A 461373-nucleotide genomic window follows, 5' to 3' on the forward strand; every position below is an offset into this window, starting at 1 on the left:
CATGAAGACGCTTTTCTTAGTTTTTATCCATCTGCTTTGCGCCTGCGTACTGATATCGGCCGCATGCTCAGGAACTGAACGCAGTGACCTGGTAGGCAAATGGCATACCAAGGACGGTCAGACCAAGTTACAGATAACTGAAAAAAAGTTCATCATCACCGACGAGAACGGACCAGTGCCTGAAGACTACTTTGTAAAGGGCGATACGATATTCACTTCATTTGAGGGTAACCAGCCATACAGCAAATTTGTGATCGAGCATATCGATGAAAGCGAACTCAAACTGTTATACCCCGATTCCGTTTCGGTGGATCTGATACGATAATTTAGGCAAGCACGCAAAATAACAAAGCCACTCCGGATCCGAAGTGGCTTTTTACTTAACTAAAACTAAACTGTGATGGGTTTACCAGGCCCATCACTTAAAACTAAAACACTTAATATTTTTTGCGACGTTCGCCACGGTCCTCACGGCGTTTGCCTGAGAAATCGCGGAAACCACCGCCATTATTATTACGGTCACTGTTGCCACGGAAACCACCACCGCCTTCGCGGCGGCCGCTTCTGTAGTTGCTTCCGCCTGCAAAGCTGCCACGGCCTTCGCCACGGTTGCTTACACGGTCACCATCAGCAGATATTTCTATGCGTACCTGGCGGCCATGGTTCTCAACTGATTTGAATGCGTTGAAAGCAGTATCAACATCGCCATTGGCCACCTCGATGAACGAGTAAACACCCTTAACATCGATCTTACCTATGGTACGACCTGAAATACCTGTTTGGTTACAGAAATAACCCAAGATGTCGCCACGGCTAAAGCCATCTACCGAACCCAGGTTGATGAACAAACGGGTGAAGTCAGAACGGTTGCCGGTACGAGGGAATTTCTCGCCACCATCACGGCTTGCGCGGGTATCTTCAGGTACGTTAAGGTCTGGTGCATTTTTGTAATACTCCAAAAAGCTGTTGAACTCGATCGATGCGAAACGTTTGATCACATCTTCCTTGCTCAGGTCAGCAAATTCGTCCATAATGCGCGGCAAGTACTGCTCGATCTGCTGCTCATTCACTTCAACATTGTGTACCTTATGTATCAGTCCGAACAATTGTTTCTCACAAACATCAAAACCGGTAGGTATCTCACCTTTGATGAATTTCTTACCGATAACACGCTCGATCTGGCGGATCTTACCGATCTCTTTCGAGTTAACGATAGAGATAGATACACCACTTTTACCGGCACGTGCGGTACGGCCGCTACGGTGAGTGTAGTTCTCGATCTCGTCAGGTAACGAGTAGTTGATCACGTGGGTAACATCGTTAACGTCGATACCGCGGGCGGCAACGTCAGTAGCGATCAGCAATTGCAGGCTGCGCTCACGGTAACGTTTCATTACCTTATCGCGTTGTTGTTGCGAAAGGTCGCCGTGCAGGGCATCAGCATTGTACCCATCCTTAACCAGCGACTCAGCTATCTCCTGGGTCTCGATCTTGGTACGGCAAAATACGATACCGAATATCTCGGGGTTAAAATCAACGATGCGTTTAAATGCAGCGTACTTGTCACGGGCACGTACGATGTAGTACTCGTGCTCAATATTAGCATTGCCGGTATTCTTAGTGCCCATGGTCAACTCGTAAGGGTCGGTCATGTACTTTTTAGAGATACGGCGTACTTCGGCCGGCATGGTAGCCGAGAAAAGCCAGGTCTTTTTATCCTCTGGCGTGTTAGATAAGATACTGTCAATGTCTTCCTGAAAGCCCATGTTGAGCATTTCATCAGCCTCATCCAATACTACATATTGCACCTGCGAGAAATCGATAGCCTTGCGGTCAAGGATATCGAGCATACGGCCCGGAGTAGCAACAACGATCTGCACGCCGCGTTTGATCTGGCGTAACTGATCTGAGATGCTCGCGCCACCATAAACGGCCACAACGTTGGCGTTCTTCAGGTTCTTAGAGTAATTCTTCAGATCATTGGTGATCTGTAAACAAAGTTCACGTGTAGGGCACAGAACGAGTGCCTGTGGATAGTTCTCTTCAAAATCCAGCAGTTCCAATAATGGTAAGCCAAAAGCAGCAGTTTTTCCGGTCCCGGTTTGGGCTAATCCGACAAAATCGTTGCTGCCTGTTAACAATACCGGGATCGACTGTTCCTGGATCGGTGTAGGATTTTCAAATCCTAACTCAGTAATGGCATTAACAATATCATGACGGATCCCCAGTTCAATAAATGGGTTATTCATGAATTAAAATAACGTATTCGGCAACATCGCCAAATCGGGTGCAAAGGTAAGAAAATTAATTGCCTTTTAATAGCGCTATTTTAAAATGAGACTACAGTGACCGTGAATGGAGTAATTATTTGAAAAGCAATCACTTATTAAACGCGTTGAGGGCGGCCTATCGTAACCTGTCGGCCGACTTGATCAGCGCTTCGTCCTTCTTGATGCCCTTGATCGCCAAAAAGATCAGCAGGATCGCTATAGGCGGCAGGAACAGGCCTACACCAAAATTATTGGTACCTAACATCACCCCGCCAATAGCGTTCTTAACCGTTTGCGATACCCAAAAGCTATGCCCGATGATCACCAGGATAGCGCCATACGCAAAGGCGATCTGTTGCTTGCGGTTCTTGTATAAAAAGATGATCACTAACGGCACTAAGGCCACGATAGCGGTAACAGCGGTAAGTGCCACAAATGGGGTGACCTGCTGCTGAGCGCCGTTCAGATCCTGGAACAGGCCGGTAGCTTTGATGTTGGTTGGGATGCCGTTCACGTAAACGTTATTGGCAATGGTGACCATGTAAAGGGCAAATATGGCCAAACTGGCTAAGAACAGGTATATGCTTTGTACGCGTTGTATCATGGTAATGCTAATAGCAGGACAAAGATAAAATTGTTTGTCTAAATTTGTGACGTGCTACCGTATCAGCGTTATTTTTTAGAACTGGCCTATAATGGTACTCATTATCATGGCTGGCAGCTGCAACCCAATGCGGTCACCGTACAGCAAAGGCTGAACGAGGCGCTGGCCATACTGCTTCGCCAACCTGTGGAGACCATCGGCGCAGGCCGTACCGATACCGGAGTACACGCCAGGCAATTGTATGTTCACTTTGATGCGCCCCAACCCCCTGAAGGGGGAGCAGAAGTTGGGGGCATGATGCCTTTCGACTGGCAAAGATCCTCATTTAGAGGGTTAGCGGGACTACTCCCGTACGATATAGCCGTTAAGCGCATCATCCCGGTTCATGCCGATGCGCATGCCCGTTTTGATGCCACCCAACGCTCGTACGAGTATCACATGCATTTTCAAAAGGATCCCTTTAAACACGATCTATCCTGGTTGGTAAAAGGAGAACCGGATGTAGAGGCCATGAATAAGGCAGCGGCCATTATGATGGAATATACCGACTTTAGCTGCTTTAGTAAGAGTAATACGCAGGTTTTTACTAATAATTGCAAGTTAGTGCGTGCCGAATGGGTGCGCAAAGATGATGGGTTAGTGTTCCATATCTCCGCCGACCGGTTCCTGCGTAATATGGTGAGGGCTATAGTAGGCACCTGCATGATGGTGGGCCGGCACGAGATCACTCCCGAGGCCATCCATCAGATCATTCAAAGTAAAGATCGCAGCAATGCCGGAACATCTGTGCCCGCTTGTGGTTTATACCTAACAGAAGTAAAGTATCCATATATATGATATCGGGTGTCGGGGTTTTTGATATCGGACGTATCCGCTCGACTCCACTATCCGACATCGAACATCCGAACTCCGAAATAAGAACATGTCTCAGGTAACAGGTAAAGCAATAGACTGGCAACTGCTCAAACGCATTATGCGTTACGTGAAGCCCTACAACCGTACTTTCGTGATCGCGGCGTTCCTGACCATTTTTATTGCGGTGATCACGCTGGCTCAGCCCATCCTCATGGAGATAGGGCTCGATCGTTATATCCTGTCAGGTAATTACAATGGTTTGGTGTTCATCGTGATACTGATGGTGGCGCAGCTCATCATCCAAACGGTAGCTCAATATTACCAAACTTATACCACCAATGCTTTGGGCCAATCGGTGATCCGCGATCTGCGTATCCATGTGTTCAACCATATCATGAGTTTGAGGCTGCGTTATTTTGATCGTACACCTATCGGTATGCTGATCACCCGTACAGTATCTGACCTGGAGACCATCGCCGATATCTTTTCGGAAGGGCTGATCTCCATAGCCGGTGACATGCTGCTGGTGATATCCATCATCACCTACATGCTCATCCAGGATTGGAAGCTCACGCTCATTACCCTGATCCCATTACCATTCTTGCTGGCCGCTACCTACATTTTTAAGGAGGCCATCAAGTCCTCGTTTCAGGATGTGCGTACGCATGTGGCCCAGCTGAATACCTTTTTACAGGAGCATATATCGGGCATCAGCATTATCCAGTACTTTGCCCGGGAGGAGCAGGAGATGCGCAAATTTGTGGCGGTGAACGAGAAGTACCGTGACGCCAACATCCGCTCTAACTGGTACTATTCTATCTTCTTCCCCGTGGTAGAGATATTTATGGCCGGCTCGATCGGTCTGCTCGTATGGTATGGTTGCAAACGTATCCTAAGCGATCAGCAACTGGCCTCTATCACCGCCGATGGCCAAGGCGTTACACCCGGTAAGATACTGGCTTTTATCACCCTACTCAACTTACTCTTCAGACCTATACGCCAACTGGCCGATAAGTTCAACACCCTGCAAATGGGTATGGTTGGTGCCGACCGTATTTTCAAAGTATTGGATACCGATGAGGTAGCGCCTAATAACGGCACTATCACTACCGGCAGACTGAAAGGGCAGATCGATTTCAAGAACGTATGGTTCGCCTATAATGAGGAGAACTGGGTATTAAAAGATATCAGTTTCAGCATCAAACCCGGGGAGACGCTGGCCCTCGTTGGTGCTACCGGTGCAGGTAAATCTTCAACCATTAACATTCTGAACCGCTTTTACGAGATCGGTAAAGGCAGCGTAAGTGTGGATGGCGTGGACATACAGAACTATGAATTGAATTTCCTGCGGTCGCAGATCGCTACGGTGATACAGGATGTTTTCCTATTCTCCGATACTATTGCCAATAATATCAGCCTTAACAACCCAAACATCACCCGGCAGCAGATCGTTGCGGCGGCAACCTACGTTGGGGCGCATGAGTTCATCGAGCGATTGCCCGGCGGATATGATTACAATGTGATGGAGCGCGGCGCCACCTTGTCGGCCGGACAGGCGCAGTTGATCTCATTTGTGAGGGCGCTGGTGTATGATCCGGCTATATTAGTGCTTGACGAGGCTACCTCGTCTGTAGATACCGAGACCGAACTACTGATCCAGAACGCCATTGATAAACTGATGGATGAACGTACGGCCATTGTGATCGCTCACCGTTTATCTACCATCCAAAAAGCCGACAAGATCATCGTGCTCGACCATGGCGAGATCAAAGAGATCGGTACCCACCAGGAACTCCTCCGCATTGAGGATGGCTACTACCGTAAACTATATGACCTGCAATTTAATTCAGCAGGTATAGAGCGAACCCCCTAACCCCTAAAGGGGGAACGATAGTTGGTCAACTCCCCCTTCAGGGGGCTATCTCTTAGGCGGGTTATCCTTTTCAGGGTCCTGGAACTCGTCAGGTGGCGTTTTTACCGGCTTTACTGGTTCTTCGTCCTCTTCGCGTTGTTTAGCTACGTTTCCAAAGTTGGCATCATTCTGATGGTATTGTTGATCCTCCTGCTTTTCTACCGCTTTGCCACCGTTATCGTCAGGACGGTCGGTAGGAGTGTCAGATGGTGAGGGTTTGCTATGTTGGTTAGCTGGTGTGCTCATAATTATTGCTCCGTTAATTTAGTGTAGAATGATAACAGCGGCCTGTAAGCCTTTGTTTGTAACGGGCTATTTGCACATCTCACCCTAACCTTTGTGTATTTTTTACATATTATGTGCGCGGATCTTCGTTAGTTTGCACCCGACCGATAAACGAACTTCAAATGGAAAATTTCTCATTAAAAGATAAGGTGATCATTGTGACCGGTGGCACCGGTGTGTTGGGCGAGGCCTTTGTAAAAGGCATAGCTGATGCCGGCGGTGTAGCCTGCATCATGGGCCGTAATCAAAAGGTGGCCGAAGAACGCGCCGAGGCTATCAATGCTAACGGTGGAAAGGCATTGGCACTTGTGGCCGATGTGATGAACGAAAGTCATCTACTGGCCGCCCGCGATAAGATCATGGACACTTATGGCAAGATAGACGGCCTGGTGAATGGTGCTGGTGGTAACATGCCCGGCGGCGTGATCAACCCTGATCAGGACATATTTACCATGAACTTTGATGGTATGCGCCAGGTAATGGACCTCAACCTGTGGGGTACGCTGATCCCTACCCAGATCTTTGGTGAGGTGATGGCTAAAGGTGGCAAGGGCAGCATCGTCAACATATCGTCAATGGCCTCACAGCAGGCGGTGACCAAAGTTTTGGGTTATAGCATGGCTAAGGCCGCCATTGATAATTATACCCGCTGGTTCGCCCTAGAGGCGGCTAACCGTTATGGTGATACCTTGCGTATGAATGCCATTGCGCCAGGTTTCTTCCTCACTGAACAGAACCGTACCCTGCTCACCAATACCGACGGCAGTTATACCGAACGTGGTAGCCTGGTACTGAAAAATACCCCATTCAAGCGCTTTGGTAAGGCCGAAGAACTGATCGGTGCACTGATCTGGCTCCTGAGCGATGCCTCAGCCTTTGTGACCGGTACCGTAGTAACGGTAGATGGTGGCTTCTCGATGTTCAGCGGCGTTTAAGCGATATACTTTCATCATACAAAGCCCTTTTACTGCCCTCCATAACGGCGGTGAAAGGGCTTTTGTGTTAAATTGCCAATTTCATAACAGGTGTACGCAAAGGCACCACGCGCGGGCGAATAACGACGCTCGAGGTTTTGGTCGCAGTGTTACATTTGATGTGTTACCGTGTTACATCTGGTGTTACATTCTGGCTTTTTGTTACTTTTTCTTGAAAAAGTTGGGTTTTTACCAATTTTGCAACGTCAGAAAGTGGGGAAATTTGGGGAATTCTGTTACATCAGTGTAACTCCCAAAAGTTGTGAAACGGAGCTGGTCGATATCTGCGTCGAGTGATGCATACCTATCCGTTCTCAGCTTGAAGAACCGCTTATCATAGCAACCTTTTTTATTTTCAACTGTTCATACTTCAACCTGCATCGAGCAGATCTACAGCTATGGCCTTTGTTGATTACTATAAAGTTTTAGGTGTTGATAAGACCGCTTCGGAAAAGGACATCAAGAATGCCTACCGTAAGCTGGCCCGCAAGTTCCACCCCGATCTTAATCCTAATGACCCGGAAGCTAACAAACGTTTCCAGGAAATAAATGAAGCTAATGAGGTGCTTACCGATCCCGATAAGCGCAAAAAATATGACCAGTACGGCGAGCACTGGCAACATGCCGATGCTTATGAGCAGGCCCGCCAGCAACAAGGCAGCGCTGGTCAGGGTGGCTACGGCGGTGGCCCGCAAGGCGGATATGATTTTAGCTCCTTTGGCGATGCGGGAGGCGATTTCTCGGATTTCTTCCAGTCGATGTTCGGTGGGGCAGGAGGCGGAGGTGGCCGGGGCAGGCAGGCACGTTACCGCGGGCAAGACTATAATGCCGAGTTGCAGCTGAGCTTACGGGATGCCGCCACTACTCAAAAGCAAACGCTCACCGTGAACGGCAAAAGCATCCGCATCACCATACCTGCAGGGGTAGAGAACGGGCAGACCATCAAGATAGCCGGCCATGGTAGCGCCGGAGTGAACGGTGGCCCCAATGGCGACCTGTATATCACCTTCCGCATAGCCGATGATCCTCAGTTCAAGCGCCGGGGTGCCGATCTGCTGGCCACCGTACCGTTGAATTTGTATACGGCTATACTGGGTGGCGATATCACTGTTGATACCCTTACCGGGCAGGTGAAAGTGAAGGTGAAGCCCGAAACCCCTAACGGCACACAGGTAAAACTAAAAGGCAAGGGCTTCCCAGTATACAAAAAGGAAGGCGAATTTGGCGATCTGTACCTTACCTACAATGTACAGTTACCTACCAACCTCACCGCCGAACAAAAAGAGTTATTCACTAAACTGGCTAATACTCAATAGCATGGCAAATACAGCGCTTACGGCAGCAAATGAGTTTTGCAGCTACCACCAGATCGATGTTACCCTGATCACTGCATTTTATGATGCCGGGCTGATCCAGCTTACGGTGGTGGATCAGCACTATTTCATACCACAGGAGCAACTCCCCGGCGTTGAACGCCTGGTGCGCCTGCACAATGAGCTTGGCATTAATATAGAAGGATTAGAGGCGATCACTCACCTGCTGGATCGCATGCATGACCTTAAACAGGAGGTGCAACTGCTACGCAACCGGTTAAGCGTTTACGAGTAGTGTGGCTTAACCGTCAAGCAGGAAAACGAATAGCTCTTTAGGGCCGTGAGCACCCAGTACCAGCGTCTTCTCGATATCGGCCGTGCGGCTTGGGCCGGTCACGGTAGTGATCATGCTGGGCAGGCGCTGGCGGTATTTATCTTGTAGTAACTTGAAACCGTCTTTAAGGTCGAGCACCAGTTGCGAGGTATACGCCAGCACGATGTGCACGGGCGGATATATGCTTAACCGGCGGCCGGCCATATTACCGTTGCTCAGCAGTACACTACCATTACGAGCCACCAGAGCCTCGCAAAGCGTAAAGCCTACCTCGGCCTGGTCAAAGTCTTTATCGGTTTGGTAAAAGGGATAATCGTAAGTATCCAGCAATTGCTGTAAGGCAGGTTCCCAGCAGTAGATCTTACGCCACTGGCGTTGCTCGGCCAGGTTGAGTAACGACTCGATGAACTGTATCTCGTCCTCACAAAATACGAACTGACCCGAAACTGCGATCAGTTCCTCCGCGAACATCACCTCTAACGATTCGTCCTCGCCCAGCGTGCCATACAAAGGCTGATCTTCCAGGTTGGGGTACGGGTTATCACGTTTCACTAAAAGGGCCTTGCGCACCTTTTTGAGCATTCTTTCTTTGGCAGTGGTGTTGTCCTTCATAGGGTCAATGTTGGCGATCATAGGGTGATGACCTGTTTCATAATTACAAGTATCGCTATTAATGCGTTCACCCAAAAGCTATAAAACAAAAAAGCCACTATGATCAGCATAGTGGCTTTTGATATGGTATCAAATATTATTGATCGTCTTTTTTGTCAGCGTCAATGCGTGCTGTTTCAGGGTTGGTCACGCTCTCAGGGATCGCATTGTTGTCGGTCTCCGGATTTAAAGCGGCCTCGCCGTTAACAAATTTGTCGTAAGTGGTACGGTTGTCAAATGGGCGTTTACCTAAAAGTTCTTCCAGGTCGCTTTGGAATAGTACCTCTTTCTCTAACAATTTGGCAGCTAACAGTTCCAGTCCTGCGCGTTTCTCGTTCAGGAGGTCCTTGGTACGTTGGTACACATTGTCGATCAGTCCGCGCACCTCGGCGTCGATCAGCTCGGCAGTGGTGTCAGAGTATGGTTTGTTGAACTGGTACTCGCCTTGCGGATCGTAGAACGACAGGTTGCCCACTTTAGGGTTCATACCATAGATCTTCACCATGGCGTAAGCCAGTTTAGTGATGCGTTCCAGATCGCTTAGCGCACCGGTAGATATACGGCCGAAAACGATGTCCTCGGCAACACGGCCACCCATTGATACCACCATCTCGTCCATCAGTTGCTCGGTAGTGTGCAGGAACTGCTCACGTGGCAGGTATTGGGCATAACCTAAAGCGGCCACACCACGAGGAACGATAGATACTTTTACCAGTGGATCGGCATGCTCCAGGAACCAGCCCGCGATCGCGTGGCCAGCCTCGTGGTAAGCCACGATGCGTTTCTCTTCAGGTGAAATGATCTTGTTCTTTTTCTCCAGACCACCGATCACACGGTCAATGGCATCCTGGAAATCCTGCATATCAACGGCCTGTTTATCACGGCGGGCAGCGATCAGTGCAGCCTCGTTACAAACGTTGGCTATCTCAGCACCGGCGAAACCAGGGGTTTGTGCCGATAGTTTCTTGGCATCCACACCTTCGGCCAGTTTTAACGGGCCTAAGTGTACTTTAAAGATCTGCTCACGGCCTACCAGGTCGGGCTTATCGATCGATATCTGGCGGTCAAAACGACCCGGACGAAGCAAGGCTGAGTCCAACACGTCTGGACGGTTGGTAGCGGCCATGATAATGATACCCGAATCGGTACCGAAACCATCCATCTCCACTAGTAACTGGTTCAGGGTATTTTCGCGCTCATCATTACCACCAACGATGTTGTTCTTGCCACGGGCACGGCCAATGGCATCGATCTCGTCAATGAAGATGATACATGGGGCTTTATCCTTAGCTTGTTTGAACAGGTCACGTACACGTGAAGCACCCACACCCACGAACATCTCCACAAAGTCAGAGCCTGAAAGGGAGAAGAACGGCACCTGTGCCTCACCGGCAACGGCTTTGGCCATCAAGGTCTTACCGGTACCCGGCGAACCTACCAACAGTGCACCCTTAGGGATCTTACCACCCAGGTTGGTGTATTTTTTAGGGTTCTTCAGGAAATCAACGATCTCCATCACCTCTTCTTTAGCTTCCTGCAAACCGGCCACATCGTTAAAGGTCACATTGACCTGCGATTCTTTATCGAACAGGGTAGCCTTTGATTTACCGATGTTGAAGATCTGACCACCAGGGCCACCGCCGGCACCACCGCTCATGCGGCGCATGATGAACAGCCACAAACCAGCGAACAGTACCAGCATAATGATGCCTTGCACCAGCCAGTTTGACAGAAGGCTTTCGCGCTGCTCGAACTGGATCGGCACTTTAGCCGCATCTGGCATATCCTTTTCGGCCGCCAGTATGCTCTGCTTCATGCTGTCAAAAGAAGCATCGGTGAAGTAGAACTGCGGATTGGCCGATGAGATGCCGATAGAACGCTGATCTTTGAACTTAGCGTACTCAGGCTTTTGCTGTAAGCTATCCTTTTTAATGTATACCTCGGCCACCACGTGATCGCCGTTCTTGTAGGCCACTATGCGGTCAACATCACCGTTGCGCAGCATGGGTACAAAATCTTTCTCGAACTCGATAGCACTGCCGTTACCACCGTTAAGGATGTAAGGCACCACCAGCAGGGCAAGTATCACGATGGCATAAAGCCACATGAAGTTGAAACGGGGAGGCTTGGGCGTTATCTTTCTATTAGGTACCCGCCTGAACGAGCGGGATTTATCAGATCTGCTATTGTTATTTTCTTTCATTTCTTTAAGGGCTCAAACATAACCATCTTTGATCAAAGATCGGTACAGGTAATAAAACTAAAGACGGTCAGGCGCTTTTGTAGAACTTGATCTCGGCATCGCCCCATAGGTCCTCAACACCGTAATATTCACGTTTATCGGTCTTGAATATGTGCACCACCACATCAATGTAGTCCAGTAATATCCATTCGGCATGCTCCAGGCCCTCCTTGTGGGTAGCTTCCTGGCCGGTGGCCTTGAATATCTCGTCTTCTATGCTGTTGGCTATGGCTTTTACCTGTGTGCTGGAGTCGGCATGACATATCACAAAATAATCGGACACGGAGCTCTTGATATTACGCAGGTCCAATCTCACTATGTCGTTCCCTTTTTTTTCCTGGATGCCATGGATGGCCAGTTCAGAAATGTAAGCGGATTCAGTTATCGCTTTGCTTTTTACCATTAAAAACCTTTAATTTTGAACGATTTGAATGTAATAATTATTATTTAAACTTAGGTACTTTGCAAAATAACATTTTTTCGGGATCAATTGTTGGACACCATCTCTTGATACTGAAAGAAGTTGACTCTACGAACACATACCTTAAACAAATGCTGGCAAATAATGAGCCAGTAGCGGAGGGTACGGCCATTATGGCAGAAAGCCAGACCGCCGGCCGTGGCCAGCAACTCAATAAATGGTACAGCACAACCGGCGAAAGCCTTGCCTTCAGCTTTGTGATCAGCCCCACTTTTCTGCCCATTGCCCGCCAGTTCGACCTTACCCGCGTGGTCAGCTTGGGAGTATACGGAGCGCTGCGGCCATTGGTTGGCGATCCGCTCAAAATTAAATGGCCTAATGATATTTACATCGGCGATCGTAAGCTGGGCGGCATCCTGATCGAGAACCAGTTAAAGGGAAGCAACATTAAGCACACGGTAGTGGGCATAGGGCTCAACATCAACCAGTCGTGGTTCCCCGAATGGGTACCCAACCCGACCTCGCTCAGGCAAACATTACATAAAGATCACGATCCAAAGGAAATATTGGCTCAACTTTGCGTTAATATTGATCATTGGTATGATGAACTGAAGCAAGGCGCTACCGAAATTATCCAACGCTCGTACCTCGATACCCTGTATCGTTTTAACATCAGCGGTCGATTTAAGGCGCAAGATATTATATTTGAGGGCCGGATCGTTGGCGTTACACCGCAGGGGCTGTTACAGGTACAGCAAGCGGAGGGCACCAGGGAGTACGATCTTAAGCAGATACAGTTCATTCACCACTAAAAGCATATTATGAAAAGGATATATCTATCATTACTGGCCGTATTTTTTGCGGCGACCACTTTTGCACAGATCGAGACACCTGTAAAATGGAGCTACGCGGCTAAAAGAATAAGCCCTACCGAAGCGGTGATCCTGGTAAAGGCCACTATCGATGCCGGATGGCACATTTACTCGCAAAATGTAAAAGAGGGCGGCCCTGTGGCTACCAGCTTTACCTTTCCGCCAAGTAAGGACTATGTACTGGTAGGCAAACCAATGGAACCTAAACCGGTAACAAAATATGAGGATGCCTTTAAGATGAATGTGAGCTACTTCGAGAACTCGGCCATCTTTCAGCAACGCATCAAATTGAAAAAGGCCGGTGCTACTACCGTTAAGGGCAAAGTGGAATACATGACCTGCAACGACCGCAAATGCCTTCCGCCAGATGAGGTTGAGTTCACGGTGAGTTTATCAGCCAAATAATAAGTACGTTACCGATCATGCATTTTCGTTCAAAGCGGCCGGTAAAAGGGCTGCTATTCATTTTTTTGTTGAGCCTGGCCACCTTACTGATGGCGCGTCCGGCACATGCGGCAATAATGCTGCTAACGCAGACCGATACCACGCTGACCGCTGCTGATACCGTTTCAACGGCCGATGTAGAGTTCACTGATGTGGCGCCTGCCAAACCCGCCGCCAATTCTACTGTTGACAGCGCCAAGACCCAAAGTACCGTTGTAGCTGCCGCCGCTACCAAACCTGCCGAAAAGCCTAAAACGCTGTGGCAGATATTTATTGCCGGCCTGTTAGGTGGTTTTGCCGCCTTACTGATGCCTTGCATTTACCCGATGTTGCCATTGACCGTAAGCTTTTTTACCAAAAAAGCCGGATCGCGCAGTAAGGGTATTTGGCACTCGGTGATCTACGGGGTATCTATCATTGTGATCTATGTATCACTTGGTCTGCTCATCACCCTGCTGTTCGGCTCCGACGCGTTGAACGCGCTGGCCACCAACGGTATATTCAACCTGTTCTTCTTTTTACTATTGGTAGTGTTCGGGGCATCGTTCCTGGGCGCTTTCGAGATACAGTTACCTACCTCACTCGCTAACAAGCTGGATGAGAACTCCGACAAAGGGGGCATGGCCGGCCTGTTCTTCATGGCGGCCACCCTGGTGGTGGTATCCTTCTCGTGTACCGGCCCCATCATTGGTACCCTGTTGGTAGAGGCCGCCTCCAAAGGCGAGCGTTTGGCACCGGCCATGGGTATGTTCGGTTTCTCGCTGGCACTGGCTATCCCGTTCACGTTGTTCGCGCTGTTCCCATCGTTGTTAAAGTCGTTGCCAAAATCAGGTGGATGGCTTAATAGTGTGAAGGTGATATTGGGCTTTTTGGAGCTGGCCTTTGCGCTTAAGTTCCTGTCTAACGTGGATCTGGCTTACCACTGGAACTGGTTCGACCGTGAGGTGTTCCTGTCGCTTTGGATCGTGATCAGTGCATTGATGGGTATGTACCTGTTGGGCAAGCTCAAATTCTCGCATGACAGCGACCTGCCTTACGTATCGGTTCCGCGTACGTTCCTGGCCATTATCGTGTTCGCCTTTACGGTGTACATGATCCCGGGCTTATGGGGCGCGCCGCTTAAATCGATCAGTGCATTTTTACCGCCTACCGCTACTCAGGATTTCGACCTGAGCAACCTGACCGCAGCTACAGCCCCCGAGGCCAGGCCACAGATCAGCATCAAGGAAAAGAAGTACGAGAGCGTGTTCCTGCGTGGAAAACACAAAGGGCTTGATGAGTGGTACGACCTTGACCAGGCTTTACAGGTATCCAAAGAGACCAATAAACCGATACTGATCGATTTTACAGGCTGGAACTGCGTGAACTGCCGCAAAATGGAGGCCGATGTTTGGAGCGACCCTGAGGTACACAAGCGCCTGGCCAATGATTTCGTGATGCTGGAGCTTTATGTGGACGAGAAGAAAGAGTTGCCGGCAAATGAGCAGAAGATATCAGCATATAGTGGGAAAAAGATCAAAACTATAGGCAATAAATGGAGCGATTATGAAGCTTCGAATTTTAATGTAAATTCGCAACCATATTACGTGATCGTGAATGCCAAGGGCGACGTTCTGGTGCCGCCCCAAGGCGCTAATTATGACGTAGCGAACTATATCCGATTTTTAGACAGCGGCAAAGCCGCCTACGAAAAGAACAATGGCAGAAATTAAGAACATAGGGGTATACACGTCGGGCGGTGATTCGCCGGGCATGAACTCGGCCATACGTGCAGTAGTACGTACGGCGCTATATTACAATATCGAGGTCACAGGCATACGCCGCGGTTACGCGGGTATGATCAGTGGTGATCTGTTCCCGATGGACCGTAAATCAGTGGCTAACATCGTGCAACGTGGTGGTACCATTTTAAAGACCGCCCGCAGCGAGGAGTTCCGTACACCGGAAGGCCGCCAGCAAGCTTACAAGCAACTGAAACGCTACGGCGTTGATGCTTTAGTAGGTATCGGTGGCGATGGTACCTTTACAGGTGCCAAGGTGTTCAGTAACGAGTTCGGTATCCCCATCGTGGGTTTACCTGGTACCATCGATAACGACCTGCAAGGAACCGACTTCACTATCGGTTATGACACGGCGATCAACACCGTGGTAGAGGCTGTGGACAAGATCCGCGATACGGCCGAATCACATGACCGCCTGTTCATTGTAGAGGTGATGGGCCGCGACTCAGGTTTGATCGCGCTGCGTACCGGTATCGCATCTGGTGCCGAGGCTATCCTGATCCCAGAGACCAAGACCAACCTTGAAGCGTTGTACCACCGTTTGGAGCAAGGCCGTCGTGATAAATCATCCAAGATCCTGATCGTTGCCGAAGGTGACGAAGCCGGCGGTGCTTTCGAGATAGGCCGTTTGGTGAAGGAAAAATATCCTAACTATGATACCCGCGTATCGGTATTGGGCCATATGCAACGCGGTGGTCACCCAACTTGTATGGACCGTGTATTGGCCAGCCGCGTAGGTGTGGCAGCAGTAGAGGCCTTAATGGCCGGCCACAGCCACGAAATGATCGGTATCATCAATGGGCAGATATCGTACACACCGTTCGAGAGCGCCATTAAGCACAATACTGAGGTAGATGCCAACTTATTGCGTATCGTAGATATCCTTTCGCTATAAGATCAATAGCATTTTGTATACAAATAACGGCTCATTGCAATGCAATGGGCCGTTATTGTTTAAGGGATTCATGGTGATAAATGCCCGGCATATTTACCAACCGTCATGCCGATGCGTATCGGCATCTCTCAGGACAAGTGGACGACCTTGCATGTGGGATGCTGAAACGAGTTCAGCATGAAGGAGCAGAGGTTAGATGTGCCCCTTCCCAACTGTCATTTAGATGCACATCGGCATCTCTCAGGATAGATTGGTGACCTTGCATGTGGGATGCTGAAACAAGTTCAGCATGACGGGGAGGGCTTAGATGTGTAGTTGGTAAAGACCTGAATAATATTGTCATGCTGAACAACGTGAAGCATCCTATGCGCCTGACCGATCGCTTGTATAGGATGTTTCGCTTCGCTCAACATGACAGAGTTGAAGTTGCAGCATGATTCACCACCCCGTCATACTGATCACGGAGTCGGCGCAACGTTGATCAGGAAGTTGGTATCTGCCTTTACCACGCCCGATGGGGCACTGATCGTGGTCCATTCGGTAGTGGGCTTTAGCCATTGCTGGGGAGCATCACCTATGCTCACACGTACAGGCATATTGAAGCCGGGGACGCAGTTGATCCAGCGGTAACGCAGCTGGCCGTCCTTGTGGGTGTAGCTTAGTATAGGTATCTGAGTGGTGCGTAAGTATTGGTCAAATATCTTCGACAGATCTCTGTCGGTGTATCGCTTTAACAGGCCGAACACCTGCGCGGTGTTGACCGTTTGGTGGTAATATTGCTTGCCCAGGCCGCGTAGCCATTGCCTGAAAGTGGTATCGCCTACGATCTGGCGGATCATGTGCAGCATGGCGCTGCCTTTGTAGTATTTGTCTGAGGTGTTGGTGCCCAATATGGGCTGGTCGTTCTTGATGCGTTTCCAGGTGCCAATGGCATATTCGTTACCGGCTTTGGTGCCAAAAGCGTAGTCGGTATACAACGTCTCCAGGTACTTGGTAAAACCTTCATGTATCCAGGTGTCGCCATAAGTGCTGGCCGTAATGCTGTTCCCGAACCATTCGTGGCCGCTCTCGTGCACCATCATAAAATCCCACTTCAATCCCCAGCCCGACCGCGAGATAAAGTCCTTACCCTGGTAGCCGTTCTGAAAGCCATTGCCGTAGGCCACCGCACTTTGGTGTTCCATACCCGGAATGGGCGACTCCACCAGTTTATAACTATCTGCATAAAAAGGGTAGGGGCCTAACCAGTACTCAAAAGCCTTGAGCATGGTATCTACCTGCATAAAGTGTCTTTTACCTTTGGCCTGGTTGTAGTCAAGCACCCAATAGTCGCGGTCAAGCTTGCCGGCCTCACCTGCGTAAGGCACATGCCAGGTCACATATTTGCCAATGTAAGGGATGATGTTGTAGCTGTTGATCGGCGCTGTAACGGCCCAGGTATAGGTGCTGAGCCCATTTTGGCTCACCTTGCCTTTCAACCGGCCGTTGGCCACCGCCACCAGCGTATCCGGAACGGTTATGGCCATGGAGGTGCCTTCGTCAGGTTCATCCTTCAATCCTTCTTTACAGGGCAGCCACACGCTGGCGCCTATTCCTTCGCAAAATATGCTTACCCATGGGCGTCCTTGTTTGTCCTTGGTCCATACCCAGCCATTATCTATAGTAGGGTCGTCAGCTTCCTTGGGTTTGCCTTCAAAGTTCACACTAATGGTATACGCCTTGCCGGTGGTAAGCGCCTTCGCAAAGATGATCTGGTAGGTCTCGTCACTGGTGCGGGCAAAGGGCAGTGGCTTCGCTTCCATCGAAACACCGGTGATCCGCATAGGCTGCTGCAGGTCCAGCTGCAAGATCTTGTTGGCCTTTAAGGCTTTAAAGCGGACCTGATTGACGCCTTTAATGGTCTTGGCCTCGAGGTTGGGCGTGAGGGAAATGCGGTAATGACGCAGATCCCACCATGACCGGTGATCGGCCGAGTCGGCGTTCAGGCTTTTGGTTTTGGCCTGCGCGGTCGCACCGCAGATGATTAGGGCGAACAGGAATTTAATGGATAGACGTGACATGGATGGATCTTGACCGGTAAAGCTAAAGCTGTTAAAGTACTAAAATTCGTCGAGCTCGATACTTTCCCAGCTTTGACGTTTGTAATACCGCATCATGATCAGGTAAATGATCATGGCCGGGATAATGAGTACCAATACTGCCTTATCCCAATGGTATTTGATCAGGATGTAGTGCCCAAAGCCAATAAAACCGATCACGCTCATGATGATGAGCGATACGAACACCCTGCCGCCCGAAGCTTTAACCATGACCGGCTTAGAGAACGGGAGACCTTTTACAAAGTAAAGCGCCATCAGTATACCGTAGATCATGCCGGCTATGGTGGCCAGTACCACATCGTCGATCACTTTTGGTCCCCATACCATTACGCTAACTAAACCGATGATGATGCAGTAAGGCAAATAGTAAAGGGTGATCACGGCCTTATACATGCCCGCCAGGATCTTGCCCGGCTGCGTGATCGGCAGGGCATAGTATACCCATGCCGGTTTGAATTTTTCGGTAAAAGAGATGTGTTGCAACACGGTAGATATCAGGAACGTGCTGAGATAGATAAGCAGGATGTAACCCTGGCCATTCTTCAGGCTGAAGATACGCTGGGTGGCATCGCCTTTACCGTTCAGGGCAAAGTAAACAAAGTAGATCGGCACATAGGCAAATGCAGGGTATACCTTGATCTTGAACTCACGTATGCGGGCAGCCAGTTTCCAGGTAATGCGAAAGCCCGCGTTCTCCACTGGATCTGGCGCGACAAGGTTGGCCAGCTTGTTCACGAAGTTAAAGCGTGGTGTTTCGGTCTTCACCTTTGGTGCGTCGGTATTACCATCTGAAGTAGCGGCCACGGCCAGGCGCTTGTTAAAACCGGGCGCCAGCACCTTGGCTACCAGCCACAGCCCTGCCAAAGGTGCGGTGATGCCGGCAATGGCTAGCAAGCTGCTGGTCAAATTAGCCCGCGATGGATGGATCAATACCTCGTTAAGGGCGGTGATCCACACCGGCGGTAATATGAAGGTCCACTTGTAATGCAGCAGGTCGATCCTGCTCAATACGGTCAGGTCCACCAAACGGGGAACCAGGTAATATATCGCAAAAATGAATACCGAAAAACCGATCTGGAAGTAGCTGATGATGTCCTTAAATTTTTGAGGCGACACCGAACGCATAAGCAGCAGGTACACGATATTAACGAACAGAATGCTCATGAACGTGGCCAGGAACAACTGCACCAGGAACAGCGGTACCGCAGCAATGCCATCAACAAAACCAATAATGATCAAACCGCCAAGTCCCTGCAGCAGTGCCAACCTGAAAATATACATGCTGATATGCAGAATGCGTGATAAAGCCAGCGTACGATCGCTTACCGGCCGGGGCAATAGTATGAACTGATCGCGCACATCGAGCAGCACGGTGGTAAAATCGGTAATGAGCGTTAACGACATCAATACCATAAAGAAACCAAAGTAGATCGTTTGCCCGATCATGGGCATCTTGAAAAAGAACAGCGCCATACCAATGAGCCCGCCCATGATCAGTGTGCCAATAGAAGCGGCCCATGGGGTAGGAGGCTTGGAGGGGTCGGCCTTACGTTTGGTAGCGAAGAGCGTGCTTGGCCTGCGGTTGTCCATCATGAGTTTGATGCGCAGGATCTGGTAGAGCTGATGCGTATCAACCCCGCTTTTTTGCAGCAACGGCATAAAAAGGCCTACCAGTTTTAAAAGGATCTTATCCATAACCGGTTAGTCAAAAGCGTTGATCACGGCGTCGGCCTCGGTATCGCCATCGGGGCGGCCGGTAAGCTTGGCAAATATCTTCTCTAACGTGTCGGCATGGTTCTGCTTTAACGACTCAAAGGTGCCATCGGCAATGATCTCGCCTTTGTTGATCAGCAGGATACGGTCAGACACCTTTTCTACCACATCCATCATGTGCGAGCAGTAAAAGATCGTTTTGCCCTCTTGCGACAAGCGCATGATCAGTTCTTTGATCATGATCACCGCATTGGCGTCCAGACCTGACAGGGGTTCATCTAAAATAATGATCTGAGGATCGTGAATGATGCCCGATATGAGCAATACCTTTTGCCGCATCCCTTTCGAGAAGGTGTCCATCCTGTCGTCGGCGTTGTTGCCCAGGCCAAAGGCCATCAGTAACTTGCGTGCGCGGGTGTTGAGCACATCCTCGTCCATGTTGTACAGCTTGCCAATAAAGTCAAGGTATTCCATGGGAGTGAGCACCTCGTACAGCTCGGCATTCTCGGGCACGTAGCCGATCATTTTTTTGATCTGCTGCGGGTCATGCTGCATGCTGATACCGTTCACCAGTACCTCGCCATTAAATTCGGGGATCAATCCGGTGAGGATCTTTACCGTGGTGGATTTGCCGGCGCCGTTAGGACCGATGTAGCCGATCACCTGGCCGGGGTAAATGTCGAGGGAAAGGTCTTTAAGCACCAGTTTGGTGCCGTACCATTTTTGAAGTTTGCGGATCTGTATCAGGGGAGCGTCACTCATAGCATCAAAGGGTCAATTGCGTTCAATATACAAAGTATATCGATATGCTTTATGCGTTTTAGATGATGCTCCCCTGTAAAAGTTACAGTTATAGAAAGGAAGTTAGATCAGGTCGAAGCCGATGTCCTTACGGAAATATTTGCCATCATAATAGATGCGACTGGCATCCAGCGTGGCTTGCTGTAAGGCCGTGAACATATCATCCTGTAACGAGGTAACGGCGATCACACGGCCACCGGTGGTGATCACCTCATCACCCTGCTTAGCCGTGCCGGCATGGAAAGCGATGGAGCCGCGTACGTTCTCCAGGCCGCTCATTACTTTATTTTTCAGGTATTCGCCGGGGTAGCCTCCTGCTACGCACATCACGGTGGCAGCAACTTTATTTGATATCCTGAGTTCTCTTTCGTGCAGATTCCCTTCGGCCACACCTTGCAGTAGGTCTACCAGGTCCGACTCGATCCTTGGCATCACACTTTCGGTCTCCGGGTCGCCCATGCGGCAGTTATATTCAATAGTGTAAGGCTCGCCATCGCAGTTCATCAACCCAACGAAGATGAAGCCTTTGTAGGGGATGCCTTCTTTTTTCAAACCTTCTACCGTAGGGATCACAATGCGCTGCTCTACCTTTTGCATGAAATCTGCATCGGCGAACGGAACGGGCGATACCGAACCCATACCGCCGGTGTTCAAACCAGTGTCGCCTTCGCCTATGCGTTTATAGTCTTTGGCCTCAGGTAAGATCTTATAGCTGTTACCATCAGTAAGTACGAATACCGACAGCTCGATGCCTTGTAAAAATTGCTCCACCACCACTTTAGAGCTGGCTTCGCCAAATTTGGCTTGGGTAAGCATCTCGGTAAGTTCCTGTTGGGCTTCCTGCAAACTCAGGCAGATCAGCACGCCTTTACCGGCAGCCAAACCATCGGCCTTTAACACGATCGGCAAGCCCTGGGTGGCCAGGTAGTCCAGTCCATCCTGCAGGGTATCGGCCGTAAAGGTGCGCGATGCCGCTGTAGGTACATTATTGCGCTGCATGAACTGTTTTGAAAAATCCTTGCTGCCCTCCAGCTGAGCACCTTCCTGCTGCGGACCGATCACCGGTACGCTTTTCAGTTGCTCATCGTTCAAAAAGAAGTCGTGGATGCCTTTTACCAGCGGTTCTTCAGGGCCTACCAGTACCATACCGATGCCTTTAGCTAACACCAGGTCCTTGATCCCGGCAAAGTCGGTCACCTTAAGATCAACGTTGGTGCCGTACTGGCCGGTGCCGGCATTACCGGGGGCAATAAAAAGCTCTTCGCATTGGGGGCTTTGGCTAAGTTTCCAGGCAAAGGCGCTTTCGCGGCCGCCTGATCCTATGAGCAGAATTTTCATGGCCGTAAAGATAAGTTTTAAGTTGCGAGTTGCAGGACGCAAGGTTCAAGTTTTCCGAGTGTGGTCAGCCAACTGTCAAAAAGCCATTCGTGTAACGGTGCTTGTGTCATACCAGCATCATGTAAATTTTAGGTGATAATGTGGGCGCAAGCTTTCGCCGGGCGGGTTAGCTGCCTGTTGGGTATCAAAAATTTGATTAACTTCGCGCCTGCCATAATGCCATTTCGGGGCTGTTGGCGTAATTGTTGGGTAAGCCCAAATATTATATCAAAATTATGTTAGGATTCATCAGTAAGCTTTTTGGAAGCAAATCAGACCGGGATGTGAAGACCATCCAGCCGCTGGTTGACAAAATAAAAAGCGAGTTCGCCAAGCTTGAGAACATCAGCAATGATGAACTGCGTGGCATGACCACCCATTTTAAAGCCAAGATCGCCGAAGGCCTTTCCAGCATCGACGAACAGATAAACACCATCAAAGCTGACATTGAGGCCAACCCGGCCATGGATGTGAATGCCAAGGTGGACCTTTATGCCAAGGTAGATAAATTAGAAAAGGACCGTAACAAAGAGCTTGAGGTGATCCTATTGGATATACTGCCCCAAGCTTTTGCTGTTGTTAAAGAGACCGCCCGCCGTTTGGCCAGCAATGCCACATTAGAAGTTACCGCTACTGATTTTGACCGTGCCTTAGCTGCCCGCAAAGGTAACGTGACCATTAAAGGTGATAAGGCTTACCACGCCAATACCTGGATCGCTGCCGGCAACGAGGTGACCTGGAATATGGTGCACTATGATGTACAGCTCATCGGTGGTACCGTATTACACAATGGCAAGATCGCCGAGATGGCTACCGGTGAGGGTAAAACATTAGTGGCCACTTCACCGGCTTACCTGAACGCGTTGGCTGGTCAGGGTGTGCACATCGTAACGGTGAACGACTACCTGGCCCGTCGTGACTCGGAGTGGATGGGCCCGCTGTACGAGTTCCACGGTCTGTCGGTAGACTGTATCGATAAGCATGAGCCTAACTCAGAGGCACGCCGCAACGCTTACCTGGCCGATATCACTTTCGGTACCAACAACGAGTTCGGTTTTGATTACCTGCGTGATAACATGACCCGTACCCCAGAGGAGCTGGTGCAACGCAAACTGCACTACGCCATGGTGGATGAGGTTGACTCAGTACTGGTGGATGACGCCCGTACCCCATTGATCATTTCAGGCCCGATCCCTCGTGGTGATGAGCATGAGTTCTACATGCTGAAACCACGCATCGAGCGTTTAGTGAATGCGCAAAAAACTTACATCAACACTGCCTTAAATGAGGCCAAAAAACAAATAAATGAAGGCAAGACCGGCGCCGATGAAGGTGGTATGGCCTTGTTACGTGCACATCGCGGTCTGCCTAAGAGCAAGGCTCTGATCAAGTTCCTGAGCGAGGGTGCTAACCGTACCGTGCTGCAAAAAACAGAGAACTATTACCTGCAAGACCAGGGCAAAGAGATGCCTAAGGTAGATACAGAGCTGTACTTTGTGATCGACGAAAAGAACAACTCGGTAGAACTCACCGAAAAAGGTATCCAGCTGATCACTGCATCAGGTGAGGATCCAAGCTTCTTTGTGATGCCTGACGTAGGCACCGAGATCGCCAAGATCGAAAAGTCAGACCTGAGCGCCGAAGAGAAAGTGGCTCAAAAGGACGAACTGATGCGCGATTTCTCGATCAAGTCGGAGCGTATCCACTCGATCAACCAGTTGCTGAAGGCTTACACCCTGTTCGAAAAAGATACTGAATACATTGTTGACGAAGGCAAAGTAAAGATCGTTGACGAGCAGACCGGCCGTATATTGGATGGTCGTCGTTACTCTGACGGTTTGCACCAGGCCATCGAGGCTAAGGAGAATGTGAAGGTAGAGGATGCTACGCAGACCTTTGCTACCATCACCCTGCAAAACTACTTCCGTATGTACCACAAGCTTTGCGGTATGACGGGTACTGCCGTTACCGAGGCCGGTGAGTTGTGGGAGATCTACAAACTAGACGTAGTAGAGATACCTACCAACGTGGTAGCCCAGCGTGACGACCGCCAGGATCTGGTATATCGCACCATGCGGGAGAAATACAACGCCGTGGCTGAGGAGATCGTGAAGCTTACACAGGCCGGTCGTCCGGTGCTGGTGGGTACTACCTCGGTAGAGATATCAGAATTATTGAGCCGTATGCTTAAGCTGCGCGGCATCAAGCATAACGTGCTGAACGCTAAAATGCACCAGAAAGAGGCCGACATTGTTGCCGAGGCTGGTAAAGCAGGTACAGTGACCATTGCTACCAACATGGCCGGTCGTGGTACCGACATTAAATTAGGCCCTGGTGTTAAAGAGGCCGGCGGTTTAGCTATCGTGGGTACCGAGCGTCATGAGTCGCGCCGTGTGGATCGCCAGTTGCGCGGTCGTGCCGGTCGTCAGGGTGACCCGGGTTCATCACAGTTCTTCGTATCATTAGAGGATAACCTGATGCGTTTGTTCGGGTCAGAGCGTATCTCCAACCTGATGGTGCGTATGGGTATCGAAGAAGGTGAAGTGATCCAGCACTCGATGATCACCAAATCTATCGAGCGTGCTCAAAAGAAAGTAGAGGAGAACAACTTTGGCATACGTAAACGCCTGTTGGAGTATGACGACGTGATGAACTCACAGCGTACCGTGGTTTACGCCAAACGTAAAAATGCCTTGTTCGACGAGCGTTTGGACGTGGACATCAACAACACGGTTTATGATGTGGTAGAGGATGTGGTGAACGAGTACAAGGAGTCGAACAACTACGAAGGTTTCCAACTGGAAATGATCCGTTTGTTCTCGGTAGACCCTGAGATCACCCAGGCTGATTTTGCTGCGGCCAATACCGCTAAACTGGTAGAAGGTACCTTCAACGTGGTGACCGATTTCTATCAGCGTAAGACCGAAGCGATCGCCGAGCAGGCCTTCCCGGTATTGCAGGATGTTTACAACACCCGTGGAGAGTACATCGAGAACATCGTGGTTCCGTTCACTGATGGTATACACGGTATCCAGGTAGCTGTGCCGTTGAAGAAAGCGGTAGAGAACCATGGTTTGGAAGTGTTCAAATCGTTTGAAAAGAACGTGACCTTGTACCTGATCGATGATGCCTGGAAAGAGCATCTGCGCGAGATGGACGAGTTAAAGCAATCGGTACAGAACGCCGTTTATGAGCAAAAAGACCCGTTGCTGGTATATAAGTTCGAAGCGTTCGAGTTGTTCCGCCAGATGCTGGCCAACGTTAACAAAGAGCTGGTAAGCTTCCTGTTCCGTGGTGGTATCCCAATGCAGCAAGCCCCTGAAGAGGTCGTTGAGGCACGCCCGGAGCCAAAGACAGACATGCGCCAGCTGCGCACCAGCAAGCCAGAATTGGTACACGAGACCAACGGCGTGCCTGATGAGGAGCTGATGCAGGAAAAACAACAACCGGTACGCGCTGAACAAAAGATCGGCCGTAACGATCCATGCCCATGCGGTAGTGGCAAAAAGTTCAAGAACTGCCACGGCGCCTAAGCGGGGATAAATAATATATGTTCACTCTAAATTCAGTGGCTCATATTCATATGATCGCCATTGAAATTAGAGTGAACTTGTTTTGATACTATTGCTTCTCCTCTGACCGTCATTGCGAGGAACGAAGCAATCCCTGAGCAGGACAAGTAAACATGCGTAAGTAAACAATATGGAGCAAGGCGGCTGTGTTTACATTATGACCAACGTCAGGCACTCAGTGTTCTACACTGGTGTTACATCAGACATCATCGGCCGGGTCTACAAGCACAAATGCAACGCTTATCCGAATAGCTTTACAGCCAGGTACCATTGCTATAAATTAGTGTATTACTTTGCCTATTTTCGAATTGAAGAAGCTATAGCTGCCGAAAAACTGATCAAAGGAGGTAGCCGGCAAAACAAGATCCAGCTTATCAATAAATTGAATCCCGAATGGAACGACCTTTACGAAGAAATCATCAAACAATAACGGCGACATGCCTCCGCAGAGTTTGCTTCGTTCCTCGCAATGACGGATCGAGTTTAAGCAAAATAGTGCTTTTAGCCATACTATTGTCCACCTTCACGCACCTCACCAAAGCGCAGACCCGTGGCCGCGTCGAGGTAGTGAAAGATCCTCGCGTTGATACGCTGATCGCTAAGCGTAGTACGTTGAACAAGATGGGCGGTGGCGCTGTTGGCCATTTCGGTACTTCCTCTTATGGGTACCGGGTACAGTTCTTTAGTGGTGCAAGCCGTAAAGCGGCTTTTGAGGCGCAGAACAAGGTACAGCAAGGCCACCCGGGCATTCGTACGTACATTACTTACCGCGACCCTAATTATAAAGTTAAAGCAGGCAATTTCAGGAGCCGTATGGAAGCGGTGAAACTGATGGAAGAACTGAAAGGGACCTTCCCGATCATGTTCATCATTTCCGAGAAAATAGATCTTCCTAAATTAGATACCAATACCACCGAGCAATGATCAAGGAAAAGATACAGGAACTATCCAAAAAGATATATGATGACGTGGTGGCCAACCGCCGTCACCTGCACATGAACCCCGAATTATCTTTCGAGGAAGTGGCTACCTCGGCTTATGTGGCAGCCAAACTCGATGCACTGAACATACCTTACCAACGCATGGCCGATAATGGCCTGGTAGGCTTACTTACGGGTAACAAGGCGCCATCTGATCAGGTGGTGGCCCTGCGTGCCGATATGGATGCCTTACCTATACTGGAAGCCAACGAGATTCCTTACCGCTCGCAAAATACGGGTGTGATGCACGCCTGCGGCCATGATGTGCATACCTCGTCATTACTGGGTACCGCTACCATATTGAACAGCATGCGCGATGAGTTCCAAGGAACCGTCAAATTCATTTTTCAGCCCGCAGAGGAGAAGTTACCTGGTGGCGCTAACTTAATGATACAACAAGGCGTACTGGAGAACCCTAAACCACAGGCAGTGATCGGTCAGCATGTGATGCCTTTGATCGATGCCGGTAAAGTAGGTTTTCGCGCTGGTAAATATATGGCCAGCACTGATGAGCTTTATGTACGCGTAAAGGGCAAAGGTGGTCATGGCGCACAGCCACAACAAAATGTTGACCCGGTGATCATCACCGCACATATACTGACCGCCTTGCAACAGGTGGTGAGCCGTTTTGCTGATCCTAAGAGCCCGTCGGTATTGTCATTCGGTAAAGTGATCGCCAATGGTGCTACCAACATCATCCCTAACGAGGTTTACTTAGAAGGAACTTTCCGTACCATGGATGAGGAATGGCGCAAGGATGCGCACGTGCGCATGAGAAAGATGGCCGAAGGTATAGCCGAAAGCATGGGTGCCACCTGCGAGTTCGAGATCCGAAACGGTTACCCTTTCCTGATAAATGAAGAAAAACTGACCGCTGCTACCCGTGGCCATGCCGAAGACTATTTAGGTAAAGAGAATGTGCTTGACCTGGATATATGGATGGCTGCCGAAGACTTTGCCTACTATTCACAAGTTGCTGATAGCTGCTTTTACCGCTTAGGTACCCGCAACGAAAGCCGCGGCATCACCTCGGCAGTGCATACACCAACTTTTGATGTAGAAGAAACTGCGTTGGAGGTGAGTACCGGTTTGATGGCTTATATCGCTTTGAAGCAATTGGGAAATTAGTGGTACAGTGAGTGGTGAATAGTGGGTAGTTAAGTAGTTGTTCACATTTCATGTAAAAGAGAAAGGCGCCTGATTCATCAGACGCCTTTCTCTTTTGATTTCTAATCGTCATCGCGAGGAACGAAGCGATCTCTGAACTTTGCATAGCTGTTAAGCCTACGTAGAGATCGCTTCGTACCTTGCAGTGACGTGACTGAATATAATTTGCTTAAAACTCCGCGTTCTTAGGGAAACGAGGGAATGGGATCACGTCGCGGATGTTACCCATGCCGGTAACGAACAGTACCAAACGCTCGAAGCCTAAACCGAAGCCTGCATGCGGGCAAGCGCCGAAGCGGCGGGTATCCAGGTACCACCACAGCTCTTCAGTTGGGATCCCCATTTCGCTCATACGTTGCTCCAGCTTATCTAAACGCTCTTCACGCTGCGATCCGCCCACGATCTCGCCAATGCCGGGGAACAGGATATCCATGGCACGTACCGTGTCGCGGCCGTTGGCGTCGGTCTCGTTCTGGCGCATGTAAAATGCTTTGATATCTTTAGGATAATCTGTTAAGATCACCGGTTTTTTGAAGTGTTTTTCCACCAAATATCGCTCGTGCTCTGATTGCAGATCGGCGCCCCAGCCCTCGATCAGGTATTGGAACTTTTTCTTCTTGTTCGGGGTCGAATCTTTCAAAATGTCGATCGCCTGGGTGTAGGTCAAACGCTCAAAGTCGTTATCCAAACAGAACTGTAGTTTTTCCAGCAGGTTCAATTCTGAACGTTCCTGTTGCGGCTTGCTTTTCTCCTCTTCCAGTAAACGTTGGGTCAGGAACTCGATGTCCTCACGGTTGTGCTCCAAAGCGTAGCTGATCACGTATTTTAACAGTGCCTCGGCCAGGTCCATGTTGTCATCAAGGTCATAAAAGGCCATCTCCGGCTCGATCATCCAAAATTCAGCCAGGTGACGTGTGGTGTTCGAGTTCTCGGCACGGAAGGTAGGGCCAAAGGTGTAAATATCGCTCAAAGCCATCGCACCCAATTCGCCCTCTAACTGGCCTGATACGGTCAGGTTTGTGGCACGGCCAAAGAAGTCTTGCTTGTAGTCGATCTCGCCGCTTTCGGTACGTGGTAATTTGTCAAGGTCCAGGTTGGTCACTTTGAATGCCTCACCAGCGCCCTCAGCGTCAGATGCGGTGATCACAGGGGTGTGCAGGTAAACAAAACCGCGCTCCTGGAAAAATTGGTGCACCGCAAAAGACAAGCTGTTACGCACACGGAACACTGCGCCAAAGGTATTGGTACGGAAACGCAAGTGAGCGATCTCGCGCAGGAACTCGAGGCTGTGCTTTTTAGGCTGCAGTGGGTATTTCTCAGGGTCGCTGTCGCCCAGTATCTCAATATGGGTCGCTTTTACATCAACGGCCTGGCCCTTACCTAAGCTGGCCACCAGGACACCGGTCACGCTTAAAGCAGCACCGGTGGTGATGCGTTTAAGCAGCGCCTCGTCGGTGTTCTGAAAATCGACCACGATCTGGATGTTATTATTGGTCGAACCGTCATTTAAAGCAATAAATTGATTGTTACGGAAGGTACGTACCCATCCCTTAACATTGACCTCTTGTTCTGCCGGCGTGGTTTGCAGCAGTGCTTTAATTTTGATCCGTTGACTCATTTTTATATACTATTTGAATAGCAAAAATACATATTTGCGAACGATCGGCTACATCGATCGAAAAATGATCACATGAACGCCCAAAACCTTCACGAGATATTTGAAAAGTATGAGGCCGACTTTGTAGACGGTCCGGCTTTTGCGATCAGCTTTTTGATCAGAACCCTGCTTTGCTATCGCACTTGGGATATATCAACAACAAACCTGACTTTGAAAGGGCATTGGCGGTGATTTGGAGATATATAGCCGCTTTGGTCAGTAAGAGGCAGTATACCAAGGCGCTGGCAGAGGCGGACAAGATGCTGCCGTTCATTACCCAAAATGCAGTGCTCCTGCACACCGACCCAATGACCATTAGTTGGTACCGATATGTCGTTTTCAAAAAAGCGGAGGCGCTTTACCAACTAAAGCGTTACCGCGAGGCCATGCACGAGTTCAATAGCCTAAAAAAATATGAACCTGACAACGCAGATATCAAAAGATGGGCTTTTTATTCATGGTATGGGCGTTACGCGCCGTTAAGCCAGGCGGCTTTATACGTTGGCGCATTCTTGATACTCACTAATCTATCACTTAACCTATTTCCCAAAGGGACCATTCCACCAGTACCTCGTTTGATCGCCTATATAGTAGGGTTGAGTTTGGTAGCTTTTAATCTATGGGTAGGCGAGCGCTTAAAGAGATATAAAAGACAGTGAGGTCTTAATACTCCTTTACCTGCACATAAAAGCTACCCTCCGTCATATCCACTTTATCGGTAGTGGCGTTAGCGGGATAGGTTTTGTTCACTGAAACATTGAAGGTGCCTTTGATCGTTCCGTTGCTGCTATTATAGTCAGTTATGGTCACGTTACTGGTGGAGGTTTCGGCCATTTTATACTCGGCCACTATCACATCAAGCCCTACGGTATTCCATAATGAGGTCTGTTTGCGGTCACTTTGGTAGGTACCGGCCCGGTAGGTGGGGATCGCTAGGCGCAAGGTCTCTTCAGGTAGCGTAGTGCCCGGCGGCACTACGCGCCCGAATATGTACACCGTGTCGCTGCCTTTTTGCTTGGTGGCCGATACATCAACGGCGGTCCAGGTGGTACCGTTCTTTTTGGCCTTCATGTAAAAGCTGGTGGTCACTACCTTGTCCTTTTTACAGGCGGTAAATAAGGTGCTGGTCAGTAGCGCGGCAACGAGGGTGAGTTTCTTGATCTTCATAATTATGTTCAGGTCTATGTAGCTTATACGAAGCCGGTTGACCGATCGTAACACCCGGCCGTGAAAATTATCGGTAGGGCGGCATCCGTACCGATCCATAAATTCCATAATTTTGTTACCTTGTTTTTGAGCGCAAATGATCACCAGGCAAACCGTTGATAAGATCATGGAGGCCATCGATATCGTCGAGGTCATTGGTGAGTTCGTGCAGTTGAAAAAGCGCGGCGCCAACTATGTAGGCTTGTCGCCGTTCGCTAACGAAAAGACCCCGTCGTTCACGGTATCACCTGCCAAAGGCATCTTTAAAGATTTTTCTACAGGCAAAGGTGGTTCGGCCGTAACGTTCCTGATGGAGCTGGAAAAGTTCACCTATCCGGAAGCGCTTAAATGGCTGGCCAAAAAATACGGCATCGAGGTAGATGAAACGCAGGACCGTCCGCAAGACACCGCTGCCGACAATCACCGCGAGAACCTGATGGTGGTGACCAGCTATGCCTCCAAATTTTTTCAGGATGCCATGTGGGAGACCGCGGATGGCAAAACCATAGGCCTGAGCTATTTCAAAGAGCGTGGCTTTACGCCCGATACCATCAAAAAGTTCGAGCTGGGCTATTCGCCCGATGCTTGGGAGGCATTCACCTCATCGGCGCTGAATGCCGGGTACCAGCAACAATTTTTAGAGGAGACGGGGCTTTCGGTCAAACGCGACAATGGGTCATTGTATGATCGTTACCGGGGCCGTGTCATGTTCCCTATACATGGCTTCACCGGCCGGGTGATCGCCTTTGGTGGCCGTACCCTCAAGACCGATAAGAACGTACCCAAGTATGTGAACTCTCCCGAGTCGGAGATCTATCACAAATCGAACGTATTGTACGGCCTTTACTTTGCCAAGAAGTCTATCCGTGATCAGGATAACTGTTACCTGGTAGAGGGTTATGCCGACGTGATATCGGTACACCAGGCTGGTATCGAGAACGTGGTGGCCTCATCGGGTACATCGCTTACAGTGGAGCAGATCCGACTGATCGGGCGCTTGACCAAGAACATCACCATTTTGTATGATGGTGATGCGGCAGGTATCAAGGCCTCCTTACGGGGGCTCGACCTGATCTTGGAAGAAGGCCTAAATGTAAAAGTAGTACTGTTCCCTGACGGGGATGACCCCGACTCATACGTACGCAAGGTGGGCAGCACAGCCTTTAAGAACCACATTGAGCAGCACAAGCAGGATTTCATCCTGTACAAGACCAACATGCTGCTCAAGGAGGCTGGTAATGATCCCATACAACGGGCCAACGTGATCCGCGATATCGTGGAGAGCATAGCCAAGATACCTGACTCGATCAAGGCGTCGGTATTCGTACGGGAGTGCAGCCATCAATTGCAGATCGATGAGCGCGTGCTGCTGACCGAGCTCAATAAAATGAAGCTGGCGAAAGCCAAAAAGGACGGCCAGCAACAGCAAAGACAGCAATATCCTCGCCCTGATGAGATGCCCGACGAGCCTCACTTTTTTGATGAGGACGTTTACGCCGCCGAAACGGCCAAACCCATCGAGACGAGTATTACCCAGGAGCGCGAGATCATTAGGCTTTTGTTGGTATACGGCAATCAGATCATCAATTGGGATAACATCGCCAATACGTACATCGGTCCGTTCATCATCGCCGAGCTGAGCGATGTAGAATTTGAGCAGAGCGATTGCAAAAAATTCACGGAGATATACAAGCAACAACTGGAGAACGGCGTGCTGCCCGATGAGCAGTTCTTTATCCACCACCCTGACAAACCGATCGTTGACCTGACGATCGATTTGCTGGCCACCAAGTATACCCTGAGCGAGAACTGGTACAACATGCACAAGATATTTGTGCATGAGGAACAGATGAACATGAAGGCCACTATCTTGGGAGCCATATTCCATCTTAAGAAACAAAAGGTGGGCAAGATCCTCGATCAGCTACGCACCGACCTGCAGAACGCAACCGACCCGATCGATCAGGATGCCATTATGGGGCAGTACATGCAAATGAAAAAGATCGAGAAGCATATTGTTGACTACCTGGGCTCAGTGATCATTAAATAAAATGGCAGCGCTTCATCACGAACTGGGCCGCAGGGGTGAGGCATTGGCCAAGGCCCATCTGGAAGCAGCCGGTTACGAGATACTGGACCAGAACTGGACCTTTGGCAAAGCCGAAGTGGATATTATTGCCTATAAGCACCAAACCATTATATTTACCGAAGTTAAAACGCGTACCGGAAACGGTTTTGGTGAGCCCGAGGACTTTGTGGATGAGCGCAAGCAACGCCTGCTTGACGCTGCCGCCAACGAGTACATCTATCTGATGAACCATCAGGGTGAGGTACGTTTCGATATCGTGGCCATACTATTCAAGCCATCCGGCGCGTATACATTAAAACACATCGAAGATGCCTTTTGGCCTTCGGCATAATTATTTTAAATGAACAATAGAAGATACTTTGTTTACCTGTCGGCACTGATCATGGCGGTGTACGGTTGTAAACCCAAAAATACCGCAGTGGACCTGAGCATCACACCTGATGCGGGCACCAGCTACAAACAGGGCGACAAAGTGAGCATCAAGGTAAGCTATCCTGCAAGCTTTAAAGCCGATTCAGTGGTCTACCTATTAGATTCTGTACGCTTTGCTGGTGCAAAGGACTCATCGGCTGTTCAACTTCCTACCGATACCTTGGGCCTTGGCCCTGTGGTTATCACGGCCAGGGTATACAGTGAAGGTAAACCGCAGGAGGTGAGCACCAACATCAACCTGCTGGCTGCCAAAGCACCCGAGGAGTACACCTACAATATTCAAAAGACCTTTCCGCATGATACCTCATCGTTCACGGAGGGGTTAGAATATCGCGATGGTGTATTGTATGAAAGTGATGGCGGTTATTGCCGCGATTCGCAGCACTCGAGCCTGCGCAAGGTGGATGTTAGCGGTAAGGTACTGAAGAAGCTGGAGATGAGCTGCGATACCTTTGCCGAGGGCATCACCGTAATGGGCGATAAGCTGATCCAGCTTACCTATCATGAAAGGGTAGGTTTTGTGTATGATAAGAACACGTTGAAGCTACTTTCCACCTTCCCTTTCACCCAGGGCGATGAAGGATGGGGGATGTGCAATGACGGCAAGAATCTGTATTGCAACACCGGCAGCAACCGCATCTTTGTGATGGATAAGGACAATTACCGCACTGTGCGCACGATAGATGTTTATGATGACCAGGGACCGGTTAACCAGCTCAATGAGATGGAATATATTGATGGACTGATCTATGCCAATGTTTGGCAAAAAGACCTGATCATAGCCATCGACCCCAAAACAGGTGCAGTGGTAAAGCGCGCTAACCTGATCGTGCTTACCGAGACCGTTAAGAAAGCCGATAGCAATGCCGATGTGCTTAACGGCATAGCCTGGGATAGCATCGGCAAACGCATGTTCGTTACAGGGAAGAACTGGCCGAATTTATACCAGATCCAGCTGGTCAAGAAATAAAAGCCCCACTGCTGGGCACATTAAACAAAAAGCCCGGTCAGTTATATGACCGGGCTTTTTGTTGGTATTTATTTATATAGCCGGGCCGTAAGGGTTAGCCAATTCCCAGCGGTCCAGGCGGTCATTTACAAAATATAGCCAGTAAATGCCGGTACCTATCTCGTTACCCATTTCGCGGTATTGCACCACTTCGATCACTTTGTTGGTCACCGGGTCTTTTTTAGCAGCAATGGTGCTTTCAGGTTTCTTTCGCAATGCGGTCTGCACTTCGTCCTTGGTCATGCCAATGCGGAGTTGAGAGGTGTTCACCGGCCTCATGGCCGCGCAAGAACTGAACGCAACAACGGCGATCAGTAAAAAGAGTTTGTTGATCAGTTTCATAGGTTGAATGATATATAACCTATGGATTGAACTTGACCACCCGGGTTTAGCCGCAACAACGATATTTGTAAAAGAAAAAGCCATTCAGTTCATCCTGAATGGCTTTAGTTTTATTTTTTGGATCTTAAGGTCTTATCTCCACTCTTTGTACTGGTTGATCAGTCCGTTGGTAGAGGCGTCGTGTGTGGTCACCTCATCGGCGGTGCGCAGCTCAGGAAGGATCTTACCAGCCAGTTGTTTGCCAAGTTCAACGCCCCACTGGTCAAAGCTGTATATGTTCCAAATGATGCCTTGCACAAATATCTTGTGCTCATACATGGCGATCAATGAGCCTAACGAACGCGGCGTGATCTTTTTAAGCAGGATGGAGTTTGTCGGGCGGTTGCCCTCGAATACTTTGAATGGTGCCAGTGCATCGATCTCTTCCTCGCTTTTACCCGCAGCTTTCAGCTCGGCCACTACCTCGTCATAGGTCTTGCCGTTCATCAGGGCCTCTGTTTGGGCAAAGAAGTTAGAGAGCAGCAAGGTGTGATGCTCACCTACCGGATTGTGTGTCTGCGCCGGAGCGATAAAATCGGCCGGGATCAGCTTAGTGCCCTGGTGGATCAGTTGATAAAAGGCATGCTGGCCATTAGTGCCTGGTTCGCCCCAAATGATCGGGCCGGTCTGGTAGTCCACCACCTCGCCGTTACGGTCAACATACTTGCCGTTGCTTTCCATGTCGCCTTGCTGAAAGTAAGCAGCAAAGCGATGCAGGTATTGGTCGTACGGTAAAATGGCCTGGCTTTCGGCGCCAAAAAAGTTATTGTACCAAATGCCCAGTAAGGCGGCGATCACCGGTATGTTCTGCTCAAGTTCGGTATCTTTAAAGTGGTTGTCCATGGCATGGGCACCCCCTAACAATTCTTCAAAATTATCATAGCCAACGCTTAACGCTATGGACAGACCAATAGCGCTCCATAACGAATAACGGCCGCCTACCCAATCCCAAAAGCCGAACATATTCTGGGTATCGATGCCAAATTTCTCTACTGCTGCAGCGTTGGTGCTCAATGCCGCAAAATGCTTGGCCACATCGGCCTCGGCAGCGCCCTGGCTCAGGAACCACTCACGTGCGGTATGCGCATTGGCCATGGTCTCCTGCGTGGTAAAGGTCTTCGATGCGATCAGGAACAGAGTGGTCTCGGCGTTCACCTTCTTTAGTGTTTCGGCTATGTGGGTACCATCAACGTTAGATACGAAATGCAGGTTGAGGCGGGTCTTGTAAGGTTTCAGTGCCTCGGTCACCATTACGGGGCCCAGGTCAGATCCGCCTATGCCAATGTTCACCACATCGGTTATCTCTTTGCCGGTATGGCCTTTCCATGCGCCGCTGATCACGGCTTCGCTAAACTCTTTCATGTGAGCCAGTACCGCGTTCACCTCAGGCATCACATCCTTGCCATCAACATAAACAGGGTTGTCGCTGCGGTTACGCAGCGCCGTGTGCAGTACCTGGCGGCCCTCGGTCATGTTGATCGCCTCACCATTGAACATCGCATCGATCGCCTCATTTAAGCTACACTCCTTGGCCAACTGTATCAATAAAGCTATACCTTTTTCATCGATCCTGTTCTTAGAGTAATCGAACAACAGGTCCTCAAAAAAAACAGAGAATTTTTCAAAGCGCTGTTTATCAGCCGTAAAAAGGTCCTTTAAATGCTTTCCCTCTAACTCAGTGAAGTACTCAGCTAAATACTGATAGGCCTGGGTCGTGGTGAAATTGATATTTGGCAGCATAATTGTTGTTTTTGTACCGTCAAAAGTAAGCTTTAATTGTTTGTATTAGCCACTTATCTCCCTAAAATTAGCTGTACTTAGCGTCAAAAAAACACTAACATCTTAGTGTTAGCAGTACACTCACCAATTAGGAAATTTTGAAAATATTTTGACAATTTTTTTGAATTTCAAAAATTTTATTTATTATATTTGTTTTAATGGCAAAACTTAAACCGATTTGCTATAATTTTAATGATCTGCTAAAAATACATCGTTATGTTTGAAAAACTTTTCATGCTTGTTAAAAATAACGCCGGTATGGCTGTTATTAACAACCCGGTGATCCCTGCATCTTCTCGTGAAGCGGTGATGACCGAAGCTTCAAGTTCTATCATTGAAGTATTGAAGAACCAGGTCGAGAGTGGCCGCATTCGCGACATCATCAAGTTCTTCCAGTTCTCAGGTACCTACAACGAATCGTTGGTGACGAGCATGATCAATAAGTTCGCTAACCGTTTGAACAAGTTCTACAGCATTGACATGCCATCGGCACATGCCGCGGCCACCACGCTTATACCAGCCGTGATGAAACAACTGGTACAGCAATCCAACAACAAAGAGACCGAAGAATTTGCTCTTGGTACCATGCTATCACAGCTGAATGGCAACCGCGCCGACCTTAACGGCCTTGTCGATCAGCTCCTGATCGCCTGATACCCGGCAACCATCTTTGGCAGATAACATAAAAGAGGCCCCGAGAACATCGGGGCCTCTTTTATGTTCATACCTAACTGAATTATTTATATTTGCTGCATGACTAAAGAACAAGTACAAGACTTGAGGGATAGAACAACTTCCCTGAGGAGGCATCTTTGACATTGATAACAAACTTGAAGAGTTAGCCAAAGAGCAGGAGATCACCATAGGCCCTGACTTTTGGAACGCGCCGAAAGAGGCCGAAAAGGTATTGGCTTCTATCAAAGCTAAAAAGATATGGACCGATGCCTTTCAAAAGGTAGTGGCCACAGTAGAAGATACCGGTGTATTATATGAGTTTTACCAGGGTGGTGATGCCACCGAGGCAGAGATGCAGGAACAATATGATACTGCATTAAAGGCGGTAGAGGACCTGGAATTCCAGAACATGCTATCGGCCGAGGAAGATCAGCTGAATGCTGTATTGCAGATCACAGCAGGTGCAGGTGGTACCGAAAGCTGCGACTGGGCCAGCATGCTGATGCGTATGTACATTATGTGGGGCGAAAAGAACGGTTACAAAGTGACCGAGCAGGACTCGCAGGAAGGTGATGTGGCCGGCATTAAAACCGTTACCTTACAATTTGAAGGTGACTTTGCATACGGTTACCTGAAAGGCGAGAACGGCGTACACCGTTTGGTGCGTGTATCACCTTTTGATGCTAATGCTAAACGCCATACCTCGTTCGCATCGGTATATGTTTACCCATTGGTGGATGATACTATCGAGATAGAGGTGAACCCTGCCGATATCGAGTTCGAGACCTTTAGATCGGGTGGTGCCGGTGGACAGAACGTGAACAAGGTGGAGACCGCCGTACGTTTGTACCACAAACCATCGGGGATCATCATCAAGAACCAGGAATCCCGTTCGCAATTGCAGAACAAGGAGAACGCTATACGGTTACTTAAATCGCAGTTGTACGAGATCGAGATGCGTAAACGCATGGAGACCACGAACGCGATAGAAGGCAACAAGAAAAAGATCGAGTGGGGCTCACAGATCCGCAACTACGTACTACACCCGTACAAACTGGTGAAGGACCTGCGTACAGATCACGAGACCTCAAATGCCCAGGCGGTACTGGATGGTGATCTGAATGATTTCCTGAAAGCTTACCTGATGGAATTTGGTGGTCCAAGCAATTAAAATGATTAGGGGCAAGCTCATATCGCGGAACAGTGAGTTGCGGCTCATGGGGGCTTACTTTTCAATGGTTGGTGCGATCATATTCTTTTGGCACAGCAAAAGTTTTAAAAGTGGGCCTTTTACCCCAAATCTCGACATATTGTCGTTGATGATCTTCGGTCCGGTAGCTTTAATCCTTCTGCTTCGAAGTGTATATAAAGTTTACAAACGACAAGGGTCCAAGACATCGCTGCTGATCAATCTGATCGCTTTCTCTGGGTGGTCAGGTATCCTTTTATCCGGAGCCTAACGTATATAAAGCCTGTATCAAGTTCGTGATACAGGCTTTTTTGTTGTTGGTCGGCATGCATAAAACATCTCCAATGCCTATATTGAGCCACCTTTTTGAAACCAATTATCCATGAAAGCTAAATTTTTGATCACTACTTTGTTAACCATATTCGGTGGCACTGCTATGGCGCAAAACTATCCCACCATCAAGTTGTACCCCAAGGGCGTACCTAATTCCAAACCGGCGGCCAAAGACTATGTAGAAAAGACCGAGAGCTTCCGCACCAGCATGGTGACCGATCCGGTTTTAACGCCATTTTTACCTGAAAAGGGTAAGGGCAATGGTGCTGCCATAGTGATCTGCCCCGGCGGCGGTTACTCTCGCCTGGCTATGGACCACGAGGGTTATCATGTGGCGCAAAAATTTAATGAGATAGGGGTAGCGGCGTTTGTACTTACTTACCGTTTGCCAAGTGATGCCATTATGCAGGATAAAACTATCGGTCCGTTGCAGGATGCGCAACGAGCCATACAAATGGTGCGTCAGCGTGCCAAGGAGTGGGGCATCGATACGGCCCGTGTGGGCATCATCGGTTTTTCGGCCGGCGGTCATTTGGCCTCTACCGCGATCACCCACTTCAATAAGGCGGTGATCGATAACAAAGATAACGTTAACCTGCGCCCAAGCTTTGGTGTGCTGCTTTACCCGGTGATCACCATGGGGCCTGCCATGCATACCGGCTCACGCAATAACCTGATCGGTAAAGACCCAGCCCCCGAAGTGGCAGACCTGTACTCGAACGAAAAACAAGTGACCCCTCAAACTCCACCGGCGTTCCTGGTACACGCGGAGGACGACAAGACGGTGCCGGTTGCCAATAGCCTGATGTTTTATGAAGCTATGGTAAAGAACGGCGTAAAAGGTGAATTGCACATTTACCAAGCAGGTGGCCATGGCTTTGGTCTAAACAACAAGACCACCAAAGAGCAATGGTTCGATGCCTGCAAGAACTGGATGGATGCCAATGGCTGGTTAACTGCCAAGTAAAAAGATCTTTATAACAAATTTTGTCAGCCGAACATGCTTTATTCAAGTTGTTCGGCTATTTTTATGACCTAAACCTTATCTAAAGATGATCAGACCAAAAGACGTCCTTGTAGTTACCACGGCCACAATAGAAGGCCGCAAGATCGAACGTCATTTAAAGCCGGTCACGGCTCACCTTGTTGCCGGTACCAACTTCTTCAGCGACCTCTTTGCCTCTTTTAGCGATGTGTTCGGCGGTCGGTCCGGTACTTACCAAATGCAATTGACCTCGCTTTATAATGAAGCGATACAAAAGATCCAGAAGGCTGCTCATGAGATAGGGGCCAACGGTGTGGTGGGTCTGAGTATCGACATGGACGAAATATCGGGCAAAAGCAAATCGATGTTCATGCTCACGGCCATTGGCACAGCGGTGGTGTTGGCTGATGCGGTCGACAACTCATCTGCCTATCGTCAGGTAGATAAATTGGTTAACGTTAGCCATGAGCATCTTGCGGTATTGCATCGTAAAAAGGAGATGCTTAGGCATGCAAAAGAAGGTGTGCTTGGCTTCAACGAGGAGAATTGGAAATTCATCATTGACAACAGATTCGAGGAGATCTTGCCTTATTTATTCAAGAAATATAGTACTTACGCACCCAGTTTTGCAGCTACCGAAGCAAAGTCATTCTATGATAACATAGCTGCTTTGATCGATGGGTTCCCTGACGAAAAGAAGATCGAGTTGCTTTACGATAGCGCTTTGAGCCAAGATAATGAAGGGCTGCTGGGCGCTATAGGAGGTTTGATCAGGGAGCACCGTTTACTGGATCTTGATGAGGTGATAAAATTGCTGCACACCAACGACTTTAATAAACAGCGTTTGGCCCTAAGACTTGTCACCTATCCAAAGCCATATTACGATCAGGAAGACGTTAATAAACTGCAAGAGATCAAAGCGATATTGAACGCTGGTTTTCCTGAGCGCGGGCAGCGCACCACCAAAAAGCAGCTCCTGTCATCCAAAGAAAAAGAGGTATGGGTTTGCGAGTGCGGTACCAATAACGACATCAACGGCCAGACCATCGAGAACTGTAGCTCGTGTGGAAGGGATATTTACGGATTCAGAGCCAACGGTGATGTCACGCCTAAAAAAGCGATCGCCAACATTGAGCAAAGGGTAGCACTCATACAGGAGTCACTGGCCTGAGCATTAGCTCAGTACTGCCAGTAACTCTTTCAATTCGTTCACCTTATCGGTAGATCCTAATTGCTCGTAAGCGCTGATCAGGTTACGTAGTATGCGCCTTACGATGTCGGTATTACTACAAGGCTCGTAAAACTGCTTGTCGTTGTTAAGGTTCAACTGCTTCAGGAACATGTCCACATCCCTGCGACCAAAAATGAAACCTTTGTTAAAGGCGTTGATGTAAAATAACACACCGTTCTCAAATTCACTGGCCATGCTTTCATCAACATAAGCCAAAATGAAATGCTGAGGCAGGTTCACGCCATAGATGGGGATATCCAATCGCTGGGCGATCACCGAGTAAATGATAGCTAACGATATCTGGTTGCCGCGTTTGCTTTCCAGTACCTGGCTCAGGTAGCTGTTCTGCGGGTCTTGATGGCTGGTGGTGTTGCCGCTAAAGCCGTAAATGTTGTACAACACATGGTTGATCAGTTTTACCTGATCGCTGGCACTGCCCTCGAACATCATTTGCATCCATATATCGCGCTTGATGGCCTCGATCTGGTTAATGATCTTTTGTTCGTCAAGGTCGGGGTACTGGTATTTGTTGATGATGAGCGCACCGCGCAGCAGATCGAACCCCCCGCCCTGATGCCAGAGTTCCAACTCGTTCTTCACCATGCTGAATTGCAGCTCGTGTACCAGGTTGGCAATGCGTTCTTGCTGTATGGGGTCAAATGCCTGTTCCCAGGCACTTTCCAGGTATTGTATGGCAGGCGGACCGTATGATATCAGTTTATCATGTACGTGCTCGAATATCTCGCGGTCGGGGTCGTCCAGTAGTTTGATCAGGGAATTTATCTCAGCTTCGTTTATCATGTTCACTTCCTTTTTCAATTATTAAAGCTTTCTCTAATTTTACCACCATGTTCAGCTTTAAATATGCGCTGAGCCATTTAAGGCATCAGTTAAAAGCCAATAACCGGCACGGTCTGCATTCGCCCTTCGTTTACCGGCTGGTCGATGAGGTAATTTACGACTTTTCTGAAAAAAAAATATATCAACAGATCTCAAAAGTTGTGCCTGATGGCAAAAAATTAACTTCGGTAGACAAATTACTTTACCGGCTTGTAGCCGATGCCAACCCTGGTGTTATGTGGATATTAGGTAAGCATACAGCCGCTGATCTGCACATTTTACAACAGGCCGCGCCGGTGGTCAAGCAAGTGTCCATCAATGATACCGCAGCATGGAGAGACCCGGTAACGCCCGGCGTATACTTCATCGATGCACGGCTAAATCCGCAAGGCGCTATAGATCATTTTAACCGCCTGTTGGGTAAAACCAATGCTGATACCATGCTGATCGTTCATAACATTCATGCCCATATGCTCACCAAGGCCTCATGGGATGTGATGCGGTCACACCAAAAAGTGACGGCCTCGGTCAACCTGTTCTGGATGGGGCTGCTGTTCTTCAGGCCGGGTCAAAAAAAAGAAGATTTTTGGATCAAGTATTGATCAGTCCTGTTTCATCAAAACGATTCGCCTAAGCTCAGATAAAAACCTTGCTGGCGCTTTTCGCCGGCGGGTTGCTGGCCAACCCCGTAATCTACCCGCATGGTCAGGCCCTTCTCGGTATCAAAAAAGTAGCGCAATCCACCTCCGTAGTTCGGTTTAAGCTGATCAAAAGAGAACGAGTTGCGGAACACCGTGCCGGTACCCACAAAGCCTGCCAGCCCTAAGCGGTCGCTTAACCGGTAACGCAGTTCGGTTTGTCCGGCTATCAAATGCTTATCACGGTAGCGGCCATTGTAGTAGCCCCGCATCATCTCATCGTTACCTAACTCCGGCAACAGGTAAAAAGGCGTTTGTCCGCCAAAAAGGCTTTGCTCCTGTGCGTTCACACCCAGTACCCAACGTTTATGAAGTTTGAAGAACTGTGCGTACTCCATGTTGAGGAAAGTGCCGCGGTAGTAATTATCGCTGAACAGCCCCTGCATGAAGTGGGCATAAGCCGTGAACACCAATCCTTTGGTGGTGTAAGTGTTGTTGTTCCGGTTATCAAAAGTTATACTCGGGCCAATGTACAAGCCTGAACCGCCGTTGCGGTCGCGGTCGGTCAATTGCGATTCAAACGCCCGGCCCAGGTTATCTATGCGATAAGTGAAGTTGTATCCACCGATCGTGTAACCGATGTAAACATAGTCTCCCAATCTTTTTTCGGCCAAATAGTTCACCCGCAAGCGCTTTTCGCTGATACGTTGCTCTTCGGCTTTGCGGGTGGCGTTGCCGATACCGTAAAAGTCGAAAGGAAAGTTCACGAAGCTGACCACGCCGGTATAGTGGTAGCGGTTCTGCGGGGTCCAGTAGTTGGTGCTGATGCTGGCCCTTTGCTGGCCCTTGGTAGTAAACGTGCCGTAACCGAACACATTTGATACGCGGGTGATGCGGCTGGTGTCGGTGTAAAAGGAATACAAGGCCGACGCGCCCACTTCCAGTCCCGTCTCAGGGGCCGAACTCAGGACCGGCAGCAGGAAAAAACTGGCACTGCGGCTGCTATCTTTCTCCCAAAGCATCTTGCGCACAAATTTGGGCGATATGCGTTTGATGAAGCCTTCTTTCTGAGCGTATGCAGGTATAGCCAATATTGACAGTAAGGCAAAAAACGTAAGGTGTCTTTTCATTGAATGAACTACCGGTACAGGTTGACAAAGCGCAAAGGTAAACTATTGTTGGCAGTTGAAAAGGAACGAATAAAGCGGACATATAGTGAGGGCCTTTATCGGCTTTTGGTTCCATCATTTTTGTTTAAAAACAAAATCCTACTTTTGCGGCTAATTATAAAAACAGAAAGATCATGAGCACTACAAGAGGACCCATATCACAGTTCATCGAAAAGAACTACCTGCACTTTAATGCTGCCGCATTGGTAGATGCAGCTAAAGGATACGAGACCCACCTGCTGGAAGGCGGCAAAATGATGGTGACACTGGCCGGTGCCATGAGTACTGCCGAGCTGGGCATATCACTGGCCGAGATGATCCGCCAGGGCAAGATCGATATCATTAGCTGTACAGGTGCCAACCTTGAAGAGGATATCATGAACCTGGTAGCACACTCGCACTACAAGCGTGTACCTAATTACCGTGACCTTAGTCCGCAGGATGAGTGGGATCTGTTAGAGAACCACTACAACCGCGTTACCGATACCTGCATACCCGAAGAAGAGGCCTTCCGTCGTTTACAAAAGCACATCCACAAAATCTGGAAAGATGCTGACGATGCCGGCGAGCGTTACTTCCCGCATGAGTATATGTACAAGATACTATTGAGCGGTGAGCTGGAGCAGTACTACGAGATCGACCCTAAGAACTCATGGATGCTGGCCGCTGCCGAGCGTAACCTGCCGATCGTGGTACCAGGATGGGAAGATAGCACCATGGGTAACATCTTCGCCTCATATGTGATCAAGAACGAGATTAAAGCCACCACCATGAAAAGCGGTATCGAATACATGGGCTGGCTGGCCGACTGGTATGTAAAGAACTCAGAAGGTAAAGGGATTGGTTTCTTCCAGATCGGTGGCGGTATAGCCGGCGATTTTCCGATCTGCGTGGTGCCTATGCTGTATCAGGATATGGAGATGGAGAACATTCCGTTCTGGAGCTATTTCTGCCAGATCAGTGATTCTACCACCTCATACGGCTCATACTCGGGGGCGGTACCTAATGAGAAGATAACCTGGGGTAAGCTGGATGTGAACACACCAAAGTTCATTGTAGAGAGCGATGCTACCATCGTGGCTCCGTTGATCTTTGCCTGGTTGTTAGGTCAATAAGTTGCACGGGGATGAGTGACCTTCGCCGTCGCTCATGCTATATGATGATATTACTGAAAAGGGTTCCTGCGATAGGGGAGCCCTTTTCACTTTTAAAATGGTCATGAATGACCGCCAGATACATGGCACCGAACGCTCAGATGTAGATGGCTGGTGAGGGACGTTGTTCTTGATGGCATAGGGATCATGACCACTACCACACTCATAATAGGGTTTTATCAATTTCGCAACACATCGGCATAATTGTTCGAAGATCGGTAAACGCTTACTGATCACAATAAATAATTACGTTGAAGGAAAATGTGCCTAAAATGGCCTTTTAACGCGGTTTTAATGATTGTTTAGATTGATTATAAATTAGAAACAAGTGTCACTAATTTGTCAGCCATAGTTTATAAAATTTTACTTTTGTGGACTGAAAATAGCAGGATACTCACGCCCTTTTCAGTGAATCGTTTGTCAAAAACACAAAATATTTAGCACAAATACGCTTTATGAGGAATATCTCATTACTTTTTAAACAGTTTTCAAGGTCGGTTCTACTTGTTGCAGGATTAACTGTGGCAAGTTTTGCTGCTCGTGCCGAAGGCGATGCCGCCAAGGGCGAAGCTTTGTATAAGGCCAAATGTAGCTCGTGCCATAAACTGGACGTTCGTATGACCGGTCCGGCGTTGGGTCCTACCATCACCTCGGAAACTGACGATAAATGGTTGACCAAATGGATCCAGAACAACCAGGCTCTTATCGCTGCTAAAGACCCTAAAGCATTAAAGATCTACAACGAGTACAACCAGGCGGGCATGAACGTGTTCACCGAGTTGAGCGATGGCGATGTGGCCGACATCATCACTTATGTTCGTACCGAATATAAGAAGATGCAAGAGACCCCTAAAGCAGGTGGCGCTACCGGTGCTGCTGCTGAGGATAGCACACCAAGCAGCTTCATGATCTTTGGTCTGTTAGCCGTAGTGATCATCTCTTTCATTGTTATCCTGGTGCTTAACCGCGCTATCGGTACTTTAGAGAAGTTATTACTTAAACGCAAAGACCTTGCTCCTGAGGAGTTAGCTGTAGAGGAAGAGGTTGCTGTTGACCGTTTAGCTGGTTTGAAGAAACTGGCCAAGAACAAGAAACTGGTATTCTTCTTTGTACTGGCATCAGTGATAGCTGGGGGTAGCTGGAGCTGGGTGACCATGTGGAACACTAACATGCACCAGGGTTATCAACCGGTACAACCGATCAAATACTCTCACGAGTTGCACGCTGGTGTGATGAAGATCAACTGTCAGTACTGCCACGGTGGTGCTTACAAGAGCAAGAACGCTACCATTCCTTCGCTTAACGTGTGTATGAACTGCCACAAAACAGTGAAGACCGAATCACCTGAGATCCACAAGATCTATGATGCATTGGGTTATGATGCCAGCACGCAGAAATACGATACCACTAAGGCTCGTCCTATCCAGTGGGTACGTGTACACAACCTGCCTGACTTCGCTTACTTCAACCACTCACAACACGTAAAAGTGGCTGGTTTGGAGTGCCAAAAATGTCACGGTCCTATCCAGACCATGAAGGAGGTTTACCAATACTCACCGCTTACCATGAAATGGTGTATCCAGTGTCACCGTCGTACCGACGTTGCGGTTAAAGGCAACGCTTACTACGAGAACATGATCGATGTGCACGAGCGCCTGAAAAAAGGTGAGAAACTTACAGCTGCTGCAATGGGCGGTCTGGAGTGCGGTAAATGCCACTATTAATAAATAAGAACTTAGCAATTACAGTTTATATAGCTTAAATGGAAAGCAATAAAAAATACTGGAAAGGTTTAGAAGAGCTGAACAACACGCCAGAGTTTGTTGAAAAGAACAAGCACGAGTTTGCCGAGCCTATTCCGATCGAGGAGGTGCTGAGCGGTACCGGGCTTACCGGAAAGACCCCGCGTCGTAACTTCTTAAAGACCGTTGGTTTTGGTATAGGTGCGGTTTCGTTGGCAGCTTGTCAAAAAACACCTGTCCATAAATCGATCCCATACCTGATCAAACCAGAGGAGGTAACTCCGGGTATAGCCAACTTCTACGTATCAAGCTACGAAGGCCAAGCTATATTGGTAAAGACCCGTGAAGGTCGTCCGATCAAGATCGAGGGTAACCCTAACGATCTGTTTGGCCAGGGAGGTGTTAGCGCCCAAACACAAGCCGCCGTGCTTGACCTATATGATAGCAACCGCCTTAAAGGACCAATGCAGGACCAAGGCGATACCGCCTGGAGCGCACTGGATAGCTTTGTTAAAGGTGAACTTGCTTCTATTAAAGCCAGTGGCAAAAAGATCCGCCTGGTAACTTCAACGATCAACAGCCCTTCAACACTGGGTGTGATCGCTGCCTTTACCGCACAATACCCTACCACTAAGCATGTAACTTATGATGCCGTTTCTTACACCGGTATCATTCAGGCTAACCAGAACAGCTTTGGTAAAGCCGTATTGCCTCATTACAACTTTGACAAGGCTGACCTGATCGTAAGCTTTGGTGCCGATTTCCTGGGTTCATGGATCTCGCATTCAGAGTTCACCCGCCAGTACGTATCAAAGCGTAACGAGCAGGCTGTAAAGAGCGGTAAAATGTCTCGCCATATCCATTTTGAGGCAGGCATGAGCATCACCGGCAGTAACGCCGATGTGCGTATCCCGATCAAAGTATCACAAGAAGGTTTAGCTCTTGTTAACTTATATAATGCTATTGCCGGTACTACTTTACCAGGTTCAAAAAAACTGGGTAACAACGTAGCCGATAACGCGATCATCCTTGCCGCTAAAGAATTGCAAAACGCTAAGGGCCGTGCCCTGGTAGTAAGCGGCAGCAATGATGTAGCTACTCAAGTGTTGGTAAATGCCATCAACTCATTGTTGGGCAGCTATGGCACTACTATCGATCTTGACAATCCATCATACCAATACAAAGGCAACGATGCTGATGTAGTGGCACTGATCGAAGAAATGAAACGCGGTGAAGTAGGCGCAGTGATGTTCCTGGATGCTAACCCGGTTTACAACTACTACCAAAGCAGCGCCTTTGCTGACGCTTTGAAGAAAGTACGTTTGAAAGTGTCTTTCGCTCCTTACCTGGACGAGACCGCTGCCGAGTGTAACATCGTGGCACCTAACCATAACTTTTTAGAGTCATGGGGTGATGAGAACGCTTTGGAAGGTTACTACACTATCGTACAACCGACCATCAACCCGGTATACGATACCCGTCAGGCTGAGCAAAGCTTGCTGATCTGGAGTGACAATGCCGTTAAAGACTACTACACTTTCGTACGTAATAACTGGAACACTACTCTTTTAGCTAAAGGCGGACTGGCCGGTCAGAACGGTTGGGAAACTTTACTGCAAACCGGTTTCATTAAGGTAGCCCCTAAGGCATCTTCACCGGTTAGCTTTAGCCGTGATCTGAACGCAGTAGCGCAAACCATCATTGGTCAGGGTGCTAAGTTGGCAGGTGGCGAAGGTAAATTAGAGTTACAGGTATATGAAAATACTACCGTAGGTAACGGTAAAAAGGCTAACAACCCATGGTTGCAGGAATTACCTGAGCCAGTGTCAAAAGTTACCTGGGATAACTTTGTGGCCATTGCGCCTAAGACCGCTGAAGAGCTGAAATTAGAGGAAGGCGACCTGATCGAGATCAGCGCTAACGGTTACAAAACAGAATTACCTGTATTGTTACAACCAGGCCAGGCTCAAGGCACTGCTTCTATCGCTTTAGGTTACGGCCGTAGCAAAGCAGGTAAAGTAGGCGATGGCGTAGGTAAGAACGCTTATCCGTTCATGGTGTTGACCAATGGTACCTTCCAGGGCAATGCTGTAGCCGAAGTGAAAGCTTTAGGCGGCGATAAGATCGTATTAGCGCAAACTCAAACTCACCACTCTTACGAAGGTCGTGACGTGATCCGTGAGACCACGCTGCAAGAGTACCTGAAAAAGCCAGAAGGCGAAGAGAAAGGCGAGAAAGAAACATACAGCCTTTGGGATGAATATGACCGTCCTCAGTACAACTGGGTAATGGCCATTGACCTGAACGCTTGTACCGGTTGCGGCGCCTGCGTGGTGGCTTGTAACGCTGAGAACAACATTCCAGTAGTAGGTCGTGACGAGGTTCGCCGTCGTCGTGAGATGCACTGGATCCGTATCGATCGTTACTACAGCTTTGACGAAAAAGGCAAGACCGTTACTGAAGAGAAAGAGATCAGCAAACTGGAAGACCTTGATCACGTATCGGTAACTTACCAGCCAATGCTTTGTCAGCACTGTGATCACGCACCTTGCGAGACCGTGTGCCCGGTATTAGCTACCACTCACTCAAGTGAGGGTTTGAACCAAATGACGTACAACCGTTGCGTTGGTACCCGTTACTGCGCTAACAACTGTCCGTACAAAGTTCGTCGTTTCAACTGGTTCAACTACTGGAACGATTCACGCTTCGAGAACTACCTGCAGAACGATTACACTGAGTTGGTATTGAACCCTGACGTTACCACCCGTTTCCGCGGTGTGATGGAGAAATGCTCAATGTGTGCTCAGCGTATCCAAGCCGGTAAACTGAATGCCAAATTAGAGAAACGTTCATTGAAAGATGGCGATATCAAAGTGGCTTGCCAGCAAACCTGCTCGGCCAATGCGATCATCTTCGGTAACGCTAACGATCCTAACTCAGAAGTATCAAAAGCGCTTAAGAGCGACAGGACATACTACGTGCTTGAAGAGCTTAACGTGAAACCAGGCATCGGTTACCAAACCAAAGTAAGGAACAGACTGACAACAGAAGCTTAAACATAATTACGAGATATTAATATACTATGGCATCTCACAGTGAAGCAATAATCAGGGAACCGTTGATCACGGGCAAGGATATAACCTATGCCCAGATCACTAACGAGGTTTTACTCCCTGTAGAAAATAAGCCCAATATGGCGTGGTGGATCGGCTTTGCCCTCGCCGTTGCCGGTGCAAGCCTTTGGGTATTCTCCATCAGCTGGACCTTTTGGTACGGTATCGGCGAGTGGGGTTTGAACAAAACAGTTGGCTGGGCCTGGGACATCACCGGTTTCGTGTGGTGGGTAGGTATCGGTCACGCCGGTACGCTGATCTCGGCAGTATTATTACTGTTCCGTCAAAACTGGCGTAACTCTATCAACCGCTCTGCCGAGGCGATGACCATCTTCGCGGTAGTTTGTGCGGCCACTTACATTTTTGGTCACATGGGCCGCCCTTGGTTGGCTTACTGGACCTTACCATTACCTAACCAGTATGGTTCACTTTGGGTGAACTGGAACTCGGCACTGATGATGGACGTGTTCGCGATCTCGACCTACTTCTCAGTATCATTAGTGTTCTGGTACACTGGTCTGTTGCCTGACATCGCTTCTATCCGTGACCGTGCTACCGGTCTTCGCCGCCGCATTTACTCGATCCTTTCATTCGGTTGGACCGGTTCGGTAAAGACCTGGCAGCGTTTCGAGACCGTGTCACTGATCCTGGCAGGTATCTCAACACCACTGGTACTTTCAGTACACACTATCGTATCATTTGACTTTGCTACCTCACTGGAGCCAGGATGGCACACCACCATCTTCCCGCCATACTTCGTTGCGGGTGCGATCTTCTCGGGTTTCGCTATGGTACAAACCCTGTTGCTGATCGCCCGTAAGGTATTAGGTTTAGAGAACTACATCACCATGTTCCACATCGAATCAATGAACAAGATCATCATGTTGACCGGTTCTATCGTGGGTGTGGCCTATATCACTGAGTTCTTCATCGCTTGGTACTCAGGTGTGGAGTACGAGCAATACGCGTTCATCAACCGTTCTACCGGTCCATACTGGTGGGCGTACTGGAGCATGATGACCTGTAACGTGATCACTCCGCAGTTGTTCTGGTTCAAGAAGATCCGCATCAACATCCCACTTTCATGGGTGCTGTCGATCATCGTGAACATCGGTATGTGGTTCGAGCGTTTCGTGATCATCGTTACCTCACTTCACCGCGACTTTATCCCGTCAAGCTGGGTGATGTTCTACCCGACCTGGACAGACGTAGGTATCTTCGTTGGATCGATCGGTGTGTTCTTTACCATGTTCTTGTTGTTCATCCGCGTGTTACCTTCAGTGGCTATGGCCGAGGTTAAGTTATTGCTGAAATCATCGAGCGAGCAAGCTAAGAAGAAACTGATAGACGCTGGCCACTTAGAGCCGGAAGCACAGGCAGATTATATTAAAGCATTAGAAAAATACGACAGTGTTGATCTAACTCAATACCAAAAAGCATAACCATGAGCAGCACTAAATTTATATTAGGTTGTTTCGATGATCCCGATGATCTGATGCACGGCATCGATAACTTACAAAAGAACAGTATCCCTATTTACGATGTGTACACTCCAATGCCTATCCACGGTATCGAGGCTAAGCTTGGCGTAAAAGAGTCACGCCTGGGTTATGCAGCATTTTGCTTCGGCTGCCTGGGTGCAACAGTGATCTTCAGCATCGTGTATTACACTTTGGTGCATGACTGGCCGATGAACATCGGTGGTAAGCCGCACTTTGCCATGCCTGACTTTGTTCCATTCACCTTTGAGTGGACCATCCTGTTCACCGCATTTGGTATGGTGGCCACCTTCTTTGCTGCTACGCACCTGTTCCCGGGCCGTGCGCCAAGGGTAATGGACCTGCGTGCTACTGATGATCGCTTTGTGATCGCGGTAGATGCCAAAGGAAACATTCCACATGATGATATAACCCGCCTGCTGAAGGATGCAGGAGCTGTAGAAGTTAAGCACAACGAGAGAAAGTATGTTAGCTATGAATAAGATCAAGATATTCGGTGCCACCATGATCGCTATCGCTGCTACAGTGGTAGTGTCATCGTGCCATGATAAACAAAGCACCGGCTGGCAGTATGCGCCTAACATGTATGAGCATATCGCCTACGATCCCGACCAAAAGAACCCTAATTTCAAGGATGGTAAAACAGCACAGGTACCTCCGGCAGGTAGCATACCACTGGGCTTTACCCGCTTTGATTATCCGAACACACGTGCCGGTTACGATCAGGCAAGTGCTGAGGTAAAAAGTATACTGGCTCAAACCCAGCAGAACTACGCCGAAGGAAAGAAACTGTACGAATCATATTGCTCACCATGCCACGGTATGACAGGGCAGGGTGATGGTGAAGTGACCAAACATGGTTATCCGCCGCCGCCATCGTACTCACAAGGTCAGTCATCACGTGGTGGCGCCATGAAAGACCTTACCGACGGTAAAATATATCATACCATCACTTACGGTGTGAACGCCATGGGTTCATATGCATCGCAGCTGGCACCCGAGGAGCGCTGGAAAGTGATCATGTATGTACATCATTTGCAAACCTTATAATATTATAGCTTAAATGGCCTCTCATCAACATAGTTTTAACGAACGATTTGAATTTGCCGGTAAAGCCAAAACACTGAGCCTTGCAGGCATAGTGATCGGCGTGATCGGCATCTTATACGGCTTCCTGGTTGACCACTCGGAGCTACACGCCGTGCGCACGTTTTCGAACCTGCTGCTAATGAGCTACTATTTTGTAGGCATTTGCGTTGCTGGTGTATTCTTTTTAGCGTACCAGTACATGGCGCAAGCCGGCTGGTCAGTAGTATTGCTACGTATACCACAAGCTTTTGCTAAGGTATTAGTATATGCCGTGATCATCTTATTAGTGATCGTAGGTGCAGGTCTGTTCCTGACACATCCTGAGCACCATGAAGGTCATGAAGTGATGTCGCCTTACCTTTACTCACACTGGGCCACTGATGGCCTGGCTAAAGAGGGTAGCCCTATTTATGACGCGATCATCGCTGGTAAATCTGCGTTCTTAAACAAACCTTTCTTTTACGGTTCATTGATCGTGATGCTGGGCTTGTATACTTGGTTCGGTATGTTACTGGTTAGATACTCTAATAATGAGGACGAGATCGGTGGTATGTTCAACTACAACAAAGCCTTTAAAATGTCGGCCATATTCCTGGTGATCTTTGGCTTTACCTTCCCGATCTACGCGTTCGGTACCATCATGTCATTAGAGGCACACTGGTTCTCTACCATGTTCGGTTGGTACAACTTGGCCGCTGTTCACGTAAGTGGATTAGCAGTGATCGCTGTTGTATTGATCTTATTGAAAAAGAACGGTTACTTCTCATGGGTTAACGAAAGCCACCTGCAGGATCTTGGTAAATTGATCTTCGGTTTCTCGATATTCTGGACCTACGTTTGGTTCGCACAGTTCTTCCTTACCTGGTATGCCAACATGCCTGAGGAAAGTGTGTACTTCTACAAACGTTGGGAGCCTGAATACAAATGGTGGTTCTGGTTGAACATCGTGTTGAACTTTGTTGCGCCTTTATTCCTCCTGATGATGAACGACAACAAACGTTCGATGAACCGTATGCTGTTAGCTTGTATCGTGATCATCATCGGTCACTGGTTAGATTATTACCTGATGATCATGCCTGGCACCATGGAGTCACACCGTGAGTTCGGTATCACCGAGTTGTTCACATTCATAGGATTTGCAGGTCTGTTCACCTTCTTGATGCTGAGCGCGTTGAGCAAGTTCGAGTCGCTTATTCCTAAAAAGCACCCGTTCCTGGACGAAAGCCTTCATCACCACTTATATTAATTTGCTAACTTTGTAATTCTATATAGAATACCAAATCACAGATACAAATGGCATTCAAACATCTGATAAATCTAAAAAAATCATTCTCGCTGATGGCTGCGTTGATGTTACTGGGTACTGACCTGGTGATGGCGCAAGCGGCCGAAGGCTCAAATGCTACAGCTACTGCTGCGAAGGCACCTGCCACCGGTATGTGGGAAACTGTAGGTTACTACACTCTGATATTTGTGATCGTATGCTTTGCAGTTGCGATGGTAGGCAAGATCTTAAAGGTTTATGACCTTACCCTGCAAATGCAAGGAAAGAAAGGTGTGAACTGGAACAACGTGATGGCTACTGGCTTCATCCTGTTCCTGGTTGCCGGTATCGTTGGTGTTTGGTATTCATTTGATGTGCACGGTAGCATGATCTTAGGTCCGGCGGTGTCGGTACACGGTAAAACGTTGGATACCATGTTCTGGATCACTTTCGGTATCACCTTCGTGGTGTTCCTGCTTACCCAGATCCTGTTGTTCGGCTTTGTGTTCAAATACAAAGGTTCTGACAAGCGTAAAGCTTACTACTACCCACACAATAATACTATCGAGAAGATATGGACCGTTGCTCCAGCGATAGTTCTGACCATCTTGGTAGTGTTCGGTTTCCTGACCTGGCGTAAGATCACCAACACGGTGGACGCTAAAGGCGAAGTTGCTTCGTTAAATATAGATGTGACCGGTCACCAATTCGCTTGGGAGCTGCGTTACCCTGGAAAAGACGGAAAATTGGGTAAAAAGAACTACAAACTGATCAGCGGTACCAACAAATTAGGCATTAGCTATGATGATAAGAACAGCTTTGATGACCTGCAGGCAGATACATTGGTCATCCCGGTGAATAAATCGGTTAGATTAAATATCATCGCTCAGGACGTCATCCATAGCGTTTACATGCCTAACTTCCGTGTGCAGATCAACGCGGTACCAGGTTTACCAACTTACTTCAAGTTCACGCCTACCAAAACTACTGCCGAAATGCGTAATGAGACCGGTCAGGCTGATTTCAACTATCACCTGTATTGCAACAAGATATGCGGTGGTAGCCACTACAACATGCAAAAGGTGGTGCTGGTAGTTAGCGCTTCTGAATACCAGGATTGGCTGACCCACCAAAAACCTTACCTGACCGACGGGCTTAAAAAGGAGCTGAAGTTAGCTGAGAGCCCTCTTTACAAGCAAACCGTTCTTCAAAACAGATTAGCGTCTATTAACTAATTAATATAACGATCATGTCAACATTAGCAGTTCACGATCACGGCCATCACGATCACGAACACCACCATAACGAAACTTTCTGGACGAAGTACATCTTCAGCCAGGATCACAAAATGATCGCCCGCCAGTTCCTGATCACTGGTATCATCATGGCAGTTATCGCCATGATCCTTTCGATCTTGTTCCGTATCCAGCTTGCATACCCTGATAAAGCATTTCCTTTACTGGAAACCTTATTAGGCCGTTTTGCACCGGGCGGTAGGTTAGATACTAACTTTTACCTGTCATTGGTGACCATACACGGTACCATCATGGTGTTCTTTGTGTTAACAGCTGGTTTGAGCGGTACCTTCAGTAACTTATTGATCCCTTATCAACTGGGTGCACGTGATATGGCTTCGCCATTCATGAACATGCTTTCATACTGGATGTTCTTTGTGGCCAGTGTGATCATGTTAGCTTCTTTCTTTATCGAGAAAGGCCCTGCTGGTCCGGGTTGGACCATTTACCCGCCGTTATCAGCTTTGCCTAAAGCGATGCCAGGTTCAGGTTTGGGTATGACCATGTGGCTGATCAGCATGACCATCTTTGTAGCGTCACAGTTACTGGGCGGTATCAACTACATCAGTACTATTCTTAACATGCGTACTAAAGGTATGGACCTTTGGAAAATGCCTTTGACCATCTGGGCTTTCTTCCTGACCGCTATCCTGGGAGTATTAGCATTCCCGGTACTGGTAGCTGGTGTGGTATTATTGATATTTGACCGTAGCTTCGGTACCAGCTTCTACCTGTCTGAGATCGTTGTACAAAATCAGGTAATGCCTTTCGAAGGTGGTAGCCCGATCCTGTTCCAACACTTGTTCTGGTTCCTGGGTCACCCAGAGGTTTACATCGTGATCATGCCTGCTTTGGGTATATCATCAGAGGTTATCGCTACCAATGCACGTAAGCCTATCTTCGGTTACCATGCAATGGTTTACTCTCTTATCGGTATCACTGTATTATCGTTCATCGTATGGGGTCACCACATGTTCGTTACGGGTATGAACCCGTTCCTGGGCGGTGTGTTCATGATCACTACACTGATCATTGCGGTACCTTCGGCAGTAAAAACCTTCAACTACTTAGCAACACTTTGGAGAGGTAACATCCAATTCACGCCGGCTATGTTGTTCGCTATCGGCCTGGTATCGTTCTTCATCTCGGGTGGTATCACTGGTATCTTCCTGGGTAACGCTGCACTGGATATCAACCTGCACGATACTTACTTCGTGGTAGCTCACTTCCACCTGGTAATGGGTTCGGCCGCTATATTTGGTATGTTGGCCGGTGTTTATCACTGGTTCCCTAAAATGTTCGGCCGTATGATGGACGCTAAATTAGGTTACCTGCACTTCTGGATGACATTCATCGGTGCTTACCTGGTGTTCTTCCCAATGCACTTCATGGGTCTTGACGGTGTACCTCGTCGTTACTACTCTTTCACTGAGATCGAGTCGTTAAAACAATGGGTTTCAGTTAACACCTTCGTGACCTGGGCCGCTATCATCACCGCATTTGCTCAAGTAGCTTTCCTGTGGAACTTCTTTGGCTCTATCTTCTGGGGCAAAAAAGCTACCGAGAACCCATGGAACTCTAATACATTGGAGTGGACCACACCAGTTGAGCATATCCACGGTAACTGGCCAGGTGAGATCCCTACCGTATACCGTTGGCCGTATGATTACAGTAAGCCAGGTCATGACGAGGATTTCATCCCGCAGACCGTGCCTTTCTCTCAAACATTAAGCTCTAACTTACCGCACGACTTTGAAGACAATCCGGTACTGTTAGAAAGCCATAAAGAATGGGTAAATACCCAGCATTCTAACCAGGAAGAGGTTAAATAATCGACCTTTCTTGGCTGATGATACAGGGTATCTGTTCCGGAAGGTCATTCCTAAAACAGATACCCTTTTTTAGTATAATACATGAGTGTAGCAACGAATAGAACAAGATTTAAACGAAACAGCCTTATTACGATCGTTTTGCTTTTTGTTGTGATACTTGCCGGTGGTGTTGTACGCAGTTCAGGTTCGGGGATGGGATGCCCGGATTGGCCTAAGTGTTTTGGCCGCTACATTCCGCCTACCGATGTTAGCGAACTACCTGCCGACTACAAAAAGACCTATGTGGCCAAAAGGGCTGCAAAAAATCAACGTTTTGCCAAAACCCTCGACCTGTTCGGTTATAACGACCTGGCCGACCGTATCAGGCAAGACCGCTCCATATTGATCCCGGAAGAGTTCAATGCGGCCCGTACCTGGACCGAATATGTTAACCGCCTTGTGGGAGCCGCCTCAGGTATATTTCTGCTCTTAACAGCGATATATTCATTCAGCTATCGAAGTGAAAATGTTTGGATCCCGGTATTGAGCGTATTCAATTTGGTGCTGGTCGTATTCCAAGCCTGGTTAGGTTCGATCGTTGTATCGACCAATCTGGTAGATTGGATAGTGACCGTACACATGCTGATCGCATTGATGATCCTGGCCATATCTATTTACGGTTACCATTTGGCTAAGGTACATAACATGCCAAAGATACAGACCAAGCCAGTGATCAAGATCATTGCTGTTGTGGCTATCCTGCTTACAGTGATCCAGATCACCTTAGGTACAGAGGTGCGTGAACGCGTTGACGCTGTGGCCGATCACTTTCAAGGAAGTTACCGTAGCCAGTGGGTGGCCAAAGTAGGAGAGATGTTCAACAGCCACCGTGACCTGGCTTTGTTAGTAGTAGCGATCAATGTCGCCTTGTACGCGTTGTTGCGTCGTACGTTCAGTCGGCATTCCATGCAGCAGCAGTTCATGAGCTTTGTGTTCCTGATGATCGTGTTGCAAGTGGGGGTGGGTATCGCGTTATCATATGCTGCATTACCTCCGGTTGCTCAGGCATCGCACATTGTGCTGGCCAGTTTGATATTTGGTGCGCAATTCTATTTACTGCTTAATTTTACCCGATCAGCTAAGTATACGGAGGTGAGGAGATGATGAAGGATCTGATCAAATTAGTAAAGCTCAGGCTTACGTTCCTGGTCGTTTTTTCGGCATCGATCACTTTCTTGATCGGTAGCCGTTTGGGCGGTCATATCGATTGGATCAATTGGGCCAAGCTGATCGTTGGTGGCTTCTTGATCACCGGTGCAGCCAATGGCTTCAACGAGATCATTGAAAAGGATCTGGATCGGCTAATGACCCGTACCGCTGATCGTCCGCTGCCATCAGGCAGAATGAACAACGGCCAGGCATTAGTGCTAAGCGTATTGATGGGTATATTTGGTACTTATCTGTTAGGTAGCCTTAACTTGCTTACAGGGTTCTTATCGGTGTTCGCGATCATCTTGTATGCGTTCGTTTATACGCCGTTAAAGCAACGGTCACCTATATCGGTGTTCGTGGGCGCTATACCTGGTGCATTGCCACCCCTTATCGGTTATGTGGCTGCTCACCCGCAGATCGATCGTATAGCGATCATTGTGTTCGGGATACAGTTCATGTGGCAGTTCGTTCACTTTTGGGCCATTGCCTGGGTGCTGGATGACGATTATAAGCTGGCCGGTTTCAGGCTTTTACCTACGGGCAAGCGTGACCGGGCAAGTGCCATTATAACCTTTGTATTTGCCGTGGCGTTGGTACCTGTAAGCGTGTTGCCAACTTATTATGCATACGGCGGTTATTTTGTAGGTGGCATATCGTTGGTATGCAGCCTTATATTTTTGTATCAGTCATTTGTACTGATGCGCACATTGGAGATCAAAGATGCCCGTAAACTGATGTTCGGCTCGTTCATTTATCTCCCAGTGGTACAATTAATGTTTTTGTTCGATCTTATAGTGAAGTAGATTAAAGATGATGGCTCAGTTTCAGCAAGACAATGGAAAATTAGATCTAACGCCCAAGCGTTTCAACATGTGGCTGATCATATTTTCGTCATTCATGTTCTTCGCGGCCCTTACCAGTGGCTTTATCGTATACATTGGCGGTAAAGGGCATGCCTTAAAGTTAACCTTACCTAAGGAGTTCCTGTATAGCACGGTCATTATCGTGTTGAGCAGTGTGACCATGTTCATGGCTTCGCGCGCAGCTAAGGCGGTCCAGTTCGGTAAACAGCGGACCATGCTATGGGTGACGTTCGGTTTGGGTTTGGCCTTTTTCGCCATGCAGTTTTATGCCTGGTATGTGTTGGCTTTTCAAATGCACCAATTCTTGGTGAACCCCAATGCATCCATTTCCTTCATATACGTATTTTCAGTTATGCACCTTCTACACATTTTGGCGGGGTTGGTGTTAATTATAAATAGCCTGGTGAGCAGCTACCGGAATAAGCCCCAGGTCATTAATTTATTCCGGATGGAGATGACCTCGATTTTTTGGCATTTTGTCGATATTATATGGATTTATCTCTACGTTTTTTTACTTTTGAACCAGAATTGATCACCCTTTACACTATTAAGTACAAATGAGTACAACTGCGGTTACATCACCTATAGATGAAGTGAAATCAACGCCATGGTCTGGCGGACGCTCTCCGTTCTCGGTAGAGTATGGCAAAATGATGATGTGGTTCTTCCTGTTATCAGATGCTTTCACCTTCTCGTCGTTACTAATTGCTTACGGCGCGTTACGTTTCAGTTCGACCAGCTGGCCGGCTGCTGATAAGATCTTCCAATCAATTCCATTAACGTCGGTAGAACATGGCGCTCCGCTGGTGTTCGTAGGTATCATGACCTTTATCCTGATCATGAGCTCGGTAACTATGGTACTGGGCGTTGAAGCAGGTCACCGTGGTGCAAAAAAAGAAGTTGCCGGATGGCTGATCGCTACCGTTATAGGTGGTTTCATGTTCCTGGGTTGCCAGGCATTGGAATGGTCACACCTTTTCCACGAAGGTTTTAACTGGGGTAAGATCCCATCGGCTGAGGAGCTTAAGCACTTCTTCCCTGAGAATGTTGAGCCATCAGCAGTATACACACAGCAATTCGCTAACCTGTTCTTTACGATCACCGGTTTCCACGGTTTCCACGTATTTAGCGGTGTTATTATCAATATCGTTATCCTGATCAACGTACTGGCCGGCACTTACGAGCGTCGTGGCAGCTACTTAATGGTTGAGAAGGTTGGCCTGTACTGGCACTTCGTTGACCTGGTTTGGGTATTCGTATTTACCTTCTTCTACTTAGTATAAAACATCAGCCTAATTATTTGATCATGTCAGAAATAAAACATACAGAAGAATTACACGGCGAACATGCCGAGCACGAGACCATGAGCCGCGGCAAGATCTGGCAAGTGTTTTTTGTATTGCTGGGTATCACCGTTATCGAGTTCTTTATCGCGCTTTACCTGGTACCCAAAGGCATACTTGCCCTTAATGTGGCCAACCCGGTATACATCGTATTAACGCTGGCTAAAGCATTTTATATCGTGGCCTACTTCATGCACTTGAAGTTCGAGAAAGTTGGTCTGATATACTCTTTGGTAGTGCCGATATTGTTCATCGTAGGATTGATACTGGTACTTACCAACGAAAGTCACCACTGGGTGGACCTAAGGTAAGTAACCTGATGAACGGGTTATCTAACCAAATAAAAAAGATAGTGATCCTGGTGCTCGTATTAGCAGTACCAGGATCTTTGTATTATTTACTTACCCAAAAAGGTAAGAATCGCTACAAACCGCTCCCTATTTACGGTCCCAAGCAGGTAGCCAAGACCGGGCATACACGCCGCGGCAAATACATCCCCGATACTATTTACCACCAACTTCCCGACTTTACGCTTACTAACCAATTAGGCAAGCCGGTAAAGTTGAAGGACTTTGATTACAAAGTGTTCGTGGTGAACTTCTTTTACGGCCACTGCCCTGAGGTATGTGCCAATGTGAATAAGAACATCGATCGCCTGGCGGGAGCCTTTCGCAAGAACAAGATGGTGAAGTTCGTGAGCATAACGGTAGACCCTCAACGAGACGATGTAAAGGCACTGGAGGCCTATTCCAAACCATTCGGCTTTCCTGCCGATAAATGGATGTTCCTGACCGGTGACACGACCACGATATATGGCCTGGCCCGTAACGGTTTTTTAGTGAACGCCGTTAAGGTAGATAACAACTTTATTTTCGATAGTAAACTGATCTTGATGGACGCCGAAAAGCGCATTCGCGGGACCTACGATGGTACCAACCTGCAGGATGTGGCCCGGCTGAACGACGAGATCAAAGTACAGATAGCAGAAGAACTGCGTAAGATCAAAGCCCCTGATTGACCGATCATGAATTTTTCCGATAAATTGATATTCCGCTTCGTAGCGGGCGTTTCTATATTTGTATTTGTGGTGGTGGCTATACTTGGTGCCAAAGTATTACCCGCGCCGGCCGTATCACCGCAACTTTTATACTTGTTACCTAAACTGAACGCTTTCCTGAACGGTGCGTGCAGTGTATTGCTACTAATATCGTTGTACATGATCAGGTTAAAGAACATCACATGGCACAAGCGCATCAACATATTGGCTTTTTGCCTTTCGGCTCTTTTCCTGGTGTCATATATCCTGTTCCACTGGTTGGGTACCGACACTAAGTATGGAGACCTTAATAGTGATCATGTATTGTCAGATATCGAGAAAGCAGCGGTCGGTAGCGTCAGGTATGTATATTATGTGATCCTGGTCACACACATCATACTGGCAGCAGCTGTTTTGCCGTTAATATTATTGAGCTTTCAACGTGGGTTACAAATGCAGGTAGAGAAGCACAAAAAATTAGTACGCTGGGCTTTCCCGGTTTGGCTGTATGTGACCGTGACCGGCGTGATCATTTACGTGATGATCTCTCCGTACTATAATTTCTGATAAACATCAAGTACCTTTATATACGATCATGACGAACCAACTCAAACTAACTGTATTGGCTCTATTTATGGGCCTCATGGTGTTAAGCACTATTAGTGTAAAGGCGCAATGTGCCATGTGTTCGGCCACTGCCGAGGCCGGCGTTAAAGATGGTAACACTGAAGCCAACGGGCTTAACAACGGTATCATGTACCTGCTGGCGGCTCCGTATATAGCGGTGGCAGTGGTAGGTTACGTTTGGTATAAAAAATATCGTCGCAAAAATGTTGACATCAACATGAGCAACGAAAAACTTCATTTGAATTAAACACCTGATCCGGCCCTGTGCCGGATCTTTTGTCATAACACCATCTATCTATTTATGACACCTACACCTAAAGGCTGGGCCATGCTCCATGCTAAATGCCCGCGTTGCCGTCGCGGCAATATGTTCAAAGGCAGCATGTACAGTTTTGGTGGTAACTCCATGTACGAGAATTGTACGCACTGTAACCTGCACTTTGAGATAGAGCCTGGATATTTTTATGCCTCCATGTATGTGAGTTATTCCTTTAATGTGGCTGAGGCCGTTACCTTGGCAATGGGCGCTTATATTCTTACTGGCAGTGAATCGCCCTGGTTATACCTGGCTGTCATATTAGGCGGATGCTTTCTGCTTGCTCCGTTCAACTATCGTTACTCACGTGTGATCCTTTTATACTGGCTTTCGCCCAAGATACATTACCAAGCTTACTTAGATACCGATGATCCAAAAAGAGACTTTTGATTTTTTAGCCGACCTGGCTCAGAACAATGCACGTGAATGGTTCGCGGTCAACAAAGGCCGGTATGAGCATGCCCATCAAAACGTGATCGAGTTCGCAGGGCAATTGATCAAAGCCCTGAGTAAGATAGATGCAAGTGTTGATGCCGATCAGGACCCTAAAAAGTGTGTGATGCGGATCTACCGCGATACACGGTTCAGTAAAGATAAAACGCCATACAAGATCAATTTTGGCATTGGGCGCCTTAACAAGAGTAAGGATCCTGAAACTGGGTATTACTTACAGATACAACCGGGTGGCTCATTTATAGCCGGAGGTTATTGGATGCCCGAAGGAGAACATATCAGATCTATACGTCAGGAGATAGACTACAATGCCGCCGACCTGGTGAGCATCATTGATGCGCCCGATTTCAAAAAGACCTTCGGCGAGTTCAGAGACCAGGAAAAATTGAAAACTGTTCCTAAAGGCTACGATGCCGACAATGAGCACATCGACCTGTTGAAACTGAAAAGCTTCATCGCTTACCGTAACCTCAAAGACAAAGAACTGATGACCGCGAATGCGGCTACGCACATTGCGACCCTGTGCGGCAAACTACAACCACTGAACGTATTTTTAGAGAATGCCCTTAGCTAATTCAACGCAACCTTATATTACTTACATGAGTTTCAAATATCTATTGATCGCCTTGCTTGCCGGGTTATCCATGTCATCTTGCAAGGTCATGTCGACCAAGTCCTACAAAGCCCTTATCGCTGGCCGCGATTCGTTACAGGCCCGTGCCAACACGCTGGAAGAGGAGCGCGCAAAGCTTCAAGGTGACACCGCTCGGCTGTACCGGGAGATGAGTGACCTGCAACGCGAGTATAACGGTCTGTCGCGCGATATGACACGCAATTCGGGACAATTGACCCGTCTTTCGGCCGATCTGCAAAAACGCGAGGCTCGCTTGCGTGAGGTGGAGGAGATACTGCGCAAACGCGATGAAGCCACCAATGCGCTTAAGAACAAATTACAGCAAGCACTGTTAGGATTTCAACAAAGCGGACTATCAGTCGACGTGCGCAACGGCAAGGTGTATGTATCACTTACAGACAAGTTGCTGTTCCCGTCGGGCAGTATAGTGATCGATGAAAAGGGTAAGCAGGCTTTGAAGCAATTGGCTGTGGTATTGAACAGGGAGCCTAATATCGATCTTTCGGTAGAGGGACACACTGATAACCAAAAGGTGAATAACCTTGGCCAGATCAAAGATAACTGGGATCTGAGCGTGTTGCGCGCCACATCGGTAAGCCGATACCTCACTGAGGTGGAGAAGATCGATGCCAGGCGCATCACAGCTACCGGTAAAGGCGAGTTCCAGCCGTTGGATGTGGCCAACACACCTGAGGCTCGTGCCCGCAACCGCCGGATCGAGATCGTGCTTACGCCAAAGCTTGATGAGCTATACAACCTGATCGGTACGCAAAAAGTTAAGTAACATCTTTTCTTCTTATCAATAACATGATGAGAGGGGGATAACAGAGTAAAGGAATTGAACTCCGTAAAGCGGAGCAGATGTAGAGAGATAGACTGTTATGAAGAGGTACGCGATAATTTCTGACGTTCACGGCAACCTACTCGCCTTGCAGGCAATACTGGCCGATATCCAGCAACGCGGCATTGAGCAAATCATCAACTTAGGCGACCACGTGTTCGGTGCACTGGAGCCCGAACTGTCGGCCAATATTATTCGTAACACACCCCATATGCTATGCATCTCAGGTAATACTGACCGCGAGATCCTGGAAGCCTTAGACGTGGTATCAGAGAAAGAGAATATGGAAAGGGTTAAGGCCGACCTATCGGCCGATACTATTGCTTGGTTGAAGGACCTGCCACCTACGGCCGACTGCGACGGTATCTTCTTTGTATGCCATGGTACACCCGAAAGCGATAATGAATATTTACTGGAGCTGGTAAGACCGGAAGGCGTGTTCGTGCATGAAGATGAGCATCTGGTCGAACGTACTAAGCACATCGCGCAGCCTATCATTTTATGCGGACACTCGCATGTTAACCGTGTAGTGCACTTGAGTAGCGGTAAGGTGATCCTGAATCCTGGTAGTGTTGGTTTACCTGCCTACCTGGGTAATGGCGAATATCGCTTTGCTATGGAATCAATGACACCTCACGCTAAATATGCCATTGTGAGTATAGATAGCAAAGAGCAATATCACATTGAACAGATCGCTTGCCATTATGATTGGAACAAAGCATCGCATGTGGCCAAGGCAAATGGTAGTGTCAATTGGTCACAGTTCTTACTACACGGGCGCATGCCTAGAGACCTCCGCTCGAAATAAGGAGTGATAACAAAAAGAACCGCCGCTACTTCAAGAGTAATGGCGGTTCTTTTTTGCTATAAAGGGTATGTTAGAACGGACTAACGAAATCGTCAAATTTTTGAAGCAGTTCATCTTTAGGCGATAGCAATACTTCGGTCTCGTTAACGCCCCAGCCTAAGGCTAAGGTAGGGTCGTTCCAAAGCACACCTATCTCCGAGTCTTTATCGTAATAGTTGGTCACTTTGTAGGTAAAGATCGTATCGTCCTCAAGGGTCACAAAGCCATGTAAAAAACCAGGCGGGACCCAGAACTGCAATTGATTCTCGCTACTTAATTCAACCGATACATGCTGACCGTAAGTAGGCGAATCTTTGCGAATGTCCACCGCGATGTCAAGCACTCGGCCCTGGATTACTCTTACCAATTTACCCTGAGCAAAAGGTGGCGCTTGTGCATGCATGCCCCTCAGAGTTCCCTTTTGCGAAAAGGATTGGTTATCCTGAACAAAGTCGGCAATGATTCCGGCGTCCTCAAATTTCTTCTTGTTGTAGCTTTCAAAAAAATAACCACGGTCATCCGGGAAGATGCGCGGCTCAATGATCAAAAGACCTTCAATAGCGGTAGTTGTAACTTTCATGGTGTGATAATATGTTGCATCAGGCTGTTGAACAGCACGTAACGATTCTCAAATTGCTGATGATGACGGGTGTGCAGCTGGTGAAGATGCTGTTCTTTAAATTGATGATAGCGGTCAATGCTATCGGTGCTGTACTGTATACAGTAGGTCACGCCCTCGTTGGGTGAGTCCAGCACCTCTAATATCTGGTGGTTATCAAAGCAGCCGGTAGCTAATGCGGCGGGTATGTGTTGAGTTTGCATCCAGTGCAGCCACTCGGCACCTGCTGAGGCCTCAACAACAAATGTTTCATTGTATATGATCATCGCCGCAAATTACAAAATTATGGGGAGGTATCGGGCTTATCGCCACGCAAAGACCGAAAATGTTTACGCGCCTCACCGATCCATATGCTACCCGGGTGATCAGTAATGATCTTTTGAAAATAATCTTTCGCGGTAGCGGGCTCATGCAACTGATCCTCGTAAATGGTACCGAGCATATAGATCGCATCATCGGCCCATAGATCATTCGGGTGGTCGGCCACGATGCGTTTAAGTTGCGTTATTGCCAACGGATAATTTTTTTGCTGAAGATAGATGCGCGCTTTGGCCATCATGATATCATCGCTCAATGGGTCGCCAGGATATTTTTGATCGATGCTGTCAAGGATCATCATGGCCTTTTCTGGTCGTTCCTTGAATATCTCCAGGTCGGCACGGGCGTACTGCTTGAGCGCTTTGCCAGCCGTATCAACAGCCAATTGGTCACTGATCAGCAGCGAAAGGTTTAGTGCATCATTAGCGATCAGTTGCGAGGTGGCCGCTTTTAGCACGTTCAATTGGGCTTTGGCATATTGCAGGTCTCCGGTATAATAAGCAAGCTTGGCGTTCCGGTAATTAGCATCTTGCGCTATAGGCGTACCTGCATTGGCTTTTTCTACCTGACTGTAGATCAGTGTAGCTTCCCACGGTAGTCCGTTCATCAGGTAAACGTCGCCCAGGTCTAATTTGCAGTTAGCGTACAACTGCGGGCGCATATTAGTGATTCCCATCGCTTCTTCCAACAGCTTTTGTGCATCATTCAGTTTATGCAGCTTGAAAGCCTGCAGGTTGGCCAGTTTTTGCATAGCGAATGCGGTACCGGCATTCTTACCGAACTCATTAAGTAAAGCCTGGTAATCCTTTTCAAGACTGAGCAGGTCGGCTTGGGTGTACTTTCCCGAGGTGATCTTCGATGCCTTCACATTCACCAGCTCTATCTTGGTCGGGATGTACAGGTCGTCGGTAGGCTTGTTACGGGTAAGCAGGTATTCATATCCTCGAATGGACGTATCATAAGCTTCGTTGGCGGCCAGTACGCGGCATAGTTCAAAAACATCATTACCGCTACCTTTATGCTGTCGGCGATCGAGTGCCATGGCTTGGTTCAAAGCCTGGTCAAATTCTTTTTGTTGCAGATATAACCACGTCAGTAATCCCGAGTAAACGATCTGCTGCGGGTCTTTTTGTAAACGCCTCAATAATGCTGAGCGGAGCAGGTCATAGTCGGCCGTGCCTTCGTACAAACTGGCCAATACGTTCTCGGCCTGGTTCAGATAGACCGGATTATCGGGTAAAAAATTCAGGTACTCATCGGTAACGCCAGGCTTATCGCGCTTCATGCGGTAAAGACTGATCAGCTCCATGGCAAAAAGGCGGTCGTTACGTAAGAGCTTACGCCCTTCTTTCAGTATGTTAGTAGCCTGATCAATATCTCCCACCTGGTAAAATTGTGTGGCCAGGCTACTGATGGAGGCCGGGTCAGGCGGTAACTTTTTGACCAGTTCGGCATAAACCTCGGAGGCTTTTTCGGGATGACCCTGTTCCGTGTAGATCTTGCCCAGCATGATCGCATATTGTGACTCGGCAGGATGTTTACGCAGTATCTTTTTAGTGATGTTCTCGGCCTCGTCGAGTTTTTTGAGGCTGATCAGTACGTCGGCATAAGGTTGAAAAAAAGCTTCGTTGTCTTGACGATACAGGCGCTGATAGATGTCGGCCGCTTTTTGTGTCTCGCCCGTTTGGGTATATTGCCGGGCCAGCTGCAGGTCATTGTCCTGCGCTGAAAGCCGGGTGCTTAAAGTAACCGATATCAATAGCAGAAAAATGTACTTCATCTATCCAAAAGTAATAAATTGCGGCTGATGCCGGGCGGTATTTACTATTAGTTGACGTAATATAACAACGGGTAAAATTATAGTGACATTGTTAAGCACTTTAGCAAATTTAGCTATTTTGACCCTGCCCCTTATGAAGCGAAAAGATACAGCATGTTTAACCGTTCGAAGCTCCTGTTTTTTCTGATACTGATACCTGTATTTTTTGCCTGTAACCATAACGAGCAAAAACTCATTCCTATAAGTGACCTGTTCAAAACCCCCGGAAAAAGTTTCTTCAAGATATCGCCTGATGGTAAATACCTTTCTTACCTGAAACCTTACAAGGATAAACAGAACCTTTTCATACAATCCATTGCCGATGGTAAGGAGCGGATGGCCACCTCCTTTACCGATAATTCGGTACGCGAATATTTCTGGACCTTTAACGATCAGCTAGTATTCAACCAGGACCTTTCAGACGTAGAAGAGTTTAAGCTCTACGCACTTGATGTGAAGACGTTGCATATCCGTACGCTTATGAGCCAGCCGGCCAAGACCCGTATGCGCATGCTCAACCGCAACCGGCTCCAGCCCTATATGGTGACCATAAGCATGAACAAACGCAACCAGGGCGTATTTGATGTGTATCACCTTGACCTGCGCACAGGTGAACTTACTTTGTACATAGCCAACCCGGGTAACATCACCGACTGGTACTCCGACAGTGATGGAAAGATCCGCCTGGCCAAGGCATCTGATGGGGTCGATGAGACCATTTTATTCCGCAAGAGCGATAACGCGCCGTTCAAGCCGATCATCAAAAATAACTTTAAGAATAAGGTAGATCCTGTAGCATTTACCGATAAAGCTGATGTTTTTTATGCTCAATCCAACATCGGGCGCGATAAGATGGCTTTGGTGCAGATCAACGCGCTGACCGGTAAGGAAGAGAAGGTGGTCTATGCCAGTCCGCAGGTGGATATAACCGAAGTAGGTTACTCACGTAATAGGCGTACATTGGAATATGCGGCTTGGGAAGATGACAAGCCACATAAGAAGTTCTTGAACGCTGACCTTGAACAGGTGTATACCGATATGAAGGCCAAGCTAAATAACAGTGTCATCAAATTTATTGACCGCGATACTGCCGAGACCCGCTACCTGATCAATGCCTACACTGACCGTGATCCTGGCACTTATTACCTGTATGAGCGAAAACTGCGGAAGCTATCACAGCTAAGCAATCTGAACAATAACGTGCGTGCGGCCGACCTGTGCCCCATGAAGCCGGTAGCATATAAAGCGGCCGACGGTACGCTCATACATGGATACCTGACCTTGCCATTAGGCAAAAAGCATAACGACCTGCCACTGGTGGTGATGCCACATGATGGCCCTGCCGATCGCAACCACTGGGGCTACAATGCCGAAGTACAATTTTTAGCGAATAGGGGATATGCAGTGTTCCAAACCAATTACCGTGGTTCTACTGGCTACGGTAAGGCCTTTTTCAGTGCCGGATTTAAGCAGGTAGGTGGCAAGATACAAAGCGACATCAAGGACGGCGTGCAATGGCTGATCAAACAAAAGATAGCCGACCCTAAACGTATCGCTATCATGGGGTATCGTTTTGGCGGGTTCTCCGCCTTGTACGGACTATCGTTCTATCCAAAGCTATATAGCTGTGCTGTGGTACAATCGGGCCTGATCAATTACTTTACTTATCTAAAGGATATACCGCCTTTTTTTAAACCTCGTTTGCAAATGACCTACGAGATGGTCGGTAACCCGGAAACGGACGCCGATCAATTCAGGGCTATATCGCCGGTGTTTCATGCTGATAAGATCAAAGATCCGCTGATCATCTTTCAGGGTGGCAAGGATCAGCGTGCTAACATCAGCGAGCTTAATCAATTCGTGCGAGAACTACAAAAACGGAACGTGCCGGTGAAATATGTGCTGAAGGAAAATGAGCGCAACTATTTCAGGAGCGAACATAACCGGATGGACATGTATACCGAGATAGAAAAGTTTTTGGAGACCAACCTAAAGGCTAAACACTGATCGGCAAGGTCATGACAGCGCCTAAGAACATCTACAACAAGAACTTCTCGCTTATCGGTGCCTTTTTGGTGCTGATAACTATTTTGATGGTGGTAGCGCTGGTGGTGGCTTACAATTTCACCGAAAGCTACGTCAAGAATGAGTTCGCGTCTAAAAAGCTCGATGTGCTGGAACAGACCATCAAACCGTACAACGATTTTTTTCAGAACCGTATACCTGAGATAACTTCGTACCAGGGATTCCTCGATTCGTCATCGGCCGCTAATTACGCTCGTTCCGTTTTCCATGATTACCTTTTCGTAAAGCAGATCAGGTACAGCAAAATGGGGGTGAGCAGCAAGCCTGCCAGCCTTACCGGTAACTACATGGACATCGCTATTAAATATGTGTTCCAGTACGAGGTGAAGAAAGGCGTGCTGCAAGGAAAGCGTATGCCGGTAGATCCCAATAATAACGACTTCAGGCAGATCGCTACCAAGTTCAATAATTATATTGCCACGGCAGATACCACCCGCTTGCCCAGTCAGGATGAGATCTATCGCACTTTTTATGATGTAAGCGCAAGTAAGATCAGTTATCTGAACATTCCTCGCCGGGAAGATATTCGTGCTTACCAGGCCCTCCAAAAGGGCCGCCGTACGCCCGCCAATTTCTACTACAATCAAAACATGATGACCTTTATGCTTGATGTTTATACCATCAGGATAAAGAACACTCATCCTGAACTGTATAAGGAGATAACGGTGCAGCCGGTAGTATACGATCCGTTAGATACCAATGCCAATGAGCTACGTACCGAGGTGGCCCTGTCAGGGGCGTTTGCCGATTACAAGTTGTATTTCAGTTCACCTACTTATCATCTTGACAGCGAGATCAACCGGCGTTTCATCCCTACTGGGTCTATCGTACTGCTGATCTACATTTTCCTGGTAGTGATCGGTTGGTTGATCTATCGTAACCTCAACGTGAACCTCAAGCTGTTCAAACTACAATACGACTTCATCAATAACTTTACGCACGAATTTAAAACCCCGGTCAGCGTGATCAAGATAGCAGGATCTAACCTGCGTGGCGAGGGCGAACTGACGGAGCGTGCACGCAAGCATTACGGCAAGATACTGGACGAGGAGGCCGACAAGCTGAACGATCTGATGAACAAGCTATTGTCGTTCACCCAGATCGAGAACCGCTCCATCAAGATCAACAAACAGGAGGTGAACCTTGACGAGTTCGTGCAACGTTATTTGAACACGTTCAAGATCAAATATCCTGACCTTGATCTGGGGTATAAGATCGATGGGGTGTATAACTTTTATACCGACCCGGTGTTACTGGGTAGTATATTCCAGAACCTCATTGAGAATGCTTACAAGTATTCGAACCCGGGGCAAAAGGAGCTATTCATCTATATCAGATATGAAAAGCGCAACATCATCTTTTCATTTACCGATAAGGGAATAGGGATACCCAAGGACGAGATCAACAACGTGTTCAAGAAATTTTACCGCATCGAGAACAAATACAACCAAAATGGCAGCGTTGGGCTGGGTTTGGCTTTTTGTAAAGAACTGGTTAACTTTATGAACGGAGATCTGCAGGTAAAAAGTAAAGTGAACGAAGGCTCGGAATTTATAGTGACCCTGCCATTTGAAAATTAGAACATGAACAAAGAGATAAAGATCGCCCTGGTTGAGGACGATGAGAATTTACGTTTTTTAGTGGCCGAGCGTTTGGAGACCGAGGGTTATAAGGTATTGGAAGCCAACAACGGTACCGACGCCGAAAAGACCATATTGGAGCACATGCCCGACATCGTATTGCTCGACTGGATGCTACCAGGGCAACAGGGATCAGAGGTTTGCACCAACATACGCCAGAAGGGTTTTGATAAGCTGGTGATCATGATGACGGCAAAAGCACAGGATGTGGACAAGATCGAGGCGTATAACTTCGGCGTGTCAGACTATATCACCAAGCCATTTAACATGGATGTACTGGTGGCCATGATCGATAACAAGATTAAGTTCCAGTTAAATAATGACCGGTCGGAGGTGCATCGCTTTGCCGATATGGAGCATCACCCCAACACGCACCTGCTGGTAAAAGGCGGTCGTAAGATCGAGCTGACCATTTTGGAGAACCGGATCCTGCTTTACTTTTTGAAGAACAAGAACAAGGTGATCAACCGTGAAGAGTTGATGATGGAAGTATGGGGCTACAACGCCGATGTGAACACCCGTACACTGGATATGCACATCGTCCGCTTACGTAAAAAGATCGAGAATAATCCTGACTCACCCCAATACCTGCAAACGGTACGTGGCGTGGGTTATAAGTTCGCTTACGAATAGATCCTGCCAGCCCTGCCTAAGGGCACGGCAAAAAATAAAACCGTCATCGCGAGGAACGAAGCGATCTCTGCATAGGCACGTGAGCTATACGTTTAAGACAAGCTTTATTGCTCGTGATGACATAACCATGGGTACCCCTTCCGGGAGAGATATGGAGGGGCTACTTTTGATACGCCCTGCTCCCGATGAATTGCCGGTAAAAGTATTTGCTTTGCTGCATGCTATACCCATTTTGCGCGAATAGCTTTGCCATATCTGGTAATTCCATCACCTCTACCGCACGCATCAGCTTGAAAAAAGTATACATGCTTTTAAGCATGACCTTTTGCCACAGTTGGCCCGTGAGTTGAAAATCGGTATCGATCCATAAAGCCCCTGGCTTGAGGTGAGCATGGATCACTGAGAATATATGCTGTGCACCAAGCTCAGTAAAGTTATCGAACAAGAAGCCGGTCAGTACCACATCAAAGCGCCGTGCAGGATCTACATCTTCCATGTAAGCCTGTATGAACGTCACCTGATTATCGCCGACATGCCGCTTTTTTGAAAGCGCGATCATGTTGGCCGATGCTTCCACATAAGTGATATGCAACGTATTTGGATGTACTTTAGCCAGGCTTTCCAATATACGACCGGTTCCACCACCTACGATAAGGATGGAAGAATGAGGTTGGATCAGGTGTAGAAAATGTTCCTGAGCTTTGATCTGTGCGTTGCCGAACATCAGCTTCGATAGCCATTCATAGAACCAGGTGGTACGGTCATAATTGGTTCCCATGGTCAAATGATCTGTGCGATCATGATCGCCACGTATTGTAAGATCAGTACCCCGTCAAGGTACAGGAAGTAATAGTACTCGTTACGTTGCCAGGTGGAGCGGAAAATAAGCCAGCCGGTGAGTACGGCAACGCAGGTAAGGGCTACAAAATCGGCGTTAAAGCCGTTGTGCCTAAATAAGAACAATAAAGCGATGTAACCGGCCAGCAAGAACTGGCAGATCAGGTAAGCCTTCTTTTCGCCAAAGGCCACTGGTATGGTCTTAAGCCCGGCGATCTGGTCTTGAAAAAGGTCACGTATATCGAAAGGAACGGTAAGCGCGGCAATGAATATGAAACGTTTTGCGGTCAGGATGAATACATCCATGTTGCTGATACGGGTGAGGCCTTGTGCATGAGCTTCCAGCACAGGTAGCAATACGCAGCTAAGCGTCCATACCAGCGTGATCAGTAAGGCCTTCAAACCGGGCACATTACGCAGACCGGAGCGCCTGCCCCGGTTACTGAATAAGGGTAATCCGTAACCAACAGATAAGATCGCCAACAGGACCAAAAGCAATTTGGCCTGCATAGAAAGCATGAAGAATAAGGGAATAAGCGCCAGCAGGCACACCATGGTGATGCTGATCATTAGCCGGTGGTACTTGAAGAACCACCGGGCCCGCCGGTAAGGTGATGCCTGCGGGTTCTTGGGTTTGATCACCAGCAGGCAAAAATTGTACAACCCCAAGGTGGATGCAAAAAGTAAAGCCAGTACTGATGGTACGGGCTTAGCCCCAATCAAATGAAAAGTGACCAGCCCCTGCGCTACCGCACATAGCGCCATAAACACGTTGCTGAAAAGCAAAGCATCTAAAAGGTTCAGTCCCAGTTTTTTCATTGTGGTGTACAATGATACGGAATTATGCCGTCTGTTGTTTTCGCCGGTCTATCACGGGTTCAAATATACATCCAGCAGTCCTTCAGGCAGGTCAAGGTACACTTCGCCCCCTTCAATGTCGATACCTTTGATAAACTCGGTATTAAGCGGGAAAAGTATCTCACGTCCTTCGTAATGCACGCTAGCGATCACCTGTTGAGGGTATTCGGTCACATCGGTGATCTCGCCCAGTTCGCCATGAGCTTCATCAATGGCAATGAAGCCCTCCAGGTCCATCAGCGTAAAGTCGTCCGGGTCTTTTTCAGGCATCAGCTTGTTAGGCAGGTAAATATCCTTCTTTACTAGTGGTGTGGCCTTATCAATATGGTCTATATCCTCTAAAAAAAGGTATGCCGTGTTGGCCTGAGGATATTTGATATTGCTTACAAAGTAGGGTACCAGCTTACCGGCAATATCGATGAACACCGCATTGAATTCGATATCGGACAGGCCGTCAAAGTCAACGTATACCTGAAGTTCGCCTTTAAGTCCGCGGGTCTTGGTAACGGTACCTATTCTGAAGTGGTCTTCTAATTTCATAATAATTCTTTTAGTTGAGGCCATGTTGAACTGTTCCCAACATGCCAAATGCCGATAGCCAATTGGCACTTATACTGTAACGCCAAAATGATGACCGAATGCTCAAGTTATTAATGGCGCCCTCTTAAAACAACAATAGCGAAGCTCCTGAGGATGCTTCGCTATTGCGTATAAAATAATGCGTTTTGAGATTACTCAGCAGCAGTTTCTTCAGTAGCTTCGGTAGCGCCTTCAGTACCTTCTTCAGTTGCAGGAGCTTCTTCCTCAGCAACAGGAGCGTTCTTAGCAGCGATAGCAGCAGCACGGTCCTCGTTCTTTTTAGCTTCGGCAGCTAAAGCAGCTTTTTTAGCATCTTCTTTAGCAGTGCTCAGGCTGCTCTTTTTACCAGTGATCTTACCATCTTTTTGGTCTAACCAAGCATTGAATTTCTCATCAGCTTGCTCTTGGGTCAAAGCGCCTTTAGCAACGCCACCAGCAAGGTGTTTTTTGTATAAGATACCTTTGTAAGAAAGGATAGCACGACAAGTGTCGGTAGGTTGTGCACCATTGCTTACCCATTCAAAAGTTTTATCGAAGTTGATATCGATAGTAGCAGGATTGGTGTTAGGGTTGTATGAACCTATACGCTCAATAAAACGACCGTCACGTGGAGCACGTGCGTCGGCCACTACAATGTAGTAAAAAGGCTTGCCTTTTTTACCATGTCTTTGCAATCTGATCTTAGTTGCCATTTCTTTTCTTTGTTATGTATTCAACATTCCCCCGGAGCCTTTTCTGCGGGGACGCAAAGATAACTAATTATTTGCTCCTTTCATATACCCGGTCAAATAAAAAAGCCTGTTCATTTACCAGATGAACAGGCAGTTGCGTTACAAGCGTGTAACTTATGCTTTCTTGGCCGGAGCAGCGGTCTTTTTTACCGATGCTGAGGCTTTAGCCTCTTTTTTGCAGCAGGCGCTTCCGCTGGTGCAATGTTTCTTGCCTTTATCTTTATCGTGAGCGAACGACTGTGCTGCCGACAAGGTCAATACCGTGGCTAACATTAAAATTGCTTTCTTCATGATATCAGGGTTTTATGGTTATAACTGAATAATTGCGTGTTTATTGCAGAGCTACTTTAATGGCGGACAGGTTATACCAACTCGGCCAGTACCGTGCGTCCACCTTTAACTTTATCGCCCAAGGCCACGTTGATCTTAGTACCCAATGGTAAAAAGATATCTACTCTTGAGCCAAATTTGATGAAGCCGAATTGCTCACCTTGGTCAACTTGTTGCCCTTCCTTAACATACCACACTATACGGCGTGCTAAAGCACCTGCGATCTGGCGGAACAATACCGTAACGCCTTGTTTGTTCTCGATCGCGATAGTGGTACGCTCGTTCTCGGTAGAGGATTTCGGATGCCATGCCACCAGATATTTGCCCGGGTGATATTTGAAATAGCTTACCACACCAGCGATAGGGTTACGGTTCACGTGCACGTTAACGGGCGACATGAACACTGATACTTGTATGCGTTTATCTTTCAGGAACTCGGTCTCCTCAACCTCTTCGATCACTACCACCTTACCATCGGCCGGGCAGATCACATGGCTATCATGCTTGGTGATCGCGAATTTAGGGCTGCGGAAAAACTGGAGAATGATCACGAACAGCAGGAACGACAGAATGTATACCAGCCATTTAAGCGCCACCATGTCGGGGAAGTAAAAGTGCACCAAAGCATTCAGCACAAAAATGAACAGAATGCAAAGGGCCATGGAGGTATATCCTTCTTTATGAAAGGTCATAAACGTATAAATAAGTTAAATGCCAAAATTACTAATAAAGCCAGCCAATGACCAATATTATTTTACAGATCGCTTAGTGGCTGCCTGCACGGCGTTTAAGCACTCCGCCCGCTGCTTCCTTAATAGTATTGGTGAACACAAAGGCCTTTTCATCGACCTCGTGCACCATATTGCGCAGCCGCCTTACCTCTAAGCGGGTCACTACCGTGTAAATGATGTCTACCGGGTGGCTAACTTCAAAGCTGTTCTTCAAAAAGCCGCGTTCGCCTTTGTAGACCGTGATGCCACGACCCAGTTCCATCACCAATTTCTCTTTGATGATATCGCTCTTGCCCGATATGATCGTGACGCCGTTGTACTCTTCCAGGCCTTCGATCACAAATCCTATGGTGCGCGATGCGGTGTAGTAGGTCAGTATAGAGTATAACGCAATGGTGATGCCCATATCGATGGCCGCGACCAGGAACAGCACCACGTTGAATATAAAGATGATCTCGCTAATGGTGAGGCTCAGGTAGCGCCCGGTATAAAGTGCGAGTACCTCGCTTCCATCCAACACGCCACCGCCACGCATGGCCAAACCAACGCCAATACCCATGAATACACCACCGAACACCGATACCAGTAATTTATCTGAAGTGATCTGCGGGTATGGGATCACCACGATGGCCAGGCCCAACAGGATGATCGATACCATGGTCTTGATGGCGAATGTCTTGCTCATTTGAAAAACTCCCACGATCACAAAAGGTATGTTGATCAGCACCAGTAGTAAGGCGCTGTCCCAATGGTAAAGCTCATGTAAAAGCAGCGAGATACCGGTAACGCCACCATCTAAAAAGTGGTTAGGCATCAAAAAACTCTTCAGGGCAAAGCCGCAAAATAAGATACCTAAGGCAATGTAAAAAATATCGGTTAGCCAGTGTGGCAGGTCAAGACGCTTCATGGGCTGTGATCGGTATGGAGTTGAACAGGCAAAAATATAAAAAAAGTTCCCTGATCTTCACCATACCATCGCAGTTAATTAGAAGCCGATGGTCACTTATTTCAACGGTGCCGAGCTATATACATGATATTCGCCCGACTTGAGGTTGAGCGTATAATTTACCGTAGGAGCGTTAATGGTGGTGCCACTCAAATAGTCATACCAGGTGCCTGCAACAGGTAGGGTCACGTTAGTTTGTTGTGGTGCTACGTCAAAATTGCCGGCTACCAATACGTTCATGCCGTCGGTACCGGTGAGTTGTATGGTCTTGATATTGCCACCTAAATCATACTTAAAGTTAGTGGTGGTAAATACCGGGTTATTGATCTTCATCTTCACGAGGCGCGCATAGGTGTTGTACAACTGGCGGCGCTCGCGCACGTTCATATATTCCCAGCGCGGCGGCTTGGTGCCTAAACGGCCATTGTTATCAATGCTTACATCATACCCACGCTCTCCGAACTGCCAGATCAGTTTCGGACCCGGAGGGCTAAGCAGAAAGGCAGCCGCCATTTCCTGGCGGGCAAGGCCGGTGGCCAGATCTTTCACATTATAGCCATTGTAGCTGTTGCCGTACTGCTCATTCTTGAACATGAGCCTTTCCTCATCGTGGCTTTCAAAGTAGGCCAGGCGGTTGTAAGGCTGCGTAAAACCGTACCGGTCATAGAACAAGCCCGAAAGGTCCCAATCGGTATTGTAACCCATGGTGGCCTGGTTGGCGTTGTAATTCATGTTGCTCCACATGATCATGCCGCTGTTGGCCAATTCAGCTTCTTCGGCATTCACGGCAAAGTGTTCGAGTATCAGGTAACAGGTAGGATCAATGCTTTTGAGATAGGTATTATACATTTTAAGCGTCGCTACGCGCGCTGCATCATAGGCCGACCAGGCCGCATCGGTGCTGGATACGGTCTGTGTGAACGCCTTCGACTGATCCAGCCGGTAACCATCAATGTGGTACTCTTGCATCCAGTATTTGAGCACATCCTTAGTGTAACGCTGTACTGCTGCCGATCCATGGTTCATCTGGTAGCCCACTGCATAAGGGTGCAGATTTTGTGTATTGAACCATGGGTTGTTAGCTGCTGGTTCGCCTTTACTGTTAGCATAAAGTCTTACCATAGGCGATGAGCCGAATTGATCTTCCAGTACGATGTCCTGGATCACGGCCATGCCCTTGGCATGACAGGCATCTATAAAGGCTTTGTAGCTATTCTTGGTTCCGTAATACTTATCGAGCGCAAAGCAGAAGTTGGTGTTGTAACCCCACGAATCGTTACCCTCAAATTCGTTCACAGGTAATAGTTCGATAGCGTTAATGCCCAGGTTCTTTAAGTAGTTGAGTGTATCTGTTAACGTTTGGTAGTTATGCGCATCCACAAAGTCACGCACCAACAGCTCGTATACTACTAAGTTCTTCGGCTCAGGCCGGCTGAATGAATTGACCTTCCAGGTATAAGAAGGTTGTGTGGCCTGTATCACGCTGACCAAACCTGTGGTAGAGCCAGTGGGATAAGCTTTAAGGTCGGGGTAAGTGGATGCTGGGATAAAGCGGTCATTGTCGGGGTCCAACACCTTTTCAGTATATGGGTCGGCTATCCTGATCGTGTTGTCTACCAGGTACTGATAAGCATATTCTTTAGCCGGGTCAAGGTTATCTACCTGTATCCACCAACGGCTGCCATCGGCGGTCTTTTTCATGGCGGTAGGGGTCCAGTTGTTAAATTCTCCGATAACACTTACCGAAGTTTTTTCCGGAGCATACAGGTTAAAAATCGCCGATCGGCCTGAGTTGGTGAATGTCACACCGTCACCTGCATTATTGGGAACTTCGGAGGTGCTTGGCGGATCTTCGGTGGTGTTCACGTCATTGCCTTTTTTGCATGACAAAAGAGTGAACGCGAGCATGGCTATCAGCCATGTGTTCAGTAAAATAGGTCGCATAATTGGTTGGCAGGTAACTGAGTATCACCTGACCGCCAAATTCAAGAAAATATCTGTTTATGGACAGCAGCCGACGGTTAGCTTAAATATAATTTAGCATGTTTGAATATCAAGTTGCTGATAAACAATATTTTGTGAATTGTATGGGCCTTATTTTTTTAACGTTAGTAAACACTTAATTGTAACCTTACGGTCTGAGAACAGTTTGTTTGGCTGGATGCAGGTAGGTCGGCTTAATTAAAAACGAAATAAAGGTATACGAACACCACCGGAGCAGCCAGCAATAATCCGTCGAAACGATCCAGCAAACCACCGTGACCCGGAAGCAGGCCGCCACTATCTTTAACGTTGATGCTGCGTTTGAACATTGACTCCACCAGATCACCCAATGTGCCTACGATACCTATGATGATCGCCATAGAGACCCATTGGCGCCACTCTAATTCTTTGAAATAGATACTGAGGATATAACCTACAACAGCTGCGATCAGGATACCACCAATAAACCCTTCCCAGGTCTTTTTAGGTGAATGACGCTCGAACAACTTAGCGCGGCCAAATTGGCGACCGGTGAGGTAAGCACCCGTGTCATTGGCCCAAAGCATGATCAGGAAAGCCATGGGTACATGTGCGTCAAAGCCGGTATTGGTCACAAAACCAAGGGTATGGTAAAAGGTGAAGGGCAGTATAGTGAGGATAATGCCCAAATAGGTATAGCCAATGTTGGCAAAAGGAGTTTCTGTATCCCTGTAAAGCTCATTTACCAATATGGCAGCTAAAGGCAGTACCAATAAAAAGATGAGTTTGTGCAGGGTAGCCGCCTCAGGGTAAGCATCCCAATGGAACAAGGCCGCGAAAGATGCGTAAATAGCGGCGCCACTGATCAGGCCTAAGGGGATATTCGGCTTCAAGCCAGCCTTTTTAAGCAATCCGTAGAATTCCTGCAAACACAGTATAGCCAGAAACCCGTAAAAGACTGAAAAGATAACCGGGCCGGCAAAAAAAGACCCGAGCATTACCGCTACAAAAAAAATACCCGTTATAGCACGTGTTCTCATAAGCTGATTTGATTCATCACCATTAGTTCAATGGCGTCGGCCAGATCTTTTTCATGTATGTAAACCTCAATGCTGCCAAAGTTTTGGTGCGATGAGGCTTGCTTGTTCAATAGCACAGCGCCAATGGCATGCTCGGTAAGCACTTGTTTGATGATCTCGGCCTGATAGAAGTTTGAAGAAGTGTAGATCTTGATCCAGTTCTTTTCCATTAATTAAAACCTGCGATGGGGATCTTTAGGGAGTGTTGCATCGCGGTAACTCCAGAACAAAGCTACGGTAATTATGATACTTAAGATATATAAACTGTAACTAAAATGGTGTTCCACATTAGGATCTACCTTGATGATCTTGTGCTGGAAGAGGTAGGTTGTGACCACCGCTGATCCATTATTAATGAAGTGTGCCCATACCGCCGGCCAAACGCTCCCGCTCCAGGCGGCAAAGTATCCAAAAAAGACACCAAGTGCCAACCGGGGTAAAAAGCCATAAAATTCCATGTGAAAGGCACTGAACAGTGCGGCCGTTATCCAAATAGCCACGTGAATATTACCTGTCCACTTTACAAAAATGGTTTGCAAACATCCTCTAAACATCAGTTCTTCGGCTACCGCGGTGGCAAGACCGATCAATAGCAGCGACTTCAGGCAATCCCACCAGGTGTTCATTTTTAACAAGGCCATTGTAGCACGCTGCGCCGCATCTTCTGATGAACGCATCCAGTCTTCCAGCCCCTTCAGTGCAGGTGGTAATACCATCTTTTGATTGAACGTAATGAGAACTTCCATAATGGGAGTGCTGATCACCATTATCGCCAGTACGATCAGCAATAGGATGCGCCTGAAATCAGTGTTGGTGTGCAGGTAATCATCGGGGGCCTTTAAAATGAACTTACCCACCACTATCGGGGTGAGCAGAAGGGGTATAGTGGTCCCCGTGATCTGCAGGATCCACAGGCTTTTCACAGCTTTGGGGTCTGCCAGATCCATCTTCATCACAAGGTTCATTACCTCCATGCCATAACGTCCTGCTATAAAGGCCAGTCCGATCACACTGCCAATGATCAATAGAGCCAGTGTGATGCCCACGAAGATCAAAAATTGGGTCCAGGGAGGAGTTTCCCTGTCATAATATGGTTTTTTGCTGATCATACAGTTGCCGCAAATTTCGTAATTTTGCAGCGGTTTAAATATAAGCATGTCTGTACAAATAGGAAATATCGATCTGGGCCAATTTCCGCTACTGCTGGCACCAATGGAGGACGTAAGCGATCCGCCGTTCCGTTACGTGTGTAAGCAGAACGGCGCTGATATGATGTACACCGAGTTCATCTCTTCAGAAGGGTTGATACGTGATGCGGCCAAAAGCCGCCAAAAGCTTGATATTTTTGAGTATGAACGCCCGATAGGGATACAGATATTTGGTAGCGATATCAACTCCATGCGTGAGGCCACCGAGATAGCCACCCAGGCTGGACCCGACCTGATGGATATTAACTACGGTTGCCCTGTAAAGAATGTGGCCTGCAGAGGAGCCGGTGCCAGTTTGCTACAGGATATTGACAAAATGGTGGCCATGACCAAAGCGGTAGTTGAGGCCACGCATTTGCCTGTAACGGTGAAGACTCGCTTGGGCTGGGATGATAACACCAAGAACGTTTATGAAGTTGCCGAACGCCTGCAAGATGTGGGTATCAAGGCCTTGACCATACATGGCCGTACTCGTGCTCAGATGTACAAAGGTGTGGCCGACTGGAGTCTCATCCGAGATATCAAGCGAAATCCGCGTATCAGGATCCCAATATTTGGTAACGGTGACATCGACTCACCCGAGAAGGCCGCCAACTGGCGACTGGAGTATGGGGTGGACGGAATGATGATCGGCAGGGCTGCCATCGGCTATCCATGGATCTTCCGCGAGATCAAACATTTTTTTGCCACCGGCGAGCATATGGACCGCCCGACCATTGCCGAACGCATTGATGCATGTAAGACCCACTTGGATAAATCTATCGAGTGGAAAGGTCCCAAAACAGGTATTTTCGAGATGCGCAGGCATTATTCTAACTATTTTAAAGGGTTAGATAATTTCAAAGAATTTAGAATGAGAATGGTAAGCACCGACAATATGGAGGAGCTTTACGAGATATTATGGCAGATCAATGAGCGTTACAGCATTGAAATGGCATGAACATTGAGTAAGTACCGTTTTTAGCTGTAAACACATGGCAACTACTACGATAACAGATGGGGTCAAGATCTCGGTCGAGACCCAGTACCAACCAGAATACTCCAACCCGGCGAATGAGCATTTCATGTTTGCCTACAAGATACATATCGAAAATTTGAGCGATAATACGGTACAATTGATGCGCCGCCATTGGCATATCTTCGACTCTAATGGCACTCGCCGCGAGGTGGAGGGTGAAGGAGTGGTCGGTCTGCAGCCGGTCATTGAACCGGGAGGTTCGCACGAATACATCTCAGGCTGTAATTTGAAGACCGATATGGGAAGCATGAAGGGTACTTATCAAATGGTGCGCCTGATGGATGATATGGAATTCGAAGCGGAGATACCGCAGTTTTACCTTATTGCTCCATTCAAATTGAATTGATACAACAATACAGGCATTTTAAAAGAGCCCGGGTTTTTACCTGGGCTTTTTGTTTTATGACGTATATGATATCGACAGCTGTCTAAGGCAGATCTTTTCTCATCCGGCTGTGAATGAATTACGGTCGCAAGCCAATAAGGAATTGACTACATTCGCACTATGTACCTCATCAAAACTCCCTGGCTGCTCAAAAAGCTCTATCCACAACTGATCTGGAACATGAATAGGGAGCGTAGGGTGATCTATCTTACCTTTGATGACGGACCTATACCGGTGGTCACCCCATTTGTGCTGGAAACACTGAAGAAGTACAACGCCAAAGCTACCTTCTTTTGCATTGGCGATAACATAAGCAAACACCCGGATATATATCAGCAGCTGATCGCCGATGGGCATGCCATAGGAAATCATACTTACAACCACCTCAAGGGTTGGGAAACCGATGATAACACTTACGTGCAAAATTTTCAAAAAGCTTCGGATCTGATGCTCACCTCTTTATTTCGCCCACCTTACGGACGGATCAAGCGCTCGCAGATCAGACAGCTTAAAGCTCTGCAGCCTGATCTGAGGATCATTATGTGGGATGTATTAAGTGGTGACTTTGACACGACGTTGAAACCAGCCAACTGCCTTAAAGGAGTATTGAAGTATACCAGTAATGGGGCTATAGTTGTTTTTCACGATAGCTTGAAGGCATTTGAACGATTGGAATATGTATTGCCGCGTGCGTTAGAGGAGTGGGCGAAAGCAGGGTTTGAGTTCGCTATACTCTGATGCTATAAACATCTTCTTTTGGCTTCTAACTATTGCTCTTTTCAACTGTTGTTATCAGTAAAATAAATTATTATTAAAATATGTGAGTGTTTTAATGATAATTGTTGTTTTTGTTGAATCTATATTGAATTATTTTCATAGATTTCATCAATTAGTTCAAAAGATATTTTATTTATCCTGATTTTTAAACGCTGTTTATGTTTTCGTCATCGCAATTTGATCAGTATCATGCCATTAGTGGCGTTTGGGACGAAATGTATAGCAATAATTCGTCGATACGGGATCATTACCAAAAAGTGATCAGCTATTTGTCGCGTGAATCGACGGATGATCTCAACAAAAAAGAGGAGCTCGCCCGCCGCTTGTTCATGACCCAGGGCATCACGTTCACCGTATATAACAGTGGCGAGGGTATCGAAAAGATATTTCCATTTGATATCATACCAAGGGTCATCACTGCGGCCGAATGGACCTTAGTGGAAAAAGGTATCAAGCAGCGCCTCACCGCACTCAATCTGTTCCTGAAAGATGTTTATCACAACCAGTTCATCATCAAAGATGGCATCGTACCCATTGATGTGATCTATTCGTGTCCGCATTTTTTGCGGCAGATGTATCAACTGGAGGTACCGTATGATATCTATGTACACATAGCCGGTATCGACCTCATTCGTGATGAGGAAGGCGTATTCTATGTGCTGGAGGATAACCTGCGTACACCTTCGGGTGTGAGCTACATGCTCGAGAACCGTGAGATCACCAAGCGTTTGTTCCCTGATCTGTTGCCGCAGTGTAATGTACGTAGCGTTACTGAGTATCCCACCATCCTGTATAAAAATCTGATGTCGTTATCACCGCGGCAGATCAGTGATCCGACCATTGTGCTGCTGAGTCCGGGTATATATAACTCCGCTTATTTTGAACATACCACGCTGGCCCGTATGATGGGCGTGGAGCTGGTAGAGGGGCGCGACCTGGTCGTAAGTAATCATAAAGTTTACATGAAGACCACCACCGGCCTGCAACAGGTAGATGTGATCTATCGCCGGGTGGATGATGAGTTTTTGGATCCGCTGGTATTCAACCCTAATAGTGTGCTGGGTGTGGCAGGCATCATGAGCGCTTACCGCAAAGGTAACGTGGCCATTGTAAATGCCATTGGCAATGGTGTAGCTGATGATAAAGCCATTTACAGCTACGTACCCGATATGATCAAGTATTATTTGAACGAGGAGCCGCTATTACGTAACGTTCCTACTTATCAGTTACGGAATCAGGATGAGCGTGAGTACACCTTCGCTAACATCAATAAAATGGTGGTGAAAAAGACCAACGAGAGCGGTGGTTACGGTATGCTGATGGGCCATGCGGCCAGTGAAGAGGAGATAGACGATTACAAAAAGGAGATATTAAAGGAACCGCGCAACTTCATCGCTCAGCCCACTATTGGGTTGTCGGCAGCGCCGTGTTATATACAAGGTACACTACAGCCCCGCAGGATAGACCTGCGGCCGTATGCCCTCTGCGGTCCAGATGGTATCGAGATCGTACCGGGCGGACTTACCCGCGTGGCTCTGAAAGAAGGTTCGCTGGTGGTGAACAGTTCGCAGGGCGGGGGTAGTAAAGACACCTGGGTATTGGCCTGACGTCGAAAGCGATGGGTGAGATAATTGAAAGTTAAAGAAATTCTGAGGGCATACTTCCGGATCTGAAATAAGCACATATGTTAAGCAGAGTTGCAGCAAGTTTTTATTGGTTAAGCCGTTACATTGAGCGTAGTGATGGCATCTTAAGGATGCTTAAGATCAATTACGCCTCTTCGCAGGATGCGGTGCGGGAATTCACCTGGGAGCCGGTGATCAGGATATTTACGGGTATCGATCCAGGCCTGACCGGCCGGCTTAATAACGATAGCCGCGCCGTCCTCACCTACATGGTGACCGATAAGCATAACCCCAATTCGATCCTCAACATGATCACCCGTGCGCGCGAGAACGCCAGGAGCGTACAGGAACACATTACCCGTGATCTGTGGCAATGTTTGAACGAGTATTACCATGTAGTAAAGGACCCGAACATCGAGGTAAGGCTGCAAAAAGATGACCCCATCAGTGTGCTGGATATCCTGATCAAACAGATCATGCTGTACTATGGCTTTGCCGAGGTGGCCATGGAGCGTGGCCAGGGTCGCAGTTTTATGAACATCGGCAAGTACCTTGAACGAAGCATACAGGCTATCGACATTCTGGACATCAAATTCGGTTCCGTGACCGATAATCCTGATCTGCTTACTGACACCACTTACTGGAAGCATCTGCTGCAATCAATAGGTGGTTATGAGCTTTATTTGAAGACCTACCGCGATGGTATCGAAGCACAGAACGTGATGGAACTGGTGATGCTCAATACTGATTTTCCGCGTTCGGTCATTTACTCGGTCAATAACATTCACCGTTATTATGAACGCCTGAAAAGCGAAAGCAACCTGAGTAATTATCGCGATATCGCTTTCCAGATCGGCAAGCTACAGAGCTTCATCAAGTACAGTTCGGCTCAAAGCATCCGCCATGTGGGGTTACACCAGTACCTGACCCAGATCCGGCAAGACCTGTTCGCCATTGGCACATCGCTCAATGAGCATTATTTCGCTAATTCCTGATTCTATGCCTGAATTCAATATACAACATATCACCCGTTATACTTACGAATCAAAGGTGCGCGACAGTGCCAATCAGGTGATCCTTTTTCCTATTGTGGATATTCACCAGGAGGTGCTCAAGCATGATCTTCATGTTACCGGTGATCCGCTGATCGATACCTATGTTGATTATTATGGCAACGAGGTAGGGAGTTTTACCTATCTGGAACCTCATAACAAACTGGTGATCAGCTCAGAGGTGCTGGTGGTGACCCATCATCGCGAACTACCCGCCGATACCGTGCCCGCCACTGAGCAGTGGGATAAGCTCGGTGCTTTGCAATTAGTGGTACCATACATCGACTTTTTGAAGCACGAGTACTTTGAACAACTGCCACAAATGATGGAGGTTATAAATAGTGTTAAGAACGCTGATGATACGCCGTACCAGGCCGCGTTACGTTTCTGCGAATACGTATTCCGCAACTTTGAGTATTTGCCCGGCGTTACCAATGTAGAGACCACCATTGACGAAGTTTGGAAGTTGAAAGCAGGAGTTTGTCAGGATTTCGCTCACATCTACATTCAAATGATGCGGTCGATCAATATACCTGCGCGTTATGTGAGCGGTTACATTTGTCCTAATCACAGCGGCATGCGCGGCGAAGGTGCTACCCACGCCTGGGCCGAGGTATACATCCCGAACTATGGTTGGATAGGGGTAGATCCTACCAATAATTGCGTTGCCAACGAGACACACGTACGCCTGGCCGTAGGTAGAAATTTCTCAGATTGTTCGCCTGTTAAAGGTGTTTACAAAGGCAATTCAGGCCACTTATTAGAGGTAAAGGTAAGTGTGGAGTACAAGGACCAGGTATCAGCGCCGTCTACCGAGCAGCTACCCGAGAACAGCTTCGTGCAGGCTATCGAGAACGAAACGTTCGGGCATAACAGCTATCAGCGCTATAAAGAAGTATTGTTGCAACAGCAACAACAACAGCAGCAATAGGGAAGAAAAGGATAAGGTAGTTCTATATCAAATAGGAAAGCTATCAGGATGCTTGACGTGTGGCCGGGGTTTCAATATGCTGCTCGTACAGGTCCTTCAGTCTATCCTTGGTCACTGGCTTTGAAATGAATCCTTTTACGAATGAGTAAGCGTTGGCGCGTTCACGATCATTATTGTCTATAGACGAGGTGACCACATAAACGTTGATCTTGGTTTTTGCCTTGGTCGAGAATTGATCAAGAAATTCTAAAAGATCCCAACCGTTGATCTCGGGCATGTGCAGATCAAGTAACACTAAACTGGGAAGGTCGGGAACATTTTCCTCATTTTGTTGCAATTGTGTCATAGCAGCATTGCCACTGTACAAGTGCTCAGGCTTGTCCATTACATCCAGTTTATCCAACATTCGTTGCATGATCCAATGTTGCATTGGGTCATCATCGATCATCATCACTTTGCACATCTTAGTACTCATCGGTTTATACAGCTGTATGTACAAACACAATGCCACTTTGCTTGTTGTGTGTGCTTTTCAATAACAGGTAGGCGCTTTAAGCTTGTATTGACCTCTTAATGCTACGCACAATGATGCTTACACTTATATTTCAATTCCCTCAACTTGCTACAACAAAAAGAACCCGGTAACTGTAAGCTACCGGGTTCTGTATATACCTTGAGAAGAGGCTCGTCAAATAAAACTTATACGCGTTTTGATTTGATACGGGCAGCTTTACCGGTAAGTTCGCGCAGGTAAAATAATTTTGCACGACGTACTTTACCGTAGCTGTTAACCTCGATCTTGTCGATGTTAGGCGAGTTGATAGGGAAGATACGCTCAACGCCGATACCGTTAGAAACTTTACGCACGGTAAAGGTTTCAGTGCTACCCGAGCTGTTACGCTGGATAACTACACCTTGGTACAGCTGCACACGCTCTTTGTTACCCTCTCTGATCTTATAGTGTACAGTTACAGTGTCACCTGATTTGAAAGTAGGGACTTGCTTTTTTGCTACTGACTGCTCTTCAACAAATTTGATTAAATCCATGATTTTAAGCTCTTAATGTGATCTTTAGCCCGTAAAGATCGGGCTGCAATATTACGAAGATCTTTTTGAATAAAAAAGTGTGTTTTGCTTTTTTTTATGAGATGATATTTATGGCGATCCAAACCATATCGGCCAAGGCTAAAAGCTGGTAAATAACCACTTACGGCCGTTCACAAATATACAACATACTGCCCAGATAAATACTATGATAGGTGTGGGCCGATTTATCTATTTTTGTCAACTTAAATAAGGTGGGTAGTTGCTCTTCTTATAATCAAGGTAACATCATAGATCATGCGTTTCGATATCATTTCTGTACTTCCCGGGTTGCTTGAAAGTCCCTTTGCACACTCCATTTTGCAGCGTGCACAAAAGAAGGGAATAGCCGAGATACATGTACACAATCTGCGCGATCACTCTACCAACAAGCATAAAAGCGTGGATGACTATCCATATGGCGGCGGTAGTGGTATGGTAATGATGATCGAGCCCTTTGCAGCCTGTATCGATATGCTGAAGGCTGAGCGTGACTATGATGAGATCATTTTTATGACGCCAGATGGCGTGACCTTGGATCAGGGTATCGCTAACCAGCTGTCCACCGTACAAAACATCATCATATTGTGCGGCCACTATAAAGGCATCGATCAGCGCATACGTGATCTGTATGTAACGCGTGAGCTATCCATAGGTGATTATGTGCTATCCGGTGGCGAACTGCCTGCGGCAGTATTGGTAGATGCCGTGGTGCGATTGATACCCGGTGTTCTGTCTGATGAGACCTCTGCACTATCTGACTCCTTTCAGGGAGAATTACTGGATGCGCCGGTGTATACCCGTCCGGCCGATTGGAAAGGCCATAAGGTGCCTGATATCTTACTAAGCGGTAACACCCCACAGATCGAAAAGTGGCGTTTCGAACAGTCGGTTGAGCGTACGCGTCAGCGCCGCCCCGACCTGCTCGACGAGTAGACCATTCAGCCACAGCTTGCCAAATTAAATATCTAACAGCTTTTAATTGAGTAAATACTTACTTAAATTAGACTTCTGATGCGGATATAATGTTGGTCATCGACCTCGTTACATCCGTAGATTTTACATATATGGAAAGCAAAGTTCAGGCGCACGAAGTGTTATCAAGTCCTAACGGCATAAGTATAGTTGATTATGAGCCTAAATATGAGAAGGCGTTCAAGCAACTGAACCAGGAATGGATCGAACGTTACTTTAAAATGGAGGAGTCGGACCATAAGGCGCTTGATCATCCTCAAGAATATATCCTAAATAAAGGTGGACATATCTTTGTCGCTCTTGATGAAGATGTGCCTGTAGGCGTTTGCGCATTGATCAAAATGAAAGATCACCGGTTCGAACTGGCAAAAATGGCGGTATCGCCAAATGCACAGGGCAAAGGTGTTGGCTTCATGTTAGGTAATGCGGCCATTGCGCAGGCCAGGCAATTAGGTGCCACCTCATTATACCTCGAAAGCAATACCATCCTCAAGCCTGCCATCGCATTATACCACAAACTGGGCTTTCAAGAAATGACCGGCTACACCTCCCCGTACGAACGATGCGACATACAGATGCAAAGGCAACTTTGATCCCGCAGCACGCTCATTGATAGAGCAATAAGGAATGGTAGCAAACAATTTATGATTTAGGGGATTGTAGTAAAAATCCATTCCCGATGCCTAAGTGGTTAAAGATCCTTTTAAAAGTTGTTGCCGCATTCGTGATCGTCATTGTGTTAGCATTTGCCGGCCTATTTATCTATATTAATACGCATAAGACCAAGATTCTTAACCTGATCACCGGGGCCCTTAATCAAAAGATAGACGGTAAGATCAGCATCGGTGATCTGGAGACCACTTTTTTCACCGGTTTCCCTGATATCAAGGTGTCGCTCAAAAATGTGCTGGTACGTGATAAACGCTGGCAAGAACATAAGCACACGCTGTTAGAGGCTAAGGTGATGGGGGTGGCGGTGAACACCGCTTCATTGCTCCGTGGCACCATCCGCATCGGCAATATCACCATACGTGACGCATCGGTGGATCTGTATAGCGATAGCACCGGTTACAGCAACTCTTCGATCTTTAAAAAGAAGGATAAGACCAAGAACACCAACACGGGCGATTCGGGCGGTAGCGCTACCGAGTTCGGCAAGTTCACGCTGAGTAACGTGACCTTTGCGGTCAACAATCAAAAAAGTAACAAGCTCTTTAAGTTCCTGGTGAACGATCTGGATGGTAAGATGCTGTACCCTGACTCGGGCTGGCGGGCAGATCTGCAAATGAACGTGCTGGCCCAAAGCCTTGCCTTCAACGTTGATAAAGGCAGCTTTATTAAAAACAAGGTAGTGGCCGGTAACCTCATCGCCGGTTTTAGTGAGGCCAACGAGCGCATTACCATCAAAACGCAGGATTTCTCCATCGGGGGCGACCCATTTGATCTGAAAGCTACCTTTCATACCGACACGGCTTCCAAGTTCTCCATCTATGTCGTGTCAGATAAGATCCTGTGGCGCAGCGCTTCGTCATTGGTGGCGGCCAACATACAACGCACGCTCAACAAATTTAATATGAGCAAGCCGTTAGGCATCACCGCTCTCATATCGGGTGGACTACATGCCAGCGGTGATCCGCTTATATATGTAACCGGCAAGGTGCGCGATAACAAACTGTCCATTCCAGGCGGCGCTATCGATAGCTGCTCTTTCGATGCCGTGTTTACCAACAACGTAGAAAAGAACAAAGGCTTTAACGATGAGAACTCCGTGATCAGGCTAATGAAGCTGACCGGTCGTTACGAGCATATACCTTTCGCGGTGGATACCGGCAGTATCCTGAACTTGAGTAAGCCGATCGCTACCGGTAACTTCCGTTCAAGTTTCCCGCTGGTGAACCTCAATTACCTGATGGAAGGCTTTGCCAAGTTCACCAAAGGTACAGCCGATGCTAACTTCAGGTACCGGGCCGACATTGTAGACTATGAATTGAACAAGCCCACCATTGCCGGTGTGATCAATTTAAAAAATGCCGATGCTACGTTCTTACCACGTAAGCTGAAGTTCAACAATACCTCATTATCATTAAGCATCGTTAAGAACGACCTATTACTACAAGATACCCGTGTGCAAAGCGGCCGTAGCGTAGTGATGATGCATGGACGTGTTAATAATTTCATGAACCTGTATTACAACGCACCTGAAAAGATTGTGTTGCAATGGTACATCAAAAGCCCCGAGATACGGTTGGGTGAATTTTTGGGTTTCTTGAGCGCACGTACACAGCAAAAGCAGGTGGCTCAAAGGAAAGGTAACAGCAGTAATATATTCCGGCAGTTAGGTCCGGCGTTCGATAAGGGTAATGCCGAGATACATATGGATGTGGCCAAGGCCTACTATGGCAAGTTCCTGGCTACCGATGTTAAGGCCGACCTGCTCACCACTGGCGATGGCGTACTGATCAAGAACGTAGGCGTGAAGCATGCCGGTGGTACCCTGACGCTGAACGGTAAATTGATCCAAAGCAATAACATGGGGCGCTTTGCCATCAACACTGTAGTAAGCAATGTGAATGTGCGGGAATTCTTTTATGCGTTCGATAATTTTGGCCTGATAGATATCACCTATAAAAACCTCAAAGGCTATTTGTCTGCCAAGACCAACGTCAGCGGAAGTGTGACCGGTGCAGGTGCATTAGTGCCGCGATCCATGCATGGTAATGTAGATGTAAGCTTGCGTAATGCGGCACTGCTCGACTACAAACCGCTGATCAGTGTAGGTAAGTTCGCATTCCCGTTCCGTAACCTGAACAACATCGAGATACCCAAACTGGATGCCCACTTCAATGTGCAGGGCGATAAGATCATCATCAGCCCGATGCAGTTCAACTCAAGTTTGCTCAATGCCGACATTGCAGGTACCTACGGCCTGAGCCGTGGTACTGATATCGCATTGGATGTACCGCTGCGGAATCCGAAAAAAGATGAGGACATCACCGATAAGGCCGAGTTGCAAAAACGACGTTACAAAGGCATCGTATTGCACTTAAAAGCCAAGGATGACGGTACCGGAAAAGTGAAGATAGGCTTCAACAAAGACCGTAAAAAGGACGACGATAAAGACAGCGACAAGAAGACGACCTAACGGTTCATGAAGCGTATAACGTCCTCTTCAGTGCCCTTGAAAGGCCCGAAACCGCCCACTTTGATACCGGAGATGGCCGCCGCAAAATTGCCTGCTGTTTCCACATCGGCACCTTTTACCCGTTGGTATAAGTAACCAGCCATGTAGGTATCACCACAACCTGTAGCGTCATTGATGGCTTCGGGCTTGTAAGCAGGTATCACGTATGACTTTCCTTCGGTATAGATGACAGATCCTTTACTGCCCAAGGTGGCCACTACTTCGGAAACGCCCCATTCGGCCAGTTGCTTAGAGCCGGCCTCTATGTCGGTCATGCCGGTAAGGGCTTCCAACTCATGCTCATTTACCTTTAATATCGATACATGTTTCAGCGCCTCGATCTTTTGTGGCCAGTCGGTGGCATGCACCTGCTGGTCACGTACCTCACGCAAATAGCCTTGCGCATCTATCGAAACTTTTCCCTTACCTGCTAAATAAGCGATCACTTCCGCGGGGATATCGTCTGCCAGTAAAGCGCCCAGGTGAAAGATCTTAGCATCCACGTTCTGAAGATCGCCCAGTTCAAAAGGTTCGGCCTTCTGCAAAACGCGCTGTGTGCGGTGGTCCTGATCATGGCTATAGGTATTCTCAAAATACACCGAATGGTTGCTGGGTAGGGTGGTCACCTGAATGCCTTGTTGTTTGAGCTGATCGATCTCGTGTAGTTCAGAGTCGCCAACGGCCGTCACCAGGCCAAAGTTCACATCTATGTGCTGCAGGGCGTTGGCAAAGTAATAGGCTGTGCCACCAGGCATGTGTTTAGTTCCCGAAGGAGTTACCACTTTGTCTAACGTAATGTGGCCAATGCAGCAAATATCGAACATACAAGGTTGAGCTGTTGAGTAAAAGACGGCAAATATACATTTACACATGATCCACTTTATCAGCGTAACGCAACAATGATGGTCATAATAAATGTAATGATCATTTTACCTGTTATAGTACCCGTGCAGGCACGTCAACATGATAGTTCAGGATAGCTGGGCTGGTATGAGTAGCTACCTTGTGCAGCAATACACCAATTCAAATAACCTATAAATTCAGCTCATTCGCATGCTGGTGGTGGCACTTAGCCTGCCCGCGGTTGCGAAGCGACTCGACCTATTTGTTATATCGTATCTATGGATCAAAACCTTTACTCTTTTAGGATCTCACGTTGGCGGCAGTTGTTGTGCGCCCTTATCTGCGTGTTCAGCACGGCGGCTTTCGCAGCGCCCAAGCCATCGGTCATGCAGGTCAAATACCTATCGGGCCGTGGTAACCGTACTAATGTGATGTGGGATTTTTACTGTACCGGTGGTCGCAAAAGTGGTTACTGGACCAAGATCGCGGTGCCATCATGTTGGGAGCAGCAAGGCTTTGGTAGCTACAACTACGGCCGCGATTACAAGACCTATGGCAAGAACTTTCGCTTTGCCGACGAGCAGGGAATCTACAAGCTGAAATTTGATGTACCTAAGGCTTGGGCAGATATGGATGTGTACCTGGTATTCGAAGGATCGATGACCGATACTGAGGTGAAACTGAACGGACAAAGCGCCGGCGAGAAACATCAGGGCGCCTTTTACGAGTTCAAATACAACATTAACAACAAGCTTAAATTTGGCGGCAGCAATTTGCTGGAGGCCAAAGTAAGTAAGATGAGCAGCGATGCGTCGGTCAATAATGCTGAGCGTTTAGCCGACTACTGGGTCTTCGGTGGCATCTTCCGCCCGGTTTACCTGGCGGCTTACCCCAAGCAGCACATTAGCCGTTTGTCGGTGGATGCTAAAGCTAATGGCGAGTTCAGGATGCAGGTGTACCCGGCTAACCTTAAACAGGCCATGCAGGTGGTCACCCAGATCACTGATGCCAAAGGTAAACTGGTTAAGAGTGTGACCGCTAATTTAAAAGCTAAAGATTCGGTATTGAACCTGACCACCAAGGTGGACCAGCCGCTACTATGGACCTCAGAAACACCCAACCTGTATAAGGTGAACGTAGCCTTAAAATCTGGAGGTAGAACCGTTTATCAAATTACCGAAAAGTTCGGTTTCCGTACCATCGAGATACGCAAAGGTGATGGCATTTATCTGAATGGTGTCAACATTAAAATGAAAGGGATCAACCGCCATAGCTGGTGGCCCGAGACCGGCCGTACACTTAACGACGACATTCAATTGATGGATGTTAAGCTGATGAAAGAAATGAACATGAATGCGGTGCGTATGTCGCATTACCCGCCCGATAAAAAGTTCCTGGAAGTGTGCGATTCATTGGGGCTATATGTTCTGGATGAATTAGCAGGCTGGCAAAAGGCCTACAGCACCGCGGCCGGTAAAAAGCTGGTAAAAGAGATGGTGCTGCGCGATGAGAACCATCCATCCATCATTTTTTGGGATAACGGTAATGAGGGAGGTACCAACAAGGAACTGGACCAATACTTCACTCAATATGACTTCACTAAGCGCCCGGTGATCCATCCGCATCATCGTCCGGGTAACGTTTTCAATGGCATCGACTGCAATCACTACGAAGATTATTACAGTACTAAGAGCATACTGGCCGATAGCAACATCTATATGCCTACCGAGTTCCTGCATGCGCAAGACGATGGTGGCGGTGCCACCGCACTGGCCGACTTTTGGGACCTGCACTGGAAGTCAAAACGCTCGGGTGGTGGTTTTATTTGGGCTTTAGTAGATGAAGGCATCGTACGTACCGACCGGAACAACATCATCGATGTGAACGGCGTGAACGCACCGGACGGTGTATTAGGCCCTCACCGTGAAAAGGAAGGCAGCTTTTATGCCATGCGCGAGATATACTCGCCGGTGCACATTACCATGAAAGATCTTCCGGCCGGTTTTAATGGCAGCATTCCGGTAGAGAATCGTTTCCATTTTACTGATCTCAACAAATGCAGCTTTAAATGGGAGCTGATCGATTACCGCAAGCCCAACGATGCTGATGCAGGACATATCGTAAAAAAGAACGGCACGCTTAAGGCGCCATCGATCGCTCCGTTGGCATCAGGTGACCTGCAGATCACTTTACCGGCCGATTGGAAAAGCTATGATGCTTTGGCACTGTCAGCGTATGATCCTTTCCAGAACCTGCTGTACCGCTGGGTTTGGAAGAATACCAACGAACGCTTGTTGAACAACATCATGACCTTCGCGGGCAAAAATACCGTACAGGTGACCGAGACCGACTCGACGCTACAGACCAAGGCAGGTACCATCAGCATGACCTTCAGTAAAAAGAACGGACAGATCGTGGCCATGACCGGTAACACCGGTGATAACTTATCCTTCACCGGTGGGCCGATGCTGGTAAGCGGCAACGCCACGTTCAAAGATATTCGTCACCGTACCGAGGCCGATGGCGAACTGGTAGAAGTGAGCTATACCGGCGACCTCAAATATGCCCGTTGGAAAATGTTCAACAGCGGCTGGGTAAGCCTCGATTATGAGTATAGCCTGCCACAGGGCGATTATCAATATGCCGGGATCACCTTCAACTACCCTGAGAACTTTGTGTTAGGCGCCAAGTGGCTGGGCCGCGGCCCCTACCGCGTATGGAAGAACCGCTTGCAAGGTGTGGTAGATGATGTTTGGGACAATGCTTATAACAACACCCAAACCGGCAGTGCCCCATGGATCTTTCCGGAATTTAAAGGCTATTTTGCCAATATCACTTGGATGGAACTCAATACGGTCGAGGGCAAATTCGTGGTGGCTGCCAAGGAGCCTGAATTGTATGTGCGGTTATTCGAGTTCTACGGACTGTCAGGTATCAAGCCGTTCCCTGGTCTGCCGGGTGGTAACCTATCGTTCCTGGATGCTATACCACCCGAGGGTACCAAATTAGGTTTGAAGATAGACCCGGTAACACCTAAATTAGGACCAACGAGCGAGCTTAATCATTTAGGCCGCACCACTAAGCGTACCTTGTATTTTTATTTTGGCTTGTTGGAAAGAGCAGGCAAGAACCAGCAGAACTTTACCCGACCGGTTAAAGATGAGCTATTCTAAAATAATTGAGTTAAAGCAAGGGTGACGACCTTAAATGGTGTCATTACCTTACAGAGAACAGAACCAATTTAACCTGACCATATCATCTCATGCAACACATGAGGTGATATGGTCATTATGCGATAGACCATGCAAAAAGTTGCTTTCAAGATGAAGCTGCTACCAGGCTTCAAAGATGAATACAAAAAGCGCCATGATGAGATATGGCCTGAGCTTTTGGCATTGCTGAAAGAGAACGGCATCAGTGATTACACGATCTTTTTAGACGAGGAGACCGATACGCTGTTCGGTGTACAAATGCTATCGGGGCAGTCGTCGCAGGACCTTGGCGCTACCGACATCGTTAAGCGTTGGTGGGCCTACATGGCCGATATCATGGAGACCAATCCTGATAATTCCCCGGTAAGCACTCCGCTCACCCAAGTATTTCACCTTGACTAAACTAAGCAACTATGCATTTTAAGCGATCGATATACATTATGGCTTTGTGTGCTACGGCCACATCGGCCATGGCACAAAGCACTAAAAGTACGGTTTGGCCTGTCATCAAGACCGAGGCCCGCCCTTGGACCCGCTGGTGGTGGATGGGCAACGCGGTCGATAAACCCAATATTGGCAACCTGTTGAAAGAATACAAGCACGCCGGCCTGGGTGGGGTTGAGGTAACGCCGATCTATGGCGCTATAGGCTATGAGAGCCGTTACATCGATTTCCTGTCGCCCAAGTGGATGGATATGCTGACCTACACTCACACCGCGGCCGCGCAACTGGGCATGGGTGTTGATATGAATACAGGTACCGGTTGGCCGTTCGGCGGTCCGCAGATCAAACCTGCCGATGCCGCATCGCGCCTCATCGTGCAGACCTATAAATTAGCCCCAGGGCAAACACTGAAAGAGGCTGTCCGCGTGAATGACCCGAAGCAGCGCGATGTGGCGGTGTTGCAAGCCGTTGTAGCGTATGATGATAAAGGCAATGCCACTGATCTGACCGCCAAGGTGGATGCCTCGGGTAACCTAAATATGCCTGCCGTTAGCGTCAATACGGAGATATACGCTGCCTTTGCCGGTAAGACCTTGCAAAAGGTGAAACGTGCTGCCCCAGGCGGCGACGGTTATACGCTGGATCACTTATCTAAAACCGCTACCGACGTATACCTGGCCCGCTTCACCAATGCGTTCAAAAATTCAAAAGGCGCTCATGTAAGGGCGTTCTTTAACGATAGTTACGAGGTGTTCGGGGCCGATTGGTCGCCTGACCTTTTCGCTTCTTTCATTAAAGATCATGGCTATGACCTGCGTCTTCATCTGCGCGAGCTCATGGGCACCGATAAGAGTGAGACCGTTGGTCGCATCAAATCTGACTACCGTGAGACCATGAGCAACATGCTGCTGCATAACTTCACGCAGAACTGGACCAATTGGGCGCATAGTCTAAAAAGCATCACCAAGAACCAGTCACACGGCTCGCCGGGCAATTTGCTTGACCTATATGGCACGGTAGATATTCCCGAGTGCGAGACCTTTGGCTCCAGCAAATTCACTATCCCCGGCCTGCGCCGTGATAGCGCCGATGTACGCAACGTTGACCCTGACCCGATCATGCTCAAGTTCGCATCCTCGGCCGGACACGTGAACAGCAAGCCACTCGTATCCAGCGAGACCTTTACCTGGTTGACCGAACATTTCAAGACCGCGTTCTCACAATGCAAGCCAGAGGTGGAGCAACTGTTCCTGGCCGGGGTGAATCATGTGTTCTACCACGGCACTACTTACTCACCGGCCGATGTCAAGTTTCCGGGATGGTTATTCTATGCATCTATGAACATGGTGCCAAGCAATAGCTTGTGGAGCCATGCCACCGGCTTGAACGGCTATATTGCCCGGGTACAATCGGTATTACAAGCTGGCAAGGCCGATAACGAAGTGCTGATGTACTGGCCTATATATGATGCCTGGAACGAGCCTAAAGGGATGGATATTCCGTTCCGTGTACATGATATTGACGAGTGGCTGCATCCCACTAAATTTTATAAGGATGCCAATGAATTGCAGGACAAAGGCTACAGCATCGATTTTGTATCAGATATGGCCTTGTCAAAAAGTACAGGCAGTAAGGGTGGAATTAAGACAAGTGCTAAGGCCAATTACAAAGTGTTGGTGGTGCCGCAATGCAAAATGATGCCCTTGCCGACCTTGCAGCAGATCATCCGGCTGGCGTCAGAAGGCGCTACGGTGATCTTTCAAAGCTTACCTCAGGACGTACCCGGTTTCGCCGACCTCGAGAATCGCCGCAAAAAGTTACGTGACATGCTATCGGCAATGAACTTCGTGAAAGGGGGCGATGGTCTGCAGCAAACACTGATCGGCAAAGGCAAGATCATTTTAGCTAATGATCTTGACAACGCGATGGCCAAGATCGGGGTGAACGGTGAGCAACTGATCAACACCGGATTAAAATTTATCAGGCGTGATGTTGACGGCAGTAAATATTATTATCTGGTTAACCATACCAGCAAAGCCATCGATACCCGCATCCCATTGAACGGTAAATATGCCTCGGCCACCATTATGGACCCGCAAAGCGGCAGCTACGGCGCTGCTCCGGTAAGTGTTAGCGGCAACCGAAGCAATGTACGCGTACAACTGCAAAGCGGTGAGGCGTTGATCGTATTAGCGAGCATTCAGCCTAGATCAGCATCACCTAAATGGAAATATTTGGAAAAAGCGGATGCACAAACCGAATTAAAAGGCCCATGGGAACTACGATTCACTACCGGTGGACCTGCATTGCCATCAGTTAAAAAACTGGAAAAACTGACCTCGTGGACCGCCTTGGGTGATACCACCGCGGTCAACTTTTCTGGTACCGGCGTTTATACTACCAGCTTCGAAGTGGCTAAAAAGGCTACAGGTGAGTATGTGCTTGACTTGGGTAAAGTAGACGAAAGTGCCCGCGTTTGGGTCAACGGACAAGAGGTAGGCATTTTATGGAGCATCCCGTTCAAAGCCAGGGTAGGTAAATACTTGAAGGCTGGTAAGAACACTATTAAGATCGAGGTGAATAACCTGATGGCCAACCGCATGAGGTATATGGATCAACACAAGATCGAGTGGCGCAAGTATCACGAGATCAATTTTGTGAACATCAACTATAAGCCATTCGATGCTTCAAATTGGGAGCCAATGCCTTCGGGGTTGTTGGGGCCTGTCAAGTTGGTGCATTGTCAATAATTGTATATTATTGTGGCTGAACTTCGCATCCGCACCATGACCCCTAAAAATTTTCTATCGTTAGTCGTATCGATCTCGCTTAGCACAGCAGCCATGGCACAAAAAAGTACCCCGATCGTGATCAACACCGATCAGCTGACCGCTAAGGTACAACCCACCATGTGGGGCGTTTTTTTTGAAGATATCAACTTAGGGGGCGATGGTGGCCTTTACGCCGAAATGGTGAAGAATCGCTCGTTCGAGTTCACCACCCCGTTGATGGGTTGGAGCGTTAAGGGCAGTAAATTATCTGAAGGTGATGTGCTGGTACTGAACCGCGGGAAAGAATCACCCAACAATCCTCGCTTTTTGCGGGTAAATGTCAAGAATGCCACAGCAAAAGGTGATGTTACGCTAACTAACGAAGGCTTTCGTGGCATGGGCATCAAAAAAGGCCTGTCGTACCAATTTTCGTTGATGTACAGGCAGGCAGCGCGCGGCATCAAGATCCATGCGGATCTGCTCGATGAACAAGGCAACAGCATCGGTAGTACGGTTTTGACTCCTTCGCTAACGGGCGATACCTGGCATAAGGCCGACATTAAATTCACCGCTACCGAGGGTGCTCAGAAAGGTAAACTGCAGTTGTGGATGGAAGGCAACGGCCGCATCGACCTGGATATGATATCGCTTTTCCCGGGTGATACCTGGAAAGGCAGAGCGGGTGGCCTGCGGGCCGATATGGTGCAAATGCTGGCCGATATGAAACCTGGTTTTGTACGTTTCCCAGGCGGCTGTATCGTTGAGGGCCGTGATCTGGCCAATCGTTACCAATGGAAAAAGACCATAGGCCCGATCGAAGACCGCGAGACCATCATTAACCGCTGGAACACAGAGTTCAAGCACCGTGCAACACCTGATTACTTCCAATCATTCGGTCTGGGCTTTTTTGAATACTTTCAGATGGCCGAAGATATTGGCGCCGAGCCGTTGCCGATCATCAATTGTGGCATGGCCTGCCAGTACAACACTGCCGAGCTGGTGCCTATGGATGAGTTAGGCGCATACGTGCAGGATGCCCTTGACCTTATTGAATTTGCCAATGGCGATGTGAATACCACCTGGGGTAAAAAACGTGCCGAGATGGGACACCCTGCACCTTTTCATTTAAAGATGATGGGTGTGGGTAACGAGAATTGGGGACCGCAATACCTGGAGCGCCTGGCCGTATTTACCAAGGCGATCAAAGCCAAATATCCCGACTTTAAGATCGTGAACAGCTCGGGTACGGATCCTAATGGTGCGCGTTTTGATCTGCTGAACACCGCACTGCGCCAGTCGAAAGCCGACCTGATCGATGAGCATTACTACCGTGAACCTGAGTGGTTCCTGAGCAATGCCTCGCGTTATGATAGCTATGATCGCAACGGTTCAAAAGTATTTGCGGGTGAGTATGCTGCGCAGAGCAAAGGCACCTCAAGCCCGCTCACGCAAAATAACTGGAAAAGCGCTATGGCCGAAGCGGCCTTCATGACCGGCCTTGAACGCAATGCTGGCGTAGTGAACATGGCCTCATACGCACCACTTTTTGCCAATGTAGAAGGCTGGCAGTGGACGCCAGACATGATCTGGGTCGACAATCTGCACATTTACGGTACACCTAATTACTACGTACAAAAGCTGTACTCGCTCAATAAAGGTACCGATGTGGTAAGCATTACCCGCGATGGTCAGCCACTGGCCGGTAAGGACAGCCTGTACGCATCAGCTGTGATCGACCAAAAGGCTGGCCAGCTGATCGTGAAGATCGTGAACGCGGCCAACAAGGTACAGCAGCAAGATATCAAACTCAATGGCACGAAGAAGCCCGCAGGAGCAGGTAAGCTATACGCCATGGCCGATAACGATGTTAACGCAGTGAACAACTTTGAAAAGACCCGTAACGTAGCGCCTGCCGAAGAAAAATTTAGCGCGAAGGGACGTGACCTCAAATTGTCATTGAAGCCATACTCTTTCACGGTCATCAGGCTGCCGCTTAAGTAAGAAGAGTTACCAAAACAAAACACCTCATAACGGAAGCTATGAGGTCTTTTGTTTTGGGCCCTACAATTTGGGTTCCCAACCCGGCGCGTAGGTCCGTCGCCAGAGTTTTTGTGCTTTCGCATCATGCAGGATGTGACCGTTGGATGGGTCGATATGCAGGTCGCGGCCTACCCGCCAGGCTATGTTGCCCAGTTGCATGGCTAACACGCTTTTTTGACCTATGGTCACGTCGCAACTTGGCTTCTTGTTATCGCGTATAGCCTGTAAAAAGTTAACCACGTGCAGGCTATCCAACCCTAAGCTTGGGCTGGCCGTGTTACGCCCCTGTAAGGCTGGGTCTTCGGCTGGGCCGTTCTTGCTGATCTGCTTCACCACTTTACCGGCCAGGTCATAAATGGTATAAGTTTCACCGTCGGTGTCCAGGCTGCCATTATCTCCATAAAATATCACGCCACGATCGGCGCCTTCTATTTTGCGCCCGTTCGAGCTGCGGTTCTCCCACATGAGCGATACTCTTCCGGGGTAATCCATAGAAACGATCTGCGTATCGGGCGTTTGCCACGCATCTTTAAATTGATAACGGCCACCCACCGAGGTCACGCGCGTAGGCAGATCAACCCCCAATCCCCATAGCGCGAGGTCTACCTCGTGGGTGCCGTTGTTCAAGGCCTCGCCGGTACCGTAATCCCACAACCAATGCCAGTTATAGTGGATCAGTCCATCCTGATAAGGCTGGCGGGGAGCAGGTCCCTGCCATAATTCATAGTTCAGCCATTCAGGTACCGCTGCCGGCGTTAATTGCATGGCTTTACGCGCATTGGTGTACCAGCATTTGGCAAAGTATACCCGGCCGATCACGCCGTTGTGTAACTCCTCCATGCATTGTATGGCCAAAGGCGATGATCGGCGCTGAGCGCCCATCTGCACCACTATTTTGTATTTCTGTGCTGCTGCTACGGCCAATTCGCCCTCGTGTGGGTTGTGGCTCAGTGGCTTTTCTACATAAACATGTTTGCCGGCCTGGCAACCTAAAATGGTCATGGGCGCATGCCAGTGGTCGGGTGTGGCTATGTAAATGGCGTCCACATCTTTATCGTTCAAAACGTTCCTGAAGTCGCCTTCGCCCTTAGGTGTATCAGTGGTCCCGGTCGCCTTTTGGATCTTCTTTTGAGTGATAGGTATGGTACGCGAGTCCACATCGCATACACTGGTCACCAGGCATTTGTCCTGTTTGGCAAATGTGGTGCACATGCTCCCACCGCGGCCGTTAAGCCCAATGATGGATACATGGACGCGGTCGTTAGCACCAATGATGCGGTTATAGCTTTTAGCGCTAAAGCCGAACGCGCTGCCACCAAATGCTACACTGCCGGTAGCGATAGCCATCTTTTTGATAAAGTCTCTTCTTTGCTCCATGATTTTAGAGTGGATCTGTTATTGGTTATCGGAACAGGAATGGTTCATGTAATAGCGTTCATGACCGAGTTGACCAATTGTGAACTCTGCTGTTTCAACAGTGTGGGTATCTCCGATCTGACCAAGGGCGGTCAGTTCATTAGATGACGTTAGAGCAAAAGCCAGATCAGCGCATACCGTGCTGGCCAGCGCAAAGAGTAAAGGTGGTCTCATTTAGGTTATCTTGATAAAGGTTATACTCTATTAGAGACCTATTTTGAATGATACTCACACAGGCGTTTCAAAATATGGCATTAGTAGCGCGGAAGCTGTTCTATAAATTTAGGGAAAGATACCCGGTAGACGTCCGGACCGAGGATGGGTAGTAAATAAAAACCTCTGAGCTAATGTTCAGAGGTTTTCGTTGTCTTTGGGGTTAGACCTTGTGATCCCGCTGGGACTCGAACCTATCTCTATAACTGGCTACTTATCAGCAACTTATCAATATTTCAGGTATCTGGGTGGCTACTTAGGTGCTCACCTATCTGTTATTCAAATATAGTAAACTGGTAACAGAATGCATAATTCATTAAGGCATAAGACCATAAAACGCACCGCCATGAACGGCTGATCAGCGCTAACGATGACAGGATAAAAGAGGCTCGGTGAAGGTTTCAGTTCAAGATATAAAATTGTCGGTCCAATGGCACATGTAGCATTAATAGTAATTAGCGAATCAGCTTACTCATGTATGTTTTTACCCGCTCCCGCTGAACCTTGGCATAGAACTCCTCCGTGGTCGATATTTTGCTATGGCCGAGAATGAAGGATGCAACATCCACCGGCACATCATTGTTGATCAGCACGGTGGATGCAAAGGTCTTCCTTGCGATATGATGAGTAAGGTTCTTGGTGATGCCGACCGCTAAGGCCAGTTCTTTGAGATAAGCGTTCAGCTTTTGATTGGAGATCTTAGGAAGCAAAAGGCCGTCATTATTGGGATAACCATATGATCTCAGGATATCTAACGCTTTAGGCAGTAAGAGCACGCAAATAGGGCGTTTGGTCTTTTGCCGGATCATTTCGATCCATAGTCCTCCCTTCTTGTCATCTTTCAAATGCTTCATGCGAAGGGTTGATACTCTTGATAGGCCAGACCAGTATAGCAACTAAACACGAAAATGTCCCGTATCGTTCGTAACCTGTCATTCAGTTGGAGTTCTTCCAGGATCTTCAATTCATCACTGTCAAGATAGACCACCTCTTTCACAAAGCGTTTCTTACGGAAAAGTGCGAACGGGTCATGCGCTAACCAGCCGTGTGCCACAGCGATCTTCGTTATCTTCTTAACACGCTCGATGGTCTTATTGACCGTGTTCTGATTGTGCTTTTTCTGCGTTTTCAGGTAATGGTCGAGGTCTTGGAGAAAACCCAGCCTAAGCACGCTCAAAGCAAGGTCTGGTGTACGGTAATGATTTTTGATGAACTCCGCGATGTGGCTTTTGATCAGTACGAACTTTCCCAAAGTGGCTTCTGAATAGTCTTTGCCCACCAGTTCTCTTATCTGTCCGATGTGATGGTCGAACACACCCAATATGGTGCTGACCAAAACGTTCTTGCCTGAATAGTGATCGAACAGGTCATCCACGGTAAAGCCAGCATGCCACCTGATCAGCATATCATATGACCTTAACAAGTGTTTACGGATAGCGCTTAAACGGGCATTGATGTGTTTGGCCTCGGCGGTGTTCCCGGCGTGCATGAACTTGCTGGCGTTCCAATCGTCCTCCCGGAGAATACAACCTGTGGAGAACTGCTTACGCCTGCCGTCCAGTGTTATCCTGCAAAATACGGGCATGGTCTCTTTACGGTTCGCACGTGAACGGTACAAGAAAAATAGAATATTCAAATTACCTACCATAATATTTATCACTTAATGATGTAATGACAGGTAACAGTTCGAAGCACATGATCAGCTAGGCAAGTGGCCCCATCTGTCATTGATCATATAGTTGCTTATGCGGATCTCTACAATGATGAAGGCCGCCTCTACTGCCCGTATCAACAGCCGATGAAATACAATAAGGTCCTCACGCTTCATCGGTTCGTATTCATACTGGCAGGCTATCGCCGATGAGTTCCAATCACTGAGCTTATTCCTGACCTCAAAAAGATCCTGATCTGCAAAGAATTGGTGTATGATCTCAAATGGTGTCAATTCTTCTTCCGGGTTAAGATGGTCAGGATAGAACTCCATGATATTACGTCCGGTGTCTTTCATGTGTTCACGAACGAACTCAGAAAAGGAGATCTCACCAGTAAGCGGATCGCCACGTTTAGCGATCTGTTCAGCTGTCATCGTGTCCCCGCGTTCGTGGATCACCCAAAGTGCATCTACTAGCGTATGTAGGGACATGAAGTTGTAGATACATTCGACCAAAGCATCACGCTTCCATTTCTTCTTGCCAGTGAGAGCCGCCACGAACCACTTCATGAGCTTTTTTCTCCTTTCAGGCAGCGGATCGCCGGGATGAAAAAAGTTGTCCAGTACAGGATAAGGATCGATCACCCGCTCGGGTGTGAGCATGATCGGGATATTGCGAACCGATGGGTCGGAATTAAAAATGTAAAACATTAAATATTTGATATTATGATTTGAGAGAAGCAGCAAGGCGGGGCGGCGTCAGAAACGAAGGCCGCCCGCCTGTACTGCCGGGTTTATAATTGGGGTGCGTTCTCTTGCGATCGCTCAATGAACTGCTGTTTTAGAAGTTCCGCTGTTCGATGAAGTTCATAAAGCGTAGACAACAATGTCTTCAATAGACCTTCTTCAGGTCGAAAGTTATCCTTGTAATGCGCCTGTGCATGAAAATTCTTTAAATGCTCGAATGCCTGTATACCCTCGCTGGTATCTAACCTGAACACTGCTTTTATAGCATTGGTGAATAAAAGGGTCATACGAACTAACCTTGGCAGGTTGTGCATCTGTATACGATAACCTGTGACCGTTTGAATGATCGACCTTAAAATCACTTCGGCGGCACGATGCAGGGTGAAAGCGGCCTGGCGGCTACTCTTACGGCCAATGAAAAATTCAGCACCTTTAAGAAACTCTAAGCCATGTTCACCCCAGCGGTCCCATTGGGTCAGTGCGTGAGCGGCGATAGCTTGCATGTCCATTGGGACGATGTTGCCGAAGGATAGATCAGGTGCCTGATAGGCAAAATGTCCGCGCAGCAACACATTTTTCCAAAAGCGGTTGCCCTCATGCAGCGCTTCTATGACCGCTGATGTTTTATGCAGGATCATATGGGTGTGAGCAAGGAACCTTAAATGATCCTCGATCTTATTGCTCATATCGCCCTCCGGCATCTTTTCTTCTGCGGATACCAGTATGACGAGGAAATAGGCGAATGGCTCGGGATGGCTGCCGATAAATATGATGGCTTGTATGCTTTCGAAGCGGTCAAGTAGAAACTCTTTTATTTTTTTCAGGCCGAGCTTTTCGGCGGCCGTTGGCTTGGGATACAGTGGGCGGAGTTTGATATGTTGCGGTTGAATTGCTATTTGCTGCGCAAATGCACTTTCGCATTTTTCGAGCGGCTCTACTTTGGCCTCAAGGTCAGCCATTCTCGCTTCAGCCTTAACGATTGTTTTTCCTGCTGGCCCAAGGCTTCCGCGCTGATGAACGATCCAGGCAGCATCATACAACTTGAGCATGTGCTCGTATACGCTGATCACTTCTTCGGCGGTTAGCTGATCGTCGTAGCCGGACGTTTCGGTCAAAGCCATTTCCAACCACTCGTACAGATGGTCGCGCAGAACGGCAAGGTCAAAGTCGCCGAACAGAAGTTTGACCACGTTAAAGGGTTCCATCAGTTGATGTTCTTCAAGGCTGGTCGGAAAGTACTCCCATTCGGCTTTTTCTTCCTCCAACTGCTCCTTGCTTACCGATGGTTTGGTAATGATATTGCAGTGTTCATGCCATAACACGTACATGGCCTCAACGAGCTTAACATTGTATTCCCATATATAAAGCAACAGGCCGGGGCCACTTCGCTCATCGTTGTAATATTCGCTGCTTACAGCAAAGTCGCGCCACTCTCTTAATTGGACGGCATGACCTTCGACCGAACTCATCTGAAAGAACTCTTCCAGTAATTTCAATGGCCTTGCGACCTGTTCCTGCTTCAGGAACTTGGGTGCATTCTCCCATGGTGCATAACTGCCTGTATACATACCGACCTCCCTTTGATCACCGGGTCTTCATTGACCGGGTGTTTCAAAGGTCAGGCTTCGTATATTAGTATTTCACAAAGCCAGTGCGTATCCCACAAATGCGGCTTAGTGTTTTACAATCTGCCTGCATTGCCTTATATTTGAGATAAAGGCGTGTTGGTCAAAACGCGCTTTTCACATCATCTACTTATTTATACATTTGACACATGGCAGAGACACTACACATTGGACGTAAGATCGCAAGGATAAGGGAACTTAAAGGCATCAAACAAGAAGCTCTTGCCATTGAGCTGAATGTTACCCAACAGACTGTTTCTAATATTGAGAAAAGCGATAAGATCGAAGATGAATTACTTGAAACTATCGCTAAAGCTTTGGGTGTCCCGACTGAAGCAATCAAAAACTTCAATGATGAAGCGGTCATTCATTTTATTGCAAACACCTATAATGACAATGCCGCCTCTTACGGCCATTATTACAACTTTAGCCCGATCGAAAAAATCGTCACGTTATATGATGAAAAGGTGGCTTTGTTAGAGCGCCTATTGGCCAGCGAGCGTGAAAAAGTAGAGCTACTCAAAAATTCTAAGTAATAACTGTGGTCAAACTATTCGTAAGCGGTTTCCCGCTTGAGATCACCGAAATGGAGCTCGCGCGAATGATTGGTCCGCACGGCGACATAAGCACGATCAAGATCGTCAGGGATAAACAGAGCCGCAAATGCAAGGGCTATGCGTTCGTCGAAATGGTCACAAAAGAAGGTGCCGATAACGCGATCGATGGCCTTGATGGTGTGGAGATGGAGGGCCGACCATTGACCGTCAAGATTAGTGAAGATCTACCAGTGACGCAGACACCTAATTTCGGCAGAGCATATGCGGGTTCGCCAAAGAACTACAGCAGTGATCAATACAAGATGAACGCTAATCGCTCCAAGCGCCCGAGGCGTCCTATAAGCTAAGGTCGGCCATGGATGTTTTTGTGAAATCACGAAATGCCAATCTAGTAGTGAGAATTTTTCGAATTCGAGCACAATAAGAAGTTAACTGTTCAGCATAATGACGAAATGCGGTTTGATTGTCATGCTTTAAACAAACACTGCAAAGAACAATATTACACATAAGCCGATTGGTGCTGACTAACTAAGTATTGGCTTCCGCGGAGTAAAACCAGCTGGAGCCTAATTTTGCCCCGTTATGGTCCTATAGATCAAAGGTTTCTAAACAACCCATGGACAATGATTTCCAATTTGTTTCGAAATAATTGTCAGAAGAATCGTGGGCTCCCTATTAAGACATGCGATAATATAAAAAACACCCTGCATCTATCACCACCATTTTTGCAATCCGGCTTTAATCGTAAAGATACGTTCCTCTCTTCCGCCAGTTAGATTATGAAGGATGAAAAGCGCATTCTCTGGAACATTGTTATACTTAAGTCTTGACGATGTTGCTAATTGCCTTCCAAGGCTGACCCATTCACCATTTTTCCAATAGCATAACTCGTATTCGTCATCAGCAACAATAAAATTTGAATCGCTGCGCGGTGTGAACCGCACTTGGTCGATGGGCATGTCTTTGCCTAAATCAAAGGTAATGGTTTGACCTTTTTTGCCCCAATAGTATGAGTTGATGTCCATATCGATTACCTTATTAAGGTCTTTATCGCTTTCATTGACGTCTATTTTCATAGGAATCGCGACTGCATTCTTGACAGCTGTTATCTCCGCTACATATACTTTTGGTGAATCAGGAAACGTATATTTTATGTATCTATATTCTCCTAAACGTACTGGAATAGATACTGTGCTATCTGGCACATCCATTACAGTGTATTTAATATGTGCTGCACTGTTGTATAAATTGCTTACACACTCTATCGTGCCACCCACCATAGTGTTTTCGTAAAACTTCACCCAACTTGTTCGAGGATATTTTCTTAGAATATCCTGTTCCCGCTTCGTAGCCACCGGTCTGAGATAGATGATCTTTCCATTGGGATTGACAGAGAACGGATCACCGAAGGTTTTAATGTCAACACCATCTTTATACATTCCAATGTAAATATTGTCTACTCCCATTTCTCTATATGATGCTTGACCATTTATTATTGGTGCATAAAACTGGGGTTCCCAATTTGCATTATTAAAAGTTCCTATTAACGCATAGGTTCTACCTGCACTGACGTGTTTTGGTATTTTTATTCTAACATCTGCAACCACTGTATATTTTCTTGTAACGTCCTCCCAATAAGGATTGAACAAACTCTCAGGCACATCAGATGAAGGTACTTCAAATGTTTCGACCTTAGAAAACCTTTCACGGTATACCTTTGCTACCTTTCTGTCTTGAATATTAAAGTCCATAGTAGGTTGCGCAGCATCAAAAGGTAGTTCCTTCCCATTTTCCATAAAAAGTACATTCCATTTATGGCCCGTTCGATTATTCCCCCACCTAATGCAAAAATCGCTTGCAATAGGTATTCCGACTGACCTCATCGCCGCGGTAGTGTAACCTACCAGATGGTTACAAGAGCCCTGGCCGCCTAACTCCATTTTAGAGATTGAGACATCATACGGATAATTCCACATAGTGCCGTTAGTGCTGATCTTTCTCGAGATCTCATATTGAACGTCAGAAGTAAATTTTAGTAGGTCGGTAGATTTGTTCCTGTCAAAAACTTCTTGTCGAGCAGTGCTGCTCTTTTTGATAAAATTATAGGTGTTATATAATGTGCTACGCTGATGATCATCTAAACGCTCCATCCCAACCCGATAGGGGAGTATATATTCCAAAAGGATAGTATCGGGCATATTCTTCAACCATGACTTCTCAGCGCGAACCTTAAAAAAATAGTCCAAATTTTCTTTCAAGAAATCGCTGGTCAAGTTAGTGCTATCTCTGACTTCATTGACTTTTATCTCTGAAAGGTCTCCATATTTTTCAACCAGCGAATCCATAGCCGATTGCAGTCTGGGGTCTTGATTATCAATTCGTCTTATCTTTTTAAGTTCTGACATAATCGAAAAAAGTTCGTCGAACTTCCTTAGGCTTTCACCATCGTGAAAGGATTTTGCCGGAATATTTTTCTCAAGAAAAATCGCCGCCTTATATTTAAACGGGTCTTTTTCCATCTTTATGTTTTCAAGAATAATTCTATACGATGTCTCTTGAGAATAAGCTCGAATTTGGATGAGTAAGGCTATTATAAGGATAAAAGATTTATTAAAACTTCTAAATGTTGTAATGAAGGTCATAATTTATTAATTGAAGTTCAACGAATTCATGGTATTGAATAAAGTATTTATTTCACTGAGTGATATCATTAACACCAGCTCTTCATTCGATGATGTATCTCCGACTTATTTTCCAAATACCCTTGGATAGTAGGACAGACTGACCATGAAGTATTGCTGCAGCACATTATTGAATCCAAATGTTTGAATGTTTCTATTAGTGGTGTTAACAATACTCTTATTTTGCTTTAGTAAATCTAGTGCTGATAATTTGATTTCGCCTTTATCACCTTTCAAAAATCTGTAGGTCAAACTAGCATTCCAAATCGCATAATTTACCGTAGGTTGATTACCAGCAGTATTGACGTTAAAGTTGACATTAGTGCTCCAAATCAAGTTCTTAGACAGTTGAAAAGTTCCACTAAATCGTGTGTAGTTGTTTGCCCCCTTATATTGAATTCCGTAATCTCCTTGCCTGTTGCTATATAAGCTAAGACTTTGTTTGGCATTAAGATTCAATATATCTAAATAACTATAGGCGATTTCGACACTGAAGTTATCTTCGCTATTTATCGAACTCATCAACATCTTATCGAAATACTGTGGTACTATAGAACTAAATATGTCGTACCAGGCATTGAAACGATAGGTATGGCTTTTATTGGGACTGTAAGATTTTCTAATGTGTGCACCTAAATGCCAATTACGGTAGCCATTCAAATTGACGTTATAGTTAATCTTCCTTCCAAGATTATCATAAAATGTACTATCGGATATCTTTTCCTTCACAAGAGTAGCATCTACGACCACGTCAATCTGGTAAGGATTTTTTGGTCCCCGACTTTCTAAGCTGTTACTCCAACGCACGAGATTTCGATATTCCGGTTTTATATTGATATTCCCCTTGGGTATGAACCATATATTGGCGCTATCCACTAACGGACTGATTTGTTCAATCGTTGGATAACCTACTTCTTTTTGATAAGTGAAGTTACTGTTCAATTCATAACTGCCATATTGATGATTATTGTAGGCTATCGTCGCTAACGGCACAAATGAATAATAGCCGTATCGAAAATTTTGCACCTCTTGAGTCGCGTTGCTCACTCGACCAAAAGATTGAATGCCTGAACAAAAAAGCAGGTCAATTCTTTTTTCATATCTGTTAGTTAGTCCACTATAGAAGTTTTTTGTCAAGGTCAATTTTAAGACTCCATCCCTTATAGTCTCAATTCGGTAATTTGTCAAATTAATATCTCTCAGATATGAACCTTTGGCATTGTTCAATACTAGAATGTCAGAAAGGTCCCGTTCAAGCCTAGCCTTCAAATTCATATTCAAATCGACACCGCCAAGTCCTGCAAAGCCGAAGAGTAGTCTTTTCAGGCTTGGATATCCAAATTCAAATGTATGCGCATTCTGTTGGTCTTGTAAATGGTAGACCCTGTCAAAAGATTGGTTCGCACTTGCATCTGTAGTAGATATAATTGATGATTGATTCTGCCGGTCTCCTTTATTCCAACTATAATCATATCTGTGGCTTATTGTAAAATTTGATAGGAGCTGCTTCGTTCGCTCTCTTTTTTCACCTTGGATTACCTCTTTCTGAAAGTTAAACTGCGTCTCCAGCGACAATACTCTAAATTCATTGTATGAATTTCGGAAACTGTTGCTTTTGCTTATCCGGCCAATCCTACCTGTCCGGTATTGCTCACCTACATTGCTTGACGAACTTTCATTCGTTCCGAAATTCGCGTCAGCTGAGACAGTTGTTTGAAAATTACGCTCTTGTTGCATGTACACCGCTTTCAAAACGTTAGTTGAAGAATGATTGTTAACTACACTGGATGAATTGCTACTAAGAATACTGTCTTCTTTGAGCGTAGTATTTACGTTCCGGAAATTGTTGATTATCTCTCTATTTTGTTTAAAAAATTGATCAAAGGTTAGTCTTTTGTTTTTTTTGTACCTGATCTCCGGCAATATCTCGTATTGTAGCCTAACGCCGGCAGTGGTTCCTACGTTAATGCCTGCCCGTCTAAAATCAGACTGATAATCAGTATTGATACCATCACCTTTGAAACTGTTGCTTCTAATCAATGTATTGATATCGTTAGCCGACTTGTTGATATTATTATAAGCCCCGACAGTGCTAATTTGCAACCGTTTGTCATAATAACTCAGCATGCCGTCTGCTGCAACTCGGCTCTTGCTACCGTATCCAATGCCGACCTTACCGAAAACCCCTTTTTTCTTATCAATTTTAAGTTTAAGGTTAGCATGTAACGTAGAATCAAGTGGGTTCTTTTCATTCCGCTGTCTGTATATCTGCACTTTGTCCAATACGTCCTTGGGTAGGTTCTGCGTAGCAGCCGTCAGGTCACTACCACCCATAAAAGGTTTGCCATCGACCAACAGTGAATTAATCTTTTTTCCGTTGAACGTAATATCTCCGTCACCCCATATCACCATACCTGGCAATCTTCGCATCAATTCTTCTGCTGTAGCGTTAGCATTCATTTTGAAAGCTCTTGGATTGAACTCCAAAGTGTCGCCATTCATTCGAACCGGAGCATAACCAGTTACCTGTATTTCATTTAAAACGTTTGCCTTTCCATAATTCTGTTCCATAAAAATCCAACCGAGGTCTAGGATTTTTTTATTACTCTTAAGTTCAACCATCCTCATGTAAGGAGAGTAACCGATATGCGTCACTATAATCTTTAAGGGTGTATTCATCGGTAATTTTCCAACATCGAACTCTCCAAAATTATTTGGTATAGCGAATTGTATTAAATTAGAATCAGCCTGATGATATATTGCCACGGTCGCACTGCTCAAGACGACCTTGTAAGTACTGTCCTTTACCTTTCCTTTTATTGTACCCTCCAAATCTGCGGAAGCAGATTTCCTTGCACGTACCTCAACAGGGGGCAAAGCCTTAAGCAGCGGTTTAAGAAATATTTTTTTTATTACAATCGTACCTTTAAATCCAGCAGGAGAGGCTTTGTGTCTGTAAAACATATAGCCTAAATGATCGATTCTTATCTCGAAGGTAGTGGAGCGGCTAATGTCTGATATCTTAAAAAAACCATGGTTATCGGTTACAACAGAACGGATGTTTTTTTTGCTCTCAAAATCGTAAATGCTCACATTTGCACCCGATAACATTATTTTGGACACTGTATCCACAACCGTACCTTGAATAGTATATGAGTCACCGCGCCCACTCTGTTGAGCGAAGGCCGGCAATACTACGATCACGGCAAACACGAGCTTGTATATATACGATAAATAAAACCTCACTGTTTCAACCAAATTTTCCTTTATGTATATGACTTTATAACCTCTTACGATATGTATTCAATTAACTGAACTAAAAATACTTGATGTTTAATCATCACTCAAGCGGAAATTCGCCTTTGACCTTTTTCATAATATTTAGGGTCTTGGACCTTATTGATTCGACTTCAACAGATGCGACCTTTACGGGCATTTTGAGAATCGTTTTCGCTGTTAACTCGATGTTTAAAGTGTCGTTCCTAAACACATAAAGTTTTAACAAATCATACCTAGGAACGAACCGATTCGGCAAAAAATCTATCAAAAACTTTTGGGTATTAATTGCATCTTCCCATCTTTGTGTATGCATATATGCCTTTGATAGTGACTCCAACCCTTTCTTTGTAATCATGATCTTCCTAGCCTCCTCTAGTAAACATACCGCTAGTTTGGGATAATCATCGTCTGTAAGCGCAAGCGAACCATATTCAATCAAAAATTTGCCGTCATTTTTCAGTATTGGATAGATACGCTTATTAATAGCCATGGCCTCCAATCGGCTTATCGTTCGAGTAGCTTTCCATCGTCCGACCGCTTTATATACAGTATATCCTTTTATAGATAAGTGTAATAGCAATACCGCGCTTGCTGTAGACAATGCTCGTACAGCAAAAAGTTTCCAATTAGGACCGTAAACTGCTACATTACATTCTGTCAGGCCAAAGCCTATAGCGATACAAGTCCCTAATAAAAGCAGTGTGATGTTAATGTGCAGTGGATATGATGAGTAGCCACTTATCAAAATAACAGCGACAGTTGATTTCAAGGCGTAAAGTAAAGTGGCGTTCTCCGAGGACCTAAGTTTGAAAAAAAGGTACAACACCCATCCCGATAACATAGTCCCTAGAAAACCGAGAGTAGCAAATATTTGGACGAACTCATTCATTGCTATGTATGTTTCGCCCGCGCTTAGATAGAATGACGGGTGCACTTGTTTTGAAGCACTAAAATATGCTGCTTGCCATTGAGGGTAGTACCAACTAAAACGCCCGATACCCGTACCTAGAAAGAATTTCTCTGGTATATGCCTCAAGGTAACCCACAAGGTCAACATACGACCAGCCACAGATAGTTTCCTTATACTAATCAACCATTTAAATGTAAATATCAAAACAGCCGTGATGCCGCCCCCCATTAATATCAGTTTGCTAATCGGTAGTCCATGGATTATTTTGATAGCACGATGCAGGTACAGCCTGAGAATAACAACGGTGAATTGGCAGAAGATGCAGACCAACGCTGTTCGACTTTGTGTTTCAACGACCAAAATCACTGTCGACGCAAGGATAAATACGTAAACAGCCTTTATAATGACCATACTTTTTTTTAAGATAGGCTGCAGTGCCTTAAGGCTCGAATAAAACCAGTGCAGTAATGGTAGGTGAAAACTGAGATAGCATGCGTAAGCACCTGAATTGAGTAATGTCCCGGAGGACACCGGTCCCTCATTGAGGCAATAGTCGACCATTTGGCAAATGCCCACATATAGTTCGAACATGTACCATGCCATGAATGTGTAAATCACCCATTTAAAGAGTTCAAAAAGATTAAGGATGTATAAGCCAAAACAACTGTAAAATATGATACTAACCGTAAAAAAATATTCGTTTCCGAAACTATAGCGTTGACTTAATATAATAGTGGCAGCAAATATTAGAACAAAACCCCAACCTATAACACCTCTTCCTGATTTCCGATAGACCGCAGTGATAGCAGATATTAAAGCAATGACCGGAACAAACCAAATCAAGGTATACTGATCATTTATAAAAGTTTCGTAGTTAAATGCGTAGCGATTGAATAATTCAAAAAATGCTATAAGAGCAAAAAAAACAATTGCATAACTAGTTACAGAAATTCGCGAAAGGCTTCTGAAATTTAAATGCAGCAACATTGATTTCCTCTCTAACATTTTAAGTATTACTATTAAGTCCTGAATATTGGATTTTATAAGCCATCTTCTATGAAAGATATGACGATATTCATATTTTAATTAAATCAAAAGGTCTTAATCATTGAAATATCATGCTACAGCCCTTCTCTCAACACTTTTCCTTTAAAAAAAAGCACTATAGGTGTAGCGTGACCTTTAAAATGAAGATGTATTTTCTTCAAAAATGGACCAGGATAGGCATCATACTTCGTGTCAACAATAAGGGTGTCGTTAGGCGACAACCGGTCTTTATTTACTGTAACTGAATAGCAATCGCAATCTGGAATTACCTTATCTATTATAATGTCTTGGTCCCCATTATTGACGACTTCAAAGATTGCATGCTTGGGAGCGCGGATATCATATTGGCCAAGATTTATATTATTATTATTAACGGTTGGCTTGAACTCTATGATTCTGGTTCGACCAAGTGATTGGTAATAGTGATAGCAGAAAAAAATGGCTACGCCTATAGTTACACCGATTAGTGATGAGATGTGTGTGCTTTTCATGTGATTAAGATTTTACCTTCAAAAAGGGGAGATATTGTATCGAGCACATATAAGATTCAACATCTTATATGTGCCCTACATCTTTCGCAAGATGCTTTGTTTCTCGTCGTGTTTACTACGGTTATTGGTAAGATTCCAAATCTAGGTCGACCAGTTCATTGTAAAAGGTGAAATGACTTAAACACTGAACTAGCATCATCGTGTTAGCTTTAGAAAAGAATTTAATAAAAATCAGTTAGCGACGAGTCTTAATGACAGCAATAGAGTATTAACTGTGAGATCGTATAAATTAGTCATGATAATTTAGGCTATTGGTTCGCATCAAATTTATGTCATAAATTAACAATCGCCATCCTGCACTTCCCGGTATCAGAGTGGTCTATGGAAATCAAAGTTGCAAACTAATATGAAATGTTACTGCTTCCTTCCACCTTAAACTAGCCGCATCTCAGATAAACATATACCAAATTGTCAGGTGATTAGCCGTTTGGCTGTAATGTTCTTAGTCATAACGTGTGGCGAGCGTTTGAAACAAGCGAATCAAGGTATACATGAAGTCTTACAACCAAAGCCAACTACCAATAAAGGGATTTTGATCAGATAAAGATACCTGCTATCTGCAACCATACTTGAAAGATCCACGACATTAAGCTTTAAGAAAGCGATCAAAAATGCCTTCCACTCACTTCTTAGGTAGCCCCTTCGGCACTAATAAGTAGTTATCTTGCCTGTGAGACAGCTGTAAAATCCAAAACTATAATAGACAGGACAGTGCAGTATGGTGCTGTTAAAATTATAAACTAGTCTTGTCGACACAATAACAAAAACCTAAACATTATTAATTACTTCACCTATCTTAAAAGATGCAAGCTTTTGGTACTAACAATTTATTGTTTAGATCAATCCGTCTTGTTTTCGAATCCAATTTATAAAACATGCTCACAACGAATACATTACACAAAGGCTGCTGTCAGTAATATTTGTATCTATTAAGAGACTACCAGGCATGACACGGAATTCATTGGCGTTCGGAATACGTTGTCCAATGTCGACAAATCATTGATAAAAAAGGGATGTTATAAAGAAGTGTCTAATCGATTATTTTGCCATGTAACTTTTCAAAGTTATCACCGCTCAGCGTTAATAAACAATAACCTTATACTCAATCACAATGGCTCATCAAAAATTAATGATATCTCAACAAGACAATATATTTCTAATAGAACCAAGCAAAATTATTTTTATTCAATCAGACAGCTGTTACACCAAGATATATTTAAAAGGAGGGCAAAAAATTCTTGCTTGTAAGCCACTTTCAAAGCTTGAGCGGGAACTTCAACCTGATATATTTATTCGTGTCAATCAATCTTTTTTAATTAATAGATATTTGATTGAACGTATTGATAAAAAAAGAAAGTCCATTGAATTAAATGAGAATCATAGTGTTAGCTACACAGTAGCGTTAAAAGCTTTATTGAAAATGATAGAGGCATGATAATGCTTTTTGAAGTAAGAAAAATAGAAATGCCTGAGCGGTGATCAATTTAAAGACGTCCAAAGACAACACATATTGATAATGTTTAGGATACTTACTCACACGGCTAAAATTCTTTACCGTATACTATATTTATATAATACAATTGACTTTATTAAATTTAACCCATTTGTATAATTATTTTAGGGGAATAATATTTAAGCCAAAAGAATTATGAAAACCAAAAAAAGTAGACTGGCACTGGTGCCTGTAGTTGCAATTGTAACTGTTATGAGTTTAAGTGCGTTCGTAAGTAACGGAGAATCCGGTGAAGCAGGAAAAAAGAAAAAAAGTGTTCTTTATTGTTACAACAGTAAAGAAGAACTTGTGCATACTGGTGAAGAGTGTGTGACGGGTAAAGGTGATTGCGTTAATGACCCTTGTCCTCGCAACACGCATATGCACTTGTAGAACGTATGTGTTAGATAACCCTAAAACAAGGCTTCCCAAGCATAAACGCTTAAAATTTCACCCGTAGGAATTAGAAAACACCTACGGGTGTCTTATTACATAATAAACTCATGAAATATTGTCCTCTATTTTTTATCGTCATTCTAATTTTCTCTTGCAAAAATAAATTTAAAGACAACATCTGCAAACCTGTAGTGGATTCCTCTATGGTTCAAATTGATCTTGACAAAAATGGTAATTCAGACGATAAACTGAACAGAATTATAGAGGTCAAAGAAATTATTCCCTTAGAGACAAAGACTGACTTTTATATAGCTGATATAACTCAATGTTTAAGATTAGACTCACTCATACTCTTGCTAGATGCTAAATATTCAAGACTTTTAATTTACAGACAAGATGGTCGTCTTTTGCGGGAAATTGGACGCTTGGGTGATGGCATTGGTGAGTTCGAAAACATATCTAATTTTTTTGTCGATGAAAGAAAGCGATTGAACTTATTTTCGAGTGAGTCAATGAAAATGCTGATGTATGACATCGAAGGGAAATTTATCGGAGAAAAGAAGGTGCCCTTTTATGCGCAAAGTGCCATCAAGATAAGCCCCAACCAGTATGCATTTTACACTGACTATAATAAGTCTGAAGAAACCGGCGGGTTCAACTTAGTCTTCACGGATAGTTTACTAAAGGTGCGAAGTTTTTTTTCTCCTTATCCAGATAATCCTGATGGACCAGTTTTATCAAAAATATCCGGGGGAATGTTTCAGTCGAACACAAATTCCCTTATCTATGGCGCTTTTCAAGATTCTATTTTTGAAATCACTGATGATAGTAAGGTCTTGAAGCTTAAATACGTTCTCAACATAAAGACCAATAAAATACCCGAAGCGATAAAGGCTGACCCATCAAATTCTCTTAAGTCCAATCCGTCGCGAGTGATAAGTTACAATCAATTACACGGTGCGGTATTTCAGACGAATTCATTACTGAGTTTTATATACTTGGAAAAAAGAATCCCTCAGCAAGTATTATACGATAAAATCCATCGAATCCTCATAAAAAACTCAAAATCAAGTGGCTTCCCAAAGTGCCTTGGCAAAACCATTGGAGTTTATTCTGAAGATTTTATATCATATATAGACCCCGATACGTACAAACGCGTTATATTGGATAATCCCGATGTCGAATTGTACCTAAAGCAATTAAGCCCCATCTTATATAAAGCGCTAATAAACATGTATACAAAACAAACAAATCCGACTTTAGTGATTTGGGGACCGAAAACCATAAAAAAAAATATCAAATCCTAGGCAAATAAGTTTCCGGAATATAATCTCTAACACTTTATTTCACATTAAAGTAATAATAACTAATTAATCTCGAATAACTTGAGTCACTCCTATTTAGAATTACGTCTTTGAGTAAAAATGTATGGGTGACAGTAGCAATAATTATTAGAAAGTTTGTATCCAAATCGACGAATAATAAGGGTTTACGTTTCCAAAATCAATCAACCATTAAGAGTGTGAACAGAATATGCTGTGTAATATTATAATAGATTTATTTTATACAGTAATTGTGTCGCAAATTTTATTATTAAAGAAGGACGATGTTGATTGAATCCAACAACGCGTTAAGCAAAGGGGCGTTTTAAATAACCAACGGATTCGTTGGAAATCCAGTCCTTGAAGTGATTAAATAACATTTAACAACATATTGTCAATTCACTTATACTATGAAAAAAAGCACAGGTGTTAAAACCTTAATTTGTTGTTTGATTCTCTTGTCTTCTTTAGGTAATGTAGTCGCCCAAGAAATAAATAAAATCCGTGTGGATCCTAATCAAGCTTACGGAGGAGCCGTGTCAGAATATTTTACTACTGTGGAGTATATCCCTTTAGAGTCCAATAAACAAAGCACATTTGGATATATCACAAGACTGATTGTTACTGATAGTAGTTTTGTCGTCTATGATTCGGATACCTATAGCGTATACTTTTTTTCCTTATCAGGAAGATTTATAAGAAAGGTAAAAGGAAAAGCAGAAGGGTTAGGTCAAAATATAGATTATGATAAAAAAGCAGGTTATATAGATTTTTCGCGTGTACAAAGGTCTACCAACAAGTTAGAGCACAGTTATTTCAGCAAGACAGGTGAGGAGTTGAGCAAAAACTTTATTCCTCATGCTGAGAATGATTTTGCTGATATGCTACCTTTGGGCGACAACTTCTATGCATCAGCGAATGGATGCTTCATCTCTAATATAGACAAAACTAAGAGTACAATAATCAACAGGTTAGAGATATACAACAATGGAAAGTTATACAAAACCCTATTGCCAATCAATCAACAAGAAAATGAAGCAATCTGTGCTATTCACGGATTTCTTAGATTGCCAGAAAAGTCTGAGAATAATTCGTTCTATATCTCCACTCCTTTAGACTATTTTGTATATAAAATTAACAAAGATAGTGCAAAACTGGTGTTTCAATTCGTTTTCCCAGCAGATAGGATTTTTTCAAACGATATTTTAAAATCACATGATAAAAAACTTATCCGGGAAATTGCAGAAAAGAATATTTTGAACCCAGACCCTTTGAAAATTATGAATGTTTCAAATATATTTTGCAGAGGAGAAAATATTTTTTTTAAGATAAACCCTAAACGGTATGTCTCAAGCCAAGGTTCAGCTATTCAATATCAGTACAATTTTATCTATAACAAGATTTCCGGGAGGTTGATTTCCTTAGAACGCCTAATCGGTGACGAATCCAATTTTTACCTGCCAATTTTCAATGATAGGGTCAAGGTGGACGGCCTAGAGCAGTTTGATGATGGATTTTATTACTCCAATATTTCCTCATACAACATGTTCGCGGCTGCATCAGCCACCAAGCTTAAAAAGCCACAATATCCCGACATCCTACAAAATTTCTTTAAAACTGGAAATAGGCGTAGCAATCCGGTTATCGTTCGAATGAAACTGAAAGAATAAGATGAAAAAGAGTAAATGTCAACAAATTGGCGGTTTGAACAGTACGCATAGCCTCTACTGGTGATGATACATATAGTTCTGTTTTGACTGCATGTACCAATTTAAGGCTCTATATCCTGCCCGTAGCCCTGTTTTGTTTTACCGTCTTCGTGACCCTGAACGAAATTAGCAAAAGGCATAAACTGGTTCGAGCATTATGTCTAGCAAACCATGCGCTGTCTCGCACATGACAGCTAGTATAGCTCCTGTTATCTGAATAATTGATATGCAACACTTTTGGAAAGCTCGTTAGCCACTGATTTGCTTCGGTCGTCCTGAGCAGCACCCTTGGCCAGCAACCGTGCTGCTCCTGTTGGGGTTACTTGCCGTTCTCCCCGAACTGGCGTGAATCAAAGCATCTTCAAGCTAATGGTTTGTAACCCCTCCTAAAAGTCGGACTGCTTAAAGGACGAAAAGTCTTAACTTTAAACAGTCAAACGATGAAGAACTCTATTATTACCGAAGCACAGATTGTCAAGGCCATCAAAGAGTATGAAGGTGGCCGTGAGCTAAACGATGTATGCCGCGAACTGGGCGTGCACAAATCAACCTTTTACAACTGGCGTAAAAAGTACGCCGGCATGGACAGCCAGGAACTGAAACGGCTGAAAGAGCTGGAGGAAGAGAACCGCAAGCTGAAGCATATGTATGCTGAGCTTGCTTTAGATCACAGCTTGTTAAAAGACGTGCTCTCAAAAAAGTTCTGAAGCCCTGCCAGCGCAAGGACATGGTTGCTTACTTAATGGAACATCGCCAGGTAAGCATTAGCAGGGCTTGCCGGGTGGTAAAGCTGCCCAAATCCATGTTTTATTACAAGAACGTTCGTGATGATTCAGAAACCATTGATAAGTTGCTTGAGCTATCTGAACGGTATCCGACTGAGGGTCAGGATCTGTATTACAGCCGCATCCGTCAGCAAGGACTCAGGTGGAATTACAAACGTGTCAGGCGGGTTTACCTGCTGCTGGGCATGAATCGCCGCAGAAAGGTCCGCAGGCGTGTGCCTGCACGGGTTAAGATACCCTTAGTAGTTCCTGAACAGGCTGGAGATACCTGGTCAATGGATTTTATGTGCGATATACTGGTGAACAAAAGAAGGTTCCGTACGCTCAATATAATCGATTATTTTAATCGGGAAGCTATTGCTGTAGAAGCTGCCTATACCATGCCAGCCATTCGGGTAACTCAGATTCTGGAGCGAACCATTCATGAGCAGGGCAAACCCAACTGTATTAGGGTAGATAATGGACCTGAGTTTAACAGCAAGGAGTTTAAGGATTGGTGTGAAAGCAGAGGTATTACCCTGCAGTTCACCCAACCGGGCAAGCCTATGCAGAACGGCTATATCGAACGGTTCAATAGAACCTTCCGTGAAAACATACTGGATGCTTACTTATTTGAAGACATCAACCAGGTACAGGTTTTAGCTGATGAATGGATGGATGATTACAATTACAGCAGACCGCATGAAGCATTAGGAGGTATTACTCCAGACCTTTTTAAGCGGATGAAAAACATAGACCAACAACAGTATCACAATGAAAGTTGACATTTATCCAATTCTGCAGGCCAGCCCTGTATCAGGTGGCTTTTACTTCAAAGCTATATTCACATGGTGGCAAATACTTGCTGTGATTGCTGTGATTATTTTGATAATATATTTAATAAGGAAAAAACGTAAATAACAGATAATTTAGTCTATTAAACACCTGTCCGAACTAAGGGAGGGTTACAGATATACTTGTAAGTGAAATTATGGTTATTGTTCACTACTGTATCATACTGCCTTACAAATAGCGCAAAGCATTTTGAGTGACCGATCACTGTATCATTTAAGCGCCCGGTCTTCTTTAGATAAGCTTTAACGAACTGCTCTATTTGTTTGGTATATAAACTCAATGCGTTCGACGCGCTACTTGGATGAGCTTTGAAGCTGTAAATACTGTCCTTCAGGTCGTAGGTAAATAAAGTATCATGATGGTAAATATAACGGTAAAGAGGTCTACCATTCATGGAACGCGTAAGAACATCATAGGCCGCTATCTTCTCTCCGCTATCCTTTTACAATGTCTCTTCGCTACGTGACACTGAGGTATCTTTGTCACTAAAAAGGCTCTTATTGACCTGTATGGTCTTATAAGTTAGCTGATGATGGCTTTGTACCGATCTTAATGACCTTTGCAAGATATGCTCGGGCGATTGAGGATTGGCCATTGTTCCATAAAGAATGACAGATAATACAATGCATAAATTTTTTAGCATGACCTAAGTTAAATATAAGCCCTGACCGATATCCCTTGTTTTAAAACTTTTGCGTATGATCGCCATCTTTCCCTGCGCTCACCAAGGCATTGCATTGCGTAAACACCAATTAAACACTGAGCAGGGCAGCTGTCAAGGGCGAGGCGTAGCCGAGTTCATATACCCTTGACAGCTGACCTGCGGTGTTACCTTTGTGGCAGCGGTGCAGTGCCTTTTCTATTCCGCTAAAGCAGCGGTGTTATGAGCGCAGCGAATTTCACGGCTGCAAGGGCAGCGAGGCTTATGGCGCAATGGCAACCCGGCGCAACGCGCATGGTGTCATGAGAGCCATGTGCCGCAGGAATCCTTTCCCTCGTTTTCATCGATCGATCACCAAATTAAAATCGCTACTGTCCTTATTGATACATATCAAACAAGCAGCATAAAGAGCCGACTTTGGAGGAACTTTCCAATGCCCCGAACTGACTTCGGAAGGGAGGGCAAGATTCGTTTGTCCGACAAACGTTTATCTTGCTGATCGCGAAAAAGTGCGATCTCATTTGGATATGTATGTCATTTGCCGAGATCTGCTTGCTATGAATCACCCTTTCATTTGCTATGCAATTACAAACATTATAATCTAAAAAGTGACCTATTAATTCTTGGTATGAATGCCATTAAGTACTTACCATCGAATTACAATCGATGACACTTGTCAGCACGGTTTTGAACCGCGTTGTAGGCCTGTTCGAATTCATTGACATAAGACCTTACTCGTCGTTTGAAAGCATTATCCAGTAACCTCTTTCTGAAAACTGACGAACAAATCAGTTTACTGGTAAGCTCCAGCCATATATATCCTTACTGGCAATACAACAATCAGTATAATAGCGGTTGTTGGCAAGAATGGTGCTGGCAAAGGAGCCTAATTAAATCCTTTAAGCAGGTCTGTGCATTATCACGAATAAGTGAAAAAACCTTCAGAAATCATGTGTATTATGTTAATTTGAATTTTGAATTTATCTTCATTTTTATATTTATAAATAAGTTTAATAATTCACCTAATCTTATGCAATCTATTGACTACAAAAAGGTATTCTCAAAACTTAGCCACATCAAGGCATTATCTCATGATCAGAAGTTTGAACAAGTTGTACAGAACATAATTTTATATTCACTAATTAATAACAGTCAGGAAATCAGAAACGAAGCAGATCTTACTGATAATATTGTTAAAGTTTATGGTATTTCCATTCGAACTCATATCGTTCAGTCCAATTTAGACCGATTACTCGATAACGGAGATATCATAAAAGACTCCATAACAAAAGCGATAGCATTACAACCACAAACTGCGGAAAGGATTAAAAAGAGAATAACTGATACTAACGTATTAGAAATCAAAGTCAAAAGAAAGTGGCTTTATGAAGTAGCACAATTTCTGCCAGAAATAAAAGCTGACAATTATGAAATACTCTGGAAACACTTAACGGACTATCTATTCAACGTTTTGGAGCAACATGGGGTAGAAACACTGAACTTACTCAATCCTTCGCTTAAAGTATCGGATGAGGTTCAAATGAGCCTAACCTCAATCTTGGATAAGATTATAAAGGAAAATGAAAGTGAGTTCTCGAAAGAAAATTTAACGGATGCTATCAATCAATTCATTTTAAAAGCTGACGAAGAGCGTACAAGCTACCTTTCTCAATTAGTTGATGCAACTTTTACCAGTTTCGCATTAACTTCAGACAGCGATACTGTTAATTTTCTCAATAATCGTTTTCAGAACTTACTTTTATTCCTTGATACAAACTTCATATTTGGAATACTTGATTTGCATAAAAATAATGAGGATGCATCTGCCAGGGAAATCTTAACGGAAATCAAAAAGAATAATTTCCCATTTCAATTGACCTTTCATCCTGAAACACTGGCTGAATTTAAACGGGCATTCGATTCTAAGGCATTGTTTATAAGAGCCACAAAATGGAGTAGAGAAACCAGTCGCTTAGCACTAGCCGTAGATGGACTTAGCCCTTTAGAAGAATTGTTTCATAAAGAAAACGTTGAAAACCATATAGATCCAGACGTTTTCCTTGACAAGTATGATCATGTTGATTTGATTGTTAAAGATCTCGGTCTAACAGAGTATACCGTTGGGAAAAATTCGGTTTACGATTCAGTGGAAGTCGAAGAAGATATTGAAAAATATAAAACGTTTTACGAGTTCAACAAAAACAGAAAGCCAAAAACATACCAAGGATTCAAACATGATATAGAGGTATTAAGAGAGGTCCGTAGGCTTAATCCTAAAAAAACGAAGTTCTTAGAAAGTAAAGCTTTTTTTCTTAGTTCCGATTATATTCTAAGCAAGTTTGAGCGAGAAAATTATAAAAGACGTTGGGAGATTAACTTCATTATTAGTCCAAGCACGTTTCTGCAATTGATTAGACCATTTGTTCAAAATGATTATGTGACGAATAAAAAGTTTATCGACACATTCAGCATTCCGGACCTAAGAACGTTTGAAATTGATTATACTGGAACCAGATCGAAGACTTTGCAAATATTAAATGATAGCTACCATGATACGTCATTTCAAACAAAAGTTGCCATTCTTCGTGATCAGGTGTTGCTTGAAAAATTTGAAAAGCTAAACACAAATCAACTTGCCCAAATTGAACTTATTGAAAATCGCATTGCTGTTGAAAATCAACTTCTTTCTCAACAAAAACAAAGTGCGGAACGAGAAATTGAAATAATTTCTCAGGAACTCGCTTTTGTAAATGATTCAAGCCAACGTCTTAAAGAAAAGTCTAACGAAGAGATAAATAGCCTAAAAGCAGAGGTAGAGACACTCAAAGTAGCGTGGAAAAAAGAGCAAGACGAAAAGGCGTACTTAGCGAGGGTACTTGAGTGGACAAATAGAAAAACAGAATATTGCGATGAGCGCTTGGCCGATATCAGGAAACAATTTGTTTCAGATTTTAAGTATAGCGTGGTGCCTATCACAATGCTTTTTATAGTAACATTTTTAGTGTTTATCCATTCCAAGTATGCTGAAAAAGCAAAGAAATTTCTTGTCCCTACTTATATTTCTCATAGAACTTATTTCTGGTCAGTGATTATTTTAGGTTTGCTTGTAGCCATAGAAGTGGTTAGGCGAACCTATATCACAAAGAAAGAACGTGTAGCCAATGGGATTTCGTGGGCTTCTACTTTGGGATATTCAAAAAGAAAATACAAGCTTATAGAGTCGAAGAGAGAAGATGTAGAGACAGAGTTCATAGGAAAAAATCCTTATCCCGTTGCATAGTAATGTATTATCCTAGCGTAATAAATACCCCACTTCGAAATAATCGCTATCAATGCGCTTAATCTCATTTATCCGTTGTGAAGAAACGCCCAAATTACAATCAAGCATCAATTGGCTAATTGTTCACCATCGATCAGGACAATTTTAATTTCATTCTTAGACGGATAACTCAGCGCATTTTTTGTAAAATATGAAGTAGTTAGAAATATACCATTCTTCGCTCCCTGGCCAGCCAATGCTCCAACAAATTTATGCAATTCAGGGGCGTCGAAATACATTGCCGGCCTGCCAACGCTCGCCTGAATGAAAATTATATCGAGACCTAGTTGTCTTCTTTGATAGTGCCATTAATAGCTTCATCACCTGTTTTGCCATGGCTTTGCCGGCATAGGAGCAAATATATGCGAGACGACATTACTTCTTCTCATTATATAAATGCATAATAGAAGGTAACAATATCGCAGACGGGACAAGCCCTTCGGTAAAGCAGATGGGACAAGAATACTATATTAAATGAAATAAACGGTCAATTGCATTTTAAAGTTGTGTAACTCCTCTTAAAAATCGGACTGTGTAAAGAATGAAAAGTCTTAACTTTAAATGTAACCCTGCCTTAGTTCGGACTGGTATTTTATAGACTTATTAATTCAAAAATATAATTATTGTTATTGGAACTGTGGGGATGTTGGAAACTCGCCAGAGTTTTCAATGTCTCCACAGTTTAGCCGCTTATGCAGGTCTGGCGTTATACCTCCCAATGCTTCATGCGGCCTGCTGTAATTGTAATCTTCCATCCATTCATCAGCTAGTACCAGCACCTGGTTGATGTCTTCAAATAAGTGAGCATACAGTATGTTTTCCCGGAACGTTCTATTGAACCGTTCGATATAGCGTTTTGCATGGGCTTTCCCGGTTGCGTGAATTACACAGTTATACTCTGCTTTCACACCGATCCTTAAATTCCTTGCTGTTAAACTCCGGCCCGTTATCCACTCTGATACAGCTGAGTTTACCTTGCTCATGAATAGTTCGCTCCAGAATCTGAGTTACCCGCACGGCTGGTATAGTATAGGCAGCTTCTACGGCAATAGCTTCCCGGTTATAGTCATCGATAATGTTCAGCGATCGGAACCTTCTCTTGTTCACCAGCACATCGCACGTAAAATCCATCGACCAAGTATCTCCAACCTGCTCAGGCACGACTAACGGTACTTTAACACGTGCAGGCACACGTCTGCGAATCTTTCGGCGACGGTTGTTCATGCCCAATTCAGGTAAACCCGCCTTACACGTTTGTAATTCTACTGTAGACCTTGCTGGCGGATGCAGCTATAATACAGATCTTGACCCTCGGTGGGATGCTTTTCGGACAGTTCCAGCAACTTATCAATAGTTGCTGAGTCATACCCGTTGTTGTTGTAGTAATACATGGATTTGGGCAGCTTTACTACCCGGCAAGCCCTGCTAATACTTACCTGACGGAAATCCATTAAGTAAGCGACCATGCCCTTGCGCTGGCGGGGCTTCAGAATTTTTTTGAGAGTATGTCTTTTAGTAAACTATGATCTAAAGCCAACTCTGCAGACATGTGCTTCAGTTTACGGTTCTCTTCCTCCAGCTCTTTCAGCCGTTTGAGTTACTGGCTGTCCATGCCGGCATACTTTTTACGCCAGTTGTAAAAGGTTGATTTGTGCACGCCAAGTTCGCGGCATAAGTCGTTTAGCTCGCGGCCACCTTTATACTCCTTGATAACTTATACGATTTGCGCTTCGGTAATGATAGAGTTCTTCATCGTTTGACTGTTTAAAGTTACGACTTTGGGTCCTTTACACAATCCGAACTAAGGGAGGGTTACAGAACTTTATGATTGAAATCCTGAGACTGTTATCCTAATATAGGGAGATCCAACTTTCCGAGCTTAGGATATTCCAATAATAGAGCTTTAATAAAGATGGTAAATTCTTCAATAATCTTAATCATGATGATGGTTATCTAGATTACTTAAAGAAATCTTTGATACTGATCAATTATCTTATCTAAATCCCAAATTAACTCATCTCTGCACTTAATATAAGCCTCTTTAGGGTTACTATACGACTCAAGTTCCTTTTCATCCTCCAATATATTTATTAGCTCATCTTCGGGATTAAATCCCTTAGTTACCAATTCAAGTATACCAACGAACTGCCGTATTTCATTGATTTGATCTTTCAATAAAGCCATTGATAAGCTATTTCTATAGATAGAGTATTTGATGGAATCTCTCAACTTAATTAATCTAATATAGCTTTCCATATTCTTTACAATAGGGTCGTTTTAGATATAAAGTATCAAATACAATAAAGCCCTTAATATCAATCAAGGGCAGTCAAAATAGAAGTTAGGAATAGTAGAACTAAGCCTGTCGCCTTTGAGTACTCATAAAGTACGCAAATTTAGCATGCCGCTGTGCTAAAGTTTCCTTTTTGTCAGGAGCCTGAGTTAACACCGAGCCTGCCACAGCTTTAATTTTGATCCACAACTCTGATGAGATAGAATCAGGCTTTTTCATAGAAAGTAATTCTGATGCATAAGTTGCCACTTGTTGAGAGGTCTTTTCGTTATCCATATTGAGAAAACATATTGACCCAAAATAAGAAACAGTTTTAAAATACCAAAATATTTAGCAATAGATTTGATAGACTATTTCTGTTATAAAGATTAGTCAAAATCGTTCCACGCACCTTCAGGTATTTCGGCATAAAACATTGCATAAAACTGCTGTTGTCCCGCTGGATTGAAAAATGCGTTGGTACCTCCTAATATACCCGTGATTTAATCTTGATTCAACCGCCTTTTCGAACTTGATAATGTCACTCTCATTTATTAACTGGACATCAAATTTTTTCAGCTTCTTTATAATGAATTTTCGCCTTTTAGTGCAGTGTATGTATCAGAATGATAATATGTCAATTCGAACAGCGGCTGATAATCATTTTTGTTGATGTATATCAACAACAGAGTTTCGTAACTTTTACCACACAAATACTTACCGAATATCCTTCTAATATTAGGATAATCTATATTAGTTAAATAGGAGAAATCTAATACAACTTCATCAAGAACGCTATTGTTGTGTTTATTGCTTTGCTGTGTACAATCGATTCTCCATCCTTTAGAATTAAGGTCGTAAAATTTAAAGATTTCAATCTGCTCTTTATTTATTCCCATACAATATTTACTTAAGGGTATTTATAAATAAAGATAATACAATGAATTCAAAAGAATTTTTTACCAAAAAACCATTGGATGTCATAATCGATGATAATGTCAGAATCAAAGATGATATGGTAGTGATGTACAACGTATATCTTCCTTACATAGATCCTGTAATATTTATTAAAGAATACGAAACTAAGGTAGTACATAACTGCATGAGTAGGCAAAAGCGATAATTGGCTGTTGATTTTGCCTTAAGCGAGCTTGAAGAAACCTAACTCGCAAATTCCCTATAAAATATTCGTATGCCTGTACTATCGACTTTTAGATTCCGATCGGCATCTTTAATATCAATTTTAACATTTTTTAGTTCTAAAAAATCATTTGCATTCTCCCCAATTTTGTCACGAACACCTTCTGTAATGGCGATAAAATTTGATGATTTATCTATAACTCCTTCATATAATGATTTTTCAATTGGTTTCTCCAACATGTGAATTAAGATTACGTCCTTTCCTTCCATATCGAAACGTAAACTGTCTACCTTATAAATCTTTTCTATTTCCTTAGCATGATGTATATAACACTTCAGCGATGCCGATAAAGACTTAAATAAACTTTTAATAGACGGATTTTGCATTGAGCTTGTTATGAAATTTTCTAAAAACTCATAAGCTTCTTCTTCTTTTAAAAAATAAAGAAACCAGCCATCTCCATTGTGTTTAATTTCAATGCCACTGTAGCTGTTCAAAAAATATGGCCTTATACAACTATCAATCATTTCCTGAATCTTGTCGATCAGTGATAACATGAGTGGATTATTTCCCCCATCTTTAATGTTTTTCGAGTAACCTTTTAAATCTATTAAGGTAAGCGCACCCGAATGCTGAGAAACCGTTCTTTCGTAGATTATAGAGAAACTATCTATTTGTCTTTTTTTACTGATGTATTCTTGATAATTTTTGTCAATTTTTTTTTGAGGGGCTTCTAACAATTGGTAGCCTTGATCAATATTATCTCCAGTTTCTTCATCAAAAACCGATTCATCGTCATTTTGAGCAATTAACCCCAATATTTCAAGGTCCGTCAAAATTTTAGCCACAAGGGTAAAATCAGCTACATAAAAATTTAACCCGGAATTTCTAAAGGTAGTTCCACTCTCAAAGTTTCCCAAAAAGTCGTCTAATTTTGCTACAATCTCCGGACTGTAGGTCTTTGGATCTTTATGAACAAGTTCAATTAATTTTGGAAAATACATGGTCCAGTTCCTCTAGAGTAGTGTTACCATTAGCGAATTTAATACGTGATTCTATAGCAAATACATCAAATTTAATGTATTCGAAAAGATTTGTAATATCAGAAGCATAAAACAAGACAGCACTTCCCGCTTTAGTTGTCATTTCTATATTTTTGCCCGCTGCTGCTTTATATGCCTCATTAGCTCGCACATCATCGTCAATGAAATTGTCCTTTATTTTATTTAGTTGAATTTTTCCATCATTAAGCTCTTTTCTTATTGTCGCAATACGTCCTGTATCAATACTAAATGCCGCCCCTTGGTTCGTTCGATCAGTTACTTGTTGTTTTAATTCTTTTGTTATGATATAATCGTATTTACCCAGCAATTCACCAACAGACTTTTTAATGTCTGAAAATTTTAAAAAACTCCAGAAGCCTGCACCAAAGATATAATCAATATCTCGTTCCAGTTGTTCTAACTTTTCTGTTGTTCTAAATGTGCGCCAAACATCAACTCCCATTAAGAACCTTCCCTTATTTATATCAAACCGAATATAGGTGACATGCCTTATTGGTGTCTTTTTGTAAACAACATAATCATAATCTGCATCAGAGGTCGTTTTAGAGCTATCTTGCTCACGAATGATTTTTTTTCTTGCAACCTTTATTTCTATAACATCATTTGTTGAGCTTACATTAAAATACTTAGTATCCCCTTCATTAGGCGGTAAGTAAATTGCTTTATCTTCTTTAGGAATTTTATTGATATTATTACGCATATCATTCAACTCTGCTGGCGTCTGTTTGGCTCTTAATTCAGCAAACCAAAAATCCTTCCTGCCAGCTTTCTCTATTTTTCTATAGAAGCTGATAAATTCTTGTTGAAAATTTTTGTCTGCACGCATCGCATCTTGTATCGCCTGAATTAGTTCGTTTTTGTGTTGTGATTTTTTGATATCCTTATTCCCAGAAATCAATAAGAATCGTTTCAGCGCATCTGCTGTTAATGCATTAAAAATTATATCGTACATATTAAGGAAGGATTAGTGATTAGTTTCTTATAAGAGCTTGTTTAAAAGCTGTTTATAATCGGATAAAAACAAATCTATTATTTTTTTACAATAACAAATTATATCAAATTCACAGGAATCAACTAAAAATGTATGGCTTTTAAAAATCCTAGTATTTAAAAAGTTTCCATGATACTTTAATATAGTCACAATTGTAACTTTTTATGTTTTGTCCCACATTTGTAAAAAAATAACTTCATATGGCAACTTCTTGCAAAAATTCAAAACAAAAATTGTACTTTAGTGTAAAGTATATATACTTTACACTATTAGGCATTTTTTCGCCTTCTAATTCCTACACCACTAAGTTTTCAGCTCCAAATAGAACATTTATACTTTGAAATATGGTTTTAAAACATTAACTTTGCAATACTGAAAGTATATATACTTTCAGTAAAGGTTAAATAATTCACATGGCTAATAAACCAAGGCTTACTGTAGCTTTGCCTCTATTAAAAAAGGAAATAGAACGCTTAGGCCCAAAAGTGGTCGATAACAGGTTGCTGACTGACATCTTTGAAACTAACAAAGATAAATGGCGATTGCCATTAGCCATGACATCCGAACGTTTTATAAATGATTTGGGTGAATTGGATTTCATGAGGCATCATTTGTTTCAGTTCCCTGCTATGAATCCCAAATTGTTGTTTTTTCAAGATGATGCTTCGGTTTATGAAATCAGCGCCAATATTTTTTCGCACAGTTATTTATCCCACTACTCTGCCGTAACATTATGGGGTTTAACAGAACAGATACCAAAAACGATTTATATTACCCAAGAACAATCACAATCTCCTGCTAAATCGCAGCTGGCAGAATTGAATCAGACAGGCATTGATCAAGCTTTTCAAAAACCACAGCGACAGTCTGAAACCTTTACGCTTTTTCAGGATTTTAAAATCATGCTTCTTCGTGGTAAAGGAACAAAAGACCTAGGTGTGCAATATGTAGATCGGCAAATTAATCAGCAGATAAGAGTGACAGATATAGAGCGAACCTTAATTGATATTGCCGTAAGGCCCTCTTATGCCGGTGGAGTAAGCGAGGTTTTAAAAGCGTACCGATTAGCAAAGGAAAATTATAACGTTTCAGTCAATAAGTTATCGGGCTATCTAAGCCGAATGAATTTTAGTTATCCCTATCACCAGGCCATCGGTTTTTATCTATCACATGCTGGAAATTATAAAACATCACAGTTAGCGATTTTTAAGAATAAACCCCAAACATTTAATTTTTACCTTACTTACGAAATGGCTAACCCCGGTTATGACGCCGAATGGCAAATCTACTACCCAAAAGGTTTAATCTAGGAGGTGTTCTATTCTTTCTATTACATAATCGAAATAAAAATCAAAGCCCTTATCATCTTCCGATTGTGAAAGCGTATCCTTAACGGAATCGTAAGCCGCTTTATGTACTTCTTTCATTGACCTAATTTTTTTTAGGTACTCCAATGGCACACGCTTTGCTTGGAAGACTTGTGCCAGCACATCTTTAGCTTCAATTGAAGTGATGTCAATATCGTAGTTTTCCAATATTGCATGAATGTCAAAGAAGTCGCGCGGGCGAGCACGTTCTTCGTCTTGATAAGGCTTTTTTGATAATAAAATATCGGTTTGGTATTCCGGCAATTTTTGAGCCAGTGCTCGAATCTTTTCAAAAACAATCAGTTGAGGTGCATATACATAGTAGTTTACGCCATCAATCTCTTTCAGTACACGGTGTTTGCCCACAAACTCAAATTTACTGATATCCACAGAGAATTTACTGGATTGATTAGGGTTCAATGCTAATGCATTTCGGCGAATAGCTTCCTGATTTGGATAATGCTGGTCGTGAACTTTTTGCTCTACCAATTTAAATTCCAGATAATAGCCTCCCCAAAAGGGCTGCAATTCTTCTCGCAACATCTTTGGTTTTTCGGTGATTTTAAAGTCGATGACAACATAGCCGTAGCTGGCGAAACCGATGGTAACTGTTCTAGCCAGTCGCTCCTGTATTGCGGCAATCTCCTCTTCAAAATCATCCTCCATTGAAAAATCAAGGTCGTAAGATGCGCGTTCGCTCAAACCATAGCCTAAACTCAGCGCGTTACCGCCTTTCAATACCAAGGTTTCCATTAAATCATCATCTTGTACTAGCGAAATTATAGTAATGCGTTTAATTTGATTGATAAGTTCAATGTCTACCATGGTTTTCGATTAAGTCGTAAAGCTACAGATCAGAATGCAAAAGGCTTGTCAAACTATTACAGATAATGATAGAAAATATTAACAAAGACTCGGCCTAGCCAATTTTAAAGATTAATAATCAAATTGTTAAAAAAATTATCATATTTAAATTCCATAAAATATGTATGCAACCTAAAATTTTCATAGGATCTTCAGTTTCTGGATTACCTGTAGCTTACGCAATACAAGAAGAGTTGGAACACGATGCAGATATAAACATCTGGAGTCAAGGAATATTCAATCTTACTGCCTCAACGCTAGCTGAGTTAATGAATGCATTAAACACTTTTGATTTTGCTGTTTTCGTGTTCAGCGCAGACGACCCAATAGAATTCAAAGACGAGCAGTTTCTTGCTGTAAGAGATAATGTGATTTTTGAGGCAGGACTTTTTATTGGTCGACTTGGAACAGAAAAAGTCTTTTTCATCAAACCTAGAAATGCCAAACGTATTAAATTACCGACCGACTTGCTTGGAATTACTCCTGGTGATTATGATGACTCAAAAGAGAATCTAAATGCTGCCGTTGGTGCTTTTTGTAATAAAGTAAGGAAAGCACTTAAAAAGTTTGTTCCTGGGAGCAATCAAACGCTACCTCAATTCAATCTAAGTAAGATAAAGGAAAATTCAGCTAAACATGAAGTCAAAATCTTAAATGATCAAGGTGATGCATTGATAACTAAGACCTTAAATTTTACGGTTATCGAGGATTCTGTGAGTGATAGAGCTCATGGATTATTTTGTGATACCTTTCCCATGTCTTGGGAAGAAATAGATTTAAAAGCAGTTGATAGTGCCGGAAATAGGCTACATATTGATATTGAAAGAGATTCTCCCAATAGAAAAAGCTTTAAAATTACATTTAAAAACTGCATCTATAAAGGGAAAAGCATCGAATACTCTTACAGCTATTTTTGGAAGAAAGTCTTTCCACAAAAAAGTGAGTATTTCACCTTTAAAATGGCTGCGCCAAAGACATCATTCGTTTTACACTACCCTTCTGATTGGACAATTCAGTTTATAAAAGCTGAACAAAATTTAGATGGTGTAATGAACAAGAATATCAGAATAGAGAATCAATTAACCCAAACGCTGGACGGTTTCATCTACGAAGAGTATGCATTTGATACAGAGTCTTATAACGCCGAAATCAAAGTTTCTTGGAAAAGGAGTTGATATTTTTAGCAAGTGCCGCCGCCAGCGATTGTTATTGACATATTTTTGGTTCTTATTTTATCGACACACGAATCTAAGAATTGTTTTTGTATTTGCAACAAGTACGGTGAGAATTTAAGCTTTGGTTAGGTAGAAGCAGCTACCGATGTCTTGCTTACCAATTTGTTCTTTTCATATTTAAAGAGTTTTACGGGCTGTAGCTTCATTCCTACAAACATTTACTAATTTGTTATTATGACAAAACAGTTCATGGAATCGTATAAACATTTACTGCATTTAGAAAACCAGAAAAATGCAGTGCCGAAATCTTTAAAAGAATAAATCCTCATTTTTGTAATTCGTTCATTCTTCTTGTTCAAACACGACATTCAAAGTGCCTTCTATTAGCTTTGGGACATTTGAGATGTTTAAACGATAGTCAATCGTGAAATTTTTCATGCACTCGAATGATTCATATTGGAGATATACCTTGTCGAAGGTTTTGGTCATTTGATGCTTTAGAAGCTTGCAATGATAAGTTACTTCATAGCTATTAGTCTTCCTAATATGTGGAGCGTCAAAATCAATGACCGGAATGCGAGGTGCATGAAATTTGGGTAAATTTATTAAGGAAAGGAAGTTGTTGCCACCAGTATCATAATCATGTTCTGGTCTGTGAGGAGGCTTAGGCTCTTTGGGGGCTTTACTAGGCGCGTTAAATGCCTCAAACCCATCTGGTAAATGAATCCATACATCAATGTCTTCAGCGGGCAAATTACCTGAATTGATAATGGCAAATTCCAATTCAACTGCCATGAAACGTTTGACAGCAAAATCAAAATATTTATTTAGGTATAACTTGTGTTCCTGAAAAAACTTAGTTAAGTCATCATTGAATCTTGCCTTAGTTTTATTGCTTAATTCTAATCTATTAAGCAATGCAAGTTTTTCAGCCAATGTAGTTGGCTCTTTATATGCTTCAATAATCATTAACGGATGTTCCTTTTCAATTTCAGCCATTTTCTCCTCAACGATTTCGTCTCTCGGCCTTAGCTTTGATTTTACTGGAACACGTAATAACCGCGTTTTATCAGCAAAAAATAGATCGACCTTAGGAATGCTTTCTTTTAAATTCGCATTTTCCTGTTTTAGTTTCTCAATCAGTTTCGTTTGCTCATCTTGATTATCTTTCAATCGTAGTTTCGAATCTAGCTTTAAAACCGGGATATTGAAGGTTTTCGACCTAACCGAAGCCATTAGGTCATCCGTTATGAGTAATACTTGTTCAGATTCGTTGTTTTTTCGATATTCTATGATACTGGCTAATAAGCAATCGTCCTGGTGCTTTGGGTCTAAGGAGTTTTGTTCAAAAGTCGACGCTACAGGACGTCTATGTAGTATTACCGAAGGGAACCGGCCCTCTTGCTCATTTAGGATTGCGATTAGTTTTCCGGCAAGCATTCTTGCTCTCTTTGCAGTCTTAGGATTGTTATGATTTTTATGCTTATCCAATTCGTCAAGAATGATTGGCGGAAAGACAAGTTTAAACTCCCCATGCACTAACGAATCTAAAGGAAGTTCATCAAATGTTGTGAAATGCAATAGAATGTTGGTATCAATAAAGACGGCTCGCATATATTTAAAGTATTTACTAATTATAATTACCAAAACTTACTTCATTTATGTAAGTAAAACATTATCCTTTTAGAACATAACCACCGATTGTGGAAATCTTATGCCAATGAAAGTTGATGTCCGGCGCTTTTTCCGTATAATAAAACAATTTGATTAGGGTTATTGGTTCGTTTTTGTCTCGTGCGTACTGCAATATTTCTTCCTCTATCACCTAAGTCCAAGTTTAGCCAACTCTACCTCAAACCCATCTCATTATATTTTGACTTGAAATGATTTGACCAATCTATCAGCAGCGAGCCGCTCACAACGAAACTTGCATAGCCTTCCCATTGTTCTCCGCTGTCTTCAAGCACACTATAACTATAATTTACCTCCCTGACATCTGCTTCGTCTTGCTTAAAGACGTAGTAATCTAGAATTGTAGTTTTCATAATTTGTATTATTAAAGCTATATATAAAACCTGAGGAAACATAGGTTTCTCGAACACCGCATTCACAAAATTAGCAGCGCATAAAAATCGCCAAGGGTATTTGAATAGCCACGCCTCGTATCCTTCGGCCTGTCTGCCCCTGACAATTTTTATGTTTACTGCTTACGGCTGTTTAAACGCTGTAATGCCCTCGTGTGTTAATGAAAACAAGCGATATTACCTTGCATATGCTCTAAAGCCGGTTCGTTCGTGCCATGTGCTGCTTCTCCATTGCTTATTCCAGTTTTGTTAGCTGTTCCTGTAGCAACGCCTGGTTTTGCACCATTTGCCCGTTCTGCTCCCTCAAGCCCTGCATGATTTTCAATAGCTCCGCCATTTTTTGCAGCATCAGCGAAGCTTCGTCTGCGGGTTCGCTGGCTTTCGCTTCCTGCTTCCGGTGCCATTACCGCTCCTCGGGTGGCTTGTAGTTACTGCTGCTTTAGTTCGCTCATTTCCCTGGCTAACAGCCTCGTGGTCTCTATCTTGTTCATAGCTTACAATCTCTGACCATATATACTGATTAACCAATGCCAGTCCTTTCGATATGAAACCATCGTAGCAATAAGTTACACCGCTTACCCGGCCCGGACTGTTCAGGTTGAAGAGAAAGCCAATGTTCATTTCTTCACCCTGCCTGATTAACCCGGGTAAGGTGAGATTCGGTCGGGCAAGCAGCTTTCCAAGCAAATGCCGCAAGACCAATTTTTAATCGCTCACCTGTCCTGATAACCATTTCGAGTTCGCCCTTTTTAGTAGCCCCGTTACCGGCCTGCCTTCTGCTCTCTACCACTGTTAAGTCGTACTGCTTTTCGATACTTCTAAGTATAGCGTCACTTCACATCTAGGTGTTGCTGTCCGATACCACCTCTTCGTCAAAGGTTATACGGTTAACTAATAAGTGTACATTAAGATGGTCTGCATCATAGCGCCTGAAGATAAGGTATTGGTTTTCAGTATAGCCCATACCTTTTAAATAAGCATAGGCAATGGCCAGCAACTTTTCGTTATTCAACTGCCTTTCCTCGACTTATAAAAAGTTCAGGTTGGTATTATACACATACCTGTTCAAGTTAGGTTTCAGGCTTCTGACCAAACTCTACTTCCTGTTTGATGAGATGTTTGTCCAGTGAGGCAAAGTTCATATCGGACAGCTCAGCCCTGATACGCCAGTTAGGATGGTCAAGCTTTCTCATGTTATAGCTTAAGGCACCCATAAAGCTTTTATCTATTATCATCGTTTAATAGGATTTGAATGATTAACTGCTGCTGCGCCCCCAGGTGTTCGAGTGCCAAAATCAGTCCTGGTGGCAGGATGCCGGCGTTTGCCCGTTTGGTCAGCTGGTTCAGGTTAACCCCGATCTTCTTCAGCTCGCGGTAGGTGTCTATTTCAAGTCTTGCTTTTTTGGGCTCAGGAAAGCGACCGCTAAAGACTTTTTACCCTGATCAGTATGCGCGGTTGCTTGCCACATACTCCAGCAAGCTTAATCAGCCGCTCGTTCTCTTCTTGTCAGTCTGATCGGGAAACCGACTGAACGTTTCTCATCCTTGTCTTTTGCTGGTCTTGCCATAGGCTTTGTCCAGTTAAACGAAGTGCAACAGGCGGGCTCCGGGCTCTGCCGCGCAAGCCGTTTCGGTATAACCGAACCATGGCTTGATTCATCAGGGCGAGCTATATAAAAGGCTCTGGTAGTAGTGACGGATTTACAGTTTGATTGCTCCCTTGCCTTACTATTCGCAAAGCTTCGGCTTTGCTTCGGGAATGCCGCCTATATATCCTGCCTCTCTGCACCTTTCTGATAAATTTGTGAAGTCTGGATTGGCCGGACGTAAAAGCATAGGTACAGCTTTTCAATGGTAATGCCTGCATTTGTTGCTTCGTTGGTTCCTTCCTCAGTTACTTTTTCCCTCTGTTGCCCTGCAGTACGGCCTGTATGTCCTCCTGCTTTTAGTAAATAATGCCGCCTATCTTAGTGTAGCGGAGCGTACCATTTACACCCGCAGGTTTTGAAGCGTCGCAGGGGACATGCGAAGCATGTTCTTGACCTGATAGCTTTTAAGCCATTTTTGGTTTTCCTGCTTTAAATTGCCGCCCAGCATCTGCTTGATGTCTTCCAGCAGCAGCGTCCGAAACTCGTTCAGGTCTTTAGTGATGATCTCTGTTGCCATGTTCTTAATTTTAAACGGCGGTAAAAGTCAAAGTATAACATACCACAACTTGACAACCACTGGGTAGTACGCAGAAGTAAAGGTTGGTTTTAAGGTGATTTTCTGTTAACCGTTGTTACTGCCGTTATGATAGTTACTTTCTTGTTTATTTGATACTGTTTGGTAAGGCTGCATACCTATTGATATTTCTGCACACGGCTTGCTTCAAGACTTTGGTAGCCACGCCGTGTAGTTCTGCAAGTCCAGGTTCGAGCATTAATTTTCACCCCTAACCAGGCAGCAAATCTCCTTAATGATCTTTGGCTGTTAGGTTGCAATTTATTCAATCTTCACTCTTTTCTTCATTAAGCTGTAGCCTATGTCGGAGTGACCGCATGTCCGCCCTTAACTTATTTTCCACCACCCTCGCGTAGATCTGGGTAGTAGCGACCTTTGCATGGCCAAGTATCTTGCTGACCGTCTCAATAGGAACTCCGTTCGATAAGGTCACCGTAGTGGCAAAGGTATGCCTGGCCATGTGGAAGGTCAGGTTCTTATGAATACCGCAGAACTCTGCGATCTCTTTGAGATAACTGTTCACCTTTTGATTGGAAAGCAAGGGGAATACCCGGCCATTGTATAATGACCTTTCATTGTAGCGGTATTTGTCGATCAGCTCTGATGCCTTGGGCAATAAAGGCACATTCACCGGCTCATTGGTCTTTTCCCTTATGGTCCTGATCCAACGTTCACCATTCTCCATGTTGGCTATCTGCGCAGGCCGCAAGGCCATGAGGTCACCATAAGCTAATCCTGTATAGCAACTGAAGATAAAAAGGTCCTTGATCAATGCCAGACGTTCCAGGTCGAACACTTTTTGCTCGATCGCTTTGAGTTCGCTATCGGTCAGGTATTCCCTGGCCACTTTTTTCATCTTGATCTTAAAGGTGGCAAAGGGATCTCCTTCTATCCATTGCATGTCCTTTCCCAGGTGCACCATTTTCTTCAGGCGTTTGAGATGGACCTTGACGCCATTATCATTCAGCGGCTTGTGGTGGTCCTTTGGACGGTGCGCCCGGAGAAAGGCATCAAAGCCCTGGATGAAGCCATGGCCGAGGTCCCTTAGCAAGAGGTCATCGGCCTGATAATGATCTCTTACATAACTGATCAGGTAGCGCTGGGTCACATGATACTGTTTCATCGTGGCCGGGTCCAGGCTTTTTCCTGCCGTGTCATTGTGATAGGCCATCAATTTATTCAGCGTGAACGTTTCATCTGTCTCGCCAAGGAAAAGGCTTTTGACCGCTTTTGGGGTAAGCAGCTTACCTTTCAGTAAAAGTTCTTTATAGCAGTTACCCAGATTCAGTCTCACCTCGTCGAGATAGGTGTTGATGGCCTTTGCTTCTTCACGTGTGCCTTTAGCGGCCCCCTTACCAATGTCCCAGACCATTAGGCTGACCTGTTGCTTGAGCGCGATGAACGCTTTCTCCTTGTTCACAGTTACGGCCGCATAAAGCGGTGCTTTGCCATTTTTTGCTTTGTCGGTCTTGATGGTGAAATAGACCCTGAATGATCGTGTCGTTCTCATGACGGTATCGAATTAAATGTTACTGCTTGATTCGCTCCGTGACAGGCCGTTGAGGTGTTCGCGACGTGCAGTCATTGAGATAGGACCGTAAGTGTCTTATCATCATGACCTTAGCTCGTTTTCGAACACCTAATATCGGAACTCTCCGGAGGTGTTCAGTTAGGTGTTCAGATACCTGGCTTTAGAAAGGTCTGTTGAGGGGATAATTAATGAAAAAACCCCCTGAACGATCAGTTCAGAGGGTTTTTAGTGTTCGTTGGGTCTCACCTTGTGATCCCGCTGGGACTCGAACCCAGGACCCCAACATTAAAAGTGTTATGCTCTACCGGCTGAGCTACGGAATCATACCGATAAAAAATGCCTTTTGGGTATCGTTTTATCGGGCTGCAAATATAGACGTTTTTTGTGAATGATAAAATTATTTTAAAATTTCATTCTGTAGTAGTCCTGCCGGCTATGATCAAAGGCTTACTTGAGCGGTTATGGCGAGTATTTAGCAACAAAAAAAGCCCCTTAAAAAGGGGCTTAGATCAAGCGCAATGGCTTAATGATAGTTTTCGCGCATGCGGCTGGTCACGCGTTGTACCGCTTCGTCGGTGTATTGTTTAGCCTTTTCCATCAGGTCAGGCGCTTTTTCGTTCCAGTCGTCAATGATCGACTTGCCATCTTCCTGGCGTTTTTCAGTGATGTACTTGATACCGTATGCCGCAGCGGCACCTACGATAGCCCATTTTAATAAACCCATTTGACAATATGTTTAAAGTGAATAACCAATGTTACTATCTGTAACTGTGCAAGTTTAGTGCCAAGGTTATCAGGTGCAACACACAAAAACATGAACCTCCTGTTCAGTACACATGCGCCAATTGCTGCAAAAATGGTTGAAGGGGCCAATGATCCATCTTAGCGACAGGTTCGCTTCGAGGCCTGATGCCCGGCGCGTGCATCAGGCGCTTAGTGATCTGTACCATACGCTGATCACCGAACCCGGCAAGCGGGGTGTCGTGATTCCGTTCGATGCTAAGCATGATAAATTCGTGATCCTATCCGATCAGCATAAAGGTGCGCGAGATCATGCTGATGATTTTGCATTGGCCGAGGCTAACTACCTGGCCGCACTGGATCATTATGATAATGGAGGTTATCACTACATTAACCTGGGCGATAGCGAGGAACTTTGGGAGAATAGCATGCTATCGGTCAAGAAGCATAACCAGCGCACGTTCGACCATGAGAAGACGTTCCTGGTTCGGCATGCTTTCATCAAGATATTTGGCAATCATGACCTGTATTGGGATAACGACCCTTTGGCCAGCATCATGCTCCGTCAATTGTATGGTCAGCCGGTCAAGGTTTGGGAAGGTGTGATCTTGAGAACAACTATAGACAACGATCCGCTCGATCTCTACCTCACGCACGGTCACCAGGGCGACCTGCAAAGCGATGGTAACTGGTTAAGCAAATGGTTCGTGGCCAATGTGTGGGCGCCACTGCAATCCTTCCTAGAGATTAACCTTAATACGCCGGCCACTAACGATGCTTTGAAAACCCTACATAACCAAATGATGTACGATTGGAGCAGTACACAGAAAGACCTGCTGCTCATTACGGGTCATACTCATCAGCCGGTGTTTTGCTCGCTCACCCACCTCGAGCGCTTGTACCTTGACCTGGAGAAAGCCGAAGTAAATAACGATGTGGCTGCCATCGCTGTGGTCAAAAAGGCGATAGGCACGCACATTTGGGCAGGCGAACAAAAGTTCAGCTTCCCCGGTTACCGACCGTCCTATTTCAACACCGGGTGCTGTTGTTTTGATGATGGCGATATCACCGGTATCGAGATAGCCGAAGGACAAATGCGGCTGATCAAGTGGAGTTATGATGATAATGGGGACAGCGAGCGTATAGTGCTCGACGAAAGTAGCCTAAGCAAGATCATAGCTGGTTTAAAGGCGATACCTAAATGATCAGCATAAAAAAAGCCACATCATTTGATGTGGCTTTATAGTGGTCAGTGATGATCTATTTCTTTGCGGCTCCCTTGGCGGGTGCGGCCGGTGTGTTGAAGGCAATGGGCAAGCCCCATGAGGTGTCAACCGGCAGTCCGTTCTGGATACGGGGCTTCCAGGCGGCCGATGCATTGATGCCATCTATAATGGCCTTATCTACCTCTGGCGTAATGGTTCCCAGTAGTATGGGGTTGGTCACCTTGCCATCTTTAGTAATAGTGAACGAAGCGAATATCTGTACCGGTTTGGTTTTCAGTGCGGCCGGAAGCTTTACCTTCTTTTTGACCAGTGTTGTAAAAGCGGTAGCGCCGCCAGGGTACTCAGGCGTTTGGCTCTTGCTGTTATATGTGTATTTAACGCCGTTGGCAGCGGTGGTCACCCCTGATATAAATTTACCATCCTGGTAGGTGTCGGTGTAGGTCACCTTTTCGGCAGGGTAGGTGCCATGCCATTCGCCCACGCGTTTGCCACCTTTAATATCACCTTCTTCGGAGATGTAACGGTAGTTCTCGTCATAGCTAACAAAATGGCCATTGCCGTCGATCACCAAGGCTTTGCCAGCGGTATCTGAGCAGGACATGATACGCATGCGCTCGTCAAGGCCCAGTGTTTGGCCGGTATCTACCGTGAAGGTGATGTAGGGTTTGCCATTGGCGTGGAAGAGGTAATTAGTGCCGGTGAGCATGCCGTTATCATAGGTGAGCACTGACTGGCGCTTACCTGTGGGCGAGTAGCTGATCGATTGTCCCTCTAAACGTGGCGGGTCGATACTGATCGATTTGCCCAGCATTTTGACCTTGTTGTTTGGATAGTAGTCGCTGATACCGAATAGGGTTGAACCTGAATCAGGCAGGGTAACGATGCGGATATAGTCGGCACTATCAGCAGTGGGGAGCTTCAGCCCGTTATTCTTGAAATAGAATACCTGCTGTACCTTGGGTTTTTGCTGAGCGTAGCCTGCGGTGAGGCCAAGCGCTAAGCAAAGCGTTAAGAAATATCTCATTTGTTCAATTCATTAGGATACGGGCTCCTAATTTATCGAATTAATTTGTTATCGTTGTCTGGGAAGATCAAAATAGGCTCATACTTACGGGCTTCGTCCATTTCCATGTGTGCGTATGACATGATGATCACTACATCGCCCACCTGTGCTAACCGTGCCGTTGCGCCGTTCAGGCAAACCGTACCACTACCACGTTCACCTTTGATCACGTAGGTCTCAAAGCGTGCGCCGTTGTTGTTATTCACGATCTGCACCTTCTCGTTGGGTATTATGTTGGCCGCCTCTATCAGGTCCTCATCGATCGTGATACTGCCTACATAATTCAGTTCGGCCTGTGTTACTTTAGCACGATGGATCTTGGACTTTAAAACCTCGATTATCATAAGGCAAAGTTAATAATTAATATCACAGCACGCTATCACCGTATTATCACATTATCGATGAGCCGGGTGCTACCTACGCGGGCCGCAACCAAAGCAACGATGGATGTACTGTGAGGTTCAGCATGTTCTAAAGTATCACCATCGGCCAGGGTGAAGTATTCCAGTTGGGTACCAGGCTCATGGCTGATCATAGCCGCGGCTTTCTCCTCGATCTGTGCGATCGGCATGCCTTCCTCAAAATAGCTTTTGGCGCGGTTCAGTGCTTGCCATAATACCAGGGCATGCTCATGGTCGGCAGTGCTCAAATGGATGTTACGCGAACTCATGGCCAAGCCATCAGTCTCCCTTAATATCGGGCACATGATCACCTTTACGGGCAGGTTCAGCAATTGCACCATTTTGCGGATCACCATTACCTGCTGGTAGTCCTTTTGGCCGAAAAAGGCCAGATTGGGCTGTATGATGTCGAAAAGTTTAAATACCACCTGCGTAACGCCCTGGTAATGCCCTGGCCTGAATTCACCTTCCAGCAAATGTTCCAGCGGGCCAATATCTAAATGCCAGTTCTCATTACCGGCATACATCTCACCTACGGGTGGATTGAACAAAATATCGCATTCGGCCCGCTCCAGTTTAGCAGTATCGGCAGCGATAGGGCGGGGGTAGCGTTCCAGATCGGCCGGGTCATTGAACTGGGTAGGATTCACGAAAATGCTGCAAATGGTCACATCGGCCTGTTGCTTAGCCTGTGCGAGTAAGGACAGATGGCCATCATGCAAAGCGCCCATGGTGGCCACATAACCAATGCTTGAGCCCTGTTGGCGCAGTTGCTGCAGATGTTGCTGCAACGCGTTTTTGGTGGTAAATATTTTCAACTAATAAAATAATTAAAAAAGTGCGCAAAGGTGGGTAATTGGTTCTATATAAGCAAAAGTACTTGCATAAAACGTTGATAGTTCATAAGATAATGTGTATATTTGCACACTCAAATTTTTTTGAGGGTCCTTACATAAAACTTAATACTGATATAGAGATGGGTAAATCTAAGCTTTTGTTCATAACTCATGAAATGTCTCCCTTCCTTGAACTCACCAAGATCGCTGAAATAACCCGCCAATTGCCTCAGGCAATGCAGGACAAAGGGTTCGAGATCCGCATCCTGATGCCACGGTTCGGGAATATCAATGAGCGCAGGAACAGGCTGCATGAGGTGATCCGGTTGTCGGGGATGAATATCATTATTAACGATAACGATAATCCGTTGATCATCAAAGTAGCGTCGATACCGGCTGCCCGTATGCAAGTATACTTTTTGGACAACGAGGAGTATTTTCAGCGTAAGCAGGTATTTGCCGACAAGGATGGCAAGTTCTATGCAGATAATGATGAGCGTATGATCTTCTTTTGCAAAGGCGCATTAGAGACCGTTAAGAAATTAGGCTGGTCGCCTGACGTGGTACACTGCCATGGCTGGATGAGCGCTTTAGTGCCGGCTTACCTCAAAACCACTTACAAGGACGATCCAACCTTTAAGCATTCAAAAGTAATCTACTCGATCTATGATAACGAGTTCAGTGATAAGCTTGACCCTGAGTTCGCTCAAAAAGCGATCATGAGCGATATGACCGCACAGCATACCGAAGTGTTCGCTGCGGGTACCAATAATGCCCTGCATGAAGGTGCCGTAGCTTTTAGTGATGCCGTGGTATTGGCCAGCGAGAACATTGATGCTGATGTGTTAAATTATGTTAAAAACAGCCAGAAACCGGTGCTAGAATTTAATTCGACCGCGGATCTCGAAAATTATTCCAATTTTTACGACGAAATAACCAATGACGAGTTGGTGAACGTTGCATAAAGATCTGAAGTATATATGAAGTTATTCCGATCAGACTTATTGACGCTGTTGATAAGTCTTTTTATTTTAGGTGGGCTGGCAAGCTGCAAGAACCAGAGCGACGTAGGTTTGCCTTTGGGCAGCCAGGAGCTTAGCGGTACCTTGTTAAGCTACGACGATATAACGATCAAGACCGATACGGAGAATACCAATTTGGATGTCAATGCAGAGAGCAGCAATGGCAAGATGCCTTTAGCATCCTTTGTAGATAGCCGGATTGGTACCACTACCTCAAATGTGGTCACCGGCATCACTTTGCCAGGCAATGTAGCCTATACCAAACCAAGTGGTACGGTCACTACCGATTCGGTAGTGATGGAGTTACGATATGCCGACGGTTTTTACGGTGATTCACTTAACTCCAGATACAGAGTGAATGTTTACCAACTGACCAATAAATTACAGGCAAGCACATTAGACGGCTATTACAGTGGTCAGCGTAGGCCACATGAGTCAGCCAACCTGATCAATACCGCTAAGGCCGGACCGTTCAACATTCGTCCTAAAACGAGTGTGAAGATCCAAAACATCCTTAAGGGTAAGGCGGATAAGGATTCATTAGCTACTCCTCAATTGCGGGTGTCTTTGGATCCTGCATTTTTTGCCAGCAGGGTGTTCAATCCTACTACTACGTCTTCTGTGGCAAATTTCCAAAATTCACTTAAAGGTCTTTATATTTCGTTACAACGCAATAACACCACTGAGACGGGTGGTTCAGCTATGCTCGATATAACCAACTGTAACATTAAAGTATACTACCGCGCTGATACCGCCGGCACCATTGACACCAACTCGGTGACGCTACCTTTTGCAGGCTCGGTCACTGAGATATCACATACCTACACAGACGAAGTGACCAAGGCCATGGCGGCTGGCGTGACCAGCAATGACGTGTTCTACATTCAGGGTAATGCCGGCTTACGTGCTAAGATCGCGTTCCCAAGCCTGAAAACTATATTCGGTACCACGCCGATCAGTTCGATCGCCATCAACCGTGCCGAGTTAGTGATCACACCAGTGGCGGGTACTGATGTGCCATTTGTACCTTTACCTCAATTAACGCTCTACCGGCTCGACCTGACCAAGCAGCGCAGGCAGATACCTGATGGTGCGGTGACCACTGGAGGTCAAGCATTAGATGCGCGCTTCCTTGGCGTACCTCAGTTCGGCGGCAACTACGTTAAGTCCACTAAAGACTATCACTTTTTAGTGACCGGTTACATCAGCGATCTGATACGTGGTAAAACAACTGATTACGGTACTTATTTGGGAGCCATTGATACAGTGAACCGAAACAAAGGAACTACCGCCACGGTAGATTACCTGCCAACTGCAGCTACATCGGCAAGGCTCATTGCGGTGGGTAGTAATAAGTCCTCGCAGTACAAGATCAAGCTCAACATTATTTACACCAAAAATAATTAACGATATGAACCCCGGCTTGCCGGGGTTTTTTATTGGGATACAATAGTATATTTGGCAACTTTTCGTTTAGTGTAAATAACTGATCACAGGCGATAAGGATCGAATATATCACAATAATTAGCTCATATGTGCGGAATAGTAGGTTATGTAGGCTTTCGAGATGCCTACCCCATCGTTATAAAAGGATTACACCGTTTGGAGTATCGCGGATACGATAGTGCGGGTGTGGCCTTGTACGATGATGAACTTAAAATATATAAAAAGACAGGTAAGGTAAGCGACCTCGAGAACTCTGTAGAAGGTGTGGAGATGAAAGGCTCCATTGGCATGGGCCATACCCGCTGGGCCACCCACGGTGCACCAAGTGACCGTAACTCTCACCCTCATACGTCGGGTGATCAAAAGCTGACCATCATTCACAATGGCATTATCGAGAATTATGCCGTATTGAAAGAGGCCTTGCTGGCCAAAGGGCACGAGTTCAAGAGTGATACCGATACCGAAGTGCTGATCCACTTTATTGAGGACATACAGAACGAGACCGGACTGGAATTACGCGAGGCCGTGCGCATAGCGCTGAACAAAGTGGTAGGTGCCTATGCGATCGTGATCATGAGCGTAGACGAGCCTGATCTGATGATCGCGGCCCGTAAAGGCAGCCCAATGGTGATCGGTGTGGGTGAGGGCGAATACTTCGTGGCTTCTGATGCTACGCCGATAGTGGAGTATACCAAAAATGTGATCTACCTGAACGATAACGAGATCGCCTACATCAGGCGTGATGACCTGCTGGTCAAGAACATCGATAACACCATACAGACCCCATATATCCAACACCTTGAATTACAACTCGAGATGCTGGAAAAGGGCGGTTACGAGCATTTTATGCTCAAAGAGATATACGAGCAACCCCGATCCATACATGATTGCTTGCGTGGTCGTATCTATCCAGAGAGTGGGTTAGTGCAGTTGGGCGGTATCAAAGAATACACCGAGAAGCTCAAGAACCTTGACCGTATCATCATCGTGGCCTGTGGTACCTCATGGCATGCCGGCCTGGTTGGCGAGTACCTGATTGAAGAATACGCGCGTGTACCGGTCGAAGTGGAATATGCTTCGGAGTTCAGGTATCGTAACCCGATCATCACAGAAAAGGACTTGGTGATCGCCATATCACAGTCGGGTGAAACGGCAGATACTATGGCCGCCATTGAACTGGCTAAAGAGAAGGGTGCTACCATTTTTGGCATCTGTAACGTGGTGGGGGCGTCTATACCGCGTATCACGCATGCAGGTGTATATACCCATGCCGGTCCGGAGATCGGGGTGGCATCTACCAAAGCCTTTACGGCTCAGGTGAGTGTGCTCACGTTGATCGCGTTCTACATAGCACAGCAACGAGGCACTATAACCCGCAATAAACTGATCGAGAACCTTACCGAACTGAATCAGATACCTGCCCTGGTAGAGAAAGCGCTGGAGGCCAACGAACACATCAAACAGATCGCTGCCAAATTTAAGGATAGCAGCAACTGCTTGTTTCTGGGTCGTGGCAGTTCGTTCCCGGTAGCGTTGGAAGGCGCCTTGAAACTTAAAGAGATATCCTACATCCATGCTGAGGGTTACCCGGCCGCCGAGATGAAGCACGGTCCTATAGCCCTGATCGATGCCGATATGCCGGTAGTGGTGATCGCAACCAAGCATTCATCGTATGAGAAGGTGATCAGCAATATACAAGAGGTGAAAGCCCGCGGCGGACAGATCATTGCCATTGTTACCGAAGGCGATACCGAGGTGCGCAACATGGCCGATCACGTGATCGAGATACCGCCAACAGCCGAGCCATTCGTGCCGCTGCTGGCCACCATACCATTGCAACTGTTATCATACCACATTGCGGTGATGCGTGGCTGCAACGTAGATCAGCCCCGTAACCTGGCCAAATCGGTAACGGTAGAGTAAAGCTGAACAGCGTTTTATTTACTGACATCATTAAAGCAGGACCCAGGTCCTGCTTTTTTGTTGGTGCGTGATATGTTCAGTAGGGTTGATCACGTTACAATGATCAAATAATATTAGTTTTGGGTCATGACCATCAAGCGTCTTTTTTTAGCCTTATTGTTATTGGTAGGCCTCAGTGCCGGTGCACAAACCATCCGTAACGATCAGTATATTATCGGTACTGTTGATACCTTACGCTCGCAGATATTGAACGAGACCCGCAACATTGGCATCTATGTGCCTAAAGGTGCAAATGATAGCTCCTTCGCCAGGAAACGCTACCCGGTGGTTTACCTGTTAGATGGCGATTCGCACTTTATGTCGGTTGCCGGTATGATACAGCAATTAAGCCAGGTGAACGGCAACACCGTACTGCCTGAGATGATCATCGTGGCCATCCCCAACACAGACCGCGTACGCGATCTGACGCCGACGAACTCATTAAGCTACATGGGAAAAAATGAGCCGGGCTTTAAGACCTCAGGTGGCGGTGAGAGCTTCCTGCAATTCATGCAAAAGGAGTTAATGCCTTACATTGACGCCAAATACCCTACAGCGCCTTACAAGATGCTGATCGGGCATTCCTTCGGCGGGCTTACGGTCATGAATGCGCTGATCAACCATACGGATATGTTCAACAGCTATGTGGCTATTGACCCTAGCATGTGGTGGCATGATCAAAAGCTGCTGAACGAGTCGGTAGCGGCGTTCAAAGATAAGCGTTTTGCGGGCAGGTCATTGTTCATCGGCATAGCCAACACCGCGCGCATGGATACCTCACGCGTGCGGCGTGACACATCGGTCAAGACCCTTCATGAGCGGTCGATCTTAAGGTTGAAAGAGATCCTGCAAAGCAACGCCGGTAACCAACTGCAGTTCGCCAGTAAGTACTATCCAAATGATGATCACGGTAGTGTGCCGTTCATTGCCGAGTATGATGCCTTTCGCTTTATCTTCAAAAATTATCCTGTACCTGCGGCCTTGCAGGCGCAGCTGACCGACCCCACCACGGGCACGCTACCTGTAAAGGCGCTTGCCGAGCATTACCGCGATCTATCGCGCCGAATCGGCTACACCATTAACCCTCCCGGAGATAAGATCAATGAGATAGGGCATTATCTGCTCAAGAATGAAACGGCCGACAAAGCTTTCAGCCTGTTCATGCTTAACATCAACAATTATCCTAACAGCGCACGTGTTTATGCGGCCATGGGCGACTATTATGCCTTTAAAAAGAACAACGCTAACGCTATGTTGTATTATCGTAAGGCCCTTACCTTGAAAAAGGATAAAGAGATCGAGGATAAACTGGAAGCGCTGATGCCAAAGAAATGACCGGCCGCCACATCAACTGTTGTGATGCGCTTGTTATAGGGAAGCTGCTGACAGATATCCCGCAGATTTTGCCCATATTTAACCTTTACTAAACAAACTACCAGCAGTTGATCGCTTTGAACGTTATCAGGTCGGCCAGTACGATCGTTTTATTAGCCAGTGTGATACCGCTGATCCGCAGTGATCATTGGACGTTCAGGGTGTTCGAGTACCCACGGCTGCAAAAGCTGTTCCTGAACGCAGTGCTTATGGCACTCATGCTCACGGTATACTTTCCGCATACCGTTTTTGATACGGTGCTGCTGTCGGCGCTCGCGGTCAATCTGGTGTATCTGGGCTACCTGGTGCTGCCGTTCACGGTGTTGGCCAAAAAGCAGCTGGTATCGAGCACGCGACCGGCCGACGATAACAACATCAAGGTGCTGATCGCCAATGTATACCAGGATAACCGTCGCTCCAACGCTTACCAGCAACTGATCGATCAGTGCACACCCGATGTGATCCTGATGGTGGAGACCGATACCTGGTGGGAGCAGCAAATGGCCACCATTGAGACCAATTACCCGCATCAGATCAAGATGCCGCTCAATAATACTTACGGCATGTTGCTATACTCGCGCCTGGAACTGGCAGATGGCAGCGTGAACTTTTTGGTAGAGGACGACATCCCATCCATCGAGGTGAACGTGAAGCTGCGGTCGGGACAGTTGGTCAAATTATATTGCCTGCACCCAAAACCGCCGGTACCGCAAGAGAATCCACGTTCTACCGAGCGCGATAAGGAGATACTGATGGTAGCCGAAAAGGCTAAACGGTCAGACCTGCCGGTCATGGTGATGGGCGATCTTAATGATGTGGCCTGGAGCTATACCACCGAGCTGTTCTGCAAGATCAGCGGATTGCTTGACCCAAGGCGTGGACGGGGTTTCTTCAACAGCTTCAATGCTAAATACTTTTTCCTGCGGTTCCCGCTCGATCACATCTTTTGCTCAACTGATTTTTCGCTTACCTCGATCAGGCGTATGCCGCATTGCGGATCCGATCACTTCCCTATGTGCGTTAACCTGCGTTATACACCAGCCGCGGTGAATCGTAATGAGGAACTGGAAGTAACGGCCGAGGATCAGGAACTAGCCCGCGAAAAGATCAACGCTGATACTGATACCGAATAGAGCTGGACAGGTAAGCAGCTTTCGTAATTGTTTATAACTGCTGATCAGGATGTTGAAAATTAACATCCATCCAACGTCAACTTTAAATGGGTAGGCTTGTTTTGTACCATATTCAATCCTATTAGATACTAAAGTAACGAGAACATGGGCAAACCAGTTACCAGCAACCCAACCGACCTGCAAAAATTCATTGACAAGTTCGAGCCTGAAAAATTTAAGATGATGGCCGACGGTATCGAGATCAGGGGGATCAGCAACATACACCGCACCATCAACGAGGCAAAACTCCTGATCGACCGGCTGAAACTGAACCTCACCATTGTGCACCGGGCCGAAATGATGTCGTGCCGGGCCTTTGAGGTCACCACCGCACCTGCCGCTTAATACAAACACAATGAGGCCTTATCCTGAACGGATAAGGCCTTTGTCGTTCAAATGGACCTGCGTTAGCGGCATATTTCCGTTGCCCCGTTCATTTCTTAATGTACATTATGTGCAGGCCTTAGCTGCGGCCATACATTTGTATCAACAAACTTAAACATACCATGAGCGAACTTACCTTAACAGACGGCACCAAGATCTACTATAAAGACTGGGGCACCGGACAACCGATCGTTTTTCATCACGGCTGGCCATTATCAAGTGATGACTGGGACCTGCAAATGATGTTCTTTTTACAGCAAGGCTACCGCGTGATCGCGCATGATCGCCGGGGGCATGGCCGGTCGGCCCAGGTAGCTACCGGGCACGACATGGATACTTACGCGGCCGACGTGGCCGAGTTAGTGGCACACCTTGATCTGAAAGACGCTATACACGTAGGCCACTCTACTGGTGGCGGCGAGGTGATCCGTTATGTGGCCAAGCATGGAAAAGGCCGCGTGGCCAAAGCGGTACTGATCAGCGCCGTGACACCGATCATGGTGCAGAACGAGAATAATCCTGATGGTGTGCCGATAGCCGTATTTGACGAGATACGTGAGAATACCGGCAAGAACCGGGCACAATACTTTAAAGATTTTCCACTTCCGTTCTTTGGTTACAACCGCGAGGGTGCCAAGGTATCACAAGGCATCATGGATAACTGGTGGCGCCAGGGCATGATGGGCAGCATTAAAGCGCATTACGATTGTGTGAAGGTGTTCTCGGAGACCGACTTTACCGAAGACCTGAAAAGCGTGGATGTGCCAGTGCTGATCATGCACGGCGAGGACGACCAGATCGTGCCTTACACCGTTACCGCTTTAAAGGCCGCCAAATTGGTGAAGAATGGCAAGCTGATCACCTACCCGGGCTTTCCGCATGGAATGCCAACCACCGAGGCCGATACCATTAACAAGGATCTGCTGGAGTTCATCAGGTCATAACCGACTTATATATTCATTGCAAAGAGCCGCTGCCTTATTAGGTACCGGCTCTTTTTTATTGAGGGAAAGACAGCCCGTGAAGACATTGATCGATCCTTCATTGCCGAATGTTTTGGTACATTAGGGGCAACAGATCTTCATATGACCCCTAACTTATTTCGCTTGTATTTCTTTTGCTGTATAACGATGGCAATTAACGTATCAGTGTTCGCACAAAAGAATGATCTTTATGTTGAACCTAAGCTCGCTAACGATAAAGGCATAAATCCATACAATTACGACAATAAGATCTATGTGGACGGTAAGACCTACGTGTACGAATATTACATCGTTAAAGGCAAAGACACTCTTAAATATGCGATCGCGAACGGTACCGATGGGGCCAGGTCATGGCGTTATGTACCCAAAACGCAAAGGGACAGTAATACCGTTGAATATTTGGGCATCAAGACATTGGGTAAAGTAGGGCCTATTATGATGGAGAACGCCAATTACAAGCAAACAGAGTTGTTCCTGTTTCATTATAATGCTGATCTTAAACCTTTGGAGACCGAGCTAACGGGCGTGATCGAGAACAAGGAGAACATCTGGCTGCATCCTTTCCGCTTTCATGCGCTCGAGATCCTGCAGTTATCTCCCTTTCCCTACGTCAAGCTGCCGCTTACAACAGGCCAGACTTACGACTGGAATTTAGACATCGGCGAAAAGTGGCCGGAGTTCAAAGCCTTTGACTGGAAGGGTAAGCTCACCCTTAATTGTAGATATACGGTGCAAGGCAAGGAAACACTCACCTTACCCATTGGAAGGGTTCAAGCTGCCAAAGTTGAAGGCGTTGCTGATACCGCGAGCGGCCGCAGTTCTTTGGTCTCTTACTTTAACGATAAGTACGGTTTTGTAAAACTGATATACCACAATTTAGATGGGTCAACCATCATCATGACGCTTAAGCAGGTCAAATAACTTTTATCAGAGCTTTCTCACACTACCGCAAGGCTCTTCCTTGGGTTGTTAGTAGAATAGACCTGCCTTCCGACCAAGATCGGGACGCTTGTGGTAGCGTACACATTTAGATCACCAACCCCAAACTTAGGGCCGGTATCGTCATCGCACCTCGTTCTCCCAAGACTTATCAAACATCATCCATAACTCACATCCGGCCGGCTTTGTCAGCATTATCACATCATTAGTAGTTTCGTTTCCAAACATTTTGTTGATGGTGTAGCTTCGTGTAAATAATACAACATTAACCCTACACTACTATGGATCTTCAACTAAAAAACAAGACCGCTTTGGTGAGCGGTTCTACCGCAGGCATCGGTTATGCCATTGCCAAACTACTGGCTGCCGAAGGGGTTACCGTTTGGGTGAACGGCCGTACCGCCGAGCGCGTGAACGCTGCTGTAGACCAGATCAAACAAGAGACCGATAATGCCAATGTAAGCGGCATAGTGGCCGACCTAAGCAAAGCCGATGATGTTGCCGCATTGGTAAAGCATGTACCACAGGTAGATATACTGATCAATAACGTGGCCATATTTGAGGCCAAAGCGTTTGCCGATATTCCTGACGAGGACTGGTTCAAATTTTTTGATGTGAACGTGATGAGCGGCATCCGTTTAAGCCGCGCTTACTTTGATGGCATGCTACAGCGCAATTGGGGCCGTATCATTTTCATCTCCAGCGAGTCGGCGTTGCAGATACCTGAAGAAATGATCCACTATGGCGTGACCAAGACCGCACAGATCGGTGTGGCCCGTGGACTAGCCGAACTGACGCGCGGCACCGCCGTTACGGTGAACACCGTGCTGCCTGGCCCTACCTTATCTGAAGGGGTGGGTGGTTTTGTGAAGCAACTGGCTACCGACCAGAACAAGACCGAAGACGAGGTTAAGACCGATTTCTTCAAGACCATGCGGCCTACCTCCATCATTCAGCGCTTTTTAAGTACCGATGAAGTGGCCAACACGGTGGTATACCTGTCAAGCCCGCTGGCATCGGCCACTAACGGCGCATCCATCAGGGTAGAAGGTGGCTTATTAAAGACCGCCGTTTAACATTTTCCTATACCTACATTTTTAAATACTATGGAATACAGACAACTGGGTGCATCGGGTTTGCATGTACCTGTATTGAGTTTTGGTACCGCGACATTTGGCGGTGGCAACGAATTTTTTAAGGCCTGGGGCAGTACCCAGGTAGATGAAGCTAAACGTTTAGTTAACCTGTGCTTAGATGCCGGCGTGAACTTCTTTGATACCGCCAATGTTTACTCGCACGGTACATCTGAAGAGATATTGGGCCAGGCGCTGGAAGGTTTGCGTAACCAGGTGCTGATATCCACCAAGGCTACCTTCCCTATGGGTAGCGGCCCTAACGACTCTGGTTCTTCGCGCATACACTTGATCCAGCAGGCCGAGAATAGCCTACGCCGTTTAAAGACCGACCATATCGACGTTTATCACCTGCATGGTTTTGATGGCAACACACCCATTGAGGAAACGCTTAAGGCCCTTGATGATCTGATCACCGCAGGTAAGGTGCGCTACATCGCTTGCTCTAATTTTTCGGGCTGGCACTTGATGAAGTCGCTGTCCATCTCTGAGCGTTACGGCTGGGCGCGTTATGTGGCGCACCAGGCATATTACTCACTGCTCGACCGCGAATTTGAGTGGGAACTGATGCCACTTGGTATCGATCAAAAGGTGAGCACCATTGTATGGAGTCCACTGTCATCAGGCCGTTTGGGCGGTAGGTTCCGCCGTGGCACACCGGTACCGGCCGATAACCGGATCAGCCAGGGTGGATCGCACGGTCCAGCTACCAACTTTGAGCTGTTGTACAAGATCGTTGATGCTTTGGATGAGGTGGCCGAGGAGACCGGTAAGAGCGTTCCGCAGATCGCCTTGAACTGGTTACTGCAACGCCCAACCGTTGCCAACATCATTATCGGTGCGCGCGATGAGGCTCAACTGAAACAGAACCTTGACGCCGTGGGCTGGAACCTGACCACCGACCAGGTAAAAAAACTGGACGCCGCCAGCGACCGCGATGTGATCTATCCGTATTGGCATCAGCGCCAAAATACCAAACTGAATCCGCTGCCTAAGTTCTATTAAGCAGCTATCGCCTGCCGGCAGCCCAAAGCACAGCATTTAAAAAGAGCTGCCGGTAGGCTTTATTATTCAGTAAAGCGGGCGAGTGCCCCATGAAGATATAGACGTTACGGGCCGAATAATGCGGATTGGTCCATACCACCGGGTGATCACCCATGGTGATCTTTGATGCAGGGCGGTAACTGTCTTCATTCACCGTGGCCAGCACGTGCACATTGGGCCTCGGGCTTTTATCGTAGGTGTACCATTCCTCTTTAGCGATATTGAATGGTGATGGCAACCCCTTCATCACCGGGTGCTGTTGGTCCTCAACCTTCACTTGTCCATCGGCAAAGTCAGCAATGTAGCTTTTAAATTTGATGCCCCCCATAAAGGTGGAGAACCAGTTCCACATTGGGTAACCATCAAAATCGCCAAGAAGTGTAGCATGATGAAAGCCTACCCAGCCACCTTTACCTTCATCGATATACTTTTCAAATGCCGCGGCCGCAGCCGGCTTCCATCTATAAGGCGGATAGTCCAATTGAATGATCAGTTGATAGCCGTTCAAAAAAGCGTCGTTGATCTTGTCGGTATTTTGCACCTCATCCAGCACAAAGTTGTGCACGTGGGCCTGTTCGTGGAGCCATTTCAAAGCAGCCTTCGAAAATTGGAGATGGTGTCCGCCATTTTCGTATAGTACAAGTGCCTTAAAAGCCTTTTTGCTTTGCGCGCTAGCTACCAAGGCTATGCAGCTTACCCATACCAAAAGTATAAGCCGTTTCATTTGCTCAAGACCTTGTTCAAGAAGCCGGTGATGTAGTTCACTGTGGGGGTGAACCATGGCTCAAAAAGGCAGAAAGTATGTGGAGCCCCTTCAAAGGTGTGTACCTCACTGTAGATGTGGTTACGGTCGAGGATGTTGATATAGTCCTGACGCCCGGCGTGCATACGGTTAACACCGCTGTTGATGAATAGGGTTGGAGGTGTATCGGCGTCAACATAGGTCAGTGCCGAAGCTTGCTTCCAAAGGTCTGGGCGCTCGTCCTTGCTATACCCGAACCAGTAAGTACCCGATGAGGTCGACCGGCTATCATCGCCTTCGCCAGAGTCAGAATGGATGAAGGCCAGGATGCCATCGATATCCACAATAGCCTGCACGTTGGTAGTATGGCGTGCTAAAGCCGGGTCGGCGCCAATGTCGAACACCTTATTATGACCGGTGGAACCCAGCAATGCGGCCAACTGTCCGCCTGCCGAAAATCCGGCCACGGCCATGCGGGTAGTGTCTACTTTGTATTTAGGGGCGTTGGCTTTGATCCAGCGCAAGGCGTTCTTAAGGTCCCACACGGCGGCAGGGTATAAAGCCTGGGTCGATAAACGGTAAGCCGGGGTAAAGCAAACATAGCCGCTGGCCGCCAGCCTTGCGGCCAATGCATGATGCTGCGAAGGGCTACCGCTGCGCCAGCCACCGCCATGCACCATCATGATCGCCGGGAGCGCTTTGCCCACCTTGGTGGGTGTAAAGATATCGACCTTTAATGGCTGACCATCGGCCATCACATAAGTAACGTTCCTGATCGCTTTAACACCTGCAGGCAGGCTATCGGGCACCATGCGGGCATCCTTGAACTGCTTGGGCAGCTTCACATAAGCACTGAAGTTGGTAAAGCTGGTATCGGGCTTTTTGGTGATACCGCTGGTGCGTTGCGCATAGGTGTTTACGGCAAAACCCAGGGCCATAAAGGTCAGGATGTATCTGTGCATGCCTAAAGTTAGCTATTCCGGGCGATCAACTGTAGGGCAGTGGTGTTATTTATCGTCGTCGTCGAAAGGGTCGCCATCGGTGGTGATGCCGGGCTGGCTGCTTTGACCGTTGCGCGTGCGCGAGTTGTTGCGGTTAGGACTGGTGAACAGGTTACGGAAGAACTCCCTGAACGAATCAAAATCGCGCTGATACACCACACCCAAACCATTCACATACTGTGGCCGATAATTACCGAAGGTGGTAAGCGTGGTACTGTTGAGCGTACGGTACGAGTAACGCAAACGCAGCTGACCATCCTGACGGATCAGGTACTCGGCGTTAAAATCCTTGGTATAACTGCCCGAATCGGTATTGAATAGGTTGGACGAGTTGCTGCGGAACAGGTCATTGGTACCATTAGGGTTGTAGATACTACCGTTAAGCACCACGCGATCTTTAAATAAACGTACGGCCACGCTGGCATCGCTCGGGCTCCGGATGTTAAGGTCCAAACTTTTAAAGTTGGTGGACTGCGCTATGTAACTGTTCAGTTTATTAAAGAAGAACTCGCTCACCGCCGTGCTGGCCGTGGCCATTACCTGTCGGTTGATATTAGAGCCCGTACCCGGCGCGAACTGACGACGTACGATCAAGCTTAAGGCTTGCTGGTTACGGTTGTTCACATCACTTAGGTAGGTGGTCAACTCATCTTTGATCGATGGGTTAAGTGGGAAGTTAAAGTCGAAGCTGATCACCGGCTGGGTAAGGGTATGGGTAAGGTTCAGTTGAGCTTGTACCAACTCCTGCCGTGGCTGTGCCGATTGGAAACCCGCCGCCGCATACAGGTCACTGATGTTGGCCCGAAGCTCATAAGTGGCCTTTAAGTTGATCTCGGCATTGGCCGGGTTACCCGTCCAGCGAATGGTACCGCCCTGGTTCACCTGGAAGTTCTTGCTGATGAAATCCTTGGCGGTGAACTCGAACTTACCCGACGAGATCAGGAAGTCACCCTTCATGTCGAAGTCACCTAAGCTGTTGATGGCCAGCTTAAGACCGTTGGCCGTACCGCGGCCTTCCAGCAAACCCAGATCGGTGGTGATACGCACAACGGTCTTTTCATCGGCCGATAGGTCAAAATTCAGCGTAACGCCTTTAAAAGCATTGCTGTTGCTGATCACCTTGGTAGAGTCCTTATGGCTTACAAAACGGATGAAATCGTAATCGCTGGCCGTGTACGAGGTATTAAGTGGTATGTTGAATATGGTACCATCCTGCGTTTTGGCCTTAATGTCGATCTTCATATCGTCTACCGGTCCGCTAAAGCTGAAATCGCCGCTGCCAAAGGCCGTACCGTAGTACAGGCGGTTATCCTTAAAGGTGGTGTTGAGCGCCATCAGGTTGGTGGCCCTTACCTTAATGTCCAGCAGTGGGTTGGCAAAATCGCTCAGGTCGATCTTACCGTTGGCCACGCCCTTACCGCTGCGGCCATCGCTGATCTGCATGTTATCGATCTTGATCACGCTGTTGGTCACGCTCAGCTTATCATTGATAGTGTAAGGGACCTTCAGGTAATCTACCGTTACGCCGGTGTTGGCCAGGGTAAGCGTACCGTTGAGCTTAGGGTTCGATGGTGGCCCGGTCAACCGCAGGTCTGAGGAGATAGTACCCTTCAAATTGGATACCAGCGAACTTACGAATGGCTCGAAGATTACGGCCTCCGTCTGGTCCATGCGAACATCAAAATCGAGACTGGCCTCATTGTCCTTATCGCCCAGGTTGTACACCCCTGCAATGTTCATGGTCTCCAGCGCACGGTTCAATATGTTAAGCTTCACCTCGGCACGGTTGCGTTCTACATCAAGGTTCGATACCAGTTTAACATCGCCCACACGGGTCTTGTTCATCGATAACGAATCGATGCGCAGATCGGCCTCCGCCCCCGGCACTTTCAATACCGACGACAGCTTGACATCGCCATTCAAATGCCCGCCGAGCGTAACGCCCGCCGCCTTGGTGAGCTGGTTGAGCGTGGCCATGCTGAAGCTCTTGAAACTGACCTTCAATATATCCTCCGGACTGTCTGATATCAACCCATCAATGTGTACTTCCTGTATGCCGTTGCTGAGTTCGAAACCTTCTATACGCGTTTTTCCATCCAGCAAGCGGATACGTACCTGATCGGTGAGGCGCCAAGGCTGGCGCTCCAGTACCACGTCAGATGGGAGCAGCGTAAGCTTGGCGGTGGTATCGCGCCCAAAGGCCACCAGGCCGTAAAGGTCCAACTGGTTGGCGGCGTTCTTGTCAGACAGCTTAACGTTGAAGTTCAGGCTATCATTCCGCAAAAAGTTGGTGATGTTGATATCCTTTATGAACAAGCTATCGGTAATATCGATCTTACTTAATGATACGTTGGCGGTCAGTAGGCTGTCGGTGGTGTTCTCGTCCAGGATCAGATCATGCAGTACCATTTTATTGTACTTGATGGTACGGATCAAACCGCTTACCGATGCCGTATGTGTTGCCGTGTTAAATCGACTCACGATGGTACCCCCGTCAGGGATCTTTACCGCAGGTGCGAATAGCAGCAGGATGGGGTCAAGGTTCTTGAGGTCGATGCGGAGGTCGAAATCCTGTTTGCCGGGCGATGCGATCTGGGCGTTCAACGACGGTATATACTTTTTGGCCACCCCCTTGTAATACGAGGGAAGCGAGGCCAGGTCAATGGTGCCTTTCAAGTGCCCGTTGGCCATGTCGGATGCCAGGTCGATCACACGGTCCTTACCCGTGCCTGATGCTTTTACGCTGATGCTATCGATCACAAAGTTCTCGCGCGGGGTGGATATGCGGGTAGGGCTTAGGGTAATAAAGCCCTGAAGGTTGTTCAGGTCGTTACCGTGAAAGTTGGTTCTCAGATCGGTGCTCAGGGTAATGGTATCCTTCATCAGCCTGAGCTTGTTCAGCTTGGCATCACGTAAAGATGCCGTGAAATTATACTGCGGAAGCTTAGGATTCAGGTTAACGCTGCCATTAAGCTTGAGCTTAAAGTTGCGATCACTGATGCTGATCTTCCCCTTGGCGATCTGTTGTTTAAAGCCCACCACACCGTTAATGTTCTGGTACTGGTAGCCATTGTAATCAATATAAGCGATCCGGGCATCAACGCCAACGTTAAGGTTCTTCAATTCGTCGCCGCGGCCATCAACCTTAGCTTTTAGTGTGGTGCGGCCGAGCGTTCGATCATCCAACAAGGTGGCCAGGTCAAAGTTGGTGGTAGCTACCGTGCCCTTGTAGGCCGGTACGCCCTTGGCATCAAAACTCAGGCGCAGGTCAGGGTCTACACGGCCCAATGCGGTCTTGAAGGCGCCCCGTACCTTGAAGTTATTTTGGGTGCCGTTAAGCTGACCCTTGAAATTGATATTGCCCAGCTTGGCAAAAAAGTCGGGCATGCGCTGGCCGGGTGTGCCGGTAAAATGACTGTATAGGTAATCGAGGTCCTTTTTGTTGGAGGCCAGCTGATCAAAATCAAGCGATAGGTAAGTGTTGTCCCAGTCGGGCAATCCTTTCAGGTCAAAATCGCCACGCAGGTAGGTGCCTTGTGCTGCCGTAACGGTGAGGCCACGCGCTTTAATGTTGTTCACCATGCCGGTGGCACGCCCATCTATTCCCAATTCAAAATTGATATTCTCTAACGAGGAGGTAAAATACCCAATATCGGCCGATGACAGATGCGAGCTTTTGATCCGGGCATCCATGGTCACTTTATTCTCAAAGTCGCTGAAGTCGCCGAACGACTTGAACCGCATGCGGAAGTAATCCTTCAGATGCGAATTAGGTGTCACCAGGCGCATGTTCTGCACCACGATCTGGTTGGTATCTACAGTGGTGTTAGCCGTTAGCTCTTTAACAATGAAGCCGCTTCGCTTTTCGTTCAGGGACAGTTGCTTGACGTTGCCTTTAAAGAGGTGGTCCTTCAGGTTCATCCCGGTAACCTTTACGCTAAAGTTGGTCACGTCCAGATCATCAAAGTTCACCACGCCCGGGGTAGCGGTACGCACCAGGTCGTTCTTGTAAATGAAATGGAAATTCTTGATCGTGATCAGCCCGAAGTCCAGCTTCCAGGGCTTGCTCACTTTGGTGGTATCCTTGGGGCCGTTAAAATAATCGATAATGAACGCCAGGTTGGTGGTGCTGTCCTTGTACTGTTTGAGGTGGAAGCTGCCGTTATCGAGCTGTATGCGGTCGAAATTCAGTTCGCGCCTTTTGATGCTGTTGAATATGGAAAAACCTTTTAACTCTACCTCCAGCAATGGCGTGCGCAGCAGCGTGTCCTTCTGTTTATCCAACACATACAGGTCCTGCAATACTACCGACGAGAAAGGTTTAATGTAAAGGCTCTTGATATCTACCTTGGTATGCAGCTCATCAGAAAGGTACTTGGTGGCCTTACGGGCGGCCCAGGTCTGCACGGGCTTGTACTGAAAAAGTATTAACACTACACTGACGAAGAGCAGCACAATGAGTACCAGTATAAGCGCTATTTTGAGTATTTTTTTAATAATTTTGCTGCTTTAAAGATCAGTTACACAGTGCCCATAATATTAGCTATCGAATCGTCGTGCGATGAGACCTCGGCCGCCATTTGTGCCGATGGTGTTATGCTGAGCAACGTTATTGCCAACCAGACCATTCATGAGGCCTATGGCGGCGTTGTTCCTGAGCTTGCCTCAAGGGTGCATCAGCAAAATATCATCCCGGCCGTACAACAAGCGATATTTAACGCAAAAGTAAGCAAAAATGATATTGATGCAGTAGCATTTACACGTGGTCCGGGCCTTTTAGGTTCACTGCTGGTGGGGGTGTCATTTGCCAAGGCCTTTGCTTTGGGGCAACACATCCCGCTCATCGAGGTGAATCATATGCAGGCCCATATCCTGGCGCACTTTATCGATACTCCTAAACCAACATTCCCCTTCTTATGTTTGACCGTTTCGGGCGGGCATACACAAATAGTACTGGTAAAGGATCACTTTGATATGGAGGTGATCGGCCAAACGCAGGATGATGCCGCCGGCGAGGCCATGGACAAGACCAGCAAGATACTGGGACTGCCTTATCCTGGCGGACCGCTGATCGATAAGTACGCGCGCCAGGGCAACCCCAACGCGTACCAGTTCCCCGAACCACAGATACCAGGCTACAACTTTAGCTTTAGTGGGTTAAAGACCTCGATCCTGTATTTTATTCAGCGTAACCAGGCACAGGAGCCCAATTTTATTCAGAACCACCTGGCCGACATTTGCGCATCGGTAGAGCACCGCATCGTTACCATCTTACTCAACAAGCTGCAAAAAGCAGCGCTTGATCTGGGCATCAAGGACGTAGCTTTAGCGGGTGGCGTATCGGCTAATACGGGTTTGCGCCAGGGCTTACAGGCTTTAGGCCAAAAACATGGCTGGAACACCTTTATCCCCCAAATGCAGTACTGTACCGATAATGCCGCTATGATTGCCATTGCCGGCCATTATAAATACCTAAAAGGCGAATTTACCGATCAGCATGTGGCACCACTGGCCCGCATGCCCTTTTAATTAATCTCTCGAACCATACCCATGAGCATTCCTTCATTGATATTCTGGCTGATATTTGTAGTACCACTGGTAGGCCTGCTGATCTATATCATGCGTCAGGACCGCCGCAAAGGCATCACCGGCCTGATCGTATTAGGCCTTACCGTAGTGATCGCCATTGTATATATGTACGTGAGAACGGGAGGGAAGTAAAGAGCTCCACAGCCCCACCCAAACCCTCCCCGGGAGGGAGGGCTTCAGGACGCTTTGCTGATGTTGTTGTGGTGCGACCTTCCTTGATTTAATGATGGTGCGGTGATAACACCGACCAAAGGCTGAACGAGCCTTATTCTGCCAGTAAATCCACCCAGGTCATCGCGAGGAGGGAAGCGTCCCGGTCTATTTTACTGCTCATATAAGCTCGCTGATATGGCTTCAATTTCGTAGCTTGGCAACATGCACAAACCTTTCACCTTATTGATCATCCTGTGGTATATTTGGGTCCAGCCATCAAATGCCCAATCGGTCAAGCCCGCCTTTAAAGAACTTATTTATGCAAGTTATACTACCAGCGGTGCTGGTAAAGCTGTGCATGTCACGATTAGAGACGTTACGAAGATAGACGCTTTAGGGAACGCGCATGTCAGGTCCGTTTATTACAATGGTGTAGCCGATACCACTTATCGATTGAAAGAAAGCAAGCTTAAAGAATTGAATGCCATATTTAACGGTAAGCAACCACTTGCACACTATGTTGTACGAACCAAAATGGAGCCTGGAATGCACTTTGGCGGCACTTATGATTACATCCACTACACTGACCTTGACGGAAAACAGCAAGAGATCACCTTGGCCAGTCCGTTAATGTCTGACGACTTCAACAAAGCACTTGACTATTTGGTGATAGGCCCGAGCAAGGCCGATCAAAAAGTGAGGTCCATCAAAGATCCTGCCTTAGCTGCGGCCATACTCAACTCAGAGAAAAGGACCAAAGATCTGCCTCCGATCGAACAACCACCTCCAGGCATGTGATGCCGGGGGAGGCTAAGTAGCCCATTTTGATGGTCAGTGATAACATCGACCATAGGCTGAATATGTTATTTTTGAGTTTTACAGGTTATAATCATGAAGTACGAACTTGAAAAAACTCTATGGACTGGTGCAGACTATGAGCAGATGGGGTGGCATGACGCAAGGGTACATGGCATATCTTTCGGTAAGAACTACCAACTCCTATTAGACATTGACTATATTTTCGAGTGGGTGCATCCTAAGGAAGGCGAAACTTTTTTCAAGTTCTGGATAGCTCCGTGTACCTTGATCTTTGAGAACGTTTATAAGTTAGCATTCGACTTAGAATTGAGTGTTCCGTCTGAAATGTACATTGACGGGATCGTAAGAAGCAAAGAAAGCCTAACGCCGAATGGAGTGCTTATAGAATATGATTGGCAAATTGACTTTGATGGTGGAGGAATAACTTTTAATGGAACAGATTTTAATCAACATGTACGCTGTCCACCTCAACTGACCGAAGTTCAAGAGTTAGATATAATAAGCAGAGGTGGTGTCTCTTTTAGTACAGTGTATTCATCACAAAGTTAGCTCCCCTCCGCTGCTATCGCAAGGCTCAGCCTCATGAGTTATCATGCCGATCACAAAAGCTGGGTACTGTTGACAACTGGCCAAAAGCGCATTAAGTGTATCAATCAAAGTTACCATCGTGCATCCCCTCTTGAGAGGGGTTAGGAGTGTGTTTAGACGCTTTGCGATATGTATGATCATACCTCATCCATCACTTTTGCCCATAGCACCCGCTCTGAAAAGGGGAACGCAGACCCTTTCCAGCCCTGTCTCATAGCGCGCAATTTTAAATGATCGGTAGTTATTTTGTTCGTTATCAATAACTTGGCAGGGTTGTCCTGCTACCGCAAAGCTCCGCCTTATGCGTGCATCATATATACTGCATAGACTTAGATATTCTAAGACCACCAATTCCCTGCCCTTATGGTATCCGGTAAGCCTGGCGACCTCACGTTCCTTGACCGTGATCGTTCATGCTGTCAGGAGATCTTACAGGGTGCTTCGTCATCTCAACATACTTTCGGTGTTATAATTTCCAAACATGCTGAAAGGCAGTATATAATACCTACATTTAAAAACCTTCACCACACGATCATCTCACTTAGGCATTACCAGCTCACTGATCGGTAATATTTAAGCTTAACGCTAAAACCCATCAGTCGAGATCCTTTGTATGCGAAACAACTTCGTTAAGTTTTACCGCGTTCTGCATCATGATACCACCGTTACCGAGGTACCGGCCCATGATCTGAAAGTCACATCTTTACGGGTGAACGAAAAAGGTTTACCCCTTCATCATGAGCCGGAGAGGCTTGTCAATGAGGTGTATGCTCAATATTCACTATTGCCCGTTGCAGAGCGCTTTTATGGTTACACCAGTAAGGTAAAAGCGATGGAGAAGGCCAAGCAGGGCGCGCTGGCCTACATTAACGGTATGCTGGCCGAGATAGAGGGCGGTATAACGCGCCTTAAGGCCTACCGATCGGCTCATTATGACGACCTGAACACTACGCTTTTAGATGCTAACATACGTAAGCTGGAAAAAGAGATCAATTTAAAATAGACCACCATGAGCAAAGGAAAGAACGCACCCAAGAACATCAAAAAGGCGCCAAGCACCGAAGGCAAGAAAGCTCCGTCAGATTATCAGTCTGGCAAGACCAAAGTATCAACCGATCTAACCACTAAAAAGAAATAACCATGAAAGGTAGCAATGTGATCATGCAGGCCAAGATCTATTTATATGATCTGAACAACTGCGCCCTCGAGAACGGATTTACCAGCAGCGACGGCTGGGAACTGAACCGTGTTACGGTAGAGGAAAAGATGGAACTGGAGCGGAAGTACCAGAACACTGTATCGCACAAGATACTGCCAGAACTATTGGCCGAATTTTTCACATTGGTGAAAGAGCAATTGATGGCCGCCCAAAAGATGTTAACGCCAAAGCAGGCAGAAGTGGCCATGATCCCCAACAACGAACAACGTTACCTGGTGGCTTTTAACCCGAACCGACTTAAGCGGTAATACGAGTATGCTTTAGTGAAGGATGACGCCATCCGGTCAGGTCGACAGCCGACCAGCCTTGGATAGCTGTGCTTTTTTTGTTGGAATAGGATGGTGAATGCCCAAACCACTCCATAAGAAAATAGCTGTTACAGGTGTTACACTGGTGTAACAAAATTCCCCAACTTTCCCCACTTTTCGTCATTATGAAATTCATAAAAACCTAACTTTTTCCAGAAAAAGCATACAAAAAGCCGAAATGTAACACCTGATGTAACACTATTTCATTCAAATGTAACAACTGGTAAATGCCTCTCGACGTGGCGAAAGGTCCAAAAGATCTGCAAATTCTGAATAATTGCGAATTTGATAATGCTCCGGCCTCTAACAAAAAAGAGGGCTTAAGGCCCTCTTTGTATATTCTATTCGTGATACTGTTAGTGGTTCTTTAAGATGCTGTGCTCCATCTTGTCGCGCTTGGTGCGCAGGTAAGCCTCGTTGTGAGGGTTGGGAGCGATCTCGATAGGCACGGTCTCGGTCACTTCGAGGCCATAACCGATCAGTCCGGCGCGTTTTTTAGGGTTATTGCTCATCAGGCGCATCTTAGTGATGCCGAGGTCGCGTATGATCTGGGCACCGATGCCATAATCGCGCTGGTCCATCTTGAACCCTAATTGAATGTTAGCCTCAACAGTGTCCAAACCGCTTTCTTGAAGCTGGTAAGCCTTTAATTTATTGATCAATCCAATGCCACGGCCTTCCTGGTTCATATAAATGATCACGCCTTTACCTTCCTCACTTACCTTTTGCATGGCCTTATGTAACTGCGGACCACAATCGCACCGGCACGAGCCAAATATATCGCCCGTAACGCACGAGCTGTGTACGCGTACCAATACCGCCTCGTCAGGTTCCCATGAGCCTTTAATGAGTGCTAAATGGTGTTCCCCGGTATCTTTTTGTGTGTAGGCGATCATTTCAAAGTCACCCCATTCGGTCGGCATCTTTACGGCCACCTCACGCTCGATCAGCGAGCCGGTATGTAAGCGGTAAGCGATCAGGTCCTGTATCGAAATGATCTTCATCCCGAACTCCTTGGCCATCTCCAACAGTTCTGGTAGGCGGGCCATCTCGCCATCTTCTTTCATGATCTCGCAGATCACACCGGCAGGCTCCAGTCCGGCCATTACGGGCAGGTCTATGGCGGCCTCGGTATGACCGGCACGGCGCAACACGCCACCATCTTTAGCAATAAGTGGGAACACGTGACCCGGGCGGCCAAGGTCTGATGGTTTAGTAGCTGGGTCGATGAGTGCCAAAGTGGTCTTTGAACGATCAGATGCCGATATACCCGTTGTGCAGCCATGGCCCAAAAGGTCAACAGAAACCGTAAAGCTGGTCTCGAGAGTGGCGGTGTTCTGGTTCACCATAGGGTCCAGTTCCAATTCGCGGGCGCGCTGACGCGTGATGGGTGCACAGATCAAACCTCTGCCAAAACGGGCCATGAAGTTGATCGCCTCGGGCGTGGCAAAGCGGGCGGCCACTAAAAAGTCGCCTTCGTTCTCACGGTCCTCATCATCAACTACAATGATGATCTTGCCGGCTTTTATATCTTCAATGGCTTCGGGTATGGTATTAAGCATGATGAATGTTCAAGTTATATTACTACAATGATGAGTGATCGTTGTAGATAACATCGTATAAGCAAATGTATGGCATAAAGGTAGTAAACGCGTCGGCTAAATGTAAGATCAGCTTTGCACCGGCGTGGCGGCCTTGCGCTTGAATACCTTGTTGAAAAAGCGTTTGTAAGCCTCCGCATCGAACAGCACCGAATCGTTAGCGGCCTTGTATGACAGGAACACACCGATCGGCGTCAGGATAAAGATAGCCATCCACATACCCACGAACGGACTCAGGTTGCCTTCTTTCACTGATTTTTCGCCAATGGTGGCGATGATATAATACAAAAGAAAGAAGATCACCGATACCACCAAAGGTAGCCCTAAACCACCCTTACGGATAATAGCACCCAGCGGCGCACCGATCAGGAATAACGCTAAACAGGCGGCCGAAAGCGTGAATTTCTTTTGATACTCGATCGAGTAACGGCGCACGTTCTTGGATTCTTCAAGGTAGCGGTCGGCCATGGTCTTGAGCGAGTTCTGCACCGATTGTGCCTCACTGTATGCGGTGGATAAGGCCCGGTCAAGTTCGTCGGGTTTGAGCGCCTTATCTTTCTTAACATCAGTAGGCTTGAGGTCCTTGCCGGGTTTCACCGGGACGATATAGTATTTAAGGTATGGCGTCAGGATATTGAGGTTGGCCGCCGAGGCATTGTTCACGGCCTTGATCACCGAGTCCTGCGAAAGCGTGAGCTGCTTCAGGTTCATCATCTGAATGGTATTACGCCATTCGTTGGCATCGGTACGCTTCATGGTGAATTCCGACATGTCGAACTTTTGCTCAGTGGAAGCGAAGCGTTGCCTGGTGAATTGCTGGCGCGCGTTGTAGCCGTTCTTACCGGGCTGCTCGTTATAGCGTATACCTTGCTTGAGTTTAAGCACCAGGTACTTATCGTCAGGCGTGCGGTACATGATCCCTTCCTTGGCAAATAACACGCTGATGTTGCTGTTCTGCTCGTTACGCTGGTAGATCATGATGCCATGAAGGGTTTGGCCGTCTGGGTCTTTCTTCTGCACGCGTATAGAATACCCCTGGCTTTGAAAGCTATTATTGAAAACGCCCTCGGTGATCAGGAAAGCCGTTTTTTGCTGCCTTACATCATACAACAACGAGTAATATTTGAAGTTGGCTATCGGCAGCATATAATCAGAAAAGATGAACGCGCCGATACTAAGCAGCGTCACCACGATCATCATCGGGTACATGGCCCGACTTAAGGATATACCTGCCGATTTGATGGCCACCAGCTCATAGTTCTCGCCCAGGCTACCATAGGTCATGATGGAGGATAGCAGTACAGAGAGAGGTAGTGCCATGGCCACATTGGTCATGGAGGCATACATCATCAATTCGAGTATGATGTACCACTGGAAACCTTTACCGATCAGGTCGTCGATGTATTTGAATAGAAATAGCATCAACAACACGAACATTACGATGAAAAAGGTTACAACGAATGGCCTGATGAACGACTTGAAAATTAAAAGATGTATCTTTTTCACTAACGCAAAGTTACACAATGTACCCGTTCAACCCAACAGGTGCAAAGCTGGCATGAACTCAACGCAGGTCAAGGTCAGTTTAGTATGATCAGGCATTGTCCTGCACGGATAGGTTAAGCACCCAGCACGCCTACCAGGTAGTCGATCTGGTTATCCCAAATGAGTTTACGTTCGGCAATGGCATCTTCGGTGGCAAAGTCGGTGATGCTGAGGGCAACATCATTGGTCAACTCGTCCTGCACGATCTCCATCTCAAAATAACACTGAGGCTCATCGTCAAGCCACTTAAAACGCACGAACTTGTTCTCTTTCATGCCCAGCAAACGGGCTTTTTGTTCCTCGTCGTCCCAAGTAAAGGTGTAGATCTGATCGCGGAAACTTACTTTATCGGCAAACCACTGTGTGAGGCCGTTAGCCTCGCTTAAAAAACTGAACAGGATACGCGGAGACGAGCGGATCTCGTACTCCAGATTGAACTTCTTCTTATCGGACATAAATGATTTACAGGTGGTTTTGCCTCGTTCGCAGCAAATGTTAACATTTTTTCTAAAGAAAGGTAAATAATCCTATATTTGCAAACCTTTTTGGGACGCCTGTCAAAGCAGGCATAACATCAAGGGATAGTACATTCTTATACGGCGGGGTAGCTCAGATGGTTAGAGCGTAGGATTCATGATTCCGCTTTGTTTGTGCTAAAATGGTTTGAAATGGGCGGATCAGCCCTTTTTTTATGCCTTAAAAATCGAAAAGGCACCACAAGACCACATGTTGATACAGCCGAACTATTAACAAACCGTTAACAAAATGCGACCTTTGAAACAGGGGTGTGGGAAGAAATTTCAACTCAAAAACGTTTTCAAATGGCAACCGCAAAAATCGTGACCTGGGGCCGTAAAGACAAGCACGGCCAGTTTCCTATCGGTACCAAAGTTTCTCAAAATGGTGTTCCCGCTTATCTGTTCGAGGGCAATTCTGTCGCATCACGCGAGATGTGGGATGTATCCAAACAGCAGATCAAAAAGGCGAATCTTCATGCCGCGCGTTTGACAAATTTTCTTACTAAGCGACTCTCTGAGATCAACGGCAAGATCGAGGTGCCTATGATCGTGCCTGAGCAGGCTGGAGATACATGGTCTATGGACTTTATGTGTGATGTGCTGGTAAACAAAAGAAGAGCGTGATCTTTTATTTGTTCTAAAACATTGATCAGGATCTCTCCGCTTAGGATCGCTTGCATAACCGATGATCAGGAGTTATTAAGCGAATATTCAACATAATTCTTACGAACAGGGCAGGATGGTGTAGGTTCACTACCGTCGTCTATGCGGACCGGCGTGACCGGATCTTATGCGCGATCACTATGTGATATCGGAGCGTGCTGTACACCGCGCCTATTGCCAGACAAACAATAGCCAAGATCAAGACCTTATTGTGGTAATAGCTATATCCCACCCCGCCGACGATACAGCCTAAAAAGAAAAAGACGATAATGGAGAGCCGCAAGATCACCGATGTGATCAGTTGCTTACGCACAACTGACCTGCTATAAAATAGCAATTGGGATATATCGATCCCGAGATCGGTGAATAACCCGGTAAGGTGGGTGGTCCTCACCACTGCGTTCGAGATCCGTGTAACCATTGCATTTTGAAGCCCCATGGCGAACAGCAAGATACAAGCTGTAGCCGTAGCTGCCTGGTGAATTGTATCAAAACCGGGAAAAGCGATCGTGGAAAGCAACAGGATCTCTGCGAACACCGGAATGGTTTGGGCATGGCGCGGAGCAAGGCGGTATCCGGTCTCCAAAATAGTATTCGAGACAAAAGCCCCTGCCAAATAACAAAGAATGTAGGTCAAAAAGACCCAGGCACCGGAGAAGTTCCGCCTGAGTATATTATCAGCAAAGTAAGCAAAGTGTCCGGTAACGTTCGTTGTAAGGACCGTAACTGCTAAAAACCCCATCACGTTAACGATGCCTGCCACAAAAGACAGCAAGGATGCGAGCTGGAGGTTGTGGATAGCCTGTCTGTTTTTGCCCTTATGCCTGAACATAGTTCAAAAATAAAGCAAATGTGATCAATGATGCAATAAACAGATCCGTTCCGCAAGGCAACGACCACCTGAATAAGCTGTTTTAATTTATGGTTTACGACGTGAAATGATTGGAAAGTGTCCGTGATCTCCGCAACAGCATGCCCCTGGCAACAGTGGCCATTTACACAATTAAGCTAAATACGACTTTAAAAGAATATACTGGGTTTTAGCGCATGATCCGTAACCTAAGTTGCTCATAGTATCTCGGCTGTTTCCATGAGGACCCAGGCAACATCTATGTAACGTCCTGACACGCAGAACAAAGCAAGAAATGAAAAAAAAGATTATTAAAAAAGGTTGGGTTTCTTTACCTTTGCGCTCCACGCACCGAAAGGCGCACCGTTAACAAAACCGTTAACAGGTTTGGAGGCTGAAAGTATACTAGAACGATGTTGGTCGTAAAGTTCTCAAAATCAGCAGCCAAATTAACCCGGCGGGGTAGCTCAGATGGTTAGAGCGTAGGATTCATAACCCTAAGGTCGGCAGTTCGATCCTGCTCCCCGCTACTATTTATGATAAGGCACTTAGGCGATTGTTTAAGTGCCTTTTTTATTGTGGATACAACATGGGTACATCATTTCAGTTTTTGAGGTCACGAAACTGAAAATGCGGTTGGGCGTTCCATTTGATATAACATCAGGCTAAATGTAAAATAATAGTTTGGGTCGAGTAATATCAATGATGCCAAGTTCACATTTATGACCAGAGTATATTTTAGCAATTACGCGCTGCCAAGCTCAGCTGAGGTAAACGATGTGACGGCTATCAATGGCGGCTTTACAGGTGCGTTATCTCTATATTAGCCTTTCCCTCGAAGGGGCCGCAGCGGCTAAGCCGATCTATGTTTGTGGGCCTGATATATCCGTCAAGATGGGCCCTGACGCAAACACTGTAGAGGTCATTATATCAAAAACCGGCTACATACTCTTCATCTCTACTTTTACCTTCACAATAACCAAGTGATCTGATTTCATGGTGCTTTTATGTACGAGGGAAGTTAGCCTGCTTAATTGTGATATGGTTTCTCCTGTAAAGATGGTCGAGAAAGTTTTCTATATTTATGGATATCGAATTTACATGAAGTTGCCTTTTCACATTTTCTTGCTCTCGACTTTGCTGACCATTGTTGCGATCAACGTGAAAGGCAAGCAAATCATGGTTGTCGATACTGCAAAACCACACACCATTGACGTTAAGTTTTTTATTCCTCAGCTTTCAAGGGATAGGATGATCAAGATAGCCTTGCCATCCTCTTACTATTCCGCCCGCGCTATGAGGTATCCTGTGATCTATATGCATGATGGCCAGCATGTATTCAAAGCGACGAACGGCGATCATGAAGGATGGGCCGTAGATTCATTAATAAATTCCTATCCAGCAAGGAAGCAAGCCATAGTTGTAGCTATATACAACAACAGCCAATTTAGATTTTCGGAGTATGATCCATATGATACAAACTATGGGAAGGGCGAAGGCAAAGCGTATATTCAATTTATCGCAAATGTGCTTAAACCCTATATTGATGCTCACTATAGGACAAAGTCTTCAGCTGAAAACACAGTGATCGCCGGTAGTTCCATGGGAGGGCTTATTTCAATGTATGCAGCCTCTCGATTCAACGATATTTTTGGCTGCGCTTGCGTGCTTTCTCCAGCATACTTCATGGGGCCTGACATTTACAACGAGATCGAGAACAGTGCTATCAATCCTAAAACAAAGATCTTTCAAGCTTGTGGCGATGATGAAGGAAATGAGGCCGATCATGTTGTCAGACTTGATTCACTGCTCCGAAAAAAGGGATCGTCATTCAAGAACGTACCTATGCCTTTGATCGTAAAAGGGGGCAGACATGATGAGCGACAATGGCGCAAAACCTTTGAAGCGTTCTATAAATGGTTCACTCATTAGCTGCAAGGTAGACCCAAAACCGATCTCTGGTATGTCCAATTGATAGTGACGCTTTATATCTAAAGCTTTTAGAAGTTAAATTTGATCGTAATGGGCGTGCTTACTTCCAGATAACGTATTTAAACAGATCTCGCTTATGTTGAAAGACTTAGTATCGATGATGGTTTGTTTGATCATTGTAACAGGAGCCGCCAAACGGCAAACCATTCCCAAAAGCGCCAGTGAATTATCGGCTCAATTTTCAACCTTTAGCAGAAAGCATCCAAGGTCTACTTTATATATTCATACAGATCGTTCCGTCTACAGAAGCGGCGAAACGATATGGTGTTCAGGATACCTGACCAGAAAGGCCAACATCGATTTGAAGGGGCATCATTTCCTGGTGATACAATTGATCGACCCGGTTACTAAAAGCGTCAGGATCTCCAAAAAGTTGGCGATGCAAGAAGGTATCGCTTCCGGGAGTTTAGACCTGACAGATGGTCTGCCTTCAGGTGAGTATCAATTACTGGCGTTCACGAATGTGGTCGGTAGCGATATGGAGCCAGTTGCTGTCTTTAGGGCTCCTCTATTTATCACGGATAACCGATCTGATCAAGCCTTTAGTATAACTGCATCAATGTTGGATCTTAAAGGTCCGGATAGTGAAATGCAGGTCAAGATCTCACTCAATAATATCGATAAAAAGGAGGCCTCCGATGCGCAGCTATCATACCGTTTTGATAATGGTTCGCCGCCGATCGAGCGAAGATCAAAGGGAAAAGAAACGATCATATCAATACCCAAAACTTTGAATCATCGAACATTCGCCAAGATATTAATTAGCGTGCGAACTAAAGATAAGAAAGCATCGCTGATCTTCCCCCTCCCCTCATTTAAAAGACCTAGCGTCAAGATGCGTTTTTTTCCTGAAGGCGGAGATCTTGTCGAAGGGGCAAGTAATTTGGTTGGGGTGGAGACCACGGCCGATGGGATACCTAAGGCAATGACCGGCTATCTGTATAGCGGGGATCGGCTGCTTGACACGATCAGAACGAGTAGCACAGGAATGGGCCGCTTTCTGATCGAGCCTAAAGCTGGCATAACATATCATGTCAAGCTTAAGATCGAAGGGGCTAAAGCGTTAGATACCACGTTCATTTTACCCAAGGCTTTGACCGATATACCGACCATTCATCTTCTTAAGGCCGTTGTAAAGGATACTGTAAAAGTTCAGATCGCAAGTAAGGTCAAGCGACCCGTTAAAGTTCTTGTACATGATCAGCAGAACCTATACGCTTGCTTCGACATGATGAGTTCACCGTCATCAAGACCGATCAGCATCGCGGTGAACGCCTTGCCCAAAGGACCATGCTTGATCACTATTTTGAACCTTGATGGCAAGCCGGTAGCTGAACGACTATTTTTCGCACATTATGATCAAAAGGTGATCTCTTCGATCAACACTTCAAAGAATGAATACGGCAAACGTAGTACGGTAAAGCTAAAGATCAAGTTGACCGATCAGCAACAAAGACCTGTTAAAGCGCTATTCTCGTTGGCTTGCGTCAGGGATGCTGATCTATGGACCGGGTCTTACAGGAGCATAGAAAGTTATTTGAACGTAGAGGATAAGCTCGACATGGAAATGGGGCTATTACCGAATGCTTACTACGAGAATGAAAACATCCTTGAGGACGTATTGCTGATCAGGGGTTGGAGGAAATTCAAATGGCAGGACGTAAATGCTCAAAGTTTGAAGGATACGCTTCCGGATCAAAAGGCACTTGAGCTTAAAGCTATAGTAACCCATGGTAAAAAAGCGCTGACGAGACCGGTCGGTGTCTCTTTGATGAAGCCAAATGGTATAGACGTTAGAGTGACCAATGCAAGTGGAGAATTGGTCATTTCCGACCAGCAAATGTTGCTACCGGATGACCGATACCTTTCATTGATGATCAATGAAAAGGATAAAGAGGGATATGAGATAAAGGTGGATGACCCTTACAGTAACATCAAAGTTTCTCCTTCGCTGTTTTCGGACACTTTCGGCTATACCCGAAGAATGCACGGAAGCGACCTGGGAAGCATTGTGAACGCCAAACTTGATAGGACCATTCAATTAGATGCGGTTTCAGTGAGGTCGAGTGCACCTTACGGGGGGGCGTTAAGCAGAGGTAAGCCGGGCGCTAATGAGTGTGGGGACTACGTGGACGAATATGGCTACCTGAATTATCCGAAAAGCATCAATAGTGATCGGATATCTCAACCGGTGAAAGGCAGGCAGTATAAGGTCCGGACCGATCTTGATGGCGATCGATTTACGGTTTCCCCAGTGACCTATGAGGGCTGTACGACCGATCAGAAACAGGGGATAGTTAAGATCCCCGGGATCTATTATGCAAGGGAATTTTACGGTGTTGATCTTAAGCGAACGGCGCCTCAATATCTTCCAACTCTGTTCTGGGGATCAGGGTTATTGACCGACGAAAACGGCGAGCGGGAAATTAGCTTCGATACCGGAGACATTACCGGCAGCTTTCGCATCATCCTACAAGGCATAACCGACGAAGAGGTAGTGTCCGGTACAGGAGGTTTTCTAGTGAAGTGAACGGAGGTTAAATGGCAATGACCTTAAAGACCACTAAGATGGCAATTAAGGCCCATCTTTATTCAATGTAGGTCATTGGTCAACGATTCATAACCCTAAGGTCGGCAGTTCGATCCTGCTCCCCGCTACTATTTATGATAAAGCCTCTTGAGTGTATCTAAAGAGGCTTTTTTCGTTTCTCATGATCGGCGAATGCTTAGGTGCGGAGAGTCAAATAGCGCCTTAGCCGGCTACAGGTAAAGTGAACCAAAAGGTGCTACCTTTTCCCGGCTCACTATCTACGCCTATCTGGCCGCCGTGGCAATCAATGATCTCTTTGCAGATGTACAGGCCTATCCCAAAACCGCTCGCACTAGTGAGCTGGTCGTCCACCGCGCGGTAGAACCGTCCAAAGATCAGATCCTGGTCCGCCTTATCGATACCTTGGCCTTCATCGATGACACTTATCTTCACGGTGGACCCATCCGACCAGCACGTCAGTTTGATCCTACTGTCAGTCGGGGAATATTTGACCGCATTGCTGATCAGATTCTCGATCACCTGGTCTATCTTTTCCAGGTCGGCGCTGACATAGATCGGTCCGGTGGGTTCAAAGCTGAAATGGTGCGAGCTGACCGTGGCTACAGCTTCTTGCACAGCCTGTTTCACCAGTTCAACAATGTCAAAATCGGTCCGGTCGATCCTGAGCTGACCTGCTTCCAACTGGGCGATATTCAAGAAGCCGTTAATGATGCCGGTCATTCTGCCGATCTGTTTGATCGTGCGCTCGAACATATCGGGCACCTTGGGGTCATCGCTGGTAACGCGTTTCTTTAATATATGCAGGTAGCCTGTCACAGCCGTGAGCGGTGTTTTTAGCTCGTGGCTGGTCATGCTTAAAAAGTCGTTCTTACGCTGTTCTTCCATTTTGCGTTGGGTAATATCATGAAATACCACTACAACCTGGTTCGTGTCTTTCCCAACGGCAACGGCATACACATCATACCATCCGCCAGTACCTTCGTTATATTCCTCAAAACGCAGGGCCTCTCCTGTAGTAGCTACCTTTCCATAGGTGCGTATCCAGGTGGGCTCAATATCAGGCATGATCTCTAATATGGTCTTGCCGACTACGTCTTTTAACCCGGTCTGCTTTTCAAATGCAGGGTTAGTGACCAAGAAACGATAATTCTCGGCAGTACCATCATCAGCGAACGAGAACTCGATCACCATGAATGCTTCATCTATCGATTCAAAAAGAGTTCGGTACCGCAATTCTGAAAGCCGCAATTCCTGCTCTGCGCGTGCAGTGAGCACTGCATCCCATGCAAGGCCTGCCACCTGTTTGATCCGTACCTGTTCTTCGATGGTAAAGTGGTGAGGCTGCTCGTAATGAGCAAAGAACACGGCCGACAATTTGCCATTCTTGAATAACGGTATATTGATGATCGCTTCGATACGCAGTTCGGTAAAAGATCGTCTGTGTTGTTCAGACAGTCGCGCCTCGTTCCTCACATCTTCGTACATGACTATTTGGCCGCTAAGCAGTGTTTCAAATATGTCAGTACCGAATTGCTTGGCCGGGAACGCACCCTTCAGTGGCTTTACACCGTTACGGTGATGATCCCGTTCGATCAGAAAAAATTCTCCCTTAATTAGAGTTTTGGCAAATCCGAAGCGATCGGCGTTCAAATGACCGGCAATAATGTCTAACGCTCTGGTCTCCATGGCTTCAGGATCAGAGAACAAGCGCAGCTGATCGCTCATATTGAGCAAGAACTCACGCTGCTCGGCGTTCTCTCTTTGCGATCGGTTGAGGCGGGTGGTCTCGGTACACACCACCAATATGCCTTCAGGCTTGCCGTTGGCATTGCGGATCGGGTTATAACTAAAGGTCCAGTAAACTTCATCAAGTTTACCGTCACGATAGATAGGCAGTAGTTGGTCTTCCAGGTAAACGGACTCGCCTGTGGTCAACACTTTGTTGATCAGGGGCCAAATGTTAGGCCAAATCTCCTGCCAATGGTCTTCACCGGGGCCTCCTAACAGATCAGGATGCTTGCTATTCGATCCGCTACCCAGGATCACCCGGTATGCATCATTGTAAAACTGAAGCAGTTCAGGACCCCACCAAATGAACATCGGGAACCCTGAGTCGAGCATAAGGTTCAGGGCGTTAAGCAGCTCGGCCGGCCATGTGGACATCGGGCCCAGTGGAGTTGCCTGATCATCCAACGATCGGATGAGGTCACTCATTTCTCCTTTGGCATAGATCAGCTGCCGATGATGGTTAGCGTCGTTTGACATGTAGATGTGTAATGTTGATGAACCGACGGTTCGTTATGCCAAACATCGGGAATTTACTTTATAGGCGATCACCGCTTTTGCATTTGCTGATATTGATCATTCAATGCCAGTTTCTTACCAAGATCGATGAGTTTTAACGTACAAAAACATGCTATATCGCTGCAATATCTTACCTGATGTTTGCCTGTCAAAGCTTATCTTCACCTTGTATATAACAACGAATAAAATATAATGCTTGACCGCCGTAAATTTATATTGACCACCTCGCTGGCCGCCACCGGAGCGGCGTTGAACCTCAGATCTTTAGCTGCGCCGATCGCGGCCCCTGCACCGTCATCCCAGCTCCCGATCATCATATCTACCTGGGATTTTGGCGTGGCCGCTAACCAGGCCGCCTGGAAGGTGCTTTCGACCGGTGGCCGTGCATTGGATGCCGTTGAGGCTGGTGCCCGGGTGCCCGAGGCCGACCCAAATAATCACAGTGTAGGCGCGGCGGGTTACCCCGATCGCGACGGTCATGTAACGCTGGATGCCTGTATCATGGACGAGAAAGGCAATTGTGGCGGCGTGGCCGGCATGGAGTATATCGATCATCCGATATCCGTAGCCCGCATGGTGATGGAAAAGACACCGCATGTGCTGTTAGTAGGCGACGGTGCCACTCAATTCGCGGTAGCTAACGGATTTACTAAAAAGCAACTACTTACGCCTGATTCGGAAAAGGCCTGGAAAGAGTGGCTGAAGACATCCAAATATCAGCCCGAGATGAACATCGAGAACAAGCACTTTACACCGGTGCCTAACAAGATGCCTGGTAATCAGTATAACCATGACACTATAGGAATGCTGGCCGTGGATGCTGCAGGTAATATCTCGGGAGCTTGTACCACCAGTGGCATGGCTTTCAAACTGCATGGCCGGGTGGGAGATAGTCCCATCATTGGGGCCGGACTATTCGTGGATAATGAAGTAGGTGGTGCTACATCGACCGGCGTAGGCGAGGAAGTGATCAGGAACGTGGGCAGCTTTTTAGTAGTGGAACTGATGCGCCAGGGCATGAAGCCTGAGGATGCCTGCCGCGAGGCGGTGAACCGTATCGTGAAAAAGAAACCTGAGATAGCCAAGACCATACAGGTGGGCTTTTTGGCGATCAACAAAAAGGGTGAGTACGGTGCGTATGCCTTGCAGAAAGGATTTTCATACGCGGTATGCAATGCCCAAAAGCAGGACCTGATCATCAAAGGAAAAAGTATTTATTAATATGATCAGGATCGAGATATGTGCCAATTCTGTTCGGTCGGCGCTGATCGCACAGGAGGCTGGTGCTTACCGGATAGAGTTTTGTGATAACCTGAAGGAGGGAGGGACAACACCATCGTTCGGGCAGATCGCCTTGGCTCGTCAACAACTGAATATTAAACTGTACCCTATCATTCGCCCTCGGGGTGGTGATTTTTTGTACACCGACCTCGAATTTGAGGTGATGAAAAAAGATATTGAGCAATGCCTGGCTTTAGGTTGTGATGGGGTAGTATTCGGAGTATTGGATGCCAACGGGCGTGTGGATAAACCGCGATGCGAGCAACTGATCAAGGCAGCCGGCAAAATGGGTGTAACTTTTCACCGGGCGTTCGATCGCTGCAGTGACCCTTTTGAGGCATTGGAAGACATCATTGAACTTGGCTTTGAGCGTATACTGACATCGGGCCTGGAAGCCGACGTCGTTAGTGGCGCCGACTTGATAGCTCGTTTGGTCAAACAAGCGGCCGGTCGTATCCAGATCATGCCGGGCGCCGGTGTTAAGCCGGAGAATCTTGCGCATCTGATCGAAATGACCAAGGCTACCGAATATCACACTACTGCCAAAGGGCCGCTTGAGAGTGAGATGGCTTACCGCGAGGTACGGACAGGAAGTAAGGCTGAAGAATTTATGACCGAGCAGACCGATCCTGATACCGTAAGCGCATTGGTGCAGATAGCAGAGAAATATTCTTTATAAAGCAAAGGGCTTGAAGATCATCTTCAAGCCCTTTGCTTTTTGTGGTGTTATGGTCGTATACTGAACTCCGCCTTCAATTTAGCCGAAGCGGAATTCTCGCCTATGACCAACCGATAGGTGCCTTTGTATAGTTGCCATTGATGCTTCTTATCGTCCCATTTTTGGAGGGCCTTTACCGGGATTGCCAGGTTCACCACCTTGCTTTCTCCCTGATTTAAAGATACCCGCTTGAAGGCTTTGAGCTCTTTGATCGGCATCCGGTCGAGATCAGGGTATTCGATATAGGCCTGAACCACTTCGTCTCCTTTCATAGCGCCCGTATTCTTCACTTTTACCGAAAAGCTGATGCTATCCTTAGTGCCGTAGGTCTTGCGCGGTCGCTGCTCCCAACTGCGATCAAAAGTGGTATAGCTCAGTCCAAAGCCAAATGGGTACTGTACCGGGCCGTTATGATACCGGTAGGTTCGGCCTTTCATCACATAGCTGTTGTAAGGCGGCAGATCATTGACCGACCGGTAAAAAGTAAGCGGCAAACGGCCCGAAGGTGATACCTTGCCCAAAAGGATGTCTGCGAAAGCATTGCCACCTTGCTCGCCCGGGTACCAGGCCAGCACAATGGCATCAACGTACGGTTCAATGGCTGCTATGTCTACCGCGCTGCCGCTGGTCACCACTGCAATGATCGGTTTGTTTGGTACACCTTTGCGAAGTGCTTTAATGAACGCTACGTTCCCGGCAGGTAGGCTCAGGTCTATCTTATCACCGCCATTGGTTGACAGGAACGCGTCACCTGCTTCGCCTTCCAATACCGGCGAGAGGCCAATTACCGCCACCGTTACATCGGCATTGCCGGCACCCCATATGCCACCAAAATGAGTGGTATCGGTATAGCTCGACCCAAGGTCATATTCCACACGTGTATCGGGTTCTACTGCCCCAGTGATACCTTCCACAAAGTCCACCATTTTGCTATTCACGCCATGGTAGCTCCCTGCCAGCACATCAAGCGATGAAGCATTGGTGCCTAACACCATAATGCTGCTGAAGCCATCCTTTTTGAGCGGTAATACGCCGTTCTTATTTTTGAGCAGTACCATGCTCTGTTGAGCGGCCTGCCGTGCAAGCGCTATGTGTTGGGCATTATTGATACTATCGGCACCGTAGCTGTAATAGGGGCTACTCTGCGGTTGGTCAAAAAAGCCAAGTTTGAATTCTGTCCGGAGCACAGGTGTCAGTGCCTTGTTAACGTCGGCTTCGGTGATCAAACCTTGCTTGATGGCCTTGACCACATCGTTTTGTAGTACCGATGAACAATCGAGGCCGATGCCCGCTTTGATGGCCGCAGCTGCTGTCTCTACCCCGTTCTTCAGCACTTTGTGACGGAGAAAAACGTCGTCCAGCGCGCCGCAGTCGGTCACCACGTGGCCCTTAAAGCCCCATTCTTTGATAAGGATCTTGTTCAGATAGGAGCGGCTGGTAGAGTTGGGTTCGCCGTTCACCCGGTTGTAAGCCGTCATCACCGATTCTACGCCGTGGTCGACCAAAGCTTTAAAGGCCGGTAGGTAGGTCTCCCGTAGGTCCTTCTCATTCACGATCGCATCGAACTCATCGCGCGTGGCCTCGGGGCCACTGTGAGCGACAAAGTGTTTGGCCGTGGCGCTGGTCTTCAACCTTAACGGATCAGTACCTTGCATTCCGCGTACGTAGGCCGCCCCCATTATGGAGGTCAGATAAGGATCTTCGCCGTAGGTCTCCTGTCCGCGTCCCCATCGCGGATCCCTGAAAATGTTAATGTTAGGCGACCAGAACGTTAGTCCCATGTATTGTAACCGGCGGTCTTTTTTTACGCCAAGGTTGTATTTGGCTCGCGCTTCTGTTGATATGGTGTTGGCCACCTGGTACACCAACTCGTCATTAAAAGTTGCCGCAAGTGCGATCGCTTGGGGGAAAACGGTGGCCTGCCCGGCACGTGCCACCCCGTGCAAACCCTCGTTCCACCAATTGTAAGCAGGTATACCCAGTCGTGGGACGGCCTTGCTGCGGTATCCCATTAGTGATGCTTTTTCTTCAATGGTGAGTGAGCTGATCAGCGACCTGACACGCGTGTCAATAGGTTGCGTCTCGTCAAGATAAGCAGGGCGAGTTTGAGCGAAGATGGTGTTGCTGCTGGCCGCAAATAGTAAGGAGATACAAAGGCTTAGGCGCGTATTTTTACGGGAAAGTTGGGTGAAGATCATAAAATTATAGGCGGTCGGTAATGCAAGCGAATGTAATCGATCTGGATGAAATGATGATAGCGGAGGCTGGTCAGTGTCGGTGTTAACAAAAAAAGCCAGCCTGGTCACACAGGCTGGCTTTGGAGTATCGGTAATTATTTAACGTCCCAGAATATCTTAGCGGTACGGGTGTCTTTTGACTGTACGGCCGGATAGTTGGTCGTATTGTTCGAGGTCTCTACCGATGGGTAGGTCAGTCGGTTAGGTGGCGTAGCAAATGCTGCAAGGCTGGCTGTTGGGAAGGTCAGCTGCGGGAATTTGGTACGACGGTACTCAGACCATGCCTGGGTTGACTGCAGGAAGCCAAAGTGAGCCCATTTTTGAACGTAGATCTTAGCCAGCTTGTTGGCCGATGTGCCGGTGTAGGCCGCAGTTGAAGCGGTAGCAAAGGTATTGATCGTAGCATCGCTTGGCTTGGTCTCTTTTTTAAGACCGGCGGTATTGATACCGTTCAGGTAGTAATAAAAGCTAACTGATTGTTTAAGAGCGGTCTCGTAAGCGGTCTGCGCATTGGCAGTGCTTCCCCAACGCTCATAAGCCTCGGCCTTCAAAAAGTTCACCTCTGATGACGTGATCACGATACCCGGTAGCTTGGTGTTCTGTAAAAAGGTGGTCGAGTCTAATACCGAATACAGGTTGAAGCTGCTTTCTACCTGAGCCTGAGTAAAGGTGATCGGCATGGCCTTGTAATCCTTGTTAGGAACGAACACTCCACTAACGGTACGGCCCCACTTGTCGAACAACACCGGTATACGTGGGTCGTTGGCTGGCAACATCACGGTGTTCAGCATGTAGTCAGGTGCATAGTGGCTCGGTAACTCGGTCAAACCATCGTTCAGGCTGTTCACAAAGTTGGTAAGCGGTTGCAGCAGGATGTCGCTTGTGGCTGGGTTGTAGTTGGCCGAATTGCCGCCATCAACCAACGGATAAGTGGTGGAGTTGTTCAGCATGTCTAACACTGCGGTGCGTGCTGTGCTCTCGTTCACGTTCGAAATACGCATCAATAAGCGTAAGCGGATCGAGTTGGCATAACGGCGCCATTTGTCAACGCTGCCGCTGTTCAATATATCGGCACGGCTGAACTCGGCATTGGTGGTAGCGGTTGAAAAGTAATTGGCGCTTGCCTTTAAGCCGTCAAGTATGGTGTTGTACAAAGCGGTCTGCTCATCGAACTTAGCTTGCTTGATGGTGCTGGTGGTTTGCAATGAACCGGCTTCGCTGAAAGGGATATCGCCCCAAAGGTCGACCATTTGCGAGGCCTGATCATATAATACCACACGGGCTGCCTGCAAAATGATCTCTTGCGAGGCACGGTCAGCGGCACTTGCGTTATTGTAGTTCACCTCAATGGCGCGGTACTTACCCAACACGCCGGGAGCGTAAAAGTCTGTCCAGTACTGGCCTGTGTAACCGTCATCCTGGCGGTACATGTTGTTACCGTTGCTGAAGAACGCGGTTTGGCTGTACACGGCAGGGTGCATCAGTAAAAAGGTGCGAACGTTCCAGTATGATGGTCTTACACGGTCATTATTAAGTATAGAGGTCAAAAGGCCTGCATTGGTAGCCGAGGTGGTCTGGTCGGGATTGTCGAATTTAGCGTCCAGATCCTTTTTACAACTACTTGCTGTGATAGCCACCGTAGCAGCCAGTGCGAAGTGTATAAAGTATTTTTTCATCTCTTTATATATTTTGATGATCTGCTGAGTTAGAAGTTAGCGTTAAGTGACAGGCCAAAGCTGCGGGTAGGAGCGGTAGAGCCCACGTCCACACCTTTAGAGAACCATTGGTTACCTACAGGGGCCTCAGGGTCAACATACTTCAATGTTTTGTAGATGTAGAACAGGTTACGGCCGATCAACGAGATACGCACGTTGTTCAGGTGCAATTTGCTCACTACTGATGCCGGTAAACGGTAACCGATAACGGCCTCACGCAATTTCACATAGCTGTTATTGTAAACCGAACCTTCAAGGTTGTCGGCATCAGCACCCCAGTTGTAGGTGTTCAGGTAGTAGTTAGCGGCATCTACGATCACGGTGTTGGGCTGGCCGGTATTGGCGTTCACACCTTGTAACAGCACCCCATCGTTGTAGGTATTGCCGTTGGCGGTGTAGGTGATACCACCATGCGCCGCGTCACGATACTGTAAAGTGCTCTCGAACATACCTGCACCACGCAGATACTTAGATGGGGTAGAAATCATTTGACCACCAAAACGGTAATCGGTAGTGAAGTCTATCGAGAAGTTCTTGTAAGTAAAGCTGTTCACGATACCACCGATAGCCTTAGGCATGATGTTGCCTGCTTTTACATATTTGGTCTTATCGATGATGTAGAAACCGTCATCGCTGATCAAACGCTGTCCGGCAGCATTGGTAGCGATGGGGTAAACGTAAATGTTACCCAACATCTCACCTGGTTGGGCCACCAGTTTAACGGCATTCTGGTCGCTGTTATAGAACTGTACCTCAGGTACCCCAGGGGCCAGGCTCAGCAGTTTTGAACGGTTGAACGCATAGTTGATACGGGTATTCCATTTGAAGTTAGCCGAAGAGAACGGTGTGCCACTTAATGAAAGCTCCAGACCATGGTTGGCTATATCGCCCACGTTAACGATCTGTGAGGTAGCGCCGTTACTTGGGGCAATGGCCAAAGGCAGAATCTGATCTTTGATCTTGTTTGTGTAATAAGCTACGTCAAAACCTACACGGTTCTTGAAGAAACGCATTTCAGCACCATATTCCTGCTCGTATTTCTTTTCCGGACGTAAGGCAAGGTTACCGTAGGCGGCACCGGTAGCTACTGCCAAGGCCGAACCATTGATGGTTTGTAAAGGTGTTTGGGTGTAAGCGATGTTGGCTTTGTAACGGGTAACGTCATTAGCTACAATGCCGTATGAGGCGCGTAACTTACCATAGCTTACAAATTCAGGCATCTTAAATGCCTCGCTAAATACAAAGCCCGAGTTAACTGATGGATAGAAGTAGCTGTTGTTTCCTGGGGGCAGGGTAGAAGCATACTCCTGGCGTGCGGTACCTTCCACGAACAGGAAGTTCTTGTAGCTTAAGTTCAGGATACCTAAGTAAGCGTACTTCAATTGGCTGGCACGTGTAGCTGTAGTGGTAGCCTGTGCATAGCTGTTGCTGATGCTGAAGAAATTCTCGGTCACCAAACCTGATGCGGTGCTCGAGTTCTGGTCGCTGTACTTCTCATTTCTGAAGGTGAAACCACCGCTTGCAGAGAAGTCCAGGTCGCCGACCTTGTTAGAGTAGGTCAAGAGACCATCACCATAAAGGATCGAGTACAGCCCTTTTGATACGGAGTAGCCGCCGGTACTGTTGCTTGCATTATAGATACTGGAGTACTCATTGTACATCTTGTTCTCTACGCTTGCTGCGGTATAGTCATTACCTATACGGGTACGTACCTTCAGGTGTTTCACCACATCCCAGTTGATGGTAGCGCTGGTGAGTAAGCGGTTCTCTTTTTCATCGTAGCTGTTACGGTCCTGGTTCCAGTAAAAATCGAGCAGGTTGGTAGGACGTATATTGTAAATGAATGCCTCAGGACGGCCACTGCCTAAAGTAGAATATTTGTAGCCTTGTGAGGTCATTGCATTTTTACGCAACAGGTCCATGTCCTCAGCAGCATTGAAGAAACCACCGAACGAGCCCAATACCTGGCCCAACAAGTAAGGCCTGTTATGGGTGTTGGTATTGATGTAGTTCACCACGATATCCGTCGAGATCTTGTCAGACAATTTGACAGAGCTGTTCAGGTTGAACGTATTACGGTTCTGCTTGCTGCCCGGGTTGGTACCCTTGTAATCTAAACGGGTGGCCGATAAGCGGTAATTGATCTTATCGGTTTGGTTAGAGATACCCAGGTTGTAGTTGTTGCTATAACCGTGGTCAAATACATCGGCATAATTATTCTTTTGAGCCGAATAGGTACGGATGCTGCCATCCCACCATCTTACCTGACTACCATCGAACGCCGGCCCAAATTGTGAATAGGCACGATAGTTAGGACGGCGACCAGATGGAGAGCTTGGATCAGCGATCCAGCCTTGAGCGTCGGCACCTACCTGGGTGTTGGTCTCGCGATCGTAACCCGGGCCATAAGTGGTTTGGTATTTAGGCAAAAATGCTGCACGCTCAATGGTACCGGCATAGTTGAAGTCGACGCCAAGACCACGGCCTTTAACACCTTTTTTAGTGGTGATAACGATCACACCGCTTGCCGCGTCAGAACCATATAGCGCGCTGGCACTGGCACCTTTTAAAATGCTGATGCTTTCGATATCGGCAGGGTTGATGTCGAGCATACCGTTACCACGTATACGCTGGTCATCCCAGTAGTTATTATTGTTGGTGCCGTTAACACCTTGTTGCTGATCATTGCGAATGATCACACCATCCACCACGTACAACGGTTGGCGATTATCATATAAAGAGTTGATACCACGTATCTGGATGTTGGTGGCGCTACTGGCACCACCTGGTGCCGAGTTGATCTGCACACCGGCCACCTTACCATAAATGGCCGCACCAAAGTTGGTAGCGCCGGCCTGGGTAACCTCTTTGGCGGTAACGGTACCTACTGAGTAACCTAAGGCTTTAGCCTCACGCTTGATGCCTAATGAGGTAACTACTACTTCGTTCAAGCTATTTTTTGATGGGTTCAGTCTTACGCTGAGTGTAGTACGTCCTTCTACCGCTACTTCGGTGCTTTGGTAACCAATGTAAGAGATAACGAGCGTGGCATTGTCTGCAACGGTGAGTTTGAACCTACCGTTACCATCTGTCATGGTGCCTGCACTGCCGTTCTTGGCTTTTACTGATACACCGGCAAGAGGCTGGCCGTTCTCGTCCAGTACGGTACCGTTCACCGTTATGTCGGCAGCGGCGGTTCTCACGTTCTCCACTGCGGAGTTGTTGTGTAACCTAAGGGTATTCTGCGGTGCCGACCGGTTTGCCCAGGCACTCAGTGGGATCGCACTGGTAAGCATGAAGCCCGCTGTTATGAGCATAACAGGGGATGCATATTTACGTGCATTGTTCTTTGAGTAAAGATCGATTTTCATACACAATGATTGGTTTTAGTTTAATGTTGTCGTTAGCAGGAATAGAATAGCGTATTGAAGGGCTACTCATTAGGTATAGGGGGCGGCTTTCATTTTCAGCATGTTTAATAATGACTTAATAAGAGACCGGTAACTGGTAGTGTAAAGGGCTATAGCGATTAGTTTGTGCTCAAAGAAAGCTAAGCCTTTTAAAATCTTTCCCTAAAATAATGTTAATAAAATGTAAAAGTCAAATACTTTTTAAAAAATTTAAAAAGTATTTGACTTTCGGATAAAATAAGTTATCTATGTATATCCATATCACCATGCCCGACCATCGCTTTTTACTTCTCAACGAAAATCAAGGTGTCATCCAATCATTATTCTATAATGATGCATTATCGAGCACTACCATAAGTACCCTAATAGGTAAAAGCATACCTAACGTGAATAAGGTGCTGACCATGCTGGTCAAGGAAGGTTATGTTGAGGAGAATGGTTATGCCATTTCGAGCGGTGGGCGTAAACCCCTTAAATATTCATTGGTCGCTGGTACCCATTTACTGATATCGGTAGCCTTAAGTCAGTATAGTATAAGGATAGTGGCTATAGACATGAAGGGCCGGTTCCTGAACAAGGTCGAGCAGCATGCTATAAATATTACGCAGCTCAAGGCCGAAGAAGTGGTGAGCTATATCAATGATTTTATAGCAAGATCCAGTATTGATAAGACAAAGGTGCTCGGCATAGGCGTCACGATGCCTGGCTTCCTTTCAACTGAGGCGGGTATCAACTACTCATTTCTGCCGGTAGAGGGCCTGTCCTTACGCGAATACCTGCAACAAAATATACAACTACCCATCTTCATCGAGAACGACTCTACCGCGATTGCTTTGGGCGAGCAAAAGTTCGGTGTTGCCCGGCAAGAGAACGATGCTATGGTGATCAACCTGGGTTGGGGCATTGGTTTGGGCATGATCGTTGGGGGTAAGATATTCAGAGGGCATAGCGGTTTAGCAGGAGAATTCAGCCACATACCGCTGGTCAAGAACGGTAAATTGTGTACTTGCGGTAAACGTGGCTGTTTAGAGACCGAATCATCATTGATGGCCATCACCGAAAAGGCGATCATGGAGATGGAGCAGGGAGAGGTTTCCAGCCTGGCCAATTATGCGCAGTTAGATGCCGATACCATCATCAACGAAGCCATTAAAGGCGATACCCTTTCGGTAAAACTGATATCAGAGGCCGCCTATAACGTAGGGCAGGGCATCGCTATATTGATCCACCTGATGGATCCGGCCGTGATCGTGCTTAGCGGTAAGGGGAGTGTGGTAGGCAAACTATGGTTATCGCCTATTCAGCAAGCCATTAATGAGCATTGTATACCGCGTTTGGCTCATGGCACTGAATTAAAGGTGTCGGACCTTAACAGTAAAGCGCAATTACTTGGCGGGGCCGTACTGGTGATCGAAAGTATAGGCGACCTGCTGATCTCCAGGATCAAGGAACTCGAAAAAGACCACCTGTTCGAAGTATGAAAGGCATAATTAAACTTACCGTATTGGCTTGTTGCGCGATGGCATTAGGCCGTGGCAACGCCTTGGCACAAGTGCACGAGATATCAAAAAAGTATCAGGCGCCTGCCGACCCGCAGGTCCAAAAAAAGCTGGCCGAATGGCAGGATCTGAAGTTCGGCCTGTTCATGCACTGGGGTACGTACTCGCAGTGGGGAGTGGTAGAAAGTTGGAGCATTTGCCCCGAAGATGAAGGCTGGACCCAGCGCAAAGGCCCGCACAGTGCCAGCTACAATGACTATGTACAAGCATACGAAGGATTGCAAAAGACCTTCGACCCACAAAAATTCGACCCAACCAAATGGGTAAAGGCTGCCAAGAGTGCGGGAATGAAATATGTGATCTTTACCACTAAGCATCACGATGGATTCTCGATGTTCGATACCAAGCAGACCGATTATAAGATCACCGACCCTAAAACGCCATTCTCTAAAGATCCACGTGCTAACGTGACCAAAGAGATATTCAATGCGTTCCGTAAAGATAACTTTTGGGTGGGCGCTTACTTCTCTAAGCCTGACTGGCACTCGCCTGACTACTGGTGGCCATATTTCCCGCCCAAAGACCGTAACGTGAATTACGACCCGGCCAAGTATCCCGAGCGCTGGAACAACTTCAAGCGATTTACCTACAACCAGATACAGGAACTAATGACCGGTTATGGTAAGGTAGATATCCTTTGGTTAGACGGTGGTTGGGTGCGCCCGCATAAAACGGTGGACCCGAACATCAGTTGGCAGCGCGGGATCAAATTTGATCAGGATATTGATATGCCTAAGATCGCGGCCATGGCCAGGCAGAACCAGCCGGGCCTGTTGGTAGTGGATCGTACCGTTGCGGGTGAATACGAGAACTATACCACCCCTGAGCAGGAAGTGCCTGAAAAGCCGTTGAGCTATCCTTGGGAAAGCTGCATCACTATGGGCAACTCCTGGAGCTACGTACCGGGCGACCATTATAAGTCGACCACTGAGATCATTCAGCTGCTCATCAAGATCGTATCAAGAGGCGGCAACTTGCTCATGAACATTGGCCCCGGTCCTGACGGCGATTGGGACCCTGAGGCCTACAAGCGCCTTGAAGGTATAGGTCAATGGATGAAGATCAACGGCGAAAGTATATATGCCAGCAAACCAGTGGAGCCTTATGCTGATGGCAACTTGTATTATACCCGCTCAAAAAGCGGCAAGATCATTTATGCCCTGCAATTAGGCGCTACTGAAGAAGTAAAGCTTCCTGCCATGATATCTATCAAACTTAACGGAGAGGTAAAAAGGGTATCGTTATTAGGTTCTGCCCAAAAGTTGACGTGGAAGAAAGACAACGGCGGTATCACCATCAGTATACCTGCAGCATTACAAGCCAATAGCGGAGCCAAACAGGCCGCAGTGTTTAAGATCGAGCTAAAGTAACAGAAGATAATGATAGGTCAGATACTGCGGAGCTTGAAAAAATGGGAACAGATGACAGCTAAGCATATCGCTGTTAAAGCTGCATTGATGGTCGTACCATTCACGGCGATCCATTATACAGCAAGTGCTCAGATCACTGAACTTAAAACGGGCTGGAAGTGCGCTCCAATAGCCAATGTCAAGCTGACGGGCGAGGAACTTTCCTCAAAAAGTACCGAACAATTCAATGATTGGCAGCCAGCCGTAGTGCCCGGCACAGTACTCACCACCCTGCTGGCCAATAAAAAAATTCCAGACCCATTTTACGGTCTCAACAACGAGGCCATCAAGGATATCTTTGACACCGGACGCGATCATTACACGTATTGGTTCGTCAAAGCATTTGAAACCGCTCACATTACAGGCAATGATCAAGTATACCTCAATCTGCGTGGGGTGAATTACAGCTGTAATGTGTTCCTGAACGGGCATAAGCTAAACTCGCGTATCCATCAGGGCATGTTCCTTCGTCAGCGCTATAATATCACTTCATTGCTGAATAAAAAGGGAACTAACCGGGTAGCAGTGATCGTTTACCCACCTGATCCGGTAGGCAAACCTAACGGCGGCCAGGGAGGTGATGGCCGTATAGCCAAGAACGTGAGTATCCAATATACTGCCGGTTGGGACTGGATACAGCCCATTCGTGATCGTAATACAGGTATCTGGGATAAGGTCTACCTGGAAAGGACCGGTGCAGTAAGCATCGTAGACCCGCATGTGATAACAATGGTCCCTGGCGTACGCCTGCCGGGCAAAAAGCAAGATCCTGCACAGGTCAAAGTTTCCACCGAACTTCAGAATCCTACCGCTAAGCCAATTCAGGGAACGGTTATATTCACCATGAACGGGCAGAGCGTGACACGTCAGGTCACCCTGTCGGCCAGGTCTTCTATCCCTGTTGAGTTACCGATACTTACCTTGCGCGACCCTAAGCTATGGTGGCCTAACGGTTACGGCGAGCATTATTTGTACGATGCCAAGGTCAGCTTCGTGACCAATGACCATAAGACTTCTGACCAGCACCTGATCAAAGTAGGCGTAAGGCAGATCGATACCCGGTGGAACGACCGCACTCAAAGCAAAGAGGTGTTGGTGAATGGGCAAAAGATATTTATCAAAGGCGGCAACTGGGTCATTTCTGATGCCATGCTCAGACTATCTGAGGCGCGGTACGACGCCGAGGTAAGGTTTCACCGCGATATGAACTTGAACCTGATCAGGGTTTGGGGAGGCGCCATCATGGAACGGCCCGAGTTTTACGACGCCTGCGACCGATATGGCATGCTGGTGTTCCAGGACTTCTGGATATCGGCCGATGCCAACGGTAAATGGCTCGACCCGCTCAAGGCCGACGACCAATGGACCCGTCGCAAGTATCCAGATGACCACCAGTTGTTCCTGCGGTCGGCCGCCGACCAGATCAAAATGATACGTAACCATGCCTCACTGGCCATATGGTGCGGCGGTAACGAGATCACTCCACCGGCCGATATACTGATCCCGCTTCGCGATAGCATATTGCCCAATTTAGATGGCACCCGCTGGTTCGTGGACTATTCCAACTCCGATCAAATGTCATTGAACAATTTGGGCGGTAATGGCGATGGACCCTATAATATACAGCCCATATCGGTGTTTTGGGATCAGCGGACCTATCCCTTCAACTCCGAGGTAGGTTCGGTTGGCATGGGCGATATAGAATCGCTCAAAAGGTTCATTCCTGAAAAGAACCTGGTGATGCCACAATACTCAGAAAAGGAAGGAACCACCAAGACCGACCCGTTGTGGGACTACCACAAATACATTGGCTATGACGGTTTTATTGAACCTTATGGCAAACCTAAGGATGTTGCCGATATGGCCAACAAAGCGCAATTGGTGAACTATGATCAGTATCGCGCATTGATGGAAGGTTTCAGCTCTCATATGTGGGAGTGGTATACCGGCACTGTGATCTGGAAAACGCAGAACCCATGGACCGCCCTGCGGGGGCAAATGTATGATCATGCGCTTGACCCTAATGCCTGTCTGTACGGAACACGCACAGGCAGTGAGCCGCTACACGTGATGTATGATCCGGTAAAGGGCATGGTTGCGGTAGTGAACAATACTTTCGAGGTGAAAAGTGACCTCATGCTGGTGGTGAACACCATTGATGTCAAAGGCGCTGTAACGCCGCTTACACAGGTATTCGTGGAGATGCAGCCTTCGAGCAGCAAGGCATTTTTGCCTATCAAAAATGCGGTTGAAAAGGTGGTCAATGGGGGTGGTGGCTTTTTGCACCTCCAACTTTTAGATGTGAATAAAAAGCTGTTAAGCGACAATCTGTACTGGTTAGCCGATGCCGACGGGAAATACACGGCACTTAACAAACTTCCTGCTTCGCAACTGAAGATCAGTGCCCGTGCTATAGATAACGGCAATATTGAGGTAGCGCTGACAAATCCGGCAAATGCGCCGGTAGCCTTTTTTAACCGGCTATCGGTAGTGGATCCGGTCACCCATCAAAGGTTGTTGCCGGTGTTCTATGATGATAATTATGTTTCATTACCACCGGCTACTGAGAAAAAGATCCTGATCGATCGCAGCAAGGTGGGTACGGGGCCGGTTCAAATATCCATAAGCGGCTGGAACTTGCCTGAAACATTCATCGCCATTGCTCAAAAGTGACCAATGCATCAAGCCCAATGAAGATACATAAAAGCTATTTTTTACTTACCCTGACCGTGCTGATCGCCTGTTGGCGGCCGTCATTAGGTCAGTCGGTATCTACGAAGTTCCCGCTGGTGCCATACCCGCAAAAGTTGGTGGAGGGTAAGGGAATGTTCACTGGCAACGCACGTACGGTCATCATTTTACCTGCTAACGGTCACTATGCACAAGAGGCCGAATTACTGAATGAACTGCTGCTTAAAAAGTTGAAGATTACAGCAAAAAGTAGTGGAAATACAGATAATTGCATACGATTTATTGAAGATCCCACTATAGTGACGAATGAGGGCTATCAGTTGCAGATCACACCGTCTTTTGTCAACATCAAAGCCAAGAATGGTGCCGGTATCTTCCATGCGATCGAGACCATCAGGCAATTACTCCCGGCAAGTGTAGATGATCGAGCTCAAGTATCTCCGGCACAATGGATCCTGCCCGCAGTGACCATTGACGATGCCCCGGTATATGCCTGGCGTGGGATGCACCTGGATGTGTCGCGGCATTTCTTTTCGATAGCTTATCTTAAAAAGTTCATCGATCTGCTTGCCTTATATAAGTTCAATAAGTTCCACCTGCATTTGACCGATGACCAGGGCTGGCGCATCGAGATCAAAAAGTATCCCAAGCTGACCTCAGAAGGGGCATGGCGAACCTTCAACAACCAGGACTCGGTATACATGAAGAAGGCCGCCGAGAACCCCGACATGGCCATCGACCCCAAACATATTATTAAGAAAGGCGGGAAGACCCTTTACGGTGGCTTTTACACCCAGGCACAGATGAAGGATGTGGTGGCCTACGCCTTAGCCCGTCACATTGATATCATTCCTGAGATAGATATGCCTGGCCACATGATGGCCGCCATTAACTCGTACCCTTTTTTGACCTGCAACGGCGAGAACAAATGGGGTGAGCTTTTTACCAAACCGATATGCCCCTGCAACGAAAGTACTTTTGAATTCGCCCAAAATATCTTTGACGAGATCATGCAGATCTTCCCGTCCGAATATATCCACATCGGAGGCGATGAGGTAGACCGAACCGACTGGGGCCGCTCAGAAGAGTGCAAGGCCTTCATGGAAAAGGAAGGAATAAAAGATCTGGCGGCGTTGCAAAGCTATTTCATTGACCGCATGGAAAAGTACTTTAATTCGAAGGGTCGCAAGCTGATCGGTTGGGACGAGATATTGGAAGGCGGCATCAGTCCCACGGCTTTGGTGATGTACTGGCGCACCTGGGTACCCAAGGCCCCTGTTGAAGCGGCTAAGAACGGTAACCAGGTGATCATGTCGCCAGGTAGCCCATTGTATTTTGATACCCCTCCCGACCGCAACTCGTTAGAGAACGTTTACAACTTCGACCCCATACCAAAAGGACTGAACGCCACCGAGCGTAAGGGGATCATAGGTGCACAGGCTAACTTATGGACCGAGTATGTACCCACCGAGAACCGCGCCGACTATATGTACATGCCACGTATGACGGCTTTGGCCGAGAACCTATGGTCGGCACAACATGATCTGACCTCATACCAGCAACGTTTGCAGGTACATTACAAAAGGCTTGATGGCCTGCATGTAAACTACCGTTTGCCTGATCTGGATGGCTTGGTGGAGCAAAGTGTATTTACGGATAAAGCCGTGTTGCAGGTCAAGCCACCGTTACCGGGTACGGTGATCAGGTATACGCTTGACGGTAGCTTGCCCAAAAGTACCTCACCGGTGCTGAGCAAGCCGATCACCATCACGCGGTCATTATATATCAGGCTGGCAGCTTTCAGGCCTAACGGCGGGCCGGGCGATATTTATAACTTACATTATACCCAACAAGCCATGGCCCAGCCGGCACAAAATAACGGTGTTAAGGCAGGTTTGCATTGCGAATACTATCCCGGAGCCTACAAACGTACCACGTTGCTAGCGCAAGCCAAGCCACAGGCAAGCTTCAACGTAGATAGTTTAGTGGTGCCAAAAGAAGTATCCTCACCAAGTTTTGGGTTGAAGTATCAAGGATATCTGGACATCCCACAGGATGGAATATACAGCTTTTACCTTACCTGCGATGATGGCGGTGTGCTGAAGATCGCCGGTCGCACGGTGGTGGATAACGATGGCTGGCATGGCCCGATCGAAAAGAGCGGACAGGTGGCCGTCAAAAAGGGCCTGCAACCTCTACAACTCGATTTTGTGGAAGGCGGCGGTGGTTACACCCTTAAGCTGCGATACAGTGTCAACGGTTCGGCACCTGCAACGGTACCGGCAAGCTGGTTCAAACAATGATCGGTATGAAGGTACTCAGTATTTCGGCATTACTGGCTATCACGTTGAGCAGCGTGAACGCACAAAAAGCGCCTTCACCTTACGGCCCTGTCCCTAACAAAGCACAACTCAACTGGCACGAGATGGAGATGTACTGCATCATCCATTTTGGGGTTGATACTTATACCGACAAGGAGTGGGGCTTTGGCGATGAGGACCCTAAGTTGGTCTACCCTAAAAAGTTCGACGCCATGCAGATCGTGGGTGCGGCTAAGGCAGGAGGCTTTAAAGGTGTAGTGATAGTGGCCAAACATCATGACGGGCTTTGCCTGTGGCCAACGGCTACCACTGATCATAACATCAGTAAAAGTAACTGGAAGAACGGGCACGGCGATATCATGAAAGAGTATCAACTGGCGTGTGATAAGCTGAATATGCAATTAGGTGCCTACTGTTCGCCATGGGATCGCAACAGTGCCTTGTACGGAACGCCGGCCTATGTGAAGATCTATCGCGATCAGCTGAAAGAACTATACAGCAACTACGGAAAGCTCTTCGTTTCCTGGCATGATGGTGCAAACGGGGGCGATGGTTACTATGGCGGTAGCCGCGGTGTACGCAAGATCGACCGCACTACTTACTATGGCTGGGATACCACTTGGGCCCTTACCCGCAAAATGCAGCCATCGGCCGTCATTTTTGGTGATGTAGGTCCTGATGTGCGCTGGGTAGGTAATGAGGAAGGACACGCCGGCGAGATCTGCTGGGCCACTTATACCCCTTTGGCTCCCAAGGCGGGCGAGCGTCCGGCCAATGGCTACTCCAAATATGAACTGGCTACCGAAGGTACCCGCAATGGTAAGTACTGGATGCCTGCCGAGTGCGATGTGCCGCTAAGACCAGGCTGGTTTTACCACGACAGCCAGAACGACCAGGTCAAAACACCGTATCAACTACTGGATCTGTATTATAAAAGCGTAGGCAGGGGCGCTGCCCTCGACTTAGGTTTAGCGCCTAACCGCGATGGATTGCTGGATCAGCATGATGTGGCCTCACTGAACGAATTTGGTAACATCCTGAAGCGAACCTTCGCCGTGGACATGACCAAGGGGGCCACCATCAAAGCCAGTAACGTAAGGGGCGGGAACCAGGCTGTGTACGGCGCACAAAAGCTGTTGGATCATGATCGCTATTCGTACTGGGCCACCGATGATGGCGTTACAACCCCTGAACTGACACTAACACTGAAAGGTACAAAGAGCTTCAACGTGATCAGGCTGCGCGAGAATATCAAGCTAGGGCAGCGGATCGAAGCTTTTGAGGTACAAGCATGGTTGAACGGTAAGTGGGAGCAGATCGCATCGGCCACCAGCATTGGCAGTAACCGGTCGATCCGTTTGCCTAAGGCTGTGATCACGTCTAAAGTTCGGCTAAAGATCAACAGGTCGCCGGTTTGTATCGCGCTAAGTGAGTTCGGCCTTTATAGGGAGCCTGATCATGTAGAAAAACCTGTCATCGTTCGCGACCGGTCAGGCCAGGTAAAAATAAAGACCCCAACAGAAGGTTCACTGGTACTATACACCACCGATGGCAGTACGCCTACAGCTAACTCAACTGTTTATCACGCACCGTTCGATCTGCCCCAAGGCGGCACGGTAAAAGCGCTGGTGATGATGAAAAAGCTGCAAAGTGAAGTGGCCGTTGCCACGTTCGGCCTTGCCAAAGCAGGTTGGAAAGCGGCCTCTACATCACCTGCATTAGACCAAAGCGACGCTTCAAAAGCCATTGATGACGATGTGCGGACCTTATGGAGTACCATAACCACGACAGATGCTAACCCTTTGCGGGAGGCGCAACTCACCGTTGATATTGGCCACGCATCCACCATAAAAGCCTTTATCTATTTGCCCCGTCAGGACAATAAGATCGATGGTATAGTTGATCGATACAAGATCTGGGTCAGTACTGATGGTGCCAACTGGCAGGAGGTAGCCCAAGGCGAGTTCTCCAACATTCGCGCTAATCCCGTTCAACAGACGGTCACTTTCGATAAACCTGTTAACGCCCGCATTGTGCGCTTTGACGCCTTGCACGTGATCGCGGGCAACGGAGCCACCGCAGCCGAGGTCGGGCTCATCACTCAATAAACACTTTATGCGTATCATCACCTATATATTTATACTTGCTATACTTGCCGTCAAGGTGCAGGCACAGGTGGCACCGGTCACCAACACTTACACCACCGATCAGGGCCTGCCGCGTTTAAATATCGAGCGTAGCATGGTGTTCGTTCCACAAGAAACCTGGCTGTATTCGCACCACCCGTCCATCATTAGCTTTAAAGGCAAGCTGATCGCGTTATGGTCTAACGGCTTGAAGGATGAGGATTCGCCGGGCCAACGGGTAGTGTATGCCGTATCAAAAGATATGAAGCAATGGTCGAAGCCTATGGAACTGGCCTCGCCGTCAAAGTACAATGACACGCTGAACGTGTTGACCGCTGCCGGTATGTACGAGTACAAAGGCACTTTGGTAGCGTATTATGGGGAGTATACCCTGCATCGTACCCAAACCAAGCTTTGGGCAAAGACCACTACCGATGGTGAGCACTGGAGTAAACCGAAAGACCTTAACCTGCCGGTGATCCCCAATCATGGTCCGCAAAAATTAAAAAGTGGGCGTCTGCTGATCTGCGGCAACTTCTCTTATCCGTATTCTGATGATCCCACTGGCTTATCTGGCTGGAAGATGAACAGCTTTTATGATCCGTCGCTGTACACACAGGATAATCCTTCCACCTTTTATGCCCCCGCACAAAAGAATGGCTTCCCGCCGTTGTGTGAGGGCTCGTACTTCCAAACGCCTGACAGCGTTATACACTTATTGATGCGAGTAACGGGCAAAGGTTGGAAAGGAAAGCTTTGGCTGACCCAAAGCAACGATAATGCGCAAACGTGGACCAAGCCCATAGAGACGCAGTTCAGTGATAACGACAGCAAGTTCCATTTTGGGCAACTGCCCGACGGTCGCTTTTATTATGTAGGCATACCAGATACGTTACATCATTATGACCGCAACCCGCTGATCCTGACCATATCGAAAGATGGAAAGGTGTTCGATAAAAGCTATGTGATAGCCAACGAGCTTTACCATTTGCGCACTGAGGGTTTGTGGAAAGGCGGCCAGTATGGCTATCCGCATACCATCATTCATCAGGGATATATGTATGTGATCATTTCTCGCCAAAAGGAGGCCGTGGAAGTGATCCGTTTTAAATTGAACCAATTAGAGCGCTGATGTGCTCGTCATCTATAAAACTATGAAAGAACTGAACATTTCATTCGGCAAGCTCTTGTCAACGGCAACAGTACTATTAGGGATGTTGGCTCCGCAGGCCGGTCATGCGCAGCAGCAAAAGGCAGCAAGCCTGACCAAATATGTCGACCCATTCATCGGTACCGGTTTTCACGGGCACGTGTTCCTGGGCGCTAATGTACCTTTTGGAGCCGTACAGCTTGGACCAAGCAACATCTCGCAGGGGTGGGACTGGTGCTCGGGTTACCACATTTCTGATTCTACCATCGTAGGCTTTCAGCATACCCACTTGAGCGGTACAGGTATAGGCGATCTGGGCGATGTCTCCCTGATGCCTACTACAGGCGTGATCAAGACCATGAAGGGCTCGATCAAGAACATGGAAAGTGGTTATGTATCCAAATTTAGCCATAAGGAAGAGACCGCCCGCCCCGGCTATTATGCCGTAAAGCTGAAACGATACGATGTAGGCGTACGCCTCACTACCACTAAACGGGTAGGGTTTCATGAATACACCTTCCCTAAAACTAATGACGCTCACGTGATCATTGACCTGCAGGAGGGGTTGTGCTGGGACTCGCCGGTGAACACTTACCTGCATCAAGTGAATGATTCCACTATCGCAGGTTACCGTTTCTCCAAAGGTTGGGCACCTGATCAACGAATCTATTTCACGGCCATCTTCTCTAAACCGATCAAGACCTTTGCCGTATATGATACCACCGCTTTAAAGCCCGGTACTTCGTTACAAGGCAGGAAAGTGAAAGGTGTGGCCAGTTTCTTGACCACTGCGGGTGAAAAGGTATTGGTGAAGGTAGGCATATCGCCAGTGAGCGAGGGCAATGCCTTGGGCAACATCAAGGCTGAACTGCCCGGCTGGGGTTTTGACCGTACGGTAGCCGCTGCCGATGCAGCCTGGAACCAGGAGTTGCAAAAGGTAATGGTACGAACGCCTGACGAAAAAAAGAAGAAGATCTTTTACACGGCAATGTATCATACCATGATCGCACCATCGATCTTTAATGATCATAATGGTGATTACTGGGGAACTGATAAGCAAGTACACAACAAAGCAGGTTTTACCAACCTGACCACCTTTTCCTTATGGGATACTTATCGTGCAGCGCACCCTATGTATACTTTGCTGCAGCCCGAAAAGGTGAGTGATATGGTGAACTCCATGCTGGCCATTTACAAGCAACAGGGTAGCTTGCCTATGTGGCATTTGATGGGCAACGAGACCTATTGCATGGTTGGCTATAGCGCCGTGCCGGTGCTGGCCGATGCTATATTGAAAGGCTTTAAAGGCTTTGACGTTAGTGTAGCTTACGAAGCTATGAAAGCAACGGCCATGAGAGATAGCTTGGGCATCAAATTCGTGAAGCAACTGGGCTACATCCCGGCAGATAGTTTGGCGCAGTCGGTATCATTAGGGATGGAGTACGCCATTGATGACTGGTGCCTGGCGCAGGTGGCCAAAAAGCTGGGCAAGCAGCAAGACTTTGAATATTTCAGCAAGAGAGGGCAAAACTATCGCAACTATTACGATGCCAAGGCTGGCTTCATGCGTGGCCGCTTATCGGCCGACAAATGGCGTACGCCTTACAGCCCGTTCATCTCCATACATGAGCGCGGCGACTTTACTGAAGGCAACGGCTGGCAATATACCTGGCTGGTACCTCAGGATGTGGAAAGGCTGATGAGCATGTTAGGTGGCGAACAGCGCTTCACTCAAAAACTGGACTCATTGTTCATAGCCGAGGGAGATATGGGCAAAGAAAGATCACCCGATATTTCAGGTCTGATCGGTCAATACGCCCATGGTAACGAACCCAGTCATCATGTGACCTACCTGTACGCTTACGCTGGCCAGTCCTGGAAGACAGCTGAGAAGGTACGCTATATCATGAACCACTTTTACACCGACAAGACCGACGGTATTATCGGTAACGAAGATGTCGGGCAAATGTCGTCATGGTATGTGTTATCGTCGTTAGGCTTTTACCCGGTCAACCCGGCCAACGGCAATTACGTGTTCGGTAGTCCGCTGTTCAATGAGGCCACCATACGTTTACCCGGAGGGAAAAGCATGCGTTTAACGGCCCACAATAACAACGACCAAAACATCTACATTCAGCGAGTTACCCTCAACGGAAAGAACTATACCCGCTCCTATATCACCTACGCCGATCTGATGAAGGGTGGTGAACTAATATTTGAGATGGGCAATAAACCCAACAAGGCCTGGGGCAGATCCATGCAGGACAGACCAAAATCGGTGACGTTAACCACCGCTTCCGTAAAATAAAAAAGGTCCCGGCTTGATGAAGCCGGGACCTTTTTCGTATGAACAAGCAATTCATTAAAACGATCGATCACAGTATTCTGTCGAACGGGTCTGTAAAGGTCTCTTCGTTGCGATACTGTTCCATCTCGTCGTTGCTGATCAGGCATTTATTCAGTTGGGCGATCAACTGTTCCTTTTCCAGGTCCTGCCCAATGAATACCAGCTCGTTCATGCGGTCGCCAAATTGCATCGACCATCTCGATTCGATCAGCTGCTGATTGTCTACAAAGTCGGCATATTGTAAACGTTCCTGGTATGACATGGAAGCCCACCATGTACCGGCCACATCGATCCTGAGCGACCCACCCGCCTGCGAAAAATTGATGGCCTGATGCCTGCGCGAGGCCAGCCAGAACAGGCCTTTTGCCCTGATGATATTGTTGGGGTACTCGTCGTTGAAAAATGTCCATAACCGCTGCGGATGAAAGGGCTTGGCAGACCGGAACACGATCGAGCCGATACCATATTCTTCCGTTTCAGGTGTGTGGTTCCCTTCCAGTTCCTTGATCCAGCCCGCAGCCTGCGAGGCCTTATCAAAGTCGAACAGGCCGGTGTTCAAGATCTTGTTAAGCGGCACCTTGCTGAACTCGCTCTCAACCAACTCGGCCTCTGGGTTCAATTTCTTGATGAAGGCTTTGAGCAGACCAAGGTCATTAGGTAGTATCAGGTCAGTTTTGTTGAGGATGATCACGTTAGCAAATTCGATCTGGTCGGTGAGCAGGTTCACGAGGGTGCGTTGGTCAGTATTGTCGGTCAGGTCGCGGTCAACAAGTTTATCGGTGCTGATATAATCATTGAAAAAGTTGAAGCAGTCGATCACGGTCACCATGGTGTCCAGAGTGCTATAGCGGCTAAGGTCAATGTCTTGCGCATCGCTGGCGTAGGTGAACGTTTGCGCCACAGGTATGGGTTCAGATATCCCGGTACTCTCGATCAGCAGGTAATCGAACCGGTCCTCCCGCGCAAGTTTTTCCACCTCGATCATCAGGTCCTCGCGCAGCGTGCAGCAAATGCAGCCGTTACTCATCTCTACCAGCTTCTCTTCGGTGCGCGACAGGGTCTGCCCGCCGGCCACCAGCCGGGCATCTATGTTCACCTCGCTCATGTCGTTCACGATCACGGCTACACGCATATTCTCTTTATTATGCAGGATGTGGTTCAACAAAGTGGTCTTTCCGGCTCCTAAAAAGCCACTCAATACGGTAACAGGCAGTTTCTTTAACATAACATGGAATGAGGCACAAATATAGACAACGCTTTTTTAAATGCAATAATGTTGCATTTAAAAAAGCGTTGTCAGGAGAGACTTGGTCAACGCCGAGCAACTTTACATTGTAGTGGGGCTCAACAAATAAAGTATCATTAGATTTGTAGCTCTAAAAAAAGAAGGTCACATGACAACAGATCCCTTGGCCATACTGCGCGAACATCAATTAAAAGCTACCGGCGGGCGCTTGAGCGTACTCAATATTATTGCCGAGCGTGGCGCGGCCATATCGCAACCGGTGCTGGAAAAAATGATGGGTAGCGAAGTGGATCGAGTAACACTTTACCGCATACTGCGCGTATTTGAAGAGAAGGGTATCCTGCACAAGATCATCGACCTGAATGGCACGGCCAATTACGCCATGTGTTCATCCAGCTGTAACGAGCATGAGCACCATGACGAGCATTTTCACTTCAACTGTACCCAATGCCAAAAGGTATATTGCCTGAACGACCTGCATGTACCTGCGGTGAAAATGCCACCTGGCTTTAAGGCCGAAAAGGTAGACCTTTCCATCACCGGTATATGCAAGCACTGTAGCTGATCAGCTTTCTATAAAATCAAGTTCTTCTTTGCTGTAAACGTCTTTAAAGAACGAGGCCATTGCCGGTGCCTTGCCGCTCAGTTGCCAGGTTAGGTGTAATTTTTGACCGTCCTTTACCTGCTTGGTAAGCCGGTACCTGATACCTGCTTCGGCCATCGCCCTTTCGCATATCTCGGCTCCGTTCACGCGGCGGTCAAAACGTACATATAATGTTTTGGGTTGATTAAGGCTATCGATGCGGCGTTGCATCATCGGCAACACCCCTAAAATGAATAAGATCAAAAAGCTGGCGCAACCGGCGGCAAAATAATAGCCGCCACCAATGCCCATACCCACGGCTGCTACGGTCCATATAGTAGCAGCGGTAGTGATGCCGTTCACCCGGTCGTTACCCCTGAAGATCACCCCGGCGCCTAAAAAGCCAATACCGGTCACCACATTAGAGGCGATACGGTCGGGGTTGCCCGGGCCACCGATGGCATTAGACATTAATGTAAAGAAACAAGCCCCGAACGAGATCATGATCGTGGTACGGAAACCGGCCGCCTTGCCACGATATTCGCGTTCGGCCCCCACCAGCCCGCCCCAAAGTAATGATAACAGGAAGCGGATCAATATCTCGATATCAAAGTTCATGGTGCTAAAGTTAATATGTTTTATGAGCATGATGAGATTCATACGTCAAAGTATGGTCTGATAATACCACAGGAATGTGTGGAGCGCGTTCTCTTAACACTAATGGTTGTATTATTTTTTATGAAATACTTATCATTCTGATATTCCCGTTCAACCTTTTCAATACTGCCGGGTTGTAATATCCAAATGTCAGATATAGCCGTTCCTCACTCATCCTCAGGGAAGAGCAATAGTTTCAGATCCTCGTTGGAGGCATTGAATTTTTTCATGGCAGATATGCAGGCCGGTATAGGTCCCTTTTTGGGGATCTTTTTGCTGGCTCACCAATGGAAGAGTGGCCCCATTGGTACGGTAATGACCTTGGGGGGTGTTGCCGGCGTACTCGTCACCATACCAGCGGGTGCACTGATCGATCGCACGCGGCATAAAAAGCTTTTTGTGATCATACCCGGCATTTGCACCGTGCTGGCATCGGCGGTCATTTTGCTTTCGCAGGAGTTTTGGGTGGTAGCTTTATCGCAGGTGGCCACGGCCATTGCCGGTGCGGCCATCGTTCCGGCAGTGATGGCCATTACGCTTGGGCTGGTTTGCCAAAAAGGATTTAACCGGCAGAATGGCCGTAACCAGGCCTGGAACCACGCCGGTAACATGGTAGGGGCCGGGCTTTCCGGATTTTTAGGGATGAAGTACGGCATGACGGCCATCTTTTACCTTTCAGCAGTGTTCGGGTTGATCTCCATCTTCTTAGTAAGCACCATCCCCGCCTCGGCCATTGACGACCGCGCCGCCCGCGGCATGAAGGAGGGCGATGAGGAGGCTGGGGCAAGTAATTTCAAGGCATTGTTCGAGTGTAAACCCTTGTTACTACTCGCGGCCGCGCTTGCAGCATTCCATTTGGGGAACGGTGCAATGCTACCTTTATATGGCTTAGGTGCGGCCAGCCAGAGTAACGGTGGTAATGCATCCATGTTCGTGGCCATGACCATTGTTATCGCACAACTGGTCATGATCGGCGCATCGGTAGTGGCCATGCGCGCGGCCGATAAAAGTGGCTATTGGCTCATCATGCTCCTATCGTTCATTGCCCTGCCGGTGCGCGGTATAGCGGCGGTACTTCTGAATTATCATACCGGCATTTACCCCGTTCAGGCGCTTGATGGCATTGGCGCCGGGTTGCAAAGCGTGGCAGTACCGGCACTGGTGGCTCACATATTGAACGGTACCGGTCGCATCAACGTTGGTCAAGGCGCGGTAATGACCGTTCAGGGTGTTGGTGCAGCCTTGAGCCCAGCTATAGGTGGCTGGCTTGCGCAAGGCATGGGCTTTAAACCGGCGTTCCTGGTGCTGGGCAGCTTTGCGGTAGTTTCAATATTGATATGGATATTTTATAGCCGTACTTTGCGTGCGGTTTGTGACCCAAGCCAGGAGCCAAAGCATGAATAACTATATCATTTGGACGGTATCCCTGCTATCCATCGCAGGGGTGATCATCAGGCCTTTCAAATTACCTGAAGCGGTTTGGGCCGTTGGTGGAGCCCTGATCCTGATGATCACCGGTATGGTGACCACCGGACAGGCCATACAAGGTGTTGCCAAAGGCACCGATGTTTACTTGTTCCTGGCCGGCATGATGCTCCTGTCAGAGGCGGCGCGTGAGGAAAAACTTTTTGATTGGATAGCTGGTCACGCGGTAAGATCATCGCAAGGGTCGGCCACCCGGCTTTTTGGTTTGGTATATCTTTCGGGTATCGTGGTCACCGCCTTGCTTTCTAACGATGCCACTGCAGTAGTGCTAACGCCCGCAGTGATCGCGGCCACACGTGCGGCTGGGGTCAAGAATAATTTGCCTTACCTGCTTATATGTGCGTTCATTGCCAACGCGGCGTCGTTCCTGTTGCCTATATCCAACCCGGCAAACCTGGTCATTTACCAGGATCACTTACCATCGCTCGGTCAGTGGCTTGCCCAGTTCTTGATCCCGTCGGTTATCGTGATCGCGCTAACCTACCTCGTGCTTAAATTCACCCAGCGTAACGCTTTAAAAGAAAGCTTTGAACCTGAGGTAGAACAGCAGCCATTAAGCAGCACCGGTAAACTGGCCTTGTATAGTATCATTTTTACGGTAGTGGTAATGCTGGTATGTTCGGCTTACGATATCGCCTTGGGCTGGCCCACTTTTATCACCGGTCTGTTATGCACTCTGCTGATTGGTTTCATGGCCAAGCGGTCGGTGATCGGCGCGTTCAAGCAGGTATCATGGGCAGTGTTAATACTTGTCGCCGGACTATTTGTGATCGTTGAAGCACTTGGCCAAACCGGCATCACCCAGGCTATTGCTGCCAGGCTGTCGGCAGCGGCACATGATCATGCGCATACTACCGCTTTGGTGGCAGGCAGTGGTTTGGCCGTGATCTGTAACCTGGTGAACAACCTCCCGGCAGGACTGATCTCAGGCGAGATAGCACAAGCCGCCACCATACCTGACCTGGTACGCAAGGCCATACTTATAGCGATCGATCTAGGGCCAAATCTTTCTGTAACGGGGTCGTTAGCTACCATTTTATGGCTTTATGTATTAAGGCGCGAGGGTATCACCGTGAGCTCTTCCTACTTTTTAAAGATCGGCGTAGCGGTCATGCTTATCCCGCTGATCGCAGTATTGCTCATTTTACCATATTTGTAGGTAGCCACACCAGGCGTTTAAATGGCCTCATGAAGCATCAAGAATTTCCGCCCCCTGAACCACTGCTTGACACAGTAAGATGTTTTTGGCATAACGATCAGGATCACGGCCCAGAGTTAAGCAGCTTTGAGGTGATACCCGACGGTTACACCGAGATCATCTTCCATTTTGGCAATGGATGCAGCGTAATGAGTGATGGCGTGCTGATACCGCTGCCCTCACCATTTATGATCGGGTTACTTGACCGGCCGGTCAAATTCTATGCACAAGGCCGTTCGCAGATCTTAGGCATCAGGTGTTTCCCGTGGACGGTGTTCGATCTGCTGAGTATCCCTTCGGGACAAAATAGCATCAACGTGCTGCATCATCCGATCGCATCGCTGCATTCCTCGCTGGCGGAGTTGGTACACGTCGGGCACATCAACGAGGCGATCGAAATACTTACCCATCATTTACTGGAGATGCGGTCATCAGTGCCACACAACAGCCTCTTGTTCAAAGCAGGGGCAGCCATGCTTAAAGCCAACGGCAAAATGCCCGTAAGCGATGTGGCCGAGGCTTCGCACACTACAATTCGTACGCTTGAGCGCAACTTCAAACATTCATCAGGCCATACCGTGAAAGATGTATCCGCATTGATGCGCTTTGAGCAGGTGCGTAACCGCTTGTGGCTGGATCATGAGGTCAACCTTGCAGCACTTGCTCATGAAGCCGGGTACACCGATCAGGCACATTTAAGCCGCGAGTTCAAACGTTACGCAGGCACCACTCCCGCGGCATTTGCCCGCAAGGCCCGCCAGGAAAAGCTCGACAAAGCTCATTTTGTCGCATTCGTACAATCCTCCTAAAGTCTGCTTCTACAACTTTGTATGGTCATCATTATATAGATCATACCATGTTATTAAAGCATAAAAAAGTAGCCATTATAGGCGCAGGTCCGGTAGGCCTAACTATGGCCAGGTTACTGCAACAAGGCAATGTTGATGTTCAGGTTTACGAGCGCGACGAGCATCCAGAGGCCCGCATTTGGGGCGGAACGCTTGATCTGCATAAAGGCTCAGGGCAACTGGTGATGCAAAAGGCCGGTCTCTTGCAACGATACTATGAACTGGCCATACCCATGGGCGTTATTGGTACTGATGAAAAAGGAAATATGTTATTCATCAAAGAGATAACTTCCGATAACCGGTACGACGGTCCCGAGATCAACAGGAACCATCTGCGTAAAATGATATTGGATAGTTTAAGTCCGGGTACGGTGATATGGGATGCCCAGTGCACCGACCTGGAACCGCGTGATGGACAATGGCTATTGCGGTTCGCTAACGGGGCCGACGCTACTGCCGATGTGGTGATCGGTGCTAATGGGGGCATGTCGAAAGTAAGGCGATACGTGACCGATACCCAGGTAGAAACCACAGGCACTCTGATCATACAGGGCGATGTGCCTGAGCCCGAGGTCAGGTGCCCAGGCCTTTATGAGTTATGCAATGGCAAAAGGCTTATGGTGGCCCATCAAGGTAAATTACTGGTGGTAAACCCGCATAATGACCAGCTGTTAAGCTTTGGCGTGATCATGAAAGAGCCTGAAGCTGATCGGCCACTATTAAGCGATACCAACAGCATAGCCAGCTTTTTACATGATCTTTTGAAGGATTGGGACCAACGCTTTCATCAACTGATCAGTGCCACCAGTTCTTTCGTATGCCTGCCCACCCGAAAATTGCCATTGGGCGAACCCTGGAAAAGGGAGCGACCGCTTCCTATCACGCTTATTGGTGATGCCGCACACTTGATGCCACCCTTTGCCGGTCAGGGAGTGAACACGGGTTTGATGGATGCCATGATCCTGGCCGATAACCTTACCAGTGATCGTTTTAATAGCATAAAGGCGGCTATCGATAGTTACGAACAACGAATGTTCGTTTATGCCTCGGCAGCGCAACGCGCCTCAAGTGCTAACGAGATCGAGATGCGAGACCCCGACTTTTCGTTCCAACGGTTCATTTTATAAAATGATCTTTCCACATTTCTGACTAAAGAATGTGCAGATCTTTCTAAAAGTTTATTTTAAAATACTAAAAATATTAGCATAGTTTTGTGGTGTCAAGTGCTGGTCATAATGAACGCTGAAAAACAACAACTGATCGATACACTGCAAAAAAAGATATTGCAATGGGAAGGCTACAGGCCCCCGGCAGTGGGTACGCGGTCAGTTGTAGGTTTAGGCCCGGTAGAGGAGGCATTTCCTAATGGCGTGTTCCCGGTAGGGGCAGTGCATGAGTTATTATGCGGCTCCACCGAGCAGGCCGCTGCCGGTAGTGGTTTGGTCACGGGCATACTATCATCACTGTTACAGCATGGCGGCATCTGCGTTTGGATAGGGCGTAAACGGAGGCTTTTCGCACCTGCGTTAAGCTTGTTCGGGGTAGAGCCGCATAAGGTGATCTTCATCAGCCTTGCTCATGATAAGGATGCCCTTTGGGTAATGGAAGAGGCTTTGAAATGCAGCGGACTAACGGCTGTGGTATGCGAGGTAAGTGATCTTGATTTCAAACTGTCGCGTCGCCTGCAACTGGCGGTCGAACAAAGTCGCGTCACCGGTTTTGTGATGCGTAACGCTGCTGATAAGCCCGGCTCGACGGCTTGTGTGGCACGCTGGCGTGTTACCCCTTTACCCAGCGTTGCACCTGATGGATTGCCCGGTCTGGGTTTTTTGCGCTGGCAGGTAGAACTGCTGAAAGTGCGGAACGGCAGAACGGGAAGTTGGATCTTGGAATGGGGCGACGGGCATTTTGAAACGGTGCAACAAATTTGGCAGGCCGAAGAAAGGAAGGTGGGGTGAGCTATGCAGCAGCGTTATATGGCCATTTGGTTCAGGCACTTGCTTACCGATGCGCTGGTGCTACGCCGGCAGGCCTTGAAAGAAGTTCCGTTCGTGTTGGCGATGCCGGTGAGCAACCGGATCGTGATCACTGCCGCTAATGAACTTGCTGAGCAGCAGGGCGCCTTTACCGGTATGGCGGTAGCCGATGCCCGTGCTGCTATCCCTCAATTAGAAGTAGTAAATGACCATGCCGGCCGTGCCGCCAAATTGCTGCGCCTGCTGGGGCTTTGGTGTATCCGTTATACGCCCCTGGTGGCTGTGGATATGCCCGATGGACTGCTGTTAGATATATCGGGCTGTGCCCATTTGTGGGGTGGCGAGCGGGAATACCTGAAAAAGATCGTGATCAAGTTGCGCGATTCAGGATTTGATGCCCGTGCCGCCATTGCCGATACGCCGGGTGCTGCCTGGGCGGTATCACGTTATGCTACCTCCAAACCCATCGTGCCGCCGGGTGCACAAAGGCAAGTGTTGGCCACCCTGATCCCTGCCGCTTTACGTTTGGAGCCTACCGTGGTGGATAAGCTGCATAAACTGGGTTTTCGTCATATTGGCGACCTGATGCAGATACAGCCCTCGGTACTACGGCGCAGGTTCGGGCCGCATTTATTGTTGCGTTTGGATCAGGCTTTGGGTAAGGTACAGGAGGTACTGCTGCCCCTTACACCACCGGTACCTTATGTAGAACGACTGCCTTGTTTAGAACCCATTCGCACCGCTCCGGGTATCGAGGTGGCTATCGAGGAACTGCTATCTAAGTTATGTACCCGTTTGCAGGCCGAAGGTAAGGGCGTGCGCAAGGCCGTGTTGAAATGTTACCGCGTAGATGGGCGATTGGTGCAGGCGGGAATCACCACTACCCGTGGGTCGCACAGTGTATCACATTTGTTAAAGTTGTTTAAACTGCAGATCGCCCGCATCGAGCCCGCGCTGGGTATCGAATTGTTCTTGCTCGAAGCGCTCAGGGTAGAGGACATGGACACCGTGCAGGAACAGCTTTGGGCGGTAAGCAAAGGATTGGGCGATAACTCCCTGGCCGAATTGCTTGATCGGGTGGCGGGCAAGGTTGGTCCGGAAGCCATACAACGTTATCTGCCGGCTGAGCACTACTGGCCCGAGCGGTCGGTCAGGCCGGCATCGTCCCTTACCGAGGAACCCACCACATCCTGGCCCGAACAACTACGCCCGATCCGGTTGCTGGCCAAGCCCGAACTCATCGAAGTGATGGCGCTGGTGCCTGATGATCCTCCCAAACTATTCATCTACAAACAAAAGCGCCATGTGATACACAAGGCAGATGGCCCCGAACGCATAGGCCGCGAATGGTGGTACGACAGTGGCGAACACCGTGATTACTATGCGGTAGAGGATTCGGAAGGTCAGCGTTACTGGGTGTTCCGTTCGGGGCATTATGATGGGGCCGATGCGCAATGGTATCTGCACGGATACTTTGCCTAACATGATAGCGTTATGGAGCATGCAGAATTACAGGTGACCTCAAATTTTAGCTTCCTGCGCGGAGGCTCGCATCCGCATGAATTGGTAGAAGAAGCCGTTGCGTTAGGCTATACCGCCTTTGCCCTGACCGATCGCAATACTTTATCCGGCGTGGTGCGTGCTCACATGGCCGCAAAGGAGGCCAATAAGGAGCAGCATCATATCCGTTTCATTCCTGCCTGCCGTCTTGACCTGATGGATGGCACCAGCTTACTGGCTTATCCAACTGACCGTGATGCTTATAGCAGGCTTTCGGCGTTGCTCACCAAGGGCAACCTGCGTACCGAAAAAGGAAAATGTGAACTGTACAAAGCGGACGTTTATGACCACAGCCAGGGGATGATCTTCATCGCTGTCCCTCCCGAAAAGCTGAACCCGAGGTATGAGTTCGATCAGGCATTCATCAGTGATGTGGCCGAGTATCAGCAACGCTTAGGTGGTTCACTCTATCTTGCTGCTTCATTTTACTACCAGGGACAGGATGCCAAACGCTTGCACCGGCTGGCGCAAATGGGTGTGCCTTTAGTAGCCTTGGGCGATGTGCATTACCACTGTGCAGCCAGGCGTGAGTTGCAGGATATACTCACCTGCATACGCGAGCATTGTACTATCAGCACTGCCGGTTACAAACTACACCAAAATGCCGAACGCCATTTAAAGGACAAGGAAGAGATATCGAGGTTGTTCAGTCGTTATCCGCAAGCGTTAGATAATGCGATGCATATCGCTAATGCCTGTAAGTTCTCGCTTGATGAACTGCAATACATCGAACCGGCCGAGCGGATCGTTGACGGGCTCACGCCTCAGCAACGATTGGAGAAACTGACCTGGGAGGGGGCCAAATTCTTTTGGGGAGATGACCTGCCCGAAAAGCATCGTGAACAGATCAAATTCGAATTGGAGTTCATCGAAAAACGCAAACTGGCTCCTTATTTTTTACGGGTGCATCGGTACACTCAAAAAGCTCAAGACCTGGGTATCCTATATCAGGGGCGTGGTTCGGCGGCCAACTCGATCGTTTGTTATTGTTTGAAGATCACGGCGGTAAATCCTGATAAGTCGAGGTTGCTGTTCTCGCGCTTTATGTCAGATGCACGGGACGAATGGCCGGATATTGATGTTGACTTTGAGCACGAACGCCGCGAGGAGATCATCCAGTTCATATATGAGGATTATGGCCGTGACCGGGCCGGTATAGTGGCCACCGTTACCCAAGAAAGGCATAAAGGCGCCATCAGGGATGTGGGCAAGGCCATGGGCCTGTCTGAAGATACGATCAAGCGTATAGGTGGTACCATATGGAGTTTCAGGGAAGAAGGTTTGGATGAGGCCCGCCTGCGAGGGCAGGGTCTCGACCCGCTTGATCCCATCGTTCATAAAGTGCTGCAGCTCACTAACGAGCTGATCGGTTTCCCAAGGCAGTTGGGGCAGCACACGGGTGGCTTTGTGATCACCGATGGTCAGCTAAGCGACCTTTGCCCCATCATGAATGCCCGCATGGACAACCGTACCCAGGTAGAGTGGAACAAGGATGACATTGAGGACCTGAAGATCCTGAAGGTGGATGTGCTGGGGTTGGGTATGCTTACCATGATCCGCAAAGCGTTCGACCTGATCAGGCAGCAGTATGGTACCGACTATACGCTGGCCAGCGTACCGCAAGATCAGCCTGATGTGTATGACATGATCTGCAAGGCCGATACGGTCGGTGTTTTCCAGATCGAGAGCCGGGCACAAATGTCCATGCTGCCCAGGTTAAGGCCAAGAGAGTTCTATGACCTGGTGATCGAGGTGGCCATCGTACGCCCGGGACCTATTCAGGGCGATATGGTGCATCCTTACTTACGGAGGCGTAATGGCGAGGAAGCACCAGAATATCCTAAACCGGAATTAGAGGAGGTCTTAAAGAGAACCAAAGGTGTTCCACTCTTTCAGGAACAAGCTATGGAGATAGCCATGGTGGCCGGGGGCTTTACCCCGGGTGAGGCCGATCAGCTGCGCCGTAGCATGGCATCGTTCAAGGCCAATGGTAAGCTCCATTTGTATGAAAAAAAGATGGTGGATGGCATGTTGGCCAACGGCTATACGGAAGATTTTGCCCGTCGCATTTTTAAACAACTTCAGGGCTTTGAGGGGTACGGGTTCCCTGAAAGTCATGCGGCCTCGTTCGCCCTGCTGGTCTATATATCGGCTTACATCAAATGCCGCTATCCTGATGTGTTTTGTGCGGCATTGCTCAACAGCCAGCCTATGGGCTTTTACCAGCCGGCACAGATCGTGCGCGATGCCCGCGACCATCATGTACAGGTGCTACCTGTGGATGTCAACTATTCTGAATGGGACAATACCCTGGAAGACAAAGGTGGCAAGTGGCGTGCCGTACGTATGGGTTTCAGGCAGATCAAAGGCTTAAGGGAGGATGATATGCAACTGCTGGTGGCCATGCGGGGTAACGGTTACGGGCACATCGATCAGTTGCGGGCGGTAGGGGTGCCCGAGGCCGCGCTCGAAAAGCTGGCCGATGGCGATGCCTTCCGGTCTTTAGGAGCCGATCGGCGCATGGCTTTATGGGAGGTTTCGGCGTTGGCCGACCGGCCGATCGGTTTGTTCGATGGCCAGCTTTCGGAAACCGTTTTGGAACAAGAGATAGACCTGCCGGCCATGAGTCGTGGCGAGCATGTGGTGCAGGATTATATCTCTACCGGCCTCTCGCTTAAAGATCACCCGGTTGGATTGCTCCGCAGTAAGCTCACCCAAATGGGCAACAGCAAAGCCCGTGATCTTGCGACCATGAAGGACGGGCAGCGGGTGAGCGTGTCAGGCTTGATCACTGTAAGGCAGCGGCCTGGTACGGCCAAAGGCGTGCTTTTTATGACCCTGGAGGATGAGACCGGATCGGCCAACCTTGTCGTTTGGGAAAAGCTGTTCAATAAGTACCGGAAAGAGATCGTGCAATCAAGATTGTTGATGGTGACGGGCCGCCTGCAGGTCGCTAATGGAGTGATACACCTGGTGGTGCAGCGCTGTTACAACCTCACCGCCTTGCTGCGCAGCCTCACCGAGACAGGGCTTTCGCCCTTGCCGCATTCGCCGGCCCGTGCCGATGAGACCTATCAGCCTTATAACTACGATGGGCGGTCAACACCTAAGCCCACCGTCACCACCGAAGGGGCATTTCATAAAGGGCGTAATTTCCATTAAGCGACCAGGCCTAAAATAAAAAAGCCGCACGATCGCCGTGCAGCCTTTCCTCACTGATAAATAAAAAACAACCACTCTGAAATGGAAACATCAGAAGTGGTTATTTTTTGCAGCGCTCCTGAATATCACGGATCGATAGCGCCTTCTAACAGATTTATCCTTTCAATGTAATGCAAGCAGTTGTGAATATAAACGTGACCTGGTTTTGACGGCTCGATGTTGAGGTCCTGCATAATGCGGGAGTTATCAAAACGTTGACCTAGCTCGGCAAATTCCAGGTAAGGGTCAAGTCCGGCGAACAGGATGCGGAGGTTGCTGAGGTCCTCAAACTCATACTGTAAATGCTCCAGGTAAGCGTAATGCTCATACAACTCATGGCCTACCGGTAATTTGCCCTTTGCCCATAATTTAAGCGGGTTGAGCATCTCTTTCCCAATAAAACGGTGCGGCAGCATGTCATTAAAATGCCCATCAAATACTTTGGCTATTTGCAAAGCCGAGGTGCAATTGTCATTACCGGCCGATATGTGGTAAACATTGTAGTTACGTTTCACAAAAAGCAGCTGGGTCATCACGTTGGCCACAAAATCAACCGGTACCATATCCAGCGATGAATATTGCTCGGCGGGTACCAGGCGCAGTTTGTTCATGGTGGCCAATGCCCACAGGATAACCGGCGAACGTGGTTCCACCTTGCGGCTATCACCCATAATGATCGACGGGCGTACCACCAGGATCTTGTCTTCAGGCAGGTGTTGTTTCAACAACAACTCGCCCTGCATTTTAGTGTAGGTGTATTTTACCAGATGATTGGCCTTCAAGTTAGGCGTCTCATCCTCGGTCACCAAGCGGTGCTTCACATCACGGCCGCAAATGGTGGCCGTACCTACGTACATGAACGTTTCCAGGCTTTGCAGGCGTTTGGCCCATAATAAGATCTTGGTCAAACCGCCAATGTTGGCTTTTTCGACCAGGTCATCCTTCACTTTGGCAAATGAGGTGTTGGCCGCCGAGTGGATCACCGTGGTGATGTTGCTGAGTTGTGGGTCGCAAATAAGTTTGGCTGTAAGTTCTTCGTCAAAAAGATCGCCCAGTACGGGTATCACTTTTTGCTGATCGAACTCATCATTGTGCAGGCCGAAGATCTTGCTCAGCCTGGCCGTAGCGCTCTCGATAGACACGGCGCGGATGAGGCAGTAGATCTTACTGATCTCGCTGCGTTTGGACAGGTTGATCAGTACCTCACCGCCCACCAATCCAGTAGCTCCCGTTAATAATACTTCCATTATATAGTTCTTTAATTTATTGAGGCAATTTGAACAGCGCTGATCGTATCGTATAATGTAGCTGATGCGATCATTGCTAATGATACCTTTTCTCCGTAAAGAACAACGACCTTGAACATGGCCACTGCGACCAGGCTGATGCCGGATAAATGAATACTAAATGGAGGGGGCAGCTTGGTGAAGCCGACGGCCTTTTTTAAGTGACGGGCCGAACGTTTTGTTTAGTTGTTGGGCTCGCTTTAACTTATTCAGTCTTCGTGTTTGGGATCAATAGTTCGTTGTATGCCGCTCGCCGTATCACTGCGTTGGCGGCATACACAAATATTGCGAGGCACGATTAGTACACGATTAAGATGGGATTAGAATAAGCTTAGAAATTATAACACAAATGTTACGATCACCTGATTGGTGTTAGAGTCGATGATGTTGAAAAGGATGTTGGCTTGGTGATAATCAAGCACGCGTTTGACGATGCTTAGGCCAATGCCTGTACCCGAACGGCTATTGGTGTTCGTGCCCCGGTAAAAAGTATTGAAAAGCTGAGCCGTATCGGCAAGCTGCGGCACCGGGCCGGTATTGGTGATGATCACATCAATGGTGTGTTCCTTTTGCTTGATGCAGCATTCCACCACCTTATTGTCTGAATACAAGTAAGCGTTCTTGATCAAGTTCAACATCACGATCTTTAGCAATACCTCATCGGCGCTGATCTCAATGTCGGTCTCCTTAGTGGTCGTATTCTCGATCTCAAATTTTAGCTTCAGGTCGGGGTACAGCACCGACAGTTCGGCCGAAGCTCCGAACACCACTTCATCTAATCTCAAGGGTTTAAAGTCGACCATCGTGCGGCGGTTGTTCACCTCAGCAAATGAGATAAGCGAGGTGATGATCTCGGATAGCTTAAAGGCATCGTCGGCCACGCTGCTCAGGTATGCACGGGTGGCGTCATCCAGGTCGGCGGTCTGCATCATGTTCTCGGTTTGCAGGGCTATGCGGGCAACAGGGGTACGCAACTCATGTGAGGCATTGGCCGTGAACTCGCGCTGACGGGCGTAGGCCTGATCGATACGGTCCATCATCTGGTTAAAAGATCTGGCCAATGCATTGATCTCGTCCTCACGTTTGGCCTTGGGTAGCCTGATGGTCAGTTCATTATCAGCTATTTCTTGTATCTGCTTCCGGAATATATCCAGTGGTTCGAGACTTTTTTTACTTAACCAAAAGGATAACAGCCACACCAACAAAGTTCCTGTTATGAAAGCGCCGAGTAACAGATATTTCAGGTACACCAATTTACGATTGCCATAAGTATCGGTGGCCGAAATGAGCACGTAATTATCTTTCTTTTGCGAGGTGTAGAAAACGCCCAGCACCTCAAATTCCTTATACGTTTTGAATACCCTACCCTCTTTCTTCACCTGATCCAGTTCGGCGTTGGTCCAGCGCACGTCGGCGTTGTCGGCACTGCGGTAAATAAGCTTTTTGTTGGTATCGAACACCTGCACTTTCTCGCTGTACAAACGGGTGATGCTATTCTCATCCACCATCTTTTGCGTGGCAGGAGTGACCTCCTTTACATCCAGCAAAATGCGGGCAGTGGTTTCGGCCTTCTCGGCCAGCCGATCCACAAATTCTTCCTGCCTGAAATCGGCAAATAGCCAGTAAACCACCAGCATCACCACGGCCAGTACTACCGAGAACAGGCAACTGAAGATCAAAGAGAACCGCTGCTTCAAATTCATGCCAATGATCTTAAATAGTACCCGAAACCGGCGCGGGTGTGGATCAGCGGACGCGCAAAGCCTTTGTCGATCTTATTGCGCAAATAGTTGATGTATACCTCAATGGTGTTAGTACCCGTTTCAAAATTGATATCCCACACCTTGGAGGCAATGGTCTGTTTGGACACGGTTCGTCCATCGGCAGCGGCCAGCAGCTCGAGTAGCTTATATTCTTTAGGGGTAAGCACTATCTCTTTACCATTACGGGTCACCTTTAACTCTGCCGAATCGATCACCAGGTCATCGATCTTGTACACGTGCTTCTCCTCGATCTTGGTATTGCTGCTTCGGCGTAGCAAGGCGTTCACACGGGCCAGCAACTCTTCCAGGTGGAAGGGTTTCACCAGGTAATCGTCGGCACCAAATTCCAATGCGTTAACCTTGTCCTCAACGGCACTGTAAGCGGTAAGCATTAAAATAGGGATAGAACGGTTCTGCTGGCGGACCTTTTTGCATACCTCAAGCCCGTTGAGGCCGGGCACGTTCACATCTAATATGTACATGTCATAAGCGGTAAGCTCGGTCTGCTTAAAAAAGATATGACCATCGTACACCTGATCACATTCAAAGCCACGGTTGGTGAAGAACTGGCGAAGCTCGCTGGCCATCTTGTGGTCGTCCTCAAGTATCAGTATCTTATGCATAACATATAGGTGACGAAAGCATGATGCTTCCCGTTAATTGGTCTTTACACGTTTGGCCTCTTCATCCGCACCGGTGGTATGAGCCTCTGTGGTCTTTAGCTGTTTACTGCCAAAGTTATAAGTAAATGCAATGATCACGTTACGGGTATCATTATATTGTTTCAGCCGCAGATCAATGTCCTGGTAGCGGATGGTCCCACGGGTCTTATCATCAAATAAAAGGTCCGACACGCTGAGGCTGATCTTGCCCCGGTCATGCAATATCTTTTTCGCTATGCCCATGTCAACACTGCTGTTGCGGCCAGCCCTGATGAACTCGTATTGACTCGGTGTGGCATAGTAGGCCGCGATCTGCCCGGTCCAGGTCTTGCTCATCTTCAGGTCAGTTTGGGTGAAGAACACGTGCCCCCACTTTTGCGCATCAAATATACCGCCCTGGTAAAAGGCAGCATAACGCTGAAGTGAGGTGATCACGCCGCCATAACCGTCCATCAGTTTACCGATCTTGATCGGGAAATTAAGCTGTGCGGTAAAGTTCTGTGCTTCGGCCAGGTTATCGGCCACGCTGAAGCTCACCAGCCTCGGTACGCCATTCGGGTCAATAATGGTCTTTTGTTGCGGGGCGTAATCAACGATGATGTTGCTGGTACGATCGTACGATAAAGCCAATATGGGCAACCCGGTGTATGTTAAACTTACTTTGGCTGAGTGTGTGGTTTGCGGCGTAAGTAACGGGTTGCCCTTGGTATAGGTAAGCGGGTCAAGGTATACCTCAAATGGGTTTTGCTGCTGATAGCTGGGGCGGCCTATGCGCTTGTTATACTGACCGGTTATGGCCAGCACACTGTCCAGATGGCGGGTGATCATCAGGCTTGGGAACAGTTGAACATAATTGCGGTCGAGCACGGTCTTTTTATACGAGGTGCCGGTAGCCACCGTTTGTTCGGCACGAAGGCCGGCCTGCATATCCCATTTTCTCAACGTGGTGTAGAAGTTGCCATAGGCCGCGTTGATATTCTCGCGGTAGACGAAACGGTCAGACCGGTCAACGCCTTTTACCCCGTTCTGCTCGAACTGCAGGTCATTGTCGATCTTGGCCACGCTCACCTTTATTCCGCTTTCTAATTTGCTGTTCTTGCCGATCGGGTATACATGATCGGCCTTAAGCGTCTTAAAGTTGATCGGTGTGTTGATGCGCTGGTAGTTGTGAATGATGTTACCGGCAGAGGGGAACACCGTGATCTGGCTAACGTTTCTGATCAGGTAATGTGCCGCATCAGCATCCACTGAAAGGGTTTCGCCCGGTTTGGCAAAACTGTGTCGCCAATTCAGGTTCAGCGACAGATTTCGATTCACGTTACTTTGGTCATTAGTGCTGGTGAACGCATCGATGAGGCCGCCGTTCAGGATGCTGGTCTGGATAGAATGGTTGCGGTAATCGCCGATGCCGTCACGGTCAAAGCCATTGATCACAAAGCCAATAGTGTTCAGGCTGTCTATCTTAAGGTCGGCCCCACCTTGATAACTATGCATACCATATTGCGATGGGTTGTAGTTGCGCTGATCATATCGGCTTTGGTCATGTAGCCGCTCGATAAGATCGACCTCGAATTGCGTACGATACAAGTAGCTATAGTTGCCGAACACGTTGAGGTCGCCATCCTGGTGGTTAAAGCTCACTGAGGGGTTATAGCGTTGATATACTTTGTTTCCTTCACCCACTTCGGTAAGCCGGTAAGGGTCGGCACCGGTGGCAAAGCCTGCGGTAATGTTGGTGCCTGCGGTCTGTTTATGTTTAAGTACCACATTGATGATAGCATCGCCCTCGGCATCGAACTTAGCTGACGGATTGCTGATCACCTCTATACGTTCGATACTGTTGGCCGGAGTGGCCCTTAAAAAAGCGTTCATGTCCTGATAAGGGGATAACCGACCGTTCACCATGATCACCAGTTTGTTCTTACCGGTCATGGTCACCCGGTCGTTCAACACCCTGATGCCCGGTACATGCCTCAATATCTCAGAGGCGGTAGCTCCTGCGGCCAATACACTGTTCTGCACGTTCACCACCAGTTTATCGACCCGCTGCTCGAGGAATGGCTTACGACCTGTGACCACCACATCGCTCAACTGCTTCATATCCGCAATAAGTTTCAGGTCGGGTAGCGTTAGGTCCTTTCCCTCAAAGTTGAACGGAGCTGATGCCAAAGGTTTGAAGCCGATGCCTGTGGTCGCGATCTTGTATTCACCTGGATTGATCTTAGAGAATCGGTAAGCGCCATCGGCATCGGTCAGCGTAGAGCGCACGGCTGAATCGGCAGTGGTCAGCAGCACCACATTAGCGAAGCCCAGCGGCTGGCCCTTATCGTCCATTACATGTCCGGTAATGTTCTGCGCGTTAACCAAGCCGCACCAGCAGCTTGTCATCAGCAATAATAACCACTTCATCGATCACTCTTTACCAATAGCCTGTTCTTAATTTGGGGAAGAACAGACATCAAAATTAGTGAATGTCAAAATACTGTTACACAGGCTAACCAAATTCTAAGGCGATCATAATGTGGCGAGGTGAGGGCTTCACTAAAGGGCTCATACAGACTGTGCAGGACGGTGCAACTATAAAATAAATGCACTTTAGCTATCCTCATTTATAGTACTTAATACATGCCCTCTAATATGTTGCTTTCGCTTAAAGGATTCCTGTTGATGTTATGTGCTTGCTGTTCACTGTTCAGCCAAGCATTGGGCCAGGCCAATAACATCAAGAACGATGTGTTTTGGGACACTAGCGGCGGGCAGCCGATCTATAGCCAGGGCGGTGGCATATTTACCTTTACCGACCCCAAAACCGGTAAAGACCGCTACTATTGGTACGGCGTGCATTACAAAGAGGCAGATCTTTACCGCAAGGCGCCTTCGGTCACCTACCCGAACGCTACTTTCCATTCGGTCACCTGCTACAGCTCTACCGACCTGGTCAACTGGAAATTTGAAGCAGATGTGCTGAAACCGGAGGACGTTTTTGATGATGGGAGAAAGACCTGGGTCGGCCGTTTGGGTGTAGCCTATATCAAGGAGCTAAAGAAGTATGCCATGTTCGTGCAATATGGTGCACAAGTGCTGGTGGCCACTGCTGATCGACCCACAGGGACCTTTGCCAAACATCAGCAGATCAATATGCAGCCTATTATCGGCACCACCAATACCGGTGATCAAACCGTGTTCACTGATCCTGATACCGGGCGCTCGTACCTGATCTATTCCTATGGCAGGGGCCGCAACAGGATATACGTATCGAAGATAGGCGTGAAGGATGGCAAGATCGGCCTGCTGGACTGTACGGAGGTATTTAAAGGAGAGAGCCGCGAAGGGAATTGCATGTTCAAGTACAAGGGCAAGTATTATATGTGCGCTTCCAATATCTACGGATGGGATTCATCATATGCCTATTACCTGGTGGCCGACAATATCAGAGGACCATACACACCCACCAATGATATGCAGGTGATGAAAGGTTGTGCAGATGACTTTGCCCACGTAACGCAGACCGGCTTTTTCGTGACCGTACGCGGAACGCAGCAGGAGACCGTGGTTTATTGTGGTGACCGTTGGGCCGACTTTGCGGGCAATGGACTTGGCTACAACCAGTGGTTCCCGTTAACGTTCGATGGTAGCACACCCTATTTCAACTCCATCAGTTCCTGGAATTTGAATACCTTGACCGGAAAGTGGACCGTAGGCGCCGATAACAACTATGTGAAAAACGGAAGTTTTGAGGCCGACCGTAATCACATCCCCAGCAAGGTGAAACCTATACAGGAGCAACTGACCGGGTGGCGTACTGAAGTGATCAAAGGCAATAAGATCATGGTGGGTAACGATGAATCTCCTGTATTGAACTATTTTAATACGGAGGACGACCGCAAGAAAGTGATCGGCGAAAAAAGCCTGAACATTAGCGACAACGTGGACTTCAAACGCCAAGTATCTCAACTGATCACTTCGTCGCCGTATGTGCCGTTGAAGGATGGCTTATATACCCTTACTGCAAGCGTACAGAATAGCAAAGGATTTGGCCAATTGGAGATGTACGCTCAAAGTAAAGGCAAATGGTCAACGCAAAACCTTAATAAGGAGCATCCGGACTGGCAGACCATCACGATCAAAAACATCGCTGTCAGAAACGGAGAGGTGGAGGTGGGCTTTGTGGCAGAAGGAGCGGCCAACGCGTTCTGCCATATCGATGATGTCACGTTGGTACCACAAAAGTGATCAGCTTTCCTTGCAGATGAATGATGCACCCACGGCTTAAATTTTTTAGGTTTGCCGCGTGGAACATGTTTTAGATAACCCTACCTGGAATGCACTCACCACCGGCAATGCGCAATTGGCCAATGGCACCGGTGCGGTCAGGTATTTTTTACCTGAGGTATCGCCCTTTACAGGAGTTGAAGAGAATACTGTTGAGAACCTGTTGCAACTGCATGATCAGCTTCCGTTCAGTAGTCCCATTGGCTTTGTGACCGAGACCGAGATCGACCTGCCCGCTTCCTGGACCTTATTGAACAAGCTCGAATGTTTTCAGATGGTATACAGCAAGGAAGAATTGCCTGAAGAGCCTGTTGTGCCCATCGTTCCGCTAACTGAAAAGGACATACCGCAAATGCTGGCATTGACCAAACTTACCGTACCCGGCCCCTTTGCCGAACGTACCATAGATTTTGGACACTACACGGGCATATTTGCCGGCGACCAACTGGTAGCGATGGCCGGCCAGCGCATGAGCCCCCAGCCTTACGCCGAGATCAGCGCTGTATGCACCCACCCTGACCATTTAGCAAAAGGTTATGCCAAGCAATTGTTGAACTACCAGATCACCCGCATCAAACTGGCAGGTGAGATACCGTTCTTGCACGTACGTAATGATAACGAGCGCGCGATCAGGGTGTATGAAAGTATTGGTTTTGTGAAGCGCCGGGTGTTGCACTTCCATATTCTGGTAAAGACAAAGGCCGCTTGATGAGCGGCCTTTGTCTTTATTATTACTTACCTAACCGTTCTTTCAGGAACTGGCCGGTATAGCTTTTCTTGTCTTTAATGAGGTCGTCAGGTAGACCCTCGAACACCAGGGTACCGCCATTGTCGCCGCCACCCGGACCAATATCAACTACCCAATCGGCGCATTTGATCACGTCCATATTGTGTTCGATCACAATGATAGTGTTGCCCTGATCAAGCAGTGCCTCAAATGAGGCCAGCAGCTTCTTGATGTCTGCAAAGTGCAGGCCGGTGGTCGGTTCGTCAAATATAAAGAGGGTCTTGCTGGCGTTGTTACCCTTGATCAGGAACGAGGCCAGTTTGATACGTTGCGCCTCGCCGCCCGAAAGGGTGTTTGACGACTGTCCTAACTGCACGTAGCCTAAACCTACATCTTGTAGTGGCTTAAGTTTGGCCAATATCTTGGGCTCATCGGCAAAGAACTCAAGCGACTCGTCGATGGTCATGTTCAATACCTCTGATACGTTCTTTTCCTTGTACTGTACATCCAGCACCGGTTGTTTGAAGCGCTGACCATTACAAGCCTCGCATGGCAAAAATATATCGGCCATGAACTGCATCTCGATCTTTACCTCGCCCTCGCCCTGGCAAACATCACAACGGCCGCCCTCTACGTTAAACGAAAATGCCGATGGTTTAAGTCCCGAAGCTTTGGCAGCAGGTTGAGCAGCGTATAGGTTGCGTATCTCATCCCAGGCCTTTACATAGGTAACAGGGTTTGATCGTGACGACCGGCCGATAGGGTTCTGGTCCACCAGTTCAACCGCTTCTATCTTGCTATAATCACCTTCAATGCTATCGTAGGTGCCGGTCTGCTCGCCCGAATAATTGCCCAATACTTTTTGCAGGGCTGGGTGCAGAATCCGTTTTACCAAGCTGGTCTTACCTGAGCCGGACACACCGGTCACCACAGTAAGCACCCCTAGCGGGAATTTCACATCGATATTCTTGAGGTTGTTCTCGCGGGCGCCTTTGATCAGGATATGGTCGTTCCATTTGCGGCGTTGTGCCGGTATGGTGATCTCTTCGCGGCCGCTCAGGTATTTGCCGGTAAGGCTGTCATTATCCACCAGGATCTGCTCATATGTGCCTGAAAAGATCAGGTTACCGCCATGGGTGCCTGCTTCCGGACCAATATCGATCAGGTGGTCGGCCGCTTGCATGATCTCTTCTTCGTGCTCAACCACCAGTACGGTGTTGCCCACATCGCGTAATGACTTGAGTACGCTGATCAAACGCTGCGTATCGCGGGGGTGTAGGCCGATGCTCGGCTCATCCAATACGTATACCGAGCCCACCAAACTACTACCCAATGAGGTAGCCAGGTTGATACGCTGCGACTCACCGCCTGATAGGGTGTTCGACAAGCGGTTAAGAGTCAAATATCCCAAACCCACATCATTTAAAAAGCTGATGCGGTTGGTGATCTCCATTAACAGGCGCTTGCCTATTTTGGCATCATGCTCATCCAGTTGCAGGTCATTAAAGAACTGCTTCGCCTTGTCGAGCGGCATGAGCACGATGTCGGTGATGGACCGGTCGGCGATCTTCACATAGGTGGCATCAGGGCGTAGGCGGCTGCCTTTGCAATCAGGGCAGGTGGTCTTGCCGCGGTAGCGCGATAGGATCACACGGTATTGTATCTTATAGGTCTGCTCCTCGATCTCTTTAAAGAAAGCGTCCAGGCCGCGGAAATATTTATTACCGGTCCATAGTAGTTTCTTTTGCTTGTCGGTAAGTTGATTATATGGCCTGTGGATTGGGAAATCGAACTTGTCGGCCTGCCGGATGAGTTGCTGATTCCATTCGCTCATCTTTTCGCCACGCCATGGGGCAATGGCACTATCATATACAGACTTGCTTTTGTCGGGAATCACCAGGTCCTCGTCAATTCCGATCACCTTGCCGTAGCCTTCGCACTTGCGGCAGGCGCCGTAGGGGTTGTTAAAGCTGAAAAAGTTAGGCGTAGGTTCTTCAAAGCGGATACCGTCCAGTTCGAAGCGGTCGCAAAAGAAGGTCTCCTTTTCTTCGCCACCCTCGGGTAGCTGGTATCGCACGTAGCAATCGCCTTTGCCTTCAAAAAATGCGGTCTGGGCCGAATCTGCTATACGGCTCAAGGTCTCTTCTTCTTCGTTCTTGGTCACACGATCTACCACGATGCGCAATTGGTCATCGCTGGTAAGCGGGTCGTTGCCGATGGAGTCATCTTCCAATAAGCTTTCTATGCGCGACAGGCTGCCGTTCCATTCCACCCGTACAAAACCCTTTTGCAGTAAAACGGCCAATTCTTCCTTTAAACTGCGGTTATTGTGCGGATGCAGCAGGCAAAGGATGGTAAGCTGGGTATCATCAGGCTGTTGCTGGGCAAAGTTCACTACATCGGTAACGGTGTCTTTTTTTACACGGTTGCCCGATACGGGCGATATGGTCTTACCGATGCGTGAGAATAACAGCTTCAGGTAATCATAGATCTCGGTGCTGGTACCCACGGTAGAGCGGGGGTTACTGGTGATCACCTTTTGCTCAATGGCTATGGCCGGGGCAATACCTTTGATATAGTCCACATCAGGCTTGTTCATACGGCCCAGGAACTGGCGCGCGTACGAGGATAAGCTCTCTACGTAACGGCGCTGACCTTCAGCGTATAAGGTGTCGAACGCCAGGGATGACTTACCCGAGCCCGACATGCCCGTGATCACCACCAGTTGATTTTTGGGGATGGCAATGTCAAGGTTCTTGAGGTTATGCACCCGTGCGCCTTTGATGATGATATGTTTTTGCGGATCTTTTTCGGTCTCGATACTCATGTTTTGGGAGTAGTTCATGGCTCTTAGCGGGTAGCTCGTGGCAGCATTTACCACTCACATTCGACCCAAACCATGAACCTTATAATAATTGCAAAAATCCTAAAATGTTTAGCAAAAAGCAAATGTTTAAAACAGGCCGAAAACAGGCAAGGCCTCGTCCATATCGTTACGTGTTACATTTGGCTATTTGTGTGTTACATTTGGTGTTACATTCTTGAAAAATGTTGTTTTTTCTTGAAAAAGTTGGGTTTTTATTAAAATCATAACGCTAAAAAGTGGGGAATATTGGGGAATTCTGTTACATCGATGTAACTCCCATAAGTTGTAAGGGCGGTCGATAGGGTCACAAACTTCATAAGTAGTAGCGGCCTCTATCTCTGAAATGTCATATTCGTTAGTTCAACTTTAGCTCATCATTACGCGTGATACGCTTCAAGTTAAAATTTATTGTAACGGGCGATTAAACCATGCCACAGGCCAAAGGTCTTACCTATACGCGTAAGAGCCCAACGTACTATATTGGGCGCAACGCTAACCTGATTTGACCTGATAACTTTGTTGCCTGTAACGTTCTTGACCCTATTGGCGTAGTACTTAATAATCCTTTGTGTAAAGCAGGCGAACGTGTTATAACACACAAGACGAAATTTTATTTGCATGTTAGCACAATATTTAGTTTATTTGAGATAACAATCAAAGAGGAACCCCTATAGATAAGAACTTTACTTAAAAACATAGTTGATCTAAATTATTGATCTTATTAAAAAAAGTAGAAGTTCTATGGATATCCAATTGAGAAGTGACCAGGATCTGATCCATTTATATATCGCGGGCGACGAGGCGGGATTAGTTGAATTGATACGTCGTTACCAGTCTAAAATTTACACCTCCATTTATTTATTGGTCAAAGACGAATATCTGGCCGAAGATATTTTTCAGGATACCTTTATCAAGGTGATCAATACGCTTAAAGCAGGAAAATATAACGAAGAAGGTAAGTTCTTGCCATGGGTGAGTCGTATAGCGCATAACTTGGTGATCGACCATTTCAGGCGTGAGAAACGTACCCCACTGGTAAGTGGTGGCGATGACTTTGACATATTTGAGGTATTGGGCCATTATGACGAAAGCACCGAGGACCGCATGGTACGTGAGCAAACGCATAAGGACCTGAAAGCCCTGATCCACCTGTTACCTGCCGAACAAAAGGAAGTACTGATCATGCGCCACTTTGGCGATATGAGCTTTAAAGAGATAGCCGACGTTACCGAGGTAAGCATTAACACCGCTTTGGGCCGTATGCGCTACGCATTGAACAACTTGCGTAAAATGATGCAGACCAAAGAACTGAGCCTTAAAAATTAGTACGCATTTTTTTTAAAATTTTAGATCATCTGTTAAAATAATTTTTAACTTATAAGCGTTATGGTGTAGTACGAAAACACAACGAACAGCTTATGGATGAAACATCTACAAATTTTTTTAATGCGATCACTAATGAAAAGGCCATGGTGGAGGGAATAGAAGTGAAAGAACATACCAATGCCGATGAACTATTGTTCCATCATGCATTGCGTACCGAGCTGGACACATTACAACTTGACCCCAGCCGCGCCACAGTTGAAAAATTGCTCAACTATTCAAAAAGCTTAAGCAAGTAGCCTTGCAACTACCTAAAGCCCTGCCTGATGGCGGGGCTTTTTTTATATTTGCGGCCCATGCTTAAAAAGGAACGCTACCAGCTATTTGTCGACTATTTTTCGAAGCACCAGCCCGATGCCGAGACCGAGCTGCACTACAGCAACCCGTATGAGTTGCTGGTGGCGGTCATCCTGTCGGCCCAGTGTACCGATAAGCGGATCAACCAGATCACGCCCGCCCTTTTTCAGCGTTTCCCTACGGTGCAGGATCTGGCCGCATCAGATGCCGACGAGATATTTACCTACATCCGTAGCGTAAGCTACCCTAACAACAAGGCCAAGCACCTGGCCGGCATGGCTAAAATGCTGGTAGAGCAGTTCGACGGTGAGGTACCTGCCGATATGAACGACCTGCAAAAGCTGCCCGGCGTAGGTCGCAAAACGGCCAACGTGATCGCCTCGGTGATCTTCAATATACCGGCCATAGCGGTTGATACGCATGTATTTAGGGTGAGCAACCGTTTAGGCCTTACCACCAATGCCCGCACCCCGCTGGCGGTAGAAAAGCAGCTGATCGAGTACCTGCCCAAAAGCACCCTGGCACTGGCCCACCATTGGCTCATCCTCCATGGACGCTACATCTGTTTAGCCCGCAAACCCAAATGCGAGGTGTGCCCCATCACCCATTTTTGCAAATACTATCAAAGCGGCAAAGCTGCGGTGGTCTTCAGCAAAACGGCCAAAGTAGCCAAGGCCAAAACGGCTAAAGCTGCGGTGGCGAAAAAGGTTAGAGTGGTGAAGGAGAATTAAACTTCATTATAAATGACATTGTAAAGATAATAACTTAAATTTTACCTATCCTTTGAAGTTTTTCAATCTTGAGATCTTCAACTTCACGATTTAAGGCTTTTTCCAAGTCTGATATTTTTCGGACTTGTTTAACTGAATAATTTTTATGTAGGAACGACTGGCTCCTGAAAATACCATCAATTGGTTTATTTCTTAATGCGTCAGAAAAGTTGTAGGTCACTGTAAAGTATCCTTTTACTCTGTTGTAATCAAAGTAATAGGATATTGTTATTTGCTCCAATAAGATAATTCCTTTAAACATATCCTCCGAAAGTTCTCGCAACCCTTCCAATTTTATGCCTCTAAATAGAATGATTAATTCCTTTTCAGTTCGATCTTTGTAAATCTCGGGAATATCTTTACTCTCATCAAAAAGATATTTAAGTCCTTTGATATCTTGTTTGATAAAAATCTTACTGCTTTCAATATTGTTGAAACTTAGTAAAAAATTGACCCTTTCTGAATTGCTGTTAAAATCCGAAAATTTTATTTCCGTTCTTTCATCTTTAATATATCCATGACTCAGCAATTCGTCCTTAATGATGTTGTTGATACGATAAGCAATAGTCTTTGCATCTCTTGAATTAGTTTCAACATTGTTAAATATTAGGCCATTGTCAATCTTTTGATAACTAATTTTGATAGGTTCCCATGTGGTATTTAAAGCGATATGCTTAGTAGGGTCCTTTTTTTCAACATATGAAGAGAATACGAATAAATCAGGCTGATCAGGGTCGGCTGAAAATACGACTGGATGATTTAGTTTTGCTTGTAGCTGCTCTGTTACACTACCAAAATTTGGATTAATGGTATCAAATATCTCAGCGATTGTCGATTTAGTGGTTGCAGGTAGGAAGTAAGGAGTACTAGTTACTGGGCGCTCTTTTACGTTAATCAAATTTATAAAATTTTCTAATTCAATTGGACTAAAGAGTAGACTAACCATCAAATCCATTAATCTCTTTTTATCAGCATTTTTTAAAAATATGCCTTTGTGAGATAAAAAGATTTTCAAATCTTGTGCAGTAACCCTGTCAGTATTTAATATGGGTTTAAGTATATCTCCATAAGGAAGTTGCTCTCTAAATATGGGATTTACTCTTAACGTATCTTTCAACTGCTCATTTTCAACTATTTCTTCGGAAATGGTTAAAGGTAATAAGGCGTCTGAAATTTGCGTCGTATCAACAATCGAGTTCTTTTTAACAGTTACTTTATTTAAAATGTCTTCATTCTCGAATTCGTGCAAAACTTCTGATACATCATTTTTCAAGTCATTTGAAAAATCATTGAAGTAAATTACATACTCATTTGCAAGACCGCTTGTTATGCGGATGAGTAGCCAAACGACTTTTTTCAAGCTTTCTCTACTGTAAGGATCAGAACAGAACAGTAATACACTTATTTTATCCTTGTCCTCTTTTATGATAGGTAGAATATTTGTATTTATATATTCTGGTGGTAATTGAGTGCCTCTTTTGCCAATTTTATGAAATGAAGAGTTAAATTCTGTTATTGGATAAAGGAATTTGACAGGCAAATTTTCGCGATAATTCTTTGCTGAGACAATAGAACTTATCAGAAAGTTAGCTTTGGCATTATCAATGAAAAAGTAATGCTGGTCAAATGCTAAGTATTCATTCCGAAACAGTTCTTTATTTTGGTAAATGAAGTCTTTATTTATTTCATTATTGTTGGTAGAAATCCAAAAAAGCATGTTGTATATAGAGTTGCTTTTTTGTGGGTCAATTTTTCTTTTAAACTTAAAATCATCAGTAACTAAGTTTGAGTCGTGCAAAAATTTTCGTATTTGAGTCCTAGCCTGTTCAGGATACTCAAAATCTTGCACTGTATTAAAGAAAATATGGTCTATGGTATTGTCTTTGAGCTTACTTTCAAATTTTATGTAGTAATCGACCTGTGCCACTTCATTGGTTAATGATTTCTCGTCGTAATATTTAAGGCTGAAATCTTTACTATGCTGCCCCCATCCGATAAGGTTTAAGAAATTAATCGATATTCGTTGTGCAGCTGTCAAAGCTGAGTCGTCATCTTCAGGCGAGGTAAAACGGATAAAAGGGTTACTTGCTACCTGGTCTTCTATGGCTGTTAACCAGTTTAATAGGACTTCGTCAAACTGTGTTTTCGTTATTGTTCTGCCGAAGATTGAATTCTGTCCTAACTTAAAGTTTAAGCTATTGACCAATATTTCCTTTATTAAAGACTGTACTTTACTTCGGCCATTTCTTTCATAGAACCGATCCAAATTCACAATTGAATCCGAGAGTAGCAAGTCAAAATCTAAGGGTTTTTTGACTATTTTTACACTGTCGATTTCAGTTTCCTCGTTTAATTTTCTGTCGACGTGAGCGATGCAAATCAATTCATAAAAATCTGCTTCTGCAGAATTTTTCAGTTCACTAATCCAATTTTTAGCTGTGGAATAACTGACAGTATTCTGTGAAGACTTTACTTGAACAAGCTTCTTTTTGCCTTCAGATAGTAGCCATTTAATGTCTACTTTTTCAGATTCATCGTTTGGTTCTATCGTTACACTTTCCCATACTGTGGTTTGAGACAAGCTTTCTAAAACCGTTATTAAAGTTTGCAGGAGATATCCCCGCATGCCGTGTTGACCGCCCATTGTGATTAAAGGTTTAAGATTTCGTTTAAAAGTATAAATAAATCGAGCTATTAATGTTAGTGTATAGAGACTGATTGTTAAAATATTACGCGCAGGTGGTTCTTTAAACGCCTCGTAGCAACACTGTTACCTAACCCTCACTAATAGAGTGCTATAAATACTATATTTGAATAAACCATTTTACCTATGAGCCAGATCAATAAAGAAGATGTTAAACAAGAGGTGTTCGACCTGTATGATGATTACGCACATGACCGTTTGGACCGCCGTGCTTTCATGCAAAAGCTGTCGTTGTATGCGGTAGGTGGCCTTACGGTGCCTGCCCTTATGAGCTTCCTGATGCCCGACTACAAGGGCAAGGTCCAGATCACGGCCGACGACCCTCGCGTCAAGTCAGAATATATCACTTATCCATCGCCTAAAGGTGGCGGCAACATTAAAGGTTTGCTTTGCAAGCCGGCCGATGCCAAAAAGAAGCTGGGCGGCATTGTTGTGGTACACGAGAATCGCGGATTGAACCCTTACATTGAGGACGTTGCCCGTCGTGCCGCTCTGGCCGGCTTTGTTTCACTGGCACCCGACGCCCTCACACCGCTTGGCGGCTACCCGGGTAATGATGATGAGGGCCGCGCCATGCAGGCCAAACGCCCCAAAGCGGAGATGGAAGAGAACTTCATCGATGCTTTTAATTACCTCAAAGCGCATAAGGATTGTAATGGCAAGGTAGGCGTGGTGGGCTTTTGCTTTGGCGGTGGTATTGCCAATATGATGGCCGTGCGAGTGCCTGATCTGGCAGGTGCTGTGCCCTATTACGGTGCACAACCTGCAGTAGCCGATGTGCCCAAGATACAGGCCCCGTTGCTGATCCATTATGCGTCGTTAGATACGCGGATCACCGAGGGCTGGCCGGCATATGAGGCCGCCCTGAAAGAGAACCACAAAAAGTACCAGGCTTACATTTACGAGAACGTGAACCACGGTTTCCATAACGATACCACCCCGCGTTATGACAAGGCCGCTGCCGAACTTTCCTGGAAACGCACGATCGACTTTTTTACCCAGAACTTGAAATAACAACGAGTCATGCTGAATAACGTATCTGCCAAATACCTGTTGCCCATAGGGTTGTTGCTGCTATCGATGAGTATCGTGTTAAGGCAGTTCAGTAAGTTGCCTGATGCCTTGCTGGGTTTCCTGATGGGCGTGTCAGTAGGCTTGCTGCTGCTGTCGCTGATCCGTAAGGTGAGGTCGCGCAATGCAGTATGAAGAACCTGATGGATGGGCCTTTAGCGGTTCAGCGATCGATGGTGAACCCGTCAAGATCGGCGGCGTGAACATCTGGGAACATAAATGGGTAGATACCGGCCGGTACATCAACGTTAAGGATCCGATCTATCGCCAGGACCACGTGATGGCGGTGTACAACATCACACTGCCTGATCGCACCATCATATTTGCCGCCGGTGAGTTCAGTAATATGATCTGGGGTATTTACTTGCCCAGATCAGTATAAAACAATAAAGGCCCCGAATGATCGGGGCCTTTGTCGTTATGTGTTTAGAGGGGAAGTTACTCCGCCTGTCCAGCTTCGGTAGATGCCGGGGAGGGGGCAGGAGCGGGTTCGTCCTCGATCACTACACCCATCGAGCAGAATTTCTCGATACGCTCGTGAACCAATTCATCAATATTGCGGTCCTTCAAGGTCTTCAGGTCCTTGATGAGGGTCTTTTTTAATGTGGCAGCCATGGCGATCGGGTCTTGATGGGCGCCGCCAAGTGGTTCTTTGATCACTCCGTCGATCAGCTTGTTCTTCAGCATCTCGCTCGAGGTCAGTTTCAATACTTCGGCCGCACGTTCTTTAAAGTCCCAGCTGCGCCACAGGATCGATGAGCACGACTCAGGCGAGATCACCGAGTACCAGGTATGTTCCAGCATATATACCTTATCGCCAATGCCGATGCCGATCGCACCGCCTGATGCACCTTCGCCGATCACCACACAGATCACCGGCACGTTCAGTACCGACATCTCCATAATGTTGCGGGCAATGGCCTCACCTTGTCCGCGTTCCTCGGCCTCCAGGCCAGGGTAAGCTCCGGGGGTATCGATCAGGGTAATGATCGGTTTGTTGAACTTTTCGGCCATCTTCATCAGGCGCAGGGCCTTGCGGTAACCCTCAGGGTTGGCCATGCCAAAGTTGCGGTACTGGCGATCCTTGGTATTACGGCCTTTTTGATGACCGATGAACATGGCTGTTTGTCCGCCGATGGAACCCCAGCCACCAATGATGGCCTTATCGTCGCCTACGTTGCGGTCGCCATGCAGTTCGATGAAATCATCGCACATCAACTCGATGTATTGTAGCGTGTAAGGGCGTTCAGGGTGGCGCGATATCTGCACCTTTTGCCAGCCGCTCAGGTTGCTGTACACCTGCTTCTTAGCTTGCTCGAACTTGTCTTGCAACTCGTTCAGCGTGGCCGACATATCGACCTTGGTCTTTTCTTCGACCTGTATGATCTTATCGATCTGCTGCTGCAGATCTGATAGTGGCTTTTCAAAATCGAACGTTATCTTCATAATTATTCCGTAACGGGGGCGCTAAGTTAATCAAATTGAATGACAGATAGCAATTAAGGTTTTTTGAGCTTCCAGAACCTGGTGGTTTGCTGCGGGTTGAGGGCATTGTACGTATTGATGCAGGCCGATAGCACCGCGTTACGGTATTCGCCCTGGTAAAGCCCGTAACGGTTGCCGTAAAAGTTCAAAGTGCCCTCATCGATCTTGTGCTTGCTGAACAGGTCGTCCAGCTTTTTCTCGTTCAAGATCATTGACTGCCCGGCCTGAACCTTCTTTTGTTTAAGGTAGCGGCTTATCTCGGTGATCTGCTTTACCTGCAGATCGGTCAGCTTCAGCTCTTTTTTGAATTGTAGCACATCATCGGGCATTGGGTAGCCGTTCATGGTGGCGGGCAGGGCCATTTCCCGCAGTTCTGGTCCGTTCTGTAGTTCGGCGTACTGCTTCAGGGTAAGGGTCTTGATAGCCGATGGCGTGGTGGCGCTGTCGGTTTGCGCAAATGCCGCGGCCGTAGCAGTGATCGTGAACAGCGTACAAAGTATCTTTTTATATATCATTAAGCGTGCTTTTTATGAGGCTTTCGCAACTATTTGCGCGGCACTCCAAATAACTAAGGTATAAAAATGTAGGTTGTTTGAAAAGAGACAGGTCAAACAGCCCCACTCAAACAGCCCCACCCAAACCCTCCCGGAAGAAGCCCCCTCTGTATCTCCCCCGGGAGGGGAGACTTAGAAAACCTTTTCCTGAAGCCCTCCCTCCCAGGGAGGGTTTGGGTGGGGCTGTTTGTAACAAACGTATGCACCCATTGATCCTTTAAGGCTTATTGCGGTCTGACCCATTATAACACAATAAAAAAGACCATGAAGAGGACCATTTTAACCATAGCATTAGTAGCATCATTGATCAGTATGTTGACCAGTTGTATGGTGCAGGAGCGCCGCCCATACCGTTATCGTAACCACGGGCCGTACCGTCATCACGGGCCGTATGATAGTAACGGCTACCGGTATAACAACAGGTGGTAACCATTTCAACAGGCCGGGATATGCTCCCGGCCTGTTTTGTTTTTACGGGTATTACTGTATCTTGTCATCTCCACTAACCTGACCTGTAGTTTATGAGATACAAGCTCACCCTGCTATTCCTGTTCGCCTGCTGTACGTTCACTCATGCGCAGGATTCCCTGTACGCTCGCCGCATGTTGGATACCCTGACCTCCCGTTATTTTTGGGGACGCGGTTATACTAAAGATGGTATGGGTAAGGCGGCCAAATTTATAGCGGCACAATTCAAAAGTTCAGGGTTGCAACCCCTGGATGGCAAGGATATGCTGCAGCCGTTCAGCTTTAATGTGAACACCTTTCCGGGTAAAATGGAGGTGGCCGTGAACGGGCATGCGCTGGTGCCGGGTAAAGACTTTATCGTAACTCCTGGTAGCCGAGGCGTTAAAGCTAAAGGTGATCTGGTACAAAAGGACAGCGTGACCTATGTTGACGAGCAGGACCGCATCATTGTGACCCTGAAAGATAAACTCACCTGGTCGGTAGCGCAGGAGGTAGACGACTATACCGAGTTACAGATCGATAAAAAAGGGCTGGCAGAGGTGCCTAAGAGCATCAACGTTAACATAGAGAATAAGCTGATCGAGGGTTTCAAGACGGCCAATATTTGCGCCATGGTAAAAGGCACCGTGAAACCCGATAGTGTCATCATGTTCACGGGGCATTACGACCACCTGGGCGGCATGGGTGCCGATACCTATTTCCCCGGAGCCAATGATAATGCCAGCGGGATGGCCATGCTGTTAAGTTTGGCCAGGTACTACGCCGCGCATCCTCAGCCTTATACCATCGCTTTTATGTGTTTCGCGGGTGAGGAGGCCGGCATATTAGGGTCGAAATATTTTACCGAACATCCACTGATCCCATTAAGCCGCATCAAGTTCCTGCTCAATATGGATATTATGGGCACGGGTAACGAAGGCATTACGGTGGTGAACGCTACCGTTTATCCTAAACAGTTCGAACTCATTAAACAGGTGAACGCTAAAGGTAACTACCTGGCCAAGATCGCCTCGCGGGGTAAGGCGGCCAATAGCGATCACTACTGGTTCACCGAAAAGGGCGTTCCTGCGTTCTTCATATACACCATGGGTGGCATCAAAGCTTACCACGATGTTTTTGATGTGAGCCGCACCTTACCGTTGACCGAGTATAACGATCTGTTCAAACTGATCACCGGCTTTGCCGATGGGTTGATGAAGCAGTGATCACGCTGGGCAAAGTTCAAAACTGCCGCGTGCCTTTTCCTGCCCGTTAATGATCACCGATACTTCGTGCGTGCCGCAATAATAGGTACGGGTGGTGATCACCACAAAACGGTGCCGACGGTCGATCGTGCAGGTCTCGCCCGGCTGGTAAATGCGTTCGCTGATCTTAAATACTTTTTTGGATAGCTTTCCATTCTTCATCAAGTAGAATAAGGCATACTCTAAACGTATCTTTTGGGCCACGTCACGCTCATTGCGTAGGGTGAACCTGATATCCAGGTCGCCGCCAATAGTAACTTTTGGAGTAATGATCTGGAGGTTGGTAAGCGTTACTTGCGTAGCATCCAGTCCGAAGTGTTTGAGTATCTCGGTGTGCCCTTGCTTGAGCAGCGTGCGGCTTCCGTGTTTGATGATGGCGTCTGTTTCGGCACTGATGCCCTGCCAATCGCGGGCGATCTGCAACACCACATCTGGGTGATCGCGGGCTATATCATTCAAACTGTTGGCCACGCTACGGCGCACCCACTCCGATGGGTCGTTCTTCAGCTTCTCGAGGATAGGTATGATCAGTTGCGGGTCTTTTTTCAACGCGGGTACCGCCATCGCCCAGGGTAAACGGCTGCGGCTGCCCTCGCTGGCCAGTCGGCGCACGGCGTAGCTATCATGATCGGCCCATTTCAGCATCTGTGCCAGCATTGCATCGGTGTACCTGATCAGGAACGGGCGGACCGCGAACTCGCAGCTTACCAACTGGGTGATCTGCTCTATGGCATGCACCGATGTATCGTAGTCGTCCAGACCGTAAACCTCCACATAGTCGGGCAACAGCATTAAGGGTAACATATCCATGCCGATCATGGTGCGGCGTAGCTCAGGTATCAGCTGTTCGATCACCCTAACGGCCTCAGTATATGCCGACGGCATGAACTGGTGCAGCACCATGGCCGTATGCCGCATGCGCTGTTTCAGCTCCATGCCGTCGAACGCAGGTGTGTAAATGCGTTGTATGAAAAGCTTCCCATCAAGTTGAGGTAGCACATGCGCCAATGCGGTGGTGAACCGGCCGTAAAAAGCGGGCGAATAGTATTCTTTGAGCGGAGTGGCCATTGGGCTAATTTAAAAGTAATATCCGTATCAATGTCATGGTGTTTAACTGCCTCTTGTTCGTGATCCATAGTAAAGCTACCTTTACCGCAATGAGATACTTATACCTCCTGGTGGCCATTATATCTGAGGTGATCGCCACGTCGGCGCTCAAATCGTCCGAGAATTTTTCGCGGTTGTGGCCGTCGGTGCTGGTGGTGCTGGGCTATGCTTCGGCATTTTATTTTTTAAGCTTAACGCTTAAGGTATTGCCTATGGGTATCTCATACGCCATATGGTCTGGTGTGGGAATCGTACTTATCTCGCTGGCTGGCCTGATCTTTTACAAGCAAAAGCTGGATATGCCAGCCGTTATTGGCATGGTGCTGATCATTGCGGGCGTGTTGGTGATCAATCTCTTCTCCAATTCTACTGAAATGCATTAAAAGGGCACTACCGCCTTTAAGCTGATGTTGCGGCCAATGTTGTGAATCCCGCTACGGCCATTGGGCGATGCCGAATAATATTCAAAATATTTGAGCCGGTTAAGGTTCGACTGATAGGCCTTATCAAAAAGGTTATCCACCTGTAAAAAAAGGTCCAGTACCGTTCTTCCGTTCTTGTTCTTGAATCCGCTGCCACATCCTACGTTCCATAGGGTATAACCGGGCGTAGCCGTCTCGGTATTATCGAGTGCGTAAAAATTGTTCTGTGCGGCGTAAGCATCTGCTTCCAGTTTAACGTAGGGTTTGGCCCATGAGGTACTTTTGGGTTGGAGGTTGATACGCAATTCCGACCGTACGTGCAGCGGCGGGATGAACGGCAGGTACCGCGCCGCATCACCCGCGCGGGCGATCAGTTCCTTGTTTTGATTCAAGCCCTTTACGTAAGCCAAGCTATTGTTCCAATTGAACCATTTGGCGCTTTGCGGGTGCAGGTTGGCGGTGAGCTCGATACCATACAAACGCGCTTTCGACTGCTGATACTGGTAAGTACTGTTCCCCGGCACGATCACCACCGGGTTGCCGTCGGCATCGTTCAAACGGGCCTGGTAAATGTAATTCTGTATGTTGTTGTTGAACAGGTCGGCACTGAGGTCAGCATCTTTTAAATACGCCACAATGCCCACATCCTGCTGTAAATTGAACTCGGGCCTGAAGCCACGGTTGCCCAGGTAAACGATGTGCGCACCGGGATCTAACCCATTGGAGCCGATCTCGGTGATATTGGGCGCTCGGTAACCCCGCGCGATATTGGCTTTCAGCAACAGCCGCTCGGTCACATTGTAGGTGACCCCCAAACTGCCTGATATACCCGTGTAAGTTTTTGCAAATGAGGGAAATTGCAGGTAAGCACCGGCGGTATCGGCCCCGGTCACGTGTTTTTGAAAACCATTCTGTGGATTATCAGCCACGTAAAAGTTCTTCCAACTCGTATGGCGGTTATCAAAACGGATGCCCCCGCTAATATCAACCTTACCCAAAGTTTTTTTGGCGAACAGGAACGTGCCGATATCGAAAAGGTCATGATCAGGGATCGGGAAATCGGTGGCGTTCTTGCTGCGGTTGGTCTGGTACATGCCGTTCACGCCAATGGTGGTCTCGATGCCGGCCATATCAGGCAGGTTATACTTCACATCATAATTAAGCGTGTTGAGCACCACATAAAGTCCTGGTTGTTGAGGTTGGGTGGGGTGATTGTACTCGCGCCTTACACTTTGCTGGCCACCCAACAACACGTTTAGGCTGCCCTCGCCCAATTTGAACTGGCTGGTGCTGTACAGGCGGTAATGCTGTATATGCTGGTACAACGGGTTGAGGCGGTAGGTCTTTAATTCGTTGTCAGGTACGATGGGGCGGTTCTTGATATCATCGCCATCATCAAGCACCTGCCGGGTAAAGCGCCGGGTCAACGAGTCGCGGCTGCCGTCGGGTATCTCCTGTTTGTTGTTGAACAGGGTAGTGGCCAGTTGGATGTATCCCCAACCCTTATCTACCCGGGCCATGGCCGATAGGTTAAGCTCACGGTAGGCCGTGCCGTAAACGCGGCCGTCCACACTGTTGGTATAGTTGTGCGCCAACTTGCCGGTGCCACGGGCGGTAAAGCGCCAGTCGTCATGCTTATACGCCAACCCTAACGAGGAGCCGATCAGCCCGTTGTTGGTATGATGGTCGGCCGTATAGTCGCCACTTAAAGCGTTGTTCTCAAAGGCTGGCAAGAACGGGATCATATTGATCACGCCTGCCAGCGCATCTGACCCGTAGATCAAACTTGCCGGGCCTTTCACCACTTCGGCACGGGCAATGCCATACTGATCGATCTCGATCCCGTGCTCATCGCCCCATTGCTGGCCCTCCTGGCGTATACCATCATACAAGGTCAACACCCGGTTGTAGCCTAAGCCACGTATGAAGGGCTTGGATACGTTAGGCCCGGTAGTGACCGCGTTAACACCCGGCACACCCTTTACTATGGCATCAATGATGTTGTTGTTCACGTGGCGGTCCATATCCTTTTTGGTCATCACTACCACCGGTATCGGGTTCTTGCGCACCTCCGTGGCGCGGCTTACACCGGTCACCACCACATCGTTCAGTTTCGATTCGCTTTTGAGTAGCTCTACATCCACGGTCGCGCTACCGCCAGCCTTCACTTCGGCGTTATGTTGCTGCTTTTGATAGCCCAATGCCGAGAAAGTGATCGTGTAGCTGCCCGGCTTCAAACCCGGCAACTGATAACGGCCATCGTTACCAGTTCGGGTGCCTATAGGTTTACCCTGTACGCCTACTGATACGAAGGAGACCGGCCCATCGCCCACAGCCATGACCCGACCTTTGATGATACCTGTTTGTGCAAAGGCGTTGACACACAGGATAAGTAAGCAACCGATAAGGTGTAGATGTTTTGACATTGCTAAATAATAAATTGTGTTAAGCAAAATTATAAAATTAGGTATACCTAATTTTATAATTTACAATTTTTATTTCTTTATGTTTGATTGGTCTAAACAAAGTGATGTAATGAACACTTTCTCAGAGGAGAATTACCTGAAAGCCATCTTCAGGTTATCGCAAATGGCAGATGTGAAAAAGATATCGACCAGTGCTATTGCCGAGGCACTGGGCAACAACCCTGCATCGGTAGTGGATATGATACGCAAGCTCAGCGATAAGCAACTGATCGAGTACGATAAGAAGAAAGGGGTCAAGCTGACCACCCAGGGACAAAAGGACGCTATACAGATCGTGCGTAAGCACCGGTTGTGGGAAGTGTTCCTGCTGGAAAAGCTGGACTACCGCTGGGATGAGATACACGATATAGCCGAAGAACTCGAGCACATCAAATACCATGACCTGGCCGACCGCCTAGACCGCTTCCTGGGTTTCCCGGAGTACGATCCGCATGGCGACCCTATACCCAAGGCCAACGGCAAAATGGCCCGCCCGTTCTCAGCATCACTGGCCGATGGTAAGGTGGGCAGCACTTACCGCGTAGCCGCAGTGCGCGATACCAGCAGCGATTTTTTACAGTACCTGCACAAGCTCGAGATCGGCATCGGTACACAGATACGCCTTATTGAGCAGATCGCGTTCGACCGCTCATTGGTGATCAGTATCAACAACGGCGAGGCGGCCACCGTATCGGCCAAATTTGGCGAGAATATCCTGATCAGTTAAGCGTTGCTTTTATATATTTGACCATCACACATCTATCTACACCATGACACCACTCATTGAGGCAGCCGACCTGAAAGCACTTACCCCAGGCACCTACACCCTGATCGATGCACGGGGCTTTGGCAACAGCCGCGAACGTTATGAGCAGGGGCACCTGCCAGGTGCGCTGTATGTTGACCTGGAACAACTGGCCGCTCACCCTGAAGATGCCGCTGTTGGCGGCCGTCACCCGCTACCAGCCGCGGCCGAGTTTGCCGGGTTGTTAGGTAGCTTGGGCATGACGCCCGATAGCCATGTGATCGTGTATGATGACAAAGCTGCCGCTAACCCGGCCGCCCGTTTTTGGTGGATGCTCAAAGCCATTGGACACAGCCAGGTGCAGGTACTCAACGGCGGGTTACAAGCGGCTATTGATGCCGGTATGGAAGTGACCACCGACCTGACCGCTGAACCCCAAGCCACCACTTACCCGGTGCCTGCCGGTTTTGATGGCACTGTGACCATTGAAGAAGTGATGGAGGCCGCCAAAGATCCCGCCCGTATGGTGATCGATGTGCGCGAAACGCCGCGCTACAATGGCGACACCGAGCCGCTTGACCTGGTGGCAGGCCATATCCCCGGTGCGGTGAACATCCCTTACCTGACCAATTTGGCCGGTGGCAAATACCGCCCAGCCGAAGAACTGGCCGATCAGTATGAGCAGGCTTTAGGCAAGGTAGCGCCCGAAAAGGTGATCGTACATTGCGGGTCAGGGGTAACGGCATGCCATACCTTGCTGGCCCTTGAGCAGGCAGGCATCAAAGGCGCCAAGCTTTACGTAGGCTCCTGGAGCGAGTGGTCGCGCCGAGACCTGCCTGTGGGCAAGGTATCTCCAGATACCGGTGAGCGTACCGAAACGCCGCCAGCAGAAAAGAAGTAAGCTCTTTCGAATTTTATAACGGCTGAACTATTTAGGCAACTGTTTGATCTCGCGCTTGGTCATTTCTTTGGTCACGATCTCGGGTGTGCTTTCCACTTCGTACTGCTGCCCTGATCTTAATACCGCTCCTTTAGAGTTTTGATCAATGTAGAAGTTGGGCGTGATGAATCCATACAGACTTTTGGTGGTGGCGAGGCTTTGTCCGCGCGCACCCTCCAGATCGGCCGACCTCAGGTACGTCACGATCAGGTATACGCCATAAGGCCTCGATTCGCTGTACTTGCTGTTAAGGCCTAACGCAGTGCCCGGAAATACCACTTGACCTACCGAAACCTTAAAACTTCCCTTTTTAAAGCCGCGGTAGGTGGCCAGCGTACCGTCGCTATGCTCGATAATGATCTCGTTCAAAGAGCTTTTGTAGGCTACCTCGGTGGGTTTGTCGGTGTCGTAGGTATCCTTGATGCTAACTACCGTGCCTTTGCGTACGGCGGCTATGGTATCTTCGGTGTCGGTATAAAAGTAATAGCCCTTCCAATCGTCGGGGGCGGTATTACCAAAGTAGGTGGCGTTGACGAAGGTGGCCTCAGAAACTTTGGTGTTGGCGCCTTTTCGGTAAGGCAGCACATAAACGATGTCGTTATTGATCTTGGGTTTAAGCTTGCCCCTGATGTAGGAATACTTGTAGGAAAAAGTAATGCCCTGATCTTTATTGGTAGGTGTTAAGGTCTCTAACCGTCCCATCTTGCCCGATGCGGTCAGTATACGCCTTTCTGAGCCTGACGAATTCACCAGCGTGGTAAAGTCGAGTACAACAGTGTAGGTGCCAAGATCGGCCTTCTCATAATTGAGTTCAACGTTGCGGTTAGGATTCACCTGGTAGTTCACCCTCAGGGCGTCGTCCTGAGCAAAGGTATAGGTGGTGATGAGGGACAAGAGCAGCGAGAGCCCGAGCACTTTTTTGTACATGACAGAGGTAGGTTAGGAGGTGTAGTTCGATAGATGATGTTCGTTAACAAATATGCGAAATTGATAGAAAATAATCGTGAATATCCGGATGGTTTTAGCGTTTTCCTATCTTGCGTCACTTACCCGGCCATCCTGCATGAAGCGCATCTTACCCGTCATTATCCTATCGCAGTTCTTTTGTACTTCGGTGTGGTTCGCGGGCAATGCGGTGATCGGCGACCTGGCGCGATCACTGCAACTGGGCCCTGCCTACCTGGGCTATCTGAGTAACGCAGTACAGGCCGGCTTCATTACCGGTACGCTGGTCTTTGCGTTGCTTGGGCTGAACGATAAATTCTCGCCATCAAAGATATTTTTCACTTGTGCGCTCATTGCGGCAGGTATCAACCTTGCGGTCAGTTCGGCGTGGATCACGCCCTTTTCACTTATCGGCTGCCGTGTGCTTACAGGGTTTTTCCTGGCGGGTATTTACCCGGTGGGTATGAAGATCGCTGCCGATCATTATCAACAAAGATTAGGACGCTCATTAGGTTATTTGGTTGGTGCTTTGGTATTGGGAACCGCGTTCCCGCACCTGGTCAAAAGCTTATCAGCAGGTTTGCCGTGGAGGTATGTCATCTATACTACATCTGCTCTGTGTGTATTGGGCGGCGCGGCTATGTTGCTGTTTGTACCCGGCGGACCATATCGAACCACCGGCCAAAAGCTCGATCTGTCGCAGGCGCTCACCGCCTTTAAAGATCCAAATTTCCGGTCGGCGGCATTGGGTTATGCAGGGCATATGTGGGAGTTGTATGCGTTCTGGGTGTTCGTGCCCGTGATGGTGAGTGCTTATGTGGCGCATTACCCGGCTTCCGGTCTGAATATACCGCTGACCTCCTTCGGCGTCATCGCCGCAGGGAGCGTGGCTTGCGTGCTGGGTGGGCATCTATCGCAGCGTTGGGGTGCTCAACGGGTGGCTACCGCTGCGTTGATCATCTCATGCGTCTGTTGTTTGCTGTCGCCGCTGTTCTTGTTCAGTGGTTCGCCTATTATGTTTGTGACCTCCCTGGTGGTATGGAGCATGGCCGTCATCGCCGATTCGCCGCTCTTTTCAACATTGGTGGCACAGCATGCACCGGCAGCTTTCAAGGGTACGGCGCTGACCATGGTCACCTGTATAGGTTTCGCGGTAACGCTGGTAAGCGTGCAACTCATCAGTGCTTTGCATAATGATCACAATGGCAATTATATATTCACGCTACTAGCCATAGGACCAATATTAGGTTTGCTGGCGCTCAAAAGGAGGCGTCAAGTTGATCAGGATTGAACTGGCATGTTGTTCGATTTGCCTGATCACTAATTCCGTGTTTGCCCATTCCCCCTCACTACCCATTTATAGCTGGTCAGTTCGCTTAAACCCATAGGCCCACGGGCATGAAGCTTTTGCGTGCTGATGCCTATCTCAGATCCCAACCCGAATTGCGCGCCATCGGTAAAGGCGGTGGCAACGTTGGCGTAAACGGCAGCCGCATCCACCGTGTTCAGGAAAGTTTCAATATTGTCAGCATCCTGCGATACGATGGCCTCGCTGTGTTTGGAGCTGTACTCGTCAATATGGTCAAGTGCTTCGGTCAGTGAACTTACGGTACGGATCGCCATTTTAAGCGATAAGAACTCCGTGCCAAAATGCTCGGCCTGTGCAGGGTGTAGTAGCTCGGCCGGGTAGCTGCCTTGCAGTGCAGCATAGGCTGGTTCATCGGCATAAATGGTCACCTGGGCTTTGGCCAATGGCGAGGTGATCTGTGGTAGTTCATTCAACAAAGCCTCATGAACGATGAAGCAATCGAGCGTATTGCAAACACTTGGCCTGCGCGTTTTAGAGTTGAACACGATACGGCTCAGCATGTCCACGTCGGCAGTGGCATCACCATATACGTGTACGATGCCTGCACCGGTCTCTATCACCGGCACGCGGCTGTTCTCGCGTACATAATTGATCAGGTTCTGGCTACCGCGTGGGATCAGTACATCCACATAGCCAATAGCGTTAAGTAAAGCATGCGTGGCCTCACGGTCGGGCGGTAACAGCGTCACTACGTATGGGTCGATGCCATGGAGGGTGAGGACCGAGTGGATCACCTTTACGATGGCCTCGTTAGAATATGCCGCATCACTTCCACCTTTCAAAATAGCCACGTTGCCGGTCTTGAAGCATAACGAGAACACATCGAACGTTACGTTGGGCCGGGCCTCGTAAATGATACCGATGTTGCCCAGCGGTACCCGTACCTTAGAGATTTGCAGACCGTTCGGCATTTCCTTTTGTTCCAGCACTTCGCCCACTGGGTTGTGCAGGCCGGCCACAGTGCGCATCTCTGCAGCTATAGAGGCTATGCGATCCGCGGTAAGTTTCAGCCGGTCGTACTTGGCATCGGCCGGGTCCATGCGGTCAAGGTCAGCCTGGTTAGCCAGCAGTAGCTCACCGGTGGCGGCTACGGCCGCATCGGCCAGTTCAAGTAACAAGGCATCGATCTGTTCATTGCTTAAGCCAATAAGCGATCGGCCTGCCTTGCGTGCTCTTTCAAAATACTGGGTATGGTCCATGTGGTTATGCGGTCAAGTAAAGGTAATCGTAATGCACCAGGGGGCGCTGTTTTTGCTGGCCAATGCGTTCGCGGGCCTTTTCAGCACCATATTCGGCAATGCCTATCGCTATGGGTGTCTCCTCCTCATCAATGATCCTGATCAGGTCGCCTTTTTGAAAATCGGCCACCACTTTGATCACGCCAATGGGCAGCAGGCTGGTGGCTTTATTAGAAGTAAGCACCTGCTTGGCACCGGCATTGATCTGCACCACGCCTTTGGTGAAATGCTGTGAGTGTGCCAGCCACTTCTTTTTGCCTGATGCCTTACGGTCGGGCACAAAGTGGGTATGCGGCACCTGGCCGGCCAGCAGGTCGGTCAGTACGTTCGGCCGCATACCGTTGGCAATGTGTACGCTAATACCCAGCTGCGCCACCTTTTTGGCCATGTTACTTTTAGTAAGCATTCCCCCGCGGCCAAATTGAGAGCGGCCGGTGGTGATAAACGCCGACAGGTCCTCAGTGTCATCCTTTATGGTCTCGATGAGTTGGGCATTGCCCGTACGTGGGTCGCCATCAAAAATGCCATCCACGTTGCTCAGGATGATGAGCGCCTGTGCGTTCAGCATCGAGGCGATGAGTCCAGCCAGTTCATCATTATCAGTGAACATCAGTTCTGTTACAGATACTACGTCATTCTCGTTCACTACCGGTATGGCGCCGTTGTGCAGCAATATCTCCAAACAGTTTTTCATGTTGAGGTAATGCGTACGGTCGCGGAAGTCGCTTTTGGTGACCAATACCTGTGCACACAACAGCTTATGCTGCTCGAACAACTGCGCGTAAGTATTGATCAGTTTGACCTGGCCTATGGAGGCCAGCAACTGTCGGGTAGCCACGGCATTAACCTTCTCGTCGATCTTGATCAGGCTGCGCCCCGAGGCCACGGCTCCTGATGATACCAGGATCACCTCCATGCCCTGTGACCGCAGCGCCGCCATTTGATCCACCAGATGACCGATCCGCTGCTCATCGGGCAAACCATTGGCTTGCGTAAGTACGTTAGATCCGATCTTGATGATGATGCGCTGATAGGGTAGGGACATGGCTAATGCTGATATGATAATGCCGCAATATAAGCGTTAATGGGCCAAACCTTCAAAGTTTATTCTATTTGAGTGGTAGACTATCTGCCGTGATCACGGTGCCGAACTTTTCAGCAAGGGCATTGTTGTTTCGTTGAACACTAACCTCAACTCAATGAACCTCAATATTATCTTAAGACCGGTCATGGTCATGGTGATCATGCTGGTGGCAACTGCTGGTGCTTTTGCGCAAAAGGTGGCCAACTATTCGGTAGGCAAGTATGGCGAAGAAGGGTACGAGCATTTCTCGTTCTGGAGCAAGAGCGGTAAGCGGGCCGAGATCAAGTATGCCTACGGGAAAGACAGTAAAGAATTGAGCGTTAGCTATGCGGGTAAAGGATCCTATAAAGGGCAAAAATGCTTTAAGGTGATGCTGCCAGGTAATTATTTGCTGTATGTGATACCCACCGGCCTGAAACTGCGCATCGTTGGCCCAGCCAAGAATTTTGATAAGGTGTTCGAGTGGGAATATGAAGGTCCGGTGAATGGGGTAGGTACCTTTTGCAACGTATGTGCGCAAGACGAGAAGGAGGCCAAAGTTGTGATCGATCGTTATTTTATGAGATAAGCACTAATTGCGCTATCTTTAATTATCAGGCTTATGGACAAGATCATCCCTTATGCTTTCAGGTTATGGATCGTGGCAGCGCTCACGGTCCCGGTATTGCAGTGGGGTATCGGCCATGTGCTTTGGCCGGCCGCTCAAGGGCCCGACTTTTTGGGGTCATGGCTACGCTACGGCGTATCAGTATTGTTGTGTTTGATGCTGACGGGTTGCAGCCTGCTTTTGTACCTTTTGAGCGCTGCGCTTACCTACTCGCAAAAGGTAACGATCGTTAACCCTAAGGTCACTATGTTGCTGCTGGCGGTAGCCAGTGTGATCATTAATTTCCTGCTGATCGATCTGGGTATGCACAAAGTGTCTGGCCTGCAATGGTTGCTGGTGAATCTCTTCCCGGTCATACTGGTAGTGCTAATATCTAAACCGCTTGATCCCACCAAAAAACGTTCGCTGGTACAAGCCGGCAATGCCATTTAAAAATAAAGCTTCACCATTTGCCGCCAAAAGCGCGGACGATGCGCATTGCCATCCCACACATAAAAATGATGAGAGATGTTTTTTTGACAGAGCATCTCATGAAAGAGCGTATTGCCGGGTAAGAATGGGTCTTCGCGACCGATCACCAAAATGATCTCCATCCGGCGCATGGCGTTCAGTAGTTGAGGGTCTTCCAGGTTGGGCATGAACTGCCTGGGCATGTTGAAGTAAATATCGTCGTTATGAAAGCCATCAAAAAGGTCATCATAGAACGGCAGTTGTTCGGTAAGGTCATACCGCCCGCTCATGGATACCACTTTGTTAAATCGCGTAGGATGCCGCAAACCGATGTTCATGGCATGGTAGGCGCCCATGCTGCACCCTGCCACCATAAGGTACTGGCCACCGTTCATTTTACGGATAAAAGGGATCAGCTCATTAAGCAGGTAAGCCTCATATCGCAAATGGCGCTTGATGCGCTCAGCAGGAGCAAGGTTCTTGTTATAAAAGCTTTCGGCATCTATACTATCCACACAGAACAACTGCAACTCGCCGCTCTCGATCTTATCATACAGTGCCCCAACTATACCCCAGTTCTCATAATCATAAAAACGAGCCATACGCGTAGGGAAAAAGATCACCGCTTTGCCCGCATGCCCAAATACCAATAGCTCCATGTTACGCTGTAACTCCTTGCTGAAATGCTTATGGTATTCTCTGTTTATCATAGGGGCCGTACTTCGCTGCGAAATATCCATGATCTGTGTTACTTGTATGTTAACCCGGTGTTGATCCTTAACTGCTTATGCTGCTCCTGATCACCTGCTTCCAAACCTCATAACCTTTAGCGCTCAGATGCAGGGCATCATCGGCAAAGTGGTCGGGCTGAGGCTTGCCGCTGGGATCAAGCATGGCTTTGAATATATTGATGAAACGCCAGTTGTTCTGTTGTTTCACGATCTCATTCTCGATCAGGTTGTTAGTGTATTTAAAGCTATCGGCAATGGACCAGCGTGCGGGGCTGGGTTTTAGCGATACAAAGTAACATGGCATATCGCCAAAGCGCTCCTGAGCACGCACCACCAGTTGCTGAAAAAAGATCAGCACCTCTTCGGGGTGCCGGCCGTCGCCCAGATCATTGTCTCCGGCGTAAACGATCAGCCTTTTGGGCTGGTAAGGCATCATGATGCGGTCAAAGAACCACACGCATGCCGCCAGGGTTGATCCGCCAAAGCCCAGGTTAACGGGCTTTAGATCGGCAAAGTCCTGGTAAAGGGTACTCCACAGGCGTATGCTTGAGCTGCCGTAGAACAGCGTCTCGGGTGCATAACCAATCTTCAAACTATTTCTTTCGAGGCCTTTTACCTCTTCTTCGTACCAAAACATGCTGTAATGTTATAAAAATAGTATTAATTAAAGGTTATCAGCTGCTTTTTGTGTAAGCTGAAGGTCTTATTTATTATACACTTATGTTAACCCCTCATGATGCTCATCCGCAGGCAACTGTGCAGGTTTGAATTTTGTAATGGATGGTTTGAATATCGCAAGCCCATGGCAACCTTTCGACCTTATATTTGTTTCAACATTCAATAAACTACATTTACTATGATCGGAACTAAAGGATACGCGGCGCAAAGCCCGACCACCGACCTGGCGCCATGGGATTTTGACCGTCGCGAAGTTGGTGCACATGATGTGCAATTTGATATTCAATACTGCGGAGTGTGCCACTCCGATCTTCACCAGATCCGTAACGACTGGTTCGAAGGAATATTCCCGATGGTACCAGGTCACGAGATCGTTGGCCGTGTGGTAAAGGTGGGCGATCAGGTGACCAAGTTCAAAGTGGGCGATATTGCCGGTACCGGCTGTATGGTGAACTCGTGCCGCACCTGCGAGAACTGTAAAGATGGCCTGGAGCAATATTGCCTGCATGGCAACACCCAAACCTATAACAGCCTGGACAGCTATGGTGATGGTTCACCTACGTACGGTGGCTACTCCAACACCATTGTGGTGAACGAGGACTTCGTGCTGCACGTGTCTGACAAGACAGATCTGGCGGCTACCGCGCCTTTGTTGTGTGCCGGTATCACCACCTATTCGCCGCTGCGCCACTGGAAGGTAGGCAAAGGTCATAAACTGGCCGTGCTTGGCTTGGGTGGTTTAGGCCACATGGGCGTAAAGTTCGGTGTTGCTTTTGGTGCCGAGGTGACCGTGTTGAGTACCTCGCCTAAAAAAGAAGAGGACGCCAAGAAATTAGGCGCTCACCATTTTGTGGTGACCAGTGACCCTGCTCAAGTGGAAGCGGTAAAAGGTAGCTTCGATTTCATATTGGATACCGTAAGCGCTCCGCACGACTTTAATTTTTACCTGTCATTACTACGTACCAACGGTACCCACATTTGCGTAGGTGTACCACCGGAGCCGGCCGAGATCGCTGCGTTCTCGTTATTGGGCGGCCGCAAAAGCGTTGCCGGTTCGGGCATTGGTGGCATTAAAGAGACCCAGGAAATGCTGGATTTCTGTGCCGAGAACAACATCGTGTCAGACATCGAGCTGATCGACATCAAAGACATACACACCGCCTACGAACGTATGGAAAAAGGTGACGTGCGTTACCGCTTTGTGATCGATATGGCTACGCTGTAAGCTGTTGATCACTCAGATCTTAAAAGGCCGCTCGTACATGAGCGGCCTTTTTTTGTGTATTGGTCAGGCGCAGAAACAATATTAGCCCGCGCTAACAGTTCTTTATGCATGCTTACCTTATCATCATTATTCCGGTCCACTTTACTCGCTGTGTTACTTGTCACAGCTCCGTTTTGCGTATCGGCGCAGCAGCGCTCATCAACTAAAGACAGTGTGAGATATTGGCAAGCTGCTTCAGCGCATGAACGCCCAAAGAATAAGCCTGATCCAATGCATGACCCTTCCAAAGCGGTGTTCCGTTCGGCAGTGCTACCGGGTTGGGGTCAGGTGTATAACCACAAGGTATGGAAAGTGCCTATCGTTTACGGTCTGCTTGGGATGCTGGGTCAGCAGGTGGTATCCAACCGGTCCAATTACCGTCATTACCTGAAGGTGTACCGTTACTTTCGCGACCCGTTAGGCACTGAAGTGAGCGCCAAAGAGTACACAACTTACCTGAGGCTTCAACAGACAGGCAACGGAATGGCCTACGCCGATGCTTTACAGTCCAACTATCAGCGCAATATGCAGTTGAGTGTATTAGGTTTATTAGGTATTTGGGGTATACAGGTGGTGGATGCTTACATCGATGCCAAAATGATCCATTCATACAGCATCGGTACTGATCTGAGCTTTAACCTGTCGCCGGGTGTGATCAATACGGCTGATCAGTATGCCAGCTCAACCGCATCCGTGACCCCAGTGATCAAAGCCAGATTGAACTTTTGATGAGCATTTGCGGCCCTATTTGCATGGCAGCATTGACCGCACATCTGCATAGCATTGCGTACCTTTGCAAGTACCATGATGCAACCTCTCCAGGAACGATATAACCAACGATTTAACGACATACTGGCCACCCTTAACCCTGAGCAGTTAGCTGCCGTGAACAAGCTGGATGGCCCTGTTTTGGTAGTGGCCGGCCCGGGCACAGGCAAGACCCAGATCCTGGCCGCGCGTATAGGTAAGATTCTGTTGGAGACCGATGCTCAGCCCAACGAGATCCTGTGCCTCACCTACACCGACGCCGGTGCGGTGGCCATGCGCAAGCGTTTGTTCGACTTTATCGGTCCTGATGCTTATCGTATCGGCATTTATACTTTCCACGCGTTCTGTAACGAGATCATTCAGGAGAACCTTGACCATTTTGGGAAGCTAAGCCTCGATCCGCTCACCGATCTGGATGCGGCCATGCTGTTCCGCGAGCTGGTGGACAAGTTCGATAAGGACCATTTGCTTAAGCGCTTTACCGGCGATGTATATTATGATGTGCCGCGGCTGAAGAACCTGTTCAGCACCATCAAACGCGAGAACTGGACCGAGACGCAGATCCGCGAGGCCGTGAACGCCTATGTTGATGACTTGCCCAACCGCGAGGATTTTCAATACAAACGCCCCAACTCGGCCAAAGGCATCAAAAAAGGCGACCCCAAGCAGAAAGAGATCGATGCGGCTAAAGATATTATGGCCAAACTACTGGCTGCGGTAGGCGAATTCGCCAACTATGAGGCCACCCTGAAGACGGCCGGAAAATATGATTATGATGACATGATCATGTGGGTGTTGAAGGCATTTAAAGACAATGAGGATCTGCTGCGCCGTTACCAGGAACGGTACCAATACATTTTGGTGGATGAGTTTCAGGATACCAGCGGTTCGCAAAATGAATTGTTAAAGTTCATCCTGTCGTACTGGGACACGCCTAACGTTTTTGTGGTGGGCGATGATGACCAGTCGATCTTCCGTTTTCAGGGTGCCAACATGAAGAACATCCTCGATTTTGCGGGTGATTACGGCACCGTGCTACAAACTGTGGTGTTAAAGCAGAACTATCGTTCGAACCAATCGATACTCGATATATCCCGGATGCTGATCAGCAACAACCAGGAACGCTTGACCAGTCAGCTCCGCCTTGACAAGAACTTGCAGGCAGCCAATCCACGTTTTGATCTGCATGCCGTGGAGCCGGTGATCAGCGAGTATGCTAACCCCGAACATGAGCTGGTAGATGTGGCCAACCAGATAGAGGACCTGCTGCGCCAGGGAACTGAAGCGGCTGAGATAGCGGTGATCTACCGTAACCATAACCAAGTAGATCAGCTGATCCATTATTTGGATGCTAAAAAGATCGCGGTGAACACCCGTCGTAAGATCGACATCCTGACCCTGCCCTTTGGCGAGAAGCTGATCAACATCCTGCGTTATCTGACGCTGGAGATGGACTCGCCTTACAGTGGTGATGAGCTATTGTTCGAGATCATGCACTATGATCTTTTTGATATACCCGGCATTGAAGTGGCCAAGGCCAGCATAGCCGTATCTAAAGCCAACTACAACCTCACCGAAAACGATAAGACCTCGATCCGGCGCTATGTGGCCGAGCTTAAGCCCGCCCGCCAGGGAACGCTGTTCGATGAGCCCGACAAACAGGCGCCTATGCGTCAGCTGATCAGCGCCATCGATGATCTGCTTAAGGCATCGGTAAGTGTGACGCTGCAGGTACTGTTTCAGCAAATGATCACCTCGTTGGGTATCATGCGCTATGTGATGCGTCAGCCTGATAAGGGCTGGCACATGGAGGTACTTACCGCTCTGTTCAACTTCGTGCGTGATGAGGCTCACCGCAACCCCGAGGTGAGGTTGAAGGACATCATCCGCACCATTGACCTCATGAAAGAGAACGGAATCCGCCTTGACCTCAATCAGGTGGTGTTTGCCGAGAACGGGGTGAACTTTGTGACGGCTCATGGCTCAAAGGGCCTGGAGTATGAGCACGTGTTCCTGATCGGATGCAGCAAGCGGGTGTGGGATGCCAAGGGCCGTAACCATGGCTTTAGCCTGCCTGACACCCTGCTCGAGATCAGCGGCGACGAGGAGCAACGGCAGGAAGAAGAGTCGCGCCGGTTGTTCTATGTGGCCATTACGCGGGCCAAGCAGTGCCTCAATATCTCGTATTGCACCAAGGACCGCAACGGTAAGGACCAGGAAGCCTCCAAATTCGTGGGCGAGATACTGGCGTCGACCCACTTGCAGGTGCAATATCCGCAGGTAAGGCCTGATGCGCTGATGGATTACCTGGCCACCCAGTTCACGGAGACTGATAAGCCGGTGGTGCAGTTGCTTGATAAAAATTACATCGACCAACTGCTGCAGGGCTACGTGCTGTCCGTAACGCATTTGAACGCTTACCTGGATTGTCCGCTCAAGTTCTACTTTCAGAACCTGATCCGTGTACCGGTGGGTAAAAGCCCGGCACTGGCGTTCGGTTCGGCGGTACACCATGCGCTATACAAGGTATTTGATCAGATGCTGAAGAGCGAGGACAAAGTATTTGTATCGGTGGATGGTTTTATGAAGGAATTCAGGTGGTACATGTTCCGCAACCGTGATGCCTTTACCAAAGAGGAATTTAACCGCAGGCTGGAATATGCCGATAAGATATTGCCTGCCTATTACGAGCAGAACCTGTACGTATGGAACAAGATCGTACGGGTAGAGATGCCGGTACGCCATGTGCTGATCAACAATGTGCCGGTGAAAGGCCATTTGGATAAGGTGGAATTTAATGGCAAGCAGGCCACCATTGTAGACTATAAGACGGGCAAGCTCAAATACGCCAAAGAGAAGTTCAAACGCCCGGGAGAGGAGGATACGATCGGTGGTGATTACTGGCGCCAGGCGGTGTTCTACAAGATGCTGATCGATAATGATCGCAACAAGGATTGGAATGTGACCGGAACGGTGTTCGAATTTATTGAACCGGTGGCCGAAGGTGAGTACCACAAGGAACACGTGATGGTGTTACCCGAGGACGAAGCCCACGTGACCAAACAACTTACCGAGACCTACCAAAAGATCATGGCCCACGACTTTGCCACCGGATGCGGCAAGGAAGACTGCGATTGGTGTCACTTTGTGCGCAGCAACTTTAAACAGCCGGGCAAGATATTAGAAGCGGCAGGAGAGGAATAGTAACTTAGAAGTGGCAACTTGCTATGGCTACGTATTTACTAACAAACATTGACCGATGAAGACAATATCGATGGTCCTCATAGCGCTTGTAGCTCTCGAGCATTTGTACATCTTGTGGATAGAGATGTTCGCCTGGACCACCAAGGGTAAGGCTACCTTTACCAGTTTGCCAGAGCATTTGTTCGAGCAAACCAAAACACTTGCCGCTAACCAGGGACTCTACAACGGTTTCCTGGCTGCGGGCCTAATATGGTCGTTGCTGATCAGCGATGATAACTGGTCACATAACGTGGCGTTGTTCTTCCTGTCATGTGTGGTCATTGCAGCCTTGTATGGCGGGCTTACGGCTGGCCGGTCGGTGCTGATCAAACAAGGCATACCGGCCATGCTTGCACTGGTGTTCACGCTGATCGCCTAAAATGCTTGATCTTTGGTTCAGCAATAGCGTTCTTCAAGCCAACTTGACGTCGTCAATGCTCATTTATTTTTAAAGAGCAAGCTAACAGTACGTCCTTTCAGCAAGTACTTACCGGTAATGCTTTTTGGTGCTTCTGCAGCCTCATCGATGTGGTACAAGGTCACCTTGGGTTCGCCCGTTTTATTTTGCGCTTCAAAGATCAGGTCGCCGTTGGCTTCGGGCGTGCCGCTTTGAGGCATCAGCACCAGGGCTGTTTGTTTTGGTTGACTAATAGTGACCTTACTGGCGGCCAGATATCCGTCGGCATAACTCAAGCGTAATGTCATGCCGGGTGCTTTGGCCGTGTACTGGATAATATCGTAAGCTTTAGCCTGCTGGGCACAGGCTGTCACCGAAATGCCGATCATGCATAACAGCAGCAGGTGAAAGGTGGTGATGGCGGATCTAATGGTCATGTGGTATGGGTGTTTAGGTGTCTGCGTAGCCGGATGATCAGGTAACTTGATAGCAGTAAGGTCAGTATCCATCGGCCGGCGCATAACCAGAGCAGTTCTTTCACGATCCCGTTATCATGAAGGTCGGCGCGGTTGAAATAGATCCTGAGCACATCGCCGGTGCTGGCAAAGAGCAGGCAACCGTCCGCTCCCTCCGTGATCTGGCCATTATAATGAATATTGAACTTGGCAGTATTACCGTATTTTTTACAAGTATTCTTGGTCAAAGCAGCCTCCGTGATCACATATTGTTGCTTGTCCAGGTAGAATATCCGCATCAGCTTAGATGAGGTTTGCCAGGTAAGCCAGGCTACAGGTATGAGCACGACCAGCACAAAGCATAAGATGATCAAATTACTTTTCCGGTCGGCCATAATTACGTAACACAACAGCTGATCAAAAGGTTGTATGTGTCCACTAAGCGACCCATCGCCTTTCGCTTCACCGACCGTTATTTCTGCTCGAACATGGTCAGCATCGCTTGTTGCCCATTGGGTGAGTGCATCACCTCTGTTTGTGCTAAGGTGACCTGAGCTACCTCTGTAGCGCGCTTGCGCATCTGCTCTTCGTAGGCGGCTATTGCGGAGCTAATATCGGCGTGGTCTGTATCAAGCAGTTGCTGTGACAGTTCAAGGGCATCCTGCATGGCCATGTTCACACCCTCGCCGGCATAAGGGGGCATCAGGTGGGCGGCATCGCCCAATAGGGTAAGGTTAGGCTTAGCTTGCCAAGGCTGATCAGTAGGCATACAATATTGCGGGCGTACGATCAGGCGGCCATTTGCATTTTTGAACAGGTCTTTCCACAATTCGCTCCATCCCGCAAATTCCTCGTCGAACCATTGTATCACGTGAGCTATATCATCAAGGTCGATCCGGCTGTCTTGCAGCCAATTCTCGCCACTTTTAAAACCGCAATAAAAAACCATACTGCCATCGCCTTTGGAGGCTACGATCAGCGTGCGGCTGTCATCAAGGGCAAATATCTTACCGCCATGCATCAGCTCATAAAGTTCGGGCACGCGATCGGCGGCGTGATCCACAGCTCCTTCAATGATCGTGAGCCCAACAAAGTAGGGTTTGGTGGTGGTAATATAAGGTCTCAATTTAGAGTTAGCTCCATCGGCAGCGATCACCAGGTCAACCGTTGCTGTGGCGCCGTTCTTAAAACTGAGTTGCATCCGGCCATTGGGCAGTTCGGTCAAGGCCAGCAACTGACTATCCCACACCACCGTTTCAGGTCGTAGTGAGTCGAGCAGCAGATCGCGTAACGGGCCGCGGTCTATCTCAGGCCTGAAGTGCTCCTCGCCTTGTTCGCCGCTTTCCCATTCGTGCAGTAAAACCTGTGCATCTTTATCGGTTATGCATAGTTGATCGGCCCCGGGGCGATACCTGGTCATAAAGGCATCCATTAACCCAGCTGCGCGAAGGGCTGCCAGCCCTGAGTCGTGGTGCAGGTCGAGCGTGGCACCTTGCACGCGAACGTGACGGCCGGCATCACGCTCATATACTTTTACTTGTGCACCATTCATTTGTAGGAGCCGTGCCAGGGTAAGTCCGCCAGGTCCACCGCCAACAATGGCTATATGTTTATTCAAGATGTCATTCATCGTTAATATCATTGTTAAAAGATAAGACGAACAAGCGCCTCATACATTTTAGCCATACATCTAAATATCGGCAGGTACAAAAGCAAAAGGGCCGACATCTTCTGATGCCGACCCTTTTGTTCTTATTAAGAATTTGACTGATGTATTTATGAACGCACTTCGAGGCGTTTCAAAATGCCCTCAACTACCTGAGGCAGTTGGCTGATCGCCTTTTGTGGGTTACGGCTTAATTCGCCGCTGCTATAGCCGATCCATATAGGTTGACGGGTGCGGGCATCGATCAGCTCGATAGATAGTACACCTTCTTTAAAGTGTTCCTGTACGGGGTAGCCATAACCGCCACCCCAGCCGCCGCCCCAGCCCCAGCCGCCCCAGCGGCCGTAACCAAAGCGTCCGTATCCGCCCCAGCCCCAGCCAGGGCCCCAACCCCAACCCCAACCAGGTCCCCAATAGGTACCGTAATAGGTATTACGTGTTCCGCGATCCACCAGGGTATGGTAGCGCACGATCAGGTCGGCATTGCCTTCCTGCTTAACAAAACCCTTGCTTTGCATCGCGTTCACCGTAGCGGCCTGGATCTTTTGCATCGCTTCGGGGTTGTTGTAATAACGGTTGTTGTTCACGTAGTTCAAACGGGCGCCTAAGCCTCGTTTGTCGCTGTAATTGCTGTCAGGGGTGCGCGGTGTAAGGCGTTGGGCAAAGGCAAAGCTCTTGTATTTGCTCAGGCTTATATCGTCGGCCCCCGAGGTGTAGTACCGGTAGCTCGAACAGGCTGATAAGGTGGCGATCAACGCCATTACCAGCCCCATAGATAGTAACCTTTTCATGATGATATTTGATTATGATATTTAGACAACGATACCCGTTAAGGTTTAATTGTTGCAACTATTTTTTTTAGGTGAGCCATCATGACCTAGTGGGTTTAAGCGGAAGCTTTTTCATGATGCCTTCTACGATCTTGGGCAGGTCATCAATGGTCTTGGCCGCGTTCTCCAGTTCGCCAACACCGTAGCCTCTCCAGATCACTTTGTGGCTGTTACGGTCGATCAGGTCAATGATCAGCGTTCCTTCCTTGTAAGGCACACGTTCCACATCATCGCCCACATAGACCGGGTAGGGCGCACTGTACCTGTAGTATAAAAACTGACGGCCTCTAAAGTAGCCTACTGTAGGGTAGTAACCACCACCTGCATAATTGTAAACCGGCTGGTCGTAAACACGTTCCTTGTTGTCCACCATCACACTGTAGCGTACCAACAGGTCGGGGTTCTTGCTCTTAAGTCTCAGTCCGCGTTCCTGTAAATTGTCGGTAGTAGATTCGTGAATGCGCTGGTCGGCCAGGTCACTATTGTAAGCGATATTGCGTGTCTGCTTTACCGGAGGCAGCCAGGCAAATGAGCGGTAACGGCCCAGGTTCTCGCCGCCTATGGAATAGTATGAGTAGGTAGAACATGCCTGGATGGTTCCCATTAGCAGAACGACCAGGCCTAATATTTTTAGATTCTTCATCATAGTACGTTAATAGATGTACTTATGATAAGTGGTGACCAAGCAAAATTGTTCTTGAGCGGCTTTTGGCTTACGATAAATATTTGCCTACGATCGGCATCCGCCTGCCCATACCGAACGCCTTAGGCGATACACGTAAGATAGGAGGGGTTTGATAGCGTTTATGCTCAGCGGTGTTAACCAGTTTAAGGATGCGGCGAACGGTAGCCTCGTCATAACCCAGGGCAATGATCTCTGACGATGAACGGCGATGCTCGACATATTCGGCCAGGATCGTATCCAATATATCGTACTCCGGCAAAGAATCGCTGTCCTTTTGATCAGGACGTAACTCAGCCGATGGCGGTTTGACGATGGAGTTCTGCGGAATGATCTCGCGGTCGCGGTTAATATAGTTGGCCAGTTGGTATACCTGCGTTTTGTACACATCGCCTAATACCGATATTCCACCGCACATATCGCCATACAAAGTGCCGTAACCTACCGCGGCCTCGCTTTTATTAGATGTGTTGAGTAGGATGTACCCGAACTTGTTGCTGATCGCCATCAATACGACCGCACGGCTGCGGGCCTGTAAGTTCTCTTCGGCAATATTGAAAGGCAGACCTTTGAACTGTGGTTCCAATGCCGTCTCAAAAGCATCGGTGATGTTCTTGATCTCTACCGTTTCTGACCGGCAGCCCAGGTTGCGCACCAGGTCCTCGGCATCAGTGATGGAATGGCCGGTAGAGTATTTGGAAGGCAGCAACACAGCCATCACATTTTGCGGACCAAGCGCCTCGGCGGCCAGTGCACATACCACGGCCGAGTCAATACCGCCCGAAAGGCCCAGTATGGCTTGTTTAAATCCTGATTTATGAAAGTAATCGCGTATGCCCAGCAGCAGGCCTTCATAGATCTGCTCAATGTCGCTTTGACGCTCAGGCATCAGGCTTACCGGCTGGTCAGGGGTGATGGATGCATCATCGTTCAGGGTATAGTATCTTAGTTCCTCTTTAAAGTAAGGAAGCTCATCTACCAGTTGGCCCTGTTGATCAAATATCAGTGACCCACCATCAAAAATGATCTCGGTTTGTGCACCCACATGGTTCACGTAAAATAACGGCAGTTTATAACGTTGGGCGTTATCGCTCAAAATGGCTATACGCTCCTCATCATGGTTGTAAGCAAACGGCGAGGCAGCGATGTTGATCATCACATCGGGCTTCTCTTCAATGAGCTTATCCATAGGCCGTATCACGTAAAGCGGGTTTTCGATGGTGTTCCAAAGGTCCTCGCAAATGGTAAGCGCTATGCGTTTGCCTTTATACTCCACACACTTGAACTCGGTCTCGGGCTCAAAGTAGCGGTATTCGTCAAACACATCGTAATTAGGCAACAAGGCCTTGTTCACTACCTGTTTTACCTGGCCGTCGGCAATAAAGTAAGCCGAGTTGTGGAGGTCCTTGCCATGCGGGCCGCTGTTAGGCGTAGGTATCCCAATAATGCAGGCCACATCGGTACAAGCCGCAGCGATCTGTTGTGCCGAGCGCTCACAAAGCTCAATGAACTCCTTGAACTCCAGGAAATCGCGCGAAGGGTAGCCGCAGATACACAATTCCGCAAATACCACCACGTCGGCGCCGTTCTGTTTGGCGGTATTGATAGTGTCGATGATCTTAGCGGTGTTCGCGTCGAAATTGCCAATGTGATAGTTAAGCTGGGCCAGTGCGATCTTCATAAAGTATTTGTAAAATGGTGCTCCTTATTATGCAACTCAAAAGCAATAACTTTGTTGATGCAGATATGAGCAAAACCTACTCCGGCAAATTAAAACATTTTTATGCGCTTTTTTTAATACCGGCGCTCCTTATCGGTTCGTGTAAGAACGGTAGTGACCAGATAGACCTCAGCAACATCAAGCTCGAGGTACACATCCAGCGGTTCGACCATGATCTTGACGCACTGGCCAAAGCGCCGACGCCGCGAAAAGCCGCTGATCTTCAGAAAAAGTATGGCGCTTTTTACGCCGATATGATCGAGCGTGTGCTGGAGTTCGGCTCGGTCAATGACACCGCCTACCTCGATAACCTGCAACAGATGTATGCAGGCAAACCCTACCAGGACCTTAAGCATGAGGTAGATTCCATATACCCTGACCTCAATAAACAGGAAGAAGAATTGACCGATGCGTTCAAGCGCATCAAATATTACTTCCCGCAGGCTAAATTACCCCAGGTTTATGCCTATTTCTCGGGTTTTCAGGCCCAAACCACCATTGGTAATGGTTATGTAGGCGTAGGGCTGGACATGTTCCTGGGTGCGCGTTCCAAGTTTTATCCGGCACTGATCAACACCTATCCACGTTACCTGTCAAGACGCTTCACACCTGATAACCTGAGCCCAAGGGTAGTGGAGGCCGTGATCCGTGAGGACATGTTCCCCGAGCGCGACAGCGACCACACTTTGTTGGAGCACATGATCTATGAAGGAAAGGTGCTGTACCTGATGGATAAATTGCTCCCCGAAGTTCCTGACAGTACCAAGATCGGTTATACCACTCAGCAAACGGAATGGTGCAAGGCATTCGAGGCTAACGTGTGGGGCTTCTTTTTGGAAGAGAATCTGCTGTATGAGACCGACCATCTCAAGTATCAGAAATACCTGACCGAAGCGCCGTTCACTCCCGGATTAGGCGAGAAGAACGAATCGGCACCGAAACTGGCCATGTGGACCGGTTGGCAGATCGTGAAGCAGTACATGGCCAAACATCCGGCTACTACGCCTAAGCAACTGTTAGCCATGACCGATGCACAGGCTTTTCTCAATAACGCAAATTATCACCCGAAGTAAAGATCAGCCAGTGATCTTTAGCTGATGTTTGGTAAGCAGACCTTTTAGTCCCTCAGCAGTGAAGATGGCTTTTTTAAGTGTATTGTTGTCGGGGTCAATGTCAAAGTTATATGCCGAGGTGAAGTTGATACCCGTGAGGTCTGTGCGATTGAAAACGGTACGGTCGAGGTCGCAGTCCTTGAATATTGACCCGTTCAAGTTAGCTTGAGTAAATACGGCTTCTTTCAAAGATGAGCTTTCGAACCGGGTTTTGACCATCTTTTTGCCGCTGAACGAGGAGTGGTCGAGGATGCATTTTTGGAACTCGGCACTAAATAGAAAGTCGCTGCATTCATGAAAGTTCACACCCAGTATCTTGCAGTCTTTGAACGATGCATTAGTGAGGGTGCTATTGGTAAGCTTGCACAGTGATAGATCACAGTATTCAAAGGTGCAATCAACGAATTTGTTATTGCCCAGGTTGGCGTTGTTAAAACTGCATTGCTTGAACGTGCACTCATGGTACTCACGGCCGTGAACGGTTCGCTGGCTTAGGTCAAGTTTTTCAAAAGTAGTATCCTCGTAAACGTGCTGATCGGTCATGATGCTGGTAGGTGCGTTCCAATAATTGTGATCGCATTACAAAGAAAAGCAAAACCAAAGAACTAACTTTGTTCGAGTATCAATTCTATGCTATGAAGATCGCTCTTTTCCCTGGCTCGTTCGATCCCATCACCAAAGCTCACGTAGATATCGTTAAACGATCGGTAGGATTGTTCGATAAGTTGTATATCGGCATCGGTGTCAACAGTTCTAAGCAAAGCTTTTTAACGATCGAGCAGCGCCAGCAAATGCTTAGGGCGGTATTTGAGACCGAACCTAAGATCCACATCATTGCCTACGAAGGATTGACGGTCGATTTTTGTAAGAGCATTGATGCCAATTACATGATCAGGGGCATACGTACAGTATCTGACTTTGAGTACGAGAAAGCCATTGCCCAAATGAACCATGCACTGGCACCCGATATCGAGAGTATCTTCATTGTAAGTAAGCCGGGCTATTCGTCCATCAGCTCCACCATCGTGCGCGAGGTGTTAAAGCACAATGGCGATGTAAGCCAATTCATTCCAAAAGAGGCGTTGGAATATTTGCAAGCAGATCGCGTCGCAACAACACGTCCTTAATAGACGGGAAGGTATTACCGGCAACGGTATTGATATCGCTGCGGTCCATCCAGCGTACATCGGTTATGCCTTCCTCGATCTGCGGTTTCAAACGGGCATTACCTTTATACTTCATTTTGTACCAGTAGGTCTTTTTCAGTACCACTTCGCCCTTGATAGTATATACGTGATAGGTTTTCACGATCTTTTTGCCGCATTTGCCAATGCTGATGCCGCATTCTTCTTCCACCTCACGCACAGCGCCTTCCTCGCTTTTCTCGCCCTTTTCCAGCTTACCTTTAGGCAGGTCCCACTTGCCGTTACGGAAAATGAACAGGAAGTTGCCACGGTCGTTCTTGACCAGCCCGCCGGCGGCTTTGATCACGGTCACGCTCTTCATCATCTTCTTCAAAAAAGCCTTAGCATCATCACACAGAACATAGTAATACAACCTCGGGTTGTTGCCGATCACCTTATTGTATAAAGTTTTCAGGTCAAATGATTGCTGATCAAGCTGTTCGTATTTGTCGGCGTTGGCCGGCGTGGTCTGCGTGATCAAAATAACCTTCTGGTTGATATAAATTCTGTATTTTTGGGCCATGTTCAATAAAACTGAGATCGAGCAGCAAGTAGCTGAATTTCTTTTGCAAATTAAAGCAATTAAATTAAAACCCGATGATCCTTTTACATGGGCTTCGGGCTGGCGCTCGCCGATCTACTGCGATAACCGGGTAACCTTATCTTACCCATCTATCCGCACCTACATCCGTCAGCAATTGAGCTTAATTATCCAGGAAGAATTTGGCTCAGTAGGCTGTATAGCTGGTGTAGCCACCGCTGGTATACCTCAAGGTGTATTGGTGGCGCAAGAGCTGGGCTTGCCCTTCGTTTACGTACGTTCAAAACCTAAAGAACATGGTACCGGAAGCATGATCGAGGGAGAGGTAATGCCTGGCGCCCGCGTGGTGGTGATAGAAGATCTGATATCGACCGGTAAAAGCAGCTTGCAGGCTGTGGAGGCGTTGCGTAACGCCGGCCATGAAGTAGCTGGCTTAGCCGCTATATTTAGCTATGGTTTTGATGTGGCTGATGATAACTTTAAAAAAGCCAAATGCCGTTACGTTACCCTGTCTAATTACACCGCGTTATTGAAATTTGCCGAAGAGAAGCAATACATTAACCCATCAAGCATAGAGCTTTTGCAACAATGGCGTGCTAACCCATCTGAATGGGGCCGATAGTTTGATTTAAAGGCAATAAAAAAACGGGTGGCTTTGGTTAAGCCTACCCGTTGAAAGTTCCTTGCAGAACGGGTTTCTTCTCATATCCACTATCTCGATCTGTTGTTCTTAATAGACCTTTTGGGCCTGTGAGTTGTTGTATGCAACTATTGCATTTACCACAACCAATCCTACTATAACTATAAGCATAATAACATCTATCTATACTTCTTTTAACGCAAATAAGGCACCAACAGTTATACAATGTGTTATCACACGGTGCTTTTTAAGAGGTTGATATTGAATGCTCCTATTCGTTTAATGAAGTCATAATGAATTTAAGGTAACGTTAATAAAATGCGACCGTTAAGGATCGCGTTCCCGCGATCTGGCGTGACTTAATTTTCCCTTAATGTTGAATTGAATGCCCAAAACGCGCAGGTTTGGCATTTTTAGCTTATTTTTGCATAAATTTTAAAAAGGCATGATAACCGTTTCTAATCTTTCTTTGCGCTATGGTAAGCGCACCTTGTTCGAAGATGTAAATCTCAAATTCACACAAGGTAACTGCTATGGTATCATTGGCGCTAATGGTGCCGGTAAATCTACCTTTTTAAAGATCCTTTCTGGCGATATCGATCCCACATCGGGCTCGGTAAGTTTTACTCCGGGCGAGCGTATGGCCGTATTGAAACAGAACCACTACGAATTTGATGAGTTCCCGGTGATCGAGACGGTGTTGATGGGCCACAAGGAGCTATACAGCACCATGAAAGAAAAGGATGCCATTTACCTGAAAGAGGATTTCACCGATGCCGATGGCGAACGTGCCGGCGAACTGGAGAATATTTTTGCGGAGATGGATGGCTGGAACGCCGAAAGTAATGCGGCTACTTTATTAAGCAACCTGGGTATCAAAGAAGATACGCACTATAAACTGGTAAAAGAGCTTGATGGTACTCAAAAGGTACGTGTTTTATTAGCGCAGGCCTTATTCGGCAAGCCTGATATCCTGCTGCTGGATGAGCCTACCAACGACCTGGACATCCATACCATATCATGGTTGGAAGACTTTTTGGCCGGCTACGAGGCCATCGTACTGGTGGTATCGCACGACAGGCACTTTTTAGATACCGTTTGTACCCACGTGGTAGATATCGACTTCGGTAAGATGACCATTTATACCGGTAACTACAGCTTCTGGTATCAGTCAAGCCAGTTAGCTTTGAAACAAAGGGCCGACCAGAACAAGAAACTGGAAGAGAAGGTTAAAGAGTTACAGGATTTCATCAGCCGTTTCAGCGCTAACGCATCTAAATCGAAACAAGCCACCAGCCGTAAAAAAGCGTTGGATAAGATCGACCTTACCGAGATACAACCATCTAACCGTAAATACCCTGCCATCATGTTCAACCAGCAAAGCAGGGAGGCCGGCGACCAGATCTTGCAAGTTGAGAACCTGGGCAAAACGCTTCCAAGTGGAGAGGTGATGTTCAAGGGTATCAACCTGATGGTGAACAAAGGTGATAAGGTGGCGATCCTGTCGCAGAACAGTTTGGCTACTTCGGCTTTTTACGACATACTTGCTGGTCGCGACACTGATTTTACCGGTACCTTCAAATGGGGGGTTACCATTAACCCTGCTGATATCCCGAACGATAATGCCGAATACTTCAAAGGTTCTGACTCAGACCTTAACCTGGTAGATTGGCTGCGCCAATATGCGCCTGGTGATAAGGACGAGCAGTTCATCCGAAGCTTTTTAGGTCGTATGCTGTTCTCGGGAGAGGAAGTGATGAAGAAGGCGTCAGTACTATCAGGTGGTGAGAAGATGCGTTGCATGTTCAGCCGGATGATGCTGCAGCAGCCGAACCTGCTCATGTTCGATGAGCCGACCAACCACCTGGATCTGGAATCGATCACTGCCTTGAACAACGGCATGAAAGATTTTAAAGGGACCATCCTGTTCACCTCTCGAGATCATGAGTTGACCCAAACCGTTGCTACCCGCATCATTGAATTGACCCCTAACGGTGTGATCGATAAAATGATGAGCTACGATGATTACATCAACAGCGACGTGGTAGAGAAACAGCGCGAAGAAATGTACGCCTGATAAAAGTTGAAACATCAGGCTATGAAATAGCCCAAATATTTCGTTTATTTGCGACCCCGACAAACTTGTTGGGCGTCACAACTAAATAACCCGACTCCGTAGCTCAGTTGGTAGAGCAACAGACTCTTAATCTGTGGGTCCTGAGTTCGAGCCTCAGCGGGGTCACAAACCGAACAATCATCGAACAAAAAACCGCTTCCAGTTGAATGGGAGCGGTTTTTTGTTTCACACTTAATTGGCATGTCAAAAGTAGAGTTTGATCAATACACTTATTGGACTAATGGTCCAATAAGTCGTTCAAGCTTGTGCCAGTAGATCATTCATGGTGATCTCGCTTCGATGTTTTTCCAGTATATCGCTCATGGCATTCTCGAAGATATGCCACCTTTTTTCAGTGCCAAATTGATCATGGAGTTGTTTTACAAAGCGCTTAAGCCTGACCTGATCATTGGTCAATAATAAATATTCGAACAACTCTTCATAGTTATTGAGCCCATTTTCGCGGATCATCAGATCGGTAAGATCATCGGTCGATGATATGTCTTGGAACATTGAAAGAGCTTGTTCGATATCGTTGGTCAAATTTTCTTTCATGACATCCAGATCGGTGTCTTTTGTAAGATGATAACCATCTTTCTCAGAACCCGTTAGCGATGAGATCCTGTTCCTGAAATGACATTCATGCTCTTTAGGAAACAATAGTTCCTGCGTCCCGATTGTGCTGTCGATCTCGGTAGAATGGATGCCGCAATTGATATAGAATTTAAGCTGATCCACGGAGTTGCCATGGCTTTTCTGAACGTTGAAGAGATAAATGATGGCTCCATTTTTTTTATAAAGATCCAGACCCTTTTTGGTATAGCCATTTGAAGTTAGCAGCGGTTTTACCGTTTCCTTGATCAGTTGAGCGAAGATGTCTTTTACCATGTGATATTGATCTATCTGAAATTTACTTCTGTTATCGAACTAACAATTGTACAGCCAAAGTGATCAAATAAAGAAGAAACTGATCGCTATTTGTATGCCTTTTGTCGTAAATTACGGTTAATTGTGGGCATTCCTTGCTTTTTGTGATCTTTGCGCCATGAGGATAAAACCGATAGAACTATTACTGAAAGAATCGGCTGATGAGAGTGAGCATAGCCTAAAACGATCGCTTGGTCCGGTCAACCTGATCTTGATCGGGATAGGCATCATCATTGGTGCCGGGCTATTCTCGCTTACAGGTATCGCGGCGGGGCAGCACTCAGGGCCGGCCGTTACCATATCATTTGTGATCGCGGCGCTGGGCTGTACCTTTGCGGCCTTGTGTTATGCCGAGTTCTCGGCCATGATCCCCGTGGCGGGTAGTGCCTACACTTACTCCTATGCTACCATGGGTGAGTTATTTGCCTGGATCATCGGGTGGGACCTCGTGCTCGAATATTCTGTCGGCGCGGCCACGGTGGCCATCAGCTGGTCGCAGTACCTGACCAAGTTCCTTTCGTGGTTCGATCTTTATTTGCCTCCGCAACTAACGCTATCACCTTTTGAGACGTTCAAGGGCGCTAATGGGCAACTACTTCATGGTTTCATAAACCTGCCAGCGGCACTGATCGTGGTGCTGGTCACGGGGATCATCATCAGGGGCACCAAAGGATCGGCATTGGTGAACGCGCTGATCGTTACGCTTAAAGTGGGCGTGGTGCTGGTGTTCATTGCCGTGGGTTGGTCGCACATCGATCCGCAGAACTACCATCCCTACATCCCGCAAAATACCGGAGTTTGGGGCGAATATGGCTGGTCGGGCGTATTGCGTGGCGCAGGACTGGTGTTCTTTGTGTTCATTGGGTTCGATGCCGTGTCGACCGCCGCCCAGGAGGCCAAGAACCCGCAGCGGAACATGCCGATCGGTATCATCGGGTCGCTGGTGGTGTGTACCATATTGTTCGTGATCTTTGCGCACGTGATGACCGGATTGGCCAACTATAAGGACTTTATCGGCTCAGGCGCTCCCGTGGCCATCGCTATCGAACGTACCCACTACCCATGGCTCAGCAAGGCCGTGGTGCTGGCCATTTTGATCGGTTATACCTCCGTGATCCTGGTGGATCTGCTGGGTCAGTCGCGTGTGTTCTTCTCCATGTCCAAAGATGGTTTGTTGCCTAAAGTGTTCTCTGATGTTCATCAACGCTTCCGCACACCGTGGAAGTCCAATATCGTTCTATGCGTGTTCATAACCCTTTTTGCGGCTTTTGTGCCTATCAGAGTAGTGGGCGAGATGACCAGCATCGGCACTTTGCTGGCCTTTGTGATGGTATGTGCAGGGGTGCTGATCCTGCGTAAGCGTCAACCCGATGTGTCCCGCCCGTTCAAAACGCCGTGGGTGCCCGTGGTACCTATATTGGGCATACTCACCTGCCTGGCCATGATGACGTTCCTGCCGGGCGATACGTGGTTAAGGCTGATCATTTGGTTAGGATTAGGCCTGGTGATCTATTTTGTTTATGGCCGAAAGCATAGCAAGCTGGTGGCTCCTGTGGAGTAGAGCGGCCATCTCGTATAACATTAGCGCTTATGCCCGAATGAGGTATAGGCGCTTTTTTTTGCCCGTAACATATTTGTTATCATGGCCCTCACCTGATCTATGTCCGCGCAATGATCCATATTTGTGTAGAACCGATCGTATGAGGAGATACTGCTTATTGCTTGCCCTATCAGGAGCTATAATGTTGGGCTATGGCCAGCCTTCGCCGGCGATATACAAGGCTTGGGACAAAGGTTTTACCAAATCCCTGCATGATACGCATGATATGGCACTTCCTGCCTGGGGGCCTTACTCTGATCGGTTCAATGGCATATCGCATGTTCCTGCACAAAATGATGGTCTGCGTTTCGATGTGGTGGTGCAGCCCTCGTTCTACCTGCGCAATGGCGTAAAGTTGGGCAACACCCAGCGTGAGTCGGGTTACCACCCCTGGCAGGCAACTCCTGAGCTGTCTTACTTTTCCTACCGGTATGAATTGGAATGGAAGGACCGGGTGTACTGCGATGTATCGTTCAGCAAGGTGGATGAGCAAAGCCGTTTGATCCGGGCCGAATTTGTGAACAACACTCACAACAACCGTAGCCTGGCACTTAATCTATTCAGTTCGCTCATGTATCCTTACACCAGGCGAACCAAAGCCGTGCTGCCGAATCAGGCTGAGTGGATACCGGCCGCTACCTATCAAAGCCTTACCGACTCAGTAAGATCATTCAATTATAACTTATTATACAACGGACAGTTACGCGGCCAGATCACAGACGACCGCGCCGTGAGCCATACCGCCATCGCGACCAGCAAGCATGCGGGGCAAACATTGAACTATCGGTTCAATAATGACCGCGACCTCCGTAACGCCGTATTGCTGATCCGCTATCGTACCGACGGTGGCCGCGACGCAAGGCTCCAGTACATGGTCAAAGGCGGGACCTCAAGGGTATTGAGCCTTAAAGGTAATAAGGAATACACGACCGTGACCATCGATTTAGATGATGCTGCAAAGTCGGTCGAACTGACCTTGAGGACCATTGGCGATCCGACCGTGATCATTGATGGCTTTGCGTTGCTGGATAACAAGGAACTAAGTATATTGAGGTTCGATAACGAGGACCTCAAGATCAAGCCGCAGCAATTAGCCTCGGGCCTGCCCAATGCTGCTATAATTAAGTATGACGACGTGCAGGAATACTATGGCCTTATTTGGGATGACCGCACGGCCGACCGGCGCGTGATCCGGGACAGCGACCCTGACGAGGCACTTAGCAAATTTGATAATCTGGTACGGTCGGGTGGGGCACGGCTGAATAGCGGCCATATCATAGGGAACGATAAAGGCTGGTTCGAGAATGTGTTCTCGGCACCGATCGTGGTCAGGCCTGGGCAACGTACCTCGCGCTATGCCTTTGTGGTGAGCGGCAAAACAGAGGCAGAGGTTTCGGCAAAGCTTCGCCAATTTAATGGGCAATGGGCCAAGGCCCCGATCATTGCTGGCCAGGCACGTACAAAGGCTACGATGGGTCAGGTGAACAATGCGGGTAAGTCTTTTGAGTTCAGCCAGCAACTAATGGCTGCTACTACGCTTACTAACCTTAACTATCCCGTTTTTGCAGGCAACGGCTACTTTAAACACACCACTCCGGGCAAACGCTGGAGTTCTTTCTACACGTGGGATTCGGGTTTCATCGGTCTTGGACAAACTGAACTGAACCTTGGCCGGGCGCTCGAAAGTTTGAACGCTTACACCATGAGTGAGTCGGAGCAATCGGCCTTTTTAGAGCATGGTACGCCCTTACCCACGCAAGCTTACCTGTTCAATGAGTTGTGGGCCCGAACGCAGAATGTCGAGTATCTGCGCTACTTTTATCCGCGCCTCAAGCGTTATTATGGCTATTTGAATGGTGCCGAAAGTTCACCTACCCGCAGGCTGCGATCAGGCCTGATCCAAACATGGGACATCTTTTATAACTCGGGCGGCTGGGATGACTATAGTCCGCAGGTATATACCCATCAGCAAAAACTGGAGCCCGTAATGGCACCTGCCGTTAATACCGCCCACCAGATCCGCTTTGCCAAGATGCTCCGTTCGGCCGCCTGGCAACTGGGGCTGGAGACTGATATAAAGCAGTACGATGCTGATATTGCTACCTACAGCAATGCCTTGCAACGATATGCCTGGGATGAGGCTTCGGGCTACTATGGTTACGTGCAGCATGATGCGGAAGGGAATGCTGAACACATACTCAAACACTCTACTGGTGCTAACTTTAACATGGGGCTGGATGGCTGTTCGCCGTTGATCGCCGGTATGTGTACGCCCGAGCAACAGCAAAAGATCATGGGGCATCTGTTCAATAAAAAAGAGCTGTGGACCGATAACGGCATCACTACCATTGACCAGAGCGCGCCTTACTATAACCCGTTAGGTTACTGGAACGGCAGGGTATGGATGCCTCATCAATGGTTCTTTTGGAAGACCATGTTCGACCTTGACCAACCGGAAAAAGCGGTACAGATCGCGCAGACCGCCCTGAACGTTTGGAAACGGGAGACCGACGATACATACAACTGCTGGGAGAACTTTGACGCTGCAACGGGTACCGGTGGCGGCTGGCACCAGTTCGGGGCCTTATCATCGCCTGTGTTAAACTGGTTCGCTGCGCTTTATAGCCCAGGCAACGTTACCTATGGCTTTAACTTATGGTGCACCGAGCAAACATTCAGTGATCAAAAGGATGCCTTTAAGGGCAAGTTCAAATTATTTAGCGACCCTTACGCCCGTTATGCTGCCATGCTGATATGCTTGAACGACCACTATCAGTACAAAGCCACCTGCAACGGTAAGCCCATCGCCATGAAAAAGGTGGTCAACGGTACGTACATTATACACCTCACAGCCAACCAGAGCAGCACATATGCGATAACGGTCAAAAGAGCTGATCACTGATCAATGCGCTTGGGTGTTTAACCGGCCATGCTGAACAATGGTGTGCTTTGGCGTTCGCCCCAGGCATAGGCATCAATGGCCATGCAAATGTTGCGCAGGAACCTTTTACCTAATGGGGTCACGGTGAGCCTGTCGGGTGTGAGCTTTAGTAAGCCATCCTGCATCAACGGCTGCATGCGTTCTAAAGCACCGATCATGATGTTCATGTCGGCCTGATCCTTGATCGCCGTGCCACCCTTACACATAATGTTGAGGATGTGGCGTCGTATGGTCAGGTCCTCATTGGTCAGGATGTGCCCTTTCACCACCGGCAGATCGCCGTTGTTCACCAGCTGCAGATATTCTTCTACTGTTTTAGCGTTCTGCCCATAGGCGGTCCACGTATCGCTAATTGCCGAAACGCCCAGGCCGACGCTCAGCTGCGTGTACTTGCAAGTATAGCCCATAAAGTTCCGATGCAGGCTGCCGCTTTTCTGTGAGTGGAGCAGGCTATCGCCCGGTAAGGCAAAGTGGTCCATACCGACCTCGTTGTAACCCAAAGCGCCGAACATTTTACGCCCTAACTCATGTAAACGCTGTTTGGTAAGCATGTCGGGCAGGTGCTTCTCGGTAAAGCTGCGCTGACCTGGCTTGATCCAGGGCACATGCGCATAGCTGTAAAAAGCGATACGGTCGGGCATCAGTAGCGATACCTTGCTGATCGTGTCGGTCACGCTTTGGACCGTTTGCATAGGCAAGCCGTATATCAGGTCGAAGTTGACCGATGTGTAACCGATCAGCCGCGCCAGCAGGGTGGTCTTTTGTAACTGCTCAAACGTTTGGATGCGGTTAATGGCCAGCTGTACGGCCGGGTCAAGGTCTTGCACGCCCAAACTGATCCGCCTGAAACCAAGCTGGTGCAGTGTACGCAAATGTTCTTCGGTGGTGTTAAGCGGATGTCCTTCAAAGCCAAATTCAGCATCAGTGTGGATGGTCGTGCCCTCCAGCAACTGTTCGATAAGCCGCCTCAGGTTGGCCGCGCTAAAGAACGTAGGTGTTCCTCCGCCTAAATGGATCTCGCGGATAACGGGCCTGGCGTTGAACAGCGATCGATATAGTTGCCATTCCTTTAGCACCGCCTCAATGTAAGGCAACTCCACCTGGTGGTTGCGGGTGATGCGGGTATTGCAACCACAATAGGTACATAGGCTTTCGCAGTAAGGTAGATGGATGTAGATGCTTAGTCCATCACGGTCGTTGCTCTCGTCAAAGCTCATTTTGACCGATCGCTTCCATTTGTCGAGGTCAAAGTTGGCCGCATCCCAATAAGGAACGGTAGGATAGCTGGTATACCGCGGGGCGGCCACGTTATATTTGTGGATCAGGTGCTCATACGCATCCATAGCTTGATAGATCATGTGCGGAGCCATTAAGACCGTTGACACATACGGGCACATACGCAAGTATTGCCCACGCATTTTTTATGCTGCCAGTTGTCAAGGTTGGTGATCGTTTGCAGGGCAATGTCGGGCAGGTTGGTAAGCCCGGCCACGTTGGCCAGTTTGATATGATTCATCTGGGCCGCTGCGATATCGATGTTGCCGGTGTCCGACGATCGAGTGGTCACGAACCTTATTCCTTTTTGAGCTAAAAGCGCCAGTATAGGAGCCGAAAGGTCGTCGTTGGCATCTATGATCGCCGCGTCCTTGCCTTCGGCATACCCAATGGTATCGATAGACAAAGGGTCGGATATCAGGGTTATATCATGCTTTTTTTGGTTGGCCTTGGCCAGGTGTTCTTTCTCAGATACCCTTATGTTGTAGGCGATCACTTTCATCATTCATCTCATTGTGAACCACAAAATTATCGTAGTAAGGCGGCCTGCTGAATGATGTTCATCATCTGTAAAAATGACCTTGGTCAGTTTTTGCCGGTCGCCGGTGGTCAAATGATAAAGCCTGCCCGCGTGAACCTATCCCGTTCTAATACGTTGTGTTGAATATCATCTACTTAAATATGGAACAAGCTGAACTTGACCGCATACTGATACATGCCTCCCGAAAGGGCGAACTACCTGTGATCGAAGAACTGATCAGGCAGGGCGCTAACGTGAATTGCCATGACGATAAGGGCTATACGCCGCTCATCATTGCCTGCTATAACCACCAAAAAGAGGCGGCCGAACTGTTGCTGGATAACGGCGCCGACATCAACGGTTTTGATGCGGGCGGCAATACCGCGCTAATGGGCGTATGCTTTAAAGGTTATGATGATCTTGCGAAGTTACTGATCGGCCGTAAGGCTAACCTGGATCAAACGCACGGTAATGGCGGCACGGCGCTCATGTTCGCGGCCATGTTCGGGCGTAATGACATGATCCGGTCGCTGATCGGGGCGGGTGCCAATAAAGATCTGACCGATACGCGGGGCAATACCGCTTATGATATAGCCGCGCAGCAGGGTAACCACGAAGGAATGACCTTGCTACAATAAATAAAGAGAGCCCTGTAAAAGGGCTCTCTTTATTTGGATCAGGCTGGTATCAGCCTGGCTTTTTCACGTTCCCAAAAACGATGTAGTTTGATGGCCGCTACAAATTGATCGGCCAGGGCGTTCGCATCGTCTCCAATGATCACGCCTTCATCATTCTCGGCTTTTTTGCTGAAGTAAGTAGCTTCGATCACCTGCATGGCGACAGCATCGGCCGCTATCGGTTTACAATGCTTGAACGCCTCGTTCAAAAAGTGAACGGAGTTGGCATCGGCCTCGATCTCGGCCACGCTGTTGGTACCTCCCGGCACGTAAACCGCATCGAACAATACCGATGCAGTGGTTAGCGTGGTATCGTCTACCTGTATCTGCTCGCCATTGAGTGAGCTGATGAAACCTAAACGCGTTGAAACGATCTCGGTAACCCCTCCGTTAGCCTCAACAGCCTCTTTCACGGCTTTTACCGATGCCTCGTCCACACCATCGGCTGCCAGTATGGCCACCTTACGCGTTTGGATAGAATCCATTACCGTATTGACTATGCTCAGGGCAGGCGATATCTTCAGGCTGCCTTCTACCTGTACCGGTTGTACGGTCTCAGGGTCGGTATCTGCACCAAAGATGTGGTTCACCGGCTGTTCGGGCGGTTGCGGCACATGAAGTCCCAACTTAACAGCGACCTGTCCGGCCAAACCTTTATCGATCAGCGATAGGATGCCCAGCATACGTTCACGTATGGCAATGGTCTTTACTTTACCCAGCTCAAAGCATAAGGCTTGTACCAAGTGTTCCTTTTCAGGGTCCGACTGGCTGTTGAAGAACAACCTGGCCTGGCTAAAATGGTCTCTAAAACTTTCGCTACGGGCACGTACCTTGCGGCCTTCCACCTTCTCGGTGTAGCTCACGTAACCACCGTCGGCAGCTTTTACCTGGTGCGGCGAGTCGTTGCCCAATGTGTTGGGGCTGTAGCTGGTCTTGCCGCTATCGATGTTCTGCCGTGAGAAACCATCGCGCTGGTTGTTATATACCGGGATAACCGGCTTGTTGATCGGCAATTGTTGAAAATTAGGACCACCCAACCTTAACAACTGTGTATCGGTGTATGAGAACAAGCGTCCTTGCAGTAATGGGTCGTTAGTGAAATCGATACCCGGAACGATGTGACCAAGGTGGAAGGCCACTTGTTCGGTCTCCGCAAAGAAGTTGTCAGGGTTGCGGTTCAGGGTCAGCTTACCGATGCGCTGCACCGGCACCAGCTCTTCTGGTACCAGCTTGGTAGCGTCGAGCAGGTCAAAGTCATATTTGAACTCGTCCTCTTCAGGTATGATCTGCACACCCAGTTCCCACTCAGGGAAGGCGCCGCTATCGATCGCATCCCAAAGGTCGCGGCGATGGAAGTCAGGGTCTTTACCCGATATGTTCTGTGCTTCGTCCCAGGCCACCGAATGCACGCCTAGCAAAGGTTTCCAGTGGAACTTCACAAAGCAGGCCACACCTTCGGCATTTACCAAACGGAAGGTATGTACACCAAAACCTTCCATCATGCGGTAGGAGCGGGGCAGGGCCCGGTCGCTCATCACCCACATGATCATGTGCGCCGATTCGGGCGTGAGGGAGATAAAATCCCAAAAAGTATCATGAGCGGAGGCGGCCTGAGGTATCTCATTGTCAGGCTCAGGTTTTACCGCGTGTACCAGGTCAGGGAACTTGATCGCATCCTGGATAAAAAATACCGGCATGTTGTTGCCTACCAGGTCAAAGTTGCCTTGCTGAGTATAGAACCTTACAGCAAAGCCCCGAACGTCACGAGCAAGGTCGGTGGAGCCTTTGGATCCTGCCACAGTAGAGAAACGCACGAATACGGGCGTCTCGATCTCGGTATCGTTCAGGAACTGGGCCTTGGTGTACTGCTCCATGGAGTTGTACAGCTTGAACACCCCGTGAGCACCAGACCCGCGCGCGTGTACTACCCGTTCAGGGATACGCTCGTGGTCAAAGTGCGTCATCTTTTCCCGGTAGATGAAATCTTCCAGTAGTGATGGGCCGCGTTCTCCGGCTTTCAGTGTGTTCTGATCATCATTGATAGGTGTGCCGGTGTTGGTACGCATGGGCTTACCCTGCGCGTCATCCGTGAACGATTCGAGTTGTACGCGCTTATCGTTAGTAGGCTCAACGGTCGGTTTAATTGTCTTTTTGCTTGATGCCATATTATTATGCCTCCTCTGCAGCTTGGTAATTGATCTCGCTGGTGGCGATCTTGGTGAGCAGTTGGTCGGCTTTTTTCTCTTCTTCAAGCGTAAGGGCCAATTGATCGGCAACCTCCGTAAGGCCTAATACACCTGCCAATTGATGCAGCCCACCGTAAGTGGCGATCTCGTAGTGTTCTACCTTTTGGCTGGCCAATATGATGCCCACGTCGCGGCTGGCGGATCCCGGCTCGGTCGACTCGATGATCTCCTGGCCTTCCATGGTCAGGCCATCCATGGCCTCGCACTTCTTGGCCAGTGGCTGTTCGCCCATCAGCTCAAAAACCTGTTGCAGGCGGGCTACATGGCCTTCGGTCTCTGCCAAATGGTTCTCAATGGCTTGTTTAAGCTTTTTGGCTGTGGCCGCTTCTGCCATTAGCGGCAGTTTCTTGGTCAAATGATTCTCGGCCCAATAGATGTCCATCAGGGAGTCTTTGAACAGTTTCAATAATGCAGGGTCTTGTTCAGAAGCCGCATAAGAACTGAACTTAGGGTCAGTTTTGCTTTCCTTTTTCATAAGTTATCGTTAAATGAATTGAAGTGCCGTAAGGTGAGGAGGCTTGTATATAGGGTCGATAGCGGCTAATACTTCAGTACAACATCAATACTCCGATCTTGTTTGGGTTTGACCTGTGTTAAAGTGGCCTGTACCAGGTATAGTACATCAACTTCATCGCGGTGATAGCTAATCTCCCACTATTAAAAAGTTATCTGTGATCTTAATATTTCTCTTAGATCGAAAGATAATATTTCACGATCATTAGAAAAGATGGTACATCCTGCCGGGATTAAGATCTTTAATTTTGTCGCCACCCTATCGCCTCCGGGCGATCACCCCCTGTCAATTTATGCTATTCGATGCGCTGATGGCGGTTTTTTGGCTTGTTATCAAGCCGTTAGTGCCGCTTCCTTTTCTAATTTTTCACTAATAAACACTATGAGAAAATTCTATTTATTATGCCTTTTCTTGCTCACTGTATCCTTTGCCCAGGCGCAAACCCGCGCCCTGAGCGGCCGGGTACTGGATGCAAGCAATGCCGACCCGCTCATTGGCGCTGCCGTCACGATCAAAGGATCAACTGCCGGGCAGATCACCGATGTGAACGGTAAGTTCACGGTCAACGTTCCTGCCGGGCAGGATGCCACCCTGACCATCAAATATGTGGGTTATGCTGAACAGACCGTGACCTTTACAGCTAATGAGCAAGATGTGACCGTTAAACTGGCCGCCCAACAAAATGCCCTCGAAGATGTGGTGGTGGTAGGTTTTGGTACCATCAAACGCCGCGACCTTACCGGTTCGGTATCTTCGGTGAAAGCGGCCGACATCGTAAAGACGCCTACGCACAACCCTTTCGAGGCTATACAGGGCCGCGCTGCCGGTGTGGATATCACCCGCAGTTCGGGTAATGCCGGTGCCGGCGTGAACATCCAGTTAAGGGGTACCCGCTCGATCCCTAACGCCTTGAATACGGCCCGCGGCGTATTGCCTAACGCGCCATTGCTGGTGGTAGATGGGGTACAGAACGGTGGCAGCATCAACAACATCAACCCTAATGATATCGAGAGCATCGAGGTGTTGCAGGATGCGTCGTCAACGGCTATCTACGGTTCGCAGGGTGCCAATGGGGTCATCATCGTCACCACCAAAAAAGGTATCTCAGGTAAGGCCAAAATATCCTATTCAGGCTACTTCGGTATCAACGGCTGGACCAAGTTCCCGCAGCCACGCATGGGAGAGGATTACCTGAATCTGCGCCGTGAATCGTTCCGTAACGAGACCACCGGCGTGATCCCTGATGATAATACCGTATTTGGCGGTAACCCGGTAGAGTACGCCGCCATACAGGCCGGCCAATTTGTGAACTGGGTGGACCTGGCCACACGTAATGGTCGTCAGCAAAGCCATACCGTGAACGTGCGTGGCGGTAATGAGAACACCAAGGCATTTTTCTCGCTTGGTTACTTTAAGGAAGAGGGGCAACTGGTCAATAACGATTACAACCGTTATAACTTCCGTTACAACATCGATCACAAACTGAACAACTGGATCAAGACCGGTATAGTAGGCCAGCTGGCTTTCAGCAAGACCAATGCCCGCCGCGACCCATTGTCGGTAGCTTTGACCGCTGTTCCGCTAGGCACGCCTTATAATGCTGATGGCTCGATCAATACCTTCCCGATCGCCGGCAACAGCGCTACCATTAGCCCGATCACTGATCAGCGCCCGGGCGCATCAGTAGATCAAACCACCGGTAACGAGATCAATGCCACCGCTTATGTAGAATTAAGCCCGATCAAAGGACTGACCTTCCGCAGTAACCTGGGTACTGTATTAGGTAATAGCCGTCGTGGACAGTTCAATGACCCATTCTCGCTGAGCCAGAACAACGTTCGTTATTCGGCCGCATCGATCACTAACAGCAACTCGCGTTACTATAATTGGGATAACGTGATCACCTACAACCGCGAGATCAAGAAGCATAGCTTCACCGTGACCGCGTTATCAAGCTACATCCACAGCGATAGCGAGGAGAATTACGCCGCAGGTATCAGGCAGGTACTGTCATCTCAGTTATTCTATAACCTGAATGGTACCGAGGCCACCACCCGCAGCACCACATCGGGTTATGAGCGCTTTGACCTGCTGGCTTACGCCGGCCGCGTGAACTACAGCTTCGATGGCAAATACCTGTTGCAAGGTACCATGCGTTGGGACGGTGCCTCAAGGTTAGCTCCTGGTCACAAATGGGATTCGTTCCCGTCGGTATCGGCAGGCTGGGTGATCAGTCGTGAAGAGTTCATGAGAGACATCAAACAACTGAACAACCTGAAATTACGCGCCAGCTATGGTGTGACCGGTAACTCTACCATCAGGCCGTATGATACCCAAAGCTTGCTTACCTCTACCAACATGGGTTTTGGTAACGTGCCGGCTCCGGCTTACACCTTTGGTGGATATGTGGTATCACCTGACCTGGGTTGGGAACGCTCACGCACGCTGGACATCGGAACCGATATCACCGCCTTTAATAGCCGTGTTACTTTAGGTATCGACTGGTACCTAACCAAAACCTCCGACCTGCTGTACCCTCGCGCATTGCCACAGTCGTCAGGGCAAACGTTGGTTTACCAGAACATCGCCTCTACTCAAAATGAGGGAATCAACATCACCTTGTCTACCGTGAACATCCAGAGCAAGGATTTTAAATGGAGCACTACGGCCACCTTCTCGCATAACAGCGAAAAGATCACCGGCCTGATCGATGGTCGTGATATCATCAACACCGAGGAGAACTCGCTGCTGATCGGCTCGCAGGTGCAATCATACTACGGCTACAAAAAGATCGGCATATGGCAAACCGCCGATGGCCCGATCACGACCACCTTGAATAACGTGGCCTTTAAACCGGGCGATATCAAAGTGCAGGACATGAACGGCGATGGCAAGATCGATGTGAACAATGACCGCACGGTGATCGGTCACCAACAGCCAAGATGGTATGGTGGCTTGCAAAATACCTTCACCTACAAAGGTTTTGACCTGAACGTTTTCCTGATGGCCCGTTACGGACAGACCGTTAAGGGAGAATTCATTGGCCGCTACAATCCATCAGGTGACACCAACGGCCCGGCCAACTTTGATTATTGGACCATCAACAACCCGTCGAACGATTTCCCGCGCCCGGGCAGGGGTAACCTGAGCAACTTGTATCCTAACACTTACACATCGTTACTGTACATTGATGGATCGTTCTTGAAGATCAAGAACGTATCGTTAGGCTATACGCTACCCAAAAGCGTGACCGACCGGTTGAAGGTCGCCACGCTGAGGTTCTATGCCACAGGCTCCAACCTTTTCACTTACGCTAAAAACCCGCTGCTGCGCGATTACGATCCGGAGCGTGGTGGTGCCGAGTCATCGCCGCTTAGCCGCCAGTTGGTATTTGGGGTGAACCTTGATTTTTAATGAACGAACACATCAGAACAACATGAAAAATATACTATATAAAATAGCAGGCATCGGTTTCGTGACCGTTGCCATGATGTCATGTACCAAAAGGCTGAACGAGGTGAACCCCGGTGGTGCTACCTCAGATGCCACCTGGACCACTCCGCAAGGCTTTGTTACGGCCGTGAATGGGGCTTACCAGGAACAACGAGCCTATTATGGTAAAGAGGATGGACCGCTGATATCAGAAGGTGGTACCGACCTTTGGTTCACGGCCAACAAGATCAGCTATGCCAACCAGGTGACCAAATACTCTGGCCTTACTCCAGCTTCGCCAAGTTCGGCAGGGACTATATTCAGGCTTTTTTACCGTGCTATTAATCAATGCAACGCGGGTATCAACCGCATCGATCAGGCCGGTTTTACCGATCAGGCCGAAAAGAACCGTCGTTTAGGCGAGCTGCGCTTTTTGCGTGCCTTTTACTACTGGCACATCGTTGAGCAATTTGGTGGCGTGAATTTACGTACCACCGAAACTCAGACCGCCGAGCTGACCGCCACCCGTAGTTCGGTAAGTGCTTTTTACGACCTGATCTTAAGCGACCTGAAGTTCGCGGCCGATAATTTGCCGGTATCATACAGTGGCGGCGCAAATGGCGAGTATAGCCGTGCGTCTAAAAAGTCGGCCATGGGTATGCTGGCCCGTGCTTACCTGTCACGAGCTTACTACGCTACCGGGCAGGAACGTACAGATTACATGACCCTTGCCCGTAACACCGCTAACGACGTGATCGCCCGTAAAACGGAGTTAGGCACTGATCTTTGGGCATCACCGGCCGAGCTTTGGAACCCGTCCAACAACAAGAACAATAAAGAAGCACTGTACATTATCAGTAACTCTACCAATGTAACGCTTGATTACGATGGTAACGCCAACCGCTTACACGCCTGGTACCTGACCACCTACAACGGCAGGCCGGGGTTGGTACGCAGTTTTCAATACGGCTTTGACGGGCAAAAACGTTTGCAGCCTACCCGCTACCTGCTTAACCTTTTCAATGAGCAGATCGACGGCCGTTATGCGGCTTCATTCCAAGAGACCTGGAATGCCAACGCTTCTTCGGCCTTTACATGGAACGCATCATCAGCCACTACTTATGGTAAAGCTACCTCGGTGATCGGTCAGCAGATCACGCCTGGTTCAAGGGCCATGGAGATCACCAAGCAGGTTGTGCCTGATAAAGCTACCAAACCCTGGGTGCTGTATGATATCAATGACCTCTACAATGCCAACGGCACCATCAGGTCACTGACGGATTTCGTTCCGCTGATCAAGTTCATCGACCTGACCCGTACCGATGTGAACGCCCAGCCCGGTTTCAACGATATCATGGTGATCCGCCTGGCGGAAATGTACCTTATCGCTGCCGAGGCCGAGTTCCAGTTGGGTAACTTTGGTGCAGCTGCCACGCAGTTGAACGTGTTACGTACCCGTGCGGCCATCAAAGTACCGGTGGATCGTACCGCCGCTATGCAAACCACCGCTGCCGAAGTACAGGCAGGAGGTATCAACTTTATACTGGATGAACGTGCCCGCGAACTTTGCGGCGAACACCTGCGCTGGTATGATCTGAAACGTACGCTTAACGGCGACCAGTTCGCGGCCCGCATCAAAGCGGCCAACCCTGATATCACTGACGTGCAGCCATACCACCGTTTGCGTCCGGTGCCACAGGTCGAGATCAATGCCCTCACCAACGGTGCCGAATTCGGTCAGAATCCGGGTTATTAAGAGCATTACCATATGAATAGCAAAAGGCAGGTGTACCGACACACCTGCCTTTTTTTTATGTACTGATCTATTGATGAGCAGCGGTATGAAGGATCGTAACAACGCCGATATACGGCTATTTACTTCGGACATTTCGCTTCCTTTTAATTGGAATTAATCTAAATAAGGATATATTTGCACAAAAAAAATGCCACACGGCTCCGACCCCGTGTGGCTGACCGGAAGACCCGGCCTACCCTTAATGTTCAATTAAAAGTAATGCAAGTTAAACAAATTATGCTATTGGGCACTTTGTGCACCTATGCATTGGCGGCAACTGCCAATTCTCCTCAAAAACACCTCACTTCCAACACCAACGCGTATGTAAGAACTCTACACAACATCTCTGACGATGAGCAACAGAACGGCGGTATCCGCGGGCGCATCACTACTTCTGATGGTTCGGTAGCGCCCAAGGTTTCAGTAAAGCTGAAAGGCACCCGCTACGGCACTGTTACCAACGAGGACGGCGAATACCATGTCAAGAAAGTGCCTGAAGGCGATTACGTGATGGTGGTATCAGCGGTAGGGCTTCAGGCTAATGAGAAGGCCGTGCATGTGGTAGGCAGGAAGACCGTGATCGTCGATTTTTCGTTGACGGAAAGCCAGGCACAATTGGCCGTAGTTGAGGTGAACTCCAATAAAAATAAGTACAAGGTGAACCGGCCGTCTAACTCGTTAAGGTTGCAATCGCCGATCATTGAGGTACCGCAAAATATCCAGATCGTGACCAGCCAGTTGATGGCCGATCAGCTGGTGTTCGACGTGGTTGACGGCATCACCCGCAACGTGAGTGGCGCCACCAGGTTGGGCCACTGGGATGCACAATATGCCAATATATTTATGCGCGGCACCAATATCCCGGCCTTCCGCAATGGCATGAACCAAAAAATGCCCTGGGGACCGCTTGCTGACGATGCCGCAACGATAGACCGGGTGGAATTCGTGAAAGGACCTGCAGGCTTCATGATGGCCAACGGCGAGCCGGGCGGTATTTACAACATCGTGACCAAAAAACCTACCGGAATGGACCGCAGCTCGATCAGCCTGAGTGGTGGTGGCTATAACCTGGGCCGTGTGGCTGCCGATCTTGACGGCAAGATCACTAAGGACGGCCGGTTACTGTACCGCCTTAACGTGGCCGCACAAACCAAAGGCAGTTACAATAAATACAACTATACCGATAAGTACGTGATCGCACCGGTGATCAGCTACAAGATCGATAGCAACACCACCGTAACGGCCGAGTATACCACGCAGCACGTAGAGGCCCAAGCCTTGGGTACTTACGGATTTTCGCCCAAAGGCTTTGCTGATACCGACCCCAGCTTCTTTTTAGGCGACCCGGCTCTTGACCCAGCTAAACTTTACGATCATAATGTGACGTTGTACTTCAACCATCGCTTAGGCAGTGGCTGGCAGATCAACGCACAAGCGGCCTATGTACGCTATGGTTTGGATGGAGGCACGCCATGGCCATCTACCATTGCACCGAACGGCGATATGAGGCGTTACCTAAACATTAGCGAGGAGCTGGCAATCAACAAGAACGCTCAGGTAAGCATCTTTGGCGACCTGGTGACCGGTCCGGTAGTGCACCGCATATTGACCGGTATCGATATGGGTAACCTCAAGACCTGGGGCGATTTTTCAAGTGTAACGCTGAATGACCTTCAATTGGAGAATAACGCTACGTTCAACATCTACAACCCCGTATACGGTATCCCCTTCAAGAACATTCCTTTCTTTGACCGTTCAAGGAGTATCCAGAACCGTTCGGGTTCTAATGTGTACGCCACTAACCTGACCTATACCGGCGCATATTTGCAGGATGAGCTCCGCATGCTGGAAGGTAAATTACGCCTTACGCTGGCCGGCCGCTTTACCCGTGCCATCACCGTGGGTAAGACCAACCTTACTCAATTGTCTGACAACGTTTTCAGTCCGAGGGTTGGCCTGAGCTATTCGATACTGAAAGACCTGAGCGCTTACACCTTATATGATCAGGCATTTTTACCGCAAGCCGGCCAGAATTGGGCAGGTGAACCGTTCAAGCCTGTAAGAGGCAACAATATCGAGTTCGGTTTGAAAAAGGACTGGCTTGATGGCAAGTGGAACACCACCTTTGCAGCTTACCGCATCATCAAAAAGAACGTGTTAACACCAGATCTTGACCCTGCTCACCTGCGCGTAAATCCTAACGCGCAGATCCAACTTGGCGAGACCCGCTCACAAGGTATTGAGCTGGACATTAACGGCGAGATCACCCGCAACCTGAACCTGGTGCTTAACTATGCCTACACCGATGCTAAGGTGACCAAAGATAACCGCAATATCCTGGTGGGCCGGCGCACGCCTAATTCGGTGAAGCACATCACCAACGGTTGGTTGTACTATCGTTTCCGCAGAGATGGCTCGTTACTCAACGGCTTTGGCCTGAACGGTGGCTACCAGATCCAGTTGGGCAGGTATGCCGGATCTACCGCGGCACCACTTTCGCTACCGGCCTATTACCGATTCGATGCCGGAGCGTCGTACGAGAAAGGCCGGATCACCATCTCGGCGCTGGTGAATAACCTGCTCGATCGCAGGCTGCTTACCCAGGGTTCATACACCCAGCTAAGCGCACCTACCGCTACGTCGGTATCATATTACACTTATATATATGATATGCCGCGCAACGCCAGGGTGACCATTGCCTATCGTTTCAAATAGAGAGTTATTTTAACCACTACATCGGGAACGCCGCCTCTGCTAACAGGGAGCGGCGTTCTGCTTTTTGATCACCGGGCAGGAGCGGGCATGATACTACAGGACAGTAAATGACGGAATAATATCTACGTTAGCTGCACCAATTGCATGGCCTTAGGTCGTGCAGCCGATCGATCGCCTCTAATTTTTATAATGTCCGCTTTGTTCATTGCATTGAGCTTTTGATGCGTTGTTCCGGCTGTCATTAACGGGCGCACCGATCACGTGACCAATTAAAAATGACCTGTTCGCCAGCGATGTCCGATCTGAAAAGTTTGACCGATATTCAATTACTGAGCCTGATCAAAGCAGACCACGAGCAAGCTTTTGAAGAGATCTATGCCCGGCACTGGAAGCAGCTATACTCGTTCGCCTATAAGCGGGTGAGGAGTCGAGAAGTGGCCGAGGAGATCGTTCAGGACTTTTTGACCAACTTTTGGGCAGGCCGCCACAAGATCGATATTCGCTCCTCGTTCGAGGGATACATCTACACATCCATCAAGCATTTGGTCCTAAATTATTTTGCCCGCGAGGCACGCCGCAATGTGGTGTTCGAGAACCTGCATCGCGTTAACAGCGACGAAGATAATTCTACCGAGCAGGTGATCCTACTGCATGAGCTTCATCACGTGATCGCACGTGAGGTAAGTTATCTGCCTGTTAAATGCCGGTCGGTGTTTGAGCTGAGCCGCATGCAGAACAAGACCAACAAAGAGATTGCGGCCGCATTAGGCATATCTGAAAAAACGGTAGAAGGCCACTTGAGCAAGGCCATCAAAAGGATCAAAATGGCGGTGAACGTGCTGTTGATCATTTGCATAAGCTTTATCTGATCTTATATCATCTTCAGAAGCTCCGGCCGCACATCATTAGTACGCCTAAAATTTTTTCTTCTTTTTTTCTGAAACGGAGCAAGGGATAGGCCACCCCGGCATGTCATATCTATGACCAATTGATCCCAACAGTCATTTAAATACGCTTATTGGTATGAAGATCACGCCCGAACTGGTACGCAAGTACTTGAGTGGAGAATGTACGCCTGACGAAAAAGCAGCGGTAGATGAGTGGTATCAAAGTTTTGATGACCACCCTGACCCGTTACGCTTTCTGGACGCTGCAGAACAAGAAAGGCTGAAAAGCTCTATGTTCGATGGCTTTCGTGCACAGCGCGAACAGGAAAGAAAAGGCCCCGGCTACCGTACCCTTTACCTGATCGCCGGTGCCCTTACAGGACTGGCGGCAATGCTTCTGCTGTTCCTCAAAGTAAGCACCCCGGCAAATGAGGACAAATATAAAGGCAGTGATGTAGTAAGTCAGGTCACCATAAAGAACAATAGCTTGGCCATCTACAAAAAGATCCTTCCCGATAAAAGCGTGGTATGGTTGGCGCCTAAAAGTGCTATCACTTACCCTGGTCATTTTAAAGGAGCAAAACGCGATGTGAAACTTACGGGAGAAGCTTTTTTTGAAGTTACCAAAGATCAGGCTCACCCATTTGTGATCACCAGTCGGGAGATCGTGACCAAAGTGTGGGGAACCAGCTTCAGGATACGCGCTTTAGCCGATCAGCCGGCCGAGGTATCGGTAGTTACGGGTAAGGTATCGGTACACCGCGATCACCATAACGAAGAGGTGATGCTGCTGCCTGATCAGAAGGTAACGCTTATCGGTCACGAAAAACTGATCAAGAAGACCTTTCCGGTAGCCGCTTCAGAGATGCGCATTTGGAAAAAGGTATCACTGGCATTTAACGACACCCGTATGGAGGATGTGTTCAAGGCGCTGAATCAAAAGTTCGATACCCATATCTACAGCAAGGATGCCCGATTGAACGGCCTGAGCTTTACCGCCGATCTTACCGATCAAAGCCTGCCCGCCATATTGGATATGATCGATACCTCGATCAACGCCAGCTACGCCATGAAGGACAGCAACACTTTTGTTTTTACTACCAACACCTTATAACCCCCATGTATCAAATTATGAGAACGAAAAGAACCAGAGGAGAGGATACCGCTTAGCGAGCGCCGAACGCTCACCGTGCGTACGATCGCTGATCGCATATGCACATCAACAGATCACACATCAAACAACCAATTTAATGTATGCAATATTATTTACCTGATCCTGCTAACTGCCTAAAGATCATGAAAATCACGTTTAGCCAGTTACTTATTGCCCTCATACTATCGAGTGTGGCGTACTCAAAAAGTACCAATGCGCAAATACTTGACAAGATAGTAAGCGTTACCCTGAACGAGCCCGACCTGCAAAGCGCACTTAAAGTGCTGGAGCAAAGTTCGGGCGTTAAGTTCGTGTATAGCAAAAGTGTGATCAACACTGATCGCCAGATCACTTACACGGCCAACGCACAAAAGTTAGAGACCATTTTAACCAACATTTTACCCGGCGACATCAACTATCAGCTCATTAACGATCGTATCGTGTTGAGCAAAAGGTCTGCCGCCGCCACTGCCACAGCCACCGCACCTATCCCGATCAAAGGAAAGATCGTGAGTGATAAAGGTGAGGAACTGGTAGGCGTGAGCATTACCGTGAAGGGTACCAACTCGGGCACCATATCTGACGTGAACGGTAACTTTACCCTGAACGTGCCTGATGCCAACGCGGTATTGGTGGTCAAATATGTAGGCTTTACCACCCAGGAGGTAACTGTAGGTAACCAAACCAATCTGAACATCAAGCTGATCACCCAGGCCAGTAACCTGAGTGAGGTAGTGGTAGTAGGTTACAACGTGGTGAAAAGAGCCGACGTGACCTCATCGGTAGTGAGTGTTAACGCCGAGGAGATCCGTTCAAGACCGGTAGCTAACGCTTTACAAGCTATACAGGGTAAAGCAGCGGGTGTGGACATTACCTCGAACGAGCGCCCCGGCGAGATCGGCAGCGTGCGTATACGTGGTGCACGATCGATCAACGCTACCAACAACCCTTTATACGTGGTGGACGGTATCCCACTTGACCTGCGTACAGGCGGTATTGAGACCATCAACCCTAACGACATCGAGACCATCGACATTTTGAAGGATGCCTCTGCAACAGCGATCTACGGTTCGCGTGGTGCGAACGGTGTGATCTTGGTGACCACCAAGAGGGGTAAGGCCGGCAAGCTGGCACTCGATTATGTAGGAACCCTTACGGTAGAGAACCTACACAACCGTCAGGAGATGATGAACTCGGCACAGTACATCGAGTTCAGGAGAGATGCTTACCGTCGTGTAGGTTATTTGAACCCGAGTGCTGCTGCGTCATCTACCTATCCCACTACTCCGACCTTGGCCGATGACCGTCGTATATTCGGTCAAGATGCCCTGGCCTTTGCCAATATTGAAAAAGGCTGGGCTAACGGTACTTATGACGGAAGCTTAGTGCCTACCACTGACTGGGGAAGCATGGTGATCCGCACTGGTTTGACACATGATCATGTATTGAGCGCAAGCGGCGGTACCGATAAGATCAAAGCCTATACCTCGTTCGGTTATTTGCACCAGGATGGTACTCAGTTAGGTCAGGACTATAACCGTTACAGCGCTAAAGTGAGCGTTGATGCATCACCTACCAAATGGCTTACCATGGGGGGTAGTATCAATGCCTCTTTCGGTAAACAGAATTACGGTTTCTCGACCACCAGTGCTACCGGTCCTAACCAATTATATTTTGCGGCCTTAGGCATGTTGCCTTACGCCGTTCCGTTTGACGCGAACGGTAACCGCATTAACCTGCCAGGTGGTGATGTGAACATTCAGAACCCGATCGGTGAGGATAAATACAACATCAACTTGCGCAAGATCAACCGTGCTTTAGGTTCTTTCTATGCTGAGGTGAACATTATGAAAGGTTTGAAATATCGCCTGAACTTCGGTCCCGATTTTTACAACAACTACAACGGCCGCTGGATGGATCAAAACTCGATCAACCGCGGTGCTGGTCAGGCCGGATCCACCAACTATGCCCAATTGAACCAAACCAGCAACCTGTCATGGACGCTTGATCACCTGTTGTATTACAACAAGAGCATAGGCAAGCACGACATTGGTGCTACCTTCCTGCAAAGTTCAACCTCATACCGTCAGGAAACATCGACCATGACGGCTACCAAGCTTCCTTACAACAGCCAGCTGTGGTATCAACTGAACTCAGTGGCCGCGCTTGATGGCTTCGGTACCAACCTTGTTCAAACATCACTGAACTCGTACATGGGCCGTTTCAACTACTCTTATGACAGCCGTTACATCCTGACCGTTTCTGGTCGTTGGGATGGTGCTTCGCAATTGGCTCCCGGCAACAAATGGGATTTCTTCCCATCGGCATCGGTGGCCTGGCGCATGGATCAGGAAGACTTCATCAGAGCAGCTAATTGGGTCGATAACCTGAAAGTAAGATTTGGTGTTGGTGTGGTAGGTAACTCTGCTATCGGTCCATACAGTACCGTAGGTCAATTACAGACCCTTTACTATACTTATGGTAACTCGGTTCAACCAGGTTATGTATCGTCAGATGCATCATTAGCTAACCCCATCTCATTGCCTAACAAATCATTAGGCTGGGAGAAGACCACTCAATACAACTTAGGTATCGAGTTCGGCTTATTCAAGAATCGTGTTACCGGTGCTATCGACCTGTATCGTTCTCGTACCAATGATCTGTTATTCCTGAGACCGATATTAAGCATCAATGGTTACTCAACCTCCTATGACAATATCGCCAGCACCTCTAATCGTGGTATAGAGGTTACTCTGACCACCGTGAACATCAAAAAACGTGATTTCAATTGGTCAACGACGGTGAATTTTGCAGCCAACAAGGATAAGATCGTGAAACTGATCAACGGCGATCAAAGCCTGGTGGCCAGCAACCTGTTCATCGGTCAACGTATCAGTTCATACTACGACTATGAAAAGGCTGGTATTTGGCAAGATACACCAGATGATCAGGCTTTGATGAAGAAGTATAGCGACGCGAACAATGGTGTAAGGCAATTCTTTCCTGGATCAATAAAGGTGGTGGATCAAAACGGTGATGGCCGCATAGACGCCAATAGCGATCGCGTGGTACGTGGCAGCTCTACCCCAAGCTGGACAGGCGGTATGACCAATACCTTTAACTACAAGGGTGTTGAATTATCGGCGTTCGTTTTTGCCCGCTGGAACTATTTGATCCAAACCGGTGCCGAATCATTACAAGGCCGTTTTGCGCAGCGTGTGGTAGATTACTGGACCCCTACCAATCCTACCAATGCCTATCCGGCGCCGTTGTACACCAGTGCCACCGGCGACCCGTTCCGTAGCGCCATGAACTACCAGGATGGTTCGTTCATTAAGATCCGTAACATCACGTTAGGTTACTTCCTGCCTACCAAGGTGACCAAGATGATGAACCTATCGAGAGTGAAGATCTATGCTCAGGCACTTAACCCTGGTTTTGTGTACTCTAAGATCGATTGGATCGATCCTGATACCGGCGGTTCAGTATTCAACCGTGGTTTTGTATTTGGTTTAAATGTTGGTTTCTAATAAAAAGATGATCATGAAAAGATCTGTAAAAATATTATGCAGTGCCGCAGCAGTAAGCTTTATGCTGACCATGCCCACTTCATGTAAAAAAAGTTTTTTGGATGAGAATGCGATCACGCAACTCACCACCGAAGATTTCAAGACCACTTTCGGTCTGGATGGTCTGTCGATCGGTATGTACCAGGGCCTGCGTTTCCACTTCAATTACGAGTGGGCCTACGCTACCACCAACTACGGTACCGATGAGTTCACTGTAGGTGGCGACCGTACTGAACAAATGTTCAACTCGTACGATGCTAACCTGACCACGCTTAACGGCGATGTGGCCACCGTTTGGGATAACATGTATGGCAATATCAACTCGGCCAATATCCTGATCGAGAACGTACCATTGTATTATGATGGAGCTAACAAGAACACCCGTTTGGGTGAAGGTTACTTCATGCGCGGATTCGATTATTTTAAACTCGTAAAACAGTTCGGTGGTGTGCCGCTTAAACTCAAAGCATCGCTAACGATCGAGGAAGAGTTCACCCGTGCGAGTGCACAGCAGGTATACGAGCAGATCATAGGTGATCTGACGCAGGCATACAATCTGTTGCCTGCAACGCCTGCCGAGCGTGGCCGCATCACCAAATGGGCAGCAGCACACTTTTTAGCTAAGGTTTACCTGTTCCGCGCCAGCGAGATCAACAGCGACTGGAATGCCTCGACCAAGCAAGCCGACCTGACCAAAGCGATACAGCTTTGCGACGAGATCATCAATACCAGCGGCCGTACCCTGGCCACTAACTTCAGTGATCTTTGGAACTTCACCACAGTTGACGGCCCCAATGAGACCAACGCCGAGATCATATTGGCGGCCGAGTTCTCGAACAACACCGCCACACAAGGCCGTTATGGTAACCAGGCGCACCTTTGGTACCCATCACTGTACCAGAACCAGCCAGGTATGGTGCGTGACCTGGCCGGTGGTCGTGAGTTTCAGCGCTTACGCTCAACCGACTATGCCCTTGATGTATATGACCGCGTGAACGATTCCCGTTTTTGGAAGAGCTTCAAGACCCGCTACATCAGTAACAACGCCGCTAACTTACCTAAATGGCCTGCCGGTCATCCGCAAGCCGGTCAAAACAAGTTTTCGGTGGGTCAGGAGTCTATCCTTTACATCGTGAACAACGCTGGTGATACCCGCTATACCACTGCAAGCATAGCATTGCGTGCACCTACTATGTATGTACGTTATTTTGCCGGTCAGCCAGAGAACTTGCTGGGTAACCATGGTAACTTCAGTACCAGCCAGTACGTTACCATGTCTAAATTCTTAGATGGTTCGCGTAATACTGTAGCCTCACAATTTGGCCAGCGTGATGGTATCCTGGCTCGTTTGGGCGAGACCTACCTGATCGCAGCCGAAGCACAAGGCCGTTTGGGTAACTATGCAGCAGCGCTGCCTTACCTTAACAAGTTGCGTGACCGCGCGGCTTACAAAGAAGGTGAGGATCGTGCCGCATACGTGGACGGTGGCATCGCTTACCGTACCAACCCGGCAACCTCACCTACAGCCAATACTTCATACTCTGACCGTAACACTTACTACGAATCAAACAACCTGCCCACTACTACTACAAGTAGTACGTTGACCAACCTTCGTTTGAATGGTGTGGGAGATATCCTAAACTCTACGAGAGAGTTTTACAGCAGGGTAGGTGCTGGTTCAGATGCCGACAAGTTCCTGGCCTTTATCCTGAACGAGCGCTCGCGCGAGTTGATGGGTGAATTCATGCGCTGGGAAGATCTGGCCCGTACCCGAACGCTGGTGGCAAGGGCGACCGCCTTTAATGATGAGGCCAAGCCTATCGCGCCTAAGCACTTGTTGCGCCCGATCCCGCAAACTTCTTACTTGGATCTGGTTAAAAAGAATGGCTCACCACTTACCCCGGCCGAAAAGCAGGAAGTACAGAACCCGGGCTGGTAATGATACTGACCTAAACCTTTTCACGATCAAAAAGCCGCCAAAAAGCGGCTTTTTGATTATTCGGTTAGCACAAGGTCTACTAACCGCCAATGATCATTGGGGTCAGGCGTTATAGATTGGACGTACGGTCGCTGGTCATTCAAAACGATATATTTATCTTGTAAAACACTACTTAAACGCCTATGAAAGGTCTACTATTCAAAATATCATTGCTGATAACGCCTTTGCTCACCAATGTTCAATCCAAGGTGAAGCCAGAAGCTATGCGAACTGAACATGCTTCGGCTGTGGTAGGTGCTCCCCGCTATTACGATATATCCAGATCAGGGGCCGTAGGGGATGGCAAGACCATGAACACCAAAAGCATCCAGGCCTTGATCGATAAATGCGCTAAGGCAGGCGGCGGGACATTACTGATCCCTAAGGGCGTATTCTTATCTGGTGCATTGTTCCTGAAGCCGGGTGTGAACATTGAGATGCGTGATGGTGCGGTATTGAAAGGCTCGACCAACATTGAGGATTATCCTAAGATACTGACCCGCATAGAAGGGCACTTTGAGCCCTGGAGGGCCGCCTTGCTCAACGGCGATAAGGTGGATCATTTACGCATTACTGGTAACGGCACGCTTGATGGTAGTGGCAAGCCATTCTGGCTGCTGTTCTATGCCCGTCGTGATTCTATTCCGGGCACTACCAACCTGAACGTTGAAAGGCCGCGACTGGCGTTCATACAAAACTCTCGGGATGTTAAGATCAGCGGTATCCGTTTCCTGAACTCCGGGTTCTGGAACCTGCACCTGTACCGTGATCAGAACGTGGAGGTGACCAATTGCCGTTTCGAGGCGCCAGGCGGTGCCAAACCTCATGACCATGCCCCAAGTTCTGACGGGATCGACGTGGATAGCTCTCAGGATATCAACATCATCAAATGCTACTTTTCGGTAGGGGATGATGACATTGCCTTGAAAGGTTCAAAAGGTCCGTTGGCCATGGGCGATCATGACAGTCCACCAGTGGAGCGCGTCACTATCTCTGATTGCGTTTTTGAATCGGGTGGGGGAGTAGTGACCTGCGGAAGCGAGGCCACCATAGTGAGGCATGTAAAGGTAGAGCGTTGTATCGCCCGCGGCGTGAACGTGCTTCGCTTAAAATTACGTCCCGATACCCCGCAGCAATATGAAGATATAACCCTTGATGGCATCACCATGGAAGGCAACTCTACATTGCTCAAAGTATCACCATGGACGCAGTATTTCGACTTGAAAGGACAGCAACCGCCAAGCTCTACAGTGCGTAACATCAGTGTTTCTAATGTTAAGGGCAGCTGCGCTACCTTGGGGGAGATGAAAGGTACCGAACGCACCACCTTCGGCACGTTCACCTTAAAGAACATTGACCTGCAGGTTAAAAAGGAAGCTGGTTTCGCAGGAGGTGCGGCCGATAAGCTGACCTTAGTGAACGTCAAAGTGAACGGGCAGCCATATCAGGTGAAGTAGCTGGATAGGGGCTATTTCATCAGGCGACGGTAGTCCCGCGTCATAAGTATTTATTGGTCAGGCGACCGTTGGTGTTAAAACACACTGGCGGTCGCTTTTTTGTTGGGTGCGACCGTTCGGCGTTTTCTTTAAGCAAAGATCGCGTTAAGATCTTTAATGAAAAATTAACATAGGTATGCCCTTAGCTTAAGATGCCAAAAGTAGCTTTGTTGCCATAATAGCGATCAAAAACGCATAAACATGCAGTCGGCTCAACAGCGGGCTGGTTATCGTATCAAGTTCACAAAGTAATGGTCCCGTTAATCGCACAGCCTATGTAACAACCGAACGCTCTTCCCAATGCTGCTACACCCAATAAAAAGACCGGATAAAGCGCCAACTATCATCCGGTCAAAATAAATGTGTTAGCTGCCGATCAAACTCTACTTAGGTCTCACAACAACTAATTTTTAAAAATATGAATAAAAAGATCATCCCCGATCTTTTGAAGGGTGTTTTTAACGGCTTTTTTGTTCTATCGCTGTTAACTGCCTCCACAAATGCGTTAGCCATTACGCCGTTAATGGCCGATCACCAAAGCGTGATGCCGATCACCGGCACCGTTACTGACGAAAATAACCAGCCTATTGCCGGAGCATCGGTGCACATTAAAAATAGCACCACCGGGACGATCACCGATGCCAATGGTAAGTACAAACTGAATGCCGATAAGGGTACCGTATTGGTGTTCAGCTTTGTTGGTTATTTAAGCCAGGAAGTTACCGTAGGCGACGGCCAGATCAACGTCAAGCTTAAACCTCAATATAACATGCTGAACGAGGTGGTGGCCATCGGTTACCAATCTATGCGTAAAAGCGATGTTACCGGCGCCATATCCAGCGTAAAAGCCAGCGAACTGAACCTGGCAGCGCCTACCGTTGGGCAGGCACTGGTAGGTAAGGTTGCCGGTGTACAGGTATCGCAAACCTCAGGTGCGCCTTACCAAAGCACCAAGATCCGTGTGCGTGGTGTGGGCTCTTTTATAGCCAACTCTGATCCGTTGTATGTGATCGATGGTTACCCTGCCAATAATGATGTATTCATCAATCCTGAGGATGTTGAATCGATCGATATACTAAAAGATGCGGCATCAGCGGCCATTTACGGTTCGCGTGCATCGGGCGGTGTGGTGCTGATCACTACTAAACGTGGCAAAGAAGGTAAAGGCAAATTCGATTACGACGTACAGACCGGCGTTAGCCAACTGGCCAAAAAGGTAAAACTGCTTAACTCTAACGACTTTGCCCAACTGGTGATCGATGGCCGTAATAATGCCTACTACGACCTGTGGACCAACGCCGGCCAAACCTGGAACGATGCCATGTATGGCGACGTGAACAGTGTACGTACGCAAAAGCTATCGGCCCTGGGTATATCGGCCGCATCAAGCGTGCAGATCCCTGACTACCTGTACAATTTCAGTAACCAAACGCTTATCCCGCAAACGGTTAACACCGACTGGCAGGATGAGTTGTATCGCAACGCGTTCTACCAGCGCCATACCCTGGCATTTTCAGGTGGTGGTAATGGGGTGCGCTATTATGTGAGCGGCGGATACCAAAATCAAAAAGGTATCATCCTGAACTCTGGTCAGGAGCGTTACAACTTTAGAGGTAACGTTGATGGCGACATCAGCAAGCGTTTGCACTTTGGCGCTAACCTGGCCTACACGCAAAACAACAACCGCGAGACCCAGGAAGGCCGCTTTGACCACGGACCGATATTAGGTGCGCTGATCTACATGCCGTTCTTCCCGGCTTATAACGCCGATGGTTCACTGGCTACTAACGCGGCGGCATCACAGTCGGCTGCTTACGGTTACCAAAGCATTGAGAACCCGGTAGCGTTGGCCACCCGTACCATGATCGGCCGTAAGGGCTATCGTACCTTGGTGAACACCAACGCCAGCTATAAGATCCTTGAAGGACTGGTGTTCAAAGCCAACCTGGGTATCAATAAATACAACGAAAAGTATGATTACTATCTGCCAACCAACTTGAGTAACGGTGCCAACCCTCCGGGTTCGGCCCAATCGATAGCTGCTGCTACCGCGGCCGCACAAACCACCGATGTACTAGATCAGCTGGCCGAGTTCACCTTAAATTACAATAAACAGTTCGGTAAGCATAAACTGGATCTGTTGGGTGGTTACACCGCGCAAAAGAACACCAGCGATGTGATCAGCGTGATCGCTACCGGTTTCCAGAACGATAACATCCCCGAGATCACAGGCAAAGGTGCCGATGCGGCATTTTTCAGATTGTATCAGGGCAACATCGGGTTGGCCACCGGTTTAGGTACCACCGGTTTGGTGCCTACCGGTAAGTCGGCGTACACGTTGCTTTCATATCTCGGGCGTGTCAATTACAGCTACGATGGTAAGTACTTCCTGATGGGTACGTTCCGTGCCGATGGTTCGTCACGTTTTGGGCCGCAGAACAAGTATGGCTACTTCCCTTCGGTATCAGCCGGTTGGACGCTGTCGCAAGAGCCATTCTATAAAGATTGGTTGGGTGCTGCGTCTACCGTTAAGCTTCGCGCCAGTTGGGGGCGCAGTGGTAACTACAACATCGGTAATTACGGTTACATACAAACACTGTCGAGCCCTACGGGCGTGGTGTTCGGTAATAACGGCACGGTAGTGTCAGGTACCTACTCAAATGGTATAGCTGATGATAAATTGAGCTGGGAATCGACCTCACAATATAACTTTGGTGCCGATATCGGTTTGTTGAAGGGCCGTTTATCTTTATTGGTCAATTATTACCTGAGTTACTCACGCGATATCTTATACAATCAACCGATATCGGCCATATCTGGCAGTACCACCATTTTGACCAACCTGCGTAACTCACAAGTGCGCAACAAAGGCCTGGATCTGCAACTGGATGGCCGCGTGATCAACGCCAAGGATTTCAACTTGAATCTGAGCGGTAACATATCAGTGAACCGCAACCTGGTGACCAAACTGAGCGGTAACAATACCATCATCATCAACGGTGCCGAGCGTTCGTACCTCACCAACATCACCCAGCAAGGGCAACCGATCGGTATGTTCTACGGCTTCAAGGTGGCTGGCATGGTAACGCCTGATAAACTGGGTAAAGTAGCGCCATCGGCCTCACAATCTAACCCGTTACACGTGGGCGATCTGTACTTTGAGGATACCAACGGCGACGGTATAGTGAATGATGCCGATAAGACCGTTATCGGTAACCCTTATCCTGACTTCACTTACGGTTTCGCCATCAGCGCTACCTACAAAAAGTTCGACTTTAATGCAGCGTTCAACGGCTCAAAGGGTAACGATGTGTTGGATGGTCAGGATTACTACCTGTACAACATGGAAGGATCGGGTAATAACTATGCTGATGTAGCTAACCGTTATCGTAACGCCGCGAACCCGGGCAATGGCACCGTTTACCGTGCATCACGTGCAGGTACCCAAAGCAACAGCACCCGTTTATCTAATTTTTACTTACAGGATGGTTCCTTTTTACGCTGTAACAACCTGACGCTTGGTTACACCTTGCCTAAGCTGGCCAACGGCAAACTAGGCATCAGCAACGCCCGCATATTTGCTACGGTGGTCAACGCGTTCACCATTACTAAGTACAAAGGCTACAACCCAGAGGTTGATTACAACTACAGCAGCGGTGGCTCTAACAGTACCCAGCCTACCAACCTGGCTCCGGGTATCGATTACGGTGTGTACCCGCTGGTGCGCTCTTATAACCTGGGCCTACGTGTAAGTTTTTAATCAGTGCAAAAGATCGATCACAACATGAACAAAAAGATATTGACCATAAGCTGCATTGCCGCCTTAGCGCTTAGTGCAGTGTCATGCAAAAAAAGTTTCCTGGAACAGTATCCGCCCAATGCGGTGGAACTGAACTCAAGTTTCCGTACGCCTACCGATGTGTTGACCGCCGTTAACGGTATCTATCAATCGTTACGCAGCAGTAATAACATTGGGGAAAATAGTGGTCTTTGGACCGACGAGCGTTCGGACGATACGGGCCGTAACGATAACCAGAGCAACGCCGGTGAACCGTTCCAGTTCGGCGATTTCTCGATCCTGCCGAGCAATACCTACCTGAAAAGTCACTGGGTATCATTGTACGGTACCATATCGCGTGCTAACGTAGTGCTCAATAACATCGATCGCATTACTTTCAGCGATGCCGCTCAAAAGCAACAGTATATCGCCGAGTCAAAATTCCTGCGTGCGGTGATGTATTTTCATTTGGTGCGTACCTGGGGTGATGTGCCGTTAGTGACCAAGACCTTTAACGGATTGGATGAATTGAACGCCAGCACTTTCAGGGAGAAACAGGGTACGGTTTATGCACAGATCGTGACCGACCTTAAAGATGCGTTGAACAGCAACCTGCCTAACCTGCAAAGTGGTGCCAACCTGGGCCGTGCCTCAAAGGCCGCCATCAACGCCATTTTAGGGCAGGTGTACTTGACCATGGCTACCACTCAGGATCAATCCAACCGTCAATCGAACCTGAACGATGCCCGCACTTACCTGCTTGCCGCGTACAACATGCGTACCTTTAGTACGTTGAGCAGTATACCCTATGCTGATGTTTTTGATGTAAGCAAGAAAGCCAATAATGCCGAGGTGATCTGGCAGATCGTGAACAAGCAAGGCGACCCAACCTACAGCTCATCCATAGCGGCCAACAACCAGGCGGCCGGCGAGACCATCAACTCGCTTAAGCCATCATCAGGTGTGGGTGGCAACGTTACGCCCGACCTGATCAAGGATTATGAGATGAACGACCCACGTATGGCCTTCTCAGTGAAATTCGCTTCTAATGCCAACGTGAGAGATTACTTTATTACCAAATTCCGTGATGCCAGTTCAGCAGCCAGTAACCTGGGTTATGGCGGTAACGACTGGCCATTGATCCGCTACGCCGATGTGATCCTGATGCTGGCCGAGGTAAGCAATTACCTGGGCGATACCAATAACGCTATCGCCTACCTTGACCAGGTACGTACCCGTGCTGGTATGCCTACCTACGCGGCCTCATTGGCTACAGCCGGTTATAGCAGTAAGTACCCGACCTTGCGTTTGGCCATATTGCACGAGCGCCGTGTTGAGCTGGCATTTGAGCATCATCGCTGGTATGACCTGTTGCGCACTTTTAGCACAGAAGAGTTGGTGAGCTATTTCAAGGCAAAAAGCCAGTCTGATTTTGGTATAGCCCGTTTAGCCAACTTCACCACAAAGGACCGCTATTTCCCGATACCTTTTGACGAGTATAAACTAGATCCTGCAAAAATGTATCAAAATCCGGGTTATTGATCCGGTCATTAAACTTGAAGGGAGGGAGTATATCTCTCCCTTTTATTTATTTTACCGCATGAAGTTCTTCGCAGCCTTTCTACTGTCCTTTTCCCTGGCGTGTGCATCGGCCCAGGTATCGCAGCAGGTGAACACCTTTTTAGGTTCATCGGGCGATCATGGTCAAGTGTCGCCCGCGGCGTCATACCCGTTCAGTATGCTAAGCATAGGCCCGCAAACCTATCCTAAACTGCACATGGGCTATGAGCATAAGGCCAAAGTATTTAAAGGGTTCACCCATAATCGTTTTGAAGGTGTGGGTTGCCAGGGCAGCGGCGGTAATATTTTGATAAGGCCATTCATTAATGATCTAGCCAGCTGCGTACTCAACAAGGTGACCGAAGCGGCAGGCGCCGGATATTACCAGGTCGCATTTGCCAATGGCATCAAAGCGGCTATGGCCGTAGCTAAAAATACGGGAGCCGAGAGCTATCACTTTCCGGCGGCAGGGAAGAGGGGATTTGTGATCGACCTGAGCCACACGTTGGCCAACAAATTCGTGGCCGAGCAGCATGAAGTGGTGGCTAATGGTATCACTGGTTGGATCGATTCGCGCACTACTTGCAATGTGGGCACTTACCGGGTGTATTATGCGCTGCGATTAAATACAGCGACAAAGTTCGACGCATTGAACGATCACCAACTGTTGGCTTTGGTCAATGCGGATGAGGTGCAACTGAATATCGCTTTTTCGAGCGTGGATGTGGCCCATGCCAAGGCCTCGCTGAACAGCCAGACCTTTAGTGCGGTAAAAAGTGATTCCGAAAAAGGCTGGAACGATGTGTTAGGCCGTATCACTGTAAAAGGCGAGCCTGAACGCGAGAAGCTTTTCTACTCACTGCTGTACCGTACCGTACAATCGCCTTACCTGGTATCAGAAACCGATGGCACTTACCGCGCAACAGATGGTACTTTGCAAAAGACCAAGGGACAGATCTATAACGGCTGGGCCATTTGGGATAATTACCGTACCCAATTGCCACTGCTGGCTATCCTTTACCCTGAGCGCTATCAGTACATGATGAACTCGCTGGTGGAAATGTATAAGCACGGCAAAAAGGACTATGCTACTCAACACGAGCCAAGCAACACCGTACGTACCGAACATGCCATTGTGGTGCTACTTGACGCTTACCGCAAAGGCTTCAAGGTCGACCTTGCTTCCATCGCCGATTCATTGAACGCCGAGGTGGACAGGCTCGACTTTAAGACACCCGATAAAGCCCTCGAATCAAGTTATGACACCTGGGCATTGTCGCAGATCATGAACATCCTTCACGAGCCACAAAAAGCGAACAAATACCTGCAAAAAGCTGACAAATACAAGGAATATTGGAACAAAGATTTTAAAGATCTGACCAAAGCCGACGTAGACCGCGTATCGGCACGTGGCATGTACCAGGGCACCATTTGGCAGTACCGGTGGCTGGTGCCGTTCGATAATAAAGGACTGGTAGAGCTGATCGGTGGCGAGCAAGCTTATCTGAAGGAGCTTGATCACTTTTTTGATAACGACTTATATACGCATGCCAACGAGCCCGACATTCAGGCGCCGTTGATGTACAACTTTACCTCGCAGCCCTGGCGATCGCAGGATCTGGTGCACAAATATGCCGTTGATACGGTAGTGCAATACTATTTTAACGACAATAGCCGCGGCATCGACCCTTTTGTTGACGTGGTCTACCAAAACAAACCCGATACTTACCAACGTACCATGGATGATGATGCCGGCGCCATGTCGGGCTGGTTCATATTTGCCGGTACGGGGCTGTTCCCGGCTTGCTCGGGTTGGCCGGTGTACTATCTGAGTGTGCCGCTTTTTAAGGAGGTACAGCTTAACGGGAATGTTAATCCTTTTACCATCAAGGTCAATAATTATACCTCTGATGCACGGTACATCACCTCGGCCACGCTGAACGGTCGCCCGCTCGAACGCAACTGGATCACCCACGAAGAAGTGATGAAAGGTGGAACGCTGGTGATCACTGCCTCTAACAAACCTAGCCCTAATTGGAGTACCAAGAATCAATGGATGTCATCCATCAACATGAAATAATGAACAAGATAACGATGAGAACAAAGATATTAATGACCACGCTGCTGCTTCAGGCCGCTGCATTGGTGGCCATAGCACAGAATAAAGTAATGGTGGCAGCCCACCGCGGCGACTGGCGTAACGCACCCGAGAACTCGCTGCGGGCGTTTGGAAACGCTGCGGCCATGGGTGTGGATGTGATCGAACTTGACCTTGCCCGTACAAGTGACGGCGTGATCGTGATCATGCACGACCAAACAATCGACCGTACCACCAATGGCAAAGGCAAGCCATCTGACTTTACCTTTGAGGAGATACGGAAATTCGGTTTGAAGAACGGTTTGGGCCGCGTCACCGGCAATCATATTCCTACGCTTAAAGATGTGATGCTGGCCGTTAAAGGTAAAAAGGTGATGGTGAACCTCGACAAAAGCTACCCTTACTATAATGAAGCGTATGCGATATTGACCGAGACCGGCACCCTAAAACAAGCCCTCTTTAAAGCCGAAGTGACCTACGCCGAGCTCAAGGAAAAGTACCCTGATCTGATCGGAAATATCACTTACATGCCGATCGTCAATTTAGATAAGCCTGAGGCACGCAAGATCATTGTCGATTATCTGGCCAATATGAGGCCCTATGCCTTCGAGATGAATTTCAAGCAAGATACCTCGAGCATCCTGAAAGACAATAAGTTCATTACCCGCACGGGTACAAAAGTTTGGTTAAATTCGCTGTGGGCATCGCTCAATGCAGGGCACGAGGATGATCTGGCCGTTGAGCAGAATAACAAGAAAGATAGCTGGGATTGGCTCATCGCACATGGTGCGACCGTGCTTCAAACCGACCGGCCAAAAGAATTACTGCAATACCTGCGTACACAAAAATTACATCAATGATCAATAGAAGTCTATACAAATACATCTTATTAGCGGCCGCCTTATATGTAGGTGTTGGCAGCGCCGATGCACAGATCGCGGCACCAAGTGCCACTTATAAATTGGTATCGGGTAACGACTGGGTAAAGGCCAAGAATTACTACCTGCTCACCTTGCTGGAGCAGGACAAAGCCGTCGGCGCTTTGCTAAATGGCGATGCGGAATTGGCTTCACTGGCTCGTAAAAAAGTGGATGCTTTGAATAGGTCGCTCGGTGAATGCAAGGATGCTTTGTGTTTGCCTGGCCAGATCAAGCTTAGCACAGAGGAAATAAGCCTGGTGAGTGCCCGGCTTTCGGCCTTATATAAGGCGGGTAACGCATTGGACAAGTTGGTCAGGGAGCATCTGATGGCATCGGGTACTTACATCAATCTTAAGGCCAAGACACCGGCAGAGCTATTGATCAAAGCGTGGGAACAGGATGCCGCGGCCGTTAACCATACCATTGAGGTTTACGCAGAAGGTAAAAAGCCTAACTACCCGCAGATCGATTCGATCAGCTTTGATATCAAGAGGAAGAGTTACTACACGCTGATGTATGATTGCTCGTCGGAGGTTGCGCAGGAGACAGGTGATAAGCCGTTGTTCTTTCAACCGGCTTTGAACGCTGCGCTGACCTACCTGGAGGTGAATGAACGCCGCAATGCTGCTGATCATGAACCCATGGCCACCACAGCCAACCGTGCTGCTGCCGAACACGTGAAGCTGGTCAAGTGGGCCTCATATCCTTACTCGCACATACTGGTGCCGGGTGCAGGTCCTGATAATTTGACCACGCCGCTAAGTGGAGAAGGTATGCTGCGTTGCAAATTTGCTGCACGTCAGTACTTTGCTGGTCAGGCACCTTTTGTGGTGGTATCAGGTGGTGCAGTGCATTCTTTCAAGACCAAGTACCACGAGGCCGTAGAGATGAGGCGATACATGATCAATACGCTGCATTTACCTGTCCATGCGGTGATCATTGAGCCGCATGCCCGTCATACCACTACCAACCTTCGTAATGATGTCCGCATCGCTTTCAGGTATGGTATGCCGATGGCCAAGCCCGCCCTGATCGTGACCGACAAATACCAGAACGACTTCATCATGAATATGGACAAGCGTTGCATGACCGAGATGGGGTTTGTGCCTTACAAGCTGGGCAAACGCTTGTCTGACACCGCCTTGGAATTTTACCCGGTGATCACTGCCCTGCAGATCGATGCCGATGAACCCATGGATCCATGATCATACAGCAAAGCAAAAGGATCTTGTGGGTGGCAGCATCGCTGGTTAGTATATTGCTCGCAGTTGCTTTCAGAAGTTCAGATCTGAACATTACGATCGACCGCGAGACCACCGTCGATTCACTCGGTGCTTGCCAGGGAGTATCTTACCAAAATGATCGGGTATTCCTATACGGCGACCGTGAGGTAGGGGTGATCCGCGAGTTCAAGAATCAGGGTGATAGTTTGGTGTATGTAAAGAAAGAGTACAAGCTTACGCAGAATGGTCAGGATGTGATCGGTCATCCCACCGGTATCGCTTACCATGGCACGAGGCCAGTGTTCATCGGCAATTCAGTGCGACTTAATGCCGAGGGTACCAAGTGGAAGGCGGTGATCTATCAGGTGGACTGGAGAGGCTTGCAGCGGACAGGCACTTTGGACGGCAACCTCATCAGCACCGTTGACGATGATGCCTGCATACAAGGCACCCGTCCTGAGTATGTGAAGTATCAGGGTAAGTGGTACGTAGCCACTGCCGATTATGGCGCTCATGGTAACGAGGTACGCTTATATGATCCCGCCAAACTGGCCAAGTGCAAAAAAACATCCGAGCCTGGCGTGCTGTACAAAAAGTTCACTTGTTCACCCTGGGTACAAAACCTGCATTGGGTGGCCGATAAAGGCGTTCTGGTATTGATACAGAACCAGGTCGAGGGCCACAAATGGCGCTTTACCTATGTTGATCTGCAACGCTCAGTGAGTAGCGGGCAAATGCAGGTGATCAGGCAGATCGATATGGATCAGCGAGCCGATGAGTTGGAGGGCTTTGCCTTTATAGATGGTGGCAAAAAGGGCATAGCGGTCACCTCATCACGAAAGAACAACGTGAACTATACTACCACCAACTGGTAGCAGTGATCAGCTGATCTTGAATAAAAAGGATGACGAGGTCATGTACTTACCTCCCTGCGATGCGGTGTACAGGTACGTGGGCTTGCCATTCTGAAACAACAATTGCGGTCGTTCAAAGCGGCCGTATTTTTTGAGGTAGGAGGGTGGCGGTGGTTGTACGATGTTATAGTGAGCCGCATCATAGTAAGCGATCTGCGGTTCATCCCATTTGATGCCGTTCTTCGAGTCCATCAACAGGCCGTACTCATGGTTAAAGATGCCCATGTCACGACACAGCATGTGGAGATGGCCTTTATCCATCCATACAAAGGCATCTTCTAACTGCGCATTATTAAGGCGTGAGGAAAAATCGATCACAGGGTTGCCCTCATACTTAACGTAAGGGCCTTCCAGCGTTTTAGCAATGGCCAGTCCGTACTTGCGGTTTCCTTTTACCACTGGGTCTTTGGAGTTCTCGTACTCAGCGGTGTTCCATGATTTGTAGAACAGCCAGTACTCGCCGTTGGGATGCTTAATGAACGCCGGGTTGGTGGTGCAATGGTCATCCCACGCACCGGTAGGTCCTGCTTCCAATAGTGGGGCGTCGGGGCGGGTCCAGGGGCCATCCAGCGAGGTGGCCGTGGCCAGTCCTATGCGTTTGGTGTTGGTCTTGCCGTTGCTGTTACCCATAAAAAAGAGGCAATACTTACCGTCCATCATTTTAATGGATGGATTATGGCAGGTGGTAGCATCCCAATAGCCAGGGCCGCGTGGTGCCAGTATCACGTCCTTGAACACGAACTCGGCCTCAGGGTGATCTGCCACGGCATGGCATATCTCGGAGCCATTGATCCAGCCGCCCATTTTTTTACTGGCCACCCAGCGCGAAAAGAACATATGTATCTTTCCATCCGGGCCTTCGATAGGGCTATTGCACCACACATAGTAGCCATCCATTTCCAGCCTGCGGCCTATGGGCTTTAGCTTTTTGGCAAAGGCCGATACCTTCCCATCGGCGGCAAATATGGTCTCGGGCATCAGGGCCAGTGCTGTTAAGGCCAGCCCCGAAGTAAAAATGGCGTCGCGTCTGTTCATAAGCTTTCAGTTTAAGAACGAATTTTAATTTTCGTAATTATCATCGCTTTTACTCCTTAAGGGAATATAGGAATTCCATTCAGGGCCTTTACAAGTGTTACATTTTGGCTAAAAAGTGTTACATCTGCTGTTACATTCTTGAAAAATGTTGATTTTTCTTGAAATTTCTGGGTTTTTGCCATTTTCGTAACATTGATAGTTGGGGAAAAGTGGGGAATTCTGTTACATCGGTGTAACACTTTTTTGCAAACGTAATAGCAAAAAATAAGGCCGGCCTGCATACGCATGGCCGGCCTTACTTGATGGTTTAGATGGTCATTAATAACCAGCGTTCTGTGTGTATAACCCAGGAGCAGCATTCAGCTCGCTTTGTGGTATCGGGTATATCACGTAGTTGTTCTGGAACGGTTGTATCGATTTTTGGATATCATCTACGGCTATCCATGCTGGCATCACAGTGGTCACTAAACCGCTGCGCACCAGATCATGCCAACGCAGGCCTTCGGCAGCAAATTCACGGCGGCGTTCCTCCATCAGCTGTGGGAGGGTGGTGCCGCTAACCGGGGTGGTCAAACCAGCACGGGTACGCACCTGGTTCACGATGGCGTCCACTTCAGCCTGAGTGCCAGAAGCGCCTTTCAGTATACATTCAGCTTTCAGCATCAGTACATCGGTATAACGCATCACGATGTAGTTGATCGGCCAGTCCAAACGGTTGGTAGGCACTTTGGTGATGTCCAGGTATTTTTTAAAGAATGGCCTGACCTCGCTGCCACCACCTGTTGCGGTGAAGCCCTGGGTAAAGATGGTGAAGTCCTTACGCACATCGCCTGCTGCATAGCTGCTCACCAGGTTGTTAGATACCGGGCGGATCAGCAAACCACCTTGTACCGGTTTACCTATTGAGGTAAAGTACAGATCGGGTACCAGTAACCAAGGGAAGGTACCACCCACCACCGGGTTGGAGCCGGTAGAGTAATTGATATCGAACACCACCTCGGCATTGCCCTCGTTGGTGTAAGAGAAGATATTAGCGAACGACGACAGGAAGGAGTATTTGCCACTGGCAATGATCTCGTTCAGTAAACCTAAAGCGGTTTGCCAGTCGTTGGTGCCCAAACCCGGACCTTCGATGTTGTAAGTAGGGCCCGAGCGGGTCATGTACACCAGTGCCAGGATACCTTTTGCGGCAAATTTAGTAGCGCGGCCTTTATCGGCAGCGGCACTGTAAACGTCAGGCAGGTTATCGGCCGCGAATTTCAGGTCATCAATGATGAAATTATAAACGTCAGACACCGGGCTGCGTGGGATGGTCAAGCTCTCGTTAACAGATACCACCTTGTTAATGATCGGCACTTTACCGAACCAGCGTACCAGGTCAAAGTACATAAAGGCACGCAAAAAGCGGGCTTCGGCGGTCAAACGTGTTTTAAGCGTAGGATCGGTTATGGCCGATGCATTGGTCACCAATTTATCGAGCAGGGTGTTGGCTCTGTAGATGCCGTTAAAGTTAGTGTTCCAGGCCTCGATCACATAGGCGTTGGCCGATATACTGCGGGCAAAGTTGTTGATCGGCTCCCAATCGCGCGGACCGTCCGCCACGGCGTATGAATTGTCTGACCGGGTCTCCGATAGGTTGAGCATGCGATCAGGATAAGTGCGCAGGTCAGCATATACGGCGTTGGTGGCCTGTATGAAATCACTGTTAGAGGCAAAGAAGGTGGCCGTGGTAGATGTAGAGATCGGGGTTTGATCTAACTGCTTTTTACAGCCGGCAGTGATGGCGCAGGTAAAAGCTGCTATATATAATATCTTATTTTTCATGTTGTAAGCTCCTTATCAATTAAAAACCAAAGTTCAAACCAAATACCAGCGATCTAACCAGTGGTAAGCCACCGTAATCGCCCGCCTCAGGATAAGTGTTGCTACCGCTTAGGTTGGTGTTGGTAGCCTCAGGGTTCAAACCACCGTAGTATTTGTCATGGCCAAAAAAGTTCTCGGCGGTAACATATACACGGGCCGAACGGATGAAGCCCACCTTTTTGAAGTTGTTACCCACATTGTAACCCAAGGTGATGTTACGCACGCGGAAGTAATCTGATGAGTACAGCCAGTCGGTATTGGCTATACGGCCAAAAGTAGAATAGGCCTTGCTCACTTTGCCATCGCCAGGGTTCGATGGTGAACGCCAGCGTTGATCGTAAAATGCCGGAGCATTATCAGTAAAGCCCTGGCCGGTACGGGTCAATGCACGGCCCAGTAACGAGTAAATGTAGCCACCGTTCTGCCCTTGTACCAGCACGCTCAGGTCAAAGCTGCCATACCTGAAGGTGTTGGTGATACCCCAGATCCATTTCGGGTTAGGCTGACCCACGATCACACGGTCGTTAGCATCGATCACACCATCGCCGTTGGCATCATAATATTTAGGGTCGCCCACGGTCTCTTTGGTAGATCCCTGGTAAACCGGGTAATTGTTATTAATATCGGCCTGGCTCAATATACCGATCTGCTTTACGGCATAGATCGAGTAAAGTGGCTCGCCAACACGCAATATACTGTGCTCGATGTCAAAGCTTGACGGGATGAGCAGTTGGGTTTGGCCGCTGGCCAATGCCGTAACTTTGTTGGTGTTGTGGCTCACGTTAACGGTGGTGCTCCAGGTAAATTTGCTGCGCACAAAGTTCTGTGAGGTCAGTTCGATCTCTAAACCTTTGTTACGTACCGATCCGGCATTGGCCAGGGTCGATTGAAAACCGGTAACCGCCAGGGTAGGCACGTTCAGCAACAGGTCAGTGTTGTCTTTGATATAATAATCGATCGAACCGGTCAGGCGGTTCTTGAAGAAACCGAAATCGACACCTACGTCATTGGTCTTGGTCTTTTCCCAACGCAGGTCGGTGGTCGGGTTGTTGGATCCGTTCTGGCCAACTACTGATGCACCGTTCAGCGAGTAATTGTATAGGCCGATCTGGGCAATGGTAGAGTAGTTACCGATGTTGTAGTTACCACCCTGGCCGTAGCTGTAACGCAGTTTCAGGTCGCTCAAAGCACCCCAGCCTTTGGCGAACGACTCCTCAGAGATGCGCCAGCCCACTGATGCCGAAGGGAAGTAACCGTATTTGCTATCGGCACCAAAGCGTGATGAACCATCACGACGGATACTGGCCGATAACAGGTACTTGTTCTTGTAAGCGTATTGTGCACGACCGAACATGGATTCCAAGGTGTTCTTTTCGGCTGTTGAACCACCGGTGATGGCATTGGCCGCGTTAAGGGTTTGGATCACGTTGCTGGAGTAGCCACCGTTAGATGACATGGTTTGCAGATCGATACGATCGGTAGTGAAGGAAAAACCTGCCAGTAAGTTAAGGCTGTGGTCCTTAGCAAAGGTGGTGTTGTAGTTCAAGGTGTTCTCGTTCACGAAGGTCTGTTTGCGGAAGGTGTTGTACGAGCCGCTGGTCAGTATCGTGGTCTGTGCCGCACGGGCCGATGCCGAGCTGGCGTTCAGGTAAGGTGAATATGAACGTGAGGTGTTATCTGTGTTGTCCAAGTTCAAAGTGGTCCTGAAGGTCAGGTTCTTCAAAATGTTCAACTCCGCGTAAATGGTACCCAGGGTACGGTAGCGTTTGTTCTCGCCTACGTTATACAGCAGTTTGGAGATAGGGCTGTTGGTAGATACGCTCCATGCATATTGCGACCATTGGCCGGTGTTCATGAACACGCCCGGGCCCGATTCCTGTACGGGAGTGGCGCTCAATAATTGGTGAAAGATGTTGTCTTTACCCTCAACACCCGGATCATGCGCGATGGAATAGGTGGGAGAGATGTTGACACCGAATTTCAGGTATTTGTTAGCGGTAACGTCAACGTTGGCACGTAAGGAGTAGGCCTTGTAATCTAAGCCACGTACGATACCGTCCTGACCGTTGTAATTACCCGAAAAGAAGTAGCGAACGTTCTCGGTACCACCACTTGCTGATAATTGATGGCTTTGCGTGATGCCTTTACGGAAGGCCTCTTTTTGCCAATCCACAAAGGTGAGGCCCGGATGGCCTGGCTGGAACCAACGGTCATCGGTCATGTAGGCGGTATTCACACCACCGGCAGGCAAACCTAAGATAGCGCGACGCTGATCATTGGTTTGGTCGGCGGTACGGCCGGTGCCTGAAGCAACCCATGCAGCATTGATCATTTCAGTAGCACGATCGATCCACTGATCGCCGTTAAGCATTTTCAGTCCGCGGGTCTTTTCGCTGAAACCGGCAAATGCATTGTAGCTGATCTGTGGTTTACCGGCCTTACCACGGCGGGTGGTGATCAATACCACACCGTTAGATGAACGCGAACCGTAAATGGCGGCCGCGGCGGCATCTTTTAAAACCTCGATAGATTCGATATCGGCAGGGTTGATGTTATCTAACGGGTTACCGGTAGCATAGTTGCCCGATCCGTTAGGTGCAGCAGGGGTCAACGGAAAACCGTCGATCACGTACAATGGCTCGTTACCGGCCGAAATAGAACCTGTACCACGTACCTGTACGCTAAAGGCCTTACCAGGTACGCCGGTGGTCTGTTTAACGGTAACACCAGCGATCTGGCCTACTAAAGCCTGATCCACACGGGTAACAGGGCGCTCCGGTATATTGCCCGCCTTCAGGCTGGCCACGGCGCCGGTAACATCGGTGCGTTTTTGGGTACCGTAACCGATCACTACCACATCGGTAAGGGTTTGGTTGGTCTTGCTGAACTTGATGTTCACCACCGGGTTGTCGCCAACGGTGGCTTCTTGGTCAGAGTATCCTAAAGAGCGAAACAAAAGCACATCGCCTTTGCTGGCCTTGATGGTGTATTTGCCGTTCACATCGGTAGCAGTGCCGCCTTGTTTACCTTTGATGCTTACGGCGGTACCCGGAACGGTCTCGCCCGTATCGTCGGTAACGGTACCGGTAACGGTGAGTTGTTGTGCGAACGCTGTACTGATACTCAGCAGGCACAAGATCATGAACAAGCACATTTTTTTGCCCGAGGGCAGTTTAAATAGATCTGCTATCATATACGTTAAAAATTAGGAACTGTTAATTGGCGAACAGCAATAGAAAATTGAACGCTTCAATGATAGAGATTAGGCTGTGCTAATGTATCCTGACCCATCCTGAACGTAATTTTTTTATTACATCAGTGATCGCGCATCGTACTCGTTGCATGTTTGACAACGAAAACTTGCGTTTGGCGATAATTTTATTAAAAAGTGTTAAAACGATATTTATGCAGTATGTGCTGATCGATGTGTTTACACAGCAACTGAACATCACAAAAAGGCAGAAAAATACTTGACCGACTCCCTTGATGCATCAAAACTTTAAGAGATGGCGCCTGAAAAATTGCGTTTTTAGGCCTGTGGGTTAACTATTGGTCAACCTTCAGGACAGTGTACAGGGCAGTGTAGCATAAGCCACTTTTCACATGGCGAAAGGGCATATAAAAGCAGAACGGACGAATGTTAAACATCCGTCCGTTCCGTTTATTTTAGTCGATAAAAAGGCTGTCTACGATAGCAGCTCGATGATCTTTAACAGATTAAGATCTAACTCTGATGGTTGCAATATGGCCTCGTCAAGTTTAACGTAAACCACATCATTGTGACGTACACCTACCATCTCCCGGGTACGGCCATTCATCAGGCCTTCTACCGCGGCCACACCTAAGCGGCTGGCCAGCACACGGTCGGCACAACTGGCATGCCCGCCACGCTGCATGTGCCCCAGCACCGATACGCGCGTATCATAATGCGGGAAGCGCTCCTTAATGATCTGGCCAATCTCGAACCCGCCACCGATCTCCTGGCCTTCGGCTACGATCAGGATCTTGGAGTTCTTCTGGTGTTTGCTTTCTTCTAAACGTTTAAATAGCGGCTCCAGGTTGTTCTTCACCTCCGGGATCATTACGGCCTCTGCACCGGCAGCAATACCTGAGTGCATGGCGATCATGCCTGAGTCGCGGCCCATCACCTCTACGATGAATAAGCGGTCGTGTGATTCGGCCGTGTCACGGATCTGATCCACCGAGCGGATCACGGTGTTCAGGGCCGTATCATAACCAATGGTGAAGTCGGTACCCTTTAGGTCATTATCAATAGTGGCCGGAATGCCGATCACCGGTATATCAAAAAGCTCGCTGAATTTGTTGGCGCCGGTAAAGGTACCATCGCCACCGATGGCCACCAGGGCATCAACGCCATGGCGCTTCAGTTGCTTGTAGGCCTTTTGCTTGCCCTCGTCGGTACGGAACTCTGCACTGCGGGCGGTCTTTAATATGGTACCTCCACGGTGTAGGATGTTGCCTACCGATTTTAATTTCATAGGCATCATATCGCCATTGATCATGCCCTCGTAGCCCAGCCTGATGCCGGTGACCTCGATATTATAAAAGTGCGCGGTCTTGACCACGGCACGTATGGCCGCGTTCATGCCTGGCGCGTCGCCCCCTGAAGTGTAAACGCCTATGTTATTGATGTTGGTCATTGGATCTTGAGATAAAACCATCACCGGGTGCGATGCCCGGTCTTTGACGGCGCAATATATGAACTATGGGTGTATTTTGAACACTTAGTTTTAAAACAAATAAGATAGGATATATAGATGATCCACAAATGCACCCTTAAGCATCATTTGGGGTGAATAGGCAATTACAAGATGACAATGCTGTTCAAGCATCACTTAACCTCGTTTAAGCCCGCTTAAAAGCACCTTTTCATAAAAAAAAGATAAAAATATCATTTGGTCATATACCGTATCAGCCTGGCATCGAAAGCTACCTATTAGCGCTCAAATACAGCTGATTATGAAATAACGACTTGTTATCAAAGCGTATCAATTACTTTATAAGTGTCTGTTTTACAGTAATTTGTGTTGATTTTTTATTTGCACATCTCGATACTTTCATCATACTTTTGCTTGCAACAGGAGCAGATCCTGGCACCGATTTAAAGACCGACGATATCAATTTTTTTCCGGAGCGTGACCAACAGGGAGTCTGAACAGGACGGCATAAGCAAGCTTTTGCCTGAACGACCGCACGCGCTTTTCACCGCCCGGACCAAAAGACCAGACAGGAACACAGCAGCTACCCAGATGTACACAGGCCAGGTTTGCGTACCATCAACCCCATCATCCAATTAAAACTAAACCATTGTATATGAAAAGACTTATTACTCATCTCATATTCTTTATTCTTGTGTGCTCAACGTCGGTATTTGCCCAAACGCCGATCAAGGGTCGCGTGCTGGATAACCTGGGATCGCCACTGGTGGGCGTTACCGTGAAGGCCAGCGGCGGCACTACGGCCACCCAAACCGACATCAACGGCAGTTATTCGATCAATGCTGCCCAGGGCGCAACGCTTACCTTCACCTACGTAGGTTTCATTAGTCAAACCGTAACCGTAGGTACCGAAAAGAACATCGAAGTAAAACTGAACCCGACCGCAAATAACCTGAACGATGTGGTGGTGGTAGGTTACGGTACCCGTGCCGTGAAAGACGTTACCGGCGCTATATCGAGCATCAAGGCCGAGCGTTTGGAGAACGAGAACCCGACCAGCGTGACCGACATCATCCGTGGTAACGTACCGGGTATCACTGTAGCGCTTAATACCTCAGCCAAAGGTGGTGGCGCAGGCGACCTGCAGATCCGTGGCCGTAACTCGCTTTCAGGTACCTACGCACCGCTCATCATTTTGGATGGTGTGATCTACCCTGGTCAGCTGGCCGACATCAACCCTAATGACATCGAGCGTGTGGACGTATTGCGCGATCCAAGTGCCCTGGCCGTTTACGGTGCTCAGGCCGCTTCGGGTGTAGTAGCTGTTACCACTAAAAAAGGTAAACGCGGCGCTCCGCAGATCACGCTGAACGCCAACGTGGGCATCGCCCAACTGGCCAAAAGGCAAAAATTCTATGAAGGGGAAGATTTCCTGGCCTGGCGTGCCGATGGTGCCCGCAGCTCTAACACTGCTAACCCTTATTATTACTACAGCAACCCTAACAACCTGCCATCAGGCGTTACGCTGGCCCAGTTCCTGAACGGTGCCACCGGCGACCCGACCACCATTTGGTTACAGCGTTTAGGCTTGTTCCCTAACGAGATAGCCAACTACCAGGCCGGTAAGGTGACCAACTGGTCAGACCTGATCTTCCGTAATGGTGTGCGCCAGGATTATACTGTGAGCGTATCGGCCAAGAACGATGCTATGAGCTATTACTTATCGGGTAACTACACACGTAACGAGAACCTGATCCAGGGCGGTTTTTACAAGAACGGCCGTATCAGGGCCAACGTGGAAGGTAAAGCTTCCAAATTCCTGACCGTGGGTTTGAACGCGCAGTTCGCCAGCCGCGATGAAAGCGCTGCCAGTACTCCGCTGAGCAACCAGGGTATCGATGGTTTGGAGGCCGACTGGACCCAGATCATCAACTCATCGCCTTATGGTGACCTGTATAATGCCGATGGTTCGTTACGCCGTATCGCTACTGATGATAGCGGTCTGAATCAGCGTAACCCTTTCCTGGGTAACCGTTACAACGATGTCGTAGCGATCCAAAATACCTTGTTCTCTACTCTGTACGCGCGTGTTGACCTGCCTTTCGGCTTCAAGTTCAACGTTAACTACGCGCCTACTATCGAATCATACCGTAACTTCTTTTTCAGGCCGGTAAAGAACCCTAATGAGTTGGCCGGTGGTACCGGTATACGTACCATGGAGAACCGTTACCGTTACACGCTGGATAACATCCTGACCTGGAACAAGACCTTTGGTAAACATGGTTTCGATGCTACCTTCCTGATCAACAAAGAGGGTTATAACTCTTACTATACTCGTGCCTCGAACACCCAGTTCGTGCCAAGTGATGACCTGGGTTACCACAACATCGGTGCAGGTACACTGCCTATCGAAAGTAGCGACGACCGTAAATACAATGCCGACGCTTTGATGGGGCGTATCAACTACACCCTGATGGGCCGCTACGTGTTGAACATGATCGTTCGCCGTGATGGTTTCTCGACCTTTGGTTTGAAAAATCCACGTGCCACTTATGTAGCAGGAGGTTTGGCCTGGACCATCACTGATGAGAACTTTATTAAAGAAGCTGACTGGAAATGGCTGAACTACGCTAAACTGCGTTTAGGTTACGGTACCAACGGTAACCGCTTGTCTACCGGTACGGCCGATCCGTCTTTAACGCTGGCTTTATTAGGTGCTACCCGTTACCCCACTGTGAGCGGTACCACTGTGACCAACAACACTGGTATCTATGTAAATTCGTTACAACTGCCTGATCTTACTTGGGAGAAGACCACAGGTGCTGACATCGGTCTCGACTTCACTTTGCTGAACAACCGTTTGAGTGGTACCATCGATGTGTATGACCGTAATACCACCAACATGCTGGTGAATCGTGCTATTCCATGGATCATGGGTTTGAACACCTCAAATAATATCCAGGTCGGTGGTAGCAACGGATCTAACGCCTACTTTAACCTTGGCGAGGTGAACAACCGTGGTTTCGAGCTATCATTAGATGGCAAGATCATTAACGGCCGCAACTTTAGCTGGAGCGCACAGGCTACCTTGTTCATCAACCGTAACAAGATCAAACACCTGTACGGTGAGTACCAAACCACTGATGCTAACGGCAACACCATCACCCGTGAGAATGATGACATTGGTAACGGCTGGTTCATAGGCCGCGATATCAACACCGTGTGGGATTACAATATCCTGGGTGTGTGGCAAACCAATGAGGCTACCGAGGCCGCCAAATATGGCGCACGCCCCGGCGACTTTAAACTGGAAGATGTGAACGGCGACTTCCGTTTCACTAATGATGACAAAAAGTTCCTGGGATCGACCAACCCGCGCTTCATCTGGTCGTTCCGTAACGAGTTCCACTTCCTCAAGAACTTTGATGCCTCTTTCATGCTGGTATCTAACATGGGCCAGTTAAGGCAGTTCAACCAGGCCCTTAACAATCCGGGCAGTGTGGGCTTTGCCCGTATGAACTCATACGTACAACCATACTGGACACCTGATAACCCGATCAATGATTACGCCCGTTTGAACTCTGGCCAATCAGGTACCACGATCAACGTATGGCGTAAGTCATCATTCGTGCGCCTGCAAACCGTATCTATAGGCTATAACATCAACACACAGATCGTTAAAAAACTGGGAGTCCAAAATGCCAAGATCTATCTGAACGCCACTAACCCTTATGTGGCCAGTAGCTGGAATTTTTGGGACCCGCAGAACAACGGCCCGACCCCAAGATTTTGGGCTGCAGGTTTGAACGTAACTTTTTAATGATCTGAAAAGAAATTGAAATGAAAAAGATGAACAAAAATATAGTAGCAGGTATTGCCATTGCCGCGGTATTTGTGGCCGCAGGTTGTACCAAACGCAGTGAGTTGGTTCCTGAGTCGCCATCGAATTTCAGGCCCGATGTTACCCTGACCACGCCGGCCGCTTTTAAGTCGGCACTGGAAGCGTTGAATCCAAGTTTGCGTTTCGAGTTCTTCGGTGATTCGGCACCCTTACTCACGGAGTCTATCTTCACCGAATCGGCAGTGGAAGGAACTACTGATAAGACCACACCAGCACAGGACCTGAACGTGCGTATCACACCAACGGCCAACCTGGATAGCGATGATTATAACAAGATCGCCCGTTACTGGTACGCCTGGTACGCTGGTATACACGATGCCAACGTGATCATTAGCCGTATCGATAACGCCGTGTGGCCTACCACCGGCGCCCGTAACCTTACGCTCGCCACCGCATACTTTCACCGTGCTTACCGTTACTACCGTTTGGTGCACGAATTTGGTGATGTGCCGTTGGTTTTAAAAGAAGAGCAAAGCGTGAACATCGGTTACTTTAGTACCCAGCGTATAGTGATCCTGAAAAAAATGAAAGAGGATCTTGAGTTCGCCGTGGCCAACCTGAACGATGCCAATGCCAAAGGCGATGTATCTAAAGGTGCCGCCGCTCACTTACTGGCTAAGGTGGACCTGGCCCTGGGCCTGTTCGACGAGGCTATAGCAGCCTGTAACGTCGCTATCAACGGTCCTTACAAATTAATGACCGCACGTTTTGGCGTGAATGGTACCGATGCCACCAAGAACGTGATCTGGGACCTTCACCGTCCGGAGAATAAAGCGATCTCTAACAATACCGAGGCTTTATACGTGGTGCTTGACCGCGAGACGCTTGATGGCGCCACCCCTAACGGATCACAGGTGATGCGTAACTGCTGCCCGATGTGGCACAACGGTACTATCCTGACCCCGGGAACATTGAAGCCGGGCATGTCTGACAAGGTGACCGAGGAAGTTCCGCTTACCTTGCTTTACGGACGTGGTATCGGTCGTTTGCGTGGTACACCATATGCCACTAAATACATCTGGACCGATAACACCGACCTGCGTCATGCCCCGGGCAACTGGATGAACATGACCGACCTGGTGTATAACAACCCATCGATCAAAAGTACTGATGCTGCCTGGTATGGTAAAAAATTACAGGAGTATACCGCTGCCAATGTTAACCAGCGCTTTTTAAATGGCGCGCGCGATACCATCCGTGCATGGTTCGGCTGGCCGCATTACAAAGTATTCATCGGTTCGGCACAATACGCTACTGATAAATGGTGGAGCCCACCGCGTGGTACCAATACCGACTGGTATGTGTTCCGCTTGGCCGAGACCTACCTGTTACGTGCTGAGGCGTACATTTGGAAGAACCAGTTAGGTTCGGCTATGAACGACATCAACGCTGTGCGTGCCCGTGCCCAGGCTCAGCTCATCACCGATCCAAGCACGGTGAACATCGGCACCATACTGGATGAGCGCCAGCGTGAGTTGTACTGGGAGGAGCCTCGTAAAACAGAGCTTACCCGTATGGCCTACATATTTGCACAAACCGGGCAAACCGCCTATAATGGTAAGGCTTATAACGTGGCCAACTTTGCTACCAGCAACTTCTTTTATGACCGCATCATGGAGAAGAACGATTTCTACAAAAATCCGGCTGTGATCACCAACTCAGGAAACCGTTACACCATTTCGGCCTATCACGTACTGTGGCCGATACCACAGCGCGAGATCGACCTGAACACCAATGGCCGCATCAATCAGAACAAAGGTTATGCTGGTGCTGAGCTTAACGTGGCACCATTGGATAAGATCGTGCCTTGATCCATATAGCTTAGGCGTGTTACTGACACGCCACAAAATATAACCGACCCAAACCTTGTGCAGCCGCCACAGCCCTGATAAGGCTGGGCGGCTCACTTTTATGAATGTATATGCAAAGAACATTACTGTTGGCCCTGGCGCTTTCGGGGCTCAGCTATAACGCCATAGCGCAAAAGGCCAGGCCGGCCAACACACACTCGGTAGACGAGCGGGTTAACCAGTTGCTGGCTCAAATGACCCTTGAAGAAAAGGTAGGCCAATTGAATCAGTATACCAGCGACCGTTTGGCTACCGGCCCGCTCACCGAGAATTCGAGCAAGTATGAAGATATAAAGACCGGCAAGGTTGGCTCGATGCTTAATGTGCGCGGCGCAAAGGATACCCGCATGGTACAGGAACTGGCCATGCGTTCGAGGTTAAAGATACCGCTGCTTTTCGGGCTGGATGTGATACACGGTTACCGCGTCACTTTCCCCATACCATTGGCCGAAGCTTCGTCATGGGATATGAAGGCAATCGAGACATCGGCCCGGGTGGCCGCTGCAGAATCGGCCGCGGCAGGTATACACTGGACATTCGCCCCAATGGTTGATATTGCCCGCGACCCACGCTGGGGCAGGGTGATGGAAGGAGCAGGTGAGGACACTTACCTCGGCTCAATGATCGCCAAGGCGCGGGTGAAAGGCTTCCAGGGCAAACAACTGGGTGACCTGGATGCCGTAATGGCTTGCGTGAAACACTTTGCCGCATACGGCGCTGCCATTGGCGGCCGCGATTATAACTCAGTAGAAATGGGGGACCGAACGTTGTGGGAGACCTATCTGCCACCGTTCAAGGCCGCACTGGACGCAGGTGCTGCTACGTTCATGAACTCCTTCAACGATCTGAATGGCATTCCCGCCACCGGCAACAGCTATTTGCAGCGCGATATTTTGAAAGGCAAATGGGGCTTCACCGGTTTTGTGGTGAGCGACTGGAGTTCGATCAAAGAGATGATCCCGCATGGTTTTGCCAAAGATCCTGCCCAGGCCGCGGAGATAGCCATTAAGGCCGGTAGTGATATGGACATGGAAGGCCGTGCATACATCACCAGCTTGGTCAAACTGGTTAATGATAAAAAGGTGGACGTGGCCATCATCGATGATGCCGTACGCCGCATCCTGCGTAAAAAATTTGAGCTTGGGCTTTTTGATGATCCTTACCGTTTCAGCAATGAGGCGCGTGAGAAAAAAGAGTTGAACAGTTATGCCAACCGCGCCAAAGCACGTGACGTGGCCAAGCGTAGCATCGTGCTATTAAAGAATGATGGTCAACTGCTGCCTTTATCAAAGAACACCAAGACCATTGCCGTGATCGGCCCCTTGGGTAGGTCAAATATCGATATGATGGGCTTTTGGTCGGTCAAGTGGGATAACGATAAACTGGTATCGGTTTACGAAGGTTTGGAGAACAAACTGGGTAAGAATACCAAGTTGTTATATGCCAAAGGCTGCGGTATCACCGATACTTCAAAAGCCGGTTTTGCAGAAGCCGTTGCTACTGCCAAACAAGCCGATGTGGTGATCATGGCCGTTGGCGAGGCTTATGATATGAGCGGCGAAGCCAAAAGCAAGGCTAATATCCACATACCGGGCGTGCAGGAAGAACTGGTGAAGGCCGTACAAGCCACGGGCAAGCCGGTGGTGGTGCTCACCATGTCGGGCCGGCCAATGATCTTCAACTGGATCGCCGATAATGCTAAAGCCATACTGCACACCTGGTGGTTAGGCAGCGAGGCGGGTAATGCCATTGCTGATGTATTGTTCGGTGATTATGATCCCGCCGGTAAACTGACCATGAGCTTCCCACGCAGCGAAGGACAGATCCCGGTGTATTACAACCACAAAAGTACAGGGCGTCCATCTCCGACCGATCTGGCAGGCAGTTACCGTTCAGGTTATCTCGACATGCCCAACAGTCCACGATATGCGTTCGGGTACGGTTTGAGTTACACCACCTTTGAGCTGAGTGATCTTAAGCTGGATAAAAAAGCTTTTGTAGATACCGATTCCATCACCGTGACCTGTAATCTCAAAAACACCGGTAAATACGCCGGCGAAGAGGTGGTACAGCTTTATCTGCAGGATGTGGTGGCCAGCGTGACGCGACCTGTACAGGAGCTAAAAGGCTTTGAAAAGGTATCATTAAAGCCGGGCGAAAGCAAGACGATCAAATTTGTGATCAACAAGGAGATGCTGTCGTTCTATGATCAGCAAATGAAGTGGACCGCCGAACCGGGCGAGTTCAAATTAATGATCGGAAATTCTTCGGACCATATCACCTTACGTACTAACTTTGAGTTGACCGACCGGTCCGCGAACCAATGATAATTACCGTATGAGAAAAGCTATCGCTCCTTTGCTGCTATTGATAGGTATGACCGTTACGGCCCAGGCGCAATTTGTAAGCCTGACCGCCGGTGAGGTCAAAAAGTTAAAACAGGCGATCGACACCGATCACCAGGTGAAACGACAATTCGAGGTGTTTGAAAAGACAGCCCGGAAGGCTTTGGCCGAAACACCCGGTCCGGTAGCCTTGGTACACTCACAAGGCTTACTGATGGGCGATCCGGTCAAAACGGCGAGCCTTAAGGCAGTGGAGGACGGACCAAAGGTATATGCCCTGGCGCTTTGCTCAAGGCTTTATGATAACCGCGACTATCTCAAAAAGGCCATTGATTACCTGCTGGCCTGGGCCAAAGTGAACAAGCCCAACGGCGACCCGATCGATGAGACCAAGCTGGAAGAATTCTTTACCGGCTATGACCTTATCCGTGATCAGATAAGTAAGGCCGACCGCAAGCTGATCGATACCTGGATGGAAAGCATAGCCGTGGCCGAGATCAACAGCCCCTTCGCCAGACCCGATAAGTCGACCGCCAAGAACAACTGGAACTCGCATCGGATCAAGGTGATCGCGCAGGTGGTGTACGCCATTCACGCCGACCGCTATCGTGATACGGTGAACAAGCTGGTCGAACAGCAACTGGTACAGAACCTGTACGAGGACGGTTCCAGCTATGACTTTGCCGAGCGCGATGCTTTGCATTACCACATTTACACCCTCGAGCCATTGCTAAAAGCCATGATCGCCGTACAGCGGGGTAGCGGTAAGAATTATTATGCTTTTGTATCGCCAACAGGCTCATCGGTACAGCGGTCGGTGCAGTTCCTGCTACCATTCGTCACCGGCGTGAAAAAGCACGGCGAATTTGCCAACAGTAAGGTCAAGTTCGACCGCGACCGTGCCGCCAACGGTGAGAAAGGCTACGTGGCTGGTCATCCGTTCGAGCCCAAGAATGGTATCATCGTACTATCGCTGGCCGATCACTTTGATCCGCTGATGGTGAAGGTCGTTAAACAGGTGATGGGCGATCAATACCTCGACTGGCAACTGGTGCTCAACCGCGTTCAAAAAGCTAAATAGTAGCTCTCTTAAGAATAATGACACTCAAACCAAATGATGAAGAAGATACATTTAACCTTAGCGCTCGGCATGCTGGTCACGGCAGCCAGCGCGCAACACAACGCCAAGAAAGCTATCCCATTTGCAGAAAAGCAAACGGACGTGATGCTCAAAGCAATTCCGCAGGCCAAAGAAAAAGCTACCAAACCGAATGTGGTATCGCCACGTACGCTAAACGCGGCCGGCGAACTGGTCATGATCCCCTCACGTGATTGGGTGAGCGGCTTCTTCCCCGGCGAATTGTGGTACCTTTTCGAGTATACCCATGATCAAAAATGGAAGGATGCTGCCAAGACCTACACCGCTTTCATCGAGCCGGAACAATTTGACAAGGGAACCCACGACGTAGGTTTCAAGATCTATTGCAGCGTAGGCAACGGTTACCGTTTGACCAAGGATGCCCACTACAAGGATGTGATCATCCAGGCGGCTAAAACCTTGAGCACCCGTTTCAACCCTAAAGTAGGCGCGATCAAATCATGGGACGGGCGCAAAGAATGGCCTTACCCGGTGATCATTGATAACATGATGAACCTGGAACTGTTGTTCGAGGCCAGCAAGCTATCGGGCGATACCTCGTTCCGCAATATTGCCATCAAGCATGCCAACACCACCATGAAGAACCACTTTCGCCCTGACTTTAGCTCGTACCACGTGATCGATTATGATCCGCAAACAGGCGCTGCGGTACACAAACAGACCCATCAGGGCTACGCCGATGCATCGGCCTGGGCAAGGGGACAAGGCTGGGGTTTGTACGGTTACACCTTGTGCTACCGCGAGACCAAAGATCCTAAGTACCTCAAGCAGGCCGAAGCGATCGCCAAGTTCATCATGACCAACCCTAACATGCCGGCCGATAAGGTACCTTACTGGGACTTTAACGCGCCCGATATCCCGAACGCACCACGTGATGCTTCGGCGGCGGCGATCATGGCCTCAGCCTTGTATGAGTTGAGCACTTACGGCAAGAACGGCAAGCAATACCGCAAAATGGCCGATGAGATGACCAATAGCCTGAGTAAGAACTATCAGGCCAAGCCGGGCGAAAGTCAGGGTTTTATATTGCTGCACAGCACCGGTCACAAACCGGCCAACAGCGAGATCGATGTGCCCATCAGCTACGCCGACTATTACTACCTCGAAGCGATGCTGCGTCAGGACCGCCTCGAGAAAGGTAAGCCTGTGATCGCGGTAAATTGATCTGTTATCCCACAAAAAAGTCCGGCATTTCTGTATAAATGCCGGGCTTTTGTATTGATAGTGATCAGATCACGGAGGCGATCAGTTTGTCGATGCTGCGTACCTCTACAAAATCATCGTTGATGTGCTGGGTGTTCACATGCGAGTCGGTGCAGATCAATTTTTTGATCAGGCCTGAGTCGCGCAGCTTGTTGATGCCATCATTAACGAACAGGCCGTGGGTAGTGATCACGTAGATGTCGCCTGCGCCCGCTTCTTTGTAGGTCTTGGCGGCGTTGATAATGCTGCCTCCCGAACGGATCATGTCGTCGTAGATCACTACTGTTTTGCCGGCCACATCAGCGTTAATAGCGCTTACCTCTGTATGGTCGCCTTTAAGGCGGCGTTTAAGGATGAAGGCGGCGCTTACACCCATATCGTTGGCCAATGATTCTACCCATTTGGCGCGGCCCGCATCAGTGCTGGCCATCACCAGGTCGGTGCCGCCGTATTGGCGTGCCGCCTCGATCACCAGGTCCTTGCAGTAAACATGTACCGGGTACAGGTCGTGCTCAAAGTAATATTGAATGCCCTCGGAGTGCAGGTCGAACAGTAACACCTTGTTGCCCCGGTTAGATCGCGGGATGGATGATAGTAAACGAGCCCTGGTCTTGGCGGTCACGATCTCGCCACTTAATACCGCACGTTCCATGGTAGAGTAGCCAAAGTATGGGATCACCAGCGTTAGCGAGTTGGCGCCATAGCTTACTAAGGAGGAAGCAAGGTCGTACAGTTCGAGCATGGCCTCATCGCTCACCGTACCGCCGATCAGTACCACATCGCGCCCGTCAACTGGCGATATGATGCGCTGGTAACGTTCACCGTCCGTAAAGTGGTTCACCTCGAGTATCCCTTTTTCCATATCGGTGCAGGCCAGTACCCGCTCGGCCAGGTAGGTATATTCTTTTATAGCGAACAGTAGCTTTTTCATATTAGCGGTCATTTAGGTTGGCTTTTACCTGCTCAAAGGTAAGGGTATCGGTCAATTTGCCGTTCTCAAAAACGGTGTGTAATTGGTCAGGCACTTCGGGGAGAGTGTCCTCGTTCACGGTTCGGTAAGTGCCATCAGTTTTAACCAGCTTTAAACGTCCGCTCTTGCTCTTTTTAAAACTTGGTGTGATGTTTCCGTTCTTGTCCATTTCGGTCGGGCTCTTTTCAACAGCTATTTGTTGGCCGTTCACCACTGCGCTGCTGCATTTGAGGGCAAAACGCTGGGTGTCACGGTCCACCTTTTGCAGTAATGCGCCGCCCATACCCAAAACCAGGTTCTCGGCGCTGATCTGGTGTTCTTTCAACGCTTCGTAGATGCTGTTGATGGCGTCGTAATTCACACCGTCGCCCTGAATCACCCGTAGTTGCGGTGGAAGCACCTTGTAGCCTTTGGCATTGGTGGTGAACCCGAACTTGTCAAATAATATCTCGAATATAGCAAGTAACGTCCTGATCGGGTCGCCGCTATCGGGGCGGATCACCAGGGTGCCTTGCCGGTTCATGATCTCGTCGTGCAGTTCGGTTCCCCAGTAGTCGCTGCAAGCCTTGAAGATGTTATAGCTGTCAGACACGCAGGCCACCGTTCCGGTAGGGAAGGTGCGCAATACATGGCGGAATATCTCTAATTCGCCCTCGCGGCCAAGCAGCGTGCAAATGCTGTGCTCGGTGGCCGGTATGCTCAGGCCATATACCTTTTGCGTATCATAATACTTCATGGCCAGGCGGCTGCCGGCTAGGTTATCGCTGCCGCTGAAGCTCAGCAGGTGGGCGGCCCCGCCGATGCCGGCACCTTCCACGCTGCTCACCCCTCGGAAGCCAAAATCGTTCAGTGCAAAGTCGATACCTGCTTCGGAGCCCTCGGTAGCGGTCTCCTGATAATACCGGGCGATCAGCTTTCTGGTCTCGGCACTCAGCGTGGCAACGGTACACGGATACCATACCTGCATCAGCAAGGTCTCTAAAAAGTTAGGCAGCCAGTAGCACTCGGGGTCGGTGTTCTCAATGGTCATCAACACGTTGCTGATAGGCACCGCGGTACCCTCGGCAACGGCTTTGATCTTTACAGGCAGGTGGCCGTCGTACTTGTCAATGATGTATTGGAACTTGCTGCGGTCGAACACATCATCGCGGCCGAACACCTGTGGTAAAAAGGCATCTGCCTCATCAACGTCTTGCTGGGTAAAGGCCTGGCCCTCCAGGTACTCCTTCAAAAAGTATTGCAGACCGAAGAAAACGGTATTATCGAACATGCCACCACGGCTTTCAAGGTAACTATAGATCTGCGTGGTACCAGGGTAGTATAATTTATGGTGAGCGTATTTATAGGCATCGGCCAGTAAGATCAAATTCTCGCGTTTCATGGCTATCATGTTTAAAGGTATCTGTCTAATAAAAAATTGAACAATCCGGTGTGTTCGGGCGTGGTCTTCTCATCAGCGATCAGCTGTGGCAGTTGGCTTAATTTGAACCATTGCAGATCGGCTATGTCATCTTGCGCGGCGGGCGTACCAAAGATGTGATCGCAGCTATACAGGGAGGTGATGATCTTGTCGGCCTCGTTACGGTACCGCCAGTCGTTGATCTTGGCCGATGTTTCGTAGGTCATCTCACCAACTTCCATAATGCCGCACTCCTCGGCCAACTCGCGTTTGGCGGCCTGCTCAAAGCTTTCGTCCTCGGGGTCGGCAAAGCCACCGATCAGGCGCCACTTGTTGTTGTTGGATTTTTTGCCCAGCAGGATCTCGGTACGATCATTACGGAAAACGGCCACATCTACCGTAGGGTACACCTTGGTGTATTGGTTGTAGTAGGCGTACAGGATGCCTGCCCTGAAATCCTTCGAGTCGAAAACCTTACCGGCATATTGCTTGCGCAGTTCGGTGGCGTTGTGGTCGCCGTGCTCGGGTAGGTCTACCGTTGGTAGCTTGCCGGTATAGTAGGGGATGAAGCTATCGCGGCTACCATACAGGCAAAAATGCTCATTAGGGAAAACGCTTTTGAGTAGATTGTCCAAACTTTCAGACCATGTGGCATCGCTCGGGTGATCGCTCACCGGCAACACGATCGCACCCGGAAAGTCCTTTTTGATCATCTTTTCGCGAGTGTAATAGTCGTATGGATTTTTGCGGCTGCCTTTGATGGGGCTTACGCCTAACAGTACGATAAGCTTGCTGTGTTTAGCACTTACCTGCTCCAGCAGGTTACGGTGACCTTCGTGAAGGTATGGGGTTTGAAACCGTGCTATGATCACTCCTGTTGTCATCTTATTTGCGTTTTATTTACGCAAATATAAATAAGCGTAATAATTACGCAAATTATATTTTCATTTTTTATATCTCAAAGTTTATGCCTTTGTGCTTGGCCTCAGCGTATTTGGCCTTGTTGAAGCGGTAAAGCTCACCTGGTCGGCCTGCACCCGCCAACGCTTGTTTTTCCCTGGTGTTCTCAAGGAGGTCCAACTTGCTGATCTTCTTTTTAAAGTTGCGGCGATCGATCGGGCGGTCGAGCACGGCCATATACAGCTTTTCCAGTTCTGAAAAGGCGAACTTTTCGTCAAGCAGTTCAAACCCGATAGGCTCGTACAGGATCTTGCTTTTCAATCGCTCATGGGCCACTTGGATGATCTGTTGGTGGTCAAAGGCCAGCGGAGGGAGCGACCTGATGTTTGACCAGGCCACGTCGGCGGCATCGGTGTTGGCCTGTAGCTCAAAGGCATCAGGCTTTACCAGGCCGTAATAGGTGATGGAGATCACGCGGTTGCGTGGGTCGCGATCGGGCTGTCCAAAACTATAGAGCTGTTCAAGGTAATTGATGCTGATGCCCGTCTCTTCCTTAAGTTCACGCTCAACGGCCTGCTCCAATGATTCATGATCGCCTACCAAGCCGCCGGGGAGGGCCCACATGCCTTTAAAGGGCGCGATCTTACGTTGGATAAGCAATACCGATAACCCCTCTTTTGAAGTATATCCAAAAACTACGGCATCAACCGATACCCTGATATGCTGCACGCCCGACATATAGCAAAGTTAAAAATAAGCCCTGCGCGGTCAAGTGCTTATATGATCTTCAGGCGTTCCTCTTCCAGGTCGATCTGGTAAAGCTGCGCTCTGATGATGCCTTCGTCAATGTTAGGGTCTTTATTCAACTCTGTCAGGTATTGCCGTTGGCTCTCGAGCAGTTCTACAAAAATGGCCTTGTTGCGGGCGGTCATGCCGCTGTCGTCGGCCGCCTTGGCACGTTCTTCCCAAAGCCTGAGCATCTTCTCGATACCGGCATTGCCGTTCGGTTCATTATCATACTTTGTCTTCAGGAACTGGTAAATGTGCTGCTTAAGGCCATGTTTCATTTGCTGCCGTGTTTCCTCGGGCGATGTTCCGTTCACCGCCAGGTTCTCAAAAACACCGGTATACTTGATGAGTAGCGGTAAGGTGAGTCCTTGTATCACCAGCGTTAACAGGATCACGGTGAAGGTAATGAACAAGATCAGGTTGCGCTGCGGGAAAGGCATGCCGTTCTCCAGCGTGACCGGGATAGCCAGGGCCGCCGCTAATGATACCACCCCGCGCATGCCCGACCAACCCAAGGTCAACGGGATGAGCATGACCTGCCGCCGCGAACGTGAGGGCATCACGCTTGGCCTGAACAGGTAGGTGGCGATCATGGCCGAGTAAGCGCTGATCAGCCTTGCCAGCACCAAGATCGCCGTTACCATAATGCCATAAATGATACCCGTATGTACCGAGGTGCCGCTGGCCCGCATGCCCTCCACGATCTCGGGCAGATCGAGCCCGATGATGAGGAACACGATGCCATTAAGAATGAACACGAAGCTTTCCCAAACATTGATGGCTTGGATGCGGCTTTCGCTATCCAAAAATTCGAGCCTGCGGTTGGAGAGGAACAGGCCACCCAATACCACAGCCAGTACACCCGAGCAGTGCAACTGCTCGGCCACCCAATACATTAAATAAGGTTCGATGAGGTTAAAGGCCATGTTGGATGACGCATCCATACGCAGGCGTTTGTGCATTTGCACGAATAACCAGGCCAGGAGCAGGCCGATACCTGCGCCACCGATCACCATCCACAAAAAGCTGGTGACCGCATCAGGCAATAGGAACTGGCCGGTGCCCACCGCCACCAGCGCGAACCGGAAAATGATGAGCGAGGAAGCATCGTTCAGCAAGCTTTCCCCTTCTAATATGGCGGAGGTAGCCCTCGGGATAGACACGAACCTGGTGATCGCGGCGGTACTCACCGCATCGGGCGGTGCTACGATGCCGCCGAGCAAAAAGCCCAAAGCGATACTGAACCCGGGGATATAATAATTGACGGCCACGGCAACTGCCATAGCGGTAAAGAACACCACCACAAAGGCAAAGCTGGTGATAATGCGCCACCACTTTTTCATTTCCTTGAACGAGATGCTCCATGAAGCCTCGAACAGCAGTGGCGGCATGATGATGAAAAAGATCAGATCCGGATCGACCTTGATGCGGGGCAGGCCCGGTATAAAGCTGACCAGCAGCCCGGCCACCACCAGTAATATTGGGTAGGCGATCTTGAGTTTGGCGGCCAGCATCTCTAACAGTACAACGGCCGCTACCATGGCCAGCATGAATGGTAATATGGTATGCATAGGTGATAGGGTTGGTCGGCGCCGGGCCAACCGTTACTAAATTAATCAATTTTGCGCATTCCGGTGAACCATGTTGTATTTGCGGGTGTAACGTGGCGAGTGGATCGGAAGGGTAGAGGTCACATCTTAACCGTGGCGAAAGCACCCACGCATTGGGGAAGGGGGAGTTGAGGCGGAGAGGTGTTGGGGAATATTTCCCCCGGCGATAAAAATGTCGCCTTGCTTAACTATTTAACGATCGGTAAAATGCAGGCTCTCTTTTAGCGAAAATGAGGTGTTTTAGCAGGCGTTCCTTGCGAAAATGGCAAAAAGCGGCCTTTTGAGCAGTGGGGTGCATTTTAAGGGAACAGCGTTTGCCTATACCTTTAGCATAACACCGCTAATAAAAATAACAACATGAGAACACTGCTTTACACCATCGCCCTTTTACTTACGGTGACCTTCGCTCAGGCACAGACCAGCACCTCAGGCCCACAAAAAGTATATCGCCTGCCACGTTTGGACGAGCGCTCAGTGATCCTGGACTCAGCAGGACGTAAAGTGGACTATACCGCCTGGACCACCTTAGTGAACAGCGGCCGTTACGAAGTAAAGGTAATAGTGATGGAGAACGGTAAAGGAGCCCTGCGTTTGGTAAAGATGACCAAAGCCGCAAGAGATGCCAAATTCGCTAAGATGGGTAAACCGGCAGAAAGCCCGTTCTTCACCACCGGTCAGGCCTTCGGCAAAAAGCTGAAAGAAAAAAGCTACAACGGTGAGCAGTGGACCAATGAGAAACTAAAAGGCAAGATCGTGGTGATGAGCTTCTGGTATGTGAACGACATTCAGTGCCGCCAGCAACTGCCAGACCTGAACGAACTGGCAGTAACCTACAAAGCAGATGGCGACGTGGTGTTCCTGTCCGTACCACTGGATGATAAAAAAACGGTAGAAGAGTTCCTGAAATATAGCCCACTGGCCTACCAGCACCTGGAGAACGGAAAAGAACTGAGCAGCAGGTTAGGCGTGGTTGGTCAACCAACGGACGTAGTGATCGATCAGCACGGCTTGGTACAATACCACACTACCGGTTACAATGCGGCTAACGCTTACTGGATCGGCAGAACCATCGAGACGTTGAAGACCACTGCCGGTGCAGCCGACGTAAAAGAGCTGACCCTGGCCAGCAAGTAGGCCAGGCGCACCAAAACAACGAAACAAAGAGAACAACGAACAAGACAAAGCAGTGTAAAGCAAAAGGGCCGCATCGAATGATGTGGCCCTTTATATTTTTTAGAAGGTGAGTAGCTTAACGCCAGCCTAAGCCAGGAGCTACATGCTCTAATATAGAAGAAAGCACATGAACGTTATAATCGACGCCCAAGGTGTTGGGGATGGTCAGTAACAAAGTGTCAGCTTCCTGAACGGCTTCATCATTGGCCAGTTCTTTGATCAGTTGGTCGGGCTCGGCGGCATAGCTACGGCCAAAAATGGCGCGCTTGTCGCTCTCGATGTAGCCCAGCTTGTCAGAGCCGTTGCCTTGTCCGCCAAAGTAATAACGGTCCTGGTCGTTCACGATGGCAAATATCGACCGGCTTACCGATACCCTTGGCTCACGCTCATGTCCGGCTTTTTTCCAGGCCTCTTTATATAACCTGATCTGCTCGGCCTGCTGTATGTGGAACGGCTTGCCGCTTTCATCATACTTTAGGGTAGAACTTTGCAAATGCATGCCCTGCTCGGCAGCCCAAACCGCTGTCGCGTTAGATGCCGCACCCCACCAGATACGCTCGCGCAAACCTTTGGAGTAAGGATCCAGCCTTAACAGGCCCGGTGGGTTAGGGAACATAGGGTAGGGATTAGGCTGAGCAAAGCCCACACCATTCAATTTATCCAAGAACTCCAAAGCATGACGGCGCCCCATCTCGGCATCGGTCTCGCCCTCGGCCGGTTCATGGCCAAAATAACGCCAGCCATCGATCACCTGCTCCGGCGAACCGCGGCTGATGCCCAGTTGCAATCGCCCGCCTGAGATCAGGTCGGCAGCGCCGGCATCCTCTACCATATATAACGGGTTCTCGTAACGCATATCGATCACCCCGGTGCCGATCTCGATCTTGCTGGTCTTGGCACCCACAGCTGATAACAGCGGAAACGGTGAGGCCAGCTGCGCTGCAAAATGGTGCACCCTAAAGTACGCGCCATCCAAACCGATCTGCTCGGCCGCAACGGCCAGGTCTATCGATTGCAGCAAAGTATCGGCCGCGGTACGAGCCTGATATGACGGGTGATTAGCCCAATGCCCGAATGATAAAAATCCTATCTTTTTCATGATCTTACCTCGCTAACTAAAAGCTTATACAAATATAAGTGTTGTAACATTTAATTGTGTGGTCGTTGAGTTATGCCGATGTCATATTTATATAAGTCAATGTCTCTTTTCCTTAAGTACGTCCAGGGCGATCTCGTAGGCCGTTCGTTTGTCCCAGCGAGCCATGAGCCAGGCAATAAAGCTGATGACGAAAAGGTCATGGTCGCCGGCGTTGGTGAGGAGGGCATTCACTGCTTTTTTATAGGCTGGATCATGGATCACGTCGGGTTTGGTCAGGTAGCGTTCCACCAGTTTGAGATATTGGATCACCCGCTCTTCAGATGTGCTGAGGAGGTACTTCCTGTAACGCCGTTTAAAAGTGTTCAGTCGCGACATGGCCAGCTCGATATTGGAAAATTGCGCATGAATGAGTATCTCCATCAAATTCTTGCGAATCGTCCATAGCATCCCCATCTTTTTCTCGTACCAGGCATCGGTATGAGTGAGCAGGGTGAGCTGCTTCAAACACTGTCGGTCGTTGCGTAAGGCCATGAACATGGTGATACTGATGCGGATGTCCTCAATATCCTCGGGCCGATAGCGGCGTTTGGAACCCGATAGCGCTGCCTGCATGAGGTGGGTGGCCTCGTTGGCAAAGCCGGTAAAGAACAGGTTGAGGCCCGAAAGCAAACGGTGACCCAGGATGAACTGTGTATAGTAACGCCCATCGGTGTTCATTAGGTCCATCATCTGATCAAGGTATTCTGAGCTTTTTTGAAACGACCGGCGGCGCAAGTGAAAGTTGGCCAGCAGGTATAAGATCGAGAGCTGATAATACAGGTAAGGCCGCTCGGGCCCGTTGCGCCTTTGCATAACTTGGTCAGTTCGGTTAACCAGTTGCTCGATCAGCTGATAGTTGTGCTGTATAGCGGCATACTCATTGGCCAGGTACAGCAGCTGATGAACCGACCGATAGCTCATCAGGTCTTTGATTGATATCTGGTATTTGCGCAGGGTAGCCAGCATCAGCCGTCTAAGATCAACGATCTTGCCTTTCAGGTGTATCTCCTTCAGCTCATGCCGTAAAAAGGCGTAGGCGATGTTGAGCCTTGCCTCGCGCTGCATATTCTGCTGGTTCTGTTCAAAACGTAGGGTCAGCGCCTCAAAAGGTTCGGCTTCGGGTAAGTGGGCGTATTGTATCTTGAGCATTAATAGCTCGTTCAGCAAATTGAACTGCTCCAACCGTTCGGCTATCCTTTCGGCTTTGTCCAGGCATTTCCAGGCGATCTTGTTCAATTCCTTTTCCAGCAGTGCGCGGCCGATTACCACCAGGCGTAGGGCATCATGGGTCTCGGAGTGATCGGTCTCGAACGCTCGTTGCGAAAGGAATGACAGCAGGCTATCCTGCAAGCGTTTTCTCAAGGCATGGTAAGCATCGTTGTTCTTTGCATCGCCGTATAGCTTCTTTAAGCCGTTGATATCGTCAGTTTTGATCAATTCGAGTAACTGAATATTCTTGACATCATTACGCTTATTATTCTGCTTCAAATAATGCTTAAATAGCTTTAATTCGCTGTTATCAAGTAGTGCTATCAACTCTGACAGTGCATCCATAAAGACGTCTTAAGGATGGTGAAGATAGAAAATATATCGTCAGTAAATGCCGATAGTCGACTTTCTGTGCTCCGAATTCCTGCCGACATTTGATCAACATCAAAAACAAAAAATAATATGGAACCGCTACAAAACAGAATCGAAGAAAAAATGAACACCAACAAATTTGGCGACAGCACCCGGAACCCGCTTAAGCCAACAGGCGCATTTATTGGAGCCTCTTGGGTGGCCCTGCTAACCGGCTCGATAGGTTACATCATTGGCTTATGGAACGCCAGTATGCAGTTGAACGAGAAAGGCTATTACTTTGCCATCCTGCTGTTCGGTTTATTTGCCGTGATATCGGTACAAAAAAGTGTACGTGACCGCGCCGAAGGATTGGCCGTTACTGATATGTATTACGGGATCAGCTGGTTCGTGACCATCGCCGCCATGGTACTGCTTACCGTAGGCCTTTGGAACGCAGGCATCACCCTGAGCGAAAAAGGATTTTATGCCATGTCCTTTTGCATGAGCATGTTCGCCGCCATTGCCGTACAAAAGAATACCCGCGACATGAAAATGTTCCAGGACAAAGAAATGTAACGTAGCGGTTGCAATACCCCGCAGGCCCTTGCCTGGCAAGACTGCGGGGTTCATGAAAGCAGCCTACACAAAAGCAAAAGCCACCTGTTAGGGTGGCCTTTTTGCTTTTGATAGGCCATGGGCCAACTGGTCATCATAGCATCTTCCATGCGAAGATAGATCGACCACTGACACACACACACACACACACACACAAAAAAAAAAAAATTCCTTGCTTACATCAGAATATCATCCGACAAGAAGAAGATATAAGAAGATCAGAGAGGTCTTTAAACTGGAAACGATCACTTTAACTGACCGCATCAATAGACAATGACATTGCATCAGCTTTCGTTTCTTTGTTGCTCCGCATTCTTATTAACAAAGTAGCTACCGCCGACGCGACCAATAGTACACCTGCCAGTTTGATGGCGTTTACCGGGCTTCCGGCTAACCAACTCTCATAATATAATGGCATGGTCATATTCTGCAGCAACATCGGTATCACAATGAACATATTAAAGATACCCATGTACACCCCCGTACGTTCAGGCGGTATACTGCCGGCAAGGATCACATATGGGTTGCCCATCATGCTGGCCCAGCAAAGCCCCAGCCCGGTCACGGCTACATATACCATCGCTTCGTTATGTATATAAGTTAGCAGGAACAGGCCGATACCGGCGGCTACCAAACAGCCGCTATGTACGATCTTGGGCCCCCAGGCCTTTGACAGTTTGACCAACAAGAAAGCGGAAGCAAAGGCAATGAAGTTATAATAAGCACCTATTTGCCCGGCAAGTATATCTGACTGCCTAAATGCTGAGGCTTGGTTGCCATACACAGTGTGCGATAAGCATTTGGCTATGTATATCCAATAGATGAACATGGCGTACCAGCTCAGGAACATCATGGGTATCATTTGCTTCATGGCTAATGGCATGGTCCTCACCGCCTGAAATATATCCGCAAAAACGGCTTTGATGCCTTTTGGACCTTGTTCGATTTCCGCTAATTCTTCTGCGGTAAGTGGGTCCTCTTTAGTGGTCTTCAGTGTCCATAAAATAGAGCTGATGGAAATAACCGCGCCAATGCCAAAGGCAATAATGGTAGTTACAGGTATATGATGTGAGTTGACCGCGAATTTGTTGACCCCAAAAAAGATCAGCAACGTTGGCGTGAGGTATGATAAGGTTTGCCCCAACCCTGTAAAGGCACTCTGGGTCAAAAAACCGGCCGAGTGCTGTTCCTCGCTCAACTTATCGCTCACAAAGGCGCGGTAGGGCTCTTGGGTGATGTTGTTTGCCGCATCAAGTATCCACAATATACTTGCTGCCATCCATACCGATGTGCTGTAAGGCATAGCCAGCAAGCACAGGCTGCAAAAGATCGCTCCAACCAAAAAATACGGTGTCCGCCGGCCCCAGCGTGTTACGGTCTTGTCGCTCATGGCGCCTATGATCGGTTGTAATATCAGCCCCGTTATAGGGCCGGCCAGCCATAAGTATGGCAGGTTCTTTTCCTCGGCACCTAAGTATGAATAGATAGGGCTCATGTTAGCTTGCTGAAGGCCAAAGCTATATTGCAGACCCAAGAACCCAAAGTTCATGTTGATGATCTGCCAAAAAGAAAGTTTGATCTTACGTGTACTCATCTCGATCAATGTTATGCTACGCCAGCTGGGCTGCCTGATGTAAATATCTCCAGATCGCTATTCACGATCACATCGGCCAGTGGCTCGTGTGCCCTGATCAAACCGCGCTCCTTTTCCAACACGCTTTCAATAAAAGCATCTATGGTCTCCCTGCTGCGGTCCAACCTGTTCTGGCGTGTTTGGGTGTGATCTGTGTTGATGAAGATACGAAGATCTATTCCGTTCAGCATCGATGTATAGGTGCCTTCTACGATAATGACCTGAACATCTTTCGAGGGTAAGGTCCTCGACTCGCGCTCGTCGCTCAGCCAATTCATGTGTGGTACCTCGATATACGCTGGTCGCTGATCTTTGAGCAGCCTGATATCACTCTCTAGCCGTTGAGTGTCCACCTCGTGATACCCCACGTGGTTCAGATCAACTACTCTGGCCATATGATTCTGTCGGGGTGGAAGCTTAAAGTAATCATCCTGGTGCAGCAGGATGGTCTTGATGCCACGATCCTCAAAGGTCTTTTGTAAGGCCGAGCTCAGCGTGGTCTTGCCACATCCCGACTGCCCTGCAACACTGATCGCCATTACTTCATTAGCGGTAATATGCAGCGGATCTGCGATCGCTTTAGCACATTGATCAAAGCGATGATGGGTTACGATGTGCTTAATTACTGGCTGTGGCAGTAGAGGTAATAAATGCTCCTGAATTGCTAATGCGGCCTTGGCCAGTAGATGTCCTGAAGCGCTGAAGCAAAGGTTGGCCACACCACCGGCATCGCCTTTATCAATGTCATAATATTCGGCAAAGGGGTGAGCAGACTCAAAGCGCTGCAAGTTGTTAAGCATGCTCGCATTGATCTGCTGTGCCAGCGCGTTCTCACCAGCCACTGTAAGCCCTGCCACGATAAAGCCGTTCACAATAGGCCATATACCGCCGTTATGGAAATGGCCCGGTTTATTCTTGAAATTGAAGCTATGATTATTCAGTAATTGCTTGTAGGCCTCTTCGTTGGCCTTGATCTCAGGCCAAAATGCTGGTATGCCCTTATCCTGGTACTGTTGCATAGCGTTCTGTAGAGCTTTGGCCAGCAGCTCACGGCTCTCAGGCGATGGGATGTTCAGCAGCAGCAGCAGACCTATGCTCCACCCGTCAAATTTTTCTACCCTGTCGCCGGGTGAAAAGGAAGCGATGAAATTCTTTTCAAGGTCGTAAGTCTGCAGCTGACTTTGCTGCGCCTGGGTATATAAACTACCGCTCAGAGGTTGCTCGAACAGGTAGTGTTGTTTTATAGCTTGCTTTACAGCAGCGGCCTTGTCGGTCCATGCAAGTTCATTAAAATAAGAACCAGCCAGACCGAGGGCCCAGTATCTTAACAATTGGTCGTACAATACATAGCCATGAGTGATGTACTCATCGGCCCAGTTGCCGCTCATGGGTACATACATGAGGTGCTTGCCGTTAAATTCCCAGGCAGTTGCCAGTGCAAAGATCTTACCGGCCTGCGTCCTGACCTCTTCGGCAAAAAGGTTATCGTTATGGTATTGCAGATAGCTCACAGCACCAATAAGCCACCAAAAGTTGGCATCGGTGCGGCCGGCCGTGCCGCCAAAACTTACCTTGGTCACCTCGCCCTGCTCGTTCACTGCAACATTTGACGGGATCTGACCCTGATCACTGGCCGCTGATCGCAGCACTTTCAACGATGTAAGAAACGGTTGGTGCAGGTCATTCAAGCCATTGCTTAGTATAGCCAGACCGGTTACCACGCTGTCGCGCGCCCAAACATGTGTATAATTGTCAGTAGCTTGAGCGGATGCCAGCAGTACGCCATGCCTTACAGCACCCTGTATCACCTTCACTGCTTCGTTACTTATGTGCTGTTGATCCATATTATAGGAGTTAGACGATTCGAGGAAATAGATCGGCGACGATCACGAGATCGCCGCCGGATCATGGTATATATGTTAGAAATTAAAGGCTACAGTGGCTGATACGGTACGGCCGGTTATAGAGCGGGCTCTAACGATATTGCTTTGGTTGTTCACGATGCTGCCATCCTCGGCCTCGGTAAAGCCGGCCACGTTGAAGATGTTATTGCCATTGACCGATGCCGACCATCTTTTATTCACCTGGTACATGATGAACGGATTGACATAAACGTAGGCAGGCAATTTTAACGCGTTAACATCCTGCGTGAATGAGCTGGTAGTGCCCAATATGCTTGCGCCCATTGAAAGTTTGCTTACGTTGAAAGTAGGGGTCAAGCTGTAGATCACATCGGCTTGGCGACGTGGTTTGTTACCTTTATAAGTGCCGGCCACTATACGTGCATGAGTATAGGTCACGTTACCGCGAAGGTCAAAATAACTGGTCAGGTTGGCAACACCTTCCAACTCAGCACCAAATGAACGGTAGCTGTTCTGGATGATGCGCTGAGTGGTCACTTCGAACTCGCCAGCCTCATCGGTATGGGCATAAAAACCGGTCAGGAATAAGCCGCCACCGTTGTACTTGTATTTGATACCCAATTCGCCCTGGTTGATGCGGTTATATTTACCAGCCGCGCTGCCATCGGCAAAAATAGTTGGAGTGAACAAGATACGGTCGGCCTGGGCAGAGGCGCCTGAGCTGTAGCGGGCGAACAACGCTGATGATGCATCAAGCAGATAGTTCAAACCTACTGAGTACGACACATAGTTGTAGTTATAGTTCACCGGTTTTGCCGCAGAATAGTTGATAGCTGATACGCTTTGCTCATTGGCCGATATAACGCCGTCGTTATTTACGTCGTAGGTACGTTGTACGTTGCCGGAGTAGTTGCCGCGTACACGGCCCATGTCATACCTGATGCTACCATCGATATTCAGTTTCTTATTCAGATCGATGTTGATACCTGCATAAGGTGCCGAGATATCATAGCTGGTATTATAGTTACGGTGTAAGTTGCCCCAAACAGGTACCCCATAAGCGAACAGACCGTTAGTCGTTTGTGATACGCCGCCGGCGGTGATGTTCAAAGGCTGAGCGTTCTTACCTTCCAGGCTGGTCAGGTACGAGTTGAACTGCCAATCCATATCGATGTTTTGGCTCGATTTATAATAACCGGCGGTAAGGTTAACATTATCAATCTTCTTTTTAAGCTTAAAGTCGTTAATGAAATTGTTGAAGTTGTTCAGCTTGGCATCGAAAATATGCATGATCATGGCCTGGCCGTTGTAAGCTTGGCCGGTAACAGCACTGGTAACGGTAGCACCGGTCAGGTTACGTCCGGTTGCCGACGAGATCTGGGTAAGCATTGCGCTTAACGGACCTGCCGAAGCCGGGAACGGAGCGATGAACTGACCTGAGTTGAATGAAGCACGACCACGGTCCTCAATGGTCCAGTTGTTACCCAGGTCGAATTGAAGCTCAGTACCGATCGACTTTGATAACGGATGCATGCCATTACGGATATCGCTCACATAGCTATTGCCGTCGGCACCTAAGCCTTGGGTCTGTAGCAAATAAGGGCTTTGCAAGGCACCGTGTTTGATATCGAAGCCAGATAGTGAACTGTATTTAGGATCGCTGTTGGTACCGGTGACCGATACAGGCATAGGTAGATAGGCAGCGGCGCGATCATCTAAGAATTTCAAGTAAACGCGGGCATATCCATTACTGAATTGTTTGGTCAGGTTAGCTTTGAACTGGCCACCGTTGTTAGCCTGAAAGCCGGCGGTGCGAGGGCCCTGACCCTGGCGGAAGAAGCCACCAACATGAAAGCTTACGCCGTTACCAACGGGAGCGCCGTAGTCAAAGTCGGTACGGAAATTCTGATAATCCAGGCCCACAGTGGTCGATAACGTTCCGCCCTCGATATTACCGGTCTTACTCAAAAAGTTAATGATACCCGCAGGTGAATTGGTGGCCAGGGTAGAGGCAGAACCACCACGAATAGCCTCGATGCGGTTGATGTTTTGATCGGCACGCAAGAAGATGTCGGCCGTGCCGAAAGATATATCGCCGAATTGAAGCACAGGCAAGCCATCTTCCTGTAATTGCAGATACTTTGAACCACCTGACGAAAGTGGTACGCCGCGCACGGTGATGTTGGTGTTACCATCACCTCCTGATGCCTCTGCCCTGATACCCGGTATCGATTTGAATATCTCGGCAGTGGTACGCGGTGCGGCTTTGGCTATATCGGTCAGTTTAACACTACTTACTGACAAGCTGGTGTTCAGCCTGCTGGCCTGGTTGTTCACAGCCGTCACCACCACTTCGGTAAGGGCCATGGCATCGCCGCTGGTCAGGGTCACGTTCAGCGTATCAACATTGCCCGCGCTAAGGTCAACGGTTCGCTCCACAGCCGCGAATCCAGTGTAACTTACGCGGATCTTAATGTTCTTTGCAGGAAGGTTGCTGAGTGTGAAGGTACCGGTAACGTCGGTTCCGGTACTGCGGGGCACGGTAAGGCATTGTACAGTAGCGCCAACCAACGGTTCATTGTTCTTGTCGGTCACTTTGCCTTTTAAAGATCTGCTGTCTTGAGCGAAGATCGTCACTGCATACAACAGCATGCAGATGAGAAGTATAGGTCTTTTCATGAATATAGGTTTTTCGTAATTGGTGATGTAAAGCTAAGTGGCTTACCAGCATTTGAAGCCAGTTCATCACCCTAACCGAGCGCAAACGTTTTCGCAAATGTTTGCGAAAACGTTTGTTGTGGAAAATTACCTATATTGCCATATCTCTAGCGTCCCCATGAAACCTACTGTCACCTTAAAAAAAATAGCCGAGATGCTCCATATGAGTATCGCTACTGTATCGAGGGCACTAAAAGATCATCCGGATATATCGGCAGAAACGCGCCGCAAGGTTCAGGAACTGGCCGGAACACTTGATTATATTCCTAATGCATACGCTATTAGCCTGCGCACTAACAACAGTAAGGAGTTCGGGGTGATCATGCCTTCCATATCCAACTCATTTTATCAATCTTTTATTGGCTCACTTGAGGAGGAAGCCCGCCGATATGGTTACTCACTGGTCATTTTGCAGTCGGGCGATGACCCGGCCATTGAGTTGGAGAATATCAGAAAATGTAAGAATGCCCGTATGTCAGGCATCTTTTTATCGGTCACTTCCGCTACTGACGATATCAGCGAGGTATTGAAATTAGATAAGCTTAACATTCCCACTGTCTTTTTTGACAAGGTGCCTGCCTACGCTGCCTGCAACAAGGTTTGCACAGCCGACGTACGCGCCACCCAGTTAGCAGCAGAGCTCCTGCTAAGCAAGAACAAGAAGCGTGTATTAGCTATGTTCGGCAACCCGAGTTTGTCTATCACACAGATCAGGCTCAACGCTTTTGAGGAAGCGATGCAGAACGGGAAAGCCAATAAAAGCTACACCATAGTTTACGCTCATAGTACACCAGATGCAGCCGCTCGCCTGAGCGATGCCATGGGAAAAAAACAACCACCCGACGCGGTATTTTGTATGAGCGATGAGATATTGATGGGCGTAATGAAGACCGTACAGACACTTAAGATCGAGATACCTCAAAAGTTGGGTATAGTGGCCATAAGCGATGGCTTTATCCCGCAACTATATTATCCCGAGATCACCTATGCTGAAACGAGTGGTTTCAAATTAGGAAAGCTTGCCTTCAGCCGCATGATGACCTGTATAGCCGGTACACCTTTCGTACAGACCATTGTAGATGACTCGGTAATGGTATACGGAGGGTCTTTGTAGATGTTGGGGCCGTTCGGCCGACTTTTGATCAAAATATCAGCCAAGCCAACAAGACCGAAAGCCAGGTATAGATCGCATTTATCTAAGCTTGTTTAAAAAGATGATACACCCGGTAATGGGCAAACTGGTGGCGATGAGACATGCTATAAAGTAAAGAATCTTGCTTGCCAAACCGTAAACGCTGCCAATGTGCAGGGGCCTCACCATAGATACCAGTTGTTCGCCGGCTGACCTGTCTTTGAACCGGTCCGCTTTGATCACCTGGCCTGTATATTGATCCACCGTGAATTTATCTACAGCAGCAAGTGTAAAAGCTCCGTTGTGCGTCTTCTCCGCTACCAACACGCCTGAGCTGTCTTTAGGGAAACGAATGAAAGTAACGCCTTGATGGTTTGATCGGTCTTTGACCTCACTTAAAAGGGGATTGATACTTACCGTCGGCCTGCCTTTAGAGGGTTTGGACCTAAGCGGCTTGGCATAATACTCTCCCCATACTTCGGCGCCTATAAGTTGGCTCACGCCTTTGCTGTACCATTCAAATGACCAGCACAGGCCGGTCAAAGCCATGATCAGTAGTAAAGGCATGGCATAGAATCCTAAAGTATTGTGCAGGTCATGATTGAGCCGCTTGCCATTGGAGCGGAACTTAATGGTCAGCCCCCGCTTCCAGCCTTTGAACTTTTTGGGTATCCATAAGATCAGCCCGGTGAAGGATAAGATCACGAAGATAAGTGTGGCTACACCCACGATAAGCATGCCTCCACTTTCACGCATAAGGAGCCAGCGATGTAGGTTCATGACCCATAAAAAGAATGCGGCCGATCTGGTGTCGCCGTTACCTTGTAGCTGACCTGAGTAAGGGTCTACGTAATAAGCCGTTCCCCATTTATCGGCAGGCCGCTGCCGCACGCTGATCACGTAGGCCCGATCGGGATCATCTGGAATAGTAGCGTAAACCAATGGACCTTTATGTTGTGTTCGCACTCGTTCGATCAGCGTGTCGACCGGCATGCGTTCTTGCTCGGCCACATGCAAAGCTTTGTATTTGGAAGGGTCAAGCAGTTCCTGGATCTCATCGCTGAAAGTATAAATAGTTCCGCTCAGGCAAACTACAAATAGTACAAGGCCACTCGCCAGTCCCAGCCACAGATGGACGTCGTTGATGAATTTTCGGAAAGTATATCTTTTTGACATATATGAATAGATACGGCCGCTGAGCAGATACGCCAGCGGCCGTCATATCGATCTGGTGAGTTTTTTATTTGGCAGGGTGCGGCGCTATCAGCTGTATGCTTACAGAACCTCCGTCGTTAAGCGCTAAGCCTTTTTTGAAGGCCCCATTGCTTGGGTCGACCTCGTATATGGCCGACTCACCTCCGATGGGCGATATGCTGGTGTAATACTTGCCGTTGTATACCAATGGAATACGCACCATAGCTACCGGGCTAAGCGGTGTATTGATCAGTGTTGCTGTCTTGTTACGCAGGTCAAGTTTCACTAACTGGCCAACGTTCTTCAAACGATCAGCTACTGATGTCATCAATTCCTCATACTGTACGGTGCCTATAGCAACTCCGTTGCTTACGTAATTGATGCCCATTAAGCACGCTTGTTTGCCAAGTGGGGTGGTCACATCCAGGAAATAATCCGGATCGAATTCAGCAGCACCTTTTTTGATCCTTACCACGCCCGACTTGCCGCCTGTTCCGGTCCAGAACTTGCCGGCGCTGGCCACAAAATAGTGGTCGCCGTTCTCGTCAGTGGTCAATGATGACAGGTAATCATAACCGATGCCGGCAGCCGTTGCGTTGGTTTTAATGATACGCATGTTGGTCATGGCCGGGTAATCATACACAAGTGCCCTCACGCCATCCACGTCATATGAAGCCGTTGCACTGTTATAGAAATAGCCACCAACAATGAACTTGCCGTTATCAACAAATCCGCGGCCTGCCGCATACTGCACGCTTGGCTTTGCTGCATCATAAGGTACGGTCATGGTGCCTTTTGCTTCCACTTTGAAGTCGTTGAGGCTTATGCGCGCCCAGCCGATCGTTCCGTTGTTAGCAGCAAGAGCACCCAGAACGAGCATGGTATTGTCGTCTACGATATTGAGTGACTGAAAATAATTAGGAACCACGCCATCCGTCAGGATGTAGGCTTTTTCTTTGAGGCTACCGTCGGCGCCCATTTCGTATTGGATGAAACGTTTCAACACAATGTTCATCACGTAAGCATACTGCTTGTGCCATATATAACGTGAACCGTTGGTCTCTATACCTTTACCCTTAAAGGTGAGTGAGCCGCTGGTCAGTGCTGGTACCGAAGCCACGTACTGGCCATCACCGGTCCAGCCAGCTATGGTAAAGGCCTGAGCGGTAGGCTCGATCTGCGGTTCGTTACTGCTGTTTTTGCTACATGAGGTGCAAGCCACGATAAAGAGTGCCAGGCCAGCAACGGCTGTCAGTGATGATCTTTTTAAAAAATTACGCATGGAGGTTTTCTGTTTATATAATGAATTAATGGATCAGTTACTTAAGGATGTATCGTAGTTTGAGGCTAAAGAACCTGCCAGGTTTCTGAAGCAGGAAATTGTCATAGACCTGCTTGTCCAAAATGTTACGGCACACAAGATTGATGCTATAGCGGCCCTGGAAGAATGCATAGCTCAGGCCAGCGTCCTGCACGAATTGCGATGGTATGAAGAACTTACTATCAGAGGCGCCAAGACTTGGCCAACCGAGGTAATAGCGCTGTACAAAGTGTGTATTGGTATAAAACGTAAACCTATTTTTCATCTGCAGTGCCTGGTCCAGGTAGAAGCGTACCTCGCCGTTGGCCATGAGGTAAGGTATGTTACGAAGGCGATCGTTGTATACAATGCTGGCCGCGCCATTAGGATCCAACTGCTGCTTGTTACGGATATCCTGATAGGTCGCGTTCGCCGCTGCTTCCAACCAGCTATTATGCTGGTAATTGAACTCTATCTCGGCACCCATCGTGCGTATGCGGTCCAAGTTCTCGTACCTGGCAGTGCCCATCAGGTCCGGTTCACCCAGCCAGATCAGGTTACGGGTATCCCTAAAAAAGGTACCCACCGAAGCCTGCAATCGGCGTGTACCCCAGGCGAACGACCGGTGCAGCGATAAATTGATATTGGTACTCTGTTCGGGTTTAAGTGAAGAGGAATTGAGTATAGTGCTGCCATCACCCAGTAACTCGATCGCGTCAGGCAAGCGGCTAGTATTCTCGGCAGAGAATTTAAGCATGTTGTGTTCACCTAAGAGCAATTTACCAGCATAGCCAAAGCCCCAGGCATTATCGCGTGTGTCGCGGTAAAAAAGCATTTTGCTTTGGCTGCCCTGATCATAATCATAAACCGAGGCTTTGGCTTGGTAACGGAAGTGTTTAATGAATATAGTGTTGGTCCATCTGTCGTTCAACACAACAGCTTCATACGATAGTCCGGCCACTTGCTTGTTCATGTCCTGGGGCAAACGGAAAGGGATCGCCCATTCAGCGGTCGATACCGCATCTGACCCCGAACGTGTGGTGCTATTTAAGGTGTAATTGAAGTTAAGATGCTGTCGGTCGGTCAACTGATATGACAGGTTCAGCCTGCCTAAGGTAGTGTTGTCTTTGAAAGTATAGATGGTCTTGGCCGGGTTGCGAATGCCCCCTAATTCGCCGTTGACCTGACCGCTAAATACCTCACCGTTCCATTTGTACTTGTACGAGCCGGTATCTATCGTTGTGCCGTTAAGCCTGTTAAAGGCGGCATACATATCCACCGTAAGGCGTGGTGTAATAAATCCACGCTTGCTGTAACGCAGTGAAGGCATAAGGAGATCTTCGCGGTAGCGTACATCACCGTAAACGTATGCCATAGTGCGGCCTGTTTGTATGCCCCGGTGCTGATCAGCTTTGGTGATGCTGATCAGTAACTGATCGGCCCACTTCACGTTAGTGAAACCTGCGTCAGCTTTTATGGTATAAGCGCGATAATCGTCATTGAATCGCCTGAACCTTGGGAAACCGGGAATAGGACGGCCATCCTCACCGGCCACTTCAACGGTAGGTCCCCATACCTGGTAATTATTGTCGGAATAATTGTAGAAAGAATTGGTTTGTAGCGTAAAGCCTGAACGATGGCGCCATCTACCCGATACCGCTGTGCGGTTGGTATTGAATGATCCATAGCTATGTGACAGGTCCAGATAATTTTGAACATCCCGGCGGGTCACCAGGTTTATGGCTCCTCCTAACGCATCACCGCCTAACTCGACCGGTGTAACGCCTTTGTACACCTCAATGCGGTCGATCACGTTAGCCGAAAAATTGTTAATGCTGAACGAACGGCCAAAGCTCTCCATCGGTATGCCATCCACAAAGAACCTGACGGCCTTACCTGACAGACCGTGAATGGAATGATTGAACTCCGACCCCAAGCCGCCGCTTTCCTGTACGCGGATGCCTGCCTGACCATCCATTAACCGATTGATATCAATGTCACGGTCGGCGATCTTTTTTACGTCCAGAACCGTGACCGCATAAGGTTGCAGGCGTGTTGCCTGGGCAGCGGTCTGGCCGGTAACGCTGACGGTCTGCAGGTCGTGTGACCGTTCGCTGAGCATAATGGCCAACTGGTGCGGATGTCCACTTTGTATCAGGACATTTTGCTCGGTGGTCTTAAAGCCGGTCATTGAAACCGAGAGTTGATATTTACCAGGTGAAATGTATACGATCTTAAAAGCCCCGTGCTGATCGGTCAGGGTCTGTTTCCCTGATCCGTGGAGCCTTACGGTAGCGCCGATGAGGGCGTTGCCTGCACTATCGGTCACTTTACCGCTGAGGGCCGGCAGTGAAGGGGTTTGGGCGAAGGCACAGGAAAGTATGGCCAATAAAATGGCCGTTAAGAAAATCTTCTTAAATTGCATGGCTGTTCTTGTTTCTACGAACGGGGGCAGTAAACCTGCATCTATGCAGTCAGGTTACGTAGTTCCAGCTACGTAACCATTTTACTTATTTATATCATAAACTGAACCGCTGGTGCAGTCTGGCACTGAACGGTCCCGGTAACCCATCATTTAATTCATCTGTTGTAGCTGCTATTACGTTATATTCATCATCGGTCATGGCCAGATAGGTCTGTCCTTTTCGGATGATCAGTTCATCTGAAAATGCTTTGCCACGATCAGCGATGGCCTGGTGTATGTGCAGGTCGCTGTTCGAACGGGAATGATTGGCAACGGAGATCGCTCCGCAGAAGCTCACGTCACTTTCTTTTTTCCAATACGAAATGACCACATCACAACGGCTTCCAGGCTCGATCACATAAGTGAGTTCACCAAGGGTCTTTTTAATAGGCTGATGACCGGTCACATTGCTAATGGTCACATGCTGATCAAGCATTGAACTATTTCCAAATATCGCCCATGACACCAATAGCAGAAGCGACGCAGCAATGGCATAACTGCCCTTGCGTGATCGGTCCATCGCCGTTGCTAAATACCTGCTTTTAAAGATCGTGCGCCTTTGTATGTGTTGCCACATTTGGGTTTTGAACACTTGTTCATCGTTCAAGATAGTTGGCGGCAGCTCAGTATGGTCATGCTCGGCAAGCCACTGTTCAACTGCTACACGTTCACCTGTTGTGAGGTCGTCATGTGCATATCTTCGCAGTAGGTCCGGGGTGATCATGCTCTTCTTTTAAGGCCTTTTAATAGTATGTTGCACTTATACCTCGCAACCCTACATCAAAAAATGAAATTTTTAGGAACGGAATATTTTGAGCTTGTTCCGGATAGCAGATAGTGCCCGCGTCATGTTCGCTTCCACCGCTTTCTCGCTGATCACCAGCTGTGCAGCGATCGACCGGTTGTCTAACCCTATTTCACGTCTCATCAGGTAAACCTCACGGCATCGGTCGGGCAACACATCAACAGCATTATTCAGTGCACCAATGACCTCCTTAAAAAATAAGGATCGTTCGGTGTTGTTGTACTGGGTGTGTTGTTGCTGTTCTTGATAGGATATATGTTTTTTTATGACCGCTTGTTTGCGATAATATTCGATCGCTTTTAGTTTAAGTGCCCGATGAAGATAATGCTGTATGGAAGTATGAATGACCAGCCGGTCGCGGTTTTCCCATATACCGATAAAAATGTCCTGTACAAGGCCTTTAGCCACCTCTTCATTATCAGTATAGCGTTTGCCTGCCACGTACAACTCATGCCAGAACTGCTCATAAACTTGCGTGAAGCTTTGTTCATTAATGATCATATCGGAGGGCTTGGACACTAAACTATTTTTTTGACAAATATAGTTTATTTAGACTTATTACAAATAGAGTTGTGCTTTTAGTCTGGATCGTATCGGCCAAATAACTATTATCTATCAAAACTAAAGTAGCAGGGGGTGACACTAATTCGATCATGAAGCATTCAAGACAACATAAGATAGGTGTTCTTGAAATAGAGTTTCAAGAGACCTTATCCACCCGATAACAGTACGCCAGATATCGTATGTGAACAATGGTCGTCCGGCGGCTATACTACACCACTCCGGTTTATTAACGGTAAGTTAGGTCAGTAGCTCCTGAATAGAGTTTGGGTATCTTATTGTGTAAAAAAAGGAATAGCAATACGCGTGATCCCGCGTTCGTGCGTTGATTGATACGCTTTGTTGGTCTGGCTTGGCACCGCTTTCTTAGACGAGCTGATCATTCGATCGCCTGAGGTCGATGAGTTAACTAATACAGCGGAGCCATCCTGATCTGATCACATTCAGATGCTGATGTTATATAGATTCTTGATCTCTGCCATTACGAAGGTGCTGTGCGTGCTCCCTATGCTTTTTACCGATCCCAGTTTATTGAAAACGAAGTCCTGGTAATGCTTCATGCTTTTGGCAAAAACTTTCAGAATAAAGTCGTACTCACCTGACACGTTATAGCATTCTACGATCTCGTCGATATTCATGATGTCTTTCACAAGATTGTGGCCTATGTTCCGGTCATGTTGCTTCAGCTTGATATTACAAAAGACGATGAACCCCTGGCTGAACTTTTCGTGATCCAGCAGCGCTATGTACTTCTTGATATAGCCATTGTTCTCCAATCGTCTCACCCGCTGAAGAACCGGGGTGGGGGATAGGTTCACCTGCACAGCCAGGTCCTTAACGGTTTGTTTGGAGTTGTTCCCAAGTATCCTCAGCAACCGCAGATCCGTTTCATCAAGCTCTTCCATAGCATATTTCGCTTTTGAAGTTGCTAATATAATGTCCTTTTAGCATTACTGACTAATAATACCTGGTATGATAGCGATTATAGCTTATATTTTATCTGAACGTAGCTTTAGATGTGGTAAAATTATCTTTGTGAAGAATAAATGCAACCCACTTGGGCCGAAGTTCTTTATATACTTAAGATCAGAATAGGTCTCACTTAGCTGTGAATTAATAGGGAATCGTGTGCAAATCACGAACTGTCGCGCAACTGTAAGTAACATGCATAGGCTCTCATCCACGCGCTCCACTGCCAAAAGCGGGAAGGACGATGAGAACTGTTACAAGTCAGGATACCTGCCTTTTCTGTATTGACGATGCTTTCGCGATAAGGAGCTGAGGTCAGATCAATGTACGTTATGCGAGGTCACCCGAACTCATTAGGTTCGCTGTGTCCTGTTCGCATCTGCGTGCATCTCTCGCCAATACTCATTTGCACTGCATTTCTGGATATCGAAGAGCTTTTTAAGGATCATTGAACATTTAAAAAGTTTAGAACATGCTAACGCAAAATCTCGGCTACCCGCGTATCGGTAGCCAAAGACAATTAAAAAAAGCCTGCGAAAGGTATTGGGCAGGTAAGATCACCGCCGATGAATTGAACGAGGTAGCTCGTAAGATCAAGCAGGAGAACTGGCAGACCCAGGTGGACGCCGGAATAGACCTGATCCCTTGCAACGATTTCAGCTTTTACGATCAGGTACTGGACATGAGCCTGTTGCTTGGAGTTATCCCTAATAGGTATACGCCGGTACTCACAGAAGTGAACACCAATCAAGAGATCGACCTGTATTTTGCGATGGCGCGGGGTTATCAAAAAGATGGACTTGATATCACCGCTATGGAAATGACCAAATGGTTAGATACCAATTACCATTACCTTGTACCTGAATTTACCGCTAAGCAACAGTTCAAGATATTTTCTGAGAAAGTATTTGGCGAGTATGATACTGCAAAGATCCAGTTAGGGGCAAAGGCTAAACCGGTATTGCTTGGGCCGGTGAGCTATCTTTTATCAGGCAAAGAAAAAGAGGAAGGCTTTGAGCGGATCGACCTTATCAAAAGCTTGATACCGGTTTATGTAGAGATCATTAACCGCCTGAAACAACAAGGTGCTACCTGGATACAATTGGATGAGCCATACCTGGCACTTGACCTGTCTAAAAAGGAAAAAGAGGCGTTCGAGTACGCTTACCGGGCCATTGCCAACCGTGTAAGCGGTGTAAAGATCATTGTGGCCACCTATTTTGAAGGAACGTTGGACAATACGCAACTTGCTGTTAATTTGCCTGTGGCGGCACTACACATCGATCTGGTTCGGGCACCTGAACAACTGGAAGAGGTATTAGCGCTGATACCGCCTCACCTCCAATTGTCGTTAGGCGTGGTGGATGGGCGTAATGTTTGGAAGAATGACTATGAACGGTCATTAGAGCTCATCAGCAAAGCGGTAGCCAAATTAGGTACCGACCGGGTGATCATTGCGCCTTCATGCTCGTTATTACACTCGCCGATCGACCTTGACGGCGAAACCGCTATCGACCCTGAGATCAGGAACTGGATGGCTTTTGCCAAACAGAAACTGAACGAGGTTGCCGATCTGAAGCGAATAGCCGAAGGTGATAAAGCATTATTGGCTTTTAACAAAACGGCCAAAGAAAGCCGCCGTACATCAAATAAAGTACATAAGCAAGATGTGAAAGACCGTGTGGCCGCGATCACCGAAGCTGATGCTACCCGCAAAAGTACCTTCCCTTTGCGTCAGCAATTACACCGCGATCGTTTCAAATTACCTGCATTCCCAACCACCACTATCGGTTCGTTCCCGCAAACGGATGATATTCGCCAATTGCGTGCCCAACTCAAGAAAGGCGAACTGACATTTGAGCAGTATGAAAAAGCGATCGAAGATGCGACCGTCGAAGTGATCCGCTGGCAGGAAGAAATCGGTATCGATGTACTGGTACACGGTGAGTTCGAACGCAACGACATGGTTGAATATTTTGGCGAACAACTTGATGGTTTCCTGTTCACCGCAAATGGCTGGGTACAAAGCTATGGCAGCCGCTGTGTGAAACCGCCAGTGATCTACGGTGATGTTAGCCGGCCGAAGGATATGACCGTGCGTTGGATCAGCTTTGCTGCTGCACGAACAGATAAACTGATGAAAGGAATGCTGACCGGACCGGTCACCATATCGCAATGGTCGTTCGTGCGCGATGACCAGCCACGTCAAGTGACCACTGATCAGATCGCTTTAGCTATACGTGATGAGGTATTAGCTTTGGAGAAAGCGGGCATTGCTATCATACAGATCGACGAGGCCGCCATTCGTGAAGGATTGCCATTACGCAAGGCCAAGCACCCGCACTATCTCGATCGGGCGGTTAGAGCGTTCCGTGTAACGGCAAGCGGTGTTGAAGACAGGACGCAGATACACACGCACATGTGCTACAGCGAGTTCAATAACATTATCGAGCATATCGCTGCGATGGATGCTGATGTGATCACCATCGAGACCTCGCGTTCGCAAATGGAGCTACTGCAAGCGTTCGCTCATTTTGAGTATCCGAACGAGATAGGCCCCGGCATTTATGACATCCATTCGCCACGCGTGCCGACCACCGAAGAAATGGTCACCTTATTAGTGAAAGCAGCCGAACTGTTGCCCGCTGAGCATTTATGGGTGAACCCGGACTGCGGATTAAAGACCAGAAAATGGCCTGAAACAAAAGCCGCCCTGGAGAACATGGTAGCTGCAGCCAAAGAAGCAAGAGAGCGGATCAGTGTGGAAGGGATCGTTTAGTACATAATATTTAACGGCATCGCTATGAGATACTGCGGATGGGCCCGTCCGCAGTATCCTCTATTTTTTGCCCGGCATGCATCGTTGATATGTGTCGCCAATAAAATGAATGTATTCGTGGCTTTATGATCTGTCGTGGCCAAAGTGCTCGTGTCTTTGAAGATCACTTCGGTCTTGAATATATCTCTGTGGTCATTTCACCACCCTGAAGGTCAGGTTCACTCTTGGCCCCATCGGCCTGCTCGACTTAGCTATCCGGTGTTCCCAATTTTCCTGTAGACCCGCCTTCATCAGCAGGAACGAGCCATGTTCTAATTTAACGGAATAATGTTCCTGATGATCCTGCTTGTTGCGGATATCAAAGCTGCGAACCTGGCCAAAAGAAACGGAAGCAATGATCGGGTCCTTACCTAAAACCTCTTCCTTATCGCTGTGCCAGGCCACCGAGTCATTCCCGTTGCGGTAATAATTCAATAACACGCTGTTGAATTCGACGCCCGCAAGCGGCTCTACCAGATCTTTGATCATAAGGAGTTCCGGTGTCCACGTCAAGGGAACGGATCTTATTAAGGACTGATAATCATAAGAGGTTGGGTCGCCATACCAGGCCGTGAGCCGTGGCGTGACCACCTCTTTGGTATACATCGTCCTGATCTGCTGGGTCCAGGGCGTGTGAGCAATGAAATGCTCTAATGATCGCTGCCCCGCGAACGGTTCGATAAATTTGGGGAAGTACTCCAGATACTGCGTTGGCAAACCCCTGCTTTGCCCGGCTTCGGGAAATAATGCAAGTTGTTCCATCCTACTTTTTTTCTGCTATGCCCATGATCAGCCTGGCCACCTGTTCCTGCTGGTCTACGGTCAGTTGGTCGCCGTCATATATCCAAAAGCCGTTCGCATCGAACAATATCCTGCCCAGACATTCAGAATACGCTTCATATGCCGTATAAAGAAGATAACACTGCACCCCAGTATGATCGTTGTCGGGCAGGATACGAATGACGTTGCTGCTTCCGTCCGGATATTTAAGCCACGCCTTCCTTTCTACTGTTAATAATTGCACCATTGTAGATCTCAACAAAGTGAAGCGACCTGATAAGTCGCTAATGCTAACAAATTTAGCATTATTTTTTTTACTTCGTTCAGTGCAAGCTTAAAAATTGGCGATCTGTAGGGTAACAAATGAATGAGCTTAGTATCGATCGTTCGTCCATGAATGATGATGACCGGATGGATCATTGAGCTGAGTCGGTCAAGCCATTCACCGCGCAAATGAAGGAAGAGTGTACAAAGGTTTGAGGGAAATTGCCAAGCATCGTATGGTCATTCATATCGAATTCTTCGCTTAAGTAACCGAGGTCGTTAGCGCAGCCTTGTACGCACTCAAGAATGGATCTGGCTTTCGTAACATTACCCGCTAAGGCATAATGATGCGCCATCCAACAGCTTGCAGCTAAAAATACGCCCTCCTTCTGCGAATCGAACTCGAGCAAATGCCGGCGATACAGACCGTTATCGCAATAATGTTCTTCTATAGCAGCAACGGTCTTTTGCATATAATTGCTGTTCGCGTTATCGAAACCGAACGGCGCGAACAGCGCGCAGGCGATATCCACATCTTCAGAACCAGCATGTACCGCGTAGGCGCCGTAGCTGGTCAGGCAATTTTCCTTAATAAAGTTCCGTATAAGTCCGGCATTATGTAACCAACGATCTGCTGTCTCTTTATTTTCTTGGTATGGTGCCATCACCTCTAAGGCACGTGCAGCCAATGCTTTGCTCGAGGTATAATGCTGGACTTGTTCTTCTTCCCATATACCATTGTCTTTCCGTTCCCAATTTTTGCATATAAGATCAGCTATGGCTTCCACTGTTTCCCACTCGGGCCGTTCACCTGTTTTAGCATAAATGGCGCCGCATGCCAGTAAAATGCTGGCCTCAGCATCAAGCTGGAACTGATCCGCAGCAGTATTGCCTTCCATTAATGGGCGGCTTTGCTTATATCCGGCTAGAGGCAAATTCCGGTTGTTTTTTACGATGGAGCCATCGATACTATAAAAACAGGAAACGTGAGATCGATCATTCTTTTTCATGGCTCCGGAAACGAACGACATGAATGCACGCTCCACTTGTCCGTCGGTTTTGAGCCCTACCAGTGACGAAGTGATCAGCGCTGCATCCCTCATCCATACAAAACGGTAGTCGTAATTGCGCTCACCACCGATCACCTCAGGAAGACCTGTAGTAGGCGCGGCAATGATACCGCCTGTCGGCTCGTAAACCATCTGCTGTAATGCCCGTAAAGAATTTTGTACTTGCTCCTGAAAAGGTCCATGGTGGTCAATGTGTTCTGCTATCCTTTCCCAGCCACGTAGCGTGGTCCTTAATGCATCTTCCAAGATATCTTCGTCAAATACCGGGCTATCGATCAATGCTATCCATGAAGGGTCGCCGGTTGGGATCTGGAAATTGATCGTTTCGCCTTTTAATTGAAGCGGATGGGAGCAATGAAGCCACATACCCTCAGTGGGCAACTCGATGATGAATGGTGATATGCTTTCCAAAGTCACCGAATCCGATCCATAGTCGGCTGCCAGCCTAAGCTCACCAAATACCGTATCCGGCGCAGCAGAGATCTTGCGGCATATGCCTCTAAAATTCATGCCTACCGGCATAAGATCTGTTAGTTCAAGTATCTCTTCCTCGACATGAAAATAGGTTTGAAGCACACTGCTTCGGCCGATAAATCTTCTTTTTACGAATGCCTGGCGCTCACATCCCATCTGCCAGTAGCCACCTTTTTGTTCATCGATCAGGGAAGACAGAACAGCAGCGCGGTCAAAAGCACCGGGGCAATACCAGCTGATCGTTCCATCTTTATCCAGCAGGGCACAGGTATGTCTGTCGCTGATCACTGCCAGCGAAGAGATATCGGGTTGTTTCATTTCTTAACGGCTAAAATAAAGCCGGACAGTGTATACTGCCCGGCATGCATCGGGGATTAAAGGTCAATTATGGATGGCCATTGCCGCCTGCTGCACCATATACCTGGCCGGTAGCGTAGCTTGCATCAGCATCAGCCAGTTGCACAAATATGGATGCCAGCTCTGCCGGTTGTCCAGGGCGACCTAACGGGGTCACTGAACCAAATTTTTCGATGGCGTCCTGTGGTTGACCACCACTTACCTGCAAAGGTGTCCATACCGGGCCGGGCGCTACGCCATTCACACGGATCCCTTTGGAACCTAATTGCTTGGCTAATGATTTGACATAGGCCACGTTGGCCGCTTTGGTTTGGGCATAATCAAATAAGTTCTCTGATGGGTCATATGCCTGCACAGAAGTAGTGGCGATGATGGCCGAACCCTCAGGCAGGTGTGGCAGCGCCGCTTTGGTGATCCAGAAAGGTGCGTATATGTTAGTTTTAATGGTCGCATCAAAACCATCTTCTGTGATATCCAATATGGAGTCAATAGCTTGCTGACGACCAGCGTTATTCACTAATATATCCAGTCCGCCAAGTTTTTCAACTGCAGTTGCTACCAATGTTTTGCAAAATTCAGGCTCGGTTATGTCACCTGGAATGGCATATCCTTTTCGTCCTGCTGCTTCGATCAGCGCGATTACTTCATCAGCATCCGCTTGCTCTTCAGGTAAGTAATTGATGGCCACGTCGGCGCCTTCGCGCGCATAAGCGATAGCTGTGGCACGGCCGATACCGGAGTCGCCACCGGTGATCAGTGCTTTTCTTCCCTGCAAGCGGCCAGAACCTTTATAGCTTTCTTCGCCATGGTCGGGCAGCGGTTTCATTTTTGAAGCCAGCCCAGGTGCTTCTTGAGGTTGTCTTTCAAAAGGTGGGGCAGGATACTTACCTGCCGGGTTCTCTAATTTTTTCGTGGTCTCTGACATGTTTTTCTTTATAGATAAATTTTGATGTTTTAAGGCAACACGTTTCAATTGCTAATTGTTGGGCTGGGTGCCGGAATATTTAAACACATGACTGATGCCCGGATTCCTGCTGTTATTGATCTTGTTGAACCTCAGAGGTCATGGTCGTGATCACTCGATCGAAATAATAGGATTGCATGACCACAGGGTTTTGGAATGGTCAATGTTTATGGCAAGAACTTATACTGGAACATCAACCAGTACTTAGAATATTCGATAATATTTGTAGCAAGATCAGTAAAGTTGTCATCAAAAATTACAACGATGCCAACATGCACGTCATCCTCGAATCCAAGCCGGATCCTAAGGCAAGCTTCGGCGGTTCAGGAAAGGTCATTTACCGTGTCCGCGATCAGCAGGTCGTTTTGGAAAAGTCGCCGGTCAAAAGTTCCGGCTACGTGGAGCAGGTCAAAAGTGCGATCTATCATCTTCACTTCGGTGATCTCGGCGGGAGGCCGTTACGAGTGATCTATTTCGTATTGGGAACCATGGGTTGCCTGGTGATCATTTCCGGGATATTGATCTGGCTCGTAGCGCGCGACAAAAGCAACGTTGCACCCCATAAGCGAGCGTTCAATTTATGGACAGCAAACATATTCATGGCGAGTTGCCTAAGTATGCTACCGGTCACAGCCTTTACAATGATCAGTTTAAAATTCATCGCCAAACCAACGCAAGCAGATATCTATCACCTTTACTTTTATGCGTGGCTGGTGCTGTCGGTCTATTTTATCGTCAGAAAAAAACTCAATATCACGAATAACCAAACGCTTGTCCTGTCTGCTGTGCTTTGTATGGCGGTACCTATAGTGGACGGTATCACATGCGGGAATTGGTTCTGGCACACATTCTCTATCGGCGCATCAGATATCCTGTTCATCGATGTGTTGTTTTGCTCTTTATCACTGCTATGTATCGTAGTGCTCGTAAAAATGAAAGCTCATCAAGCGAAGGGTGGTAGTTTGGCCGATAGAATGATCACTGCAAAACCTGCAAATGTTCCCGCTTAAATGATGACAGCCTGGATAAATACTTACATAAAGACAATCCTTGTAGCGTCATATGTCCCTGGTTGTTTCTTCTGGTGATTTTTTGATGCCTTAAGTTGCCTGATCGATCTGCCAAGCCAGCTGAACAGTATCTTTGAAATATGGCTCAAAGATCTGTCATTCCGGTAAGTAAGTTTGGAAATGAACCTGTAAGTATCGAACGGTTCTCGTTCAGCGACCTACCTGAGCTGGGCGACTGGCAGCAACCTGAGCGCCATGACCGGCACAGCTTTTTCTTGATGGAACAAGGGACCGTTACGTTGGAGATCGATTTTACGAAGTCCGAGGTGGTGGCACCGGCGGTGGTGTATATGCATCCTGACCAGGTCCACCGCATTTTAGCGTTCAGCCATGTGCAGGCAGTGGCTTGGGCCTTAACCGATGAGCAGTTGGGTACGGGCTATTTGAACCAGCTGCAAAGTGCCGCACCGGAGTTTTTAGATGAGGCCAGCTTTGACTTGATGCAGCAATTAGCAGAAGTGTGCTTGAAAATGAAAGAACCTGCTTTGAAGCCAGCTTTGCTTGCTTTGGTGTCTTTGGTAATAGAAAAGCTCAGTGCCAAGCAGGCAAGCGGTCGGTTTGAGGTGATCACCCACTCTTTCAGGAAGGCTTTGGAGAGTCATTATCTGACCGCAAAACGACCGGCTGACTATGCGTCCTTTTTGAATATTTCAGTAGCTTACTTGAACGAATGTGTTAAGAACACTACAGGCTTATCAGTGTCGCATCATATTCAGCAAAGAGTGATCTTGGAGGCCAAACGCCTGCTGGTACATTCGGACCTGTCCGTCAAGGAGATCGCCTCGTATTTAGGTTATGATGATCATCCATACTTTGTGCGCTTATTTGCCAAAGTGGCCGGTAAAAGTGCACTTGCATTCAAAAACCGCGATTAGTCCAACAGTATCTTGTCTGCGGTCTGTTACGAGCAAAGTATGTATCTCATCTTTGTCACATGAGAACAGCATTGATCGCAGGCGCCAGTTTTGCAGGGCTTTGTACCGCTTACTGGCTCAAACAATTAAATTACGAAGTTACCGTAGTGGAGATCAGTAAAGATCTGAAACGAGGGGGCACACCCGTTAACATTATGGGCGATACCATTAACATCATGAAGCAGATGGGTTTGTTCGAAAAGATCAAAGAACAGGCTCTACCTATGAGGGGAATGAGCTTTGTGAACAGTGCCGGTGATATCGTTGGCACCATGCCTCGCGATGAGAATGAAGAGTACGAGATAGAGCGCGATACATTGCTAGAGATGCTTTATGACCTTGTGAGATCCGATGTCAGGTTCGGCACCAGTGTCAATGATATGGGTAGCGCTTATGATCTGATCGTTGGGTGCGATGGTTTACATTCCGCCGTACGTAAAAGATATTTTGGTCCGGAGAGCGACTATGTCAAATACTTGGGCGTTCACTTTTCCATCAGCATTGTGCCCGAATTGTTGATCCCAGAATTTACGACCGAGATGTACCAGGAATCCGGCAAAACCATTATGCTCAACGCCTATAATGGCAAGACCGACATCTGCTTTTGCTTTCGTTCAAACGAGATCGCTTATGATCACCGCAATGAGGCACAGATGCGCGAACTTATTAAACAGGCATTCACAAATGTTGGCTGGCGTAGCCAGGAACTGCTGGTACGTATAGAGCAGGCAGAAAGCTTTTATTTTGATAAACTTTGCCAAACCCACATGCCGAGCTGGAGCAAAGGTAATGTGGTATTGGTTGGTGATGCCGCTTATTGTCCGTCGCCCGCTGCAGGGCGTGGTGGCTCGCTGGCTATTGACGGTGCATACGCGCTGTACCAGGCTTTACTCAAAAATGACCTCAACAGTTATGAAAACTTCCGCCCATTCATTGATCGGATCCAAGCAGACGTATTAGAAGATGGCTTACCAATGCTTGTCAGGCTTTAAATTCTTAAGCGAGCTGCGAAGCTATGAGGCAAGCGTTATTTCAGGCGAGATAGGCCATCTCTTGCAACGACCTGGTCACTACCGTTGCAAGAGATGGTTATTGTGGTCTTAAATCTTTCTGGTCAAAGATCACTGTAGTAATACGTCTATCTCGGCAGTTAATTTACGCTCTAAGATCTCGCCTTCAAAGCCGATGGTCCTGAACTGCATCTTGCCATTTTTATCAAGTACCGCCAGCGTTGGAATAACGGTAAACCCTACCTTTTCGCCAATGTCCGGGTCACCGTTGTAGTACAGCGGAAAGGTGTAACGACCGTTCTTTAGCGCCCATTTACGTGCGTCCTCAAGCGTATTGCGTGCACCGCTGTTGATCACCATAAAAACTACATCTGGGTTGTCTTTGTAACGCTCATACACTTTTTGCAGGTAAGGCAACTCTTCCATACAGGGTACGCACCATGTGGCCCAAAAGTCCATAACAACGATCTTTCCCTTTATCTTATCCGGGTCAAGAGGGGTGCCCTTAAGGTCAACGATCTTCAGCAATTCCGGACCTTTCAGGTTCAGCATCTGCTTTTTTACCAATGCTATCATTTGCCTTGCCTGTATCTCTGATAACTCTCGCAGCTTTTCAGTGTAACCGTTGTCTGAGCCTTTATAAGCGATGTAGGTTCTCCTTGCGCCGGCAAGTGAGGCGCTGTCTCCCGGCTCCTTGAGCAGTATACGCCAGTAGGCCTGGTGTGCCTTCTCATTCTCCTCCTGCTGGGCAAGAACGTAGGCTACATTAGTCAGCGTCACCTTATCGTCAGACGCTGCTGCTGCCTCGGCGTCCTTTTTTGCCTGTGCTGTTTGACCTTTGTATTGGTAGTTGACCGCCATGAGCGACAGAAGCTGGGCTTTCACCATACCGATCTGTTTTGCCCTTACACTATCAGCAACGTAACCCGGGATATACCCATATTCAGGAAAGAACCTTATGATGCCCACCGGATACTGGTCGGCTATCTGCATTGCCTCCCTGGCGTACTTTAGTGCGGTATCCGGAGCAAGGTGGTTCTGGGTGAGTGTTTCAGCGATACTCTTAAGCGTACGGGCCCGGTAAGGACTTGTATCTCTGGCGAGGATACGTGCATTGGCCAGCGCTTCGGCCGGTCGCTTTTGTGCGGCATAAAGCTCAAATAACTGGTCATGCATAGCAGATCTGCCTTCACCACTTTTGCGGCCACCTGTTCTGATCCCGTTCTCCAAGGCAGTTATTCTTTTGAGTGTATCCTTTTCTTTAGCGAGCGCCGATGAAAGGAAATCTTTTGCAGCGTCAGAGTTGGGGTATTTTTGCATGATCACCTGATGAACGGAGTCCACGCGGCTGGTCTCACCTAAAATAAGATAACCCATGGTGACCGAGTTCAAGTTCCCCATTACCGTAGGTGCCTGATCCATTCTATTTTTGATGAAACGGTGCGCCATGGTAAGTAGTTTTCCTTTCTCAGCAGGTGTTTTGGCACTGGCGATCTCGCTTGCGTATAAACGAACCTGAGCCTCATAATTGTCCGGATAGTTCTGTAGTTCGCGCTCGTACAACTCTTTTTGTAAGGCCGGTAGGTTGGCGGATCGTCCCATTTGTGCGCTCAGGCTATAGGCCTCATGCAGGTAACCGCTTTTTACCCGTTTATCTCCATTGTAAATGATGATCTCAAAATGTTTGCTATCTGAAGGTTTGTCCTTCACATCACCGCTTTCCAGGTAAAAGGTAGCATAAGTAGCATAGCGGGGTACTTTGAACTTCGCCGTCCATACGCCATTGACCTTTTGCATAGGCAGGCGGTAGGGCAATTCGTAAAAAGTAGAGTAAGTAAACACCAAGGTCAATTCATTGATATTGGCCGGGATCTTACTCCCGGCCTCACCAGCATGATAGGTCACAATGATCTCATCGCCGCGTTTAGGTCTTTGCGGCGTAATATTTACTGCTTGCTGCGCAACGGCAGAGCCGGCTTCTGTAAATAGCAGCAGTGAGACCATCAAATATTTTAATAGATACTTCATAATGATCTTTAGTTATAGCCAGGGTTCTGTACAAGGTTAGGGTTGGTCACCAGCGCCTGCGTTGGTATAGGCCAAAGCTTGGCGGTTGGCTTCCATGCCGTTTTGATAGCTGGTAGAACATCGTCGGCCCGGCTCTTGCTGGCGTCGCCGCTGGTACTTTTCCAGCGCTTCAGGTCAAACCAGCGGTGTCCCCACTCCGTGAAAAGTTCCAACCTTCGCTCTTTCTCGATCGCAAGCATCACTGCTCCCATATCACCCAACGCAGGAAGGTTTCCAAGTCCTGCACGCTGACGAATGATGTTAAGATCGCTTACTGCATCGCTTAATTTATTTTGCTGAGCACGTGCTTCAGCACGGATCAGATATTGCTCTGCCAGTCGTAACACCATAGAATACTCAGTGACCGGTGTACCCACCCTCACCTTGTATTTAAAGGGGTAGTTGTACACCAAGCCAGCAGCGGTCGTATACTTGGCAACCCAGTTAGCCCGGCGTTTGTCGTCCGCTTCAAAAGCATCTTCCAAGCCCGTGGTGCCCTTGGTCAATCGATAAAGAGGCGTTGCGGTAGATATGATCGTATTGCCCTCGAACGTATTCCGATTCGCGCCTGTATTGACCACCTGTAATTGCCAAATGGCTTCCTGGCTGTTCTTCAGAAATACGTTATTCATTTCTGCAGTAGGCAGTAATTTGTAGGTGGTGTTGCTGATCACTTCGGTCGCTTGGGCCTCGGCGGCAGTAAAGTTTCCTGTATACAAGTATGCGCGCGCCAGTAACGCCGTTGCCACCGCTTTATTAGGCCGGGTGCGTTCGGTGTTGCCCGGGTAAGCCGTTGCTAGTAATTTCTTCGCAGCTTCAAGGTCGGCAATGATACTTTTGTAAACCTCCGCAGCAGCGGTACGCGGCTTGTTGGTGTTCGCCAATACATCCGTGTCGGTGATCAACGGTACATCGCCGAACATATTGACCAGATAAAAATGGCAGAATGCCCGTACGAATAGCGACTCACCCATCAACTGATCTTTGATGGCGGGTGTTAAGGTCGTTGATGCGCTAAGCCCCTGATAACATGCGTTAGCCCTGTAGATATAATCATATGGCTGTGACCACAGGGTGTTGACATAAGTATTGCCAGGCAATACAGCGTTGTTCTTGAATTCGTCAAAGGCGGCGAACACGGCCGAGTAAGCAAAATCATCAGCTGCCATAGACCCCATGAAAGTGGTCAGTACGTTAGCAAAATAATAGTTGGACTCGTTCATGCTACTGTAAATGCCGATAACAGCAGCGGTAGCCGTATTATCATTCAGGAACACGCTGGAAGCGACCAGCTGATCTTTAGGATCTTCGATCTCCACATATTTTTTGCACGACGTAAGCAGCGTTAACAACAGTATAGTTATAGTGAGATATGTAGCTTTCATGTTGATCTTGTTAAGAGATTAAAAACCAAATTGCAATCCGACGATGTACGTGCGCAGGGTAGGCAGTACCGGCCCTTGGTTAAGCAGCGACGATTCAAGCGTTTCAGGGTCCATTCCTTTATACTTGGTGAACGTTAGCAGGTTCTGGCCTTGAAAGTATATCGAGCAGTTCCTGAGCTTCCATCTTTTCAGGAGTTCCGACAGGTCGTACCGGATAGACACATTTTTAAGTTTGACATAGGAGGCGTCGCTCCACTCGGCATCAGAGAGCCTGTAAAAATTGTTATAGCTGCTAAAGCCGGCATTGGCAGAGCTTGACGATGCTCTGGGGATATTGGTCACGTCCCCAGGTTTACGCCAACGATCAAGTGCACTAATGTCTTTGTTCTTCAGCGAGCCATAAGGCGTGGTCAAATAGCCATAGTTCAAGCCAGGGCCACGTTGCTTAACGTATTGCAACAGTACGTCTAACGACCATTTTTTGAAGGTTAAATTGTTTTGCATACCGCCATATAAGGTTGGCAGCAGTTTACCGATCACCGTAAAGTCATTGGGGTTACTAATGGTGTTATTGCCATCAATGTCTTGCACTGTTGAAAGACCGGTTTGAGGGTCTACACCAGTAAAATGGTACCCCTTGGTAATTCTCAGTGGCTGGCCAATAACATAGGTATTGGCATCGCCGGTGTTGGCCAGATTTGGATAAGCCAAAAGTGTGTTCTTGGCAATGGTCAAGTTCAGGGAGGTGTTCCAATTAAGGTCTTTGCCTCTGATGTTGACCGTATTCAATAGAAATTCCCAACCCTTATTCTCCACCAAGGCCGGGAGATTGGCCTGATAGCTGGTAAAACCGGACTGGGAAGAAAGCGTGTACCCGATCAGCTGGTTACCTGAACGATTGCGGTAAAAGTTAGTATTAAGAACGATCCGGTCATTCAAGAAGCCCATTTCAATGGCCGCCTCTAATTTTTTATTCACTTCCCAGCCATAATCAAGATTAGGAAAGCGGCTTGGATACAGCCCGCTAAGCCCACCGTAAGGGTAGGTGCTTGATGAGAAACTGTCGAAGTATTGATAATCACCTATCTGGTCATTGCCCACTGTTCCATAACTTCCCCTTAACTTACCGAAGCTTAACCATGGAAGAGCTGATCTTACAAAGGCCTCATTGCTGAACAACCATGCAGCACCCACCGCGCCAAAATTCCCGAAGCGCTTATTAGGCCCGAAGCGTGAAGAACCGTCACGGCGGAAAGTGCCGTTAATGATATATTTCTCGTCCCAGTTGTAAGTTAGCCTGCCAAAAACAGACGTATAACGATATTTGGTGTAATTGTATGAATTGACCACCAATTGTGCAGCAGCCTTGATATTTTCGAGCTGCGCATCACTGGCATAAGTTGATCCCGTAATGCGTTGCCCTTGTGATATACTTTGCTGCCATGTGCCACCCACCAGGGCCTGTAAGGTGCTCTTTCCTAATTGCTTTACATAATCTACTTGTGGCTCTACGATGTAAGAGCTAACGTCGTTATTGCCATAAATAGCGCTGCTGGCCGAATAAGTTGCTGGATTGAATCCCAATTTAGGCAAGGTGGTCACCTGCTCAAGGCTCATTTGATTGTATCCAAAATTCGCCTTTACATTCAAGCCGTTAAGGATCGTATAACGGGTAGTGATATTTGAGACCAAATTACGGTTGTTACTCTGGTAGGTGCGCTCCAGGTAAGCCAGAGGATTCTGCTCGTTACTGTACCAGTAATACTTGCTGGCACCATCATATACCGGATAATTAGGTGATAGGTTATAATATTGCGTCAGATCTGTAGGTAGTGTGTTATTATCATCGGCAGCATAGGTCACTAACGCATTGATGTTGAATTTTCTGTCAGTAGAGGAATGGTCGATAGAAACATGTGCCGCGCCACGCTTATAAGCAAGATCGGTTGGTAAGACGGTAGATTCTCTTCTGTAAGTACCGCTTACCAGGAAACGGGTAAATTCATTACCGCCTGATACTGAGCCTTGCGCCTGCGTTAAATGCGCTGTATTGCCTATAAGCTTTTTTTGCCAATCGTTATCCAGGTTCTGATCCCACAGCAGCAGGTCGGGGGCATTATCAACGGTAGGTACGATGTTATCGTTGGCGAATGCTTCGCGGCGCATTTCAAGGTATTGCTGCGTATTCAACATTTTAACTTTACGTGATACCTTGCTGATCCCCGAATAGATGGTCAGATCCACATTAGAATTGCCGGCCTTGCCCTTTTTTGTAGTGATCAGGATCACGCCATTGGCGCCTCGCGAACCATATATCGCCGTTGCGTCAGCGTCTTTTAAAACGTCTATCCGTTCAATATCGTTAGGATTTATACCGCTTAAAGGGCTTTGATTACCATTGGCTCCTGTGAACTGATTAATAGGTTTGGAAATGAACGGAACCCCATCCACTATATATAGCGGATCACTTCCACTGGAAATGGAGTTAACTCCTCTAAGCCTAACAGTAAAATCTGATCCGGCGTATCCGTTGTTATTGTTCACCACAAGACCGGGGATGCGTCCCTGAAGTGCAGACAAGGGATCATTGATGGGTTGATCAGCAATGTCCTTACTACTAATGGATGAAACGGTACCTGTGCTGTTGCGCTGGGTGGTAGTACCGTATCCGATCACCACTACTTCGTCCAGTTTACCCAGATCCTCTTCAAGCACAACGTCTATATCGAGTCGTTCGGTCAGCATGATCTCGCGCGTTTTGAAGCCCAGGTAGCTGAATACCAAGGTCGTGCTACTGGCCGGTACATTTAACTTGAATCTGCCGCCACCGTCTGTAACGGTACCGGTGGTCGTACCTTTTATGGTCACACTTACTCCCGCCAGCCCGTCGCCATTCTTGTCCTTGACCTGCCCGTTCACCGTGCCATCCTTTTTTTGCACGGCTACCGCCGTTGGAGTGACCCTTGCTACCGGGGTGATCAGTATATTGTTATTGATCAGTTTATATTGGAGTTCGGTTCCGGTCAATAACAGGCGGAGGGCCTCATCGACCGTATAACTTCCTTTAACCAGATCGACCCGATGCGACCTGATCTGTTCAGGGCGGTAAGCGAACCGGAAGTCGGTCTGACCTTCGATCTTACCGAACGCTGCTTTAAGCGTTTCATGCTTTAATTCAAGATCGACCTTGGTTTGCTCCAGCGTTTGAGCCCTTGTACCGGAAGCCATTAACATGTGGCCGGTCATGGCCAAAATAAAAAGTGTTAAAATGTTGACCCTCATGATAAAACGTGCTCGGGAGTGGGTGAATAGAGCGTTGAGTAGGGTGCAAAGCCAGCTTGCACAATGCGTAAAATTGTAATACATTGCAGGAGTTTTAAGTTGTCGGAAAAAATGATTTAAGACTCTGCAACTTCCGGTTGCCGCCGGGAGTTGCTACTTTCTTTGGGTCTATATTTCTTTTACGGTGGTGGTCTTCTGTGCTTCATATCGTTCAAATAGTTAGGGAATATCATTGACAGCCGGGGCCATCTATTTCGATGACATCTTTTTTAAGCTCTATGGTAGTGTTGGTGATCTGGCCAACCACAGTGAGTACCTGATCCAGGGTATTACGATTCAGGAAACTTGCCGAGAAACGGCAATCTTTAGCGTTACCATTTACGAAGCGTATCTTTTTGCCATACTGTTTGCCGATCTTCATCGCAGCTTCTTCGAGCGTAACGTCATCCAAAATAAGATCGTACTCCTTCCAGCTTAAGATCTTGTCAGCATTAACTGCTTCTTGTATGTGCCTGGCGGCAGGAATATCATAAATGACCTGTTGATCAGGTGTTAGTACAGCAAGTAACTGTTCGCCTTTTTGCACACGTACTTTTCCCCTGGTCACTGTTACGGTAACTTTATGGTCTTTTTTAAAGGCCTTGATATTAAAAGCCGTTCCTAAAACAGTGGTGGTCAGCTCACCGGTATGAATAATGAAAGGGTGTTTTGGGTCATGCTGGATATCAAAAAATGCTTCACCGGTGAGGGTGACCTCGCGGGTGTTGCCTGAAAAAGCTTCGGGATAGGTCAAAAAGCTGGAATCGTTCAGCAACACTTTGCTGCCATCAGCTAATTTGAGGTATTTGTGGTTAGCAGACTTTTGTATCGCCTTTGGAGAGGAGGCAATGATGTTGGACCTACGGCTGTTTTTGGGAACAACGAACAATAAGGCCGCGCCAGCCAGTAGTAAACAAGCCGCCGCCGTCCAGGCGAGGTTAGCAGACCATCTTTTTCTTGTCGTTATACCCGCGGATCTCTGGATGCGCGCAAGCAACTTTTTCTGGTCAAAAGTATTTGGAGATGAGTCGCCCGGAGGGCTTAAAAAATGCTCTACCGCCAACTCTTCGAGTACCGTAGCCCATTCCTCGTTATGCCCGCCATCTTTGAGCAATTCCTCCACTTGCCTCAATTCTGATGCGGAGCATTTGTTCTCTATAAATCTCCTGAATAGTTCAGCGATGCATTTATCCAAAGTGTGCCTTTTTGCATAGATTACAATCAGGTACGTCCATACATTTACCCGGATAAAAAATATTTACAAAAAAGGCCAGACGTAGATGATCACTGACAGTGCACCACTAAGCAGTAAAAAATCCTGTACCGATTTAATGGCTTTGACCATTTGGCTGTTCACTGTACTTGGCGAGATGCCTAATTGCTCTGCCACTTCTTTATAGGTGAAGCCTTCATTCTTGCACAGTTGGTAGATCTTGCGCCGTTGTTCAGGTAAGGTCTCGACGGCAACTTCCAGCAGATCGTGAGCTTGTTTACGCTGTAGTATTTGTGAGGGATCGTCAGAGATGACGGCTGTGTATCTCATGATCTCGTCAACGATCAAAGTGGACCTTCCTGCTCTTTTAAGTAGGTTGAGTATGTGATTACGCGTGATAGTAAATAAGTAAGACTGAAAAGATAAGGCCAGATCGATCTTATCCGCATTCTCCCAAAGTTTAACGAACACGTCATGCGTCACATCTTCAGCAAGAGCAGGAGATTTGACTATGCTCAGAGCAAAATGATAAATGCGAGCAGAATAACGATGATACAGGGAAGAAAAAGCCAAGGTATTGCCTGCTTTCAATTGCTTTAAGAGTATGTCTTCGCTTTGCAACCTGTATAAATTAATCGTTAAGCCAATATATCGAACTTTTTGACAATTACATAATGCATCTTTAACCATGTATGAACATTGCGATCGATTCTCATTTCACTGTGGATGCTGATAACATTGTTAGTAAATCAGCACTTCCCAAGCTGAACACAATCATTACATCTTTTCTGAGAGCGTGTCAAGTAGCAACAAAGGGCATAGTAGATAGGTCTACTATGCCCTTTGTTGCTGTATTATATACATCAGCGACTTGTTGAGCTAACGCATTGACAGATCAAAATGATGACGGAGCAGGATCTTGATAAGAAAGTCTTACTTGATCAGATACCCGATCTTAAATTGGCCACCAGGTCCGACGTACCATTCGCTGCTTTGTGGATAATAACTTACATCCAATCCAAGTTGTAACTCGAGGCTAAAGTGCTGGCCTAAGTTACGTTGTATGCCCCAGCCAGGCATGACAGAAATAGCATCGCTGTAGGTGTAGCCGGCTGTATGACTGATCGGTTTGAACACATAACCGGCCTGGAGGAACCAAAAGTTGCTGGCGTTATTGGCCGTACTTTTACCTTTAGCGATCCGCTCTTTAAAGTGATAGTAGTTGCGACCCTCTATGGATACATAAGGTGAAAAAGCATATCGATGGTCACTTCCGCGGGTGCTGGAATAGCTATAGGATATATTATATGCTGCACCAGCCTCCATGTACAAGGTAGAGGAGCGGCTCATCTTCTTTTCATAGGTAAGTGAGCCGCCGATCAAATTAGCGTTGATCTTCCATTGTTCTGCTTTAAGATAACTGACGGTGTCGGTCGTTTGAGCTGACACCGCACCTGCTATAAAGGATGCGATAATGATCGTGAATAAGGTCTTCATTTGGATAGTTGGAATAAGAGTTTAGGTAAAGCGTTAGGCATGGTCACAGTAAAAATAATGGACGGCCCGCCAAAAAGTCCAAAGCCTGATAACCGATGCTATCAGGCTTTGATCAATATCAATGCGGAGAGGGAGGGATTCGAACCCTCGATACGCTTTTGACGTATACACACTTTCCAGGCGTGCTCTTTCGACCACTCAGACACCTCTCCCGGTTTTTGAGCGTGCGCAAAGTTATAATAATAGGGGAGCAAACACAATAAAAAAGCGAGGCCCCTGTAAAGGAACCCCGCAAGCAAAACTTCAACTAAATATAACCCTATGTTCTGTGCCTGCAACCATCAGGACGAACGACTATATGACGGGTAAAGACCAGCAGGGTTTAACCATTCTTAAAATAATGTATGGCTCATAAGCACTTGAATTATTTTAAGTATGTTTGCGGCTTGTAGGCCGTGTAGTGGCCATTATTATTAAGCACAGGTAGGTAAGTTGTAAATGCTGAGCCTTAACGAGATCAAAAGACCCATAGCAGCAGAGATCGATGTTTTTGAAGAAAAGTTCAAAGCGTCGATGCAAAGCTCAGTTCCTTTGCTTGATCGCATTACACATTACATCGTTAAACGTAAAGGCAAGCAGATACGGCCCATGTTCGTATTCTTTGCGGCCAGCTTGTGTGGAGGCATTACTGAGGCCACTTACCGTGGAGCTGCCCTGGTAGAGCTTGTGCATACCGCCTCGCTGGTTCATGATGATGTAGTGGATAATTCTTACCAGCGCCGTGGTTTCTTCTCCATCAACGCTTTATGGAAAAATAAGATAGCCGTATTGGTGGGCGATTTCCTGCTCACCAAGGGCATGTTGCTGTCTTTGGACCATAATGATTTCGACCTGCTCAAGATCCTTTCCAACGCGGTAAAGCAAATGAGCGAAGGGGAGTTGCTACAGGTGGAAAAGGCTCGTAAGACCAATACCGATGAGGGCATCTATTACGAAGTTATCCGTCAGAAGACAGCCTCGCTCATCGCCTCCTGTTGTGCCTGCGGTGCCGCCAGTGCCGGTGCCGATGCAGATGCCATAGAAAAAATGCGCCTCTTTGGTGAAAAGATCGGTATCGCCTTCCAGATAAAGGATGATATGTTCGATTTTGGTACCGATGATGTGGGCAAACCTCTTGGTATCGACATCAAGGAGAAAAAGGTCACGCTGCCATTGATCTATGCGCTGAACAACGTACCTAAAAGCGAAAGCAAAAAGATCATTAGTCTAGTCAAGAATCACAAGGATGACCCCGAAAAGATCGGTCAGATCATCACCTTTGTGAAACAGAATGGCGGGCTCACCTATGCCCAAAGCCAGATGCAAAAATACCAGAACGAGGCATTCGACATCCTGAACACTTTTCCGCAAGGTGAGGCCCGTACCGGTCTGGAGCAGTTGGTTCGCTTTACTATCGAGCGCAACAAATAGTTTCCTTAACTATACTTAGGCGCATTGCCGGCATTCCTAAAAGTATCCACGGTGGTGACCTTGTTCAACATTACAGGTTTTCCTGAACGGGCCGAGGCATAGATGGCCTCCATGATCTTTTGGTCCTGCAAGCCTTCCTCGCCTGGAGTGTACGGATCTTTATTTTCCATAATGCATTCCGCAAAATGGTCCATCTCCAGCGCGAATTGCTGCTTTTCGCCGACTATGATCTGTTGTTTGATCTCTTGCGAACCTTCAGCTTTTGACAATTCTATTTTAAGTCCGTTGTAATTGAATGCGGGGTCCATGCCGAACCAGCCGCCATTGGCCGCGTAGCAGCGGTAATGCTTACTATCGTGCACGCTGTAAGCGGTAGTGTTATTGGCTATGGTCCCACTCGGGAAGAACATCTGAAACATCACCTTGTCTTCTACCTCTTTAAACCGTGGGTCGTCGGCATCGCTGTGGGTGGTGGCGTTCACCATGTAAGGTTCCTCGCCGGTAAGGTAGCGGTTGGTGTTGATGCAATACAGGCCTATATCGGGTAATGAACCACCACCTGCCAGCGCTTTCTTTAACCGCCATTGCTGTGGATCACCGATATTTTGCACGTTCACCGAATCGATCACCTTAACCTGGCCGTGGGTCTTGTTACGTACCAGGTCTTTGATCAGCTTGTTGTTCGGTTCGTATTGGATACGATAGGCGATCATCAGTTTCTTGCCGGCCTTTTTGCAGGCGTCGATCATCTCCTGTGCTTCCTTGCTCGAGTTGGCCATAGGCTTCTCGCACAGCACATGCTTGCCGGCCTTGGCCGAACGGATCACAAATTCGTGGTGCATACTGTTAGGCAATACGATGTACACCGCATCTATGTCAGGGTTATTCTTGATGTCGTCAAAGTTCTGATAGTTGTAGATGTTCTTTTCAGGGATGCCGTACTGAGCAGCCACCTTGCGTGCTTTATCAGGATGACTGCTAACCAAGGCCACGGGTTTAGAATACTTGCAAGAGCCAAAGCCTGGCATGATCTGCCCCATGGTCAGCTCGCCTATACCTACGATGGCGTAGCCGATACGCTTATCGGGCGGTATCATTTTAGTGCCGGTCTCTTGTTTGCGCTCTGAAGGGGCATGCTGGCTGGGCACATCTACGCTGATCACATCGGCAAGGGTACCATGCGGACCGGTGGCCGTGCGTGATTGGGCGGTCGCGGCAGCTGGGGGGATCGTGCTGGCCACGGTGGCAGCAACCAGGCCTTTACCGGTCATAGAGATAAAATCGCGGCGGCCAAAGCCTTTGGCTTGTTCGGTGAGCGTGCTGCCCGGTAGATGCTGGTCATTCATGGTCGATGTGTTTTCTTGGTAGTTATGATAATTTCTTATAACACAGGGCCAAAGCGGGTTTGTTTGACTGATGTCGATAAATAAGCGGACGGGCATTGCTGATGAAACTTACCTTGCAAGCCTTTGTTAAGAACTTACCTGGCGGCATGGAAATGTGCCTGCCTGCTTATAACTTTACGCCATGGGTATAATGGTCAATGATCTGTCTAAACATTACGGTACGCAAAAGGCCGTTGATCGCATCAGTTTTGAAGCGGGCGTAGGTGTGCTGGGTTTCCTGGGGCCGAATGGGGCGGGCAAATCTACCACCATGAAAATGCTGACCGGCTACATCCCGCAAACCTCGGGCAAGGCCAGTGTGGCCGGTTTTGATACCGCCGATCAGCAGATCGAGGTGAAGCAAAGGGTAGGGTATCTGCCCGAGAGCAACCCCTTGTACACCGACATGTATGTTAAGGAAGCGCTCGCTTTTGTAGCCGACATACATGCCATACCTGACCCAGTAAAACGCATAGCCGAGGTGATAGAGCTGACCGGACTCACTCCAGAGCAGCACAAAAAGATCGGTCAGTTATCCAAAGGTTATAAACAGCGTGTAGGGCTGGCCCAAGCCATTCTGCACGATCCGAAAGTGCTGATCCTTGATGAGCCGACCTCTGGTTTAGACCCAAACCAACTGATCGGTATACGCCAGTTGATCCGTGATCTGGGCAAGACGCGTACGGTCGTTCTGTCTACCCATATCATGCAGGAGGTAGAGGCCACCTGCGACCGTGTGGTGATCATTAACAAAGGACACATCGTGGCCAATGACACACTGGAAGGTTTAAAGGCTCAGCATGGGGGTAACACGCTCGAGGAAATATTTATCAAATTGACCCTCGGGATGAACTAAAAGGAAAACTGTGTCGTTTTAGTTCATATTTCAACCTCACTTATTTTACACAATGAAAAAAACCTTTCTATGCATGATGGTCGCTATCGCGGCTTCGGTCTCAAGTTATGCACAAACTACCGCCACTATTTCTTCGTCTTTGCCCCGTCCCAAATTAGGTATAGGGTTCGATGTGGGCGTGCCGTTATCGGTAGGCGGTCTTGATCGCTTGTACACTATTGGTATAGGTGGCGCAGGCAAGTATGATTTGCCGGTATCTAGTTCCTTCTCTTTTAGCTTCACAGCGGGTTACATGAGTTACAGCCGAAAGAAGTATAACATCTCTTTCTATAACTTCCAGAGAACCGGAGCTGATGGCTATATACCTGCAAAAGCGGGCGGTAAATATTACTTTATACCCAACTTTTACGGCGAGGCCGAGATCGGCGTTCTGTTCGGCATCAACCACAACACAGGCAACTCATTTATCTATGCGCCGGGTCTTGGTACTTCGTTCCCGGTGTCTGCTAAGCATGATATCGACATCGGTGCACGCTATGAAGGTTGGTCGCAAAGCGGCGGTAACACCGGGCAGGTGGCCTTTAGGATAGCTTACAAGTTCGGACTTTAATCGGTCCCGACCTCATATAAAGAGCCTTGCCGCAGATCGGTAAGGCTTTTTTGTTGGTATTGGGAGGAGAATCTGCTTCTATAAAAACATAAATTTATAGATTTGGCCACACGCTGTTAAGGTGTTACCTGATGATGAAGAACTATTACCCTACTGCTTTGAAGCCGCTACTTACGATGGTACTATCACTGACCATTTCCACCTACTTCAATAAAGCTCAGGCGCAGGATGACGGCCCAAAACGTGCGATCGCGGCGGTGAGCATCGGTCCGGAGTTGAACTTTCCCCAGCGGAGTGCTTATAACTTTGGTTTTGGTGGCTCGTTCAAGGCGGAGTTGCCGGTGGCCTCTGCCTGGGCGATCAGCGTGACGGCAGGTTATCATAACTTCAGCTACAAGAGCTTCAATATCGGTTCGGCGGTGAAGCAGCCTGACGATCAGTTCGTTCCGTTAAAGGCAGGGGTGAGGTATTTTCTTGACCCGCGCATTTACACCGAGGGCGAGTTGGGTACCGTGATCGATCATAACAAAGACCGCAGTACCAACCTCTTCGCCTATTCATTAGGTACGGGCTTTTTGTTCCCCATTACGGATAACAAACGCCAGCTGATCGATGTGGGCCTTCGGTACGAGAGCTGGTCGCAGAACCGGTTGCAGCAGTTCGGTATTAGGGTCGCTTACAAGTTCGGCTTCTAAGCAACAGTGAGCTTTAGCATTTACAGCTATTGGCAACATTATGAATTTGGCAATAAAGATCACTTTCAGATCTTTTATGTTTAGGGGGCGGTCAATAAATGCGCCTGAGCGTGTTACAATTCGCCAATAAGGTGTTACATTTTGTGTTACAAAGTTGATAAATGCAGAAATTTCTCGAAAAATGTGGGTTTTTGCCATTTTTGCAACGCCTGTAACTGGGGAAAAGTGGGGAATTTTGTTACATCGGTGTAACACTCTGTAGCGCTTGTAACAAGCAGATCGGCCGCAGTTAAGGCACTGCCGTCAAACAACTTGACGCTCTTGATCCTTAAAACCAATTATATACCATCGCATGTTCAGCATCTTAAAAAAAGAGATCAGCACTTATTTGAGTTCACTGGTGGCCTATGTCACTATCGGGGTGTTCCTGTTGGTGCTGGGGCTGTTCCTGTGGGTGTTCCCCGAGTCGAGCATATTGGAGTATGGTTACGCCAGTATGGAGGGCATGTTCAGCACCGCGCCTTTTTTGTTCATGTTCCTGATCCCGGCCATCACCATGCGCTCCATAGCCGAGGAACGCCGCGAGGGAACGTTCGAACTGCTATCCACCCGTCCGCTCAGTAACTGGCAGATCGTGCTGGGCAAGTACTGGGCCTGCTTGGTACTGGTGGCCTTTGCGCTGCTGCCTACTTTGTTTTATGTTTACTCGGTTTGGGTGCTGGGTACCCCGCAGGGTAACCTGGACACCGGCGCGGTGATCGGTTCATACATTGGCTTGCTGCTGTTAGGTGCTGCCTTTACCGCTATGGGGCTTTTCGCCTCATCGGTGAGCAAGAACCAGATCATCTCTTTTACCATAGCAGTGTTCCTGAGTTACTTTATGTACAGCGGGTTCGATTCGCTGGGCCAGTTACTCTCCTTACAAGATACCAACATACAGGACCTGGGTATGGCCCGGCATTATGAGGCTGTGGGTAGGGGCGTGCTCGATAGCCGCAACCTGATCTATTTTATCGTTCTCAGCAGCATTTTTATAGGCCTCACCGTTTGGGTAGTGAGCAGGCAAAACTCGGTAAAGCAGGTGCGCAAAGGACTGTTGATGCTGGGCGGCGCGCTCGTGCTGCTGGTCATCATATCGCAATTGGTGTATACTCGTATCGATTTTACCAAAGAGAAACGTTTTACCCTGAGCCAGGTAAGCCGTAACGTGATGGATAGCCTGCCCAAAAAGGTAAAGGTGACCGTATACCTGCAAGGCAAGGACCTGCCCGGCGGCATGAAGCGTTTGCAACAGGCCACGCGCGATATGCTCAACGACCTGGAGGCTTACGGCCATGGCAAGCTGAGCTTCGAATTTGCTAACCCGCTGGATGGTTTGAGCCAGGAGGAGCAGGCTAAAACGCTGGAAGACCTGCAAACACAAGGCATCGAGCCTACCAACCTGAGTGTTAAGACAGATAACGGTGTATCGCAGCGTACCATATTTTCGGCCGCTATGGTGAGTGCAGGTGATAAGCAGATGCCAGTCAAGCTGCTGCAAACACGCATCGGCCTTGGTCCCGAGGAAGTGCTCAACAATTCAGAACAGAACCTGGAGTATGCGTTCACCTCGGCCATTAAAAAAGCTACGAGCGGTGGCCGCCCACGGGTGGGTTTCACTTACGGGCATAATGAGTTAAGCGATCTGCAACTCAACGATGCCATGAAAAGTCTGAGCGATGGCTTTGAGGTGGGACGCGTGGATCTGCAAAGCATCCCTTTTGCCAACCTGAGCACCTTGAAGCTGCTGGTGATCGCCAAGCCCGACAAGCCCTTTACCGAGGCCGAAAAGTTCAAGGTCGATCAGTATCTGATGCGGGGAGGGCGTATCGTGTGGTCGATCGATCAAGTGAGCGCCGAGTTGGATAGCCTGCGCGGGCATGGGGGCGAGCAGTTGGCCTTCAATAAACAATTGAATCTTGATGATCAGCTCTTCAAATATGGTGTGCGTATCAACTATGACCTGATCGCCGACCTGAACTGCGCCCAGATCCCCGTGAACACCGGGAACATGGGCGGCCAAGCACAGATCCAAATGCTGCCCTGGCTGTTCTACCCTATATTTATGCCACTGGGCAAACACCCGGTGATCCGCAACCTCGATGGTATTAAAAGCGAGTTCGCCAGCACCATTGATCTGCTGCAGGTCAATGGGCAAAAGCAAACTATCTTGCTGGCCTCGTCGCCTTACAACAAAAAGCTAACGGCTCCCCACAACCTGTCGTTACAGGCCTTGGAACAGGAGCCCGACCCGCGCGAGTTCCGCAGCCAGCCCAAGATCACCGGTGTGCTGCTCGAGGGTACCTTCGCGTCTGATTTTACCAACCGGCCGGTACCTGCGGGCGTTACCGAAAATATACCCGTGCTTACCAAAAGCAAGCCTACCAAGATGGTGGTGTTGAGCGATGGCGATATTTTTAAGAACCAGGTGAGTGCCGATGGTTCACCCTTTCCGCTGGGCTATGATCGCTATACTCAGCAAAGTTTTGGCAATAAGAATCTGCTACTGAACATAGCTGATGACCTGACCGACGACTCGGGCCTGATCGCCCTGCGCATCAAGGAGATCAAGCTTCGTTTGCTCAACCGGGCACGCATCCGTAACGAGCGGATCTACTGGCAAACCGTCAATATGGTGGTGCCTTTGGCGGCTGTGTTAATATTCGCGATTTTTCAACATTATTATCGTCGGCGCAAGTACGCACGCTAAAATTTCATACTTTTGGGTTGAACAAAAATTGTTATGAGATTCATTGTATCGACGTTGACCCTATTGAAGCAGTTGCAATCCGTTAGCGGTGCGCTAAGCAGCAGTACGGTATTACCCATACTCGAGAACTTTTTATTTGAGATCAAAGAAGGTGTCCTGACCATATCGGCCACTGACCTGCAAACCAGCATGACCACCTCTTTGTCTGTTGAGGCCAAAGAGAACGGCCGCATAGCTATACCATCACGTATATTACTGGATACCTTAAAGTCATTGCCTGAGCAGCCTATCGCTTTCTCGGTAGATGACAAGACCTTTGCGATCGAGATCAGCGCCGGCGACGGTAAATACAAGCTGAGCGGCGAGAATGGCGAGGATTTCCCGAAGATACCTGTGGTAGAGAACGCGTCATCAGTTAACCTTCCTGCATCGGTATTGGCCGAGGCCATTAACAAGACCATTTTTGCGGTAAGTAACGATGAGTTGCGCCCGGCCATGACAGGTGTATACTGCCAGCTGAGCACCCAATACCTTACCTTCGTATCTACCGATGCACACAAACTGGTGCGCTATCGTCGTAAGGATACCCAGGCTGCCAGCAACGCCTCGTTCATACTCCCTAAAAAGGCATTGAACTTGTTAAAGTCGGCCCTGCCAAGTGAGGATGTGAACGTATCGGTAGAGTACAACAATACCAGCGCGTTCTTCAAATTTGGAAACATCAACCTGGTGTGCCGTTTGATCGATGAGCGTTACCCTGATTACGAAGCCGTTATCCCTCAAAATAACCCTAACCGCATGACCATCGATCGCCAGGCTTTCCTGGGTTCGTTACAGCGTGTGGCCATTTACGCCAACAAGACCACCCACCAGGTGCGTTTAAAGGTTAGCGGAAGTGAACTGAATATCTCTTCGGAGGATATCGATTTCTCGAACGAGGCACATGAGCGTTTAAGCTGCCAGTATGAGGGTGAGGATTTGGAGATCGGTTTCAACGCCCGTTTCCTGATCGAAATGCTCAAGAACCTCAATTGCGAGGAAGTTGCCCTGCACATGAGCACCCCTAACCGCGCAGGCTTACTGTTGCCACAAGGCGGCGACGATAACGAAGACATATTGATGCTGGTGATGCCGGTAATGCTGAACAGCTACGCCTGATCGGTATAACGGTACTAACATTATAGAAAAAGATCGAGGTCTGGTGGTAGCACCGGACCTTTATTTTGCGTACAGATAACAAACAACTACAAACGGAGTTATAGCTGTAAATGAAGGTGAAGCAATTGAACGGGTACAGTGTATTGGTGATACTATTGGTATCGCTGATAGCCGCCTGCGCCAAGAACGACCCTGCACCCGATACGCCCGTCAACGTGCCCATGAGCGTGATCAACGCATCGGTAAGGCCTAATGATGTGTTCAACTTTTACCTGAAAGGTACCCGCCAAACCACTACCAGCGTACTTAATGGCGCCGGCACCAACTTTTTGCAGATACCTGTGGGGCAGCAGATACTATCCATTAAAGGCCTGTTCGATAACCAGAACTACAACAACGCCGATACGCTGCTCACCTTCCCCTACAACGTAGCGCAATTGGGCAGTACCGAGCGTTACCTGTTCTTTGTAGGTGGCCCGGCACGCAGCAGTGCTTTTATGGTACGTGATACCGCTGTAACTGATCAAGCCAATGCCTTGCTTAAATTCGTATCAGTATCGGCAGCAGTGCCTGCGGTCACGGTATATATGAACGATACGCTGCGCTTTACCTCCAAGGCTTTTGGCAGCGTGAATAGGTACGTTAAGGTAGGCAACGGTTTAAAGGCCATCAAGATATTTGTGCCCGGCAATACCACGCCTATACTCACTGCCAATGTAAGATTGAACGTGGACAGCGTTTACACGCTTTATAGTTATGGTGGCAGTGGCGCTAATTTCAGGATAGGCCTGTTACGCGGGCAATAATGCAGTGATCTTATGTTGCAGAAAAAGAATTTACATCACTTGTTCATGATCGGTTGGCTAACGCTGATCTTGCCTGCGTTCTTCTCGTGCAGCAAGACGGATACGGCCAACCCGACCGGCTCTAATGTTCGGGTGCAGGTCCTGAACCTGAGTCCCGACCTTTTCCCGATCGAGTTTTGGATCAACAACGGTAGCAACTACATCAGGCTGAACTCGTCTTACCGTTATGCCGCCACCCCAAGCTACTTTTACCTTACGTATAATAATCCGCTACCACAGATCCGCTCCACCCGTGTGGCCGATACCCGGCGTATCTTATACCGTGATTCGAGCGAATATAAAGCTAACACGCGCCATACCATATTCTTTATGGGTCTGTATGCCGATAGCACGTACAAGTTCCTGAAACTGACGGATGACACCGAGCCCGTAGCGCCGATCGGTAAAGGCGGCAAGATCCGTTTTGTGAATGGGTCGCCGCGTAGTACCCCTTTTGATATTTGGGCCAATGGAACGGTAGCGATCAAGAACGTGGCCTTCGGCACCGCATCTGATTACCAGATCTTGCCGCCGGGTAGTTACAGCTTCAAGGCCTACCCAACTGGCAGTACTACCAGCAGCCTTACCACGCTGCAGAACGTGACCATTCAGGATGGCCGTTTATACACGCTGTACTCGTCAGGAATGGTGGGTAGGGTTGACTCGGCAGCCTTCGGCCTTAATTTGTTGGCCATTGACCCCAGCGTAGTGAAGTAAGCCATTAATTACTACCTTTACCCGCAAATACAACGTTTTGGAAGTTATCAAAGACCTTATTGACTTTATACTGCACATTGATAAACACTTGGTGCAGATCACCAGCCAGTACCAGGGTTGGACCTACCTGATCATCTTCTTCATCATTTTTGCCGAGACCGGTTTTGTGGTAACCCCATTCCTTCCCGGCGATTCGTTGTTATTTGCCATGGGCGCCCTGATCGCCACCGGTAATTCAGGTCTGAATATCTACCTGATGGCCATTCTGCTGATCCTGGCCGCTGTGGCGGGCAACACCCTCAATTACGAGTTGGGCAAGTATTTTGGCCCCAAGGTGTTCAAGCCCGATAATAAGATCCTCAAGCTTGATTACTACCTAAAGACCCAGGAATTCTTCAACAAGCATGGTGGCAAGGCAGTGATCTTTAGCCGTTTTATGCCCATCATTCGCACCATCGCGCCATTTGTGGCCGGTGTTGGCCGTATGCCCTTGGGCCGCTATACTGTGTATAACGTGGTGGGTGGTGTGCTTTGGGTGATCACGTTCCTGTTCCTGGGCTACCTATTAGGTAACATCGAATTCTTTAAAAAGAACTTTTCGCTGATCGCTATCGCCATTGTACTGGTATCGATCATCCCGCCGATCTGGGCAGCATTAAGGGCCCGCATGTCGGGTAGCCGTAACGCTGTTTAAGGCAGTAGGCTTAAGCGGCTGGTTCACCACTCCAAATTTCGGTAGCGGCGCTATCTTGCCGGCCTTGTACAGGGCCAGTTCATGTGCTATAGCTTGCTTTTGAGCAGCGCTTGGCAGGCTATCGATCAACCGGTCAAGGTCGGGCTGACCTGCATCTACCCATGCCGAGTACCAGTAATTGCCTACATTGGCTATCGCCGTGCGCATTCGCCGTTTCACCATTCCTTTTAATGCACTGTGATAGGCCTGGCAATAAGCCACCGACAGGTCTTTGACCTTACGCTTACCACGCATGAACACCTCGTACTTTTTATCGGCCGGGAAGGTAGCATCGATCTGCCGCTGTACGCGCAATACCGAATCGGCACATTTGAACGAACTTCGGCACAGGATGAACGCCTGCCAAAGCGGGTTCTCGATGTATCGCGCATTACCCACAAAATAGTTATAGCTGCTGCCGAACTGCTCGGGAAGGCGGCTCTCCCAAAGGGCATGCACGCCCAGTTGTTCAGTAAGTTGTCCGTTATGGTTCTGGGTGGTGTGCAGCGGCACGCAGGCGTCCGCCACGTAATGCCCCAGGTAGGCCGAGTAATGCAATATCGCCGTGGTATCATGAGCTTTAAAGGCATCCACCAAACGGTAGTAGTTGTACTGGATGGTCCACGGCAGGGTGCCGTACTTATACAGTGTATCGGCCGAGTACTTCCTCATGGCCTCGTCCCATTTTTGCGGCACGGTATGGAACGGATCCTTGCCGTAATGGTCGGCATCGAAGAAGTGGCGCGGTATCTCGGTGGAGTCCACATACCGGCGCCGGTCGGGACTGATGGCATGCTCGGTGATATATTCGATGTTGGCCTGATAAAAAGTGCTCATGCCTTTAGGCAGGGTGAACACCGCCAGCCGGTTCACCCGGTAATGCGCATAAAAGCCCCACGAAACCAACATGATAGCAATAAACGATAGACCGAGCAGCCGGATAAAAAGCCTCATTTAAGGTAAAGGATACAGTGCCATAAGGTACGCTTTTTTGCTGTGTTGGCCAGGTAAAGCGCTCAAATGTGCACAAACAAAATACTATTAAGCGAGTTGTTGAGTTCTATATAAAGTTAATGTGGCCTTAATATGGCCTACTGCTTATTCTATTTTTTCTGTTTATGAAAACATCTGCTACTATCCTGAAACGTTTCTCGCGTTTTGCTTTTGTTGGCCTGTTGGGCCTTGCCATGTTGTCGTCATGCAAAAAGAACGACGAGAACGACGTTGGCGAGACCGCTGCCAAAGTGAACCTGATCAATGCCAGTACTGATGCCGGCCCTGCCCGCTTGTATGTTGATGGCGTTTTGCGTACTCCGAGCAATGTGTCCTTCGGTAACTCGTCGGGTTACTACGGCACCTTTGTAGGCAACCAGACCGTCGAGATCAAATCGGCTTCGGGCGAGGCTACCTTAGGTTCCACCAGTGCCCAGCTTGATGGCTTTGGCTATTACAGCTTTTTGCTTGTAGGTCAGAACAGCAGCCTGGGCATCGTGACCGTTAGTGATGCGGCCGTTGCACCTGCTTCAGGCAAAGCACGCATCCGCTTCGTGAACGCAGTGACCAACTCAGGCGCTATGGCGTTAACTTCAGGCAGTGCGATCAACATCACAGGCGTCAACTTCCGTGGGGTAAGCTCAAGTGTTGAGGTGACCGCCGGAACGTATGTGTTGAACACTGCAAGTGGCTCTACCAGTACCAGTTTCACCACCAACCTGGAAGCTGGAAAGATCTACGTGATCTATGCCAAAGGCCTGGTAGGCGCTACCGGTGCTAACGTGCTCAGCTTAGGCGTATCAGGCAACTGATCGCCTGACGCGCTTTACGGTGATCAAGATAGGGTAGGCTTGAGTATCAACCCGATGTGGAAAATAAATTTACCTTGTGCTTGACGGATATTTTTTTTTGCTTTATATTTGCAGTCCGAAAAATAATAAGATAATTAGCTAAAATGGCAAATCATAAATCAGCAATAAAAAGGATCAGAGCCAACGCTGCGAAGCGTTTGCGTAACAGGTATCAGGCCAAAACTACCAGAAATGCTATCAAGAAACTTAGAGGTACTACCAGCAAAGCTGAAGCTACTCCTTTGTTAACTAAAGTTATTTCGATGCTTGATCGTTTAGCTAAAAAGAACGTTATCCACAAGAACAAAGCTTCTAACAATAAGTCAAAACTGACCAAATTCGTTAACGGCTTATCTTAATATCATTAGCAGTAATGCTGAGAGGCCGCTTCAGGTAACTGAAGCGGCTTTTTGCGTTCGTGTATATTTGTGGCCATGTAATATCATGATCACATGCGGCCTGTTCAGTGGTTTATTGGCCTTTTGTGGCTATATTAGTTGTGCATTTGATCACAACAACCACCCCGATACATGAATAGAACTTTACTGGCTACTGTACTATTGGCAGGCGCATTAAGCAGCCACGCCCAGCAAGGCAAGGTACTTACCGCCAAAGATTATGAACGCGCCGAACGCTTCATGATCTACAACACCGCACCATTGGTAAGCGGCGGTACCATAAGACCCAATTGGCTACCTAGCGACCGCTTCTGGTACATTGAACGCACCATTGACGGCACACATTTTATGTTAGCTGACCCCACTAAAGGAAATGTAGCCCCGGCCTTTGATCATCAAAAGCTGGCAGCCGCTTTAAAAGCCAGTACTGGTAACGAGGTGAGGTCCACGGCGCTCCCTTTCGAAAGTATCTACTTATCGGCCGATGGCCGTTATATGAGCTTCCGTACGGGCGGCAAAGGCTACAATGCCGACCTGCAAAATTACAGCCTGGTGCCTGATGATAACGTGACTATCGAACGTACCGGCATGCCTAGGCCTGATGCAGGTTCAGAGATACTTTCACCCGATGGCAAACGCGCAGCTTACCTTAAAGATGACAACTTGTGGGTGCGTGATGTAGCCTCGGGCAAGCGTACGCAACTCACTACCGATGGCGTTAAGGACTTTGGTTATGCCACTGATAATGCTGGGTGGAGCCATAGTGATAGGCCGGTACTGCAATGGTCGCCCGATTCGAAAAAGATCGCCACTTTTAAGCAGGATCAGCGTAACGTAAAAGACATGTACCTGGTGACCACCAACGTGGGCGCTCCGGTGCTGCACCAATGGAAATACCCGCTGCCGGGCGAAGAGATCGCTATGATACACCGCTGCATCATTGAGGTGGATGTACCCAAAGTGATCATGCTACAGGTACCGCCCGACCCGCACCGCGCCTCGCTGAGCGATGATATATCGAGCAGTGGTACGTTCGACGATGTGAACTGGACGGCCGATGGCTCTCAACTGGCGTTCGTATCTACCTCCCGTGATCACAAGCAGGAAAAGGTACGCATAGCTGATGCCACCACAGGTGTAGTGCGAGAGGTGTTCGAAGAAACAGTGCCGACCCAATATGAGTCAGGATGGGACAGTATCAACTGGCGCTACCTGGCCAAAAGCAACGAGTTCATCTGGTTCTCGGAGCGTGATAACTGGGGACATCTGTACCTGTATGATGCACGCACAGGCAAATTAAAGAACCAGATCACCAAAGGCAACTGGGTAGTTACCCGTTTGCTCAAGGTAGACGAAAAAGCTCGTGTACTGTACTTTATGGCCGATGGCCGCGAACCTGGCAACCCATACTTTAGTCATTTATACAGGATAGGCTTTGATGGTAAGGGCTTGACTTCCCTGACGCCCGATGTGGGCAATCACCAGGTGGCGTTCTCTCCATCAGGAAAATACATCGTTGATACCTATTCGCAGCCTGATGTGGCCCACGTGGTAGGTTTGCGCAGCGCTCTGACCGGTAAATTAGTAACCCCGCTGGCCAAAGCCGATGTTAGCCGCTTAAAAGCTGCCGGTTGGAAGCCGGCTATCCCCTTCAACGTAAAGGCGGCCGACGGTAAGACCGATATATACGGTATCATGTTCACGCCTACTAACCTAGATCCGTCCAAAAAATACCCGGTGGTCAATTACATCTATCCTGGTCCGCAAGGCGGGAGTATCGGTAACTGGGGCTTTTCGCCGTCAAGAGGCGATCACCAGGCCCTGGCCGAGTTGGGTTTTGTGGTGGTGCTGATCGAGGGCACCAGCAATCCGCTCCGCTCCAAAAGCTATCATGATATGAGCTATGGTAACATGGCCGAGAACACACTGCCCGACCAGATAGGTGGCATCAAGCAACTGGCGCAAAAGTTCCCATACATAGATCTGGATAGGGTAGGTATTTGGGGGCACTCGGGTGGTGGTTTCGCTACGGCTACTGCCATGTTCAAATACCCTGATTTTTACAAGGTAGGCATATCCGAATCGGGTAACCATGATAACCGCAATTACGAGGATGATTGGGGCGAGCGCTACATCGGTCTGCTAACCAAAGATGCCAACGGTGTGTCGAACTATGAGAACCAAGCCAACCAGAACCTAGCGAGGAACCTGAAAGGCAAGCTGATGCTGGCCCACGGCATGATGGACGATAACGTACCTCCATACAATACCCTGTTAGTGGTTGAGGCGCTGGAAAAGGCCGGTAAGGATTATGACCTGGTGATATTTCCCAACAGTGCACACGGCTATGGCCAGTACAACCTGTACATGACCCGCCGCCGCTGGGACTACTTTGTACGCCACCTCATGGGCGCCGAGCCACCAAAAGAATACCAGTTGAAAGCGACGAAGTAGATCTGAACTATTAAACTCTACCTACGTCATGCTGAGCGATAGAGAAGCATCCTATTAGCTATGATCGTGGCAAACTGATCAGGCGTATAAGATCCTTCGCTATCGCTCAGGATGACATTTGATAATAAAACTGACCTCATCTTGTCGTAAAGATAGCGAAGCCTCATATGCGTTATGCTTGGTATAATCATCATGGGCTAATGTACTTTTGTTAAGCATCACACCTTGAAAAGATCGGTTTGCTTTTACCCGCATCTTTAAATAAATTAAAGCCGTGGAAACATACGAAAGCAAGATCAGCATCAAGGCCTGGGCCGAGGAGGACCGCCCCCGTGAAAAACTGAATACCCAGGGCCGCCGCGCGTTGAGCGATGCGGAACTGATCGCCATCCTGATCGGGTCGGGCAGCCGTACCGAATCGGCCGTGGAGCTGAGCAAGCGTATACTTCACCATTATGATAATGACCTGCAAAAGCTGGGCAAAGTATCAGTGGCCGAACTTTCCAAATTCAAAGGCATAGGAGAGGCTAAAGCCATCTCCATTATTGCTGCACTGGAGTTAGGCCGCCGGCGCGACGATACCGAGATCAAAGTGCCTGATACCATTACCGGCAGCCGCAGCGTATACCAGGTAATGCGCCGCCATTTGGTCGACCTTAACCACGAGGAATTTTGGATACTGCTCCTGAGCCGTAGTTGCAAGGTGATCGCCAAAGAACTGATCAGCAAAGGCGGACTATCAGGCACCGTGGCCGACCCCAAGATCATTTTCCACATCGCGTTACAGCATCAGGCATCGTCCATCATCATGGCGCATAACCATCCATCAGGCAACCTCAAACCCAGCCAGCAGGATATTGACCTTACCAAAAAGATACACCAGGCCGGCCGCATACTCGACATCGGCGTACTGGACCACCTGATCATCACCGATGGTGGTTTTTACAGCTTTGCCGATGAAGGGCTGTTGTAGGGTGTTCAATTTGCTTGATTGTCCGTCATGCCGAACTTGTTTCGGCATCCCACAGGACCGGTGAAAAGTGGTTCAGTGCTTATGGTGAATGGTCGGTTAAACACACCCCTGCCGCTGCTCGGTCTTGCGCGCCCCCTCTCGAGAGGGGATAGGAACTCACTGACCATTTAACCCGTCATGCCGAACTTGTTTCGGCATGCCGCAGGACCGGTGAAAAGTGGTGCAGTGCTTATGGTGAATGGTCGGTTAAACACACCCCTGCCGCTGCTTGGTCTTGCGCGCCCCCTCTCGAGAGGGGACAGGAACTCACTGATCATTCAACCCGTCATGCCGAACTTGTTTCGGCATCCCACGGATCGGTCGAGAACGGCTCGGCATCCCAAAGATCGGTCGACAGCGGAATCTACAAGCATGGTTTTCTACTTGGCATGTGAGATGCTGAAACGAGTTCAGCATGACATACATTGTACAATACTACGCCAGCGGCAAACTGAACGAGAACGTTGAACCGACGCCCAGCTCGCTTTGCACCCATATGCGGCCATCGTGGCGTTGAAGGATCTCAGCACATAGGTAAAGGCCAATGCCAAAGCCCGATATGGTTTGGGTATGCTTACTGTTCACCCGGTAGTAACGTTCAAAAAGCTTATCGATATCCTGCGGTTTTATACCCATACCTTCGTCGCTCACACTAACGATCGCCTCGTTGCCCTGCACCTCGCAGTTGACCACGATGCGTTTCCCACGCGGCGAATATTTCACAGCATTGCTGAGCAGGTTGGATATCACCGAGCCGATCTTATCGCGGTCGGCTTCTACGGTCACGGAAGGGCAGGGCAGCAGGTCCACCGTATGGCTTGATTGCATCTGCACCGATTCTTCCACCATCTCGCTCACCAGTTCATCCAGTCTGAACACTTGTTTGGTAAGGTGTATCTTACCTGATTCGAGCCTCGATACATTGAGGAACCCGTTGATCATAGTGGTCATTTTTTTGACCTGGGTGTTCACTTTGTCCAGCGCACCTGTGGTGAACGTATCATTATTAGTGCGCGAGCGGGCCTGCAACATTTGCACATAGGCACTGAGCGAGGTAAGCGGCGTTTTAAGTTCATGGCTCACCATGCCTATAAAATCGTTCTTACGCTGCTCGTCCTGCTTTTGTTCGGTAATATCGGTCATCACGCCCGAAAAGTAGCTGATGCCGGTCCGGCGGTCGTCGTTCAATTTACCGGTAGCCAGTACCCAGCGCAATTTCTGATCATCGTGTGTCAGTATCGGGTGTTCCACATTGTAGATCTCGCCTGTGGTAATGGCCCGGTTTATCGAGTCCCGTACAAAAGCGCGGTGATCTTCCTGCACGCAAGCTATGGCGTCCTCGTAGGTAATGGCCGCATATGGTTCAAAACCGAATATCTCCTTCATTCGTTCAGACATGCGGAACTCACGGGTCTTCGTATTGAGGTACCAGGTGCCTACTCGTGCGGCATCCAACGAAAAACGAAGCTGTTCTTCAGCATGTTCGATCTTGGTGCGGGCCAATACCTGTTCGGTCACCTCGCTGGCCACGATCATTACACTGCCTACCCGGCCCATACTGTCTTTTAGTGGATGATACACGAAGTTGAAATAGCACTCCTCCAGCTGGCCGTTGCGCATTAGTAATGCCTTGTTATCTGTACCAAAATGAGGGTTGCCGGTACTGAATACCTCGTACAGCAGGTCAATGAAGATCTGTCCTTTGAGCTCGGGAAGGGCTTGCTGGAGCGGCTTGTTGATCACCTGCTCGTTCTTACCCCATAGCTCCATGATGCGTGAATTGGCCGCCTCGATCACCAGGTCGGGCCCGGTCACTATACCGATGGCCACCGGCGCGTCCGACAACATGTAACGTACGCGAGCCTCGCTGGCGGCCAGGTCGGTCACCATTGTTTGTAGTAACGCTTGTGCTTGTGCTAACTCCTTGTTAATGGACACCAATTCGTCATTGGCCGATGCCAGCTCTTCGTTGGTGGCGGTCAGTTCCTCATTGAGCGATTGTTGTTCGAGGTAGCTTTGCTCGAGCAGCAGGCGGGTGTTCACCTTTTCGGTGATATCCTCCGCAGCCACGATAATGCCTTTTACCTGACCGTCGGTATCTAGCATGGGGTCATAGTAAAAACTCACGTACTTGCGTACCGGCCCCTCAGGCGTGTCAAGGTAGAAGGCCTCTTCATCCTGCCCGTAGGCGATACCGGTATCATATACTTCTTTTAAAAGCGTTGGGAACGGTTGGCCTTCCAGCTCGGGCAATACCTCCAATAAGCGTCGACCGGTGATCTCGTCAATGCTTTTGCCCCACAGGGTGGCCAGCTGGTTGTTAGCCAGCTCGATCATCATATCAGGCCCGGTGAGGATCATGAGTGCATAGTGCGCCGTCATGACCAGGTTGCGTACATTGGTGGCGCTTTCCTCGGCTTTTCTACGCGCCAGTACCTGCTCCGTCACATCAAAAGCGGTCTGGATCACACCTGCGATCTGGCCGTTCTCGATCAGGGCACGGTACACCACGTTATAAAATCCTTTAAGGTGCTCACCATTGCGGGTAATGGTGACCGGTTGTTCGTATCCGCGGTAATCCCTACCGGTACGATAGGTATCATACAAACGGTCAACGATCGGTTGCCCTATCAGTTCGGGCATGCCCTCGAATAAGGTCTTTCCTCGGATGGAACGGTCACGGCTGATCAGCTCCAGCATAGGGGCGTTAAAAGTATCGAACACCATATCATCGCCGCGGAGTACCAGCATGGGCACGGGGGCCTGTTGTATCAGGTTCTTGAAGCGGGCCTCGCTTTCGCTCAGGTCCTTGGTGCGTTGCCTTACCCGGTCCTCCAGCTCGTTATTGAGCGATGCCAGGCTTTGTTGTGAGCGGTTAAGTTCATCATTGGTAGCGCTGAGCTCTTCGTTGGCGCTGGCCAATTCCTCGTTCAGGGCCTGCTCGCGCTGCAGGGCGCTGTCCAGCTCGTAGTTGTGACCATTGTTGAGCATGGTACCGGCATGTATGCCTACCGTAAGCAGGAACTGCTCATAATCGGCATCCAGCCGTTTGCGCGGTGATACTCCCATTACGAGGTAGCCACTAATGCGAGCCTCATCCTTACTAATGGGCACGATCAGCGCTTCCGAACATGATTCACCCCACACGGTGGGCACCTGCTGCGGTAAGTAGCGGTCCAGGTCCTCGATATGTACGGGCTGGCCTTTGGTCATGGTATCATGATACGGCCAGATCAACAAACTTGCATCAATCTGGCCGATGCCGCCACCGGCAATAAAATGAAGGTCCTGAACATCACGACCGGCCCTGTCGCCCGTAGTGTAAAGTAGGTAAAAGGCAATGTCCTTGTTGCAGCCATCCAGTACCTCGGTCAGTTGCTCCAGGGCCTCGTTCAGGGTGTGGGCCTGATCGAGCTGTTGCAGCAATTGCATCAGGATGCGGTTACGCCGATCATTGATGACCTTATAGGTGGTCTCCACCACGGCATTGAACACCCCGCCGATTTGGCCGTTGATGTTAATAATGGGCGAGAGGTTATAATCAAAGTAACATTCCTCGGTGTAGCCATAGCGGTGCATAAGTAGCAAAGCATCGGGCTTGCGTACCGTTTGGCCTTTCTCTAATGCACCTTCAAATTCGTTCTGTAATCCGTCCCATATCTCGGCCCAGGCTACCGCACCGGGCTGGCCAAATGCCCAGGGGTGTTTATTGCCCGGTATGGTGCTATAAGCATCGTTATAAAGCAGGATGAATTGCGGACCCCAGTAAATGGCCATACCAAAGCCCGAGTTAAGCGCGATGCTGACAGCCTGTTTCAAGCTGTCGGGCCACAGATCTGCCGGGCCTAATGGTGTATTGGCCCAATCAGTGGTACGCATGAGCTGGCCCATCTTACCACCACCTTGCAAAAAATGTGGGATCTGTGACACGCTATATCTCTTTTTAAACCGACCGCAGTTGAAATGAATCGGTATTGAACTTAAACCGCTGACCCCCTAAATAGTTGAAAAAATTAACTTCTTTTTAACCTTCATCTCGTCATAAGTAAGCGGGTCAAGGAAATATATAAGCGGTCAGTTCAGCATTTCATAGATGGAGCGCATGTATTCGGCCTCTTCCAGCGCGATCTGGAATTGTAGCCACTCGGCATCAGTGAAGCAAAAGTTAATGTCTTTATTGGGTGTGCGCAAGATCAGCCGGTCCTGCCCGTCAGGGAACGGGAATGAGCATTCTTCTGGCTCCAAACTGGCCGTAAAGTTCTTGAAAGTGTTAAGGTCGTCGGGGGTGAAGTAGAGCAGCACATTGTTGTGCCAGATGTTGATGATGCGGCATTCAATGCACTGGCTGATCAGGGTGGGGCCTTTTTGGCACAGGATAACGGTTTGGCACATAGGCGGCGGTATTTGTGCCTGTCCTGCCGGTAAGGTGAACGTGTTCCCTCACCAGCAGGCAGGACTTGATGTCTTTATCAATAGATGTAAGGTCGTTCTCTTATTTATTTAGACTAATTATAAATAATAAGACAATGATACGAACTTTTTCTAAAGATGGATACCCTTGTCAAAAAAATTTCTTGGAGATGACCCGCTGTCAGAGCGTGAAGCGAGCCAGCAGGTCGCTGCGTAAGGCCCTTGATAAAGGTAGTGGTTGGCCACCCACCGTCACCTGATGGCGCTCTACCTTTTGGATCTTGGGCAATTCTACGATGTATGATCGGTGGATGCGCACGAACCTGTCGGGCGGCAACTCGGCTTGCAGTTCATTAAGAGTGGTACGGGTCAGGATGGGTTTACCGTTGGTGATGATCATAGCATAATTGTCCTCAGCTTTGATATACTGGATCTCGTCCAAATCGATACGTACCAGGTCGGTGCTGTCCTTCACCAACAAGGTGTGAGAGGAATTATCTCGAACCGAAAGCCTTGTCTCCGCCTGGCGGTAGGCCTGCAAAAAGCGCTTGAAGCTGATCGGTTTAAGCAGGTAGTCGGTGGCGGCCAGGTCAAAGCCTTTAAGTGCATGCTGGGCATACGCGGTCACAAAGATGACCTGCATGCTTTGGCGTACCAGTGCCGCTAGTTCAAGGCCGTTCAGTCCCGGCATGTCAATGTCGGCAAATACGAGGTGCACCGGGTCGGTCTTGATATAGGCCAGAGCTTCGGTCGCGCTCAGGAAGGTGGCCCGCAGGTCGAGACCGGGGATCTTTTTGGCGTGCGCGGTGATCACGTCAAGCGCTATGGGTTCGTCATCAACGGCTATGGCGATCATGGGTCACTTTAAAGGTAGCAATTCCTGTAATTTGTTGCGTAACTGGTCAGGAGCAAGGTCATGGCCTATGATCACTCCATCCGGACCGATCAAAAAATTCTGCGGAATAGCCCGCACACTGTACAGGTGCGCCACTTCGTTATCCCAGTGTTTCAGGTCTGACAGGTGCGTCCAGTTGAGGCCGTCGGTCCTGATCGCTTTGAGCCATGCCGCACGACCATCGGCGCCATCAAGCGAGATGCCCAGTATGGCAAAGTTACGTTTGCTGAATTCATTATAAACCTTCACTAACTGTGGGTTCTGCTGGCGGCAAGGGCCGCACCAAGAGGCCCAGAAGTCCAGCAATACATATTTTCCTTTGAACGAGGCCAGGCTCACCGGCCGACCAGCGGTATCGTTCTGCGTGAATAGCGGTGCTTGAACACCGGTCTTAAGTGTGATCAGGTCATCCATCAGTTTTTGGTACATGCGGCCTGATCGGGTGTTGCGTACCGATGAAGATAGTCGGTCAAAAAGTGGCTGTATCACTGCTTTTTTTGGGGAATTGCCCACATATTCGGTCAAGGCCATCAGTCCGACGTAACTGTTGAGGTGCTGCTCATAAAATGCCTTGAGTATGGGGCGGCGCATGGCCTGCAAACTGTCTAATTTTGCCCGGCCGAGTTGAATATCCTTTCGTGCTGTATCCGTACGCAGGCGCATGCTCCAGTGCCACTCCTGGTCGGTGATGGACCTTAGCCGGGCTTGTAACTCCAGTTCGTCAGTATTGATGGCCGAACCCATGAAATGCCCTTTTGAGATACTATCCGTAGCGATAAGGGTAATGTGCCCGGCATGAAGATAAAATTTGAGCAGGTCTATCTTACTACCGGCCATGGTAGCCTTGATCAGGTTCGGCAGGCCGAAGTTATGGTGATCGGCAACCAGCGTGGCATAGGTCGGGTCGGCGCTGATGCCGGTAAAACGGTAATGCCTTTGGTCTGGACGGTAGGTAGCCGAGTCCATGATCTTTCGGCCGTCTACCTGGTAGGCCAGATACAGTTTGGCTGGGCGTGGCCGCGCGCTATTCAATTTTACATCGAGTATATACCGGTCAGCATTATTTTGAGCGATCGAAGAGAGGGACAGCACAAGTGCGGTCAGTAGCAAAAGGAAATGTTTCATGATGGTTTTTGGTCTATAAAGAGTTGGTAAGGTCAAGCTTCAGTTTCACCTTAAAAAGGTGCTGGTCGTGTTCTATTTGTAATTGATGCCGTTCGGGGTACAGTAGCTCAAGGCGTTTTTGAGCGGTGGATAGCACTGTGTTGCTGGTGCTGAAAAGGGTGCTGGTGCGCACGATGGTGTTGGTCAGTTCCATGGTCAAGGTACCATATTGCTGGCTGATCAGCAAACGTATCAAGCATTCTTCATCATTGCTAATGCCGTACTTAAAGGCGTTCTCGATGTAGGTGAGCAACAGGAGGGGCGCTATGATCAGGTCCCCGTTGTCGGTGCTGATCTGGGTGTCTACCGTTATCCTACCATTGGTCGGCAATCGCGCTTTTTGCAGGTCAAGGTAATTGTGAATGAACGCTATCTCATCCTTCAGTGGTACCAGATCATGGTCGATGCCATGCACGGTATAACGCAACAGTTCCGATAACTTGACGATACCTTCGGCCGTTGTCGGTGCATCCTCTTTAAGTGCAGTGCCATAAAGGTAATTAAGGCCGTTGAACAAAAAGTGTGGATTCAGCTGTGCTTTCAGGGCATTCAGTTCGTTACGGGTGCGTTGCAGATCAAGTGCTTTGATCATTGACCGCTGGTCATAATGGTCGCGTACGAAAGCATAAGCGATGGCATAAGCTGCGGCCGAAATTATGGGTAACAGCCGGGCGGTCACCGGCACCTCGATCTGGTATCGCTGATGTATCCTGAAGTAGAGGATCTGCACCACCGCCCAACTGCCGATCAGTGAGGTGAGGATATACATCCAGCGTGGATAACGGTTGAAGATGTACTGATAATTCAGTTCGATCAGAAGCAATGCGATGGCCAGCACCAGCATCTCTGCGCTAAGATCTTTATGAGCCAGATATCTGAACAGGTGACCCAGCTTTTGACCGTAACCACGGTATGGTTCGGAGTGCCCGGCGGGGCCATAAAAGAAGTTGAACACCGACGACAGGTTGAGGCAAGTGGCAAAGGCCGCAAAGTGCTTAAGCCAGTTGATAAGGGTAGTGCGTATGGATGTCATGGGCCTTAGGTGAGTTCATAAGGTCAAATAAACTCAATGCATGCGCCTAAATATAATAAATGTGGCCAACGGTATCAAACTTGTGGCGAATGGTACGGTACACAAAAAAGGGCCGCTTTATACGAGCGGCCCTTATCCTATTTTGCCTGATCAGCTCAGGAATAATGTGATGTTATTGCAGCTTTTTGATAGCAGCGTCGATGGCTTTTACCGATGCATCGTCGGCTATTTTGGTACGTTGAGCTTTGATGCCTTCCAGCATGGTAATGATCGGCTGAGCCACGCCATATTGCTTGTAGCGCACGCCCAGATCGCTTAATGTCTCGACCCCTTGCTGTGCATAGGTAGAGCTTTGCAGACGGCCTATCATGCCTGCGTAACTACGCAACACGTTGAATTTGCTTTGCACAGGCAGCTCATCATATTTTTTGTTCACATAAGGCCATTCCGCATCAGAGCCGTTAGCCGCATATATGCTCAATATGTTCTGTGCCAGTTCGCCTTCGCTGTCTTTTTCCAGGCTTTTGGCCATGGTAAGGCCAGCAGCAGGATCAAGTGCGGTCAAGCCATTAAGTGCTGCGCCTTGTACGGCATACGAGCGGTCGGCCAAAGCTTGTTTGAACAAGGTGGTGTTGCCTGATGCTTTCAGACCTGCCAGGGCGTTCAAAGCCGCAGCTTTCACCATGTTGTTAGGGTCCTTTTGTGCCAGGCTAACCAGGATCGGTTGTGCAGCGTTGCGCACATCATCATTGTTCAGTTTCAACGCTTTGATGGCCTTGATGCGCAAGCCGTAGTATTTATCGTTCAGGGCTGCGATGATGATCTTACGGCCGGTGGCATCGTCAGAACGTTGAGCCTCGGCCCAGTTAAGCGCCTCGTAACGGTCAAGGTACAGGCCGGCATGTTGTTGCTGGTATAGGAATTCCTGGCCGGTCTTGTTATCGGTCTTGCGGGCAAGCAGCATCTTGTCACCGTCAAAGTTAACCAGGTCTGGTTTGGCGTCGGTCTTAAAGGTCAGGGTGTCGGCCTTGGTGTGTAACCAAACGTTATGACGGGTCTTTTTACCGTTGGTATAGATGTCGATGGCTACCGGCAGGTTAAAGGCATTACCCGCTTGGTTCTGCTGTACGTACACCGATTGTGATTTGCTGGCAGCGTCCCAGTTGTAAGTAACGTTCAAGATCGGGTGGCCCGAGTTAAAGTACCATTGGTTAAAGAACCAGTTCAGGTCCTTACCGCTGGCCTCTTCCAATGCCAAACGAAGCTGATGAGCTTCACCGTTCTTAAAGGCGTTGGTCTTCAAATAAATGTTCAAGCCTTTGTAAAAGGCATCGTTACCTAAGTAGTTGCGGAGCATGTACAGGATCGAGCCACCTTTTTGGTAGGTCACCACATCGAACATGTCCTCTTTATCATTATAGTGGAAACGTACCAGGTCCTTAGCCGGGGCGTCGGGCGAGTTCAGGTATTGGCGGCGGTCATCATGAATGTGCGCATCCCCATCATCCTTGCCATATTTATGCTCGGCCCAAAGGGTCTCGCTAAAATCGGCGAACGACTCGTTAACGGTCAGGTTGCTCCAGCTTTCGGCGGTCACGTAATCGCCGAACCACTGGTGAAATAATTCGTGCACCACAGTGCTTTCGCCAGCACCAATGTTGTAGTAGCGGTCAAGGAACTGGCGGGCGGTACCTTGCACGTAATCACCGTGCAGGGTGGCAGTAGTATTCTCCATAGCGCCGCTCACGTAGTCGCGTACTACGATCTGCGAGTACTTGTTCCACGGATAATCGACCCCTAATAGTTTCGAATAGAAGTCCATCACCTCCGGCGTGTAACCAAAAATGGTCTTGGCGTAAGGTGCATATTTAGGCTCCAGGTAGTAGCTCACCTCTTTACCTTTCCAGGTGTCTTTAGTGATCTTGAAATCGCCCACGGCCATCATGAATAGGTAAGGCGAGTGTGGTAGATCCATTTTCCAGTAGTCGGTACGGGTGCCGTTGGCATTCTTTTTTTGCGATACCAGCTTGCCGTTACTCAGCGTCACATACTTAGCCGGTACGGTCATGTATATCTCTTCGGTGGTCTTCTGGTTAGGCCTGTCAATGGTAGGGAACCAGGCCGACGAGCTCTGGCTTTCGCCCTGTGTCCAGATCTGCACTGGTTTGCCCTTAACGGCGCTATCAGGATTGATAAAGTATAAACCTTTAGCATCACTGATGGCCATGCTGCCTTCAACCTTCAGTTCGTCAGGTTTCGAGGTATAGTCAAGATAGATGGTATAGTTCTCGTTGTTGCGGTAAACGCGGTCAAGCTTGATGGCCAGTGTAAGACTATCATAAGTGAACTTTAATGGCGTGTTCTTGCCTGCCTTTACAATGGCTACGGTCTTAATGTCCATACCCTTGGCATCGAGGCGAAGCGTATCGGTAGGGTACATGTGCGGCTTAATGGTCACCCACTCTTTGCCGTACAGGTAACGTTTCTTGTAATCGAACCTCACGTCGAGCTTGGTGTGGATCAGGTCGTTGATCTTTTCGGGAGTGGAGCGGTAGATCTTGAGGGCAGGGTTTTCGGGGGCAGCCGGCGCTGTTTGGGCTGATGCCGAAAAGGTGGCGGCGGACAGCATACAAGCGCTAAGCAGTGCCGCACGGGAACTATGGTTCATAAAGCTTTGACTTTTATTTTAAGTAAAGCACGAATTTATGTTTTTTTAAATGATGTGGCAGATAAATTTATGGGCAGCCTATTTACGATCGTCATCAACGAAAAGACCCTGCGCTGAACAGTGTCCAGGCAGGGTCTTTTATGTTAATAACAAGGCTCCTTAAAGGTCAGGCGCCTCACGCATGTTTAGCAGTACTGGTCAAAAGCGTCGATCAGGTTATCGGCGATCATTTGCGCCGGGCGACCTTCGATCTGGTGACGCTCGATCATGTGTACCAACTGGCCATTTTTGAACAGGGCCATAGCTGGTGATGATGGAGGGTAAGGCAGCATAAAGCGGCGAGCCTCATCAACGGCATCCTTTTCCATACCGGCAAATACGGTAACGATCTTATCAGGATGTTTCTCATTTTGTACGGCAAGCTTGGCAGCCGGACGGGCCATAGCTGCTGCGCAACCACAAACCGAGTTCACCATCACAAATACGGTACCTTCGCTTTCTACGGCGTTCTTCACCTCTTCGGCATTCTTCAACTCCTCAAAACCGGCGTTGGTAAGATCGGCCCGCATAGGGGCAACTAAATATTCTGGATACATGTGTGTTATGTTAAAATTAGTATCACAAATTTAAACAAAGCTGTTAAAAGATGTTGGCCCTCCGAAATAAATAACACTTTACTGACGTTTAACTGAAACAAAAAAATGGCAGCGACACGTATCAGGTGTTCGTTAAAAGTATTATCTTGCTATCCCTTAATTATTGAATATTAAACCGTTGCATGAACTATAAACAAAATTCAGGCTTTAGAGATATTTTCAGCGCCCGGCAGATCTTTGGCCGGGTAACCAAAGTAAAGAACCGGACCCATAATACCAGCCGCTTAAAAGCGCTGGTAGGTGTTTCCTTCGCCATGATCGCTACCTTGTCGGTCACGGTGTTCCAACTGAATGGCCGCAGTAAGATGCAGGCCGCAGAGAACGACCGCCTTGCCGCCCAGGTGCAGGCCTTGCAAGAGAAATTGAGCGATGGAGAGACCAAACTGGACCTTATATCGGCTCACAACGACAGCACCGGCAACAAAGCTCTCACCTACATTGAAGGTATACAGGACAAGTTGCGCCGTATCAACAGTTACTTACGCAAACGCGGACTCAACAGCATTGCCTTTAAAGCAGGCGAGAGCCGCACTAAAGACAAAGAAGCGCATCTGGGTCTATACAAAAAGTTCGATCGTTACCTGGATAAGTTGGTGGACAACATTGCCGGTATGCCTATGGGCTACCCGCGCATCAGCAGCTTTACCTCATTCTTCGGTCATCGTAATAATCCGTTCGGTAGTGAGGGCGGCGAGTTTCACCCCGGTATCGACTTTAAAGGCCGCACCGGCGATCCGGTAAAATGTACTGCCAGCGGCAGGGTGGTATACAGCGGACGTGCAGGTGGCTACGGCAACTGTGTACGTATCCGCCATATCAATGGCATCGAGACCTGGTATGGTCACCTGTCGCGCATTTTAGTGCACGAAGGACAAAGCGTGACCGTTGGGCAAATGATCGGCAAAGTTGGTTCTACCGGCCGTTCGACCGGTCCACACCTGCACTACGAGGTACGCCGTAACGGCCGCGCCGTTAACCCCAAGCAATACCTGAGCTTGAACTAAAGCAAAGCCGTGAGGCAAATGCCATGATATATAAAAGCCCTTTGACCACAACGTCAAAGGGCTTTCTTGTTATCGAGATACGTTGGTGTGTGATCAGTTCAGCTGCGGAATGATGCCGAACTTTTTGGCTTTCAGATCCATGATGAGTATCGAGTTCAGGAAAAGTTTGTTGCCCGTCATCCCACCTATCCCGAGTGCCATCATGCGGCTCAATTGGCTATCGCTGGCACCGTCCATGTAGGTCGCCTTTTTGATCGGCAAACGCTGGCCTGCTATGCTCAGGCTATCGTTGGTGGCAAAGGTGTTGGCCGTTAACGTCCTTCCCCAGGAGTTGACCGCACGCTTTGTAGGCTGACCGCCCGGCTCGGCCAATTTGCGGGTATTGACTTCATCTAACAGCAGTTCAAAAGCACTGGAACCGGTATCAAAGAACAACATGGTACGCTTACCCATTAACGTGGCGGGCAGTAGGATACTATTTTGCGCGTAGATCAGGTCATGGAAGTTGACCTTGGGCTTCAGTTCAACAGGTATGCTATCGGCGATCTGCAGGTCAGCCTTTGGGTAATCGATCACGATCGTTTTGTGATGAAGCAGGTCGGCGCCAATGGTACCGATGATGTTGTAAGAGTCTTTGCTTTTCCAGTTGATCACGGCGTTGCCGAATGCTTTTAAAGTGATGGAACTGGAGTTGATCACCGCACCGTTGATCAGTAACTGCTGATCCCTGAGTTGTGTGGAATCGACCAAGTTGACGCTTTTCGGATAGCGTTGCGCGATGGTCTTCATCTTAGCCTTATAAAATATCGTATTGGGTGCACCAAGGTCGAACTGCATATAGAACTGCTGCGGGCAGTGCGGCAGCTTGACCGGGATAAGCATTGCGGCATAGGGCTCGTTCTGTTGGTGGGTGGTGTCGGCCAGCCAAACGAATCTAGTATGCAGATCAGTGGGAGTGATCGCTGGCAGGTTCTGCGTTCTGCCGGTCAATGTTGATAAGGTGATGAGCGCGGCGACCAATAAGGCTGACCTTTTTATAAAGCTTTTGAGAAACATGATGTGGTTTGTATGCCGCAAATATATCTGCTGCACGAACGCTCCCCTCCCGACATTTGCCCGACATTAGCACGTCAACGCCCTTTAACGCACGTTAGAGGCCTTTTTCGTTATTCCGCGACACCTTGTTGTAATTCACTATGATGATCACCGCATTGGCCAGATAGGATAGGAAGAACACCAGCACATAGCTGATCTGCATGTTGGTGTCATAAGCTGACATGACCAGGTTGAGGCCAAGCGCTACTAAGAACGCCAGTGTGTTGGCCACCACCCAATACACTTGTCCGCTGATGATTTTGCGGGCGGTACGGGTCAATGTGGGATCGGTCACCCGTTGCTTTTTAAGCAGGTAAGCCGGTATAAGAAAATGCAGATAGGGGATAATTAAAAAACTGAAGCACGACAGACAAAGCATTCGTAGAAAATGTCGCTGCTCTTCCAGGTCCGGTTCATAGTGTTGAGGGATCGGTCCAACTGAGATGTCGGTGGTCGCCTCGTTCAATTGCTCGAAAGGTATGTTCAGTGCGGTAGCAATGGATCTTAGGGTAAAGCTACGGGGTACCGTGGAGCCGCTCTCGATCCGCTGGATGGTGCGCGAGGTGACACCACAACGGGTGGCCAATTCTTCCTGCGTTAGTCCGCTGCGGGTACGGGCCATTACTATTTTTTGATGAAGATCCATGAAGTTGAGCAAAGGTAATCTTATTATCAACTTAATGACTTGACATACAGTCCACCATGTGGAGTTTGCTTAACACACTCATATTAACTACTTTTGCATCTCAAATCAAAAAGTATGTCATCAGTAGAAACTGCTTACGTAAAAAATAAAGTAAAGGACCTGTCTCTTGCCGAGTGGGGCCGTAAAGAAATAGAACTGGCCGAGGCCGAAATGCCGGGCCTGATGGCCCTACGTGCCGAGTTCGGTGCATCAAAACCATTGGCTGGTGCCCGCATTGCCGGTTGCTTGCACATGACCATCCAAACCGCTGTACTGATCGAGACCCTTGTTGAATTGGGTGCCGAGGTTACCTGGTCGTCATGTAATATCTTCTCTACTCAAGATCACGCTGCTGCCGCTATCGCTGCTGCTGGTATCTCGGTATATGCCTGGAAAGGTATGAACGCCGAAGAATTTGATTGGTGCATCGAACAGACCTTACACTTTGGTGAGGACCGCAAGCCGTTGAACATGATCCTTGATGATGGTGGAGACCTGACCAACATGGTGCTGGATAAATATCCTGAATTAGTAGGCGAGATCAAAGGTCTTTCTGAAGAGACCACTACTGGTGTGCACCGTTTATACGAGCGCGTGAAGAACGGTACCTTACCAATGCCTGCTATCAATGTGAACGATTCAGTTACCAAATCAAAATTCGATAATAAATACGGCTGCCGTGAGTCGTTGGTTGATGCGATCCGTCGTGCAACTGACGTGATGATGGCCGGTAAAGTGGCCGTAGTTTGCGGTTACGGTGACGTGGGTAAAGGTTCGGCTGATTCATTGCGTAACGCTGGTGTGCGCGTGATCGTTACCGAGATCGACCCGATCTGTGCTTTACAAGCTGCTATGGAAGGTTTCGAAGTGAAGAAACTTTCTACCGCTATAGCTGAGGCCGACATCGTGGTGACCGCTACCGGTAACTGCGATATCGTTCGTGAGCAACACTTCCGTGGTTTGAAAGACAAAGCTATCGTTTGTAACATCGGTCACTTTGATAACGAGATCGACATGGCTTGGTTGAATGGCGCTTATGGCGATACCAAGATCGAGATCAAACCACAGGTAGATAAATATACCATTGATGGCAAAGATGTGATCGTATTGGCTGAAGGCCGTTTAGTGAACCTGGGCTGTGCTACTGGTCACCCAAGCTTCGTAATGTCGAACTCGTTCACTAACCAAACCCTGGCTCAATTAGAGCTTTGGACCAATGGCGGTGCTTACGAGAACAAAGTATACACTCTACCTAAACATCTTGACGAAAAGGTAGCCCGTTTGCACCTGGCCAAGATCGGTGTTGAGCTGGAAGTATTGGACGAGTATCAAGCTGACTACATCGGTGTGACCGTTGACGGTCCTTTCAAACCAGAATACTACCGTTACTAATATTAGCTATCCTCGATAGCAAAAGGGCGTGGTCGTTAAGATCACGCCCTTTTTATTTTTGACTCTTCAGCAGGTGCAGCCGGTGTCATGCATGCACAGCACAACGAATAGCTTGCTTTAATTTTTTTTGGTTGTAACGCCCAACTCATTATTTGCGTCTATAAGATCAAGAGGACGGCCAGTAGTGTCATGAAAGCACTTGGCCGTTCGATCTGAACCTTGTCACTTGTAATGAAAAAGACCGAATTTATAGCCATCGCTATACTGCTGATCGCATTGGTATCGTGCTCAAAAAAGGATGCTACCCCGACCGCGCCTGAACCCCTACCGCCTGTTAATGATGCGCCTGCACCAGCCATGCACTACACCGACCTGTCGGGCAAGAACATCACTTACCGCCGTTCATTAGTGCTCGATCTGAATAACGATGGTCACACCGATCTGTGGTTCTACACTCAACTGGTAGGCGATTCGCAAACCCTGCAAGACAGGATCCATTACATGGTCACGTCGTCACAGTACTGCCATCTGCTGATCGACACCCTGACCGAGCAGACACCACGCTTCGGCTTAGGTCAAGTGATCCCTGTTGCTGCTCCCGAAAAGCTTATCTGGTATAACATAGCTGCCGTGACCTTGATGCGCAAGGTGATCAGCACCCATGAGCACATACGCTGGGAAGGTAATTGGACCAACAGCGGCCACCAGTTCCTGCCGTTCCAGGTACGGACGGCAAAGGGAGTTCACAACGGCTGGATAGAAATGACAGCCGACGCGGAGACCGAGTCGCTTACGTTCTATCGTTATGCTATCAGCGTTCAGCCCAATGTGGTCATTAAAGCCGGGTATTGATCCGGCTACCTGATCGCTTCGAAAGGCGTATCATTGATGCGGTATTGCCGCCAGGACCAATGATCAAAATGCCACCACTCGTTGGGTAAAACAGTAAAGCCATGTGCTTCCATCTTGCTGCGGAGCAGGTCGCGCAGGCGGCGTTGCTCTGTTGTGCCACCAGTGTAGTTGGCGTATGATCGTGGACTCATCTCATCATATGCGCCGGTCATTTGCACCTCTTTGCCTGTTTTAAGGTCGTAAAGGGAAAGGTCGACGGCACAGCCGCGGTTATGGCGCGAGCCTTTTTTGGGGTCGGCCACAAATTCGCGTTTGTTTACGGGTGTGATGTCCCAAAATAGTTTGGTAACGCGCCATGGCCGGTAACCATCAAATATGAGCAGGCCATAACCTAAAGGGCGCAGCTCTTGGTTCACTTGTTTAACGGCAATAGCCGCCTCGCGTTGCAAAAAGGCGCGTGGCTGATCATACACCGGCCTGCCAGCAAAGTTATTGGCCGTAGCATACCTGATGTCGAGTTTCAGCGTGCTGTCTATCTTGGTCAGTTCCACCAGGTCGGCGGGCTTAAAAGTTCCCTGTTCCTGAGGCATCTTCATGGCGCAGGCGGTGGTAAGCAATAGCCAGATCAGCGTACAGGTGTGGGTAAAGTTCATGCCAGGGCGTTGTGTCATCATCGTCAATATAGCAAAGATCCAACAAATTACTTAAAGCCGGTCACAGCCATTATCTTTACCGCCATGCATCATCCTGAACACAACCCCTGGAAAGTAACGTCCGAAGACGAGATCTATAATAACCCGTGGATTCAGTTAACCCATTACGAGGTGATCAACCCATCGGGTAACCCGGGCATTTACGGTAAGGTCCATTTTAAAAATCGGGCCATTGGGGTGCTGCCTCTTGATGGAGAGTTGAACACCTACCTGGTAGGGCAATACCGTTTTACCATTGATGATTACAGTTGGGAAATGCCCGAAGGCGGCGGTCCGCTGAATGAAGATCCGCTTGATGCCGCCAAACGAGAATTGTTGGAGGAGACCGGCCTCAAAGCACAGGAGTGGACCTGGCTCTGCCATATGCATCTTTCCAATTCGGTAAGTGACGAATATGGCGTGGTTTACCTGGCCCGTGGCTTACAACAATTTGAGGCCGAACCCGAGGAGACCGAGCAATTGGTGATCCGCAAATTGCCTTTTGCCGAAGCCTACCAAATGGTTGTTGAGGGCAAGATCACCGACTCCATGACCGTAGCGGCCATCCTGCGCGTGCAACTGATGATCAACAACGGAGAGCTTTGATCAGGAGCTGTGGTCGGCCACGATCTTCCACTCACCATTGATCTTACGGAACCATAAAGTGAAGTAGCCACCTGGAGCATCTTTTTCGCGCTTGAGGCGCCAGCCGCCCAGTACAAAGGCGTTGGTCTTGTCCAGTAGTTGTACCTTCAAAATATCGAACGTGAGCTGCCCCATGGCCGTTTTGTCGGGGTAACCTTTTTTGTAGTTGTCAAGCGTGGTCTGCCAGCCGTACTTGGGGCCACTTTTACCTACAAATAGCAACGAGTCCGACTTCCAGTAGCCCTGCATAAAGGCGTCCAGATCACCGCGATTCCACGCCTGGTTCTGTACCGATAGTACTTTTAAAATGGCTTGCTTGTCCTGTGCGAAACAGATGTTAGCGGCTAAAGCCAGCAGGCAGCATAATAACAACTTCTTCATGTGACTAAAAGTAAACAAATTGCTGCAATATATCTTTTAGCTTTACACCGGTCACACCCTATAAAAAACACAATGAACGAACAGGTATTATGCTTCGGCGAGGTTCTGTGGGACACCTTTGACGATGGCAAACAAGTGGGCGGTGCGCCGCTGAACGTAGCAAGACAGTTGGCTCAACAGAACGTTAGCTCCTTAATGATCACCCGCATAGGCGATGATGCGTCGGGCGAGGAGTTGAGGTCTTATCTGCAACAGCATGGACTGGATTCACCGCTCGTGCAAACTGACAGTAAACTTCCCACTTGTGAGGTGACCGTACAGCTTGATCAGGATCAGCAGGCCACTTACATCATTCCGGAGCCGGTATCGTGGGACAACATACAACTTACCGACGAGGTGATCCGGTATGCCGAGCAAGCTAAAGCCATTGTTTTTGGTAGCCTGGCCTGCCGCCAGCAAGGTACACGCAATACGTTGTTGGATCTGCTTACCGAGGTAAAGGTGCCTTTGCGCATATTTGACGTGAACCTGCGCCCGCCACATTATGATAATGATATCATTGAAACGCTGGCCGCTATGGCCAACGTGGTCAAGATGAACGAAGAGGAAGCTACTCTCCTTATCCACGGCTCACATGCCTCGTTGAAAGATCAGATCCTGGAGTTTCAGCATAAATACCACACACAAACCATCTGCGTTACCCGTGGAGGTAATGGTGCCATGATCTGGCATAACGAAGAGTTTTATGAACACCCCGGCTTTAAGGTAGATGTAATGGATACCGTTGGTGCGGGCGACGCCTTCTTAGCCACCTTGGTTGCCGGACTGATCAATGAGCAGCCCATGAGCCGGGTGCTTGAAAAGGCATGTAAAGTAGGCTCATATGTAGCCAGCCAGCGTGGAGCTAACCCTCCGCCAATGGCCGTATGAGCGAGAGGTAAGAAGTAGTAGGTAAGAAGCAAGCGGCCATATCCGTTCGTCTTGACTCTATGGTCTTAATTCTCGTCTCTCGCTTAAAACATTGTCATCTCAGTCTACAAATATGTGCGGGCAAGTGCCGGTCACTGAACTTTAACGGATAAAATTTCGTTACTTTAATTAAACACAAGAAAGGCGATAAATGCGTGGTTATGGATTTTCGAAGTTTACTCCCCGCGAAATTCCTAAAGGCGGGTTCGACGAACTACTCAAACTCTTTTTAGAATTACTCAATTACACATCGGGCGATGCAGGTGAGGCCCTCACCTGGATGAACGAACTGGACAAGCAATACAACATCACCAATGACGAATATGGTATGGGTGATTTTATTGATGATCTGAAGCAAAAAGGCTACCTAAGCGAGGACAACCAAAAAGGCGAGTTTAGCATCACGGCCAAAACCGAGCAAAGCATCAGGGAGTCAGCACTGGAAGAGATATTTGGCAAGCTTAAAAAGTCGGGCAAGGGCAATCACCGGTCGCCGCAATCGGGCCAGGGCGATGAAAAGAACCCTGAGCGCCGCGAATTTGAATTTGGCGATAGCCTGGACCAGATCGATATGACGCAGTCTATCCACAACGCTCAGGTGAATCATGGTATCGGCGATTTTATGATGACCGAGCGCGACCTGGAGGTAGAGGAGATGGATTACAAGACGCTCACCTCTACCGTGCTCATGATCGATATTTCGCACTCCATGATCCTGTACGGCGAGGACCGTATAACGCCGGCTAAAAAAGTGGCCATGGCGCTGTCTGAACTGATCCGTACCAAGTATCCTAAAGATACTTTGGACATTGTCGTATTTGGTAACGATGCCTGGCCGATCACGTTGCAGGACCTGCCGTACCTGCAAGTGGGGCCATATCATACCAACACCTATGCCGGTTTGGAGCTGGCCACCGATCTGTTGCGTCGCCGTAAAACGCACAACAAACAGATCTTCATGATCACCGATGGTAAGCCTACCTGCTTAAAAGAAGGGACCAAGTATTACAAGAACAGTATAGGGCTTGATCGTAAGGTGGTGAACAAAACGCTCAATATGGCGGCTCAATGCAAAAGGTTGAAGATCCCGATCACTACTTTCATGATCGCCCGTGACCCATACCTGCAGCAATTCGTTCGCAAATTTACCGAGACCAATGGCGGGCGTGCATTTTACAGTTCACTCACCGGTTTGGGCGAATATATATTTGAGGATTACATTAAGAACCGTAGAAAGACGGTTAGATAGTTAATAGGTCCGGAAGTCGGTGAGTCCGTGGGTCCGGAAAGAGAATGATCAAAACAACAAAGCGGATCTGCCGACTCACGGACTTCCGGACAACTAAAAGATGAGCAAATTACTCGATATAAAAACACTGGGCGAGCTTAAAAGGACCGACTACAAAAGCCGGTCGGTAAAAGAGGAGCTTCGCGAAAATTTGATCGCTCAATTGCAAAAAAAGCATGAGGGCGGTTTTGAAGGGATCATCGGTTTTGAAGATACGGTTATCCCTGACCTGCAAACGGCTATCCTGTCGCGCCACAACATTTTACTGTTGGGTTTGCGTGGCCAGGCCAAAACACGTATAGCCCGTTTAATGGTGAACCTGTTAGATGAATACGTGCCTTACATTGCCGGGTCAGAACTTTTTGATGATCCGCTGGCACCTATATCATGGTACGGCCATAACCAGGTGGAGAGCCTGGGCGATGATACCCCAATAGCGTGGGTACACCGCAGCGAGCGCTATACCGAAAAGCTGGCTACCCCTGATGTTACCGTGGCCGACCTGATCGGTGACGTAGACCCCATCAAGGCCGCTACGCTGAAATTGACCTACAGCGATGAGCGCGTGATCCACTTTGGTTTGATCCCACGTGCGCACCGGGGCATATTCGTGATCAACGAGCTGCCCGATCTGCAGGCACGTATACAGGTATCGCTGTTCAACATCCTGCAAGAAAAAGATATTCAGATCCGTGGTTTCAAACTGCGTTTACCGCTGGATCTGCAATTCGTGTTCACGGCCAATCCTGAGGACTACACCAACCGTGGTTCGATCGTTACACCATTGAAGGACCGTATAGAAAGCCAGATCCTGACGCACTACCCACGTTCGGTAGAGATATCGCGCAAGATCACCCAGCAGGAGGCCCTGCTTACGCCGCAACAACGCGAGAATATTGAGGCAGACGGCTTGGTGAAGGACCTGGTAGAACAGATCGCTTTCGAGGCACGTAACTCCGAGTACATCGACAAAAAATCGGGTGTATCGGCTCGTTTGACCATTTCAGCTTACGAAAATCTGATCAGCAATGCCGAGCGCCGCATGATCATCAACGGTGAGAAGAGCACCTTTGTCCGTATCTCCGACTTTTTAGGTGTAATACCGGCCATTACAGGTAAGATCGAACTGGTGTATGAAGGTGAGCTGGAAGGACCGGCCAAGGTGGCCAATATTTTGATCGGTAAAGCGATCAGAACACTGATGCTGCAATTTTTCCCTGACCCAGAGAAGGCCAAAAAGAGCAAAAAGACCAATCCTTATGCCGAGGTGATCAACTGGTTCTCGGTAGGTAACAGCCTTTCTGTTATCGATGACCTGCCTCAGGCCGAATATAAAAAGGCACTGAACGGCGTTACCGGCCTTAAGGATATCGTTAAGCAATTGCATCCACGCCTGAGCGAGAACCAGCAGTTGCTGCTAATGGAATTCGTACTGCACGGCCTTGCCGAGTTCTCACAGATCAGCAAAGGTTTCTTAGATAATGGTTTTGCTTTCTCGGACATGTTCGACAGCCTCTTCAACCTCCAGCCGGATGATGACGAGGACGGCATGGACGACGATAGATATTAATAGGGAAAAATCTCATATTTGCCACGTCATCGCGAGGCACGAAGCGATCTCTGAACTATGGATAGCTGATAAGCTGCCGCAGAGACTGCTTCGTGCCTCGCAATGACGTTTTTACATATTATAGTATTTCTAATGCAGGGTTCAGCACCTACCATATTTGCTATTTGCGTCCTTTTATTGTTAGCCGATGCTTACATCAGTAACGGGTTGCGCGAGGGATTCAAGAAATGGCGTTTCATTCAGGGTAAATACTTTTTGTGGGGTTACTGGCTCATTTCTGGTCTGCTGGTAGCGGGTATGATCGCCAGCATTTATATCAAATTCAGTGTGGGCTTTAAAGGTGCCGTGCTGATGCTGTTCTTTTTGCTGCTCTTCTGCAAGGCCTGTTTGCTGCCATTCTTCCTGGTGGATGATATTCGTCGACTGTGCCTGTGGATCGCAAGGCGCAAGAATAAGCCTGAGCCCGAGTTCCCGGCCAGTGAACCCAAGCCTACAGATATAACCCGGTCGGAGTTCCTGCTTAAGGCTGGGTTGGTGGCCGGTGCGTTGCCGCTGGCAGGTCTGAGTTATGGCATCATCAATGGGGTGTACGATTATCGTGTACGCCGCGTGAAACTATGGCTGCCCAACCTGCCTAAAAAATTCGATGGCATACGCTTGGGCCAGATCTCTGACATCCATTCCGGTAGCTTCTATAATAAGAAAGCGGTCACCGGTGGTGTAGATATGCTGATGGCCGAAAAGGCCGACGTGATCTTTTTCACGGGCGACCTGGTGAACACGCTAAGCAACGAGATGCGCGAGTACCAGGATATTTTTGCCAAGGTAAAAGCACCGCTTGGCGTATACTCAACGCTCGGTAATCATGATTACGGCGACTATGCAAAATGGACCAGCCTTGCCGCTAAGGAAAAGAACTTGCAGGATCTGAAAGATACCCACAAGAACATGGGCTGGGACCTGCTCATGAACGAGAACCGCCGCTTAAAAGTGGATGGCGAAGAGATCGGTATCTTAGGTGTGGAGAACTGGGGTGCTTTGAGCCGTTTTCCTAAATACGGCAAAATGGAACAGGCCGTAAAGAACACTGATGATCTGCCGGTCAAGCTGCTCCTGTCGCACGATCCGTCACACTGGCGAGCCGAGGTATTGCCTAAGTACCCTCAAATAGATGCCATGTTCTCGGGCCATACGCACGGTATGCAATTCGGGGTGCGTACCGAGCACTTTCAGTGGAGCCCGATACAGTTCGTGTACAAGGAATGGGGTGGATTATACCATGAAGGGCAGCAGCAGATCTATGTGAACGTAGGTTACGGCTTCCTGGGTTATCCGGGCAGGGTAGGCATATTGCCTGAGATCACCATATTTGAACTAAAGGCGGGTAAAGACCCTAAGTTAGCTTAGCAATATTTTTACAAACCCAGTCGTGCCGATGGATATCGGCATCTCTCAAGCTAAGTAAGAAGCTCAGATCAGCGTTCCCTCAAGTTGAGATGATAAGGCTTACGGCTGTTTCACCGGTTCAGCGTTCAGCTTAGGCATTACGCGTTTGTCGGCTGGTAGGGCTCGGTACTTTTTGTATGAGTCGTTGATGTAGGCGGCCATGGTCTCGCCATTGTTGCTTTTCACGAATTCGAAGGTCGGGCGGTACATGCTCATGAAGTTGTCCAGATCCACACCCTTTAACGGAACGATGCTGCTCACATAAGCCTTGGTAAATACTGAATCGATCACGCGTTCTTTCTCTTCACGGGCAAAATAGTTCTTCAAACGGCGGGCATCCTTAGCCTCTTTGCTGAACCACGAGGTAGGCGACAATACATACACCTTGCTTTTCTGGTATACCTGCGGATATTCGGTACGAGGGTTAAAGCGTTCGCCTTTTACGTTCACGGCACGCAGGGCTATACCCATTTGCGTCATGGTAATGGTCTTGACGTTTAGGTCGGTCACATATAAGGTATCTGAAACGTACCCTGCTGATGACAGGATCAGCGTATTACCCACCGAACCCCTGATCTGGAAGTTACCGTTCTCATCAGAAAGCGATACCTGGTTATTGTTAGTGTTGCGAACGAATACCTCGAACATCTTGTTGTTGGTGCCGCTCTCTACTACTTGTCCTCTAATGGTACCTTGCTGAGCGTTAGCGCTAAAGCCAATGGCCAGCAGGCATATCATGATAATGTTCTTCAGTTTCATCTTCAGCAGGCTAATGTAAGTGTTTAACGGCGATGTTAAGCGAATAGTTTGTTAGAAAAGTGTTAAATGGGCTTGCTGCGGGCACCTTGCTTAAGTCGAAAGATCTTACCATTAATTGAACGGAAGAGTCGCCACCAAGCATTGAGGTAACAAAAGACCCGGCTCATTTCTGGCCGGGTCTCCTTATTATTTTTTCCAAACGTTATTGGCTTCGTTATAGTCAGGTAGTACCTTATCGGGGTCGTAGGTTACCGATTCGATCTCGGTAGTGGATGGGTAGCGGAACGTCCAGCTGTTGTTGCGTTCCCATACCTCAACAGGCAAGTTAAGGCGTTTGGTCTCGCCATTCTTTAACTTGATCTCCAGGATCACAGGCATTGCCATCTTCTCCAGGTTGTTCAGGGTGATCATGGCACCTTTTGATGGGTCGTTACCGATGTATGTCACATCGCTCACGGCTACATCTAAACGCCAGTTGTTCAGGAACCACCCTCTCCAGAACCATTGCAGGCTCTCGCCGGCAGCATTTTCCATGGTGCGGAAAAAGTCGTCTGGAGTAGGGTGTTTAAATGCCCAACGGTCGATGTAAGTCCTGAAAGCAAAGTCGAAACGCTCCGGACCTAAAATGGTGTTGCGGAGCATGGTCAGACCGATGCCAGGTTTAGCATAAAGCAGCAGGCCAATGTTGCGCTCTTTCATACCGGCAGGTGTGTTCATGATCGATTCGGTCTCGGGGCGGGTGTAAGCCATACCCACGCGGTGCATATCGGTAGGGCGGTTCTTGTACTCGCCGTTGTTGAACGCATCAGTAGATAAGGTGTTGATGAAAGTATTGAAACCTTCGTCCATCCAGCCATATAAACGCTCGTTAGAGCCCACGATCATCGGGAACCAGGTATGACCGAACTCGTGGTCGTTTACACCCCACAGGCTCTCGCCTTTGGCTTTGTAACCGCAAAACACGATACCCGGGTACTCCATACCGCCTACTATGCTGGCCACGGTAGTGGCCGCTGGGTAAGGGTACTCATACCATTTTGCGGAGTTATACTCTACCGATTTTTTAGTGTACTCAGTAGAACGTGACCACGCATCTTGGCCATCGCTCTCTACCGGGTAGCCCGATATCGAGATGCATTTTTTACCGCTTGGAAGATCGATCTTAGCTGCATCAACAATGAATGCTGCCGATGAGGCCCATGATACGTCGCGTGCGTTCTTGATCTTGAATTTCCAAGTAAGTTCCTTTTTGCCTGCAGGGCGTGATGAAGCTTGGGTCACCTCAGCGGCCGAACGGATGATCACCGTTTTGTCGCTTTTAGCAGCTTCGGCCCAGCGTTTTTGCTGCTCGGCGGTATACACTTCCTGTGGGTTCTGCAATTCGCCAGATGCCAGTACGATGTGGTTGGCGGGCGCCGTAACGCTCAGGTCAAAATCACCATACTCAAGGTAGAACTCGGCAGGGCCGCTGTAAGGCACCACGTTCCATCCGGTAACGTCATCATATACGCACATGCGTGGATACCATTGAGCGATGGCAAATATCTTTCCGTTCTTGGTGTCTTGTATACCGGTACGGTCAGATCCGTAGTTAGGTTCGATGAATGAGAATTCGATCTTCAGTTTTACCTGACCACCGTTAGGAGTGACCTCCTTTGGTAAAAATATCTGCATACGGGTATCGTTGATCATGTATTTCACCTCAACATCGTTGGCCTTTACCGATTTGATCTTGTAGCCGGCATCGAACATTTGGCCACGGCCACCATTACGGCTGCCCGATGGAGGTACGATGGCGCTACCGCGTGAATCTTGTTTGAAGAGGTTCTGGTCTAACTGCATCCACACAAAGCCCAGCTTTTGCGGGCTATTGTTGGTATAGGTCAGTACCTCGGTACCGGTAACCTCGTTGGTTTGATCGTTCAAACGGGCGGTAAGCTGGTAATCGGCCCGGTTTTGCCAGTAACGTGGCCCCGGTTCGCCGCTCGCGGCCCTGAATTCGTTGCCGTTCTTGGTGTAGAACATTGGCCCGAAAGCGTCATGATAATCGTATTTTGAGGCGGCCGGCGTAGCAGGAGCTGCCGGTGCTGGTTGCTGCGCCTGAGCGGCACCAGTAAAAGCCATAAAAGCCAGCGATAGGCCGGCTAATGATAGGTATCTCATTTTCAAGGAAATAAATACAGTTCTAATTAAATTGAAAAGCAATTATAACACAAAAAAGGCTATTTGTGTGTGCTGTAAACACAATATTACTTATTAGAGCCGTACCGGCCTACTTCCCGAAATGTTGATCATACTCAGCTTCATTAAAACCGAACAGTAAAAGATCGCCATCCTCGATCACCGGACGTTTGATCATGCTGGTCTTTTCCTGTAATAAAGGCAATGCCTCGGCTGCACTTTTAATGCTTTCCTTTTTGTCGGCATCAAGGCCTCTCCAGGTCAATCCTTGTTTATTTAAAAAGCGCTCGTAACCTACCTTATCATCCCATTCCTTCAACTTGTCGGCACTGATGCCCAGTTTTTTAAAGTCGTGGAACTCGTAGTTTACCTGGTTCTGTTTAAGCCAGTCGAGCGCTTTTTTTACGGTGTTGCAGTTAGTGATGCCATATACTTTCATACGGCAAAGTTATTAATTTCTGCTACCGCCGCTGCTTACGTCGTCGTTATTGATGCCACGTTGATTCTTCTTCAGGTCGCTGCTCAGCTTACCGAACTTATAGTTGAAGCTGATGTTGAACTGACGTGCATACATATTGAATACCGTATACTGGTAAGAGTTAGGCAAACGTACCGTATTGTCGATGGTCCTGAATTTTTGGAACGGTGTATTGGTGTTGATGGATATGGTAGCCTTTTGCTTGAACAGCTCTTTAGAGGCACTGGCGCCATAACCGAACCAGTAGTTATCACGGCCCTGTAACATCACGTAGCGGCTATCATAATCGATGTTTAAACCTAAGCGGTAACCATTATCAAATTTGTAGTTAGCTCCTGAAAATATGTGGCCCTGGTTGCCTTTAGTGCTGTAAAATACGCCGTTCACGTAACCTTTAAGCCAAACACGCATTAACTGACTGTTAATGTTCACGTTCAGCTTTTTAGTGAGCGGGTAGTTCAGGTTAAAATCCCCACCCAGGCGTTTGCTGGCGCCTACGTTCTGATAAGTACTCACGCTCACGGCTGTATTGGGGTTGATGGTCGTGATGTTCTCTACCGTATTGTTGGCAAAGCGATAGTTCACGCCCAGGTTGATCGAACCTTTTTTGAAGTTGCTGTAAGTTAACTCAAGGCCGTGGCTTACAACCGGGCGCAGGTCAGGGTTACCCACCTCTATAAAGTTAGGGTTCTGGCTGTTAACAAAAGGGTTCAGTTGCCATATACCCGGACGTTGTATACGGTCGGTATAGCCAAAGTTCACGCTGCTGCTTTTAAAGCTGCGTTGGATCGATAGTGATGGGATCAGGTTAGAGTAGCGCTGGTCAATGCCTGCGTTAGCGTTAACGGTGGTATGCTCTAAACGCAAGCCACCTTTGAACATCCATTTATCGCTTAACTTATACTGATAGGTATTATACAAGCTGTACACGTTCTGCTGATAGTTGAAATCGTTGATCTGTACCGGGTCGGTCACATATTGGCCGGTGGCCGGGTCAAGTTTATCATTGTGCACATCACTGAAGTTGTTCCTGAAGATGGCTTTGGCACCGGCCTCTATGTTCAGCTTTTTGGCGGGGTGCACATAGTCCAACTGTGCGGTATGTTCTTTAGAACCTGAGCGATTGTACTGCTGATAATCAGGGAACTGAGTGTTGGGATAGTTGACGCGCTCAACAAATGATACATCATTGAATTGGTTGAACCCATTGAAGTTGTATTTGTATGATGCGGTAAGCAGTTGCTCCTTGTTTCGTTTAAAGCCTAACTGATAGTTAAGACCGCCGCTAATGCCACGGTATTGGTTGTAGGCATCGTTGAGTGCACGGTAGCGGTTATCGTTATTGGTACCGGCCAGCACGTCAAGGTTGGTCAGCTGGTCAATGTATGAGGTGTTTCTGCCGTTATAATACTCGAAGGTACCGGTGAACAGGTTTAGTGTGTCCTGCTCGTAAGTAAGCTCGGTACTGGCATATGCCTGGCGGCCACCGTTGGTACGTTCGCCCTCTTGGGTAAGGCGTGATACGCCAAAGTTATCGTTCAGGCTGGTGGTGTTGTTGGTCAGGTTATTACGCTTATTGCCACCTACGTAACCTGCCAGGCCAAATTTGCCTTGCTTAACGGTCATGTTCAGGTTGAGGCCAGGTCCCCAAAGGGTATTGTAACGGGCGTTGATGCTGCCGTTGTAACCCTGGTCCATATCTTTTTTAGTGATGATATTGATGATACCTGCTAAACCCTCTGCATCATACTTAGCGGGAGGGGTAGTGATCACCTCGATCTTCAGGATGTTGCTTGCCGGCATCGACTTCAATACATCACCCGGACTATTGGCTATAATAGCCGATGGCTTGCCGTTCACCAGGATCTTGTAGTTGGTGTTGCCCTGAAGTTTGATATTGTCGTTAGCATCTACCGATAATAATGGTACACGGCGCATCAGGTCAAGGGCCGACAGTACTTTGCTTTCGGGGTCGGCCTGTACATCATAGCTGATACGGTCCACCTCACGCTTCATCAATGGCTTTACCGCGGTAACGTTCACTTCCTTTAACTGACCCGATGAGGCCGACATTTGCAGCTTGCCCAGATCATTCATCTCTTTAGGATTATCTAAAGCGATGATCTTGGTATTATAACCAATATTCACCAGGCTGACCTTGTAAGCCTTAGCTGCCAGGCCGCTCAGGATGAAAGAGCCGTCATCCTTGGTGAACGTGCTTTTTACCGGTTGGTTGGTGGTAGCATCTACTACGGCTACAGTGGCGTAGCTCATGGCCTCGTTCTTGGCCGAATCGACCACGGAACCTTTTATGGTGATATTGCCAGCCGGAGCAGTTTGCGCAAAAGTTAAAATGGAGAAAAGAAGGAGAGCAAGTGTGCTTAGTAAAGCTTTTTTCATACGTTTTGTGAGTCGGTTGTGCTGGTGTAATAAAAGTACGGCTTGGGCAAATAGATGAACTGTTTTGTGTTATGATGCAAAAATGCTCACTTACGTTACAGTACTTTTAAAATTTTGTGCAAAATATGCACAATGGCGCAACAACATGCGTCACTTAACGATCTTTAACTAAAGTTTAACGTTATTTAACAATAAGGCTTACTTGTTGAACTGCGTCATGGTCAGCTCGGTGCCGATGGTGGCAAAGCTTTTGATCATCTCGATCGATCGATCTATCAGGGCAGGCAGTTCGGGCTTCTCATCATCATCAAAGCCGCTTAACACAAAATCGACCTGGCGGCCTTTAGGAAAGTTATCGCCGATGCCAAAACGGAGGCGTGGATAGCCGTTGTGCATCAATACCTGCTCAATGTTCCTTAACCCGTTGTGGCCTGCTGCACTGCCCTTAGGTTTGAGGCGCAGCGTGCCGAGTGGCAGGGCCAGGTCATCAACCAATATCAGCACGTTCTGCACGGGGATCTTGAGCTGGTTCATCCAATAGCTAACCGCTTTGCCGCTCAAGTTCATGTAGGTGGTAGGTTTGATCAGGTGCAGGGTGCGGCCCTTGTGGTTGACCTCGGTATAATAGGCCAGGCGCATGTTATGGAAGCTGGCACCCTCTTGTTTGGCCAGTTCGTCCAATATCATGAAGCCAATATTATGGCGGGTGTCCTTATACTCGGGGCCAATGTTGCCCAGTCCAACGATCAGGTATTTCATGCAGGCTGCAAAGCTAATGAATGTGGCAAAACAAACGAAAACAAAAAAGCCGTTGTGCAAGTACACAACGGCTTTTTAAGATCTGAGCGATCAGGTAAAAATTATTTACCTTTTGCTTCTTGCTCGGCCTGACGCAAAGCACGTGAAGTAGTGATCGACAGGATAGTATCTTCAGGAGTGTTAGTGATGGTCAAACCTTCAAAGCTGATGTCACGTACACGAACTGATTTACCTACCTCTAAGCCTTCGATGCTCACCTCTAATGAATCAAGGTGATCTTTAGGTAAAGCTTTGATACGCAGTTTACGCAGTTTTTGAACTAATTTACCACCCATTTTAACACCTGGTGAAGTACCGGTCAAACGGATAGGGATCTCGATAGTTACAGGTTTTGCTTCGTCTAACTGTAAAAAGTCGATGTGCAGTAACTCGTCGGTCAACGGGTGGAACTGCAGATCTTTGATGATCGCCTGAGCTTTAGTGCCAGCGATATCAAGGTCGATGAACTGAACCTCTGGAGTGTAAATAACCGGTTTCATGTCGGCAGCTGAAACTGCAAAGTGTGTTTGAGTAGCACCACCGTACAATACAGCTGGTACCAAACCCTGGTAGCGCAGCTCTTTGGCATCGCGTTTCCCTACGTTCTCTCTAAGAGAACCGCTAATAGCAATTGATCTCATTTTTTTATTTGTTTTACTTGTTAACTTAGTTCATGGATGATAGTTCATGGTTCATAGTGAACCTTATCATCGCATTAGCTAATTTCTTTATTATGTCAGTTCAGGTATTCGTCTCCAGTTGCAATGAACTATGAGCCATCAACCATGAACCTCTATTAATCTATCCTGAACAACTGGCTGATCGATCCATGTTCATTCACATTGGCAATGGCCTTTCCGAAAAGCTCAGCGGTCGATAGCACTTTGATCTTACTGCACTCCTGTTTTAAAGGAATGGTGTCGGTCACGATCAGTTCGGTCAACGCCGAGTTCTCGATCGTTTCGTACGCTTTACCTGATAATATCGGGTGTGTACATACTGCTCTTACACTGTTAGCGCCACGCTCCATGATCAGTCCGGCAGCTTTAGCCAGTGTACCTGCGGTGTCGCAAATATCGTCGATCAGTACGATGTCTTGCCCGGTCACATCACCGATCACGGTCATGCTCTCGATCTCATTAGCGCGTTTACGGCGCTTATCGCAGATCACCACTTCAGCATTAAAGAACTTAGCGAACGTGCGTGCCCTATACGATCCGCCCATATCAGGCGATGCGATGGTCAGGTTAGGCAGGTTCAGGCTTTTGATATAAGGCACAAAGATGATCGAAGCATCTAAATGATCTACCGGGATATCAAAAAAGCCTTGTATCTGTGCGGCATGCAGGTCCATGGTCATTACGCGGTTAGCACCGGCTGCGGTAAGCAGGTTAGCGGCTAACTTAGCACCAATGGCTACACGGGGTTTGTCTTTACGATCCTGGCGGGCCAATCCAAAGTAAGGGATAACGGCGGTAACATAGTGGGCTGATGCACGGCGGGCCGCATCGATCAGCATCAAAAGTTCCATCAGGTTGTCAGTAGGAGGGTTGGTAGATTGGATGAAGAAAACATCACAACCACGTACCGATTCGTTCAAATAGGGTTGGAACTCGCCATCGCTGAACCTTGATACGGTGAGGTCGCCTAACTCGCGGCCGTAAACCTTGGCGATCTTTGCGGCCAGTTCGTTAGTGCCTGATCCTGCAAATAGTTTTACCGGGTTAAACTGTAAGGGCATCTTATTATTTATTTCGGTTTTTTAATTTCGAAACTGCTATTCTTCATTTACCCGCCCGGCTGTTGGCTCAAGCTCAAAAGGAGCTTACAAGTTTTAAGCCTGACCTAAAATAAAAAATTCGAACTTCGACATTACGAAGTTCGAATTCTCATTTTTTGTTGTCCGACCTGGATTCGAACCAAGACAAACGGTACCAAAAACCGTCGTACTACCTTTATACTATCGGACAATCCTCTTTTCGTTGATGTTCTCTCCGAAATGGAATGCAAATGTAAGACGAAAAACCACATCCTCAAAATAATTTTTCAAAAAATTTATGCATCAACTTTAACTGCCTGACACTAACCGTTAAAATATGTTAAAGGCCAACAATTTGGGTTAACCTAAATAATGTTTTATTAATTTCGGCAGTTGAAACCATAACAGCAAGACCGAATAATTTGGATATGAACTATACCAAGACCAATAACCTGTTAGGTTGGCTAACGTTCCTGATCGCGGCCATTACCTATACTCTTACGCTCGAACCCTCTACCAGTTTTTGGGATTGCGGCGAATTTATCGCCTGTATATACCGTTTGCAGGTAGCTCACCAGCCGGGTGCGCCACTGTTCACCATGATCGGTAAAGCGTTCTCGCTGCTATCGTTCGGTGATGTGACCAAGGTGGCCTACTGGACCAACATGGCCTCGGCCCTGGCCAGTGCCGCTACGATACTGTTCCTTTTCTGGAGCATTACCATGCTTGCTAAAAAGATACTGATCAAAAAGCCGGAGGACCTGAACACCACCAATATGATCCTGATCATGGCATCAGGCCTGGTAGGTGCATTGGCCTATACCTTCTCTGATACCTTCTGGTTCTCGGCCGTTGAGTCAGAAGTGTACGCACAATCATCGATGTGTACCGCTATCGTTTTTTGGGCTATCCTGAAATTTGATGCCCACGCCGATGAGCCCGGTGCCGACCGTTGGATCGTATTCATCGCTTACATCATGGGCCTATCTATAGGTATACACTTGCTTAACCTTTTGGTGATACCGGTGATCGCGCTCATCATTTACTTCCGCAGGGCCAAAACAGTAACCACCAATGGCACTATTTGGGCATTTGTGGTAGGTGTGGTCGTGTTCGGCCTGGTACTTTGGGGTGTTATACAATATACCGTTAAAGGCGCGGCCTATGCGGATCTGTTGTTCGTGAATACCCTTGGCTTTAGCTTTAACACCGGTGCGATCATCTTTTACCTGTTGGTAGTGATCACTTTGGTAGCTGGTATATATTTCTCTATCAATGGTTCAAAGCCAGCCCTGATAGCTTCTGTTTCAGCCTTCATACTGGCGTTGGGTATCAGCGGTGGTTTTGTGGGTGTGATCGCTGCTGTGGCGGTACTGGCCCTGTTGGAGTATGTACTTAAGGCGCGTCAAAAACGCTATACCCTTAATATGGTGCTGATCTGCGCCTTGTTCATCTTGTTGGGTTACAGCTCATTTGTGATGATCGTGATCCGTGCCAAGGCCGGGACCAACCTCAACAACAGTGACCCTCAGGATGCATTTGCACTGAACAGCTACCTTAACCGTGACCAGTACGGCGAAACACCTTTACTTTACGGCCAATACTTTGATTCGAAACCGGTGGAGCAGACCGAAGGTGCCACCATTTACCGCCGTGGCGCTACCAAATATGAGGTGGCCGGCCGTAAAATGAAGACCTCCTACGATCGTAATACCTTGTTCCCGCGTATATTCGATAGCGACGCAGGGCGTGTAAGCTTTTACCGCGAGTGGTTACAAATGGGGCAGGAGGAGCAGCCTACCATGAAGCAGAACTTAGGTTTCTTCTTCAGCTGGCAGGTGCATCAAATGTACAACCGTTACTTTTTATGGAACTTTGCAGGCCGTACCAATGATATGGACGGGCAAAACAACAGCAAAGGTACCGATGGTAACTGGATCAGTCCGCTTGATTGGTTCAAAGCGTTCCCATCATCAGTTACCGAGAGTAACTCTTACAACCGCTTATACTGCTTGCCGTTGATCATTGGCATATTGGGCCTTATCTACCACTTTAAGCGTAATAAGCGCGATGCCGGGACGGTGGCCATGTTATTCTTTTTGACCGGTTTGGCCATTGTGCTTTACCTCAATCAGAACCCTTTGCAGCCACGTGAACGTGATTACGCTTATGTAGGCTCGTTCTACGTGTTCGCCATATGGATAGGCCTGGGCGTTTTGTACGTGGCCGATGCTTTGGTAAAAGTGGTCAAGAACGCTCAGACCAGCGCGGTGATCGCTTCGGTGATCTGCTTGCTGGCGGCGCCGGTGCTGATGGCCTTTCAGGAATGGGATGACCATGACCGCTCTACCAAGACCACCCCACGCGATATGGCCGCTAATTACCTGAACTCATGCGCACCTAATGCTATTCTGTTCACTTATGGTGATAACGATACCTATCCGCTTTGGTACGCACAGGAGGTAGAAGGTGTACGCCCTGATGTGAGGATCGTGAACCTGAGCTTGCTGGGTACCGATTGGTACATCCGCCAGATGAAGCAAAAGATGAATGAATCGGCACCGTTGCCGATCACCATGCCGAACGAAAAATTCGCCGCCGGTATACGCGACATCATTTACTGGAACGATCAGATGAACGTGACCGATACCACCGAGGTGAAAGAGGTGTTTGACTTCATGACGTCTGATGATCAGCAAGCCAAGGTGCAGTATGAGAACGGCATGACCGCCAACTACCTGCCTACTAAAAACTTCAAGATCACCATAGACCCTAACCAAGTGGTAAGCACCGGTACCGTACCTGCCGATAAAAAGGACCAGGTGGTAAAGGAGATGGCCTGGAAGTTCAACTCTAACTACGTGACCAAGGATAATTTGGCCATGCTGGATATACTGGCTCACAATAACTGGAAACGCCCGATCTACTTTGCCATCACCGTTGGTGGTGATAACCTGATGGGTATGGACAAGTACCTGCATGATGAAGGCTTTGTATACCACCTGCAGCCTTTAAAACCGGATACAGCTGCTAACGCACCTGAGCCGGTGAACACCATGACCATGTACAACAACATGATGACCAAGTACAAATGGGGGAACATGAAGACCGCCAAATACCTGGATCATGAGTCGACCACGATGTTCTTCCCGATCATTCAAAAGCAGTTCAACTCGCTGGTAAGCCATTTAGGTCAGGAAGGCCATACCGATCTGGCCATCAAAGCACTGAAGCGTTACGAAGAGGTGATGCCTGAAAAGATCATTTATGCGGAGATAGCCTTGCGTAAATATTACCTGACCAGCACCGCTTTTGATCTAAACCAAACGCAGATCGCCGATAAGTGGACCGAGCAATTAGATAAGTACATCGTTAACGCGCTTGATTATAACTACAACATCGTTCAGCATGGCGGTGGCGAAGTGAACCAGCGCGATGTGCAACTGAGCATGTATATGCTGAATGGCCTTGCCCAGCAAACCAGCCTGCACCAGCAAAAGGCTCTGGCTGATAAGCTTAGCAAACAATTCAAGGATTATGAAAGCAAATTTGGTAACGTGTTAGGGCAGTAAGCAGCCAAACACTACCGAATAGGATATAAAGGTCCGGCCCGTTAAAGGCGCCGGGCCTTTTTTGTTGGTAGTGACGCCATGCCGTAGCTTAGTATCAGTTAACGGTGATCAACTGCTGGAAGAAGTGTGCAATACGAGGTCATATTGATAACTGTTAGCGTAACCAAATCTCAATGCAACGCTACGAATATGATGATCGCAGACGACGAGTAGTTTATCTAACGGTACCAGGGAGGATTGATCGAACGCGGGAATAAGGCTAAACGAAAAGGCCCCTGATCAGGGGCCTTTTCCATTGTTGTTGTGTTTGTGATATAGTGTTAGGTGTGTGTTCGTTATTTAATGCTTTTGCGTAGTACGATGAAGTAACCTGCCACATAAACCACTGCGGCAATGATCAGGCTCACGGCTACTTCTTTAGTAAAAAGGTCTACACCATCTTGTGGGCGTACCTTTTTTCCCATGGTCATGATGGCTCTTAATGGTTGAGAGTAAGGGAAATAGTACGAGTACTCCCAGCGTACCAATATGCTGCCAACGATCACGCCTACAAAGCCTAAGCCCATCGGCTTTAGGAAGTCTTTCCAAAGCAAGCTTAGCAAAAATTGGATAGACAAGATGCCCATCGACGCCAGGAACAATTTAAAATATACCTCGGCCAGCATTCGCGCTATCTCCTCGCGGTATCCGTCGAATCTCAATTGTGGTTTGAGCAAGTGTAGCAGGTTGCCAAAACCAAGAGTGAACAGGGCGAATAATACCAACGCGACAAATACCAGGATCACGGCGTACACATACTTAGCGCTGTAAATGCTCCATTTAGGTATAGGCAGGGTGAACAAGGTCTTCCACGTGTCTGACCGGTGTTCGATGTTATTGACCGAGTACCCTACAAAAACGGCATACATCGGTAATAGGAACGAACCCATTACGGCCATCGGTATACCTGCAAATTGTCCCCATAGTTCCTTTGGCGGCGCGGCGGCCAGCTTATCACTTTTTAGGAAGAAACCGATGCTTTCTAAAAAGATGATGGCGAACGGCAGTAATATAGCGCTCCAAAAGCCCAGCGTATTGCGGCTCTTATAGAACTCGGACCGCAGTGAGAGTAAGAATCCTTTCATGGCTTAGGCTTGTTTAGTGATGTTCAGGAATAGTTGCTCCAGGTCTTTTTGCACTTTGTTAATGCTGTAGATCTTGTGGCCGTTATTATGCAGGTTGGCGTTAATGGCGGCCATATCATCTTTACTAACGAATGGCAAGGTGATAAAGTGGTCGGTCACCTGGCTGATCTCGCGGCCATTCTTTTTCAAAAAGTTGGCAGCGTCGACCGTGTTGTCGGTCTCTACCTGTACCATCGGTTGGCTAATGCCTTCCAGTTCGGCTATGCTGCCTTGGAACAACATGGCGCCATGGTTAATGATGCCAACGTGCGTGGCCATACGCTCCACCTCGGCCAGTAAATGGCTTGATACGAAGACGGTCTTGCCTTGCTCTTTCACCAATTTCACCAGCAACTCACGCACTTCAATGATGCCGTTGGGGTCAAGTCCGTTGGTAGGTTCGTCTAATACCAACAGCTTGGGGTCACCCAGCATGGCCAGGCCAATGCCCAGGCGCTGCTTCATACCTAACGAGTAGTTGCCTGCTTTTTTATGAGCGGCCTGCCCCAGTTGTACCAGGTCAAGCATATCGTTAGCACGGCTTACGGGTATCTCCAGTAAGCGGGCACGGTTGATCAGGTTCTCTTTACCGGTAAGGTGATGGTAAATGGCGGGCTGCTCGATCAATGAGCCTACCTGGCGCAAGATCTTGATGCGGTTGCTTTGCAGCTCCTCGCCAAATATCTGGATACTGCCTTCTTGTATCTTTAAGAGGCTCAGGAGCAGTTTTATAGTTGTGGTCTTGCCTGCACCGTTGGGGCCTAAAAAGCCAAATATGCTGCCCTCGGGTACTTGCAGAGATAGGTCTTTTACAACAAGCTGGTCGCCAAAGTAAAAGTTCAGGTCATGTGTACTGATTACCATAACTTACCACCTGCTACCGAGCAAACGGCCTTGGCCAAGTGCAGTCCTTTGCTGAACAGTGAGGTAGCATGCTCCATCTGGTCCATTTTGCTTTGAGCGGCAAAATGCTCCGGAAGCTCGAACTGGTAGCTAACGCCCACGATTAGGGCGAAAAGTACTGGTATCATTAAAAGTACAAACGGATTCAGGTTAGTGATGAACTTTTTCATTGTTGTGATCTTGATGATACAAAGAAACATCAAAGGTTTAACCTGCAAAACTTATTTAGACCAACTGCCCGTGTTCATAGATGAACGGTCAACAAGAGGTAATAAAGTGTTCATCGAGCAGGGGAGGCAGTTCATCGGCAAAATATGGGTGTATGAATAAAGTTGCTGCTGTATTATGACTTAAAACATATATTTATTCCGATGAAAAAGAGCTGGCAAGTATTCTGGCATTCCCTGTTTTGGATCACGATGATATCGCTGATCATGTACATCACCCGCACCAATACTAAGATCAGCACGCTCTATTTGGTAGTGACCTTCATTGGGTATGGTATGATCAACATCGGGTTGTTCTACACCAACTATTTAGTACTTATTCCCAACTTTCTCGATAAAAAGACGTATCGAAAATACTTCCTGCTGCTGGTACTCATCATTGTTGGGGTAGGCTTCATCAAATATGGGGTCGCCTATGGTTTTCGTGATCTGCTGCTCATCGATCGCAAAGGCAAGCCGGTAGCCTTCATCAATTACTTCACCAGTGCCTGCTTCACCAGTGTGATATTCGTGCTGCTGAGCATGCTGCTGCATTTTACGGTCGATTGGTTCATGAACGAACGTATCCAACGCGATCTGGAGAACCAGCGTCTTACTGCCGAGTTGGCTTTGTTACGTTCGCAGATCAACCCACATTTCTTATTCAATTCGCTTAATAGTATCTATTCACTTGCATATCAGCGCGCCGACAATACCCCCGAAGCCATCCTTAAACTATCCGAGATAATGCGGTATATGCTGTATGAATCGAACGATAACAAGGTAGACCTGGAGAAAGAGATCACCTATTTGCAGAACTACATTGAACTGCAAAAGATCCGGTTCGGTAACTCTTATATCAATTTCAGTGTGGAAGGGGAGGTTACCCATCAACAGATCGTGCCGTTGCTGCTGATCTCGTTCATCGAGAATGCTTTCAAGCACGGCGTAGCAAATGACGAGCACTCACCCATCGAGCTCAAGATCAAGGTCGACGATGGTCATCTGCAATTTTACATGCACAATAAGAAGCACCTGCTAAACCGAGATGCCGCCGGAGGCATCGGCTTAAATAACGTGAAACGCCGCCTGAAACTGCTATATCCGGGTCAGTACCATTTGAATATTAATGACACGGCCGATCACTATACTTGCGAATTATCACTAATTTTATGACCATGATCAAATGCCTTGTAGTGGATGATGAGCCGTTGGCGCTGCATGTGATAGAGGACTACATTTCCAAGATACCCTTCCTGCAATTGGTTAAAGCTACCACAAGCGCCATAGAGGCATTGCAATTGGTGCAGGCCGGCGGGGTGGATCTGGTGTTCCTGGATGTGCAAATGCCCGAGCTTACCGGCATACAGTTCATGCGTATAGCCAATGGCCGTACCAAGGTGATCATCACCACTGCGTACCCGCAATACGCTTTGGAAGGTTATGAATTGGATGCCATCGATTACCTGCTTAAGCCCATCGCCTTTGATCGCTTTTACAAGGCCGCTCAAAAGGTGCAGGCGAGCCTGTTCCCTGCCGCAAAACCGGTAGAAAAAGAAGAACCACAACCCGAGCGTTCCGACATATCCAACGATTTCATCTTCGTTAAAACGGAGCATAAGATCCAAAAGGTGTATCTGAACGATGTGCTGTTCATTGAGGGGCTGAAGGATTACATCTCCATATTTACGCCCAACGAGCGCATCATCACTTTGCAGAACATGAAAAAGGTGGAGGATGCTTTGCCCGAACGCCATTTCATCCGTGTACACCGCTCATACATCGTATCGCTAAACAAGATCGACAGTATCGAGCGCAGCCGCATCTTTATTGGCGATAAGGTGATTCCCATTGGCGACACTTACCGTGATGAATTCTTCAAGATGATCGAGGAAAAAAATATTTGATCAGAGGGTCAGGAAGCAGAATTTCAGCCGCAAGAGATAGGGCCTTTTTGGAGACCCTTGATCATTTGCTGAACACGATCTTTTTCTCGATAGCTTGCTGTACCTCTGTTACCAGCTCATCGATCGGGCGGCCAGCGGGCTCTACCGGTGGTAATACTTCAAAGGTCAGGTGTTCAAAAGTGCTTAATGGATATATGCCATAACGAACCATTTTCCAGGCGTTGTTGATCACCACAGGAACCAGTAATGCATCTGGGCATTTTTTTAAAATGGTAGCTATACCTGCTGTCTGAAAGGGACGCATGTGGCCATCCTTAGAGCGTGTTCCTTCAGGGAAGATCACCGTGCTCCATTTATTCTCCTTCATGCGTACGCCCAGCTTACTTAACTCCATAATGGCCTGGCGCGGCTCTTTACGATCAATGTTGGCGCCGCCCCCTACTTTTAGATTGTATGATATGGAAGGGATACCCTTAGTGAGTTCTATCTTAGAGATGAACTTAGCATGATACTTGCGCAAAAAGTAAATAAGCGGCGGTATATCATACATGCTTTGGTGATTGGCAATGAAAATGATGGGCCGGTCCACAGGCAGGTCCTGGCGGTTGGTGAACGTTACCCGGTTACCCAGCAGGTAGTAAGTGCTGGTAAGTAGCCCATTCAAAACATCTACCGAGCGTTTATGCGGTGCATAACCGCCAAGCCGGTAACATAACCATTGGATAGGTTGAAATATGCCCAACCATGCTCCAAATACCACATAATGGATAGCTGATAAGATATATCCGAGGAGTTTACGCATAACTGAACCCCAAATATAAAAAATTCTCAGCTATGTACGGGTGGGTCAGCCGTTTACTTGGGCTCCCCTGCAGCCAGTGCCTTGTTGGCGCGTTCAATAGCCAAACCTTCTTTCCAGTCCATATAGCGTTTTTTGTAACGCTTCTTCAAGTAGCTGTCAACCTTGCGCTGTATGGTGAGGTTGTACAAGCTTTTAGCCTTAATGGCCCACGACTTGTCCCACGCACGCAGTGAAATAGAGAAAGATCCGTCAAGGTATTTCATCCAGTGCCAGTAGCCGGTAGGCATGAACAGGGTCTCGCCATGTTCCAGTATCGTCTCCTGACCTTCTATACCATCCAGCGCCGGGAAGCGATCAAAGTCAGGATGCTCGATGTCATAATCTTCCAAAGCATAGGTAGCGAACGGAATGCCGTACAAGCGCTCCTTCCACTTATAGTCGAAAAGCATGACGTGCTTACGACCGTGGAAATGAGTATGAAAGATGTGAGCGAGGTCGATATCGTAATGCAGGAACGTAACGGAACCTGCACCGCCAAAGAACATGTTGGGGTATTTATCCAGGAAACCACCCATCAGGTCTTTAGGTGAGCGGTAATCTTCCAGCAACTTAGGAGCTTGTTTAATAGGGTCAAATAAAAAGATGCGCAGGTCGGTAGGCTCTTTCTGAATGAGGTCGATGTAATCACCGAACTTCATTTCGGCTGCCGAGGCATTGATGGCTTTACTTGGGTCGGCCTTTGAGCTGTCATACAGCGGAACGATCTGGTCGCCAACTACCTCTTTCAAATAGTCGAAGGTCCATTTCTGTAATGCTGGCCAGTTCTCGGTAGCCTTGCGGATCACCAATGGCCGGCGCGGCTCCAGGTAGTTCTTGATAAAATCCTCTTTAGTTATATTATCGACCCGATCAATAGGCGACAGCTTTAAACCCATAGTGTATTCACATCAAATTAACGTACAAATCTAATTAATTTTAAAAAGGCCTGTCTATCAAGTTTACTTTTGATCTTTAGTTGACGTAAAAGTAACAAAGCCCGACGCTTTCGCTGCCGGGCCTTGCCTTAAAACATCTTAATATATGCCAGCAATTAATTAGGCATTAACACGGTGTTCACTACGTGGATCACGCCGTTCTTTTGGAACACGTTAGGGATAGTGATCCATGACTTTCCACCTTTTTCATCAACCAAATAAAGCTTGCTTCCGTCCAGCATAGCGGTAAGGGTACCACCGCTTACGGTCTTCAATTCGGCTTTGCCATTACCGGCCTTTACTTTGGCCATCAGTTCGGCAGCGCTGATGCGGCCTGCTACTACGTGGTAGGTAAGGATCTTGGTCAGCGTGCTCTTGTTCTCAGGTTTCAGCAGGGTTGGTACGGTCTCTTTAGGGAGTTTGTCAAATGCCTCGTTAGTAGGCGCAAATACGGTGAACGGTCCTGCGCTTTTCAAGGTCTCTACCAGGCCTGCGGCTTTTACAGCAGCTACCAGGGTGGTATGATCTTTAGAGTTCACTGCATTATCAACAATGTCTTTGGTAGGATACATAGGTGCACCACCTACCATTACGGTTTGCGCCTTTACGGTTGCGGTCGCTATAGCTACTAAAGCGAATACCGCGATCATCATTTTTTTCATATTCAGATTGTGTCGAATTATGAAGAATTACGCAGCGGTATTGTTTTCGGTTCTCCTAATTTGAAGAACTTAGTAGCTGTTTTGGGAGTGCTTTTTTTGAGAACTGTTCGAGGGGCAATTACGTTACGCACGCTCGCGCTGCTTATTCTTCAAAGAAAAGCTCAGCTGCGATATGGTCGGCGTACAACTTGCCAGCGGTTGAAAGCGTTAACACGCGGCCGCTTTGCATCAGCCATTCCTTGTCAAAAAAGCGCTCTGCTTCCTTGATCAATATATCGGCAGCGCCACTTTGGAGGGTGTTAAGGTGATCAAGATCAAGCCCCCACATGGTACGTACCGAGGTCATAATGTACTCGTTCAGCCGGTCTGTCATGGTCAGTTCCTCGATCTCGGCGGGTATCTTACGTTGTGTTAATTGCTGAAGGTAAGCCGCATTGTTAGCCACGTTCCATTGCCGGGTGCTACCGTTGAAAGAGTGTGCTGATGGGCCGATACCGAGGTAGGGTACACCTTTCCAGTAGTTAGAGTTGTGACGTGAGTATCTTCCAGGTTTGGCAAAGTTGGATATCTCGTAATGCTCAAATCCCTGCTCAACCATTCTTTCCATCAGGTAGCTGAATTGTTGGGCACTTTGGCTATCGCTTAATGGCGGTTCTTGCTTACGCTTGATGAACGATGCCAGCGCCGTGCGTGGTTCGACTGTGAGTGAGTAAGCTGAAAGGTGTGGTATCTCCAGATCGAACAGCATATTCATATTATGGCTCCACTTGGCATCGGTAAGCATGGGATAGCCGTAGATCAGGTCGGCCGTGATGTTCTCGAACCCGGCATCCTGCACGCGCTTTACTGATGCTTCGGCCTCGGCGCCCACATGGGCACGGTTCATCCATTTCAGATCCTCATCATAAAAGGACTGTATGCCAATGCTGAAACGGTTGATCGCAGTGGAACGAAGCGCCTTCACCTGCTCCCTGTTCAGGTCATCAGGATTAGCTTCCAGCGTGATCTCGGCATCTGATGCCACGGTATGGTGCTGGGTGATGGTGTCCAGTATGTGACCGATCTCGGTATCGGTCAGTAACGATGGGGTGCCACCACCAAAATAGATGGTATTGATCGTTGTGCCACTCAAGTACTGTTTTTGCAGCAAGATCTCGTGAGTCAGCGCCTGCACGATCTCGGTCCGGTACTTTTGTGAGGTGCTGAAATGAAAATCGCAGTAATGGCAAGCTTTCTTGCAAAACGGGATGTGTATATAGATGCCTGCCATCAGCGGCAAAGATACGCCGAAATTTTGGGAACGTTCAGGTAGGTGAATGCGGCCGGCATCGTCACATCATTTGTTACCTTTGCGGTAGATACATAAGCTAAACATGATCAAATTTATAACGGCAGATGAAGTATTGCCTATCCGGAACGAGATATTAAGAGAAGGAAGATTGACTCTCGACGAATGTCGATTTGCCGGCGATGATCATCCTGATAGTTTCCATCTTGGCTATTTTGATGGAGATAAGCTGGCATGTATCGCCTCGTTCCATCCGCAAGGTTACGGTGAGTTCGCTGGTGGTGGTTATCAGCTACGTGGCATGGCCACGTTGAAAGAGTATCAGGGTAAGGGCGTGGGCACGCAGTTGGTGAACTTTGCGGTCACTTACCTGCGCGGACAGAAAGTGAACTACGTTTGGTGCAATGCCCGCAAAGTGGCGGTAAGTTTTTATAGTAATACCGGGTTCGAGGTCATCTCGCCCGAGTTCGATATACCGGGCATTGGCCCGCACCATGTGATGTATTTGAAGATACAATAACATGTGGTAAGTAGCATAAACCAAAAAAGCGACCATTATTGGTCGCTTTTTTGGTTTATAGTGCAATTTATTATTGCTGCTCTTGTTTTTTCTTTTGCTTGTTCTCGATGATCTTACCTACACCGAAACCAGCACCCGCACCGGCCACACCACCGATAAGAGCGCCTACGCCACGGTTCTTTTTAGTGACCAAAGCACCTGTTAAGGCACCTGCACCGGCACCGATCAGCGCACCGTTACGTGCGGCATGGCTCTTTTTCACAGTGGTTTGGTTACTGTAGGTGCTACGTGCACCGTAACCTGACGCGGCATACGAGGTACGCGTACCTGACGATGATCTTGTTGTTCTGGTAGTGGTGGTACGGGCCACACGCTCACGGGCAGCACCTACGCTTTTCAAACTGTCCTCATAACGTTGTCTTTTCTGTGCTTTAAAAGCAGCAAGTCCTGCGGTGTCGGCTCTGGCTGCCGAATCCTTTTTAATGGCGGCAGCAGCAATGGCTGCGCTATCTACTGTGTCCGACTTATTCGCTGATTTACATGCAAATAAGCTTACCGAAATTATTGTAGCTAATACTACACGAACTGACTGTTTCATAATAGAGTTTTAATGTGTAATGAATGTAAGACCCAAGTAAGTGGCAAAGGTCAAGCGACATATAGCAATTTAGTTGCCAAAATTTACAACCCGTAGTGATGATCACGTTATAAGTAGTTGCCCTACAATTAAGTATGGCAGCGGACGGGTCAATGTTTGAATGGATACTTCGGACTATGGCTTGACGCAAAATATGTTCAACGTAGTGGTCAATGCCTAACTTAGTGTTGTTTAAACACTTTTTAATAATTAGTTGGGTGTATGTGGAACTTTTTTGTGATCTTGGCAACTCACTTTTGAGTACTGATATTTATGAGAACTATCGATCAATTGAACTTTGCCGGAAAAAAAGCCCTTATCAGGGTCGACTTTAATGTTCCGCTTGACAAAGACTATAACATAACCGACGATAACCGCATCACTGCGGCGTTGCCTACTCTTAAAAAGATCCTGGCCGATGGTGGCGCCGTGATCTTGATGTCGCACCTGGGCCGCCCTAAAGAAGGTCCTACCGAAAAATATTCACTTAAACACATCGTATCGCACCTGTCTGAATTGTTGGGCACTGAGGTACAATTCGCTGATGATTGCATTGGTGCTGAAGCCACTGATAAAGCCGCTGCGCTAAAAGATGGACAAGTGTTGTTGTTGGAGAACCTTCGTTTTTACAAAGAAGAAGAAAAAGGAGATAAGGACTTTGCCGAGAAACTATCAAAGTTGGGCGATCTATATGTGAACGATGCATTTGGTACCGCTCACCGTTCACATGCTTCTACAGCGGTTATCGCTCAGTTCTTCCCTGATGCCAAGTACTTTGGTTACCTGATGGCTGCCGAACTGGAAAATGCCGAAAAGGTATTGAACGGCGCTGCTAAACCTTTCACCGCTATTATGGGTGGTGCCAAGGTGAGCGACAAGCTGTTGCTGATCGAGAATATGCTTGAGAAAGTAGATAACCTGATCATTGGCGGTGGTATGGCCTACACTTTCGCTAAGGCACAAGGCGGCAACATCGGCAAGTCGTTGGTAGAGGATGATAAGCTGGAACTGGCTCTTGAACTGATCGCTAAAGCTAAAAGCAAAGGCGTTAAGTTATTATTGCCAACCGATTCGGTGATCGCTGATGCGTTCTCGAACGATGCCAATACCGAGACCGCACCGAACAATAATATTAAAGAAGGCTGGATGGGTCTAGACATCGGTCCTGATTCGATCGCGGCGTTCAGCAATGTGGTGACCGCTTCGAAGACCATTTTGTGGAACGGCCCAATGGGAGTTTTCGAGATGGAAAAGTTCGAGAAAGGTACTAAAGCTGTAGCCGAAGCTGTGGTAAAAGCAACTAAAGATGGCGCTTTCTCACTGATCGGCGGTGGCGATTCGGCCGCTGCGGTATCCAAATTCGGTTTTAATGACGACGTAAGCTACGTGTCTACCGGTGGTGGCGCATTGCTCGAGTACATGGAAGGCAAAGAATTGCCGGGTGTTAAAGCCATTAACGGATAACAATTTTTAAAGTATACTGAAGGCCGCTTTAGCAATAAAGCGGCCTTTTTTGTATGTTTAGTCCAGCAATTAGACACTATGAAGTTTTTCAGTTCATTGATCCTGGCCATGGTCGTCTTATCGGCCTTTGCGCAACGCGGGGCAAACCCCGCCGATGTGGCTTATGTAAAAGAGCACTACACCAAGCATGAGTACCAGATACCTATGCGCGATGGTAAAAAGCTATTTACCTCCGTGTATGTGCCTAAGGATGGATCAAAAAAATATCCGTTCATGATGGACCGCACCTGCTACAGCGTGGCGCCGTATGGCGCTGAGGCGTACAAGCCCAGCTTAGGTCCTAACCCCGACTTTATGAAAGATGGTTACATCTTTGTATACCAGGACGTGCGTGGCCGCTGGATGAGCGAGGGTATCTACGAAGAGATGACTCCCGAACTAGAAGTGCACAAGACCAACAAAGACGTTGATGAAGGCACCGACACTTATGACACCATTGACTGGCTACTCAAAAATGTAGAGAACAACAACGGCAAGGTAGGCGTGTGGGGCATATCATATCCCGGCTTTTATACTACCACAGCGTTGTTGAGCCGTCACCCGGCATTGGTGGCCGCGTCGCCGCAGGCACCCATCGCAGATCTTTGGCGCGATGATGCCTGGCACAATGGTGCGTTCTTTTTGGCGGCCAACTTCGGTTTTTATCCGGGTTTCACCAACCGTCAGGATGATAAGCCTACCCAGCGCCGCGGCGCCCGTTTTGACCCGAACCCGGGAAGCGAGGATGGCTACGATTTTTTCCTGAAAATGGGTTCGATGCGGAATACCAACGTAAAATATTTTAAGGATACCATTCGCTTGTGGAACGAGATGATGGACCATCCTGACTATGATCAGCATTGGAAAGATCGTAATGTGCTGCCTCATCTGCATGATATCAAGACCGCTACCCTTGTGACCGGTGGCTGGTACGATGCCGAGGACCTTTACGGTGCCATCAATACTTATAAAGTGTTGGCGGCAAAGAATCCGAATACGCCTATGTATTTTGCGATGGGCCCATGGGTGCATGGTGGCTGGGCGCGTGGTGCCGGCGACCACTTAGGCGATGTTGACTTTGGCGGAGAGACGGCGCCTTATTATCGCGAGAAGATCGAGTTCGCGTTCTTTAGTCATTATCTGAAGGGTACACCTTTGGATCTGCCAAAAGTGTCTACCTTTCAAACTGGTGTGAACCAATGGAAGACCTACAACGTTTGGCCTCCTGCAGGCGCTAAGGAAAAGAACTTATACTTTTTGCCTGGCGGAAAACTGTCTTTCACCGCACCAGTAGCTACTAAGGAAAGTTTTAACGAGTTCGTATCAGACCCGAACAAGCCGGTGCCTTACTACGCTAAAAAGACCATGGATATGGAGCGCGACTACATGACCGCCGATCAGCGTTTTGCCGCTGCCATGCCCGAGGTGTTGACCTATCAGACCGACGTGCTGACTCGCGATGTGACCCTGGCCGGTAATATATGGGCAAATCTTAAAGTATCAACCACTGGTACCGATGCTGATTGGGTAGTGAAAGTGATCGATGTTTATCCCGACACGGCATCTAACAATAAGTTCACCGCAAAAGATGTAAAGATGGCCGGCTACCAGCAAATGGTACGCAGCGAAAGTATGCGCGGTAAATACCGTACCGGTTTTGATAAGCCGTCGGCTTTTGTGCTAGGAAAAGTAAGCCCTGTCAATTTTGAATTACAGGATGTACTGCACACTTTCAAAAAAGGTCACCGCATTATGGTACAGGTGCAAAGCACCTGGTTCCCGCTGATCGATCGCAATACGCAGCAATTTCAGGATATCATGAAAGCAAAGGATACTGATTTTAAGAAGGCCACGCATCGGGTGTATACTTCAAAGATCAACCCAAGCTTTTTAAAGGTGAGGGTATTATAGGCAGGTATATATTAAAAACAAAGCCCTGCTATGTCGATAGCAGGGCTTTGTTAGTTAAGGTCAGATCTCATACTTGGTCAGTTCTCGCTCCGTGATCAGTTCATAACGGGTGGTTAAACACTTAGCGCAAAAAAAACTTTGTATCGGCAAAAAGAAAAGAACGGCGCGCAAGAAACCCGGTGTGGGTATGCGGTAATGGTATCGCCTTGCGCATTTGGAACAGTGCAGATGTTTGCTCATAGGTCTATCATTTATGATGAAGCGATAAAGCTAACTGCCTTAGGTCGACCGGCAGATCGTCACATTTATAACGGTCTTTACAGTAACCTATTGTAAGGCTAGATGTTTTGCAAAAGCCAAATTTATTATAAGATCTTTAATTTAAGGGCTCCTTAATTGCAAAATTTAATTTTTGGACAAATAAATATTGACTTCGTGTTAATTTTGTACTGTGAATAAGAATATACTACCTGGTTTATTGTTCGCTATCCTGTGGGCTACCGGTGCCATTGCGGCTAAATTCGGCATCCGGTCGGCCGATGGTCTGATGCTGGTGGGCATTCGTTTTATCTGTACCGGTCTGCTGTTCGCACCTTACTTTCTATTTCATCGTAAGTATCGCTTTTTGCCAAAGACACAGGAGTGGAAACCGATATTGATATACGGTTTCCTGAACTCCACGGCTACGCTCGGGTCCTTTTTTGCCGCTCAAAAGTATGCGTCAGCAGGTATCAGTACCTTATTCACTGCGGTGGCGCCGTTGCTCATCGCCCTATTCTCGTCCTTGTTCTTGAACCGAAAGCTTACCCGGTTTGAAGTGGTGGGGATGCTGATCGCTTTTAGCGGTTTGATACTGGCATCGGCCACTGCACTACCCAATGCCACCATCAAGCCGATGGGCATCGTTCTATTAGTGATCTACATCGTTGCCTATGCGTTGAGCAGTATTTACTTTTCGCAGCTTGATATCCCGTTATCGCCAATGGTATTCAATATTTGGCAGGTATTTGCGGGCGGGGTCATGGTATTGCCCTTTTGCTGGCTGTTCGGTACTTATCATGTTTATCGGTTAGATACTAACTTTTTTGCCTGCCTGATCTGGCTGATCCTGGTATTGTCGTTCGTGGCTAATTTGCTTTGGCAATATTTGGTGAAGCGCGATACCGTATCGGCAGCGGCCTGGTTATACCTGGTCCCGGTGTTCGGGTATACGATGGGTTATTTGATGTTGGGTGAAAAGATCACCATATATGCAGTGATCGGCTCGGCCATGGTGATCACTGGCTTGGTCATCTCTAAACGCAAGGCACGGGTGGTCGCCTGATGGCTGCTACTTAATTGACCCTGGTATAAGTTGAACCACCGGCATCATAGGCATTGATCGATAGGTGGAGCGCATTACCATCGATCTTAATGATCGACCATAGCCCGTTACCATCCAACTGTATCGCATCCTCCATTTCACCGCTGTAGATGCTTTTAGCTTTGCCCACCTCATAGGTGCCCGAATGGGTGAGTTTGCCATTTCGTTTACTTTCATAGCCCGATGAGCCATTGAAGGTGATGGTGAGAACGCTGTCGGCTGGTACCTGGTAGGTCTTGCCATCGAAGCCGCCTCCGTACGAGGTTTGCCGCCAGGTCCCTTTCAGATCATTGGATGGTGGGGTACCGGCGTTATCTTTTTTGCAAGAGGCAACGAACAGGGATAAAATGATGATGTAGCAATACTTGATCATGACAGGTGTTTATAATGGGTTTGTTATAGCCATACGCAAGTGGCCTGCTCAATGCTACATCTCGATGTGAATTTAGCCCAACAGCTCCTTCAATAATTTATCGAGCTCTTCGCGTAAGGTGGCCACTTCTTCTTCCAGCTTGGTAACCCGTTCTTCCAAGGCTGCATTGCTGGAAGCGTTGCCCGCGGGAGACGAGGTCTCTTCGTCATCTTCCGGTATCTCGAGGGTCTCGCCCAATAGGTGCATATAACGCGCCTCTTTTTGTCCACTGCGGCGTGGCAATAAAGTAAGGTAAGGCTGTTCGCCGCTGCTCAACTTCTCCAGTACCTCGTTAACCTCGTCAAGGCTGTCGAACTCATACAACCTGCCCGAATTGTTGTTGATCTCGCCCGGGGTTTGTGGGCCACGCAACAACAACAAGCAGATCACCGCTACCTCGGCCGGCACCACGGGGAACACGATCGCAAAGTTGTGCTTGTACTTGGTGGCCCGGCTCGAACCACCGGTAGCGGTCGATATCAGACCCTTACGTTTCAGGGTGTCCAGGGTGCGGGTCACCGTTTCCTCATCATAGTTGACCACCGGCTTGCGCGACGACCGCTGGTTGCAAGCGGCCGTTAAACCGTTGATGGTCATGGGGTAGTAGTCCGGCGTGGTGCGGCTTTTTTCCATGAGCGAGCCTAATACGCGTATCTCTTCGGCAGTAAGTTTGGGCAGGGGAGGTAATTGGTCCATGTAGCTAAAATAGAATATTTATTCAGGGTCTCATCATCATAAAGTCCCATCTTGGGTAGGCTTGCGTTATTCGAACACCACCGTCTTATTATTATATACGAACACCCGGTCGTTCAGTACCAGTTGCAGGGCTTTGGCCAGTACGGCGGTCTCGATCTCGCGACCCGCCTTGACCATATCCTGCGCCGTAAATGAGTGGTTCACATGGATGGTCTGCTGGGCAATAATGGGTCCTTCGTCGAGGTCGTTGGTCACGAAGTGGGCGGTGGCACCGATCAGCTTCACACCACGCTCGTAGGCCTGGCGGTAGGGGTTTGCCCCAATGAACGCCGGTAAAAAGGAGTGGTGGATATTGATCAGCTTCCGCTCGAACCGGGCCACAAAGGTGGGCGATAAGATGCGCATAAATTTAGCCAGTACCACATGATCTGGCTCATAATGAGCGATCTGCGCGGCCAGTTCGGTCTCAAATCCCTCTTTAGAATTGCCCTCGTGCGAGATGTGGTGGAACGGGATACCAAAGCGCACGCAAATATCCTCCAGCACGGTATGGTTGCCGATCACGGCCGATACGGTAGCCCCCAACGTTTTAAAATAGTTGCGCACCAAAATATCAGCCAGGCAATGGTACTCTTTGGTCACCAGTATCACGATCCGTTTTTCGGGTGAGGGGTTAATGCTCACCACCGCATCTGGCGGTAATACCTGCTCAAGGTCCTGCTGATCAAGCTGTGCATCGTTGGGCTGGGTAACCTCTACACGGGCAAAAAAGCGGTTCTGGGCGGTATCTACATACTCGTCCATGGTGATGATGTTGAGGCCAGCGCGGCTTAGCACGCCAGATATGGCCGATACCAGTCCCACCTGGTCGCGGCATTGAATGATCACGATCATAAGACCCGAAAGATAGATATTTTGACCGTTGCCAACGCATGCGGCATGATCACCATTTTCATAATTTTTGAGTTCTGGTTGTGTATCATAGGTGTCGGAAGCTCTGTCGATACGCAATGGCGGTGTTACATTTGCGTGTTACAGCGTTACATTTGGTGTTACATTTCGACTTTTTGTATGCTTTTTCTGGGAAAAGTTGGGTTTTTACGAATTTCGCAATGATCAAAAGTGGGGAAAGTTGGGGAATTTTGTTACAGCGATGTAACAGGTTTCAGTACACTAAGTAGAGTTCGGTAGCACGTTGTGAAGAGCAGGCGGCACCTTCACCACCCCGTCATAGCGAGGTACGAAGCCATCTCTGCGGAGGACAAGTCACCGTCGATCATCTGAACCGTCATGCCTAGGCATCTCGGCATCCCATCAGAAAGGTAGCAGTAAGTGGTTCGTTATTCAACTTATCGCTTTTAGAGACACACCCCTGCCCCTCTCAAGAGGGGATGTAAGCTTCGTACTCTTTGGCTGTCGCATGCATGTCGCGTGTGCATCGCACTTTACTGCAACTTGCCAATGGAACTTTTGACTGCTACTGCCACTGATTCCTACCAATTTCAAAAATCCTCCACTTTTTCCCACCCAGCCGTCAGTTCCCGGCGTTGGGGGAGACCCGGCAGCGCAAGTAGGCCAAATGCCGAACAGACCGGTGTTTTATATTTATAGGAAGAACGAACGGCCCCCTCGGCCCATAAGCGGTAAAAGAGCGATCGCCCAATGAACTTAATTAGCATAATAGACCTGCTATAGTTAATATAATTAACTGCTCAGCCCTGAATGCAGGGCCCTTCGGAAACTTAATTGCGCCTTTCGTTCTGCTTAACTCCTTAACCTTCAACTCCCAGTTAACAGATCTAACTTTTCCGATCCGCTAAAAGCGTCGAAACGGTGTTTTGTTTGGCCTCGTGGGGCTAAAGATATTCAATGTGGGTGTTGAAAACTTTTTAGTGGGAGAAAGTGGGAATTTGTGGAAAGTCTGTGTTACTTTTACAATTGATTTTAGACGAATTGTCGGCATGTCCCACTTTTTAGGAGAATTTGATTGTAAACTGGATGCCAAGGGGAGGATGATGATCCCCGCGGGCCTCAAGAAGCAGCTTCCCGAAGCTGAGCGTGAGGGTCTTGTGATCAATCGTGGCTTCGAAAAACACTTGGTGGTTTACACCCGCAAGGAGTGGGATAAGATCGTGGATGACTTAAGCAGGCTCAACCAATACGAGAAAAAAACGCGCGAATTCATTCGTTACTTCACCCGCGGCGCCACTGAATTGTCGTTGGACAGTTCTGGCAGGGTGTTGTTGCCAAAAAATCTGTTGGAGTACGCGGGTATCACCACCGAGGTGGTGCTGTCGTGCCAGTTCAACAAGATCGAGGTTTGGGATCAGGGTGCTTACGATCAGCAAATGGATAGTGCTCCTGAAGATTTTGCCAACCTGGCCGAAGAGGTGATGGGTGGCATAGGAAGGAGGGGCGATGAGTGAGTATCATAACCCGGTGATGTTGCAAGAGTGCATCGATGCCTTGAACATCCAGGCTGATGGAACTTATGTAGACGTGACCTTTGGCGGTGGTGGCCACTCGCGCGAGATACTGAAGCATTTGGGAAAGAACGGCCGCTTGCTGGCCTTTGACCAGGATGCTGATGCGGTGAACAATAAGATAGACGACGGCCGCTTCGAGTTGGTGGAGCAGAACTTCAGATACCTGAAGAATTTTTGCCGTCTGCATGGCGCCATCCCGGTAGATGGTATACTGGCCGATCTGGGGGTGTCATCACATCAGTTCGATGAGGCTGATCGTGGTTTTTCGATCCGCTTTGATGCTGATCTGGATATGCGCATGAACCAGCGTTCGGAGCTAACGGCAAAACAAGTGGTGAACACATATGCCGAGGCTGATCTGCATCGCATTTTTGGCATGTATGGCGAGATCCAAAATGCCCGCAACCTGGCCCGCACTATCGCTACGGCCCGGTTGAACGGACCGATCGATACCATTGCCGACCTGAAGAATGTGATCGCCGGGTTGATCCCGCGCGGTAAAGAAAATAAATACCTGGCGCAGGTATTCCAGGCGCTTCGCATCGAGGTGAACCAGGAACTGGAAGCTTTAAAAGAGCTTTTGGTACAGGCCGCTGAGGTGTTAGGTGTTGGCGGTCGTTTGGTGGTCATGTCATACCACTCGCTAGAAGACAGGCTGGTGAAGAACTTTATCGCCAAAGGAAAATTTAGCGGCGAGGTAGAGAAGGACCTTTATGGTAACGATCAAAAACCGCTGGAAGCCGTTAGTCGTGGTGCCATCACCGCTACTGATGAAGAAATAAAAGAGAATAACCGTGCACGTAGTGCCAAATTAAGGATAGCTGTAAAGAAATGACGAACCGTTTACGCGCAGAGATTCAGGAGGAAGAAGAAGCCGAGAAGGAATTGGTAGTTAAAGAAATGCCGGTGAAAGAAGCGCCGGAGAACTTTGTGACCAACCTGCTCAATAAAGGTGTTGTCTCTACCGAGGCAGTTACCCGCGCTTTGCCTTTTGTTTTTTTCGTCGTGTTCCTGGCCATGGTTTACATCGCTAACCGCCAGCTGGCTGAGGACAACGTTCGGGATATAGACAAACTGAGTAAAGAGGTAAAGGAACTGAGCTGGGATTATAAAAGCACTAAGGCCGAAATGGCTTTCAAAAGCACGCTGACCGAAGTGGCCAAGCGTGCCGATACGTTAGGGATAACCGAGCCGGTGGAGCCACCGCAAAAGCTCAATGATGAGGAGGTAAGGCCATGAACATCAGGACCAACATATTACTGCGAGTGTATCTGGCCTTTGGCCTGATCGTGGTATTGGCGGGCGCGGTTTTCTTTAAGCTTTGCCACCTTCAATTCGTTCAGGGTGATAAATGGCGTAAAAAGGCCGATAGTTTGTCGGTACAATACGTGAACACTGATGCTGCACGCGGTAATATCTTCTCTAATGATGGAAGCCTGCTGGCCACATCGGTGCCGGAATATGAGCTGCATATGGATATGCTGGCCGCCGGCATTGAGGATGATAAGGTGTTCTATGATAAGGTAGACTCCCTGGCGCTCAAAATGTCTGAGTTCTTTGGTGATCGTTCGCGTCGCGAATACTCGATGATGTTGCGCGACGCCCGCCGTGAAAAGAAACGCTACCAATTGGTACGCCGTAAGGTTAGCTACCAGGAACTGAAAAGGATACGCAAGTTCCCGATCTTTAATATGGGCCGCTACAAAGGCGGACTGATCGTGGTGCAGCAAAACAAACGCATACTGCCGTTCCGCTCGCTGGCTGCCCGTACCATCGGTTACAGCAACGAGAACGTAAAGAACCCTGTAGGTTTAGAGGGTGCTTACGCAGGTTACATTAAAGGCGAGAGCGGTAAACGCCTGATGCAACGCATTGCCGGTAACGTATGGATGCCGGTGAACCAGGAAGAAGAGATCGCTGCCAAGGATGGTGCCGATATCATCTCCACCATCGATGTGAATTTTCAGGATGTGGCTCAAAGCGCACTGCTTAAACAACTGATCAAAAGCGATGCTGATCATGGTGCCGTGATCCTGATGGAAGTGCAAACGGGAGAGGTACGCGCAGTGGCTAACTACTCTAAAGTGGCGCCAGGCGAGTATAAAGAGAAATTTAACTATGCCATAGCCGGTAACCAGGACCCGGGTTCTACCTTCAAGATCGCCTCATATATGGCGCTGTTGGAAGATAAGATGGTAGATACCAATACGCTGGTAGGTACAGGCAATTACAAGATACCCGGCCATATGATCAAAGATTCGCACGGGAGCATTGGAGTGGTAACCGTTAAAAAGGCGTTCGAAGAGTCATCGAACGCCGCGGTTGCCTATTTGGTAAACAAGTCATACAAAGACAACCAGTCGCGCTTTACCGATCACCTGTATGATTGGCATTTGCATGAGAAGCTGGGCCTGCAGATACCTGGCGAAGCACAGCCGGTGGTGAAAAGCCCTAAGAACAGGAGCTGGAATAAGAATATGTCGTTACCGCAAATGGCCTATGGCTATGAGATGCAGTTAACGCCGCTTAAAATGTTATCGTTCTACAACGCGGTGGCCAACAATGGTAAATACGTGGCTCCGATCTTTGTAAAAGAGATACGTCGCCTGGGTAACCCGGTGGAGCAATTTAGTGCAAGGGTAGTGAGTAACAAGATCTGCTCTGATGTTACCCTGAAAAAGATGCAGGAGATGATGGAAGGCGTGATCACCGAGGGTACCGGTAAGAACATCATTTACAACCCGCTGTACCGCATTGCCGGTAAATCGGGCACGGCGCAGGTGGCCGATGCTAATAAAGGTTACCGTGCTAAACGCCAGTACCAGGCCTCATTTGCGGGTTACTTCCCGGCCGATAAGCCTAAGTACTCGCTAATTGTGGTGATCAACGATCCTAAGAACGGTTACTACGGCGCCTTGGTGGCCGGTCCGGTATTCAGGGAAGTGGCCGATAAGGTATATGCTGCCGATCTTGACCTGCAGCAAAACCCTGCAACCCGTTTGGTAGGCAACACGCAAATGCCGCAGATCAAAAATGGTAATATGCGTGCCGTTCAGCAGGTATATGGCAAACTGGGCATCAAACCCTTGTATGCTTCTAATGCCGCACGCACGGTGGATACCAGCAACGGCGTAGCCCCGCAGGAAATAAGATACAAACGCGGTACAGTACCATCCGTTACCGGCATGGGACTCACCGATGCATTATATGTGCTGGGTAACGCCGGCTACCGAACAACAGTAAGAGGCAGCGGTATCGTTGCGCGCCAATCGGTAACGGGAGGCAGCATCATACCTAAAGGATCACGCATAACCATCGAACTCGAATGAAGTATTTAAGCGACATACTGGAAGGCCTGGCCTTTACCGAACTACAGGGCAGTGCCGATGTGGAGATCACGGGTATCGTGTTCGATTCGCGCAAGGTGGTGCCAGGCTGCTTGTTCGTGGCGGTACGCGGTACCCAGGTAGATGGGCACGACTATATGGAGCAAGCCGTAAAGGATGGCGCCGTAGTAGTAGTGTGCGAGGACCTGCCCGGCCATACAGCCGGTGAAGCCGACTTCCTGATGGTGCAAAATTCGGCCGCCGCTTTAGGCATATTGGCCTCTAATTATTACGATAACCCATCAGCCCAACTAAAGCTGGTAGGCGTTACCGGCACCAATGGTAAGACCACTACGGCCACGCTTTTATATCAATTGTTCCGTGATCTGGGTTACAAATGCGGATTGCTGTCAACTGTAGAGAATCAGATCAATGGCAAAGTGATCCCATCTACCCATACCACCCCTGATCCGGTAGCGCTTAACGCATTGCTGGCCGATATGGTGGCCCAGGGCTGCGATTATTGCTTTATGGAAGTAAGCTCGCACGCCGTGGCACAACATCGTGTTGACGGATTGACCTTTGCGGGTGGCATCTTCACCAACATTACCCACGATCACCTCGACTATCATAAGACCTTTGATGCTTACATCAAGGCCAAAAAAGGATTTTTTGATGCGTTGCCCAAAGGTGCCTTTGCTTTGACCAACGCCGACGACCGCAATGGTAATGTGATGTTGCAGAACACCAAGGCAACCAAAAAGACCTACGGCCTCAAGAACATGGCCGACTTTAAGGTAAAGATACTGGAGAACCAATTTGGCGGCCTGCTACTCAATGTGGATGGCGACGAGGTTTGGTTTAAAATGGTGGGCAGCTTTAATGCCTACAACCTGGGTGGTGTTTACGCGGCAGCGATATTGTTAGGACAGGATAAAGCCAAGGTGCTGACCAGCCTGAGCAAGCTGAGCGGTGCCGAAGGCCGTTTCGATTACACCATTGCCCCTAACAAGGTGATCGGTATAGTTGATTATGCCCACACGCCGGATGCCGTGCAAAATGTATTGAGCACCGTGCATGATATACGTAAAGGTAATGAGCAGGTGATTACCGTGATCGGTTGCGGCGGCGACCGCGACAAGACCAAACGCCCCGTAATGGCTAAAACATCCTGCGACTGGAGCGACAAGGTGATCCTGACGTCAGACAATCCGCGTACTGAGGATCCGGCACAGATCATCCGTGATATGGAAGCAGGGGTAGACCCAAGTAACCAGCGCAAAACGATCAGCATAGCCGATCGCCGCGAGGCCATCAAAACAGCGGTACACCTTGCCCAACCCGGCGACATCATCGTATTGGCTGGCAAAGGCCATGAGAAGTACCAGGAGATCAATGGTGTAAAGAACCATTTTGATGATAAAGAAGAGCTTTTAAAAGCATTTGAGAATTTGAAAGCATAAACAATACATCATCGCAAGGAACGAAGCGGTCTCTGGGCAGTGGCCCGGTCCTCCGCAGAGTTTGCTTCGTGCCTCGCAATGACGATAGGATACAAGAAGAATAACTGAACCAAACAACCACTAACCCAATAACTCAATAACTGCCGAATGCTCTATTACCTGTTCACATACCTGGATCGTAACTATGATATCCCTGGCGCGGGGGTATTTCAGTATCTGACGTTCCGCATGGCTATGGCGGTTATCGTGTCGTTATTGGTCACCACCGTTTGGGGGCGCAGGCTGATCGATTACCTACGCTACAAGCAAGTAGGCGAGACCGTGCGTAACCTCGGTTTAGAAGGCCAGATGCAAAAGGCCGGTACCCCTACCATGGGTGGTATCATCATTTTGCTTGGTATACTGGTGCCAACGTTGCTGTTCGCTAAGCTGGATAACATATATGTGATCCTAATGATAGTGACCACCGTATGGCTGGGTGCGATCGGCTTTTTGGACGATTACATCAAGGTGTTCAAAAAGAACAAAGAGGGCTTGGCAGGTAAGTTCAAGATCACTGGTCAGGTGAGCTTGGCGATCATTATCGGGTGGACCATGTACTTCCATACCGAGATCAAGATGCGTCATGAGGTGAAATTGCCTGTGAAGTACGACGCCCCGGTAAGCTACCACCTGAAAAATGGGACCCCGGTGTACACACAGGATGTGAAATCGACCAAGACCACCATGCCGTTCTACAAGAACAACGAGTTCGACTACGGTAAGGTGCTTAAGATATTCGGCCACGGTTATGAGCGCTATACGCTGGTGGTGTTCATGTTCTTTGTGATCATGATCATCACGTTCATCTCTAACGGTGCCAACATTACCGACGGTATCGATGGATTGGCCACCGGTACATCGGCCATCAGCGGTATCACGCTGGCGGTGCTGGCCTACGTGTCAGGTAACGTGGTGATAGCCGACTACCTGAACATCATGTACCTGCCCAACTCGGGCGAGCTGGTGATCTTTGCCGGTGCCTTTGTGGGTGCGTGCGTAGGCTTCCTGTGGTACAACTCGTTCCCGGCGCAGGTATTTATGGGCGATACGGGCAGCCTGGCCATTGGTGGTATCATAGCCGTGTTCGCGATCCTGATCCGTAAGGAACTCATGCTGCCATTGCTGTGCGGCGTGTTCGTGGTCGAGAACTTGTCGGTGATCATCCAGGTGGGTTGGTTCAAGTTCACCAAGAAACGATTTGGCGAAGGCCGGAGGGTATTCCTGATGGCGCCGCTGCATCACCATTATCAAAAGAAAGGCTTTCACGAGGCCAAGATCGTGACCCGGTTCTGGATCATCTGTATCATGCTGGCCATTATCACGGTGATCACTTTAAAATTGAGATAACCCCCAACCCCCTGAAGGGGGAGTAGGAGAAAAACAATATAAGTTAAGAAAAACATAATACGACAAATGTCGAACGAACAAGCAAATAACCCCATTCAAAAACTCCCCCTTCAGGGGGCTGGGGGGTTATTAGTCGTACTCGGTGCCGGCGAAAGCGGTGTTGGGGCAGCTTACCTGGCGCAGCATCAAGGGTATGATGTGTTCGTTTCGGACATGGGCGGCATTGCCGATAAATACAAAGAGCAGTTGCAAGGCTGGAACATCCGCTTTGAGGAGAAGCAGCATACTGAGGCCGAGATCATGAACGCGGTGGAAGTGGTAAAAAGTCCGGGCATACCGGAGAAGGCGCCGCTGATCAAGGCACTGCGTGCAAAGGGTATCCCGGTAATATCCGAGATCGAATTTGCCGGCCGGTACACTGACGCCAAGATCATTGGCATCACCGGTTCCAACGGCAAGACCACTACCAGCGGTTTGACCTATCATATCCTGAAAAATGCAGGTGTAAATGTGGGTTTGGCAGGCAATATCGGTAAAAGCTTTGCTTACCAGGTGGCCACGCAAAAGTACGAGGTGTACGTGCTGGAGTTAAGCAGTTTTATGCTTGATGACATGTACCAGTTCAGGGTGAACATTGCCGTGTTGCTGAACATCACGCCCGATCACCTCGACCGTTACGAGTACAAAATGGAGAACTACGTGGCCAGCAAGTTCCGCATCACGCAGAACCAAACGGCTGATGACCATTTAATTTACTGTGCCGATGATCCTGAAACGATCAAAGGCATGCAGAACAGAACATTCGCAGCGCAACTGCTGCCATTCAGTATAAAAGAAAAACAGCCGGTGGGAGCATATCTCGACGGTACAGAACTAACCATACATACACCAAAAGATCATTTTCAAATGACTATCACCAAACTTGCCTTACAGGGTAAACACAACATCTACAATTCAATGGCGTCCGGGATCGTGTCGAAGGTACTCGAATTGAGGAACGAGAATATCCGTGAGAGCATGGGCAATTTCAAGAACGTAGAACACCGTTTGGAGTTCGTGGCCGATATATCGGGCATCCGCTTTATTAACGACTCTAAAGCTACCAACGTTAACTCTACCTGGTACGCGCTTGAGGGCATGCCTGACCGTAAGGTAGTATTGATCTTAGGTGGTGTTGATAAGGGTAACGAATATCACGAACTGACCGATCTGGTGAAAAAGAAGGTGAAAGCCATCGTTTGCCTGGGTACCGATAACAGCCGCATCCATGGCGCCTTTGGCGATGATGTGGCCACTATCGTGGATACCGCATCGGCCAGCGAAGCGGTGATCGCGTCATACGGCTTGGCCAGCAAAGGCGATACTGTGCTGCTGTCGCCAGCCTGCGCCAGTTTCGACCTGTTCAAAAATTATGAGGACAGGGGCGATCAGTTCAAGAAAGCAGTAATGGAACTGTAGGTATTTCTGATGTCGGAATTTCGATGTCGGACCAAAGCATAAAGAATAATAAACAAGCACTCAATGCACAGGATATTAAGCAAGACCAAAGGGGACAGATGGATATGGCTTATCGTGATCGTGTTATCACTCATATCCTTATTGGCGGTATACAGCTCTACCGGTACGCTGGCCTACAAAAAAGGTAAGGCTACCGAGGTGATCCTCATGAAGCACATGTTCATGATGATCGGCGGTATAGCGCTCATGTACATCTCGCACAAATTGGATTACCGCTATTACGCGGGTATATCCAAATTGCTGATGGTGATCACCATCCCTTTGCTGTTGTACACGCTGGTATTTGGTAGCCACGTGAATGATGCCAGCCGCTGGATCGCTATTCCGGGTACGGGCCTAACGTTCCAAACGTCCGACTTGGCTAAACTGGCCCTGATCACTTACCTGGCGCGTACACTATCGCGTAAGCAGGAGAACATTAAGGATGTGAAGCAATCGTTCATCCCGATCATGGGGTCCGTATGCGTGGTATTCATCCTGATCGCATTGGCGAACTTGTCAACAGCACTGATGCTTTTTGGTGTAAGCATTTTGTTGCTGATCATTGGCCGTATCAGCGTTAAGCAGATCGCGGTGGTGTGTTTGGCAGGTGCTGTGCTACTAACCGGTGTGGTGTTGTTAGGTCCGCGTCGTAAAACGTACATATCACGTATCAATACCTATTTCCATCCTGAAAAGGCCGATGCTGATAAGTCGTTCCAGTCGGATCACGCCAAGATCGCCATTGCCACAGGAGGCATAGCAGGCAAAGGTCCGGGTAACAGTACCGAGCGTAACTTTTTGCCGCACCCTTATTCTGACTTCATATACGCCACCATTATTGAAGAGTACGGCCTTATGGGCGGCTTCTTCATCATCGTGATATACCTGTTCCTGTTGTACCGATGCATCAAGATCGTCACCAAAGCGCCTAAGGCCTTCGGTGCTTTGCTTGCTGCAGGGTTAAGCTTTAGTTTGACCATACAGGCCTTTGCCAATATGGCCGTAGCCGTAGGATTAGGACCGGTAACCGGTGTGCCTTTGCCGCTGGTAAGTATGGGCGGTACATCCATCTTGTTCACCAGTGTGGCCTTCGGTATCATTTTATCGGTAAGCCGCCACATTGACGAGAACGAGGAGCTGAAAGGTAAGGACGGTAAGCCGGCCGGTAACAAGGTGGTGGTAGGGCAAATACTGGAAGTAGCCTAAGCCCCCAGCCCCCTAAAGGGGGAACAGATAGACAAAAGAGTTAAGATACAAGACACACGAAAATAAATAAGATGCCTAACGAGCAGGTCCATAACCCAAAACAACAACTCCCCCTTCAGGGGGCAGGTGGGCGTAGCTTACGCATCATCATTAGTGGTGGTGGTACGGGCGGGCACATCTTTCCGGCGGTGGCTATCGCCAATGCCTTGAAGCAGCGTGACCCGGCTACCGAGATATTGTTCGTGGGAGCTAACGGCCGTATGGAAATGGAAAAGGTTCCGGCGGCAGGTTATAAGATCATTGGGTTAGATATTCAGGGTATACAGCGTAAGTCCGTTTGGAAGAACCTGCTGTTCCCGATCAAGCTGGCCAACAGCATACGCAAAGCTATCAGCATCATCAAGGAATTTAAACCTGATGCTGCGGTTGGCGTAGGCGGTTATGCATCGGGTCCGTTGCTGTATGCAGCATCGTTAAAGGGTATACCTACGCTTATCCAGGAGCAAAATTCATATGCCGGCGTCACCAACAAGTGGTTGAGCAAGGGCGCTAAAAAGATATGTGTGGCCTTTGATGAGATGGACAAGTTCTTTCCGGCCGATAAGATCATCAAGACCGGTAATCCTGTGCGCCATCAGTCTGTAGATATTGCCGGCAAGCGCGAGGAGGCATTGGCCCATTTTGGCCTCTCACCACTGAAGCGCACCATATTGGTGACCGGTGGTAGTTTAGGTGCACGCACCCTGAACCAAAGCTTGCTGAACAACGGACTGGATAAACTTATCGCGGCCGATGTGCAGCTGATCTGGCAAACCGGTAAGGTGTATTATAAAGGCATCATCGAAAAACTGGGCAACAACTATCACCCTAACATTAATGTGCTGGAGTTCCTGAACCGCATGGACCTGGCCTACGCCGCTGCCGATGTGATCATATCACGTGCGGGAGCAGGCACCATAGCCGAGCTGTGCATAGTAGGTAAACCTGTGATACTGGTGCCATCGCCCAACGTGGCCGAGGACCATCAGACCAAGAACGCATTAGCACTGGTGCAAACCAATGCTGCCGTTTTTGTGGCCGACCGCGATGCCGCCGAAAAACTGGTTCCAAGAGCCATTGAGCTGTTAGGCAACGAGGATGAACAAAAAACCCTGAGCGCGAACATCACCAAACTGGCCCTGCCAAAGGCCGACCAGGAGATCGCTCAGCATGTAGTTGATATTATTAAAGCGAATAGATGAAAAGCGTAACGAAGGATCGATGTTGGAGTTGAATAACATACAACGTGTTTACCTGGTAGGTATCGGCGGTATAGGCATGAGTGGCCTGGCCCGGTACTTTACGCATATAGGCTGCGCGGTGTTCGGGTATGATAAAACCGAGACCCCGCTTACCCAAGCTCTACAGCAGGAGGGAATGAACATCATCTTCGCTGATGATGCTACCCTTATTCCTGACGGTTTTGAACGGCCTGATCCGGCTGCACTGGTGATCTATACGCCGGCCATCCCTAAGGATTCGGCCATTTTGCATCACTTCCGTTCGGCAGGGTTCGAGCTGTATAAGCGCTCGCAAGTGTTGGGGCTTATCAGCAAAAGCATGTTCACGGTAGCGGTTGCCGGCACACACGGAAAGACCACCACATCGAGCATGATCGCCCACATCCTCACCGAGGCCGGTAAGGACTGCACCGCATTTTTAGGAGGCATTGCCTCTAATTATGATAGTAATGTACTGTACGGCAACTCTAACATTGTGGTGGTAGAGGCCGATGAGTACGATCGTTCTTTTTTGACCTTGTACCCCGATCTGGCGGTGATCACCTCTATGGATGCCGATCATTTAGACATTTATGGTGATCACGAGCACCTGACAGATTCGTTCAGGATGTTCGCCTCTCAGATCAAGGCCGGAGGTACGCTCATCGCTAAACAAGGCCTGCCATTAAGCCACAGCTTCACCAGCTATACGGCCGGTGCCGAAGCTGCTGATGTGGTTGCGGCCAATATCCGCATACAGGATGGCAGCTTTTGGTTCGACATGCAAAGTGCCGACCTGACGATGGCTGATATTGAGATGGGCATACCGGGTGTGCACAACATCGAGAATGCGTTGGCCGCCATTCAGGTAGCCTTGCTGATGGATGTTGAGCCGGATGCCGTAAAAGCAGCGCTGGCCTCTTTCAAAGGGGTGAAGCGCCGGTTCGAATACGTGGTAAAGCAGGATGATAACGTTTACATTGATGATTACGCCCATCACCCAGAGGAGCTGAAGGCGTGCTTGTCTTCCGTGAAAAGATTGTACCCTGAGCGTAAGCTTACGGTGGTTTTCCAGCCGCACCTGTTCACCCGTACGCGCGACTTTGCCGATGGCTTTGCCGAGGCGCTCGACATGGCCGATGAGTTGCTGATGCTGGACATTTACCCGGCCCGTGAACTGCCGATACATGGAGTGACAACTCACACGATATTAGATAAGATGCAGCTTCAGGATAAAAAGCTATTGAGCAAACCTGAAGCTATAACACACGTACAAAGCACGCGCCCTGAGCTATTGCTCACCGTTGGCGCCGGAGATATAGATCAATTGGTCGAACCCTTTAAACAAGCCTTGCAGTATGAAAAATAAGATCGCCTGGAAGCGCATAGGGGTGGCCTTTGCCTGGCTGGCCAGTTTGACCGGTCTGGTGGTGCTCATGAGCTTCATCAGTTTAAAGGAGTCGGCCGTGGTTTGTAAGGGTGTAAAAGTGTACATACCGGGCAATGAATATTTTATTGACCGGGCCGAGGTGGATCACATTTTGCAGGTGAGCAGCAACACACTGATCGGCCGCCGCATGGATCATATCAATATCCATGAACTGGAAAACAAATTGCAAAAAAATCCATTTATCAGGTTAGCCGAGGTGTTCGCTGACATGGACGGGATCATAAGGGTAGAGATAACCCAGCGGCACCCTGTACTTCGCATCATGAACCGCTTGGATCAGGATTTTTACGTGGACGAGCAAGGCTACAAGATCCCGCTATCCAACAACTTTACAGCGCAGGTACTGGCGGCTAATGGCAACATCGATGAGTTGTTCGCTAACCGGGTAGATACTTTGCACACCAAGCTGGCTAAAGATGTGTACGCCACCGCCGATCACATACGCAAAGATTCGCTTTGGAACGCACAGATAGCGCAGATTTATGTAGATAATAACCACGAGATACAATTGATACCAAGGGTAGGCGACCACCGCATTTTGCTGGGTAATGCCGACTCGTTGGATCGAAAGTTCCATAACCTCGAGATCTTCTATAAACAGGCCCTGCCTAAGGTGGGTTGGGACCGCTATAAAGTGATCAACATCAAATACGCCAACCAGGTGGTGGGCATAAAGAACGACGGTTTGACCGACAGCACGGCCATTAGGCAGGTCAAGCCAAAATTAAGAGCTGATACATTGATAAATAACGAACAACGATCAAAAGATACATCTACCGCCCAATTTTAAAATAGTTATGGAAAAAAGTATACCACAAGAAAAGAGCTCGCCAATTGTAGTAGGATTGGATATTGGTACTACCAAGATATGCGCTATTGTTGGGCGCAGGAGCAAGAATGGAAAGATAGAGGTACTGGGTATTGGTAAGGCCGAGAGTGCAGGGGTTACCCGTGGTATGGTATCAAATATTGACAAGACCGTGCAAGGCATCAACGTTGCGGTGGATGTGGCAGGTTCACAATCCAACGTAGAGATAAGGGTGGTGAACGTGGGCATTGCCGGCCAGCACATCAAAAGTTTACAGCACCGCGGCCTGATCACTCGCCGCGATCTTAATACCGAGATCGGCCGTAAGGACATCGATAAATTGATCGAGGATATGTACAACCTGGTGATGCCTCCGGGCGAGGAGATCATTCATGTATTGCCGCAGGAATTCACGGTAGATAATGAGCCGGGCATCAAAGATCCGATCGGTATGTCGGGCGTTAGGTTAGAGGCCAATTTCCATATCATATCAGGCCAGGTGACCGCGATCAAGAACATCGTTAAATGCGTGACCAAGGCACAGCTCGAGAGCCAGGAACTTATCCTGGAGCCGCTGGCATCGTCGGAGTCGGTGTTGAGCGATGAGGAAAAAGAAGCCGGTGTGGTATTGGTAGATATCGGTGGTGGTACCACTGACGTGGCCATCTTCCACGAAGGTATCATCCGTCATACTGCAGTGATCCCATTCGGTGGTAATAGCATCACCGAAGATATTCGCGAGGGTTGTTCAGTAATGCGTAACATAGCCGAGCAATTAAAGGTAAGATTTGGATCTGCCCTGGCCGATGAGAACAAAGAGAACGAGATCGTTTGCGTACCGGGACTGCGTGGCCGTGAGCCAAAAGAGATATCGGTGAAGAACCTGGCTTACATCATTCAGGCCCGCATCGAAGAGATCATCGAGCATGTTTACTACGAGATCAAATCATCAGGATATGAAAAGAAACTGATCGCCGGTATCGTGATCACCGGTGGTGGCGCGCAGTTGAAGCACCTGTCGCAACTGGTGGAATATGTTACCGGGTTAGATTGCCGCATCGGTTACCCGAACGAGCACCTGGCCAAGAACGAGGTTTTACCAAAAGGTATATACGAGGAGCTGCAAAGCCCGACGTTCGCTACCGGTATCGGTCTGCTGATCAAGGGTATCCAAAAAATGGAATACAACAATGCTACCCTGCCACAATCAGAGACCAAGGTACAAAAGACCAAGTATGCCGATGAGCGCAAGTTCGGCCTGTTAGGACGCATACTGGAGACAGGTAAAAAATTCATTAAGGACGATATCAAGGACGAGGACTTTTTAAAGTAATTTGCTATTCCAATACCGCGTTATAGAGTATGTGAGAGCTGTTTTTAAAGCGCTTGCGAGAGTTATTAACAATTGAAGAAATGTTGATAACTTATAGGTAAAAAGCATTAATATTACGTACTTTTAAACAAGGGAACCATCTATTCACATAACCCTGAAAATTAGTAACATGCAGTTTGAGATGTTAAAAGAAAGATCGTCGATCATCAAAGTTGTTGGTGTTGGCGGTGGCGGTGGTAACGCTGTGAACCACATGTACAAGCAAGGTATCACCGGTGTTGATTTCATTATCTGTAACACCGATGCGCAAGCTTTGGAGCTTAGTCCTATACCTAACAAAGTGCAATTGGGTTCAAGTTTGACCGAGGGCATGGGTGCCGGATCTATCCCTGAGGTAGGCAAGAACTCGGCCATCGAGAACATCGAGGACGTAAAGCGCATGTTAGGCACCAACACCAAAATGCTGTTCATTACAGCAGGTATGGGTGGCGGTACCGGTACCGGTGCCAGCCCGATCATTGCCAAAGCAGCACGTGAGATGGACATCCTGACCGTGGGTATCGTGACCACACCATTCTCTTTTGAAGGCAAGCGTCGTAAGATGCAAGCCGAAGAGGGTTTGGAAGAACTGAAAAAATACGTCGATTCGTTCCTGGTGATCTCGAACGATAAGATGCGCCAGATATTCGGCAACCTGACCTTAGGCTCAGCCTTTGCACAGGCCGATGATATATTGACCACGGCCGCCAAAGGTATTGCCGAGATCATTACCCTCCCGGGCTATATCAACGTCGATTTCAAGGATGTGCGCACCGTAATGAAAGATAGCGGTGTGGCTATCATGGGTAGCCACTCGGCCGAGGGCGAGAATCGTGCTCACCGTGCGGTAGAAGGTGCTTTGTCATCTCCGTTGTTGAAAGACAACCAGATCGAGGGTGCACGCTACATCCTGCTGAACATTAGTTCAGGTGGTGGCAAAGAGGTGACCATGGACGAGGTAAGCATCATTACCGATTACATACAGGAAGAGGCCGGTTTAGCTGCCGACCTGATCTGGGGTAACTGTACTGACGAATCATTAGGCGATAAGCTTTCGGTGACCATCATCGCTACCGGTTTCCAAACCAACGATGAGCGCGACATCGAAGAAAGCAATAAAAAGATCATTTCGATGCTGGTGCCTGAGAACACGCCACTGGTTCGCCCGGTGAACGAGTTCGTTAAACCATCGATAAAAGAGGAAGAAGAGATCACCTTGAAAGCTACTCCTGTAGCTGCTGCACCAAAACAGAGCGATCTGTTCAATATGTCGGTACAGCAAGAGGAGCAGGCCAACAAGATCATACGCCATAGCCTGATCCAGGAAGAGCCTGAAGCGCAAGCTGAAGCCGAAGTGGACGAGAATCAACTGGTTTACAAAGTTGCTGAGAATGTGAACTTCATTCCTGCACCTGAAGAGCCTGCATACGTGTCACAACCTGAACCAGAGCCAGAACCGGCCCCTGTAGTAGGTTTGGACGATAACAAGAGCAACGAATCTATCGAGGAGCAGTTGCGTAAGTCACGCGAGCGCATCATGCGTCTAAAAGACCTGAGCATGAAGCTGCGTAACGGTAACATCCAAGAGTTAGAGAATGTACCTGCTTACAAACGTAAGGAGATATCATTACACCAAACGCCAGCATCTGACGAGAGCCAGATCTCAAAATTCTCACTGTCAGACAATGATGGCAACCCTGAGATCCGCCGCAACAACTCGTTCCTGCACGACAATGTTGACTAAGTGAACTTTTCGGAATAAAGAGATGGGCCTTTGTGATCTTCACAAAGGCCCATTTTGTTTTAAAGGTGATCTGAAAAGCGCTATGCCACTGATACCACATAGGATGCATGATCAGCGCGACCACCTACTTTTTAGCCACGATACTGATATGGTACCAGATCGAATCAGATATGGCCTGCTTGGCCACCAGATCATAAAACTTTTGGGACTTGTAGCGCACATCCCATTTCGAGCGGTCGATAACCAATTGGCCGGTAGCTTTGATCAGTTTTCCGGCGATGTTGATATGTGCCGGAAAGGTTACCGGGTGAGTGATGCCCTTAATAGTGAGATCGCCGGTGACCTGCTTATCTTGGCCGCTGGTAGGTGTGACCTTGGTAATGGTGATCTCCGAGATCGGGAACTTCTCCACGTCAAAAAAGTCAGCATTTTTGAGGTGGGCGATCAGCTTATTGTCGCTTTTATGATCCTTGTCTTCCATCGAGTTCATATCGATCTCGATCACGCCGCCTGTAAGCTGACCGTTCTCGATCTTTAGTTCTCCTTTTGAGGGGTACAAGTATCCGTTATGGTCATTAGTACCCATCAAGCTCGAGCCTTTCCAGCCGATCACACTTTCCCGGGTGTCGACCTTGTAGTAACGTTCATCGCCTTCATGTAAGCTAAGGGTGCTCACTGGGGCGGAGGTTTTGGCTTTACCTGTCATAGGCTCATTGCAGCTGATCAGCCACGGGGCGGCTATGATCGCCAAGTAAGTTAATAATGGGCGGTAATCAGGCGTGTGCTGATCTCTTGTTTTATTTTTCATATCTTATCAAAGTTGATCAGCAAAATTATCTCGATGGCTACCAGCGTACATGATCCGGATCGTAAATTAAATTGTAAACTTTGTAAATAAACTTCTGATAATATGTTACATAGGACAAGATCAGCCAATGATAGACGCCGATACCTTATTGCCTTCGGGCTGTTGTCGTTCTTGTCTGTGATATGCCTGGCTTTTGGTGTTGCCGAGCGTAATGGTGCCGATGTATTGAAGAGAGAGATACTGCTTCGACGAATGGGGCATCAACTCTTGCTACAGGCTGGCGATGATACCTCGAGGGTGCTACCCATACAAAAGATCAGCAGTAACCAATACCAGTTCAGCTTCGAGAGCGCGCTCGCCTTCGAGCCGGCATCATTGATCAATATTTCAAGAGGTGTATTGAACGGCGAGCCGGTAGCGTCAGAATTGGTGGTGAACGTTTTGAATGGCGATGATCACCGCGTGGTATATGGCTATGCTATATCGAAGGATAAAGAGCAGGACATTGTGACCTGCATTGGCAGGAAACAGCCAAAGGCCCGCTACATGATCAATGTTACGTTCGGCCCCGCTTCAAAAGGCAGGTTGAACAATGGATACCTGTTAGGCGGCTTACCGGTGCTCGCCTTTGTGGGATTCATCTTTCTTCGTTCGCCAAGATCACCAAAGCCAAAAGCAGAAGTGTTGCGGGATGAGGAGTCATTGAGTATAGGTGGCCTGCGATTCGACCCCAAAGGCAGGAAGCTGATCGTAAGCGATACTGCGATCGATCTCACCGGCACGGAGACCCGGCTGCTTCACATCTTTGCCCGATCACCCAACATTACCATTGAGCGCGCCCGGTTACAAAAAGAGATATGGGAGGACGAAGGCGTGATCGTTGGCCGAAGTCTGGATATGTTCATCTCCAAGCTCAGAAAAAAACTGGAATGCGATCCCAATATCAAGTTGGTAGTGGTACGTGGCAAGGGTTATAGATTGGAGGTCGATGCTCATTAAGTTGTGCCTATACGCATGAATAGCAAAGGCCCGGTCAGTTAGACCGGGCCTTTGCTGTTCAGAACAAATAATTGTAGCGCACTTACACGTTTCCGTAACTGTTCGACTGGCCGCCATCAATGGCGATCACCTGTCCATTCACGTAGCTGCAGGCATCGCTTAGCAAAAAGCAAACTACCTTGGCCACCTCTTCGGGCTTACCCAAACGCTTGGTAGGGTTGGCTTTGGCGTATTCGGCCTCGGCTGCGGCGGGATCGCTCGGGTTAACTTGTTTAAAGGCTCCGGCCACCATTGGTGTCAATATGGCACCCGGCGCAATGGCGTTGGCCGTGATCCCGAAGCGGGCATACTCCAATGCGGTGTTCTTGGTGATACCTGCCACGGCATGTTTGGTGGCCACATAAGGGGTTTGATTCATCACCCCGCGTATACCACCTACCGATGCCACGTTAACGATGCGGCCGTAATTTTTTGCCTGCATATGCGGCAGTACGTGTTTAATACCAAAGTAAACGCCCAGCAAATTAATGTCGATCACCTTCTTGAAAACCTCCAGGTCGTATTCGGCCAATGGTGCCTGTTTGCCTTCAATGCCGGCATTGTTATAAAAGCCATCAATGGTGCCGTATTTGTCCACCGTACTTTGTACATAATTCTTCACTGCCTCTTCATCAGAGGTATCCGCGGTAACGGTCAGCACTTCGGTGTCCGGATATTTTTCCAATATATCAGCCTTGGCTTTTTCCAAGGCTTCGGCATTATAGTCTACCAATGATAGCTTGGCGCCAGTAGCGGCAGCTTCAAGAGCAGTGGCCAAACCCAGACCCATAGCTGCTCCTGTAATAATGATCACTTTATTTTTCAGGTCACTCATGACAATATGAATTGATTTAATGTTTGAACATCTATATGATCAACTTTGTTTGTAAGTGCTTACGCATTTAGATAATGAGCTGGGGTTGGAGCGGCACTAACATCAAAAGATTATCGTGTTATAAGCTATCATAAAAAGTTATAACGGGCTTTGGTACAATGTAAAGTGCTATATTTGCGGTTGATATCAGATTAGGAATACTTTGGATCTATTTGACAAAATATCGAAAAATTTAGGTGGCCCGATAGGGATGCACCAAAAATGGTCGCATGGTTATTTCTCTTTCCCTAAGCTGGAAGGCGAGATCTCGGCCCATATGAATTTCAACGGCAAAGAGCATTTGGTTTGGAGCCTGAACAACTATCTGGGTTTAGCCAATCATCCTGAGGTACGTGAGGCTGATGCGCAAGCGGCGGCCGAATACGGTTTAGCCTACCCAATGGGGGCGCGTATGATGTCGGGTAACACCAAGCATCATGAATCGTTAGAGCAGGGCCTTGCCGAATTTGTAGGCATGGAAGCCGGCTTTTTGCTCAACTACGGCTATCAGGGCATGGTATCGATCATTGATACACTGGTGGATCGTAATGATGTGATCGTGTATGATGCTGAGTCACATGCCTGTATCATTGATGGTGTGCGCCTGCACATGGGTAAGCGTTATGTTTACCAGCATAATGATATCGAGAGCTTCGAGAAACAAATGGAGCGTGCCACCAAACTGGCTGAGCAGACCGGTGGTGGTATCCTGGTGATCACCGAAGGTGTATTTGGTATGTCGGGCGCTCAGGGTAAACTGAAAGAGATCGTTGCCTTAAAAGAGAAATATAACTTCCGCCTGCTGATCGATGATGCGCATGGTTTTGGTACCATGGGTGCCACCGGTGCCGGTACACACGAGGAGCAGGATTGTATGGAAGGCGTTGACGTTTACTTTGGTACGTTCGCTAAATCAATGGCCGGTATAGGCGCCTTTGTGGCCGCTAAGGCGGACATTATTGCTTATATGCGCTACAACATGCGTTCGCAAACCTTTGCCAAGGCATTACCAATGCCAATGGTGATGGGCCTGCATAAACGCTTTGAGCTTTTAAAAAGCAAACCTGAACTGCGCGAAAAACTTTGGACCATTGCCCGCACCCTGCAGGCAGGTTTAAAAGAGCGTGGTTTTGATATCGGCAAGACCAATACCATGGTAACGCCAGTGTTCCTGAAAGGTGATCTTTACGAAGCCACCAGCCTGACCCGCGACCTGCGCGAGAACTACGGTATCTTTTGCTCGATCGTGGTGTATCCGGTGATCCCTAAAGGGTTGATCGTGTTGCGCCTGATCCCAACGGCTACCCATACCTTGGAGGATGTACAACGTACGCTGGACGCTTACAGCGAAGTAGCGCAGAAACTTAAGGACGGCCACTATAAAGAAAAAGAGAACTCGATGGCTTTGGCTTAATACTCTATAGCCAATATAAAGAGAAAGCCCCTTGCATGACCGTGCAAGGGGCTTTCGTGTTGTTGCATTATTGGTTAGCGAATACGCGATCTTCATTATCATGAACCCTTTGCACGCAGCCACGATGCGCGTTGCCGACATTTCACTGAGCGTATATTCACTAAACGCGCTCTATTTGTGCGGCAAGTGCCTCAAAATGTGCGTATTTATACTCTGGTTTATTGCAAAAATTTAATTTAAACGCTTCCATCTATATTATTATTTGATCAAAAGCCGTGCAACATTGATAAAGTGTTCAAAACGTGCTTTAAGGGCGTTTTTTTGGCTCTCAAAATTTTCTTTTTTTGAAAAATCAAGTTAGATTAGCCTTAGTTAAAACAATTAAACCTCAATCTTTAAAAGGAGTGACTCAACATGGAAAAATTTAACCAGGTAAAAGAACTTATTGCTTCATTAGAAGCCGATGCCGACAAATTTTATACTAAAGGTAACAGTGCAGCCGGTACGCGTGTGCGTAAAGGTATGCAGGACCTTAAAAACCTGGCTCAGGCTATCCGCCTTGAAGTACAAGACACCAAGAACAAAGCTTAGTACTTTATTACTTATAAAAAAGCCGGTCCTCTATTATTTAGAGGACCGGCTTTTTTGTTCTATATCATCGTGTTCACAGATCGATCACTATCTCATCGTTCACATAGTTGACCGGCTGTACCGACCGGCCGGCATCAAAGCCATGGAGTGTCACTTCCAAAGTATGGAAGCGAGAGGTAAAGCTACCTTCGGCCGCTGTAAGGATCAATTTGCCTGCTGCGGGATCAAAAGTGATGGTGCGTACATGCTTTTGGCCTTGTTGGTAGTTGTAAGTGTGGCCGTCGTCTTCATAATACACCAGGTCGGTCATATCATTGCCGCTCCAAACGTGTAAGGTCAGTACGCCATCGCCGGCGTCCTGGGTGCTTTGTATCACGTTCTGCATCGGTATGATCGCTCCGGCTTTAGCAAACACCGGCATATCGCTCAACGGCGCATCTACGGTGTGTTCCTGTCCGCCCGTGTAGCGTTCATCAGAACCAAAGCGGTACCAATCGCCGCAAGGGAGGTATACCTTGGCTGTGGTGACCGTGCTGATCACTGGTGCCACCAGCAGCCCCGGACCGAACATGAACTGATCTTGATAGTCTTTGTAGTATATGGCCGCATCATGCGGATGATCGATCGCCAGTGTGCGGCAAACCGGCATACCGGTAAGAGTGGTCTCGTAAAACAGGGAGTAAAGGTATGGCAATAAGCGATAACGCTGCTCAATGGAGTGGCGGATCAGCTCGAGGTTTTGTTCACCATACTGCCACGGCTCGCGGTAGTCAGAATCTTTGATGGAATGATTGCGGTACATTGGTGTAAATACGCCTAAGGAGTTCCAGCGCACCATCATCTCAGGCGTTGGGTTGCCACTGAAACCGCCGATATCTACACCCACGAAGGCCATCCCGCTTACGCCTAAGCTGTTCACCAGGCGTGCGCCTAATAACAGGTGCTCATCGGTAGCGGTGTTATCGCCCGTCCACACGGCCGAGAAACGTTGCGTACCCGTATAGGCCGCCCTGGTAAGTACGAACGGTCGTTTGTTACCCAATATCTTGCGGGTGCCATCATAAGTGGCCTTGGCCATCATCATGCCATATACGTTACGTACCTCAGGCATGAATTTGTCTCCAAATTTCACGATCCAAGGTATGTTCTGATTCCATACGGCAGGCTCATTCATATCGTTCCAAAAGCCTTCTACGCCAGGGTCGGTCAGCGCCGTAAAGGCAGCGCCCCACCATTCCCGTACATCCTCCCTAAAAAAGTCAGGGAAGTGGCAGCGGCCCGGCCATACCTCACCAATGTAATTTTCGCCGTTAGGATAGGTGGCAAAATAGCCTTTCTCCACACCTTCATCGTACTGCTGATACCCTTTCTCCACCTTGATACCCGGATCCACGATGGTCACCAGCTTAAAGTTCATTGCTTTCAACTTGTCAATAAAGGCCTTGGGATCGGCAAAGGTCTCCTGGTTCCAGGTAAAGATCTTGAAACCCTCCATGTAGTCGATGTCGCAATACATCACATCGGCAGGCACGTTATGCTCGCGGAACTTGGAAGCCACATCCAACACTTCATTGGCCGACATATAGCTCCAGCGACATTGCTGGTAGCCCAGGCTCCACAGCGGTGGCATTTCCATACGGCCGGTCAGCCAGGTCAGGTCCTCAATGATGCCAGGCACGGTTTGCGCACCAAAAAAGTAATAGTTTAGGTCGCCATCATCGGCTCCCAGCCAAATGAACTGGTCGTCGCACGAGGCGGCAAAGTCAAAGTAGCTTTTATGAGTATTATCAAGGAAGAGTCCATAAGTAAGGCCGCTGTGGATACCAATGAAGAATGGAAAGGTCTCGTATAGCGGGTCGGTCTTGGGCGTGTGGTCTGACGCGTCGGTGTTCCAGTTGGTGAATGAGCTGGCCCTGCGGTTAAGGTCGCCCACCTTTTCGCCCAGGCCAATGAAGCGTTCATCCGGGTTCAGCTCACGGTGATTGATCACGCGGCTATTTTGCCAGCTGGTGCCAAAGCGCTCATCGTCCTTACTCAGCAACTTGCCGTCAGGCGTGTAAAAGGCAAAGCGCAATGGGTCCTTGCTAATGCGTAAGGTCAGTGCATCTGTGGTCACTATCACTTCGGTGTCGGTCTCCTGATGTTCGATCTGGCCAAGCGGCTCACGGATCACCGCAAAAGAAGCATCAGCATCCTGCACATTGCGGGTGATGTTGACCCTAATGACAGTAGGGCTATATACCGTGATCAGTGCCGTGGCTTCGGCGGTGGTGATCGTTAACCGGCCTGCGGCTTGCTGAACGCTTTGTGTGTTACCTAATATTTTGTAATCCATTGGGTGGTATTATGGTTTAGCTAAATGTACGTTAACCGTTCATAAAACCCTCACGGCGAGCCATAGTTTTGATTCGTACGCTACTAATTAACTTACATAGATGTCATGCAACGTCAGCAAAATGAAATATCTGAAACAAAACATATGATGTTTAGTTAAAACATCATATGTTTGTATCGTTAAATGTACGCCATGAGACTGAGTGATCAGATAAGTGATAAGATCCGCGATGATATCAGTACCGGAACCTTTACGCCCGGTACCCTGATGCCGCCGGAACCTGAGTTGATGGAGCGCTACGGCGTAGGCCGATCTACCATACGCGAAGCGATCAAGGCCCTTTCCATTGCCGGGCTATTGCAGGTACGCCAGGGCAGGGGCACTACCGTGGCGCAACACCGCCCCGCCGAGACCATCGATAGCAAGCTCCGCCGCGCCGACCTGGACGAGATCAACGCAGCACGCAGTTTCCTTGACCGCGAGATCGTGGCGCTGGCCGTCAAGAATAGAGATGCGGACCAATTGCAGGCCATGAAGGAGAGTCTCGATAAACGCAAGCAAGCCATACAGCACGAGGACCGTGCGGCTTGCATGGATGCCGATATCGCTTTTCATGTGGCTATCGCCAGAGCATCGGGCAATCGCGTGCTGGCAGATCTGTACGAAGGTTTCACCACGATCATCCGCGATTTTTTTTCAAGAAGGGAGGAACGCGGCATCGGCTTGTTCGCGATCAGCCACCACCTGCACGAGGACCTTTACAATGCCATTAAAGATGGGAAGAGCAAACAAGCCCAGGCAACCATGCAAAAGATATTAGATAACAACTATTAACTATCCTATTTATGACCATACTAACATTCAGCCTCATATTGCTCGTGGGCGCTTACGTGGCAGGGTTGCTGGGCTCGCTCACCGGTTTAGGCGGCGGCGTAGTGATCATCCCCTTACTCACCTTAGTGTTCGGCGTCGACCTGCGCTATGCCATCGGTGCTGCACTGCTGGCTTCTATCGCTACCTCGTCGGGTTCGGCAAGCGCTTACGTTAAAGAAGGTATTACCAATATCCGGTTGGGGATGTTCCTGGAGATCGCTACTACGATCGGCGCCGTGTTGGGCGCATTGATCGCAGTATATACGCCTACCAATACCATTGCCATACTGTTCGGCGCTGTGCTCATGTTCTCGGCTGCTATGACACTTCGTAAAAAGAACCAGGAGGTGCTTACCGAGGGTAGCAATCTTTCGTATTTGCTGAAATTGAACAGTACTTATCCCACAAAAGATGGCGAGGTAGCCTACAAGCTTACCAATGTGGGCGCAGGGTTCTCGATGATGACCGTAGCGGGAGTGCTCTCGGGCCTGTTGGGTATCGGCTCGGGAGCATTGAAGGTATTGGCAATGGATACAGCCATGCGCATACCTTTCAAAGTGAGTACCACTACCAGCAACTTTATGATCGGTGTTACCGCTGCGGCCAGTGCCGTTGTGTATCTGCAACGCGGATACATGGACCCCGGTCTGGCTTTTCCGGTAATACTGGGGGTATTGGGCGGCTCGTTCACCGGATCCAAGCTCCTGATGCGGATGAACCCGCAGACCCTCCGCTATATATTTTGCATCGCCATCACCTTTGTGGCCTTACAAATGATGTACAACGGCATTCAACACAAATTTTAACGCACCATCACCATGAAAAAGAACGAAAGTATATTAGTGAATGATAACGACGTAGAACAACTGGTAGGACAACTGCTCCGTTATGGCGTGGTCACCGCAAGCTTGGTGGCTTTGGTCGGCGGTGCGCTGTACCTAAAAACTCACGGCAGCAACGTAATGCCCGACTACAGCCAATTTGCGGGTGAGGGTGCCGGATACACCACGTTCAACGGCATATTCAAAGGCGCCGCAGCATTTGATCCAGCCGAAGTGGTGCAATTGGGTGTACTCATCCTAATCGCTACCCCTATACTACGGATCGTGCTTTCGCTATTTGCCTTTGCTTTGGAAAAGGACAAGCTCTACATATTCATCACCCTGATCGTACTGGGTGTTATGATGACGAGCATATTTGGCGGGTTGAAGGTTTAAAACAAAAGAGGCTGCCTTTTGGGCAGCCTCTTTATATATCGTTTCAGTACAACAACTATTCCCAAAGTTTCTCTGGGTAGGTGCCGTTGGCCACCAGTTCGCTGATGCTGGCTTGTACGATCGGTTTGTCTTCTTTGTAAGTTACGCCGAACCATTTGTTGCCGGTAGGGATCACCTTGAAAGAGGCTTGTCCTGTTTTGATCAGTTCGTCGGCTACCAATGGGATGAAGAACTCTGCTTTTGGATTGTTCTCGTTGGCGTCAACGAATTTTTTGAACATCGGCTCGCTTTGTTTGAACACGGCTGGAGTGAAACCCCAGAAGTTCATTGATACGCGGGTATCGTTAGCTAACTGGTGCTCGCCTGATGCATCTTTATAATACACGTCACCATCTTTAAAGTAAACGTCGGTACGCTCGTTGATCTCGACCATTTTGCCGTCCTCAACTTTACATACACCACGTGATACTGAACCGTGATCGCTCAGGGTACGGTCGATCTGGTAACCCATTAATGAGTAGTTGGTATCGCTAACCTCGGTGGTCAGGAATTGCGCCATTTTCTCGAAAGCCTCATAACCATAAAAGTCATCAGCGTTGATCACGCAAAATGGCTCATTTACCTGGTTGCGGGCAGCTAATACTGCATGTGCAGTGCCCCAAGGCTTAGCACGCTCAACCGTTTTATCGATACCGTATTGGGTAAGGTCATAGTTCTGAAATACGTAATCGGTTTCGATACGTCCGGCCAGTTTAGGCTCAAATATAGCTTTGAAAGGCTCCTGGAACTCCTCGCGGATGATAAAGCTAACCTTGCCAAAGCCGGCTTTGATCGCGTCATATATCGAATAGTCGATGATGGTCTCGCCGTTAGGGCCAAAGCCATCCACCTGTTTCATGCTTCCATAACGGCTGGCCATACCGGCGGCCAATATCAGTAATGTTGGTTTCATAATGCAGTAAAAATACTTAAATAAGAGCAGTAAGCCTTATATACGTGTCGTTAAGTGATTAGTTTGGTGTAATATTAATAATTATTTAATATATCTAAAGTCTTGTCCGGGTTTGATATTAAGCAACGTTTCATAGATCAGTCGGATCACGTTGTCCACATCTTCCTTATGGATCATCTCTACCGTGGTGTGCATGTAGCGCAACGGTAACGAGATCAGTGCCGAAGGAACGCCATCGTTAGAATACGCAAAGGCATCAGTATCGGTGCCGGTAGAGCGAGAAGAAGCCTGGCGCTGGAACGGTATGGATGCTTTTTGAGCCGATTCGATCAGCAACTTGTTCAGGTTGTTCTGCACGGCAGGAGCGTATGACACTACCGGACCACGGCCACAAGCCAGATCGCCTTGGGTGATCTTATTGATCATAGGCGTTTGGGTATCATGCGTAACGTCAGTAATGATAGCCACATGAGGTTTGATCTTGTGGGCGATCATCTCAGCACCGCGCAGGCCTATCTCTTCCTGTACGGCGTTAACGATGTACAGGCCGAATGGCAGTTTTACATTATTCTCTTTCAAC

381 protein-coding genes, 4 tRNA genes, 2 pseudogenes and 1 riboswitch (1 of these 388 cut by a window edge) are annotated in these 461373 nt (G+C 48.2%); of the genes and pseudogenes, 210 read left to right on the forward strand and 177 right to left on the reverse strand.

Features of this window, described 5'->3' with window-relative positions:
• Position 1 precedes the first annotated feature (1 nt).
• Positions 2-325 carry a hypothetical protein gene (locus LLH06_RS02880; protein ID WP_228171759.1) on the forward strand — a complete coding sequence of 108 codons (324 nt, stop codon included), beginning with the start codon at positions 2-4 and terminating at the stop codon, positions 323-325.
• 112 nt (positions 326-437) lie between these two features.
• Here the strand turns inward: LLH06_RS02880 and LLH06_RS02885 are convergent, their stop codons facing one another.
• On the reverse strand, positions 438-2249 hold the full coding sequence (locus LLH06_RS02885; protein ID WP_228171760.1) for a DEAD/DEAH box helicase: 1812 nt from the start codon (positions 2247-2249) through the stop codon (positions 438-440).
• 157 nt (positions 2250-2406) lie between these two features.
• Positions 2407-2874, reverse strand: coding sequence for a DUF4293 domain-containing protein (locus LLH06_RS02890; RefSeq protein WP_228171761.1), 468 nt, complete (start codon positions 2872-2874; stop codon positions 2407-2409).
• A gap of 51 nt (positions 2875-2925) precedes the next feature.
• Here LLH06_RS02890 and truA point away from each other — a divergent pair, with 51 nt between their 5' ends.
• Positions 2926-3711 carry a tRNA pseudouridine(38-40) synthase TruA gene (truA, locus tag LLH06_RS02895; protein WP_228171762.1) on the forward strand — a complete coding sequence of 262 codons (786 nt, stop codon included), beginning with the start codon at positions 2926-2928 and terminating at the stop codon, positions 3709-3711.
• 85 nt (positions 3712-3796) lie between these two features.
• Positions 3797-5602 (forward strand): ABC transporter ATP-binding protein, encoded by a 1806-nt coding sequence (locus tag LLH06_RS02900; protein WP_228171763.1) that lies wholly within the window; start codon positions 3797-3799, stop codon positions 5600-5602.
• A 45-nt stretch (positions 5603-5647) separates the two neighbouring features.
• Here LLH06_RS02900 and LLH06_RS02905 read toward each other — a convergent pair whose 3' ends face one another.
• Positions 5648-5887 carry a hypothetical protein gene (locus LLH06_RS02905; protein ID WP_228171764.1) on the reverse strand — a complete coding sequence of 80 codons (240 nt, stop codon included), beginning with the start codon at positions 5885-5887 and terminating at the stop codon, positions 5648-5650.
• 161 nt (positions 5888-6048) lie between these two features.
• On the opposite strand from LLH06_RS02905, the gene LLH06_RS02910 reads away from it, so the two are divergent.
• The 3 genes from LLH06_RS02910 (at position 6049) to LLH06_RS02920 (ending at position 8508) form a co-directional block, all read left to right on the forward strand.
• On the forward strand, positions 6049-6861 hold the full coding sequence (locus LLH06_RS02910; RefSeq protein ID WP_228171765.1) for an SDR family oxidoreductase: 813 nt from the start codon (positions 6049-6051) through the stop codon (positions 6859-6861).
• A gap of 437 nt (positions 6862-7298) precedes the next feature.
• Positions 7299-8216 (forward strand): DnaJ C-terminal domain-containing protein, encoded by a 918-nt coding sequence (locus LLH06_RS02915; RefSeq protein WP_228171766.1) that lies wholly within the window; start codon positions 7299-7301, stop codon positions 8214-8216.
• 1 nt (position 8217) lies between these two features.
• Positions 8218-8508, forward strand: a complete 291-nt coding sequence (locus LLH06_RS02920; RefSeq protein WP_228171767.1) for a chaperone modulator CbpM — start codon at positions 8218-8220, stop codon at positions 8506-8508.
• Positions 8509-8514: 6 nt separating this feature from the next.
• On the opposite strand, the gene LLH06_RS02925 is transcribed toward LLH06_RS02920, so the two are convergent.
• The 3 genes from LLH06_RS02925 to rsfS all read right to left on the reverse strand — a co-directional run bounded on the left by LLH06_RS02925 (position 8515) and on the right by rsfS (position 11843).
• Complete coding sequence (locus tag LLH06_RS02925; protein WP_228173255.1) at positions 8515-9159, reverse strand: LutC/YkgG family protein; 645 nt, start codon at positions 9157-9159, stop codon at positions 8515-8517.
• Between the two features lie 136 nt (positions 9160-9295).
• Positions 9296-11401 carry an ATP-dependent zinc metalloprotease FtsH gene (gene ftsH, locus LLH06_RS02930; protein WP_228171768.1) on the reverse strand — a complete coding sequence of 702 codons (2106 nt, stop codon included), beginning with the start codon at positions 11399-11401 and terminating at the stop codon, positions 9296-9298.
• Positions 11402-11468: 67 nt separating this feature from the next.
• Positions 11469-11843 (reverse strand): ribosome silencing factor, encoded by a 375-nt coding sequence (gene rsfS, locus LLH06_RS02935; RefSeq protein WP_228171769.1) that lies wholly within the window; start codon positions 11841-11843, stop codon positions 11469-11471.
• A gap of 104 nt (positions 11844-11947) precedes the next feature.
• Here rsfS and LLH06_RS02940 point away from each other — a divergent pair, with 104 nt between their 5' ends.
• Genes LLH06_RS02940 through pfkA (LLH06_RS02955) form a run of 4 tightly spaced genes read left to right on the forward strand, consistent with a single transcriptional unit; the run spans position 11948 to position 15853 of the window.
• A complete protein-coding gene (locus tag LLH06_RS02940) occupies positions 11948-12673 on the forward strand; it encodes a biotin--[acetyl-CoA-carboxylase] ligase (protein ID WP_228171770.1) in 726 nt (241 codons plus the stop codon).
• 9 nt (positions 12674-12682) lie between these two features.
• Positions 12683-13138, forward strand: coding sequence for a protein-disulfide reductase DsbD N-terminal domain-containing protein (locus LLH06_RS02945; protein ID WP_228171771.1), 456 nt, complete (start codon positions 12683-12685; stop codon positions 13136-13138).
• A gap of 17 nt (positions 13139-13155) precedes the next feature.
• Positions 13156-14889: a protein-disulfide reductase DsbD family protein gene (locus LLH06_RS02950; RefSeq protein ID WP_228171772.1), complete on the forward strand. Its 1734-nt coding sequence runs from the start codon at positions 13156-13158 to the stop codon at positions 14887-14889.
• Positions 14876-15853 carry a 6-phosphofructokinase gene (gene pfkA / locus LLH06_RS02955; protein ID WP_228171773.1) on the forward strand — a complete coding sequence of 326 codons (978 nt, stop codon included), beginning with the start codon at positions 14876-14878 and terminating at the stop codon, positions 15851-15853. The genes LLH06_RS02950 and pfkA (LLH06_RS02955) overlap by 14 nt, the downstream gene beginning before the upstream one ends.
• Before the next feature lie 458 nt (positions 15854-16311).
• On the opposite strand, the gene LLH06_RS02960 is transcribed toward pfkA (LLH06_RS02955), so the two are convergent.
• From LLH06_RS02960 to purD, 4 genes are all read right to left on the reverse strand, one after another.
• A complete protein-coding gene (locus LLH06_RS02960) occupies positions 16312-17913 on the reverse strand; it encodes a M1 family metallopeptidase (RefSeq protein ID WP_228171774.1) in 1602 nt (533 codons plus the stop codon).
• Between the two features lie 39 nt (positions 17914-17952).
• Positions 17953-19647, reverse strand: coding sequence for a hypothetical protein (locus LLH06_RS02965; protein WP_228171775.1), 1695 nt, complete (start codon positions 19645-19647; stop codon positions 17953-17955).
• Positions 19648-19653: 6 nt separating this feature from the next.
• On the reverse strand, positions 19654-20427 hold the full coding sequence (locus tag LLH06_RS02970) for an ABC transporter ATP-binding protein (protein WP_228171776.1): 774 nt from the start codon (positions 20425-20427) through the stop codon (positions 19654-19656).
• Positions 20428-20529: 102 nt separating this feature from the next.
• Positions 20530-21804 carry a phosphoribosylamine--glycine ligase gene (gene purD, locus LLH06_RS02975; RefSeq protein WP_228171777.1) on the reverse strand — a complete coding sequence of 425 codons (1275 nt, stop codon included), beginning with the start codon at positions 21802-21804 and terminating at the stop codon, positions 20530-20532.
• Between the two features lie 275 nt (positions 21805-22079).
• Here purD and secA point away from each other — a divergent pair, with 275 nt between their 5' ends.
• The 4 genes from secA to LLH06_RS02995 all read left to right on the forward strand — a co-directional run bounded on the left by secA (position 22080) and on the right by LLH06_RS02995 (position 27523).
• On the forward strand, positions 22080-25376 hold the full coding sequence (gene secA, locus LLH06_RS02980) for a preprotein translocase subunit SecA (RefSeq protein ID WP_228171778.1): 3297 nt from the start codon (positions 22080-22082) through the stop codon (positions 25374-25376).
• Positions 25377-25545: 169 nt separating this feature from the next.
• Positions 25546-25845, forward strand: coding sequence for a GIY-YIG nuclease family protein (locus LLH06_RS02985; RefSeq protein ID WP_262909351.1), 300 nt, complete (start codon positions 25546-25548; stop codon positions 25843-25845).
• A gap of 65 nt (positions 25846-25910) precedes the next feature.
• Complete coding sequence (locus tag LLH06_RS02990; protein WP_228171780.1) at positions 25911-26339, forward strand: SPOR domain-containing protein; 429 nt, start codon at positions 25911-25913, stop codon at positions 26337-26339.
• A complete protein-coding gene (locus LLH06_RS02995) occupies positions 26336-27523 on the forward strand; it encodes a M20 metallopeptidase family protein (protein ID WP_228171781.1) in 1188 nt (395 codons plus the stop codon). The genes LLH06_RS02990 and LLH06_RS02995 overlap by 4 nt, the downstream gene beginning before the upstream one ends.
• 208 nt (positions 27524-27731) lie before the next feature.
• Here the strand turns inward: LLH06_RS02995 and asnS are convergent, their stop codons facing one another.
• Positions 27732-29180, reverse strand: a complete 1449-nt coding sequence (asnS, locus tag LLH06_RS03000) for an asparagine--tRNA ligase (protein WP_228171782.1) — start codon at positions 29178-29180, stop codon at positions 27732-27734.
• 182 nt (positions 29181-29362) lie between these two features.
• On the opposite strand from asnS, the gene LLH06_RS03005 reads away from it, so the two are divergent.
• Positions 29363-29878 (forward strand): hypothetical protein, encoded by a 516-nt coding sequence (locus tag LLH06_RS03005; protein WP_228171783.1) that lies wholly within the window; start codon positions 29363-29365, stop codon positions 29876-29878.
• Positions 29879-29882: 4 nt separating this feature from the next.
• Here the strand turns inward: LLH06_RS03005 and LLH06_RS03010 are convergent, their stop codons facing one another.
• Complete coding sequence (locus LLH06_RS03010) at positions 29883-30386, reverse strand: DUF6252 family protein (protein WP_228171784.1); 504 nt, start codon at positions 30384-30386, stop codon at positions 29883-29885.
• 136 nt (positions 30387-30522) lie between these two features.
• Here LLH06_RS03010 and dnaG point away from each other — a divergent pair, with 136 nt between their 5' ends.
• From dnaG to LLH06_RS03025, 3 genes are read left to right on the forward strand one after another with little or no spacing between them, the layout of a single operon-like run.
• The gene (gene dnaG, locus LLH06_RS03015; protein WP_228171785.1) at positions 30523-32475 is read left to right on the forward strand and encodes a DNA primase; all 1953 of its coding nucleotides are present in this window, start codon (positions 30523-30525) and stop codon (positions 32473-32475) included.
• A 1-nt stretch (position 32476) separates the two neighbouring features.
• Positions 32477-32845, forward strand: coding sequence for a YraN family protein (locus LLH06_RS03020; protein WP_228171786.1), 369 nt, complete (start codon positions 32477-32479; stop codon positions 32843-32845).
• A gap of 9 nt (positions 32846-32854) precedes the next feature.
• Entirely contained in the window at positions 32855-33916 is a 1062-nt protein-coding gene (locus LLH06_RS03025) for a glutaminyl-peptide cyclotransferase (protein WP_228171787.1), read from the forward strand.
• Between the two features lie 72 nt (positions 33917-33988).
• On the opposite strand, the gene LLH06_RS03030 is transcribed toward LLH06_RS03025, so the two are convergent.
• Positions 33989-34297, reverse strand: a complete 309-nt coding sequence (locus LLH06_RS03030; protein WP_228171788.1) for a hypothetical protein — start codon at positions 34295-34297, stop codon at positions 33989-33991.
• A 132-nt stretch (positions 34298-34429) separates the two neighbouring features.
• Positions 34430-36076 (reverse strand): glucose-6-phosphate isomerase, encoded by a 1647-nt coding sequence (gene pgi / locus LLH06_RS03035; RefSeq protein ID WP_228171789.1) that lies wholly within the window; start codon positions 36074-36076, stop codon positions 34430-34432.
• A 297-nt stretch (positions 36077-36373) separates the two neighbouring features.
• Here pgi and LLH06_RS03040 point away from each other — a divergent pair, with 297 nt between their 5' ends.
• The 4 genes from LLH06_RS03040 to LLH06_RS03055 all read left to right on the forward strand — a co-directional run bounded on the left by LLH06_RS03040 (position 36374) and on the right by LLH06_RS03055 (position 40468).
• On the forward strand, positions 36374-36769 hold the full coding sequence (locus tag LLH06_RS03040; protein ID WP_228171790.1) for a hypothetical protein: 396 nt from the start codon (positions 36374-36376) through the stop codon (positions 36767-36769).
• Positions 36770-36868: 99 nt separating this feature from the next.
• Positions 36869-37961, forward strand: a protein-coding gene (gene prfB, locus LLH06_RS03045) for a peptide chain release factor 2 (RefSeq protein ID WP_228171791.1) whose coding sequence is annotated in 2 segments (ribosomal slippage) — positions 36869-36928 and positions 36930-37961 — 1092 coding nt in all. Because the reading frame shifts where the segments join, the coding sequence is not laid out codon by codon here.
• Between the two features lie 400 nt (positions 37962-38361).
• Positions 38362-39279, forward strand: a complete 918-nt coding sequence (locus LLH06_RS03050) for an alpha/beta hydrolase (RefSeq protein ID WP_228171792.1) — start codon at positions 38362-38364, stop codon at positions 39277-39279.
• Between the two features lie 85 nt (positions 39280-39364).
• On the forward strand, positions 39365-40468 hold the full coding sequence (locus tag LLH06_RS03055) for a YbjQ family protein (RefSeq protein WP_228171793.1): 1104 nt from the start codon (positions 39365-39367) through the stop codon (positions 40466-40468).
• Between the two features lie 3 nt (positions 40469-40471).
• On the opposite strand, the gene LLH06_RS03060 is transcribed toward LLH06_RS03055, so the two are convergent.
• A complete protein-coding gene (locus tag LLH06_RS03060; RefSeq protein WP_228171794.1) occupies positions 40472-41329 on the reverse strand; it encodes a transglutaminase-like domain-containing protein in 858 nt (285 codons plus the stop codon).
• Between the two features lie 47 nt (positions 41330-41376).
• Here LLH06_RS03060 and LLH06_RS03065 point away from each other — a divergent pair, with 47 nt between their 5' ends.
• Positions 41377-41970 (forward strand): hypothetical protein, encoded by a 594-nt coding sequence (locus LLH06_RS03065; RefSeq protein ID WP_228171795.1) that lies wholly within the window; start codon positions 41377-41379, stop codon positions 41968-41970.
• Between the two features lie 14 nt (positions 41971-41984).
• On the opposite strand, the gene LLH06_RS03070 is transcribed toward LLH06_RS03065, so the two are convergent.
• Positions 41985-43136: a BamA/TamA family outer membrane protein gene (locus tag LLH06_RS03070; protein WP_228171796.1), complete on the reverse strand. Its 1152-nt coding sequence runs from the start codon at positions 43134-43136 to the stop codon at positions 41985-41987.
• A gap of 173 nt (positions 43137-43309) precedes the next feature.
• Between LLH06_RS03070 and LLH06_RS03075 the strand changes: the two genes are divergently transcribed.
• From LLH06_RS03075 to LLH06_RS03175, 21 genes are all read left to right on the forward strand, one after another.
• Positions 43310-44290 (forward strand): deoxyhypusine synthase family protein, encoded by a 981-nt coding sequence (locus tag LLH06_RS03075; RefSeq protein WP_228171797.1) that lies wholly within the window; start codon positions 43310-43312, stop codon positions 44288-44290.
• 560 nt (positions 44291-44850) lie between these two features.
• The gene (locus tag LLH06_RS03080; protein WP_317206713.1) at positions 44851-46053 is read left to right on the forward strand and encodes a cytochrome c3 family protein; all 1203 of its coding nucleotides are present in this window, start codon (positions 44851-44853) and stop codon (positions 46051-46053) included.
• Positions 46054-46091: 38 nt separating this feature from the next.
• A complete protein-coding gene (locus LLH06_RS03085; RefSeq protein WP_228171799.1) occupies positions 46092-49127 on the forward strand; it encodes a TAT-variant-translocated molybdopterin oxidoreductase in 3036 nt (1011 codons plus the stop codon).
• Between the two features lie 26 nt (positions 49128-49153).
• Positions 49154-50626 carry an NrfD/PsrC family molybdoenzyme membrane anchor subunit gene (gene nrfD, locus LLH06_RS03090; RefSeq protein WP_228171800.1) on the forward strand — a complete coding sequence of 491 codons (1473 nt, stop codon included), beginning with the start codon at positions 49154-49156 and terminating at the stop codon, positions 50624-50626.
• 2 nt (positions 50627-50628) lie between these two features.
• Positions 50629-51165 (forward strand): DUF3341 domain-containing protein, encoded by a 537-nt coding sequence (locus tag LLH06_RS03095; RefSeq protein WP_228171801.1) that lies wholly within the window; start codon positions 50629-50631, stop codon positions 51163-51165.
• Positions 51158-51733 carry a c-type cytochrome gene (locus LLH06_RS03100; protein ID WP_317206714.1) on the forward strand — a complete coding sequence of 192 codons (576 nt, stop codon included), beginning with the start codon at positions 51158-51160 and terminating at the stop codon, positions 51731-51733. Before LLH06_RS03095 ends, LLH06_RS03100 begins: the two co-directional genes overlap by 8 nt.
• Positions 51734-51746: 13 nt before the next feature.
• Entirely contained in the window at positions 51747-53018 is a 1272-nt protein-coding gene (locus LLH06_RS03105; RefSeq protein WP_228171803.1) for a quinol:cytochrome C oxidoreductase, read from the forward strand.
• 47 nt (positions 53019-53065) lie between these two features.
• On the forward strand, positions 53066-54271 hold the full coding sequence (locus LLH06_RS03110; RefSeq protein WP_228171804.1) for a cytochrome c oxidase subunit II: 1206 nt from the start codon (positions 53066-53068) through the stop codon (positions 54269-54271).
• 14 nt (positions 54272-54285) lie between these two features.
• On the forward strand, positions 54286-56163 hold the full coding sequence (locus tag LLH06_RS03115) for a cytochrome c oxidase subunit I (RefSeq protein WP_228171805.1): 1878 nt from the start codon (positions 54286-54288) through the stop codon (positions 56161-56163).
• A gap of 138 nt (positions 56164-56301) precedes the next feature.
• Positions 56302-57306 carry a COX15/CtaA family protein gene (locus tag LLH06_RS03120; RefSeq protein WP_394800304.1) on the forward strand — a complete coding sequence of 335 codons (1005 nt, stop codon included), beginning with the start codon at positions 56302-56304 and terminating at the stop codon, positions 57304-57306.
• Entirely contained in the window at positions 57303-58157 is an 855-nt protein-coding gene (cyoE, locus tag LLH06_RS03125) for a heme o synthase (protein WP_394800305.1), read from the forward strand. Before LLH06_RS03120 ends, cyoE begins: the two co-directional genes overlap by 4 nt.
• Positions 58158-58164: 7 nt before the next feature.
• The gene (locus tag LLH06_RS03130) at positions 58165-58749 is read left to right on the forward strand and encodes a cytochrome c oxidase subunit 3 (RefSeq protein WP_317206715.1); all 585 of its coding nucleotides are present in this window, start codon (positions 58165-58167) and stop codon (positions 58747-58749) included.
• Between the two features lie 25 nt (positions 58750-58774).
• Positions 58775-59500, forward strand: a complete 726-nt coding sequence (locus tag LLH06_RS03135; protein ID WP_228171807.1) for a cytochrome c oxidase subunit 3 — start codon at positions 58775-58777, stop codon at positions 59498-59500.
• Positions 59501-59523: 23 nt separating this feature from the next.
• Positions 59524-59871, forward strand: coding sequence for a cytochrome C oxidase subunit IV family protein (locus LLH06_RS03140; RefSeq protein ID WP_228171808.1), 348 nt, complete (start codon positions 59524-59526; stop codon positions 59869-59871).
• An 8-nt stretch (positions 59872-59879) separates the two neighbouring features.
• Positions 59880-60578 carry an SCO family protein gene (locus tag LLH06_RS03145; RefSeq protein WP_228171809.1) on the forward strand — a complete coding sequence of 233 codons (699 nt, stop codon included), beginning with the start codon at positions 59880-59882 and terminating at the stop codon, positions 60576-60578.
• Positions 60579-60584: 6 nt separating this feature from the next.
• Positions 60585-61163 carry a DUF420 domain-containing protein gene (locus tag LLH06_RS03150; protein WP_228171810.1) on the forward strand — a complete coding sequence of 193 codons (579 nt, stop codon included), beginning with the start codon at positions 60585-60587 and terminating at the stop codon, positions 61161-61163.
• A gap of 28 nt (positions 61164-61191) precedes the next feature.
• A complete protein-coding gene (locus LLH06_RS03155; RefSeq protein ID WP_228171811.1) occupies positions 61192-61470 on the forward strand; it encodes a hypothetical protein in 279 nt (92 codons plus the stop codon).
• A 54-nt stretch (positions 61471-61524) separates the two neighbouring features.
• Positions 61525-61929 (forward strand): DUF983 domain-containing protein, encoded by a 405-nt coding sequence (locus LLH06_RS03160; protein WP_228171812.1) that lies wholly within the window; start codon positions 61525-61527, stop codon positions 61927-61929.
• On the forward strand, positions 61907-62566 hold the full coding sequence (locus LLH06_RS03165) for a DUF2461 domain-containing protein (RefSeq protein ID WP_228171813.1): 660 nt from the start codon (positions 61907-61909) through the stop codon (positions 62564-62566). Before LLH06_RS03160 ends, LLH06_RS03165 begins: the two co-directional genes overlap by 23 nt.
• A gap of 25 nt (positions 62567-62591) precedes the next feature.
• Positions 62592-63410, forward strand: coding sequence for an OmpA family protein (locus LLH06_RS03170; RefSeq protein WP_228171814.1), 819 nt, complete (start codon positions 62592-62594; stop codon positions 63408-63410).
• Positions 63411-63507: 97 nt separating this feature from the next.
• Complete coding sequence (locus LLH06_RS03175) at positions 63508-64275, forward strand: metallophosphoesterase family protein (protein ID WP_228171815.1); 768 nt, start codon at positions 63508-63510, stop codon at positions 64273-64275.
• A gap of 70 nt (positions 64276-64345) precedes the next feature.
• On the opposite strand, the gene rfbC is transcribed toward LLH06_RS03175, so the two are convergent.
• From rfbC to LLH06_RS03190, 3 genes are read right to left on the reverse strand one after another with little or no spacing between them, the layout of a single operon-like run.
• Positions 64346-64894 (reverse strand): dTDP-4-dehydrorhamnose 3,5-epimerase, encoded by a 549-nt coding sequence (gene rfbC / locus LLH06_RS03180; RefSeq protein ID WP_228171816.1) that lies wholly within the window; start codon positions 64892-64894, stop codon positions 64346-64348.
• A complete protein-coding gene (locus tag LLH06_RS03185; RefSeq protein ID WP_228171817.1) occupies positions 64891-65199 on the reverse strand; it encodes a DUF4286 family protein in 309 nt (102 codons plus the stop codon). Before LLH06_RS03185 ends, rfbC begins: the two co-directional genes overlap by 4 nt.
• A gap of 17 nt (positions 65200-65216) precedes the next feature.
• Positions 65217-67031, reverse strand: coding sequence for a tetratricopeptide repeat protein (locus LLH06_RS03190; protein ID WP_228171818.1), 1815 nt, complete (start codon positions 67029-67031; stop codon positions 65217-65219).
• A gap of 153 nt (positions 67032-67184) precedes the next feature.
• On the opposite strand from LLH06_RS03190, the gene LLH06_RS03195 reads away from it, so the two are divergent.
• Genes LLH06_RS03195 through LLH06_RS03205 form a run of 3 tightly spaced genes read left to right on the forward strand, consistent with a single transcriptional unit; the run spans position 67185 to position 71428 of the window.
• Entirely contained in the window at positions 67185-69077 is a 1893-nt protein-coding gene (locus LLH06_RS03195; RefSeq protein ID WP_228171819.1) for an alpha/beta hydrolase family protein, read from the forward strand.
• A gap of 11 nt (positions 69078-69088) precedes the next feature.
• Positions 69089-70735, forward strand: coding sequence for a sensor histidine kinase (locus LLH06_RS03200; protein WP_228171820.1), 1647 nt, complete (start codon positions 69089-69091; stop codon positions 70733-70735).
• A 3-nt stretch (positions 70736-70738) separates the two neighbouring features.
• On the forward strand, positions 70739-71428 hold the full coding sequence (locus LLH06_RS03205; protein ID WP_228171821.1) for a response regulator transcription factor: 690 nt from the start codon (positions 70739-70741) through the stop codon (positions 71426-71428).
• 160 nt (positions 71429-71588) lie between these two features.
• Here the strand turns inward: LLH06_RS03205 and LLH06_RS03210 are convergent, their stop codons facing one another.
• The 11 genes from LLH06_RS03210 to LLH06_RS03260 all read right to left on the reverse strand — a co-directional run bounded on the left by LLH06_RS03210 (position 71589) and on the right by LLH06_RS03260 (position 80638).
• Positions 71589-72206: a class I SAM-dependent methyltransferase gene (locus LLH06_RS03210; protein WP_228171822.1), complete on the reverse strand. Its 618-nt coding sequence runs from the start codon at positions 72204-72206 to the stop codon at positions 71589-71591.
• Between the two features lie 2 nt (positions 72207-72208).
• Positions 72209-73084, reverse strand: coding sequence for a UbiA prenyltransferase family protein (locus tag LLH06_RS03215; RefSeq protein ID WP_228171823.1), 876 nt, complete (start codon positions 73082-73084; stop codon positions 72209-72211).
• Positions 73085-73135: 51 nt separating this feature from the next.
• On the reverse strand, positions 73136-73663 hold the full coding sequence (gene rimM, locus LLH06_RS03220) for a ribosome maturation factor RimM (RefSeq protein ID WP_228171824.1): 528 nt from the start codon (positions 73661-73663) through the stop codon (positions 73136-73138).
• Between the two features lie 191 nt (positions 73664-73854).
• Positions 73855-74394, reverse strand: a complete 540-nt coding sequence (locus tag LLH06_RS03225; protein WP_228171825.1) for a 30S ribosomal protein S16 — start codon at positions 74392-74394, stop codon at positions 73855-73857.
• A 153-nt stretch (positions 74395-74547) separates the two neighbouring features.
• Positions 74548-74724: a hypothetical protein gene (locus LLH06_RS03230; RefSeq protein ID WP_228171826.1), complete on the reverse strand. Its 177-nt coding sequence runs from the start codon at positions 74722-74724 to the stop codon at positions 74548-74550.
• Between the two features lie 71 nt (positions 74725-74795).
• Positions 74796-75455, reverse strand: a complete 660-nt coding sequence (locus tag LLH06_RS03235; protein ID WP_228171827.1) for a phosphatidylserine decarboxylase family protein — start codon at positions 75453-75455, stop codon at positions 74796-74798.
• A gap of 73 nt (positions 75456-75528) precedes the next feature.
• A complete protein-coding gene (locus tag LLH06_RS03240) occupies positions 75529-76401 on the reverse strand; it encodes a YitT family protein (RefSeq protein ID WP_228171828.1) in 873 nt (290 codons plus the stop codon).
• Positions 76402-76497: 96 nt separating this feature from the next.
• The gene (locus LLH06_RS03245; RefSeq protein WP_228171829.1) at positions 76498-78384 is read right to left on the reverse strand and encodes an alpha-amylase family glycosyl hydrolase; all 1887 of its coding nucleotides are present in this window, start codon (positions 78382-78384) and stop codon (positions 76498-76500) included.
• A 233-nt stretch (positions 78385-78617) separates the two neighbouring features.
• Entirely contained in the window at positions 78618-79442 is an 825-nt protein-coding gene (locus tag LLH06_RS03250) for a phosphatidate cytidylyltransferase (RefSeq protein ID WP_228171830.1), read from the reverse strand.
• Positions 79439-79651: a putative signal transducing protein gene (locus LLH06_RS03255; RefSeq protein ID WP_228171831.1), complete on the reverse strand. Its 213-nt coding sequence runs from the start codon at positions 79649-79651 to the stop codon at positions 79439-79441. The genes LLH06_RS03250 and LLH06_RS03255 overlap by 4 nt, the downstream gene beginning before the upstream one ends.
• Positions 79652-79654: 3 nt before the next feature.
• The gene (locus LLH06_RS03260) at positions 79655-80638 is read right to left on the reverse strand and encodes a CPBP family intramembrane glutamic endopeptidase (RefSeq protein WP_228171832.1); all 984 of its coding nucleotides are present in this window, start codon (positions 80636-80638) and stop codon (positions 79655-79657) included.
• Between LLH06_RS03260 and dusB the strand changes: the two genes are divergently transcribed.
• The 6 genes from dusB to LLH06_RS03290 all read left to right on the forward strand — a co-directional run bounded on the left by dusB (position 80637) and on the right by LLH06_RS03290 (position 86477).
• On the forward strand, positions 80637-81629 hold the full coding sequence (gene dusB, locus LLH06_RS03265; protein ID WP_228171833.1) for a tRNA dihydrouridine synthase DusB: 993 nt from the start codon (positions 80637-80639) through the stop codon (positions 81627-81629). The two genes, LLH06_RS03260 and dusB, sit on opposite strands and share 2 nt — an antisense overlap.
• Positions 81630-81663: 34 nt before the next feature.
• Positions 81664-82053, forward strand: a complete 390-nt coding sequence (gene apaG, locus LLH06_RS03270) for a Co2+/Mg2+ efflux protein ApaG (protein WP_228171834.1) — start codon at positions 81664-81666, stop codon at positions 82051-82053.
• Between the two features lie 159 nt (positions 82054-82212).
• Positions 82213-82830 carry a polysaccharide deacetylase family protein gene (locus LLH06_RS03275; RefSeq protein WP_228171835.1) on the forward strand — a complete coding sequence of 206 codons (618 nt, stop codon included), beginning with the start codon at positions 82213-82215 and terminating at the stop codon, positions 82828-82830.
• 197 nt (positions 82831-83027) lie between these two features.
• Entirely contained in the window at positions 83028-84476 is a 1449-nt protein-coding gene (locus LLH06_RS03280) for a circularly permuted type 2 ATP-grasp protein (RefSeq protein WP_228171836.1), read from the forward strand.
• 77 nt (positions 84477-84553) lie between these two features.
• Entirely contained in the window at positions 84554-85489 is a 936-nt protein-coding gene (locus LLH06_RS03285; RefSeq protein WP_228171837.1) for an alpha-E domain-containing protein, read from the forward strand.
• 4 nt (positions 85490-85493) lie between these two features.
• Entirely contained in the window at positions 85494-86477 is a 984-nt protein-coding gene (locus LLH06_RS03290) for a transglutaminase family protein (protein WP_228171838.1), read from the forward strand.
• A 43-nt stretch (positions 86478-86520) separates the two neighbouring features.
• Here the strand turns inward: LLH06_RS03290 and LLH06_RS03295 are convergent, their stop codons facing one another.
• Together LLH06_RS03295 and rplS are read right to left on the reverse strand one after the other, a co-directional pair.
• Positions 86521-86952: a response regulator gene (locus LLH06_RS03295; RefSeq protein WP_228171839.1), complete on the reverse strand. Its 432-nt coding sequence runs from the start codon at positions 86950-86952 to the stop codon at positions 86521-86523.
• Positions 86953-87176: 224 nt separating this feature from the next.
• A complete protein-coding gene (gene rplS, locus LLH06_RS03300; RefSeq protein ID WP_228171840.1) occupies positions 87177-87524 on the reverse strand; it encodes a 50S ribosomal protein L19 in 348 nt (115 codons plus the stop codon).
• A 294-nt stretch (positions 87525-87818) separates the two neighbouring features.
• Between rplS and trmD the strand changes: the two genes are divergently transcribed.
• From trmD to LLH06_RS03315, 3 genes are all read left to right on the forward strand, one after another.
• Positions 87819-88496 carry a tRNA (guanosine(37)-N1)-methyltransferase TrmD gene (trmD, locus tag LLH06_RS03305; RefSeq protein ID WP_228171841.1) on the forward strand — a complete coding sequence of 226 codons (678 nt, stop codon included), beginning with the start codon at positions 87819-87821 and terminating at the stop codon, positions 88494-88496.
• A 131-nt stretch (positions 88497-88627) separates the two neighbouring features.
• Positions 88628-89128 carry a GNAT family N-acetyltransferase gene (locus LLH06_RS03310; RefSeq protein ID WP_228171842.1) on the forward strand — a complete coding sequence of 167 codons (501 nt, stop codon included), beginning with the start codon at positions 88628-88630 and terminating at the stop codon, positions 89126-89128.
• A gap of 86 nt (positions 89129-89214) precedes the next feature.
• Entirely contained in the window at positions 89215-91677 is a 2463-nt protein-coding gene (locus LLH06_RS03315) for an AsmA family protein (protein WP_228171843.1), read from the forward strand.
• Here LLH06_RS03315 and LLH06_RS03320 read toward each other — a convergent pair.
• Complete coding sequence (locus LLH06_RS03320; protein WP_228171844.1) at positions 91674-92540, reverse strand: PfkB family carbohydrate kinase; 867 nt, start codon at positions 92538-92540, stop codon at positions 91674-91676. The two genes, LLH06_RS03315 and LLH06_RS03320, sit on opposite strands and share 4 nt — an antisense overlap.
• Before the next feature lie 297 nt (positions 92541-92837).
• Here LLH06_RS03320 and LLH06_RS03325 point away from each other — a divergent pair, with 297 nt between their 5' ends.
• From LLH06_RS03325 to LLH06_RS03340, 4 genes are all read left to right on the forward strand, one after another.
• Positions 92838-95732, forward strand: coding sequence for a glycoside hydrolase family 2 protein (locus tag LLH06_RS03325; protein ID WP_228171845.1), 2895 nt, complete (start codon positions 92838-92840; stop codon positions 95730-95732).
• Positions 95733-95861: 129 nt separating this feature from the next.
• A complete protein-coding gene (rhaM, locus tag LLH06_RS03330; RefSeq protein ID WP_228171846.1) occupies positions 95862-96173 on the forward strand; it encodes an L-rhamnose mutarotase in 312 nt (103 codons plus the stop codon).
• Positions 96174-96184: 11 nt separating this feature from the next.
• Positions 96185-98965, forward strand: a complete 2781-nt coding sequence (locus LLH06_RS03335; RefSeq protein ID WP_228171847.1) for a glycosyl hydrolase — start codon at positions 96185-96187, stop codon at positions 98963-98965.
• Positions 98966-98977: 12 nt separating this feature from the next.
• On the forward strand, positions 98978-100987 hold the full coding sequence (locus tag LLH06_RS03340; RefSeq protein WP_228171848.1) for an alpha-L-arabinofuranosidase C-terminal domain-containing protein: 2010 nt from the start codon (positions 98978-98980) through the stop codon (positions 100985-100987).
• 60 nt (positions 100988-101047) lie between these two features.
• On the opposite strand, the gene LLH06_RS03345 is transcribed toward LLH06_RS03340, so the two are convergent.
• From LLH06_RS03345 to LLH06_RS03370, 6 genes are all read right to left on the reverse strand, one after another.
• Positions 101048-102403, reverse strand: a complete 1356-nt coding sequence (locus tag LLH06_RS03345; protein ID WP_228171849.1) for a Gfo/Idh/MocA family protein — start codon at positions 102401-102403, stop codon at positions 101048-101050.
• Positions 102404-102421: 18 nt separating this feature from the next.
• A complete protein-coding gene (locus LLH06_RS03350) occupies positions 102422-102616 on the reverse strand; it encodes a hypothetical protein (protein WP_228171850.1) in 195 nt (64 codons plus the stop codon).
• Between the two features lie 494 nt (positions 102617-103110).
• The gene (locus LLH06_RS03355; protein ID WP_228171851.1) at positions 103111-103509 is read right to left on the reverse strand and encodes a site-specific integrase; all 399 of its coding nucleotides are present in this window, start codon (positions 103507-103509) and stop codon (positions 103111-103113) included.
• The gene (locus LLH06_RS03360) at positions 103506-104303 is read right to left on the reverse strand and encodes a phage integrase SAM-like domain-containing protein (protein WP_228171852.1); all 798 of its coding nucleotides are present in this window, start codon (positions 104301-104303) and stop codon (positions 103506-103508) included. Before LLH06_RS03360 ends, LLH06_RS03355 begins: the two co-directional genes overlap by 4 nt.
• 51 nt (positions 104304-104354) lie before the next feature.
• A complete protein-coding gene (locus LLH06_RS03365) occupies positions 104355-105017 on the reverse strand; it encodes a hypothetical protein (RefSeq protein ID WP_228171853.1) in 663 nt (220 codons plus the stop codon).
• Between the two features lie 83 nt (positions 105018-105100).
• Entirely contained in the window at positions 105101-106621 is a 1521-nt protein-coding gene (locus tag LLH06_RS03370) for a hypothetical protein (RefSeq protein ID WP_228171854.1), read from the reverse strand.
• Positions 106622-106827: 206 nt separating this feature from the next.
• Between LLH06_RS03370 and LLH06_RS03375 the strand changes: the two genes are divergently transcribed.
• On the forward strand, positions 106828-107214 hold the full coding sequence (locus LLH06_RS03375; protein ID WP_228171855.1) for a helix-turn-helix transcriptional regulator: 387 nt from the start codon (positions 106828-106830) through the stop codon (positions 107212-107214).
• Between the two features lie 5 nt (positions 107215-107219).
• Positions 107220-107582: an RNA recognition motif domain-containing protein gene (locus LLH06_RS03380; protein WP_228171856.1), complete on the forward strand. Its 363-nt coding sequence runs from the start codon at positions 107220-107222 to the stop codon at positions 107580-107582.
• Positions 107583-107948: 366 nt separating this feature from the next.
• Here the strand turns inward: LLH06_RS03380 and LLH06_RS03385 are convergent, their stop codons facing one another.
• The 4 genes from LLH06_RS03385 to LLH06_RS03400 all read right to left on the reverse strand — a co-directional run bounded on the left by LLH06_RS03385 (position 107949) and on the right by LLH06_RS03400 (position 115643).
• Positions 107949-109877, reverse strand: a complete 1929-nt coding sequence (locus tag LLH06_RS03385) for a transglutaminase-like domain-containing protein (RefSeq protein ID WP_228171857.1) — start codon at positions 109875-109877, stop codon at positions 107949-107951.
• A gap of 105 nt (positions 109878-109982) precedes the next feature.
• On the reverse strand, positions 109983-113120 hold the full coding sequence (locus tag LLH06_RS03390; protein ID WP_228171858.1) for a TonB-dependent receptor: 3138 nt from the start codon (positions 113118-113120) through the stop codon (positions 109983-109985).
• A gap of 136 nt (positions 113121-113256) precedes the next feature.
• Entirely contained in the window at positions 113257-115110 is a 1854-nt protein-coding gene (locus LLH06_RS03395) for an O-antigen ligase family protein (protein WP_228171859.1), read from the reverse strand.
• A 116-nt stretch (positions 115111-115226) separates the two neighbouring features.
• Positions 115227-115643, reverse strand: a complete 417-nt coding sequence (locus tag LLH06_RS03400) for a DUF1573 domain-containing protein (RefSeq protein ID WP_228171860.1) — start codon at positions 115641-115643, stop codon at positions 115227-115229.
• Positions 115644-116814: 1171 nt separating this feature from the next.
• On the opposite strand from LLH06_RS03400, the gene LLH06_RS03405 reads away from it, so the two are divergent.
• From LLH06_RS03405 to LLH06_RS03430, 5 genes and pseudogenes are all read left to right on the forward strand, one after another.
• Positions 116815-117138 carry a LytR/AlgR family response regulator transcription factor gene (locus tag LLH06_RS03405; protein ID WP_228171861.1) on the forward strand — a complete coding sequence of 108 codons (324 nt, stop codon included), beginning with the start codon at positions 116815-116817 and terminating at the stop codon, positions 117136-117138.
• A 213-nt stretch (positions 117139-117351) separates the two neighbouring features.
• Positions 117352-117588: a hypothetical protein gene (locus tag LLH06_RS03410; RefSeq protein WP_228171862.1), complete on the forward strand. Its 237-nt coding sequence runs from the start codon at positions 117352-117354 to the stop codon at positions 117586-117588.
• A gap of 110 nt (positions 117589-117698) precedes the next feature.
• On the forward strand, positions 117699-118898 hold the full coding sequence (locus tag LLH06_RS03415; RefSeq protein WP_228171863.1) for a 6-bladed beta-propeller: 1200 nt from the start codon (positions 117699-117701) through the stop codon (positions 118896-118898).
• Between the two features lie 425 nt (positions 118899-119323).
• The gene (locus tag LLH06_RS03420; RefSeq protein ID WP_228171864.1) at positions 119324-120583 is read left to right on the forward strand and encodes a 6-bladed beta-propeller; all 1260 of its coding nucleotides are present in this window, start codon (positions 119324-119326) and stop codon (positions 120581-120583) included.
• Positions 120584-121062: 479 nt separating this feature from the next.
• Positions 121063-122171 (forward strand): annotated as a pseudogene (locus tag LLH06_RS03430) (IS3 family transposase).
• Between the two features lie 152 nt (positions 122172-122323).
• Here the strand turns inward: LLH06_RS03430 and LLH06_RS03435 are convergent.
• Positions 122324-122635, reverse strand: coding sequence for a hypothetical protein (locus LLH06_RS03435; RefSeq protein WP_228171865.1), 312 nt, complete (start codon positions 122633-122635; stop codon positions 122324-122326).
• Between the two features lie 48 nt (positions 122636-122683).
• Positions 122684-122836, reverse strand: coding sequence for a hypothetical protein (locus tag LLH06_RS03440; protein WP_228171866.1), 153 nt, complete (start codon positions 122834-122836; stop codon positions 122684-122686).
• 1096 nt (positions 122837-123932) lie between these two features.
• On the opposite strand from LLH06_RS03440, the gene LLH06_RS03445 reads away from it, so the two are divergent.
• A complete protein-coding gene (locus LLH06_RS03445) occupies positions 123933-126182 on the forward strand; it encodes an ATP-binding protein (protein ID WP_228171867.1) in 2250 nt (749 codons plus the stop codon).
• Between the two features lie 107 nt (positions 126183-126289).
• Here the strand turns inward: LLH06_RS03445 and LLH06_RS20735 are convergent.
• The 9 genes and pseudogenes from LLH06_RS20735 to LLH06_RS03475 all read right to left on the reverse strand — a co-directional run.
• Positions 126290-126508, reverse strand: a pseudogene (locus tag LLH06_RS20735) (restriction endonuclease); the annotation flags it as partial.
• Between the two features lie 339 nt (positions 126509-126847).
• Positions 126848-127204 (reverse strand): integrase core domain-containing protein, encoded by a 357-nt coding sequence (locus LLH06_RS03450; RefSeq protein ID WP_228171868.1) that lies wholly within the window; start codon positions 127202-127204, stop codon positions 126848-126850.
• Positions 127113-127445 (reverse strand): DDE-type integrase/transposase/recombinase, encoded by a 333-nt coding sequence (locus LLH06_RS20740; RefSeq protein ID WP_394800306.1) that lies wholly within the window; start codon positions 127443-127445, stop codon positions 127113-127115. Before LLH06_RS20740 ends, LLH06_RS03450 begins: the two co-directional genes overlap by 92 nt.
• A gap of 38 nt (positions 127446-127483) precedes the next feature.
• Positions 127484-127687, reverse strand: a complete 204-nt coding sequence (locus LLH06_RS03455) for a hypothetical protein (protein WP_228171869.1) — start codon at positions 127685-127687, stop codon at positions 127484-127486.
• Between the two features lie 131 nt (positions 127688-127818).
• Positions 127819-127932, reverse strand: a complete 114-nt coding sequence (locus LLH06_RS20745; protein WP_394800326.1) for a transposase — start codon at positions 127930-127932, stop codon at positions 127819-127821.
• A 251-nt stretch (positions 127933-128183) separates the two neighbouring features.
• Positions 128184-128477 (reverse strand): hypothetical protein, encoded by a 294-nt coding sequence (locus tag LLH06_RS03460; protein WP_228171870.1) that lies wholly within the window; start codon positions 128475-128477, stop codon positions 128184-128186.
• A 100-nt stretch (positions 128478-128577) separates the two neighbouring features.
• Positions 128578-128790 (reverse strand): hypothetical protein, encoded by a 213-nt coding sequence (locus LLH06_RS03465; RefSeq protein WP_228171871.1) that lies wholly within the window; start codon positions 128788-128790, stop codon positions 128578-128580.
• 864 nt (positions 128791-129654) lie between these two features.
• Positions 129655-130638 carry a hypothetical protein gene (locus tag LLH06_RS03470; protein ID WP_228171872.1) on the reverse strand — a complete coding sequence of 328 codons (984 nt, stop codon included), beginning with the start codon at positions 130636-130638 and terminating at the stop codon, positions 129655-129657.
• Positions 130616-131650, reverse strand: coding sequence for a hypothetical protein (locus LLH06_RS03475; protein WP_228171873.1), 1035 nt, complete (start codon positions 131648-131650; stop codon positions 130616-130618). The genes LLH06_RS03470 and LLH06_RS03475 overlap by 23 nt, the downstream gene beginning before the upstream one ends.
• Before the next feature lie 452 nt (positions 131651-132102).
• On the opposite strand from LLH06_RS03475, the gene LLH06_RS03480 reads away from it, so the two are divergent.
• Entirely contained in the window at positions 132103-132999 is an 897-nt protein-coding gene (locus tag LLH06_RS03480; RefSeq protein WP_228171874.1) for a type IV toxin-antitoxin system AbiEi family antitoxin domain-containing protein, read from the forward strand.
• On the opposite strand, the gene LLH06_RS03485 is transcribed toward LLH06_RS03480, so the two are convergent.
• A complete protein-coding gene (locus LLH06_RS03485; protein WP_228171875.1) occupies positions 132991-133881 on the reverse strand; it encodes a nucleotidyl transferase AbiEii/AbiGii toxin family protein in 891 nt (296 codons plus the stop codon). The two genes, LLH06_RS03480 and LLH06_RS03485, sit on opposite strands and share 9 nt — an antisense overlap.
• A 164-nt stretch (positions 133882-134045) precedes the next feature.
• On the opposite strand from LLH06_RS03485, the gene LLH06_RS03490 reads away from it, so the two are divergent.
• The gene (locus LLH06_RS03490; RefSeq protein ID WP_228171876.1) at positions 134046-135095 is read left to right on the forward strand and encodes a TIR domain-containing protein; all 1050 of its coding nucleotides are present in this window, start codon (positions 134046-134048) and stop codon (positions 135093-135095) included.
• A gap of 342 nt (positions 135096-135437) precedes the next feature.
• Here the strand turns inward: LLH06_RS03490 and LLH06_RS03495 are convergent, their stop codons facing one another.
• The 10 genes from LLH06_RS03495 to LLH06_RS03535 form a co-directional block, all read right to left on the reverse strand.
• Positions 135438-136709, reverse strand: a complete 1272-nt coding sequence (locus LLH06_RS03495) for a PIN domain-containing protein (protein ID WP_228171877.1) — start codon at positions 136707-136709, stop codon at positions 135438-135440.
• A 233-nt stretch (positions 136710-136942) separates the two neighbouring features.
• Positions 136943-137140, reverse strand: coding sequence for a hypothetical protein (locus tag LLH06_RS03500; RefSeq protein WP_228171878.1), 198 nt, complete (start codon positions 137138-137140; stop codon positions 136943-136945).
• 197 nt (positions 137141-137337) lie between these two features.
• Positions 137338-137583, reverse strand: a complete 246-nt coding sequence (locus tag LLH06_RS03505; protein WP_228171879.1) for a hypothetical protein — start codon at positions 137581-137583, stop codon at positions 137338-137340.
• A 437-nt stretch (positions 137584-138020) separates the two neighbouring features.
• Positions 138021-138191: a relaxase/mobilization nuclease domain-containing protein gene (locus tag LLH06_RS03510; RefSeq protein ID WP_228171880.1), complete on the reverse strand. Its 171-nt coding sequence runs from the start codon at positions 138189-138191 to the stop codon at positions 138021-138023.
• 58 nt (positions 138192-138249) lie between these two features.
• Positions 138250-138414: a hypothetical protein gene (locus LLH06_RS03515; protein ID WP_228171881.1), complete on the reverse strand. Its 165-nt coding sequence runs from the start codon at positions 138412-138414 to the stop codon at positions 138250-138252.
• Positions 138401-138565, reverse strand: coding sequence for a plasmid mobilization relaxosome protein MobC (gene mobC / locus LLH06_RS20750; RefSeq protein ID WP_394800327.1), 165 nt, complete (start codon positions 138563-138565; stop codon positions 138401-138403). Before mobC ends, LLH06_RS03515 begins: the two co-directional genes overlap by 14 nt.
• Before the next feature lie 603 nt (positions 138566-139168).
• Positions 139169-139345, reverse strand: coding sequence for a hypothetical protein (locus LLH06_RS03520; protein WP_228171882.1), 177 nt, complete (start codon positions 139343-139345; stop codon positions 139169-139171).
• 322 nt (positions 139346-139667) lie between these two features.
• Entirely contained in the window at positions 139668-140912 is a 1245-nt protein-coding gene (locus LLH06_RS03525; protein ID WP_228171883.1) for a site-specific integrase, read from the reverse strand.
• Between the two features lie 271 nt (positions 140913-141183).
• A tRNA-Lys gene (locus LLH06_RS03530) sits at positions 141184-141256 on the reverse strand.
• 200 nt (positions 141257-141456) lie between these two features.
• A complete protein-coding gene (locus LLH06_RS03535) occupies positions 141457-141657 on the reverse strand; it encodes a YtxH domain-containing protein (RefSeq protein WP_228171884.1) in 201 nt (66 codons plus the stop codon).
• Between the two features lie 112 nt (positions 141658-141769).
• Here LLH06_RS03535 and LLH06_RS03540 point away from each other — a divergent pair, with 112 nt between their 5' ends.
• On the forward strand, positions 141770-142879 hold the full coding sequence (locus LLH06_RS03540) for a metallophosphoesterase family protein (protein ID WP_228171885.1): 1110 nt from the start codon (positions 141770-141772) through the stop codon (positions 142877-142879).
• Positions 142880-142934: 55 nt separating this feature from the next.
• Here LLH06_RS03540 and LLH06_RS03545 read toward each other — a convergent pair whose 3' ends face one another.
• Genes LLH06_RS03545 through panC form a run of 3 tightly spaced genes read right to left on the reverse strand, consistent with a single transcriptional unit; the run spans position 142935 to position 145182 of the window.
• Positions 142935-143924, reverse strand: a complete 990-nt coding sequence (locus LLH06_RS03545; RefSeq protein WP_228171886.1) for a hypothetical protein — start codon at positions 143922-143924, stop codon at positions 142935-142937.
• A 32-nt stretch (positions 143925-143956) separates the two neighbouring features.
• On the reverse strand, positions 143957-144307 hold the full coding sequence (panD, locus tag LLH06_RS03550) for an aspartate 1-decarboxylase (RefSeq protein WP_228171887.1): 351 nt from the start codon (positions 144305-144307) through the stop codon (positions 143957-143959).
• Between the two features lie 35 nt (positions 144308-144342).
• Complete coding sequence (gene panC, locus LLH06_RS03555; RefSeq protein ID WP_228171888.1) at positions 144343-145182, reverse strand: pantoate--beta-alanine ligase; 840 nt, start codon at positions 145180-145182, stop codon at positions 144343-144345.
• Between the two features lie 158 nt (positions 145183-145340).
• Between panC and LLH06_RS03560 the strand changes: the two genes are divergently transcribed.
• The 10 genes from LLH06_RS03560 to LLH06_RS03605 all read left to right on the forward strand — a co-directional run bounded on the left by LLH06_RS03560 (position 145341) and on the right by LLH06_RS03605 (position 156620).
• The gene (locus tag LLH06_RS03560) at positions 145341-146165 is read left to right on the forward strand and encodes a glycogen/starch synthase (protein ID WP_228171889.1); all 825 of its coding nucleotides are present in this window, start codon (positions 145341-145343) and stop codon (positions 146163-146165) included.
• 48 nt (positions 146166-146213) lie between these two features.
• Positions 146214-147629: a DUF4270 family protein gene (locus LLH06_RS03565; protein WP_228171890.1), complete on the forward strand. Its 1416-nt coding sequence runs from the start codon at positions 146214-146216 to the stop codon at positions 147627-147629.
• A 126-nt stretch (positions 147630-147755) separates the two neighbouring features.
• Positions 147756-149591 (forward strand): glutamine--fructose-6-phosphate transaminase (isomerizing), encoded by a 1836-nt coding sequence (glmS, locus tag LLH06_RS03570; RefSeq protein ID WP_228171891.1) that lies wholly within the window; start codon positions 147756-147758, stop codon positions 149589-149591.
• 126 nt (positions 149592-149717) lie between these two features.
• Positions 149718-150965 carry an alpha/beta hydrolase-fold protein gene (locus LLH06_RS03575; protein WP_228171892.1) on the forward strand — a complete coding sequence of 416 codons (1248 nt, stop codon included), beginning with the start codon at positions 149718-149720 and terminating at the stop codon, positions 150963-150965.
• A gap of 116 nt (positions 150966-151081) precedes the next feature.
• The gene (locus LLH06_RS03580) at positions 151082-152137 is read left to right on the forward strand and encodes an endonuclease/exonuclease/phosphatase family protein (RefSeq protein WP_228171893.1); all 1056 of its coding nucleotides are present in this window, start codon (positions 151082-151084) and stop codon (positions 152135-152137) included.
• Between the two features lie 144 nt (positions 152138-152281).
• Positions 152282-152521, forward strand: coding sequence for a hypothetical protein (locus LLH06_RS03585; protein ID WP_228171894.1), 240 nt, complete (start codon positions 152282-152284; stop codon positions 152519-152521).
• A gap of 161 nt (positions 152522-152682) precedes the next feature.
• The gene (locus tag LLH06_RS03590; RefSeq protein WP_228171895.1) at positions 152683-153504 is read left to right on the forward strand and encodes an alpha/beta fold hydrolase; all 822 of its coding nucleotides are present in this window, start codon (positions 152683-152685) and stop codon (positions 153502-153504) included.
• Between the two features lie 186 nt (positions 153505-153690).
• Positions 153691-154464, forward strand: coding sequence for a hypothetical protein (locus LLH06_RS03595; RefSeq protein WP_228171896.1), 774 nt, complete (start codon positions 153691-153693; stop codon positions 154462-154464).
• A 299-nt stretch (positions 154465-154763) separates the two neighbouring features.
• Positions 154764-155558, forward strand: a complete 795-nt coding sequence (locus tag LLH06_RS03600; RefSeq protein WP_228171897.1) for an SDR family NAD(P)-dependent oxidoreductase — start codon at positions 154764-154766, stop codon at positions 155556-155558.
• Positions 155559-155588: 30 nt separating this feature from the next.
• Positions 155589-156620 (forward strand): aldo/keto reductase, encoded by a 1032-nt coding sequence (locus tag LLH06_RS03605; RefSeq protein ID WP_228171898.1) that lies wholly within the window; start codon positions 155589-155591, stop codon positions 156618-156620.
• A gap of 4 nt (positions 156621-156624) precedes the next feature.
• Here LLH06_RS03605 and LLH06_RS03610 read toward each other — a convergent pair whose 3' ends face one another.
• The 3 genes from LLH06_RS03610 to LLH06_RS03620 are packed head-to-tail and all read right to left on the reverse strand — an operon-like array spanning position 156625 to position 162836.
• The gene (locus tag LLH06_RS03610) at positions 156625-157383 is read right to left on the reverse strand and encodes a ThuA domain-containing protein (protein WP_228171899.1); all 759 of its coding nucleotides are present in this window, start codon (positions 157381-157383) and stop codon (positions 156625-156627) included.
• On the reverse strand, positions 157380-158363 hold the full coding sequence (locus LLH06_RS03615; protein ID WP_228171900.1) for an alpha/beta hydrolase: 984 nt from the start codon (positions 158361-158363) through the stop codon (positions 157380-157382). Before LLH06_RS03615 ends, LLH06_RS03610 begins: the two co-directional genes overlap by 4 nt.
• Positions 158364-158408: 45 nt before the next feature.
• Positions 158409-162836, reverse strand: a complete 4428-nt coding sequence (locus LLH06_RS03620) for a translocation/assembly module TamB domain-containing protein (protein WP_228171901.1) — start codon at positions 162834-162836, stop codon at positions 158409-158411.
• 93 nt (positions 162837-162929) lie between these two features.
• On the opposite strand from LLH06_RS03620, the gene tsaD reads away from it, so the two are divergent.
• The 7 genes from tsaD to LLH06_RS03650 all read left to right on the forward strand — a co-directional run bounded on the left by tsaD (position 162930) and on the right by LLH06_RS03650 (position 167018).
• Positions 162930-163931, forward strand: a complete 1002-nt coding sequence (gene tsaD / locus LLH06_RS03625) for a tRNA (adenosine(37)-N6)-threonylcarbamoyltransferase complex transferase subunit TsaD (RefSeq protein ID WP_228171902.1) — start codon at positions 162930-162932, stop codon at positions 163929-163931.
• A gap of 21 nt (positions 163932-163952) precedes the next feature.
• Complete coding sequence (locus LLH06_RS03630; protein WP_228171903.1) at positions 163953-164123, forward strand: hypothetical protein; 171 nt, start codon at positions 163953-163955, stop codon at positions 164121-164123.
• Between the two features lie 243 nt (positions 164124-164366).
• Positions 164367-164942 (forward strand): hypothetical protein, encoded by a 576-nt coding sequence (locus LLH06_RS03635; protein WP_228171904.1) that lies wholly within the window; start codon positions 164367-164369, stop codon positions 164940-164942.
• Between the two features lie 93 nt (positions 164943-165035).
• Complete coding sequence (locus LLH06_RS03640; protein ID WP_228171905.1) at positions 165036-165512, forward strand: hypothetical protein; 477 nt, start codon at positions 165036-165038, stop codon at positions 165510-165512.
• A 652-nt stretch (positions 165513-166164) separates the two neighbouring features.
• Complete coding sequence (locus LLH06_RS03645; protein WP_228171906.1) at positions 166165-166554, forward strand: hypothetical protein; 390 nt, start codon at positions 166165-166167, stop codon at positions 166552-166554.
• 6 nt (positions 166555-166560) lie between these two features.
• Positions 166561-166689: a hypothetical protein gene (locus tag LLH06_RS20675; protein ID WP_262909356.1), complete on the forward strand. Its 129-nt coding sequence runs from the start codon at positions 166561-166563 to the stop codon at positions 166687-166689.
• Positions 166690-166691: 2 nt separating this feature from the next.
• Positions 166692-167018, forward strand: coding sequence for a hypothetical protein (locus tag LLH06_RS03650; RefSeq protein ID WP_228171907.1), 327 nt, complete (start codon positions 166692-166694; stop codon positions 167016-167018).
• Between the two features lie 416 nt (positions 167019-167434).
• On the opposite strand, the gene LLH06_RS03655 is transcribed toward LLH06_RS03650, so the two are convergent.
• From LLH06_RS03655 to LLH06_RS03665, 3 genes are all read right to left on the reverse strand, one after another.
• A complete protein-coding gene (locus LLH06_RS03655; RefSeq protein ID WP_228171908.1) occupies positions 167435-168640 on the reverse strand; it encodes a bifunctional 3,4-dihydroxy-2-butanone-4-phosphate synthase/GTP cyclohydrolase II in 1206 nt (401 codons plus the stop codon).
• Positions 168641-168748: 108 nt separating this feature from the next.
• Positions 168749-170185 carry an LptF/LptG family permease gene (locus LLH06_RS03660; RefSeq protein WP_228171909.1) on the reverse strand — a complete coding sequence of 479 codons (1437 nt, stop codon included), beginning with the start codon at positions 170183-170185 and terminating at the stop codon, positions 168749-168751.
• A 113-nt stretch (positions 170186-170298) separates the two neighbouring features.
• On the reverse strand, positions 170299-170679 hold the full coding sequence (locus LLH06_RS03665) for an START-like domain-containing protein (protein WP_228171910.1): 381 nt from the start codon (positions 170677-170679) through the stop codon (positions 170299-170301).
• 366 nt (positions 170680-171045) lie between these two features.
• Between LLH06_RS03665 and LLH06_RS03670 the strand changes: the two genes are divergently transcribed.
• A complete protein-coding gene (locus LLH06_RS03670; protein WP_228171911.1) occupies positions 171046-171366 on the forward strand; it encodes a hypothetical protein in 321 nt (106 codons plus the stop codon).
• Between the two features lie 139 nt (positions 171367-171505).
• Here LLH06_RS03670 and LLH06_RS03675 read toward each other — a convergent pair whose 3' ends face one another.
• On the reverse strand, positions 171506-172237 hold the full coding sequence (locus tag LLH06_RS03675) for a YoaK family protein (RefSeq protein ID WP_228171912.1): 732 nt from the start codon (positions 172235-172237) through the stop codon (positions 171506-171508).
• A gap of 474 nt (positions 172238-172711) precedes the next feature.
• Here LLH06_RS03675 and LLH06_RS03680 point away from each other — a divergent pair.
• From LLH06_RS03680 to LLH06_RS03690, 3 genes are all read left to right on the forward strand, one after another.
• Positions 172712-172785: transfer RNA gene (locus LLH06_RS03680), tRNA-Met, on the forward strand.
• Positions 172786-173356: 571 nt separating this feature from the next.
• On the forward strand, positions 173357-174187 hold the full coding sequence (locus LLH06_RS03685; protein WP_228171913.1) for an alpha/beta hydrolase: 831 nt from the start codon (positions 173357-173359) through the stop codon (positions 174185-174187).
• A gap of 136 nt (positions 174188-174323) precedes the next feature.
• Entirely contained in the window at positions 174324-176777 is a 2454-nt protein-coding gene (locus LLH06_RS03690; RefSeq protein WP_228171914.1) for an MG2 domain-containing protein, read from the forward strand.
• Between the two features lie 222 nt (positions 176778-176999).
• Here the strand turns inward: LLH06_RS03690 and LLH06_RS03695 are convergent, their stop codons facing one another.
• Positions 177000-179063, reverse strand: a complete 2064-nt coding sequence (locus LLH06_RS03695) for an ATP-binding protein (RefSeq protein ID WP_228171915.1) — start codon at positions 179061-179063, stop codon at positions 177000-177002.
• 231 nt (positions 179064-179294) lie between these two features.
• Between LLH06_RS03695 and LLH06_RS03700 the strand changes: the two genes are divergently transcribed.
• Positions 179295-180323, forward strand: a complete 1029-nt coding sequence (locus LLH06_RS03700; RefSeq protein ID WP_228171916.1) for a N(4)-(beta-N-acetylglucosaminyl)-L-asparaginase — start codon at positions 179295-179297, stop codon at positions 180321-180323.
• 1 nt (position 180324) lies between these two features.
• The gene (locus LLH06_RS03705) at positions 180325-181062 is read left to right on the forward strand and encodes a copper homeostasis protein CutC (protein WP_228171917.1); all 738 of its coding nucleotides are present in this window, start codon (positions 180325-180327) and stop codon (positions 181060-181062) included.
• A gap of 47 nt (positions 181063-181109) precedes the next feature.
• Here LLH06_RS03705 and LLH06_RS03710 read toward each other — a convergent pair whose 3' ends face one another.
• From LLH06_RS03710 to LLH06_RS03720, 3 genes are all read right to left on the reverse strand, one after another.
• Positions 181110-183299: a glycoside hydrolase family 3 N-terminal domain-containing protein gene (locus LLH06_RS03710; RefSeq protein ID WP_228171918.1), complete on the reverse strand. Its 2190-nt coding sequence runs from the start codon at positions 183297-183299 to the stop codon at positions 181110-181112.
• Positions 183300-183433: 134 nt separating this feature from the next.
• The gene (locus LLH06_RS03715; protein ID WP_228171919.1) at positions 183434-185014 is read right to left on the reverse strand and encodes a SusD/RagB family nutrient-binding outer membrane lipoprotein; all 1581 of its coding nucleotides are present in this window, start codon (positions 185012-185014) and stop codon (positions 183434-183436) included.
• A 29-nt stretch (positions 185015-185043) separates the two neighbouring features.
• Positions 185044-188424 (reverse strand): SusC/RagA family TonB-linked outer membrane protein, encoded by a 3381-nt coding sequence (locus LLH06_RS03720; RefSeq protein WP_228171920.1) that lies wholly within the window; start codon positions 188422-188424, stop codon positions 185044-185046.
• 287 nt (positions 188425-188711) lie between these two features.
• Here LLH06_RS03720 and LLH06_RS03725 point away from each other — a divergent pair, with 287 nt between their 5' ends.
• From LLH06_RS03725 to LLH06_RS03755, 7 genes are read left to right on the forward strand one after another with little or no spacing between them, the layout of a single operon-like run.
• The gene (locus LLH06_RS03725; RefSeq protein ID WP_228171921.1) at positions 188712-189944 is read left to right on the forward strand and encodes an ROK family protein; all 1233 of its coding nucleotides are present in this window, start codon (positions 188712-188714) and stop codon (positions 189942-189944) included.
• The gene (locus tag LLH06_RS03730; RefSeq protein ID WP_228171922.1) at positions 189941-191392 is read left to right on the forward strand and encodes an alpha-L-fucosidase; all 1452 of its coding nucleotides are present in this window, start codon (positions 189941-189943) and stop codon (positions 191390-191392) included. Before LLH06_RS03725 ends, LLH06_RS03730 begins: the two co-directional genes overlap by 4 nt.
• 9 nt (positions 191393-191401) lie before the next feature.
• Positions 191402-194104: a glycoside hydrolase family 2 protein gene (locus tag LLH06_RS03735; RefSeq protein ID WP_228171923.1), complete on the forward strand. Its 2703-nt coding sequence runs from the start codon at positions 191402-191404 to the stop codon at positions 194102-194104.
• A gap of 17 nt (positions 194105-194121) precedes the next feature.
• Positions 194122-196425: a family 20 glycosylhydrolase gene (locus tag LLH06_RS03740; protein WP_228171924.1), complete on the forward strand. Its 2304-nt coding sequence runs from the start codon at positions 194122-194124 to the stop codon at positions 196423-196425.
• Between the two features lie 5 nt (positions 196426-196430).
• Positions 196431-198551, forward strand: coding sequence for a discoidin domain-containing protein (locus tag LLH06_RS03745; RefSeq protein WP_228171925.1), 2121 nt, complete (start codon positions 196431-196433; stop codon positions 198549-198551).
• Positions 198552-198558: 7 nt separating this feature from the next.
• Positions 198559-199701 carry an exo-alpha-sialidase gene (locus LLH06_RS03750; protein WP_228171926.1) on the forward strand — a complete coding sequence of 381 codons (1143 nt, stop codon included), beginning with the start codon at positions 198559-198561 and terminating at the stop codon, positions 199699-199701.
• Between the two features lie 22 nt (positions 199702-199723).
• Positions 199724-202027 (forward strand): GH92 family glycosyl hydrolase, encoded by a 2304-nt coding sequence (locus LLH06_RS03755; protein ID WP_228171927.1) that lies wholly within the window; start codon positions 199724-199726, stop codon positions 202025-202027.
• A 67-nt stretch (positions 202028-202094) separates the two neighbouring features.
• Here LLH06_RS03755 and LLH06_RS03760 read toward each other — a convergent pair whose 3' ends face one another.
• Positions 202095-203291 (reverse strand): GTP-binding protein, encoded by a 1197-nt coding sequence (locus LLH06_RS03760; protein ID WP_228171928.1) that lies wholly within the window; start codon positions 203289-203291, stop codon positions 202095-202097.
• A gap of 169 nt (positions 203292-203460) precedes the next feature.
• On the opposite strand from LLH06_RS03760, the gene LLH06_RS03765 reads away from it, so the two are divergent.
• A complete protein-coding gene (locus tag LLH06_RS03765; protein WP_228171929.1) occupies positions 203461-203877 on the forward strand; it encodes a Fur family transcriptional regulator in 417 nt (138 codons plus the stop codon).
• Here LLH06_RS03765 and LLH06_RS03770 read toward each other — a convergent pair whose 3' ends face one another.
• Entirely contained in the window at positions 203878-204513 is a 636-nt protein-coding gene (locus LLH06_RS03770) for an MgtC/SapB family protein (RefSeq protein ID WP_228171930.1), read from the reverse strand.
• Between the two features lie 186 nt (positions 204514-204699).
• On the opposite strand from LLH06_RS03770, the gene LLH06_RS03775 reads away from it, so the two are divergent.
• The 7 genes from LLH06_RS03775 (at position 204700) to LLH06_RS03805 (ending at position 214781) form a co-directional block, all read left to right on the forward strand.
• A complete protein-coding gene (locus LLH06_RS03775; protein WP_228171931.1) occupies positions 204700-205956 on the forward strand; it encodes an MFS transporter in 1257 nt (418 codons plus the stop codon).
• The gene (locus LLH06_RS03780; protein ID WP_228171932.1) at positions 205949-207196 is read left to right on the forward strand and encodes an arsenic transporter; all 1248 of its coding nucleotides are present in this window, start codon (positions 205949-205951) and stop codon (positions 207194-207196) included. Before LLH06_RS03775 ends, LLH06_RS03780 begins: the two co-directional genes overlap by 8 nt.
• 29 nt (positions 207197-207225) lie before the next feature.
• On the forward strand, positions 207226-208044 hold the full coding sequence (locus LLH06_RS03785) for a helix-turn-helix domain-containing protein (RefSeq protein ID WP_228171933.1): 819 nt from the start codon (positions 207226-207228) through the stop codon (positions 208042-208044).
• A gap of 47 nt (positions 208045-208091) precedes the next feature.
• A complete protein-coding gene (locus LLH06_RS03790) occupies positions 208092-209210 on the forward strand; it encodes an FAD-dependent oxidoreductase (RefSeq protein ID WP_228171934.1) in 1119 nt (372 codons plus the stop codon).
• 108 nt (positions 209211-209318) lie between these two features.
• A complete protein-coding gene (locus LLH06_RS03795; RefSeq protein WP_228171935.1) occupies positions 209319-210041 on the forward strand; it encodes an ImuA family protein in 723 nt (240 codons plus the stop codon).
• A 3-nt stretch (positions 210042-210044) separates the two neighbouring features.
• Positions 210045-211541, forward strand: a complete 1497-nt coding sequence (locus LLH06_RS03800) for a Y-family DNA polymerase (protein ID WP_228171936.1) — start codon at positions 210045-210047, stop codon at positions 211539-211541.
• Positions 211542-211553: 12 nt separating this feature from the next.
• Complete coding sequence (locus LLH06_RS03805) at positions 211554-214781, forward strand: error-prone DNA polymerase (RefSeq protein WP_228171937.1); 3228 nt, start codon at positions 211554-211556, stop codon at positions 214779-214781.
• A gap of 125 nt (positions 214782-214906) precedes the next feature.
• Here the strand turns inward: LLH06_RS03805 and LLH06_RS03810 are convergent, their stop codons facing one another.
• The 4 genes from LLH06_RS03810 to LLH06_RS03825 all read right to left on the reverse strand — a co-directional run bounded on the left by LLH06_RS03810 (position 214907) and on the right by LLH06_RS03825 (position 220940).
• Entirely contained in the window at positions 214907-216067 is a 1161-nt protein-coding gene (locus LLH06_RS03810) for an SDR family oxidoreductase (RefSeq protein ID WP_228171938.1), read from the reverse strand.
• A 377-nt stretch (positions 216068-216444) separates the two neighbouring features.
• Entirely contained in the window at positions 216445-217809 is a 1365-nt protein-coding gene (locus tag LLH06_RS03815) for a sensor histidine kinase (RefSeq protein ID WP_228171939.1), read from the reverse strand.
• A complete protein-coding gene (locus LLH06_RS03820) occupies positions 217806-218492 on the reverse strand; it encodes a response regulator transcription factor (protein ID WP_228171940.1) in 687 nt (228 codons plus the stop codon). The genes LLH06_RS03815 and LLH06_RS03820 overlap by 4 nt, the downstream gene beginning before the upstream one ends.
• A gap of 33 nt (positions 218493-218525) precedes the next feature.
• Positions 218526-220940 (reverse strand): outer membrane beta-barrel protein, encoded by a 2415-nt coding sequence (locus LLH06_RS03825; protein ID WP_228171941.1) that lies wholly within the window; start codon positions 220938-220940, stop codon positions 218526-218528.
• A 216-nt stretch (positions 220941-221156) separates the two neighbouring features.
• Between LLH06_RS03825 and LLH06_RS03830 the strand changes: the two genes are divergently transcribed.
• Together LLH06_RS03830 and LLH06_RS03835 are read left to right on the forward strand one after the other, a co-directional pair.
• Complete coding sequence (locus tag LLH06_RS03830) at positions 221157-222764, forward strand: family 43 glycosylhydrolase (protein WP_228171942.1); 1608 nt, start codon at positions 221157-221159, stop codon at positions 222762-222764.
• Between the two features lie 58 nt (positions 222765-222822).
• Positions 222823-223512 carry a GNAT family N-acetyltransferase gene (locus tag LLH06_RS03835; RefSeq protein WP_228171943.1) on the forward strand — a complete coding sequence of 230 codons (690 nt, stop codon included), beginning with the start codon at positions 222823-222825 and terminating at the stop codon, positions 223510-223512.
• A 22-nt stretch (positions 223513-223534) separates the two neighbouring features.
• Here the strand turns inward: LLH06_RS03835 and uvrA are convergent, their stop codons facing one another.
• Positions 223535-226357, reverse strand: a complete 2823-nt coding sequence (gene uvrA / locus LLH06_RS03840) for an excinuclease ABC subunit UvrA (protein ID WP_228173259.1) — start codon at positions 226355-226357, stop codon at positions 223535-223537.
• Between the two features lie 780 nt (positions 226358-227137).
• Between uvrA and LLH06_RS03845 the strand changes: the two genes are divergently transcribed.
• The 3 genes from LLH06_RS03845 (at position 227138) to nth (ending at position 228807) form a co-directional block, all read left to right on the forward strand.
• On the forward strand, positions 227138-227722 hold the full coding sequence (locus LLH06_RS03845) for an RNA polymerase sigma factor (RefSeq protein ID WP_228171944.1): 585 nt from the start codon (positions 227138-227140) through the stop codon (positions 227720-227722).
• A 92-nt stretch (positions 227723-227814) separates the two neighbouring features.
• Positions 227815-228018 carry a hypothetical protein gene (locus LLH06_RS03850; protein ID WP_228171945.1) on the forward strand — a complete coding sequence of 68 codons (204 nt, stop codon included), beginning with the start codon at positions 227815-227817 and terminating at the stop codon, positions 228016-228018.
• A 57-nt stretch (positions 228019-228075) separates the two neighbouring features.
• A complete protein-coding gene (gene nth, locus LLH06_RS03855; RefSeq protein ID WP_228171946.1) occupies positions 228076-228807 on the forward strand; it encodes an endonuclease III in 732 nt (243 codons plus the stop codon).
• A gap of 34 nt (positions 228808-228841) precedes the next feature.
• Here the strand turns inward: nth and LLH06_RS03860 are convergent, their stop codons facing one another.
• Positions 228842-231490 (reverse strand): hypothetical protein, encoded by a 2649-nt coding sequence (locus LLH06_RS03860; protein ID WP_228171947.1) that lies wholly within the window; start codon positions 231488-231490, stop codon positions 228842-228844.
• A 186-nt stretch (positions 231491-231676) separates the two neighbouring features.
• Between LLH06_RS03860 and LLH06_RS03865 the strand changes: the two genes are divergently transcribed.
• The 3 genes from LLH06_RS03865 to LLH06_RS03875 are packed head-to-tail and all read left to right on the forward strand — an operon-like array spanning position 231677 to position 233003.
• Positions 231677-232564 carry a dienelactone hydrolase family protein gene (locus LLH06_RS03865; RefSeq protein ID WP_228171948.1) on the forward strand — a complete coding sequence of 296 codons (888 nt, stop codon included), beginning with the start codon at positions 231677-231679 and terminating at the stop codon, positions 232562-232564.
• A 9-nt stretch (positions 232565-232573) separates the two neighbouring features.
• A complete protein-coding gene (locus tag LLH06_RS03870; protein WP_228171949.1) occupies positions 232574-232756 on the forward strand; it encodes a hypothetical protein in 183 nt (60 codons plus the stop codon).
• A complete protein-coding gene (locus tag LLH06_RS03875) occupies positions 232746-233003 on the forward strand; it encodes a hypothetical protein (RefSeq protein WP_228171950.1) in 258 nt (85 codons plus the stop codon). The genes LLH06_RS03870 and LLH06_RS03875 overlap by 11 nt, the downstream gene beginning before the upstream one ends.
• Positions 233004-233059: 56 nt before the next feature.
• Here the strand turns inward: LLH06_RS03875 and LLH06_RS03880 are convergent, their stop codons facing one another.
• Positions 233060-234067: an acetyl-CoA carboxylase carboxyltransferase subunit alpha gene (locus LLH06_RS03880; protein ID WP_228171951.1), complete on the reverse strand. Its 1008-nt coding sequence runs from the start codon at positions 234065-234067 to the stop codon at positions 233060-233062.
• A 53-nt stretch (positions 234068-234120) separates the two neighbouring features.
• Positions 234121-234621, reverse strand: a complete 501-nt coding sequence (locus tag LLH06_RS03885) for a hypothetical protein (protein ID WP_228171952.1) — start codon at positions 234619-234621, stop codon at positions 234121-234123.
• Between the two features lie 303 nt (positions 234622-234924).
• Between LLH06_RS03885 and LLH06_RS03890 the strand changes: the two genes are divergently transcribed.
• Both LLH06_RS03890 and LLH06_RS03895 read left to right on the forward strand, forming a co-directional pair.
• On the forward strand, positions 234925-235089 hold the full coding sequence (locus LLH06_RS03890) for a hypothetical protein (protein WP_228171953.1): 165 nt from the start codon (positions 234925-234927) through the stop codon (positions 235087-235089).
• Between the two features lie 92 nt (positions 235090-235181).
• A complete protein-coding gene (locus tag LLH06_RS03895; protein WP_228171954.1) occupies positions 235182-236333 on the forward strand; it encodes a M28 family metallopeptidase in 1152 nt (383 codons plus the stop codon).
• Here LLH06_RS03895 and LLH06_RS03900 read toward each other — a convergent pair whose 3' ends face one another.
• The gene (locus LLH06_RS03900; RefSeq protein ID WP_228171955.1) at positions 236334-237440 is read right to left on the reverse strand and encodes a DNA alkylation repair protein; all 1107 of its coding nucleotides are present in this window, start codon (positions 237438-237440) and stop codon (positions 236334-236336) included.
• A gap of 89 nt (positions 237441-237529) precedes the next feature.
• Here LLH06_RS03900 and LLH06_RS03905 point away from each other — a divergent pair, with 89 nt between their 5' ends.
• The gene (locus tag LLH06_RS03905) at positions 237530-237862 is read left to right on the forward strand and encodes a DMT family transporter (RefSeq protein ID WP_228171956.1); all 333 of its coding nucleotides are present in this window, start codon (positions 237530-237532) and stop codon (positions 237860-237862) included.
• On the opposite strand, the gene LLH06_RS03910 is transcribed toward LLH06_RS03905, so the two are convergent.
• Positions 237859-240327, reverse strand: coding sequence for a TonB-dependent receptor (locus tag LLH06_RS03910; protein ID WP_228171957.1), 2469 nt, complete (start codon positions 240325-240327; stop codon positions 237859-237861). The genes LLH06_RS03905 and LLH06_RS03910 overlap by 4 nt on opposite strands.
• A 109-nt stretch (positions 240328-240436) precedes the next feature.
• Here LLH06_RS03910 and LLH06_RS03915 point away from each other — a divergent pair, with 109 nt between their 5' ends.
• Together LLH06_RS03915 and LLH06_RS03920 are read left to right on the forward strand one after the other, a co-directional pair.
• Positions 240437-241093 (forward strand): metal-dependent transcriptional regulator, encoded by a 657-nt coding sequence (locus LLH06_RS03915; RefSeq protein WP_228171958.1) that lies wholly within the window; start codon positions 240437-240439, stop codon positions 241091-241093.
• Between the two features lie 43 nt (positions 241094-241136).
• Positions 241137-242012 (forward strand): sulfurtransferase, encoded by an 876-nt coding sequence (locus LLH06_RS03920; RefSeq protein ID WP_228171959.1) that lies wholly within the window; start codon positions 241137-241139, stop codon positions 242010-242012.
• Between the two features lie 27 nt (positions 242013-242039).
• Here LLH06_RS03920 and LLH06_RS03925 read toward each other — a convergent pair whose 3' ends face one another.
• On the reverse strand, positions 242040-242978 hold the full coding sequence (locus tag LLH06_RS03925) for a M23 family metallopeptidase (protein WP_228171960.1): 939 nt from the start codon (positions 242976-242978) through the stop codon (positions 242040-242042).
• A 136-nt stretch (positions 242979-243114) separates the two neighbouring features.
• Here LLH06_RS03925 and LLH06_RS03930 point away from each other — a divergent pair, with 136 nt between their 5' ends.
• Complete coding sequence (locus tag LLH06_RS03930) at positions 243115-244287, forward strand: MFS transporter (RefSeq protein ID WP_228171961.1); 1173 nt, start codon at positions 243115-243117, stop codon at positions 244285-244287.
• Positions 244288-244316: 29 nt separating this feature from the next.
• Here LLH06_RS03930 and LLH06_RS03935 read toward each other — a convergent pair whose 3' ends face one another.
• Together LLH06_RS03935 and proB are read right to left on the reverse strand one after the other, a co-directional pair.
• Positions 244317-245564: a glutamate-5-semialdehyde dehydrogenase gene (locus LLH06_RS03935; protein WP_228171962.1), complete on the reverse strand. Its 1248-nt coding sequence runs from the start codon at positions 245562-245564 to the stop codon at positions 244317-244319.
• 4 nt (positions 245565-245568) lie between these two features.
• Positions 245569-246648, reverse strand: coding sequence for a glutamate 5-kinase (gene proB, locus LLH06_RS03940; protein WP_228171963.1), 1080 nt, complete (start codon positions 246646-246648; stop codon positions 245569-245571).
• Between the two features lie 154 nt (positions 246649-246802).
• On the opposite strand from proB, the gene LLH06_RS03945 reads away from it, so the two are divergent.
• Both LLH06_RS03945 and LLH06_RS03950 read left to right on the forward strand, forming a co-directional pair.
• Positions 246803-247255, forward strand: a complete 453-nt coding sequence (locus LLH06_RS03945) for a hypothetical protein (protein ID WP_228171964.1) — start codon at positions 246803-246805, stop codon at positions 247253-247255.
• A 33-nt stretch (positions 247256-247288) separates the two neighbouring features.
• Positions 247289-247726, forward strand: coding sequence for a hypothetical protein (locus LLH06_RS03950; RefSeq protein WP_228171965.1), 438 nt, complete (start codon positions 247289-247291; stop codon positions 247724-247726).
• On the opposite strand, the gene LLH06_RS03955 is transcribed toward LLH06_RS03950, so the two are convergent.
• Complete coding sequence (locus LLH06_RS03955; RefSeq protein ID WP_228171966.1) at positions 247723-248454, reverse strand: esterase family protein; 732 nt, start codon at positions 248452-248454, stop codon at positions 247723-247725. The two genes, LLH06_RS03950 and LLH06_RS03955, sit on opposite strands and share 4 nt — an antisense overlap.
• A 67-nt stretch (positions 248455-248521) precedes the next feature.
• The gene (locus LLH06_RS03960) at positions 248522-249112 is read right to left on the reverse strand and encodes a GDSL-type esterase/lipase family protein (RefSeq protein WP_228171967.1); all 591 of its coding nucleotides are present in this window, start codon (positions 249110-249112) and stop codon (positions 248522-248524) included.
• Positions 249113-249331: 219 nt separating this feature from the next.
• On the opposite strand from LLH06_RS03960, the gene LLH06_RS03965 reads away from it, so the two are divergent.
• From LLH06_RS03965 to LLH06_RS03980, 4 genes are all read left to right on the forward strand, one after another.
• Positions 249332-250378: an NAD(P)-dependent alcohol dehydrogenase gene (locus LLH06_RS03965; protein ID WP_228171968.1), complete on the forward strand. Its 1047-nt coding sequence runs from the start codon at positions 249332-249334 to the stop codon at positions 250376-250378.
• Positions 250379-250591: 213 nt separating this feature from the next.
• Positions 250592-251146: a DUF5683 domain-containing protein gene (locus LLH06_RS03970; RefSeq protein ID WP_228171969.1), complete on the forward strand. Its 555-nt coding sequence runs from the start codon at positions 250592-250594 to the stop codon at positions 251144-251146.
• Between the two features lie 75 nt (positions 251147-251221).
• The gene (locus LLH06_RS03975) at positions 251222-254389 is read left to right on the forward strand and encodes an ATP-dependent helicase (protein ID WP_228171970.1); all 3168 of its coding nucleotides are present in this window, start codon (positions 251222-251224) and stop codon (positions 254387-254389) included.
• Positions 254390-254444: 55 nt separating this feature from the next.
• On the forward strand, positions 254445-254807 hold the full coding sequence (locus LLH06_RS03980) for a DUF1304 domain-containing protein (protein ID WP_228171971.1): 363 nt from the start codon (positions 254445-254447) through the stop codon (positions 254805-254807).
• 59 nt (positions 254808-254866) lie between these two features.
• Here LLH06_RS03980 and LLH06_RS03985 read toward each other — a convergent pair whose 3' ends face one another.
• From LLH06_RS03985 to LLH06_RS04010, 6 genes are all read right to left on the reverse strand, one after another.
• Positions 254867-255262: a hypothetical protein gene (locus LLH06_RS03985; protein WP_228171972.1), complete on the reverse strand. Its 396-nt coding sequence runs from the start codon at positions 255260-255262 to the stop codon at positions 254867-254869.
• On the reverse strand, positions 255259-255675 hold the full coding sequence (locus tag LLH06_RS03990) for a hypothetical protein (protein ID WP_228171973.1): 417 nt from the start codon (positions 255673-255675) through the stop codon (positions 255259-255261). The genes LLH06_RS03985 and LLH06_RS03990 overlap by 4 nt, the downstream gene beginning before the upstream one ends.
• Before the next feature lie 77 nt (positions 255676-255752).
• Positions 255753-256910, reverse strand: a complete 1158-nt coding sequence (locus LLH06_RS03995) for an FAD-dependent oxidoreductase (RefSeq protein WP_228171974.1) — start codon at positions 256908-256910, stop codon at positions 255753-255755.
• A gap of 146 nt (positions 256911-257056) precedes the next feature.
• Entirely contained in the window at positions 257057-257737 is a 681-nt protein-coding gene (locus LLH06_RS04000) for a DUF4136 domain-containing protein (RefSeq protein WP_228171975.1), read from the reverse strand.
• 79 nt (positions 257738-257816) lie between these two features.
• Positions 257817-258422 (reverse strand): DUF4136 domain-containing protein, encoded by a 606-nt coding sequence (locus LLH06_RS04005; protein WP_228171976.1) that lies wholly within the window; start codon positions 258420-258422, stop codon positions 257817-257819.
• A gap of 67 nt (positions 258423-258489) precedes the next feature.
• Positions 258490-260139 carry an NAD+ synthase gene (locus LLH06_RS04010; protein WP_228171977.1) on the reverse strand — a complete coding sequence of 550 codons (1650 nt, stop codon included), beginning with the start codon at positions 260137-260139 and terminating at the stop codon, positions 258490-258492.
• A 65-nt stretch (positions 260140-260204) separates the two neighbouring features.
• On the opposite strand from LLH06_RS04010, the gene gldB reads away from it, so the two are divergent.
• A complete protein-coding gene (gldB, locus tag LLH06_RS04015; protein ID WP_449560084.1) occupies positions 260205-261251 on the forward strand; it encodes a gliding motility lipoprotein GldB in 1047 nt (348 codons plus the stop codon).
• 3 nt (positions 261252-261254) lie between these two features.
• Here gldB and LLH06_RS04020 read toward each other — a convergent pair whose 3' ends face one another.
• Complete coding sequence (locus LLH06_RS04020) at positions 261255-261833, reverse strand: pentapeptide repeat-containing protein (RefSeq protein WP_228171979.1); 579 nt, start codon at positions 261831-261833, stop codon at positions 261255-261257.
• 92 nt (positions 261834-261925) lie between these two features.
• On the opposite strand from LLH06_RS04020, the gene coaD reads away from it, so the two are divergent.
• Positions 261926-262417, forward strand: a complete 492-nt coding sequence (gene coaD, locus LLH06_RS04025) for a pantetheine-phosphate adenylyltransferase (protein WP_228171980.1) — start codon at positions 261926-261928, stop codon at positions 262415-262417.
• On the opposite strand, the gene LLH06_RS04030 is transcribed toward coaD, so the two are convergent.
• Complete coding sequence (locus tag LLH06_RS04030) at positions 262356-262955, reverse strand: NUDIX hydrolase (protein ID WP_228171981.1); 600 nt, start codon at positions 262953-262955, stop codon at positions 262356-262358. The two genes, coaD and LLH06_RS04030, sit on opposite strands and share 62 nt — an antisense overlap.
• A 40-nt stretch (positions 262956-262995) precedes the next feature.
• Between LLH06_RS04030 and pyrE the strand changes: the two genes are divergently transcribed.
• The 3 genes from pyrE (at position 262996) to LLH06_RS04045 (ending at position 265897) form a co-directional block, all read left to right on the forward strand.
• Positions 262996-263637, forward strand: coding sequence for an orotate phosphoribosyltransferase (pyrE, locus tag LLH06_RS04035; RefSeq protein WP_228171982.1), 642 nt, complete (start codon positions 262996-262998; stop codon positions 263635-263637).
• Positions 263638-264100: 463 nt separating this feature from the next.
• Positions 264101-265732, forward strand: coding sequence for an ABC-F family ATP-binding cassette domain-containing protein (locus LLH06_RS04040; protein WP_228171983.1), 1632 nt, complete (start codon positions 264101-264103; stop codon positions 265730-265732).
• Positions 265733-265824: 92 nt separating this feature from the next.
• Positions 265825-265897: transfer RNA gene (locus tag LLH06_RS04045), tRNA-Lys, on the forward strand.
• A gap of 132 nt (positions 265898-266029) precedes the next feature.
• Here the strand turns inward: LLH06_RS04045 and LLH06_RS04050 are convergent.
• The gene (locus LLH06_RS04050) at positions 266030-266659 is read right to left on the reverse strand and encodes a DUF4304 domain-containing protein (protein ID WP_228171984.1); all 630 of its coding nucleotides are present in this window, start codon (positions 266657-266659) and stop codon (positions 266030-266032) included.
• A gap of 157 nt (positions 266660-266816) precedes the next feature.
• Here LLH06_RS04050 and LLH06_RS04055 point away from each other — a divergent pair, with 157 nt between their 5' ends.
• A complete protein-coding gene (locus LLH06_RS04055; RefSeq protein ID WP_228171985.1) occupies positions 266817-268259 on the forward strand; it encodes an amino acid permease in 1443 nt (480 codons plus the stop codon).
• Positions 268260-268398: 139 nt separating this feature from the next.
• Entirely contained in the window at positions 268399-271200 is a 2802-nt protein-coding gene (locus LLH06_RS04060; RefSeq protein ID WP_228171986.1) for an MGH1-like glycoside hydrolase domain-containing protein, read from the forward strand.
• 17 nt (positions 271201-271217) lie between these two features.
• Here LLH06_RS04060 and hemN read toward each other — a convergent pair whose 3' ends face one another.
• Both hemN and LLH06_RS04070 read right to left on the reverse strand, forming a co-directional pair.
• Positions 271218-272597: an oxygen-independent coproporphyrinogen III oxidase gene (gene hemN, locus LLH06_RS04065; RefSeq protein ID WP_228171987.1), complete on the reverse strand. Its 1380-nt coding sequence runs from the start codon at positions 272595-272597 to the stop codon at positions 271218-271220.
• An 11-nt stretch (positions 272598-272608) separates the two neighbouring features.
• Positions 272609-273019, reverse strand: coding sequence for a Rossmann-fold NAD(P)-binding domain-containing protein (locus tag LLH06_RS04070; RefSeq protein WP_228171988.1), 411 nt, complete (start codon positions 273017-273019; stop codon positions 272609-272611).
• A gap of 176 nt (positions 273020-273195) precedes the next feature.
• Between LLH06_RS04070 and LLH06_RS04075 the strand changes: the two genes are divergently transcribed.
• Complete coding sequence (locus tag LLH06_RS04075; RefSeq protein WP_228171989.1) at positions 273196-273672, forward strand: ankyrin repeat domain-containing protein; 477 nt, start codon at positions 273196-273198, stop codon at positions 273670-273672.
• A gap of 38 nt (positions 273673-273710) precedes the next feature.
• Here LLH06_RS04075 and LLH06_RS04080 read toward each other — a convergent pair whose 3' ends face one another.
• Both LLH06_RS04080 and LLH06_RS04085 read right to left on the reverse strand, forming a co-directional pair.
• The gene (locus LLH06_RS04080) at positions 273711-275876 is read right to left on the reverse strand and encodes a catalase (protein ID WP_228171990.1); all 2166 of its coding nucleotides are present in this window, start codon (positions 275874-275876) and stop codon (positions 273711-273713) included.
• A 4-nt stretch (positions 275877-275880) separates the two neighbouring features.
• Positions 275881-276432 (reverse strand): YciE/YciF ferroxidase family protein, encoded by a 552-nt coding sequence (locus tag LLH06_RS04085; RefSeq protein ID WP_228171991.1) that lies wholly within the window; start codon positions 276430-276432, stop codon positions 275881-275883.
• A gap of 420 nt (positions 276433-276852) precedes the next feature.
• Here LLH06_RS04085 and LLH06_RS04090 point away from each other — a divergent pair, with 420 nt between their 5' ends.
• The 14 genes from LLH06_RS04090 to LLH06_RS04155 all read left to right on the forward strand — a co-directional run bounded on the left by LLH06_RS04090 (position 276853) and on the right by LLH06_RS04155 (position 303950).
• Positions 276853-279885: a SusC/RagA family TonB-linked outer membrane protein gene (locus tag LLH06_RS04090; protein WP_228171992.1), complete on the forward strand. Its 3033-nt coding sequence runs from the start codon at positions 276853-276855 to the stop codon at positions 279883-279885.
• A gap of 22 nt (positions 279886-279907) precedes the next feature.
• Positions 279908-281659 (forward strand): RagB/SusD family nutrient uptake outer membrane protein, encoded by a 1752-nt coding sequence (locus LLH06_RS04095; protein WP_228171993.1) that lies wholly within the window; start codon positions 279908-279910, stop codon positions 281657-281659.
• Between the two features lie 258 nt (positions 281660-281917).
• Entirely contained in the window at positions 281918-284413 is a 2496-nt protein-coding gene (locus LLH06_RS04100) for a TonB-dependent siderophore receptor (RefSeq protein ID WP_228171994.1), read from the forward strand.
• 275 nt (positions 284414-284688) lie between these two features.
• Positions 284689-285282, forward strand: coding sequence for an RNA polymerase sigma factor (locus LLH06_RS04105; protein WP_228171995.1), 594 nt, complete (start codon positions 284689-284691; stop codon positions 285280-285282).
• A 154-nt stretch (positions 285283-285436) separates the two neighbouring features.
• Complete coding sequence (locus tag LLH06_RS04110; protein ID WP_228171996.1) at positions 285437-286414, forward strand: FecR family protein; 978 nt, start codon at positions 285437-285439, stop codon at positions 286412-286414.
• 182 nt (positions 286415-286596) lie between these two features.
• Positions 286597-289983 (forward strand): SusC/RagA family TonB-linked outer membrane protein, encoded by a 3387-nt coding sequence (locus LLH06_RS04115; RefSeq protein WP_228171997.1) that lies wholly within the window; start codon positions 286597-286599, stop codon positions 289981-289983.
• Positions 289984-289996: 13 nt separating this feature from the next.
• On the forward strand, positions 289997-291961 hold the full coding sequence (locus LLH06_RS04120) for a RagB/SusD family nutrient uptake outer membrane protein (RefSeq protein ID WP_228171998.1): 1965 nt from the start codon (positions 289997-289999) through the stop codon (positions 291959-291961).
• Positions 291962-292143: 182 nt separating this feature from the next.
• The gene (locus LLH06_RS04125) at positions 292144-293457 is read left to right on the forward strand and encodes a glycoside hydrolase family 28 protein (RefSeq protein WP_228171999.1); all 1314 of its coding nucleotides are present in this window, start codon (positions 292144-292146) and stop codon (positions 293455-293457) included.
• Positions 293458-293914: 457 nt separating this feature from the next.
• Entirely contained in the window at positions 293915-297256 is a 3342-nt protein-coding gene (locus tag LLH06_RS04130) for a SusC/RagA family TonB-linked outer membrane protein (RefSeq protein ID WP_228172000.1), read from the forward strand.
• A 24-nt stretch (positions 297257-297280) separates the two neighbouring features.
• The gene (locus LLH06_RS04135; protein WP_228172001.1) at positions 297281-298816 is read left to right on the forward strand and encodes a RagB/SusD family nutrient uptake outer membrane protein; all 1536 of its coding nucleotides are present in this window, start codon (positions 297281-297283) and stop codon (positions 298814-298816) included.
• Positions 298817-298874: 58 nt separating this feature from the next.
• Entirely contained in the window at positions 298875-300914 is a 2040-nt protein-coding gene (locus LLH06_RS04140; RefSeq protein WP_228172002.1) for a glycoside hydrolase domain-containing protein, read from the forward strand.
• Positions 300915-300928: 14 nt separating this feature from the next.
• A complete protein-coding gene (locus tag LLH06_RS04145) occupies positions 300929-301792 on the forward strand; it encodes a glycerophosphodiester phosphodiesterase family protein (protein WP_228172003.1) in 864 nt (287 codons plus the stop codon).
• Positions 301789-303057, forward strand: a complete 1269-nt coding sequence (locus LLH06_RS04150) for a YdcF family protein (RefSeq protein WP_228172004.1) — start codon at positions 301789-301791, stop codon at positions 303055-303057. The genes LLH06_RS04145 and LLH06_RS04150 overlap by 4 nt, the downstream gene beginning before the upstream one ends.
• Entirely contained in the window at positions 303054-303950 is an 897-nt protein-coding gene (locus tag LLH06_RS04155) for a hypothetical protein (protein WP_228172005.1), read from the forward strand. The genes LLH06_RS04150 and LLH06_RS04155 overlap by 4 nt, the downstream gene beginning before the upstream one ends.
• 6 nt (positions 303951-303956) lie before the next feature.
• On the opposite strand, the gene LLH06_RS04160 is transcribed toward LLH06_RS04155, so the two are convergent.
• The 5 genes from LLH06_RS04160 to pfkA (LLH06_RS04175) all read right to left on the reverse strand — a co-directional run bounded on the left by LLH06_RS04160 (position 303957) and on the right by pfkA (LLH06_RS04175) (position 311548).
• Positions 303957-305024 (reverse strand): glycoside hydrolase family protein, encoded by a 1068-nt coding sequence (locus LLH06_RS04160; RefSeq protein WP_228172006.1) that lies wholly within the window; start codon positions 305022-305024, stop codon positions 303957-303959.
• Between the two features lie 56 nt (positions 305025-305080).
• Positions 305081-305206: a hypothetical protein gene (locus LLH06_RS20680; protein ID WP_262909364.1), complete on the reverse strand. Its 126-nt coding sequence runs from the start codon at positions 305204-305206 to the stop codon at positions 305081-305083.
• A gap of 136 nt (positions 305207-305342) precedes the next feature.
• Positions 305343-306848 (reverse strand): RagB/SusD family nutrient uptake outer membrane protein, encoded by a 1506-nt coding sequence (locus tag LLH06_RS04165; protein ID WP_228172007.1) that lies wholly within the window; start codon positions 306846-306848, stop codon positions 305343-305345.
• A 19-nt stretch (positions 306849-306867) separates the two neighbouring features.
• Entirely contained in the window at positions 306868-310080 is a 3213-nt protein-coding gene (locus tag LLH06_RS04170; protein WP_228172008.1) for a SusC/RagA family TonB-linked outer membrane protein, read from the reverse strand.
• 493 nt (positions 310081-310573) lie between these two features.
• On the reverse strand, positions 310574-311548 hold the full coding sequence (gene pfkA, locus LLH06_RS04175) for a 6-phosphofructokinase (RefSeq protein WP_228172009.1): 975 nt from the start codon (positions 311546-311548) through the stop codon (positions 310574-310576).
• A gap of 673 nt (positions 311549-312221) precedes the next feature.
• Between pfkA (LLH06_RS04175) and LLH06_RS04180 the strand changes: the two genes are divergently transcribed.
• From LLH06_RS04180 to LLH06_RS04200, 5 genes are all read left to right on the forward strand, one after another.
• Entirely contained in the window at positions 312222-315386 is a 3165-nt protein-coding gene (locus LLH06_RS04180) for a SusC/RagA family TonB-linked outer membrane protein (RefSeq protein ID WP_228172010.1), read from the forward strand.
• Between the two features lie 29 nt (positions 315387-315415).
• Positions 315416-317278, forward strand: coding sequence for a RagB/SusD family nutrient uptake outer membrane protein (locus LLH06_RS04185; protein WP_228172011.1), 1863 nt, complete (start codon positions 315416-315418; stop codon positions 317276-317278).
• 110 nt (positions 317279-317388) lie between these two features.
• A complete protein-coding gene (locus tag LLH06_RS04190; protein WP_228172012.1) occupies positions 317389-319644 on the forward strand; it encodes a glycoside hydrolase family 3 N-terminal domain-containing protein in 2256 nt (751 codons plus the stop codon).
• Positions 319645-319654: 10 nt separating this feature from the next.
• Positions 319655-320743, forward strand: a complete 1089-nt coding sequence (locus LLH06_RS04195; protein ID WP_228172013.1) for an alginate lyase family protein — start codon at positions 319655-319657, stop codon at positions 320741-320743.
• Positions 320744-320779: 36 nt separating this feature from the next.
• Positions 320780-321985, forward strand: coding sequence for a glycoside hydrolase family 88 protein (locus LLH06_RS04200; protein ID WP_228173260.1), 1206 nt, complete (start codon positions 320780-320782; stop codon positions 321983-321985).
• A 64-nt stretch (positions 321986-322049) separates the two neighbouring features.
• On the opposite strand, the gene LLH06_RS04205 is transcribed toward LLH06_RS04200, so the two are convergent.
• The 5 genes from LLH06_RS04205 to LLH06_RS04225 form a co-directional block, all read right to left on the reverse strand.
• Positions 322050-322955 (reverse strand): ribose-phosphate diphosphokinase, encoded by a 906-nt coding sequence (locus LLH06_RS04205; RefSeq protein ID WP_228172014.1) that lies wholly within the window; start codon positions 322953-322955, stop codon positions 322050-322052.
• Position 322956: 1 nt separating this feature from the next.
• A complete protein-coding gene (locus LLH06_RS04210) occupies positions 322957-324375 on the reverse strand; it encodes a nicotinate phosphoribosyltransferase (RefSeq protein WP_228172015.1) in 1419 nt (472 codons plus the stop codon).
• A gap of 11 nt (positions 324376-324386) precedes the next feature.
• Complete coding sequence (locus LLH06_RS04215; RefSeq protein WP_228172016.1) at positions 324387-325277, reverse strand: NUDIX domain-containing protein; 891 nt, start codon at positions 325275-325277, stop codon at positions 324387-324389.
• 67 nt (positions 325278-325344) lie between these two features.
• Entirely contained in the window at positions 325345-326031 is a 687-nt protein-coding gene (locus tag LLH06_RS04220) for an NUDIX hydrolase (protein WP_228172017.1), read from the reverse strand.
• A 38-nt stretch (positions 326032-326069) separates the two neighbouring features.
• Positions 326070-327653 (reverse strand): Na+/H+ antiporter, encoded by a 1584-nt coding sequence (locus LLH06_RS04225; RefSeq protein WP_228172018.1) that lies wholly within the window; start codon positions 327651-327653, stop codon positions 326070-326072.
• Positions 327654-328049: 396 nt separating this feature from the next.
• On the opposite strand from LLH06_RS04225, the gene LLH06_RS04230 reads away from it, so the two are divergent.
• A complete protein-coding gene (locus tag LLH06_RS04230; protein ID WP_228171571.1) occupies positions 328050-328826 on the forward strand; it encodes a TlpA disulfide reductase family protein in 777 nt (258 codons plus the stop codon).
• A 115-nt stretch (positions 328827-328941) separates the two neighbouring features.
• Here LLH06_RS04230 and LLH06_RS04235 read toward each other — a convergent pair whose 3' ends face one another.
• The gene (locus LLH06_RS04235; protein WP_228172019.1) at positions 328942-329964 is read right to left on the reverse strand and encodes an LLM class flavin-dependent oxidoreductase; all 1023 of its coding nucleotides are present in this window, start codon (positions 329962-329964) and stop codon (positions 328942-328944) included.
• Positions 329965-330060: 96 nt separating this feature from the next.
• Positions 330061-331557 carry a hypothetical protein gene (locus LLH06_RS04240; protein WP_228172020.1) on the reverse strand — a complete coding sequence of 499 codons (1497 nt, stop codon included), beginning with the start codon at positions 331555-331557 and terminating at the stop codon, positions 330061-330063.
• A 150-nt stretch (positions 331558-331707) separates the two neighbouring features.
• Between LLH06_RS04240 and yiaA the strand changes: the two genes are divergently transcribed.
• Positions 331708-332142 (forward strand): inner membrane protein YiaA, encoded by a 435-nt coding sequence (gene yiaA / locus LLH06_RS04245; protein ID WP_228172021.1) that lies wholly within the window; start codon positions 331708-331710, stop codon positions 332140-332142.
• A 289-nt stretch (positions 332143-332431) separates the two neighbouring features.
• Here yiaA and LLH06_RS04250 read toward each other — a convergent pair whose 3' ends face one another.
• The 3 genes from LLH06_RS04250 to LLH06_RS04260 form a co-directional block, all read right to left on the reverse strand.
• On the reverse strand, positions 332432-333775 hold the full coding sequence (locus tag LLH06_RS04250) for an MFS transporter (protein ID WP_228172022.1): 1344 nt from the start codon (positions 333773-333775) through the stop codon (positions 332432-332434).
• 11 nt (positions 333776-333786) lie between these two features.
• A complete protein-coding gene (locus LLH06_RS04255; RefSeq protein ID WP_228172023.1) occupies positions 333787-335658 on the reverse strand; it encodes a glycoside hydrolase 100 family protein in 1872 nt (623 codons plus the stop codon).
• Between the two features lie 75 nt (positions 335659-335733).
• A complete protein-coding gene (locus tag LLH06_RS04260; RefSeq protein WP_228172024.1) occupies positions 335734-338355 on the reverse strand; it encodes a TonB-dependent receptor in 2622 nt (873 codons plus the stop codon).
• A 157-nt stretch (positions 338356-338512) separates the two neighbouring features.
• Here LLH06_RS04260 and LLH06_RS04265 point away from each other — a divergent pair, with 157 nt between their 5' ends.
• The gene (locus tag LLH06_RS04265; RefSeq protein WP_228172025.1) at positions 338513-339508 is read left to right on the forward strand and encodes a LacI family DNA-binding transcriptional regulator; all 996 of its coding nucleotides are present in this window, start codon (positions 338513-338515) and stop codon (positions 339506-339508) included.
• A 78-nt stretch (positions 339509-339586) separates the two neighbouring features.
• On the opposite strand, the gene LLH06_RS04270 is transcribed toward LLH06_RS04265, so the two are convergent.
• The 6 genes from LLH06_RS04270 to LLH06_RS04295 form a co-directional block, all read right to left on the reverse strand.
• Positions 339587-340702, reverse strand: coding sequence for a PepSY-associated TM helix domain-containing protein (locus LLH06_RS04270; protein WP_228172026.1), 1116 nt, complete (start codon positions 340700-340702; stop codon positions 339587-339589).
• A gap of 64 nt (positions 340703-340766) precedes the next feature.
• Positions 340767-342002, reverse strand: coding sequence for a DUF4374 domain-containing protein (locus LLH06_RS04275; RefSeq protein WP_228172027.1), 1236 nt, complete (start codon positions 342000-342002; stop codon positions 340767-340769).
• Positions 342003-342039: 37 nt separating this feature from the next.
• Complete coding sequence (locus LLH06_RS04280) at positions 342040-344445, reverse strand: TonB-dependent receptor (RefSeq protein WP_228172028.1); 2406 nt, start codon at positions 344443-344445, stop codon at positions 342040-342042.
• A 94-nt stretch (positions 344446-344539) separates the two neighbouring features.
• A complete protein-coding gene (locus LLH06_RS04285) occupies positions 344540-345208 on the reverse strand; it encodes a hypothetical protein (protein WP_228172029.1) in 669 nt (222 codons plus the stop codon).
• 72 nt (positions 345209-345280) lie between these two features.
• Positions 345281-345790, reverse strand: coding sequence for an RNA polymerase sigma-70 factor (locus LLH06_RS04290; protein WP_228172030.1), 510 nt, complete (start codon positions 345788-345790; stop codon positions 345281-345283).
• Between the two features lie 503 nt (positions 345791-346293).
• Positions 346294-346755, reverse strand: a complete 462-nt coding sequence (locus tag LLH06_RS04295) for an Lrp/AsnC family transcriptional regulator (protein ID WP_228172031.1) — start codon at positions 346753-346755, stop codon at positions 346294-346296.
• Between the two features lie 171 nt (positions 346756-346926).
• Positions 346927-347111: riboswitch (cobalamin riboswitch) on the forward strand.
• A 180-nt stretch (positions 347112-347291) separates the two neighbouring features.
• Between LLH06_RS04295 and metE the strand changes: the two genes are divergently transcribed.
• Positions 347292-349598: a 5-methyltetrahydropteroyltriglutamate--homocysteine S-methyltransferase gene (gene metE, locus LLH06_RS04300; protein WP_228172032.1), complete on the forward strand. Its 2307-nt coding sequence runs from the start codon at positions 347292-347294 to the stop codon at positions 349596-349598.
• A gap of 192 nt (positions 349599-349790) precedes the next feature.
• Here the strand turns inward: metE and LLH06_RS04305 are convergent, their stop codons facing one another.
• From LLH06_RS04305 to LLH06_RS04320, 4 genes are all read right to left on the reverse strand, one after another.
• Positions 349791-350399, reverse strand: coding sequence for an alpha-ketoglutarate-dependent dioxygenase AlkB family protein (locus LLH06_RS04305; RefSeq protein ID WP_228172033.1), 609 nt, complete (start codon positions 350397-350399; stop codon positions 349791-349793).
• Position 350400: 1 nt separating this feature from the next.
• On the reverse strand, positions 350401-350679 hold the full coding sequence (locus LLH06_RS04310) for a hypothetical protein (protein WP_228172034.1): 279 nt from the start codon (positions 350677-350679) through the stop codon (positions 350401-350403).
• 154 nt (positions 350680-350833) lie between these two features.
• Positions 350834-352543 carry a glycoside hydrolase family 15 protein gene (locus LLH06_RS04315; RefSeq protein WP_228172035.1) on the reverse strand — a complete coding sequence of 570 codons (1710 nt, stop codon included), beginning with the start codon at positions 352541-352543 and terminating at the stop codon, positions 350834-350836.
• A 67-nt stretch (positions 352544-352610) separates the two neighbouring features.
• Complete coding sequence (locus tag LLH06_RS04320) at positions 352611-353507, reverse strand: SDR family oxidoreductase (protein WP_228172036.1); 897 nt, start codon at positions 353505-353507, stop codon at positions 352611-352613.
• 176 nt (positions 353508-353683) lie between these two features.
• Here LLH06_RS04320 and LLH06_RS04325 point away from each other — a divergent pair, with 176 nt between their 5' ends.
• From LLH06_RS04325 to LLH06_RS04335, 3 genes are all read left to right on the forward strand, one after another.
• A complete protein-coding gene (locus LLH06_RS04325) occupies positions 353684-354556 on the forward strand; it encodes a PepSY-associated TM helix domain-containing protein (RefSeq protein ID WP_228172037.1) in 873 nt (290 codons plus the stop codon).
• Positions 354557-354696: 140 nt separating this feature from the next.
• Positions 354697-355491, forward strand: coding sequence for a helix-turn-helix domain-containing protein (locus LLH06_RS04330; protein WP_228172038.1), 795 nt, complete (start codon positions 354697-354699; stop codon positions 355489-355491).
• A 59-nt stretch (positions 355492-355550) separates the two neighbouring features.
• Positions 355551-356522, forward strand: a complete 972-nt coding sequence (locus tag LLH06_RS04335; protein ID WP_228172039.1) for an FAD-dependent monooxygenase — start codon at positions 355551-355553, stop codon at positions 356520-356522.
• A 129-nt stretch (positions 356523-356651) separates the two neighbouring features.
• On the opposite strand, the gene LLH06_RS04340 is transcribed toward LLH06_RS04335, so the two are convergent.
• The 7 genes from LLH06_RS04340 to LLH06_RS04370 form a co-directional block, all read right to left on the reverse strand.
• A complete protein-coding gene (locus LLH06_RS04340; protein WP_228172040.1) occupies positions 356652-358568 on the reverse strand; it encodes a redoxin family protein in 1917 nt (638 codons plus the stop codon).
• Between the two features lie 8 nt (positions 358569-358576).
• On the reverse strand, positions 358577-359992 hold the full coding sequence (locus LLH06_RS04345) for a RagB/SusD family nutrient uptake outer membrane protein (protein ID WP_228172041.1): 1416 nt from the start codon (positions 359990-359992) through the stop codon (positions 358577-358579).
• 18 nt (positions 359993-360010) lie between these two features.
• Positions 360011-363274: a SusC/RagA family TonB-linked outer membrane protein gene (locus LLH06_RS04350; protein ID WP_228172042.1), complete on the reverse strand. Its 3264-nt coding sequence runs from the start codon at positions 363272-363274 to the stop codon at positions 360011-360013.
• 229 nt (positions 363275-363503) lie between these two features.
• Positions 363504-364508: a FecR family protein gene (locus tag LLH06_RS04355; RefSeq protein WP_228172043.1), complete on the reverse strand. Its 1005-nt coding sequence runs from the start codon at positions 364506-364508 to the stop codon at positions 363504-363506.
• A gap of 63 nt (positions 364509-364571) precedes the next feature.
• Positions 364572-365216: an RNA polymerase sigma factor gene (locus LLH06_RS04360; protein ID WP_228172044.1), complete on the reverse strand. Its 645-nt coding sequence runs from the start codon at positions 365214-365216 to the stop codon at positions 364572-364574.
• Between the two features lie 243 nt (positions 365217-365459).
• Positions 365460-366023, reverse strand: a complete 564-nt coding sequence (locus LLH06_RS04365) for a hypothetical protein (RefSeq protein ID WP_228172045.1) — start codon at positions 366021-366023, stop codon at positions 365460-365462.
• Between the two features lie 124 nt (positions 366024-366147).
• Positions 366148-366235: transfer RNA gene (locus LLH06_RS04370), tRNA-Ser, on the reverse strand.
• A gap of 286 nt (positions 366236-366521) precedes the next feature.
• Between LLH06_RS04370 and LLH06_RS04375 the strand changes: the two genes are divergently transcribed.
• Positions 366522-367493: a polyprenyl synthetase family protein gene (locus LLH06_RS04375; RefSeq protein ID WP_228172046.1), complete on the forward strand. Its 972-nt coding sequence runs from the start codon at positions 366522-366524 to the stop codon at positions 367491-367493.
• 5 nt (positions 367494-367498) lie between these two features.
• Here the strand turns inward: LLH06_RS04375 and LLH06_RS04380 are convergent, their stop codons facing one another.
• On the reverse strand, positions 367499-368839 hold the full coding sequence (locus LLH06_RS04380; RefSeq protein ID WP_228172047.1) for a Gfo/Idh/MocA family protein: 1341 nt from the start codon (positions 368837-368839) through the stop codon (positions 367499-367501).
• A gap of 181 nt (positions 368840-369020) precedes the next feature.
• On the opposite strand from LLH06_RS04380, the gene LLH06_RS04385 reads away from it, so the two are divergent.
• The 8 genes from LLH06_RS04385 (at position 369021) to LLH06_RS04420 (ending at position 377202) form a co-directional block, all read left to right on the forward strand.
• Positions 369021-369734, forward strand: a complete 714-nt coding sequence (locus LLH06_RS04385; RefSeq protein WP_228172048.1) for an ATP-binding cassette domain-containing protein — start codon at positions 369021-369023, stop codon at positions 369732-369734.
• A gap of 52 nt (positions 369735-369786) precedes the next feature.
• Positions 369787-370344 (forward strand): hypothetical protein, encoded by a 558-nt coding sequence (locus LLH06_RS04390; protein ID WP_228172049.1) that lies wholly within the window; start codon positions 369787-369789, stop codon positions 370342-370344.
• 131 nt (positions 370345-370475) lie between these two features.
• The gene (locus LLH06_RS04395; protein WP_228172050.1) at positions 370476-371039 is read left to right on the forward strand and encodes a hypothetical protein; all 564 of its coding nucleotides are present in this window, start codon (positions 370476-370478) and stop codon (positions 371037-371039) included.
• A gap of 352 nt (positions 371040-371391) precedes the next feature.
• On the forward strand, positions 371392-373788 hold the full coding sequence (gene gldG / locus LLH06_RS04400; protein WP_228172051.1) for a gliding motility-associated ABC transporter substrate-binding protein GldG: 2397 nt from the start codon (positions 371392-371394) through the stop codon (positions 373786-373788).
• A gap of 33 nt (positions 373789-373821) precedes the next feature.
• Positions 373822-374946, forward strand: a complete 1125-nt coding sequence (gene dnaN / locus LLH06_RS04405; protein ID WP_228172052.1) for a DNA polymerase III subunit beta — start codon at positions 373822-373824, stop codon at positions 374944-374946.
• Between the two features lie 110 nt (positions 374947-375056).
• Entirely contained in the window at positions 375057-375752 is a 696-nt protein-coding gene (locus LLH06_RS04410; RefSeq protein ID WP_228172053.1) for a DUF4397 domain-containing protein, read from the forward strand.
• Between the two features lie 45 nt (positions 375753-375797).
• Positions 375798-376508: a DUF4397 domain-containing protein gene (locus LLH06_RS04415; protein WP_228172054.1), complete on the forward strand. Its 711-nt coding sequence runs from the start codon at positions 375798-375800 to the stop codon at positions 376506-376508.
• 37 nt (positions 376509-376545) lie between these two features.
• A complete protein-coding gene (locus LLH06_RS04420; RefSeq protein WP_228172055.1) occupies positions 376546-377202 on the forward strand; it encodes a DedA family protein in 657 nt (218 codons plus the stop codon).
• On the opposite strand, the gene LLH06_RS04425 is transcribed toward LLH06_RS04420, so the two are convergent.
• Complete coding sequence (locus tag LLH06_RS04425; protein ID WP_228172056.1) at positions 377164-378150, reverse strand: zinc dependent phospholipase C family protein; 987 nt, start codon at positions 378148-378150, stop codon at positions 377164-377166. The genes LLH06_RS04420 and LLH06_RS04425 overlap by 39 nt on opposite strands.
• A gap of 209 nt (positions 378151-378359) precedes the next feature.
• Between LLH06_RS04425 and LLH06_RS04430 the strand changes: the two genes are divergently transcribed.
• The 4 genes from LLH06_RS04430 (at position 378360) to radC (ending at position 382910) form a co-directional block, all read left to right on the forward strand.
• Positions 378360-379046 carry a DUF4397 domain-containing protein gene (locus LLH06_RS04430; RefSeq protein WP_228172057.1) on the forward strand — a complete coding sequence of 229 codons (687 nt, stop codon included), beginning with the start codon at positions 378360-378362 and terminating at the stop codon, positions 379044-379046.
• Positions 379047-379189: 143 nt separating this feature from the next.
• Positions 379190-379444: a 30S ribosomal protein S20 gene (gene rpsT / locus LLH06_RS04435; protein WP_228172058.1), complete on the forward strand. Its 255-nt coding sequence runs from the start codon at positions 379190-379192 to the stop codon at positions 379442-379444.
• Between the two features lie 171 nt (positions 379445-379615).
• Positions 379616-381937: a S9 family peptidase gene (locus LLH06_RS04440; protein WP_228172059.1), complete on the forward strand. Its 2322-nt coding sequence runs from the start codon at positions 379616-379618 to the stop codon at positions 381935-381937.
• 274 nt (positions 381938-382211) lie between these two features.
• Positions 382212-382910, forward strand: a complete 699-nt coding sequence (gene radC / locus LLH06_RS04445; RefSeq protein ID WP_228172060.1) for a RadC family protein — start codon at positions 382212-382214, stop codon at positions 382908-382910.
• Positions 382911-383384: 474 nt separating this feature from the next.
• Here radC and LLH06_RS04450 read toward each other — a convergent pair whose 3' ends face one another.
• The 7 genes from LLH06_RS04450 to LLH06_RS04480 form a co-directional block, all read right to left on the reverse strand.
• Entirely contained in the window at positions 383385-386879 is a 3495-nt protein-coding gene (locus LLH06_RS04450) for a PAS domain-containing protein (protein WP_228172061.1), read from the reverse strand.
• Between the two features lie 144 nt (positions 386880-387023).
• Entirely contained in the window at positions 387024-387341 is a 318-nt protein-coding gene (locus LLH06_RS04455; protein ID WP_228172062.1) for a DUF6686 family protein, read from the reverse strand.
• Between the two features lie 199 nt (positions 387342-387540).
• Complete coding sequence (locus tag LLH06_RS04460; RefSeq protein ID WP_228172063.1) at positions 387541-388215, reverse strand: LytR/AlgR family response regulator transcription factor; 675 nt, start codon at positions 388213-388215, stop codon at positions 387541-387543.
• Positions 388216-388218: 3 nt separating this feature from the next.
• Positions 388219-389379, reverse strand: coding sequence for a TlpA disulfide reductase family protein (locus LLH06_RS04465; protein WP_228172064.1), 1161 nt, complete (start codon positions 389377-389379; stop codon positions 388219-388221).
• 13 nt (positions 389380-389392) lie between these two features.
• Positions 389393-390451, reverse strand: a complete 1059-nt coding sequence (locus LLH06_RS04470; protein WP_228172065.1) for a sensor histidine kinase — start codon at positions 390449-390451, stop codon at positions 389393-389395.
• Positions 390452-390623: 172 nt separating this feature from the next.
• The gene (locus LLH06_RS04475; RefSeq protein WP_228172066.1) at positions 390624-393119 is read right to left on the reverse strand and encodes a M1 family metallopeptidase; all 2496 of its coding nucleotides are present in this window, start codon (positions 393117-393119) and stop codon (positions 390624-390626) included.
• Between the two features lie 185 nt (positions 393120-393304).
• Complete coding sequence (locus LLH06_RS04480) at positions 393305-393715, reverse strand: BrxA/BrxB family bacilliredoxin (RefSeq protein WP_228172067.1); 411 nt, start codon at positions 393713-393715, stop codon at positions 393305-393307.
• A gap of 182 nt (positions 393716-393897) precedes the next feature.
• Here LLH06_RS04480 and LLH06_RS04485 point away from each other — a divergent pair, with 182 nt between their 5' ends.
• Entirely contained in the window at positions 393898-394779 is an 882-nt protein-coding gene (locus LLH06_RS04485; protein ID WP_228172068.1) for a M23 family metallopeptidase, read from the forward strand.
• A 93-nt stretch (positions 394780-394872) separates the two neighbouring features.
• On the opposite strand, the gene LLH06_RS04490 is transcribed toward LLH06_RS04485, so the two are convergent.
• The gene (locus LLH06_RS04490; RefSeq protein WP_228172069.1) at positions 394873-395835 is read right to left on the reverse strand and encodes a hypothetical protein; all 963 of its coding nucleotides are present in this window, start codon (positions 395833-395835) and stop codon (positions 394873-394875) included.
• A 94-nt stretch (positions 395836-395929) separates the two neighbouring features.
• Positions 395930-396520, reverse strand: coding sequence for a helix-turn-helix domain-containing protein (locus LLH06_RS04495; RefSeq protein WP_228172070.1), 591 nt, complete (start codon positions 396518-396520; stop codon positions 395930-395932).
• Between the two features lie 114 nt (positions 396521-396634).
• On the opposite strand from LLH06_RS04495, the gene ahcY reads away from it, so the two are divergent.
• Positions 396635-397951 carry an adenosylhomocysteinase gene (gene ahcY, locus LLH06_RS04500; RefSeq protein ID WP_228172071.1) on the forward strand — a complete coding sequence of 439 codons (1317 nt, stop codon included), beginning with the start codon at positions 396635-396637 and terminating at the stop codon, positions 397949-397951.
• A 231-nt stretch (positions 397952-398182) separates the two neighbouring features.
• A complete protein-coding gene (locus LLH06_RS04505; protein WP_228172072.1) occupies positions 398183-398803 on the forward strand; it encodes a hypothetical protein in 621 nt (206 codons plus the stop codon).
• A 5-nt stretch (positions 398804-398808) separates the two neighbouring features.
• On the opposite strand, the gene LLH06_RS04510 is transcribed toward LLH06_RS04505, so the two are convergent.
• Positions 398809-399477 (reverse strand): M15 family metallopeptidase, encoded by a 669-nt coding sequence (locus tag LLH06_RS04510; protein ID WP_228172073.1) that lies wholly within the window; start codon positions 399475-399477, stop codon positions 398809-398811.
• 63 nt (positions 399478-399540) lie between these two features.
• On the opposite strand from LLH06_RS04510, the gene LLH06_RS04515 reads away from it, so the two are divergent.
• Entirely contained in the window at positions 399541-400101 is a 561-nt protein-coding gene (locus LLH06_RS04515; protein WP_228172074.1) for an NUDIX domain-containing protein, read from the forward strand.
• Here the strand turns inward: LLH06_RS04515 and LLH06_RS04520 are convergent, their stop codons facing one another.
• Positions 400102-400521, reverse strand: coding sequence for a YybH family protein (locus LLH06_RS04520; protein WP_228172075.1), 420 nt, complete (start codon positions 400519-400521; stop codon positions 400102-400104).
• Positions 400522-400593: 72 nt separating this feature from the next.
• On the opposite strand from LLH06_RS04520, the gene LLH06_RS04525 reads away from it, so the two are divergent.
• From LLH06_RS04525 to LLH06_RS04540, 4 genes are all read left to right on the forward strand, one after another.
• Entirely contained in the window at positions 400594-401451 is an 858-nt protein-coding gene (locus tag LLH06_RS04525) for a carbohydrate kinase family protein (protein WP_228172076.1), read from the forward strand.
• A 190-nt stretch (positions 401452-401641) separates the two neighbouring features.
• Complete coding sequence (locus tag LLH06_RS04530; RefSeq protein WP_228172077.1) at positions 401642-402739, forward strand: vWA domain-containing protein; 1098 nt, start codon at positions 401642-401644, stop codon at positions 402737-402739.
• Between the two features lie 100 nt (positions 402740-402839).
• Positions 402840-404348, forward strand: a complete 1509-nt coding sequence (locus LLH06_RS04535; RefSeq protein ID WP_228172078.1) for a sigma 54-interacting transcriptional regulator — start codon at positions 402840-402842, stop codon at positions 404346-404348.
• A gap of 132 nt (positions 404349-404480) precedes the next feature.
• On the forward strand, positions 404481-405755 hold the full coding sequence (locus tag LLH06_RS04540) for a metallophosphoesterase (RefSeq protein ID WP_228172079.1): 1275 nt from the start codon (positions 404481-404483) through the stop codon (positions 405753-405755).
• Between the two features lie 99 nt (positions 405756-405854).
• Here the strand turns inward: LLH06_RS04540 and LLH06_RS04545 are convergent, their stop codons facing one another.
• The 7 genes from LLH06_RS04545 to LLH06_RS04575 all read right to left on the reverse strand — a co-directional run bounded on the left by LLH06_RS04545 (position 405855) and on the right by LLH06_RS04575 (position 414151).
• Positions 405855-406553 (reverse strand): carboxypeptidase-like regulatory domain-containing protein, encoded by a 699-nt coding sequence (locus tag LLH06_RS04545; protein WP_228172080.1) that lies wholly within the window; start codon positions 406551-406553, stop codon positions 405855-405857.
• 186 nt (positions 406554-406739) lie between these two features.
• A complete protein-coding gene (locus LLH06_RS04550) occupies positions 406740-408716 on the reverse strand; it encodes a M1 family metallopeptidase (protein ID WP_228172081.1) in 1977 nt (658 codons plus the stop codon).
• A 109-nt stretch (positions 408717-408825) separates the two neighbouring features.
• Entirely contained in the window at positions 408826-409173 is a 348-nt protein-coding gene (locus LLH06_RS04555) for a Spx/MgsR family RNA polymerase-binding regulatory protein (RefSeq protein WP_228172082.1), read from the reverse strand.
• A gap of 12 nt (positions 409174-409185) precedes the next feature.
• On the reverse strand, positions 409186-411612 hold the full coding sequence (locus LLH06_RS04560; RefSeq protein ID WP_228172083.1) for an outer membrane beta-barrel family protein: 2427 nt from the start codon (positions 411610-411612) through the stop codon (positions 409186-409188).
• A gap of 198 nt (positions 411613-411810) precedes the next feature.
• A complete protein-coding gene (gene pth, locus LLH06_RS04565; RefSeq protein ID WP_228172084.1) occupies positions 411811-412371 on the reverse strand; it encodes an aminoacyl-tRNA hydrolase in 561 nt (186 codons plus the stop codon).
• A 101-nt stretch (positions 412372-412472) separates the two neighbouring features.
• Positions 412473-413051 (reverse strand): 50S ribosomal protein L25/general stress protein Ctc, encoded by a 579-nt coding sequence (locus tag LLH06_RS04570; protein ID WP_228172085.1) that lies wholly within the window; start codon positions 413049-413051, stop codon positions 412473-412475.
• A 155-nt stretch (positions 413052-413206) separates the two neighbouring features.
• On the reverse strand, positions 413207-414151 hold the full coding sequence (locus tag LLH06_RS04575; RefSeq protein WP_228172086.1) for a ribose-phosphate pyrophosphokinase: 945 nt from the start codon (positions 414149-414151) through the stop codon (positions 413207-413209).
• Between the two features lie 446 nt (positions 414152-414597).
• Between LLH06_RS04575 and LLH06_RS04580 the strand changes: the two genes are divergently transcribed.
• Positions 414598-417741, forward strand: coding sequence for a glycosyltransferase family 117 protein (locus LLH06_RS04580; RefSeq protein WP_228172087.1), 3144 nt, complete (start codon positions 414598-414600; stop codon positions 417739-417741).
• 335 nt (positions 417742-418076) lie between these two features.
• On the opposite strand, the gene LLH06_RS04585 is transcribed toward LLH06_RS04580, so the two are convergent.
• The 3 genes from LLH06_RS04585 to LLH06_RS04595 are packed head-to-tail and all read right to left on the reverse strand — an operon-like array spanning position 418077 to position 419977.
• Positions 418077-418865: an ABC transporter permease gene (locus tag LLH06_RS04585; RefSeq protein ID WP_228172088.1), complete on the reverse strand. Its 789-nt coding sequence runs from the start codon at positions 418863-418865 to the stop codon at positions 418077-418079.
• Between the two features lie 3 nt (positions 418866-418868).
• Positions 418869-419768 (reverse strand): ABC transporter ATP-binding protein, encoded by a 900-nt coding sequence (locus LLH06_RS04590; protein WP_228172089.1) that lies wholly within the window; start codon positions 419766-419768, stop codon positions 418869-418871.
• Positions 419762-419977 (reverse strand): hypothetical protein, encoded by a 216-nt coding sequence (locus tag LLH06_RS04595; RefSeq protein WP_228172090.1) that lies wholly within the window; start codon positions 419975-419977, stop codon positions 419762-419764. Before LLH06_RS04595 ends, LLH06_RS04590 begins: the two co-directional genes overlap by 7 nt.
• Positions 419978-420178: 201 nt before the next feature.
• On the opposite strand from LLH06_RS04595, the gene LLH06_RS04600 reads away from it, so the two are divergent.
• Positions 420179-421189, forward strand: coding sequence for a sensor histidine kinase (locus tag LLH06_RS04600; RefSeq protein ID WP_228172091.1), 1011 nt, complete (start codon positions 420179-420181; stop codon positions 421187-421189).
• A gap of 2 nt (positions 421190-421191) precedes the next feature.
• Complete coding sequence (locus LLH06_RS04605) at positions 421192-421920, forward strand: LytR/AlgR family response regulator transcription factor (protein WP_228173261.1); 729 nt, start codon at positions 421192-421194, stop codon at positions 421918-421920.
• Positions 421921-421981: 61 nt separating this feature from the next.
• On the opposite strand, the gene LLH06_RS04610 is transcribed toward LLH06_RS04605, so the two are convergent.
• From LLH06_RS04610 to hemW, 4 genes are all read right to left on the reverse strand, one after another.
• Positions 421982-422722, reverse strand: coding sequence for a lysophospholipid acyltransferase family protein (locus tag LLH06_RS04610; protein ID WP_228172092.1), 741 nt, complete (start codon positions 422720-422722; stop codon positions 421982-421984).
• A gap of 53 nt (positions 422723-422775) precedes the next feature.
• Positions 422776-423657: a cupin-like domain-containing protein gene (locus LLH06_RS04615; protein ID WP_228172093.1), complete on the reverse strand. Its 882-nt coding sequence runs from the start codon at positions 423655-423657 to the stop codon at positions 422776-422778.
• A gap of 155 nt (positions 423658-423812) precedes the next feature.
• The gene (locus LLH06_RS04620) at positions 423813-424358 is read right to left on the reverse strand and encodes a fasciclin domain-containing protein (RefSeq protein WP_228172094.1); all 546 of its coding nucleotides are present in this window, start codon (positions 424356-424358) and stop codon (positions 423813-423815) included.
• Between the two features lie 142 nt (positions 424359-424500).
• A complete protein-coding gene (gene hemW, locus LLH06_RS04625) occupies positions 424501-425628 on the reverse strand; it encodes a radical SAM family heme chaperone HemW (RefSeq protein WP_228172095.1) in 1128 nt (375 codons plus the stop codon).
• A gap of 103 nt (positions 425629-425731) precedes the next feature.
• On the opposite strand from hemW, the gene LLH06_RS04630 reads away from it, so the two are divergent.
• Entirely contained in the window at positions 425732-426166 is a 435-nt protein-coding gene (locus LLH06_RS04630; RefSeq protein ID WP_228172096.1) for a GNAT family N-acetyltransferase, read from the forward strand.
• Positions 426167-426236: 70 nt separating this feature from the next.
• On the opposite strand, the gene LLH06_RS04635 is transcribed toward LLH06_RS04630, so the two are convergent.
• Entirely contained in the window at positions 426237-426764 is a 528-nt protein-coding gene (locus LLH06_RS04635; protein ID WP_228172097.1) for a glycine zipper domain-containing protein, read from the reverse strand.
• A 312-nt stretch (positions 426765-427076) separates the two neighbouring features.
• Here LLH06_RS04635 and LLH06_RS04640 point away from each other — a divergent pair, with 312 nt between their 5' ends.
• From LLH06_RS04640 to LLH06_RS04650, 3 genes are all read left to right on the forward strand, one after another.
• A complete protein-coding gene (locus LLH06_RS04640; protein WP_317206716.1) occupies positions 427077-428267 on the forward strand; it encodes a phosphoglycerate kinase in 1191 nt (396 codons plus the stop codon).
• A 78-nt stretch (positions 428268-428345) separates the two neighbouring features.
• Positions 428346-430217, forward strand: coding sequence for a CocE/NonD family hydrolase (locus LLH06_RS04645; RefSeq protein WP_228172098.1), 1872 nt, complete (start codon positions 428346-428348; stop codon positions 430215-430217).
• Positions 430218-430668: 451 nt separating this feature from the next.
• Complete coding sequence (locus LLH06_RS04650; protein WP_228172099.1) at positions 430669-431541, forward strand: DMT family transporter; 873 nt, start codon at positions 430669-430671, stop codon at positions 431539-431541.
• 10 nt (positions 431542-431551) lie between these two features.
• On the opposite strand, the gene LLH06_RS04655 is transcribed toward LLH06_RS04650, so the two are convergent.
• The 3 genes from LLH06_RS04655 to purU form a co-directional block, all read right to left on the reverse strand.
• Positions 431552-431953: a hypothetical protein gene (locus tag LLH06_RS04655; protein WP_228172100.1), complete on the reverse strand. Its 402-nt coding sequence runs from the start codon at positions 431951-431953 to the stop codon at positions 431552-431554.
• Positions 431954-432025: 72 nt separating this feature from the next.
• Complete coding sequence (locus LLH06_RS04660; RefSeq protein WP_228172101.1) at positions 432026-432688, reverse strand: YceH family protein; 663 nt, start codon at positions 432686-432688, stop codon at positions 432026-432028.
• Between the two features lie 66 nt (positions 432689-432754).
• Entirely contained in the window at positions 432755-433699 is a 945-nt protein-coding gene (gene purU / locus LLH06_RS04665; protein WP_317206717.1) for a formyltetrahydrofolate deformylase, read from the reverse strand.
• 950 nt (positions 433700-434649) lie between these two features.
• On the opposite strand from purU, the gene mraZ reads away from it, so the two are divergent.
• The 13 genes from mraZ (at position 434650) to ftsZ (ending at position 450691) form a co-directional block, all read left to right on the forward strand.
• Complete coding sequence (mraZ, locus tag LLH06_RS04670) at positions 434650-435114, forward strand: division/cell wall cluster transcriptional repressor MraZ (RefSeq protein ID WP_228172102.1); 465 nt, start codon at positions 434650-434652, stop codon at positions 435112-435114.
• Positions 435107-436009 carry a 16S rRNA (cytosine(1402)-N(4))-methyltransferase RsmH gene (gene rsmH, locus LLH06_RS04675; RefSeq protein WP_228172103.1) on the forward strand — a complete coding sequence of 301 codons (903 nt, stop codon included), beginning with the start codon at positions 435107-435109 and terminating at the stop codon, positions 436007-436009. The genes mraZ and rsmH overlap by 8 nt, the downstream gene beginning before the upstream one ends.
• Positions 436006-436413, forward strand: coding sequence for an FtsL-like putative cell division protein (locus tag LLH06_RS04680; protein ID WP_228172104.1), 408 nt, complete (start codon positions 436006-436008; stop codon positions 436411-436413). The genes rsmH and LLH06_RS04680 overlap by 4 nt, the downstream gene beginning before the upstream one ends.
• Complete coding sequence (locus LLH06_RS04685; protein WP_228172105.1) at positions 436410-438503, forward strand: penicillin-binding protein; 2094 nt, start codon at positions 436410-436412, stop codon at positions 438501-438503. Before LLH06_RS04680 ends, LLH06_RS04685 begins: the two co-directional genes overlap by 4 nt.
• Positions 438500-439963 carry a UDP-N-acetylmuramoyl-L-alanyl-D-glutamate--2,6-diaminopimelate ligase gene (locus LLH06_RS04690; RefSeq protein ID WP_228172106.1) on the forward strand — a complete coding sequence of 488 codons (1464 nt, stop codon included), beginning with the start codon at positions 438500-438502 and terminating at the stop codon, positions 439961-439963. The genes LLH06_RS04685 and LLH06_RS04690 overlap by 4 nt, the downstream gene beginning before the upstream one ends.
• Positions 439964-440110: 147 nt before the next feature.
• Complete coding sequence (gene mraY / locus LLH06_RS04695; RefSeq protein WP_228172107.1) at positions 440111-441352, forward strand: phospho-N-acetylmuramoyl-pentapeptide-transferase; 1242 nt, start codon at positions 440111-440113, stop codon at positions 441350-441352.
• A gap of 66 nt (positions 441353-441418) precedes the next feature.
• Positions 441419-442810, forward strand: coding sequence for a UDP-N-acetylmuramoyl-L-alanine--D-glutamate ligase (gene murD / locus LLH06_RS04700; RefSeq protein ID WP_228172108.1), 1392 nt, complete (start codon positions 441419-441421; stop codon positions 442808-442810).
• A 63-nt stretch (positions 442811-442873) separates the two neighbouring features.
• Entirely contained in the window at positions 442874-444058 is a 1185-nt protein-coding gene (locus LLH06_RS04705; protein ID WP_228172109.1) for an FtsW/RodA/SpoVE family cell cycle protein, read from the forward strand.
• 71 nt (positions 444059-444129) lie between these two features.
• Complete coding sequence (gene murG, locus LLH06_RS04710; RefSeq protein ID WP_228172110.1) at positions 444130-445299, forward strand: undecaprenyldiphospho-muramoylpentapeptide beta-N-acetylglucosaminyltransferase; 1170 nt, start codon at positions 444130-444132, stop codon at positions 445297-445299.
• Between the two features lie 22 nt (positions 445300-445321).
• Positions 445322-446686, forward strand: coding sequence for a UDP-N-acetylmuramate--L-alanine ligase (murC, locus tag LLH06_RS04715; RefSeq protein WP_228173264.1), 1365 nt, complete (start codon positions 445322-445324; stop codon positions 446684-446686).
• Positions 446676-447557: a cell division protein FtsQ/DivIB gene (locus LLH06_RS04720; protein ID WP_228172111.1), complete on the forward strand. Its 882-nt coding sequence runs from the start codon at positions 446676-446678 to the stop codon at positions 447555-447557. Before murC ends, LLH06_RS04720 begins: the two co-directional genes overlap by 11 nt.
• 7 nt (positions 447558-447564) lie before the next feature.
• Entirely contained in the window at positions 447565-448908 is a 1344-nt protein-coding gene (gene ftsA / locus LLH06_RS04725) for a cell division protein FtsA (RefSeq protein WP_228172112.1), read from the forward strand.
• A gap of 169 nt (positions 448909-449077) precedes the next feature.
• Positions 449078-450691 carry a cell division protein FtsZ gene (gene ftsZ, locus LLH06_RS04730; protein ID WP_228172113.1) on the forward strand — a complete coding sequence of 538 codons (1614 nt, stop codon included), beginning with the start codon at positions 449078-449080 and terminating at the stop codon, positions 450689-450691.
• 124 nt (positions 450692-450815) lie between these two features.
• Here ftsZ and LLH06_RS04735 read toward each other — a convergent pair whose 3' ends face one another.
• The gene (locus LLH06_RS04735) at positions 450816-451499 is read right to left on the reverse strand and encodes a YceI family protein (RefSeq protein ID WP_228172114.1); all 684 of its coding nucleotides are present in this window, start codon (positions 451497-451499) and stop codon (positions 450816-450818) included.
• A gap of 102 nt (positions 451500-451601) precedes the next feature.
• Between LLH06_RS04735 and LLH06_RS04740 the strand changes: the two genes are divergently transcribed.
• Entirely contained in the window at positions 451602-452498 is an 897-nt protein-coding gene (locus LLH06_RS04740) for a winged helix-turn-helix domain-containing protein (RefSeq protein ID WP_228172115.1), read from the forward strand.
• A gap of 82 nt (positions 452499-452580) precedes the next feature.
• On the opposite strand, the gene LLH06_RS04745 is transcribed toward LLH06_RS04740, so the two are convergent.
• Positions 452581-453372 (reverse strand): glucose 1-dehydrogenase, encoded by a 792-nt coding sequence (locus LLH06_RS04745; protein ID WP_228172116.1) that lies wholly within the window; start codon positions 453370-453372, stop codon positions 452581-452583.
• A gap of 202 nt (positions 453373-453574) precedes the next feature.
• Between LLH06_RS04745 and LLH06_RS04750 the strand changes: the two genes are divergently transcribed.
• Entirely contained in the window at positions 453575-454825 is a 1251-nt protein-coding gene (locus tag LLH06_RS04750; protein ID WP_228172117.1) for an aminotransferase class I/II-fold pyridoxal phosphate-dependent enzyme, read from the forward strand.
• A gap of 414 nt (positions 454826-455239) precedes the next feature.
• Positions 455240-455416, forward strand: coding sequence for a histone H1 (locus LLH06_RS04755; protein ID WP_228172118.1), 177 nt, complete (start codon positions 455240-455242; stop codon positions 455414-455416).
• Positions 455417-455489: 73 nt separating this feature from the next.
• Here the strand turns inward: LLH06_RS04755 and LLH06_RS04760 are convergent, their stop codons facing one another.
• Entirely contained in the window at positions 455490-457751 is a 2262-nt protein-coding gene (locus tag LLH06_RS04760) for a glycoside hydrolase family 31 protein (RefSeq protein WP_228172119.1), read from the reverse strand.
• A gap of 192 nt (positions 457752-457943) precedes the next feature.
• Here LLH06_RS04760 and LLH06_RS04765 point away from each other — a divergent pair, with 192 nt between their 5' ends.
• The 3 genes from LLH06_RS04765 to LLH06_RS04775 are packed head-to-tail and all read left to right on the forward strand — an operon-like array spanning position 457944 to position 459841.
• Positions 457944-458585: a FadR/GntR family transcriptional regulator gene (locus LLH06_RS04765; protein WP_228172120.1), complete on the forward strand. Its 642-nt coding sequence runs from the start codon at positions 457944-457946 to the stop codon at positions 458583-458585.
• Positions 458586-458596: 11 nt separating this feature from the next.
• A complete protein-coding gene (locus LLH06_RS04770) occupies positions 458597-459430 on the forward strand; it encodes a sulfite exporter TauE/SafE family protein (RefSeq protein WP_228172121.1) in 834 nt (277 codons plus the stop codon).
• A gap of 12 nt (positions 459431-459442) precedes the next feature.
• Positions 459443-459841, forward strand: coding sequence for a DUF1634 domain-containing protein (locus LLH06_RS04775; protein ID WP_228172122.1), 399 nt, complete (start codon positions 459443-459445; stop codon positions 459839-459841).
• A 55-nt stretch (positions 459842-459896) separates the two neighbouring features.
• Here LLH06_RS04775 and LLH06_RS04780 read toward each other — a convergent pair whose 3' ends face one another.
• A complete protein-coding gene (locus tag LLH06_RS04780; RefSeq protein ID WP_228172123.1) occupies positions 459897-460793 on the reverse strand; it encodes a nucleotidyltransferase family protein in 897 nt (298 codons plus the stop codon).
• A gap of 81 nt (positions 460794-460874) precedes the next feature.
• A protein-coding gene (locus LLH06_RS04785) for a M42 family metallopeptidase (protein ID WP_228172124.1) crosses the window boundary here: on the reverse strand, positions 460875-461373 show its end. It continues 617 nt past the right edge of the window; the window shows 499 of its 1116 coding nt (coding positions 618-1116); its start codon lies beyond the right edge, outside the window; it ends in the stop codon at positions 460875-460877.

The sequence above is a fragment of the Mucilaginibacter daejeonensis genome, from assembly GCF_020783335.1.
GTDB lineage: Bacteria > Bacteroidota > Bacteroidia > Sphingobacteriales > Sphingobacteriaceae > Mucilaginibacter > Mucilaginibacter daejeonensis.

What these genes read in the sequence shown, in the direction of transcription:
- LLH06_RS04105 (WP_228171995.1), top strand. Translation starts at nt 284,689, where the DNA reads ATGACCTGTTCGCCAGCGATGTCCGATCTGAAAAGTTTGACCGATATT.
- rhaM (WP_228171846.1), top strand. Translation starts at nt 95,862, where the DNA reads ATGCAAAAAGTTGCTTTCAAGATGAAGCTGCTACCAGGCTTCAAAGAT.
- LLH06_RS04205 (WP_228172014.1), bottom strand. Translation starts at nt 322,955, where the DNA reads ATGAAAAAGCTACTGTTCGCTATAAAAGAATATACCTACCTGGCCGAG.
- LLH06_RS03795 (WP_228171935.1), top strand. Translation starts at nt 209,319, where the DNA reads ATGAACGCTGAAAAACAACAACTGATCGATACACTGCAAAAAAAGATA.
- LLH06_RS03755 (WP_228171927.1), top strand. Translation starts at nt 199,724, where the DNA reads ATGAAAGAACTGAACATTTCATTCGGCAAGCTCTTGTCAACGGCAACA.
- LLH06_RS04195 (WP_228172013.1), top strand. Translation starts at nt 319,655, where the DNA reads ATGAGAAAAGCTATCGCTCCTTTGCTGCTATTGATAGGTATGACCGTT.
- LLH06_RS04290 (WP_228172030.1), bottom strand. Translation starts at nt 345,790, where the DNA reads ATGATCATTAATGAACAAAGCTTCACGCAAGTTTATGAGCAGTTCTGG.
- LLH06_RS02900 (WP_228171763.1), top strand. Translation starts at nt 3,797, where the DNA reads ATGTCTCAGGTAACAGGTAAAGCAATAGACTGGCAACTGCTCAAACGC.
- LLH06_RS03385 (WP_228171857.1), bottom strand. Translation starts at nt 109,877, where the DNA reads ATGACCTTCATTACAACATTTAGAAGTTTTAATAAATCTTTTATCCTT.
- LLH06_RS03960 (WP_228171967.1), bottom strand. Translation starts at nt 249,112, where the DNA reads ATGTTTTGGTACGAAGAAGAGGTAAAAGGCCTCGAAAGAAATAGTTTG.
- LLH06_RS04535 (WP_228172078.1), top strand. Translation starts at nt 402,840, where the DNA reads ATGAGCAAATTACTCGATATAAAAACACTGGGCGAGCTTAAAAGGACC.
- LLH06_RS03670 (WP_228171911.1), top strand. Translation starts at nt 171,046, where the DNA reads ATGGCAACCGCAAAAATCGTGACCTGGGGCCGTAAAGACAAGCACGGC.
- LLH06_RS20675 (WP_262909356.1), top strand. Translation starts at nt 166,561, where the DNA reads ATGAGCAAAGGAAAGAACGCACCCAAGAACATCAAAAAGGCGCCAAGC.
- LLH06_RS04240 (WP_228172020.1), bottom strand. Translation starts at nt 331,557, where the DNA reads ATGGATGCACTGTCAGAGTTGATAGCACTACTTGATAACAGCGAATTA.
- dusB (WP_228171833.1), top strand. Translation starts at nt 80,637, where the DNA reads ATGTCTGTACAAATAGGAAATATCGATCTGGGCCAATTTCCGCTACTG.
- LLH06_RS03870 (WP_228171949.1), top strand. Translation starts at nt 232,574, where the DNA reads ATGCTGAATAACGTATCTGCCAAATACCTGTTGCCCATAGGGTTGTTG.
- LLH06_RS03560 (WP_228171889.1), top strand. Translation starts at nt 145,341, where the DNA reads ATGGGTAAATCTAAGCTTTTGTTCATAACTCATGAAATGTCTCCCTTC.
- LLH06_RS02960 (WP_228171774.1), bottom strand. Translation starts at nt 17,913, where the DNA reads ATGTCACGTCTATCCATTAAATTCCTGTTCGCCCTAATCATCTGCGGT.
- LLH06_RS03050 (WP_228171792.1), top strand. Translation starts at nt 38,362, where the DNA reads ATGAAAGCTAAATTTTTGATCACTACTTTGTTAACCATATTCGGTGGC.
- LLH06_RS04735 (WP_228172114.1), bottom strand. Translation starts at nt 451,499, where the DNA reads ATGAAAAATAAAACAAGAGATCAGCACACGCCTGATTACCGCCCATTA.
- proB (WP_228171963.1), bottom strand. Translation starts at nt 246,648, where the DNA reads ATGTCCCTACCCTATCAGCGCATCATCATCAAGATCGGATCTAACGTA.
- LLH06_RS03595 (WP_228171896.1), top strand. Translation starts at nt 153,691, where the DNA reads ATGGCAATTAACGTATCAGTGTTCGCACAAAAGAATGATCTTTATGTT.
- LLH06_RS04110 (WP_228171996.1), top strand. Translation starts at nt 285,437, where the DNA reads ATGAAGATCACGCCCGAACTGGTACGCAAGTACTTGAGTGGAGAATGT.
- LLH06_RS04505 (WP_228172072.1), top strand. Translation starts at nt 398,183, where the DNA reads ATGAAAAAGACCGAATTTATAGCCATCGCTATACTGCTGATCGCATTG.
- LLH06_RS04165 (WP_228172007.1), bottom strand. Translation starts at nt 306,848, where the DNA reads ATGAAAAATAAGATATTATATATAGCAGCTTTTACCTGCGCCATCACT.
- LLH06_RS03165 (WP_228171813.1), top strand. Translation starts at nt 61,907, where the DNA reads ATGATCCAAAAAGAGACTTTTGATTTTTTAGCCGACCTGGCTCAGAAC.
- LLH06_RS03500 (WP_228171878.1), bottom strand. Translation starts at nt 137,140, where the DNA reads ATGAAAACTACAATTCTAGATTACTACGTCTTTAAGCAAGACGAAGCA.
- LLH06_RS04235 (WP_228172019.1), bottom strand. Translation starts at nt 329,964, where the DNA reads ATGAAAAAGATAGGATTTTTATCATTCGGGCATTGGGCTAATCACCCG.
- LLH06_RS03465 (WP_228171871.1), bottom strand. Translation starts at nt 128,790, where the DNA reads ATGGATAACGAAAAGACCTCTCAACAAGTGGCAACTTATGCATCAGAA.
- LLH06_RS04350 (WP_228172042.1), bottom strand. Translation starts at nt 363,274, where the DNA reads ATGAGGGTCAACATTTTAACACTTTTTATTTTGGCCATGACCGGCCAC.
- secA (WP_228171778.1), top strand. Translation starts at nt 22,080, where the DNA reads ATGTTAGGATTCATCAGTAAGCTTTTTGGAAGCAAATCAGACCGGGAT.
- LLH06_RS04315 (WP_228172035.1), bottom strand. Translation starts at nt 352,543, where the DNA reads ATGAAACAACCCGATATCTCTTCGCTGGCAGTGATCAGCGACAGACAT.
- LLH06_RS04265 (WP_228172025.1), top strand. Translation starts at nt 338,513, where the DNA reads ATGAAACCTACTGTCACCTTAAAAAAAATAGCCGAGATGCTCCATATG.
- LLH06_RS02920 (WP_228171767.1), top strand. Translation starts at nt 8,218, where the DNA reads ATGGCAAATACAGCGCTTACGGCAGCAAATGAGTTTTGCAGCTACCAC.
- LLH06_RS04040 (WP_228171983.1), top strand. Translation starts at nt 264,101, where the DNA reads ATGATAACCGTTTCTAATCTTTCTTTGCGCTATGGTAAGCGCACCTTG.
- LLH06_RS03485 (WP_228171875.1), bottom strand. Translation starts at nt 133,881, where the DNA reads ATGGTAGACATTGAACTTATCAATCAAATTAAACGCATTACTATAATT.
- dnaG (WP_228171785.1), top strand. Translation starts at nt 30,523, where the DNA reads ATGATCACCAGGCAAACCGTTGATAAGATCATGGAGGCCATCGATATC.
- LLH06_RS03745 (WP_228171925.1), top strand. Translation starts at nt 196,431, where the DNA reads ATGAAGGTACTCAGTATTTCGGCATTACTGGCTATCACGTTGAGCAGC.
- LLH06_RS03110 (WP_228171804.1), top strand. Translation starts at nt 53,066, where the DNA reads ATGGCATTCAAACATCTGATAAATCTAAAAAAATCATTCTCGCTGATG.
- LLH06_RS04230 (WP_228171571.1), top strand. Translation starts at nt 328,050, where the DNA reads ATGAGAACACTGCTTTACACCATCGCCCTTTTACTTACGGTGACCTTC.
- LLH06_RS03930 (WP_228171961.1), top strand. Translation starts at nt 243,115, where the DNA reads ATGAAGCGCATCTTACCCGTCATTATCCTATCGCAGTTCTTTTGTACT.
- LLH06_RS04655 (WP_228172100.1), bottom strand. Translation starts at nt 431,953, where the DNA reads ATGATCAAGTATTGCTACATCATCATTTTATCCCTGTTCGTTGCCTCT.
- pyrE (WP_228171982.1), top strand. Translation starts at nt 262,996, where the DNA reads ATGTTCAATAAAACTGAGATCGAGCAGCAAGTAGCTGAATTTCTTTTG.
- LLH06_RS03135 (WP_228171807.1), top strand. Translation starts at nt 58,775, where the DNA reads ATGAGTACAACTGCGGTTACATCACCTATAGATGAAGTGAAATCAACG.
- apaG (WP_228171834.1), top strand. Translation starts at nt 81,664, where the DNA reads ATGGCAACTACTACGATAACAGATGGGGTCAAGATCTCGGTCGAGACC.
- LLH06_RS04395 (WP_228172050.1), top strand. Translation starts at nt 370,476, where the DNA reads ATGATGAAGAACTATTACCCTACTGCTTTGAAGCCGCTACTTACGATG.
- LLH06_RS03750 (WP_228171926.1), top strand. Translation starts at nt 198,559, where the DNA reads ATGCGTATCATCACCTATATATTTATACTTGCTATACTTGCCGTCAAG.
- LLH06_RS03455 (WP_228171869.1), bottom strand. Translation starts at nt 127,687, where the DNA reads ATGGTCGCTTACTTAATGGATTTCCGTCAGGTAAGTATTAGCAGGGCT.
- LLH06_RS04410 (WP_228172053.1), top strand. Translation starts at nt 375,057, where the DNA reads ATGAAGGTGAAGCAATTGAACGGGTACAGTGTATTGGTGATACTATTG.
- LLH06_RS03435 (WP_228171865.1), bottom strand. Translation starts at nt 122,635, where the DNA reads ATGAATGGTAGACCTCTTTACCGTTATATTTACCATCATGATACTTTA.
- LLH06_RS04375 (WP_228172046.1), top strand. Translation starts at nt 366,522, where the DNA reads ATGCTGAGCCTTAACGAGATCAAAAGACCCATAGCAGCAGAGATCGAT.
- rimM (WP_228171824.1), bottom strand. Translation starts at nt 73,663, where the DNA reads ATGAAATTAGAAGACCACTTCAGAATAGGTACCGTTACCAAGACCCGC.
- pfkA (WP_228172009.1), bottom strand. Translation starts at nt 311,548, where the DNA reads ATGACCAACATCAATAACATAGGCGTTTACACTTCAGGGGGCGACGCG.
- LLH06_RS03725 (WP_228171921.1), top strand. Translation starts at nt 188,712, where the DNA reads ATGTATATCCATATCACCATGCCCGACCATCGCTTTTTACTTCTCAAC.
- LLH06_RS03890 (WP_228171953.1), top strand. Translation starts at nt 234,925, where the DNA reads ATGAAGAGGACCATTTTAACCATAGCATTAGTAGCATCATTGATCAGT.
- LLH06_RS04365 (WP_228172045.1), bottom strand. Translation starts at nt 366,023, where the DNA reads ATGAAGACCTTATTCACGATCATTATCGCATCCTTTATAGCAGGTGCG.
- LLH06_RS04140 (WP_228172002.1), top strand. Translation starts at nt 298,875, where the DNA reads ATGAAGTTCTTCGCAGCCTTTCTACTGTCCTTTTCCCTGGCGTGTGCA.
- LLH06_RS04640 (WP_317206716.1), top strand. Translation starts at nt 427,077, where the DNA reads ATGAGAACTATCGATCAATTGAACTTTGCCGGAAAAAAAGCCCTTATC.
- LLH06_RS04425 (WP_228172056.1), bottom strand. Translation starts at nt 378,150, where the DNA reads ATGTTGGTTTCGTGGGGCTTTTATGCGCATTACCGGGTGAACCGGCTG.
- LLH06_RS04575 (WP_228172086.1), bottom strand. Translation starts at nt 414,151, where the DNA reads ATGCCCTTACAGTTTAACCCGGTAAAACTATTTGCAGGATCAGGCACT.
- LLH06_RS04130 (WP_228172000.1), top strand. Translation starts at nt 293,915, where the DNA reads ATGAATAAAAAGATCATCCCCGATCTTTTGAAGGGTGTTTTTAACGGC.
- LLH06_RS03255 (WP_228171831.1), bottom strand. Translation starts at nt 79,651, where the DNA reads ATGGAAAAGAACTGGATCAAGATCTACACTTCTTCAAACTTCTATCAG.
- LLH06_RS04255 (WP_228172023.1), bottom strand. Translation starts at nt 335,658, where the DNA reads ATGGATCAACAGCACATAAGTAACGAAGCAGTGAAGGTGATACAGGGT.
- pth (WP_228172084.1), bottom strand. Translation starts at nt 412,371, where the DNA reads ATGAAATACCTGATCGTTGGACTGGGCAACATTGGCCCCGAGTATAAG.
- LLH06_RS02970 (WP_228171776.1), bottom strand. Translation starts at nt 20,427, where the DNA reads ATGAGTGACGCTCCCCTGATACAGATCCGCAAACTTCAAAAATGGTAC.
- LLH06_RS04200 (WP_228173260.1), top strand. Translation starts at nt 320,780, where the DNA reads ATGAAGAAGATACATTTAACCTTAGCGCTCGGCATGCTGGTCACGGCA.
- LLH06_RS02945 (WP_228171771.1), top strand. Translation starts at nt 12,683, where the DNA reads ATGAAAAGGATATATCTATCATTACTGGCCGTATTTTTTGCGGCGACC.
- LLH06_RS04385 (WP_228172048.1), top strand. Translation starts at nt 369,021, where the DNA reads ATGGGTATAATGGTCAATGATCTGTCTAAACATTACGGTACGCAAAAG.
- LLH06_RS03780 (WP_228171932.1), top strand. Translation starts at nt 205,949, where the DNA reads ATGAATAACTATATCATTTGGACGGTATCCCTGCTATCCATCGCAGGG.
- nrfD (WP_228171800.1), top strand. Translation starts at nt 49,154, where the DNA reads ATGGCATCTCACAGTGAAGCAATAATCAGGGAACCGTTGATCACGGGC.
- LLH06_RS03605 (WP_228171898.1), top strand. Translation starts at nt 155,589, where the DNA reads ATGGAATACAGACAACTGGGTGCATCGGGTTTGCATGTACCTGTATTG.
- LLH06_RS04060 (WP_228171986.1), top strand. Translation starts at nt 268,399, where the DNA reads ATGAGGAGATACTGCTTATTGCTTGCCCTATCAGGAGCTATAATGTTG.
- ftsH (WP_228171768.1), bottom strand. Translation starts at nt 11,401, where the DNA reads ATGAAAGAAAATAACAATAGCAGATCTGATAAATCCCGCTCGTTCAGG.
- LLH06_RS03065 (WP_228171795.1), top strand. Translation starts at nt 41,377, where the DNA reads ATGTTCAGCTTTAAATATGCGCTGAGCCATTTAAGGCATCAGTTAAAA.
- LLH06_RS04305 (WP_228172033.1), bottom strand. Translation starts at nt 350,399, where the DNA reads ATGGAACAACTTGCATTATTTCCCGAAGCCGGGCAAAGCAGGGGTTTG.
- LLH06_RS04545 (WP_228172080.1), bottom strand. Translation starts at nt 406,553, where the DNA reads ATGAAACTGAAGAACATTATCATGATATGCCTGCTGGCCATTGGCTTT.
- LLH06_RS03490 (WP_228171876.1), top strand. Translation starts at nt 134,046, where the DNA reads ATGCAACCTAAAATTTTCATAGGATCTTCAGTTTCTGGATTACCTGTA.
- LLH06_RS02885 (WP_228171760.1), bottom strand. Translation starts at nt 2,249, where the DNA reads ATGAATAACCCATTTATTGAACTGGGGATCCGTCATGATATTGTTAAT.
- LLH06_RS03705 (WP_228171917.1), top strand. Translation starts at nt 180,325, where the DNA reads ATGATCAGGATCGAGATATGTGCCAATTCTGTTCGGTCGGCGCTGATC.
- LLH06_RS04090 (WP_228171992.1), top strand. Translation starts at nt 276,853, where the DNA reads ATGAGAAAATTCTATTTATTATGCCTTTTCTTGCTCACTGTATCCTTT.
- LLH06_RS03740 (WP_228171924.1), top strand. Translation starts at nt 194,122, where the DNA reads ATGAAGATACATAAAAGCTATTTTTTACTTACCCTGACCGTGCTGATC.
- LLH06_RS03280 (WP_228171836.1), top strand. Translation starts at nt 83,028, where the DNA reads ATGTTTTCGTCATCGCAATTTGATCAGTATCATGCCATTAGTGGCGTT.
- LLH06_RS03170 (WP_228171814.1), top strand. Translation starts at nt 62,592, where the DNA reads ATGAGTTTCAAATATCTATTGATCGCCTTGCTTGCCGGGTTATCCATG.
- LLH06_RS04755 (WP_228172118.1), top strand. Translation starts at nt 455,240, where the DNA reads ATGGAAAAATTTAACCAGGTAAAAGAACTTATTGCTTCATTAGAAGCC.
- murD (WP_228172108.1), top strand. Translation starts at nt 441,419, where the DNA reads ATGTCGAACGAACAAGCAAATAACCCCATTCAAAAACTCCCCCTTCAG.
- LLH06_RS02950 (WP_228171772.1), top strand. Translation starts at nt 13,156, where the DNA reads ATGCATTTTCGTTCAAAGCGGCCGGTAAAAGGGCTGCTATTCATTTTT.
- LLH06_RS04645 (WP_228172098.1), top strand. Translation starts at nt 428,346, where the DNA reads ATGAAGTTTTTCAGTTCATTGATCCTGGCCATGGTCGTCTTATCGGCC.
- pgi (WP_228171789.1), bottom strand. Translation starts at nt 36,076, where the DNA reads ATGCTGCCAAATATCAATTTCACCACGACCCAGGCCTATCAGTATTTA.
- LLH06_RS04225 (WP_228172018.1), bottom strand. Translation starts at nt 327,653, where the DNA reads ATGCATACCATATTACCATTCATGCTGGCCATGGTAGCGGCCGTTGTA.
- LLH06_RS04330 (WP_228172038.1), top strand. Translation starts at nt 354,697, where the DNA reads ATGGCTCAAAGATCTGTCATTCCGGTAAGTAAGTTTGGAAATGAACCT.
- LLH06_RS04260 (WP_228172024.1), bottom strand. Translation starts at nt 338,355, where the DNA reads ATGAAAAGACCTATACTTCTCATCTGCATGCTGTTGTATGCAGTGACG.
- LLH06_RS02890 (WP_228171761.1), bottom strand. Translation starts at nt 2,874, where the DNA reads ATGATACAACGCGTACAAAGCATATACCTGTTCTTAGCCAGTTTGGCC.
- LLH06_RS03860 (WP_228171947.1), bottom strand. Translation starts at nt 231,490, where the DNA reads ATGGGCGGTCAACACGGCATGCGGGGATATCTCCTGCAAACTTTAATA.
- LLH06_RS03260 (WP_228171832.1), bottom strand. Translation starts at nt 80,638, where the DNA reads ATGCTTATATTTAAACCGCTGCAAAATTACGAAATTTGCGGCAACTGT.
- LLH06_RS02985 (WP_262909351.1), top strand. Translation starts at nt 25,546, where the DNA reads ATGGAGCAAGGCGGCTGTGTTTACATTATGACCAACGTCAGGCACTCA.
- LLH06_RS03055 (WP_228171793.1), top strand. Translation starts at nt 39,365, where the DNA reads ATGATCAGACCAAAAGACGTCCTTGTAGTTACCACGGCCACAATAGAA.
- LLH06_RS02925 (WP_228173255.1), bottom strand. Translation starts at nt 9,159, where the DNA reads ATGAAGGACAACACCACTGCCAAAGAAAGAATGCTCAAAAAGGTGCGC.
- LLH06_RS04020 (WP_228171979.1), bottom strand. Translation starts at nt 261,833, where the DNA reads ATGACCGATCAGCACGTTTACGAGGATACTACTTTTGAAAAACTTGAC.
- LLH06_RS03285 (WP_228171837.1), top strand. Translation starts at nt 84,554, where the DNA reads ATGTTAAGCAGAGTTGCAGCAAGTTTTTATTGGTTAAGCCGTTACATT.
- LLH06_RS04595 (WP_228172090.1), bottom strand. Translation starts at nt 419,977, where the DNA reads ATGAAAAAGTTCATCACTAACCTGAATCCGTTTGTACTTTTAATGATA.
- gldG (WP_228172051.1), top strand. Translation starts at nt 371,392, where the DNA reads ATGTTCAGCATCTTAAAAAAAGAGATCAGCACTTATTTGAGTTCACTG.
- LLH06_RS03850 (WP_228171945.1), top strand. Translation starts at nt 227,815, where the DNA reads ATGGATGAAACATCTACAAATTTTTTTAATGCGATCACTAATGAAAAG.
- LLH06_RS03815 (WP_228171939.1), bottom strand. Translation starts at nt 217,809, where the DNA reads ATGAATTTGAAGCAGCGGTTCTCTTTGATCTTCAGTTGCCTGTTCTCG.
- LLH06_RS03945 (WP_228171964.1), top strand. Translation starts at nt 246,803, where the DNA reads ATGAACCTCAATATTATCTTAAGACCGGTCATGGTCATGGTGATCATG.
- LLH06_RS03655 (WP_228171908.1), bottom strand. Translation starts at nt 168,640, where the DNA reads ATGCTTAATACCATACCCGAAGCCATTGAAGATATAAAAGCCGGCAAG.
- LLH06_RS03115 (WP_228171805.1), top strand. Translation starts at nt 54,286, where the DNA reads ATGTCAACATTAGCAGTTCACGATCACGGCCATCACGATCACGAACAC.
- LLH06_RS03245 (WP_228171829.1), bottom strand. Translation starts at nt 78,384, where the DNA reads ATGCGACCTATTTTACTGAACACATGGCTGATAGCCATGCTCGCGTTC.
- LLH06_RS03920 (WP_228171959.1), top strand. Translation starts at nt 241,137, where the DNA reads ATGACACCACTCATTGAGGCAGCCGACCTGAAAGCACTTACCCCAGGC.
- LLH06_RS03685 (WP_228171913.1), top strand. Translation starts at nt 173,357, where the DNA reads ATGAAGTTGCCTTTTCACATTTTCTTGCTCTCGACTTTGCTGACCATT.
- LLH06_RS03615 (WP_228171900.1), bottom strand. Translation starts at nt 158,363, where the DNA reads ATGCACAGATACATCCTGACCTTTATGGCCCTGGGTTTTGCCGTAAAC.
- LLH06_RS02910 (WP_228171765.1), top strand. Translation starts at nt 6,049, where the DNA reads ATGGAAAATTTCTCATTAAAAGATAAGGTGATCATTGTGACCGGTGGC.
- mraY (WP_228172107.1), top strand. Translation starts at nt 440,111, where the DNA reads ATGCTCTATTACCTGTTCACATACCTGGATCGTAACTATGATATCCCT.
- LLH06_RS04745 (WP_228172116.1), bottom strand. Translation starts at nt 453,372, where the DNA reads ATGAGTGACCTGAAAAATAAAGTGATCATTATTACAGGAGCAGCTATG.
- LLH06_RS04585 (WP_228172088.1), bottom strand. Translation starts at nt 418,865, where the DNA reads ATGAAAGGATTCTTACTCTCACTGCGGTCCGAGTTCTATAAGAGCCGC.
- LLH06_RS03665 (WP_228171910.1), bottom strand. Translation starts at nt 170,679, where the DNA reads ATGTCCGATAAGAAGAAGTTCAATCTGGAGTACGAGATCCGCTCGTCT.
- LLH06_RS03410 (WP_228171862.1), top strand. Translation starts at nt 117,352, where the DNA reads ATGAAAACCAAAAAAAGTAGACTGGCACTGGTGCCTGTAGTTGCAATT.
- LLH06_RS03025 (WP_228171787.1), top strand. Translation starts at nt 32,855, where the DNA reads ATGAACAATAGAAGATACTTTGTTTACCTGTCGGCACTGATCATGGCG.
- LLH06_RS04155 (WP_228172005.1), top strand. Translation starts at nt 303,054, where the DNA reads ATGATCATACAGCAAAGCAAAAGGATCTTGTGGGTGGCAGCATCGCTG.
- LLH06_RS03535 (WP_228171884.1), bottom strand. Translation starts at nt 141,657, where the DNA reads ATGGGTTTATTAAAATGGGCTATCGTAGGTGCCGCTGCGGCATACGGT.
- LLH06_RS03990 (WP_228171973.1), bottom strand. Translation starts at nt 255,675, where the DNA reads ATGGCCGACCGGAAAAGTAATTTGATCATCTTATGCTTTGTGCTGGTC.
- LLH06_RS04465 (WP_228172064.1), bottom strand. Translation starts at nt 389,379, where the DNA reads ATGAAACATTTCCTTTTGCTACTGACCGCACTTGTGCTGTCCCTCTCT.
- LLH06_RS03810 (WP_228171938.1), bottom strand. Translation starts at nt 216,067, where the DNA reads ATGGAAGTATTATTAACGGGAGCTACTGGATTGGTGGGCGGTGAGGTA.
- LLH06_RS03715 (WP_228171919.1), bottom strand. Translation starts at nt 185,014, where the DNA reads ATGAAAAAATACTTTATACACTTCGCACTGGCTGCTACGGTGGCTATC.
- LLH06_RS03310 (WP_228171842.1), top strand. Translation starts at nt 88,628, where the DNA reads ATGGAAAGCAAAGTTCAGGCGCACGAAGTGTTATCAAGTCCTAACGGC.
- LLH06_RS03190 (WP_228171818.1), bottom strand. Translation starts at nt 67,031, where the DNA reads ATGAAGTACATTTTTCTGCTATTGATATCGGTTACTTTAAGCACCCGG.
- LLH06_RS03290 (WP_228171838.1), top strand. Translation starts at nt 85,494, where the DNA reads ATGCCTGAATTCAATATACAACATATCACCCGTTATACTTACGAATCA.
- LLH06_RS03955 (WP_228171966.1), bottom strand. Translation starts at nt 248,454, where the DNA reads ATGATAAACAGAGAATACCATAAGCATTTCAGCAAGGAGTTACAGCGT.
- LLH06_RS04780 (WP_228172123.1), bottom strand. Translation starts at nt 460,793, where the DNA reads ATGAAACCAACATTACTGATATTGGCCGCCGGTATGGCCAGCCGTTAT.
- LLH06_RS03275 (WP_228171835.1), top strand. Translation starts at nt 82,213, where the DNA reads ATGTACCTCATCAAAACTCCCTGGCTGCTCAAAAAGCTCTATCCACAA.
- LLH06_RS03195 (WP_228171819.1), top strand. Translation starts at nt 67,185, where the DNA reads ATGTTTAACCGTTCGAAGCTCCTGTTTTTTCTGATACTGATACCTGTA.
- LLH06_RS04005 (WP_228171976.1), bottom strand. Translation starts at nt 258,422, where the DNA reads ATGATGAAGAATCTAAAAATATTAGGCCTGGTCGTTCTGCTAATGGGA.
- LLH06_RS04135 (WP_228172001.1), top strand. Translation starts at nt 297,281, where the DNA reads ATGAACAAAAAGATATTGACCATAAGCTGCATTGCCGCCTTAGCGCTT.
- uvrA (WP_228173259.1), bottom strand. Translation starts at nt 226,357, where the DNA reads ATGAGTATCGAGACCGAAAAAGATCCGCAAAAACATATCATCATCAAA.
- LLH06_RS03925 (WP_228171960.1), bottom strand. Translation starts at nt 242,978, where the DNA reads ATGTACAAAAAAGTGCTCGGGCTCTCGCTGCTCTTGTCCCTCATCACC.
- LLH06_RS03515 (WP_228171881.1), bottom strand. Translation starts at nt 138,414, where the DNA reads ATGATAATAGATAAAAGCTTTATGGGTGCCTTAAGCTATAACATGAGA.
- hemW (WP_228172095.1), bottom strand. Translation starts at nt 425,628, where the DNA reads ATGGCAGGCATCTATATACACATCCCGTTTTGCAAGAAAGCTTGCCAT.
- LLH06_RS03820 (WP_228171940.1), bottom strand. Translation starts at nt 218,492, where the DNA reads ATGCATAAGATACTGATACTTGAGGACGACCACAAGATGGCCAGCGAG.
- LLH06_RS04455 (WP_228172062.1), bottom strand. Translation starts at nt 387,341, where the DNA reads ATGTGCCAAACCGTTATCCTGTGCCAAAAAGGCCCCACCCTGATCAGC.
- LLH06_RS04150 (WP_228172004.1), top strand. Translation starts at nt 301,789, where the DNA reads ATGATCAATAGAAGTCTATACAAATACATCTTATTAGCGGCCGCCTTA.
- LLH06_RS03985 (WP_228171972.1), bottom strand. Translation starts at nt 255,262, where the DNA reads ATGACCATTAGATCCGCCATCACCACCTTTCACCTGCTGCTGTTATGC.
- LLH06_RS04120 (WP_228171998.1), top strand. Translation starts at nt 289,997, where the DNA reads ATGAAAAGATCTGTAAAAATATTATGCAGTGCCGCAGCAGTAAGCTTT.
- LLH06_RS04285 (WP_228172029.1), bottom strand. Translation starts at nt 345,208, where the DNA reads ATGATCACCCCGGACCTACTGCGAAGATATGCACATGACGACCTCACA.
- LLH06_RS03450 (WP_228171868.1), bottom strand. Translation starts at nt 127,204, where the DNA reads ATGAGCAAGGTAAACTCAGCTGTATCAGAGTGGATAACGGGCCGGAGT.
- LLH06_RS03350 (WP_228171850.1), bottom strand. Translation starts at nt 102,616, where the DNA reads ATGAGACCACCTTTACTCTTTGCGCTGGCCAGCACGGTATGCGCTGAT.
- LLH06_RS03250 (WP_228171830.1), bottom strand. Translation starts at nt 79,442, where the DNA reads ATGAGAACACGTGCTATAACGGGTATTTTTTTTGTAGCGGTAATGCTC.
- LLH06_RS03100 (WP_317206714.1), top strand. Translation starts at nt 51,158, where the DNA reads ATGAATAAGATCAAGATATTCGGTGCCACCATGATCGCTATCGCTGCT.
- LLH06_RS03185 (WP_228171817.1), bottom strand. Translation starts at nt 65,199, where the DNA reads ATGATCATATACAATGAAACATTTGTTGTTGAGGCCTCAGCAGGTGCC.
- LLH06_RS04485 (WP_228172068.1), top strand. Translation starts at nt 393,898, where the DNA reads ATGAACTATAAACAAAATTCAGGCTTTAGAGATATTTTCAGCGCCCGG.
- LLH06_RS03345 (WP_228171849.1), bottom strand. Translation starts at nt 102,403, where the DNA reads ATGGAGCAAAGAAGAGACTTTATCAAAAAGATGGCTATCGCTACCGGC.
- LLH06_RS04525 (WP_228172076.1), top strand. Translation starts at nt 400,594, where the DNA reads ATGAACGAACAGGTATTATGCTTCGGCGAGGTTCTGTGGGACACCTTT.
- LLH06_RS04250 (WP_228172022.1), bottom strand. Translation starts at nt 333,775, where the DNA reads ATGAGTACACGTAAGATCAAACTTTCTTTTTGGCAGATCATCAACATG.
- LLH06_RS04125 (WP_228171999.1), top strand. Translation starts at nt 292,144, where the DNA reads ATGAAAGGTCTACTATTCAAAATATCATTGCTGATAACGCCTTTGCTC.
- LLH06_RS03160 (WP_228171812.1), top strand. Translation starts at nt 61,525, where the DNA reads ATGACACCTACACCTAAAGGCTGGGCCATGCTCCATGCTAAATGCCCG.
- LLH06_RS04220 (WP_228172017.1), bottom strand. Translation starts at nt 326,031, where the DNA reads ATGTCGGGCGTGCAGCATATCAGGGTATCGGTTGATGCCGTAGTTTTT.
- LLH06_RS04010 (WP_228171977.1), bottom strand. Translation starts at nt 260,139, where the DNA reads ATGAAGATCGCACTGGCCCAGCTTAACTATCACATTGGCAATTTCGAC.
- LLH06_RS03470 (WP_228171872.1), bottom strand. Translation starts at nt 130,638, where the DNA reads ATGTATTTTCCAAAATTAATTGAACTTGTTCATAAAGATCCAAAGACC.
- murG (WP_228172110.1), top strand. Translation starts at nt 444,130, where the DNA reads ATGCCTAACGAGCAGGTCCATAACCCAAAACAACAACTCCCCCTTCAG.
- LLH06_RS04270 (WP_228172026.1), bottom strand. Translation starts at nt 340,702, where the DNA reads ATGTCAAAAAGATATACTTTCCGAAAATTCATCAACGACGTCCATCTG.
- ftsA (WP_228172112.1), top strand. Translation starts at nt 447,565, where the DNA reads ATGGAAAAAAGTATACCACAAGAAAAGAGCTCGCCAATTGTAGTAGGA.
- LLH06_RS04210 (WP_228172015.1), bottom strand. Translation starts at nt 324,375, where the DNA reads ATGAAACGCGAGAATTTGATCTTACTGGCCGATGCCTATAAATACGCT.
- LLH06_RS03375 (WP_228171855.1), top strand. Translation starts at nt 106,828, where the DNA reads ATGGCAGAGACACTACACATTGGACGTAAGATCGCAAGGATAAGGGAA.
- LLH06_RS04740 (WP_228172115.1), top strand. Translation starts at nt 451,602, where the DNA reads ATGTTACATAGGACAAGATCAGCCAATGATAGACGCCGATACCTTATT.
- LLH06_RS03775 (WP_228171931.1), top strand. Translation starts at nt 204,700, where the DNA reads ATGTCAGATATAGCCGTTCCTCACTCATCCTCAGGGAAGAGCAATAGT.
- LLH06_RS04380 (WP_228172047.1), bottom strand. Translation starts at nt 368,839, where the DNA reads ATGAATGACCAGCATCTACCGGGCAGCACGCTCACCGAACAAGCCAAA.
- LLH06_RS03495 (WP_228171877.1), bottom strand. Translation starts at nt 136,709, where the DNA reads ATGCGAGCCGTCTTTATTGATACCAACATTCTATTGCATTTCACAACA.
- LLH06_RS03980 (WP_228171971.1), top strand. Translation starts at nt 254,445, where the DNA reads ATGAAGACAATATCGATGGTCCTCATAGCGCTTGTAGCTCTCGAGCAT.
- LLH06_RS03975 (WP_228171970.1), top strand. Translation starts at nt 251,222, where the DNA reads ATGATGCAACCTCTCCAGGAACGATATAACCAACGATTTAACGACATA.
- LLH06_RS03995 (WP_228171974.1), bottom strand. Translation starts at nt 256,910, where the DNA reads ATGAATGACATCTTGAATAAACATATAGCCATTGTTGGCGGTGGACCT.
- LLH06_RS02915 (WP_228171766.1), top strand. Translation starts at nt 7,299, where the DNA reads ATGGCCTTTGTTGATTACTATAAAGTTTTAGGTGTTGATAAGACCGCT.
- LLH06_RS03405 (WP_228171861.1), top strand. Translation starts at nt 116,815, where the DNA reads ATGGCTCATCAAAAATTAATGATATCTCAACAAGACAATATATTTCTA.
- hemN (WP_228171987.1), bottom strand. Translation starts at nt 272,597, where the DNA reads ATGATCTATCAAGCTATGGATGCGTATGAGCACCTGATCCACAAATAT.
- LLH06_RS03205 (WP_228171821.1), top strand. Translation starts at nt 70,739, where the DNA reads ATGAACAAAGAGATAAAGATCGCCCTGGTTGAGGACGATGAGAATTTA.
- LLH06_RS03765 (WP_228171929.1), top strand. Translation starts at nt 203,461, where the DNA reads ATGACAACAGATCCCTTGGCCATACTGCGCGAACATCAATTAAAAGCT.
- LLH06_RS03010 (WP_228171784.1), bottom strand. Translation starts at nt 30,386, where the DNA reads ATGAAGATCAAGAAACTCACCCTCGTTGCCGCGCTACTGACCAGCACC.
- LLH06_RS03600 (WP_228171897.1), top strand. Translation starts at nt 154,764, where the DNA reads ATGGATCTTCAACTAAAAAACAAGACCGCTTTGGTGAGCGGTTCTACC.
- LLH06_RS03730 (WP_228171922.1), top strand. Translation starts at nt 189,941, where the DNA reads ATGAAAGGCATAATTAAACTTACCGTATTGGCTTGTTGCGCGATGGCA.
- LLH06_RS04000 (WP_228171975.1), bottom strand. Translation starts at nt 257,737, where the DNA reads ATGAAAAGGTTACTATCTATGGGGCTGGTAATGGCGTTGATCGCCACC.
- LLH06_RS04335 (WP_228172039.1), top strand. Translation starts at nt 355,551, where the DNA reads ATGAGAACAGCATTGATCGCAGGCGCCAGTTTTGCAGGGCTTTGTACC.
- LLH06_RS03420 (WP_228171864.1), top strand. Translation starts at nt 119,324, where the DNA reads ATGAAAAAAAGCACAGGTGTTAAAACCTTAATTTGTTGTTTGATTCTC.
- LLH06_RS03370 (WP_228171854.1), bottom strand. Translation starts at nt 106,621, where the DNA reads ATGTATACAGGCAGTTATGCACCATGGGAGAATGCACCCAAGTTCCTG.
- LLH06_RS04605 (WP_228173261.1), top strand. Translation starts at nt 421,192, where the DNA reads ATGATCAAATGCCTTGTAGTGGATGATGAGCCGTTGGCGCTGCATGTG.
- LLH06_RS03610 (WP_228171899.1), bottom strand. Translation starts at nt 157,383, where the DNA reads ATGAAACGGCTTATACTTTTGGTATGGGTAAGCTGCATAGCCTTGGTA.
- LLH06_RS03845 (WP_228171944.1), top strand. Translation starts at nt 227,138, where the DNA reads ATGGATATCCAATTGAGAAGTGACCAGGATCTGATCCATTTATATATC.
- ahcY (WP_228172071.1), top strand. Translation starts at nt 396,635, where the DNA reads ATGTCATCAGTAGAAACTGCTTACGTAAAAAATAAAGTAAAGGACCTG.
- rplS (WP_228171840.1), bottom strand. Translation starts at nt 87,524, where the DNA reads ATGGATTTAATCAAATTTGTTGAAGAGCAGTCAGTAGCAAAAAAGCAA.
- LLH06_RS02965 (WP_228171775.1), bottom strand. Translation starts at nt 19,647, where the DNA reads ATGGATAAGATCCTTTTAAAACTGGTAGGCCTTTTTATGCCGTTGCTG.
- LLH06_RS03895 (WP_228171954.1), top strand. Translation starts at nt 235,182, where the DNA reads ATGAGATACAAGCTCACCCTGCTATTCCTGTTCGCCTGCTGTACGTTC.
- LLH06_RS03910 (WP_228171957.1), bottom strand. Translation starts at nt 240,327, where the DNA reads ATGTCAAAACATCTACACCTTATCGGTTGCTTACTTATCCTGTGTGTC.
- LLH06_RS04770 (WP_228172121.1), top strand. Translation starts at nt 458,597, where the DNA reads ATGACCATACTAACATTCAGCCTCATATTGCTCGTGGGCGCTTACGTG.
- LLH06_RS04390 (WP_228172049.1), top strand. Translation starts at nt 369,787, where the DNA reads ATGAAAAAAACCTTTCTATGCATGATGGTCGCTATCGCGGCTTCGGTC.
- rpsT (WP_228172058.1), top strand. Translation starts at nt 379,190, where the DNA reads ATGGCAAATCATAAATCAGCAATAAAAAGGATCAGAGCCAACGCTGCG.
- LLH06_RS04470 (WP_228172065.1), bottom strand. Translation starts at nt 390,451, where the DNA reads ATGACATCCATACGCACTACCCTTATCAACTGGCTTAAGCACTTTGCG.
- LLH06_RS03635 (WP_228171904.1), top strand. Translation starts at nt 164,367, where the DNA reads ATGCACAAACCTTTCACCTTATTGATCATCCTGTGGTATATTTGGGTC.
- LLH06_RS03690 (WP_228171914.1), top strand. Translation starts at nt 174,324, where the DNA reads ATGTTGAAAGACTTAGTATCGATGATGGTTTGTTTGATCATTGTAACA.
- LLH06_RS03735 (WP_228171923.1), top strand. Translation starts at nt 191,402, where the DNA reads ATGATAGGTCAGATACTGCGGAGCTTGAAAAAATGGGAACAGATGACA.
- LLH06_RS03365 (WP_228171853.1), bottom strand. Translation starts at nt 105,017, where the DNA reads ATGTTTTACATTTTTAATTCCGACCCATCGGTTCGCAATATCCCGATC.
- LLH06_RS03950 (WP_228171965.1), top strand. Translation starts at nt 247,289, where the DNA reads ATGGACAAGATCATCCCTTATGCTTTCAGGTTATGGATCGTGGCAGCG.
- LLH06_RS04705 (WP_228172109.1), top strand. Translation starts at nt 442,874, where the DNA reads ATGCACAGGATATTAAGCAAGACCAAAGGGGACAGATGGATATGGCTT.
- LLH06_RS04530 (WP_228172077.1), top strand. Translation starts at nt 401,642, where the DNA reads ATGCGTGGTTATGGATTTTCGAAGTTTACTCCCCGCGAAATTCCTAAA.
- LLH06_RS03095 (WP_228171801.1), top strand. Translation starts at nt 50,629, where the DNA reads ATGAGCAGCACTAAATTTATATTAGGTTGTTTCGATGATCCCGATGAT.
- LLH06_RS04590 (WP_228172089.1), bottom strand. Translation starts at nt 419,768, where the DNA reads ATGGTAATCAGTACACATGACCTGAACTTTTACTTTGGCGACCAGCTT.
- LLH06_RS03525 (WP_228171883.1), bottom strand. Translation starts at nt 140,912, where the DNA reads ATGAGAACGACACGATCATTCAGGGTCTATTTCACCATCAAGACCGAC.
- LLH06_RS03225 (WP_228171825.1), bottom strand. Translation starts at nt 74,394, where the DNA reads ATGGCAACTAAGATCAGATTGCAAAGACATGGTAAAAAAGGCAAGCCT.
- LLH06_RS04510 (WP_228172073.1), bottom strand. Translation starts at nt 399,477, where the DNA reads ATGATGACACAACGCCCTGGCATGAACTTTACCCACACCTGTACGCTG.
- LLH06_RS04320 (WP_228172036.1), bottom strand. Translation starts at nt 353,507, where the DNA reads ATGTCAGAGACCACGAAAAAATTAGAGAACCCGGCAGGTAAGTATCCT.
- LLH06_RS04185 (WP_228172011.1), top strand. Translation starts at nt 315,416, where the DNA reads ATGAACAAAAATATAGTAGCAGGTATTGCCATTGCCGCGGTATTTGTG.
- LLH06_RS03325 (WP_228171845.1), top strand. Translation starts at nt 92,838, where the DNA reads ATGGATCAAAACCTTTACTCTTTTAGGATCTCACGTTGGCGGCAGTTG.
- LLH06_RS03545 (WP_228171886.1), bottom strand. Translation starts at nt 143,924, where the DNA reads ATGAGATATTTCTTAACGCTTTGCTTAGCGCTTGGCCTCACCGCAGGC.
- panD (WP_228171887.1), bottom strand. Translation starts at nt 144,307, where the DNA reads ATGATAATCGAGGTTTTAAAGTCCAAGATCCATCGTGCTAAAGTAACA.
- LLH06_RS20740 (WP_394800306.1), bottom strand. Translation starts at nt 127,445, where the DNA reads ATGAACAACCGTCGCCGAAAGATTCGCAGACGTGTGCCTGCACGTGTT.
- ftsZ (WP_228172113.1), top strand. Translation starts at nt 449,078, where the DNA reads ATGCAGTTTGAGATGTTAAAAGAAAGATCGTCGATCATCAAAGTTGTT.
- LLH06_RS03155 (WP_228171811.1), top strand. Translation starts at nt 61,192, where the DNA reads ATGACGAACCAACTCAAACTAACTGTATTGGCTCTATTTATGGGCCTC.
- LLH06_RS04515 (WP_228172074.1), top strand. Translation starts at nt 399,541, where the DNA reads ATGCATCATCCTGAACACAACCCCTGGAAAGTAACGTCCGAAGACGAG.
- LLH06_RS03040 (WP_228171790.1), top strand. Translation starts at nt 36,374, where the DNA reads ATGGCTGTTATTAACAACCCGGTGATCCCTGCATCTTCTCGTGAAGCG.
- purD (WP_228171777.1), bottom strand. Translation starts at nt 21,804, where the DNA reads ATGAAAATTCTGCTCATAGGATCAGGCGGCCGCGAAAGCGCCTTTGCC.
- LLH06_RS03915 (WP_228171958.1), top strand. Translation starts at nt 240,437, where the DNA reads ATGAACACTTTCTCAGAGGAGAATTACCTGAAAGCCATCTTCAGGTTA.
- LLH06_RS03360 (WP_228171852.1), bottom strand. Translation starts at nt 104,303, where the DNA reads ATGGTAGGTAATTTGAATATTCTATTTTTCTTGTACCGTTCACGTGCG.
- yiaA (WP_228172021.1), top strand. Translation starts at nt 331,708, where the DNA reads ATGAACACCAACAAATTTGGCGACAGCACCCGGAACCCGCTTAAGCCA.
- cyoE (WP_394800305.1), top strand. Translation starts at nt 57,303, where the DNA reads ATGATGAAGGATCTGATCAAATTAGTAAAGCTCAGGCTTACGTTCCTG.
- trmD (WP_228171841.1), top strand. Translation starts at nt 87,819, where the DNA reads ATGCGTTTCGATATCATTTCTGTACTTCCCGGGTTGCTTGAAAGTCCC.
- LLH06_RS03150 (WP_228171810.1), top strand. Translation starts at nt 60,585, where the DNA reads ATGAATTTTTCCGATAAATTGATATTCCGCTTCGTAGCGGGCGTTTCT.
- LLH06_RS03630 (WP_228171903.1), top strand. Translation starts at nt 163,953, where the DNA reads ATGAGCATTCCTTCATTGATATTCTGGCTGATATTTGTAGTACCACTG.
- LLH06_RS04345 (WP_228172041.1), bottom strand. Translation starts at nt 359,992, where the DNA reads ATGAAAGCTACATATCTCACTATAACTATACTGTTGTTAACGCTGCTT.
- LLH06_RS04615 (WP_228172093.1), bottom strand. Translation starts at nt 423,657, where the DNA reads ATGGGTTTAAAGCTGTCGCCTATTGATCGGGTCGATAATATAACTAAA.
- LLH06_RS03640 (WP_228171905.1), top strand. Translation starts at nt 165,036, where the DNA reads ATGAAGTACGAACTTGAAAAAACTCTATGGACTGGTGCAGACTATGAG.
- rfbC (WP_228171816.1), bottom strand. Translation starts at nt 64,894, where the DNA reads ATGAAAGTTACAACTACCGCTATTGAAGGTCTTTTGATCATTGAGCCG.
- LLH06_RS04720 (WP_228172111.1), top strand. Translation starts at nt 446,676, where the DNA reads ATGAAAAATAAGATCGCCTGGAAGCGCATAGGGGTGGCCTTTGCCTGG.
- LLH06_RS03575 (WP_228171892.1), top strand. Translation starts at nt 149,718, where the DNA reads ATGACCATCAAGCGTCTTTTTTTAGCCTTATTGTTATTGGTAGGCCTC.
- LLH06_RS04115 (WP_228171997.1), top strand. Translation starts at nt 286,597, where the DNA reads ATGAAAATCACGTTTAGCCAGTTACTTATTGCCCTCATACTATCGAGT.
- LLH06_RS04095 (WP_228171993.1), top strand. Translation starts at nt 279,908, where the DNA reads ATGAAAAATATACTATATAAAATAGCAGGCATCGGTTTCGTGACCGTT.
- LLH06_RS04215 (WP_228172016.1), bottom strand. Translation starts at nt 325,277, where the DNA reads ATGACAACAGGAGTGATCATAGCACGGTTTCAAACCCCATACCTTCAC.
- dnaN (WP_228172052.1), top strand. Translation starts at nt 373,822, where the DNA reads ATGAGATTCATTGTATCGACGTTGACCCTATTGAAGCAGTTGCAATCC.
- LLH06_RS03875 (WP_228171950.1), top strand. Translation starts at nt 232,746, where the DNA reads ATGCAGTATGAAGAACCTGATGGATGGGCCTTTAGCGGTTCAGCGATC.
- LLH06_RS04610 (WP_228172092.1), bottom strand. Translation starts at nt 422,722, where the DNA reads ATGCGTAAACTCCTCGGATATATCTTATCAGCTATCCATTATGTGGTA.
- LLH06_RS20680 (WP_262909364.1), bottom strand. Translation starts at nt 305,206, where the DNA reads ATGGCAAAAACCCAGAAATTTCAAGAAAAATCAACATTTTTCAAGAAT.
- LLH06_RS03215 (WP_228171823.1), bottom strand. Translation starts at nt 73,084, where the DNA reads ATGAAAAAACTGGGACTGAACCTTTTAGATGCTTTGCTTTTCAGCAAC.
- LLH06_RS03825 (WP_228171941.1), bottom strand. Translation starts at nt 220,940, where the DNA reads ATGAAGTGGTTATTATTGCTGATGACAAGCTGCTGGTGCGGCTTGGTT.
- LLH06_RS04295 (WP_228172031.1), bottom strand. Translation starts at nt 346,755, where the DNA reads ATGGAAGAGCTTGATGAAACGGATCTGCGGTTGCTGAGGATACTTGGG.
- LLH06_RS04480 (WP_228172067.1), bottom strand. Translation starts at nt 393,715, where the DNA reads ATGTATCCAGAATATTTAGTTGCCCCTATGCGGGCCGATCTTACCAAC.
- LLH06_RS04360 (WP_228172044.1), bottom strand. Translation starts at nt 365,216, where the DNA reads ATGGTTAAAGATGCATTATGTAATTGTCAAAAAGTTCGATATATTGGC.
- LLH06_RS03885 (WP_228171952.1), bottom strand. Translation starts at nt 234,621, where the DNA reads ATGATATATAAAAAGATACTTTGTACGCTGTTCACGATCACTGCTACG.
- LLH06_RS03935 (WP_228171962.1), bottom strand. Translation starts at nt 245,564, where the DNA reads ATGGACCATACCCAGTATTTTGAAAGAGCACGCAAGGCAGGCCGATCG.
- LLH06_RS03585 (WP_228171894.1), top strand. Translation starts at nt 152,282, where the DNA reads ATGGGCAAACCAGTTACCAGCAACCCAACCGACCTGCAAAAATTCATT.
- LLH06_RS04635 (WP_228172097.1), bottom strand. Translation starts at nt 426,764, where the DNA reads ATGAAACAGTCAGTTCGTGTAGTATTAGCTACAATAATTTCGGTAAGC.
- LLH06_RS03785 (WP_228171933.1), top strand. Translation starts at nt 207,226, where the DNA reads ATGAAGCATCAAGAATTTCCGCCCCCTGAACCACTGCTTGACACAGTA.
- LLH06_RS03175 (WP_228171815.1), top strand. Translation starts at nt 63,508, where the DNA reads ATGAAGAGGTACGCGATAATTTCTGACGTTCACGGCAACCTACTCGCC.
- LLH06_RS04490 (WP_228172069.1), bottom strand. Translation starts at nt 395,835, where the DNA reads ATGTTTCTCAAAAGCTTTATAAAAAGGTCAGCCTTATTGGTCGCCGCG.
- LLH06_RS04460 (WP_228172063.1), bottom strand. Translation starts at nt 388,215, where the DNA reads ATGATCGCCATAGCCGTTGATGACGAACCCATAGCGCTTGACGTGATC.
- LLH06_RS03395 (WP_228171859.1), bottom strand. Translation starts at nt 115,110, where the DNA reads ATGTTAGAGAGGAAATCAATGTTGCTGCATTTAAATTTCAGAAGCCTT.
- LLH06_RS04075 (WP_228171989.1), top strand. Translation starts at nt 273,196, where the DNA reads ATGGAACAAGCTGAACTTGACCGCATACTGATACATGCCTCCCGAAAG.
- LLH06_RS03105 (WP_228171803.1), top strand. Translation starts at nt 51,747, where the DNA reads ATGGCCTCTCATCAACATAGTTTTAACGAACGATTTGAATTTGCCGGT.
- LLH06_RS04680 (WP_228172104.1), top strand. Translation starts at nt 436,006, where the DNA reads ATGACGAACCGTTTACGCGCAGAGATTCAGGAGGAAGAAGAAGCCGAG.
- LLH06_RS03075 (WP_228171797.1), top strand. Translation starts at nt 43,310, where the DNA reads ATGAGCACTACAAGAGGACCCATATCACAGTTCATCGAAAAGAACTAC.
- LLH06_RS03505 (WP_228171879.1), bottom strand. Translation starts at nt 137,583, where the DNA reads ATGGCACCGGAAGCAGGAAGCGAAAGCCAGCGAACCCGCAGACGAAGC.
- LLH06_RS03230 (WP_228171826.1), bottom strand. Translation starts at nt 74,724, where the DNA reads ATGAAGAAAGCAATTTTAATGTTAGCCACGGTATTGACCTTGTCGGCA.
- LLH06_RS03210 (WP_228171822.1), bottom strand. Translation starts at nt 72,206, where the DNA reads ATGGGAACCAATTATGACCGTACCACCTGGTTCTATGAATGGCTATCG.
- LLH06_RS04570 (WP_228172085.1), bottom strand. Translation starts at nt 413,051, where the DNA reads ATGAGATCAATTGCTATTAGCGGTTCTCTTAGAGAGAACGTAGGGAAA.
- LLH06_RS03440 (WP_228171866.1), bottom strand. Translation starts at nt 122,836, where the DNA reads ATGGCCAATCCTCAATCGCCCGAGCATATCTTGCAAAGGTCATTAAGA.
- LLH06_RS04540 (WP_228172079.1), top strand. Translation starts at nt 404,481, where the DNA reads ATGCAGGGTTCAGCACCTACCATATTTGCTATTTGCGTCCTTTTATTG.
- LLH06_RS03200 (WP_228171820.1), top strand. Translation starts at nt 69,089, where the DNA reads ATGACAGCGCCTAAGAACATCTACAACAAGAACTTCTCGCTTATCGGT.
- LLH06_RS03335 (WP_228171847.1), top strand. Translation starts at nt 96,185, where the DNA reads ATGCATTTTAAGCGATCGATATACATTATGGCTTTGTGTGCTACGGCC.
- LLH06_RS04050 (WP_228171984.1), bottom strand. Translation starts at nt 266,659, where the DNA reads ATGGTAAAAGACATCTTCGCTCAACTGATCAAGGAAACGGTAAAACCG.
- mraZ (WP_228172102.1), top strand. Translation starts at nt 434,650, where the DNA reads ATGTCCCACTTTTTAGGAGAATTTGATTGTAAACTGGATGCCAAGGGG.
- LLH06_RS04555 (WP_228172082.1), bottom strand. Translation starts at nt 409,173, where the DNA reads ATGAAAGTATATGGCATCACTAACTGCAACACCGTAAAAAAAGCGCTC.
- coaD (WP_228171980.1), top strand. Translation starts at nt 261,926, where the DNA reads ATGAAGATCGCTCTTTTCCCTGGCTCGTTCGATCCCATCACCAAAGCT.
- metE (WP_228172032.1), top strand. Translation starts at nt 347,292, where the DNA reads ATGCTAACGCAAAATCTCGGCTACCCGCGTATCGGTAGCCAAAGACAA.
- LLH06_RS02880 (WP_228171759.1), top strand. Translation starts at nt 2, where the DNA reads ATGAAGACGCTTTTCTTAGTTTTTATCCATCTGCTTTGCGCCTGCGTA.
- LLH06_RS03240 (WP_228171828.1), bottom strand. Translation starts at nt 76,401, where the DNA reads ATGAAGCGTCTTGACCTGCCACACTGGCTAACCGATATTTTTTACATT.
- LLH06_RS03140 (WP_228171808.1), top strand. Translation starts at nt 59,524, where the DNA reads ATGTCAGAAATAAAACATACAGAAGAATTACACGGCGAACATGCCGAG.
- LLH06_RS04085 (WP_228171991.1), bottom strand. Translation starts at nt 276,432, where the DNA reads ATGAAAAAGGAAAGCAAAACTGACCCTAAGTTCAGTTCTTATGCGGCT.
- pfkA (WP_228171773.1), top strand. Translation starts at nt 14,876, where the DNA reads ATGGCAGAAATTAAGAACATAGGGGTATACACGTCGGGCGGTGATTCG.
- LLH06_RS03480 (WP_228171874.1), top strand. Translation starts at nt 132,103, where the DNA reads ATGGCTAATAAACCAAGGCTTACTGTAGCTTTGCCTCTATTAAAAAAG.
- LLH06_RS03800 (WP_228171936.1), top strand. Translation starts at nt 210,045, where the DNA reads ATGCAGCAGCGTTATATGGCCATTTGGTTCAGGCACTTGCTTACCGAT.
- gldB (WP_449560084.1), top strand. Translation starts at nt 260,205, where the DNA reads ATGAGCAAAACCTACTCCGGCAAATTAAAACATTTTTATGCGCTTTTT.
- LLH06_RS03235 (WP_228171827.1), bottom strand. Translation starts at nt 75,455, where the DNA reads ATGACCTTTCATAAAGAAGGATATACCTCCATGGCCCTTTGCATTCTG.
- LLH06_RS03700 (WP_228171916.1), top strand. Translation starts at nt 179,295, where the DNA reads ATGCTTGACCGCCGTAAATTTATATTGACCACCTCGCTGGCCGCCACC.
- LLH06_RS03520 (WP_228171882.1), bottom strand. Translation starts at nt 139,345, where the DNA reads ATGGCAACAGAGATCATCACTAAAGACCTGAACGAGTTTCGGACGCTG.
- LLH06_RS03540 (WP_228171885.1), top strand. Translation starts at nt 141,770, where the DNA reads ATGCGCCAATTGCTGCAAAAATGGTTGAAGGGGCCAATGATCCATCTT.
- LLH06_RS04430 (WP_228172057.1), top strand. Translation starts at nt 378,360, where the DNA reads ATGAAAACATCTGCTACTATCCTGAAACGTTTCTCGCGTTTTGCTTTT.
- asnS (WP_228171782.1), bottom strand. Translation starts at nt 29,180, where the DNA reads ATGAGTCAACGGATCAAAATTAAAGCACTGCTGCAAACCACGCCGGCA.
- LLH06_RS03295 (WP_228171839.1), bottom strand. Translation starts at nt 86,952, where the DNA reads ATGAGTACTAAGATGTGCAAAGTGATGATGATCGATGATGACCCAATG.
- LLH06_RS04630 (WP_228172096.1), top strand. Translation starts at nt 425,732, where the DNA reads ATGATCAAATTTATAACGGCAGATGAAGTATTGCCTATCCGGAACGAG.
- LLH06_RS04160 (WP_228172006.1), bottom strand. Translation starts at nt 305,024, where the DNA reads ATGAACAGACGCGACGCCATTTTTACTTCGGGGCTGGCCTTAACAGCA.
- LLH06_RS03965 (WP_228171968.1), top strand. Translation starts at nt 249,332, where the DNA reads ATGATCGGAACTAAAGGATACGCGGCGCAAAGCCCGACCACCGACCTG.
- LLH06_RS03070 (WP_228171796.1), bottom strand. Translation starts at nt 43,136, where the DNA reads ATGAAAAGACACCTTACGTTTTTTGCCTTACTGTCAATATTGGCTATA.
- LLH06_RS03805 (WP_228171937.1), top strand. Translation starts at nt 211,554, where the DNA reads ATGGAGCATGCAGAATTACAGGTGACCTCAAATTTTAGCTTCCTGCGC.
- LLH06_RS04145 (WP_228172003.1), top strand. Translation starts at nt 300,929, where the DNA reads ATGAGAACAAAGATATTAATGACCACGCTGCTGCTTCAGGCCGCTGCA.
- LLH06_RS04580 (WP_228172087.1), top strand. Translation starts at nt 414,598, where the DNA reads ATGAACTATACCAAGACCAATAACCTGTTAGGTTGGCTAACGTTCCTG.
- LLH06_RS03060 (WP_228171794.1), bottom strand. Translation starts at nt 41,329, where the DNA reads ATGATAAACGAAGCTGAGATAAATTCCCTGATCAAACTACTGGACGAC.
- LLH06_RS03355 (WP_228171851.1), bottom strand. Translation starts at nt 103,509, where the DNA reads ATGAAGCATTTGAAAGATGACAAGAAGGGAGGACTATGGATCGAAATG.
- LLH06_RS04765 (WP_228172120.1), top strand. Translation starts at nt 457,944, where the DNA reads ATGAGACTGAGTGATCAGATAAGTGATAAGATCCGCGATGATATCAGT.
- LLH06_RS03460 (WP_228171870.1), bottom strand. Translation starts at nt 128,477, where the DNA reads ATGGAAAGCTATATTAGATTAATTAAGTTGAGAGATTCCATCAAATAC.
- LLH06_RS04080 (WP_228171990.1), bottom strand. Translation starts at nt 275,876, where the DNA reads ATGGCATCAAGCAAAAAGACAATTAAACCGACCGTTGAGCCTACTAAC.
- LLH06_RS02905 (WP_228171764.1), bottom strand. Translation starts at nt 5,887, where the DNA reads ATGAGCACACCAGCTAACCAACATAGCAAACCCTCACCATCTGACACT.
- LLH06_RS04180 (WP_228172010.1), top strand. Translation starts at nt 312,222, where the DNA reads ATGAAAAGACTTATTACTCATCTCATATTCTTTATTCTTGTGTGCTCA.
- LLH06_RS04440 (WP_228172059.1), top strand. Translation starts at nt 379,616, where the DNA reads ATGAATAGAACTTTACTGGCTACTGTACTATTGGCAGGCGCATTAAGC.
- LLH06_RS04685 (WP_228172105.1), top strand. Translation starts at nt 436,410, where the DNA reads ATGAACATCAGGACCAACATATTACTGCGAGTGTATCTGGCCTTTGGC.
- LLH06_RS03905 (WP_228171956.1), top strand. Translation starts at nt 237,530, where the DNA reads ATGAGATACTTATACCTCCTGGTGGCCATTATATCTGAGGTGATCGCC.
- LLH06_RS03790 (WP_228171934.1), top strand. Translation starts at nt 208,092, where the DNA reads ATGTTATTAAAGCATAAAAAAGTAGCCATTATAGGCGCAGGTCCGGTA.
- LLH06_RS04280 (WP_228172028.1), bottom strand. Translation starts at nt 344,445, where the DNA reads ATGCAATTTAAGAAGATTTTCTTAACGGCCATTTTATTGGCCATACTT.
- LLH06_RS03900 (WP_228171955.1), bottom strand. Translation starts at nt 237,440, where the DNA reads ATGGCCACTCCGCTCAAAGAATACTATTCGCCCGCTTTTTACGGCCGG.
- LLH06_RS03645 (WP_228171906.1), top strand. Translation starts at nt 166,165, where the DNA reads ATGCGAAACAACTTCGTTAAGTTTTACCGCGTTCTGCATCATGATACC.
- LLH06_RS03315 (WP_228171843.1), top strand. Translation starts at nt 89,215, where the DNA reads ATGCCTAAGTGGTTAAAGATCCTTTTAAAAGTTGTTGCCGCATTCGTG.
- LLH06_RS03830 (WP_228171942.1), top strand. Translation starts at nt 221,157, where the DNA reads ATGCCCTCTAATATGTTGCTTTCGCTTAAAGGATTCCTGTTGATGTTA.
- LLH06_RS04660 (WP_228172101.1), bottom strand. Translation starts at nt 432,688, where the DNA reads ATGGACCAATTACCTCCCCTGCCCAAACTTACTGCCGAAGAGATACGC.
- LLH06_RS04495 (WP_228172070.1), bottom strand. Translation starts at nt 396,520, where the DNA reads ATGGATCTTCATCAAAAAATAGTAATGGCCCGTACCCGCAGCGGACTA.
- LLH06_RS04600 (WP_228172091.1), top strand. Translation starts at nt 420,179, where the DNA reads ATGAAAAAGAGCTGGCAAGTATTCTGGCATTCCCTGTTTTGGATCACG.
- LLH06_RS03590 (WP_228171895.1), top strand. Translation starts at nt 152,683, where the DNA reads ATGAGCGAACTTACCTTAACAGACGGCACCAAGATCTACTATAAAGAC.
- LLH06_RS03675 (WP_228171912.1), bottom strand. Translation starts at nt 172,237, where the DNA reads ATGTTCAGGCATAAGGGCAAAAACAGACAGGCTATCCACAACCTCCAG.
- LLH06_RS04520 (WP_228172075.1), bottom strand. Translation starts at nt 400,521, where the DNA reads ATGAAGAAGTTGTTATTATGCTGCCTGCTGGCTTTAGCCGCTAACATC.
- nth (WP_228171946.1), top strand. Translation starts at nt 228,076, where the DNA reads ATGCTTAAAAAGGAACGCTACCAGCTATTTGTCGACTATTTTTCGAAG.
- LLH06_RS04100 (WP_228171994.1), top strand. Translation starts at nt 281,918, where the DNA reads ATGCAAGTTAAACAAATTATGCTATTGGGCACTTTGTGCACCTATGCA.
- LLH06_RS04775 (WP_228172122.1), top strand. Translation starts at nt 459,443, where the DNA reads ATGAAAAAGAACGAAAGTATATTAGTGAATGATAACGACGTAGAACAA.
- LLH06_RS03085 (WP_228171799.1), top strand. Translation starts at nt 46,092, where the DNA reads ATGGAAAGCAATAAAAAATACTGGAAAGGTTTAGAAGAGCTGAACAAC.
- LLH06_RS03695 (WP_228171915.1), bottom strand. Translation starts at nt 179,063, where the DNA reads ATGTCAAACGACGCTAACCATCATCGGCAGCTGATCTATGCCAAAGGA.
- rsfS (WP_228171769.1), bottom strand. Translation starts at nt 11,843, where the DNA reads ATGGTAAAAAGCAAAGCGATAACTGAATCCGCTTACATTTCTGAACTG.
- LLH06_RS02995 (WP_228171781.1), top strand. Translation starts at nt 26,336, where the DNA reads ATGATCAAGGAAAAGATACAGGAACTATCCAAAAAGATATATGATGAC.
- LLH06_RS03880 (WP_228171951.1), bottom strand. Translation starts at nt 234,067, where the DNA reads ATGAAGATAACGTTCGATTTTGAAAAGCCACTATCAGATCTGCAGCAG.
- LLH06_RS03720 (WP_228171920.1), bottom strand. Translation starts at nt 188,424, where the DNA reads ATGAAAATCGATCTTTACTCAAAGAACAATGCACGTAAATATGCATCC.
- LLH06_RS03710 (WP_228171918.1), bottom strand. Translation starts at nt 183,299, where the DNA reads ATGATCTTCACCCAACTTTCCCGTAAAAATACGCGCCTAAGCCTTTGT.
- LLH06_RS04415 (WP_228172054.1), top strand. Translation starts at nt 375,798, where the DNA reads ATGATCGGTTGGCTAACGCTGATCTTGCCTGCGTTCTTCTCGTGCAGC.
- LLH06_RS04190 (WP_228172012.1), top strand. Translation starts at nt 317,389, where the DNA reads ATGCAAAGAACATTACTGTTGGCCCTGGCGCTTTCGGGGCTCAGCTAT.
- LLH06_RS03400 (WP_228171860.1), bottom strand. Translation starts at nt 115,643, where the DNA reads ATGAAAAGCACACACATCTCATCACTAATCGGTGTAACTATAGGCGTA.
- LLH06_RS04070 (WP_228171988.1), bottom strand. Translation starts at nt 273,019, where the DNA reads ATGATGAAAGTGATCGCCTACAACATAAGGGTATCTGAGAAAGAACAC.
- LLH06_RS03020 (WP_228171786.1), top strand. Translation starts at nt 32,477, where the DNA reads ATGGCAGCGCTTCATCACGAACTGGGCCGCAGGGGTGAGGCATTGGCC.
- LLH06_RS03650 (WP_228171907.1), top strand. Translation starts at nt 166,692, where the DNA reads ATGAAAGGTAGCAATGTGATCATGCAGGCCAAGATCTATTTATATGAT.
- LLH06_RS03445 (WP_228171867.1), top strand. Translation starts at nt 123,933, where the DNA reads ATGCAATCTATTGACTACAAAAAGGTATTCTCAAAACTTAGCCACATC.
- LLH06_RS04760 (WP_228172119.1), bottom strand. Translation starts at nt 457,751, where the DNA reads ATGGATTACAAAATATTAGGTAACACACAAAGCGTTCAGCAAGCCGCA.
- LLH06_RS04690 (WP_228172106.1), top strand. Translation starts at nt 438,500, where the DNA reads ATGAAGTATTTAAGCGACATACTGGAAGGCCTGGCCTTTACCGAACTA.
- LLH06_RS04475 (WP_228172066.1), bottom strand. Translation starts at nt 393,119, where the DNA reads ATGAACCATAGTTCCCGTGCGGCACTGCTTAGCGCTTGTATGCTGTCC.
- LLH06_RS03415 (WP_228171863.1), top strand. Translation starts at nt 117,699, where the DNA reads ATGAAATATTGTCCTCTATTTTTTATCGTCATTCTAATTTTCTCTTGC.
- LLH06_RS03770 (WP_228171930.1), bottom strand. Translation starts at nt 204,513, where the DNA reads ATGAACTTTGATATCGAGATATTGATCCGCTTCCTGTTATCATTACTT.
- LLH06_RS04055 (WP_228171985.1), top strand. Translation starts at nt 266,817, where the DNA reads ATGAGGATAAAACCGATAGAACTATTACTGAAAGAATCGGCTGATGAG.
- LLH06_RS03030 (WP_228171788.1), bottom strand. Translation starts at nt 34,297, where the DNA reads ATGAAACTGATCAACAAACTCTTTTTACTGATCGCCGTTGTTGCGTTC.
- LLH06_RS04560 (WP_228172083.1), bottom strand. Translation starts at nt 411,612, where the DNA reads ATGAAAAAAGCTTTACTAAGCACACTTGCTCTCCTTCTTTTCTCCATT.
- LLH06_RS04550 (WP_228172081.1), bottom strand. Translation starts at nt 408,716, where the DNA reads ATGAGATACCTATCATTAGCCGGCCTATCGCTGGCTTTTATGGCTTTT.
- glmS (WP_228171891.1), top strand. Translation starts at nt 147,756, where the DNA reads ATGTGCGGAATAGTAGGTTATGTAGGCTTTCGAGATGCCTACCCCATC.
- LLH06_RS04325 (WP_228172037.1), top strand. Translation starts at nt 353,684, where the DNA reads ATGACCACAGGGTTTTGGAATGGTCAATGTTTATGGCAAGAACTTATA.
- LLH06_RS03145 (WP_228171809.1), top strand. Translation starts at nt 59,880, where the DNA reads ATGAACGGGTTATCTAACCAAATAAAAAAGATAGTGATCCTGGTGCTC.
- LLH06_RS03865 (WP_228171948.1), top strand. Translation starts at nt 231,677, where the DNA reads ATGAGCCAGATCAATAAAGAAGATGTTAAACAAGAGGTGTTCGACCTG.
- LLH06_RS04170 (WP_228172008.1), bottom strand. Translation starts at nt 310,080, where the DNA reads ATGATAGCAGATCTATTTAAACTGCCCTCGGGCAAAAAAATGTGCTTG.
- rsmH (WP_228172103.1), top strand. Translation starts at nt 435,107, where the DNA reads ATGAGTGAGTATCATAACCCGGTGATGTTGCAAGAGTGCATCGATGCC.
- LLH06_RS03475 (WP_228171873.1), bottom strand. Translation starts at nt 131,650, where the DNA reads ATGTACGATATAATTTTTAATGCATTAACAGCAGATGCGCTGAAACGA.
- LLH06_RS03320 (WP_228171844.1), bottom strand. Translation starts at nt 92,540, where the DNA reads ATGTTCGATATTTGCTGCATTGGCCACATTACGTTAGACAAAGTGGTA.
- LLH06_RS03760 (WP_228171928.1), bottom strand. Translation starts at nt 203,291, where the DNA reads ATGTTAAAGAAACTGCCTGTTACCGTATTGAGTGGCTTTTTAGGAGCC.
- LLH06_RS04340 (WP_228172040.1), bottom strand. Translation starts at nt 358,568, where the DNA reads ATGAAGTATCTATTAAAATATTTGATGGTCTCACTGCTGCTATTTACA.
- LLH06_RS04275 (WP_228172027.1), bottom strand. Translation starts at nt 342,002, where the DNA reads ATGCGTAATTTTTTAAAAAGATCATCACTGACAGCCGTTGCTGGCCTG.
- LLH06_RS03130 (WP_317206715.1), top strand. Translation starts at nt 58,165, where the DNA reads ATGATGGCTCAGTTTCAGCAAGACAATGGAAAATTAGATCTAACGCCC.
- LLH06_RS04620 (WP_228172094.1), bottom strand. Translation starts at nt 424,358, where the DNA reads ATGAAAAAAATGATGATCGCGGTATTCGCTTTAGTAGCTATAGCGACC.